This window comes from Sporosarcina sp. CAU 1771, from assembly GCF_054482775.1.
The window spans coordinates 170,095-532,167 of record NZ_JBTLRN010000001.1 but is presented as its reverse complement, the minus strand read 5'-3'; the positions used below and the strand labels follow the sequence as shown (position 1 = coordinate 532,167).

At 39.2% G+C, this 362,073-nt stretch carries 343 protein-coding genes, 1 tRNA gene and 2 other annotated features (1 of these 346 only partly in view); of the genes, 47 read left to right on the top strand and 297 right to left on the bottom strand.

Features of this window, described 5'->3' with window-relative positions; all coding sequences use genetic code 11:
• Positions 1-165: 165 nt before the first annotated feature.
• From hfq to ACXYMX_RS02035, 121 genes are all read right to left on the bottom strand, one after another.
• Positions 166-390 carry an RNA chaperone Hfq gene (gene hfq, locus ACXYMX_RS02635; protein ID WP_459042659.1) on the bottom strand — a complete coding sequence of 75 codons (225 nt, stop codon included), beginning with the start codon at positions 388-390 and terminating at the stop codon, positions 166-168.
• Between the two features lie 59 nt (positions 391-449).
• Positions 450-1,397 (bottom strand): tRNA (adenosine(37)-N6)-dimethylallyltransferase MiaA, encoded by a 948-nt coding sequence (gene miaA, locus ACXYMX_RS02630; RefSeq protein WP_459042658.1) that lies wholly within the window; start codon positions 1,395-1,397, stop codon positions 450-452.
• Positions 1,379-2,293 carry an alpha/beta fold hydrolase gene (locus tag ACXYMX_RS02625; protein WP_459042657.1) on the bottom strand — a complete coding sequence of 305 codons (915 nt, stop codon included), beginning with the start codon at positions 2,291-2,293 and terminating at the stop codon, positions 1,379-1,381. Before ACXYMX_RS02625 ends, miaA begins: the two co-directional genes overlap by 19 nt.
• Positions 2,290-3,939 carry a glycerol-3-phosphate dehydrogenase/oxidase gene (locus ACXYMX_RS02620; protein ID WP_459042656.1) on the bottom strand — a complete coding sequence of 550 codons (1,650 nt, stop codon included), beginning with the start codon at positions 3,937-3,939 and terminating at the stop codon, positions 2,290-2,292. Before ACXYMX_RS02620 ends, ACXYMX_RS02625 begins: the two co-directional genes overlap by 4 nt.
• Positions 3,940-4,194: 255 nt before the next feature.
• Positions 4,195-5,688 (bottom strand): glycerol kinase GlpK, encoded by a 1,494-nt coding sequence (gene glpK, locus ACXYMX_RS02615; RefSeq protein WP_459042655.1) that lies wholly within the window; start codon positions 5,686-5,688, stop codon positions 4,195-4,197.
• A gap of 14 nt (positions 5,689-5,702) precedes the next feature.
• The gene (gene mutL, locus ACXYMX_RS02610) at positions 5,703-7,499 is read right to left on the bottom strand and encodes a DNA mismatch repair endonuclease MutL (RefSeq protein ID WP_459042654.1); all 1,797 of its coding nucleotides are present in this window, start codon (positions 7,497-7,499) and stop codon (positions 5,703-5,705) included.
• A gap of 5 nt (positions 7,500-7,504) precedes the next feature.
• Positions 7,505-10,063, bottom strand: coding sequence for a DNA mismatch repair protein MutS (mutS, locus tag ACXYMX_RS02605; protein ID WP_459042653.1), 2,559 nt, complete (start codon positions 10,061-10,063; stop codon positions 7,505-7,507).
• A gap of 138 nt (positions 10,064-10,201) precedes the next feature.
• Complete coding sequence (gene cotE, locus ACXYMX_RS02600) at positions 10,202-10,798, bottom strand: outer spore coat protein CotE (protein ID WP_459042679.1); 597 nt, start codon at positions 10,796-10,798, stop codon at positions 10,202-10,204.
• Between the two features lie 100 nt (positions 10,799-10,898).
• Positions 10,899-11,330 (bottom strand): RicAFT regulatory complex protein RicA family protein, encoded by a 432-nt coding sequence (locus tag ACXYMX_RS02595; RefSeq protein ID WP_459042652.1) that lies wholly within the window; start codon positions 11,328-11,330, stop codon positions 10,899-10,901.
• Positions 11,330-12,880, bottom strand: coding sequence for a tRNA (N6-isopentenyl adenosine(37)-C2)-methylthiotransferase MiaB (gene miaB / locus ACXYMX_RS02590; RefSeq protein ID WP_459042651.1), 1,551 nt, complete (start codon positions 12,878-12,880; stop codon positions 11,330-11,332). The genes ACXYMX_RS02595 and miaB overlap by 1 nt, the downstream gene beginning before the upstream one ends.
• Positions 12,881-13,200: 320 nt before the next feature.
• The gene (locus ACXYMX_RS02585; protein ID WP_459042650.1) at positions 13,201-13,470 is read right to left on the bottom strand and encodes a stage V sporulation protein S; all 270 of its coding nucleotides are present in this window, start codon (positions 13,468-13,470) and stop codon (positions 13,201-13,203) included.
• A gap of 83 nt (positions 13,471-13,553) precedes the next feature.
• Positions 13,554-14,351 (bottom strand): TIGR00282 family metallophosphoesterase, encoded by a 798-nt coding sequence (locus ACXYMX_RS02580; protein ID WP_459042649.1) that lies wholly within the window; start codon positions 14,349-14,351, stop codon positions 13,554-13,556.
• Between the two features lie 62 nt (positions 14,352-14,413).
• Entirely contained in the window at positions 14,414-15,970 is a 1,557-nt protein-coding gene (gene rny, locus ACXYMX_RS02575) for a ribonuclease Y (RefSeq protein WP_459042648.1), read from the bottom strand.
• Between the two features lie 291 nt (positions 15,971-16,261).
• A complete protein-coding gene (gene recA / locus ACXYMX_RS02570) occupies positions 16,262-17,323 on the bottom strand; it encodes a recombinase RecA (protein WP_459042647.1) in 1,062 nt (353 codons plus the stop codon).
• Positions 17,324-17,620: 297 nt separating this feature from the next.
• Positions 17,621-18,874 carry a competence/damage-inducible protein A gene (locus tag ACXYMX_RS02565; RefSeq protein ID WP_459042646.1) on the bottom strand — a complete coding sequence of 418 codons (1,254 nt, stop codon included), beginning with the start codon at positions 18,872-18,874 and terminating at the stop codon, positions 17,621-17,623.
• Between the two features lie 14 nt (positions 18,875-18,888).
• Positions 18,889-19,467: a CDP-diacylglycerol--glycerol-3-phosphate 3-phosphatidyltransferase gene (gene pgsA, locus ACXYMX_RS02560; RefSeq protein WP_459042645.1), complete on the bottom strand. Its 579-nt coding sequence runs from the start codon at positions 19,465-19,467 to the stop codon at positions 18,889-18,891.
• A gap of 49 nt (positions 19,468-19,516) precedes the next feature.
• Positions 19,517-20,392 (bottom strand): RodZ domain-containing protein, encoded by an 876-nt coding sequence (locus ACXYMX_RS02555; RefSeq protein WP_459042644.1) that lies wholly within the window; start codon positions 20,390-20,392, stop codon positions 19,517-19,519.
• 16 nt (positions 20,393-20,408) lie between these two features.
• Positions 20,409-21,209, bottom strand: coding sequence for a DUF3388 domain-containing protein (locus ACXYMX_RS02550; protein ID WP_459042643.1), 801 nt, complete (start codon positions 21,207-21,209; stop codon positions 20,409-20,411).
• A 115-nt stretch (positions 21,210-21,324) separates the two neighbouring features.
• The gene (ymfI, locus tag ACXYMX_RS02545; protein ID WP_459042642.1) at positions 21,325-22,059 is read right to left on the bottom strand and encodes an elongation factor P 5-aminopentanone reductase; all 735 of its coding nucleotides are present in this window, start codon (positions 22,057-22,059) and stop codon (positions 21,325-21,327) included.
• Complete coding sequence (gene yfmH, locus ACXYMX_RS02540; RefSeq protein WP_459042641.1) at positions 22,056-23,354, bottom strand: EF-P 5-aminopentanol modification-associated protein YfmH; 1,299 nt, start codon at positions 23,352-23,354, stop codon at positions 22,056-22,058. Before yfmH ends, ymfI begins: the two co-directional genes overlap by 4 nt.
• The gene (gene yfmF / locus ACXYMX_RS02535; protein WP_459042640.1) at positions 23,341-24,630 is read right to left on the bottom strand and encodes an EF-P 5-aminopentanol modification-associated protein YfmF; all 1,290 of its coding nucleotides are present in this window, start codon (positions 24,628-24,630) and stop codon (positions 23,341-23,343) included. Before yfmF ends, yfmH begins: the two co-directional genes overlap by 14 nt.
• 157 nt (positions 24,631-24,787) lie before the next feature.
• Positions 24,788-25,747 (bottom strand): ABC transporter permease, encoded by a 960-nt coding sequence (locus tag ACXYMX_RS02530; protein ID WP_459042639.1) that lies wholly within the window; start codon positions 25,745-25,747, stop codon positions 24,788-24,790.
• Position 25,748: 1 nt separating this feature from the next.
• The gene (locus ACXYMX_RS02525) at positions 25,749-26,792 is read right to left on the bottom strand and encodes an ABC transporter permease (RefSeq protein WP_459042638.1); all 1,044 of its coding nucleotides are present in this window, start codon (positions 26,790-26,792) and stop codon (positions 25,749-25,751) included.
• Positions 26,782-28,353 carry an ABC transporter ATP-binding protein gene (locus ACXYMX_RS02520; protein WP_459042637.1) on the bottom strand — a complete coding sequence of 524 codons (1,572 nt, stop codon included), beginning with the start codon at positions 28,351-28,353 and terminating at the stop codon, positions 26,782-26,784. Before ACXYMX_RS02520 ends, ACXYMX_RS02525 begins: the two co-directional genes overlap by 11 nt.
• A 163-nt stretch (positions 28,354-28,516) precedes the next feature.
• Positions 28,517-29,596, bottom strand: a complete 1,080-nt coding sequence (locus ACXYMX_RS02515) for a BMP family lipoprotein (protein ID WP_459042636.1) — start codon at positions 29,594-29,596, stop codon at positions 28,517-28,519.
• 50 nt (positions 29,597-29,646) lie between these two features.
• Positions 29,647-30,375: a GntR family transcriptional regulator gene (locus tag ACXYMX_RS02510; protein ID WP_459042635.1), complete on the bottom strand. Its 729-nt coding sequence runs from the start codon at positions 30,373-30,375 to the stop codon at positions 29,647-29,649.
• 155 nt (positions 30,376-30,530) lie between these two features.
• The gene (locus ACXYMX_RS02505; protein WP_459042634.1) at positions 30,531-32,846 is read right to left on the bottom strand and encodes a DNA translocase FtsK; all 2,316 of its coding nucleotides are present in this window, start codon (positions 32,844-32,846) and stop codon (positions 30,531-30,533) included.
• Between the two features lie 270 nt (positions 32,847-33,116).
• Complete coding sequence (locus ACXYMX_RS02500; protein ID WP_459042633.1) at positions 33,117-34,784, bottom strand: ribonuclease J; 1,668 nt, start codon at positions 34,782-34,784, stop codon at positions 33,117-33,119.
• A gap of 129 nt (positions 34,785-34,913) precedes the next feature.
• On the bottom strand, positions 34,914-35,804 hold the full coding sequence (gene dapA, locus ACXYMX_RS02495) for a 4-hydroxy-tetrahydrodipicolinate synthase (protein ID WP_459042632.1): 891 nt from the start codon (positions 35,802-35,804) through the stop codon (positions 34,914-34,916).
• A 108-nt stretch (positions 35,805-35,912) separates the two neighbouring features.
• A complete protein-coding gene (locus tag ACXYMX_RS02490; protein WP_459042631.1) occupies positions 35,913-36,938 on the bottom strand; it encodes an aspartate-semialdehyde dehydrogenase in 1,026 nt (341 codons plus the stop codon).
• 79 nt (positions 36,939-37,017) lie between these two features.
• On the bottom strand, positions 37,018-37,608 hold the full coding sequence (locus tag ACXYMX_RS02485) for a dipicolinate synthase subunit B (RefSeq protein ID WP_459042630.1): 591 nt from the start codon (positions 37,606-37,608) through the stop codon (positions 37,018-37,020).
• Between the two features lie 12 nt (positions 37,609-37,620).
• The gene (locus ACXYMX_RS02480) at positions 37,621-38,394 is read right to left on the bottom strand and encodes a hypothetical protein (protein ID WP_459042629.1); all 774 of its coding nucleotides are present in this window, start codon (positions 38,392-38,394) and stop codon (positions 37,621-37,623) included.
• Positions 38,384-38,665 carry a YlmC/YmxH family sporulation protein gene (locus ACXYMX_RS02475; protein ID WP_459042628.1) on the bottom strand — a complete coding sequence of 94 codons (282 nt, stop codon included), beginning with the start codon at positions 38,663-38,665 and terminating at the stop codon, positions 38,384-38,386. The genes ACXYMX_RS02480 and ACXYMX_RS02475 overlap by 11 nt, the downstream gene beginning before the upstream one ends.
• 84 nt (positions 38,666-38,749) lie before the next feature.
• Complete coding sequence (locus ACXYMX_RS02470; protein WP_459042627.1) at positions 38,750-39,967, bottom strand: M16 family metallopeptidase; 1,218 nt, start codon at positions 39,965-39,967, stop codon at positions 38,750-38,752.
• A gap of 120 nt (positions 39,968-40,087) precedes the next feature.
• On the bottom strand, positions 40,088-42,208 hold the full coding sequence (gene pnp / locus ACXYMX_RS02465; protein ID WP_459042626.1) for a polyribonucleotide nucleotidyltransferase: 2,121 nt from the start codon (positions 42,206-42,208) through the stop codon (positions 40,088-40,090).
• Between the two features lie 244 nt (positions 42,209-42,452).
• Complete coding sequence (gene rpsO / locus ACXYMX_RS02460; RefSeq protein WP_459042625.1) at positions 42,453-42,722, bottom strand: 30S ribosomal protein S15; 270 nt, start codon at positions 42,720-42,722, stop codon at positions 42,453-42,455.
• 128 nt (positions 42,723-42,850) lie between these two features.
• Complete coding sequence (locus ACXYMX_RS02455) at positions 42,851-43,798, bottom strand: bifunctional riboflavin kinase/FAD synthetase (protein WP_459042624.1); 948 nt, start codon at positions 43,796-43,798, stop codon at positions 42,851-42,853.
• A gap of 1 nt (position 43,799) precedes the next feature.
• Complete coding sequence (gene truB / locus ACXYMX_RS02450; RefSeq protein ID WP_459042623.1) at positions 43,800-44,723, bottom strand: tRNA pseudouridine(55) synthase TruB; 924 nt, start codon at positions 44,721-44,723, stop codon at positions 43,800-43,802.
• An 82-nt stretch (positions 44,724-44,805) separates the two neighbouring features.
• Entirely contained in the window at positions 44,806-45,156 is a 351-nt protein-coding gene (gene rbfA / locus ACXYMX_RS02445) for a 30S ribosome-binding factor RbfA (RefSeq protein WP_459042622.1), read from the bottom strand.
• A 22-nt stretch (positions 45,157-45,178) separates the two neighbouring features.
• A complete protein-coding gene (locus ACXYMX_RS02440) occupies positions 45,179-45,457 on the bottom strand; it encodes a DUF503 domain-containing protein (RefSeq protein WP_459042621.1) in 279 nt (92 codons plus the stop codon).
• Positions 45,454-47,856, bottom strand: a complete 2,403-nt coding sequence (infB, locus tag ACXYMX_RS02435) for a translation initiation factor IF-2 (RefSeq protein ID WP_459042620.1) — start codon at positions 47,854-47,856, stop codon at positions 45,454-45,456. Before infB ends, ACXYMX_RS02440 begins: the two co-directional genes overlap by 4 nt.
• 4 nt (positions 47,857-47,860) lie before the next feature.
• Positions 47,861-48,187, bottom strand: coding sequence for a YlxQ family RNA-binding protein (locus ACXYMX_RS02430; protein WP_459042619.1), 327 nt, complete (start codon positions 48,185-48,187; stop codon positions 47,861-47,863).
• On the bottom strand, positions 48,184-48,462 hold the full coding sequence (gene rnpM / locus ACXYMX_RS02425) for an RNase P modulator RnpM (protein ID WP_459042618.1): 279 nt from the start codon (positions 48,460-48,462) through the stop codon (positions 48,184-48,186). Before rnpM ends, ACXYMX_RS02430 begins: the two co-directional genes overlap by 4 nt.
• Before the next feature lie 19 nt (positions 48,463-48,481).
• Positions 48,482-49,627 carry a transcription termination factor NusA gene (nusA, locus tag ACXYMX_RS02420; protein WP_459042617.1) on the bottom strand — a complete coding sequence of 382 codons (1,146 nt, stop codon included), beginning with the start codon at positions 49,625-49,627 and terminating at the stop codon, positions 48,482-48,484.
• 22 nt (positions 49,628-49,649) lie between these two features.
• Positions 49,650-50,126, bottom strand: a complete 477-nt coding sequence (gene rimP / locus ACXYMX_RS02415; RefSeq protein ID WP_459042616.1) for a ribosome maturation factor RimP — start codon at positions 50,124-50,126, stop codon at positions 49,650-49,652.
• Between the two features lie 276 nt (positions 50,127-50,402).
• On the bottom strand, positions 50,403-54,725 hold the full coding sequence (locus ACXYMX_RS02410; RefSeq protein WP_459042615.1) for a PolC-type DNA polymerase III: 4,323 nt from the start codon (positions 54,723-54,725) through the stop codon (positions 50,403-50,405).
• Positions 54,726-54,794: 69 nt separating this feature from the next.
• Entirely contained in the window at positions 54,795-56,501 is a 1,707-nt protein-coding gene (locus tag ACXYMX_RS02405) for a proline--tRNA ligase (RefSeq protein WP_459042614.1), read from the bottom strand.
• Between the two features lie 37 nt (positions 56,502-56,538).
• Entirely contained in the window at positions 56,539-57,807 is a 1,269-nt protein-coding gene (gene rseP / locus ACXYMX_RS02400; RefSeq protein ID WP_459042613.1) for an RIP metalloprotease RseP, read from the bottom strand.
• Between the two features lie 102 nt (positions 57,808-57,909).
• Complete coding sequence (locus tag ACXYMX_RS02395; protein ID WP_459042612.1) at positions 57,910-59,055, bottom strand: 1-deoxy-D-xylulose-5-phosphate reductoisomerase; 1,146 nt, start codon at positions 59,053-59,055, stop codon at positions 57,910-57,912.
• A gap of 18 nt (positions 59,056-59,073) precedes the next feature.
• Positions 59,074-59,868 carry a phosphatidate cytidylyltransferase gene (locus tag ACXYMX_RS02390; protein WP_459042611.1) on the bottom strand — a complete coding sequence of 265 codons (795 nt, stop codon included), beginning with the start codon at positions 59,866-59,868 and terminating at the stop codon, positions 59,074-59,076.
• A complete protein-coding gene (locus tag ACXYMX_RS02385) occupies positions 59,865-60,647 on the bottom strand; it encodes an isoprenyl transferase (protein ID WP_459042678.1) in 783 nt (260 codons plus the stop codon). Before ACXYMX_RS02385 ends, ACXYMX_RS02390 begins: the two co-directional genes overlap by 4 nt.
• Before the next feature lie 147 nt (positions 60,648-60,794).
• A complete protein-coding gene (gene frr, locus ACXYMX_RS02380) occupies positions 60,795-61,352 on the bottom strand; it encodes a ribosome recycling factor (RefSeq protein WP_459042610.1) in 558 nt (185 codons plus the stop codon).
• On the bottom strand, positions 61,352-62,077 hold the full coding sequence (gene pyrH / locus ACXYMX_RS02375) for a UMP kinase (protein ID WP_459042609.1): 726 nt from the start codon (positions 62,075-62,077) through the stop codon (positions 61,352-61,354). The genes frr and pyrH overlap by 1 nt, the downstream gene beginning before the upstream one ends.
• An 87-nt stretch (positions 62,078-62,164) precedes the next feature.
• Positions 62,165-63,055: a translation elongation factor Ts gene (gene tsf, locus ACXYMX_RS02370; protein ID WP_459042608.1), complete on the bottom strand. Its 891-nt coding sequence runs from the start codon at positions 63,053-63,055 to the stop codon at positions 62,165-62,167.
• Between the two features lie 103 nt (positions 63,056-63,158).
• A complete protein-coding gene (rpsB, locus tag ACXYMX_RS02365; protein ID WP_459042607.1) occupies positions 63,159-63,881 on the bottom strand; it encodes a 30S ribosomal protein S2 in 723 nt (240 codons plus the stop codon).
• A gap of 138 nt (positions 63,882-64,019) precedes the next feature.
• A complete protein-coding gene (locus ACXYMX_RS02360; RefSeq protein ID WP_459042606.1) occupies positions 64,020-64,526 on the bottom strand; it encodes a DUF6115 domain-containing protein in 507 nt (168 codons plus the stop codon).
• 5 nt (positions 64,527-64,531) lie between these two features.
• Positions 64,532-64,831 carry an RNA polymerase subunit sigma gene (locus ACXYMX_RS02355; RefSeq protein ID WP_459042605.1) on the bottom strand — a complete coding sequence of 100 codons (300 nt, stop codon included), beginning with the start codon at positions 64,829-64,831 and terminating at the stop codon, positions 64,532-64,534.
• Complete coding sequence (locus ACXYMX_RS02350) at positions 64,828-65,610, bottom strand: FliA/WhiG family RNA polymerase sigma factor (protein WP_459042604.1); 783 nt, start codon at positions 65,608-65,610, stop codon at positions 64,828-64,830. The genes ACXYMX_RS02355 and ACXYMX_RS02350 overlap by 4 nt, the downstream gene beginning before the upstream one ends.
• Before the next feature lie 121 nt (positions 65,611-65,731).
• On the bottom strand, positions 65,732-66,226 hold the full coding sequence (locus ACXYMX_RS02345) for a chemotaxis protein CheD (RefSeq protein ID WP_459042603.1): 495 nt from the start codon (positions 66,224-66,226) through the stop codon (positions 65,732-65,734).
• A gap of 1 nt (position 66,227) precedes the next feature.
• Positions 66,228-66,851: a chemotaxis protein CheC gene (locus tag ACXYMX_RS02340; protein WP_459042602.1), complete on the bottom strand. Its 624-nt coding sequence runs from the start codon at positions 66,849-66,851 to the stop codon at positions 66,228-66,230.
• Positions 66,841-67,308 (bottom strand): chemotaxis protein CheW, encoded by a 468-nt coding sequence (locus ACXYMX_RS02335; protein WP_459042601.1) that lies wholly within the window; start codon positions 67,306-67,308, stop codon positions 66,841-66,843. Before ACXYMX_RS02335 ends, ACXYMX_RS02340 begins: the two co-directional genes overlap by 11 nt.
• Before the next feature lie 14 nt (positions 67,309-67,322).
• Positions 67,323-69,359, bottom strand: a complete 2,037-nt coding sequence (locus ACXYMX_RS02330; protein WP_459042600.1) for a chemotaxis protein CheW — start codon at positions 69,357-69,359, stop codon at positions 67,323-67,325.
• A gap of 13 nt (positions 69,360-69,372) precedes the next feature.
• The gene (locus tag ACXYMX_RS02325; protein WP_459042677.1) at positions 69,373-70,473 is read right to left on the bottom strand and encodes a protein-glutamate methylesterase/protein-glutamine glutaminase; all 1,101 of its coding nucleotides are present in this window, start codon (positions 70,471-70,473) and stop codon (positions 69,373-69,375) included.
• Between the two features lie 52 nt (positions 70,474-70,525).
• Positions 70,526-71,392 (bottom strand): MinD/ParA family protein, encoded by an 867-nt coding sequence (locus ACXYMX_RS02320; protein WP_459042599.1) that lies wholly within the window; start codon positions 71,390-71,392, stop codon positions 70,526-70,528.
• Positions 71,385-72,497, bottom strand: a complete 1,113-nt coding sequence (gene flhF / locus ACXYMX_RS02315; RefSeq protein ID WP_459042598.1) for a flagellar biosynthesis protein FlhF — start codon at positions 72,495-72,497, stop codon at positions 71,385-71,387. Before flhF ends, ACXYMX_RS02320 begins: the two co-directional genes overlap by 8 nt.
• On the bottom strand, positions 72,494-74,527 hold the full coding sequence (gene flhA / locus ACXYMX_RS02310; RefSeq protein WP_459042597.1) for a flagellar biosynthesis protein FlhA: 2,034 nt from the start codon (positions 74,525-74,527) through the stop codon (positions 72,494-72,496). Before flhA ends, flhF begins: the two co-directional genes overlap by 4 nt.
• 91 nt (positions 74,528-74,618) lie before the next feature.
• Positions 74,619-75,701 (bottom strand): flagellar biosynthesis protein FlhB, encoded by a 1,083-nt coding sequence (gene flhB, locus ACXYMX_RS02305; protein WP_459042596.1) that lies wholly within the window; start codon positions 75,699-75,701, stop codon positions 74,619-74,621.
• Between the two features lie 2 nt (positions 75,702-75,703).
• Entirely contained in the window at positions 75,704-76,480 is a 777-nt protein-coding gene (gene fliR / locus ACXYMX_RS02300) for a flagellar biosynthetic protein FliR (RefSeq protein WP_459042595.1), read from the bottom strand.
• 4 nt (positions 76,481-76,484) lie between these two features.
• Positions 76,485-76,754, bottom strand: coding sequence for a flagellar biosynthesis protein FliQ (gene fliQ, locus ACXYMX_RS02295; protein ID WP_459042594.1), 270 nt, complete (start codon positions 76,752-76,754; stop codon positions 76,485-76,487).
• 11 nt (positions 76,755-76,765) lie between these two features.
• Positions 76,766-77,431, bottom strand: coding sequence for a flagellar type III secretion system pore protein FliP (gene fliP, locus ACXYMX_RS02290; protein WP_459042593.1), 666 nt, complete (start codon positions 77,429-77,431; stop codon positions 76,766-76,768).
• Entirely contained in the window at positions 77,424-78,098 is a 675-nt protein-coding gene (locus ACXYMX_RS02285) for a flagellar biosynthetic protein FliO (RefSeq protein WP_459042592.1), read from the bottom strand. Before ACXYMX_RS02285 ends, fliP begins: the two co-directional genes overlap by 8 nt.
• An 8-nt stretch (positions 78,099-78,106) precedes the next feature.
• Complete coding sequence (locus tag ACXYMX_RS02280) at positions 78,107-78,469, bottom strand: response regulator (RefSeq protein WP_459042591.1); 363 nt, start codon at positions 78,467-78,469, stop codon at positions 78,107-78,109.
• 19 nt (positions 78,470-78,488) lie between these two features.
• Positions 78,489-79,697, bottom strand: a complete 1,209-nt coding sequence (fliY, locus tag ACXYMX_RS02275) for a flagellar motor switch phosphatase FliY (protein ID WP_459042676.1) — start codon at positions 79,695-79,697, stop codon at positions 78,489-78,491.
• Positions 79,690-80,688: a flagellar motor switch protein FliM gene (gene fliM / locus ACXYMX_RS02270; protein ID WP_459042590.1), complete on the bottom strand. Its 999-nt coding sequence runs from the start codon at positions 80,686-80,688 to the stop codon at positions 79,690-79,692. The genes fliY and fliM overlap by 8 nt, the downstream gene beginning before the upstream one ends.
• Positions 80,689-80,711: 23 nt before the next feature.
• Positions 80,712-81,137: a flagellar basal body-associated protein FliL gene (fliL, locus tag ACXYMX_RS02265; RefSeq protein ID WP_459042589.1), complete on the bottom strand. Its 426-nt coding sequence runs from the start codon at positions 81,135-81,137 to the stop codon at positions 80,712-80,714.
• Positions 81,127-81,348 (bottom strand): flagellar FlbD family protein, encoded by a 222-nt coding sequence (locus tag ACXYMX_RS02260; RefSeq protein WP_459042588.1) that lies wholly within the window; start codon positions 81,346-81,348, stop codon positions 81,127-81,129. The genes fliL and ACXYMX_RS02260 overlap by 11 nt, the downstream gene beginning before the upstream one ends.
• Before the next feature lie 101 nt (positions 81,349-81,449).
• A complete protein-coding gene (gene flgG, locus ACXYMX_RS02255; protein WP_459042587.1) occupies positions 81,450-82,319 on the bottom strand; it encodes a flagellar basal body rod protein FlgG in 870 nt (289 codons plus the stop codon).
• A gap of 82 nt (positions 82,320-82,401) precedes the next feature.
• The gene (locus ACXYMX_RS02250; RefSeq protein ID WP_459042586.1) at positions 82,402-82,782 is read right to left on the bottom strand and encodes a TIGR02530 family flagellar biosynthesis protein; all 381 of its coding nucleotides are present in this window, start codon (positions 82,780-82,782) and stop codon (positions 82,402-82,404) included.
• 19 nt (positions 82,783-82,801) lie between these two features.
• Positions 82,802-83,473, bottom strand: coding sequence for a flagellar hook assembly protein FlgD (gene flgD, locus ACXYMX_RS02245; protein WP_459042585.1), 672 nt, complete (start codon positions 83,471-83,473; stop codon positions 82,802-82,804).
• Positions 83,474-83,475: 2 nt separating this feature from the next.
• The gene (locus tag ACXYMX_RS02240; protein WP_459042584.1) at positions 83,476-84,714 is read right to left on the bottom strand and encodes a flagellar hook-length control protein FliK; all 1,239 of its coding nucleotides are present in this window, start codon (positions 84,712-84,714) and stop codon (positions 83,476-83,478) included.
• 38 nt (positions 84,715-84,752) lie between these two features.
• Entirely contained in the window at positions 84,753-85,328 is a 576-nt protein-coding gene (locus ACXYMX_RS02235; protein ID WP_459042583.1) for a MotE family protein, read from the bottom strand.
• A 1-nt stretch (position 85,329) separates the two neighbouring features.
• On the bottom strand, positions 85,330-85,782 hold the full coding sequence (fliJ, locus tag ACXYMX_RS02230; protein ID WP_459042582.1) for a flagellar export protein FliJ: 453 nt from the start codon (positions 85,780-85,782) through the stop codon (positions 85,330-85,332).
• Positions 85,779-87,110 carry a flagellar protein export ATPase FliI gene (gene fliI / locus ACXYMX_RS02225; RefSeq protein WP_459042581.1) on the bottom strand — a complete coding sequence of 444 codons (1,332 nt, stop codon included), beginning with the start codon at positions 87,108-87,110 and terminating at the stop codon, positions 85,779-85,781. The genes fliJ and fliI overlap by 4 nt, the downstream gene beginning before the upstream one ends.
• Before the next feature lie 6 nt (positions 87,111-87,116).
• Positions 87,117-87,887, bottom strand: coding sequence for a flagellar assembly protein FliH (fliH, locus tag ACXYMX_RS02220; RefSeq protein ID WP_459042580.1), 771 nt, complete (start codon positions 87,885-87,887; stop codon positions 87,117-87,119).
• Complete coding sequence (gene fliG / locus ACXYMX_RS02215; RefSeq protein WP_459042579.1) at positions 87,880-88,893, bottom strand: flagellar motor switch protein FliG; 1,014 nt, start codon at positions 88,891-88,893, stop codon at positions 87,880-87,882. Before fliG ends, fliH begins: the two co-directional genes overlap by 8 nt.
• Before the next feature lie 14 nt (positions 88,894-88,907).
• Positions 88,908-90,500 carry a flagellar basal-body MS-ring/collar protein FliF gene (gene fliF, locus ACXYMX_RS02210; protein WP_459042578.1) on the bottom strand — a complete coding sequence of 531 codons (1,593 nt, stop codon included), beginning with the start codon at positions 90,498-90,500 and terminating at the stop codon, positions 88,908-88,910.
• A gap of 62 nt (positions 90,501-90,562) precedes the next feature.
• Positions 90,563-90,871, bottom strand: coding sequence for a flagellar hook-basal body complex protein FliE (gene fliE / locus ACXYMX_RS02205; protein WP_459042577.1), 309 nt, complete (start codon positions 90,869-90,871; stop codon positions 90,563-90,565).
• A 29-nt stretch (positions 90,872-90,900) separates the two neighbouring features.
• The gene (gene flgC / locus ACXYMX_RS02200; RefSeq protein ID WP_459042675.1) at positions 90,901-91,362 is read right to left on the bottom strand and encodes a flagellar basal body rod protein FlgC; all 462 of its coding nucleotides are present in this window, start codon (positions 91,360-91,362) and stop codon (positions 90,901-90,903) included.
• A 2-nt stretch (positions 91,363-91,364) separates the two neighbouring features.
• The gene (gene flgB, locus ACXYMX_RS02195) at positions 91,365-91,757 is read right to left on the bottom strand and encodes a flagellar basal body rod protein FlgB (RefSeq protein ID WP_459042576.1); all 393 of its coding nucleotides are present in this window, start codon (positions 91,755-91,757) and stop codon (positions 91,365-91,367) included.
• 393 nt (positions 91,758-92,150) lie between these two features.
• Complete coding sequence (codY, locus tag ACXYMX_RS02190) at positions 92,151-92,927, bottom strand: GTP-sensing pleiotropic transcriptional regulator CodY (protein WP_459042575.1); 777 nt, start codon at positions 92,925-92,927, stop codon at positions 92,151-92,153.
• An 86-nt stretch (positions 92,928-93,013) separates the two neighbouring features.
• Positions 93,014-94,411: an ATP-dependent protease ATPase subunit HslU gene (gene hslU, locus ACXYMX_RS02185; RefSeq protein ID WP_459042674.1), complete on the bottom strand. Its 1,398-nt coding sequence runs from the start codon at positions 94,409-94,411 to the stop codon at positions 93,014-93,016.
• A gap of 2 nt (positions 94,412-94,413) precedes the next feature.
• Positions 94,414-94,953 (bottom strand): ATP-dependent protease subunit HslV, encoded by a 540-nt coding sequence (gene hslV, locus ACXYMX_RS02180; RefSeq protein WP_459042574.1) that lies wholly within the window; start codon positions 94,951-94,953, stop codon positions 94,414-94,416.
• Positions 94,954-94,966: 13 nt separating this feature from the next.
• Positions 94,967-95,866 carry a tyrosine recombinase XerC gene (gene xerC, locus ACXYMX_RS02175; protein WP_459042573.1) on the bottom strand — a complete coding sequence of 300 codons (900 nt, stop codon included), beginning with the start codon at positions 95,864-95,866 and terminating at the stop codon, positions 94,967-94,969.
• A gap of 281 nt (positions 95,867-96,147) precedes the next feature.
• Positions 96,148-98,220 carry a type I DNA topoisomerase gene (gene topA / locus ACXYMX_RS02170; protein WP_459042572.1) on the bottom strand — a complete coding sequence of 691 codons (2,073 nt, stop codon included), beginning with the start codon at positions 98,218-98,220 and terminating at the stop codon, positions 96,148-96,150.
• A gap of 95 nt (positions 98,221-98,315) precedes the next feature.
• Positions 98,316-99,218 carry a DNA-processing protein DprA gene (gene dprA / locus ACXYMX_RS02165; protein WP_459042571.1) on the bottom strand — a complete coding sequence of 301 codons (903 nt, stop codon included), beginning with the start codon at positions 99,216-99,218 and terminating at the stop codon, positions 98,316-98,318.
• 63 nt (positions 99,219-99,281) lie between these two features.
• Complete coding sequence (sucD, locus tag ACXYMX_RS02160; RefSeq protein WP_459042570.1) at positions 99,282-100,184, bottom strand: succinate--CoA ligase subunit alpha; 903 nt, start codon at positions 100,182-100,184, stop codon at positions 99,282-99,284.
• 18 nt (positions 100,185-100,202) lie between these two features.
• Positions 100,203-101,363, bottom strand: a complete 1,161-nt coding sequence (gene sucC, locus ACXYMX_RS02155; protein ID WP_459042569.1) for an ADP-forming succinate--CoA ligase subunit beta — start codon at positions 101,361-101,363, stop codon at positions 100,203-100,205.
• Positions 101,364-101,475: 112 nt separating this feature from the next.
• Complete coding sequence (locus ACXYMX_RS02150) at positions 101,476-101,769, bottom strand: FlhB-like flagellar biosynthesis protein (RefSeq protein ID WP_459042568.1); 294 nt, start codon at positions 101,767-101,769, stop codon at positions 101,476-101,478.
• The gene (locus ACXYMX_RS02145; RefSeq protein WP_459042567.1) at positions 101,766-103,640 is read right to left on the bottom strand and encodes a hypothetical protein; all 1,875 of its coding nucleotides are present in this window, start codon (positions 103,638-103,640) and stop codon (positions 101,766-101,768) included. The genes ACXYMX_RS02150 and ACXYMX_RS02145 overlap by 4 nt, the downstream gene beginning before the upstream one ends.
• Before the next feature lies 1 nt (position 103,641).
• Complete coding sequence (locus ACXYMX_RS02140; protein ID WP_459042566.1) at positions 103,642-104,418, bottom strand: ribonuclease HII; 777 nt, start codon at positions 104,416-104,418, stop codon at positions 103,642-103,644.
• Positions 104,419-104,570: 152 nt separating this feature from the next.
• Complete coding sequence (gene ylqF / locus ACXYMX_RS02135; protein WP_459042565.1) at positions 104,571-105,419, bottom strand: ribosome biogenesis GTPase YlqF; 849 nt, start codon at positions 105,417-105,419, stop codon at positions 104,571-104,573.
• A gap of 17 nt (positions 105,420-105,436) precedes the next feature.
• Positions 105,437-105,994: a signal peptidase I gene (lepB, locus tag ACXYMX_RS02130; RefSeq protein WP_459042564.1), complete on the bottom strand. Its 558-nt coding sequence runs from the start codon at positions 105,992-105,994 to the stop codon at positions 105,437-105,439.
• A gap of 127 nt (positions 105,995-106,121) precedes the next feature.
• Complete coding sequence (gene rplS, locus ACXYMX_RS02125; protein ID WP_459042563.1) at positions 106,122-106,469, bottom strand: 50S ribosomal protein L19; 348 nt, start codon at positions 106,467-106,469, stop codon at positions 106,122-106,124.
• Between the two features lie 135 nt (positions 106,470-106,604).
• Positions 106,605-107,342, bottom strand: coding sequence for a tRNA (guanosine(37)-N1)-methyltransferase TrmD (gene trmD / locus ACXYMX_RS02120; protein ID WP_459042673.1), 738 nt, complete (start codon positions 107,340-107,342; stop codon positions 106,605-106,607).
• Positions 107,342-107,857 carry a ribosome maturation factor RimM gene (rimM, locus tag ACXYMX_RS02115; protein ID WP_459042562.1) on the bottom strand — a complete coding sequence of 172 codons (516 nt, stop codon included), beginning with the start codon at positions 107,855-107,857 and terminating at the stop codon, positions 107,342-107,344. Before rimM ends, trmD begins: the two co-directional genes overlap by 1 nt.
• Positions 107,858-108,365: 508 nt before the next feature.
• Entirely contained in the window at positions 108,366-108,599 is a 234-nt protein-coding gene (locus tag ACXYMX_RS02110) for a KH domain-containing protein (protein WP_459042561.1), read from the bottom strand.
• A 15-nt stretch (positions 108,600-108,614) separates the two neighbouring features.
• Positions 108,615-108,887 carry a 30S ribosomal protein S16 gene (gene rpsP, locus ACXYMX_RS02105; RefSeq protein WP_459042560.1) on the bottom strand — a complete coding sequence of 91 codons (273 nt, stop codon included), beginning with the start codon at positions 108,885-108,887 and terminating at the stop codon, positions 108,615-108,617.
• A gap of 114 nt (positions 108,888-109,001) precedes the next feature.
• Positions 109,002-110,357 (bottom strand): signal recognition particle protein, encoded by a 1,356-nt coding sequence (ffh, locus tag ACXYMX_RS02100; protein ID WP_459042559.1) that lies wholly within the window; start codon positions 110,355-110,357, stop codon positions 109,002-109,004.
• A 12-nt stretch (positions 110,358-110,369) separates the two neighbouring features.
• On the bottom strand, positions 110,370-110,705 hold the full coding sequence (locus ACXYMX_RS02095; protein WP_459042558.1) for a putative DNA-binding protein: 336 nt from the start codon (positions 110,703-110,705) through the stop codon (positions 110,370-110,372).
• A gap of 69 nt (positions 110,706-110,774) precedes the next feature.
• Entirely contained in the window at positions 110,775-111,776 is a 1,002-nt protein-coding gene (gene ftsY / locus ACXYMX_RS02090) for a signal recognition particle-docking protein FtsY (RefSeq protein ID WP_459042557.1), read from the bottom strand.
• Between the two features lie 27 nt (positions 111,777-111,803).
• The gene (smc, locus tag ACXYMX_RS02085; protein ID WP_459042556.1) at positions 111,804-115,361 is read right to left on the bottom strand and encodes a chromosome segregation protein SMC; all 3,558 of its coding nucleotides are present in this window, start codon (positions 115,359-115,361) and stop codon (positions 111,804-111,806) included.
• Between the two features lie 2 nt (positions 115,362-115,363).
• Positions 115,364-116,128 (bottom strand): ribonuclease III, encoded by a 765-nt coding sequence (gene rnc / locus ACXYMX_RS02080; RefSeq protein ID WP_459042555.1) that lies wholly within the window; start codon positions 116,126-116,128, stop codon positions 115,364-115,366.
• A gap of 326 nt (positions 116,129-116,454) precedes the next feature.
• A complete protein-coding gene (locus ACXYMX_RS02075; RefSeq protein ID WP_459042554.1) occupies positions 116,455-116,691 on the bottom strand; it encodes an acyl carrier protein in 237 nt (78 codons plus the stop codon).
• A gap of 40 nt (positions 116,692-116,731) precedes the next feature.
• A complete protein-coding gene (gene fabG, locus ACXYMX_RS02070; RefSeq protein ID WP_459042553.1) occupies positions 116,732-117,478 on the bottom strand; it encodes a 3-oxoacyl-[acyl-carrier-protein] reductase in 747 nt (248 codons plus the stop codon).
• Positions 117,475-118,422: an ACP S-malonyltransferase gene (gene fabD, locus ACXYMX_RS02065; RefSeq protein ID WP_459042552.1), complete on the bottom strand. Its 948-nt coding sequence runs from the start codon at positions 118,420-118,422 to the stop codon at positions 117,475-117,477. The genes fabG and fabD overlap by 4 nt, the downstream gene beginning before the upstream one ends.
• Positions 118,419-119,411: a phosphate acyltransferase PlsX gene (plsX, locus tag ACXYMX_RS02060; RefSeq protein WP_459042551.1), complete on the bottom strand. Its 993-nt coding sequence runs from the start codon at positions 119,409-119,411 to the stop codon at positions 118,419-118,421. The genes fabD and plsX overlap by 4 nt, the downstream gene beginning before the upstream one ends.
• Entirely contained in the window at positions 119,408-119,992 is a 585-nt protein-coding gene (fapR, locus tag ACXYMX_RS02055; RefSeq protein ID WP_459042550.1) for a transcription factor FapR, read from the bottom strand. The genes plsX and fapR overlap by 4 nt, the downstream gene beginning before the upstream one ends.
• A 404-nt stretch (positions 119,993-120,396) precedes the next feature.
• Positions 120,397-121,134 (bottom strand): SDR family oxidoreductase, encoded by a 738-nt coding sequence (locus ACXYMX_RS02050; RefSeq protein ID WP_459042549.1) that lies wholly within the window; start codon positions 121,132-121,134, stop codon positions 120,397-120,399.
• 198 nt (positions 121,135-121,332) lie between these two features.
• Positions 121,333-122,577, bottom strand: coding sequence for an ABC transporter substrate-binding protein (locus ACXYMX_RS02045; RefSeq protein WP_459042548.1), 1,245 nt, complete (start codon positions 122,575-122,577; stop codon positions 121,333-121,335).
• A gap of 116 nt (positions 122,578-122,693) precedes the next feature.
• A complete protein-coding gene (locus ACXYMX_RS02040) occupies positions 122,694-123,287 on the bottom strand; it encodes a TetR/AcrR family transcriptional regulator (RefSeq protein WP_459042547.1) in 594 nt (197 codons plus the stop codon).
• A 40-nt stretch (positions 123,288-123,327) separates the two neighbouring features.
• The gene (locus tag ACXYMX_RS02035; protein ID WP_459042546.1) at positions 123,328-124,956 is read right to left on the bottom strand and encodes an acyl-CoA synthetase; all 1,629 of its coding nucleotides are present in this window, start codon (positions 124,954-124,956) and stop codon (positions 123,328-123,330) included.
• A gap of 713 nt (positions 124,957-125,669) precedes the next feature.
• On the opposite strand from ACXYMX_RS02035, the gene ACXYMX_RS02030 reads away from it, so the two are divergent.
• Entirely contained in the window at positions 125,670-126,851 is a 1,182-nt protein-coding gene (locus tag ACXYMX_RS02030; RefSeq protein WP_459042545.1) for an iron-containing alcohol dehydrogenase, read from the top strand.
• A 181-nt stretch (positions 126,852-127,032) separates the two neighbouring features.
• Here the strand turns inward: ACXYMX_RS02030 and recG are convergent, their stop codons facing one another.
• The 5 genes from recG to ACXYMX_RS02005 all read right to left on the bottom strand — a co-directional run bounded on the left by recG (position 127,033) and on the right by ACXYMX_RS02005 (position 132,814).
• Positions 127,033-129,081, bottom strand: a complete 2,049-nt coding sequence (recG, locus tag ACXYMX_RS02025) for an ATP-dependent DNA helicase RecG (RefSeq protein ID WP_459042544.1) — start codon at positions 129,079-129,081, stop codon at positions 127,033-127,035.
• The gene (gene sdaAA / locus ACXYMX_RS02020) at positions 129,062-129,970 is read right to left on the bottom strand and encodes an L-serine ammonia-lyase, iron-sulfur-dependent, subunit alpha (RefSeq protein ID WP_459042543.1); all 909 of its coding nucleotides are present in this window, start codon (positions 129,968-129,970) and stop codon (positions 129,062-129,064) included. Before sdaAA ends, recG begins: the two co-directional genes overlap by 20 nt.
• A 13-nt stretch (positions 129,971-129,983) precedes the next feature.
• Positions 129,984-130,646: an L-serine ammonia-lyase, iron-sulfur-dependent subunit beta gene (gene sdaAB, locus ACXYMX_RS02015; protein ID WP_459042542.1), complete on the bottom strand. Its 663-nt coding sequence runs from the start codon at positions 130,644-130,646 to the stop codon at positions 129,984-129,986.
• A gap of 131 nt (positions 130,647-130,777) precedes the next feature.
• A complete protein-coding gene (locus ACXYMX_RS02010) occupies positions 130,778-132,433 on the bottom strand; it encodes a DAK2 domain-containing protein (RefSeq protein ID WP_459042541.1) in 1,656 nt (551 codons plus the stop codon).
• 18 nt (positions 132,434-132,451) lie between these two features.
• Positions 132,452-132,814 (bottom strand): Asp23/Gls24 family envelope stress response protein, encoded by a 363-nt coding sequence (locus ACXYMX_RS02005; RefSeq protein WP_459042540.1) that lies wholly within the window; start codon positions 132,812-132,814, stop codon positions 132,452-132,454.
• A 228-nt stretch (positions 132,815-133,042) separates the two neighbouring features.
• Here ACXYMX_RS02005 and rpmB point away from each other — a divergent pair, with 228 nt between their 5' ends.
• On the top strand, positions 133,043-133,231 hold the full coding sequence (gene rpmB / locus ACXYMX_RS02000; protein WP_459042539.1) for a 50S ribosomal protein L28: 189 nt from the start codon (positions 133,043-133,045) through the stop codon (positions 133,229-133,231).
• Between the two features lie 169 nt (positions 133,232-133,400).
• On the opposite strand, the gene spoVM is transcribed toward rpmB, so the two are convergent.
• The 13 genes from spoVM to gmk all read right to left on the bottom strand — a co-directional run bounded on the left by spoVM (position 133,401) and on the right by gmk (position 145,888).
• Positions 133,401-133,583: a stage V sporulation protein SpoVM gene (gene spoVM, locus ACXYMX_RS01995; protein WP_459042538.1), complete on the bottom strand. Its 183-nt coding sequence runs from the start codon at positions 133,581-133,583 to the stop codon at positions 133,401-133,403.
• The gene (locus ACXYMX_RS01990; protein WP_459042537.1) at positions 133,553-134,206 is read right to left on the bottom strand and encodes a thiamine diphosphokinase; all 654 of its coding nucleotides are present in this window, start codon (positions 134,204-134,206) and stop codon (positions 133,553-133,555) included. Before ACXYMX_RS01990 ends, spoVM begins: the two co-directional genes overlap by 31 nt.
• A complete protein-coding gene (gene rpe / locus ACXYMX_RS01985; RefSeq protein ID WP_459042536.1) occupies positions 134,203-134,871 on the bottom strand; it encodes a ribulose-phosphate 3-epimerase in 669 nt (222 codons plus the stop codon). The genes ACXYMX_RS01990 and rpe overlap by 4 nt, the downstream gene beginning before the upstream one ends.
• Positions 134,864-135,757 (bottom strand): ribosome small subunit-dependent GTPase A, encoded by an 894-nt coding sequence (rsgA, locus tag ACXYMX_RS01980; protein ID WP_459042535.1) that lies wholly within the window; start codon positions 135,755-135,757, stop codon positions 134,864-134,866. Before rsgA ends, rpe begins: the two co-directional genes overlap by 8 nt.
• A 13-nt stretch (positions 135,758-135,770) precedes the next feature.
• On the bottom strand, positions 135,771-137,765 hold the full coding sequence (pknB, locus tag ACXYMX_RS01975) for a Stk1 family PASTA domain-containing Ser/Thr kinase (protein ID WP_459042534.1): 1,995 nt from the start codon (positions 137,763-137,765) through the stop codon (positions 135,771-135,773).
• The gene (locus ACXYMX_RS01970; protein ID WP_459042533.1) at positions 137,762-138,520 is read right to left on the bottom strand and encodes a Stp1/IreP family PP2C-type Ser/Thr phosphatase; all 759 of its coding nucleotides are present in this window, start codon (positions 138,518-138,520) and stop codon (positions 137,762-137,764) included. The genes pknB and ACXYMX_RS01970 overlap by 4 nt, the downstream gene beginning before the upstream one ends.
• Before the next feature lie 27 nt (positions 138,521-138,547).
• Positions 138,548-139,897, bottom strand: coding sequence for a 16S rRNA (cytosine(967)-C(5))-methyltransferase RsmB (rsmB, locus tag ACXYMX_RS01965; protein WP_459042532.1), 1,350 nt, complete (start codon positions 139,895-139,897; stop codon positions 138,548-138,550).
• Positions 139,894-140,835 (bottom strand): methionyl-tRNA formyltransferase, encoded by a 942-nt coding sequence (fmt, locus tag ACXYMX_RS01960; protein ID WP_459042531.1) that lies wholly within the window; start codon positions 140,833-140,835, stop codon positions 139,894-139,896. Before fmt ends, rsmB begins: the two co-directional genes overlap by 4 nt.
• Entirely contained in the window at positions 140,832-141,326 is a 495-nt protein-coding gene (gene def, locus ACXYMX_RS01955; protein WP_459042530.1) for a peptide deformylase, read from the bottom strand. Before def (ACXYMX_RS01955) ends, fmt begins: the two co-directional genes overlap by 4 nt.
• A gap of 20 nt (positions 141,327-141,346) precedes the next feature.
• Positions 141,347-143,755 (bottom strand): primosomal protein N', encoded by a 2,409-nt coding sequence (gene priA, locus ACXYMX_RS01950; protein ID WP_459042529.1) that lies wholly within the window; start codon positions 143,753-143,755, stop codon positions 141,347-141,349.
• Positions 143,745-144,959: a bifunctional phosphopantothenoylcysteine decarboxylase/phosphopantothenate--cysteine ligase CoaBC gene (gene coaBC, locus ACXYMX_RS01945; protein ID WP_459042528.1), complete on the bottom strand. Its 1,215-nt coding sequence runs from the start codon at positions 144,957-144,959 to the stop codon at positions 143,745-143,747. Before coaBC ends, priA begins: the two co-directional genes overlap by 11 nt.
• 83 nt (positions 144,960-145,042) lie before the next feature.
• Positions 145,043-145,267 (bottom strand): DNA-directed RNA polymerase subunit omega, encoded by a 225-nt coding sequence (gene rpoZ, locus ACXYMX_RS01940; RefSeq protein ID WP_459042527.1) that lies wholly within the window; start codon positions 145,265-145,267, stop codon positions 145,043-145,045.
• A 3-nt stretch (positions 145,268-145,270) separates the two neighbouring features.
• The gene (gmk, locus tag ACXYMX_RS01935) at positions 145,271-145,888 is read right to left on the bottom strand and encodes a guanylate kinase (protein ID WP_459042526.1); all 618 of its coding nucleotides are present in this window, start codon (positions 145,886-145,888) and stop codon (positions 145,271-145,273) included.
• 163 nt (positions 145,889-146,051) lie between these two features.
• Between gmk and ACXYMX_RS01930 the strand changes: the two genes are divergently transcribed.
• Positions 146,052-147,743 carry an Rqc2 family fibronectin-binding protein gene (locus tag ACXYMX_RS01930; RefSeq protein ID WP_459042525.1) on the top strand — a complete coding sequence of 564 codons (1,692 nt, stop codon included), beginning with the start codon at positions 146,052-146,054 and terminating at the stop codon, positions 147,741-147,743.
• Positions 147,744-148,285: 542 nt separating this feature from the next.
• Here ACXYMX_RS01930 and ACXYMX_RS01925 read toward each other — a convergent pair.
• Positions 148,286-148,801, bottom strand: a complete 516-nt coding sequence (locus tag ACXYMX_RS01925; RefSeq protein WP_459042524.1) for a CueP family metal-binding protein — start codon at positions 148,799-148,801, stop codon at positions 148,286-148,288.
• Between the two features lie 193 nt (positions 148,802-148,994).
• Between ACXYMX_RS01925 and ACXYMX_RS01920 the strand changes: the two genes are divergently transcribed.
• Positions 148,995-149,894 (top strand): TIGR01777 family oxidoreductase, encoded by a 900-nt coding sequence (locus tag ACXYMX_RS01920; protein ID WP_459042523.1) that lies wholly within the window; start codon positions 148,995-148,997, stop codon positions 149,892-149,894.
• 438 nt (positions 149,895-150,332) lie between these two features.
• On the opposite strand, the gene ACXYMX_RS01915 is transcribed toward ACXYMX_RS01920, so the two are convergent.
• From ACXYMX_RS01915 to ACXYMX_RS01700, 44 genes are all read right to left on the bottom strand, one after another.
• Positions 150,333-150,497: a hypothetical protein gene (locus tag ACXYMX_RS01915; protein WP_459042522.1), complete on the bottom strand. Its 165-nt coding sequence runs from the start codon at positions 150,495-150,497 to the stop codon at positions 150,333-150,335.
• Positions 150,498-150,538: 41 nt separating this feature from the next.
• Complete coding sequence (pyrE, locus tag ACXYMX_RS01910) at positions 150,539-151,171, bottom strand: orotate phosphoribosyltransferase (protein ID WP_459042521.1); 633 nt, start codon at positions 151,169-151,171, stop codon at positions 150,539-150,541.
• Positions 151,168-151,881 (bottom strand): orotidine-5'-phosphate decarboxylase, encoded by a 714-nt coding sequence (pyrF, locus tag ACXYMX_RS01905; RefSeq protein ID WP_459042520.1) that lies wholly within the window; start codon positions 151,879-151,881, stop codon positions 151,168-151,170. Before pyrF ends, pyrE begins: the two co-directional genes overlap by 4 nt.
• The gene (locus ACXYMX_RS01900) at positions 151,878-152,792 is read right to left on the bottom strand and encodes a dihydroorotate dehydrogenase (protein ID WP_459042519.1); all 915 of its coding nucleotides are present in this window, start codon (positions 152,790-152,792) and stop codon (positions 151,878-151,880) included. The genes pyrF and ACXYMX_RS01900 overlap by 4 nt, the downstream gene beginning before the upstream one ends.
• A complete protein-coding gene (locus ACXYMX_RS01895) occupies positions 152,789-153,565 on the bottom strand; it encodes a dihydroorotate dehydrogenase electron transfer subunit (protein WP_459042518.1) in 777 nt (258 codons plus the stop codon). The genes ACXYMX_RS01900 and ACXYMX_RS01895 overlap by 4 nt, the downstream gene beginning before the upstream one ends.
• Positions 153,562-156,759, bottom strand: a complete 3,198-nt coding sequence (gene carB, locus ACXYMX_RS01890) for a carbamoyl-phosphate synthase large subunit (RefSeq protein ID WP_459042517.1) — start codon at positions 156,757-156,759, stop codon at positions 153,562-153,564. The genes ACXYMX_RS01895 and carB overlap by 4 nt, the downstream gene beginning before the upstream one ends.
• Positions 156,752-157,852: a carbamoyl phosphate synthase small subunit gene (locus ACXYMX_RS01885; protein ID WP_459042516.1), complete on the bottom strand. Its 1,101-nt coding sequence runs from the start codon at positions 157,850-157,852 to the stop codon at positions 156,752-156,754. The genes carB and ACXYMX_RS01885 overlap by 8 nt, the downstream gene beginning before the upstream one ends.
• Positions 157,849-159,129: a dihydroorotase gene (locus tag ACXYMX_RS01880; protein WP_459042515.1), complete on the bottom strand. Its 1,281-nt coding sequence runs from the start codon at positions 159,127-159,129 to the stop codon at positions 157,849-157,851. Before ACXYMX_RS01880 ends, ACXYMX_RS01885 begins: the two co-directional genes overlap by 4 nt.
• 1 nt (position 159,130) lies before the next feature.
• On the bottom strand, positions 159,131-160,009 hold the full coding sequence (locus ACXYMX_RS01875) for an aspartate carbamoyltransferase catalytic subunit (protein WP_459042514.1): 879 nt from the start codon (positions 160,007-160,009) through the stop codon (positions 159,131-159,133).
• A 48-nt stretch (positions 160,010-160,057) separates the two neighbouring features.
• Complete coding sequence (locus ACXYMX_RS01870; protein WP_459042513.1) at positions 160,058-161,347, bottom strand: solute carrier family 23 protein; 1,290 nt, start codon at positions 161,345-161,347, stop codon at positions 160,058-160,060.
• 21 nt (positions 161,348-161,368) lie between these two features.
• Entirely contained in the window at positions 161,369-161,914 is a 546-nt protein-coding gene (gene pyrR, locus ACXYMX_RS01865) for a bifunctional pyr operon transcriptional regulator/uracil phosphoribosyltransferase PyrR (RefSeq protein ID WP_459042672.1), read from the bottom strand.
• Positions 161,915-162,084: 170 nt separating this feature from the next.
• Positions 162,085-163,011 carry an RluA family pseudouridine synthase gene (locus ACXYMX_RS01860; protein ID WP_459042512.1) on the bottom strand — a complete coding sequence of 309 codons (927 nt, stop codon included), beginning with the start codon at positions 163,009-163,011 and terminating at the stop codon, positions 162,085-162,087.
• A complete protein-coding gene (lspA, locus tag ACXYMX_RS01855) occupies positions 163,011-163,487 on the bottom strand; it encodes a signal peptidase II (protein ID WP_459042511.1) in 477 nt (158 codons plus the stop codon). The genes ACXYMX_RS01860 and lspA overlap by 1 nt, the downstream gene beginning before the upstream one ends.
• Before the next feature lie 176 nt (positions 163,488-163,663).
• Positions 163,664-166,438 carry an isoleucine--tRNA ligase gene (gene ileS / locus ACXYMX_RS01850; RefSeq protein ID WP_459042510.1) on the bottom strand — a complete coding sequence of 925 codons (2,775 nt, stop codon included), beginning with the start codon at positions 166,436-166,438 and terminating at the stop codon, positions 163,664-163,666.
• A gap of 73 nt (positions 166,439-166,511) precedes the next feature.
• Positions 166,512-166,736: a binding site (T-box leader), on the bottom strand.
• Between the two features lie 132 nt (positions 166,737-166,868).
• Positions 166,869-167,375, bottom strand: a complete 507-nt coding sequence (locus ACXYMX_RS01845; protein WP_459042509.1) for a DivIVA domain-containing protein — start codon at positions 167,373-167,375, stop codon at positions 166,869-166,871.
• An 89-nt stretch (positions 167,376-167,464) separates the two neighbouring features.
• Positions 167,465-168,241, bottom strand: a complete 777-nt coding sequence (locus ACXYMX_RS01840) for a YlmH family RNA-binding protein (RefSeq protein WP_459042508.1) — start codon at positions 168,239-168,241, stop codon at positions 167,465-167,467.
• A gap of 42 nt (positions 168,242-168,283) precedes the next feature.
• A complete protein-coding gene (locus ACXYMX_RS01835; protein ID WP_459042507.1) occupies positions 168,284-168,571 on the bottom strand; it encodes a YggT family protein in 288 nt (95 codons plus the stop codon).
• Between the two features lie 26 nt (positions 168,572-168,597).
• Positions 168,598-169,071 carry a cell division protein SepF gene (locus ACXYMX_RS01830; protein ID WP_459042506.1) on the bottom strand — a complete coding sequence of 158 codons (474 nt, stop codon included), beginning with the start codon at positions 169,069-169,071 and terminating at the stop codon, positions 168,598-168,600.
• The gene (locus ACXYMX_RS01825; RefSeq protein WP_459042505.1) at positions 169,068-169,760 is read right to left on the bottom strand and encodes a YggS family pyridoxal phosphate-dependent enzyme; all 693 of its coding nucleotides are present in this window, start codon (positions 169,758-169,760) and stop codon (positions 169,068-169,070) included. Before ACXYMX_RS01825 ends, ACXYMX_RS01830 begins: the two co-directional genes overlap by 4 nt.
• Before the next feature lie 69 nt (positions 169,761-169,829).
• Positions 169,830-170,075, bottom strand: a complete 246-nt coding sequence (locus ACXYMX_RS01820) for a PRC-barrel domain-containing protein (protein ID WP_459042504.1) — start codon at positions 170,073-170,075, stop codon at positions 169,830-169,832.
• An 89-nt stretch (positions 170,076-170,164) separates the two neighbouring features.
• Positions 170,165-170,950: an RNA polymerase sporulation sigma factor SigG gene (sigG, locus tag ACXYMX_RS01815; RefSeq protein WP_459042503.1), complete on the bottom strand. Its 786-nt coding sequence runs from the start codon at positions 170,948-170,950 to the stop codon at positions 170,165-170,167.
• Between the two features lie 94 nt (positions 170,951-171,044).
• Complete coding sequence (gene sigE / locus ACXYMX_RS01810; RefSeq protein WP_459042671.1) at positions 171,045-171,752, bottom strand: RNA polymerase sporulation sigma factor SigE; 708 nt, start codon at positions 171,750-171,752, stop codon at positions 171,045-171,047.
• Positions 171,745-172,599: a sigma-E processing peptidase SpoIIGA gene (locus tag ACXYMX_RS01805; protein WP_459042502.1), complete on the bottom strand. Its 855-nt coding sequence runs from the start codon at positions 172,597-172,599 to the stop codon at positions 171,745-171,747. Before ACXYMX_RS01805 ends, sigE begins: the two co-directional genes overlap by 8 nt.
• 312 nt (positions 172,600-172,911) lie before the next feature.
• Positions 172,912-174,081, bottom strand: coding sequence for a cell division protein FtsZ (gene ftsZ, locus ACXYMX_RS01800; protein WP_459042501.1), 1,170 nt, complete (start codon positions 174,079-174,081; stop codon positions 172,912-172,914).
• 51 nt (positions 174,082-174,132) lie between these two features.
• Positions 174,133-175,416 (bottom strand): cell division protein FtsA, encoded by a 1,284-nt coding sequence (gene ftsA, locus ACXYMX_RS01795; protein WP_459042500.1) that lies wholly within the window; start codon positions 175,414-175,416, stop codon positions 174,133-174,135.
• Between the two features lie 93 nt (positions 175,417-175,509).
• A complete protein-coding gene (locus tag ACXYMX_RS01790; RefSeq protein WP_459042499.1) occupies positions 175,510-175,881 on the bottom strand; it encodes a small basic family protein in 372 nt (123 codons plus the stop codon).
• Positions 175,882-175,883: 2 nt separating this feature from the next.
• Positions 175,884-176,603 carry a DUF881 domain-containing protein gene (locus ACXYMX_RS01785; protein WP_459042498.1) on the bottom strand — a complete coding sequence of 240 codons (720 nt, stop codon included), beginning with the start codon at positions 176,601-176,603 and terminating at the stop codon, positions 175,884-175,886.
• 15 nt (positions 176,604-176,618) lie between these two features.
• Positions 176,619-177,341 (bottom strand): DUF881 domain-containing protein, encoded by a 723-nt coding sequence (locus ACXYMX_RS01780; protein WP_459042497.1) that lies wholly within the window; start codon positions 177,339-177,341, stop codon positions 176,619-176,621.
• Positions 177,322-178,107 carry a cell division protein FtsQ/DivIB gene (locus ACXYMX_RS01775; protein ID WP_459042496.1) on the bottom strand — a complete coding sequence of 262 codons (786 nt, stop codon included), beginning with the start codon at positions 178,105-178,107 and terminating at the stop codon, positions 177,322-177,324. The genes ACXYMX_RS01780 and ACXYMX_RS01775 overlap by 20 nt, the downstream gene beginning before the upstream one ends.
• 18 nt (positions 178,108-178,125) lie before the next feature.
• Positions 178,126-179,214, bottom strand: coding sequence for a putative lipid II flippase FtsW (gene ftsW, locus ACXYMX_RS01770; RefSeq protein WP_459042495.1), 1,089 nt, complete (start codon positions 179,212-179,214; stop codon positions 178,126-178,128).
• Positions 179,215-179,243: 29 nt separating this feature from the next.
• A complete protein-coding gene (murD, locus tag ACXYMX_RS01765; RefSeq protein WP_459042494.1) occupies positions 179,244-180,593 on the bottom strand; it encodes a UDP-N-acetylmuramoyl-L-alanine--D-glutamate ligase in 1,350 nt (449 codons plus the stop codon).
• Positions 180,594-181,574, bottom strand: a complete 981-nt coding sequence (gene mraY, locus ACXYMX_RS01760) for a phospho-N-acetylmuramoyl-pentapeptide-transferase (protein ID WP_459042493.1) — start codon at positions 181,572-181,574, stop codon at positions 180,594-180,596.
• Positions 181,575-181,658: 84 nt separating this feature from the next.
• Positions 181,659-183,473 (bottom strand): penicillin-binding transpeptidase domain-containing protein, encoded by a 1,815-nt coding sequence (locus ACXYMX_RS01755; protein WP_459042492.1) that lies wholly within the window; start codon positions 183,471-183,473, stop codon positions 181,659-181,661.
• 145 nt (positions 183,474-183,618) lie between these two features.
• Positions 183,619-185,769, bottom strand: a complete 2,151-nt coding sequence (locus ACXYMX_RS01750) for a penicillin-binding transpeptidase domain-containing protein (protein WP_459042491.1) — start codon at positions 185,767-185,769, stop codon at positions 183,619-183,621.
• A 38-nt stretch (positions 185,770-185,807) separates the two neighbouring features.
• Positions 185,808-186,179 carry a cell division protein FtsL gene (ftsL, locus tag ACXYMX_RS01745; protein WP_459042490.1) on the bottom strand — a complete coding sequence of 124 codons (372 nt, stop codon included), beginning with the start codon at positions 186,177-186,179 and terminating at the stop codon, positions 185,808-185,810.
• 16 nt (positions 186,180-186,195) lie between these two features.
• Positions 186,196-187,128: a 16S rRNA (cytosine(1402)-N(4))-methyltransferase RsmH gene (gene rsmH, locus ACXYMX_RS01740; RefSeq protein ID WP_459042489.1), complete on the bottom strand. Its 933-nt coding sequence runs from the start codon at positions 187,126-187,128 to the stop codon at positions 186,196-186,198.
• Positions 187,129-187,175: 47 nt separating this feature from the next.
• Positions 187,176-187,607, bottom strand: coding sequence for a division/cell wall cluster transcriptional repressor MraZ (mraZ, locus tag ACXYMX_RS01735; protein WP_459042488.1), 432 nt, complete (start codon positions 187,605-187,607; stop codon positions 187,176-187,178).
• A 241-nt stretch (positions 187,608-187,848) separates the two neighbouring features.
• The gene (gene bshC, locus ACXYMX_RS01730; RefSeq protein ID WP_459042487.1) at positions 187,849-189,465 is read right to left on the bottom strand and encodes a bacillithiol biosynthesis cysteine-adding enzyme BshC; all 1,617 of its coding nucleotides are present in this window, start codon (positions 189,463-189,465) and stop codon (positions 187,849-187,851) included.
• A gap of 91 nt (positions 189,466-189,556) precedes the next feature.
• Positions 189,557-189,946, bottom strand: coding sequence for a DUF3397 domain-containing protein (locus ACXYMX_RS01725; protein ID WP_459042486.1), 390 nt, complete (start codon positions 189,944-189,946; stop codon positions 189,557-189,559).
• Between the two features lie 131 nt (positions 189,947-190,077).
• Positions 190,078-191,619, bottom strand: coding sequence for an acyl-CoA carboxylase subunit beta (locus ACXYMX_RS01720; RefSeq protein ID WP_459042485.1), 1,542 nt, complete (start codon positions 191,617-191,619; stop codon positions 190,078-190,080).
• 19 nt (positions 191,620-191,638) lie between these two features.
• Positions 191,639-191,854, bottom strand: coding sequence for an acyl-CoA carboxylase biotin carboxyl carrier protein subunit (locus ACXYMX_RS01715; RefSeq protein ID WP_459042484.1), 216 nt, complete (start codon positions 191,852-191,854; stop codon positions 191,639-191,641).
• A gap of 222 nt (positions 191,855-192,076) precedes the next feature.
• Positions 192,077-192,835, bottom strand: coding sequence for an enoyl-CoA hydratase/isomerase family protein (locus ACXYMX_RS01710; RefSeq protein WP_459042483.1), 759 nt, complete (start codon positions 192,833-192,835; stop codon positions 192,077-192,079).
• A gap of 170 nt (positions 192,836-193,005) precedes the next feature.
• On the bottom strand, positions 193,006-193,179 hold the full coding sequence (gene rpmF, locus ACXYMX_RS01705) for a 50S ribosomal protein L32 (RefSeq protein ID WP_459042482.1): 174 nt from the start codon (positions 193,177-193,179) through the stop codon (positions 193,006-193,008).
• A gap of 24 nt (positions 193,180-193,203) precedes the next feature.
• Positions 193,204-193,737, bottom strand: coding sequence for a YceD family protein (locus ACXYMX_RS01700; RefSeq protein ID WP_459042481.1), 534 nt, complete (start codon positions 193,735-193,737; stop codon positions 193,204-193,206).
• A gap of 116 nt (positions 193,738-193,853) precedes the next feature.
• On the opposite strand from ACXYMX_RS01700, the gene ACXYMX_RS01695 reads away from it, so the two are divergent.
• Positions 193,854-195,086, top strand: a complete 1,233-nt coding sequence (locus ACXYMX_RS01695) for a nucleotidyltransferase (RefSeq protein WP_459042670.1) — start codon at positions 193,854-193,856, stop codon at positions 195,084-195,086.
• Positions 195,087-195,145: 59 nt separating this feature from the next.
• Here ACXYMX_RS01695 and ACXYMX_RS01690 read toward each other — a convergent pair whose 3' ends face one another.
• Positions 195,146-196,204, bottom strand: a complete 1,059-nt coding sequence (locus ACXYMX_RS01690) for a SepM family pheromone-processing serine protease (protein WP_459042480.1) — start codon at positions 196,202-196,204, stop codon at positions 195,146-195,148.
• Positions 196,205-196,357: 153 nt separating this feature from the next.
• Here ACXYMX_RS01690 and ACXYMX_RS01685 point away from each other — a divergent pair, with 153 nt between their 5' ends.
• Positions 196,358-197,245 (top strand): hypothetical protein, encoded by an 888-nt coding sequence (locus tag ACXYMX_RS01685; RefSeq protein WP_459042479.1) that lies wholly within the window; start codon positions 196,358-196,360, stop codon positions 197,243-197,245.
• Here the strand turns inward: ACXYMX_RS01685 and coaD are convergent.
• The 4 genes from coaD to ACXYMX_RS01665 are packed head-to-tail and all read right to left on the bottom strand — an operon-like array spanning position 197,242 to position 200,038.
• A complete protein-coding gene (coaD, locus tag ACXYMX_RS01680; RefSeq protein WP_459042478.1) occupies positions 197,242-197,724 on the bottom strand; it encodes a pantetheine-phosphate adenylyltransferase in 483 nt (160 codons plus the stop codon). The two genes, ACXYMX_RS01685 and coaD, sit on opposite strands and share 4 nt — an antisense overlap.
• A gap of 9 nt (positions 197,725-197,733) precedes the next feature.
• Entirely contained in the window at positions 197,734-198,282 is a 549-nt protein-coding gene (gene rsmD, locus ACXYMX_RS01675) for a 16S rRNA (guanine(966)-N(2))-methyltransferase RsmD (RefSeq protein ID WP_459042477.1), read from the bottom strand.
• A gap of 16 nt (positions 198,283-198,298) precedes the next feature.
• A complete protein-coding gene (locus ACXYMX_RS01670; RefSeq protein ID WP_459042476.1) occupies positions 198,299-199,720 on the bottom strand; it encodes a hypothetical protein in 1,422 nt (473 codons plus the stop codon).
• A gap of 45 nt (positions 199,721-199,765) precedes the next feature.
• Positions 199,766-200,038, bottom strand: a complete 273-nt coding sequence (locus ACXYMX_RS01665; RefSeq protein WP_459042475.1) for a YlbG family protein — start codon at positions 200,036-200,038, stop codon at positions 199,766-199,768.
• 130 nt (positions 200,039-200,168) lie between these two features.
• On the opposite strand from ACXYMX_RS01665, the gene ACXYMX_RS01660 reads away from it, so the two are divergent.
• The gene (locus tag ACXYMX_RS01660; RefSeq protein WP_459042474.1) at positions 200,169-201,080 is read left to right on the top strand and encodes a glycerophosphodiester phosphodiesterase family protein; all 912 of its coding nucleotides are present in this window, start codon (positions 200,169-200,171) and stop codon (positions 201,078-201,080) included.
• A 509-nt stretch (positions 201,081-201,589) separates the two neighbouring features.
• Here the strand turns inward: ACXYMX_RS01660 and ACXYMX_RS01655 are convergent.
• Complete coding sequence (locus tag ACXYMX_RS01655; protein WP_459042473.1) at positions 201,590-202,033, bottom strand: YlbF family regulator; 444 nt, start codon at positions 202,031-202,033, stop codon at positions 201,590-201,592.
• Positions 202,034-202,096: 63 nt separating this feature from the next.
• Entirely contained in the window at positions 202,097-203,527 is a 1,431-nt protein-coding gene (locus ACXYMX_RS01650; RefSeq protein ID WP_459042472.1) for a UDP-N-acetylmuramoyl-L-alanyl-D-glutamate--2,6-diaminopimelate ligase, read from the bottom strand.
• Positions 203,528-203,634: 107 nt separating this feature from the next.
• Here ACXYMX_RS01650 and ACXYMX_RS01645 point away from each other — a divergent pair, with 107 nt between their 5' ends.
• Positions 203,635-204,366, top strand: coding sequence for an amino acid kinase family protein (locus ACXYMX_RS01645; protein ID WP_459042471.1), 732 nt, complete (start codon positions 203,635-203,637; stop codon positions 204,364-204,366).
• 8 nt (positions 204,367-204,374) lie between these two features.
• On the opposite strand, the gene ACXYMX_RS01640 is transcribed toward ACXYMX_RS01645, so the two are convergent.
• Complete coding sequence (locus ACXYMX_RS01640) at positions 204,375-205,448, bottom strand: CAP domain-containing protein (protein WP_459042470.1); 1,074 nt, start codon at positions 205,446-205,448, stop codon at positions 204,375-204,377.
• A gap of 207 nt (positions 205,449-205,655) precedes the next feature.
• Here ACXYMX_RS01640 and ACXYMX_RS01635 point away from each other — a divergent pair, with 207 nt between their 5' ends.
• Both ACXYMX_RS01635 and ytvI read left to right on the top strand, forming a co-directional pair.
• Positions 205,656-206,021: a YugN family protein gene (locus ACXYMX_RS01635; RefSeq protein WP_459042469.1), complete on the top strand. Its 366-nt coding sequence runs from the start codon at positions 205,656-205,658 to the stop codon at positions 206,019-206,021.
• A gap of 93 nt (positions 206,022-206,114) precedes the next feature.
• Positions 206,115-207,173 (top strand): sporulation integral membrane protein YtvI, encoded by a 1,059-nt coding sequence (ytvI, locus tag ACXYMX_RS01630; protein WP_459042468.1) that lies wholly within the window; start codon positions 206,115-206,117, stop codon positions 207,171-207,173.
• Positions 207,174-207,228: 55 nt separating this feature from the next.
• Here the strand turns inward: ytvI and ACXYMX_RS01625 are convergent, their stop codons facing one another.
• The 7 genes from ACXYMX_RS01625 to cyoE form a co-directional block, all read right to left on the bottom strand.
• A complete protein-coding gene (locus tag ACXYMX_RS01625; protein ID WP_459042467.1) occupies positions 207,229-207,690 on the bottom strand; it encodes a DUF420 domain-containing protein in 462 nt (153 codons plus the stop codon).
• A 42-nt stretch (positions 207,691-207,732) separates the two neighbouring features.
• The gene (gene ctaG, locus ACXYMX_RS01620) at positions 207,733-208,656 is read right to left on the bottom strand and encodes a cytochrome c oxidase assembly factor CtaG (protein ID WP_459042466.1); all 924 of its coding nucleotides are present in this window, start codon (positions 208,654-208,656) and stop codon (positions 207,733-207,735) included.
• Positions 208,657-209,135: 479 nt separating this feature from the next.
• Positions 209,136-209,483 (bottom strand): cytochrome C oxidase subunit IV family protein, encoded by a 348-nt coding sequence (locus ACXYMX_RS01615; RefSeq protein ID WP_459042465.1) that lies wholly within the window; start codon positions 209,481-209,483, stop codon positions 209,136-209,138.
• 1 nt (position 209,484) lies between these two features.
• Positions 209,485-210,111, bottom strand: coding sequence for a cytochrome (ubi)quinol oxidase subunit III (locus ACXYMX_RS01610; RefSeq protein WP_459042464.1), 627 nt, complete (start codon positions 210,109-210,111; stop codon positions 209,485-209,487).
• Positions 210,111-211,985 carry a cytochrome c oxidase subunit I gene (locus ACXYMX_RS01605; protein ID WP_459042463.1) on the bottom strand — a complete coding sequence of 625 codons (1,875 nt, stop codon included), beginning with the start codon at positions 211,983-211,985 and terminating at the stop codon, positions 210,111-210,113. The genes ACXYMX_RS01610 and ACXYMX_RS01605 overlap by 1 nt, the downstream gene beginning before the upstream one ends.
• Before the next feature lie 31 nt (positions 211,986-212,016).
• The gene (gene coxB, locus ACXYMX_RS01600) at positions 212,017-213,090 is read right to left on the bottom strand and encodes a cytochrome c oxidase subunit II (protein ID WP_459042462.1); all 1,074 of its coding nucleotides are present in this window, start codon (positions 213,088-213,090) and stop codon (positions 212,017-212,019) included.
• 103 nt (positions 213,091-213,193) lie between these two features.
• Positions 213,194-214,111: a heme o synthase gene (cyoE, locus tag ACXYMX_RS01595; protein ID WP_459042461.1), complete on the bottom strand. Its 918-nt coding sequence runs from the start codon at positions 214,109-214,111 to the stop codon at positions 213,194-213,196.
• 372 nt (positions 214,112-214,483) lie between these two features.
• Between cyoE and ACXYMX_RS01590 the strand changes: the two genes are divergently transcribed.
• A complete protein-coding gene (locus ACXYMX_RS01590; protein ID WP_459042460.1) occupies positions 214,484-215,395 on the top strand; it encodes a COX15/CtaA family protein in 912 nt (303 codons plus the stop codon).
• A 124-nt stretch (positions 215,396-215,519) separates the two neighbouring features.
• Here the strand turns inward: ACXYMX_RS01590 and pyc are convergent, their stop codons facing one another.
• The 6 genes from pyc to ACXYMX_RS01560 all read right to left on the bottom strand — a co-directional run bounded on the left by pyc (position 215,520) and on the right by ACXYMX_RS01560 (position 226,768).
• Positions 215,520-218,954, bottom strand: a complete 3,435-nt coding sequence (pyc, locus tag ACXYMX_RS01585; RefSeq protein WP_459042459.1) for a pyruvate carboxylase — start codon at positions 218,952-218,954, stop codon at positions 215,520-215,522.
• 18 nt (positions 218,955-218,972) lie between these two features.
• Entirely contained in the window at positions 218,973-220,145 is a 1,173-nt protein-coding gene (locus ACXYMX_RS01580) for an FtsW/RodA/SpoVE family cell cycle protein (protein WP_459042458.1), read from the bottom strand.
• Positions 220,146-220,259: 114 nt separating this feature from the next.
• Complete coding sequence (locus tag ACXYMX_RS01575; protein ID WP_459042457.1) at positions 220,260-220,541, bottom strand: DUF1507 family protein; 282 nt, start codon at positions 220,539-220,541, stop codon at positions 220,260-220,262.
• Positions 220,542-220,906: 365 nt separating this feature from the next.
• The gene (locus ACXYMX_RS01570; RefSeq protein WP_459042456.1) at positions 220,907-222,571 is read right to left on the bottom strand and encodes a glycerol-3-phosphate dehydrogenase/oxidase; all 1,665 of its coding nucleotides are present in this window, start codon (positions 222,569-222,571) and stop codon (positions 220,907-220,909) included.
• A 596-nt stretch (positions 222,572-223,167) separates the two neighbouring features.
• A complete protein-coding gene (gene glpK / locus ACXYMX_RS01565; RefSeq protein WP_459042455.1) occupies positions 223,168-224,658 on the bottom strand; it encodes a glycerol kinase GlpK in 1,491 nt (496 codons plus the stop codon).
• 91 nt (positions 224,659-224,749) lie between these two features.
• Entirely contained in the window at positions 224,750-226,768 is a 2,019-nt protein-coding gene (locus tag ACXYMX_RS01560) for an alpha/beta fold hydrolase (RefSeq protein WP_459042454.1), read from the bottom strand.
• A 414-nt stretch (positions 226,769-227,182) separates the two neighbouring features.
• On the opposite strand from ACXYMX_RS01560, the gene ACXYMX_RS01555 reads away from it, so the two are divergent.
• From ACXYMX_RS01555 to ACXYMX_RS01545, 3 genes are all read left to right on the top strand, one after another.
• On the top strand, positions 227,183-227,716 hold the full coding sequence (locus tag ACXYMX_RS01555) for a glycerol-3-phosphate responsive antiterminator (RefSeq protein ID WP_459042453.1): 534 nt from the start codon (positions 227,183-227,185) through the stop codon (positions 227,714-227,716).
• Positions 227,717-227,929: 213 nt separating this feature from the next.
• Positions 227,930-228,430 (top strand): peptidyl-prolyl cis-trans isomerase, encoded by a 501-nt coding sequence (locus ACXYMX_RS01550; protein WP_459042452.1) that lies wholly within the window; start codon positions 227,930-227,932, stop codon positions 228,428-228,430.
• Between the two features lie 11 nt (positions 228,431-228,441).
• Positions 228,442-228,645 (top strand): YlaI family protein, encoded by a 204-nt coding sequence (locus ACXYMX_RS01545; protein WP_459042451.1) that lies wholly within the window; start codon positions 228,442-228,444, stop codon positions 228,643-228,645.
• A 52-nt stretch (positions 228,646-228,697) separates the two neighbouring features.
• Here ACXYMX_RS01545 and ACXYMX_RS01540 read toward each other — a convergent pair whose 3' ends face one another.
• Positions 228,698-229,069: a YlaH-like family protein gene (locus ACXYMX_RS01540; RefSeq protein WP_459042450.1), complete on the bottom strand. Its 372-nt coding sequence runs from the start codon at positions 229,067-229,069 to the stop codon at positions 228,698-228,700.
• 27 nt (positions 229,070-229,096) lie between these two features.
• The gene (typA, locus tag ACXYMX_RS01535) at positions 229,097-230,935 is read right to left on the bottom strand and encodes a translational GTPase TypA (RefSeq protein ID WP_459042449.1); all 1,839 of its coding nucleotides are present in this window, start codon (positions 230,933-230,935) and stop codon (positions 229,097-229,099) included.
• A gap of 100 nt (positions 230,936-231,035) precedes the next feature.
• Here typA and ACXYMX_RS01530 point away from each other — a divergent pair, with 100 nt between their 5' ends.
• Positions 231,036-231,221, top strand: a complete 186-nt coding sequence (locus ACXYMX_RS01530) for a YlaF family protein (protein WP_459042448.1) — start codon at positions 231,036-231,038, stop codon at positions 231,219-231,221.
• A gap of 74 nt (positions 231,222-231,295) precedes the next feature.
• On the opposite strand, the gene ACXYMX_RS01525 is transcribed toward ACXYMX_RS01530, so the two are convergent.
• Both ACXYMX_RS01525 and ACXYMX_RS01520 read right to left on the bottom strand, forming a co-directional pair.
• A complete protein-coding gene (locus ACXYMX_RS01525; RefSeq protein ID WP_459042447.1) occupies positions 231,296-232,087 on the bottom strand; it encodes an inositol monophosphatase family protein in 792 nt (263 codons plus the stop codon).
• A 245-nt stretch (positions 232,088-232,332) separates the two neighbouring features.
• A complete protein-coding gene (locus ACXYMX_RS01520) occupies positions 232,333-232,530 on the bottom strand; it encodes a hypothetical protein (RefSeq protein ID WP_459042446.1) in 198 nt (65 codons plus the stop codon).
• A 156-nt stretch (positions 232,531-232,686) separates the two neighbouring features.
• On the opposite strand from ACXYMX_RS01520, the gene ACXYMX_RS01515 reads away from it, so the two are divergent.
• The gene (locus ACXYMX_RS01515) at positions 232,687-233,319 is read left to right on the top strand and encodes a YktB family protein (protein ID WP_459042445.1); all 633 of its coding nucleotides are present in this window, start codon (positions 232,687-232,689) and stop codon (positions 233,317-233,319) included.
• A gap of 137 nt (positions 233,320-233,456) precedes the next feature.
• On the opposite strand, the gene ACXYMX_RS01510 is transcribed toward ACXYMX_RS01515, so the two are convergent.
• From ACXYMX_RS01510 to ACXYMX_RS01475, 8 genes are all read right to left on the bottom strand, one after another.
• Complete coding sequence (locus ACXYMX_RS01510; protein ID WP_459042444.1) at positions 233,457-233,732, bottom strand: UPF0223 family protein; 276 nt, start codon at positions 233,730-233,732, stop codon at positions 233,457-233,459.
• Positions 233,733-233,747: 15 nt separating this feature from the next.
• Complete coding sequence (locus ACXYMX_RS01505) at positions 233,748-234,713, bottom strand: NAD(P)H-dependent flavin oxidoreductase (RefSeq protein WP_459042443.1); 966 nt, start codon at positions 234,711-234,713, stop codon at positions 233,748-233,750.
• A 23-nt stretch (positions 234,714-234,736) separates the two neighbouring features.
• Positions 234,737-235,561: a polysaccharide deacetylase family protein gene (locus ACXYMX_RS01500; protein ID WP_459042442.1), complete on the bottom strand. Its 825-nt coding sequence runs from the start codon at positions 235,559-235,561 to the stop codon at positions 234,737-234,739.
• A gap of 133 nt (positions 235,562-235,694) precedes the next feature.
• Positions 235,695-237,107, bottom strand: a complete 1,413-nt coding sequence (gene lpdA / locus ACXYMX_RS01495; RefSeq protein WP_459042441.1) for a dihydrolipoyl dehydrogenase — start codon at positions 237,105-237,107, stop codon at positions 235,695-235,697.
• Between the two features lie 3 nt (positions 237,108-237,110).
• On the bottom strand, positions 237,111-238,427 hold the full coding sequence (locus ACXYMX_RS01490; protein ID WP_459042440.1) for a dihydrolipoamide acetyltransferase family protein: 1,317 nt from the start codon (positions 238,425-238,427) through the stop codon (positions 237,111-237,113).
• A 79-nt stretch (positions 238,428-238,506) separates the two neighbouring features.
• The gene (locus ACXYMX_RS01485; protein WP_459042439.1) at positions 238,507-239,484 is read right to left on the bottom strand and encodes an alpha-ketoacid dehydrogenase subunit beta; all 978 of its coding nucleotides are present in this window, start codon (positions 239,482-239,484) and stop codon (positions 238,507-238,509) included.
• Positions 239,485-239,487: 3 nt separating this feature from the next.
• Positions 239,488-240,603, bottom strand: a complete 1,116-nt coding sequence (gene pdhA / locus ACXYMX_RS01480; protein WP_459042438.1) for a pyruvate dehydrogenase (acetyl-transferring) E1 component subunit alpha — start codon at positions 240,601-240,603, stop codon at positions 239,488-239,490.
• 276 nt (positions 240,604-240,879) lie between these two features.
• Positions 240,880-241,524 carry a YkyA family protein gene (locus tag ACXYMX_RS01475; protein ID WP_459042437.1) on the bottom strand — a complete coding sequence of 215 codons (645 nt, stop codon included), beginning with the start codon at positions 241,522-241,524 and terminating at the stop codon, positions 240,880-240,882.
• A 147-nt stretch (positions 241,525-241,671) separates the two neighbouring features.
• Here ACXYMX_RS01475 and def (ACXYMX_RS01470) point away from each other — a divergent pair, with 147 nt between their 5' ends.
• The 3 genes from def (ACXYMX_RS01470) (at position 241,672) to rnjA (ending at position 244,354) form a co-directional block, all read left to right on the top strand.
• Positions 241,672-242,229, top strand: a complete 558-nt coding sequence (gene def / locus ACXYMX_RS01470; protein ID WP_459042436.1) for a peptide deformylase — start codon at positions 241,672-241,674, stop codon at positions 242,227-242,229.
• A gap of 244 nt (positions 242,230-242,473) precedes the next feature.
• Positions 242,474-242,683, top strand: a complete 210-nt coding sequence (locus ACXYMX_RS01465) for a DNA-dependent RNA polymerase subunit epsilon (RefSeq protein ID WP_459042435.1) — start codon at positions 242,474-242,476, stop codon at positions 242,681-242,683.
• A 3-nt stretch (positions 242,684-242,686) separates the two neighbouring features.
• Positions 242,687-244,354 (top strand): ribonuclease J1, encoded by a 1,668-nt coding sequence (rnjA, locus tag ACXYMX_RS01460; RefSeq protein ID WP_459042434.1) that lies wholly within the window; start codon positions 242,687-242,689, stop codon positions 244,352-244,354.
• An 81-nt stretch (positions 244,355-244,435) separates the two neighbouring features.
• On the opposite strand, the gene ACXYMX_RS01455 is transcribed toward rnjA, so the two are convergent.
• The 3 genes from ACXYMX_RS01455 to ACXYMX_RS01445 all read right to left on the bottom strand — a co-directional run bounded on the left by ACXYMX_RS01455 (position 244,436) and on the right by ACXYMX_RS01445 (position 246,090).
• Positions 244,436-245,095, bottom strand: a complete 660-nt coding sequence (locus ACXYMX_RS01455; RefSeq protein WP_459042433.1) for a potassium channel family protein — start codon at positions 245,093-245,095, stop codon at positions 244,436-244,438.
• 114 nt (positions 245,096-245,209) lie between these two features.
• A complete protein-coding gene (locus tag ACXYMX_RS01450) occupies positions 245,210-245,656 on the bottom strand; it encodes a redoxin domain-containing protein (protein WP_459042432.1) in 447 nt (148 codons plus the stop codon).
• A gap of 110 nt (positions 245,657-245,766) precedes the next feature.
• Complete coding sequence (locus tag ACXYMX_RS01445) at positions 245,767-246,090, bottom strand: hypothetical protein (RefSeq protein ID WP_459042431.1); 324 nt, start codon at positions 246,088-246,090, stop codon at positions 245,767-245,769.
• 200 nt (positions 246,091-246,290) lie between these two features.
• Between ACXYMX_RS01445 and ACXYMX_RS01440 the strand changes: the two genes are divergently transcribed.
• From ACXYMX_RS01440 to ACXYMX_RS01415, 6 genes are all read left to right on the top strand, one after another.
• Positions 246,291-246,833, top strand: a complete 543-nt coding sequence (locus ACXYMX_RS01440; RefSeq protein WP_459042430.1) for a helix-turn-helix domain-containing protein — start codon at positions 246,291-246,293, stop codon at positions 246,831-246,833.
• A 35-nt stretch (positions 246,834-246,868) separates the two neighbouring features.
• A complete protein-coding gene (locus ACXYMX_RS01435; protein ID WP_459042429.1) occupies positions 246,869-247,972 on the top strand; it encodes an ABC transporter ATP-binding protein in 1,104 nt (367 codons plus the stop codon).
• Entirely contained in the window at positions 247,965-248,789 is an 825-nt protein-coding gene (locus ACXYMX_RS01430) for an ABC transporter permease (RefSeq protein ID WP_459042428.1), read from the top strand. The genes ACXYMX_RS01435 and ACXYMX_RS01430 overlap by 8 nt, the downstream gene beginning before the upstream one ends.
• Positions 248,773-249,573 (top strand): ABC transporter permease, encoded by an 801-nt coding sequence (locus ACXYMX_RS01425; protein WP_459042427.1) that lies wholly within the window; start codon positions 248,773-248,775, stop codon positions 249,571-249,573. The genes ACXYMX_RS01430 and ACXYMX_RS01425 overlap by 17 nt, the downstream gene beginning before the upstream one ends.
• A complete protein-coding gene (locus ACXYMX_RS01420; RefSeq protein WP_459042426.1) occupies positions 249,570-250,643 on the top strand; it encodes an ABC transporter substrate-binding protein in 1,074 nt (357 codons plus the stop codon). The genes ACXYMX_RS01425 and ACXYMX_RS01420 overlap by 4 nt, the downstream gene beginning before the upstream one ends.
• Positions 250,644-250,771: 128 nt before the next feature.
• Positions 250,772-251,971 (top strand): MFS transporter, encoded by a 1,200-nt coding sequence (locus ACXYMX_RS01415; protein ID WP_459042425.1) that lies wholly within the window; start codon positions 250,772-250,774, stop codon positions 251,969-251,971.
• A 366-nt stretch (positions 251,972-252,337) separates the two neighbouring features.
• Here ACXYMX_RS01415 and ACXYMX_RS01410 read toward each other — a convergent pair whose 3' ends face one another.
• The 19 genes from ACXYMX_RS01410 to ACXYMX_RS01320 form a co-directional block, all read right to left on the bottom strand.
• Entirely contained in the window at positions 252,338-254,932 is a 2,595-nt protein-coding gene (locus tag ACXYMX_RS01410; protein ID WP_459042424.1) for a VWA domain-containing protein, read from the bottom strand.
• Positions 254,916-256,658 carry a vWA domain-containing protein gene (locus ACXYMX_RS01405; RefSeq protein WP_459042423.1) on the bottom strand — a complete coding sequence of 581 codons (1,743 nt, stop codon included), beginning with the start codon at positions 256,656-256,658 and terminating at the stop codon, positions 254,916-254,918. Before ACXYMX_RS01405 ends, ACXYMX_RS01410 begins: the two co-directional genes overlap by 17 nt.
• Positions 256,659-256,673: 15 nt before the next feature.
• Entirely contained in the window at positions 256,674-257,555 is an 882-nt protein-coding gene (locus ACXYMX_RS01400) for a DUF58 domain-containing protein (protein WP_459042422.1), read from the bottom strand.
• Positions 257,555-258,547 (bottom strand): AAA family ATPase, encoded by a 993-nt coding sequence (locus ACXYMX_RS01395; protein WP_459042421.1) that lies wholly within the window; start codon positions 258,545-258,547, stop codon positions 257,555-257,557. Before ACXYMX_RS01395 ends, ACXYMX_RS01400 begins: the two co-directional genes overlap by 1 nt.
• Before the next feature lie 20 nt (positions 258,548-258,567).
• Positions 258,568-260,046 carry a hypothetical protein gene (locus ACXYMX_RS01390; RefSeq protein ID WP_459042420.1) on the bottom strand — a complete coding sequence of 493 codons (1,479 nt, stop codon included), beginning with the start codon at positions 260,044-260,046 and terminating at the stop codon, positions 258,568-258,570.
• A gap of 15 nt (positions 260,047-260,061) precedes the next feature.
• Positions 260,062-260,907 (bottom strand): ABC transporter permease, encoded by an 846-nt coding sequence (locus tag ACXYMX_RS01385; RefSeq protein ID WP_459042419.1) that lies wholly within the window; start codon positions 260,905-260,907, stop codon positions 260,062-260,064.
• Position 260,908: 1 nt separating this feature from the next.
• Positions 260,909-261,838, bottom strand: a complete 930-nt coding sequence (locus tag ACXYMX_RS01380; protein ID WP_459042418.1) for an ABC transporter ATP-binding protein — start codon at positions 261,836-261,838, stop codon at positions 260,909-260,911.
• Positions 261,835-264,228, bottom strand: a complete 2,394-nt coding sequence (locus tag ACXYMX_RS01375; RefSeq protein ID WP_459042417.1) for a hypothetical protein — start codon at positions 264,226-264,228, stop codon at positions 261,835-261,837. The genes ACXYMX_RS01380 and ACXYMX_RS01375 overlap by 4 nt, the downstream gene beginning before the upstream one ends.
• A 32-nt stretch (positions 264,229-264,260) precedes the next feature.
• Positions 264,261-265,196, bottom strand: a complete 936-nt coding sequence (locus ACXYMX_RS01370; RefSeq protein WP_459042416.1) for a LysR family transcriptional regulator — start codon at positions 265,194-265,196, stop codon at positions 264,261-264,263.
• A complete protein-coding gene (locus ACXYMX_RS01365) occupies positions 265,183-266,673 on the bottom strand; it encodes an MDR family MFS transporter (protein WP_459042415.1) in 1,491 nt (496 codons plus the stop codon). Before ACXYMX_RS01365 ends, ACXYMX_RS01370 begins: the two co-directional genes overlap by 14 nt.
• Before the next feature lie 59 nt (positions 266,674-266,732).
• Complete coding sequence (cbpB, locus tag ACXYMX_RS01360) at positions 266,733-267,173, bottom strand: cyclic-di-AMP-binding protein CbpB (RefSeq protein ID WP_459042414.1); 441 nt, start codon at positions 267,171-267,173, stop codon at positions 266,733-266,735.
• A 136-nt stretch (positions 267,174-267,309) separates the two neighbouring features.
• Positions 267,310-268,080: an ABC transporter ATP-binding protein gene (locus ACXYMX_RS01355; RefSeq protein WP_459042413.1), complete on the bottom strand. Its 771-nt coding sequence runs from the start codon at positions 268,078-268,080 to the stop codon at positions 267,310-267,312.
• Positions 268,070-269,053, bottom strand: a complete 984-nt coding sequence (locus tag ACXYMX_RS01350; RefSeq protein WP_459042412.1) for a FecCD family ABC transporter permease — start codon at positions 269,051-269,053, stop codon at positions 268,070-268,072. The genes ACXYMX_RS01355 and ACXYMX_RS01350 overlap by 11 nt, the downstream gene beginning before the upstream one ends.
• Positions 269,054-269,076: 23 nt before the next feature.
• Positions 269,077-269,958 carry a heme ABC transporter substrate-binding protein IsdE gene (isdE, locus tag ACXYMX_RS01345; RefSeq protein ID WP_459042411.1) on the bottom strand — a complete coding sequence of 294 codons (882 nt, stop codon included), beginning with the start codon at positions 269,956-269,958 and terminating at the stop codon, positions 269,077-269,079.
• A 192-nt stretch (positions 269,959-270,150) separates the two neighbouring features.
• Positions 270,151-271,086 carry an NEAT domain-containing protein gene (locus ACXYMX_RS01340; protein WP_459042410.1) on the bottom strand — a complete coding sequence of 312 codons (936 nt, stop codon included), beginning with the start codon at positions 271,084-271,086 and terminating at the stop codon, positions 270,151-270,153.
• A 90-nt stretch (positions 271,087-271,176) separates the two neighbouring features.
• Positions 271,177-272,580, bottom strand: a complete 1,404-nt coding sequence (locus tag ACXYMX_RS01335; RefSeq protein WP_459042409.1) for an NEAT domain-containing protein — start codon at positions 272,578-272,580, stop codon at positions 271,177-271,179.
• A gap of 25 nt (positions 272,581-272,605) precedes the next feature.
• Entirely contained in the window at positions 272,606-273,214 is a 609-nt protein-coding gene (locus ACXYMX_RS01330) for an NEAT domain-containing protein (RefSeq protein WP_459042408.1), read from the bottom strand.
• A 285-nt stretch (positions 273,215-273,499) separates the two neighbouring features.
• Positions 273,500-274,258, bottom strand: a complete 759-nt coding sequence (gene fadH, locus ACXYMX_RS01325; RefSeq protein ID WP_459042407.1) for a 2,4-dienoyl-CoA reductase — start codon at positions 274,256-274,258, stop codon at positions 273,500-273,502.
• Between the two features lie 111 nt (positions 274,259-274,369).
• Positions 274,370-276,406 carry a putative bifunctional diguanylate cyclase/phosphodiesterase gene (locus ACXYMX_RS01320; protein ID WP_459042406.1) on the bottom strand — a complete coding sequence of 679 codons (2,037 nt, stop codon included), beginning with the start codon at positions 276,404-276,406 and terminating at the stop codon, positions 274,370-274,372.
• Positions 276,407-276,692: 286 nt separating this feature from the next.
• On the opposite strand from ACXYMX_RS01320, the gene ACXYMX_RS01315 reads away from it, so the two are divergent.
• The gene (locus tag ACXYMX_RS01315) at positions 276,693-277,166 is read left to right on the top strand and encodes a YkyB family protein (protein WP_459042405.1); all 474 of its coding nucleotides are present in this window, start codon (positions 276,693-276,695) and stop codon (positions 277,164-277,166) included.
• A gap of 104 nt (positions 277,167-277,270) precedes the next feature.
• Here ACXYMX_RS01315 and ACXYMX_RS01310 read toward each other — a convergent pair whose 3' ends face one another.
• The 3 genes from ACXYMX_RS01310 to ACXYMX_RS01300 form a co-directional block, all read right to left on the bottom strand.
• Positions 277,271-277,729 (bottom strand): chemotaxis protein CheW, encoded by a 459-nt coding sequence (locus tag ACXYMX_RS01310; protein ID WP_459042404.1) that lies wholly within the window; start codon positions 277,727-277,729, stop codon positions 277,271-277,273.
• 94 nt (positions 277,730-277,823) lie between these two features.
• Positions 277,824-278,690: an NAD(P)-dependent oxidoreductase gene (locus tag ACXYMX_RS01305; protein WP_459042403.1), complete on the bottom strand. Its 867-nt coding sequence runs from the start codon at positions 278,688-278,690 to the stop codon at positions 277,824-277,826.
• Positions 278,691-278,931: 241 nt separating this feature from the next.
• Positions 278,932-279,093 (bottom strand): Spo0E family sporulation regulatory protein-aspartic acid phosphatase, encoded by a 162-nt coding sequence (locus tag ACXYMX_RS01300; RefSeq protein ID WP_459042402.1) that lies wholly within the window; start codon positions 279,091-279,093, stop codon positions 278,932-278,934.
• 208 nt (positions 279,094-279,301) lie between these two features.
• On the opposite strand from ACXYMX_RS01300, the gene ACXYMX_RS01295 reads away from it, so the two are divergent.
• Positions 279,302-280,045, top strand: a complete 744-nt coding sequence (locus tag ACXYMX_RS01295; protein WP_459042401.1) for a hypothetical protein — start codon at positions 279,302-279,304, stop codon at positions 280,043-280,045.
• Positions 280,046-280,067: 22 nt separating this feature from the next.
• Here the strand turns inward: ACXYMX_RS01295 and ACXYMX_RS01290 are convergent, their stop codons facing one another.
• From ACXYMX_RS01290 to ACXYMX_RS01245, 10 genes are all read right to left on the bottom strand, one after another.
• Positions 280,068-281,522: an ATP-binding protein gene (locus ACXYMX_RS01290; protein ID WP_459042400.1), complete on the bottom strand. Its 1,455-nt coding sequence runs from the start codon at positions 281,520-281,522 to the stop codon at positions 280,068-280,070.
• A gap of 436 nt (positions 281,523-281,958) precedes the next feature.
• Positions 281,959-283,320, bottom strand: a complete 1,362-nt coding sequence (locus tag ACXYMX_RS01285) for a TrkH family potassium uptake protein (RefSeq protein ID WP_459042399.1) — start codon at positions 283,318-283,320, stop codon at positions 281,959-281,961.
• A gap of 120 nt (positions 283,321-283,440) precedes the next feature.
• On the bottom strand, positions 283,441-284,199 hold the full coding sequence (locus ACXYMX_RS01280; protein WP_459042398.1) for a TerC family protein: 759 nt from the start codon (positions 284,197-284,199) through the stop codon (positions 283,441-283,443).
• Positions 284,200-284,451: 252 nt separating this feature from the next.
• Positions 284,452-285,540, bottom strand: coding sequence for an SDR family oxidoreductase (locus ACXYMX_RS01275; protein WP_459042397.1), 1,089 nt, complete (start codon positions 285,538-285,540; stop codon positions 284,452-284,454).
• A 96-nt stretch (positions 285,541-285,636) separates the two neighbouring features.
• Positions 285,637-288,702 carry an efflux RND transporter permease subunit gene (locus tag ACXYMX_RS01270; RefSeq protein WP_459042396.1) on the bottom strand — a complete coding sequence of 1,022 codons (3,066 nt, stop codon included), beginning with the start codon at positions 288,700-288,702 and terminating at the stop codon, positions 285,637-285,639.
• Between the two features lie 197 nt (positions 288,703-288,899).
• Positions 288,900-290,474 (bottom strand): peptide chain release factor 3, encoded by a 1,575-nt coding sequence (locus ACXYMX_RS01265; protein ID WP_459042395.1) that lies wholly within the window; start codon positions 290,472-290,474, stop codon positions 288,900-288,902.
• Positions 290,475-290,634: 160 nt separating this feature from the next.
• The gene (locus ACXYMX_RS01260) at positions 290,635-292,176 is read right to left on the bottom strand and encodes a Mur ligase family protein (RefSeq protein WP_459042394.1); all 1,542 of its coding nucleotides are present in this window, start codon (positions 292,174-292,176) and stop codon (positions 290,635-290,637) included.
• Between the two features lie 30 nt (positions 292,177-292,206).
• Entirely contained in the window at positions 292,207-293,256 is a 1,050-nt protein-coding gene (locus tag ACXYMX_RS01255; RefSeq protein WP_459042393.1) for a M42 family metallopeptidase, read from the bottom strand.
• An 87-nt stretch (positions 293,257-293,343) separates the two neighbouring features.
• Positions 293,344-294,732, bottom strand: a complete 1,389-nt coding sequence (locus ACXYMX_RS01250) for an aldehyde dehydrogenase (RefSeq protein ID WP_459042392.1) — start codon at positions 294,730-294,732, stop codon at positions 293,344-293,346.
• Positions 294,733-294,786: 54 nt separating this feature from the next.
• Positions 294,787-295,725 (bottom strand): Gfo/Idh/MocA family protein, encoded by a 939-nt coding sequence (locus ACXYMX_RS01245; RefSeq protein ID WP_459042391.1) that lies wholly within the window; start codon positions 295,723-295,725, stop codon positions 294,787-294,789.
• Between the two features lie 128 nt (positions 295,726-295,853).
• On the opposite strand from ACXYMX_RS01245, the gene ACXYMX_RS01240 reads away from it, so the two are divergent.
• Complete coding sequence (locus ACXYMX_RS01240) at positions 295,854-295,997, top strand: hypothetical protein (RefSeq protein ID WP_459042390.1); 144 nt, start codon at positions 295,854-295,856, stop codon at positions 295,995-295,997.
• Positions 295,998-296,051: 54 nt separating this feature from the next.
• Here the strand turns inward: ACXYMX_RS01240 and ACXYMX_RS01235 are convergent, their stop codons facing one another.
• A complete protein-coding gene (locus ACXYMX_RS01235) occupies positions 296,052-296,897 on the bottom strand; it encodes a DNA-3-methyladenine glycosylase family protein (protein ID WP_459042669.1) in 846 nt (281 codons plus the stop codon).
• Positions 296,898-297,032: 135 nt separating this feature from the next.
• On the opposite strand from ACXYMX_RS01235, the gene ACXYMX_RS01230 reads away from it, so the two are divergent.
• A tRNA-Val gene (locus tag ACXYMX_RS01230) sits at positions 297,033-297,105 on the top strand.
• Between the two features lie 274 nt (positions 297,106-297,379).
• Here ACXYMX_RS01230 and ACXYMX_RS01225 read toward each other — a convergent pair.
• Positions 297,380-298,570 carry a M14 family metallopeptidase gene (locus ACXYMX_RS01225; RefSeq protein WP_459042389.1) on the bottom strand — a complete coding sequence of 397 codons (1,191 nt, stop codon included), beginning with the start codon at positions 298,568-298,570 and terminating at the stop codon, positions 297,380-297,382.
• 354 nt (positions 298,571-298,924) lie between these two features.
• Here ACXYMX_RS01225 and ACXYMX_RS01220 point away from each other — a divergent pair, with 354 nt between their 5' ends.
• On the top strand, positions 298,925-299,008 hold the full coding sequence (locus ACXYMX_RS01220; RefSeq protein ID WP_459042668.1) for a WGxxGxxG-CTERM domain-containing protein: 84 nt from the start codon (positions 298,925-298,927) through the stop codon (positions 299,006-299,008).
• Between the two features lie 182 nt (positions 299,009-299,190).
• On the opposite strand, the gene ACXYMX_RS01215 is transcribed toward ACXYMX_RS01220, so the two are convergent.
• Together ACXYMX_RS01215 and ACXYMX_RS01210 are read right to left on the bottom strand one after the other, a co-directional pair.
• Complete coding sequence (locus ACXYMX_RS01215; RefSeq protein WP_459042388.1) at positions 299,191-302,256, bottom strand: hybrid sensor histidine kinase/response regulator; 3,066 nt, start codon at positions 302,254-302,256, stop codon at positions 299,191-299,193.
• Positions 302,257-302,552: 296 nt separating this feature from the next.
• The gene (locus ACXYMX_RS01210; protein WP_459042387.1) at positions 302,553-304,052 is read right to left on the bottom strand and encodes a multicopper oxidase family protein; all 1,500 of its coding nucleotides are present in this window, start codon (positions 304,050-304,052) and stop codon (positions 302,553-302,555) included.
• Positions 304,053-304,401: 349 nt separating this feature from the next.
• Between ACXYMX_RS01210 and ACXYMX_RS01205 the strand changes: the two genes are divergently transcribed.
• Complete coding sequence (locus ACXYMX_RS01205) at positions 304,402-304,779, top strand: cupredoxin domain-containing protein (protein WP_459042386.1); 378 nt, start codon at positions 304,402-304,404, stop codon at positions 304,777-304,779.
• Positions 304,780-305,338: 559 nt separating this feature from the next.
• Here the strand turns inward: ACXYMX_RS01205 and ACXYMX_RS01200 are convergent.
• The 10 genes from ACXYMX_RS01200 to ACXYMX_RS01155 all read right to left on the bottom strand — a co-directional run bounded on the left by ACXYMX_RS01200 (position 305,339) and on the right by ACXYMX_RS01155 (position 315,868).
• Positions 305,339-306,019, bottom strand: a complete 681-nt coding sequence (locus tag ACXYMX_RS01200) for a hypothetical protein (protein WP_459042385.1) — start codon at positions 306,017-306,019, stop codon at positions 305,339-305,341.
• 21 nt (positions 306,020-306,040) lie between these two features.
• Positions 306,041-307,468 (bottom strand): MATE family efflux transporter, encoded by a 1,428-nt coding sequence (locus ACXYMX_RS01195; RefSeq protein ID WP_459042384.1) that lies wholly within the window; start codon positions 307,466-307,468, stop codon positions 306,041-306,043.
• Between the two features lie 751 nt (positions 307,469-308,219).
• A complete protein-coding gene (locus ACXYMX_RS01190) occupies positions 308,220-310,637 on the bottom strand; it encodes a heavy metal translocating P-type ATPase (protein WP_459042383.1) in 2,418 nt (805 codons plus the stop codon).
• A 127-nt stretch (positions 310,638-310,764) separates the two neighbouring features.
• Positions 310,765-310,965, bottom strand: coding sequence for a copper chaperone CopZ (copZ, locus tag ACXYMX_RS01185; RefSeq protein ID WP_459042382.1), 201 nt, complete (start codon positions 310,963-310,965; stop codon positions 310,765-310,767).
• Positions 310,966-311,052: 87 nt separating this feature from the next.
• On the bottom strand, positions 311,053-311,340 hold the full coding sequence (locus tag ACXYMX_RS01180; RefSeq protein WP_459042381.1) for a metal-sensitive transcriptional regulator: 288 nt from the start codon (positions 311,338-311,340) through the stop codon (positions 311,053-311,055).
• A 192-nt stretch (positions 311,341-311,532) separates the two neighbouring features.
• A complete protein-coding gene (locus ACXYMX_RS01175; protein WP_459042380.1) occupies positions 311,533-312,576 on the bottom strand; it encodes a C40 family peptidase in 1,044 nt (347 codons plus the stop codon).
• A 351-nt stretch (positions 312,577-312,927) separates the two neighbouring features.
• The gene (locus ACXYMX_RS01170; protein ID WP_459042379.1) at positions 312,928-313,509 is read right to left on the bottom strand and encodes a redoxin domain-containing protein; all 582 of its coding nucleotides are present in this window, start codon (positions 313,507-313,509) and stop codon (positions 312,928-312,930) included.
• Positions 313,510-313,551: 42 nt separating this feature from the next.
• Entirely contained in the window at positions 313,552-313,713 is a 162-nt protein-coding gene (locus ACXYMX_RS01165; protein ID WP_459042378.1) for a hypothetical protein, read from the bottom strand.
• 366 nt (positions 313,714-314,079) lie between these two features.
• The gene (gene spoIIP, locus ACXYMX_RS01160; RefSeq protein WP_459042377.1) at positions 314,080-314,895 is read right to left on the bottom strand and encodes a stage II sporulation protein P; all 816 of its coding nucleotides are present in this window, start codon (positions 314,893-314,895) and stop codon (positions 314,080-314,082) included.
• A gap of 49 nt (positions 314,896-314,944) precedes the next feature.
• Positions 314,945-315,868, bottom strand: a complete 924-nt coding sequence (locus tag ACXYMX_RS01155; protein ID WP_459042376.1) for a plastocyanin/azurin family copper-binding protein — start codon at positions 315,866-315,868, stop codon at positions 314,945-314,947.
• 485 nt (positions 315,869-316,353) lie between these two features.
• Here ACXYMX_RS01155 and ACXYMX_RS01150 point away from each other — a divergent pair, with 485 nt between their 5' ends.
• The 3 genes from ACXYMX_RS01150 (at position 316,354) to ACXYMX_RS01140 (ending at position 321,252) form a co-directional block, all read left to right on the top strand.
• Positions 316,354-317,280, top strand: coding sequence for an endonuclease I family protein (locus tag ACXYMX_RS01150; RefSeq protein ID WP_459042375.1), 927 nt, complete (start codon positions 316,354-316,356; stop codon positions 317,278-317,280).
• A gap of 623 nt (positions 317,281-317,903) precedes the next feature.
• Positions 317,904-318,911 carry a type I glyceraldehyde-3-phosphate dehydrogenase gene (gene gap, locus ACXYMX_RS01145; protein WP_459042374.1) on the top strand — a complete coding sequence of 336 codons (1,008 nt, stop codon included), beginning with the start codon at positions 317,904-317,906 and terminating at the stop codon, positions 318,909-318,911.
• Between the two features lie 301 nt (positions 318,912-319,212).
• Positions 319,213-321,252 (top strand): copper-translocating P-type ATPase, encoded by a 2,040-nt coding sequence (locus ACXYMX_RS01140; RefSeq protein ID WP_459042373.1) that lies wholly within the window; start codon positions 319,213-319,215, stop codon positions 321,250-321,252.
• A 153-nt stretch (positions 321,253-321,405) separates the two neighbouring features.
• Here the strand turns inward: ACXYMX_RS01140 and lgt are convergent, their stop codons facing one another.
• From lgt to ACXYMX_RS01100, 8 genes are all read right to left on the bottom strand, one after another.
• Entirely contained in the window at positions 321,406-322,215 is an 810-nt protein-coding gene (lgt, locus tag ACXYMX_RS01135) for a prolipoprotein diacylglyceryl transferase (protein ID WP_459042372.1), read from the bottom strand.
• Positions 322,216-322,260: 45 nt separating this feature from the next.
• Positions 322,261-323,445: a c-type cytochrome biogenesis protein CcsB gene (ccsB, locus tag ACXYMX_RS01130; RefSeq protein ID WP_459042371.1), complete on the bottom strand. Its 1,185-nt coding sequence runs from the start codon at positions 323,443-323,445 to the stop codon at positions 322,261-322,263.
• Complete coding sequence (gene resB, locus ACXYMX_RS01125) at positions 323,445-325,094, bottom strand: cytochrome c biogenesis protein ResB (protein WP_459042370.1); 1,650 nt, start codon at positions 325,092-325,094, stop codon at positions 323,445-323,447. The genes ccsB and resB overlap by 1 nt, the downstream gene beginning before the upstream one ends.
• A 342-nt stretch (positions 325,095-325,436) precedes the next feature.
• Positions 325,437-326,147 (bottom strand): cytochrome c biogenesis CcdA family protein, encoded by a 711-nt coding sequence (locus tag ACXYMX_RS01120; RefSeq protein ID WP_459042369.1) that lies wholly within the window; start codon positions 326,145-326,147, stop codon positions 325,437-325,439.
• Positions 326,148-326,227: 80 nt separating this feature from the next.
• Positions 326,228-326,962: a cytochrome c biogenesis CcdA family protein gene (locus ACXYMX_RS01115; RefSeq protein WP_459042368.1), complete on the bottom strand. Its 735-nt coding sequence runs from the start codon at positions 326,960-326,962 to the stop codon at positions 326,228-326,230.
• A gap of 23 nt (positions 326,963-326,985) precedes the next feature.
• Complete coding sequence (locus tag ACXYMX_RS01110) at positions 326,986-327,903, bottom strand: F510_1955 family glycosylhydrolase (protein ID WP_459042367.1); 918 nt, start codon at positions 327,901-327,903, stop codon at positions 326,986-326,988.
• 15 nt (positions 327,904-327,918) lie between these two features.
• Positions 327,919-328,596: a response regulator transcription factor gene (locus tag ACXYMX_RS01105; protein ID WP_459042366.1), complete on the bottom strand. Its 678-nt coding sequence runs from the start codon at positions 328,594-328,596 to the stop codon at positions 327,919-327,921.
• A 20-nt stretch (positions 328,597-328,616) separates the two neighbouring features.
• On the bottom strand, positions 328,617-329,978 hold the full coding sequence (locus ACXYMX_RS01100) for a sensor histidine kinase (protein WP_459042365.1): 1,362 nt from the start codon (positions 329,976-329,978) through the stop codon (positions 328,617-328,619).
• Between the two features lie 212 nt (positions 329,979-330,190).
• On the opposite strand from ACXYMX_RS01100, the gene resA reads away from it, so the two are divergent.
• Positions 330,191-330,721, top strand: a complete 531-nt coding sequence (gene resA / locus ACXYMX_RS01095) for a thiol-disulfide oxidoreductase ResA (protein WP_459042364.1) — start codon at positions 330,191-330,193, stop codon at positions 330,719-330,721.
• A 160-nt stretch (positions 330,722-330,881) separates the two neighbouring features.
• Here resA and asnB read toward each other — a convergent pair whose 3' ends face one another.
• Positions 330,882-332,702, bottom strand: a complete 1,821-nt coding sequence (gene asnB / locus ACXYMX_RS01090) for an asparagine synthase (glutamine-hydrolyzing) (protein WP_459042363.1) — start codon at positions 332,700-332,702, stop codon at positions 330,882-330,884.
• 315 nt (positions 332,703-333,017) lie between these two features.
• Between asnB and ACXYMX_RS01085 the strand changes: the two genes are divergently transcribed.
• From ACXYMX_RS01085 to ACXYMX_RS01075, 3 genes are all read left to right on the top strand, one after another.
• Positions 333,018-333,953 (top strand): metal ABC transporter solute-binding protein, Zn/Mn family, encoded by a 936-nt coding sequence (locus ACXYMX_RS01085; RefSeq protein ID WP_459042362.1) that lies wholly within the window; start codon positions 333,018-333,020, stop codon positions 333,951-333,953.
• 132 nt (positions 333,954-334,085) lie between these two features.
• Positions 334,086-334,289 carry a YfhE family protein gene (locus tag ACXYMX_RS01080; protein WP_459042361.1) on the top strand — a complete coding sequence of 68 codons (204 nt, stop codon included), beginning with the start codon at positions 334,086-334,088 and terminating at the stop codon, positions 334,287-334,289.
• Between the two features lie 115 nt (positions 334,290-334,404).
• On the top strand, positions 334,405-334,710 hold the full coding sequence (locus ACXYMX_RS01075; protein ID WP_459042360.1) for a DUF3243 family protein: 306 nt from the start codon (positions 334,405-334,407) through the stop codon (positions 334,708-334,710).
• 49 nt (positions 334,711-334,759) lie between these two features.
• On the opposite strand, the gene ACXYMX_RS01070 is transcribed toward ACXYMX_RS01075, so the two are convergent.
• Together ACXYMX_RS01070 and ACXYMX_RS01065 are read right to left on the bottom strand one after the other, a co-directional pair.
• Entirely contained in the window at positions 334,760-335,455 is a 696-nt protein-coding gene (locus ACXYMX_RS01070) for a peptidoglycan recognition protein family protein (RefSeq protein ID WP_459042359.1), read from the bottom strand.
• 180 nt (positions 335,456-335,635) lie between these two features.
• A complete protein-coding gene (locus ACXYMX_RS01065; RefSeq protein WP_459042358.1) occupies positions 335,636-336,202 on the bottom strand; it encodes a phosphatidylglycerophosphatase A family protein in 567 nt (188 codons plus the stop codon).
• Positions 336,203-336,315: 113 nt separating this feature from the next.
• Here ACXYMX_RS01065 and ACXYMX_RS01060 point away from each other — a divergent pair, with 113 nt between their 5' ends.
• From ACXYMX_RS01060 to ACXYMX_RS01050, 3 genes are all read left to right on the top strand, one after another.
• Complete coding sequence (locus ACXYMX_RS01060) at positions 336,316-337,038, top strand: alpha/beta hydrolase (protein WP_459042357.1); 723 nt, start codon at positions 336,316-336,318, stop codon at positions 337,036-337,038.
• 91 nt (positions 337,039-337,129) lie between these two features.
• On the top strand, positions 337,130-337,645 hold the full coding sequence (locus ACXYMX_RS01055; protein WP_459042356.1) for a YjcG family protein: 516 nt from the start codon (positions 337,130-337,132) through the stop codon (positions 337,643-337,645).
• A gap of 3 nt (positions 337,646-337,648) precedes the next feature.
• On the top strand, positions 337,649-338,086 hold the full coding sequence (locus ACXYMX_RS01050) for a GNAT family N-acetyltransferase (protein ID WP_459042355.1): 438 nt from the start codon (positions 337,649-337,651) through the stop codon (positions 338,084-338,086).
• A 37-nt stretch (positions 338,087-338,123) separates the two neighbouring features.
• Here ACXYMX_RS01050 and ACXYMX_RS01045 read toward each other — a convergent pair whose 3' ends face one another.
• The 7 genes from ACXYMX_RS01045 to ACXYMX_RS01015 form a co-directional block, all read right to left on the bottom strand.
• The gene (locus ACXYMX_RS01045; protein WP_459042354.1) at positions 338,124-338,426 is read right to left on the bottom strand and encodes a hypothetical protein; all 303 of its coding nucleotides are present in this window, start codon (positions 338,424-338,426) and stop codon (positions 338,124-338,126) included.
• Positions 338,427-338,526: 100 nt separating this feature from the next.
• Positions 338,527-338,778 carry a stage VI sporulation protein F gene (locus tag ACXYMX_RS01040; RefSeq protein WP_459042353.1) on the bottom strand — a complete coding sequence of 84 codons (252 nt, stop codon included), beginning with the start codon at positions 338,776-338,778 and terminating at the stop codon, positions 338,527-338,529.
• A gap of 17 nt (positions 338,779-338,795) precedes the next feature.
• Entirely contained in the window at positions 338,796-338,978 is a 183-nt protein-coding gene (locus ACXYMX_RS01035) for a YjcZ family sporulation protein (RefSeq protein ID WP_459042352.1), read from the bottom strand.
• A gap of 83 nt (positions 338,979-339,061) precedes the next feature.
• The gene (spoVAE, locus tag ACXYMX_RS01030; protein ID WP_459042351.1) at positions 339,062-339,424 is read right to left on the bottom strand and encodes a stage V sporulation protein AE; all 363 of its coding nucleotides are present in this window, start codon (positions 339,422-339,424) and stop codon (positions 339,062-339,064) included.
• Positions 339,425-339,433: 9 nt separating this feature from the next.
• Positions 339,434-340,435 (bottom strand): stage V sporulation protein AD, encoded by a 1,002-nt coding sequence (locus ACXYMX_RS01025; RefSeq protein ID WP_459042350.1) that lies wholly within the window; start codon positions 340,433-340,435, stop codon positions 339,434-339,436.
• Entirely contained in the window at positions 340,429-340,884 is a 456-nt protein-coding gene (gene spoVAC, locus ACXYMX_RS01020; protein WP_459042349.1) for a stage V sporulation protein AC, read from the bottom strand. Before spoVAC ends, ACXYMX_RS01025 begins: the two co-directional genes overlap by 7 nt.
• On the bottom strand, positions 340,885-341,292 hold the full coding sequence (locus ACXYMX_RS01015) for a hypothetical protein (RefSeq protein ID WP_459042348.1): 408 nt from the start codon (positions 341,290-341,292) through the stop codon (positions 340,885-340,887). It abuts the gene before it with no gap.
• 121 nt (positions 341,293-341,413) lie between these two features.
• Here ACXYMX_RS01015 and ACXYMX_RS01010 point away from each other — a divergent pair, with 121 nt between their 5' ends.
• A complete protein-coding gene (locus ACXYMX_RS01010) occupies positions 341,414-341,968 on the top strand; it encodes a CotY/CotZ family spore coat protein (RefSeq protein WP_459042347.1) in 555 nt (184 codons plus the stop codon).
• A 115-nt stretch (positions 341,969-342,083) separates the two neighbouring features.
• On the opposite strand, the gene ACXYMX_RS01005 is transcribed toward ACXYMX_RS01010, so the two are convergent.
• The 5 genes from ACXYMX_RS01005 to ACXYMX_RS00985 all read right to left on the bottom strand — a co-directional run bounded on the left by ACXYMX_RS01005 (position 342,084) and on the right by ACXYMX_RS00985 (position 346,317).
• On the bottom strand, positions 342,084-342,410 hold the full coding sequence (locus ACXYMX_RS01005) for a hypothetical protein (protein WP_459042346.1): 327 nt from the start codon (positions 342,408-342,410) through the stop codon (positions 342,084-342,086).
• 139 nt (positions 342,411-342,549) lie between these two features.
• Positions 342,550-343,905: a magnesium transporter gene (gene mgtE, locus ACXYMX_RS01000; RefSeq protein WP_459042345.1), complete on the bottom strand. Its 1,356-nt coding sequence runs from the start codon at positions 343,903-343,905 to the stop codon at positions 342,550-342,552.
• Between the two features lie 27 nt (positions 343,906-343,932).
• A complete protein-coding gene (locus ACXYMX_RS00995; protein WP_459042667.1) occupies positions 343,933-344,853 on the bottom strand; it encodes an RluA family pseudouridine synthase in 921 nt (306 codons plus the stop codon).
• Positions 344,846-345,646, bottom strand: coding sequence for an NAD kinase (locus ACXYMX_RS00990; RefSeq protein ID WP_459042344.1), 801 nt, complete (start codon positions 345,644-345,646; stop codon positions 344,846-344,848). The genes ACXYMX_RS00995 and ACXYMX_RS00990 overlap by 8 nt, the downstream gene beginning before the upstream one ends.
• Positions 345,643-346,317, bottom strand: a complete 675-nt coding sequence (locus ACXYMX_RS00985; RefSeq protein ID WP_459042343.1) for a GTP pyrophosphokinase — start codon at positions 346,315-346,317, stop codon at positions 345,643-345,645. Before ACXYMX_RS00985 ends, ACXYMX_RS00990 begins: the two co-directional genes overlap by 4 nt.
• A gap of 221 nt (positions 346,318-346,538) precedes the next feature.
• On the opposite strand from ACXYMX_RS00985, the gene ACXYMX_RS00980 reads away from it, so the two are divergent.
• The 3 genes from ACXYMX_RS00980 to ACXYMX_RS00970 all read left to right on the top strand — a co-directional run bounded on the left by ACXYMX_RS00980 (position 346,539) and on the right by ACXYMX_RS00970 (position 348,531).
• Entirely contained in the window at positions 346,539-347,225 is a 687-nt protein-coding gene (locus ACXYMX_RS00980; protein ID WP_459042342.1) for a lytic transglycosylase domain-containing protein, read from the top strand.
• A gap of 104 nt (positions 347,226-347,329) precedes the next feature.
• Positions 347,330-347,719, top strand: coding sequence for a globin domain-containing protein (locus tag ACXYMX_RS00975; RefSeq protein WP_459042341.1), 390 nt, complete (start codon positions 347,330-347,332; stop codon positions 347,717-347,719).
• Complete coding sequence (locus tag ACXYMX_RS00970; RefSeq protein ID WP_459042340.1) at positions 347,719-348,531, top strand: DsbA family protein; 813 nt, start codon at positions 347,719-347,721, stop codon at positions 348,529-348,531. The genes ACXYMX_RS00975 and ACXYMX_RS00970 overlap by 1 nt, the downstream gene beginning before the upstream one ends.
• A 340-nt stretch (positions 348,532-348,871) precedes the next feature.
• On the opposite strand, the gene pepF is transcribed toward ACXYMX_RS00970, so the two are convergent.
• From pepF to ACXYMX_RS00945, 5 genes are all read right to left on the bottom strand, one after another.
• Positions 348,872-350,692 (bottom strand): oligoendopeptidase F, encoded by a 1,821-nt coding sequence (gene pepF, locus ACXYMX_RS00965; protein WP_459042339.1) that lies wholly within the window; start codon positions 350,690-350,692, stop codon positions 348,872-348,874.
• A 51-nt stretch (positions 350,693-350,743) separates the two neighbouring features.
• Positions 350,744-351,895, bottom strand: coding sequence for a competence protein CoiA (locus tag ACXYMX_RS00960; protein WP_459042338.1), 1,152 nt, complete (start codon positions 351,893-351,895; stop codon positions 350,744-350,746).
• Between the two features lie 321 nt (positions 351,896-352,216).
• Positions 352,217-352,873, bottom strand: a complete 657-nt coding sequence (gene mecA, locus ACXYMX_RS00955; RefSeq protein WP_459042337.1) for an adaptor protein MecA — start codon at positions 352,871-352,873, stop codon at positions 352,217-352,219.
• Positions 352,874-353,124: 251 nt separating this feature from the next.
• A complete protein-coding gene (spxA, locus tag ACXYMX_RS00950; RefSeq protein WP_186669618.1) occupies positions 353,125-353,520 on the bottom strand; it encodes a transcriptional regulator SpxA in 396 nt (131 codons plus the stop codon).
• Positions 353,521-353,917: 397 nt separating this feature from the next.
• Positions 353,918-355,123, bottom strand: a complete 1,206-nt coding sequence (locus tag ACXYMX_RS00945; RefSeq protein WP_459042336.1) for a putative glycoside hydrolase — start codon at positions 355,121-355,123, stop codon at positions 353,918-353,920.
• Between the two features lie 128 nt (positions 355,124-355,251).
• Positions 355,252-355,464 (top strand) — a binding site (T-box leader).
• Between the two features lie 130 nt (positions 355,465-355,594).
• Between ACXYMX_RS00945 and trpS the strand changes: the two genes are divergently transcribed.
• Positions 355,595-356,581, top strand: coding sequence for a tryptophan--tRNA ligase (gene trpS, locus ACXYMX_RS00940; protein WP_459042335.1), 987 nt, complete (start codon positions 355,595-355,597; stop codon positions 356,579-356,581).
• A 1,940-nt stretch (positions 356,582-358,521) separates the two neighbouring features.
• On the opposite strand, the gene fabF is transcribed toward trpS, so the two are convergent.
• Both fabF and ACXYMX_RS00930 read right to left on the bottom strand, forming a co-directional pair.
• Positions 358,522-359,763, bottom strand: a complete 1,242-nt coding sequence (fabF, locus tag ACXYMX_RS00935; protein ID WP_459042334.1) for a beta-ketoacyl-ACP synthase II — start codon at positions 359,761-359,763, stop codon at positions 358,522-358,524.
• Between the two features lie 63 nt (positions 359,764-359,826).
• Positions 359,827-360,759, bottom strand: a complete 933-nt coding sequence (locus ACXYMX_RS00930) for a beta-ketoacyl-ACP synthase III (RefSeq protein ID WP_459042333.1) — start codon at positions 360,757-360,759, stop codon at positions 359,827-359,829.
• Between the two features lie 189 nt (positions 360,760-360,948).
• Here ACXYMX_RS00930 and ACXYMX_RS00925 point away from each other — a divergent pair, with 189 nt between their 5' ends.
• Entirely contained in the window at positions 360,949-361,134 is a 186-nt protein-coding gene (locus tag ACXYMX_RS00925; RefSeq protein ID WP_459042332.1) for a DUF2929 family protein, read from the top strand.
• A 47-nt stretch (positions 361,135-361,181) separates the two neighbouring features.
• Here the strand turns inward: ACXYMX_RS00925 and ACXYMX_RS00920 are convergent, their stop codons facing one another.
• Positions 361,182-362,073, bottom strand: the end of a protein-coding gene (locus ACXYMX_RS00920) for an ATP-dependent Clp protease ATP-binding subunit (protein WP_459042331.1). Its footprint extends 1,244 nt past the window's final position; only the last 892 of its 2,136 coding nucleotides appear in the window; the start codon falls outside the window, past its right edge — the gene reads right to left on this strand; the stop codon is at positions 361,182-361,184.

Genomic DNA, 362,073 nt, shown 5'->3' with positions numbered 1-362,073 from the left:
TGGTGAAGTAGACCAGTTTTCAGTACGGATTCGAGATCCAAAGTCCAATTCGGTCTATTCTTCACCTCTACTATACAAAAAAATAGTAGTGCAAACCAATGCCTTGGTCTACACTACTAATCTTAGTATGTTTTCAGTGGCCTCTTTGAAAATCCCCGCTCTTTTTTATTCCCCAGTATTAATTTCTACATTTTTAGACGGAACAAATGTTGAAATCGCATGTTTATAAATGAGGTTTTGCCTTCCATCTGTTTCAAGAAGTACCGTATAATTATCATACGATTTAATAAGTCCTTTTAATTGAAACCCATTTAATAAGAAGACTGTTACGAACGTACTATTTTTTCGTAACCCATTTAAAAATACATCTTGCATGTTCCCTTGTTTCATTTGCAAATTCCTCCTGTTGGCCAACTATATTTATACTGCTCCCTTTATACCATTCGCTTTCAACGAGGAAAATCCTTCATAATTTTCAAAATACTTATTAACAATGCTTCGGTACCTACAGTTGGGTCCAACCAAGAAATATCTAACTTATTTCGAAAATAGGTCATTTGTCTTTTCGCATAGTTCCGAGTGTTTTTCTTAATTAATTCAACAGACTCTTCTAGCGTCAGAGTTCCTTCAATATGTTGGTAGAGTTCTTTGTAGCCTATTGCTTGCACAGATTGCACTTGGCGAATCCCACTATTCCATAGACCTTCTACTTCTTCCAACAAGCCTTGGTCCATCATTTGGTCCACACGAACCCCTATACGTTCGTACAAAAGTTCACGCTCTACTTCTAGCCCAATGATTAAGTGTTTATACAGAGCATTGTTTCCAACATTTTGTTCATGATTCGATTTCGTTTCACCTGTAATTTCAATTATTTCAAGTGCACGAACAAGACGGCGATGATTGTTTGGATGAATTTTTTCAGCACCAACTGGATCTGCTTGTTGAAGTCGTTCATACAAGTACGTAGAACCCTTCTCCTCCAACTCATGCTCAAGCCTCTCACGAACTTTCGGATCCGAAAGTTCTTCTGTAAACCGAAAGTCATAAAGGACCGACTGCACATACAATCCGGTTCCCCCAACAATAATCGGGGTCTTCCCGCGGTCTTGAATGTCCTTTATCCACTTCCGTACTTCAGATTGATATTCAGCGACGGAAAAAGATTCTGTGGGTGATTTCGTATCAAATAGATGATGCGGAATGCTATCCATCTCTTCAGGCTTTATTTTTGCCGTTCCAATATCAAGCCCCTTATATACTTGCATGGCATCGCCATTAATGATTTCTCCACTGATTTTTTTCGCCAATTCAACACTAATAGCGGTTTTCCCAGATGCCGTAGGACCAACGATGGCTATGACTTCAGGGTAGTGTTCTATCTCTTTTTTATCCAATCGAGTATTGCCTCCGTAACTTCTTCACTTTTCGTATCATTCAATAATTCATGTCTTCCATTTTCATAGAGCAGCACCGTTACGTCTTCAATTCCCGCATCGGTGTACCCTTTTGCTACTTTCCAAATCGCTTTTCCGTACTCACCGACAGGATCCATCGCTCCGGAAAACAAAAGGATAGGTAACGTTGTTGGGATTTTTGCAATCTCACTTTTCTTATGAATGATTCCAAGTCCTTCAAACAAATCCGCAAAAAACTGCGTCGTCGCTATAAAGCCACAATTTTCATCGTGCATATACGATGCAACTGCAAGAGGATCATTGGATAGCCAATCAAACTTCGTTGCTGGGTTTTTGATTTTTTTATTAAAACTACCAAATACGAGCGAATCTAAAAACTCGTTTGGCTGATCAAATCCTTTTGATTTACCCATTAGATACGCCGCTGCTTTCCCACCTTGTCGAGAAATGCCCGGATCACCGCCTGTTCCAGAAAAAACGGCTAGGTCAATAATTTCACCATGTTTTTGAATCAATCGACGACCAATGAACGAACCCATACTATGACCAAAAAGAATAAACTTCGGAGAAGGATTCTCCTCTTTTAGTTGAGCCATCACTTTGAAGGCATCTTCAACAACACGGTTAAAGCCATTTTTCTCAGCAAAATACCCTTTCGTCCCATTGAGTTCCGACGTTTTACCGTGCCCACGATGGTCATGGCCAGAAACGATATAGCCATTTTTCACAAGATTTTGTGTAAATTGAACGTATCTTCCACTATGCTCCGCCATTCCATGCAATATATGGACATGACCTACAGGATTTCCCTCCGGTCGTACAATGAACCCATGAAGTAAGAAGCCATCCGACATGTTAAGTGTCAATTCTCTCACTGAGGTGTCTTCTCCTTTACCTTTGCTTCTGCAATATGGTTTTCGATTTCTTCCAAGTAGGTTCTTTCCTGCTCGTCTGTATAAGAAAGAAGTTCTCCCATAAACTTTGTCACTACCTCTTTATACTTTTCTACAAGGGCAATATCAAAATAAAGTGCTCCGGTTCTTCGAATAAAGAAATCGGATGGGGTCATCGTAAGCTCATTATGAATCGAGTAAACTACTTCTGCCATTAATGACAGTGGCAACTCATTGTTCTCCTGCCTGTGTAAAGAGTGTGCAATCGTAAATATTTTATCCACATTCGTTCCATAAAACGAAGCTAGACGCTTTCCTTCTTCTACACTAAATCGGAATAATTGCGCATCTGATCCTTTACTCTCTACAAACGACTCAAAATGCTCCATGTCTCTAAACTCGCCGCCGGACAATTTCAAATGTTCCGTAACACAAGGACCGTATGATTTCTGACCTAGCCTTTTAACTACACGATCCAACACCGTTTCTGCCATTTTGCGGTACCCAGTTAATTTACCGCCTGCAATCGTTATTAACCCCGTGCTCGCTTCCCAGATTTCATCTTTTCGGGAGATTTCTGATGGATCTTTGCCATCTTCATAAATGAGTGGTCGAACACCTGCCCATGTAGATTCAATATCCGCACGAGTTAACTTTACTTCTGGAAACATGTGATGAACTGTACCTAATAAATACTCTAGGTCTTCTTCTGTCGCAGTAGGATTCAAGCTATCCGCATCGAAAATTGTATCCGTTGTTCCTATGTAGGCTTTTTCACCTCGAGGAATCGCAAAAATCATTCGTTTATCTGGCGAGTCAAAGTAGACCGCTTGTTGAAGTGGGAAAACCGATCTGTCAATAACAATATGAACACCTTTTGTTAAACGCAGTCGTTTATTATTTGAAACTTCATCTTTACCGCGTACTTCATCTACCCAAGGGCCTGTTGCGTTGACGACCGCGCTTGCGTGAATTGTCAATTCTTCACCGTTAAGCATATCTTTTGCGCGTACACCAATTACTTTTCCGTCTTCATAAACGAATTCTTCGGCTTTAATATAATTAAGACAAAGCGCACCTTTATCGGCCGCTTTTTTCATCGTTTCAATTGTTAAACGAGCGTCATCTGTACGGTACTCAACGTAATGTCCGCCGCCTAGAAGTCCTTCTCTTTTCAATAAAGGTTCCTTTTCAAGTGTTTCCTCAGCAGAAAGCATCCCTCTACGTTCGTCTTTTTTTACGCCCGCAAGAAAGTCATACACTAATAGACCAGCAGATGTTGTGAATTTCCCGAATGTGCCTCCTTTGTGAAAAGGTAACAACATCCTCTCGGGTTCTGTAACATGAAGTGCGTTTGAGTAAACAACGTCACGCTCTCGTCCAGTCTCGGCCACAATTTTAACTTCAAGTTGTTTTAAATAACGCAGTCCTCCATGAATTAGCTTCGTTGAACGACTTGACGTACCGGCTGCAAAGTCCTGCATTTCGATAAGCGCAACCGAGAGTCCACGTGTTGCAGCATCTAGAGCGATTCCTGCACCTGTAATTCCCCCACCAATTACTAGTAAATCAAATTTATAGTCCGTTACTAATTCTTTAACTTTCGGTCTTAATACAGCTGAAATCATATGTCTCATCCTTCTCTCTAATAATTTGGCTATCTTAAATAACTCTGTTAATAGTTGGTAAAGTATTTGTATACTCCCAGTTGATTGAAGTGGAAGACGGCGACTCCGGGAGGACAGCGGGTCAGGTGAAACAACCAACGGGAGCGGAGCGAACGGGTTGGTCCACCGCCTGCCCTCCGGAACGCGTCCGTCTGAAACGGAAATCAACAGTACGATTGTGTAATATGCTTTATCAATATTATTATTTAACAGAGCTTATAGTTTGAAAATACGTGCCGCTTCAACCGCTTTTTTCCACCCAGCGTAAAGGCGTTCGCTTTCCTCTTGCTCCATTTGTGGAGAATACGATTTCTCTTTTTCCCACAAGGACTCTACCTCTTCCGTCGACTTCCAAAACCCTGTGGCAAGTCCAGCTAAATAAGCTGCTCCGAGTGCCGTCGTTTCACGGTATTTTGGTAACTCGACATTCGCTTGAAGTACATCGCTTTGAAATTGCATTAAGAAATGATTCGAAACTGCGCCTCCGTCAACTCGTAAGACGCCAATTTCCATTCCCGCATCTTTTTCCATCGTTAGTAAAACATCTTTAGATTGATAGGCAAGTGATTCGACGACTGCACGGATGAAATGCTCCTTCTCTGTTCCCCGTGTTAATCCGAAAACAGCACCCCTTGCATCCGAATCCCAATAAGGTGTTCCAAGTCCAACAAATGCAGGCACGACATAAACGCCATCTGTTGAAGCAATGCGACTCGTATAGTCCTCAGTATCCGAAGCCTTATTGATCATCCGTAAGCCATCCCGGAGCCACTGAATTGCTGAGCCTGCTACGAACACACTACCTTCAAGTGCATAGGTTACTTTACCGTCTAGTCCCCAAGCAATTGTCGTAAGCAAGCCATTGTCAGATCGCACCATTTTCTCGCCCGTATTTAAGAGAACAAAACAACCTGTTCCATACGTATTTTTCGCCATTCCTTTATGGAAACATGCCTGGCCAAAAAGTGCACTTTGCTGATCCCCTGCGGCTCCACCTATCGGAATTTCTGCCCCGAAAAATACAGATGGATCTGTTTTTGTATAAATTTCCGACGAAGGACGCACTTCTGGTAACATGGATTCCGGAATATTCAGAATCTCACACAAGTCTTTATCCCATTCTAGTTTTTCAATATTATAAAGCATCGTCCGGGAAGCATTTGAGTAATCTGTAACGTGAACAGCTCCCTCTGACAGTTTCCAAATCAGAAACGAATCAATTGTCCCAAATAGTAACTCACCGCTCTCGGCAAGCTCTCTTGCCCCCTCGACATGATCCAAAATCCACTTAACTTTTGTTGCTGAAAAGTATGGATCAAGAATGAGCCCTGTTTTTTCACGAATCATTTGCTCATGACCCGCATCTCTCAACTCGTCTACAATTTCCTGCGTTTGTCGAGATTGCCAAACAATCGCGTTATAAATCGGTTGACCTGTTTTTTTATTCCATACAACGGTTGTTTCACGTTGGTTCGTTATTCCAATACCAACGATATCTGTCGGCTGATGACCACTTTCCGTGAGGACCGAAGCGATCACGGAAAGTACAGATCCCCAGATTTCACTTGCGTTATGCTCGACCCAACCAGGTTTTGGAAAAATCTGTTGAAATTCTCGTTGGGCAGAATGAACAATTTCACCTGCTTTATTAAAAAGAATAGCCCGGCTACTCGTTGTCCCCTGATCGATTGAAAGTATAAATTTCCCCATAAAATAAACTCCCTTCACATTATGCGTTTAAACATTTTCTCTATTTCATACGTAGTAAAATGTACTAAAACCGGTCTGCCATGTGGGCAAGTAAATGGATTCTCCGCTTCGGATAAGTCGTTGAGCAAGCGTTCCATATCATTGGATGTTAAGTAATGGTTCGCTTTAATCGACTTTTTACAACTCATCATAATCGCTGCATCTTCACGAAGTTTCCCAATGTCAATTTTTCGAGTATGAAGGACTTGTTCTATGATTTCTTCAATAATCTCTGACTCTTGTCCTTGGGGAAACCAAGATGGGAATTCTTTTACAGTATACGATGTAGGCCCAAACTCTTCCAAATAAATGCCTACTTCATGAAAAAGATTCCTGCTTTCTTCAATTTTTGCTTTTTCATCCGCAGAATAGTGGAACATAAGTGGAATGAGCAATAATTGACGTTCTTCGTTGTCGGCTATTTTCAGTTTATCTCTGAAAAATTCGTATTTTATTCTTTCTTGAGCTGCGTGCTGGTCAATCATGAAAAAACCGTCCTCGTTTTGTGCAACAATATACGTCCCATGGATTTGTCCCACTGGGAATAGTGTTGGAAAACGTTTTTCTGGTTCGCTTGGCTCGTCTACTTCTACGAATGGCGCTTCAGCTGGTGCTTCATGAACCACCTCAGCGCGTTCTACATACTTTTCCGCTGGAACTCTATTCACTTCATCAACAATCGCCTGAGAAGGTTGCTGAGGGGTTACAGTTGGGCGTTCCCATATGCTTACTTGTTCCGAATGCGGACGGATTGCTTTTTCCTTTTTTATCGCTGTTGGAACAATGATGCTTTTTTGAATAGCTGAACTTACCGCTTCTTTAATGAGTATAAGCAAATTTCCTTCTTTACTCATCCGAATTTGTTGTTTTGACGGATGAACGTTGACGTCCGTAAGAATCGGGTCGCCTATAATGTTAAGTACTGCAATTGGAAAGCGGCCGATTGGCAAATATGTATGCAATGCGTCGATGATTGTTTTTTCGATGGCATAACTTTTCACCCATCTGCCGTTTACCATAATCGTCATGTAATTTCTCGATGCCCGCGTCATTTCTGGTAGGGATACATAGCCACTAACCTCGTAATCCGCACTTTCCCCTTTAAACGAAACCATTTTCTTCGCCATTGTAATGCCGTAAATATCTGAAAACACGCGAAGTTGATCGCCATTTCCTGCAGTTTGCAAATGGATTTGGCTTCCGTGCGACAATTTAAATGCGATCTTCGGATGACTCAGTGCAAGTCGATTCACTAACCCAATCGTATGGCCAAGCTCCGTTTGAATCGTTTTCATATATTTTAAGCGGGCAGGTGTATTGTAAAACAGTTGAGAAACCGTAATGTCCGTTCCTTTTCGAAGGGCTGCACTCGAATGTTTAATGAGCTTCCCGCCATCAATCTGAACTTCTGTACCAGACGTTTCTCCGTCTGATGTCCAGAGGTGAATTTTCGAAACAGAAGCGATACTTGCAAGTGCTTCACCGCGAAACCCGAGCGTTCGGATTCGAAACAAATCATGCTCATTCATGATTTTACTCGTGGCATGTCGCTCAAACGCTCGAACGGCATCTTCGGCACCCATCCCTTTCCCATTATCCGTCACTCGGATTTTCGTAAGACCCGCTTCTTCTATCGTAATCTCGATTCTCGTACTATCTGCATCAATTGAATTTTCCACGAGTTCTTTAACAATCGAAGAAGGGCGTTCTACGACTTCTCCTGCCGCTATTTTATTGGATAATAAGTCATCCATTACTTTAATGATATTCAAAACCTTCAACCTTTCCCTTGCCCTAGCTTTTCTTTCAAATTAAAGACGTTTTGTAATGCGGATAAAGGCGTCATGTTCAATACATCTAACTCTTTCAGCATTTGTAGGACATCTTTTTCTTCTTCAGAAATTGCATCGTGTTCGGATTTTTCAAGATCGAAAAATGCAAGTTGTTCAGGCTCGTTCAACGAAACAGAGTTCACTTTCTCACTTTCAAATTGGTCGAGCAATTCTTTCGCCCGTTCCAGTAATGTTGTCGGAAGCCCTGCAAGGTCTGCTACATAAATACCGTAACTCTTATCGGCAGCACCTTTCATTACTTTATGTAAGAAGACAACTTTTCCGTCCTGCTCCATCGCTGCTACGTGGACATTTTCCAAACGACTTAACTCTTCATCTAAATTCGTTAATTCATGATAATGTGTTGAAAACAACGTGTTTGCACCGATTTCATCATGAATGTACTCCATCATTGCTTGTGCAAGTGACATTCCGTCATACGTTGATGTACCTCGCCCAATTTCATCAAACAGAAGCAAACTCTTTTCAGTTGCATTGGCGATCGCATGTTGGGATTCCATCATTTCCATCATGAATGTACTCTGGCCGGAAGCTAAATCATCCGCTGCCCCAATTCGTGTGAAAATCTGATCCGTAACAGGAAGCACAGCACTTTCACAAGGTACATAGCAGCCAATTTGCGCCATGACAACAATCAGTGCGACTTGGCGCATATACGTGCTTTTTCCGGACATATTCGGTCCAGTAATTAACAACATATTCGCTTCGTCTGTTAATTTACAACTGTTTGGTACATACAACGAATGATCCATCATCTTTTCAACTACAGGGTGTCTACCATTTTTAATCTCAAGGGCAATCCCTTGGTGGAATGTAGGTTTAACGTAATTTTGGTTTTCTGAAACCGTTGCAAATGATAACAATACATCGAGCTCACTCAGAACCGATGCGAGGTGTTGAATTTGTCGGATATGCGTTTTCATAGAATCGCGGATCGTACTGAATAATGTGTACTCGAGTTCAAGTCCTTGTGATTCAGCATTTAAAATAAGCTCTTCTTTTTCTTTCAATTCAGGCGTTATATAGCGCTCTGCATTCGCTAAGGTTTGTTTTCGTTCATAGCGCTCCAAATCCGCTAAATGGATATTCGATTTCGTGATTTCAATATAGTAACCGAAAACACGGTTGTATCCAATTTTGAGTGTTCGAATGCCGGTTCGAGTACGCTCGTCTTGTTCCAATTGCAGGAGCCAATCCTTGCCGTTTTTCGACGCGTCGCGGTACGCATCTAATTTCGCATCGTAGTCGTCTTTAATGACGCCGCCTTCCTTAACACTTATTGGCGGATTCTCAGCGATTGCGTTTTCTAATAACAGCCTTGGTTCTTCACACACATCGATTCGCTTGGCAAATGCCTCTAGCAAAGGGCGTCTTGAATTGGCAAGCGCTGTTTTGATATTTGGTACGCACCGCAGCGAATTTCGTAGTTGCGCCAAGTCTCTTCCACCCGCACTTCCCATCGAAATCCGACCTGCCAAACGTTCCAAGTCATACACTTCTTTCAAAGCGTTTTTCAATTCATCTTTCAGGAAAAATTCTTCAATTAGTTCAGATACCATATCATGCCGTTTTTCAATGGCTTTAATTTCTGCAAGGGGCTGATGGATCCACATCTTCAACTTCCTTGCCCCCATCGCAGTTACGGTTTCGTCGAGCATCCAGTAAAGCGAGCCTTCTTTCGTACTGTCTCGGATCGATTGAACCAATTCTAGATTTCTCATCGAATTTGCATCGATTGATAACTTCTCCTGCTTTTCAATAAATTCAAATGGACGAATATGATCAAGAGCCGTTTTCTGAGTTCTTTTCACATAAGAAACAAGTTTAGTGCAAGCTTCCATTACATCATTTGGAACGTTTTCCGTCGGCTCTAATTCTTCCTTACCGTACTCAATCGAAAGGACAATGCTCCGCTTCGCTAAGCTTTCACTTAGTGCTATATGGAGGCTTTCACCAACAACAACTTCCTTTATCCCCAGCGATTCAATCTCAGAAATTAGCGTACGCTCGTCCCCTTCAACGTACTGCACCTTCCCTTCTCCTGTCGATAAATCTAAATACGCAAGCGCATAATTTACATCTGTAATCCGATGGGCTGCGCCGATAAAGTGATTGGTGTTTGTATCGATACTTTTTCCTTCCGTAAGAGTACCCGGTGTAACAATACGAACAACATCTCTTTTTACGATACCAACAGCAGTTCGTGGATCTTCAATTTGTTCACAAATAGCTACTTTATGACCTTTTTGTACGAGTGTTTCAATATAACCAGCTGCCGCATGATAAGGAACCCCGCACATCGGAATTGGATTATTACTTGCAGAGTCACGAGCCGTCAAAGTAATTTCAAGAATCTGAGAGGCTTCAATCGCGTCTGTGAAAAAAAGCTCATAGAAATCCCCTAGCCTAAAAAATAAGAAGGCATCTTCATGTTTCGATTTTACGTTTATGTATTGTTGCATCATTGGTGTATACGTTGTCATTTCTAAACCTCACTACAGTTTATATTTTCTTTATTATACCAAATTACACTGCCAAAAGTGTGAAATCTCCTAGTTACTTTTTTTGGAATGTATTTGCACGTTCCTATAAATTAAAAAAAGCCGGTTAAATTTCCCGGCTTAAAACGGTCTAGAATCTTTTGCTTTCCTCGAACTTTGGCTACTTTCTTCTTGAGCTTTTTTTTGTTCATTACTCGGCTCATGATTGTGCCGTGCACTCTGTTGATTGGATGAAGATTCATCACGATATGGCCATTCCTCTTCAAAATTATGAGGATGAATCGAAATAGCAACTTTTGTTTCTCCAACGACTTCCGCAAGTAATTCTCTTTCAACACTAATGACAAACTTTTCGCCACACTCTGAAATAATAGCCTCTGTACAATTCGGATGTTGAATCACACTGACGATAACTTCTTCATGTCCCGATGTTGGTTCATCTCTGTAGTGCAAGCGAATTTTCTCCCTGTACGACACGGTTTCTGTGAAAACGGAAGTTTTTGAGTGTTCGTGGTGCGAATACCAAACGTTAATATCGAACTTCCCTGTAACTTCGATATGTTTTCCACTTTTCTTCGCTTGATGGGTATGGTTGATTACCCAGCATCCGAGAATACTAGTTGGACCGTTTGGCGGTCTTAACGTTTCTTTTGACTCAGTTCGCTTTTTTCCTTTGGCGATAACTGCCTTCGTAACAATCTGACGCAAATTTTTCAGCTTAACTCCTCCTTCATACGGTTCAATTCATCTTATGCAAAAGGAGCCCAGAGAGTGAAAAAATCGGCGAGAATAATTTTCCGCCGATTCGTTCTATTTCTTATAGTTTTTCATATGTGGTGTTTTTTACATAAGAACCTGTTTCGCCACGTAAGACATCTCCATCAGTCGATTTAATGATTTCGTCTGTCACTTTGTTAGCGATTGTCGTTGACACCATTTGAAGAAGGTCGTTCACTTCCATTTGAGATTGTTTAAACTCTTGAACAATTGGAACCTCGTCGATTTGAGCTTGAATTGCATCAATTTTACCTTCAATAATCGAAAGGGCCTTTTCCTTACCATATTGTTGGAAATTAACAGCTTGCTTTTGTAAGGATTTCAAGCTTGCAATATTTTCACGCACTTTTTTATTATTGTTAATTTGTTCTTCTGCACGTTTGAAAAACTCAACTTGCTCTGTATTTGCTATCATATGTGCAATTTCATTTGCAGTTGCGATGATTTCATCTTTTGTATACTTCTTTTCCATTATACAGTCACCTCTTTATTTTCTACGACTCCGATAAATTCGCCGTCAAGCGACCACGTTTTAGCCGCGGTAATTCTTACGTTCACAAGACGCCCAATAACAGATTCTGGTGCCTTGAAGTTTACTAGCTTACTTGTACGCGTATAACCTGCAAGCACTTCGGTATTTCTCTTACTTGCACCTTCGACAAGGACCTCAACGATTTGACCATCATACTTTTGCATCGCTGCGGCAGAATACTCATTCACAAGCTTGTTTAATATTTGAAGGCGTTCTTTCTTCACTTCCATCGGAATGTTGTCTTTCATCTTCGCGGCTGGTGTACCATCACGCGGTGAATAGATGTACGTAAAGGCTGTTTCAAATCCAACTTCTTTATATAAAGAAAGCGTTTCTTCAAATTGTTCATCCGTTTCATTTGGGAATCCGACAATAATATCTGTTGTTAACGCAACACCCGGAATCGCCTCTTTTATCTTACCTACGAGTGTTAAGAACTCTTCTCGTGTGTAAATGCGTCCCATAATTTTCAGCATTGATGTTGAACCCGACTGAACTGGAAGGTGAATGTGCTCAACAAGATTGCCACCTTTAGCAAGCACTTCGATAAGATAATCATCGAAATCACGCGGATGACTCGTTGTGAAACGCACACGCGCAATATCAATCTTGCGTAAATCGCTCATTAATTCACCTAAACCGTACTCGAGATCCTCAAAATCTTTTCCGTAGGCATTTACGTTCTGTCCAAGCAACGTAATTTCTCTATATCCTTGTGCAGCGAGCTGACGAATTTCTTGAATGATATCCGCAGGTCTTCTGCTCCGTTCCTTACCACGCGTGTACGGAACTATGCAGTATGTACAAAACTTGTCACAGCCGTACATAATATTTACCCAAGCTTTAATATTTCCGTGGCGGACTTTCGGAAGGTTTTCAATAATATCGCCCTCTTTTGACCACACTTCGATAACCATTTCTTTCGACATATACGCTTCATGCAATATGTTCGGGAGCCTGTGAATGTTGTGCGTACCAAAAATCATATCCACTTGGTCATACGTTTTCAAAATCTTATTTACTACAGATTCTTCCTGGGACATACACCCACAAACTCCAATAAGAATATCTGGATTTCTTTGTTTTAGAGGTTTGAGATGTCCAAGTTCTCCAAACACCTTGTTTTCCGCATTTTCGCGAATTGCACATGTGTTCAATAAAATGATGTTGGCATCTTCAACTGTGTCTGTCGGTTCATAACCAAGGCCCATAAAAATTCCAGCCATTACTTCTGTATCGTGTTCGTTCATCTGACAACCATACGTCCGAATGAAAAACTTTCGCCCTTTACCCATACCAACAAATCGTTCTTCAATTTCAAAGTCATCGTGATAGGCAACTTCTTCTTGACCACGTTTTTGCGCTTTCCTTAAGGATGGCGGCGTATAAACAGTCTCAAAATAATGACTGTAATCTTTTTCTTCTTTTGCTGCCGACTTTTTAAGATCCGGCTTTATTAAGCCTGCATTTAGGCGTTGTTCTTCATTCATATAAAAGCTCCCCTTTCCTACACTCTTTCGGGAATAGTAACATACCTACATTTATTATACTGAACTCAAGCTCGACTGTACAAGAAGTGCGTCTTTTGTCGGTGATTTGTCACACTTATCTAGAAAAGCGGAAGCGCCTGGGAGCTCGCGAAGAGAATAGGATAATTCACAGAAGTTGCTCTTTGACTTTCGGGAATTTTATCTTTTCCATAGCGAGCTAGGCGCTGGAGACTAGCAAGTATGAATAATTTTTTAGCGACAGAAAACCACGGGAATCTAAAATCTCCCGTGGTTCAATCTTTATTCGTACTCCCCAAAATTTAGCGAGTCGTCTTTTGAACTAACAGTTTCAATGCGGTCCTTCCTTCACCGTTAATCTCAATATCGGTAAATGCGGGTGCACATGTCAAATCTGATCCACTTGGAGCTACAAATCCACGTGCGATGGCTATTGCTTTTACCGCTTGGTTCAGCGCACCTGCTCCTACTGCTTGCATTTCAGCGTACCCTTGCTCCCGAATGACTGCGACAAGTGCGCCAGCAACTGAATTTGGATTAGAGCGTGATGATACTTTCAATGGATTCACCATTTTTCCTCCTTATTTTCGGATGTCTGTGGAACAGATATGTCCCTAGACCATCCTATGAGAAGTCGGAATCGTTTAGACGCAACTTAATTTTCAAATGGTCGATCATCATTTATGGAAACACGTTCTACAGAGAGTGCTTTTCCAGTTCCATCTTCCAATTCAGTAAACAATCCGTTCAATTGTGTGCGTCCTTGTTTGGGTACTTCAAATCGAACTGGCAAATTTGTTTTAAAGCGATACAAGACGTCTTCTTTTTTCATTCCAAGAATCTCATCGTATGGCCCCGTCATACCCGCATCTGTTAAATAGGCTGTTCCACCCGGCAATATTCGATCATCCGCCGTTTGGACATGAGTGTGCGTTCCTACGACCACTGATGCCCTCCCGTCTAGATGCCAACCCATCGCAATCTTCTCACTCGTTGCTTCGGCGTGAAAATCAACGAAAATAAGTGGAGATACTTCCTTCGCTTCTGCGATTAATTCATCTACTTTTTTAAATGGATCATCATGTGGCGGTAAGAAAGTTCTCCCGTGCAAATTAATGACAGAGAGTGTAACTCCATTTTTTGAAATGGTAGTCATACCTTTACCCGGAGCTTCATCTGAAAAGTTAGCTGGACGAATGAGGTAATCCGTTTCATCGATGAAGTCGTATATTTCTTTTTGATCCCACGTATGATTGCCCATTGTAACTACATCGACACCTGCTCGAAGCAAATCATCAAAAATTGCTTTTGTAATTCCTCTTCCAGATGCTGCATTTTCTCCGTTTGCAATAACAACATCAGGATTATACTTTCTCTTTAAACGAGGTAAATAACGATACACCATATCCCGACCGGGTGACCCTACAATATCGCCAATAAATAATATTTTCATTAGTATTCTCCCTTAGAATAGAAAAAAGGCTCCCAGAGCGAAGTGCACGGAAGCCCCTTTTTTTATTTTGCGTATTCAACCGCTCGAGTTTCTCGAATGACTGTTACTTTTATGTGACCTGGATAATCAAGCTCTTCTTCGATTCGTTTGCGAATGTCTCGCGCGAGTCGATGCGCTGTAATATCGTCGATCTGATCTGGTCGTACAATAATTCGAACTTCACGTCCGGCTTGGATGGCAAACGATTTTTCAACGCCATCATAAGACTCTGAAATTTCTTCCAGTTTTTGCAACCTACGAATGTAGTTTTCAAGTGTTTCGCTTCGTGCACCTGGTCGAGCCGCAGATAGTGCATCTGCTGCTGCCACAAGAACAGCGATAACTGAAGTTGCTTCTGTGTCTCCGTGGTGAGATGCGATACTATTTATGACAACTGGGTGTTCTTTGTACTTCGTTGCCAATTCAACACCAATTTCAACGTGGCTTCCTTCAACTTCGTGGTCAATTGCTTTCCCAATGTCATGAAGTAAACCTGCTCGTCTTGCTAGTGTAACGTCTTCTCCTAGCTCAGCCGCTAAAAGACCCGTTAGGTATGCAACTTCTGTTGAGTGTTTCAGTACGTTTTGTCCGTAACTTGTACGGAAACGCAATCTACCAATAATTTTAATTAAATCTGGGTGTAGATTATGAATGCCAATATCAAATGTTGTTTGCTCACCCGTTTCACGGATTAGCTCGTCCACTTCTCTTCTTGACTTGTCTACCATTTCTTCAATTCGAGCTGGGTGGATTCGTCCATCCTGTACAAGCTTCTCAAGTGCCAATCGCGCTGTTTCACGACGTACTGGATCAAAGCCTGAAAGAATTACCGCTTCTGGCGTGTCATCAATAATTAAATCAATACCTGTCAGGGTTTCAAGTGTCCGGATGTTACGACCTTCCCGACCGATAATTCGACCCTTCATCTCGTCATTCGGTAAATTAACAACGGATACGGTAGTCTCGGCAACATGGTCTGCAGCGAAACGTTGAAGTGCGATGGATAGTATTTCACGCGCTTTTTTGTCTGACTCTTCTTTCGCTTGCAATTCGGATTCCTTCGTCATTACAGCAATGTCTGTAGCTAGTTCTTTTTCCACTTCGCTTAAGATGAGTTGTTTTCCCTCTTCTCGCGTTAGTGAAGATATTCTTTCAAGTTCTGTCTGTTGGACAGCAACAAGTTCTTCCGCTTTGCGTTCCATCTGTTCAATTTGCTGTTGTCTTTCGGTAAGCGCTTCTTCTTTACGCTCAAGACCCGCTTCTCTTTTGTTAAGCGAATTTTCTTTGCGATCCAGATTTTCTTCCCGTTGCAAATGACGATTTTCCTGCTTTTGCAGTTCAGCTCGTCGCTCCCGGATTTCTGATTCCGCTTCAATTCTCAGTGTGTGAGTTTCATCTTTCGCTTCTAGCAGTGCCTCTCTTTTCATGGCTTCTGCTTCCCGCTTCGCCTCTTCGACGATCGTTTCAGCCGAGTGTTTGGCACCCGTCACTTTTGAATCATTCACTTTTTTATTAACAACATAGATAACAAGAGCACCGACGATGAAGCCGAGCAAAGCGGAGATGATAATTTCAAACATCCAAGTCACCTCCTCCTGCTATTCTTTTCATTTTCAGTCGGCTTGTACATTAACGTTCAACATACTGCCTAATTCGATTCATATCAATTCATAATGAATGTACAAATATACAACTTAATTGTATCTATGTAAAAATGCTATGTCAAGGTTTCACAAGTACTGTCTTTCTATAAGGGTATTTGAATTCGCACTATAGCTCCTCACATTTCATGGTATTTTTAATTCATGTACGTTCGTTTTAATGAAAAAACCGATTCTACCTCAATTAAGGTAGAATCGGGTGTATACTTTTTATTTTTCTTCTTCAAGAATTAGCTTTAGTTCTTCTTCATCATCTACATCATGTCCATCCACAACAACCGCTTCACCAGTTAAGCCGTAAGATGCACGAATTTTCTGATCGATTTCCATTCGAATTTTCGGATTGTCAGCAAGGAATTGTTTGGAATTTTCACGTCCTTGTCCAAGACGTTCGCCTTCATAGGAATACCATGATCCACTACGTTGGATAACTTCTGCTTCTGTACCTAAATCTAGAATTTCTCCTTCTTGAGAAATTCCAAATCCGTACATGATGTCAACCTCAGCTAATTTGAATGGTGGTGCAACTTTATTTTTGACAACACGAATTCTCGTTTTGTTTCCAACAATGTCATTACCATCTTTAATTGCTTCTCCGCGGCGTACATCAATGCGAACAGATGCATAGAATTTTAACGCCCGTCCACCAGGAGTCACTTCTGGGTTACCAAACATAACGCCAACTTTTTCACGGATTTGGTTAATGAAAACCGCATTCGTATGTGATTTATTAATCGCGCCCGATAATTTACGAAGCGCTTGGGACATAAGTCGAGCTTGAAGACCAACGTGGGATGCACCCATCTCGCCTTCAATTTCTGCCTTTGGTACAAGTGCAGCAACGGAGTCAATAACTACAATATCGACTGCTCCACTTCGAACGAGCGCTTCACAGATTTCAAGTGCTTGTTCACCTGTATCCGGTTGTGAAAGAAGAAGCTCGTCTATATTTACGCCAAGTCTTTTTGCATACTCAGGGTCAAGCGCATGCTCTGCATCTATAAATGCGGCTGTTCCGCCGGCTGCCTGTGCAGCTGCGATTGCGTGAAGTGAAACTGTTGTTTTACCCGAACTTTCAGGACCATAGATTTCAACAACACGACCACGTGGATAGCCGCCTACTCCTAGTGCTATATCAAGTGCTAACGAGCCGCTCGATACTGTCGACACAGCTACACCTGTTTTTTCTCCCAATTTCATAATAGAACCTTTACCAAATTGCTTCTCAATTTGCTTTAATGCCATGTCAAGTGCCGCTTTACGGTCCTTCAAATGCATTTCCTCCCTCAAAATAACGTTCTGTTTTTCTTACTGTCTAGTCTCCAGCGTCCAGCCTACTGTGGAAAAGACGGATTCCCCAAAAGTCAAAGAGCGACTTCTGTGGATTCCCCTATTTCCTTCGCAGACTAAACGGGCGCTTGCGCTTTTCTTACTGTCTCTACTATACTCCTTTATTGAGAAGTATTCAACTAAAAAACGAACGTTTATTCGACTCTTTTTTTGAATTCTCCTTTTCAAGTGAGAATAAGAGGCAATTATAGATTTTAATTGAGAATAGAGCACTATAATTTAATTTTGAGCATCGAACGTATTTAAATGCTTAATCAAATAATAAAGTGCAAACTTCGCCGAGCGAACTCGATTCGTATTTCGTAAGCCAGAAAGTGTGAGTTTATAAGCTACTGGTTCCTCGTTTGGCATTGCCACACCTATCCACACTGTTCCAACAGGTTTCCCGTCATGAGGATCTGGTCCTGCTGCCCCTGTAATACCTATTCCGATGCTCGAATCCATTTTTTGCATTACACCTGTCGCGAGCGCGATTGCGCACTCCGAACTTACAACCCCATAATCGGCAAGTAATTCCGGCTTTACTCCAAGTTGTTTTTCTTTCATTTCATTATTATAAACAACGACGCCACCTACTAATGCTTCACTAATCCCTGGTTCATCTGCAAGTTCTCCCATAAAGAGACCTGCTGTTAGACTTTCAGCAGCAGCGATCGTTAAATGATGCTTCTTAAGTAACTCCGCAGCTTTGGATGACAGTGTATCCCCATCAGTTCCGTAAATGAAGCCGCCCACAATTGAACGAAGTTCTTTTTCAACTGGATCGATAAGTTCATTTGCCTCCGACTCTGAGTTTGCTTTCGCCGTTATTCGAAGTGTCACAGCCTCAGCGGTTGCAAGTGGAGCAATTGTAGGATTTGTTTGTTTCTCCAGTAAATCCTGAATTCGGAATTCAAGTTCTGCTTCACCGATTCCATAAAACTTTAACACCCTCGAAGTAATTACTTCTTGTTTTCCAATGACACCAAGTAAATACGGTACAACCTCATCGGTAAACATCGGTTCCATTTCATGAGGTGGTCCTGGCAATAAGATGTATTGAACGTCCTGTTGTTCAACAGCCATTCCCGGTGCCATTCCTGTTCGGTTCGCTAAAACTGTAGAACCTTCGAAAACGAGCGCTTGCTTCTTATTGTTCTCGGACATGGTACGACCTGTTCGTTTAAAGTACTGTTCAATATAGTCAAGAGCAACGCCATCACTCACGAGCGTAGCTCCAATTTGCTTAGCAATTGTTTCTTTTGTTAGATCGTCTTTCGTCGGTCCAAGTCCACCTGTAAAAATAAGTACATCTGCACGTTTTTTAGCTATCGAAATTACTTCATCCAAACGCGAAGGATTGTCCCCTACTACTGTATGGTAGTAAACATCAATTCCTACTTCGGCTAGCCTTGAAGAAATAAATTTTGCATTCGTATTCATAATTTGTCCAAGTAAAAGCTCTGACCCTACCGCAATAATTTCTGCTTTCATTCAAAGACATCCCCTTACATAGATTCAACAAGTATTTTTCTGTTTTTATAAAAGTAATCCACACCAGACCAAACTGTAAAGATAAGTGCGATATAAAGCATTATTAAACCAAATGGGATCCCCATAGACTCAAAAACAATGTTGTTTAGGAGCAATGATGAAATCGCAATAATTTGTGCAACCGTTTTAAGTTTTCCTAACTGATTTGCCGCTACGACTTCGCCACCTCCTGCAAGAATCAATCGAAGTCCTGTAACTGCAAATTCACGGCTTATAATCACAATAACGATCCACGATGGTGCTGATTCTATTTCAACTAAAATAATTAATGCAGCTGAAACAAGTAACTTGTCCGCAAGTGGATCAAGAAACTTGCCCATATTCGTCACTAAATTGTATTTTCGGGCAATATAGCCATCAAGCCAATCTGTTGCTGAAGCAAATATGAAAATAAGTCCTCCAATAAGATGGCCTATTCCTAATTCTGTCCCTAAAAAAGTAGTTGTCCCCCAACCAAAATCAACAAGCATGAATAACATGAAGACGGGAATTAGTAGTACACGAAATACGGTTATTTTATTCGGTAAGTTCAATGTTAACACCTTTCCTTTCAAAGAAAATAGTCATCTAGTGAGATGACTATTATTCTTTCATATATTTGATGACGATTGTTTGTGTAGTAAGCTCTGACACATATTCTAGTAATTCACCATTGACGTAAATTGCAACTTCAGGTGAATACCCTACTCGTACTCGTACTTCATCTGTATCAGAAACATCAAGTTCTACTGTTTCTCCAGCCTTCATTCCACGTGCATTTGGAGTCATTCGTTCTTTTTGAGCTCCGTCCAAAACACCAATCCAAGAATCCCCTGTGGTACGAATTTCAAGGGTAAAGCGATCTGCACCTTCCAATGTATACGTCGATGTTTGACCATTCACTTCTAAATGAGAAAGCTGTTGTTCAAGTTTTTCAGGAACTTCTTCTGTTACCGGTTCCTCATCAACTGGTTCCTTCTCATCCGTAGATACTTCTGGAGTTTCCCCATCAGGTTGGGTACCGTCTTGAACAGTGATTGGTTGTTGTTCTCCGACATCGTTAATCGGGGCCTGCGTAGATGCATTATGTTTAATTAAGAAGTAAACAACAAAGATAATAACAATTATGAACAGTGCCACAGTAATTTTCGGCATTAGTTGAGCAAATTGACTATTTCTTCTCGGCATCGTTCTTCTATTTACCATTGGCTGAACGAGTTGACTCTCTTTTTCTTCCAGTTCAGACTTCGGTGTACTTTCCCTATATAATGAAAGCATTTCTTCGGCATCAAGCTCTACGGCCTCAGAATATTGTTTAATAAACGCACGTACATAAAAGGAACCGGGCATCATGCTATAATCTTCGTTCTCAATACCTGAAAGATACCTTTTTTGTATTTTCGTTATTGACTGTAAATCTTCCAACGTGTAACCTTTAGCTACTCTCGCCTCTTTAAGGCGGTCACCCAGTCCGGACACCTAAAACACCTGCCTATCAAAAGTTAAATATATCGAATCCGCCCATAGATCCACCGCGATCGGACATCATGTGATTCTTCTCCAAAACCTCGTATGTAATTTCTTGATCCGGGGTTGTTCGCAATTCAATTATATAATCAAAATCTTTAATGTCGTATTCAGAATGCTGTACAAAAATATCAGGATGCTCGACTACTTTAATCGATGGAAGTCGCATCATTTCACGTACTAATTGCAAATGGCGTTCATCTTCAGCTCTACGTGAAACAATTCCGTCTAGAATAAAAATATTATTCTCCGAAAACTCATCTCCTGCGAGCGTATTCCGAACCGTTTGTTTAATCATAGTAGACGAAAGAAAAATCCACTTTTTATTTGCACAAACGCTTGCCGCTACAACAGACTCTGTTTTTCCGACACGGGGCATTCCTCTAATTCCAATTAGCTTATGGCCATCTTGTTTAAACAACTCTGCCATAAAATCAACAAGTATACCGAGTTCACTACGTAGAAATCGAAATGTATTCTTTTCGTCTGAATCACGTTGGATATAGCGTCCATGTCTGACAGCTAATATATCCATCAGTTTAGGCGTTCGAATTTTCTTAATTTCAATCGTTTCCATTGTCGATGCAATCAATTCAAAACGAGCTATTTGGTCATCGTCTTCGGCGGTTAACAACATACCTCGATGTCCATTTGCAACTCCGTTAATTGTAACAATATTCACGCGCAACATACCCAATAGCGATGCAATATCTCCGAGAAGACCGGGACGGTTTACTTGGACTTCATACTCACAGTACCATTCACCCATTCGACACATACCCCTTCCAGTAAAGATAACTTACTATTTATAATAACGGATATAAGGCATTAAGAAAAGGAATAGAGGTAAATGATTCATATTTCATTAGACATTCAAGCCCATTTTAAATATACCAGCCACCATTTACCTTCAGGATTTCACCCGTTATATAGTCCGCGTTCCCACTTAAAAGGAATTTCACAATGTTTCCCACGTCAGATGGGGTTCCTAAAGACATTAAAGGGATTTCATTCATGACCAATTGGCGTTCATCTTCTGGTACTTCGCTATTCATACGCGTATCAATCCATCCAGGGGCAATTCCATTCACTCTTGTTCCTGAATATGCAGCCTCTTTTGCATACGCTTTTACAAACGCATGCTGTGCACCTTTGACGGCGGAATACATGACTTCCCCCGCCGCACCTGTGTTACCCCATATCGAACCTATATAGACCACATAAGATGTTGTAAGCTTCCGAAGTTGCGACGAAATGTGACCGATATAGAGTGCCGGATTTTGCATATGAACATTCCAAAGAGCATTCATATCGTTCGCTGTAGTATCGGTCAATAATTTAGACATCGATTGTCCATTCGCAACAACAACTGCGCGCACCTGTTTCGTTTGTCGAGCAAGGATTTCAGCCCCATCCTCAGTGCTAAAATCGGCCTGAACGAGCTGAAAATCTAACTGAGGATAAGCTGCCTGTAATTCTTCTTGCAAGTGCAACGCCGAGCTAGCATTTTCATTATAATGTAGATAAAGCGGCCATCCATCCTCCGCAAGTGACCGACAGATTCCGTTTCCAATTTCACCTGACGACCCGAGAACGACACAGTAACCGCGATCCGTCATTCTGTTTTTTCTGCGGGGACAACTGTAAATAATGTATGTCCTTTTTCATCACTAAATGTGTGAAATGCTTCTTTCAAATCTTCAAGCGTCATCTTTTCAAGTACTGGGACTACGTCAAATAAATTCATGTTATTAAACGTATAACGAATAAATTGATTCGCAATGAATTCCGGTGAATTTAATGAACGCATAAATTGACCGATTTTCTTTTTAAGCATGCGGTCTAAATCTGCATCGGTGATTGTCCAAGAAAGAACATTCTCACGTATCGTTTCACGAACTGCCTTTTCAAATTCTTTTGGCTTATCTGTATCAGATACGATAATTGCAAAACCAAAACCATTTTCCAGTGTAAAATCATATGAAAAGGATTCATCAATCAAGCCGTCTGCATAGGCCTTCGTATAAAACTCCGACGACCTACCGAACAAGACATCAAGGACAAGACCCGCTGCAAGTTCCTGCATTAGCATTTCTTCACCCTCGACATCTGTCTTCACACATTTCATGCCGATGCTGACTTTTGGTTTTGAAACGTCCATTGTTAAAGAACGTTCTTTAAATGCTGCATCCGTTGGTTCACTTGGAAAGTGCCGGATAATTTCAGCAGGTTCATTAAATGACTTTTCATCTTGATTCTTCTTGATGAATTCCATCATTTCTTCTGGATTAACTGCTCCAACAACAAATAGCACCATATTTGAAGGATGGTAAAACGTTTCATAGCATTCATATAGATGTTCTGCAGTGATTTCTTGGATGGACTCAACTGTCCCAGCAATATCAATTTTTACAGGATGTTCATGGAACAAGTTTTCAATCGCTCCGAAATAGAGACGCCAATCTGGTAAATCATCATACATCGTAATTTCCTGGGCAATAATACCTTTTTCTTTATTTACGGTCTGTTCCGTAAAATAAGGTTCTTGAACAAAATTCAGCAGTGTTTTCGTGTTTTCATAAAGCATATCCGTTGCTGAAAACAGATAGGCCGTTCTCGTAAATGCAGTAAATGCATTCGCAGAAGCACCTTGTACACCAAATTCCTGAAATACATCTCCATCTTCTTTTTCGAACATTTTATGTTCAAGAAAATGAGCAATTCCATCCGGAACCGTTACAGCTTCTTCCTTCCCACGAGGGATGAATGTACGATCGATTGAACCATACTTTGTTGTAAAAGTTACAAATGTTTTAGAAAAACCCCGCTTCGGTAATATATAGACGTCTAGCCCGTTCGATAGTTTCTCGTTATATAAGGTTTCTTGTAAATTTTTAAATTCAATCTTTTTCATTGCTTGCCGCCTCTTTCCCTGATAGCAAATAGACAATTTCTAAATTGATTTCGGATGCCATACGTTGAACGTCCTCTTTCGTAACGACTTCCCAATTAGCGATTAATTGCTCTGCAGTGAAATTTTCGTCCAATTCTTTAAACTGGTCATATACTTCAATTTGTCCTTTTGCTGAATCAAATGCACTTTTTATGCCATTTGCTAAGAGTGCTTTTGTTTGATTGAGTTCTAAATCCGTGATCTCACCATTTTGTAATGCCTTTAGTTGTTCAGAAATTAACTGGACAGCTTTTTCTTCTAATTCCGCATCGATACCAGCGATTACATAAACAAGACCATAATGAGAAGAATAAGAACTGGACGCATAATAGGCCATACTTTCCTTTTCACGGACATTCATGAATAACTTACTATGAGCAAAACCACCAAAAACACCATTTGTCACTTGCATTTTCGCATAATCAGGATGCGTTAACGTCACAGGAGTACTGTATCCTAAATGCAGTTTTCCTTGTTTCATGTCTTGTTTCTCACGTACACGTTTCACATTGGTTTCTGATGTAACTGGCTGCGCTTTCGCTGTGTCAACGACTGAAATGTTGCGTGCTCCAAAACTCAATACTTCGCCCAATTTTTGAATCATTTTTTCCTCATCAATATTTCCTACCACATATAAGTCAATTTGGTCTTCATTCATCATTGTTTCATATGTGGACATCATATCGCCGATTGTTAAACCAGCAACATCTTCTTCGTTTCCATAAGAAGGTGCTGACGCCGCACTATTCGGCCTGAAGATTTCAAGCATACGTTGTTGAGCATATCTTGTCTTGTCATCATACTGAGAACGTATTCGCTCAATCACTGATTTTTTTTCGCGTTCCAAAATCGTTGCGTTGAATTGTCCATCTTCTAAGTTCGGTTCAAAAACGGTTGTTCGGATTAATTCCATGACCTCATTAAGGACACTTGCTTCACTTAAATATTCATCATTTACACATTCCACATGTAACGATGTAATATGCGTGTTGCCTCTTTTGGTAACATCCGTAAATAATACCGTTCCATAAAGTTCATCCAATGCATTCCGTAATGCACTTTGTGTGCGGTATTTACCATTCGACTCTTCGAGTATATTTGCGAGAACTGCTCGTGCAGCAGACGACTTTTGATTTAAAGCACTTTTCCATTTGATCGAAAAGTTAACTGTTTTAAACTGATCAGATTTTCTTGAATAAAGCGTAACGCCTTCTTGTATCTTCGTTTTCTTAAACATCTAAACACCTCTGTTTTTGTTAATATGCGATTTCCTAACTTCACTATACATTTCATTTGTAGATGTAAGCAAATAAACCGATAGAAATTCAAGTATTATAAAGAAAAAAGCTACCTGAAGTCTGGTTTATATAGACTTCAAGGTAACTTTTTAAATTTTACCGGTTTCCTTTAATATATGGTTGCCCAAGTCCTTTTGGTGCTTTAGCTCTTCCAATAAATCCTGCAAGCGCTAAAATCGTTAAGACGTATGGCAAAATGTGTAGATACACTGTCGGAACATTGTCTAAAAACGAAATGCTCGGAGCACTTATTGCAAGTGCTTGCGCAAATCCGAAGAACAATGCTGCTCCCATCGCACCCATAGGATGCCATTTACCAAATATCATCGCGGCAAGCGCCATGAAGCCTTGTCCATTGATCGTTGCATGGCCAAAGTCATTGGTCATTGTTTGTGAATAAATTGCTCCACCAATACCCGCAAGTCCACCTGAAATAATTACTGCAACATAACGAATGCGCGTAACATTTATCCCCATCGTATCCGCGGCCATTGGATGTTCACCAACGGAACGAAGTCGAAGTCCAAATGGCATTTTATAAATAACAAACCAAGCAAGAATCGCTACGCCAATCGCTAGAATAGAAGAACCATAGATTCCTTTGAAAAACATTGGCCCTAAAATAGGAATGTCCTGTAAAAACGGAACGTTAAAGCGCGGAATACTGCGTTGGATAAAATCCGTCTGCCCTTTGCCAAAAACCATTTTCACCGTAAATAATGCAACTGCAATTCCAAGCATGTTAATCGCAACACCTGAGACTACTTGATCCGCTCGGAATGTTATTGATGCGACAGCATGAAAAATAGAGAATGAAGCTGACACTAACATAGCTACGAACAATGCTACCCACGGTGTCCATGCACCAAATGTATCTGCAAAAAACAAATTAAACATAATACCAGTAAAAGCACCCATTACCATAAGTCCTTCAAGACCGATATTAATAACACCGGAACGTTCAGAAAAAACTCCACCGATTGCAGTAAAAATTAAAGGCGCGGCGTATGAAATTGTTATTGGAATTATGAAGTAAAGTAAGTCTAGAAAACCCAATTCAATTCGCCTCCTTATTCTTATTCAACCGGTTTAAAACTACACGAATGATGTATCCGGAAGCTACAAAGAAAATGATAAGCGCAATGATAATCGAGACAATTTCAAGCGGAATATCAGCTTCGTTAGGCATATTTCCTGCACCGTATTTTAATGAACCAAACAACGAAGCACCAAAGATAACTCCAAGTGGTGTATTCGCACCTAGTAATGCAACTGCGATACCGTCAAAGCCAATCCCGGTAAAGCCACCCATATTCGCCATATACCCGAAAGTTCCAAGAGCTTCCATCGCGCCACCAAGTCCAGCAAACGCCCCTGAAATAACCATTGAAAGTATAATATTCTTTTCTACGTTCATGCCAGCATATTGAGATGCATGATCGTTAAAGCCAACTGATTTAAGCTCGTAACCTGTTTTTGTCTTTTCAAGAATAAACCACATAACCGCAACCATTGCCAGAGCAACAAGAATTCCATAGTGAAGTGTTGAAAAGTCTGTTAGGTTGGATAAAAACTCAGATCGTAAAGACGCTGTTTCTTTAACCTTATCTGTTTTATAAGTTCCAGTTACTGCTTTTATTAATGCGTTTACAGTATGAAGTGCGATATAGTTCATCATAATCGTTACAATAACTTCATGAACACGAAGTTTTGCCTTTAAAAGGCCAGGTATGAATCCCCAAAGTGCTCCAGCTACTGCCGCAGCGATAAGTGCAAATGGTAAGTGAATAATTGCAGGAAGATCGAAAGCAGTTCCTACATAAGCAGCTGCAAACCATCCAACAATAAGTTGACCTTCAACACCTATATTAAATAACCCAGTACGAAATGCGAATGCAACTGCAAGCCCAGCCAATATGTATGGGCTAATTTGTCGAATCGTTTCACCGATTGCGTAAATATCCCCAAAAATTCCGTTCCAAAGGGCGATATATCCTTTAACCGGATCATAACCACTTAAAAGCATAACAACTGCCCCTACAAGTAACCCTAAAATAATCGAAATGACGGGGATCAGTAAGTTAATAACCCTATTTGACATCGGTATCGCCACCTTCTTTCAAAACAACCTCGTCTCCAACAACTACCATTTCAGACTTCGAATGCCCAGCCATTAGTAAACCAAGCTCTTGCTCGGTTGTTTGTTCTGGTAGTACTGTATCAACAATTTTGCCGTCGTAAATAACTGCAATGCGATCCGAAACATTCATAACTTCATCAAGTTCAAACGAGATTAATAACACTGCTTTGCCTCGGTCACGCTGCTCAATTAATTTTTTATGGATGAATTCAATCGCTCCAACATCCAAACCTCTCGTTGGAAGTGCTGCAATAAGTAAATCTGGATCACGGTCAACTTCTCGACCGATAATCAGCTTTTGCTGATTCCCTCCTGATAATGAACGAGCGAGCGCATGTTCACCTTGCGTCCGAACGTCATATGTTTCAATAATTTCTTTTGCTTTTTCAGAAACTAATTTATAATTCATTATCCCTTTTTTCGAAATAGGTTTTTGATAATACGTTTGAAGAACAGCATTATAACCAACTGTAAAATCAAGAACAAGTCCGTGTTTATGTCTATCTTGTGGAATATGACCAATTCCAGTTTCTGTAATTTCACGCGGTTTCTTTCCTGTAACATCTACTGAATTAATTAATATTTTACCGCTTTTTACTTTTTGGAGTCCTGTGATTGCTTCAATCAGTTCTGATTGGCCGTTGCCATCAATCCCAGCAATTCCAACAATTTCTCCTCTTCGAACAGTAAGATTTAATCCTTTCACTTTATGAATCCCACGATAATCGTCAACGACAAGATCCTCAATTTTCAGGACATCCGTTGTTGGATTTGAAGGCCCTTTTTCAGTTTTAAACGTTACTTGGCGACCAACCATCAGTGTTGCTAATTCTTCGGGGTTTGTTTCAGCTGTAACTACTGTTCCAATCCCTTTGCCTTTTCTGATAATCGTAACGCGATCCGAAACGTCCATTATTTCCTGTAGTTTATGAGTTATGAGAATGATAGACTTACCTTCTGTAATCAGCTTCTTCATAATTCCAACCAACTCGGTAATCTCCTGTGGTGTTAATGAAGCTGTAGGCTCATCAAAAATCAGGATTTCTGCTCCACGATAAAGCGTTTTCAATATCTCTACTCGCTGCTGCATTCCAACTGAAATATCTTCTATTTTTGCATTTGGATCCACATTTAAACCATACAACTCTGATATTTCCTTAACCTTTTTTGCTGCATCGCGAATGTTAATTGTCCCCATTTTCTTTGGTTCATTTCCTAAAATAATGTTTTCAGTGACGGTTAAATTCTCGACAAGCATAAAGTGTTGGTGAACCATTCCAATACCGATGTCATTTGCAACGTTTGGATTTGCAATATCGACTTGTTGTCCACGAACACGAATTTCACCACCGTCGGGTTTATACAAACCGAAAAGAACGTTCATTAAAGTCGATTTCCCTGCTCCATTTTCTCCTAACAGTGCGTGAATTTCTCCTTTTTCTAACTGCAAAGTAATATCATCATTCGCTACAAAATTACCGAACTCTTTTCTTATATTCAACATCTCAATGACGTATTCCACTGGACTCACTTCCTCACATTTGGGTTTGACAGCTCAAATTAATACAAGAAAAGATTCCGGTGTTAAAAGCTTTTCTTGTATTAATTTCTTTCGAGTTCTTCTCTAAAATGAAAGTAAGAAGGCCGCAATAAATCCGGCCTTCATAATTTCATGGATTTGAATCTTATTTTTTCGGATCTTCTGAAACGACAATATTTCCTTCAGCAATATCTTTTGCGAATACATCAATTTGGTCCAATACGTCTTGTGGGATTGCTCCGCGTGAATCAGCAAGCGCAATTCCTTCATCAGCTAGACCGTAACGTGTAATTTCGCCGCCTGGGAATTCACCTTTTGCAGCAAGTTCAGCAGTTTTCATTACAGCTAAGTCAACACGTTTAAGCATTGAAGTTAATGTAATGTTATCTTCGCCAACTTTACCTTCTTCGTATTGATCTGAGTCAACTCCGATTACCCATACATATGCGTCAGGATCTGAAGTTTTACGTTCTTTTGCTTCAGAGAAAACACCGTTACCCGTACCACCAGCAGCGTGGAAAATAATGTCTACGCCAGAAGTATACATACGGTTTGCAGCAGCTTTACCATCTTCAGCTTTATCAAAGTTACCTGTGTATTGTACATCTACTTCAATATCAGGATTAACTGCAGCTACTCCATCAACAAAGCCAGCGTGGAAACGCTCAATAACAGGGATGTCCATTCCACCTACAAAACCAATTTTATTCGATTTTGTCATAAGTGCAGCAGCAGCTCCTGCAAGGAATGCACCTTCTTGCTCTTTAAACATAATGCTTGCAACGTTTGCAACTTCAGATTCTTCATCAACAAGTCCAAACATTTTGTCTGGGTGTTGTTGTGCAATTGTTTCAATTGCATCTTTCAAAAGGAAACCAATTCCGTATACAAGATCGAAGTCACGACGAACTAGTCTGTTCAAGTTCGCTTCATATTCTGAAGCGTCAGTAGACTGTAAGTAATCAAATCCACCGTCTCCTTTTTCAAGGCCGTTTGCTTCACCATAATCTTGGATACCTTTCCAAGCTGAAGAGTTGAATGACTTATCATCAACACCGCCAGTATCTGTTACCATTGCAATTGAAAATGCTGCTTCTGTTTCTTCACCAGTTGCTGGTGTTGTAGTTTCTTCTTCTTCTTTGGCTTTATCTGTTCCACATGCGCCAAGTATTGTACCAGCTGCAAGTAGTAAAGATAATCCTAGCCCAAATCTACGTTTACTCAAATCGAGACCCTCCTATTGTTAATGCTATATTAGTAGGACGCAAATGCGTCTTATACCCGTTTACGAACGACGTGGAAATCGAATTTATCAGCCCGGAAATAATTTTTTGAATACAAAACCATTTCACCTTCCGCGCTGTAATGAGATTGAAGAAGTGCAAGAAGAGGTACGTCGAGACCACATCTTAATATAGAAGAAGCTTCTTCATCATATCCAACTGGCTCAATATTTGCGACTGCTTGTTCAATTCGAATCTTACCTGTTTTTTCAATCGCATCAAACAAAGATACATTTAATAATTCCTCTGTTCCAACAGGTAAATGTTTTGAAAGAACGTTATCGATGCAATAAACAACTGGTTCACCATCTGCAGTTCGAACTCTCTTTATTGTAACCATCACATCGTCATTTTTACAATTAAATCTTTCCATTTCCTTCTTGTTTGGTTTCATTTCTGTAATTTCCATGACAATTGTACCTGGTTCCATTCCACCATTACGTATCATCGTTGAAATGCTCGTTAAATGCTCTATGCCAGAACTGAACAATGGTTTTGGATTCACAAAAGTTCCTACACCATGTTTCCGAACAATCACTTTTTCCTCTTCTAACAATCGAAGTGCCTCACGAAGAGTTGCGCGACTGACACCTAAATTTCGAGCAAGTTCAAATTCAGAAGGAAAGCGTTCATTTTCTTTAAATATTCCGCACTCAATATCATTTTTTAATCGTTCAATTACTTGTAGATAGAGATGTCGCTGATCTGATTTCACCATCATTACACCAATCACCACCTTCTTCGAGGTCTGACCTCTGATGTTAAACGTCCGAACGAATCAACCATACTATATCACTTTTCTTGTGTAAATCAAATACTTTTCTTGTAAACTTTTATTCAAGCTTTATCAAAGTGTAAGAACTTATACACATTTTCTCATGAAGGTAAATCTGCCTCACTTTTGCTAATAAGGACTTGGCGTGGCTTACTCCCTTCAGAAGGCCCCACTACCCCGCGAAGCTCCATCTGATCAACAATTCTTGCAGCTCGCGAGTATCCAACTCTGAAACGGCGTTGCAACATAGAAACCGAAGCTGTCTGTAATTCCGTAACTAGTTGCACAGCTTGGTCATACAATTCATCTGTTTCTTCGTGTGGAGCTACTTCCTCGATTTCAGTAGGAATCATTTCTTCTTGATATTGCGCTTTTTGTTGTTCAATCACAAAATCTACAATTGCTTCTACTTCACTATCTGACACGTAAGCACCTTGAATGCGCACCGGCTTAGATACACCAGCTGGTAGAAACAACATGTCCCCTCTACCTAACAGCTTTTCTGCACCACCACTGTCTAAGATTGTTCTTGAATCTATTGCCGATGAAACTGCAAACGCAATACGAGATGGAATGTTCGCTTTAATAATTCCGGTAATAACATCCACACTCGGACGTTGTGTAGCAATAATTAAATGTATTCCAGCCGCACGGGCCATTTGCGCAAGTCGTGTAATTGAATCTTCTACATCGCTCGAGGCTACCATCATTAAGTCTGCTAACTCATCTACAATCACTACAATGTATGGCATACGTGGATGCTTCTCTTCATTTTCATCATTCCAAATATCGATATGACCGTTATATCCTTCTATATTTCGTGTACCCGTATGTGCAAAGAGTTCATAACGCCTTTCCATTTCAGATACAACCTTTTTAAGAGCTTGTGACGCCTTTCTAGGGTCCGTCACGACTGGTGCAAGTAAGTGAGGCACACCGTTATACACATTGAGTTCAACCATTTTAGGATCGATCATCATCATTTTTACTTCATGAGGTTTTGCACGCATTAGGATGCTTATAATAATGCCATTTATACAAACACTTTTACCACTACCCGTAGAACCGGCAATAAGTACGTGAGGCATTTTATTCAACTCTGTAAGTATGGCTTGTCCTGTCACATCCCGGCCAAGAGAAATCATCAACTTCGAATCCGGACGATCATTCTCTTTTGCCTCTATTACTTCTCTTAGACTTACAATAGCAATTGCGCTATTCGGAATCTCTATCCCGACAGCCGACTTTCCAGGAATGGGTGCTTCTATTCGAATATCGCTTGCAGCAAGAGCGAGCGCGATATCATCCGATAAGCTAACAATTCGACTAACCTTCACTCCCGTATCTGGTAACACTTCATACTTTGTTACTGCTGGTCCCAAATGCACTTGAGTAATACGAACCTTCACTCCAAAGCTCAAGAAAGTTTGTTCTAACTTTTTTGCATTCGCTTGAATTGAATTATATTCTTCCGATTGGTCGCTTACAGGTGAATCTTTTAATAAAGAAGGTGGCGGTAAAATATAGGATTCATTTTCTTCTTCTCCAGTCACCCCTGTGTAATTTGCAATTTCTATCGTTTCAACTACTTCCTCTTCAGCAGAAGGTTCTTCTACTACCTTCCTTTCGATTCGCTCACTGAATGCAGAAATAATCGGTTCAGAGAGTATTTCAACAACTTCGACTGGCGCTTCTACTTGCTCCTCTTGAGAAGACGATAGGTCAGTCTCCGTTTTCTTAGCCCGAGTTTTTGGAGTCTCTTTTACAGCTTTCTTCTTAGTCTTTGATTTCTCTTCAGAGCGTTTCTTTATACCTTCAATAAAAGCGGGAAACTTTTCTGCAACATAAGGAACAATTGCTTTCCCAGTTAATAACACAATACCTACCAATAGTAGAAGTACCCCTGCTACTGTTGCTCCAGCCGAATCAAATAAGGAATGAAACATTGCAAATAGAAATGCTCCAAGCATGCCCCCTCCTAGTGCACCACTTCTAGAAGATATGCCATCATTTGAAATAAGGACTTTCCATGTCTCTTTTAAGACAGAATCCGTCAGCAGAATTCGACTTGCATATAACTCCTTAAATAAATAAACGTGGCTAAATAAAAGTAGACTCGCGAGAATAAATAAACTTCCCCCAATAATTCTATTTTTCCAGCCACCTAACTTTCTACGTATCATAAAAATAAGTGCTTGAACAATTAAAAGTAGTGGAACCGCGCTATGCCAGTTCCCAAAAATCAACATAGAGAATGAGGCGAGCCCTCTACCTACGGGTCCAAATTCAAAAATAATAATTATCGATAAGCCAATCATCATTAAACCAATCACTTCATACAATAAAGGATTCATTCCAGGCTTCTTTTTTTTGCTTGCATTGGATTTTCTATTTTGCTTTGACTTCTTTTTCGCCAACTTGCTAGTCCTCCTTTTCTGAATAAATTTAAAAAGGGCTTCCTTACCGTACAGACGGCTAGGAAACCCTATTAACTTCATGTAGCCAAAGTTAAAGCCTCCGGCGGATGTCACATTTTTGCAGCGTCAGAGAAGGAAGTTCGCCTAAAACACCGCGTCCTACAAAATAAAGCGGGCTGAAGTTCAATCTCTCTTCACTAACTGACCTGCTTTCCAGCTTAAACTCAATTTAAAATTGGTCCCTAAAACACGTCGAAGCGTGTTTCGTTATCAATATTCCATAATAATTGGGATAATCATAGGTCTTCTTTTCGTTTGTTGATACAAATATGAACTGAGTGTATCACGAATCTCTTGCTTTATGTTTGTCCAATCGAACGACTTTTTATTCACATGCTTCTCGACAATTTTCGTAATGAGGTTTTTGGCTTCTTCTAGAAGCTCTTCTGACTCCCGTACATAAACAAATCCACGAGAAACTATTTCTGGGCCGGAAGCAATACGTTTCTGCTTTCGATTTAATGTAACTACTACTGTGAAAATACCATCCTGTGATAATAATTTTCGATCTCTTAGTACAATATTTCCAACATCGCCTACACCAATTCCATCAATAAGGACATTACCTGCTTGGACTCGACCACTCATCCGCATTTTGTCTTTATTATATTCTACAATGTCTCCCTTATCCGCAATAAACACACGCGTTTTAGGTATCCCCGTCTCTTGAGCGAGTTTGGAGTGAGCCATTAACATACGATATTCACCTTGAATAGGAATAAAATACTTCGGTTGCATTAAGTTTAGCATTAGTTTCAAGTCTTCTTGACTCCCATGACCCGAAACGTGAACATTTCTGCTTGAAGTAAGGACCGATGCTCCTGCCTTCGCAAGTTCGTTCATCATTTGGTACATAGATACTTCCATGCCCGGTGAAGGTGTAAATGTAATAAGAACCGTATCTGTATCTTTAATTCGAATGTCTTTATGTTGTTTACGGACAATTTTCGCAAGTGCATCAAGCGGTTCGCCTTTGTTACCCGTAACAATAATTACAACTTTATCGTCATCGTATTTATCCAAATCTTGAACAGGAATGACTATATCTTCTTCAATCATCAAGTAGCCCAGCTTCATTCCTACTTCGAAATAACTTTCTAAACTTTTACCAACAACCGCAACTTTTTTCCCTGACTCAGCCGCTCTGTCAAATACCTGTTGGATTCGGATGAAGTTCGAAGCATACAATGCGACGAGTATTCTTCCTTCTGCTTTGTGGAATGTTTTTGATAAATGAGTTTCAACAACTGACTCTGAAGTCGTATATCCAGGTCGCTCCGCTTCAGACGAATCGGACATAAGAATAAATACACCCTTCTCACCGAGTGTAGCCATTTTTCCAATATCCGGACGATATTTGCCCTTCGCTGCTTGGTCAAATTTAAATTCTCCCGTATGAACAATTGCCCCTTCACTCGTGTGAAAAACAATTCCAAGTGCATCCGGTATACTATGTGTCGTATTGAAAAACGTTACATGTGTACGATCAAAGTTCATCCGACTCTTATTCGTTACTTCGAAAAACTTCACTGGATTTGGTGATGGCATTTCTTTTAAATGTTCTTTAGCTAATGCAATTGTCAATTTAGATGCATAGATTGGAGCTTGTACTTTTTGAAGCAAGTAAGCAATTGACCCAATTGCATCTTCGTGACCATGCGTAAGGAAAATCCCTTTCACACGCTCTTTATTTTCTTCAATATAAGTAATGTCTGGAATAACAATATCGATTCCAAGCATTTCTCCTTCCGGGAACATAAGACCACTATCTACAATAAATAGCTCTTCATCGATTTCGACAACATACATTGCCTTACCGATTTCCCCAACTCCACCTAGTGGAATAATACGAATTAATTCATTTTTTATTTTTGACACACGATTTCCTCCTATTTCTAATTCCCGATCATAAACCTAGTTTTATTATACGGGACAAAACCTTCCTATACAAACATTAATAATGCAAAAGCCTCAACAAAAAAAGCCGGGAATGAATCCCGGCTTTTATCATCCAAAAACGTGACGGTTTTCTTCGTATGTTTTCCATACTTCATCGAAAGCTAAATTCTGATCCTCATAGGCAACTAAAGGTAGTCGAACGCCACCTGTATCTACACCTAACTTTTTCAATGCATATTTGAGTGGTACAGGATTCGGCGCTGCAAACAATGCCTTAAATAACGGTAATAACGTTCTATGCATAGCTGCTGCTTCAACAGTTTTACCCGCCTCAAAAGCTGCAATCATTTTCTGCATATCATTACCAACTATATGTGCAGCGACCGAAACGATACCTTTTCCGCCAATTGAAAGTAAAGGTAACGTCAATCCATCATCGCCACTATAGACTGAAAAATTAGCATCTGTCCCCGAAATGATATCCGCCATTTGATCTAAACTTCCGCTTGCTTCTTTCACGCCACGAATATTTTTAATTTTGGATAACTCAATAATTGTTTCAGGAAGCATGTTAACGACTGAGCGACCTGGAATATTATACAAAAGAACAGGCAATGAAGTTTCTGCAGCAATATGAGAAAAATGTGCATACATGCCCTTTTGATCCGGTTTATTGTAATAAGGAGTGACTAGCATAATCCCATCAACCCCTACGTCAATTGCTGATTTAGTAATCAAAACGGATTCTGCCGTTGAGTTGGTTCCTGTTCCAGCGATTACCGGAATTCGCTTATTCACTTGCTCAACTGTAAAAGCAAGTAGTGGCTTGGTCTCTTCTGCAGTCAACGTTGGCGATTCTCCTGTTGTTCCACTAACAATTAACGAATCCGTCCCATTTGCAATTAAATATTCGATTAATTTTTCTGTTTTATCATAATCGATAGCTCCCGTTGTTGAAAATGGGGTTACCATCGCCGTAGATACGCGTCCGAGTTCCATTCAAATCAGTCCTTTTTATAAGATCAATCACCTATTTCGTGATTTGTATTCATAGTAAATTTAGATGGTTTACACAAGATTGGCAAGAATCTTGAAGGCTTCATGATGTTACTTAATTAAACACTCTGCAATTTGCACTGAATTCAACGCTGCACCTTTTAATAAGTTATCCGTTACAACCCACATATGGAATCCTGTTGGGTGATCCGGATCTTTTCGTATACGTCCAACGAATACATCTTCAAGTCCCTCAGCAAATACTGGCATAGGGTAGGATTGCTGTGACGGGTCATCTTGAAGTACAACTCCTGGCGCATTCCTCATTAATTCTTTTAGCTCTTCAACTGTAGTGCCTTCTTGATCAACTTCGAAATAAATCGATTCAGAGTGACCAGATACAACTGGAATTCGAACACATGTTGCTGAAACCTGCAATTTATCATCACCAAAGATTTTCTTTGTTTCATTGATCATCTTTAATTCTTCAAGGGTATATCCTGATGCATCGAATGCGTCAATTTGTGGGATAACGTTAAATGCGATTGGATAAAACCGTTCCCCTGCACCCGTCGGCAATAAAGCAGCATCGTTCGTTGCACGGGTTTCAAATTGATTGCTTTGGTTTTCTAATTCATCGATTGCATCGGCACCTGCTCCTGAAACAGCTTGGTACGTCGAAACGATAATTCGTTTTAATCCTAACTTATCTTTTATCGGTTCTAATGCTGTAACCATTTGAATTGTTGAACAGTTTGGATTTGCAATAATTCCTTTATGGCTATCCATCGCATCCTTATTCACTTCCGGAACAACTAACGGTATGCCTTCAATCATACGGAATGCACTCGTATTATCTATCACGACTGCGCCTCTTGCAACTGCTTCATTTGCGAACATTGTCGAGATATTTCCACCTGCGCTGAAAAAGGCAATATTTATTCCATCAAAAGATTCGGCAGTTGTTTCTTCTACGATGAATTTTTGTCCACCTGCAGAAATTTCTTTACCTGCCGATCTTTTTGAAGCAAGTAACTTAATTGAGCTTGCTGGAAACTTTCGCTCTAGCAATTTCTCAAGAATTTTTGTACCAACGGCACCAGTCGCACCGACGATTGCAACATTTACAGTAGTCATATGAATCTCCCTTTCAGCGTAAAAAAGTAGTAGTATGGGGTCATTATATCATATTGCTACACCTAGAGTGTCTGAAAGGTTACTTTTTTGTGTGAATAATCAAAAGTGGTTGAAGTTGCTGTTTATTTATCGCTGCAGCTACGGCCGGAACCATTAATGTGAAATCAGAAATAAGTGAATTTGGTTTTTTATGTGGATCGTCTTGACCGAATGGAATAAAATAAACATTTTTCATATTTAACAGCTTCATAATGTTAACCCCATTCAAACCAAGTGCATCATTTGTCGAAATCCCCAGAAGAACTGGATTTCCATTTCGAAGTGTCGCCTTGGCACCCATCAATACGGGAGAATCAGTAGCAGCGTTTGCAAATCGACTAATTGAATTTCCTGTCATTGGGGCGATTATCATACAATCTACGGGTGTTTGAGGACCAAATGGCTCTGCACCAACAATTGTTGAAATCACTTTCTCCCCAGTGGCCTCTTCAATTCGACGAATCCATTCCTCTCCTGTCCCAAATCGCGTTGCAGCAGTTAAAACTGAATGCGTAATAACTGGAACAACGGTCGCTCCAGCTTTTTTTAACGAGTCAATGACTGGCATAATTTCCTCATAGGTACAATGTGAGGCCGTAATACCGAGACCTATTCGTTTTCCTTGTAGCATGTATTTCCCCTTTCATCTTCGATAGATCCGCTCAACCGCATCCGCTAAAGCTTCTGCAGCATCAACCGGAAAATGTTTTCCCGGGAGTCCGGGTAGTATTCTATAGTATTCCGGTACGGAGATCGACGCTAGGCATCCAGGCGCAGAAGCCAAATCGAAGATGTCTCGTTTTGTATCATTTTCGAAAGAATACCAACGTGCAGGAATCGTATTAACGAGTAGCCCATGTTTCAATTCTAGTTTGGTGGTCATACGTTTTGTACCATACCCCATTGCAGTAGCTTCTCCCAGTTGTTGATCGGAACGGGCGATTACCGTCACCTTTGCGTTAAGTGCCTTTAAAGCGTGCGCTACCATCTTCCCTACTTTTCCAAATCCTGAGACATAAAAATGTTCACCAGAAACAATACGTCCTGTATTCAAGTAATACTCTAAAAGGAATCCTTCGGCTGTGAGCCAAGCATTACGCCAAATGAACTGTTCATCATGAAGATAATGCTGAACTTCAATTCCTGCTTTTGCAAATGGTTCAATCCACTCCTTAGATGCAACTCCTGCGTACAATCGCGTACCTTCATCCAATATATCCACAGGAAATTTCCCGCCGAACTCATGAATTGAGAAAACTATATGACCTGGTCTAAACTTTAAAATCATTCCCCGTAATTCTTCTGTGAATGAATCCGTCGCCAAATATACACATTCATATCCACGATTCGCCATTAGTTGACTACTTTTAGATATCCGTTTATCCGTCCCAACGAAAAGCCATCGATTATCGTTCATCAATATCAACCTCGCTCATGGAACCAGCTTTCGTAAATAAAATCCGATGTTCACCAATTAACACGATTTCTGACCACGGAATAAATTCCAAGTCTTGCTCAGGTCGACTTTTAAATGAAAATCGACCAAACTTCTTTTTTATTTCAAATCCAATAATGTCTCCTGTTTTTCCATTGAAAATTAGATCTGTATCCGCCAGTAACCCGTACCGAATTCCATCTTCTACTTGAATCAACTCTTTCTGTGCAAGTTCTGAAAGTAGCATTGTCATTCCCCTTTCCACTCTTATCACCCATTATATGAATGGAGACCGGGAAACTGACTTCAAATTCAATTAGATGTTGAACTTTGGTTATTAAGCTGGTGTAATTATAGATACAGCCCGTTTACTAGCAAATATTCTAGACGCTAACCGATTGACATTATCGGTTTCCACCTGATCGATTAATGATACTATGTGATCGATTGGACGGTGCTTCTTCAATGTAATTTCATTGCTTCCGTTTCGATGCATTCTTGATTCCGAACTCTCGAGGCCTAGTAAAAATCCACCTTTTAACTGTTCCTTTGCATTAAATACTTCATTTTCCGTTACCCCATCTTTACTTATCGCTTCAATTATTTGGTCAATCGCCTTCGATAATTCTTCCGTATTTTCAGGTGCAGTTCCTCCGTATATAACAAACGAACCTACGCTTTTATACGATGAATAATAGGAATAAATTGAGTATGCAATTCCCCGCTCTTCTCTAATTTCCTGGAATAAGCGAGAAGACATCGAACCGCCTACAATGCTGTCCAATATAGCCAACTCATATAAATGCTGATTCCCTAGAGGAATCCCTTCAAACCCAATGCATAAATGAGCTTGTTCGATGTCTTTTTCTTTTACAGTAACACCATGTTGAAATTGTGGGATTGCTAACTTTTCACGTTCAAGTTTCATTGTTTGGAATGAACCAAACTCCTCTTCAATTTTAGTAATCATGGCATCATCAAAATTTCCAGAGATTGAAATCACTGTATTTTCTGGTCTATATAAACGTTTCATAAATGCACGAATCATATCTTTATTAAAAGTTGTAATGGTCTCTTCCCTTCCAAGAACAGGTTGACCAATTGAATCCTTCGGGTACATCAATGTCCAAAGTCTTTCTTGTACATCGTCATCGGGGGTATCTTCGACAGAAGCTATTTCATCGAGCACAACCGATTTCTCCTTCTCTATTTCTTTTTCATCAAAAGTAGAGTTGAAAAACATATCCGCTAAAATTGTAAGAGCTTGCTCTGAGTGGTTATTTAACACGGTAGCAAAGAAGCACGTCGTCTCTTTTGATGTGAATGCATTTATGTCCCCACCAATTCGATCGAACTCCTCAGCGATCATTCGAGCGCTTCTCGAAGCAGTCCCTTTAAATAGCATATGTTCAATAAAATGAGCCAACCCTCTTTCCGTTGGATCCTCGTCCGCCGAACCAGCCTCTACCCATACTCCAATTGCCACAGAGCGAACGTACGGCATTTTTTCAAAAACAATTCGAACTCCATTTTCACAAACTTTTGTATTGATCATCAGTTGCTACCCCTTTTTACGAATAAAATTACAAAAAGCCACCTTTCCACAGAGGGAGAAGGGGCTGATTTGTTTTTTTCTTAGTATCCTAAGTTGAACGAATTAACTACTTTTAATTGGTTATTTACCTTCTGTTTCAGCTGCTTTTTTCTCTTCAAGAAGTACAACTTTTCTTGATAGATTTACACGACCTTGATTGTCGATTTCAATTACTTTAACGAACATTTCATCGTCTAGTTTCAGAACATCTTCAACAGCTTTTGTACGCTCTTCTGCAATTTCAGAAATATGAAGAAGACCATCTTTACCTGGGAATAACTCGAGGAATGCGCCAAACTTTTCAACGCGTTTCACTTTTGCCATGTAATATTCGCCAACTTTTGCTTCGCGAACGATGTTTTCAATCATTTTCTTAGCTTTCGCATTCATTTCATTATCAGGTGAAGAAATGTAAATTGTACCATCTTGTGCAGTATCAATTTTTACATTTGTCTCTTCAATGATTTTGTTAATTACTTTACCGCCAGGTCCGATTACATCGCGAATTTTGTCTGGGTTGATTTTAATCATGATGATTTTCGGAGCATAAGCAGACAACTCTTCACGCGGTACACCAATTGCCGAGTTCATATGCTCAAGAATATGCAAACGACCAATTTTTGCTTGCGTTAATGACTCTTCTAAAATTTGACGAGACAATCCGTCAATTTTAATGTCCATTTGAAGTGCCGTAATTCCTTTTTCTGTACCAGCTACTTTAAAGTCCATATCTCCAAGGAAATCTTCCATTCCCTGAATATCCGAAAGAACGGAATAGTTTTCGCCTTTTTTCACAAGACCCATTGCAATTCCAGCTACAGGCGCTTTAAGTGGAACACCCGCATCCATCATTGCCATTGTTGAAGCACAAATCGATGCTTGTGAAGATGAGCCGTTTGACTCAAGCACTTCTGCAACTAGACGGATTGTATATGGAAATTCTTTTTCGTCTGGAAGAACGCCTATAAGAGCTCTTTCTCCAAGAGCACCGTGACCAATTTCACGGCGACCTGGTCCACGAATTGGACCTGTTTCTCCAACACTAAAGTTAGGGAAATTGTAATGATGCATAAAGCGTTTTGACTCTTCCAGGCCAAGTCCGTCAATGATCTGAACTTCACCTAGTGCGCCAAGTGTACAAACGCTAAGCGCTTGAGTTTGCCCACGTGTAAAGAGTCCTGAACCATGCGTACGAGGTAAAAGGCCAACTTCTGAAGCGAGTGGACGAATTTCATCTAGACCCCTACCATCAGGACGAATTTTTTCATCTGTAATTAAACGACGAACCTCGTCTTTGACAATTGTATCAAGAATTCCTTTTACTTGCTTCATTGTTGCTACATCAGCTTCAAGTTCAGTATAATGCTCGATAACTTCTTTTTTCACAGTGTCGATTGCTTCAGCACGCGCTTGTTTTTCATGCGTTTGAATTGCTGCAATCAGCTTCGCTTCAGACTTCTCTTTAATTTCAGTAGTAAGGTCTGCATCTAATTCGAAAAGAGCGATTTCTAGCTTCTCTTTGCCGACCTCAGCAATTATTTTCTCTTGGAACTCAACTAATCGAATGATTTCGTTGTGACCAAACATAATTGCTTCAAGAATAACATCTTCAGTTACTTCTTCAGCACCGGCTTCAACCATATTAATGGCATCTTTTGTTCCAGCAACAATTAGATCTAAATCACTTTTTTCAAGCTGATCAGGTGTCGGATTAATTAAGAACTCTCCATCGATTCGGCCAACTTGAACGCCGGCAATAGGTCCGTCAAAAGGAATATCAGAAACTGACAATGCCAAGGAAGAACCTAGCATTGCTGCCATTTCAGATGAAGCATTTTGATCGACTGACATAACAAGTGAAATAACTTGTACATCATTACGGAAACCATCGGCGAATAACGGACGAATTGGACGGTCAATTAGACGACTTGTAAGTACAGCCTTGTCTGATGGACGTCCCTCACGCTTAAGGAAACCACCTGGGATTTTCCCTACTGCATACATACGCTCTTCATAATTTACCGTTAACGGGAAAAAATCAAGACCTCTTGTATTCGGTGAAGTCGTTGCAGTTGATAGCACTGTAGTATCGCCGTAGCGAACGAGCACAGCTCCATTTGCTTGCTTCGCAAGTTGACCTGTTTCTACCGTCAATTTTCTACCTGCCCAATCGATTGTAAAAACCTTTTTTTGTTCTGTCATTATTGAACCCCTTTCCATATTCCAGCCTGGACTGTATACGTTGTATGTATTAGTAGTAGTGTATCAAATATAGCACCTTGATGCTAAGTATTTCAATTTATAAAAGCATAAGCGAACTGAGTAAAGCTTAGAAAATACGCAATCTATCTTTGTATACTTCTACTTTCATCACAGTAAGCAAAGCACTTAAATCTTCTTTACAAAAAGAAAAAGCGGGCAAGGCCCGCTTTCTAAAGTCATCTTATTAACGGCGTAGGCCGAGTTTAGCAATAAGATCACGGTAACGCTGAACTTCGTTTTCACGCAAGTACTTAAGAAGTCTACGGCGTGTACCGATCATTTTCAAAAGTCCACGACGTGAGTGGTGGTCCTTCTTATGAGTCGATAAATGTCCGTTCAGGTTGTTGATCTCTTCAGTAAGGATAGCGACCTGGATATCTGCTGATCCAGTATCTTTTTCATGAATTTTATATTCTGCAATCAATTCATGTTTACGTTCTTGTGTAATAGCCATCCTATTCACCTCCTAATAATAAATATCCCCAGCTCCCTAGCAAACGTTGGTGATTCGCCATGCCAAGGAATGGTTCGTGTACTTCTACACATTTCAATATTATCATTTAAGTTCTTTAAATGCAACAATCAGTTGTTCCCACTCAGTATTTCTTTGGCTCGTTCTGTATCCTTTTTCATCTGTATAATTAGTCCATCTACTGAATCAAATTTCAACTCTTTTCGAATATGTTGCACCCAATCAACTTCAACGTGTTTTCCATAAATTTCTTCATCGAAATCTAAAATAAACACCTCAACAATGGGCGCGATTTTTCCTAATTCATGAAAAGTAGGCTTGACACCGACGCTACATACCCCGTCATACGTTACATTATCCACAGTGAAACGAACGGCATACACACCGTTGGCTGGCAATATCGTATTGTCATCTGGCTGAACGTTCGCTGTTGGAAAACCTAACAATCTTCCTCTTTTCTCACCGTGTACAACGACTCCTATTGTTCGAAATGGTCTCGAAAGCAATACGGCCGTTTCTTCCACATTCCCTTCTGAAAGGAGTTCTCGAATGCGCGTTGAAGAAATTTTTTCATCTGTTTCTGTCACTTTACCAACGACCGTTGTTCCATATAAGCCATCAGACAATGAATCCATATCTTCCATCGTTCCCGTTCCTTTAGAACCAAATGTGAAATCGAATCCTGCTGTAACGTGCTTCACATGAAGTCCTTTAATAAAGGTTTCAATAAATTGATGCGGGCTAAGTGCGGCGAGGGACCAATCAAACGAGACGATGAATAAAGCATCAATCCCCATTGATTCAAGAAGTCTTACTTTTTCAGGATATTGCGTAATATATCCCACCTTGTTTTTACCTTCTGCAAAAAGATGTGATGGATGCGGATCAAATGTCATCACTGCTGAAGAGATACCAAGTTCATCTGCTTTCCTTTTCGCTGTAGATATGACTGCTTGATGCCCTTTATGTAAACCATCGAAAAAACCGATTGCTAACGAATATTCCTTAGTCGTTTCGATAGCAACGTTTTCCGGAAAGTTTAATCTGAAAATATCCACCTTAGTTCCCCCTCACCATATTCAAAGGAAACATTTTCTCTGGTTTCATTAGCCCCAGTTTTGAAGGATGTCTCCTATAAAGTGCAATTGCTTTTGCATTTTTTGTAAATACAACGATCTGTTCTTTTAATAGAATTGGATGTTCGGGCAAAACTTGTCCATTTTCTATTTTTGTATACATTTCCTCATCAATTTCAACACTTGGAAAATCGATTAACGCATCTTCAAGCGGATGCAAAATCGTCGATATCTCTCCATTTTCTTTTAGCTCTGAGACCTCTGCAAGCGTTCGGCAATCAGGTTCTCTATAAACACTCGAAGCTGTGCGAACCAGAGATGCCATGTGAGCTGGAAACCCAAGGTATTCTCCGATTTGAACGGCCAGTGTTCGGATATAGGTACCTTTTCCACAAGCTACTCGAATTTTAAATGTAATTTCTTGTCCCTCATAAACTTCCCTGTCATCCAATAACTCTATCTCATGAATCAAAACTGTTCGTTGAGGACGTTCAACTTCGATTCCTTTTCTAGCGTATTCATATAATTTGCGACCATTTACTTTAACAGCAGAGTACATTGGTGGAATTTGAATGATTTCCCCGGTCAACTTCTCTAGCACTTCTTTTAGATGACTTCGATTAATTTTCTTCTCCGAAAGATCTGTATGAATGACCGAACCATCTGCATCTTCCGTTTCGGTAGATGTCCCAATTGAAACAACTGCTACATATTCTTTTCCTGCATCCGTTATATACTCCGCCACTTTCGTTGCTTGTCCAATGCAAATCGGCAATACACCTTCTACACTTGGGTCAAGCGTGCCTGTATGTCCTACTTTTTTTGTTCCAAGTATTTTACGCAATTTAAAGACACAGTCATGTGAAGTCATCCCTTTTTCTTTCCAAAGAGGAAGTATTCCATCCATTTCAAAACTCCTTTAAAGAATTCGATTTGATATGTAAAGAAAGGAAGTCGGAAAGCCCTTGCGGACGCCGACTTCCTTCGTTTTATTCGCTCTGTTCATTTTTTACTTGAGTTAGAAGTGATTCGATTCGACTTCCGTATGCAACTGATTCATCAAATTTAAAATCGATTTCTGGAGTAAGTCGAAGCTTGATTCTTTGGCCAATTTCTGCACGGATAAATCCTCTTGCTTTTAAAAGACCTTTAAGTGTATCTTCCTTCTCTTTCTCACTACCAAGAACAGATATATAAATCGTCGCTTGTTGGAGATCGCCTGTCACTTCAACATCAGTCACAGTGATAAAGCCAATTCTTGGGTCTTTTACTTTTTGTGAAATAATTTCCCCAAGTTCCTTCTTCATTTGTTCCGCGACACGATTCACACGCTTTGACATGTTTGGTCACCCCAATTCAGTCTCAATAATAATCTAAAGTATAGTCAGACATTTCCCATTCCGGATTTGATTCCAAAAAGCGAATTGTCCGTCTTACTTCTCGTTCAGCCGCATCTTTCGATGAAGCTACGGCAACGAGTGCGATTGTAGTTCGTTGCCAAAGATCCTGATGTTCGATTTCTGAAATCGAAACGTTATAAGAGTTCTTTGTTCGATCAATCATTCGTTTCAAAACTGACCGTTTATCTTTCAGTGAAGCTGCCATAGGAATGAAGAATGAACATTCCGCGTAGACAATCATACGCGTTTAATTTCCTCCATTACATATGCTTCAATGATGTCGCCTTCATGAATATCGTTAAAGTTTTTGATTGTGATTCCACATTCATAACCTTTAGCAACTTCTTTAGCGTCATCTTTGAAACGCTTCAAAGTATCTAATTCGCCTTCGAAAATAACAATATGGTCACGGATTATACGTACGCCAGAATCTCGGGTAATTTTTCCGTCAGTTACATAACTTCCGGCAATTGTACCGATTTTCGAAACTTTGATTGTTTGACGTACTTCAGCTTTACCAATGACTTTTTCTTCGAATTCTGGATCGAGCATGCCTTTCATAGCAGACTCAATTTCTTCAATTACTTTATAAATAACGCGGTGTTGACGGATATCAACGCCTTCTTCTTCTGCCGCACGACTAGCATTTGTATCAGGACGAACGTTAAATCCGATGACAATTGCATTTGACGCAGCTGCGAGAGAGATGTCTGATTCATTGATAGCTCCAGCACCCGTATGAATAATTCTAACGTTGACGCCTTCTACTTCGATCTTCATTAATGAAGCTGCCATCGCTTCAACAGTACCCTGAACGTCAGCTTTAACGATCAACTTCAATTCTTTCATTTCACCTTGGCTCATTTGTTCAAACAAGTTGTCTAAAGTAACTCTTGTTTTTTCGCCACGTTGTTCTTGAATCGCTTCGCCAGCTCTTGTTTCACCAATTTGACGAGCCGTTTTTTCGTCTTTAAAGACTACAAATCGATCTCCTGCTTGTGGTACATCGCTAAGTCCCGTAATTTCTACTGGAGTAGACGGACCTGCCTCTTTCACACGTCGCCCAACATCACTAATCATTGCACGAACACGACCAAATGTATTTCCTACAACGATAGGATCTCCTACTTTAAGCGTTCCATCCTGTACAAGAAGTGTTGCAGCAGATCCGCGCCCTCTGTCAAGTTGCGCTTCAATAACTGATCCTCTTGCAAGAATATCCGGATTCGCTTTTAATTCAGCGACCTCTGCTACTAGCAATACCATTTCGAGCAACTCTTTAATTCCGTCTCCTTGTAATGCAGAGATAGGAACAAAAATTGCATCTCCACCCCAAGCTTCTGCAACAAGTCCATGTTCAGTAAGCTCTTGCATAACACGATCTGGATTTGCCGATGGTTTATCCATTTTATTAACTGCAACAATAATTGGAACTTCTGCTGCTTTCGCATGGTTAATCGCTTCGACTGTTTGCGGCATTACACCATCGTCTGCTGCAACAACAAGAATGGTAATGTCAGTTACACTTGCACCACGTGCCCGCATCGTTGTAAACGCTGCGTGACCCGGCGTATCAAGGAATGTTATCTTTTTGCCATTCTCTCGAATTTGGTAGGCGCCAATATGCTGGGTAATACCGCCAGCCTCACCTTGTGTAACTTTTGTATTTCGAATGGAATCAAGGAGAGTCGTTTTACCATGGTCAACGTGCCCCATTATTGTTACTACAGGAGGACGTTCAACTTGACCTGCTTCTGACACTTCTTCATTGTCGTCGAAATACGTCTCAAGATCTGTTCGATCTATGCGGATTTCTTCCTCTACTTCAACACCATATTCAGCACAAATTAATTCAATTGCATCTTTATCAAGTTCTTGGTTTATTGTTGCCATAACACCAAGCATAAATAATTTTTTAATAATTCCTGATGGCTCACGATCTAGTTTTTTACCTAGTTCTGCGACCGTAAGTGATTCATAGAATGTTATTTTTTCAGGTAGTGGCCCTTCTACTTTAGGAACAGGAGCTGGACGGTACCTTCTTCTACCTTGGTTAATACCTCGTGCTGGTGGACGACCACCGCGACGATTTGGTGCTCCACCTTGTGGACGCCCACCTGTTGGACGACTTGGTGCACCCGATGTTGCTGCAGCAGGACGATTTTGCCCCTGTGCTCCCTGAGGAGTAGTTGGACGACCTTGTGCTGGACCGCTTCCGGTTGACTGCGCTGGACGGTTTTGTCCACCTTGTGCTGGACGGTTTTGTCCACCTTGTGCTGGACGGCTTCCTGTTGACTGCGTTGGACGGTTTTGTCCACCTTGCGCTGGACGGCTTCCTGTTGACTGCGTTGGACGGTTTTGATTGTTTTGCGCAGGTTTATTTTGTCCACTCTGTGCTGGACGAGCAGTTTTCGGTGCTGCTTTTGAATCCGTATTTTTCACAGTTGGCTGTTGAGTTTTCGGTGCTTCTACAGACTTTTTGTTTCCACCAAATGAATTATCTAGCTTTGTGATTGCTTCTTTATCAAGTGTTGACATATGATTCGTAACTGTTACATTTATTTTTCCAAGCTCTTCGATGACTTCTTTGCTTGTTTTATTTACTTTTTTTGCGTATTCATGTACACGTATTTTCGTCATTGGCTCACCCCCGTTTATATTCGTTGAGGAGCTCGGACAGTTTGCCGGCAAAACCGGCGTCCGTTATCGCTAGTACCACACGCGACTCTTTCCCAATTGCATGTCCTAAATCTTCTCTACTTCCAAAGACATGCCTCTCAACGTTAAAAAAAGTACATTTATCAGTTATTTTTTTCATTGTATTTTCAGATGCATCCTCAGAAATAATTACAAGATGCGCTTTTCCGTTACGAACTTCACGTATTGACAATTCTTCTCCGGTAATCATCATTCGCGCACTCGTTGCTATTCCAAGTAGCTGAAAGATTTTTTTAGCTTTTGCGTCCATCATTTTAAAGCCTCCCGGCGAATTGCATGAAGAAGATCTTCAAATACTTGCTCAGGAACAGCAGCTCCTAGTTGACTTTCAATCGAACGATTTCGACGAGCCTTTTCGACTGCCTCTTCAGATTTGGACACATATGTCCCACGGCCTGACTTCTTGCCTGTGAGATCAACCGAAACTTCCCCGTCTTTTGGACGAACGATACGAATCATTTCCTTTTTAGGAAACATTTCACCCGTTGCTGCACATTTACGTAAAGGAACTTTCTTCATTTTTGTCATGTGTACCCATCCTTCCTTTTCAGTCTTCGTCGTCTGCGTATAAATCAATCGTTTCAAGTTCAACTTCTTCAATTACTGAAGTTTCTTCTGTTTCTTCATTCAGTTCACTAGAAGAAGGATAAATTCCTAGTTCACGTGCATCGGTTTCACTCTTTATATCGATTTTCCAACCCGTTAATTTCGCTGCAAGTCTTGCATTTTGTCCACGTTTCCCGATAGCAAGTGATAATTGATAATCAGGAACTACCACTGTAGTTGAACGTTCATCTTCGTTCACCTGTACATCAAGTACTTTGGAAGGGCTTAATGCGTTGGCAACAAATTCTACAGGATTCTCAGACCAAACAACGATGTCGATTTTCTCGCCGTTTAACTCGTTAGAAATTGATTGAACTCGGGCTCCCCTTGCTCCAACACAAGAACCAATCGGGTCTACTTCTTCGTTATTCGTATGGACTGAAATCTTGGAACGATCTCCAGCTTCACGAGCAATCGTTTTAATTTCAACGATGCCATCGTAAATCTCAGGTACTTCATTTTCAAATAATCTGCGAAGAAGTCCCGGATGCGTCCTAGAAACAAATACTTGCGGTCCACGAGAAGTCCGTTCTACTTTTGTAATGTACACTTTGATGCGATCATGTGGAACGAAGGATTCTGTCTGGATTTGCTCTCCAACTGGAAGAACTGCCTCCACCTTACCTAAACCTACATATAAATTACGTGCATCTAGTCTTTCAACGATACCATTTACAATATCATCTTCTCTGTCGACATATTCTTCATAAATCATCCCACGCTCAGCTTCACGTACTCTTTGAGTTACGACCTGCTTCGCTGTTTGAGCGGCAATCCGACCAAAATCTTTAGGAGTGACTTCTTCTTCAACGATATCGCTTAGCTCATATGCTGGATTGATTTTATGTGCATCTTCGAGTGCGATTTGCAAACGATCGTCTTCAACTTCTTCAACGACATCTTTTCTAGAGTAAACTTTCATTGTTCCTTTATCCAAATTCAAATCAACCCGAACGTTTTGTGCCTGGTTGAAGTTGCGTTTATATGCAGTTACTAATGCTGCTTCAATTGCTTCGGTTAGCACTTCTCTCGAAATCCCTTTTTGCTTCTCAAGGGCCGTTAGTGCGTCGAGTAGCTCACTACTCATGTTCAATCACTCCTATATTCAATTATGCGGAAAAGTCGATTGCTAAGCGTGCAACTGCCATTTTATCTTGCTCAATTAACACCGTTACTTTTCTCGTTTTAATACGTACTTCAACTTCTGCTCCGTCCTCGCCGTATGCCAGTAAATACCCTTCAAATTCTTTCATGCCATCAATCGGTGCGTATGTTTTAATAAACACATACTGTCCGACTGCATTTAGAAAGTCTTGCTCATTTTTGAGTGGTCTTTCAGCACCCGGTGAAGACACTTCAAGAAAATAATTCTGCGGGATTGGATCTGTGCGATCAAGCTCTTCACTCAGTCGTTCACTGACGAGCGCACATTGGTCAATATCGATATCCCCTTTTGTCGTATCGATATACACTCGAAGGAACCAGTCCCTTCCTTCTTTTTCAAACTCAATGTCAACTAGCACCAGTTCCAGTTCGTTTACGATTGGACTGACGAGCTGTTCGACTGTTTCCGTAACTTTACTCATCTTATCCCTCCCAAAAATCACATTCAAATGCGCCTCGGCCAATTAGCGTCCAAATTTTCCATCATAAAAACCGATAAATATCTCGAAAAACTTTTGACATTTGCCTAAGGCTCCACCTTGAGTTTTCAACGATTGTTCCATCGAAAACTCAAGGTGAAAATGCAACAGAACAACAGAAAAGAGCGGGAAATCCCACTCTCTCTGCACAAGACTATTACAAAAGTTGTATTAAGTGTACCATATATAGACCTTCGTTGCAAACAATCAAGCCATACCCTAGAAAAGGGATAACTGATTGGCATCAGGCATTCCCTCAAGGCAACCAAGTGTATCCATGTACTCAACAACTGTTTTTGAAACACGTCCACGCTGTTGAAAGTCTTCCTTCGAAAGAAACTCTCCATCTTTACGCGCTTCAACAACCGATCGAGCTACGTTTGTACCAAGCGAAGGAATCGAGTTAAACGGTGGAATCAATGTATTTCCATCAATAATAAATATGGATGCATCGGACTTATATAAATCTGGCTTGGCAAATGAAAAGCCTCTTTCACACATTTCAAGTGAAATTTCAAGAACCGTTAATAAGTTCTTCTCTTTTGGTGAAGCATCGAGTCCCTTTGCTTCGATTTCCTTAATTTGTGATCGAATCGTTGCCGAACCTTGCGTCATCGATAAAAGATCGAAATCCGAAGCTCGAATCGAAAAGTACGCCGAATAATAAAATAGTGGGTGGTGCACTTTAAAGTAAGCGATACGTAGCGCCATTAAAACATATGCAGCAGCATGCGCTTTCGGGAACATATACTTAATCTTCTTACAGGATTCGATATACCAATTCGGTACACTGTTCGCACGCATTTCCGCTTCATATTCTGGCGTAAGTCCACGACCTCTTCGTACCGATTCCATAATACTAAACGCTAGTGCTGGTTTCAGTCCTTGATAAATCAAATAAACCATAATATCATCACGACAACCAATTACATCGGACAATTCGCATGTTTTATCTTTTATTAATTCCTGAGCATTTCCTAACCAAACATCTGTACCATGAGAGAGCCCCGATATTTGAATCAACTCTGAAAACGTTGACGGCTTTGTTTCTTCTAACATTTGGCGTACAAAACGTGTACCAAATTCCGGGACACCTAATGTTCCCGTTTTACAGCCTATCTGCTCAGGGGTCACACCTAGAGATGTTGTCCCACTAAATAATTTCATTACGCCTTCATCGTCAGGCGGTATTGTTAATGGATCAATGCCAGACAAATCCTCAAGCATTTTAATCATCGTAGGGTCATCGTGACCAAGGATATCGAGTTTCAGCAAATTATTTTCAATCGAATGAAAATCGAAGTGCGTCGTCTTCCAAACAGATTCTAAATCATTTGCAGGAAATTGAATCGGTGTGAAATCAAAAATATCCATTGTATCGGGTACAACTATAATTCCACCTGGATGTTGTCCGGTATTTCTTTTAACGCCCGAACACCCTTGAACGAGTCGGTCAATTTCCGCACCCCGAAAATTAAGTCCATTATCATTCATATACCCTCGAACATATCCATAGGCGGTTCTTTCAGCAACTGTCCCGATTGTCCCCGCACGATAAACAAAATCTTCACCAAAGAGTTCCTTCGTGTAATTATGTGCTTTAGACTGATAATCACCACTAAAATTTAAATCAATATCAGGTACTTTATCACCTTCGAAACCTAAAAATGTTTCGAATGGAATGTCTTGCCCGTCTTTTTTATACATTACTTCACAGCTCGGGCATTCTTTATCTGGAAGGTCATAGCCCGAACTGACAGAACCGTCAGTGAAAAATTCTGCTGTTTTACATTTCGGACAAATATAATGAGGTGCCAATGGATTTACTTCTGTTATCTCCATCATTGTAGCAACAAATGAAGAACCAACAGATCCACGGGAACCTACTAAATAGCCCTCGTCTAATGAACGCTTTACGAGTTTATGTGAAATTAGATAAACAACAGAAAATCCATTTCCAATAATAGATGTCAATTCTTTTTCTACTCGTTCTACAACAATTTCAGGTAATTCTTCACCGTAAATTTCATGTGCCATCGAATAGGTCAGATTTTTAACTTCATCTTCCGCACCTTCTATTTTCGGAGTATACAAATCATCTTTAATTGCTTTCACATCACCTATTCTCGCCATAATTGCATGTGGGTTATCGATAACAATTTCCTCTGCAACCTTTTCACCTAGAAAAGCAAATTCTTCAAGCATTTCATCTGTCGTACGGAAATGAACTGCCGGCAGCGAGTGTCTGTTTAATGGATTCGCCCCGCCTTGCGAACGAACAAGTATTTTTCTAAATGTCGCATCGTTTTCATCAAGATAATGCACGTTCCCAGTAGCACACACTGGAATGTCGAGTTTCTTCCCAAGTTTCATGAGTTTCCTCATAATATCTTCCATATTCCATTCATCTCGAATTAATTCCATTTCAACAAGGTGAGAATAAACCGATTTTGGATGAATTTCCAAGTAGTCATAAAACTTGGCGATTTCCTCGACTTCTTCTGGGGATTTTTGCATCAATCCATTGAAAACTTCTCCTTTGTCACAGCCCGAACCTACAAGTAAACCTTTTCGATGTTTCACAAGTAAAGAACGTGGAATTCGTGGGACACGGTAGAAATAATCCATATGGGAGTAAGAGACAAGCTTGTACAGGTTTTTAAGTCCCTCATCATCCGCTACGAGAAGTGTACAGTGCGTAGGTCGAGCACGTTTGTATGTATCTCCTCCGCCGATATGCTTATTAAAGTCATCCAAATAAAAGATTCCTTTTTCCTCCGCCTCTTTTAGCAAACGTAAAAATAGATGACCCGTTGCTTCTGCATCATAAATCGCACGGTGATGTTGCGTCAGCTCGATGTTGTATTTTTTCGCTAATGTATTGAGGCGATGATTTCCCATTTCAGGGTGAAGGAAACGAGCTAATTCTAGTGTATCTATTGCTGGATATGAAACATTTGGTAAATCCGATTGTTTTCGTGCTTCATAGAGAAAGCCCATATCAAAGGATGCGTTATGAGCAACTAGAATCGAATCCCCTATCCAGTCACAAAAGTCATGAATTACTTCCGACACTGGTGGAGCGTCTTTTACCATGTCATCCGTAATGCCTGTTAATTTTGTAATTAGGGCAGAAATTGGATATCCAGGATTGGAAAATCGCTCGAACGTATCTATTACTTCCCCGTTCCGTATTTTCACACCTGCCAGTTCAATGATCGTGTTGTAGACAGCCGATAAACCGGTCGTCTCGACGTCAAATACGACATATGTATCCTCTTCTAGCTTACGATGCTGTTCATCATAAGCAATTGGAACTCCATCATCTACGAGGTTGATTTCCATGCCGAATATCACTTTAACTCCCGCTTTTTTCCCTGCCGAATAGGCATCTGGAAAGGCTTGAACGTTGGTGTGATCCGTTATTGCAATTGCAGGGTGACCCCATTTTGCAGCCTGTTCTACAAGCGCAGATGCTGAAACTACCGCATCCATTTGACTCATCGTTGTATGCGCATGCAGTTCAATTCGTTTCCGATCTTCAGGTGCTTTATCGCGTCGAATAATTGGTGTCACTTCCATGATGTCTTGTGCCATCATTATTAAGTCACGAACGAACGTATCATTTTGGATACCGCCTCGCGCACGGACCCATGCACCTTTTTTCAACGTCTTCATTAGTTCTGCATCTTCGTTATCACGCGAGAACATTTTTACAAGGATTGAATCCGTATAATCCGTTACTTTTATCGTGAGAAGTGACCGGCCACTTCTAAGTTCTTTCACTTCTGCATCAAACACGAAACCTTCAATTGTTACGCGACGTTCCTCTTCTTGGATTTGTTGAATTTCAAGAATGGGTTCTTCATTTTTGATAAGTGTACCAAGTTGAAATGGACCTGTCGGCGCACCATTTTCTTTTCGATTCGTTTCTCGTTTCTTCATATCCTCAAGTGCTTTTCGAGCGTACTCTTCTTCTTCAACGAGTCGTTGTGCTAGAAATGTCTGCCTTGCTTCTTGCTCACCCTTGTCATCTTCAGACAAAGTAAAATCCACAAACGGTTTGGCGAATCCAAAAGAGGTGTACATTTCTGAAAGTAGATTTGCATACTTCCCCTTCATCGTTTGTAGTTCTCGATCATTTGTACATTGCAACACCATCTTACCACCTGTAATTAACGGCCTTTGACTAGTTAGGAGTTCACGAACCGGTGGTGACATACCCGCTATTTCCTCAATTACGTATGGCCAATAATGTGCGTAAAGTTCTTCATTCGCTTCGTTATTCGAACAAGTCAATTGGAGTCGAATTGTTGCAATCGCTGCAAATGCCTCATTCACTCTTTGTGAAAACATTTGATACACTTCGATCGGCAACAGTTTTTCAAGCGTAATATTAAATTGCCACACACGAGATTTTCGATGTATACTCACTCGTTCTAATCTAGCATTCTCAAAAAAAGCAACAAATTGGTCATCCGTTAAATTAATTTGCTGCAATAACAGATGAAACTTTACTTTTTCTTCATTAACTTGATCCATGAGCTTTCTCCCCCTTCTCGGTAAATTTGAAAGGAGGAAGTACCGCATATCGGCCTTCCTCCCATATCCTTATTCAGCGCTAAAAAATGCTTGTAACTTTTCAGTAAGTTCTTCTTTCGCCCATTCGGCTGATTCACCTGTTCCGCGAAACTTCACTTCTACGATTCCTTCAGTTGCTTTCTTACCAATCGTAAGACGCACAGGCAACCCAATCAAATCAGAATCTGTAAATTTAACTCCCGCACGTTCAGGTCGATCATCATAAAGAACCCCATATCGATAAGACTTTAGTAATTTATACAATTCGTCCGCAAGTTCTTTTTGTGCTTGATCCTTTGAATTTACCGCAATTAAATGGATGTCGAAAGGAGCAAGATTCCTTGGCCATTTCAGACCAAACTCATCGTTAAATTGCTCTGCGACCGCTGCCATGATCCTTGAAACGCCAATTCCATAGCATCCCATAATATAAGGCTTAGACCTTCCGTTTTCATCCAAAAATGTTCCATCCATTGCTGCACTGTACGTTGTGCCAAGTTTAAAGATATGACCCACTTCAATTCCTTTGACAAATTTAATAGTACCATTGCCATCAGGTGAGGGTTCTCCTTCTTGAATAAAGCGAATATCCTCGTATGAATCTACTGCAAAATCTCGTTCTGCGTTCACATTAATCAGATGATAGCCATCTTCATTTGCACCTGCAACTCCGTTAACGACTGAAGCAATTGCATGGTCTGCAATTACCTTTACATCAACCGGAAGCTTCACAGGTCCAATTGAGCCAACTTCACATGAAAGAAGATTGAACACATCACCTTCGTATGCAAACTCAAGTGACGTCACTCCAAGTACATTTTGAAGTTTAATGTCGTTTATTTCATGATCTCCCCGACAAAGTACAACGACTAAGGAATCATCCGCTTGGAATATCAATGTTTTAATACATTGAGCTGCATCCACATTCAAAAAAGCTGATACTTCTTCAATTGTCCGTTGTCCAGGCGTAGCAATCTTTTCTACTTCCTTTAATGGTTCGTCGGATTTGGTATACTCTTTATTCGCTTCAGCCATTTCAATATTGGCTGCAAAATCAGAAGCATCGCTATACGCTATTGTATCTTCACCGACATCTGAAAGCGCTATGAACTCATGCGTGTCTGTTCCACCGATTGAACCTCCATCCGCAACAACGGATCGGAAATTCAGCCCAAGGCGAGTGAAGATGTTGCTATAAGCCTGCTTCATTTCTTCATACTTCTCATCTAAGCTTTCTTCTGTCGCATGAAAGGAGTACGCGTCTTTCATAATAAATTCACGACCCCGTAGTAAACCAAAACGTGGACGTTGTTCATCTCTATATTTTGTTTGAACTTGATAAAGTGTTAAAGGCAGTCTTTTATAAGATTTCAATTCATCACGAACAAGGGATGTAATGACTTCTTCATGTGTTGCTCCGAGCGCAAACTCTCTACCGTGACGATCTTTCAGTCGAAACAACTCCGGCCCATAAGAAAACCATCTTTCAGTTTCCTTCCACAGTTCTGCTTGCTGTAACGCAGGCATCAACACTTCAACTGCATCTATGGCTTCCATTTCTTCTTTAATAATTTTCTCGATATTGTCGAGAACTTTCTTACCTAGTGGAAGATATGAATAAACCCCACTTGTATTTTGGCGGATAAAGCCTGCACGCAGCAGTAATTGATGCGATCTAATTTCTGCACTAGCAGGTACCTCACGCATTGTAGGTATGAATGTTAATGATTGTTTCATATGAACTTCCACCCCGAGTCAAATTTTTAATTGCTATTTAAAAGAAAAATTCTTGGATATCATTCCAGGTTACAACAAGCATCAGAAGCATAAGAAGTACGATTCCTACAAAGTGAACCATTCCTTCTTTTTGTCTATCAATCGGCTTCCCACGGATCGCTTCAAACAAGAAAAACAGCAATCTTCCACCGTCTAATGCAGGTAGAGGCAACAAGTTCATAATCCCAAGGTTAATACTAAGAACTGCAGCCCAATTCATCAAACTATAAATACCAAATTGCGCTACATCCTCTGTCATTTTATAAATGCCCACAGGTCCAGAAAGTGCGTCAATAGAAAACTTTCCAGTGACAAGCATACCAAGTAATTCAAAAATCCTAACAAACCATAAACCCGTTTGTTCAGCACCAAAGGCAACTGCTTTTAGTGGATTTTTCTCAACCGGGAGTGCATAACGAACGCCAATTTGTCCGAATTTTTTACCTTGTTCTTCTATCGTTGCTGGTACAACTTCAACTTGAACACGCTCAGTACCACGCTCTACAGTGAATTGCATCGGTACACCTGGATTCTTTTGAATCAGTTCAGCAAATTCAGCCCATGTACTAATCTCATTCCCATTCACTTCTTTAATAAAGTCGTTTGGCTTCATACCTGCAATCTCGGCAGGTCCATCAGCTACAATTTCTGAAATGATTGGGTCAGCAGGTCCTTCGATTGGGACTCCTTGCAGCAAGCCAATCGCAAGAAAGATGAAGAAAGCGAGAATAAAGTTAAATAGAGGTCCCGCAAATATCGTCCATGTTCTTTTACTTAAAGACTTCGATTCAAATTGTCTATCAAAAGGTGCGATTATTGTTTCCTGGCCTTTTTCAACAATTACGGCCGATCTAGATATATTGAATCGAACTCGTTCACCATCATCGTCATATCCCTCAATAAATAATTCTTTTTCGAAATCCGATGACTCAGTTTCTATAAATAAAACGTCAGGATTAGAAATGTTACGGTTTAAAAAGACTTTTTCTACTTCCCCAGACGCACCTAAGAGTAAACCTACACGATAACCCGGCTGAAGTTCAACCTTATCGAAATCCTCCCCGGCCATTCGTACATATCCGCCAAGTGGTAGAAGCCGTAATGTATATAATGTTTCACCTTTTGTAATACCGATTATTTTTGGCCCGAATCCAATTGCGAATTCCCGTACCATAATTCCTGCTTTTTTCGCAAACAAAAAATGACCTAGTTCATGAAAAAAAACAAGAGAACCGAATATGACTATAAACGCAATTACGGTTTCCATCAAAAAACCCCTTCACTGGCTATTTAGCCTCTTATCAATTATGGCTCCACTTAAAGTTAGCATACTACGTTCACTTTTCATAAAAGTAATGCAATTGCTAACTCATTTTACCATAGCATACACCATTTTTCGAGCGAGGAAGTCTGTCTCCATTATCGCGTCAAGGTTAGGTGTAAAGATTGTTTCATGCTCATTCATTACGCGCTCGACAAGTTCTTCAATTTTTAGAAACGGGATTTTTCCTTGCATAAATAAATGAACAGCTATTTCATTTGCCGCATTCATAGCAGTTGGCATTGTCCCGCCTTCTTTCCCTGCAGAATATGCAAGTGCTAATGCTTTAAAGCGTTCAAAATCGAGTTTTTCGAAATGGAGTTTCCCCACCTCTTCTAAACGAAGCCGCTTCGCATTTTGCATTGGAATTCGATCTGGGTATGTAAGTGCGTATTGAATTGGTACTCGCATATCAGGGGAACCTAGTTGTGCCATTACACTTGTATCCTCAAACTCAACCATTGAATGAATGATACTTTCTCTATGAAGAAGAACTTCTATATTATCGTAAGCAACACCGAATAGATGATGCGCCTCAATTACCTCAAGCCCTTTGTTCATCATCGTTGCCGAATCGATTGTAAGCTTATTCCCCATTGACCAGTTTGGGTGGGCAAGTGCTTGTTCAACAGTTACTCCCGATAATTCACTGCGAGACAAATCTCTAAAGCTTCCTCCAGAAGCTGTCAAAATCAGCTTCGAAACACGCTTTGGATTTTCCCCATTCAGTGCCTGAAAAAGAGCGGAATGTTCACTATCAACAGGAAGTAATGGTACTTGATACTTATGTGCTTCCTCAATGACAATATTACCCGCAGCTACGAGCGTTTCTTTATTTGCTATCGCAATCGTTATACCTGCTCTAATCGCAGCTAGTGTTGGCCTAAGCCCAACGCTTCCAATAACAGCATTTACCAATACGTCCACGCCTGTATTTGCCGCAACTTCAATAAGCCCTTCATTTCCATATACAAATTTCGTTGTTGGAAATTCTGACTCAAGTTTCGTTGCATCTTCTTTATGCAACACCGAAACAACTGTTGGTTGGAACAAAGTAGTTATTTCTCTTACCTTAACAATATTCGTACCTGCTGAAAAAGATACGAGTTTAAATTTATCTGGATTCGATTGAATGATGTCAATTGTCTGTGTTCCAATGGAGCCAGTCGCTCCTAGCAAACTTATTTTTTTCACCTTAAAGCCACCCTTTCGTTATGCTACAAAATGAAGTAAATGAAGTAATGGCAAAACGAAAAGAAGACTATCGAAGCGATCTAACATTCCACCATGCCCTGGTAAAACATTCCCTGAATCTTTTACATCATAATGTCTCTTAATTGCGGATTCTACAAGATCCCCTAATTGTCCTATAATTGAAGCAACAATCGTTACAGCAATTAGGATCCAATAAGATGACGCGATTGGAACAAAAAACTGGAAGATACATGCAGTAACAATTGCCCAAAGGATCCCGCCAAAAAAACCTTCAACCGTTTTATTTGGTGATATCTCTGGCCACAGTTTTCGTTTCCCGATTTTTCTTCCAGTAAAGTACGCACCGGAATCCGTCATCCAAATTACAATAAATGCATAGACAACATATTCTAGACCAACCATTCTCGTTTCGATTAAATAATAAAATCCAATTCCCACATAGAGGGCACTTAAGATTACGAATCCTACATGATCAAACGTAAAATGGTTTTTAACAAGTACCGTATAAATTAACAACAGTAAAATCACTGCAAACGTTAATTCGATTTTAGTATAGTTTAATGTTTCATGCACCCAGTTATTCCAATCTGTAGGCAAAAGCATAACGATAAGAATAAGCCAAGATAGAAGCCCAGGTATTGAGAATAAATGTAAGTCTTTCATGCGCAATAATTCATAAAGTGCTATTGAAGCAATTAAATAAATTGAAAATGTGAATGGCACTCCACCTATGATAATGAATGGAACAAAAAGGGCCAACGCAACAATTGCCGTTATTATTCGTTGTTTCAAGCTTTATTCTCCCCTTCCAAACTTCCATAGCGCCTGTTTCGAGATTGATAATCCTCAATTGCGCTTATCATACATTGTTCGTCAAAGTCCGGCCAAAGTACATCCGTAAACGTAAATTCTGCATAGGCAAGTTGCCATAACATAAAGTTTGAAAGTCTTACTTCTCCACTTGTACGAATTAGTAAATCTGGATCTGGTAAATGAGCTGTCATCAAATGAGATTCTACAAGTGAATCGTTAATATCTTCAATTTTTATTAACCCTTTTGCAGCAAGATTTGCTATTTCTTTTACAGATTCTACAAGTTCAAGACGACTGCCGTAATTCATCGCGAAATTCAAAGTCATACCTGTATTGTTCTCTGTTTTTTCCATAGCAGTTCGAATCGCTTCTTTAGTATGTTCAGGTAACATTTCAAAATTACCAATCATCTCAACTTTAACGTTTTGCTCGATTAACTCCGGAAGATATGTACTTAGAAATTCTCCAGGTAGCTTCATCAAAAAATCAATTTCAATTTTAGGTCGTTTCCAATTCTCTGTGGAAAACGCATAAACAGTAAGTACTTTGATACCTATATCGTTTGATATACGAGTAATTTTCCTTACAGTTTTCATACCTTCATGGTGACCGGCTATTCTTGGCAAATTACGTTTTTTAGCCCATCTGCCATTCCCATCCATAATGATGGCGACGTGAGAAGGGATTTCTCCACTTTTTATTTTATCGATTTGATCCGATAGAATCGATTTTTGGTTCGTGGGTTTCTTTCGCATCATTTTTCCTAGCATGTCGCTTTCCTCCACTCAGCTGCTTTTCAGGGCAAGTACATCTCTATCGTACCAAACAAATCGCTGAAATTCATTTTTAAAAAAAGAAAAGACGCCCTGAAATAAGGACGTCTCGAAATATAGAAAGTTCTTCTATCAGATTTCCATAATTTCATTTTCTTTTTCAGTTGCGATTTCATCGATTCTTTTAATAAAGGAATCCGTCAACTTCTGGACTTCTTCACCGCTACGACGTAAATCATCTTCTGTAATCTCGCTGTTTTTCTCAAGTTTTTTAGCTTCATCGTTCGCGTCACGTCGTACGTTTCGGATAGCAACTTTCGCATCTTCAGCTTCTTTTTTAACTTGTTTAACAAGATCTTTTCGGCGCTCTTCCGTCAATGCTGGAATAGCTAGACGAATTAGAGAACCATCGTTTGATGGAGTAATACCAATATCAGATTTCATAATCGCCTTTTCAATTTCACCAAGTACCGTTTTATCATAAGGTTGAATGACTATAAGACGCGCTTCAGGTACTGAAATCCCAGCCATTTGGTTGATTGGCGTAGGTGCACCATAATAATCAATTGAAATTCTATCCAATAAAGAAGCATTTGCACGACCAGCTCTTATAGATGCAAGTTCTCGCGAATAAGCACTGACTGCTTTTTCCATACCGTCTTTAGCTTGATTCAATATTTCATTCGTCATTACATGTTCCTCCTGACAACCGTCCCGATTTCTTCACCAAGTACGGCTCTTTTTATATTACCATTTTCCATAATTGAAAACACGACTAGAGGGATATCGTTATCCATACATAATGTAGATGCTGTAGAATCCATTACCTCAAGTCCTTGACTAATTACTTCAAAGAAGGACAACTCTGTATATTTAACTGCATTTTTATCTTTCATTGGATCTGCGGAATAAACGCCATCCACATTGTTTTTTGCCATTAAGATAACATCTGCTTCGATTTCGGCAGCTCTAAGTGCAGCTGTTGTATCTGTTGAGAAATAAGGATTTCCTGTACCAGCAGCAAAAATAACAACACGCTTCTTTTCAAGGTGGCGTATCGCTTTACGTCTTATGTAAGGTTCTGCTACCTGCCTCATCTCGATTGAAGAAGATACACGAGTTGGAACACCCAATTTTTCAAGAGCATCTTGTAGTGCCAAAGAATTCATAACTGTTGCAAGCATGCCCATATAATCAGCAGTTGCACGGTCCATACCCATTTCGCTTCCTACTTTGCCTCGCCAAATGTTCCCGCCACCGACTACAACAGCCACTTCTACATCAAGATCGACAACTTCTTGTATCTGTTCAGCAACAGCTTTAATAATCTCAGGAGACAAGCCGTAACCTTGCTCACCGGCAAGTGCTTCACCACTTATTTTTAATACGATTCTTTTATATTTTGGGATGCTCATTTGTATCCTCCATCTATTCGAATTTCTTGAAAAATAGGGAACAGCACCAAAGTGAGTTCCCCATTCTTTATATTATACAAGGATTAATTAATTCCCTTTTACTTGGCTCATTACTTCGTCAGCGAAGTTTTCTTCGCGTCTTTCGATACCTTCTCCAACAGCATAACGAATAAATTCAACAAGTGTGCCACCAGTTGATTTAACAAATTCGCCAACTTTTTGGTCTGAGTTTTTAACGAATGATTGATCAAGAAGACAAATCTCTTCGAAGTATTTACCAATACGTCCTTCTACCATCTTAGCAACGATGTTTTCAGGCTTTCCTTCGTTAAGTGCTTGTTCAGTAAGTACTTTCTTTTCACGCTCAACTTCTTCTTCAGAAACTTGGTCACGTGAAATGTATTTAGGGTTCAAAGCCGCAACGTGCATTGCAACATCTTTAGCTGCTTGCTCATCCGTTGAACCTTCAAGTACAACTAGAACACCAATGCGTCCACCCATGTGCAAATAAGGACCGAATGCATCATTGTCTGTCTTCGTGCGAATTTCATAACGGCGAAGTGTTATTTTTTCCCCGATTTTTGCAACTGCGTTAGAAATATGATCAGCAACGGATAGACCATTTTCCATTTTAGACTCGATTGCTTCTTCTACTGTTGCTGGCTTCGTAGCAAGTAAAAACTCTGCAAGTTCTTGAACTAAAACTTGGAACCCTTCGTTTTTTGCAACGAAATCTGTTTCAGCGTTTACTTCAAGAAGAATTGCTTCGTTTCCATTTATATAGATACTAGTTGTTCCTTCAGCTGCGATACGGTCTGCTTTTTTAGCAGCACTTGACAATCCTTTTTCACGTAGAAAATCGATTGCAGCTTCCATATCACCGTTTACTTCAGTTAAAGCGTTTTTGCAGTCCATCATACCTGCACCTGTTTTTTCACGTAATTCTTTTACCATTTGAGCTGTAATTTTTACTGTCATTTTCCATTCCTCCAAATTATGTCATCTTTTCCTAGAAAAAGACGATAAGTGGAATATACCCTTATCGTCTTTTATTTGCCGAAACTAGTATTGCATTTTCAACTTATTCAGCTGAAACTACTTCTTCAGTAACTTCTTCGTCTTCACCTTGTCTTGCTTCTAGTAAAGCATCAGCCATTTTACTTGTAAGTAAACGTACCGCACGGATTGCATCATCGTTTGCTGGAATGATGTAATCAATCTCGTCTGGGTCACAGTTTGTATCTACAATTCCAACGATAGGAATATTTAATTTAATTGCTTCCGCTACCGCAATACGCTCTTTGCGTGGGTCAACAACGAACATTACGTCTGGAAGTGATTTCATATCCCGGATTCCACCTAGGAATTTAACTAATCTTTCGTGCTCTTTGTTCAATTGGCCTACTTCTTTTTTTGGAAGCACTTCAAAAGTACCGTCTTCTTCCATACGCTCAATTGTTTTCATACGAGCTACGCGCTTTTGAATTGTACCAAAGTTTGTCAATGTTCCACCTAACCAACGTTGGTTGATGTAATAGTTTCCAGAACGTTCAGCTTCTTCTTTAATTGCGTCTTGTGCTTGTTTTTTTGTACCAACAAATAGTACTTTTCCACCGTCTTCTCCAACTTGACGCATGAAAGCATATGCTTCTTCAAGCATTTTCACCGTTTTTTGAAGATCGATGATGTAAATACCGTTACGTTCCACAAAAATGAATCGTTTCATTTTAGGGTTCCAACGACGTGTTTGGTGTCCGAAATGAACACCTGCTTCTAATAATTGTTTCATTGAGACTACTGCCATTTGTAATTCCTCCTGTTTTGGTTTAATTCCTCCGTACAACTCATCCACTAGAACGACCTTCCGGCACCGTTTCTAATGTCCCTGAACGTGTGTAGTAATACCACTTGATAATATAACATACTGCCTATCTTTGTGCAACTATCTCTTTCCAAATTTCAAAAATAATTCAACTTCCGTTCGTCCTTTTTCAAGTTCTTTCGCAATTTCTTCGACAGACTTACCAGTTTCATATAGCTTAAGTACCTTCGCCCTGTCATCAAGAGGTTCATCTTCAATACTCGTGTTTTCATTCAATAAGGACGACACGGCATAGGATTTTAAAGCAAGATTAACTGGTCGCTTTGGCGGAACAAAAGCTAAAGGAGTGTCACCTTCATGAACTTCAGGTTTTTTCGTTCCAGTAGAATCGTTCGTAAACTCTTGCTCTACCTTCATTTCCATTGTAGCCAATCTATTTATAAGTCGATCGTTTTCATCCTTTAATTCTGTTAAATATGCGGCTATTGAGTCGTCCATTTCTTCCATAATCGTTCTTTGCTTTTTTTCGAGATCGTCAAACTTCGACACTTTTGTATAAAGTAATGCCAGTAAGTAAAATCCAATAATTTGAATAATAAATAACGCTAATAAAAAAATGGGAATCATAAGTATTATCCTGTAAAGTCGACAAATGAACCTTTATACGGATGCACAGTCGGCTTTTCCTTTTCATTATTACGCTCTTTTTCATCCTGCGTATGACTATTCTCGGGATTATTTTTATCTTCATCTGTTTTAGCTAAATTTTCTGTCTCAATCACAGTTTCACGATTCTTCACTGTTTGTCGCTCAGTTAAGGCATTTGCTTGGTCTTGGTTCAACTGGGATTGCTGTTGTTTTTGCTCAGCCAACTTCCCTGCTTCAACTGTCTTTGGTATCGCAATTTGAAGTTCAATTCCTTTTAAACTCATAAAATCCCTCCGTCCACAATTTCAGGCGAGAGTAACTCCTTGAGTTTAAACAAAGCTTTTGAATGAATTTGAGAAATACGTGATGTTGACAAACTAAGAATTTCTCCAATCTCTGTAAGTGTGAGCTCTTCCGTATAAAACAAATTTAGAACAATCTGTTCATTTTTATTTAGATTCTCAATCTTATCGATCAAGTCTCTAATTAATTCATCCATTACTACTTTTTCTTCAGGCATTTCAGATTTTTCATCTTTTATGACGAATGTAGTTTGTCCTTCATCCTCATCATCCTGCAGTTTTTCATCGATAGATAACACGCTGGAAAAATAATGTTCATTCATAGTTTGATAGATTTCTTCAACACTCAATTCCATATGCTCTGCAATTTCTTCAGGAGTTACATGACGCATTAGGGATTGTTCAAGTTTTTCGATTTCAATTATTAATTTTTTCGACTTTTCCCTAGACGTACGAGGCAACCAATCCTCTTTACGTAATCCATCAATGATTGTGCCTCGTATTCGAAAAGAAGCATAAGTATCAAACTTTAAATCTCTTGATGTATCAAACTTAATTAATGCATCAAAAAGACCTTGAAGTCCTAAGCTCATTATATCGTCCCTAGAAACATTTCGAGGCAATCCAGAGCCAATTCTTTGGACATGATACGTTACCAGTGGCGTGTACATTTGAACGAGTAGGTCACCTGCATCCGGATCTCTGTTTTCAATCCACTTTTCCCAGCATTCCACTTCATTTATCCGTCTTTGTTTCGACATCGAATCCCTCACTTTCCATGATGATTCTAAAGCCTATCCACTTGTTATACCTTAATTACAGCCAATAAAGGGAATGAAAACGCTAGATTTATTCAACAGCCGTCTAAATGTTTAAATGTAATTAGATTTCTTCTGTCCCTTTATTGACTGTACGAATGGAGAGCATTGAAGTAGAGGGATCAAATTCGATAGTTCGCCCACTTGTCCCACCTGTATCTTCTGCAACAATCGGAATGTATAATCGCTTCAATTCTTTTTTGACCGCTTCAATATTACGTGGTCCGATTCGAATTGTACTAGTAGACCCAAACTGAAACATTTGTGCACCACCAGCAATTTTAGCTTTTAATACACTTGGGCGAACGCCTTCTTGTTTTAATAGTTCCATGAGCCCGTATATGCCTGTGTCCGCGAACTTTGCAATATTGATATTGTCTGACTTTGCAAGACTTGAATCGGGTAACATAACGTGTACCATACCTGCCACCTTCTTAATTTCATCATACAAAACTACTCCTACGCATGATCCAAGTCCAGACGTTCGAATTGTTTCCGTCTTCGTCACAGTATTCATATCAGCTATCCCAACTCTGACGACATTTCTTATTGTCACCATATTACATCACACCCAGTGATCGAAAAATGGTTATGTACGATGAAGGGTCAGGCAACAGAAAAAAGTGACCATTTATACTTTCCGCACCTTGTTCCTTAATCTCCGTATTTATAACAATCACTTCATCACTCATATGCGATATTTCAATTAAGCCAACACTAACAATTGCACCAACCATGTCAACACTTAACGAGGGCACTGTGGGATGTATTTTTAATCCTGTAAAGTCTGAAAGAGCCGACAAATAAGAACCAGATAAAATATTACCTAATTCCTGCATGGCTGATATCCCAATTTCAGAAAATGGCGGTGTATTAAAATCGAACGAAGCATCACCAATGAGCTTCTGAATAAAGCGATTCGCACTTTCAATGGAAAGGACAAAAAACATACTTCCAGAAACTTCTCCTTCTATTCTTAAATAGATACCGACAACTACCTCGTCTGATCCGCCTGCAAGATCAAACATTCCATCAAATGAAACTAACTCTACTTCGGGAACTCGCATATCAATTTTTCTGTCGAGTAAACTCGACAAAGATGTAGCTGCATGACCTGCGCCAATATTACCGATTTCCTTTAGCACATCTAAGTGCATATTTGTAATCGCAAATTCAGGCTTCATCTATTCCCACCCGTTTCATTGGTTCTAAAACACGTCCCAGATCGAGCATAACAAGAAGACGTTTGTCTATTTTGGCAACTCCTGAAATAAATTCGGATTCGATTGTCCCTACAACTTCAGGTTGGGGTTCAATTAACCCAACTGGAATATCAAGTACATCATTTGCAGAATCTACAATTAGACCTACTTCAAATTCAGGTTGAGATACGATAATAACTCGTGTATTTTCATTATCCTCTTGCGGTTCAAGTCCAAACCGAATTCGCAAATCTACAATTGGAGTGACTACTCCACTTAAATTGATAATACCTTTTACATGTCTGGGTGTTTTTGGAACTGTTGTCACTGTCGTAAGACGTTCAATAGACTCGACAACATCTACTTCAATCGCATATTCTTTATCCATTAATTGAAACACGATTAATTTCACCGTTTGGGGCAAAGTCTTTTCAGTCATTTTCTCACTACCTCCTATTTGATCAATGCATTGCAATCTACAATTAGGGCAACTTGTCCATCTCCAAGAATTGTGGCTCCTGAAATTGCAAACACACTCGCCAAATAATTGCCAAGTGATTTAAGAACGATTTCTTGTTGTCCAATAAAGGAGTCAACAACAAGACCCGCAATTTTATTCCCTTTACGAACAATTACAATTGACTGGAATCCATTTTCATCCTCATCTTTTGGCATGTCAAATACTTCTTTTAAATTAACAAGCGGAACAATACTGCCACGGAAATCAATAACTTTTTGATTGTGCGCATTCATAATATCTGAAGTTCGAATGATTGCAGTCTCAATAATCGAAGTTAGTGGCACTGCATAAACATCGTTTGATAGTTTAACAAGCATGACAGAAATTATTGATAACGTTAAAGGCAATTGCACCTGAAAAAGGGAACCTTGTCCTTCCTTCGAATTAATCGAAATATGTCCTCCAAGTGATTCGATAGTACTTTTCACGACATCTAAACCTACTCCGCGACCGGAAACATCCGATACTGTTTTAGCTGTAGAAAATCCAGATGCCAAAATAAGCTCTGCCACTTGCCGATCCGTCATTGCCTCAGCAGCTTCTTCAACTACGATTCCGCTTTCAATAGCCTTTGCGAGAACACGTTCTCTGTTTAAACCGGCGCCATCGTCTTCGAGTTCAATGAAAACATGATTTCCAGAATGATAAGCTCGCAAGGTGATTGTGCCTTCTTCGGGTTTTCCTTTTGCAAGACGTTCAGCTGGCGTTTCAATTCCATGGTCTAGACCATTACGAATAAGGTGAACTAGTGGATCCCCAATTTCATCGATTACCGTTCTGTCAAGTTCAGTTTCTGCACCAATGATTTCCAACTTAACTTTTTTGTCTAAATCGCGAGCAAGTTGTCGAACCATCTTTGGAAAACGATTAAATACAGTTTCTACAGGGATCATACGCATATTTAAAATGATGCTTTGCAAATCTCCTGATACCCGCGTCATTCGTTCAACTGTCTCATTTAATTCGGGATTGTGAAGGTCAGCAGCTATCGACTGAAGTCGCCCTCGATCAATTACTAATTCCTCAAATAAATTCATCAATATATCCAATCGATCAATATTTACACGTATTGTTTTATTCGAGGAATGAGAATTTCCTGTTCTACTCGTTGGTTCTGGAGTCTTCGAAGCACTTTTCTTAGCTACTTCAACGATCTTTGCTTTTTCGTCATTTTCTTCTTTTCTTCCCTGCTTTAGCGATTCACTTGTTATCGCAATGATTTCAACAAGGTCAATCTCTGAAACCTTCATAACTTTTGCATGAATATCTTCAGCACTTTCCTCTGAAATAAGGACAACCGAAAACTGTTCATCAAAGTCTTCATTTTCCAACTTCTCAACATTAGGCACAGATTTAATAATGTCGCCTGCTTTTTCAAGGATTTCAAAAACCATAAATACACGCGCCGCCTTCAATAGACAATCTTCACGCAAATGTATCGTGATTTCATAAACTCCGAAGTTTTGTTCAAACGACTGAGATATAACTGTCGTTTCAAAATCATCATAATGAATCTTTGACGTTAAACTTGGAGTGTGATTATTGATTAACGTAGCAGCAACTTCAGGTTCTTCTGCAAGAACAAAGGTTTCTCCACTCTCAATCGCATTGAGAATACGAACAACTTCACTTACATCTTTCTTTCCAGTCCCACCATTTGAAATATCAATAACCATTTCTTCCAAATAATCAACGGCTTGAAAGATAATGTCTAGAATTTCCGCAGTAAAATCGAGCTTCTCATTTCGAATCGCATCTAAGACATTTTCCATTGTATGTGTTAAATCAGCAATATCTTCATACCCCATTGTTGCAGACATTCCTTTTAATGTATGAGCGGAACGAAAAACCTCATTCACTATCGTTAAGTCTTGAGGACTTTTCTCTAATTCCAAAAGGTGCTCATTGCACGATTGAAGATGTTCTTTACTTTCCTCTATAAACATGTCTAAGTATTGACTAGTATCCATCATAACGCTCCTTTCAAAACTTCAAACATTTCAATATCGCATTTGGTATATCTTGAATGTCCTCAATCTGATCCGCAAATCCCGCATCAATTATTACTCGCGGCATTCCAAAAACAACAGATGTTTTTGCTGATTCGGCAATTGTAATCGTTTTATTGGTTCTCCTTAATAATTCCATACCTACTTTTCCATCAGACCCCATGCCTGTCATAATGACAGTTACATAATTTACCTCGCTTAATTCTGCCGCAGACTCAAGCAACACATCCACAGATGGGCGATGACCCGCACGCGGAGATTCACTCTCATCCAAGTGCACAAAATAGGATGCCCCTAACTTTTTTAACTTTAAATGTTTGCCTCCAGGCGCAATATAGGCTGTACCATTGAGGAGTAATTCGCCATTTTCAGCCTCTTTCACTGAGATTTCACATAAACCATTCAGTCTATCTGCCAATGATTTTGTAAATCCGGGTGGCATATGTTGGACGATTAAAATAGGTCTATCAAAATCTGCTGGTAGTTTCGTAAGTACTTGTTGAAGAGCTCTAGGACCGCCTGTTGACGTCCCAATTATAACAAAAGTCTTACTCAACTTCGAGAAAACTGAGCTTTTAGACCTTGAAACTTCTTTTGAAGATTTCTTTGTTTTAGTCCTATTTTCTATGCTTTCTTCTACTTCTTGCCGACTTCCTTGTTCTGTAATCAACTCGTTCTTAGAGTTATGAATAGATATTTTAGATAGCTTCGATATTTGGACACCTGACGCTGCAACTACTTTTTCAATAATTTCATCTTCCACATCCCGAAGATTTAATGAAATAGCACCACCTGGTTTTGCTATAAAATCGACTGCCCCATATTCCATCGCAAGCATTGTATTTTCAGCACCTATTTCTGTTGTACTTGATAACATAACAACAGGTAGAGGGTGTTTGCTCATAATTTCTTGCAATGCTTCTAGTCCATTCATTATTGGCATTTCGATATCCAGCGTTACAACATCTGGCTTCAATACCCTTATTTTTTCAAGAGCATCTTTACCATTTCTAGCAGTTCCAATTACTTCAAGCATAGGATGACTGTTTAAAAAGTCGGATATCAGTTTGCGCATAAATGCAGAATCATCAACGATAAGCACTTTTTTTACTTTTCCTGAAACCAAATCAGTCACGTCCTTTCCTAAAGATGGTTTTCAACCTTTCAAGAAATCCTTCGCCTTTTCCATGATTCTCACTCAAGTCAACTTCAACAAAATTCGAGGTAATGCTCAACATTATTTTTGAAACCGAAGAATTTGGAAAAAGTTCTAAAAATGGTTGTTGGGATAATACTGCTTTTTGAACTGCTTCATCCTCAGGTAAAAAACCTAAAACCTTTACCTCTTTCTCTAAAAACTTGCGCATAGCGAGCTGAAGTCTCAGAATCGCATCATTACCATTATCTCCCTTTGGAATTCGGTTTCCAACAATATGAAATAACTTATCTGGATCCCTAAGACAAATGAACTTCATCATTGAATACGCGTCCGTAATAGAAGTTGGTTCTGTAGTGGAAATCACAATAACTTCATCAACAGAGATAATAAGCTGAATAGCTTGCTGTGTAGCGCCGGCACCCATATCAAATAGTATAAAGTCGTATTCTTGTTGCAAATTCTCAAATGCTTTTATAAGTCGATTAAAAGTCTCCTCAGACCATTCCATTACAGAATCCAATCCTGAACCACCAGATATAAAATCCAGGCCATGTTCTGTCTTATTAATGACTTCTTTAAGTTCTGTCGTACCACTGAGATAATCTTTCAAGCTATTTTTCGGTGTCTTTCCAAGTAGAATATGAATATTTCCCATACCTATATCCATGTCTATAATGAGTACCTTTTGACCTCGAGAATGAAGTGCATATGCAAAGTTTGTTGAAAAATTAGATTTTCCAACGCCACCTTTTCCGCTTACAACAGCAATTGACCGTGCTAACTTCCCTTGGATTTTCATCATCTGAAGTCTTAATGTCTCTGCCTGATCAATCATTGCGAGACTCCTTCATAATAAGTGAAGCCAATCCTTTAGCATCAGCTTCAGTAATATCTTCCGGGACTTCTTGACCGTCAGTATAATAAGCAGTCCCGATGTTGTATTGTTTCATAAGATTAAACATAGAGCCACTTGAACTCGTTTCATCCATTTTAGTGAAAATATACTTTTCAATCGGAAAACTTTTAAATTGCTCAATAATCGATCTCATATCTTCTTCTTTAGATGTCAACGACAAAACTAAAAAGGACTCCATTTCTAGTGAGAAATCAATAAGATTAGATAGGTCTTCTACAAATTTAGCCTCTTTGTAATTTCGTCCAGCAGTGTCTATAAAAACTAGATCCAAGTGGGCGAACTTTTTAATTGCTTCTTCAAAATCTTTGTTGTTATAAGCAATCTCAACAGGCGCCTGCAATAAATTGGCGTATGTGCGTAACTGTTCAATCGCTGCAATACGATATGTATCCGTTGTGATAAATCCAATTTTCTTCTTCTTTTCAAGTAGAGCACGAGCCGCAATTTTAGCAATTGTTGTTGTTTTCCCGACTCCTGTAGGCCCCAAAACATTAATATATTTTTTGGAATAACTAAGTCCACCGAAAGGTAAATGTTCTATTTCTTTTATAAGTAGCTCTTGGGCAATTTCCCATTGCTCATCTTTTGTAAAGTCTCTTTTCTCAACCTTCATACGATTAAAAATAGCATCACCTATTTGATTGACTACTTCAGGTGAAATGCCTTGAAAGTGTAGATGATGGAGAAGATTTTGCATTTCCTCAGGATAGCGTGAATTATCCGCAACTGGACGCATTTTTTTGATTAAGTTTTTCATTTCTTTCATTTCTTTTTGTAATTCTAATGTAGAATCATCTTTGGTTGCTCTCTGATTTGGTATCGGGTTATGTATTGATTCTGCTTGTCGTGGGGCTGGTTCATCATACCCCGCGACTACTTCAATTGCTTTTTTCTTGAATAGGCCTAGAAATCCTTTTGACTTCACTACAGTCGAACTTAGAATAATAGCGTCATCGCCAAAATCAGCACGAACTTTTTTCATTGCATTTACCATTGTATCCGCTGTATACTTCTTCATCTTCATTTGATTTCCACCACCCCAACACTCTGTACTTCTATCGAAGCCTCCAACTCATTATAAGACAACACCGGAATTTGAGGGAAATATCGTTCTGTTACTTGTCTTAAGTACATTCGAATTGCAGGTGAGCAAAGAACGACTGGTGACTGATCCATCAAAGCAACTCGTTCTATTTCCCGGGCAATCGATTCCAAAATCCCTTGAGAATTTTGAGGATCTAAAGACAAATAATTTCCTTGCTCGGTTTGTTGAATGCTATCTGCAATCATTTTCTCGACTTTTCCTGATACCGTCAGCACTTTCAATGATTCCGAGCCCGTTGCATATTGATTGGTAATCTGCCGTGCTAAGGCTTGTCTTACATACTCCGTTAGTACATCTACATCAGATGTATACTTTGAATAATCTGCAAGTGTTTCAAAAATGATTGGTAGATTTCGAATCGAGACGTGTTCACTTAATAGTTTTGCTAGCACTTTTTGAATTTCTCCAATGGAAAGCGGTGTCGGAGTTAATTCATCAACAAGAATAGGATACGTTTCATGCACATGATCGACGAGTTGCTTTGTTTCTTGCCGTCCAATTAAATCTGCAGCATTAGCTCGAATTATCTCCGTTAAATGTGTTGAAACAACACTTGGAGGATCGACGACAGTATATCCAAGTATTTCTGCATCCTCTTTCACATCTTCGCTAATCCATTTTGCAGGAAGACCAAATGAAGGCTCGATTGTGTCAATCCCCTCAATCGAGTCATCCCCGCCTGGACTCATCGCTAAATAATGATCGAGAAGTAGTTCTCCTCTAGCCATTTCACTGCCCTTTATTTTAATTCGATACTCATTTGGTTGAAGTTGAATATTGTCCCTTATCCGGACTACAGGAATAACAAGACCAAGTTCAATGGCGAGCTGTCTTCGAATCATCACGACTCGATCAAGTAAATCCCCACCCTGCGTTGCATCAACAAGGGGGATTAATCCATAACCAAATTCAAATTCAATAGGATCGACATTCAGTAAGTTCACCACATTCTCAGGACTTTTCAGGCCATCCGTTTCTGCTTCTTCTTCCATTTCTAGTAACTCCTCTGGATCTTCTTCCTCTTTTCTAGATCCATTGTAAGCAAGTAATGCTAACCCTGCCGCAACAGGAAGTGTTAGAAAGTTATTAATTGGTGTAGCTAGTCCAAGTAATAATATCGTTCCGGAAGCTACATAAAGTAGTTTTGGCTGTCCAAATAGTTGTTTTGTTATATCGCTTCCTAAGTTCCCTTCTGAAGCTGCACGAGTAACAACAATACCAGTAGCTGTTGAAATTAATAAGGCTGGAATTTGACTGACAATTCCATCGCCTACAGTTAAGGAAGAAAAGAGCATCGCTGCTTCTGCAAAGGGTAAACCCATCTGCGTAACACCAATAATCATTCCGACAAGCAAGTTTATGATAACAATAATAATCCCTGCGATTGCGTCTCCTTTAACGAACTTCGTTGCACCGTCCATCGCTCCATAAAAATCAGCTTCGTTACTAACCTTTTCTCTACGTTGACGTGCATCAATTTCTGAAATCATACCGGCATTCAAATCAGCATCTATACTCATTTGTTTCCCTGGCATCGCATCTAAAGTAAAACGAGCGGCAACTTCTGAAACTCGCTCTGAACCTTTCGTAATTACAATAAACTGGACAATAATCAAAATGGTGAATACAACAAGTCCTACAACAACATTCCCACCGGTTACAAACGTTCCAAATGTTTCAACGACACCACCCGCATTTCCTTCACTTAGAATCGCACGGGTTGTTGAAACGTTCAGACCCAGTCTGAAAACAGTGAGTAGCAAAAGTACAGTTGGAAAGATTGAAAACTGCAATGCTTCTTGCATATTCATAGATGTCAGTAATACCATTAATGCGATTGTAATGTTTATGATTATTAGGAAACTAAGTAACCATGGCGGAAGTGGGATGACTAGCATCGCGACTATACTAATTACGGCCACGAGTACGCCTATATCTTTAATCTGCATGTCATCCCTTCTTTCTGTTTAATCAGTTTCGCCTTGGAGTAATTGCATCCAGAGGCTTTAACAAGAAGGTGTTGAATTTCATTCCCTCTTGTTAAATTTTTCGTTGTATTCGATATACATAGGCAAGTATTTCTGCAATTGCTTTAAAGAACTCTTCAGGAACTGCACTACCTATTTCAACTTCATCATATAAAGCTCTTGCAAGAGGTCTATTTTCAACCATAACCACTTCATGCTCATTTGCGACCAATTTAATCTTTTGTGCGACGAAGTCTACGCCTTTTGCAACTATAACTGGCGCATCCATTTCTCCGTCACTATATTTTATTGCGATTGCATAATGAGTAGGGTTTGTAATTACTACATCTGCATCGGGAATTTCTTGCATCATCCTACGCATCGCCATTTCTCTTTGTCTTTGTTTAATGCGTGATTTGATAAGTGGATCCCCATCTGTGTTTTTATGTTCATCTTTAATGTCCTGCTTAGACATTCTAAGATTTTTTTCATAGTCATACTTCTGGTAAATAAAGTCAAGTATTGAGATGAATAGCAAAACAAATGATGCTACTATCCCCATCAGCGCGGTCAACTGGCCAACCGTCGATAAAATATCCCCTGGACTTTTAAAAGCTAGCGTTAAAACCTTATCCAGGTTTGTCCAAACGATAAGAAATGTTACAGTACCGATAAATGAAATTTTTAATATTGATTTCATTAGTTCAACAATGGCACGTATGGAAAAAATGCGTTTTAACCCTTTAATCGGATCTATTTTTTTCAAATCAACCTTTAGTGTTTCACCTGTAAATAGGAGTCCGAACTGAAACAAATTTCCCGCAATGGCTGCAATCATAGCAACCGCCATGACTGGCAATAGAATGAATGCCATTGCCATAAGCACATCCATATAGATAAGCATGACTGATTCAGCATCGAACTGTTTCATCGGTACATATTGTGTGAATGTTTGTGTGAAAAAGTGAAAGAAACGATCTCTCATAAACCCAGAGGCAAAAAAAAGAAATAAAAATACCGATAAAAGAACTATGGCGCTTGTTACATCTTGACTTTTTAGCACTTGCCCTTTCTTACGTGAATCTTGGCGTTTCTTTTCTGTGGCTTTCTCGGTTTTTTCTCCCGCGAAAAATTGTAGATCAAGACGCAACATCATGTCTAGCCACCTCCAAGGATAACCATTATATCTCTCATACTAATGATCATAAACTCAAATAACTGTTTCATAACTTCGATCATTACTGCCATCATCGTAAACAACACTAAAAAACTTACTCCAATTTTAATCGGAAACCCAACTACAAAAATATTCAATTGGGGAACGGTTCTCGCCGTTATACCGAGAGCCACATCTACAAGAAATAGAGTTGCCACAATTGGGATTGCCATTTGAAACGCAATCGCAAACGAGGCTACAAAAGTTGTTACTACAAATTCAGCCAATCTTTCATTCCCGAAGTCTGGCCACGCTTGGTCTATCGGGATTAATTGATAGCTATGAAAAATTCCGTCGAGCAGTAAATGATGACCATTAAGTGCTAATAATAATAAGATTGCAAGTGAGTTGAAAAACTGCCCCAGTAACGGAGACTGTGCTCCAGTTTGTGGATCGATAACGTTAGCAATTGCAAAACCCATCTGAAAATCGATGAACCCTCCGGCAACTTGAATTGCCGCCATCACGATATATGCAATCATGCCTATAGCTAAGCCGACAATCGCCTCTTTTAGCACAAGCAGTAAGTACGCTCCATCTACTTCCATTGGAGGTACATCTACCGTATAAGTAAACATCCAAGCAAGTAACGCCGCAAATATAATTCGTTGAGTTGTTGGAATCGACTTATATGAAAACAATGGAATCGTTACGAAAAAGGATGTAACCCGTGTCAGAATTAATAAGTATGTAGTCAATGATGGGATAAGTTCTTCCATTCAATCACCCAATGTAGTTAACCAGATTTTCAAATATCTCTGTTGCGAAGGTTGTAACCGTTGAAAGCATCCATGAACCAAAGAATATGATTCCAATTAAAACTGCAACTATTTTTGGAACGAATGCTAGTGTTTGCTCTTGAATTTGAGTAGTAGCCTGGAAAATACTAACCGAAAGCCCCGTTGCAAGTGCAAGGATAAGGAGGGGCCCTGAAGTTAGCAAGATAACTGATATAGCTCGTTCTGCAACTGTTATGACGATTTCGCCTGTCATTTAAACCCCTCCTAAAAACTTTGCAACAATGATTTGATAATAAGATACCAACCATCGACAAGTACAAACAATAAAATTTTAAACGGTAATGAAATCATAACCGGTGGTAACATCATCATTCCCATTGACATAAGTACACTTGCTACAATCATGTCTATAACCAAAAAAGGGATAAAAATCATGAAGCCCATCTGAAAAGCTGTTTTGATTTCACTTAAAGCAAATGCCGGAACCATCATCGTAAGAGGAATGTCGTTAATGGTATCAGGCCTCTCTGCATTGTTATATCTCAAGAACAATTCGAGGTCTTTCTGCCGTGTATGTTTACTCATAAACTCTTTAAAGGGAATACTAGCTTCCTCATACGCTTCCTCAAGTGTTAACTCCTCATTGAACAATGGCGTTAGCGCATTCTCATTCACTTGTTGAAATGTGGGTGCCATAATGAAAAATGTTAGAAACAGTGCTAGTCCAACGAGAACCTGGTTTGGTGGCATCTGCTGAGTTGCGAGTGCTGTTCGAACAAACGAGAGAACAATAATAATACGCGCGAAAGACGTCATCAGAATGAGTATGGCTGGTGCAATTGACAGTACAGTCAAAAGGAGCATCATTTTGATGGACGTCGATACATTAGACGGATCACTGTCCGAAAAAAACTCGACGAAATCAGTCATCTTTGTTGCGCTCCTTTTCAGTCAATCTGTTAATTTGCCTTTGCCTATCCTCTTTCATCTCTCCCAGCTTCGAGTTAAAGAGTTGACTAAAATCTTTATCTTTATCTTCATCTGAATGATAAGGGTTTGTTTTTTTAGCTTTCGTCAATTTCGTCAGGAGTTGTTCAAGCAAACCGCTTGTTCCATCTACTTGACTTTCTTTATAAAAACTACGCAAGTTTTCAAGTTCTTCAGGGTCTGTAATTTCTTTCAACAAACGAATATCCTCACCAACACCGATTAAATAATGTGTATCCCCGACAACTACAAGTTGTATGGATTTATTTTGGCCGAGTGCTATACCCCCCATGTTCTTCATCATACGATTTTTATCATACGTACGATTTCTTTTATTGAAGTACTTTAACAATCCAAAGAGTAGGCCAATGACAAAGATTAGAGCAAATAAAGTTTTTATGTAATCCCACGCCGATAACCCCTTAGTTGTTTCAACTGGTTTTTCATCGACGGCTGGAGTTTCAACCTTCTCGCAATCTTTTCCACTTTCGAAACAATCAAATATGCTGTCTTCAGGACTTGCTTGGGCAACTGTATTTGGTGATAACCAAAATAGAGAGAGTAGAAAAGTAATAACTACAAGTTTTTTTATTACCACTGCTAAATTCATCACGTTGCTTATCCTAATGCTTTTTCGATTGCTTCTACAACGCGGTCTGCTTGGAACGGCTTTACAATAAAGTCTTTTGCCCCTGCTTGAATCGCATCAATAACCATCGCTTGTTGCCCCATTGCTGAACACATAATAATCACGGCTGCAGGATCTTTTTCCTTGATTGCTTTCAATGATGTAATGCCATCCATTTCCGGCATTGTAATGTCCATCGTTACAAGATCGGGTTTCAACTCCATATACTTTTCGATAGCTTGCGCCCCATCCGCAGCTTCACCTACTACTTCAAAATTATTTTTCGTTAATATATCTTTAATCATCATTCGCATAAATGCAGCGTCATCTACAATTAAAATTCGTTTACCCATCTCAAATACCCCCTATTTTTTATCGTAAATTATTCAATCTCTCCGTCTGACTCAATATATCTGTAATACGAACACCAAAGTTTTCGTCAATCACAACTACTTCTCCTTTGGCAATAAGACGGCTGTTCACTAAAATATCCACGGGCTCTCCTGCAAGTTTATCTAGCTCTATAATTGAACCACTAGACATTTCCAAAATCTCTTTTACAGATCGTTGGGTTCGACCCAATTCCACCGTAACTTGTAATGGAATATCCATAAGCATGTCCAAGTTATGCGCTTCAGACTGGTTGAGTTTCGGGCTTTCAAAGCTAGCAAATTGTGCTTGTTGAACTTGTACTTGCGGTTGAACAGAGCGTGTTGGAGTTGGAGGTTGCTGTTCAGCATTAAATCCAAAAGCCTCTTGTTGTTGAATTGGAGGTTCGGGATTTCGATTTGGTTGTCCCATTGCTTGTTGTTCGCTTGCTGGTGAAGTTTCAAATGCTGGTTGCACTCGAGTCGGTGGCGCATCTGCTACTGTAGCCGCTTCTTCGCCAACTCCACTTATTAGTGAAGCAACAAGTTCTTTTCCAAATTCCAATGGTAAAAGCTGCATAATTTCAGAATCTATTAAATCCCCGACCTTTAAATCAAATGACACCTTAATTAATGGTTCATTATCGGGTATATGTTCTCTTCCACGATCCTCAGAAATATCGACCAGATTAATAGTTGGAGGTGAAATATCCACCTTCTTATTAAACACAGTTGACATTGAAGTCGCTGCAGACCCCATCATCTGATTCATTGCTTCTTGAACGGCACTCAGGTGAATTTCACCTAAGTCTTGATTAGGCTGTGTACCATCGCCGCCTAACATAAGATCTGCAATAATTGCCGCATCGCTTTGCTTAATGACTAGAAGGTTCATACCACTTAAACCTGCTGTATAACTAACTTTAATCGCAACATACGGATGAATAAATTCCGATTCGATTATATCATTATTCACAATAGATATAGAAGGTGTATTAATTTCAACTTTCTTACCTAAAAGACTTGATAATGCAGTCGCGGAACTTCCAAAAGAGATATTTCCAATTTCCCCAAGTGTATCTTTTTCCAATTCACTTATGTAATCTTCTGATACGAGGCCTGTAGATGGACTCCCACTTTCTTCTTCGCTATCCATTGAGATTCCACTTAAAAGTGCCTCGATTTCTTCTTGCGACAATGTATCATCACTCATCATTTTCATCCCCTCCAATCAATCGTTCTATAATTTGCACTGCCATTTGGCCTCTTAGATGACCAGGTTGTCCAGTAAACTTTGGAATATTGCCAACTTTAATAACTAATGGGTCGTCAACTTTGCAATTAAGAGTAATTACATCATCACGTTGAAGATGTAAAAAGTCTTCTATCGTTAACTTCCCTGTTCCCAGCTCTGCGATAATAGGTAACTGCGCTTTCTTTAATCGTTTTTCAATTTCTTGACTTTGTTCAGGCGTTGTTGCTTCTTTATTTGATTGCATCCAATAGCTAACGGATAAGTTTGGAACAATCGGCTCTAAAACAATATGTGGAATACAAATATTAATCATCCCACTGGATTCGCCAATTATGATATTGAATGAGATGACTACAACGGTTTCATTCGGCGAAATCATTTGTAGGAACTGTGGATTCACTTCCATTTCTGCTAAAAACGGATCGATGTCTATTAGACTAGACCATGCTTCGCGTAAATTATCAAATGACCGTTCAAATAAATTCGTCAAAATTTTGGTTTCAATTTCGGTTAAAGCATCCACTTTACTCGGTCCTTCTTCAACACCGCCCATTAACCGATTGAGCATGGAATATGCAATATTAGGATTGACCTCCATTAAGATATTTCCGTCAAGTGGAGGGACCTCAAAAATATTAATCAGCGTCATATTAGGGATAGAACGAATAAATTCTTCGAATGGAATTTGATCCACTGAAGCTACATTTATTTGGACATACGTTCGAAGTTGTGCTGAATAGTAAGTAGTAAGAAGTCTTGCAAAGTTTTCATGAATTCTTGTTAAACTTCGAATTTGATCTTTCGAAAATCGGAGGGCACGTTTAAAATCGTACACTTTGACCTTCCGGGTTTCTTCTTCGACTCTTATATCATCTGCGGTCATTTCACCTGTTGATAATGCAGATAACAGTGCATCAATTTCATTTTGAGAAAGTATATCTCCGGACATTTGGTCACCTCCTTGAAACATAATTACTGAATAATATAGGACACAATATACACACGTTCCACTTCACCCGATTGCATAAGCGGATTCAAGTAAGACTTTAACGAGTCTTCGAAAGCCTGCTTACCTGCTTTACCTTCAAGATTTTGAGGCGTCATTTCAGATAATTCTTGAATAACTATATTTTTAACTTGAAATTCACGTTTCTTCAACTCATCGGCAGCATTTGGATTATCCGTTTGTATTTTTAGAGAAATTCGAATAAATTGTCTACCTGATAGATTCGTAGTGATTTCATCTATATCTACGGAAGCCTCAATAATTTGATCGATTGTCGGTTCCGTATCTTTTTCCTCTTTATTGAAAGTTAAGTATAAGGCAAGGAAAATTATTCCTACCAATGTAAGACAAACAAGTATAATGAGGGTAATTGTTAATACTTTATTCTTCATTTCTTTCACCTCGGAAATGCGGATTTGACAGCAACTGAACCGTCTTATAAAATTCTGTAATTCGACCGACTACTTCATCAGCGGAATCGAGAACGATATACTTCGTTCCCGTTGTAAGTGTAATGGTAGTATCGGGAAATGTCTCTACCTTTTCAATATAAAGAGCGTTTAACGTGAAAACCTTACCATTCAAACTTGCGACCTGTATCATATGTAAGGGGCCGGGCTTAAAGAGCCGGCCCGACCCTCCTTTTTTTGTGAAAACTATGTTAGCGAATCTTATACCGTTGCTTGAATACTAATTTAAGAAGATTATCGTTTTAAATTCACAAGCTCTTGCAAGATTTCATCAGATGTAGTGATAATTCTAGTATTCGCTTGAAAACCACGTTGTGCGACAATCATCTCCGTGAATTCTTCCGCAAGGTCAACGTTCGACATTTCTAGGAAACCAGATTCCACATTCCCAATTCCACCTTGAGTCGGAATATTAACTAACGCTGTACCAGAGTTCGGAGACTGTTGAAAATAGTTACTTCCAACCTTCTCCATTCCTCCAGGGTTTGGAAACTTTGCGAGTACAAGGTGGCCAGCATATCTTAAGTTACTATTTTCATCAACAAACGACACCGCTCCATCTTGGGCAACACTCATACTTTGAGCCGTTGTAGGTATCAATATCCTTGTATTTGTTCCTAGTGTAGCTGTAGGTATTGCATCGTCAGTTGTTGCTGCAGGGTATGGATCTCTTCCCCCAACACCAACTAAATATTTTCCGCTACCATCTACTAGGTGACCACTCTTATCCATATAAAAATTTCCAGCTCTCGTATACTGAACATTCCCCAGTGCAGTTCCACTCATTTCTCCAACTTGGAAAAAGCCATCTCCTGCAACGGCAAGATCTAGTGTATTTCCAGTAAACTGTGTAGAACCTCCAGTATGAAGAGTATCGATTGCAGATATTTGCGAACCTAATCCTACTTGTTTCGGGTTCACTCCTCCTCTTGTATCATTACCTCCTGATGCTCCAGCTACTGTTTGTGATATCAAATCTTTAAAAACAGTACGTCCTTTTTTAAATCCGTACGTATTTACATTGGCAATATTATTTCCAATAACATCTAACTTCGTTTGAAAGTTCCGTAGACCTGAGATACCTGAGTACATTGAGCGTAACATAAAATAATTTTCCCCTCTCGATTTTGAGTGTACCGCATCTATCAGTCAGCGGTACGTGGCATCCTAAAAAGGTCCTGCCAGATTAACTAAGTACAATTGTTCCATCAATATTTGTAAATAATTGATTTTTTGCTTCCATGCGATCCATTGCTGTAATTACTGTTGAATTTTTTGCACTGACTATGAGTGCTGCTTGGTCCATCAGAACAAGTGATTCTTTTACTCCCTTGTTTTTCGCATCGTTCACCATATCTTTAACTCTTACCCAATCCGCATCCGATATTTGAATATTACGTTCTTTTAAACGATCTGCTGCATGCTTGCTGACTTTTAGTTCTACTGGCTGTATTGCATCGTTTAAATGCTCTAAAAACGAATGTTTTGGATTTTGCACCGCGCGTTTTGATTGCGCTTGCTGAATAAGAGGTTGAGATGGAATGCGATGAAGGTTTATCTTATCCATACATTCACTCCGTTCTTATTTAAGCACTAATTGTGGTGAAGTTTTTACTTTCAACACGAATATCGCCTTCTAAAATATACTCCAACTTTCCACCTTTGTTAGACACTGCAATAACTTTTCCTGTTTTCTCAACTTCTCCATCGGTGTAACCTACTGTCTTCCCAATAAGCATACTGGCGTCAACAAGATTGTTTGTATTGCCACCACCATCTGTTTTCACTTCTGAAATATTCCCAGGTGTAATGATTTTATCATTATCCAATAAGAATTTAATATCACCATTGTCGTATTTTATAGAGATAATTTGATTCGTACCCTCTTCAACTTCCAGTTTGCCGTCTTCACCTGTAATTGAATTGCCCCCCGCATCTACTTTTAATTGATGCCAGTGAACATTCTTTCCAACAAAACTTGTGTATTGTATCATTTGCGATTGACTTTGAGCATCTGCAAATTTTTCAAACGACTTTGCTAAGTTCGTTGTTTGCTCTAACGCTGAAAATTGAGCCATTTGTGCAATGAATTCATTATCTTTCATCGGATTCGTAGGGTCTTGGTTTTGCAACTGAGCAATGAGTAACTTCATGAAGTCATCCTTACCGAGCGTACCATCACCCGTCTTTCGATCGTCACGTTGTTTGTTAAGTAGAAAATCCGAACCTGAAATAGCTTTTTGTCCTTCAATAGGCATTTCTACGCCTCCAACTCAATCATGTATTCTTGAAACGTCATTTCTTCTTCCTGGGACTGTTCTTGATGCTCATTTGAATCTTCATGCTCTCGTCTAAAATGTTGGTTGAATTCTTGGTTACGTTCTTCCCTTGAAGCATTTTGTAATGTTTGAGAGATATCAATTCGCTCAACTTGTAAGTTTTGCTGTAAAAATGCTGCCCTTAATTGATGTAATTGACTATCAAGCATTTCTTTTCCTAAGGCTGTAGAAACAAGTATTCGTGCAGTCATGATGCCATTTACTTGTAGTAATTCGATACGAATTTGCCCTAAATGCTCTGGGTAGAGTTTAATAAGTAGCCTGTTCGTTCCAGGGGTTTGTCCAAAATTAGAACGGTTGAAAATTTGCTGCATTTCTTTCATCAACGCTTCATTACGACTAGTAGCCCGATTTTCCATTTCAGTAAATGATATTTCAGGTTTTGCAGTTAATTGTGTTCCTGTAATTGCATTCAGTACGAATGAGTCTTTGGCGCTTTGATTAGCATCTCGTTTTTCAGAATCTACATGAACTGAAAAATTCACTGTCCGATGTGTTTCTAAAAAGGCTACTGATCCCAAACGTTTCGTTGATGATGCATTCACCTTATTTTCTAGCTGTTCACTTGCACCTAGTAAAAATCTTTGAAGACTAAATAATTGTTGTTCTTGACTTGTAAGTAGATCCATCTTCGGGGCTTCAAGGACAGCAATTTTTAAATAAGCCAGTACCTCTACTGCTTGATCCGCAGTGACATTACCTTCGCCTTGCAAAGATGCAAGAAGCGTATCAAAAAATCGTGGTGCTACATCTTCAATTGTATTCAACATAGACCAGAAATCGTTCATATACTCTGTACTATTGACTTCTGCGCCACTTTCTTCCAGGAATGTTAATATACTCTTTATGACTCCCCCATAATTTCCACCAAATAATGACTCCAAATCTTCTATTGCCGAAATATCGGAATCTGTATCACCATTCACTTGAACGTTTAGAATTTGCTGAACTTCTTCAATAGACGATGCCTTGACTATCGACTGAATTGTAGATGCCAACTCTTCCAATGTTCCATCCGGCGAAGACACAGGCATTCCTGGATTCTCACCCAACCTAACACTATTAAAAACAGTTCCAAAACTCGATGTCCCGGATGAGTTTCCTTGTAAAGAACGATTTGGTGAAGTCTGAGTTGCACCTAAAGATACTGCTATATTCATTTTTTCACCTCCTTTAAAGTACTTTATTTAAGTTCTAGTCAATTTGACATAATCGACGTATACTTCGCTGCATCATCTGGTGTCATCTTTTCTAGAACGGCAGCAAGTGTGTCCGGCTTGAGACTAGTTAAGATACGAACCGCTTCGGTATCATCCATTTTCACAATTACTGGTGCTACAGATTTTGCTGACATCTTTTCAAAGGTCGAAACGATTTCTGTAAATTTCCGTTTCGTATCATCCTTTTCTAAACTCAGCAGTTCGATTTCATAAAGTAATTCTTCTTGCTTAAGCATTAGTTCTTGTTTTTCTTCTGCTGAAAGCGTTAATTCCTGCTCTAGTTTGAATAGCTGTGCCTCTTTTTCCTTTATTTCGGCCTGTAAATCCACTACCCGTTCCTCTAGTATTAAGTTATCAGTTCCCTCAGTCCCATCGTCTTTTGATTGCCCATCGACAAAGGGTAATTCAGAAGTCATTTCTTTTACTTTGTCGAATACATTCACATCAGTGAATTTCGCAATAATAAGGAGGACTGCAGAAACCGCTAACACTGGAATTAAGACAAAGAGCATGATTGTTAAGAACTTTCCAGAGGACTTTTCTTTTTTCGCCACATTACCACCCATTTTCTCTTCCGCGGAACTTCAATGTCGATAATTCATCGAGTAAACCCGCCTCTCGATACTCCATTTCAGTACGATAATTTTCGCGATCATTTTCTTTCATCTTTTCAAACTTTTTGACTTCGATTGTTCGCTCCAATAATTTATCTTCATACCAATTCATCTTAGAACGAGCTTGAATTACTTTTTGCTGAGTCGTGTGAATGTTTTTTTCTAAACTCTCTATGAAACGGACATAATAATGAATTTCATTTATCGTAGAGCCAGTTTCAAGGTGGGCTTGCTGCTTGCTAATTGTGTTCTCTTTTTGCTTTAACAACTCGTAAAGATCAGTAGCTACCGCTTCAAAAGCATCAACTGTGTTTTTATATTCGGATTCTGTCTCTACTTTTTCTTGCTCTCGAAAAGCTAGAACTTTTTCAAATCGATAATTGTAGGCCTTCACGATTGTTCACCACCCATACCAAGTGAGATGAGTTCTTCTATACTTTCATCAATCGGAACATTATCTTGATAGTTTTGTTTTAAAAACTTCGTAATGATCGGTTCGTATTCTATTGCTCGATCAATTTCTTTCGATGTTCCTCTTTTGTAGGCACCGATATTAATTAAATCCTCAGATTTATCGAATGTATAATACAATTCTCTTAATCTTTCTGCTGAGCGAACATGATTCGGTTCCGCTATGTGGTTCATTAATCGACTAACACTTTTCAATACGTTTATTGCTGGGTATTGACCTTTATTTGCAAGCGTTCTATCAAGTACAATATGACCATCCAGTATCCCTCTAACTGCATCTGCGATAGGTTCGTTCATATCGTCACCGTCGACGAGTACTGTGTAAAAGGCTGTGATTGATCCATACTGATTTGTCCCTGTCCGTTCTAACAACTTAGGTAAAATGGCAAAGACCGATGGCGTATAGCCTCTTGTTGCGGGCGGTTCTCCAACTGCAAGACCAATTTCACGCTGAGCCATTGCTACCCGGGTAACAGAATCCATCATCAACATAACGTTTAACCCTTTATCTCTAAAATACTCAGCGATTGCTGTTGCGGTAAAAGCACCTTTTATTCTCATTAATGCTGGTTGGTCCGATGTTGTTGCGATTACAATTGTACGACTTAACCCTTCTTGTCCAAGGTCACGTTCAATGAATTCCCTAACTTCACGACCACGTTCTCCAATCAAAGCGATTACGTTTAGGTCCGCAGTTGTATTACGAGCAATCATTCCTAGCAATGTACTTTTTCCAACACCAGAACCTGCGAATATCCCAATACGTTGGCCTTTACCTACAGTCAACATCCCGTCAATCGCTTTGACCCCGACAGAAAGCTTTTCATTAATCGGTGGCCGCGTTAGTGCATTGGGAGGATCCTGATCTGTTCGAACTGTTGTTAGACCGCTAGGAAGTTGACTTCCATCCATTGGATTTCCCATCGAATCAAGAACTTTTCCAATCAAATTCATACCCACTTTAACTTCTAGCGGTTTACCGAGCCCTTCAACGAGACAGCCACTTGATATATCACGAATATTCATATAAGGCATTAAAATGACTATCTCTTCTCTAAAGCCGACTACTTCGGCTTTCATTATTGAATTTTCCTTTGTTGAGTTATTTAAATGGATGTGGCAAACATCACCAATTGAGCTTTCTGGACCTTCTGATTCAATCATTAGCCCAACGACGCGGACAACACGACCGAATTTTTTAAACGTATTAAGTTTAGGTATATATTCGGTCAATTCTTCCGCTTTTCTCATGGCTTGTTAGCCCCCATTTTCCAAGAGTTCAATAAGTTGTTCTCTTAACTCATTTAATTGGTCATCAATACCGACTACGATTCGTCCATGATTCGTTTCTATAAAGCATTCTGTCGCTTCAATGTCTTCATTAACAAACAATAAGAAGGGTACTTCAGGCGGAAATATAGCTGAAAGTTCATCCCGATTGTTTGAAACCAGTTCAAAGTACGTCGTTGACACGTATACTTTGATTGTTTTCATTTCACGAACTTCTTTAATTGCTCTTCGAACTACCGACAAAAATATTTCCTCGTCTTCTTCAAGTTTTAGACCGATAATTCGTTCAGCGGATTGCATGGCGATTTCAAGAATGACACGCTCTTTTTCAGCGATATATTCATTGGCATTCTTTTCAGAAAGCACAGTAGTTTGGTTTGCAAGGGAAACGGATGTAGCCATTTCTGCAGTGACTTTTTTTCTACCTTCTTCGTATCCCGTCTGAAAGCCTTCGTCATATGCTTTTTGCTCTAATTTCGGCTTTTCATCTTCCCAAGCCTTATGCATAGCTGCAATATCTTCTGTTGCAGTTAACCTCATAGTTTCAATAGCGAGCTTTTCTTCTTCTAAGGAACGGTATGCTTCACTCATCAAATGATCTCGTTCAGCAAGAACATCTTGAACAGTCAGTTCCTGTTGAGCACTGTCCTTTTGATTAACATGCAGATTCCGAATACCTATTTGCCGCGTTTCTCCTTTGTACACCACTTTGTTCAGTGAACGGATTACGTTAGACAATGATATCATCCCCTCCACCACGGGCAATAATTATTTCACCAGCATCTTCAAGCCTTCTAATTATTGTAACAATGCGAGATTGTGCTTCTTCTACATCACGCAATCGAACGGGTCCCATAATTTCGATTTCTTCTTTAAATGACTCAGCCATTCGTTGCGACATGTTTTTGTATAATATTTCCTGAACTTCTTCACTCGACACTTTTAGTGATAATATGAGATCTTCATTTTCACAATCACGAATAACTCGCTGTATAGAACGATTGTCCAATGTAACAATATCCTCGAAAACAAACATGCGCTTACGTATTTCTTCTGCAAGCTCTGGATCTTGGATTTCAAGTGCATCAAGTATCGTCTTCTCGGTCGATCGATCTACTCCATTTAACACTTGAACAACCGCATCGACGCCACCCGTTTCTGTAAAGTCTTGCGTGACTGTCGAAGATAGCTTTCTTTCGAGCACTGCTTCGATCTCGCTAATGACTTCTGGTGAAGTCGAGTCCATTGTGGCAATCCTTTTTGCGATATCAGCTTGTACCTCTTGAGGCAGCGATGATAAAATAATACCCGCTTGCTGTGCTTCTAGATAAGATAAAATTAAAGCAATTGTTTGTGGATGTTCATTTTGAATAAAATTTAAAATTTGGCTTGGATCTGCACGTCTAGCAAAGTCAAAAGGTCGAACTTGTAATGAGGATGTTAAGCGATTAATAATCGCTTGTGCATGATCCTTTCCAAGTGCTTTTTCTAATACTGTTTTCGCGTAACCTATTCCACCTTGCGAAATATAATCTTGAGCAATTGCAATATTATGAAACTCTTCGATAATTTCATCTTTAACGACAGTATCGACTTTTTTGACTCCAGAGATTTCAAGGGTTAGTCGCTCAACTTCCTCTTCACTTAAATGCTTATAAATGGAAGCTGCTACTTCAGGTCCGAGAGATATGAGTAATAGAGCCGCTTTTTGTTTGCCTGCCATTTGTTTTTCTTTTTTAACCAACGTCTATCCCTCCGTTAATCCTCGGTAATCCATGTACGAAGTAGCTTTGCAAATTCTTCTGGCTTATCTTTCGCCATCTTTTCAAGCTGCTTCCTTCTAAGCGTACCTTCGGTCTCTAGCTCCACATTGATATCTTCTATATCAAATACCTGTTGCTGTTCTTCAATAATAAGCTTTTCTTCATCAGCCTCTGCACGTCTTTTGTTTCTAATTAAACCAACGACAAGAAGTACTATAATTAGTAATAAAACTCCTCCAACAACGTATATCCACCAAGGTATTATGGAATTTGGTGATTCAAAATCACTTACTTTACCATTAAACGGCTGTACCGAAACGACTATTTTCTCGCTTAAGTCGGCCTCAGAGAGTGGACCTGCAGCTTCTTTGTCAATAGACGTTCGAATAATAGTTGCTAGAATTTGTTCAATATCATCTTGTAATTCTGCAGGCATGGAAGCTACATCATCTGCAACGGGAGGTTCCACCATCACTTGTATACCTATATCCCTTACTTTATAAGGACTCTCAATAATTTCTTTTCTGATACGATTTACTTCGTTATTTATCGTTTCTTCAATTTTTTCATAATCGCCGTTAGAGAATCCCCCCTCCATATAACCTGTTCCGTTATCTGTTGGGTCTTGTCCTTCAAGAATTCCACCCGTCACGGGCGCATTTCCAGTAAATGATTCAGTAATCCGCTGGACACTAAGCGCAATTCCTTCCATATTTTCCTCGTCGACTGGAGTGACTAATGATTCTTCTCTGTTCTCTTGTTTAAAATCAATGTCTGTCGTAACGGAAACTATGACTTTCTCTTGTCCCATCATCGTTCCAAGCATCATCTGAACTTGCCTTTGAATATCACGTTCTATCGACTTTTTAACAGCCATTTGATCTGTGATACTAGGACCAGTTAATTTATCGGCATCCGTTAAGTCGAAGTACTCTGAGTATTGATTCATAATAGATATGTCTTCTTTAGCAAGATTGGGTAAACTTTTCGACACTAGATTAAATAGCGCATTTATTTGCGGCTCGGTAAATTGATGCCCTGGGTTCGTCTTCAATACAATTGCCGCCGTCGCCTGCTGAACTGTGTCGTTTAAAAAAACACTTTGTGTAGGCAATGTCAACATTACATTGGCATCTTTAACCCCTTCAATGCCTTTTAGCATGTTCCCGAGTTCGTTTTGAAGTGCTGCAAGATTCATAACTCTAAACTCGTTATCGGTCATACCAAAACCTGATTTGTCTGTGATAAAAGAGTAGTCGATTGTTCCTGAGTTGGGAAAACCAGCAGCTGCCAGTGTAACGCGTAGTTCATCTGCACGTTTCTTAGGGACTAGTATCGATGTACCTCCCGGCGCAACTTTACTAGGTATACCTTGGCTATCCAACTGTTCTTTTATTCTGCCAATTTCAGCAGAGGACACGTCTTGATACAATGAAACATACTCTGTCCTTGATAAAAAAAATGTCAATATTCCTGCTATTATAAAAATAGACAGCAAAGATACGAGATATGTATTTTTTTGTTTTTTTGTTCGACTTAACCAAAACGTCATTACATCCGCTCTAGTCTTTGAAAATCTTTCATTCATCATAATCCTCCGGTCCGCTCCATAATTCAAGACTCAATACCTGTTTGAAGTTAGCCAATAAATTAAACAGGCATCCGAATGATTTCCTGATAAGCTTCAATAACTTTATTTCTCATTTCCATCGTAGCATTCAGACTAATTGAAGCTTTTTGTGCCGCAACCATTACTTCATGAAGGTCCACATTTTCTCCCATTACAAGCTTTTGCGTCAAAGTATCCGATTGTATTTGTTGTGTATTTACACTATTGAGTGCATCTTTTAAATATGCACCGAACTTTTGCTGAGCCTCATATGATGTTGGTTTCACTTGATTTTCAGAATTTGTTAAATTTGCGATAGGCAAACTATTTGAAAGTGATTGAATGGCCATTTAGCACAACTCCTTTTCTTTTGGATTCGTTATTTCCCAATTTCTAATGCCTTCATTAACATTGACTTGTTCGCATTGAGTACTGTTATATTCGCCTCATAAGATCTTGTAGCAGACATTAAATCAACCATTTCCCTAAGTGGGTCAACATTTGGCATAGCAACATAACCTTGCTCATTTGCATCGGGGTGTTCTGGATCGAAGACAAGTTTAAAAGGCGTGTCAGTATCTTCGCTGATTCGAGAAACCTCCACACCATTTCCTACAGAGTTTTTAGTTGTTTTTCCCATTGCTATATTTAACATGGATGAAAATTGGCCTTCACGAGGAGCAAATGAAACTACTTTGCGTCTGTAAGGTTGCCATTCCCCATCCACCATTTTCCCTCGAGTCGTATCGACATTTGCCATGTTAGATGAGATGACATCCATTCGGAGTCGTTGTGCAGTCAGAGCTGAAGTGGATATGTTTAAACTGTGGAATATAGAGATGATTAGCGACCTCCTTTAATTACATTTTGCAGAGAATTGAATTTCCCGTTTAGACGATCAACCACTGCATTGTAATAAATTTGGTTTGCAGCTAGATCAGCTTGTTGCTTATCCATGTCGACACCGTTACCATTATGTCGAAAGTTTAGATTTGAATAACTAAACGCGTTTGATTGTGTTCCTCGACTTTCAAAATCAATATGTCGACTATCCGTTTTATATGCTTGGAATTCATTCGCTTTAGTTGTTCGAAAGACATCTTGAAAGGTAACATTTTTCGCCTTATAATTTGGCGTGTCGATATTTGCTATATTTTGAGAGATGGCTTTCCCTTTCGTTGCGGAATAATTTAACCCACTTTCAAGAACTGAAATACTCTTACCGAAAAGATTCATGTTTCCACCTCATTTTCATTTTTTAAGTATAGCGAAATCCTTAACCTATACACTACCTATTTACACAGTACCTCTATTGTAGCGGATTTTGGAGAACTTTGTCTATCCTTATCAGACAATCTTATCTAGTTCTAACTCTCCTATTTCTATCGAACTATTACTCTTAATTTTTATTTGCATTACCTTTAGATTACTATTCATTTCTTATTGTTTATTAATAATATTACGTCATGCTTTAGGTATCTATTTTATAGCAGGGTCAGTACAAATTACCTTTTCCAAATACATATTACAGATTTGTGAACGCACTCCATAAGTAATAAATTTTCATCAAAAAAAATAGGCCATCTCAAAGTCGAAAATCAACTAATGAGAAGGCCTATTATACGTATCTTATGATTTTTGCTTTTCAAGTTCTTCTAGGAATTTATTGTTCAATACTTTGATGTAAGTACCTTTCATTCCTAACGAACGAGATTCAATAACTCCTGCACTTTCAAGTTTACGAAGCGCGTTAACAATTACAGAACGTGTAATACCTACACGATCGGCAATTTTCGATGCTACAAGTAAACCTTCATTGCCATCAAGTTCTTTAAAGATGTGTTCAATTGCTTCGTGCTCACTGTAAGAAAGTGAATTAATAGCCATTTGAACAACTGCTTTGCTTCGTGCTTCTACTTCAATAACTTCTGATTTTTCACGTAAAATTTCCATTCCAACTACAGTTGCACCATATTCAGCAAGAATAAGATCATCATCCTGGAAATCTTCAGACATTCTCGCAAGGATCAAAGTACCTAGACGTTCTCCCCCACCAATGATAGGTACAATTGTAGTTAAACCGTCTTTAAACAGTTCCTTATTTTCCTCTGGGAATGCAGAATAAACACTATCAATGTCCAAATTCGATGATGTTTCATTTACATCAAATAATCTTTTCGTGTAATCTTCCGGAAACTGACGCTCTTCGAACATTTTTTTCATGCGGTCATTTTCGATTTGTTGGTGTATTTCTACTCCTAGTAATTTACCTTTTCGGCTAACAATAAATGAGTTACACTCAATTACTCCACTTAACTTAGCTGCCATCTCTTTAAAATTAACTTGTTTTCCTGCAGATTCTTGTAGCATTGCGTTGATTTCACGTGTTCTAGCTAGTAATGTCATTATTTCTTCCTCCTCAAAATAGTTGCGATCATGTTATAAGAATATTCTAAAGGTTTTCAATCATTAAATAAACTAAAATGTTTTAGTTATAGTATAAATTGTGACAAATCTTTGTTTTTTGCGATATCTTGTAGTTTTTCGTCGACATATGTCGGTGTAATTTTTATCGTTGCAGGGCCGATTTCAGCAGCTTCGTAAGATAATTCCTCCAACAACTTTTCTAAAATCGTATGAAGACGTCTTGCACCAATATTTTCAGTATTATCGTTCACATCAAATGCAATTTCAGCAATTTTACTAATCGCTTCTTCTGTGAAATCAACTACAACATTTTCAGTAGCAAGCAACTTTTCGTACTGCCTGATTAGTGAGAAATCTGGTTCTTTCAAGATTCTTTCAAAATCAGCTTTGGAAAGTTTATCGAGTTCAACCCTTATTGGAAAACGACCTTGCAACTCAGGGATAATATCAGAAGGTTTAGCTGTATGAAAAGCTCCAGCCGCTATAAATAAAATATAATCTGTTTTAATCGTCCCGTATTTTGTCGAAACAGTAGAACCTTCTACAATTGGTAAAATATCGCGTTGTACACCTTCACGAGATACATCTGCAGAGGAACTACCACCACCACTACTGGCGATTTTATCCATTTCATCAAGGAATATAATTCCTGTCTGCTCTGTCAATTCTATTGCATGCCTTGCAATCTCATCATGGTCAATTAACTTATCAGCTTCTTCACTTTCAAGAAATGAACGTGCATCCTTCACTTTTAAGTTTCGCTGAGTAGTTTTTTTCGGCATCAGTGAGGAGATAGCATCTTGCATGTTTGCTCCCATCTGTTCCATACCCGACCCTTGAAAGGCATCATAGAGTGAAGGAGCTTGCGCAGTGACTTCTACCGTAATTGTCTCTTCTTCAAGTTCACCTAAGCGAAGTTTGTTCGCAATAGTAGATCGTTTTTCAGCCACTTCAGCTTCCGCAGCTTCATCCGGTTCCTCTTCTTCGGCTTTTTGACCAAAGAGCATTTCAAATGGATTTGGCATGCCGCCACTTTTCTTCTTTTTTGGAACAAGATAATCAACTATACGTTCTTCTGCCAATTTTGCAGCTTGTTCTTTGACGGATTCACGCTTTTCTTCTCTGACAATTCGAACCCCTGCCTCAACTAAATCCCTAATCATCGATTCGACATCTCTACCTACATAACCTACTTCAGTAAATTTGGTAGCCTCGACTTTAAGGAATGGAGCATTTACAAGCTTCGCAATTCGTCTTGCGATTTCAGTCTTCCCTACGCCTGTTGGTCCAATCATCAGAATATTTTTTGGAATAATTTCACTTTTCTCTTCGTCAGAGAGAAGACTTCTTCTATACCTATTCCGAATGGCAACTGAGACTGCTTTTTTTGCATTGTCTTGACCAATAATATATCGATCTAGATAAGCAGTTAATTCTTTAGGTGTATATTCATGCCTTTTTATCATTAGAGTACCTCCACAATAATCTGGTCATTTGTAAATACGCATATTTCAGCAGCTGTTTCTAAAGCAGCACGAGCAATCTCAGGTGCAGATAACGTATCAGCACTATACTTCTTGAGCGCACGACCTGCAGCGAGAGCGTAATGCCCTCCTGAGCCTATAGCAAGCACGCCATCATCGGGTTCAATAACTTCTCCTGTGCCCGAGACAAGCAACAACTGTTCACTATCCATGACAAGTAACATCGCCTCAAGTTTGCGCAGTATTCGATCTCCACGCCATTCTTTTGCAAGTTCTACTGCTGCACGCTGAAGATTGCCATTGTACTCCGTTAATTTGTCTTCAAATAACTCGTAAAGTGTAAATGCGTCTGCTACAGAACCTGCGAAACCAGCTAAGACCTTGCCGTTGAATAATCTGCGGACTTTCTTCGCAGTATGTTTCATGACGACTGAGTTGCCAACAGTCACTTGACCATCACCAGACATTGCACAAGCGCCATTATGACGAATTGCAAAGATTGTCGTTGCATGGAATTCCATAAAATCATCCTCCTTATGCCCTTGGGTGAGTATTCATATACGTTTTCCTTAAATGTTCCTTAGTTATATGTGTATATACTTGCGTCGAAGAAAGGTGTGCATGCCCTAAGAGTTCCTGAACTGTCCTCATATCCGCGCCGCTTGCAAGTAAATGTGTCGCAAACGAATGACGTATCATATGTGGATATATTTTTGAATGTAGTGAAGCCTGTTCAACCATTGCACTAAGTACATAACGCACGCCACGATCCGTGAGGGGATCTCCACGTAAATTAACGAATAACATTTCGTGTTCTTTACTTTTCATTAATTGGGGACGACTCAGCGTTCTATACGAATCAAGCGCCTGTTGGGCAAAACTTCCAAATGGGACGTAGCGCTCTTTTCTTCCTTTTCCCATTACTAATACAATTCCTAAATGATCGTCGATGTCGTTCATTTTTATCGATGTTAATTCACTTACACGAATACCAGTCGCATAGAGTAATTCGAGAATCGCACGGTCCCGAAGTGACTTCTTATCCTCACCTTCACAAGATGAAAATAATTGTTCCATTTCTTCTTCATAAAAAAAAGCAGGTAGTCGTTCTTCCTTTTTGGGATGATGAAGGGATCTAAAAGAAGCGTCATTAATTTGATATCTAGCATTAGCGAATCTGAAAAAGGAGCGTATAGAGGAAATTTTTCTAGAGATTGTATTCCTAGACAAACCATTATCGTATAATACCGTTACATAAAGCCTCGCTTCAGGATATGTAACCTCATTTAATTCAACAATTCCTTCTGTCTTTAAAAACAGAAGAAACTCATCTACATCTTTTTCATATTCTGCAACTGTTAATGGCGAAAAATTTCTCTCAAGTCTAACATATGCAATATATTCATTTCGGATAATTGAAGAGTCGATTCTCACACACTTCACTCCCATAAGGAAAAGCTTCTAAATTATACAAAATTCAGAAGCTTTCCGCAATCAAGATGATTAGCCTAATAGCGTGACCGATTTATCAACTTGTTCTATTATACAGACCTTTTTCCCACAGTAACTAGGCGTAGACAACAAATAATGCCCAAATTTCTTTCCGGTACTCGCCCATCGAATTGTGTCTAAAAAACAACACTACATATTTCGACAGCTGTAATGAAACAAACATACACGATATCGTTATTCAATTCGCGGTTAGACTCACAAATCTATTGTACGTCTTCCTTATAATCGCATTCTGTACATTGAACATGTACACCTTTTTTCGTTTTCTTCTCAACTAGACTATTATCACATTTCGGACACGGTCTTGCAACTGGTTTGTCCCATGAGACATACTCACACTCTGGGTATTGATCACAGCCGAAAAAGATTCTTCTAGTTTTACTTTTTCTTTCCACAACTTGGCCTTCTTTACAAGTTGGGCATGTGACACCAATCGGTTTAATGATTGCTTTTGTGTTTCGGCAATCTGGAAAGCCTGAACACGCCATGAATTTTCCATAACGGCCCAACTTATATACCATTGGCAATCCACATTTTTCACAATCTTCGCCTGCTGGTTCATCTTTGATTTCTATTTTTTCCATTTCAGCATCTGCAAATTCAACATGCTTCTCGAAATCTAAGTAGAAATCATCAATTACTTTTACCCACTTTTTGCTTCCTTCTTCTACCTCGTCAAGTTCACGTTCCATTTGCGCCGTGAATTCAACATCAATAATATTCGGGAAGTATTCATTTACAGCCTGGTGGACAATCCCCCCCAGTTCTGTAGGCATAAATCGTTTCGCATCAAGGACCACATACCCACGCTTTTGGATTGTGTCTAACGTTGGTGCAAAAGTAGAAGGTCTTCCTATTCCTAATTCTTCAAGCGTTCTTACAAGACGTGATTCTGTATATCTCGGCGGTGGTTGAGTGAAGTGCTGCTTAGGATCTATTTCTGCATACTTTACTTTTTCCCCTTCTTCTAAAGGAGGCAGAATCCGATCTTTCTCTTCTTCTTTGTCGTCGTCACCTTCGATATATACTTTCATAAACCCTTGAAACTTCACTTGGGAACCTGTAGACCTAAACATTACACCATTATTTACAAGGTCCACCGAAACGGTATCTAGTACCGCTGGCGCCATCTGACTCGCAAGGTAGCGTTCCCAGATTAGTTTATATAACCTTAATTGGTCGCGTGACAATACAGCTTTCATTGCAGCTGGTGGACGCATAACAGAGGTTGGACGGACAGCCTCATGAGCATCTTGTGTTTTTGTGTTTTTCTTCGCAACCGGTTTTGCTTTCGCTAAAAATTCTTCACCGTACATAGTTTCAATGAAGGATTTTGCTTCTTCATTCACAGTATCCGAAGTTCTTGTAGAATCTGTTCTCATGTACGTTATGAGACCTACGTTTCCTTCTTTACCAATATTAATCCCTTCATATAATTGCTGTGCAATCATCATTGTTTTTCGAGCTCGGAAGTTTAGTTTTCGAGCGGCTTCTTGTTGTAATGAAGAAGTAGTGAATGGAAGCGCAGGATTTCTTTTTCGTTCCTTTTTGACTACCTTATCAATGTCAAACGTATCTCCTTGTAACTTCCCAAGGACTTCATCGACTTGTTCCTTGTTCGACAACTTTACTTTTTTCTTACCTTCTCCGAAAAACGTCGCATCGAATTCAGATTTACCTTTTTGAATTCGAGCAGAAATACTCCAATATTCTTCCGGCTCAAACGCATTTATTTCATTTTCACGATCAATAATTAACCTCAAAGCTACGGACTGAACTCTTCCAGCGGATAAACCCTTCTTTACTTTTTTCCATAAAATCGGGCTGATATTATATCCAACTAATCTGTCAAGAATTCTTCTTGCTTGCTGCGAATCTACAAGATCCATATTAATAGGACGAGGATTCTTAAAGGATGCTTTAATCGCGTCTTTTGTAATTTCATTAAATACAACGCGACAATCCGATTCGATATCTACGCCTAACTGATTCGCTAAATGCCAAGCAATTGCTTCTCCTTCTCTGTCGGGGTCAGCCGCGAGATAGATTTTCTTGACTTTTTTCGCTTCTTTTTTTAACTCTTGAAGAATCGGACCTTTACCACGTATTGTAATATATTTAGGTTCATAGTTATTTTCAGTATCTACACCCATTTGACTTCGTGGTAAATCGCGTAAGTGCCCAAGCGAAGCTCGGACGATATATTTTTTCCCAAGATAGCGTTCAATTGTTTTCGCTTTTGCAGGGGACTCTACAATCACTAGAAAATCTGCCATTAAATTGTCCTCCTTATAGAGGTTCCGTATTTATTCCTAAAAAGAATATCTGTTGCAAAATGTATACTAGATTCTTTGAAAAAGCAAACTTTTCATCAATGTTGTGTGAATTCTTTCCGATTTACAAATGATTCGGTGATTTGAAAACCATTCCATAATGGCTTCGCACCTTCATCTATAAGCCTATTTGGTCCTGTAGATAGTTCGGATGTAACCGGACCAGGAACTGCATAGACATCTTTACCATGATCAAGTGCATGTTCAACTGTGCTCATGGTACCACTTTTATAAGTAGACTCGGTAACTACTATTGCGTCTGACAACCCACTAATGATACGGTTCCGCATTGGAAAAGTCCACCGTTCAGGCTTTACATAGGGAGGGTATTCCGTAATTAGGAGATGATTTGAAGCGATTTCCTTTGCTAATTTATGATTTTCTTTTGGATAAAGATGAAATAACCCATGTCCAAGTACAGCAATTGTTTTCCCACCATATCGAATAGCGGCATGATGAGCCATTGTGTCCGCTCCTTTTGCAAGCCCAGAAACGATTACTAGATTATTTTCCACAAGCGGGGGAACAATCAATGACATTGCCTCTTTTGAATAAGTTGTAGCTTTTCGTGACCCAATAATAGCCACTTTATAGTGTTCAACTAAATAATTAATATTTCCTTTGGAATAAAGAACGGCTGGGGGATCGACTTGCGTCAACAGTTGTTTTGGATATAAAGTGTGGGTAAATGGGATGGGGATAATTTGGTGTTGTTCATATAATTCTTCATACGGCGTTGTATGATTTTCAATTAGATTCGCCTTTATTTTCATTGCTTTCTCGTATGGAATCTTAAGTATTTCAGCAAGCTTTTTCACTGAATATAAATGAATACTTTCCAAGTTTGGATCCATTTCGTAAAGATTATTTAGGCGATTTGCGGGAACAGGAAATAAATAATGGAGCGCTAAAAGTCGCTTCTCTGCATCTGTTAGTTTCAATTTATGCCTCCTCTTTTTATGTAAAAAAGCAGCGTATCAAATAGATACGCCGCATTTTTTATATTAATGAGTTTTACACTGATCGTAAATACCTTGTTCTTTAATTACTTTAATTAGTGTTTCTCCGATTACTGATGGAGTATCAGCCGTTTGAACACCAGCTGCGTTTAACGCTTTAATTTTCTCAGCTGCAGTCCCTTTACCACCAGAGATAATTGCACCTGCGTGACCCATACGCTTACCTTCAGGAGCTGTTTGTCCACCGATGAAACCAACAACTGGCTTCTTCATGTTTGCAGCAATCCATTCAGCAGCTTCTTCTTCAGCAGTTCCGCCGATTTCACCAATCATAACAACTGCATATGTTTCAGGGTCTTCGTTGAATTCTTTAAGAACGTCAATGAAGTTTGTCCCGTTAACAGGGTCTCCACCGATACCAACAGCAGTCGTTTGACCGATTCCTGCTTGTGATAACTGATGAACTGCTTCATATGTTAGCGTACCTGAACGAGATACAACACCTACGTGACCTTTTGTATGAATGTATCCTGGCATAATACCAATCTTACACTCGTCAGATGTGATAACACCTGGACAGTTTGGTCCCATTAGACGTGTATGTCTTCCAACCATATAGCGCTTCACTTTAACCATATCCAAGATCGGAATATGCTCAGTGATACAGATAGCCATATCAAGGTCAGCATCTACAGCTTCCATGATTGCGTCTGCTGCAAATGGTGCTGGTACATAAATTACTGAAACGTTTGCACCAGTCGCTTTTACTGCTTCTTCAACTGTGTTGAAAACAGGAACACCTTCTACTTCAGTACCGCCTTTACCCGGAGTAACGCCCGCAACAATTTTCGTTCCGTAGTCAAGCATTTCTTTCGTATGGAAAAGCGCTGTTGCGCCGGTAATTCCTTGTACGATAACTTTTGTATCTTTATTAATATAAATACTCATCGTTTGTCCCTGCCTTTCTTAGCCTACGAGTTCAACAATCTTTTGTGCACCATCCGCCATTGATCCAGCAGCGATGATATTAAGTCCTGATTCATTCAATAATGCTTTACCTTTATCAACGTTAGTACCCTCAAGACGTACAACTAGTGGTACTTGAAGACCAACCTCTTTAGCAGCAGCGATTACGCCTTCTGCAATAACATCACACTTCATAATTCCGCCGAAGATGTTAACGAAAATCCCTTTAACAGCCTCATCAGATAAAATGATTTTGAATGCTTCTGTAACTTTTTCAGCAGTCGCACCGCCCCCAACGTCAAGGAAGTTTGCGGGTGATCCGCCGTAATAGTTAATGGTATCCATCGTAGCCATTGCTAATCCTGCTCCGTTAACCATACAACCGATATTTCCGTCTAATGAAATATAACTTAAGTCATATTTCGACGCTTCGATTTCTTTTGGATCTTCTTCGTCGAAATCACGTAGCTCAACGATGTCCTTATGACGGAAAAGCGCACTTTCGTCAAAGTTAAACTTAGCATCGAGCGCTAAAAGTCCACCTTCAGCTGTAACAGCTAATGGGTTAATTTCAACTGTAGATGCGTCTTTTTCAATGAATACTTTGTAAAGACCAGACATGAACTTCACTGCTTGGTTTACAAGTTTCGTAGGGATATTCATGTTAAATGCCATACGACGAGCTTGGAATCCAGTTAATCCAACTACTGGATCAATGATTTCTTTGAAGATTTTTTCTGGCGTAGCTTCAGCAACTGCTTCAATATCTACTCCACCTTCTTCAGAACCCATCAATGTTACACGGTCTGTTGCGCTATCGAGAACAAGACCAATATAGTATTCCTTCTCGATATTTGACCCTTCTTCGATAAGAAGTCGCTTAACTTCTTTACCTTCAGGACCTGTTTGCTCTGTTACAAGAATCTTACCAAGCAATTCTTTTGCATAAGCTTGAACTTCATCAAAAGTTTTTGCAATTTTGACTCCGCCTGCTTTACCTCGTCCACCTGCATGGATTTGTGCTTTTACAACGTATACACCTGGTGTAAGTTGTTTCGCGGCTTTAACAGCCTCTTCAGGAGAAAATGCAACTATTCCTGTAGAAACAGCTACCCCGTAATCTCTTAACAACTGCTTGCCTTGATACTCATGGATATTCATCTTACATCCTCCAATCGAACTTGTAACTCTATTATTTAGTGCCTTATCCATTGTAATAAAGATGTCACACAATGTCTACACTTGTATCTTATATGTCGAAAAATGCATCACGTTACTTTGTCGTTTTCCTAAGAGCGTGTTCTTTATCGACATGATAAATATAGGCAAACACTTCTGATACTGCTTTATATAATTCTTCAGGTATTGATTCATCAATGTTTAGTTGCCCCAGTATTTCTATTAAGCTAGGGTCTTCTTGAATCGGTATATCGTATTTCTTTGCTTTTTCCATAATGTTTTCTGCAATCTTTCCTTTTCCCTTTGCAACGACCTTTGGCGCATTGTTTGAACTCGGATCATAGGAAAGTGCGACCGCCTCTTTACGTATATGCCGTTCATTTTTCATATGCGAAAATCCACTCCTTGATCGCTCACTACCCCTTGATTCCTTGTTGTCTCAATAACCTGCTCTTCTTGGTACTCTTTGAAAAACACACCTGATAGTTTATAGCCCGTAGCTTCCAAACCTTTTTTCAATGATTCTTGAATTGGCAAACCGATTACTTTTAAGTTTGCGTCTGCGTTAAAGATAGTCACAGTCACTATCCGATTTTGTACTTGCATATCGATAATTGTCTGATTTAGTGAATGTAGATCCAAATAGAAAAGAATTCTGGCAAAATCCGAGTCAATTTTACCATCCTCTTTCATTCTACCGGTCCATTGCAAAGTCGCGTCAATACGTTTCCCGAAAAAATCCAAGGGAACTTGCATAACTAGTTGATGTTGAACGCCTGTTTCTCCTGATGCCAAAAGCGGACCATTCAGCCTAGTAACAACGACCTCTGCACTGTCTCTTACCGCTTGTGATACTGAGCTATCATGCATCAAAGCTATCAACTGAGGCTTCAATGAATCCGTGAGTTGTGTGAGGTTAGCATCCCTATTCAACATTCCTGCCTCGTAATTCATACCTAGCGATCGTACAACCAACTGAATCGCTTCCTTAACTGCATTACCGTCTATTGCAGTTGCGACTGCCACCTCAGCGTTTCGTACTTGCGCCTGGATAACAGGATTGTTAGACTGCTCCGCGTTGCGAACTAATAAGGCTAATTTTTCAAGTACTGCAGGTTGATTCTGCTGGGCAATTAAGCGAAGAAGTTGGTCCCCCGTTTCTCTTTGCTGCGTTACATGTGCGAACGGTGAAGCGATTACATTCTCCGCAGTAATCCGGGCGAGCGCTTGTCCAAAATCGCGAACAAATTGAGTAGTACTTGATGCGCGATCAATAAGCGAATTAAGTATTTCCTTATTTCCAGGACTATTAGTCGTATCAGATGCAATCAATCCTGTCATCTGAGAACGCAACCCCTTTACTGTACTTTCCGGAGCTACACTTATTTCCTTTAACAACGATTGCATATTTGAGTGCTTTGCATCCGCTAGCGCACTTCCTTCTGTCAAAAGTGCTGTTAAAATTTGTTGAACATTGGCTAATGATGCTTGTTGAGGTAGAAGGTTTGCACTCTTTAATAATTGAACGGATGCAAAGCGTGAATCGACACTTTCTGTCGGATTCAGCAACGTCAATAAAGATTGACTAAGGATCATTCTACCTGTCGCCTCAACAAATGGTTTATCAACATTACCAAGCGACGCAAGTATCGATTCTTTCAGTTGCAAAGGTATCGACGTGTCTTTTCCCAATTGGAGTTTCAGTGCATTTAGCACTGTATGTAACCCTTCTTTTGATTCGACACCAATTAGGGAGCGGAAAACTGTTTCTGATAGTGGCAATTTTAGTTCGATTATTTTCTCTAAAGTAGAGAGAGCTTCCGCACGTGATGATGGCGGAACCGTTTTTAATAACATCTCGGCTTGCAGTAGCGCTTCTCTTGTAATTGGAGTTTTATTTTTAAGAACGAACGAAAGAAGTTCCTTCATTTCCGTTGATTTAGGTAATTGCATCGCATCCATTAGTCTCGTTAACTGGCGCGGTTGTGCTTCCGATGATTCTAATGGACCAGATATAATCTTTAGCTGCAATTCAGGTTTGACAGAATTCACTTGAAAATAGTATGAATCGCCTGCTTTCATCGGGACTTCAAGCTTCGCATGTAATTTTTGGTTACCAATTTGAATTTCTGCCATTTGTCCAGGAAACAACTGTTTAATCTGACCATGAATCATTTGCCCTTCTTTCAAAACAAGAGGTCCACCACCGGTCGTCACAGGCATATTTATTGAAGCGTTGGACAATGTGGGAAAGCTCAATCTACATACCCCTTTCAATCAGTAGTGACTTAATTGGTTCAAAACTTTTCCGATGATGTATACACGGACCAAATTCAGCCAACGCATCTAAATGTTCAGCCGTTCCGTATCCAGCATTTTTAGCGAAATTGTATACAGGATATTGCAGATGTAACTCATCCATTATTGTATCCCTTGTTGTTTTCGCCAATATAGATGCAGCTGCAACTGCCAAACTCTTCGCATCTCCCTTCACAACCGAAGCTGTTTTACAGTTTACATTTAGACTCATAGCATCCGCAATTACAAAATCAGGTTGGACATCAAGCGATTTCACAGCGGTTTCCATCGACTCTTTGGTTGCTGCATATATATTTAATGACTCTATTTGTTCAATTGGCTGAATATGTATTGAATAAGCAATCGCTACTTTCCGAATTTCCTCAGCAAATTGCTCTCTATTAACTTTCGATATAGCTTTAGAATCATCTAACCCTATAAGTTCTGGCACATCCTCTGGCAGAATCACGACTGCCGTCACCAGAGGCCCCGCTAACGGACCGCGCCCAGCTTCATCCACTCCCGCAACAAAAGCACCCTCATGCGGCGCATAGGACCTGTCAAACGATATTTTAGCTTCGTGCTCTTTCTTAATCAGATCTCTTTTGGTATATTGGCGTTGCCATCTAGCAAGGGCATTTTTTACGCCTGCTCGAGCATCGTGAATGAGTTCATCCATCCATGGTTCATGTTCGATTGTATTTTGTAATTTATCTGAGATTTCCTTAACTGTTTTCATGTCAATCACCCTTCATGCAATCTCGATTTAACCAATCCAATCCCTTACCCATTATATCGGTAACGAAAGGACTTTTTAGACCCTTATAATATAAAAGACCGATTACCTGGGGATTTTTCTCCATAGGCATCGGTCAATTCAATTTATGAAAACTAGTCAACAAAGTCAAACGTTAGTTTCCCCAGAAGCTCGCTTCGAATTTCTCGAACAACAAGTTCGGATACTTTGTCAAAATCAATTTCATTACCTGTTGTATAAACATTTCGACGTTCACCAATCGTTGTTAAAACATCAATAACACTCATGCTTTCGACTGAAGTTAAATTATATCTTTCCTGAAGACGATTTGGATAATGAGCTTCAAGAAAACTGAGTCCGTATACTGCAAGGTCTTCCATATTTAGTAACGTATCTTTAATTGCACCTGTCAAAGCGAGTTTATATCCAGCTTCTTTATCTTCAAATTTAGGCCAAAGGATTCCGGGCGTATCCAATAACTCAAGTTCTTTACCGAACTTTATCCACTGTTGCGCTTTTGTTACGCCTGGAGAATTGCCCGTTTTAGCGATGTTCTTTTTCGCTAGACGATTGATTAGTGTTGATTTACCAACGTTAGGAATTCCGACAATCATCGCTCGAATCGCACCAGGTCTTATGCCCCTTGAACGCATTCGCGCCAATTTAGGTTCCAGCACTTCTTTTGCAGCTTTCATTACAGATTGCATACCTTTTCCTTCGAATGAATTGATGGCGATTGCTCGCATCTCTCGTTCTTCAAAGTATTGAAGCCATTTCTTCGTTTCTTTATCATCCGCAAGGTCCATTTTATTTAAAATCAGTAGTCTTGGCTTTTGATTGATTACCTCATCAATCATTGGATTTCTTGAAGATAGTGGTAGACGTGCATCGATTAATTCAAATACAATATCTACTAGCTTTAGTTTTTCTGTTACTTCCCTACGTGCTTTCGCCATATGTCCAGGGAACCATTGAATTGTCATATTCTTATCCCCTTCCGTCATTTGACGATACCGAAATCTTTTATCGGCCAGAAGATCAAGTTTGAGTTGCCAATAATCTCGTCTATCGATACTGCTCCGATATGTCTAGAGTCCTTGCTTTTTCTTCGATTATCTCCCATGACAAACACGTATCCCTCAGGAACTGTCTGGCTTTGAATTTTATCTTCAAGTTTGAAGTCTTCAGTCAGGGGAGCGTCGGGTATTTCCGCTTTGTATTGATCCAAATACGGCTCCGGAAAAGGTTCTCCGTTTACATACAACATATCATCTATATATTCAATTTCATCGCCTGGTAACCCAATGACACGTTTAATATAATCCTTTTGTACTTCCGCATGGAAAACAACTATGTCAAACCGTTTAGGCTCTCCAATCGTGTATCCAATTTTATTGACAACCATTCGGTCACCATCAGCAAGTGTCGGCATCATGGATATTCCGTCTACGACAATCGGCGTAAATAGAAATACTCGAATAATCGCAGCGAGTCCAAAAGCGATTAGGAGTGCTTTAATCCATTCCCACGTTTCGTTTTTAGTCTTTTTTTCTTCCATAACTAGAGCCCCCCACATCGTACTTCTCTTATTGTACAGTCTATTCAATTTTGAGGCAAAAAGAAAGGAGGCCTCTTGTTGATGGCCTCCGGATCTCTCGCAAGCTGAACGAGCGCTTACGCATTTATTATCTTCTGATTTCTTTAATACGTGCAGCTTTACCGCGCAGGCTACGTAGGTAGTACAATTTAGCACGACGTACTTTACCGCGACGTACAACATCAAGTTTTACAATTTTCGGCGTGTGTACAGGGAATGTACGCTCAACACCTACACCATTAGAGATTTTACGAACCGTGAACGTTTCGCTAATTCCTCCACCGCGGCGTTGAATAACTACACCTTCAAAGAGTTGAATACGCTCGCGCGTTCCCTCAACAACTTTTACGTGTAAAGTAACTGTGTCTCCTGGACGAAATTCTGGGTGATCAGTACGAAGCTGATCTTGAGTAATTGCTGTGATAATATTTTGCATGTTTTTCTCTCCTTATCCGCAGATGCTCTTGCATACAATTCGTCGCAGCGGAACATCGGTCAGTATGTACTTCTTTCACATAGAAGTACATAGAAGATGTTATCACAATACAGACATTCATGCAAGATACATTTCTTATTTATTTTCTCTTTCTAACTTAGCAAGTAGTTTACGTTGATGATCGGTAAGCGGAGCATTTACGAGCAAATCTTTTCTTCTGTTATACGTACGTATAAGAGATTGCTCTTCACGCCATTGATCAATTTTTGCATGATTCCCCGAAAGAAGAACTGCCGGAACTTCCATGCCTTTAAAAGAAGCGGGGCGTGTGTATTGAGGATGCTCGAGAAGACCTGTTGAAAATGAATCCAACACAGGTGAATCCACATTTCCAAGTACGTTCGGTAAGAGTCGAACTACACTATCAATGATAGCCATCGATGCGATCTCTCCACCTGTCAGCACAAAGTCACCTAATGATAACTCGTCCGTAACTAACACTTCACGAATGCGTTCATCGTATCCCTCATAATGACCACAAATGAAAACCAAATGTTCTTCAGCTGCAAGTTCTTCTGCTTTCTTTTGCGTAAATCGCTCCCCTTGGGGACACATGAGAATGACACGTGGTTTTTTTTCTGTTTCACTTGTTATAGCTTCTACAGCAGCAAAAAGCGGCTCAGGTTTTAGTACCATTCCTGCTCCTCCACCATAAGGATAGTCGTCCACTTTATGGTGTTTATCGGTGGAGTAATCACGAAAATCTGTCACATTAAAATTTACAGCTTCATTTACTTGTGCTTTTTTCATAATCGATGAATGAAGAACTCCCTCAAACATTTCTGGAAATAATGAAAGGACATCAATTTTCATCATGAAAGCAATCCTTCAATCGGATCAATTTTAACTTTTTTATTGTCTATGTCAATTTCTTTTACTACATCTTCAATATAAGGTATATATTGCGCTTTCCCTTTTTCCGGTGTTACAGTCCATACATCATTTGCGCCTGTTTCTAAAATATCGGTAATTTTACCAATAACTACGTCGTCCATTGTAACAACAGTACATCCCAATATTTCGTGATAATAAAATTCACCTTCATCAAGTTCTTCTAACTGATTTTCTGAAATCTTTATGATGCCGTCCCTGTATTTTTCAACGTCTGTCAAATTGGGATGATTTTCAAATGTTAATAAATCGAAATTTTTATGTTGTCTATGCGTTGCCACTACTAAGTAGATTGGCTTTGGATTATCGGGCATAAAAAGTGCTAGCTTATTCCCGATTGCGTAGCGTTCTTCTCTAAAATCAGTATACGAAACAACGCGTACTTCACCCTTGATACCGTGCGTATTCACAATCTTACCGACATTATACCAATTCATCGATTCCACCATCCTTTTTTGAATAAGCTCTGTTAAATAATAATGTTGATAAAGCTTATTACACAATAGTGCTGTTGATTTCCGTTTCAGACCCGAAGTGCGGAAAGATAAAGCCCAATCTTTCCTTGACGCGTTCCGGAGGGCAGGCGGTGGACCAACCCGTTGTTGTTTCACCTGACCCGCTGTCCTCCCGGAGTCGCCGTCTTCCACTTCAATCAACTGGCAAGTGTACAAATGTCTCTTGTCCCATTACCCCGACGCCTCTAACCTTGAATCCACACGATCCAGCGCAGAAGCGACAAGTGTGAGCCGAAGTAGTAAGACCGACAGGGAACTTTCTGACGGGCTTACTACGGGAGGCCATCACCAAGCGACGAAGCGACATTTTTCACGCGTTCCTCTCCACTTGAAAAAGAGTGTACAAATTCTTTATCTACTATCAACAGAGTTATTTTACATAGTCTTTGAATAAGAAAAGGAAGGAACATGAGCTCCTTCCTTTTCTTTGTCAATCTACAATATCGACATATACTTTTTTTCCGTGGTGACTGCCTGCTGCCGAATAAACAATAGTGCGGATTGCTTTTGCAACGCGTCCTTGCTTTCCAATTACTTTGCCCATATCTTCGGCATTTACAGAAAGTTTATACGTAACTCTGCTTTCCTGTTCATTCATCTCTACCCGGACATCATCCGGATAATCGACTAACGGTTTAACAATTGTTTCGACCAGCTGCTTCATGTACACCCCTCCTGATTACTTACCGTGTTTAGCGTTATGGAATTTTTCCATGATACCTTGGTCAGAAAACAGGTTGCGGACTGTGTCAGAAGGTTGAGCACCGTTCTGAAGCCATTTGAGCGCTAGCTCTTCATCAATTTTTAACTCTGCAGGCTTTGCAACTGGGTTATAAGTTCCTACAGTTACGATTTGACGACCATCACGTGGTGATCTTGAATCTGCTACAACAATACGATAGAAAGGAGATCTCTTTGCTCCCATACGTTTAAGACGAATTTTTACTGCCATTTTTAATTGCACCTCCGAATAGTTTCACACAAGATATTATATTATCAAGGTTTTGTTTGTTTGTAAAGTGTTTTTTCTTAACACCCTAAAATTAATTATATTTAACTCCGTATTTCACTTGAAAAATGCGTCTAAACCAGGCATTTTGGATTTCTTTTTACCTTTGCCTTGCATGTTAGACATTTGTTTAACCATTTTCTTCATATCTTCAAATTGCTTAAGCAAGCGATTGACGTCCTGTATCGTTGTCCCAGATCCTTTAGCAATTCGTTTGCGACGATTTGCGTTGATGATTTCTGGTGATACACGTTCTGTCGGTGTCATCGATTGGATGACTGCTTCAACGCGGGACATTTGCCCTTCATCAACTTTAGCATTTTCAAGGCCTTTGATTTTTCCGGCACCTGGCATCATTTTAAGCAATTCATCTAGAGGCCCCATTTTCTTTACTTGTTGCAACTGATCCAGAAAATCATCGAGAGTGAACGATTGTGTACGGAACTTTTCTTCGAGTTCCTTCGCTTTTTCTTCATCAACATTTTCTTGTGCCTTTTCGATGAGGGACATAACGTCACCCATGCCAAGAATTCTTGAGGCCATTCGCTCAGGATGAAAAGGTTCTAACTCATCCATTTTTTCTCCCATACCGACAAATTTAATTGGTTTATCAGTTACGGATCGAATTGAAAGCGCAGCACCACCACGCGTATCTCCGTCAAGTTTTGTTAGAATGACGCCTGTAATTCCAACTGTTTCGTTAAAGTTTTTCGCAACATTAACCGCATCTTGACCTGTCATCGCGTCAACGACTAGAAATACCTCGTCCGGGCTTGTTAGGTCCCTAATGTCTGCTAGTTCCTGCATGAGCTCCTCGTCCACGTGGAGACGTCCTGCAGTATCGATAATGAGAACATCATTATGTTCCTTTTCCGCTTCAACAAGAGCCTGCTTGACGATCTCAACAGGTGAAATATCTGTCCCCTTTGAAAATACAGGAATAGTTAGTTGCTTCCCAATTGTTTCAAGTTGCTGTATTGCAGCTGGACGATAAACATCTGCTGCGACCAGAAGTGGGCTCTTGTTGTGGCGTTTCCGTAGAAGTGCTGAGAGCTTCCCAGTAGTCGTCGTTTTTCCTGCACCTTGCAAACCAACCATCATAATAATCGTTGGCGCTTTTCTCGCAAATTGGATTTGGGATTGTTCCACACCCATTAGATTCGTTAGTTCGTCTTTAACAATTTTCACAACTTGCTGTCCAGGGGTTAAACTTTTCATAACCTCTTGTCCAACAGCGCGTTCGCTAACTGTTTTAACAAACTCTTTAACAACTTTTAAGTTAACATCCGCTTCGATAAGGGCGAAGCGAACTTCACGCATCATTTCTTTGACGTCAGCTTCGTTTATTAACCCTTTACCCTTAATCTTCTGAAGTGTACCTTGCAGCCGCTCGGCTAACCCTTCAAACGCCATGCTTGTCGCCTCCTAATCAAATTCTTTTAATGCGACCAACAAGTTTTTCATCTTTTCCGATTGCTCGTCAGTACCAGTTATTAATTCTTCTAACTTCTCAACAATGATCATACGCTCTTGAAATTTTGTGAATAAATTTAATTTAACTTCATAACTTTCAAGCATCATTTCAGTTCTACGAACGTTATCATAAACCGCTTGCCTTGATACTCCAAATTCCCCGGCAATTTCTCCTAGGGAGTGATCCTCTAGGTAATATAAATTCATGTAAAGTCTTTGTTTATCAGTCAATAGCGATTGATAAAAATCAAAGAGGAAGTTTATGCGTGTTGTTTTTAATAGCGCCATCCGTTTTCCCCCTTAATTGACTTCTATAACTGACATCATAGTATGAAGGCGAAAAGCCGTCAAGTGATTTTACTTGTCTAACTCGTCTGATTCTTGCTCCAGACCATCAGCAAAAAGGCCATAAACATACTTCTCAGGATCAAATGGTTGTAAATCATCTACCCCTTCTCCAAGGCCCACAAATTTTACAGGAATATTTAATTTGTTACGAATTGCAAGGACGATTCCACCCTTAGCTGTTCCATCAAGTTTGGTCAGTACAATTCCAGTAACGTTTGTAGCTTCCTGGAATGTCTGAGCCTGAACAAGTGCATTCTGACCTGTCGTAGCATCAAGTGCAAGAAGTACTTCATGGGGAGCACCTTCCACTTCTTTACTAATGACACGATGAACTTTTTGTAATTCATTCATCAAGTTGACTTTATTTTGAAGTCTTCCAGCTGTATCACAAATTAGCACATCTACTTTCCTGTTTTTAGCCGCATGAATTGCATCATACATGACTGCCGCAGGATCAGACCCCTCAGATTGACGGATGACTTCGACACCTGCTCGATCACCCCAAACGACAAGCTGATCAATCGCCCCAGCACGAAACGTATCCCCCGCGGCAAGCATAACAGTTTTACCTTCTTTCATCAGACGAGAAGCCAACTTACCAATCGTTGTTGTTTTCCCAACCCCGTTCACTCCAACCATAAGAATTACAGTCAATTCGCCTTCTTGAATATTCAAATCGACATTAACTTCTTCACCAGATTCATAAATCTCCACTAACTTCTCAGAGATGACGGATTGTATTCCAGCTGTGTCTTTGATGTTTTTCCTTTGTACTTCGAGTTTAAGCTGATCAATAAGCTCCATTACCGTTTCAAATCCAACATCAGCCTGAAGAAGAAGTTCTTCTAGTTCTTCAAAAAACTCTTCATCAATCTCTCTAAATCGAGCTACAAGATCATTTACTTTTGAAGTAAACTGGTTTCGTGTCTTAGCCAATCCATCTTTAAACTTCTCTGTTACGGATTCATTTCCGCCCGTAATTTTTTCTTTTATTTTTCTAAAAAAAGACATACCTATTCGCTCCCTTTACTAATCTAATTACACCATTGCCTCTGCTGGAACCTCTGATATTTTGACCGAAATAAGTTTAGAAACACCTGACTCTTGCATCGTAATCCCATAGAGGACGTCTGCACCTTCCATTGTTCCTTTTCTATGAGTAACAACAATGAACTGCGTGTTTTCTGAAAACCTATTTAAGTATTTACTAAAGCGATTGACATTCGCTTCATCGAGTGCCGCCTCTACTTCGTCAAGTATACAAAATGGAACTGGTCTTACTTCGATGATCGAAAACAACAGCGATATAGCTGTAAGAGCCCGTTCTCCACCTGACAACAGGCTTAGATTCTGTAGTTTTTTCCCAGGTGGTCGTGCAACAATATCTACTCCAGTTTCAAGTAATTTATTCGGTTGGGTTAGGATTAAATCAGCATCTCCACCACCAAACATTTCTTTAAATACACTTCGGAATCTACTTTGTACCGCATCAAATGTTGAAGAAAAACGTGCCGTCATTTCTGCATCCATTTCAGACATCGCTTCTTGAAGTGTATTTTTAGCGTTGAGTAAGTCATTCCGTTGCTCTGTTAAAAACTCATGTCTCTCTGAAACTTCCGCGAATTCGGCGATTGCACTCGGGTTAACGACTCCAATTGCTGACAATTCTTGCTTGAGTTCAGAAAGTTTTTCTCTAGTAGCTTTCTCATCGAATTTAACAATCGCCCCGGCATCAGGATATAGTCCGTATTCATTTAGCAACCGAGAAGTTATAGATTCAAATTTCACTTCCAGTCGTGACAACCCGACTGTCACTTCATTCAATGCACGATTTGATTTGTCCATCGCTTCACGTATATTTCTTAGCTTAACTACCTTTTCCTCAGTAGATTTAACTAATTCTATGCGTCGTTCTCTATTTCTCGCTATTTTTTCGGCTGTTTTATCTTTGTCTTTTTTAGCAACTTCAATCCGATCAAGTATTTCTTGTGAAGTAAGCTGTCCGCCCTCATCACTTCCAGCGAAATAGCTTTTTTCTTCATTTAATAAAATTAGTTTCCTCTTGTTTCCTTCAATCGTCTGTTTCAAATCAGTTATTGAAGATTCCTGATGGTTTTTTTGTTCGCGAAGTACTGCAGCTTTTTCACGCAACTCCGTTCGTTGGTTAATTAATGCAGCTTCTTCTTTACGCCAGTTAGCAGCTAATCGCTCAAGTGTTTCCACTTCCACTTTCAACTTTTCAAGCGTTTCCTTTATCAGAACGTGGCGATCATGTAACTCTTTTTTCTTTTCAATTAATGCTGTCCCTGTATTTTCGGAACCTTTTCTCCCTAGTTCTGCCGAATTAATTTCACTTTCAACTGTGCGGATAGTAATATCCATTTCTCTAATTCGTGACTCTCCTGAAGTTGCTTCATGTTGAAGTGTTGCGAATAAACTCCTAATTCTTTCCGTCTCTTGCATCCGTTTAGAAACAGACATTTTGGTATCACCTATCATTTTTGATCCACGTTCAATAGATGAAGCAATCTGAACAAGTTGACCTCTCAAAGTTTCTAATTCTGCTTTTCTTGTAAATACAGAAGCTTGCCCTTTAACACCGCCTCCTGTAAGAGACCCACCGGCATTGACAATATCGCCATCCGTTGTCACGACCCGGAAACGATACCCTATAGATTTCGCTATTTCACTAGCTCCAGATAATGAAGAGGCTACAAGTACATTTCCAAGCAGGTTTTCAGTAATTGTTTGATAAGCAGCGTCCGAGCTAACAAGACTATCTCCAGTCCCTACAAAATCCGGATGTCTTTCAACTATTTGAAGTGTTGAAACCGGTATTCTTCTTGGCTTAATAACATCAAGAGGTAGAAACGTCGCCCTACCTGCATTTCTTGATTTTAAATAGGCAATTGCTTTACGTGCTTCTCCCTCAGTTGAAGTAACAACATGTTGCATTGCCCCACCGAGTGCTGTCTCAACAGCTTTTACATAGGGGCCATCAACAGATAGGAGTTCAGCTACCGCACCATTTATTCCCCTAAGCTTTCCAGACTTAGTGGCGATCAAAACTTCTTTTACACCCGAATAGAATCCAGAAAAATCGGCCTCCATACTTTGAAGTGCTTTCATACGACCTTGCATTTCATACTGCTTATTCAATGCTTTTTGTAATAGTTCTTGCTTCTCCTTTAAATTTGCTTCAGCTTCTCGTAACTCTTTTGTCGATTGAACATGATTCAACTCTGCTTCTTTCATCGTTTGTTTTAGTTCGATTAATGAGCTTTCTCTCGCTTTTCTATCAGATGAAAGTTCTCGAAGATGTTCTTTTAACGATTGTGTCTGATGCAACATTTTTTCAGACGAAGATTTTTCACCTTCAAGTCTTTCTTCTAAATGCTTCAAATCATTACGTACAGTTGCTTCTTCGTTCAATCGATCAATATATTGGGATTTCAATTCTTCAATTTCGTGTTCCGTTTCTTTCACTGACCTTTTTAATATGTGGGAAATATCATCAATTTCAACTGAAACTTTTTCATAATTTTCTTTAGTAACTCCTAAGTTATCCAAAGCGGTTTGCAGGCGCACTGAAAGAATTTCTTGCTCTTTCAATGTAGCATCAAGCTCACCTTGAATTCTTTCGAGTTGTTGATCTGCATTTCGCCTTTTTTCAGCGGAAAGTAATCGTCTTCCCTCCCACTTTTCTGATTCCGAACTCACTTCTAGCAATTTCTTTTGCAATTCATCTAATTTCGTATCTACAGAAGATAGCTGGGCTCTTAATTGCTCTGATTCCTCTTCCGCTCTATCAATTGTCTTTTTCAGGTCATCATTTGTCTGCTGAAACTTCTGAGCTTCGTTCATTTTCTCTTTGATTTCAACTTGCAGTTTTTGTGCGTCATAATTTAACAAGGTACTATCTGCTTCATGCATTTCTTCAGAAAGTGAGCTATGTTTTTCGGCGGCTTCCGCATTTTTTTTAAGTGGTCCCATTCTCGTTTCTAGTTCTTTTAGAATATCAAGAACACGATCTAAATTATCTGCAGTTTCAAAGAGTTTATGTTCAGCCTTCTTCTTTCTCGTTCTATATTTTAAAACGCCAGCAGCCTCATCAAAAATACTCCGCCGATCTTCTGGACGACTATTTAAAATTTCGTCTACGCGTCCTTGTGAAATAATCGAAAAAGCTTCTTTGCCAAGACCTGAGTCTATAAAAACATCATTTATATCCTTCAAACGACACTGTTGGCCATTTAATAAATAAACACTTTCGCCTGAACGAAAGACACGTCGACTGACGCTGATTTCAGTATAATCTAACGGGAAAAGTCCTTTTGTATTATCAAGAATGAGCGTAACCTCTGCAAAATTAAGCGATTTCCTAGAATCACTGCCTGCAAAAATAACATCTTCCATTTTCGATCCTCGGAGTGATTTAGCTGATTGCTCGCCAAGAACCCAGCGAATTGCATCCGCAACATTGCTTTTCCCACTTCCATTTGGACCAACGATTGCTGTAACTCCAGGGACAAAATCAATTCCAATTCGCTCTGCAAAAGATTTGAACCCTATAATTTCAAGTCTTTTAAGAAACACTGTTAATTCTCCCCTTCAGACTGTTGCCTCTTTAATTCTTGGATTGCGTGACGGGCGGCTTCCTGTTCTGCTTCTTTTTTCGATTTCCCGCTACCTTTTCCTAGTTCTGTACTCCCCAATAGAACAGCGGTAACAAACACTTTCGCATGTGCAGGACCTTTTTCTTCGATAACTTCATAGTGAAGTTGCCCACTATTCGTTTGTTGGACGATTTCTTGCAATCTACTTTTATAGTCCATCACATGCGAAAAAGCACCGAGTGTAATTTTTGGAAAAACTACCTTTTCAAGAAACTTAATAACTTCTTCCATACCTTGGTCTATATACAAGGCCCCAATAAATGCCTCAAACACATCCGCTAGAAGTGCAGGTCGCATTCTACCGCCCGTTTGTTCTTCTCCCTTACCTAGAAGTACATAACGACCAAACTCAAGTTCATTTGCAAACTTCACAAGCGCAGGTTCGCAAACAACTGCAGCTCTTAGTTTCGTTAATTCTCCTTCACTCATTCCAGGTTCCGTTGAATAGAGAAATCGAGATACGCCGAGTTCAAGAACTGCATCCCCCAAAAACTCTAACCTTTCATTATCTGTAAAGTTTTTTCTTCTATGTTCATTCACATAAGATGAATGGGTGAACGCATTGTATAGCAATGAACTATTTTTAAATGTAATCGTAAGTTTTTGCTGCAATTCACTAAATCGATTTCGCGCTGCTATTGGAAGGAGCGCTTGTGTGGGTTTTCCTTTACTGCGTTTACTCGTCATTACCAATCCTGCCTCTCAATTCATGATAGATTATATTTTAACCTTTTGAATGAATTCCTGCAAAACGGAAAAGAGACGCTTTCTATACCTTTCAAGTGAAAGGATGAAAGTGTCTCAACCGGTAAGCTTTTAAAGTGGTACGAAAAAAATACTATAAAGGTTGAAATAAAGAATTTCATCTAACTTATAAAGGGTGCACAGGAATATATTCCACGATTAGCCTAGTAAAAAGCTATCACTAGTCTTACCAATTAAGCATACCCAGTTTAACACCTTTACATAGATAATATACGTAACAATATATTCAACTTACATAGTTTTTTCGATTAGTTCACTTTTGTTTCGATATATGAAACTGCATCACCAACAGTTCCGATTTTTTCTGCGTCATCGTCAGAAATCTCCATATCGAATTCGTCTTCTAATTCCATAACAAGTTCAACAACATCTAGAGAGTCAGCGCCTAGATCATCGCGGAAAGAAGCTTCCATTTTAATTTCACTTTCATCGACGCCAAGGCGGTCGACGATTACTTTAGTTACACGTTCAAGTACTGTAGACAAATTTGTCACCTCCCCTCGATGGTTTACGTTAAAGATAATACTACATGACCATTCCGCCGTCTACATGAATCGTTTGACCTGTTATATAGTCAGCATCTTCTGAGAGTAAAAATAGCACGGTCTTAGCCACATTTTCAGGGCTTCCCAGTTTACCTAACGGGATAACCGAAAGCATTTGCTCTTTCACATCTTCACTTAATGCATCCGTCATATCTGTTGTAATAAAACCAGGCGCGACGGCATTGACGTAAATGTTTCTAGCAGATAATTCTTTTGCAGCAGTTTTGGTAAATCCAATAACTCCCGCTTTTGCAGCAACGTAATTTGCTTGTCCCGGATTTCCAGAAACACCAACAATTGACGCTACGTTAACTATTTTTCCAGCACGTTGTCTCATCATCTGCCTTGTGACCGCTTTTGTACAAAGAAAGACACCCTTTAAGTTAATGTTAATTACATCATCCCACTCGTCTTCTTTCATGCGCATTAATAAATTATCCCTTGTGATTCCCGCGTTATTGACAAGCATATCAATTGAACCAAATGCTTCTAACGTCTTATCAATCATGTTTTTCACGCTGTCCGAATCTGACACATCTGCTTGAATTGCAAATGCTTCTCCGCCAGCTGCAGTAATTAGTTCAACCACTTCATCTGCTTTATCTTTACTTCCGCTATAGTTAACTGCTACACGGATACCTTCTTTAGCAAGTTGTAATGCAATTTCACGGCCAATTCCACGTGATGCTCCTGTTACAATAGCTGAAGTTCCTTTGAATCTGCTCATACTGACCATCCTTTCGACGCTTCAATAACTTCTTGAATTGTCTTTTCATCAAAAGCTGAATAAACGTTTACTTTCCGATCTATTTTTTTAACGAGACCGCTTAATACTTTTCCAGGACCGCATTCTACAAAATGAGTAACACCTTGGTCAATTAATATCCGTACTGAATCTTCCCAAAGTACGGGAGAATATAACTGTTCTACCAGCTGATTTTTAATTTTAAGATGATCAGTTACAACAGAGGCATTAACGTTCGCTACTACTGGAATTGTCGCATTGTTCATGTTTACTTCATCCAAAGCATCACTTAGTTGTTGTGCTGCTGGTTCCATAAGTGACGAATGAAAAGGTCCACTGACATCAAGAGGTATCGCACGCCTTGCTCCTGCATCTTTTAAATCAATACAAGCTTGATCTACCCCTGCTTTTGTTCCTGAAATCACAATTTGACCTGGGCAGTTCAAGTTTGCAGGTTGAACTGCGTTTCCTTGTGCTGTTATCAAATCTGTGATTTCTTTCACTTTGTCGTTATCTAATCCTAGGATTGCAGCCATAGCACCTTCACCGGCAGGCACTGCATCGTTCATAAACAACCCACGTTTATGTACTACTGAAACTCCTTCTTCAAACGACATTACACCAGAAACAACCAAAGCTGTATATTCCCCGAGGCTGTGCCCCGCAGTAAAGTTGGGAGTAATTCCTTCTGCGATGAGTTTGGAAGCAATCATTGTACCGACAGTTAAAAGTGCAGGTTGAGCGTTGTATGTTAACGTCAATTCTTCTTGAGGGCCTTCTGTAATTAACTTACTTAGCGAAAATTCAAGTACTTGATCTGCATTGTGTAAATAATTCATGCTCTCCACGTACTTTTCAGCTAATTCTTTTCCCATTCCAACAGACTGTGAACCTTGTCCCGGAAAAATAAATGCGACTTTCGTCATTCTGCTTGCCCCTTTCCAATCGTTTCGCGAATTGTTCCACAAACATCATAAGTTACCATCGTTCTCGCTTGTCGAATCGCGTTCAAAATTGCATTTGCATTGGACGAACCATGCGCTTTAATAATCGGTGCATTTAATCCAAAAAGGCCAGCCCCACCATACTCTGTGTAATCCATTTTCTTTTTCAGGCCACGTAAATCATCTTTTACAAGGGCTGCTGAGATTTTAGATTTCATTGAGGAACTATAGACCTCTTTCAACATAGTAAAAAAGCTTGAAGCAGTTCCTTCGATTGTTTTTAAGACCATATTTCCTGTAAAACCATCTGTTACAACAACATCAGCGATTCCATTTAGTAAATCCCTAGATTCTACATTACCAATAAAATTAATCGGCAACTCGGAAAGAAGATCGTATGCAGCTCTAGTAAGCTCATTGCCTTTTCCTTCTTCCGTTCCAATATTCAATAACCCAACTCGAGGATTGTCTATGCCCCTAACTTTCTCTGCGTAAATGCTTCCCATTATCGCATACTGGCTTAGATGTGTTGGCTTAGCATCAGCATTTGCACCTAGGTCTAGCATAACAAAACCTTTACCGTCAATTGTCGGAAGTGTTGGGGCTAAAGCAGGGCGCTCAATCCCTTCAATTCGATTGACAATAAATAGTCCGGCAGCCATGAGTGCCCCCGTATTTCCTGCAGATACACCAGCATCAGCTTCACCATCTTTTACTGCTTGTGCCATACGAACCATCGAAGCATCTTTTTTTCTACGAATCGCTCGTACAGGTTCGTCTTCTGCTTCAATTCTCTCTGAACAATGAATCACTTTTAAGCGTTCATGCTCCTTTAAATAAGGGCCCATGGCTTGTTCATCACCAAATATATGTATATGTATATCATCGAAAGTAGTTAGACTTTCAAGTGCTCCAGCAATAATTTCACCAGGAGCGTGATCTCCGCCCATTCCATCTACTGCTATGATCATTTTATTTCCTCCTGCTTTTCATCCGTCATTCGGTACATGTAAAATTCACCTGTAAAAACGGTTTCATCTCCAACTTTCGAGACGACCTCAACAAGCGTTCTATTTTCCATTGAACTTTCTTTTTTCACTTCAGCACGTGCAACTACACGACTACCAGCCTTCACCGGTTTCAAAAAATGGATTTGGGACTTGACCGTTAAAGCGAGATCATCATCCATGACCGCTACTGCAAGCGAATTAGCTTGAGCAAAAAGATGATGTCCCCTAGCAATCCCGTTGCGTTGGAACACATGATCAGTCGTCACATCAAATATAGATAGCGCACTTTCATCTAATTTCATATCAATAATGTCACCTATTACTTCATCAGATTGCAATGATTTAACTTCGCCCGTCATCGTTCGAGAAGCGACATTTTTTAAACGTTCACGAAGTTCCGGTATCCCGCATTCCAGTCTGTCCAGTCGAATTGTTTGGACACTCACATAAAAATGGACCGAAAGCTCTTCATCAGTTAAAAACGGATTCTCATCTAATAATTCCTCGAGCAGCTGTTGTCTTTCCTTTTTAGGCTTACGCAATAGTTTCACCTTCCGGATTAGCACTTGGTACTAGTAACAGTATATAAAGTTAGAATGTATATTGCAAGTAGGAAAAGTAGGAGGTGCCTTAATAGCTCATGAATAAAATAGGTGTAAAACCCAGAAATAAACTACACGTAAAACTTAGATATCAAACTAAAACTCACAAGGCGTTTCTATGTCTACTTATTTAGTAGATGATATATTTTTGGTTTTGAACGTTACATAACAGGAAGGATAGTTATTAGGCCATTGCTAAGAGCATTGGTACAGCGAAATCAAATAGACCTACCAATAAAAAAACTATTCTGCGCCAATGCAATCTTAGGCAGAATAGTTTTTCACTTATTTACAAAAGCGCCGCATGTTAGATGCATTTAATTTACCACTATCCGTTATCGCCACTACTTCATAGATAGTCCTCCATCAACGTCGATAATCTGCCCTTGTATCATTTGGCTCTCTGGACGCGCAAGAAAAGCAATCGTTTCTGTAATGTCATCAAATGTTATATTTCTTCCACTTGGATTTGCTCGTGCAGCTGCTTCTAAACGGGCATCAGCGGATTCAAGAAACATTGCGCGAAATGCCTCGGTGTCTATTGCACCAGGTGAAACAATGTTCGCTCTAATTCCAAATGGCGCTAATTCAACCGCTAAATAGCGTACAATGGATTCCGTAAAGGCTTTCGTCGTCCCAAGTGCAGCATATTTGTTAATAACATGAGTTGCTCCTCGGCTTGATAACGCAATTATACTTGATCCATGTTTAAGAAGCGGTCGACATTCGCGTACAACATCTATTAAAGAAAGACTGCTTACTTCAACCGCTTGTCTCCATTCTTGAGGTTGAATTTCTAATGCATCTCCTCTAGCAATCCCTGTTGCACAATGAACAATTAAATCGATGGAATCGACTTCTTGTTTAATAACTTCCCCCATCTTACTTACTTCATTATAATCTCCGACATTATATTTTAATAAATGTGGTGTACCACCTTTTTCAAATACTTCATTTTTAGTTTTTTCGGCAGCCTCATCATCATGATAATAGTTTAAGAACAAGTTAGCTCCAGGAGATGAAAATCTCAATGCTGTCGCTTTTCCAATGCCTTTAGTTCCACCAGTAATTAAAATATTCACTCGTTTCCCCCCCCACTAATATACTAGGTACTTGGAATTTATTAAGCGTTTAATTTCATACTTTTAGTAACTATTGTTTTCAGCAACTCGTTTAATTCGGGACAGATGCATTCATCTGATTAGACCAAAGGCATAGCTACCCTTCCGGTACGTCCTATAGTGTTCGTTATTAAACTGAGTACATTAGGAACAGCTTAGTTACTTAGTAGAAATTTCACCCGTTTCCGGATTGTAATATGTTGGACCACCAATTGGAACTAAATCGCCATCTTTGGCCTCTACCATACGTAAAGTAGTATTTCCATAGCGATTTTTAGCTGAATAAGTCACTGCATCGAAAATAGAACCCTTCCAATCGTCTAACGTATCAAGCGCCTGGATATAGCTTTCCCATGTCAATTCACCTTCGACCCTTTCTAGCCCCTCTACAAAAACTTGTGCAGCTCCCCAACCAATTGATGTTAGTCCTCCCAAATCCTCCGCAGAATAATCTTTAGTAATTTGGTCGATATACTTATCAATGTCCGGGTATTCCGTCTTCTCATAATCCGCCATAGGAACAGCAGTAATGACGCCTTCCCAAGCCTCTTCACCAGCAAGATTAAATTGGTTTTTGTCCTGACCGGCAGTGATTCCCACTAGGAAAGGAGTATCCATTTCATCAATGTTATGCATTCCACGTCGCAATGCGGCAGATGGACCTGGTGTTGCTAAAACAAGTATCGCATCCGCATTTGCTTCGGAAAGGTGTTGAACCTGGGTACTAAAATCCTTATCGGTCGCGAGGAACGTAACCTCTTTCGCAATAGTTATTCCATCCATTTGTTCAATAACACTTTTAGCACCACTGAAAGATTCCTTGCCAAAGTCATCATTTTGATAAGCAATTGCTATGTTTTTTGCCCCTAATTGATTTACGATATAGTCAATAAATACTTTCGCTTCATTTGCATAATTATACTGGATTCCAAAAATGTTGTGAACGGGTGGATCAATAAATTTACTTCCTCCTGTTCCTAAACCTACTACTGGGATTTTCGATTTTTTCAATAAATCAAATGAGGCACTAATGTTAGCCGTTCCAATCGGATAAACAATTCCGAATACCTCATCCTCCTCAATTAATCTTTGCATTCCTTGAACTGTCTTAGCAGGTTGATACTGATCGTCGTAAGGAATTAACTTTAGCTGTCTCCCTTGTACTCCACCGTTTTCATTCACATAGTTAAAATAGGCTTGAACTCCTTTTCGAGCCTTGTCATATTCTGCAACCGGTCCTGTTTGGGGCCCAGTGAGACCGACTTTAATCTCCGTATCTGTTACACCTTGTACATAATCTAGTGAATCTTGATCAATTTCTTTCTCTTTTGTACCACCTTCACCACTACATGCTGCCAGAATCAATACAATTAGTGCTACAAAAAACAGATTAATTTTTTTCAATATTTTCTTCCCCCTAATTTTTTTTCCTGTTTTCTTTACTTTGTAAGATTGACCCATACTGCTAAGAAATATCTTAAATGGACTTGTCTGCCTGTCCATTTCCTGCAGAGTAAAATTTATTTATTCTTAATAAAAATACGTAACAAATAGTCAGCTACACTTTCAGCTATCTCCGATCCACTTTTCTCTCCATCGGGAGAATACCAATGTGTGACCCAGTGCATTGCTCCTAAAATTATGTTCCTAACTACCTTTAAATCAATTGAATTAAAAACACCTTCCTCAACGCCCTGAATTATTAACTGATCAAAACGACTGCTATAGTCATCCCTCAAGAGCAATATCTTTTCTAACTGAGAACCTTGAAAGAACTGTTCGGGAATAGCCATCATTTCGAATCCATTCTTTTCACTAATTGCATATTTCACATGAATAATCATCGATTCTCTTAATTTGTCAGTTACTGATAGCTCTCGACTGCAAACTTCTTTGATATTTTCAATGCTTTGTTCTAATATCATTAATTGACAGTGATAGAGCAATTCTTGTTTATCTTTAAAGTAATAGTATATGGAACCTTTTGTCATCAAGAGATTTGCAGCTATTTCTTCAAGCGTTGTGCCATGGTAACCCTTTTCATATAAAATACTTAAGGCTGAACGTAAAATTTCTTCTTTTTTCCTAGCAGTTTTTTTCGCGCGTAAGGTCATGTGTTTTCACATCCTTTCAAATAAGTTGTACTGAGACCAATCAATTTTTTGAAGTTTGCATACTTTGTTTTAAAATATATCTTTGTATTTTGCCGCTTTGGGTCTTCGGTAGACTGTCTATAAACTCAATTTCTCTTGGATATTGATGTTTAGATAATTTGTTTTTCACAAACACACTTAACTCTTCTTCCAGACTTTCTAAAGGTTTGCTTGAAGGAGTAAGTACTACAAATGCTTTGACAATTTCTCCTTTGAGTTGATCTGGTTTTCCTACTACCGCTACCTCTGCCACAGCTGGATGTTCCAAAAGGCAACTCTCAACTTCAAACGGCCCTATTCGATAGCCGGCACTTGATATAATGTCATCCGAACGACCTTCGAACCAAAAGTATCCATCTTCATCCATACTGGCAAGATCTCCAGTTAAAAACCATTTCCCTTTATACTTTTCTTTAGTTTTTTCTGAATCCATCCAATACCCAAGAAAATAGAATGAAAAGGCAGTTGAATCTGTCGCTATTTCTCCGATTTCACCTTTGTCAACAGGATTTCCAGCAACGTCTAGTAATTCAACTGTAAATCCTGGGGAAGGAAGTCCCATTGAGCCAGACTTCACAATCATGTCCGTTGAATTGTAGTTGTTTACTATCATTCCCGTCTCTGTTGAACCGTAGTGGTCATAGACTTCTCTTCCAAAATTCTTCTTGAAAAAATGAACAACTTCCGCATTTAAAGGCTCTCCGGCACTACTGAACTTTTTGACTTGAATGGAGTATTGCTTTATCAGTTCCGGACCGGATTTTGCCATCATTCTATAAGCCGTCGGCGCATATGCCATATTACTGATTTTATAGTCTTCCAGTAGTTGATAAACCTTTTCCACTTTAAAAGATCCTTTATAAACAACGATAGGAACTCCATAACTCAATGGAGCTAGCGTACAATTAATGAGCCCATATGCCCAACCCATATCTGCACCACCAAAGAATATATCGTCTTCCTCTATTCCCATGGCCTGTGTAATATATGGATCCATACTAATAAGCAATTTATGCGACCATGTCGCCCCTTTTGGTTTACCCGTTGAGCCGGAAGTATATTGAAGAACACACGGATCCATAAACTTTGTCGGTTCGGTCTCAAATGTTGCAGGGAATGACTGAACAAACTCTTCAAACGACGTTCCATCACTAGATTCTTCATCAGTTAAAATGACGGTGCTTGAAACTTTCAGACCTTCTAACTTTTTAGCTTGTTCCTTGTTTGTAATCAAAACTTTACAACTAGCATCATTCAAACGATGCAAGATTGCTTCAGGTCCAAATGCAGTAAATAACGGTACATAGATTGCGCCTAATTTAAATGTTGCAATTACCGTAATAATTAGTTCCATATCCTTACCTAGGAGCCCAGCAACCCGGTCGCCTTTTTTCACTCCCATTGACCGAAGTGCATTGGCCATTCGATTGGATTGATTCTTCAATTCCACATAAGTCCAAGTTTGTTTTTTACCAACTTCGTCTTCCCAATAAATAGCCACACGATGTGAATCTTCAGCCCAACGGTCACAACATTCATGAGCAAAATTAAATTTTTCATGCACATTCCAATCAAACCGATCTATAACATCTTCCCAGGAAAAAGAATCTTGTAATTTTTGATAATTCATTTTCTCACCTCGTATGAATTTTTTTTACAGTCAAGAAAAAGTAATGCATGCTCGAATTCATATGCCATCCAATTACCTCTTAAAGAAAGGGAATTTCCTTAATTATTGAAAGCGCATTCATAAATACTTTATTATTTGCTAATATAATCGTAGCCAAACGCGATGTGAAATCAACGCTACACGTTTTCAACACGGTATCTCATACCTCTAAATTTACTAATAGTATCAAATAAATTGCCTTAATCATTCCATTACCGACTACTCAAGAACTCCCTTGATTTCTACCTGTTTTTAGTTAATCCCACTTCCTTTACTTTCCATTTATCAGAACATTTAATGAATTTTATTCTATCCGTTTATTTTTTGAATGTCAAGTATGTTTTCCAAAGAGTCATAATTGGTGCCATATTACAATTAATATAAATGAAGATACAATTATAGACACGTTCCTGCATTCGAATGTGCTCATATTCATGTTAAAGATTTCTACTTTATGTAATCAGAGAATCCAGAGCTGCATTGCTAACGCAGAGAAAAACTCTCACACCACTAGCTCTTCTAGGAAGTTAAACGTCTCAACTATCTTTTAGAAAGCATTGATAAGTAGGTATCGTCTGCTATAATAAAATTCAAACACATCCCTATTTCAAATATCCGAACTTATCTTTCTTTTAAATATACGATGTGAAAATACAGTAGAGGTGGCATAAAGTATGATTTATCAATATCTACCTGTTGAACGTATTCATTACGGGGAAAGAGTTGTATCCCAACACTTAATTGATGAGATAAATAAGATAAGTGGTAAGAGGATTTTAATTGTCACGACAAATAGCATGTTAAAGTCCCGTGCATATGAAACTATGATTGAATCTTTTCAAGTAAATCAATTCTCTATGTATGTAACGATTTTAAAACAGCATGTACCTAGTGATATTCTAATGAAAGATTTGAAGGAAATAAGGGATTTTAATCCTGATCTGATCGTTAGTTGTGGAGGTGGGAGTCCGATTGATGCTGCAAAGATTCTTTCTTTTGTTTTAGCCGAGGGCGTTCAATCAGAGGAAGAGCTTTTTCTTTATTCGGTGAACATTCAGGAAAAGAAAGTGCTGATGGAAACCTATCTACCTCACTTTGCAATCCCCACTACATTGTCTGCGTCCGAATTTACAAGTATAGCTGGGGTTACGAATGGAAAAGACCACTTGAAATATAAATTCTCTCACATAAATATGACGCCTAAACAGGTTTTTCTAGACCCATTCTTTACAAAAGATACGCCTGACTGGCTATGGATATCTACAGGTATTCGCGCTGTGGATCATGCTGTGGAGACGCTTTATGCTCCGCTTCCTAATCCAGTTAATACCGCACTGGCATTACACGCATTAAAAAAATTACATTCCTATTTACCTCTCTCCAAGAAAAACCCAGAAAATCTGGAGTATAGACTTGAATGTCAAGTTGGCGCATGGCTATCGTTATTTTCGGTCGTCAATATTAAATTAGGTTTGTCTCATAGCATCGGACATCAATTAGGTGCAAAATACGATATACCGCATGGAATGACTTCGGCTATTATGCTTCCCCATGTGATGAGGTTCCTATTAAAACGAACCCAAAATGAACAAGCCCAGATACCTGAAGCATTGGGCTTGGCTGATAGGAACAGTGACGTAACGAAAAATGCAGAAATGGCTGCAACTCTTATCGGAAACTTGATTAAAGAGTTGGGTATCCCTCACCGACTGAGAGATTTTAACGTGACAAAAGAAAGCCTTCCTCAAGTAATCGAAAATATCCTTAAAGATATTCAAGGAGAAAAAAATTCATTTGTTCTTGATACACCAGATCTTAAAGCAGAGATTACAAAGTTAATGGAAGCAGCTTGGTGAACCAACTTGTAAAGTCTTTATCCAAATAGAGTTTCAAAAAAAGGGTTACTTCTCAAAATGTCTGTTTAAGAAAGTGTAAAAAGCTTTCAGACAAGAAGGAAGACCCTTTTTCTATTTGGTGATTTTCGTATTTACTTTGCAAATTTGAATTTGAACTAAACATAATTTCGCTAGCGTTTTTCTAATCTATTCGTTCATTGCCAAGTGCACCCGATTCCATAAGCTCTTTCCTCAGCACTGCATACTCCGTATCCTTCCAAAAATAATCGGAAAGAAGCAATTTTTCCGCATCTTGCCTCGCCGTATCAAGCGCTCGGTAATCATGAACAAGGTCCGCCATTTTAAACTCGGGCAATCCACTTTGCTTCGTTCCAAAAAAGTCACCTGCGCCGCGTAATTCAAGGTCTTTTTCCGCAAGAATAAATCCATCATTCGTTTCTGTCATCGTTAACATTCGTTCTTTTCCCTCTTCTGTTTTAGGATCAGCTAGAAGGATACAGTAGGATTGTTCTGCCCCCCTACCAACCCTTCCCCTTAGTTGGTGGAGCTGAGAAAGACCAAACCGACCTGCATCATAAATCAGCATAAACGTTGCATTTGGTACGTTCACACCTACCTCGACAACAGTTGTCGATACAAGTACGTCAATTTGTCCTGTACTGAATTCTCTCATGATGGCATCTTTTTCATCAGAATGCAGACGTCCATGCATGAGCCCAACTTTAAAGCGTCCTTGAAAGTGCATCGTTAGTTGACTGTGCACATCAACAGCATTTTGTACATCAATCTTGTCCGATTCTTCAATAAGTGGACAAATGACATACGCTTGTCGACCGGCAGTCAATTCTTTTTCCATTCTCCTTAATATTGGAAGCAGTGCATCCTCTTTTAGCCAATGCGTTTCAACTTCCTTTCGTCCAGCCGGTAATTCATCTAGTAAAGACACATCCATTTCACCAAAAACTGTTATTGCTAACGTTCGGGGAATAGGTGTAGCAGTCATGAATAATACATTTGGATTCAGGCCTTTATCCTTTAAAATACGTCGTTGTTCAACACCAAACCGATGTTGTTCATCCGTAATAACAAGTCCAGGATTATGAAAAATAACATCCGGTTGAATTAAAGCATGCGTTCCTATAAGTAAATCGATTTCTCCTATCTCTAACTTCTCAAGGAGAAGTTTTCTAGCTTTCCCTTTTGTAGATCCAGAAAGAAAAGCTACACGCACCCCTAATGGCTCGAGCCATTCAGCGAATGAAGAAGCATGCTGTTCTGCAAGGATTTCAGTCGGTGCCATGAGCGCACCTTGAAAACCCGCTGTTATCACTGCATATAAAGCAATGGCTGCTACAACTGTCTTCCCAGAACCAACATCCCCTTGAAGGAGGCGATTCATTCGAACTGAACTTTTTAACTCTGCACATAGTTCATTGACTACACGCTTTTGAGCGCCTGTTAATTCAAAAGGTAAGGAAGCAATTAGTTCCTTCACTTTAACAAGATCATAGTCAATAACCGTCCCCACTTCGGTCTCTTTCCGAATTTTTTTCATACCTTGTATTTTAAGTTGAAACAGTAACAACTCTTCATAGACAAAGCGCCTTCTCGCATGTTTTACATCGTCCGGACTTTTTGGGAAATGAACCATTTCTAGCGCTTGAGTAAGGGGAGGTAGTCGGTAGGTTTCCCTGAATTCCAATGGAAGCGATTCCTCATATCCTCCCACATCATAATCCAAGGCATTTCGCATAATTTTACGGAATGTTTTTTGATGCATTACGCCTTTTAAACTATATACAGGTTCAAAGTCCGCTTGATCAGTTTTAGGTCCATCCCTAAAGTTACTTACGTTAATTAATTGCCTTCCACGATCCCACTTTCCGGTAACGGTAACAATCATTCCGGGTGATAAGCGATCTTTTAAATAGTGTTGGTTGAAAAATACAGCTTTAACAAGATGTATTCCAGCAAGCAGTCGAACTTGTAATCGTGAGCGATTCTTTCCTAAATAAAGAACGGAAGGCTCACTTTCGACCCTTCCTTCAATCGTTACCCGCTCATTATGTGGTGTTTCCGTCAAATCTTTTAATCTGTAATCCTCGTGACGAAACGGGAACGTCATGACGAGGTCTTCTATCGTTGCAATACCTAATGTTTCAAGTTGTTCACCAGTCGCTTTACCAATCCCCTTCAGCGACGTAACAGAATCATGAATTGAGGGTTTCATTACCAACAGCCACTCCACCGAATATTTTCGCCTCTAATGCTTTTCCTGTTGGCGTGGCAGCTAATCCACCTTTTGCAGTTTCCCGTAAAGCAGAAGGCATTGATAGACCTATTTTATACATCGCTTCAATAACTTCATCTGTCGGAATTCGGCTTACAACTCCCGCAAGCGCCATGTCTGCACCTACAACAGCTTTCGCAGCACCCATTGCATTTCGTTTGACGCATGGGACTTCTACGAGACCGGCAACTGGATCACAAACGAGTCCTAACATATTTTTCATCACAATTGAAAAAGCTTCCGCACTTTGCTGAGGCGTTCCTCCTGCCATTTCGACGATTGCAGCTGCAGCCATTGATCCCGCTGAACCAGTTTCAGCTTGACATCCTCCAGCCGCACCTGAAATCGATGCATTGTTTGCTACAACAAAACCAAATGCGCCGCTAGTAAATAAAAAATTAATCATTTGCTCTCGCGTAGGATTCAACTTATTTTTCACTGCAAATAGTGTGCCTGGTACAATTCCTGCAGCCCCTGCAGTTGGTGTTGCACAAATCGTCCCCATTGCGGCATTTACTTCATTCGTTGCTACTGCTTTACTAACTGCATCTAATAACAAATCACCCGAAAGTGACTTCCCAGACTCCATATACTTTTGGAGTAAAACCGCATCTCCACCTGTCAAACCCGAAGTAGATTGTACACCTTTTAGTCCTCGTTCTACGGCTTCTTCCATAACTGTTAAATTCGTATCCATTTGTGCAATAATATCTTCCCGAGAACGTCTTGAAACGAGAACTTCTTGTTCAATCATTATTTCTGAAATCGGTTTATTTTGAGATTCAGCAAGAGCAACTAGTTCTTTCACCGTACCAAATAAAATCTTCAATCGTTTCTCCTCCTTAATCAGCTACTGTTGAGACTTGTGTAATATGTGGTAATGCCTTTAATTCTTCTAATAGTACATCTTCAATTAGCTGATCTACTTCAATAACCATGAGAGCCATCTTCCCTTTTTCTTTACGCCCTACTTCCATATGCGCAATATTAATATCTCTTTTTGCTAGAAGGTTGGAAACGCTTGCAATTAGACCTGCACGGTCATTATGAACGACAAGTAGTGCGGGGTAATGGCCTGAAAGTCGAAGTGGAAATCCATTTAGTTCCACGACTTCCATCTTACCGCCACCGATGGATATACCAGTTAGCTCCATTTCTCTATCGTCATCGCCAATTACAATTCGAGCTGTATTTGGATGTTCGGCCTCTTCTTCTTCCGGAATGAATTCATACGTCAGACCAACTTCCTTCGCATCAGTGAAAGCAGTTTTTATTCGTTCGTCAAACGTGTCATATCCAAGCAATCCACCAATGATTGCCACGTCAGTACCGTGCCCTTTGTACGTTTCTGCAAATGATCCATACAAATGAACACGAGCCCAATCAGGTTGTTTTCCAAATAAGTTTCGGGCAACAAGTCCAATCCGAGCTGCACCTGCTGTGTGTGATGACGAAGGACCAATCATAACAGGGCCAATTATATCGAATACCGATCTAAATTTCATTGTTAGTACCCCCTTATCAAGTCATGCTTCTATATTTTACATGAAAATCCAGATGCACACAAAGTTATCACAATTCGATCAAATGACAAAGAGAAGCAGCGTGAATTTCGTATCCACACTGCTTCTCTTTTTTATTCAACTGAAATAATATATGGATACAATGGTTGCTTACCGTTATACAATTCAACTTCAACATGATCGAAATTCTCTTCAATATAAACTTCAAAACGTGCAGCTTCTTCAGATGAGACGTCTTCTCCGTACAAAATCGTAACAATTTCAGCCTCATCATCAATAATGGCCGCTAAAGTGGTTTTCATTACTTCTTCAAGTGAACTTGCAGAGGTAACGATTTTCCCTTCGGAAATACCCATGAAATCATCTTTCTTAATCTCAATCCCATCAATCGAAGTATCTCGAACCGCATAGGTGACCTGTCCGGTTTTCACAAAAGATGCAGCTTCCTTCATTGCCTCAGCATTCACATTCACTTCCGCTTCAGGGTTAAATGCAAGGATTGCTGCAAGTCCTTCAGGAACCGTGCGTGTCGGAACAACTGCCGCTTCGATGCCAATCACTTCAGCTGCCTGTTCCGCAGCCATAATAATATTTTTGTTGTTTGGCAAAATTAAGACTCGTTCAGCTCCAACTTCTTGAATCGCTTTTACAATATCTTCAGTTGAAGGGTTCATTGTTTGTCCGCCTTCAATAACCGCCGATGCACCAACACTCTTCAATAATTCAGCTATCCCAGTTCCCATTGCCACAGTGACAATCGCATAAGGATGAATTTCCTGCTTAACTTTGACAGCATGATTTGCTCCAACAATATCAAGATGTTGTTGACGCATATTTTCAATTTTAATATTAATAAGTGAGCCGTACTTTTTACTATATGTAAGAACGTCTCCTGGTTCCTCAGAATGGATATGTACTTTTGCAACTTCTTCGTCCGAAATTACGAGAAGTGAATCTCCGAATGCACTTAATTCCTGTCTGAAATTAGACTCGTCATAAGGATTGGTTTTAGTTTTGTCATCCTCAAATTTAACCATGAACTCCGTACAATACCCATAAATGATATCCTCGGTGTTCATAAATCCTTGGAGACTGCGGTGATGTTCTGCATTGACAAGATCATCCATCGAATGAATATCTGTTCTTTCAGGAAGTTCTTCGCCTTTTAAACACGCCAAGAATCCTTCATATACATAAACAAGACCTTGCCCCCCGCTATCAACAACGCCAACTTCTTTTAGTACGGCTAATAAATCAGGTGTACGTTCGAGAGATGCTTTCGATTCTTCAACAATTGCTTCCATTACTTCAATAAAATCATCTGTAGTTGCGGCCTTTTCAACGCCAACATTTGCAGCATCTTTTGCCACTGTCAATATTGTACCTTCTACAGGCTTCATAACTGCTTTGTATGCAGTTTCCACACCATATTTAAGTGCAGCAGCGAAAGTCTTACCGTCCACTGATGATGCATCTTCAATTGCTTTTCCGAATCCACGGAATAATTGCGATAGAATTACGCCTGAATTTCCACGAGCGCCCATAAGCAACCCTTTGGAAAGAGCTTGGGCAGTTCTTCCAATATGCTCTTCGGCATGCGCCTCAATTTCCTTCGCGCCCGAAGTCATAGATAAATTCATATTCGTTCCCGTATCTCCATCAGGAACTGGGAATACGTTTAAAGAATCGACATAGTCGGCATTCTGATAAAGATGATGAGCACCCAACTTAATCATCTCTGCAAATTTCAAACCATCAATAGACTTCATTACTTTTGTTTCCTCCTTCTACAGGTTTGTCACTCGGACACCTTGGACAAATATGTTAACTGATTTCACATTCATTCCGATTGTTTTCGATAAAGTATATTTCACTTTTGATTGCACTTGGTAGGCAACTTCAGAAATTTTTGTTCCATATCCAATAATGACATACATATCAATATGAGTTTCTTCCCCAATGTTTCTGACGATTACACCACGTGAATAATTTTCTTTTCCGAGAATATCAGTAAGTCCATCGCGGATTTGATGTCTAGAGGCCATACCAACAATTCCATAACACTCAATTGCAGCCTCACCAACTACTTGGGAAATTACATCATTTTTAATATCGATTTTACCAAATTCATTCATTACTTCGATTGACATAAACGCGTCCCCCCATATCCTAGTACCTTGCCTCTATTGTACTATACTCGTTATAATAATAAAAGAAAGCAATTCATTCTCAAAACTACACAGAATTAACTGTAAAGGACTTTCACTTGAAAGACCTTCAAAAAAAGGTTGCAACAGCCTTGTCCATATGATACATTAATAAGGTATGAGAACAAAAAAAGTGAATTGCTTATTTTTCATTCGCTAGGAGGTACTAAAATGGCTAAAGCATGTGTTATTACTGGTCGTAAAGCACGTACAGGAAATACTCGTTCACACGCGTTGAACTCGAGTAGACGTACATGGGGAGCGAACCTTCAAAAAGTCCGTATTCTTATTGATGGTAAACCTAAAAGAGTCTGGGTCTCTGCAAGAGCCCTTAAAAAAGGTAACCTACAAAGAGTATAAGCAAGCGAACTGATAGCTTGCGAAAGAAAAGAGAAAATCCCCGGAAGTCATTTTTGACTTCTGGGGATTTTCTCTTTTTCGCAATGATCTGAAAGCTGACCGACTATAACCGCGACTTTCAGTGAATACGTCGGAGTCAGAATTAGATGAAACGCCGAGCTGAAATAGTTCAGCTCGGCGTTTTTTCTCTTTTCCTTTTCTTAGCTTTCGTATTTTTCTTCGGTTGTTCGTCTTTCTGAAATACATGCATGCACTTCCGAACAAAGCCACTCAGGAATTTTGGCATTGTAAATGTATAAACGCGCAACTTCTCCACTCCCTTCACGCATCTGAACTCCTTACCATTAAGCATATGCCTTCATGGAAAGAGATAGTACAGACACCTTCAGCAAGTTCGTTGCTTGTAAATCTTGTAGTCCCAGTTTCAAGCAGTTCATCGGTAACTTCATACTTAAAACCTCTAAGTGTAAGGCCGCTCACTTTATCTCCAAACGAAAAAAAGGAGACAAATTGAAGTTGTTTATCTTTCGATAATTTATATACACCTGGACTCAATATTCTTAGCTCATTTAATGGATTACAAATTGAGAATAAAATATGTGGATACTTTACTTGGAAGCGATAGAGTAAATGAAGGGCAGACTCAGTATGGTCCAACCTACCTCCCGTAAGACCTGTCAAAATCACTTTTTCTGGATTGTACAATATGGCTCGTTCAACAGCAAGCTCGGTATCTGTCTCGTTCTTCTCAGCTTGAAACTGATCAACAATAGGGATCGAATCAATAATTTCTTGATATTCAATTTCCGAGACGGAATCGAAATCACCAACCGCTTCGTGAGGTTCAATTCCTCTTTGCAATAAATGAAAGGCACCTCGATCTGCGCCGATGAATATCGCATCTGCATTTCGATATGCTGTCAGATCAGCTATTTCCGTTTCCGGGCCTCCCGCACAGATTACGACACACCTCATTTTTTTAGCGCACTTTCCCCAGCTACTTTTATGCGTTGCAAGGCACTTGCACGATCCTTCTCATTGTATATTGCCGATCCTGCTACAAATATCGTTGCACCTGCTTCTACACACGGTACAATCGTTTCCTCGTTTATACCGCCATCAATCTCAATTTCAATCGCTAAGCCACGCTCTTGAATAATATCCGATAATTGTTTAATTTTCGGAATAACAGAAGGAATAAATTTCTGTCCTCCAAAACCAGGATTAACGGTCATAAATAAAACAAGATCAATTTCATCAAGAACGTGTAAAATCGTTTCTACAGGCGTATGTGGGTTAAGAACAACACCGGACTTTACACCGAATGACTTAATAAATTGAAGTGTACGGTGTAAATGAACACACGCCTCAACGTGAACAGTAATGTAATCAGCACCCGCTTTTGCAAATTGCTCGATATGAATATCTGGATTTTCAATCATTAAATGAACGTCCAATGGTAATTTTGTCACAGGCCTTAGTGCTTCAACCACAATTGCCCCCATTGTTATATTGGGAACAAAATGGCCATCCATCACGTCAATATGGATAAGTTCAGCCCCAGCTGCCTCGACTTCTTTTACCTCTTCAGCAAGCTTTGAAAAATCTGCTGCTAATATGGAAGGTGCAATTTTAATCATGTTTTTCATACCTCGGCTTTCGTTCAATTATTTCCTGCAAAAAATACAAATAATTATCATAACGGTGACGCATTATTTCACCCGTTTCAACATTATCTTTAATCGCACACTTTGGTTCTTTCAAATGAAGGCATTCACGAAATTTACAAGCTGATGCCATTTCATTCATCTCAACAAAATAAGTCGATAGTTCCTCTTTATCAATATGTTCAAATTCTAGAGAGCTAAAACCAGGAGTATCTGCAACGAGACCACCTGCTATTTCGAGTAATTCAACATGACGTGTTGTATGTTTTCCACGCCCAAGTGCTGAGGATATTTCCGCAGTTTTTAATTCAAGCGAAGGTACTATTGTGTTTAAAAGAGTCGATTTGCCAACGCCCGATTGACCTGCAAGCACAGTAGTTTTACCCTTCATTATTGGCCCCAGTAAATCAAGCAACTTCTCATCATCAATAAACGTTTGAATCACCTTATAGCCAATCTTCTCATAATAATGCGCGAATTCTTTTACACGTTTAAGTTCAGTTTCATTTGCTAAATCATTTTTAGTTAGACAAATGACAGGCTCTACGCTAAATGATTCAACAACAACTAAAAAGCGATCCAATAAATGATGACTGAAGTCTGGCTCAACTACCGAGAATACAAGCAATGCTTGATCGACATTTGAAATAGGTGGACGAACTAATTCATTTTTACGTTCATGAACAACAGTTATCGTCCCATCATTTTCACCATCAGTTTCGTACGTTACAAAATCACCAACAAGTGGGTGGATGCCCCGATTTCTAAACACACCCCGCCCTTTACATCTTATAATCTCCCCATTATCCTCGACATAATAAAATCCACTAATCGCTTTTCTAATTTGTCCTTCAGCCATTCAATCCCTCTTTCTATTCTATGTCTTTATAGTCAAATGACTCTTCCGCAATTTGCATCGCATCACGCATAATTCGATATCCGCCACTCTGACCTTCTTCAAGTTCAATCGTAAGGCTTCTTGTTACCGTTTCTGTAATCATAAACTCATCAAACAAATCATCCATCGTATGTGTTTTATCTTTCAAATAGATGCGTATATTTTGAGGAGTGTTTTCTGGCTCAATAACTTCACCGTTCTCATCTACATTATTGGGATCTATAGGTTCTGGAACATACTCAATCGTTACGGTTTGATACAAATGTTTGGATGCTTTCTTTTCAGGACCTCGGGATACCACAAGTGTTACACTATCCCCTTTTACAACTTCAGAATTAGCTTGTGGTTGTTGCGAAATAACTTCACCTTTTGGAAAATCCGAAGAATATTCTTCTTTTAAAACAGATATTTTTAAACCGATGTCTTTTGCATATTTCTCCCATTGTTTCTTAGTGTATCCTTGAAGGTCTATAAGTGTTAGTGTATCTGGACCTTTACTCACTTGAAACACTAAATCTGTTTCCGAAGGTATGATTGTTGTTCCCGCTTCTGGACTTTGAGAAACGATTGTTCCTTTAGGTTTATCAGAAAATATTTCTTCAGGTGACGCAATAGAATTGTACCCATAGTTAGCCAGAAGACTAGCAACTTGTGCGAAATTTTCGCCAAGATAACTTTCCATCTCAACTGTCTCTTTTCCAATACTTACAAATAACTTGATTAAAGAACCATAATCGCGAGTTCTTCCAACTTCTGGGTCAGTCCGAATCACACGACCTGCTTCAAACTCATCAGAGGATTGTTCAATAATTTCATCCACAATAAAACCCTCTTCTTCGAGGAGTTCCGCCGCTTTTGCTTGCTCCATGTCGATAACATCTGGCACGTCAACTTTTTTCGGTCCGAGAATTGATGGCAACATGAGGAGTATTAAACTAAGTAACAGAATCCCCGATATTATCGAAACCACAATTGGCCACTTCTTTTTCTTTTTCGGCACATCGACAACTGCCTCTGGAGAAGGTGTGGCTAAAGGTTCTATTTTCTTTGTGTCCGCAACATTCTCAAACCGATTTGAATCTATGATTGCTGGGATTGCGACTGTTTTGTCATCATCAAAGGGAATACTAAATTTACTCTCATTCACTCTTTCTGGTAATAAAACAGTTGTGAGATCCTCTTGCATTTCATCAGCAGTACGATATCTATTCCCTGAATCTTTTGTTGTAGCCTTCAATATAATATTTTCAACACTTTGCGGAATTGATGGGAACAACGCTCGAACTGAGGGTGTTTCTTCCTGCAAATGTTTTAATGCAATGGAAACTGCAGACTCTCCTGAAAATGGAAGCTCACCAGTGAGAAGCTCGTAAAAAACAATGCCCAATGAATAAATGTCGGACTTCATTGTCGCCATTCCGCCACGTGCCTGCTCAGGTGATAAATAATGAACGGTACCTAAAACAGAATTGGTTTTTGTATGCGAAGTTGCGCTTAGTGCCATAGCAATACCAAAGTCTGTGATTTTCAAATTACCGTCAACATCCATCAATATATTCTGCGGTTTAATATCCCTATGAATAATTCCATTGTAATGCGCATTTGAAATTGCCGATACGAGTTGACGCATAATTGGCACTGCTTGATCAGGTCGAAGGGGTCCATTTGTTTGGATATACTCTTTTAAAGTTTGCCCTTCAACGTACTCCATTACCAAATAATGAAGCTCATCTTCTTCTCCTACATCAAAGATGTCAACGATGTGAGGGTGCGTTAAGCTTGTAGCAGAAAGCGCCTCACGCATAAACCTTCGTTTAAGTTCTTCTTCATTTGAGAAGTCATAATTTAATATCTTGATAGCGACGTCACGGTCTAAGATTACATCGTGTGCTAGGAAGACTTTTGACATCCCGCCACCGCCGATGTATTTTATTATTTCGTAGCGTCCGCCAATTCTTCGTCCGATCATGGAGTATTCACCACCACTTCGTCGGGACCAAGTAGGATTACCGAAATATTATCTTCGCCGCCCATTTTATTCGCCAGGTCAACCAAAGCCGTTACTTTCTCAAGTAACGAAGTTTCAGATAAGACAATTTCATACATTGATGTCTTATCTACTTTATTACTTAATCCATCTGTACAGATAAGTAAAAAAGTTTCGTCATCTAACTTTAGGGAATGCAAGTCCAAATCAACATGTCTTTCTGAACCAACTGCTTTCATAATCCAATTTCTTTGAGGATGATTCGCAGCCTCTTCTTCTGTAATTTCTCCACTATCGAGAAGTGCGTTTACATAAGAATGATCCTTTGTAATTTGACGAATTCCATCCGTATTCATCGAATAGACACGGCTATCACCTACATGCAAAATTAAACAGTCTTGTTCATTTATAAGTACAGCCTCTAAAGTAGTCCCCATGCCCTTTAGCGTTTCGTCATTATTTGCACGTTCATAAAGCACGCGATTCACTTTATAAATTGCCTCTTTCAACCATTCTTCTAAATCTTCTTTATCAATAATTTCAGAAGTATCAAGTTCCATAAATTGCTCACCTATGCTTTTAATCGCCGTTGAGCTTGCATATCCTCCACCTTGATGCCCACCCATACCATCTGCAACGATAGCCAGAATTGTACCTTCAGGTCGTGTATAAACAGCTGCACTGTCCTCATTGACAGTTCTTTTTTTACCAATATCAGATAGAACTTCGAATCGCATGTTAGATCCTCCCGTTTCCGTTCGACATCATTTCTTTTGAAATGCAGTTACAAAAAAGCCATCACTGCCAAAATGTTGAGGTAGCACTTGTAACATATTGTCTTCGACGTGCAATTTTTCCTTACCTGCTAGATGAGGTATTGAAATTGTTTCTATATCCGTATGACGTTCAAGAAAACTTTTCACAACGCCTTGATTTTCAGCATATTCTACGGTGCATGTACTATAGACAATAATACCATCCGGTTTGATGAGTTCCTTAGCAACATCGAGAAGTTCATTTTGAATTTTCACGAGTCCATCAAAATCTGCTTCTGTTTTCACATATTTGATTTCTGGTTTTCTTCGGATAACCCCAAGACCGCTACAAGGTGCATCCACCAGAATACGGTCGAAGGAAGCCTTGCCGTATAATTCAACTAGGTTACGGCTATCTCCACTTTTAGCTGTAATTGATGAAAGTCCAAGCCTTGCAGCATTTGCTTCAATGAGCTTTAGTTTATGTTCATGAATATCATGCGCCATAACTTCACCCTCATCGTTCATCTTTTCAGCGATGTGGGTAGTTTTCCCTCCAGGTGCAGCGCACATATCAAGCACTCTCATACCTGGTTTTACATCTAGTGCCGTAACAGGCAACATCGAACTTTCATCTTGTATCGTGATAAGTCCTTGTTTGAAAGCGGCTGTATTTGAGGGATTCCCTCTACCTGCAACAATACATTCCTCAATTACTTCTCCTCTGGTAACTTCGATTTCCTCAGACTCCAGAGATTGTATCGCTTTATCAATCGTTGTTTTCGTTTGGTTCACTCGTAACGTCATTAATGGCGGATTGTTATTTTCATGCGCCATAACCGTTGCTTCATCTTCACCGTATAATTTAATCCATCTTTCAATCAGCCATTCTGGATGACTCGTTTCAATCGCGAGACGCTCCATGCTGCCTTCAATTTCCTCAATAGAACGAACTCCTTTTCGAAGAACCGATCGAAGTATTCCATTAACTGTAGGTGCAATTCGCTTGTGACCTCTTCTTTTTGCAATTTCAACGGCTTCATGAACAACAGCATGAGGAGGTATTTTTGTTAAGTAGACAATTTGGTACAAAGATAACCTTAGCAATTCACGTACCCAACCATCCAGTTTTCCACGTACAAATGGCTCCAAGTAATAATCAAGTGCCATTCGATGTTGGAGTGTCCCGTAGGTTAACTCTGTTAGAAGTCCTCGATCTTTTGCTTCTATGCCGTATTTCTCGATTGTACGATGTAGCAATAAATTACTGTATGCTTGGTTATTATTTATTTCCATCAAGATTGAAAGAGCAGCGTCACGTACATTGCCATTCCAAATCTTCTTTTGTGGTCTTTTCATTCAAATCGATCCCCTTCACTCCACTGGGCTCCAGTGCCTCTTATAAATACGTCTGCTGGCATACGCTTTCTACCCGATGGCTGCAAATCTGTTATCGCTAAGCCAATATCATCACCTGTTTTGACGACAATACGATCTGATTCAATCTGTAGAATCGTTCCTGGTTCTGCATTTTTGGAAGTTTGAACTTTCTCTCCCCACCAGATCTTTACGTTCTCTTCTTGAAAGACTGTATATGCAACTGGCCATGGATGGAGCCCACGGATTTGGTCATAGATGGCTTTTCCACCTTTTGTCCAATCAATTCGTTCTTGCTCTCTAGAAATATTTCTCGCAAACGTTACAAGAGACTCATCTTGCGGTATTCGTTTGTTCGTACCTTCAAAGATTGCTGGCAACGTCTCTTTCAATAGTGTCATTCCAGCTTCTGAAAGTTTGTTAAATAAATTTCCTGTATCTTCTGTATCCGATATTGGGACCGTTACTTGTGAAATAATATCACCTGCATCAAGTCGTTCCACCATGTACATGATGGTTACGCCTGTTTCAGTCTCCCCATCTATAATTGATTGATGAATCGGAGCACCCCCACGGTATTTTGGCAATAACGATGCATGAACATTTATGCAACCTAGTTTCGGTGCTTCAAGAAGTTCTTTCGGTAATATTTGGCCAAATGCCGCTGTAACAATTAAATTTGGTTGTAACGCTATGATTTCATCAAGTTCTGATGAACCTATTAATTTCTCAGGTTGAATAATCGGCAGTCCAAGTCGGAGTGCTTCCGCCTTGACTGGTGGTGGCGTCAGTACACGCTTTCTCCCAACAGGTCGGTCAGGTTGGGTTACAACAGCAAGAATGTTGTACCCTTCTTCATGAAGCATCGATAGGATAGGAACTGAAAATTCAGGTGTCCCCATAAATACTATTGACTTCACTGCTCTTCACCTTCCTCTAGTGCTTCCAATTCTTCCAAATCAACAACCCGGATTATTTTCGATTCAAATAAAATACCATGTAAATGATCTATTTCATGAAGAATAGCTCGTGCTTCGTACCCTTCCGCTTCTAATTCATAGAGAGCGCCAGTGCGTTCTTGTGCTTCAATTTTCACATAAAAAGGACGTTCTACTTCTCCGTAAAGTCCCGGAAAACTTAGACACCCTTCAATTTCTATTTCTTCTCCACCAATAGCGGTAACAACCGGATTTATCATCTCAATTACGTCTTGACCTTCATCAAAATCGACAATCGCTACTTGAATCGCTTTTCCAATTTGCGGTGCAGCTAAACCTACACCATCTGCTGCTATCATCGTTTCGTGCATATCATCAAGAAGCTTTGAGAGTTCTTTATCGAACTTCACAACTTCTTTACATTCTAATTCAAGTATTGGTGAAGGATGCTTCACTATTTCTAATATTGCCAACTTAATTCCTCATTTCTCTTTCATATAGATGTAGGTTCTACATCTACTGTCATTGTCAATCCGGATTTTATCCATTTTGTACGATATATTTTTATGAGCTGTTGCAACGTTTCAGTTAGCTTAGGCTCTTTTTTGTATTTTAACAGACATTGATAGCGATATCTATTGTTCACGCGACTTATCGCAGCTGCAGTCGGACCAATAATTATCGTTTCTCCCGACAAATTATCTTTTAAATAACGGGCACCTTTTTCAGCAAAGTCTGCAACCTTCAGTAAATCTTCATGGGTGAATTGCACGACTGTCACAAAATAGAACGGTGGATAACCAAATTGGCGTCTTGCCGACATTTCAAGATTATAAAACGGTTCATAGTGCTGGTCTTTTGCTAACTCAATTGCGTAATGTTCAGGCGTATAGGTTTGTATGAATACTTCCCCAGGTAACTCATGTCTACCTGCTCGACCGCTCACCTGTGTCATTAATTGAAATGTTTTTTCGGCTGCGCGGAAATCCGATAAATGCAATGTGGTATCTGCAGCTAGCACGCCGACAAGCGTAATATTGGGGAAATCCAACCCTTTGGCGATCATTTGTGTTCCTAACAATATATCTGCTTTCCCTTCACTGAACTGACGAAGGAGTCGTTCATGCGAACCTTTTTTTCGAGTCGTATCTACATCCATTCGAAGCACACGCGCTGTAGGAAATAACTTTGCAATTTCTTCTTCTACCTTTTGTGTACCTGTTCCAAAAAAACGAATATGTTCACTTTCACATTCCGGACACTCGAGTGGAACATTTTGATTGTGCCCGCAATAATGACATTGCAACTTTTCGTTTGCTCGGTGGTATGTAAGTGAGATATCACAGTTCGGACATTCCACAACCGTGCCGCAATCTCGACAAAGTACAAACGAGGAAAATCCACGTCTATTTAAAAACAATACAATTTGCTCTGTGGCTTCCAATCTTTTGCGAACTGCTTCAGCCAAGGGAATCGAAAACATGGAGCGATTTCCCGACCGTAGTTCTTCTCTCATATCAACAACGTTCACTTCCGGAAGCTCTTGATTTCTGGCACGCTTCATCAATGTGAGTAGTGTATATACACCCTTAGATGCACGTGCATACGATTCAAGAGAGGGTGTTGCACTTCCTAAAATAACTGGACACCCGTAATGCTCAGCACGTTTGATCGCAACGTCTCGAGCATGGTAACGAGGGGTATCTTCTTGTTTGTATGAAGATTCATGTTCTTCATCAAGAATAATTATTCCAACGTTTTCAAATGGAGCAAAAATCGCAGATCGTGCACCTACTACAACTTTCACTTCACCACGTTGAATTTTCCGCCACTCGTCGTATTTTTCTCCAGCGGATAGAGCACTATGCATGACTGCAACAAGAGGACCAAATCTTGCTTTGAATCGGCTGGTCATTTGCGGTGTTAAAGAAATTTCGGGAACTAAGACGATTGCTTCTTGCCCTTTTTCCAAAACTTCTTTAATCGCCCGTAAATAAATTTCAGTTTTCCCGCTTCCTGTCACCCCATGGAGAAGAAATGTTTCAGCCACGCCACTAGCTAAAGATGTTGAAACTTTAGCTAACGCTACTTCTTGTTCATCTGTTAACTGATCTGGTATTGCCGTATCTTTCATGCCGGACGCTTCGGGTTCACGATATACTTCAGCATACTCTTCAATCCCCACGCCACGTTCTAAAGCTGCTTTCAATACAGATGGTTGAATGCCTGCTCGTTCAAGAAGATCCTTTGCTCGAACGGTTTTTCCCGCCTGTACAAGCATCGTTTTAATAAGCTCTGCTTGTTTCACTGCATTCGGATGAAGTCCTTCTAAAATTCCTTGAAGTAGTTCAGATTCCCCAATACGAATCATACGTTCTTTTTTCACGGCTGTTTGTTGACCTACCGTTGTATCCACTAGGACGTTTCCTTGCTCGACCTGCCTTTTTAATAGGTTCAATATCCCTAATTGTTCGGCTTCTTTCATAGGCACACGTTTTCGTCCAGCTAAAAAATGGAGAAAGTCTTCATCTCCAATCTGTTTTGAGTCATCTACCACGATAAACTTCTCGTATTTCGCGCGCATAGCTGCTGGCAACATGACTTGCAGTGCATCGATTTCATAAGATAAGGTTTGAACGGATAACCAACTGGCAAGTTCAAGCAGTTCCCTCGAAAGGACGGGCTCAAGATCGATTAATTCATCAATTGGCTTTAGTTTCTTTATATCAAGTTCGCTTTCATTCTTTAGTTTAGTTACATAACCAAGTACTTTTCTTGGTCCAAATGGAACTTTCACTCGAATTCCCGCTTCAATTATGGAAACCATTGATTGGGGTACAACGTAATCAAAAGGCCTATCAATTGGATAAGCCGCTACATCAACAATCACTTCAGCGATCATGAATAGATTCCATTTCTTCTTCAATAATTGCTTTGAGTAACACAGTTGCGAGCTCCCGTTTCGCCATAACTGGGTAGGTCTTATTCAAACCATTTTTCGACATAAGTGTAACAACATTCGTGTCACGCCCAAATCCAGCATCCGGATCTGTTACATCATTTATAATAATAAAATCAAGATTTTTTCTTGACAGTTTGTCCATTCCATATTCAACTGCTTTTTCAGTTTCAGCTGCAAAACCTACAAGTACCTGCTTTGACTTGTTCTCACCAAGTGTTTTCAATATGTCTGTTGTCCGCTCAAGTTCAATAACTGAATCCCCAACCATTTTCTTGATTTTTTGCGAATTAATTTCTTTTGGTCGATAATCCGCTACTGCAGCTGCTTTAATAACAATCGAAGCATCTTTGTATTCATTGCTTACAGCTTCAAACATTTCTGCCGCGCTTTCTACGTCAATCACTTTAATTCCCATAGGTTTAGCTAAGCCGACTGGACCTGAAATTAGTACAGTATCCGCACCAAGCGCAGCCGCCGCCTCAGCCATGGCGTAGCCCATTTTCCCTGATGAAAAATTGGAGACATATCGGACTGGATCGATTCTTTCTCGCGTAGGTCCAGCAGTAACAACCACTTTTTTCCCTGAAAGAGGTAAGTTTTTTACAGCAAACTTCTTCGATATAAGTTCAGCAATTTTTTCAGGTTCCTCAAGTCTTCCTTTTCCAACATATCCACATGCCAAAAACCCTTCTGATGGTTCTATAAATTTGTACCCATCTTCGTTTAATCGAGCAATATTTCGTATTACAGCTTGGTTTTCATACATATGTACGTTCATAGCCGGTGCCACCCATACTTCAGCTGACGTTGCTAGTAGAATTGTTGTCACCATATCGTCGCCAATTCCATTGGCAATTTTGCCGATAACATTTGCAGTAGCTGGTGCGACAATAACTAAATCTGCCCAATCTGCCAAATCGATATGTGCAATTACACGTGAATCTTTTTCATCGAACGTATCATGAAACACATCGTTACGCGACATTGCTTGAAATGTAAGCGGTGTGACAAATTCCATTGCTGAATCTGTCATAACAACTTTCACTTCAGCACCTGCTTGTGTCAATTTACTAACGAGAGCTACTGCCTTATAAACCGCTATTCCTCCTGATACACAAATAAGAATTTTTTTATTTATAAGCATGATTTTCTTCCTTTCTAAAATGACAAACTCCCAAAGAAAAACTCGTTTCTAAGGGAGTCGCATATTTATTATTAGGGCTGAATTTAAATTTCGTCTTCGTAAACAATTGATTGGTCTTGCGTTTTTTTCGATAAAACACCCGCAGCAATTTCTTCAAGTGCTTTACCAACGTTTTTATTCGATTTGTAAGTTTGTAACAATTCATTTTTATTCTCCTGGATTTCTCGAGCACGTTTTGAAGCGATTGTAACAAGTGTGTATTTTGAATCGATTTTATCTTTTAATGAATCCACTGATGGATGTAGCATATTTTATTCCCCTCTCAACATACGTAAATAGTTTTTTTCAACGCGTTCTCTACGACAATGTTCCGCAGTAACAATCGAATTGATTTTATCACAAGCATTTTTCACTTCATCGTTTTCCACGACATAATCGTATAAGTTCATCATTTCAAGTTCTGCACGCGCTTTTAAAATCCTTGAAGCAATAACATCCGCAGGCTCAGTTCCTCTTCCAACAAGTCGATCTTCAAGTGCCGAAAGACTTGGGGGCGCTAAAAATATGAACAGTCCGTCTGGAACTTTTGCACGTACTTGTGCAGCTCCGACAACCTCGATTTCAAGGAAGACATCTCTACCCGCATCTAACGTTTCATTCACATAATCAAGTGGGGTCCCGTAGTAATTACCAACGTATTCTGCGTACTCAAGTAATTTTCCTTCTTCAATAAGCTGTTCGAATTCATCTCTCGTTTTGAAAAAATAGTCTGAACCATCCACTTCTCCTTCACGAGGACTTCTAGTCGTCATTGAAATGGAATATTCATAGTTCGTATTTGGCTGTGTAAAAAGTTCTTTTCTTACTGTTCCTTTGCCAACGCCAGATGGTCCAGATAGAACAATAAGCAGTCCTCGTCGTTTGTGCATCTAATCCCTCTTCTTATCTTCTAAATTTAGGAACCTGACAAAAAGTCAGTCTAATTTCTTATGATATCCTAATTAATATAATCAAAACAACTTGCTTATATTATAGCATATTGAAGCCGTAGAGTGCTAAAATGGAACAAAACGAATTGAAAGAGGAATCCAAATGGCATTTGATGGTTTATTTACAACGGCTATGGTTCAGGAACTGCAAGTCTTAACAGACGGACGCATTTCTAAAATTCATCAGCCAAATTCACAAGAATTATTGTTTTTAGTCCGTTCAAATGGACAAAATCACAGACTACTAATTTCTATTCACCCTTCTTACTCAAGAATTCAACTAACGGATGAAGCGATAACAAATCCTGCGCACCCCCCATTGTTTTGTATGGTGTTACGCAAACAACTTGAGGGTGGTACAATTACAGGCATTTCTCAAGTAGGAACTGACCGGATAATCACGTTCGATATACGCGCAAAAAATGAAATTGGCGACGATATGGAAAGAAGAATTTATATCGAAATCATGGGTCGGCATAGTAACTTTATTCTTGTAGATCCTGTGCGCAATATGATTATTGACAGTCAAAAGCATCTTCCTCCTTCGGTAAATAGTTACCGAACAATTTTACCGGGACAACCATATATTCCTGCACCACCACAAGAGAAATTAAATCCCTTCTTAGTTGATGAAGAGAATTGGCATTCTCTCCTTCCTGAGATTGTGACCGGACGAGATTTTGTACAGCACTTTTCAGGTTTTTCACCCATCAATGGCAATGAGCTATTGTATCGGTTAAGTAAAGGACAGGATGCAAATTCCTATACAATCTTTAAATCTTTTTTGAATTCATTCAAAGGAGATGGGTGTAAGCCTACTCTTGCGGAAATCAATTCTAAAATAGTTTTTTCTACGACACCACTTACCCATGCAGATACAACGGTTGCGGAGTTTGAGACAGTAAGTAAATTACTTGATAAGGTCTATTTTGGTCGCGCTGAAAGAGAACGTGTAAAATCCCAAGCTTTCGATCTTGAACGCTGGCTCGATAATGAAATTGCGAAACTAAACTTAAAGATTAAGAAATTGACAAAAGAAAAATCTGCTGCTGGCAAACTTGATACTTTTCAACTTTACGGAGAGCTGTTAACTGCAAATAGCTATGCCATTGAAAAAGGGCAAACTGAAGCTACTGTGGATAACTATTACGAGGAAGGAACTACGGTCACGATTCCTCTTGATCCACGAAAAACTGTTATTGAAAATGCTCAAAGGTTTTATTCAAGATATACGAAATCTAAAACAGCATTAATCATGATTGCAAAACAACTCCAAAAAGCTGAGGAAGATATCGAGTACTTCGAAATGATCAAACAACAAGTTGTTCAAGCATCTCCTGAAGACATTGATGAAATACGTGAAGAACTTGCTGAACTTGGTCTAATGAAAGCACGTAAAGGAAAGAAAAAGAGTCGTCCAAAAAAGCCTGCACCCGAGCAGTATGTATCTTCGACTGGCATTAAAATCTCAGTAGGTAAAAATAATAAGCAAAACGATTACTTAACATTCAAAGTCGCTGCTCGAAACGACATTTGGCTACACACGAAAGATATACCTGGTTCTCACGTTGTCATTCATACCAGTGAACCAGATGAAGAAACGATTCGTGAAGCGGCTGTACTTTCAGCTTACTTTAGTAAAGCACGTGGCTCTTCATCCGTTCCAGTTGATTTCACTGCTGTAAGGCATGTGAAAAAGCCGAACGGTTCCAAGCCAGGATTCGTTATCTACTTTGAACAAAAGACACTCTTCGTCACTCCCGATGAAGATGTCGTCATGAAATTAAGAAAATAAAAAATGCGATTCTACGTAGCTCCCACTACGTTGGAATCGCATTTTTTATTTGAAATGTCTCCATTCCATCTTTTGTACCAACAAACTTCTGCCAATTCCTTATTAGAAAATTAACACCTAAGATTGTCCAATATTAACAGTTAAAGAATCCCGTGCAGAAACACTAATTTCACTAGGATGGGACATACGTAAATTCAACAAAAGTTTTCGAGATATGCAACGAAGTCCGCGTCTACTCCAACAAAGTCGAGCTAGTGTGCAACCTAATTGCGATAATGCAACTATAACCTCGGGTTGTGCAACGAAGTCTGCGTCTACTTCAACCAGATTGTGAGAGTACAACCAAAATCTCAGGATGTGCAATGAAGTCCACTTCTACTCCAACCAAATCGACCGATAGTACAACCTATTCTCCCAAAAGCAATGCCTCGTCTAAAATGGTTGGCATTTTGCCAATGAAAAAGAACCGTGAAACCTCGCTTTCGCTTAGTCACGATTCTCTTAATAAAAGGTGTTGAAAGGGAAAGTCATCCCTGCTTTTCTTATGTTAATTGCATTGTGGTGATACACGTATTGTCATCTTTAAATGTTGAAATCTCTGATTCCACTGTTTTTCCATCATGCTCAATTTTAACTTGATAGGTATGATCACGTGGTAACCATAGATCTATAAACCCATTTTCCAAGGATGTGATGGTTTCATTTATCACGACATTGCCTTCTTCATCCTGAATATTCACATCGAAATCTTTTTCCACTAATTCCCCTTGGCAACCCGTTAAGCTGTGAATTGCACAAGGATGTGTCGTTGTAACAAACGGCGCTATCGAAACAAAAAAGTCTTCGCTTGAAATATCAAATGAAGTTTCCTCCCCGTTATCAGTTACGACCAGTTCATGTGATGTGATGGAAGCGGTGATATCTTCAAAACTGCCCACACTATACTCATGGACTGTTCCCTTAATGTCCTCAATTCCCTCTACATTTACCTCATTATTACAACCAACCAACACCAGGCTTAGCAATACACCTACTATAGCAAGCAAACTTTTTTTCATAAACTGCTCCACTCCTTTATCCTTCTATTTATTGACCGTTCTAAAGCCATCAGCAATACCCTTACTAAAATCATACACCATTTTTGAATCTGGCCCATTTAAAAGTTCAACAATTTGATGAATGAATTCTTTGAATCTTAATTTATTCTCAGTCGTCCCATTACTAAGAACTTAAAAGAAACGAGTGAATGATATGAAAAAGAAGATTGTCATTGCTGGTGGAACGGGCTTTATTGGTAATTATTTCGAGGAGAAGTTTACAAATTTAGGATATGAGGTACTAATCATTTCAAGGCAGGCTCAACATCTTTCCTGGTCGGATCAATCAAGTATTGTGGAAGCTTTGGATGATGCAGAAATGCTCATCAATCTTGCTGGCAAGTCGGTAAATTGTCGCTACAATGAGAAAAATAAAAAAGAAATCTTTAATTCCAGAACGGAAACTACTCAAATTCTCGGACATGCACTATTAGCTTGTAAAAACCCACCCTCTTTATGGATAAATTCAAGTACAGCTACGATTTATCGGCATGCAGAAGACCGTCCCATGACCGAGGAAAATGGCGATATTGGTACAGGTTTTTCGGTCGATGTAGCTAAAGTATGGGAAGAATCTCTTTTCTCTTTCAATCTTCCTCAGACGAGACAAGTCGCCTTAAGAATTGCAATTGTACTTGGGAAAGATGGTGGAGTGATGGAGCCTTATCGAAACCTTGTGCGTTTCGGTCTCGGCGGAGTTCAGGGATCAGGCAGTCAAATGTTCAGTTGGATTCATATTGAAGATGTATTTCGGATTGTACAATTTCTTCAGGAGAATAAACAGTTGACTGGAGTATTTAATTGTTCAGCTCCCCAACCCGTCACAAACAAAGAATTCATGTCCCAACTGCGAAAGACAATGGATAGAAAGTTCGGCTTCCCTTCTCCGAAATGGATGCTTGAAATAGGTTCAGTTTTCTTAAGAACTGAAACCGAATTGGTGTTAAAAAGTAGATGGGTTATCCCAGAAAGGCTTGAGAAGGAAGGATTCCAATTTACGTTTCCTACGGTTGATAAAGCAATTCAACTTGCAAAGAACACCCATCCTAAATGAAATATGTAGAGTGAATATGCCGACCTTCAACTAAACTTTCGTGTAGTACAACAATATTGGTGCCTACTTCAACCAAATCGACATGAAGTGTAACTAAACCGAGATTCTTCAACCACACTTTCAGGTAGTACAACAAAGTCTGCGCATACACCAACCAAATCCACCTGGAGTTCAACCAAATCGGCATTCTTCAACCACACTTTTCAGTAGTACAACAAAGTCTGCGCATACACCAACCAAATCGACCTGGAGTGCAACTAAACCGACCTGGAGTGCAACCAAACCGGGTTTCTTCAACCAAGTTTTCCAGTAGTACAACAAAGTCGGCGCATACACCAACCAAAACGACATGGAGTTCAATCAAACTGGGATTCTTCAACCAAAGTTTCAGGTAGTGCAACAAAGTCGGCGCATACACCAACCAAGTCAACCTGGAGCTCAACCAAACCGAGATTCTTCAACCACATTTTCATGTAGTGCAACAAATTCTGCGCCTACACCAACCAAATCGACATTGAGTCCAACCAACGCCTCTGGTAGTGCAACAAAGCCAACGCTTACTCCACCCAAACCGAGATCCCCAAACAAAAAAATCCAATCCACCAACTTATCTTACTAGTTGGTGGATTGGATTTTTTAACAATTTACTTCAACAGACCAGCTTTCAATTTCCCATGCCAATCCAGTAAGCTCACAATCGATTCTTCACTGATTGCTCCACTCTCTTTTGCGGCTTCAGCAAGTGCACCGAAATCCGTCAAGCTACGGTAAGTTAACTCCGCGGAAGCGAAAGTTTCATCCGCTTTCTTTAATTCATATGTAAATATAGATACAATACCTGTTACTTCAATACCTTCATCACTTAACGCTTTTGCGGCGTTCAAACTGCTTCCGCCTGTTGATATTAAATCCTCGATGATGATCGCTTTGTCGCCTTTTGCTATTCTTCCTTCTATTTGACGGCTACGTCCATGACCTTTTGCCGTCGAACGAATATACACCATCGGCAGACCAAGAATATCAGCAACCCATGCTGCATGTGGAATTCCTGCTGTAGCTGTTCCAGCAATGACGGTTGTATCTGCGTAGTTTTCTCGAATTAAGCGTGCAAGTCCTTCTGCAATTTTTTTCCGACCAACTGGATCTGCCATGATCAACCGATTATCACAGTAAATTGGAGATTCGATTCCTGACGCCCAAATAAACGGATCGACTGGGTTTAATTCAACCGCGCCTACATTCAATAAGATTTGTGCAATCTCTTTTTTTTCCATCATTCATTCGATCCTTTCCATTGTGCATTGATAATCTCGTAAGCGGCAAGTGGATCTTTTGCCCCTGTAATTGCTCTTCCTACAACGATATGCGTTGATCCTGCTACTCTTGCTTCTTCAGGAGTTGCGATTCGTTTTTGGTCGTGCGTGCCGCCTTCAGCAAGTCGTATTCCAGGTGTGACCTTGAAAAATTCTTTCCCACATGCATCAACAATCGCAGACGATTCATGAACCGAACAGACAACGCCGTCTAGCCCCGCTTCCTTTGATAGCTTTGCGTAGTGTAAGACAGATTCTTGCAATGCAACTTCGATTAATTGTTCATTTCGCATTTGTTGTGCATCTGTAGATGTAAGTTGAGTTACCGCAATAAGTGAAGGTCTAGACTTACCCACAGGTGTCCCTTTATCGAGCCCTTCTAAAGCAGCTTCCATCATTGTTTTTCCGCCAGCCGCATGAACATTGACAAGATTCGCGCCAAATCCAGCAAGGACTTCCATCGATGATTTCACTGTGTTTGGAATATCATGTAATTTCAAGTCCAAGAACACGTCATATCCCGCATCTTTTAAGCGAGCCACTATTGCAGGTCCTTCTTTATAAAACAACTGCATGCCCACTTTTACATTGACATTCCCATCAAACGAACGTAGAAACTGAAAAGTCTTTTCTGCCGAATCAAAATCGAGTGCTATTATCGGTGATGTTTTCATAGACGATGACTCCTTCCTATCAACTCAGAAATATGGTTGATACCCAGTTCATCAAGTCTAGCAGGCAATTCTCGAATGATCTCTGGACAAATAAATGGATTGACAAAGTTTGCTGTACCGACAGCAACTGCGCTCGCTCCAGCAGATAGGAAATCAATGACATCAGTAGTATTCGTAACTCCGCCCATTCCGATAATTGGAATATTCACAGCCTGGCTCACTTCATAAACCATTTTAATCGCAACTGGCTTGATTGCAGGTCCCGATAAACCACCTGTAATATTCGCAATAATCGGGCGTCCCGTTTTTTCATCCAAACGCATGCCAAGAAGTGTGTTTATCATTGTAATCCCATCTGCTCCGCCTTCTTCAACAGCTTTTGCAATCGCAGTTATATCCGTTACGTTCGGAGATAATTTAACATATACCGGGACGGATGAAACAGCTTTTACAGCAGCAGTTAGTTCGCGTGCGATTTCCGGGACTGTACCAAATGTGATGCCGCCTTCTTTCACGTTCGGACAGGAAATATTCAATTCCAATGCAGTCACATTGGGCGCAGTTGAAATGACTCGGGCAACTTCTACATAGTCTGCAGTTTCAGTACCCGCGACGTTTGCAATGATTGGAACGTCATACTTTTCCAACCATGGAAGTTCGTTCTCCATGATGCCTTGAAGACCTGGATTTTGAAGACCGATTGCATTTAGCATTCCTGAGGAAGTTTCTGCAACGCGCGGCGTCGGATTCCCCGGTCTCGTTTCAAGCGTAGCCGCTTTAATCATAATTGCACCAAGAAGTGATAAATCATACAGATTACCATATTCTTTTCCAAAGCCGAAACAACCAGATGCTGGCATGATTGGATTTTTTAATTTAAGTCCTGGTAAGTCTACGGACAATCGATTCATATAGATACCACCCCTGCTGGAAATACTGGTCCATCTGAGCATACTTTTATATATGCACTTTCATTACCTTCTGTCGTCTGACAAACACATGCAAAACAGGCGCCAATTCCACAGCCCATTCGTTGTTCAAACGATAGAAACCCTTTTTTACCTTCATACATTGTCTGAACAGCATCTAACATCGGCATTGGACCACAACTATAATAGGTTGAAAAGTCGTTGCCCAATTCCCCCATAACTGTTGTTACAAATCCTGTCGTTCCTTTCGAACCATCAACAGTAACGATATGTGTTTCTCCAAGTGCCGAAAATTCTTCTTCATAAAAAACTACATCATTTGACTGAAAGCCCAATATATGAATACACTTAACACCTTTTGCTGTTAACTGCTTTGACAACTCATATAAGGGTGGCACACCGATTCCACCACCGACAAGGATTGCGGTTTCGCCCGTGTCCGTTTCTTCCACTGGAAATCCATTTCCTAATGGTCCAAGGACATCGACTTCGTCACCTTCGCGCTTTTTCGAAAGTGTTGTTGTACCTTGTCCCTCGGCACGATAGAGTATCGTCATTTCATTTATTTCTTGATTAATTGAAGCAATCGAAATCGGCCTTCTTAGAAGAAATTCGAATGAGTCACTTACTCGAATATGGACAAACTGGCCCGGAGATGTAATCTCTCCGACCAGCTTGCCAGTTAGTTTCATTTCGAATATATTACGTGCGATTTGCTTGTGAGATGTGACAGTCATTCGATCTTGAATAATCACATGCGCACCTCCTGTTTTGTCATTGCCTCCGTTTGGAACTTCATCGATTCAATGACGCGTAGCATTGCTACAGCTGTATCTAGAGATGTGAAGCAAGGAACCCCATTCTCGACAGATTCACGACGAATTCTAAATCCATCACGTTCTGGTTGCTTTCCAACCGTCAATGTATTGATAACAAAATGCGCTTCCCCTTTTTGAATTACATCAAGAAGAGTAGGACCTTCGGAACCAATTTTTCCAACGGTTTCAACTTTAATTCCGCCTTCTTTCAAGGCATTTGCTGTTCCTTCTGTCGCCATAACACGATAACCAATTTCTGTGAAACGCTTAGCAATTTCTTTGATTTCTTCTTTGTCTTTATCAGAAACAGTCATAAGAACTGTGCCGTATTCTTTTATTTCCATTCCCGCCGCGACAAGTCCTTTATATAAAGCCTTTTCAACAGTCACGTCTTTCCCCATAACTTCACCAGTCGATTTCATTTCTGGTCCAAGTGTAATGTCCACTCGGCGCAGTTTTGCAAACGAAAACACTGGAACTTTTACGTACACACCCGTTGGTGGCTGTGCAAGTCCACCTGAATAGCCTTGTTCGATTATTGACTGACCAAGTATCACTTTCGTAGCAATATTTGCCATCGGGATATTCGTGATTTTACTTAAGAAAGGTACTGTTCGACTTGAACGCGGATTCACTTCAATCACATATACTTCATCTTCAGAAATGACATATTGAATATTGAGTAAACCTATAATATTCAAGCCTCGTGCGAGTCGAGTTGTGTAATCTGTAATCGTCGCAATGTGTTTTTGTGATAAGTTTTGTGGTGGGAAAACTGCAATCGAGTCACCTGAGTGAACTCCAGCGCGTTCAATATGCTCCATGATGCCTGGAATGAGCACAGTTTCTCCATCCGAAATTGCATCCACTTCAATTTCAGTACCCGTTAAATATCTGTCTACAAGTACCGGATGTTCAGGACTTGCATCGACAGCATGCTCCATATAATAAAGCAGTTCTTCTTCACGATAGACAATTTCCATCGCACGTCCACCTAGAACATAAGAAGGTCTTACCAGTACTGGATAGCCTATTTCATTTGCAATTGCAACGGCTTCAGGTACTGAGACAGCCGTCTTTCCGAGCGGTTGAGGAATCTCGATTTCACGAAGCGCGCGTTCAAATTTGTTTCTATTTTCTGCACGATCTGTATCTTCAAGGGACGTTCCTAAAATCTTAACGCCGCGCTCTTCAAGTCCAGCAGCAAGGTTTATAGCCGTTTGGCCGCCAAATTGGACGACGACTCCTTCTGGTTGCTCAAGGTCAATGACGTGCATAACATCTTCAAGTGTCAGTGGTTCAAAATAGAGCTTGTCTGATATTGAAAAGTCTGTAGATACTGTTTCAGGGTTATTATTTATTATGATTGCTTCGTATCCTGCTTGCTGAATCGCCCAAACAGAGTGCACTGTTGCATAGTCGAACTCAACGCCTTGACCAATTCGAATCGGTCCAGATCCTAAGACGATAACGCTTTTTTTGTCAGTTTTGATTGACTCATTCTCATCTTCATACGTACCGTAGAAGTAAGGTGTGTCTGATTCAAATTCTCCTGCGCATGTATCCACTTTTTTATAAACAGGTACCATTCCACGTTCTTTACGCCATTTATAAATAGACAATTCATCTGTTTCCCAAAATTTCGCAACCGTTACGTCTGAAAATCCAAAGCGTTTAGCCGTATACAATACTTCTTCGTCAAAAGGGTTTGCTTCAATTACTTTTTCGTACTGAACAATTTTCTCAAACTTTCTTATGAAGAAAACATCAATCATGCTCCACTCGTGAATTGTTTCCACAGAAACGCCTCTACGCAGGGCCTCACCGATAAAGAATAAACGCTCATCACCTGCACGACGAATTCGTTTTTCAATCCATTCATCCGTCATTGTGTCGCCATTTTTTAGAGACAAGTCAAATTGACCGGTTTCCAGAGAACGTACAGCTTTCATAATCGACTCTTCAAACGTACGGCCGATCGCCATTACTTCTCCTGTTGCTTTCATCTGTGTACCTAAATTACGTTTTGCTGATTCAAATTTATCAAAAGGCCAACGTGGTATTTTCGTTACAATGTAATCCAATGCAGGTTCGAAACAAGCATACGTAGTTCCTGTAACTGGGTTCATCATTTCATCTAACGTTAGACCAACTGCAATTTTTGCAGCTAATTTAGCAATTGGATAACCTGTTGCCTTAGATGCAAGTGCCGAAGATCGACTTACTCGTGGGTTTACTTCAATAATATAATAATTGAACGAATGTGGATCCAGTGCTAGTTGTACGTTACATCCACCTTCAATTTTAAGTGCACGAATAATTTTAAGTGACACATTACGAAGCATCTGATATTCACGGTCCGACATCGTTTGGCTAGGTGCAGCAACGATTGAGTCTCCTGTATGAATCCCAACTGCATCAACGTTTTCCATATTACAAACAACAATGGCATTGTCAGCTGAATCACGCATAACTTCATATTCGATTTCTTTGAATCCAGCAATTGACTTCTCTAGAAGACATTGTGTAACTGGACTATATTTCAGACCACTTGCAACAATCTCTTCAAGTTCAGCGTCATTCTCACAAATCCCGCCACCCGTACCACCAAGTGTAAATGCCGGACGTACAATAACCGGATAACCAATTCTTTCAACAAAAGTATAAGCTTCCTCGATATTATGAATAATATCACTTTCAGGTACAGGTTCTCCAAGCTCATTCATAAGCGTTCGGAATAAGTCTCTATCTTCTGCTTTGTGAATGGCATCTAGTTTTGTACCTAGAATTTCAATATTTAATTCATCTAAAATACCTGATTCATGCAGTTCAATGGCCATGTTTAAACCTGTTTGCCCGCCTAATGTTGCAAGAAGAGCATCAGGGTTTTCTTTACGAATAATACCGCTAACGAATTCAAGCGTTATTGGTTCAATATAAACTTTATCTGCTATTTCTGTATCTGTCATAATCGTTGCCGGGTTCGAGTTAATTAAAATAACTCGGTAACCTTCTTCTTTTAAAGAAAGGCATGCTTGTGTTCCAGCATAGTCGAATTCTGCTGCTTGTCCGATGACGATTGGTCCCGAACCAATTACTAGAATTGTTTCAATATCAGTACGTTTAGGCATGTCCTTGCTCCTTTCGAGTATGCATTTCCATTAAATCAATGAATTTATCAAAAAGATGATTGGCATCTTCTGGGCCTGGTGAAGCATCTGGAAGAAATTGAACGGAAAATGCAGTGCCCTCCGTATTTCTAATTCCTTCAACCGAACCATCATTGAGTGCTTTATATGTGACAACTAGATTAGTTCCTTCGAGTGAAGCTTCATCAACTGAGTATCTATGGCTTTGTGAAGTCAATTCTGTTCGACCCGTTTCAAGATTTTTTACGGGATGGTTCCCCCCACGATGTCCATTTTGTAATTTAATAATTTCAGCCCCGCATGTAAGTGCAAATAATTGATGACCTAGGCCCATTCCAAAAATAGGCGCTTTTCCAATTAATTCACTGATTATATCCGTTGCTCCTTGAACGTCCGCTGGATCTCCAGGTCCATTCGTTAGAACAATCCCGTCTGGGAACAATGAAAGAATAACATTTGAAGGTGTATTAAAAGGAACGACGATAACATCACAATCCCGTTTATTTAATTCTCTTAGGATGCCATGCTTCATGCCATAATCAATTACTACAACTCGTTTTCCACGACCTGGACTCGGATATGGTTTTTTCGTTGACACTTGTGCAACCAAATTTTTAGGTAGTGCATAAGCAATCAATTCTGAAATTGTTTTATCCACAGAAACGATTTCTCCCGCAGCTGTCAGAATCCCTTTCAATGGCCCTTTTTCACGAAGAATTCGAGTCAATTTACGCGTGTCAATCCCTTGAATTCCTGGGATTCCTTTCATTTTTAATACGTCACCTAAACTCATTCCGCTTCGGAAATTCGATGGTTCGTCCGACAATTCACGAACAACTAGGCCATTCACTGCCGTTTCAATCGATTCAAAATCATCTCGGTTAATCCCATAGTTGCCGATTAGAGGATACGTCATGACGATAATTTGTCCATATCCCGAAGGATTTGAGATGATCTCTTGATAGCCCGTCATACTTGTTGTGAATACTGTTTCTCCGATAGATGCATTTTCAGCACCAAATGCAACGCCTTCGAAAATCGTTCCGTCTTCCAAAATTAGCATTCTCTTCTTCATGATTGTCCATCCTCCCAAACAACTTTTCCATTACAAATCGTTGTCACTGGCCATCCTGCACACGTCCAACCATCAAATGGCGTATTCTTTCCTTGTGATACGAATGTTGTTCTATCTATATTTTGCTCTTTATTTAAATCGATTAATACAAGATCTGCGGGAGCACCTTTTTCAATTTTGCCATATGGTAATCCGAATACTTCTGCTGGTTTAATCGTCATCCAGTCAATCAGTTGTTTCATCGTCCATTTTCCTTCTTTTACAAAGTTCGTGTAAAGAAGTGGGAATGCTGTTTCTAAACCTGTAATACCAAATGGGGCAGTTTTCACACCAACAGCTTTTTCTTCAGCAGTATGAGGCGCATGATCGGTTGCCACAAAATCCAATGTTCCATCCATCAATCCTTCACGAAGTGCTTCTAAATCTTCTAGTCCTCGAAGTGGTGGATTCATTTTCCAATCTGCGTCGTCCCCAGGTATATCATTTTCCGATAGGAGTAGATGATGTGGACTTACTTCGGCAGTCACATGAATTCCAGCTTTTTTCGCATCTCGGATAACTCGGACAGATTCTTTCGTACTAACGTGACATACATGGTAATGAGCACCTGCAGCTTCTGCTAATAACACATCACGAGCGATATGCACGGACTCTGCAATTGATGGTATACCAGGAAGACCTAACTCTTTGTTACGCGTTCCTTCATGCAATGCACCACCGTAAATCAATGTATTATCTTCACAGTGAGCAACGATTGCCATACCGATTTTTGCTGCATCTTGCATTGCTTCATACATCATTCCGGCTTCTTGTACGCCGACACCATCATCTGTGAATGCGAATGCGCCGTGTTCTTTCAGTTCAGCGAGATTTGTTCGCTCTTTCCCTGCCTCACGAATCGTTATTGATGCATAAGGAAGTACACGGACAAGCGCGTTCTCTTCTATTAACTTATTCACATGTCCCAATGTTTCTTTTGTGTCTGGCACAGGTCTTGTATTCGGCATCGGACAAATTGTCGTATAGCCGCCTTTTGCAGCTGCCAATGTCCCGCTTGCTATCGTTTCTTTATGTTCTCCGCCTGGCTCACGCAAGTGCACGTGAACATCAATGAAGCCCGGCGCAAGAAACAACCCTTCCCCTTGAATAACCTTAGCACTTCCAACGTCGAGACTGTCGCCAATTTCACTAATTAATTCACCTGTAATTCGAACATCCGCAGTAATAAGTTCCCCTTCACTAGTTACCATTTGAGCACCTTGAATAAGTTTTTCCATTTTAATTTCTCTCCCCCAAAATAGATTCCAGTATAGCCATCCTAACATAAACACCGTTTTTTATCTGCATAAATATTCTAGAACTTGCATATTCAATTAGTTCGTCTGCAATTTCAACCCCTCTATTAAAAGGTGCAGGGTGCATTATTATGGCTTTCTTTTTCATCCGTGATGCCCGGTCTTCCGTCAAGCCGTATTGTTCATGGTAGTTTTCCTTATTAAATACAGTACCGCTTCCATGCCGTTCATGTTGAACTCTCAGCAGCATTACAACATCACTCGTTCCAATTACTTCTTCCCAATCACTTACAAATTCGAACTCTCCTGCCCATTCAGGTGGGCAAAGAAATGTAACATTAGCCCCTAATCTTGTAAGTGCGTATGCATTCGATCTTGCAACACGGCTATGTACGATGTCCCCTGCTATCAAGACATTCAATCCTTCGAACGATCCAAACTCTTCTTTAATTGTAAATAAATCGAGGAGGGATTGGGTTGGATGCTGACCCGATCCGTCGCCTCCGTTGATAATTGACACATTTGTCTTTCCAATAAGCTCATCGTAAAAATCCTCTTCTGGATGGCGAATGACAAGTGCATCAATTCCAATTGCTTCAAGTGTTTTTACGGTGTCATACAGTGTTTCACCTTTTAATGTACTTGAAAATCCTGTTTCAAAAGGTATCACTTCTAAACCTAATTTTCGTTCTGCCATTTCAAAACTCATTTTTGTTCGGGTGCTGGGTTCGAAAAATAAATTACTAATGTAATACTTCCCAGGCAATTCGTGAACGCCATTATTTTTAAACGTTTCTGCACGTTGAAGCAAGCTCATTATTTCCGTTTCAGTTAGTTCCTTCATTGACGTTAGATGCTTCAATTGAATTCCCCTTCCCTTCATTCAACGAACGATATGACAATCCATTTTTTATTCAGCCTCGTCTACAAGTGTTTCTTCTGTTCTTCCCGGTAATACAAGGTTAAGTACAACTCCAACTATTGCGGCAAGAGCCATTCCTTCTATTTGAAATGTTTCACTAAATTTAAGGGTCGCTCCACCGATTCCAATTACAAGGATGACAGATGAAATGACCAGGTTTCTTTGATTCCCAAAATCGATTTTATGATCTACGAGCATACGTAGTCCCGATGCAGCAATAATTCCAAATAATAAGATTGAAATTCCCCCAAGCACAGCTCCTGGGATCGTATTGATAATTGCCATTGCTTTGCCCATAAACGAGAAGGCAATTGCTAGTACGGCTGCTCCAATAATGACTGCGACACTAAAGACTCGCGTTATCGCAAGCACGCCTATATTTTCACCGTATGTAGTTTTCGGTGGTCCACCAACTAAAGAACTTAAAAACGTCCCTATCCCATCACCTAGAATTGAGCGATGAAGTCCTGGATCTTTTATGTAATCACGCTCTACAATTCTTCCCAATACAAGTTGGTGACCAATGTGTTCAGAGATTGTTACAATTGCAATCGGCACCATAATTGCTAGCAAACTCCATGTCACAACGAAGTCGTAATGAATACCCGGAATAAGCATCTCAGGAACACTAAACATAGCCGCTTCTTTTACAGGTCCATAATCTACAATTCCGATAAATATCGAGTATATATATCCAGCGATTAGCCCTATTAAAATCGGCATTAAGCTGATAAGTCCTTTGAAAAATATGACGCAGATAATTGCTACAGCAAGTGTAATAAGTGCTGCCGAGAAGTGAAGCAAACTATATTCACGAATGCCGTTTCCGACATCAATTGTACTTGCATTCATAATCGCAACTGGCGAGAGTGCTAGTCCAATTACTATGATGACTGGTGCAACAACAATCGGTGGTAAAATTCGCATGATAAATTGATGGCCCGTCTTCCATATTAGCAATGAAATGAGCGCATATACTGCGGCAACAAACATACTTCCGATCATTGCACTCCCAATTCCACCTTCTTTTGTCGCAATTTGGATGGGGATGATAAATGCAAAGGAGGAGCCAAGATAAGCTGGAACTTTAAATTGTGTAATTAAGATAAATACGATTGTTGCAATTCCACTTGTCAGCAACGCAATTGCAGGGCTTAAACCTACTAATTGTGGAACTAATATAGTCGCTCCTACCATCGCAAACATATGTTGAAAACTTAATGTGAGTAACCTACCGAACTTTGGTGTTTCATGTACATCTAATACTTTTTCAGCCAAGACCTATCTCCCCAGTACCAATTATTTTTGCTTCAGATATATAGAAACACTGTCGCTTCCGTCCGTTTCTTCTACTTTTACGACGACCTGTTCTTCATTCGACGTTGGAATATTCTTTCCAACAAAGTCCGGTCGGATTGGTAATTCTCTGTGACCTCTATCGACGAGTACAGCCAGTTGGACTGTTGCTGGACGCCCAAGATCCATAACTGCATCCATTGCTGCCCGTACCGTTCTGCCCGTATACAGGACATCATCGACCAAAATTACTTTCATGCCCGTCACATTATGCTTAATATCAACCTGTTGTACAAGAGGTTCCTTGTTGTCGTATTTCATAACAAGGTCGTCCCTGTATAATGTAATATCAAGTTCTCCCGAACGTATTTCTACGCCCTCAATTCTTTCGATTTTCTCTGCTAACCTTTTAGCAAGAAAAGCACCTCTCGTTTTAATTCCAACAAGAATACAATCCGAAACGCCTTTGTTTCGTTCAATGATTTCATGTGCTATTCTCGTTAGTGCTCTGTCAATTGCCTGTTCGTCTAAAATATTTGCTTTTTCTATTCCCAAAACAAAAAACCTCCCTGCCAGATGGCGGGAGGGTATACATGCAGAAAAATACGTACACTAAAATTGCGCGCAGCAATCCTAATTGTACTTCCGTGCAACCTTCCCAGCCTCTCTGGACTGATTTTAAAGGTATCGCTATTTAATTACTTTCTACAGTATACGGTTTATGATTCCGTATTGTCAATGGTATTCCGAACTTTTTCAACAGTTTCCAGAAAATCTTCGGGCGGAGCGGATGTAAACTCCATGTACTCGCCTGTTCTAGGATGCACAAACCCTACTGTACCTGCATGCAACAGTTGTCCACCAAAATCGAGCGTCTTTTTCGGGCCATATTTAGGATCTCCCGCAAGTGGAAACTCGATGTATTTCATGTGGACACGTATTTGATGTGTACGACCCGTTTCGAGTTTACATTCAACTAATGTAAAATTCCCTAACCGTTCCAATACTTTAAAATGAGTAACTGCATGCTTACCACGATCTGTTACAGTCATATTTTGTCGCTCTCTTACATCTCTGCCAATCGGCGCTTCGATAGTTCCATTATCATGTGGAATATGCCCGTGAACAAGTGCTGTGTACACACGAGTCACAGAACGATTTACTAATTGGTCTACTAACGAAACGTGCGCCTTGTCATTTTTCGCTACCATCAACAATCCAGATGTATCTTTATCGATTCGGTGCACAATACCTGGACGAAGTACGCCATTTATTCCTGAGAGGTCTTTACAATGGAACATTAGACCGTTAACGACTGTCCCTGATGCATGACCAGGTGCAGGATGTACGACCATGCCACGAGGTTTATTCACAACAAGTACATCTTCATCTTCGTAAACAATTTCTAAGTTTAAATCCTCAGCTACTACATCTAACACTTCTGGCTCTGGTTCCTCTACCGTAACAACATCACCGATTTTCACTTTATAATTCGGTTTAACACGTTCATCGCCAACCAATACAAATCCATCTTTTAACCACAGCTGAATTTGACTTCTTGACCAATCCGGTTGAATCGTAGATAGAGCCTTATCAATTCGTAATCCTTTGTATTCTTCCGTTATTTCAATTAAATTTTTCTCCATTAAGACACCTTTTTCTTGTTCTTTTTTTCATCAACAATAATATGAACGATTACTAGAACTACACCAACTGTTAGCGCTGCGTCTGCAACATTAAATATTGGAAAATCATAATTTATAATCGGAATCAGTACATCTACAAAATCAACCACTTCTTTGCGCCACAGTCTATCTATGAAGTTTCCTATCGCTCCACCGAGTAATAGCATTAAACTTAGACCAAATAGCGGATATCCTTTTGCCTCTTTGTGAAAGTAATAAATTATACCTCCTGCAACAACAACTGTCACAATATAAAAAAGCCACATTTGTCCCTCAAGCATTCCCCATGCTGCACCTTTATTTCGATGCGAAAAAAGAGCTAAATAAGGTTCTAGTATTTCAATTCTTTCCCCAAGATTCATGTTTTTTACAACAAGCCATTTTGTTAATTGATCAAGAAGGACGACAAGTGCCGCCAGTCCGTAGTATAAAAACATTCCCAATTCCCCCGTCCGACAGATTCCTTTCTATTTTACCACATTTCACATACAGAAACTGTTATTCCTCATTCATCTTCTTTCAACGAAAGTCTGAACTTCTTGGAAAAGATAAAAAGAAGTGGCTCCCACAATCTTTCGAAACAGATTGCGAGAGCCACTTCGTGTTGGTCAAATTACTCCGTCATTGTTGTGTAGTAAGTTTTCACTACGTCCGCACATCTTGCACAAACTTCCGGATGCGTGTCGTCACTTCCGACTGTTTCAGAAATTGTCCAACAACGATCACATTTTTCACCTGGCGCTTGTTCAACAAGTACACACACAGTATCTAACTTTAGTGCTTCTTCAGGTGCATCATTTAATTCACCTTCAGTAAACTTAGATACGATGAAGAACTGAGCGAAGTCAATATCACTCACCTTGAATACATCTTTCAATGATTCTGGAACGAAGATAGTTACTTGAGCTTCAAGAGACTTCCCGATAACTTTTTCATTACGAGCTACCTCAAGCGCTTTAAGTACATCATCGCGAATCAGCATAAGCGTATCAAATTGTTCGACAAGCTTTTTCGCTTCTTCACCGAAGTCTTGAGCTTCAGGCATATCTGTCAACTGCACACTTTCTTCTACTACATGCTCAAAATGTGACCACATTTCATCTGTAGTGTGTGGCAAGATTGGCGTTAGAACTTTCACTAACGACATAAGTGTTTCATGCATAACCGTTTGCATTGCACGGCGGTGTGCGTGGTCTTTATGTTCGATATATACAACATCTTTTGCAATGTCTAAATAGAATGAACTTAACACACCCGTTACAAAATTATTTACTGCATGATAAACCCCTGCAAATTCATAATTTTCATATGCCTTGCGAACATCAGTGATTAGATCTTGCAACTTGACATAAACATATTTATCCACAGGACGTAGATCTGCAAATGCTACGCTGTCTGTCGTAGAATTAAAATCAGATGTGTTTCCATGAAGAAAACGGAATGTGTTTCTGATCTTACGGTAAACTTCGGAAACTTGCTTAAAGTTGGAATCAGACACTCGAACATCCGCTGTATAATCGACAGATGATACCCATAAGCGAAGAATATCTGCGCCCATTTGGTTCATCACTTTAGCTGGAACGATTGTATTCCCTAATGATTTACTCATTTTACGACCGTTCTTATCTAGCGTAAATCCATGGCTTAGAATGCCCTTGTATGGTGCGTGCCCGTTGATAGCTACGCTTGTTGTCAATGAAGAGTTAAACCATCCACGGTATTGGTCCGACCCTTCCAAGTATAGATCGGCAGGATACACTAGATCGTCTCTATCATCGAGTACACCTTGGTGGGATGAACCCGAATCAAACCATACATCCATAATATCTGTTTCTTTTGTGAAAACACCGTTTGGACTTCCTTCATGTGTAAATCCTTCTGGAAGTAAATCGATTGCTTCACGTTCAAACCAAATATTAGAACCGTTCTCTTTAAACAATTTCGCTACATGAGCAATTGTTTCATCCGTAATAATCGATTCTCCGTCTTCCGAATAAAATACCGGAATTGGAACTCCCCAAACACGTTGGCGAGAAATACACCAGTCTCCGCGATCACGTACCATATTGAATAAGCGAGTTTCTCCCCATGCAGGTGTAAACTTCGTTTCTTTAATGGCACCGAGCAACTCATCTCTAAATGTTTTAATCGAAGCAAACCACTGTGCAGTTGCACGGTAAATTACAGGTTTTTTCGTTCTCCAATCATGTGGATAGGAGTGCGTGATAAACTCAAGTTTTCTTAATGCTCCAACCTTTTCCAATGCTTCTGTTACAGCTTTGTTGGCATCTTCGTAAAATAACCCTTCGAAACCTGGAGCTTCATCTGTCATTACGCCTTTATCATCGACTGGACAAAGTGCATCGATTCCGTATGCTTGAGAAACGTAAAAGTCCTCTTCACCATGACCAGGTGCTGTATGAACACAACCTGTTCCTGCATCTACTGTAACGTGATCTCCGAGCATAACGAGTGAGTCGCGGTCGTAAATTGGATGTTTTGCAACGACACGGTCGAGTTCTGAACCTTGTAATTCGCGTTCAATCGAATAGTCTTCCCATCCAATTTCACCAGCAACAAATTCTACAAGATCTTTAGCAATCAAGAATTTCTCTTCTCCTACTTTTACGATTACATACGTAAATTTAGGATGTACTGTAATACCTAAGTTTGCTGGAATCGTCCAAGGCGTCGTCGTCCAGATCATGAACTGAACGTCTTCTTCAATAACGCCCAAGCCATTTTTTACTGGGAAGCTAACATAAATTGAAGCTGATTTTTTATCGTGGTACTCAATTTCCGCCTCAGCCAAGGCTGTCTCACTTGATGGCGACCAGAATACAGGCTTTAACCCTTTATAGATGTAGCCTTTCTTTGCCATTTCACCAAAAACTTGAATTTGACGTGCTTCGTATGCCGGCTTCAACGTAATATACGGGTTATCCCAATCTCCACGAACGCCAAGACGTTTAAACTGCGTGCGTTGACTATCGATTTGACCAAGTGCATATTCTTCACACATTTTACGGAACTCCGCAATCGAGTGATCTTGTCGCTTCACACCCGTGTTAACAAGTGCCTGTTCGATTGGTAGACCGTGTGTATCCCAGCCAGGAACATAAGGAGCATTATAACCAGTCATCGATTTATGACGTGTGATCATATCTTTCAACACTTTGTTCAGAGCGTGTCCCATGTGCAAGTCACCATTCGCATATGGAGGGCCGTCATGTAAAATAAACATTGGACGGTCCGCATTTTTTTCTTGGATTTTTTTATAGAGATCCGTCTCTTCCCACTTTGTTTGCATTTCAGGTTCTCTATTCGGTAAATTTCCACGCATCGGGAAATCTGTTTTCGGCATTAATAATGTGTCTTTGTATTCCATTTCATATTCCTCCTTGAAGTACACTAATTTTAAATTAGTATCAATAAAAACATAAAAAATCCCCGTCCCTATAAAAAGGGACGAGGAGTTATTCTCGCGTTACCACCCTACTTGCAACAATTTAATCGGTAAATTGCTGCCACTCAGACACCATAACGGGGTGTTACCGGGACTCACGAAAACGTATCGCTGTCCAGCTCCAGAGTGATGTTCGTTTTTATCTTGCTGACTGGGCTCGCACCATCCCCAATTCGCTTGACGCAATAATAAAAAGTACTGTCTCTTTCGTCGCTTATAGTAAATATATATACCTAATTATATGTCTGTGTAGTCGTATAGTCAAGTTATGGGTTCCCTATATCCTTCGTGAGCTAGCTAGCTTATGCCCACACGAAGTGGGTCATGAAGTCGTCAAGCGCTTACGCTTTTCTTATTCACTCGTCGCTAGTTCAATTGGTTCTTTATCTATTTCAGTTTCCAATAAACGATCCCAATCATCAGCTTGTATTAGATCCAATTGAGCTTCAATCAACATGCGGAAACGACTCCGGAAGACTTTGGATTGTTTTTTCAAATCATCAACTTCCATTGAAATTTCACGTGCACGAGAAAGCGCTTCGTTCACGATGCGATCTGCATTTTTCTCAGCTTCTTTAATAATTAATTGAGATTCTTTGGTAGAGTTTCTACGTACATCTTCAGCGGCTTCTTGAGCGATCAATATAGAGCTATGAAGTGTTGCCTCTATAGAATTATAATGAGTTATTTGTTCTTGTGATTGTTTCAAGTCACTTTTCAATGTCTTGTTTTCTTCAAGTACGTTTTCATAATCCTTCAACACTTGCTCTAAAAACTCATTTACATCATCTTCATCATAACCTCGGAACATAGAACGTCCAAACTCTTTATTATGTATATCAAGTGGTGATAAAGCCATCCAACGCATCTCCTTTTTACATATTCTTTCTTCATTATACATGTAGAGGCTATCAATTACAGCAACTTTCTACACTGTTATCAGAAAAGTCATTCTAACTTACCAATTAACAGACGAATTTTGTCTTTTTTCGTTCTTCCTTCAATCGCAATCACTTTAAATCTGCCCGAACCTCGGATGGATAAAATATCCGATTCAAATAATTCATATGCCGGCTGATTGCGAACTGTCCAATTCACTTTAACTTTCTCAGTGTGAATCAGTTGCGTTGCTTTTTGTCTTGCCATGTTTACTATTGCAGCAATAACCGTATCAAGTCTCAAGGAACTTACTATATACAGTGACTCTGTCCATACATCATCCAGTATAATTAAAGCTTCCAAACTGCTTAGTTTTTCCACAGTCACTTTGGCCTTACCAATTGAAGTGAAATTAGCCGTCATATAATCTTTCAACTCATTAGCAACTGCAAATTGCACTTCGTCCTCACCAATTCGAATGTCTCCAAATTTAGAGCGTTCAATTCCTAGTGACATCATTGAACCGAGAACGTCCTTATGATCCATAGAGAGGAATTTCGATGCATATTTCACTTTAAATACCGTTATTTGATAATCGTTAGGTTCAGGGACATAATATTCAGGATATATTAGGACCCTAACGCGTTCCGCTTCAGGAAACACCCCATATGCTTCAAATAGAAGCCCAGAACCTGCAGCAAGTGATTCTACTATAAATCGCTGCCGAGGATCCAAAAATCCGGTTAATTTAGGTGAATATGTATCCTCAACTTCACGTATCCAACCGACAGCCATTTCTATATAGGGTTGCTCATCTTTTCTAAAATGTTGCATGACTGATTCCATGACAATCGCTCCTTAAACAAAAACCCTCACTATCGTGAGGATTTAACTTATTGCTCTAATGATCAAAATAAATACATTGTGAACTCCTTCTCCAATAAAACGTAATGCGAATATCGCTACAATTGGAGAAATATCAATCATGCCTAAAGGCGGGATGAACTGACGGAAAAAAGCCAAATACGGCTCGACTACTTTACCTAACATTTGGCCGAATTTTGTTTCACGTGTCGAAGGCACCCAAGACATTAATATATATATAATTAATAAAAAACTATAAATCGAAATTGCATTCACTACTAAACTTTGTAGAAGTATTAATAAATTAACCATTATTAAACGTACACCTCATTCAGTTTCTATTGTTCAAAAAAGTCGGATATTGCTCCGTCAACTTCTACATTTTCTGGGACACAAAGAAAGATATCTGTACCTATTCGCTGAATATCCCCACCAATTGCATACACCGTACCACTTAAAAAGTCGACAATCCGAATTCCTTGTTCCCTGTCAATGCGTTGCAAATTGACGACGACTGCACGTTTTCCTTTTAAGTGCTCCGAAATGTCTTGAGCTTCGGCATAGACACGTGGTTCTACCAAAACTACTTTAGATGACTTCTGTAAACTTTGAAGACTTACGACATTGGCCGCTTGTGGGGATTCGTTAAAGTTCTGCCTACGCTGTCTGGACTGCTTTGGCTGTGGTTGTGGTTGTGGCTGTACCTTCTCCTTCACGGGGCGTGGTTCTTCACGTTTTCGATTAGCCGAAGATTCGATATCTTCTTCTTCATCAAGGTAAAACCAACTCTGAAATTTATTTTTCAGACTCATTTGTCTCCCTCGCTTTCTGTACCGACTAAACTCGTACCTATTCGAACGAACGTTGCTCCTTCTTCAATTGCGATAATATAATCATTCGACATACCCATAGATAATTCTGTGCATGGGGCGTGCTGAAGTTGTTTTGATGCAATTCCGTCCCGTAGGATTCTCATTTCACGAAAAATAGAACGAATTATTTCTGTGTTTTCTATATTTGGGGCCATTGTCATAAGTCCGACAACCTGAATTTTATCGAGAGCTGCTAACTCTGAAATAAAGTCCTCTAATTCTTCAGGTGTAACTCCCGATTTAGATTCTTCACCCGAAACATTTACTTGTACAAAACACTTTATCTTTTCAGTTGCACGTTTCTGAATTTCCTTCGCAATATTTATTCGATCAAGAGAATGTAAATAATCGATACGATCTACAATAGTTCGAACCTTGCGGCTTTGAACGTTTCCTATAAAGTGCCAAATAACACCTTCAGTAAGATCTTCCTGCTTTTCAAGAAGGTTTTCAGAACGATTTTCACCAAGATTGATAATGCCTAGTTGTCTTACTTCTTCTGCTCTTTCCGAAGATACACTTTTTGTTACCGCAACAACTTTGACGTCTGTTCGCTCTCTACCTGACCGTTCACATGCTGAAAGTATTTCTTGTTCGATTGTTTGTATACGTCCTTGAAGTTTGCTCAATCTAATCACTACTTTTCATCAATTGTTCCTTTCATTGTAACAACCTAACGCTTACTTATCAATGGAAAGTCACTTTTTGCCCTCTTTTTTACCAACTAGAACAATATCTTTTCCAATTACAGTAATATCCTGCAGTCGAACTTTTTTGGTGTTCTTTTCCTTCCCGTCAAAAAATATACTTCTTTCTCCTTCACCGATGTGCAAGCTTTCTACTTTTCCGTTTACAATATCAATCGTTGCATCTTGGACATATCCAAGAAATGCTCCCTTTGTTGCATCGATGACCTCTTTTTTTTGAATCTCAGAAAATTTCACGGAATTCCCCCTTTATAGAAATATATGCAGTATAAAAAAACGCAATGCATAGAATGCACTGCGTTTTCTCTATACTACTTCCTGTATACCTATAAATCTTGATCCATCCCACTACGAATAATTTGAACAGCATTTTTTTCCAATCTTGAAATTTGAGCTTGTGAAATGCCTAACTCTTTTGCAATTTCAGTTTGTGTTTGTCCTAAATAAAATCGTTTTGAAAGGATTGTTTGTTGTCTTTCATCCATTGATGAGAGCGTTTCTTTTACTGAGACGTAGGTCGACCAACGATCTTCAGATACTGTCTTATCTTGAAGTTGATCCATCATAAAGACAGGATCACCATCTCCCCCATTAATAGGCTCGTGAAGTGACATTGGATCTTGTATCGCATCTAATGCAAGCAGAATATCTTCTTCTGGAATGTCAGTAGCTTCAGCTAAATCCGAAAGTCTAGGTTCTCTTTGGTGTTCATTGATAAAAGCCTCTTTGGCTCTCATCGCTTTATATGCAATATCTCGAAGAGACCTGGAAACACGTACTGCGTGGTGATCTCGTAAATGCCGTTTTATTTCTCCCATAATCATCGGAACTGCATAAGTAGAAAATCGAACATTATGCTTCAAATCAAAATTATCGATGGACTTTAATAGACCGATGCAACCGACTTGAAACAGATCGTCTGCTTGCTCGCCTCTATATGCAAATCGTTGAACGAGGCTAAGAACTAGGCGTAAATTTCCTATAACAAGCTCTTCCCTTGCTGAATAATCGCCACTCTGTAGCCTGATAAATGTCGCTTTCATCACTTCATTCGTAAGAAGTGGCAACTCGGCCGTATTTACACCGCATATTTCAACTTTTGTACGTACCATTCGCTTTTCCTCCGCATTCTGTAGATGACTTTACAAAGTAGTCTGTCCGCAGCTTTGAAGAATATGCGAAGAATAACGCCTCCAATTTCAACCATTATGCGATTGGTTGGTTTAGTCTTTCACGCAACTCAATAATTATTTTTTTCTCTAATCGTGAGATATAAGACTGTGAAATTCCCAGTAGTTCCGCAACTTCTTTTTGAGTCATTTCTATTTGACCAGTTAAACCAAATCGACATTCCATAATATATTTTTCACGGTCATCTAAAATACGAATTGCCTCAATCATATGCTGACGCTCTATTTTCTTTTCAACATCATTAATAATAATATGCTCATCTGTGCCAAGAATATCAGATAGCAACAACTCATTCCCATCTGCATCGGAATTTAAAGGTTCGTCAAAAGATATTTCCGAACGAAGTCGGTTCGTTTTTCGTAAATGCATTAGAATTTCATTTTCAATACATCGTGATGCGTAAGTGGCAAGTTTAATATTTTTATCAACCTTAAATGTTTCAATTGCTTTTATAAGTCCAATTGCTCCTATACTAATTAAATCTTCGATGTGTGTATTCGTATTATCAAAACGACGAGCGATGTAAACGACGAGTCGTAAATTTTTCTCGATTAGAGTATCGCGTGCATTCATATCACCGTTCATAAATGCCTGTATTGTAATAGCCTCTTCTTCGCGTGTCAGTGGTTTAGGAAGAGATTCATGACCACCAATATAATAAACCCCATCTTTCTTCTTGAAAAAGCTAGCAATCTTCGCCATCCATTTTTTTAATTCATGCAACACTTACATTTCCCCTTTCTTCATTTAATGTTTCCATTGCAGATACGTGCAAAATTGCTCCAGCACCGTCCGGATAACGACGATCACTCTTGGTTAACACAATATATCCTGGTTGAAGTTTTTTTCCCTCCCCTACAATCCACTGATCGAATTTAAACCCGACAACCCACGATTGCCCCTGGACAGTTTGAAGTCGAATGAGTCGCATACCGCTCTTAAAACGAACGGGAAAGTCAGATAAATTTGGTGAGTCACTCGGGTTCCACGTTAACAATGGCTCTTTCAAATCCTCCGGAATTTTTGACTCCATTATATTCCAAGAAACAAAATGCACAGGATTTCCAGATAGTGGTTCAGTGCATCCATTTCCTGTATCTACAAACACATCGATTTTAATGGCGGCTCCCCAAATTCGAAGGATCGAGTTAGCTGAAAGATCTGACATACGTTGCACTGTTCTAACGTCTAACCATTTGTTTTTCAGTAAATATAAAGCGATATACATAGCAATTGCATAAATAGCGATCATGCCCCAACCAGAAAGTGTATGGACCTGTGATTGAAAAAAAGTTAACATTCCACCGGCAAATAATGCTCCAACCAAAACTAGTACGACAGACTTCTTCCAAGTAGTAAATCGAATTCCAAACGCACATACTGTCATTCCAACGAACGAGACAAGCATCACTAGGTTAGAACCCGGAAAGAAAGTTACTGGCGTTGCACCAACAAGTGAAGCGAGTAGGAGACGTCTTTTTGAAGTTCCGATGTTGCCTACTTTGTTTGCAAATGAGAGTACTGCGAAATTAAACAGCATATTTACACCGATAATAACTTCTCCATACATAGTCTGCCCTCCCTAGTAACAACAATAGCACCTGCCAAATGCAATGTTTGTCAGACTGAGGGAGAAAGTTCAGTAAAAAAATCGACAAATAAAGTATAAGGGAAAGGATTGGCTTCTACTTTTTCCCGAGGATGCTTATTTCCTCTCGGTCTTTCCTATTTTTTAAAACTCTAATATAAATAGTTTGTAGAAACCACTCGACTTTTAACCTTACGTTGGATACTCACAAACTAGAAGTATTTATGTGAAAACAAAAAAATCTTCTTTTCATCCTAATTGGACAAAAAGAAGATTTCACTCAAACTATCTTATTTATTTACGGCGTTGTCTATTTCTTAAAAATGTCGGTATATCAAGAGCATCTTCTTGATGCCCGCCTTGCGAACGAGTTGGTTCAGGTTCTTCTTTGTACTGCTGTTGCTCTTCTTCACGTTGACTGCGAACCGGTTGTTGTGGTTCACGTACTGAAGGACGAGATGAGCCTGCTCCAAAACTTGAAGTTCTAGTTGGACGCGCAGATATTAGCTGCTCTTCATTGAATCCTGTCGCAATAACAGTGACAATGATTTCATCTTTCAAGTTATCATTTATTACCGAACCAAAGATCATATTAACATCTTCATCAGAAGCCGAAGCAACAATATCTGCAGCTTCTTGTACTTCAAATAGACTTAAGTTCGAACCACCTGTAATATTCATCAAAACACCTTTTGCACCATCAATTGATGTTTCGAGTAATGGACTTGAAATAGCTTTCTTTGCAGCTTCAGAAGCACGATTTTCTCCTGTCGAAACACCGATTCCCATTAGCGCAGATCCTTTGTTTGACATGATTGTCTTCACGTCAGCAAAGTCCAAGTTAATAAGTCCTGGCACAGCAATCAAATCAGAAATACCTTGTACACCTTGACGAAGTACGTTATCCGCTTCACGGAATGCTTCAAGCATAGGAGTATTTTTGTCTACAATTTCAAGTAGTTTATCATTCGGGATTACAATAAGTGTATCTACAGACTCTTTCATTCCTGTGATTCCACCAATTGCTTGTGTTTGTCGTTTACGTCCTTCAAACGTAAATGGACGAGTAACCACACCCACTGTTAATGCACCAAGATCTCTAGCAATTTGTGCGATAACGGGAGCTGCACCTGTTCCTGTCCCTCCACCCATTCCTGCAGTGACAAAGACCATATCTGCACCGCGTAATGCTTCTTCAATTTGTTCTTTGCTTTCGTCAGCTGCTTTTTTCCCAACTTCTGGATTAGCACCTGCACCTAAACCTCTTGTTAATTTATTGCCTATTTGTAGTTTAACTTCTGCAGATGAAAGATTTAGTGCTTGGGCATCTGTATTCACCGCAATAAATTCTACACCCTTCACACCATGTTCTATCATTCTGTTGACAGCGTTATTTCCTCCACCACCAACTCCAATTACCTTAATAACTGCAAGCTGGTCAACATTCGTATCAAACTCCAGCATTTTCTCTCCTCCTAGTCTATCTACCTATTAGTCTCTGTTCACCTAGATTACTTATTCGAAAAAGTTGTCAAAGATACTTTTTGCTTTGCTTAATACACCCTGTTTTTTTGCTTGTTTCACATCTGATTGCTTATTTCTATGACTAGTATTCTGTGAGCTAGTTTCAATCGCTTTAACTGGCGAGTCGTTGGAAGGTTTCCCAAAGAACTCTTCCTGCATATGTGCATATCGGATAAGCCCCACAGCCGTAGCATACATCGGCTCACGAACTCCGATATATTCAGGTATATGAACCCGTACTCTTGTCTTCATTACATGTCGTGCTAATTGAAGAATACCATCAATTTTAGTGATTCCGCCAGTTAATACAATTCCACCTGGTAAATCACGCACACCTAAGCGATACAACTCTTCCAGAACTAAATCAAATAGTTCCTCAAGTCGAACCCCTATAATTTCCGATATGTATCTTTGACTATATTGATCTTTAGTATCAACACCAATAACTGAGACTTCAAAAAGTTCGTCATCTGATGCATCATCATAAAATGCATGACCATATTGATGTTTAATTTTTCTTGCTTGTTCAGTCGGTGTCTTTAATATAATGGATAAGTCTTTTGTGATATGGTCTCCACCTACCGGAACAACTGAAGTCGATAAAAGCCGATCTTCACCAAATACTGCAATCGTAGTGGAACCTCCACCAATATCTATAAATGCAGTACCATGATTTTTTTCGTCGTCTGTCAATGCGAACGTTCCAGTTGCAAGTGGTTGTAAGTAGATTTCACGTATTGAGAGCCCCGCTCGTTCAACACAACGCAAAATGTTGTGCAATAGGGTTTTTGAAGTTGTAATGAGCGTGCCATCCATCTCTAAACGAACACCAATCATTCCACGTGGATCTTTTATTTCACCATAATCATCCACAATAAATTGTTTCGGAATAATATTGACGATTTCTCTTTCAGGTGGAACAGACATCACTTGAGCTGATTTCATAACCCGTTCTAAATCTTCATCAGTAATTTCTCTGTTTTCACTATTTACAGCGACAACACCTTTAACATCTTGAAGAACTACACCATTTGATGGTATTCCAAGAATAACTTCATGGATTTCCATTCCAATCATTCGTTCAGCCTGATCAACCGCTTTCCTAATTGATTGTACGGTAGCATCGATATCGATAATTGTACCTTTTCGTATACCTTCTGACTGGACATTACCCACTCCTACTACATGAAGAGTCCCGCTATCCACTTCACCAATTAGTACTTTGACTGACGATGATCCTATATCAAGTGAAACATATAATTCTGATTGGCTCAACGATCGACACCTCCTTTCCAACTCTTACATCCCATTCTATTGTATTATAGGTGGCTTGTCTAAATAATTTCGACATCTTCTACTCAAACCCTTTCATTCGGAAGCATTTGTATTAGAAACCTTTCCTCGTTCCGTCCATTTCGTGAGAAGTATCCTACGAATTACTGCTATATTTTGAAATAATCGAACCCCAAATGCAAACACAGCGGCAAGATAAAGATCGACTCCTAAATGCACTCCCAAAAAGGCCAGTGCTCCTGCCAAAGCGATGTTGAAAAAGAATCCGGAAACGAATATCTTATCGTCGTACACTTGTTGCATGTAAGCGCGGATCCCTCCGAAAAGTGTATCTAGCGCTGCTAATACTGCAATTGATAAATAGTTACTGTATACTTGGGGAATTTCAATATCTGATAAAAGACCAAGCGAAATCCCAAGTATTAGTCCAAGTAAAGGTAACCACATTGTCATTCCCCTTTCGGTATTTCATTCAGATATAAGTTATCATATTTCTCTATCCAGCCTCTCATTTCAATGTCGGCTTTTGGTTCACCTATCGAAACAGTTAAATTATCAAGATAAAAATCATCAAATATTGTAGATGAAAGTAAATAATTATATAGTTTTTCACTGTCTGCATAAGTAGATGTAATAATTTTAATCTGAAATGGTGGCGTCGATACATTTAGTCCATTAACAGTTGTTTTCCCATTAATATCTCTTATAGCACTTAATGTTGTATATCTTTTACCATCGATTTCAAGAAATAGTGCCTTTTGTTTATTTACTTCATTTACAAAGCGAGTGAGGAGATCTGGTGAAATACCGTCAATTGGAATACCATACGCAATACTTTCCTGAGATGGATGGACATCAATCACTATACCTGGACCTTTAGCATCAACCATACCTGCCTGGTAGTATAGCTTGTCCACTGTTTCCTCGAGCGCTTTTCCTGCATTTTTTTCTTCCGATGATTCATACGTAGTAATGGTTTTATCGAGTTCACGGATTTCAGTTAACAGTTCTGAGTGCAGCTGTTTCTCAGTTGACAGTTCATTACGAATTGCCCAGATATCTCTTGTATCCCGCTCTTTCGGATCTTTTATCGTATTGTACTGGACGGCTATCATAAATCCAACAATAAGGAGTATGATTGTAAAGTTCCAATTTATTGTATTCTTCATTCAGCCTCCTCCTACTCAGTTTTTGTCTCTAAGTGCTGATAATTGAATTTCTTTTGACTGCTCGGTCGTAACTACAATATTTTCCGAAAGCAAGCCATCAATTACTCCTCCCTTTAAATAAAGTGCAGCTGAGAGGACTTCTGAATCTCCTATCGCCTCGATTGAGAACGGTTCTGGGAACGTCTTGCCGTCCACTGTGATTACCGGACCAGAGCATTTGATGTATGAGGTAGCCGTAAGCCTTTGGCCGTTAATAGCTATCCCCTGAGCCCCTGCAATCCACAACTCATTGATCACCTGAAAAACGTGGCTTTCATGAACAATGTAATCATTTGGATTTTGATCTACAGGATTGTACTCAGCATCCTTTAGCATCACTTTTATGCCCGGTCCAACCGTCGGCACAACACCAAGCAACAAGCGAAGATCCCTAGCTTCTTCGACGAGCTCGGCATGATCTTCTTCTCTTGTTGAGAAAGAATGCTCGAATTCTCGAATTACCTCCTGCTTGGCGGCGATTTCATCGGTCAATTCTTTGTTCCGCTCTTTTTGAAGACTCAAGTCTTCCCGATATTTTTCCTCCTGAATAAACAAGGCGGATTGAAAATGTTCGGGCTGACTATTTTTCCCCAGTGTTTTATACGAAAATGCAAGAATAAACCCAAGAACAAGGAACACGATAGAAAATAAAATATGTCTACCTCTTTTACGATAGTCTTCACTCATCTTCTTCGACAATTTCTTCCTCCTGACCTAAACCATATACTTCGCTAAATGGGATGAAATATGTACCTACTTCCATATCAATCACACCTTTTTCTAGACCTTCAAGTTGTGCTGTGATGTCAGGGTAATAATCCATTTTTTTAGAAAATGTCGGGATGATTGCCCGAACTTCATATCCATCATCCATATAAACCGTTACATTTTCATCATTTTCTTCTGTACCTGTAAACTTGACTTGGGAAATTAGATGAAAAACATTTTGATCCATTTTTGTTAGCTGTATGCTCATTTGCTTTCTAACTTCGGGAATTGTAAAACCTGTTAATATCGGAACATCTGCCTCTGGTGAAAGAATCTCACTTTGAAATAGTTCCCCATTCTCCAACAATAAGCTGTAGGTTTCTCGCTCTTCTATATAAGCAATCGAATCCCATTCTTCTACTGAAATATCAAGAAGGTTCGGCCACTTTCTAGATATAGACGCCTCCTTCACAACATCGATCCTACTTATTAATTCCTCAACATCTCGGGGTTTAAACCCCCATAGCGATTGGCCTATTGAAAGTTGACTTTGCTCCTTATAATACTCAGACTCGTTTAGGATTGCGCCTTCAATGGAAATACTCTTTACTTTACTAAGTGGGGACTGGAAATAAAAAATGATGAGAAGGACTGATACGAATAACGTTAAAACGAATAAAAACTTCTTATTTGTTTTCCTTCGTCTTTTTTCACGCATAGATGGAATTCTCTCTTCAATATCAATTACTTTTTTCACAGAATCCCTCCAATCTCATCATCTATCCCGAACTGCAAAGTGCAAAATAACCCCGGCTGCCATCCATGTTGTCATCAAAGATGATCCTCCATAACTGATAAATGGCAATGTCACTCCTGTGACAGGCAACAGACCCGACACGACTCCAATGTTTAAAAACGTTTGAAATATAATCATAGAACCCATTCCAGCAACCATTAAGAATTGAAAACGCCCTTTAGTTCGAATTGCTATTCCGCATGTCGCCAAGAAAAAAACAGCAAAAAGAATAACTACGAAGGTGGCCCCAATAAAACCCAACTCTTCAGCAATGATTGAAAATATAAAATCATTTTGGGGTTCTGGTAAATATAAGTACTTTTGACGACTATTCCCATACCCGTGACCAAACAAACCACCGGGAGCAATTGCAAATATTGATTGAATCCCCTGAAAACCAGTACCCAAGGGATCATTCCAAGGGTCAATATAGGATTTAATACGATCAAGTCGATAAGTTGCCATTGCAATCAAACCGACAAAACCTGCTAGACCTGCAAAACCAATAAAAAAGAAAAATCGTAATGGATATCCTGCTAGAAATAATACGATGAAAGCTGCAATAATCATTATTACGGTTGAACCTAAATCGGGCTGAATCATTATGAGCGCCCCAGGAAGCAGAATAAGACCGATATGGCTAATACGGACAGTTCTTTTGTTGTTCTTCGCTGCATGAATCAGTGCTGCAAGCTTTCCAATTAGAGCGACCTTCATAAACTCTGCTGGTTGAAGACTCAAGGGACCTAATGCAATCCAGCTTTGTGACCCATTGCGCGAGACACCAACACCTGGTATAAGAACCGCTATCAGCATTAGAATCGCTAGCCAGTAGATAACAGTCCATGCTTTAGGACTCGATGTTAAAGGACTCCGCATGATTAACAAAGCAATACCTACGGATACAACCATATAAATCAATTGTTTATATATAAAAGGTGAAGAGTCTGCATAACGGATGGCCCCCCAATAGGAACCAGCCGAATGGACAAAAGCCAAACCAATCAATGAAAGCGCAGTAGCTGAAACGATAAAGGCAATTTTCAACTTGTCTTCCAGTTTACGCATCCTTCCGGTTTTAGATTGCTAGGTAATATTTATATAGAAAAAACTGCTTCGATAAATGCATCGCCACGAACTTCAAAACTTGTATATTCGTCCCAACTTGCACATGCCGGTGATAATAGAACTACATCGCCATCCACACTGATTGTATTGGCTTTCTTTACCGCATCACCCATAGTGCTCGAGTGAATAATTGTCTGTACACCGCAAGATGAAGCAAACTGTTCCACTTTTTCTTTCGTTTCACCCAAAGTGATTACCGCTTTCACATTGCCCATATAGGGACGCAACTCTTCGAATGAATGTCCCCTATCTAGCCCCCCGAGAAGGAGCACAACAGGTGCCGTAAACGAAGCAAGTGCACTCTTGGTTGCGAGTGTATTTGTTGCTTTGGAATCGTTATAAAATTGACGCCCTTTGGACTCTTTCACAAATTGCATTCGATGTTTTACCCCAGTAAATGATTTTAGTACATGTTCAATAGCGCTCTTATCACATCCTGATAAAATTGCAGCGGCTGTAGCAGAAACTATATTTTCAAGGTTATGTTGCCCTGGTATTTTAATAATTGATCGATCAACATAAGGTTCCCCATTCCAATATATTTGAGTATCATCTGCAGATATTCCATTTTCTTGCCTTCCCTTAAGTGTGAAAGGGATTTTCACTGCTTTTGACTGGGAAACGACTTCGCGTAACACGGTTTGATCTGCATTGTAGATAATAAAGTCATCTTCATTTTGGTTTGCCGTAATTTGCGCTTTCGCCTTAATATATTCGGCTGACGATCCATGATAATCAAGATGAGAGTCATACACATTCGTCCAAATAGCTATTCGAGGACGAAATTGCTCTGTTCCCATCAATTGAAAAGAGGAAACTTCTAAAACAATTATTTCTTCCTTTGTCGCTTTTTCCACAACTGAACAAGAGACCGTTCCAATATTTCCAGCGATCAGCGGATTTTTCTTTGCGATTTTTAACATATGATGCAAAATCGTAGTTGTCGTCGTTTTACCATTTGATCCTGTAATTGCTATAATCGGAGCTTCACTAACTCTTGATGTTATCTCAACCTCTGTCCAAATAGGTATTCCTTTTTGAAGAGCATTCTGCACTACCGGATTGCTATATGGAATTCCTGGATTTTTAACAATCAACTCAAAACCCTCATCAAGGATCCCTTCCGGATGCCCTCCACAAATGACATGAACTCCATCTGTACGAAGCATAATGGCCTCCGCATTTCCCTCCTCAGGAGAAAAATCATTTACTGTCACCTCTGCACCTAGAGAATGAAGAAGTTTTGCTGCTGCATACCCACTTTTAGCAAGCCCAAGGACAAGTATCTTCTTCCCACTAAACTGTTCCACGTCTTTCAATTACATCACCTCCAGTAATACTGGAAGTATAGCTGCTAAAAAAGCAACACCCCAGAATACAACAACTATCTTCCATTCAGACCATCCCGAAAGTTCAAAGTGATGATGAATTGGACTCATTTTAAACACACGCTTTCCTGTCATTTTAAAACTTGCCACTTGAATAATGACAGACAACGTTTCAATTACATAAACAATCCCGATTACAACTAAAAGTAGCTCTTGCTTTATTAAAACTGAAATCATTGCCAGTGCCCCGCCAAGTGCAAGTGATCCTGTATCACCCATAAAAACTTGGGCTGGCTTCAGATTGAAAATGAGAAAGCCTAGCATTGCGCCTGCGACTACAAATGCGAACATTGCAATATCCAGCTGTGCCAACCTCTCATTACTTAACGCAAGCACGCCAAATGCAGTAAATGCGATTGCCGAGGTTCCCGCTACCAAACCATCCAATCCGTCCGATAAATTAACGGCATTGGAAAATCCAACTAGCCAAAATATTAGAAAGCCTACATAAAAAATGCCCAACTCAATTTTAAAATCAGTAAAGGGTAAGGCAACTGTAGTATCGAATGGTCCTAATTTTAATAGGAAAAAAGCGATAATTGCCACAACGATTTGTCCAATGAGTTTATGAAGAGATTTAAGACCTTGATTCTTTTTTTGAACTACGATGATAAAATCATCTAAAAATCCAATGAGTCCAAAACCAACAAGTACCAAGAGAAGTACGATTGTCTGAGTCGTCAGCACTCCGTTTATGTAAGAAAGTACAAGCGTAGATAGTATAATTGAGCTAATAAAGATAAGCCCACCCATCGTTGGCGTTCCCGCCTTCTTCTGATGGGTTTTCGGGCCTTCTTCACGAATACTTTGCCCAAACTTCATTCTTCTAAGTATCGGCAAAATAACGAACCCTAAGAGTACTGAAATGATGAATCCGACAGTAATAGCTGTCATTGTTGTAAAGAGTGTCATGATTTTTCTCCTTCTATCCTCTGAAATAAGAGCTCGTAGAGATCTGATTCAGTTTTTGCTTATTGCTTATTTTTATTCGATTAATTAATCGCTGTAAACATGAATGACATCATCAATTGTGATCAGTGAATCCGCTTTTGGTAATTGGTATTTTACTTGTTCACCTTCGCCATGCCATTCAATACGGTAAGTGTGTAATTGTAAGCGGATATCCTGCTTCGTCATTCCAGTGAGATCAGGCACTCTATGCGTTAGCGGATCGCCCCATCTATATTCTTTTTCAAGTTGGCCCTCGCGTTCGCTAATTCCAATCATTGGTGCAATTTCTTCAATAATTCTACCTGCAATTGGAGCTGCGATGACGCCTCCAAATTGAATCGAGTTTTTCGGGCTATCTATAGCGATATAAACAAGTACTTCAGGATCATCCGCAGGTGCAAAACCAACAAAAGAGACAATGTAGTCACCATCTTTATACACACCATCGACTACTTTTTGTGCTGTTCCTGTTTTTCCCCCAACACGAAGACCATCCGTGTGTGCATTTCTCCCAGATCCATTGGCAACTACCGATTCAAGTGCTTCCCTTACTTGTGCGGATGTTTCTTCGCTAATCACTTGTCTTTGCAACTCAGGTTCAAACGAGCGCAGTGGATTGCCCTTATCATCCGTAATTTCCTTGACAATATACGGCTTATATAATTTCCCACCATTAATTGCTGTGGCAACCGCTTGAATTTGTTGAATCGGCGTTACTGAAATACCCTGACCGAACGCAGTCGTTGCTTGTTCTACAGGTCCAAATGCTTTTTCAGAAAATAAAATGCCTTTCGATTCTCCAGCGATACCTGAATTGGTTGATTGACCAAATCCGAAATCTCGAAGATATGTCCCTAACTTTTCGCCACCAAGTCGACGACCCATTTCAACGAAACCTGGATTGCAAGAGTTCTCAACAACTTCAAGAAAGGACTGATCTTTATGCCCTTCTCTTTTCCAACAGCGAAGTCGAGCGTTAGCAACCATTACATACCCAGGGTCATAAAATCGTTCTTTTTTTAAGTCGATTAGATTTTCTTCAAGACTAGCAGCAAGCGTAATTATTTTAAATGTTGACCCTGGTTCAAACGTCATCCAAACCGGCAAGTTCCGATTATAAATACTCGGGTCAACTTCTTGATAGGCAGCGGGATGAAATGTTGGTACCGAAGCCAACGATAGTAATTCACCCGTTTGAGGATTCATAACGATTGCAAGTGCCTGTGTGGCGTCATATTTTTCCATTGCCTGCAGGAGTTCACGTTCAACTACTTGCTGAATTCCCAAATCAATTGTTAATTGGACAGATGCTCCTTTATTTCCCGTCTTAAATCCATCGTCTACATGTGGCAAAGGAATTCCTTTCGCATCTGTATAAAGGCGAATTTTATCGCCTGTACCTTGCAAAAATTCATCATAAGCGTATTCTATGCCTGCTAACCCTTGCCCATCATAACCAGTAAATCCTATGAGTCTCGACAAAAGTTCTTGGTTCGGGTAATGCCTAACAAAATCAACACCTGTATATAATCCATCAATTTGAAGACGAGTAATTTCATCAGCTTGTTCTTTTGTAATATTTTTACCCTCTGGAGCAATTTTCACCATGTATTCTTTCTGGGATAACTTCTCTTCAAGTTTAGCAATATCCGTACCTAGTATAGCTGAAAGAGAGTTTGCGGCAGCGTGAATCTCTTTATTTTGAGATGGCATGAAATATAATGTCGGTGCCAACATACTACCTACAATAAGCTCACCATTTCGATCAACAATATCGCCACGCATCCCACCAAACGGAATTTCTCGATCCCAATTTGCTTCAGCGCGACCCTTTAATAACTCATGATCAATAATTTGCATATAAAACAACTTAATAATTACACTACAAAGAAAAATCAGTATGATGACGTATACTGCTCGGAGTCTTCTTTTAGCCTGTAATTCGATAATTGTCCGCACCTCACGTTTTTCTTTAAACGTATGATGTAGCCTCGACCGCTATTCGTCAACCACCGGCAATAGTTTCTTCCGCCTCTTCTTCATTAACTTCTTTATATATTTCGAATGGCTCCTGGAAATTAATTACGATAGGTTCTTTTATTTCTGCAATGATGCCCGCAGATTGTCCTTGACTCGTTACGTATCCGTCACCATTAATGCGAATATCAAGTCCTGATAACATCTTATAGGATAGAACCATTTTTTTCGACCATCCAGTGAAATCCGGCAAAGTAATTTGCCCTTCCGATTTTAATATGACGACCGTATCTTGTGCAAGTTTCACCCCTTGAACCGGGTATTGTCCAAGGATTGGTCCACCTTCGCCTATTAACACAGGTTTAAACCCCTCAACTTTTAATTGTTCGATAGATTCCAAAGCATCTTTATTTGTATAATCGGCTAGTTCAATTGCTTCGTTAGGATCTTCGCCTTCGGGTACGATATTCAGATACTTGAGGCTATTTTCCATAATTGATGTGAATAATTTTGAAACTGGATCATGACCTATATCCCCAGCTTTCAGTTTTGGGTGTTGAACCGTTACATACGTTATTAATTGAGGATCTTCAGCGGGAGCCATTCCTAAAAACGAATAGAGATAATTAGAGCCTCCTGCTAAATAACCTCCGCGTGGACTTGGAAGTTCAGCTGTACCCGTTTTCCCGCCCATTGTATAACCATTCAATGCAAAACCTCTGCCACTCCCAACATCTGACGTGACAGTTGAAGCCAAGATTTCTTTTACTTGTTTTGCTGTTTCAGCAGAAATCGGTTTGCTTTTTTCTACCGGCTCATTATCTTTTACAACTTCATTTGTGTTCGGATTTATAATCGCATCGATTACGTACGGTTGCATCATCACACCATCATTTGCAATGGCTGTTGCAGCTTGTAACATCTGTATCGGTGTTACCGTTGAACCTTGACCATACGTTGTTGTTAAACGCTCACTCGGGTTTTTACTTAATATAATCCCAGGTGTTTCGTTTGGTAAGTTTAGACCTGTCTTTTCTCCAAATCCAAAATTCTGTATATATTCGAGGAATGTGTTATCACCCATCCTCTCTAATAAATAAGCCATAGAGACGTTAGACGAACGCTGAAATCCTTCAAGGAAACTGATCATTCCCCAACCCGTCCTGTTATGATCCCGAATTGTTTTATCGAATACTGTATATTGTCCTGATTTAAAGAATGCATTGGGATCCCATTTATTCTCTTCAATTGCTGCTGCTAACGTAAACATTTTCATCGTAGATCCCGGTTCAATTGTATTTTCGACAGCTTCATTGAGCCAGTTACCCGTGAGTCCCTCGCGCGTCGCGGGGTCAAATGTCGGGCGTTGACTCATAGCAAGTATTTCTCCGGTTTTTGGATTCATTACTACAGCAAGCATTTTATCCGGTGAGTATTCCTCCTCCACCCGATTTAGCGCATCTTCAACGAAATTTTCAATTGTTTTATCGATTGTCAACTGAATTTCATACCCATCTTGCGCAGGTTGAATTGCTTTTTCTGACTTAGGAAGGATAAATCCCCATCGATCCGATTCAAATTGCACTTTACCATCTGTTCCTGTCAGTTCTTTATTGTACGTAGATTCAAGACCCATTTTTCCTATAGTCTGAACATTTCCTTCCTCATCTTCTTCTTTGACTGCAAATCCAATCAAATAAGATGCGAAGCTTCCATTCGGATAAAATCGTTTTTTATCTTCAACGAAAAGAATTCCAGGAAGCTCTTCTTTTTTTATTGCAAGATAGGTTTCATGACTAATATCACGACCCGCACTTCCAAATTCAACTTGTTTCTTGTCTTGTGACAATCGATCCATAAGTTCTTCTTTACTAAGGGGAATATAATCTGCTAGGAAAGTTGCTGTTTTTTCTGGATTTACAACATGCCTTGGCGTTTTCGCTCCTTTAGTAAGTGTTTCGTCCAACACCGCTACCATGCGATAGCTAAGTGTATCTGCAGCAATAAGTTCGCCGTTCCTGTCAACAATAGATCCCCTGTCGGATTGGAGTAAGGATTCTCTTGCATATTTTGCTTCCGCAAGAGTTGCCATTACCCTACCTTCCGCTTCTCCAGTTGCCTGAATAAAGAGTATTCTTCCAAACAAAAGGAAAAAGAGCCCTCCATAAATAATAAACATCAGAAAGGCTCCCCATTGGAATCGAAATTTTTTCTTCTTCATCGGCCAGGCACGACCTTCACATTGTTTTCATTCATATCTAATCCAAGTTCCTTCGCTTTCTTCCAGACTTTATCGTATGTTGATTTCTCTTTGATTTCGATGGATAATTCTTTATTTTCCTTCATTATCCCTTCAATATCCTTACCTAACACTTGGACTTCTCGATTTACTTCGTTAATTTGTGCATCCGTATGTAAAATCATAGTTGTAAAAAGAACTAGGATCGTTGAAAATAGCACGAATAGAAATTTTTCTCCCTTTGAAACTTTTTTTCGGGAAGGTTTTATTTGCGGTAGTTTCTCTGGTACTTCAGGAATTTCATGTTCTCTTATGTAAGCAGAACTAAACTTTCTCTGTTCTAATGCCATTTGTCAATTTCCCCCTCTACTTTTTTTCTGCGATTCTTAGTTTAGCGGATCTTGCTCTTTTATTTACTTCGATCTCTTCTTTACTTGGAAGAATCGGTTTTCTTGTAATCAGTTTTAATATTGTTTCCATTCCCTCAGGAATAATCGGTAAATTTGGCGGCAATTCAGGTAGGGACGAGGCTTCTTTAAAGATTGTTTTACATATTCGATCCTCAAGTGAATGGAATGTAATTACACTTAAACGTCCACCTGGATTTAAAAGTGTTATTGCATCTGTTAAAGAATCTTCTGCTGCTCCAAGTTCATCGTTCACTGCTATTCGGATCGCCTGAAAAACACGCTTTGCCGGATGGCCACCTGTTCTTCTTTTAGCTGCTGGAATACCTGTTTTAATTAATTCTGCAAGTTCCGCTGTTGAATTAATCGGGGCTTGTTTTCGTGCCTCTTCAATTTTCCGAGCAATTCCTTTAGAAAATTTTTCTTCGCCATATCTAAAAAAGATGCGAACGAGATCTTCATAAGGCCATTCATTGACAACATCGTAAGCTGTCAATACTGCTTCCGTATTCATTCGCATATCAAGTGGTGCATCGTGATTATAACTAAATCCACGTTCTGGAGTATCCAATTGTGGCGAAGATACGCCCAGATCATAAAGAATTCCATCGACACTTGTAATTCCAATTTTTTCGAGTTCGTCTTTCAAGTACCTAAAATTGGCATGTACAAATGTGACTTGGTGTAGATGATCTTTTAATCGTTCTTTTGCTACTTCAATCGCTGTCGTGTCTTGATCGAAGCAAATAAGGCGTCCTTCAGGCGATAACTTTTGAACAATTTCTTTACTATGGCCTGCCCCGCCAAGAGTACAGTCTACATAAATTCCGTCTTTTTTTATATTTAAGCCTTCGACGGCTTCATCGAGTAGAACTGTGGTATGATTGAACATTTGAATCCGCCTACTTTCTTAATCTAATTAGATAATGAATATTCAAGTTAAAAATCAAAATCAATAATATTTTCTGCAATGTCATTAAATGATTGTTCAGATTCATCATAATAGCTTTCCCATAGAGGCTTGGACCATATTTCAATCCGTCCCGAAACACCGATAACGACACAATCTTTTTCAACTTTAGCGTACGTTAATAAGGATGAAGGAATATTGATGCGGCCTTGTTTATCGATATCAACCTCGGTTGCTCCCGAAAAAAAGAACCGCGTGAAGGCACGTGCATCTTTTTTTGTTACTGGAAGCGCCCTCAATTTTTCCTCAAGCAACTTCCATTCATCAATAGGGTAACCGAAGAGACAGTTATCCAGTCCACGAGTCAATACAAATCCAGCGCCTAAATGTTCTCTGAATTTAGAGGGAACAATTAGTCGACCTTTTGCATCTACGGTATGTTGATATTCACCCATGAACATACTCTTCACCCCACTATATGAAATAAATGTACCACATCCCCCCACTTTCCTCCACCCGTTTTCAAACTTTCTTTTATTATTCTTTTAAAATCCGTCTATAGTACTTGATATATTGAGATATTTATAAGACTAATTGCTCGTTGGGTTACAAATAGGCTACGTTTGTTTCCCGAACTACTAGGTCGACTTTACAAAAATAAAAAACTCCTGCCCACACAAATGTGCAGGCAAGAGTGATATCTTAAAGGTAGATAACGTTGTGTGATCCATCCATTTCATAAGGTAAGTTTAGAAGGTCTTTAATTAAGGACGGACCGTATTGATTCAAAAATGGATATGGAGAGTAAATCCTTTCTTGCAATGAACCCTCTGGAATCAATTCCGATTCCATTTCACCAAACTTCCGAAGAACTACATCATGTTTGATTAAAAAGGAATCTTCTACTTTGTTTTTTAAATAGCTAAATTGGGCCGTATGAAATGCTAGGTTCTTTTCAAGAAGCTCTTGAATCTTCAAATCCTGTTCACCTGCAATCGCCACGATTTCCTCATACTGAGCTTTTAACAGGTTCTCCGTATTATTTATAGCGTTATTTATTTGATCATCCCGAAGGTCTTCAATTAACTGATTTTTAATAGCAACAACTTTACCAGCCATAACCTCTTCTACTGTAAGTGACTCTGATTCTAGTGCTCGTTTTGTTTTAGCCGTAACAAGGGTCATTGACATTCTCGGTACAATTATTGGCATCCGAATGTCTAAATGATGGAACGCATTTTTTAACAATGCCCAATAAGAAATCTCCCCAGGCCCTCCGACAAATGCAAGCACGGGAAGTACAAAATCTTGCATGATTGGTCGTGATACAACGTTATTACTTAGTAACCACGGTTCTTTTTGTGCGATTAGAAGCAACTCTTCCAATGTAAATCGTAGCCCAACACTTTTATTGATAAAATCACCAGCGTCTTTTGTTAGTAAGACGCGTCCTGTCTCATGTATATAAAACAAATGTGCACCATCTGCTTGTACACCTACAGGTTGTCCGTATCCCTCTTCCGTGAACTGAGCTTCTGTATGCAATACAGATTCAGCAATTTGATCCGAACCGTTAATCATTCGAACAAAATAATCACTTTCAAGTTCACGTAAAGGTTTATAGGCGGAATCAAGGAACAGTAAGCCTTCTTCTTGGAAAAGCCCATTCATCAGCCGTACAAAAAAACCAGTAAATGTATTTTCCTTCTTGACGATATCTAGTACATCGTTCAACAGATCTTTTGTATAAGCAGTTTCACCAAATGTATTAAAAATTTCTTTAATAAAAACAGCCATCTCTTCTTGTAGATAATTAGCGTCCGAGGCCATTAATTTCAATACATATTTTTCACGATATTGACTTTTGGATACTTTGTTATCTTTCACGGTATGAACATGATTGATTTCATTCAAATCATGGTCTTCTCCCGCTATCCAAAATATCGGTACGACAGGGACACCCAATTTCTCGCGTTGCTTTTTCGCAAGAAGCAGCACCGAGATTGCTTTATGAATCGAATACATTGGTCCCGTCAAAATACCTGCTTGTTGTCCGCCCACAATGGTAACTCCACCACTTGCAAGTTCATTAATGTGTTTTTCAGCAATCTCTGATATACCAAATGGCTGCATGAATGAACGAATCACTTCTGACAACTCGTGTCGCTTGAAAGAACGCTGTGAAAGTTCGTCTAACCTTGCTGAAAATGAATCTTGCTCATTTTTATAATCGAAATACGTATGTACAAACTCTTTATTGTCAGTATATGACTGCATAACTTTGTTTTGCTCAGGTAATGTCAGTTTTTCTAATCTCATCCTTCAAACCCCTTTACGTCAATCGCAATAAAATGAGTATAGCATTCCAATAAGACGGTTTGAAAAAAAATGCCTAGTGTTAATTAGACTCTCAAAAAGCATATTCGACTATCTTTAATACGATACCAGCCACGAGAAGCAGTATATAAGCAAATGAAAGGATAATAAAATATAATCTCCAACTTCTTCGTAGTATTAAGCCGATCCGAAAATCCTTTCCTTTAAATCTTTCAATAACTGCAAAGATAATTGGGATAATAACCGAAATTACAGCGATATAAAAAACAGTGCCTATTTCGAATATTACTCGTGAACAAACGTAGACAGCGATAAATAAAAAAGGAGTTGTGACATCCGCTGCAAAACCAATCGACTTTGAAGGCGCCTTCCCTTTTTTACGTAAATACATGAGGACAAGTAATGTCACCAGAAACGGAAAAATTATTAACACTCCAAGAAACACGGAAATTAAACCACCCATACCTTCACCTCTTCCCCATCTCCGCTATTGACAACAGCTTTCATTTTTAAAAATAAAACTCTATTATTTTAGCTACTATAAAAGGTCCGCCTTTTGATAGACGGACCTTAGAGTTCTTTCTAATAAAACTACTATACAGGATATACCGGATGCTTACGAGGAGGTTGTGCAACGTCTTTCGTACGATACAAACTGAATCGAGTTGATAGGACTGCTCTTAAATCTGATGGTGCAACAATTTCATCGATAATTAATTCTGATGCCATTTTGTATATATCAATTTCCTCAGTATATTCCCTATGTTTCTGTTGGACGAATGCTAGACGTTCTTTTGGATTTTCAATTGCTTCTATTTTATTTGAATAGACAGCATTGACAGCGGCTTCAGGACCCATAACGGCTATTTGTGCGGTCGGAAGCGCGATACACACATCAGGTTCAAACGCAGGTCCCGCCATTGCATAAAGACCCGCACCATATGCCTTACGTACAATGACCGATATTTTAGGTACGGTCGCAGAACTCATTGCCATAATTAGTTTTGCACCGTGACGAATGATTCCCGCACGTTCCACACTTGTTCCAATCATGAAGCCTGGCACATCTGCAAGAAAAAGCAGTGGTATCGAAAATGCATCACAAAGATTAATGAACTTCGTTGCCTTATCTGCCGAATCGACGAACAAAACGCCACCTTTTACTTTTGGCTGATTGGCAATAATCCCAACCGGTTGACCATCAATTCGGGCAAGCCCTGTTATCAGTTCCTGTGCAAACAGTTTTTTAATATCGAAGAAACTTCCTTCGTCTATCAATGCTTCAATCGCTTCATACATATCAAATGGCGCATTTTGATTTTCTGGAATAATCTCCTCTAACGATCGGCCGACTTTTGCTGCAATCGCCTCTTTTATTTCAGGCATTTCAGAGTAGTTTGCCGGGAAAAAGGATAGGTATCTTTTGGCTTCAGATATTGCTTCTTGCTCATTTGCAGCAAGCACATCACCGCATCCGCTCACAGAACAATGCATTCGAGCGCCACCCATTTGCTCAAGCGTCACTTTTTCACCAATCACCTTTTCCGCCATTCTTGGTGACCCCAAATACATGGATGCATTGCCATCAACCATAATTACTACATCGCAAAATGCTGGAATGTAAGCCCCACCTGCTGCTGAAGGTCCAAATAAAATACATATCTGTGGAATAAATCCCGATAATCGCACCTGATTGTGGAATATCTTTCCAGCGCCACGACGATTTGGAAACATGTCTAGCTGATCTGTGATTCTTGCCCCCGCTGAATCCACAAGATACAACATTGGCACACGATTTTTTTCTGCTATTTCTTGAATGCGGATAATCTTTTCAACAGTACGAGATCCCCAAGACCCCGCTTTTACTGTCGAGTCGTTTGCCATAACACAAACAGTTTGGCCATTCACTTTCCCCATAGCCGTGATAACGCCATCCGCAGGCAAATCCCCCGCTTCGCAATTTGCAAACCTTCCATCTTCCGTATACTCGCCCTCGTCAAACAATAACTCTAGACGGTCCCTAACAAAAAGTTTGTTTTGTTCCTTTAATCGCTCATGATACTTTGGATGGCCCCCAGTAAATATTTCATCCAACTTTGTTTGAAGCAATATATTATACCCCTTGTTGTTTGTCATTCCCTATTCCCCCCCATAATTACTCACCGATCTTGATAAGCACATCGCCTTCATTAACAAAATCGCCGACTTGTACCAATATGTCGGTCACTTTTCCAGTCGCTTCGGCTTCTATTGGAATTTCCATTTTCATTGATTCTAATACGACAACAACTTGCCCCGCTGTTACTTCTTGACCTTCTGTTACATTCATTAAAAACACTGTTCCTGCCATTGTTGATTTTAATTGAGTCATTCGATTAATCCTCCTTTTGTTTTTCATCCCACTGCCTTAGTTTGACTGAGCGCTTACTCATTTCACTAGTTGCATTTTCCTCAAATGGTCCCCCAACCTATTTTGAAAGTACAACTTACTCACTTTATAGTTTATACGATATATGAAACCGTTTACAACCCTTGTTTTTATATAAATAAAAACAGATGTATCCAACCTCTCAGTTGACACGTTTAGTCCTTGTTATTTCCCAGCTAAAAAACGATCTACTGCGGCATGATGCGCTTCACTTGCCCATAGAATGGAGCATTGGCGTGCCTCTTCGAGCATCCTATCTCGAATAAAATCCGCAGTCCATTTCCGAATCGCAATTGATTTATATGCTTTATGCACTGAAGGATGAATTTTCAACATCTTCGATAGAAACGAAGACAGTCCATCTTCAGCAGACCCTTCGTAAACTTCAGTAGCCCACCCAATCTCTAGTAAAGCTTCTGCATTATGTACTCCAGCTTCGGATAATAAACGAAACACCCTGTCATGTTTTCCATCCTTTTCAAACAAAAGCGTGGCTCCGCCCCATCCGGTTGTTATTGCAAGGGTACCCTGGATAAACCCAGCTCTGGCTTTTGATGAAACGACACGATAATCACAAGCCATTGCAATCTCACACCCACCACCTACCGCAATCCCATTAACAAGAGCGATAACAGGAACTGGAAGAGTTGCAATTTCATAAAGAATATTTGTCATTCTACTCAACATTGGAAATGTTTCCTCTGCGGTCTTCAACACATGAAATTCAGATAAATCTCCTCCTGAACAAAAGGCGTCCTCTCCCACACCAGTGATAACCACAAAAGATATTTCTTCATTCATTTTAACTTCAGTAAAAAACTTTTCAAAACCACCCATAACCTCAGCATTAATAGCATTTCGTTTTTCTTGACGATTAATCATAAATGTAGCTATACCGTTTTCATGAGTAATTTCATAAGACAAGATAACCCCTCCAATAATTATGTTGATAAAACACTTTTTCTTATTGTCTTATGAAACAAGAAGATTGTCCAATCAATCCTTTTAAATATTCGATTATTCAATTTCTTCCCGTAAAAAAAAGACCCCAAAAGAGCCATGGTCTCTTTTGGAGTCTTTATAGAAAGTCGTAATTATTCGCTTACGATTTCTTTTCCTTTGTAATGTCCACATGATTTACAAATGCGGTGAGCTAACTTTGTTTCCCCACAGTTATCACAAGTAGTCATACCAGGAAGGTCTAATTTAACGTGCGTACGACGTTTTTTTGTTACTGTAGTTGATGTTCTTCTTTTTGGTACAGCCATTTAGGGCACCTCCTTATCGATTACCTATTCGTCTTTCTCATCGAATAACTTTGCCAATCCTGCAAATCTCGGATCCACTTTTGTTTCTTTTTCTGCCTGGAGCCGAGCGTTGTATTCCTCGTTGGTCGCAAATGACCAGCCTTTTCCTTCAGCCACTTTCATATCTGCGGCACTTTCACCGTAAATTTGGAGCGGCACTTCAAGGAGGACGAGATCCTCGAAGACAGGGATTAGGTCGATGACTTCACCTTCAACAGGCGTCATTTCATCGTTTTCCAATAACTCCGCTTCATCCCAGCCAAAATGTTCTTCGGCTTCGATTACAAACGGGTATTTGACATCTTCCCACGTCCGGGAACAAGGCAAAGTCATTGTACCTTCAAGTCGGAATCGACACATGATATCTCTTGGGCCGATTGTACAACTTCCGGTAACATGGATCGGCTCGATGACCCGGATTTCCGGGTTCCGTATTTTAACGGAATCGAGGTTCACCACTTCGTCAAGCGGCATACCCTCTTGTCGATATTTTTGCAATTGATTGATGGACCATTTCATTACGATCACCTCAAGACAACATTCTTGATTATATAATGGGCGAAAAGGGATGTCAAGATAATTTCTTGTCACTTCATCCACCACATATGTATAATACTATATATTATAGCAAAGGAGTGACGCCTTTGAAAGCAACAGGAATTATTGTTGAATACAATCCTTATCATAATGGACATAAATATCACGCAACTAAGGCGCGCCATTCCTCACAAGCTGATGTAATCATTGCCGTTATGAGTGGGAACTTTCTCCAAAGAGGAGAACCAGCTTTTGTCGATAAATGGGCCCGCGCTAAGATGGCACTACTTAGTGGCGTAGATATTGTCTTCGAGCTTCCATACGCTTTTGCAACAGCCCATGCACCTTCCTTTGCAAAAGGAGCTATTCAACTATTAGACGCCGCCCATTGCGACGCTTTTTGTTTCGGGAGTGAAGATGGCACTATACAGCCGTTCGAACAAAGCCTTGCACTTATTCAACAATCTAAAAATGAATATGAACACACTGTGAAAGATGCTGTTTCCCGAGGTCTAAGTTATCCTAAGGCGCTTAACGAAGCTTACTTAAAGGCTGTGCACGAATCGAAAAAAGACTTAGTTGTCGCTGACTTAACAAAACCGAATAACATTTTAGGATTTCACTATATGCAAGCTGTTCAAGAACTTGGTTCTCAAATGGAAGCCATAACTATACCAAGAATCGTCGCTGGTTATCACGATGATAGTATTAAGGGAAATTCCATAGCAAGTGCTACAGGTATCCGTAAAACATTTTTCGAGACCGATGAGCTTGAAGCCATCGATTCATTTTACCCCGATGCTACACATCATGAATTACAACAGTGGCAAAAAATGAATTGTTCATTTGGAAGTTGGGAATTGTTCTACCCATTGCTTCGATTTACACTACTTCGGGAAGGTCCGGTTCGAATTGCGTGCATTGCCGATATCACAGAAGGCATTGAAAATCTGATGTACCGTGCTGCTGCCAACAATTCCACTTTTAAAGGATTCATGAATGAAGTGAAATCCAAAAGATACACATGGACTCGTATTCAGCGTATGCTAACCCATATTTTCACTGGTTATACATACGAAATGCGCAGTAAAATCGAAGCACCCTCGTATTTACGGTTATTAGGCATGACAAATAAAGGTCGTATTTATTTAAATGAAAATAAAAAACAATTTAAACTACCTCTAGTAAGCAAAGCCGCGGCTTTTTCAGACCCTTCACTGTCAATGGACATCAAAGCATCTACTATGTATGCATTGGCCATTGGAGGTGGTTCTGAGCACTCTAGAATCCGTTCTGATTACTCGACTCACCCAATCTACATTCAACAGTAAAAGCTTGAAGACCTTTCCCTTTAGGATTCGTCTTCAAGCTTTTTCTCATTTATATTCAATTAGCTCGAAGGGACTTTCATTTCCAATTCATCCAAGTATTCAAGAGCATCGTCTATTGTTTTTACAGGTACCACCTTCATTTTCGAACCAATTTTCTCTGCAGTTTCTACAGCTTCCTCATAGTTCGTTTTAAGTCCGGGATTGCGATCTAGCACTTCTTTAGGTAAATCATCGTCGGGCACAAAAAAGATTTCAATTCCCTGTCGTGTGGCAGCAATGACTTTGAAGTCCGCACCACCAATTCTACCAACAGTTCCTCCTTCTAACATTTCACCTGTCCCTGCAACCTTATACCCTTTTGAAATATCACTATCTATTAACTGGTTCATGATTTCCAAAGTGAAAAGTAAGCCCGCCGAAGGTCCACCAATGTTCGATGTATTGAACTCGACTTCTGGCTTTGTTGTTAACGTTCTATCCTCTTGGAATTCAACACCGAGTCCGGCACGCCCACTTTCTCCTGGTATTTCTTGTAATGTGATGGAGACGTCCATCATCTTCTCATCCCTTTCAAGGGATAAATCCACAGCATCTCCAAGTTCTTTACTAGCAATCAACTCGTAGAACTGCCCGGACTGTTCTAACTTCATCCCATCAGCCATATATATTTTATCTCCAGCCTTTAAAATGCCATCCGAAGCACTTCCCTCTTTAATTCCCATTACAAACACGCCATCAAAATAAACTTCAACTGAGTATCCAGCCTTTTCATAAGCAACTGTAACGGCGTTGAACTGTGAATCCGACATCATTTTTTTTTGACGAACATTATACTCTTTGTCTGTTTCTCCAGACCTTCGGACATTCGAAGCAGGAAGTATTTTTCGTTCGTCCGAGAACTTTGAATAGACGTAAGAAAAAAGCGTTGCTTTTGCAAGTGATATTGTCATCAAACTAAATGAACCTATGTCACCCTTGTCTCCGTCTTCCACTTCAACGAGTGGTGCAAGGTCATATGCGCCTCCTGGTTTTGAAACATACAAATCTAATGGAAAAACTAACAATGCGGCAATCAAAAGAGACACCAACGCAAATATTCCCAACTTACCATTTCTCATGTTGAAATTCACCTCCATTAATAGCCTGTACGTTCTTCACATATATATTAAAGTGGGAGCAATAAAGATGCGATACTTCATTTTTATAACCTAGACGAGAGGAGCGGAATGCATGATCAAATCGGCATTTACATGCAGGCACAACTGTAACATATGATAAACATCGCAATAATATGGGGACTCATTCTTCTTTTTATCTTCCAACCCGAATTTGCCCACGATGGAGCAGAGGCAGGCGCACAACTTTTCGTCCATGCACTACTTCCTTACCTACTCCCTTATATTATTCTGACACAATGGTTATTGAAGATGCCTTCAAACTCGGGAAAAAGTCCCGTTTGGAGACGTACCTTAAAAACGTTCATCCTTGGATCGTTTGGCGGTTTTCCAGTCGGCGCCGTAACTGTTACCGAAATGACCAAAAACGATGAACTTACCCCTAGACAGAGCAAGTTACTTCTAGCTGCATGCCATGCTCCTGGGCCCATGTTCGTTATTGGATTCGTCGGAGGAGAGCTACTCGGTGACACTACGGCTGGTTGGAAGTTACTCATCGCTATCCATATTGCAAACATTTTATTTTTTACCCTCTCAAATTTAACAGGTACAAATGAAATTAAAAAGAATGGAATTCCTCTCCCTTTAAAAAAAGAGGCAAAGGGGATTCCACTCTTAGAGGCAATAAAAGACAGCTCGACAATCATTATACTTATTGCAACAACTGTCATATTTTTTTCTGCACTCGGTACTGTTTTATCCAATGTTATTGCTTCAACCTTCGCAATAGATACAGGCATTACTCAAACGATTGTTCTTTCATTATTTGAAATGACAACAGGTGCACAATCTGCAACGATTCATCTTAGTAGTTCTTCTTTACTACCCTTTATTATAGCCGCCATAATTGCGTTTAACGGTTTTAGCATCCATATGCAAGTTGCAGTTATTGCAAAGTCTGCAAATATTTCAATGAGACCTTACGCAATTGCGAGGATTTGGAGCGTTATCGTCGTTCCAATTATCTTTTACATTATTTATTAAATACTGTATTTCTTTTTTAGCGCAATCTCAACAGGTTTCGGGACCAAACCAGAAATGCTCCCCCCATATTTAGCCACTTCTTTAACGATACTTGAGCTAAGGAATGAGTACTGATTATTTGTCATAATAAAAAACGTTTCAATTTCTTCATTCAAAAAACGGTTCATCGAAGTGATTTGCATCTCATACTCAAAATCCGATACTGCACGCAATCCTCGTACAACAGCCGTTGCTCCAACACTTACAGCATAATCAATCATCAAACCTGAAGAAGTATCTACCTTCACATTTGGAATAGATGCTGTTACTTCTTCAATAAGTTCCATACGCTCTTCAACTGTAAACAGTGAGTTTTTTGCAGAATTATTCATAATTGCTACATTGACAACATCAAAAACTCTTGCCGCTCTCTTAATAACATCAAGATGCCCATTCGTTAGCGGATCGAAACTTCCAGGTACAATTGCAATCTTTGACATATTAAACCCTCATTTCTCATAAATAGATATGGCTATGCTTCCGTACTCTGAATATTTCGTTTTAGTAAAGGTATCATATGTATCTGGTAAGTGCAGTTTTTTGTCATGCTCACACACAATCAGCGCATTATCTGACAAAATACCAGCCTCGCAAATTTTTTGTACTAGTTCATAATATTTCGTTTCCGCATAAGGTGGATCTACAAACAATAGATCTATCTGTTTGCCTATTTTTTTTAATACATCCACTGCATTTTTGGCATCAGTGCGCTCAATATGAATTTGATCAATCAGCTGACTTTTTTCTGCATTCGCACGGATAATTGCGCAAGCTTTCGGGTTTTTCTCGAATATAATTGCTTCATCTGCGCCCCTAGATAATGCTTCAAGCGAAAGGGAACCACTTCCTCCAAAAAGATCAGCGATTATACCACCGTTAAAATAAGGACCAATCCTGTTAAATAATGACTCTTTCACTTTATCAGAAGTTGGCCGCGTTTCGCTACCTGGCAATGATTTTAGAGGAATTCCTCTTTTGGATCCCGCCACAATCCTCATTTGCTCACCCTCCTCTTTAGTTCACCTCTTTTGAAACTAAATCAATCGTATCTTCTTTTTTAACAACGTCAAAAAGGAACAACCTAGCTAGCCAACTTTCTTCGAAATAATATTCATTTTCTATGATTTCAAATGGAGGTACTACAACCGAAAATTTACGTTCATTGAATACATAAAATAACTCTTTTAGAGGAAAACGAAACACTCTATCTACATTACCAATATAAAGTGATTGTTCATTTGAGTTCATTTCATATCCCGAGCTACTTAAAACTTCTTTCGCTGGATACAACATTCTTCCATCTTTAATAATAACCCGAATATTCGGTTTTTCAATCCCTTTTACCAACACTTTTCGTGTATCTTCTAACATAAATGGATAATTGCCTAGTGTATCTTGCCCATTTCTTGTAAAGTAAGAACTTCCATATCCTGTTATCTGTTCAATTAATTCATCAAGAATAGTAGCATTTAATACTTTTCCATTCATTTCTCTCAACTCTTTAGCGAAAGTTGAAACTTTTTCTGTAGATAAGGAAGTTGATAATTCTTCATACATACTACGCGATTTATCTGACCCTGTTCCTTTCCCACTTAGTATCGAAGCAATTATCTCCGCGACAATTGGTTGCTCTTTAGATAGTTCAAATCGGGAATACATGCTATTGATTAAAAACGTATCCGTCATTCTCTCTAATTCCGTAGTTTCTGCAACGATAAATCGATCCGACCCGACAGGTGAATTGGCATTTCCAATAACTAATGTTGAATGACTCACTTCATTTACTTTTAGCAATTCATCTATTTTTTCCAATTCATTTTTTTCAAAAGCTCCTCCAAATAGTGATAGTCGGTTGCCTTTGAATGTGAGCTGATGTACTTCTTTTTGCCAATATAGATCTGTTACTTTCCCTGTTCCAGTAAATAAAAAGTATTCTATCAAGTCTAATTTTTTATGGCCAACGTTTTTCATGCCATTTACCCACATGCCGCCAGCACCTGTTTCATCTGTAATATGAAAAATCGTAGACTTAACATTAGCCCCATGAAGTTCTGTAAATATATTCTTGAATAACGTTGCTTCATCCAAAGGAGCTTCTTTTGGTATTCGATATGTTATAGTTTGTCGAGTTGTATCGCTATCCATAAATGCTCTTAACTGGTCATCTATTCTCGAACATGCTTCTGAATCCAGTTCATAGCATGCTTTGTCTACACTAGATTCTGGCCAAATAAGTTCATATCGCCCATTAGATAGCCCTGTAAAATGATGACGGATATACAGGCCATCCTGTCGATTCATCACTTCTATTTCCTGCGAATAAGTGAGTGGAATCCCACTATTGGGAGCAGCACTTCCTGATTCACTATAATGCATATAAAGAAGCAATCCATTGATGAGTAATAAAAGACCGAACGTTCTTGAAATAAACTTCAAGTATGACACCCCTTTACAAACAACAACTGATTTATCTGAATGTTTTTAGAGGCCCGTTTTATAGTCATATTCCTTCGCCTTATCCGGTTTTGCATTTTCATAGACCGTTTTAACAAATGGTCTGTATGAAGGCACCACTTTCTTTACTGAAGGTAGACGTTCTACTTTTCCAATAACAGTGTCCACATCCGCAGTATCACAATAAAGAACTACATACTTCATTTTTCTTGATATATAATGAACATGGCCATACTTACGTAAAGACTTTGCCTGTCGTAGATGATGAAGATAAATAATTACACCTTGTCGATCGACCATTGTAATCCCTCTTTTCCTACCACATACAATACCATAAGTCTGAAAAGAGCTGCAACAATCCATAGCTGACACACGTGCGACTTTACCCTATAATGAGGTTAGCACAGGTAATAAAAAGGAGGTTTTATTAATGGGGAAAAAAACTAAACTTGCCCTCACTGTAGGCGCAGCTGGTATTGCAGCATGGGCAGCATCTAAAGCCGTTGCTAAACCAATGCCCCGAGAAGGAAAAAAAGCACTAGAATTTGATAAAACAATTATACTTGCACATCGTGGTGGCCTACTAGATGCACCTGAAAATACAAATTCCGCTTTTTCTAGATCCGCATCTCTAGGTGTACATGGTTTCGCCGTAGATGTACGCCTCACAAAAGATGAGGAAATTTTAATATTTCACGATGAATATGCAGATCGAACGACTGATTTCGCTGGAAAAATTTCCGATTTTACGCTAGATGAGTTAAAGAAAGCCGACGCGGGATATCGATTCCAAGATGAAAATGGAGACTATCCGTATCGTGACATAGGTGAACAACTTCTTTCTTTACACGAACTACTCGAAAAGTATCCCCATTTGTTCATAAACATCAACCTGAAGGATTCACCCGAAACGTATGAAGGTAGTTTAATCCCTTCAAAACTTTGGCGGCTTATTGAAGATGTAGGCGCAGAAGACCGTGTAGCTATAACAAGTATATACGACGAACAAATTGATCGTTTTAACTTGTATGCGCAAAATCGTGTTGCAATTGGTGCAGGTGAGGATGAAGTGAAAAAAGCCTATGCAGCATTCACTAGTCAATTTGGACACTTGTACAATCCAAAGGCAGATTTTTTCCGCATCCCAGAAAAATTGGGTATTTTCCCATTAGGTACGGAAGGCTTCATTAAATTTTTAACTCAACTTAATGTTCCTGTTTATTATGAAAATATCACGAACAGTGAAACGATGATCCAACTGATAAATGCCGGTGCTGCGGGATTCATAACGGACCAACCTTCTTTCACCATGGACATTGTACAAAATCATATAGCCGAATAAGATACTTAAATATAAGGAAACGTTAAATAACTCTGTTGATAGTAGGTAAAGAATTAGTAGACTCTTTGTGGAGTGGAAGGTCTGAAAATATCGCTGCGTCGCTTGGTGATGGCCTTCCGTAGTAAGCCCGTCAGAAAGTTCACTGTCGGTCTTACTACTTCGGCTCACACTTGTCGCTTCTGCGCTGGACTGTTTAGATTCAAAGTTAGAGGCGTCGGGGTAGTGGGACAAGAGATTTTGTACACTTCTAGTTGATTGAAGTGGAAGACGGCGACTCCGGGAGGACAGCGGGTCAGGTGAAACAACCAACGGGAGCGAAGCGAACGGGTTGGTCCACCGCCTGCCCTCCGGAACGCGTCCGTCTGAAACGGAAATCAACGTGTTAGATACACTCACTCGAGCACTATTTTGTAATAAGCATTATCAACTTTATTGTTTAACAGAGCTATATATATATATATATAAAATCCACTCTTCGGTTTATAACCGAAGAGTGGATTGTTTTTTACTTATGCTGAACACGAACAACTTCCACCTGAACCGCATCCGCCACTACATGAAGAGCTAGTGAAAAACGCATTTCCTAATGGAACTTTAACCGCATCAGAGACAGACTTCGCAATGATTGAGCTTACATCATCAAACAGTTGCTGAACATCATTTTCAGCTATCCGAAGTGCAGCAACTTGCTCATTCATATCTAGTTCTCTTTTTTGAACTCGAATGCTTTTCATTACTATATTATAATCCGGATGATATCTTCCGAAACGTTGTACTTCCTCATATCGTTCCTTCATATCTGTAAACGACTGGATTTCCTTTACCAGTTCGGTGTCAGAATAAACCTCATTGTATGCTTCCCGATAAGCAACCACTATCTCTGAAGAGAGCATAACCTCAGCAAGTTCTTCCGAATTGTCGATGATGGTTAGCCATTCTTCTGTCATCAACATAGACGCATCTCCTCCATTCACGTTTCATCATAACAGATTTTGATGCGCCAGTGAATGAATTGCTTACTTATTTTGCTTAGCACTTACTTGATTTGCCAACAAAGCACTTCTAGCTTCTTCCCAATCTGAAAACGGAAAAACTCCTTCTGCTGTATGTTGAATTTCTTCATGCCCTTTTCCGGCGATGAGGACAATATCGCCCTCTACCGCTAATGAGATCGCCTTTTGGATTGCCTTTTTCCGATCTGGTTCTACTTCAATCGCCTGGCAATCCTCACCAAATCCTTCTAAAATATCCTTGATAATCGCAAGCGGATCTTCCTTTCTCGGATTATCAGATGTGACAATTACAGAAGAAGAATAGAAAACCGCGAGTTCTCCCATCTCTGACCTTTTTCCTTTATCTCGATTGCCACCGCATCCAAAAACCGTAATTAGCCTACCTTCGCAGATCAGAGACAGTGCTTCAAGAACAGAATCTAACGCATCTGGCGTATGTGCAAAGTCGATATAAACAACTACGCCATCCTTTTCCAATCGTTGCAATCTTCCTTTTGGCAATTTAAGCTCTGGTACTAAACTTAGAATCTCTTCAAACTGATAACCTAATAAGAGAAGCGCACTAACTGCTGCAATTACATTCATACGATTGAATTTACCTGGTACAGATAGTCCTAATTTTTCTGGAATGAAATAATCTAATGAATGATACATTCCGAAATAAACACATGGTGAAGTTGATACATCTGACATACTTACACACTGTGCATCATCTCTATTCACGATAACTTGTTTCGACTTTTTTATTAGAATTTTCTTAGCATCAATATAATTTTGTTTTCCGCCATGCTCATCATGATGGTCTAGACCTATATTCAAAACAATTCCGATATCAATTTCACAATCAGCTAATCTGCCCGCTGATAAACCTAGCGATGATGCTTCAAGCAGGATATTATCAACCCCTAGATCTTCACATTTTTTTAATAAAGGATGTAGGTATTCAGCAGGTAAAGTCGTCATATCAGGGGCATCGTATTCAAACTTGTTTCCATCAATAAATACACCCGTTGTACCTATCACCGCAGTTTTTTCTCCGAACTTCCTTAATAATTGGTCGATAAAGTGCGTGACAGTCGTTTTACCATTGGTTCCCGTAACAGCAATGACCTTCAATCTCTCAGAAGGATTTCCTGCAAGTAAAGCACATGCATATGATAAAAACAGACTACAATCCGTAACTGTAATTAATGGGACTTGCAGTACCAAATCTTTTGGTAGTGCCCTGTCTATAACAATTGCTATCGCACCTCCTTCGATAGCTTCAGAGATATAAGACATCCCATCATCATTCTTTCCAAGTCTCGCAACAAATAAAAAACCATCTTTTACATTTAGAGAACATTCAGTAATCCCTTTTACTTCAACCTTTATTTCCTCAGCTCTATACGTACCTGACCAATCTTTCAGGAGTTCTGATAATAGCAGTACCACTCTCCCCTTCCCGAACATTTTAGTTAAAGACGAATATATTGAGAGCGAATCTACTTTATCTTATGTATTAAAACGAATGAATGTCACGAAGAAAGTTGGGGGTTCAAATGATAATTCAAAAATTTGGTGGAACGGCGATGAAAACCGAGCTTATGCGACTGAAATGTATAGAACATATAGAAACTGGAATTGAGAATCATGGAAAAGTAGTAGTTGTTGTCTCCGCAATGGGGCGAATTGGAGATCCATACGCTACAGACAGCCTCTTAAGACTTACCGATGCGTTCACCTCCGATAAGGCCTCCAGCGATCTAGTTGCGTCTTGTGGCGAGCTTATTGCGGCATCTGTACTATCGGCAGAGTTAAAGAAAGCCGGAATTCCAAATAGAATACTTCATGGTATGCAAACAGGCATTAAAACTTCAGGTGAGTTTGGAGATGCTGTTATTATCAACATTGACACAACAAATATAGAAAACAGTTTTAACCAAACAAATTGTATTATCATTCCCGGTTTTCAAGGAATGGATTCAAATGGAAATGTAATGACTTTAGGTCGAGGAGGCAGTGATTTAACAGCTATTTCATTAGCTGCAGCATTATATGCATCACACACTGAATTTTATAAAGACGTGCCGGGAGTTATGACTGGAGACCCTAGAAATAATTCCAATTGTAAAAAATACGACACCCTTAGTTTTGATGACTTTTTACTCCTGCTAAACTGCGACCGCCCTATAATTCAAATGCGGGCAGCATTATTAGCACAAAAAAAGGCGATACCTCTTTATATACGAGGTACCACCGGCACTGAAGAAGGAACTTGGGTCGTTCCTTGAACTATTAATTACTGTTGATTTCGTTCTTTATAATTTAATTGCACAAGATTTTGTGTGTAATATTTACCATAAACTCCGACACCTATATGGGTGAAATGTTTATTAAGTAACACATTTCTGTGGGCAGGTGAGTTAATCCAACCATTTACAGCTTCAATCGGATCAACATAGTTTAAAGCAATATTTTCTCCTGCTCTTTGCTGATCAATCAGCGCGTCTTTTAACCTGTCCGATAAATTACTCGACTCCTCACCTTGCATTGAAGAATAACTTTCTATCAAACCCTCTTTACTATGTTCTCGAGCAATTTCAGACAATCGATAATCCCTTGTCAGTTCAAACATCCCATTTTTCTTACGATAACTATTCGTTAAGTCATAAATTTGATGTTCTGCCGCTCGATCCACTTTCAACTGCATAGAGGATGAAGGGATGGACTTGACTAACATTTCCCCCGTGTAAGTCATGTCGTAGGGCTGATGAAGAACAAGCGTTACAGGATCAATAAATCGTACAGCATGAAGTTCACCTGTTACTTTATCAATGTATAGTTGTGTATATAAATTATGATTTGTAATTAAGAGTCGATTTTGTACATCTTCACCATTTAATGTAAATGTAAATAGATTTTCATCAATCTCAACATCAATTTCGTTATTTACAATGGTGAAACGGTAAATTTCACTTAAACTTTGACCAATAGTATACGGAAATAAATCTGATTCAAAATCGGATGAATAAATTTGATTGACCAAATTGTCTTCGGTTACACCCGCCATTATGTTTATTTCACCTAGATAAATCCACCAATCATACCCATATGCTGAAGGTTCGACTCGTTCAGGTTCTCCATAACTTTTAAGCAGTTCATCAACCTGTCCTCCTACAAGAGTAGAAAGTCCTTTTTCAGGACGCTCTGTTTCCGGTATCGGAGCCCCAACACCCTTATTTGGAATGGGGAGCGCATCTCCATGCCGAACCGGAGATTCTAATACCTCATTTTCTTTTATTCGATTGTCTGTATAGTAAAAAACCAGTAGCACTACAATAAGTAGAGCAATGATTCTAAATATGACTTTCATGATTTATTCCCTGCTTTCAAATAAATTTCATTTACCGTATTCTCCAACTTTACTATATCCAATTACAGGATAAGCTTCCCTCTTTGTAATTATTTCACAAACCACTTCGAATGACACAATCTTGTCATTGCAACTATTATCAAATTGCTCTATTATAGATAGGTATAGGGAAACAGCTGATTGATATATTGAAGGAGGATTCGTACTATGTATATTGAAAATACAGGCATCGAAAATATTGTTGCTGACTTATCAGTTCTAGATGACATTATGCTTGATCACGATCTTATTCGCGCTGGACAATGGGACTACGAGAGAGTCACTTATGATAAGAAATATGTTAACAATGAAGGCACTTTCTATTTACGTGTTTTTGGCTACACAACAGACGGTGATGTCGATACGCGTGATGCAATTATGATACTTAAAAAACCTGTAGTGGGCAAACATTATTATCCACACGGCGTTGAATATGGTGAGGGCGAACACTTCCCTAAAAGTCTTGTAAAAGACTGTGAAGCAACACTTAAAGCTGTTCATACTGCTTTACTACCATATAACCTAAAAAAATAAAAATGGTATCCTGACCGGGGAACTCTATGTTCTCCGTTTTTTTTACCTCAAATTGGGTATAATTAAAATAAGATAAGTTTGGGGGAGTAATTGGTGTCTAAATGGCTGACAAAACGTAACTTTCTACTAGCACTTAGTACTGTATTCATAATTTTAGTTTTTATCTACATCGTTCCTGTTTCAATCCCAATAATAGTAGCATTAGTAACAGCACTTTTAATTGAACCCCTCATACGACTTGTGGAAGCTAAATTAAAGTGGAAACGAAAACTTGCAGTAATTTCTATCTTTATTTTTGTTTTAGTACTTATTTCCTCTCTTATTTATTATACAGTAACCCGATTAATTGGAAAAATTATCGATTTTACAATCGCTGCTCCTGATTATTTCAACACACTTTCAGGTATTTGGATTGATATGCAAGCTAAATTATTTCAATATACATCTGGTTTACCATTAGAAGTCGTTTACGCTATCCAAACCGAATCAAAGGTTGTTTTCGATTCGATGCGCACGTCTTTGTTACATTTACTTAGTTATGATCGACTTCTATCCATAGTAACAGATATTCCAAACTTACTTGTAAGCTTAATAGTTTATATGATAGCACTTTTCCTCTTCATGCTTGAATTGCCAAATCTAAAAAAGATGATTTTCAAAAGGTTTACAGATTCAACTGCAAAAAAAGTAAAGATAATGGTTACTAGGCTGAATGATGTAGTGATTGGTTTTGTAAAAGCCCAATTTCTTGTTAGTCTGATAATCGTAGCAGTTGCATTTATTGGACTCATGCTGATTGCACCGAAATATGCTTTAGTTATGTCTCTCATAATTTGGGTTATTGACATAGTACCCATACTCGGGTCTATCATTATCCTTGCTCCTTGGGCGCTCTATCACTTCATTAGCGGTGATGTAGCAATGGGTAGCCAGTTGACTTTCCTTGCAATTGTTCTACTCGTAATAAGAAGAGTTATTGAACCAAAAGTAATGGGCAATCAAATCGGCTTGTCTCCTTTACCAACGCTAATTGCTATGTTTATTGGACTCAAGTTAATCGGTTTTTTAGGGTTTTTCATTGGTCCATTGGTCGTCATACTATTTTCTACAGCACGTGAAGCCGAAATAATTAAAATAGACTTTAAAATATAAAAAGGTTTCGCATCAAATTCGATGCGAAACCTTTTTTTCTTATTTTCAGCTTGACCTAGTATCCTAGGATTGCTCTTAACATGGATGTTGTTTCTCCACCTGGGTAAAAAACATATAGAAGGAAATAGACTGCGACACCTGTAATTGCAGCAAAAAACCATATAACACTTGTTATAGGTCCAATTTTTCGATGGCGCTTGAGATTATTTTTCAAGCCTGAACGAATTGCAACAACCCCAAATATCGCTCCGGAAGTTGCTAACACAATGTGAAAAATTAGAAATACAACATAATATATTTTCAAATGGTCAGGCCCGCCAAATGCCGTGTTGCCCACTAGGATCGTACGCGAAATATAAATAATCAAAAAGAGTAAGGCTGCTACACCTGCTGCAAGCATCGTCTTTTTATGAGCTTCAATCTTTTTCTTTACTATTAAATTCCATCCAATCGCAACTAATACTGCAGAGAGGATTATTAGTATCGTACAAATTGTAGGTAATAATGGAATACTCATCTCATAGATCCCCCTATGATACACGTTACATACTTCAATTGATTATCCATGCATCGTTAGATTTTTTCGATTTAATAGTTCTCTTTCCGTTATTTCATCAGCATTTTCTTGCTCATCACGATACCAAGTAATAAATATTTTACCAATAACAGCAACATAAATGATTTCCTGTATTATTTTCATCAAAATACCACCAAGTTGTTGATCGTAAACCGTAGGCATATTCGTAAATAACTCCGGTCCTGAAATACCGAGTCCAGAAAATCCAGAGAGCATGCTAGCAGGCACACAAAGCGCCATAGCCTTCAACCATGCCTCACCACTATAATATGTCTCATATACAGGTACATCAGCAAAGATGATCAATGTACATGCTGGAGTGATAAGAATTGCACTCAATATAACATAACCTATTTTTTTCAGGCCATGTAATTTAGGTTGTCCCTCTAGAGTGTTTAGAAGTGGCCACCATAAACATAAAGCTGCAAAGAATAATGTAACTGTAAATACAGAATGAAGCACAAAGCTCAATTTTACAGTATCTAAAATAATTGGGTAGTGATAAAGAGAAAACATAATACTAAAAACAACTAAACTAATTAGCGGCTTTGTAAATAAGGTAATTACTTTATTTAGAATCGTAATATCAAATACTTTTTTCCACATCCAATTTGGTATTCCTATAATCAGGAATGGTGCAACCATTAACAATAACAATGCCATTTGTGCCATGTGGACTGAAAATAAAATATGACCTAATAAATCAACGGGCGATCCTTTTACAACATAAAGAAGTATCATTCCCATTAAAAAATAAGTAATCTGCTTCCTTGTAACCGGTTCAGAACCTTTAAATCGATCCCGCCAAGTAACTGTGATAAGAAAATACAATAGGACAAGGCCAAGAAGCGTTAATAAAAACCACGGGCTCCATAAAGCGCGAAATCCAAATATGCTTATAGGCATCAAAGCCATCACTCCTCTATTTACGTCTACTTACCATTATAAATCTTTATACGCCGTAACTCAATGTACGAAGTATGACAAATTTGAAGAACGCAGTCTAAGTGCACGACATCCTGTCGTTACGACTGCATGACCCACTTCCTGTGGGCCCAAGCGTATGCGCCTGGGTAGCTAACGAAGGAAATAGGGAAAATCTCACAAGTCGTTCTTTGACTTTTGAGATTTTCATCTTTTCCACAGTGAGCTAGGCGCAGAAGACTAGACAAGTTAAGGGACGCAGTCTAATCCCACAGAAGCGGGACTACGAAAAACCGTAGCCCTATTCATCCTGTCGTAACAAAGGAGGATAAACCCCAATCCTCCTCCACTGCATGACCCACTTCCTGTGGGCACGAGCGTAATCGCCAAGGAAGCTAAAAGTAAAATGGAAAAAGCCTGTGGAAATAATATCTCCACAGGCTTTACGTTTCCTTACTTTATTACCACCATACAATTGTTACGAAAGTTAGAACTACAGCGAAACCAAACACTGCTCCAGTGTACATGAACATTGCCGGTGTACCGTGTCCTTTTTCTTGCATATGCATAAAATAATACAGTTGCAATCCAACTTGAACCGCTGCAAACAACATTAATGTAGGTATAACGAAATACTTCGAGAAACCTAACACTTCTTGATTGTTTGCAATGACCATTGTAAATGACATGATTGTCATAAAAATCATTAATGAAAACATCATAATCTGATGTTGCATTGATTTTTTAGCTCTACGTTGGCCTAGTTTAAACTCAGCTGGTGACTTTTCATAAACTTGGATGTCCGCCATATTAACCTACCACTCCCATCAAATAGACTACAGTGAAGATAAATACCCAGACTACATCAATAAAGTGCCAGTATAGTGAAAATGTATAATACTTAGTCGCATTATATAGATTCAATCCGCGTTTAGCGTTACGGAAAATAAGTAACGTAATCCAAACAAGTCCAATAGCTACGTGGAAACCATGTGTTCCAACAAGCGTATAGAAAGCGGTACTGAATGCACTGTTATCAAACGTAAATCCTAATCCTACATAGTGATTAAACTCATAAACTTCGAGCATCAAGAATCCAAGGCCTAAAAATGCAGTGATTGCAAGCCATAATTGCATTTTCTTAAAATCATAATTTTTCATATGATACATCGCATACACACTTGTTAATGATGAAGTAAGAAGTAACATCGTCATTGCAAATACAAGTGGCAGTTCATATAAATCTTGCGTTGAAAAAGCCAAGTCGCTTGGACCTTTGTTTTTAAGTGCAAGGTATGTTGCAAATAAAGTTGCGAATAAGATTGTCTCTCCGCCTAGGAAAAGCCAGAAACCAACAAATTTATTCTTCGCTTCAAGTGTTGCTTTCTCAGGATGATCTGGCCACGTCTCAGGGGTGAATTTTTTATTCAAATCCATTAGTTTTGTCCCCCTTTACGCTTCATATCTCTAAGAATTTCTTCTTTTGTAACATAATAACCTAAGTCATCTTGTACTGAACGCACACCCATTGCTACAAACACCCACAGAATTCCCAAGATAAGAACTGGTAATCCCCAAGCTGTTTCACTATGGAACATTGCACCGAATCCAGCTATAAACATACCTAAGCTCATTAGTAATGGAATAATTGAACCGTTAGGCATATGAATATCTTGTACAGGTTCAGCCGGTGTTAATCCGGATTTATTACCTTCCATTTTTTCAATCCAAAACGTGTCAAGTCCGCGAACAAGTGGTGTCTGTGCAAAGTTGTAATAAAGTGGTGGTGATTCAATTGCCCACTCAAGCGTACGTCCGTCACCCCATGGATCATTACCCACTTTAACATTTTTAACCGATGTAACGATAATGTTGTATACAAGAACAATAACACCTAGTGCCATGAACAATGCCCCGACACTACTGATATAGTTTCCTGCGTTCCATCCTTGTCCATCCATGTATGTGAATACACGACGTGGCATTCCCCAGAATCCTAACCAGTGTTGAATTAAGAATGTTAAATGGAAACCGATGAAGAACAACCAAAATGTAACTTTACCAAGCATTTCATTCAACATAGTACCGAACATTTTCGGCCAATATAAGTGAACACCTGCAAAAATACCGAATACAGTACCACCAACGATTACGTAGTGGAAGTGAGCAATAACAAAGTACGTATCATGCAATTGATAATCTAAAGGTGCTGTACCAAGCATGATTCCTGTTACTCCACCCATTACAAACGTTGGGATGAAACCTAACGCGTAAAGCATTGGAGTTGTAACTTTGATACTTCCTCCCCACATGGTGAGAAGCCAGTTAAAGATCTTAACCCCTGTAGGTATACCAATTGCCATTGTTGCAACAGAGAATATTGCGTTTGCTGTCGGTCCAAGACCAACTGTGAACATATGGTGAGCCCAAACCATGAACCCTAAGAATCCAATGAGTACGGTAGAAAACACCATTGCTGAATAACTAAACAAACGTTTGCGTGAGAATATCGCAAATATTTCCGAGAATATCCCGAACGCAGGTAAGATCAGAATGTAAACCTCAGGGTGACCGAAAATCCAGAAAATATGCTCCCAAATGATCGTGTTTCCACCCATCGTATGGTCGAAGAAATTCCCCCCGAACATTCGATCAAACGTTAAAAAGAACAATCCAACAGTAAGTGGAGGGAATGCGAATAAAATCATCGCTGATGCGACAAACGTAGTCCATGTAAATAACGGCATACGCATATAAGTCATTCCTGGTGCTCTCATGTTAATAATTGTTACGAGGAAGTTAATCCCCCCAATAAGTGTTCCTCCACCGGCAATTTGAAGTCCGATAGCATAGAAATCTACACCATGTCCTTCAGATGCAATAGAAAGTGATGCATATGAAGTCCAACCTGCATCAGGAACTTGACCAAATAACCAAGATACGTTTAGGAAAAGTCCTCCGAAGAAGAACATCCAAAATCCTAATGAGTTAAGGAACGGGAACGCAACGTCACGTGCTCCAATTTGGAGCGGCATAACAACGTTCATAAATCCAATTAATATCGGCATAGCCGCTAAGAATATCATGGTTGTTCCATGCATTGTAATAATTTCGTTAAAAACGCCAGCAGCGATCAGATCACTATTCGGATGGAGAAGCTGTATACGTATAAGCATTGCTTCGATTCCACCGAGGATGAAGAAGAACCCTCCACCTAGGAGATAAAGAATTCCAATCTTCTTATGGTCGACTGTCGTCATCCAATCCCAAAGCGCTGCGCCAAAACTTCTTTTTTGAGCAACTGAACTCACTATGTTACCTCCTCTTCAATTTCACATTTACTTATTTTTCAACAGATAATCCCATCAGGTATTTAACTAGTTCATCCATCTCAGCATCTGAGATTTGTTCCTTGCTAAATGATGGCATTAAGTTCGCTGGTTTGTAGTATTGTGTATCTCGAATCCACTCTTCTAATTTCTCTTCTGTATGATCCATAAATCCAGCTACACGATTTCGGTCACCAAAAGAAGCTAAGTTTGGACCCGCTTTTTCACCTGTCGTACCTACAGCAGACGTCGCATGACAAGCAATACAGCTATCATTAAATACAGTCTCGCCTTCAGTTAACGATGAATCTACAACACGCTCATCTGTCTCTTGCATTGCTGTTACCCAAGTGTCAAATTCGCCACGTGGAATTGTTTTTACTTTGAAGTCCATAAGTGCATGTGATGGACCACAAAGCTCGGCACATTTACCGTAGAATACGCCATCCTTCAAATCCTTTGATTCTTTGTCAAAAGTCAAATAAAATTTATTGACGTTTTCAACGTTGTTATCAAGTTTACCTCCAACTGCTGGTATCCAAAATGAATGCTTAACGTCTGCAGCCATTAGGTTGAAATAAACTTTTTCGCCCGTCGGAACGACTAGTTCTTGCGCTGTAACAATTCCATATTCAGGGTATTCAAACTCCCACCAATATAGTTTCGCAGTAACGTCAACAACTAAGTTCTCCGCGTTTCCGTCAACATCTACATCATTCATTGCTGAAACGTTACCCAGTTTATATGTATAATAAACTGTTGGTATAGCAAGGATCAAAACGAGTAGAATTGGAATAACTGTCCATACAAGCTCTAGTGTATGATTTCCTACAACTTGCTCAGGAATATGATCTTCGCCCACTTTCGAACGTCGGAAGCGCACTAAGGCGATTACGTAGATGATCGCAACAGCTAACATTATAAATACCATGATTGCTGAAGATAATAGTAGCAATTTAAATTGGTCCTTACCTACTTGCCCGGCTGGTAGTAACGTGGACAACTCTTCCTGTCCACAACCTGCAAGAAAAACAGTTAACACTGTCAATAAAGAAAAGAGACGCCATTTTTTGAGTCCTTTCATCATTGTTTAATCATACCTCTCTTTCTAAAAAAATATATTTTCTTGTGAATGAGGACATTTTCGACCCCTCTATATGAATTCCTGTTCAAAGAAAGAATTCCGAAGCTTAAATAAATAATGAAAAGATAATAATTGAAACAAATAGGATCGTCATATAATTGAGTGAATATACAAACATTGACGTTGCCCACTTCAAATCATCTTTCACTCTGAAACCTCTCACAGCTAAGTAAAGCCATCCCACATTTAACATAGTAGCTAATATGAGAAAGAAAGTCCCGAGTTCTAAAAGTAGAAAAGGTAACGGGAATAAAAACAAAACCCAAACCAACATCGACTTTTTAGTTCTAGCAAAGCCTTTAACGACAGGCAACATAGGTATATTCGCTGCACGGTACTCTTCAGTACGGCGCATCGCGAGAGCGTAAAAGTGTGGCGGTTGCCAAATGAACATAATAAGAAACAATGCCCATGCGCCTGCACCTAATGTAGGTTCAAATGCGGCATAACCAATTAATGGTGGAATCGCTCCAGAAATACTTCCTACAATCGTATTACTGACGTGTCTACGTTTTGACCACATAGAATAGAGTACTACATAGCTGAATACACCTGCAAGTCCCCACAGTGCAGCCGCGAGCGACGCAGATAGCAATAACAGTTCTCCTATAACGATGAAAGTGAGCGCCAATGCCAATACCGCCGGTGCTTTAAATCGCCCTGTTACAGTAGGTCTTGTTTTTGTTCGAGTCATGACAGGATCAATATCACGGTCAATTAAATTATTTAGTGCAGCAGAACCCGCAATGATAAGTCCAGATCCTCCTAGAGCATAAAAGAGAATGTCTAAGTTGTTCAGAAAATGCCCACCACTTAACTGGATCGCCAAAAATAATCCCGTGAATGTTGTAATCATGTTCGAATTAACAATACCGATCTTAATTAGTGCTAAAAAATCCTTGATTAGTGATTGCGTCTCACCTTTCGTTTCGACAGGTGCAACGATTACACGACCGTTTGACAAGTTACCCCTCCCTTCAAAGTGTTATGTATATACTGCTATACTCCACTATATCGAAATTCCGGCATAATTTCTATACTTAAGCAAAATTAACTCGAAATTACTCGAAACCCCGACATATTTTTGTGGCATCCTCTTAATAGTAAATCATTTCTCACTTTCATTTGTGAAGTTAATAGGTCTTTTTTATGAACAATTTGTGAAATGACAACATCTTCATCTATTTAGAACAGCAAGTCGTTGTATTATTTCTTAGAATTAGTTATCATCGGAAAAGTAGGTACCTTTTCAAGTTAAGTTAAAGGATTCATTTCAAATCTGATTATTACCATTCAGATGTATGTTCTAGTCATTATAAATAAAGTAGGTGTCAGGTTGAAATACAATAAGTATTTAAAATGGTTTGCTCTAGCTTCTACGATTGGCATGCTCCTCATTTTACTTGGAGGAGCGCTAGTAACTAAGACCGACAGCGGTATGGGATGTGGACGTCACTGGCCAGGTTGTAACGGCCAACTAATCCCTAGTGAAATCACTGCAGAAGTCTTAATCGAGTTTTCACATCGCCTTGTAACAGGTGCGGTTGGTATTTTCATACTAGTACTCGCTGCTTGGTCATGGAAAGCAATTGGACATATTCGAGAAACAAAGTTTTTGGCAGTTATGGCTGTATTCTTTCTTGTTCTACAAGCCTTAATTGGAGCAGCACAAGTTTTATGGGGGCAAGGCGATTTTATTCTCGCATTGCATTTCGGGATTTCCCTTATTTCTTTCGCCTCGGTATTGTTACTCACCCTTCTTATCTTTGAAGTCGATCAGAAATTCGATGCCGATAAAATCAAAATCGGTAAGACTTTAAAACGACATACAATTGGAGTCTTCATTTACTCCTACATTGTGGTGTACACTGGTGCACTCGTCCGACATACGGACTCAAGTCTCGTTTGTTCTGATTGGCCACTATGTAGAAATAGCGCTTTTGAACTTCCAACAAATATGTTTGAATGGGTTCAAATGGGCCACCGAGCTGCTGCTGGACTAATCTTTATTTGGATTCTAATCATTACGATTCACGCTATCAGACATTATAAAAACCAAAAGGTGATTTATTGGGGTTGGATTATCGCTCTCACCCTTGTAACTGGACAAGTTCTGTCTGGAATGACAGTTATACTTACCAGTCTAAATCTTTATATCGCCTTGCTTCATTCACTACTAATATCATTACTATTCGGTTTATTGACTTATATGATTTTACTTGTTTCTCGGAGTAATAAACTCGAATAATAACGCCTTAGCTATCCTATAACAAGGATAGCTATTTTCTATTTTCGCCCAAATTAAGACTTCTAAATCAAAAGACACTCAAATTCGCTAGAATAGCTGAACTTGAGTGTCTTTTTAATTGGGATTACTCGATTTCAAGAAGTAGATCTCCTGTTGAAATAGAATCTCCTGCCGATACGTAAATTTCTTTTACGATACCGTCAAATGGAGCCTGTATTGTAGTTTCCATCTTCATAGCCTCAGTAATAAACAAATGCTCGCCTCTTCTCAACTTTGCACCTTTCGAAACCGCTACTTTCAATACCGTTCCTGGCATCGTTGCTGCGATATGAGAAGCGTTTGAAGGATCCGCTTTAACATTTTTCACTGTATCTGATTCAACGTTCAAATCATCAATAATCACTTCACGCGGTTGACCATTCATCTCGAAGTAAATGACTCGAGTTGCATCTGGCTGCGGTTCTCCAATTGAAACTAGCTTAATAATAAGCGTTTTTCCTTTTTCAATTTCAACCTCAATTTCCTCGCCTAGGCGCATTCCGTATAAAAACTCTGGAGTGCTAATAACTGAAACATCTCCGAACTCCTTGTTAATTACAGAGAATTCCTCAAATACTTTTGGATAAAGTGCATACGATAAAGCTTCTTGATTTGTACAAGGACGCTCTAGCTTTTTGCCTACAAGTGTTTTTAGCGCATTAAAGTCTACATCTTCTAACAATTCACCTGGGCGAACTGTTATCGCTTGTCGTCCTTTTAAAATAACTTCCTGAAGCTCTTTCGGGAATCCGCCATATGGCTGACCAATATGTCCTTCGAAAAATTCAATAACTGATTCAGGGAAATCGATAGACTTTCCACGCTCTAAAATAGTGCGCTCGTCCAATTCGTTTTGGACCATAAACAAGGCCATATCTCCGACAACTTTTGAAGATGGAGTTACTTTCACAACATCACCAAACAAAAGATTAACTCGGGAATACATACCTTTCACATCATCCCAACGTTCACCAAGACCGACAGATTTCGCTTGCTGTTGCAAGTTAGAATACTGACCGCCAGGCATTTCATGTACATAAATTTCTGAGTGAGGACTAACCATTCCACTCTCAAAAGGCTGATAATACTTGCGTACATCTTCCCAATAGTAAGAAAGCTTTTCTAATGACTCCACATTTCCACGTACATCCCTTTTACCGCCCTTTAATGCGTAATGCAAAGAACTTGCAGAAGGTTGAGACGTAAGGCCTGACATAGCCCCTAGCGCCGTGTCAACGATGTCTACACCCGCCTCAATGGCTTTGGCATACGAGTAGATCCCGTTTCCACTTGTGTCGTGCATATGGAGGTGTATCGGCAACTCGACGGTATCTTTTAATTCCGATATGAGTCGGTAAGCTGCTTCTGGTTTAAGAAGGCCTGCCATATCTTTGATTGCAAGGATATGCGCGCCAGCGGATTCAAGTTCTTTCGCCATTTCTTTATAATAGGCTACTGTATACTTGTCCCTTTTATCATTTAAGATATCCCCTGTATAACAGATCGATGCTTCTGCTACCTTTCCAACCTCACGAGTTGCGTCAATCGCAACTTCCATACCTTTGATCCAATTTAAACTGTCAAAGATTCGGAATACATCTATACCGGCACTTGCAGATTCTTTAACGAATTCTCGAATAACATTGTCGGGATAATTTGTATATCCTACTGCATTCGCTCCACGGAACAACATTTGGAACAGAACGTTAGGTATTTGCTCACGAAGTTTAATTAAACGTTCCCAAGGACTTTCCTTAAGGAAGCGGTAGGATACGTCGAACGTTGCTCCTCCCCACATTTCAAAGGAAAATAAGTCTGGCATCAATCTGGCAGATTCTGATGCAATTGCACTAATATCTGCAGTACGCAAGCGCGTTGCAAGAAGTGATTGATGGGCATCCCTGAACGTGGTATCCGTTAGTAGGACCTCGTCTTGTTCTTTAATCCATTGAACTAAGCCGTCTGCACCGCGTTCATCTAGTATTTGCTTTGTACCACTTGCAGGTGGAGTCAGTAAGTCAATAGTAGGTTTTCGAACTGGATGGAAAACTGGTTTAGATTTCGTTTCAATTCCAGGGAATCCATTAATCGTAACGTTTCCAATGTATTGCAAAATTTTAGTTCCTCGATCTAAGCGAACTGGGAAATCGAATAATTCAGGCGTTGAATCAATGAAACTTGTATTGTAATCTCCAGTTAAGAAATTTTCGTGCTTCACTACGTTTTCTAGAAAAGGGATGTTTGTCTTAATTCCACGAATTCTAAATTCCTGTAAATTTCGATTCATTTTGGACGCAGCTTCACGGAAAGTCATACCCCATGTCGATACTTTAACAAGCAGTGAATCATAGTGCGGTGTAATGACCGCGCCCTGAAAACCGTTTCCAGCGTCCAGACGAACACCAAAACCGCCTCCTGAACGATAGACCATTAACTTACCTGTATCCGGCATGAAGTCGTTTAAAGGGTCTTCAGTCGTCACACGAGATTGAATTGCATACCCGAACAATGGGATTTCATCTTGTGCAGGCAATCCGGCTTCGCCTTCATGAATATTTTTTCCATCCGCGATGTGAATCTGCGTATGTACAATATCAATTCCTGTAATCATTTCTGTAATTGTATGTTCCACCTGAATACGTGGATTTACTTCAATAAAATAAAATTCTCCATTTGAAACTAAAAATTCAACAGTACCTGCATTGATGTAGTCAATATTTTTCATCAATTTCACAGCTGCTTCACAAATTTCTTTACTAAGCGTCTTGCCAAGTGAAATTGATGGTGCGATTTCCACCACTTTTTGATGACGACGCTGAATTGAACAATCACGTTCATAGAGATGAACCACATTTCCATGTGTATCTCCAAGTATCTGGACTTCAATGTGTTTTGGTTTATCAACGAATTTTTCAACGTACATTTCTTCGGATCCAAATGCTGACTTGGCTTCTGATTTTGCACGTTCAAAGGCTTGTTCAACTTCATCCTCTGAATTTATTATGCGCATGCCACGTCCACCGCCACCGAGTGAGGCTTTGACAATAATCGGATAGCCATTTTCTTTACCGAAGATTGCGACTTCTTCGACCGTAGAAACAGGACCATCGCTACCAGGGATAACTGGGATTCCAGCTGCAATTGCTTGTCCTCTGGCTTTTACTTTATCCCCAAACATATCAAGATGCTTGGAACTTGGACCTATAAAAATGATTCCTTCTTGTTCAAGACGGCGGGCAAACTCTGCATTTTCAGCGAGAAAACCATACCCTGGATGAACTGCATTTGCTCCAGCTTTTTTTGCGATTGCGATGATTCCTTCTATATCCAAATAGGCATCGATTGGCTTTTTACCTTCTCCAACCAAATAGGATTCGTCCGCTTTATAGCGATGAAACGACCCACTATCTTCAGCTGAATAGATTCCAACCGTAGGAATACTTAGTTCCGTACATGCACGAAAAATACGGATAGCTATTTCTCCGCGGTTCGCAACAAGGATTTTATTGATTTTCTCCAAAATACAACACTTCCCTTTCTATCTCTTAGTTTCAAATTTGACAAACATCGAAACGTTCATCAATATTCCTAGTGCTAACGATAGCAGAATTACCGAAGTTCCGCCATAACTAATAAACGGCAACGGAACACCTGTAAGTGGTATTAAACCAGTTAAACCACCTATATTGACAAATGTTTGTATGCCAATCATACTGCCTATTCCTGCTGCAAGCATTCTAGCGTGAGGATCTTTAGCCTTTAGTGCAATCGATAGCGATCGTAGAACAATAAATCCAAGGCCACCAATGACAATAATAGAGCCCAGAATACCTACCTCTTCTGAGATAACTGCCATAATAACATCTGTCTGTGGTTCAGGCAAATATCCTAACTTTTGAATTGAATTCCCTAAACCGCGACCGGAAATACCTCCGGAACCAATTGCAATATACCCATTTATTATTTGGAAGCCTGAAGTTAACGGATAATCAAAAGGATTCAAAAATGCCGTGAGACGCCCTAAGCGACCAGGCGTCATAACAGTTTCCCAATTTAAATAGACTACGAAAGCCACTAATGAAAGTCCTGTCGCAATAATACCGCCCAACTTCAAAAAAGTTCGTTTCTTGATACCACTTGCTGCCATTACGGATAATGCAATCACAATAAGAATAAATGAAGTACCAATATCTGTTTCTAGCATTACTGATGCGATTACTAGAGTTAAAATTGTCAAAGGAGGAGCTATTGATTTATTTAAACTATCAATCGATCCTGCTTTATATTTATTAGCAAAGACCCCTGCAAGGTATACAATTAGAGCAATTTTCGCTACTTCTGAAGGCTGAAGATTCACAGGACCTAGTTTAATCCAACTTTGTGCACCTACGCCAACCACATCTTTACCATACCCAAGTATGTGGACACTCCAAAGGAGGACCAGCATTCCGATAACCGTAGTCACCATAAACCCTTTTCTTTTATAGTTTTTATACGGGAAAAAAGAAGCTATAAAAAATACCGGAAAAGCAATTGCTAAATTAAGTATTTGTCTATTTAAAAAATGGTCCGGTTCCCATCCATAGCGACTGACGGCCCACACCATACTTGAGCTATAGATCATTACTAGACCAAATAAAGTCAATATCAAATATGCTGAAAACAGTGGAAAGTCAAAGTATCGAAGAAATCGTTTCACATAAGTCTGCATAGGTAAGTACCTCTTTTATTTTTAGTGTCAATTATGTATTTGTTTCAATCATCCTGATGAAATATTAAAGTTAAAGAAAAAACTCAAACTATGAGATGAGTTTGAGTTTTTAGCCTATTTTCTCATATATATATCGTGCAATACAGTCATTTCCTTCTCAAGTGATGAAAGAATTTCATTCCCTTTCACACGCTCAATTAGACCCAACTTCACAGCAAAATCGATTTCACGAGCAAGTCCAAACATCTGAGTGTCTAACACTTCTTCGTATAAAGGGCATTGTGGCATCGTCAAGTGATCCATCTGAACCTTTATCAATTGAGCAATTTTACTCGCATCAATTTGAAGCTGCTTCACAGCCTTTTCCTGATATGTTTCTTGCATTTCAGTATCCATGAGGACGCCCCCATCAATCATTTATTTCTACTTATGAATATTAATAAAGTGTATCTTTTGATAGTAGAAATTGCAAGCATTTCCCCTTTGCTGACAAGCTTTTAAGTTAATCAATCTTTTACTTAAGCACCACTTCAGTTTTTAGTATAACAATTCACCTTGAATACTTTTCAATGTGTTCGTGCGTACGAAAGCGGAATATAAACTTAATTAAAACTGGAGCAAACATAACAGAAAGCTAGTTATTTTATGTGAAAGTTGTTCAAATTCAAAAAAATAGGAATCCACCTTAAACCTTAGTCAAGTGAATTCCTAATAACTATTGCACTCTTACTTAAGTTTTACTGATTCACAATGTACAACAATCAGCTTTCCATCTGATGAAACTTAGTCGCATCCACAATCAATTCTTCAAGCTCTTCTTCATATGCAACCGCCTGCTCAACTGTCCAACTAAACTTCTGTTTCATAATTTTATAAACAGCGTGTTTATGCGTATTCACCCAATCGATGTCAAAATATAATGCCCCAGTCCGTCTAACGAAGAAATCGGCAGGTTTATAGACGAGTTCGTGATCAATAGAATACCGCAGTATAGCATAGACAACTGGATCGATATTTTCTTTGGCGGCTACTTCTTTTCCGTTCTCGTATAGAGAGAACACGGTATCGATGTTGGATCCGTATCGATGGACAAGTCTTTTTGCAGTAGCTTCTGTCAACCCTATGCTCTTACCTTGTTTACCTTTATCAATTGCGAACATTTCAAACCCATGGGCGCCACCGACATCTCCACCCGAAATCGGCAGGTACTTAGTTGATGTTTCAGGATAGTGCCTTCCTTCTTCTTTATACAATTGTTTAACAACTAAATCCAACACGTGTTCAGCCATTTTACGATAGCCGGTCAATTTACCGCCTGCAATGGAGATGAGACCCGATTCTGATACAAAGATTTCGTCCTTGCGGGAAACTTCGGAAGGTGATTTGCCATCTTCGTGAATTAACGGACGTAGACCTGCCCAGCTGGATTCTACTTCTTCTGGTCCAAGCTGTACAGCCGGGAACATAAATTGAATTGCTTCCAAGATATAGTCCCGATCTTCAACTGTTACTACCGGATGTGCAAAGTCGCCTTTATAAACCGTATCGGTAGTGCCGACATACGTTTTGCCTTCCCTTGGAATAGCGAAAATCATCCGACGATCCGGACCGTCAAAATAGATAGCTTGCTGCAATGGAAAATGTTTTTCATCAAATACTAAATGAGTTCCTTTCGTCAATAGCAACGTTTTCCCTTTTTTCGACTGATCCATTTCGCGCACCGTATCAACCCATGGACCCGATGCATTGACAATTTTCAGCGCTTTCACTTCCAGGCGGGAACCATCAATGACATCTTCGACCTCAACGCCGACAGCCCGTCCGTTTTCGTAAAGTAAATCTGCAACTTTCATGTAATTCAGAGCTATTGCTCCTTTTTCCACAGCTTTTTTTATTACTTCTATCGTCAGTCGTGCATCATCAGTCTTATATTCTACATAGTAGCCGGCGCCTTTCAATCCATTTTGTTTTAATAAAGGCTCATGCGATAACGCGACGTCAGACTGAAACATTTTTCTTCGTTCACTCTTTTTAACACCTGCCAAAAAATCATAGACACGCAATGCGATATTCGTAGTAAACGGTCCGAACGTCCCCCCTTTGTAAAAGGGTAATAGCATCCACTCAGGCGTCGTAACATGTGGTCCATTTTGGTAGACGATTTCCCTTTCTTTACCGACTTCAGCTACCATTTTCACTTCCATTTGCTTCAAATAACGCAATCCGCCATGAACCAGTTTCGTTGATCTGCTTGAAGTACCAGCAGCAAAGTCTTGCATTTCGACTACAGCGACTTTCAGTCCTCTACTTACAGCGTCAAGCGCAATACCCGCACCTGTAATCCCCCCTCCAATAACAAGTAAATCTAATGTTTCTCTTTGAAGCTCCGTCTTTAGTTCCGATCTATCAGCATTTGAAAATTGCATAATTCATCCACTCCAATTCTTTCTATTTTAAAAACAAGGCTCTGTTAAATAACTCTGTTGATAGTTGATAAAGTATTTGTACACTCATTGTTAGCGTGGCAATATCGCTTGTCGCTTGGTGATGGCCTCCCGTAGGAAGCCCGTCAGAAAGTTCACTGTCGGTCTTCCTACTTCGGCTCACACTTGTCGCTTCTTCGCTGGTTCTTTTAGATTCAAAGTTAGTGACACATGAGATTTTTGTACACGCCTAGTTGATTGAAGTGAAAGACGTCGACTCCGATAGGGTTAGCAGGTCAGGTGTAACAATCAGCGGCAGCATAGCTGACGGATTGGTCCACCGCCTGCCCTCCGGAAAGCGTACGTCTGAAACGGAAATCAACGAGTTAGATATACTCAAGCACTAGTGACTAATAAATTTTATCAACATTATTAGTTAACATAGCTAAAAACAAAAAAGAGACCACGAATCGACTCCAATTCCTATACGGAAATATGGAGTGATGTGGTCTCTCGAATTCTCTACCAATTTATTAACTTGTCTTTAGAATAGCACATTATTCATTTCTAGCAAAACGTTTTAACTTCAAGATATTCTATTACTTGAAAACTCTAGTCGCGGCAACTGCTTGCTTCCATCCTAAATACATTTTTTCTCGCTCTTCATCAGCCATTGAGTGAGTAAATGTCCGCTCAACTTTCCATTGGTGTGCAATTTCTTCTTGATCTTTCCAAAATCCGACTGCAAGTCCTGCGAGGAATGCAGCCCCTAGCGCGGTAATTTCATTGACAGTCGGACGATCGATCGTAACGCCTAAAATATCGCTTTGAAATTGCATCAGAAAATCATTGGCAACGGCACCGCCATCGACACGTAGGGAATTCAGTTCAGTACCGGCATCCGTGACCATTACATCGAGTACATCCCTCGTTTGATAAGCCAATGATTCCAGTGTCGCACGTACAAAATGTTCTTTTGTTGTGCCGCGTGTCAAACCGAATATAGCACCACGCGCATCGCTGTCCCAATAAGGTGTTCCTAAACCGACAAATGCCGGAACGACGTAAACCCCATCCGCGGAATCGACCTTCACTGCATAATCTTCACTATCCGATGCATTATCGAACATACGTAACCCATCACGTAACCATTGGATTGCAGACCCCGCAACAAAAGTACTTCCTTCAAGCGCATAGGTCACTTCCCCACCAACGGACCAAGCAATCGTCGTTAGCAACCCATGGTTTGATTTGACACACTCGTCTCCTGTATTCAATAACATGAAACTTCCTGTTCCATATGTCGTTTTAGCCATTCCTTTTTCAAAACACGCCTGACCAAATAATGCTGCCTGTTGATCCCCTATGACACTTGCAATCGGTATACGGCTCCCCGCGAATGGATACTCTTCTGCATATCCGTAGATTTCTGATGAAGGTCGCACATCGGGAAGCATGCTTTTAGGAACATCCAACATGTCGAGCAATTCATCATCCCACTTCAACTCCCTAATGTTAAAAAGCATTGTCCGTGAGGCATTCGAGTAATCCGTGACATGCGCTCGTCCATTGGTCAATTTATAAACTAACCATGTGTCAATTGTTCCAAATAACAAGTTACCCGCAACGGCCTCTGTCCTTGCGCCTTCCACATTATCAAGGATCCACTTCACTTTCGTCCCGGAAAAATAGGGATCTAAAATCAACCCTGTCTTGTCGGCAACCAACTCATTGTATCCTTGCTCCCGCAACTGTTCGCAAATTTCTTCCGTTTGTCTTGATTGCCAAACAATAGCCTTATAAACCGGAGTCCCGCTACTCTTGTCCCACACTACAGTTGTTTCGCGCTGATTCGTAATCCCGATACCTGAAATCTGTCCAGGGTTCACATGAGCTTTGCGAAGAACTTCAGCAATGCATGATAGGATTGAATTCCAAATTTCATCCGCATCTTGCTCCACCCATCCCGGTTGCTGGAAAAACTGTTCGAATTCCTGCTGCGCCGTTTCAACAGCTTCTCCTTTTTGATTAAAAAGTATTGCCCGTGAACTGGTCGTCCCTTGGTCAAGAGACAAAATATAGTTTTCCAACTTGCATACCTCCGTCTGTCGTTAAAAAAATTACATATTGCTGTAAAAAAGGAGCGCGGGACCCTCTGTCCGTTGCTCCTTTCCAACACGATTAGAATATCGTGTGCAGTGTTGTATTAGCGATTGTGATCATTGTCATGACGATTGTATTGGTAAAGGCTCCCACATACATGTTACCTGTTTTGTTATATAGGTAACGATTAAAGATGGCAGCTATGACCAAAATTGGTACAAGGCCGATGACAATAATGGAAGAAAGAGATTCTCCCGGATAACCCGCCGTTCCTGTAATGAATAACAATCCGTACTGATAGATTAGATAAAGTACCAATCCACCTACAAAATGAAGGATGGAAATCACATAACCTTTTATGCCTGCGTACTTTTCACCGGTCGTATTCATATTGACAGACATTCCTACTATGAAATAGTAAATGAAGAATAGTGGTGCATATTTCAAAAGCGCAAGGAAGTGTTGCACTTCAAACGTCTTCACAGCTACTGTCCAAAGACGGAAGTCCACTTTGAAAATCGCATCTATCACAAAAAGAATACCGAAACCGATGACAGCTGTAAGTATAGCCGTTACAAACGAAGCAACAATTGTCTTAACGTTTGCTTTCACGCCATAATTTGCAATCGTCGCACCTTCGGACTTCTTGGAAATATAGTGATAGCTAACTGCAACGATAAGCATGACAATTGAAACATTAAGTGCCCAAAACATAATTGGATTCACTGTCGGCGCACCGAAAAACGGTGTCGTTTCCAGGAATCGATCTTGTGCTCTTAATAAAACATATTGAACAATGCTTAATACGAATAGCAATAATGAACCTATCTTCGCATTTTTTCCGTAGTTTCGGATCCATGAGAAAATGTAAATAACTCCAGCTACAGCGATGAAAATCATGCTGATTTGACGTAATAATCTCATCCCGGAAACGTCTGCTCCATAAAGGGCTGAAAAGAAAAGGGCTGGATAGATTGCTACAAATACGATAAGTAAATATCTAGTCAACCTTGATCCTTCTGTCTTCGGCTCAGGTAGGGTTGCCGGTTTAACCGTATAGATTGAGTTGAAGAACGGTAGTTTAGACAGCAAGACAATCACTGGAATGAATAGCATAAAAAATCCAATTAGAGCAAGGAGTGAAGCAAATTCTTTGAACATCCATGACTGCCCTTCCTTACCTACTTCAACAATGTCTCCATAGTCAGCAAATGCCATGTCATAGAAATTGATTGCATCTGCAGTTGTTTGCTTTGAGAAGTGGTTCCATGGATGAGTTTCGTTCGGCTGGTAAATTACCCGCTTGCCGCCATCCACTTCATATACTTTCCCTACTTCAGGATTTTCAGGATTACCAAGGAAGCCTTGGCCTTCTTCGGTTCCAACATAGTTTTTCTTTACAACCGATTTGCCTGAAGCCGCAGCTTCCGAATCAAAAAAGAACTCATCATAATCCGCAGCAATTTTCCCTGACATTCTCGGCCCGTATGCATTATTAATATCCTCGTCACTATGTCCTAACAGTTTCAGCCATTGGTAATCTGAACCCATAGTAAGCGAAGTGTAAATTTTTCTGACGCCTGATTGCTGGAAGTCAACTTCATCCAACATAACTGCATTTGTGGATGAAAAACCACCCATGGAGTGACCTGAAACGGCGATAATTCCATTCCCGTCCGCATCTTTCAGCACGAAATTCTGATCGTACATATATTGGACCGCATCATAGATTGCCTGTGGCCAAAATGAGAAAAAGGGAATCGGCTTTTCCATAGTTCCAGTTGAATGCCCGTGGTCGTATTGATCTAACGCCAATACAACATACCCTCTTTTAGACATCTCGATTGCTTGTGCATCTTGCATTTCACCGGAGTTCAAATACCCGTGTGTAGCAACCAAGGCCGGCTTAGGCTGATTGGGTGCATCTTTAGGTTTATATAAAAGACCCGAAAGTTCTCCCCTAGGTGTATCGAAGTAAATTCGTGAAACATCCACTTCTCCACCAGAGCTATTGAATTGTGAAGCGGTTACACTACCAATCAAAATCAACAATAAAGAAATGATAAGCCACACTACCGGTTTCTTTAACTTATTCATAATATCCTCCCTTTTCTTATCTGTATTTATGTACTCTAGAGCAAACCGTTAATAACACGCTGTATTCATAAATATTTATGATTACAATGCTTACTTAATGATTAACAGCGCGCCAATAACGAAGCCACTCCAAATCACATATGGTCATAGCGGACGAAAAAAAGGAGACGCATCAAACAACCTTGAATGGAATCCAAGGTATTCGATGTGTCTCCTAGTCTCTTCACAAACTATTAACTTAAACGTAGTATACTGTTTTTTGAAAACGTTGTCAATTCACTTATCCTAAATCTTATAAAACTCTATTTCAAAAGTGATTCTCCACTTCGGTTTGCCCGTTCCCTATGGTAGGATGAATTTATCTTATAATTCCAACGCGTGAAATTAAAAATAGAAACAAGGAGGGGTGGTCGTATGTGCAATAAAATTATACCGGCAATACGCAATATGAAAGATTTCGATGATGTACTTAAAACAGATCATGAACTGATCATTTTGTTAGAGACCCGCTTGTCACAGTTAGAAAGCACTATCAAATATGCGAAACAACATAAGAAAAAAGTTCTTATTCATGCAGATTTAGTGCGAGGCTTAAAAGTAGATGAGTACGGTCTTGAGTATTTGATTCACAATGTGAAGGTTGATGGCATTATATCGACAAAAGCTAACGTTATCTCGTTCGCCAAAAAACATAATGTAATCGGAATTCAGCGTCTCTTCGCACTTGATAGCCATGCACTCAATCACAATTTAAACGTTTGTAAAAAAATAAAACCCGATTATATTGAAATCCTTCCCGGTGTCATACCGACTATTATTAAAGAAGTCTATGATGAAACAGGAATACCCATCATCGCCGGTGGCTTAATACGCACCCAACGAGATGTCGAGAATGCCTTTAAGAGTTCTGCATATGCGGTGACAACATCTAATAAGGAACTGTGGTAAGATCGATGTTTGTCTCAAATTATTTTTATTGTATACACAGCTAAAGCCACATTCCTTAATGTTATGTAGAAGAAGCTAGCACAGTCTTTTTAACTCGAAAACTTTTCCCACACGCCGCAAAGCGTTATACTATATTCAAACCGATTATTTATCTGGATTCAGATAAAGCCTTCGGACGCAAAGGTATAATTGATAATTTAGGAGGAAATGCAATTGCAAACAGTAGTTCCAATTAAAGGTAATGTACAACATGTAATCACAATGGACCCGGGTATCTGGATATTTGATGACCGGCGGATTGACCTGGATATTTTCTTCACAGGCGGTCACATTGAAAAAGATGAGATGGAAGAATACAAAAGAAGCATGGGTAAACATTGGTCCCGTGAAATAATGGAAGGTGCAACATTCCCTCCTACATTGGAAACAGAGAAGCAATTTGAAGAAAAGAAAGTGATTACCGGCACATATGGTATTTATTTAAATCACTTTTTAAAAAATGCTGAACCGAAAAAAAATGCTACACAACTATTTTTTGAAACAACCAGTGGAGAAAAGCACGTGATTCCAATTACAAATGTCGATAATGTAATTATGAAATATTGCGAAGATGGAAAACCTCTTGGAGAAGAAGGGCCAATCCATATTCTTTTCAAGGATGGCTCGAACGAACATAATCCGATCAAGAATGTCGTTGCAATTCATGTTGAATAGGAGGTATATCTATGCGAGTTAAATGTGTCATATGCGACGAAATTGGACAACTTTCAGATGATGAACCATTAGCTAAGAAATTGAGAAATCGCCCAATCCATACGTATATGTGTCCATCATGTAAAGATCGCATTTCCGAAAAAACAGTTTCTCGTATAGCGACTGGAAATTTCATATTTCGTAGAAGCTCACATTCAATCGAAAAAAACTTTTAATATTGTTTTAACTTTTTACAAATATTTTAATCGTGAAAAGACTCAATCGCAATTATGCGATTGAGTCTTTTTTGTCACCTTTATATTCGTTCATGCGTCGGGCGCGGTAAATAATCAAAATAAGTGCTGCCACGATAAGCCCTTCCACGATTGGAAGAAAAAATGCAAGAAACGTAAGTACGAGGCAACCTATAAACAAAAATAGATAGATTAATAAACTTTGCATAGGTTTTAATTTCTTGGCAAAACCCAGCTTATAAACGATTGCTGACATGAGAAAGACAAGAGCAAAAAGTACGTATCCAGCAGTTGTATAATCCATCGCGCCACCGCTTGTAGGTGTCCCTAACATTTCATAAATGAAACGCGAAATACCTGACATGCGATTGAATACGAACTCGGTTTCCTTAACACTGGTACTCATTCAAGACAGTCCTTTCACAAACAATTATCATTCCTTAGATTTTGCTTTTTTCGTGATTCGCTCGCGTTCACTCTTACTAAGAATTTTCTTACGTAGACGAATAGATAAAGGTGTTACTTCACAATATTCATCGTCATCAAGATATTCAAGTGCTTCCTCAAGTGTCATAATGCGAGGCTTTTTAATCGAAACAGTCTGATCTTTATTCGCTGTACGAATATTCGATTGCTGCTTCGCTTTCGTTAAGTTGATTGTCAAATCAGTATCACGGTTATGTTCACCAACAATCATACCTTCATAGACATCTGTGCCTGGTTCAATGAAAATAACTCCGCGATCTTCCACATGTAAAATACCATAAGGAGTAGCTTTACCATTTTCCATAGAAACGAGAACACCTTCAGCACGGCCTCCAACTCGTCCAGAAGACATTGGTTGGTAACTATCAAACGTATGGTTAATAATCCCGTATCCTCTTGTCATCGTTAGGAACTCTGTTGAATAACCAATCAATCCACGTGCAGGTACAAGAAACAGTAAACGAACAGTTCCAGAACCGTTGTTAACCATATCAATCATTTCACCTTTACGCGTACCAATTGATTCGATAACTGCGCCAGTATGTTCTTCAGGAACTTCTATCTGAACACGTTCTACTGGTTCACATTTTTTCCCGTCAATTTCACGTACAATAACTTCCGGTTTAGATACTTGAAGTTCAAAACCTTCTCGGCGCATATTCTCGATCAAGATCGATAAATGTAATTCTCCACGTCCGGAAACAATCCAAGAATCTGCTCCTGTAGATTCAACACGTAAGGATACATCCGTCTGCAACTGTTGGTTAAGTCTTTCTTCAATCTTTCTAGATGTAACCCATTTACCTTCACGACCTGCAAACGGGCTGTTGTTAACAAGGAATTGCATTTGTAATGTTGGTTCGTCGATATGAAGAGCTGGTAGAACTTCAGGATGCTCAACAGGACAGATTGTATCACTAACATCGATACCTTCAATTCCCGATACTGCAATAAGGTCTCCTGCAAATGCTTCTTCAATATCTACACGTTTTAGCCCTAGGAAACCTGACATTTTTGAAATGCGGAAGTTCTTCTTAGACCCATCACGTTTAATAACCGCAACTTGCTGTCCGACTTTAATTGATCCGCGGAATACTCGTCCAATTCCAATACGACCTACATAATCACTATAATCCAAAAGCGAAACTTGGAACTGAAGAGGCTCGTCACGATTATCAATCGGTGCTGGAATCTTCTCAAGGATTGCTTCATAAAGTACACGTAATGTTTCTTCTTGATCTTCAGGGTTCGATGAAAGACTTGCAGTACCGTTGAATCCAGAAGCAAATACAACTGGGAATTCGAGCTGCTCATCATTCGCTTCTAACTCGATGAATAATTCAAGAACTTCATCTACAACTTCTTCAGGGCGTGCAAACTCGCGGTCAATTTTGTTAACAACAACAATTGGCTTCAAGTTTTCTTCAAGTGCTTTTTTCAACACAAAGCGAGTTTGTGGCATACAACCCTCATAAGCGTCTACTACAAGAACTACACCATCAACCATTTTCAAAATACGCTCGACTTCTCCACCGAAATCGGCGTGACCTGGTGTATCTAAAATATTGATTTTTGTATCTTTGTATTCAATTGCTGTATTCTTCGCAAGAATTGTAATCCCACGCTCACGCTCTATTTCATTGGAATCCATTGCGCGGTCATCTACTTGTTCGTTAGATCTAAATATACCTGATTGCTTCAATAACTGATCAACCAGTGTCGTTTTTCCGTGATCGACGTGTGCAATAATAGCTATGTTTCTTAAATCGTTACGCTCTTTTGTCATGATTTCACTCCATTACTCTTTTTTCAGTTGCTTAACTGTGTTATTATAACACAATACAGTGCTATACAATAAACTTTTTAACATATACGGAGGGATTTTTTTGAAAAATATAAAATGGGTATTCGTTTTCTTCTCGATTGCCGCAATAGCAGCCATGTGTACAATTGGTATTTCTGTTGCTAACCGAAGCATACCTGGCTCTTTATTAGCAATTGTGGCCCTTATTCTTGTAATGGGTTACGGTTTCAAGGCCAAAAAGAAAATGCGTGAAGAAGGAACTCTATAACTAAATTTTTTTGAATAAAGACTATCCTGAAAATGTAAACTGATTTCCAGTTGCAATCGGATAGTCTTTTTTGATTACGTTAATTCAATGTAATCGGCTAATATATCATTGTGCAATCCCTTACGCGATACTAACACAGTATCTTGAGAAAGTAGAGTTAGAGGATTGCCCATTAAATTAGAAGCAACCAATCCTGTCTCCTTTGCAATCACTAATCCTCCCGCAATGTCCCACGGTGATAGTCGAGTAGATATATACGCATCTAACCTTCCAGTAGACACGTAAGCTAATTCAAGCGCTGCTGATCCATATGACCTTGTCCCTCTACACTTTGAAACAAGCTCAATTATTTTCGCGTTATTGAGATATCGATTCGGCGCTACCCACTGCGCATTCAATCCGATTACAGCCTTTTCTACAGTGACAGAATCCAATCGGGGCAATAACTCATCATTATAGTAAGCACCGCCACCATTTACTGCATGATAAAAATCATCATTCATCACATCATATATATACCCGAGCATCCCCACTCCATCTACGTATATACCTAACGATATGGCAAAATGTCGCTTCTGATGGACAAAATTCATCGTCCCGTCAATCGGGTCTAATATCCAGGTCACCCCATCGAGCGAAGTAACCTTGTCTCCGAAACCTTCCTCACCGAAAATTTGGTGTTTCGGGAAATCTTCTCGAATCCGACTTATGAAAAACTGTTCGATTTCACGGTCAATATTTGTCACAAGATCATTTACATTTGATTTGGTATCGATATGTATTTGACTAAAAAAAGACACGCGAATTTTGTGACCCGCTTCTTTTATCAACGATTTCGCATAACGATCAATTGCATACCAGTCCATCAGGCTCATTCCTTTCAATATCTATGACCTCTGTAGCTCAGCAGGAAGCTGACCACATCCCTTACCATGCGGTGAATAAGGCTACGTTTCTTCCTAGTCTCTTTTGCTTTTCAGTGGATGTTTGAACACACACCGAAAGAAGATAAAAGGTAGGTATATCTTAAGTATAACGAAAAAGGCCCCCGATTACACAGTTTCCGTTTGGAAATATGTATTCGAGTGCCTATACTTGCTGCTTATTTGTCTTATTCAAAACCATTCAATGTATCCAACTCCCGATGAATCTCCCTTAACCTGACTTTACTTTTCATATTTTGTTTCGTATCACCTTGAACAATCGCGTCGTGTAATGTTGCTAATTCATAATCCAATTCCAAACGAAGAAGTTTCACGTACTCCCTCTCAACATCCGCTTTTCTAATTATGTGAACGACTTGTTTCATGACCAACACCCCTTTTTACATTTTGGTTTCAAGCTTTCCCAGTTATAGTTACAATATGCAACTCCGACTGATTATTCTAGTCATGAGCCTGTTATTAAGATTATTCCCCTAATTCTGTTACGATAAACGTATAATTAAATAAAGGCGGGAGTAATAATGCATACTAGTTTATGGAAACACGAAGACTTTGACGTCTTTTCTATTAGCGGCCTCGAAAATCGGATGAAAGGACTGGAAACCTTAATTCAACCTAAATTCCACACTTTAGGTAGACATTTTGCGGATCGCCTCTCAGCACATGGTACCGATGAATTTTTCCCTCATGTTGCGAGGCATGCACGTAGAACTGTAAATCCACCGAAAGATAGCTGGGTAGCTTTCGCACCAGCAAAACGGGGATATAAAGCACTACCGCATTTTCAAATTGGATTGTGGGGTACACATCTTTTCATTATTTTGGCAGTCATTTATGAAAATCCAGATAAAAAAGGCATCGCTGAACGGCTTGAACGAAACATCAGCAGCCTTACTTCTCTATCTTCTACATACAAAGTTTCTGGAGACCACATGAAGCCCCAAGCTGACCTAATTGAAGCAATCGGAAGCGATGGTATTGAAAAGCTTCTAAACCGTCTACAAACCGTTAAGAAAGCCGAGTTCTTAGTCGGTCGTCACTTGGCGCGAGAAGAAGCAATCAAAATGACGGAAGATGAATTTTTAGATTTCGCTGAAGAAACTATAAACGATTTACTCACTATTTATGATATTATTATTGGCAAAAATAATTGAATTTATAAGATAAACTCGATTAAATGTGAAAAAACTGCGAGCATCCAAAGTTTTAAGAACTTTGGATGCTCGCAGGTTTAATTTTTGAGTGTGTTGATACCGACAACTTTATCATTTTTACTTACGTCTCTATAAATCTATTTTGACACTTTAAGTATCCCATCGTCTTCCATATTCTTTGCGGCTTTAATAACTTCATAAGCAATATAGCCACTTCCTTTTTCAAACTCTTTCAATAACGTCTTTTCCTCTGATTTAGATGGCACGATTTCCTTAAACGCACGGTAAGCGCCCATGAATACTTTGCGACTCACACCATTTTCATACGCGCTTTCTACAGCACTATAAAGCTCCATAACCGTAACGAGCTCTTCAGTCGTCCAATTTTCTTGTATTGGGTAATTATAGTCCAACTGAACTCCTCCTAATCAATTTTTAAAATTCCAACCTTTTCTTATATTTTCAGCCTCTTCAACCATACGATTAATCAATTCAGCAACTGTTGGTTCGTCCTCTATTAAACCAGTTACTTGCCCAGCCCAGCCGAACCCATTTTCTGCATCCCCGTCATGAATGAATCGGCGATTTGCTTTTCCGCTAATAAAATCTTTCAACTGTTCGTATTTCGCATTTTCGGCTTCAAGACTTAGAATCTTTTCTGTCCATACCCCAGTTAACACACGTGCAGGCGCTCCAATAGTCCGCTTGATGACCGCCGTGTCCGTTTCATGGCTTGTGATGAGAGCATCTTTGTAAGCTCGTGATGCATGAATACATTCCTTCGTTGCAATAAACCGAGTACCCATTTCAATGCCTTCAGCACCAAGCGCATGTGCCGCCATCCACCCACGACCATCCCCGATACCACCAGAAGCAATTACCGGAATCGATACAGCATCGACAACCTGTGGAACAAGCACTATCGTTCCAATATCATCGCGACCTAAATGTCCTCCACCTTCTTGACCAACAACCATTACAGCATCCGCACCCAATTCCTCGGCTTTTTGCGCTTGCCTTTTGGCAGCAACTAATACTAACTTTTTGACAGCAGTACCTTCAAGTAAATCAAAAAATGGTGCCGGATTCCCCCCCGTTACCGATACGACCGGTACTCCTTCTTCCAATGCCGCTTCGACCATATGTTCAAATGGGCGTCCATGTTGGCCAATTGCAAAATTCACACCAAACGGTTGATTCGTGAGCGCTTTCACTTTTCTTATTTCTTCGCGTAGTGCATCTGGCGACTCCAAGCTCATCGCTGTGATTTGTCCAAGTCCCCCTGCTTCTGATACCGCCACACAAAGATCTGAATAGGCAAGATGTGCAAGCCCTCCCTGAACAATCGGAAATTTTACACCAAGTAAATCAGTCACTCTAGTTTTCCATTCCATCCCCATACACCCCTTATTTATCGTTAGTTTGATACCACTTTTATTGTTGAAGGATCGATAAAATCATATCCTTTGTCTCTAAGTCCATTTACAATACCTTCTAACGCTTCAGCAGTCCACTCACGATCGTGCATAAGTAAATTAGCCCCATCACGTAAGTATTCGGTATTCACCATTATGTCCGCTAATGCATTTGCATCCATATATTTTTTTTCCCAATCGTAGCCATATGTCCAATTCATTAATAACATGCCCTCTTCTTGAACAATCGCTCGACTAAACTCCGTATTCACCCCAAAAGGTGCTCGGAAAAATTTCGGGCGTTCTCCAATCACCTTTTCAACTGTATCACTAACAAAAAGAATTTCTTCTTTTTGCTGTTCTTCTGACGACTGCTTTAAATTAGCATGCGTTTTTGTATGATTACCAATCGTAAAACCCATTTCATGAATTTCCTTCAAAATTGCTTGCTTTTCTTCCGTTTCAATAAAGTGACCATTGACAAAGAATATAGCTGGAGCATCAAGATCTTTCAATTTTTTCGCCATCTCAAGAGAACGTTTATCCGGCGCGTCGTCAATTGTTAAGAGCACAACTTTCGGATCCGCATCTTCAATCGGATCGAATCCCCATACTGCATTTAATTCATAAAGAGGATCAGGATTTTTTTCAGCCAGCACTTCGCTGTCCTCTTCTAAAGGCTCGACTTCGACTTCCTCTTCTTCTAATACTTCGGTTCCTTCTGCTTCAATAATTTCGGCTTCAGGTTCCTGACTCACATTTTCTTTAGTGCAAGCAGTTAAAAGTAACGCAAATACTACTACTATGTATAAAACTGATTTCTTCATATTCTCACTTTCCCTTCGATACTCAGATTTTATCACAACAAGTTACTAGCTACAACAACAGGGGCTATTTATAAGGTTCAAAAAGCGCCTAGCAGGGATTAGATCCCACTAGACGCTCTATACTTCATTCTATTTATTTTCCAATCATATGAATTGGTTTGCCTAAAACAACTTCCGCTGCTTCCATTGAGATTTCTCCCAAAGTAGGATGAGCGTGGATTGTCATTGCAATGTCTTCGACAGTCATTCCTGCTTCGATCGCTAGACCTAGTTCAGCTATCATGTCAGATGCACTTTCACCAACAATTTGCGCACCAAGAAGAAGTCCGTCTTCTTTACGAGCGACAAGCTTAACAAATCCTTCGGATGCATCAAGCGCAAGCGCGCGACCGTTTGCTGCAAATGGGAATTTACCTGCAGTCACTTCAAAACCTTCGTCTTTCGCCTGTTGCTCATTTAATCCAACAGTCGCAAGTTCAGGATCTGTGAAACAAACAGCTGGAATTGCCATGTAGTCAACTTCAGACTTTTCACCAGAGATTGCCTCTGCTGCTACTTTTGCTTCATAAGAAGCTTTGTGAGCCAATTGAGGACCAGAAACGATATCGCCAATCGCATAGATATTTGAAACATTTGTACGACACTGCTTATCTACTTCGATAAGTCCACGGTCTGCAAATTTAATACCCATTTCTTCTAGACCGATTTCATCGGTATTTGGACGACGACCAACAGTAACCAAAACATAGTCAGCTTCAACTTTTTTCTCTTCTCCGCCGACTTCATATGTAACTGTTACGCCAGTTTCTGTCTCTTCAACACCTTTTGCAGATGCTTTCAGAGCAATCTCAACGCCTTTTTTCTTCAAGCCTTTTTTAACAATTTGAGTCATTTGCTTTTCAAACCCTGCAAGTATATCATCGCTACCTTCGATAATCGTAACTTCTGAACCAAGATTCGCGAATGAAGATCCAAGTTCTGTTCCGATATAACCGCCGCCAATAACGACAAGCTTACCTGGTAATTCAATTAAGTTTAAAGCCCCAGTAGAGTTAATGATGCGTTTAGAATATTTAAATCCTGGAATTTCAACTGGACGTGATCCAGTAGCTAGAATAGCGTTGTTGAATTTATAAGTTTGGGCAGAATCATCGTTAATTACTCGAACCGTATTTGCATCAACAAAGTACGCTTCTCCATTAACGACATCTACTTTATTCCCTTTTAACAGACCGGCAACTCCGCCTGTCAATTTATTTACAACGCCATTCTTAAATTCCTGCACCTTGGTGAAATCAATTTTAACATCCGTTGCTGTAATTCCCATTGACTCGGAACCTTTCGCATTAACATAACGATGCCCAACAGCAATAAGTGCTTTTGATGGAATACACCCAACGTTCAAGCACACGCCACCTAGATCTCCTTTTTCTACAACTGTTACCTTTTGTCCAAGTTGTGCTGCACGAATTGCCGCAACATAACCTCCAGGACCCGAACCTACAACAAGAGTATCTACTTCAATTGGAAAGTCTCCTACTACCATCTCTTACGCCTCCATTAATAAAAGTTCCGGATTTGCCAACATGTTCTTTAAGTGATTCAGCGCATTTTGTGCAGTAGCGCCGTCAATCATCCGGTGATCGAACACTAATGATAATGCTAACATAGGTGCTGCTACAATTTCACCATTTTTGACAACTGGCTTTTCTGCAATTCGACCAATTCCTAAAATAGCTACTTCTGGATGATTAATAATTGGTGTAAACCATTGCCCTCCAGCAGACCCTATATTCGTAATTGAGCACGTTGCACCGCTCATTTCAGCAAGCGATAACTTTCCGTCACGCGCTTTGACAGCAAGCTCATTTATTTCCCCGGAAATAGCGAAAACAGATTTTCGATCTGCGTGTTTCACGACTGGAACGAGTAAACCACGATCTGTATCTGCAGCAATCCCGATGTTATAGTAGTGTTTGTTTACAATTTCCTGCGTCTCATCATCAAGAGATGTGTTCAACGAAGGGAATTCGCGCAAAGTACTTACTAAAGCTTTCACAACATACGGTAAATAAGTTAACTTGATATCTTTTTCTGCAGCAATCCCTTTGAATTTATTGCGATGTGCAACAAGCTCTGTCACATCAACTTCATCAAGTAGTGTGACGTGAGGAGCTGTATGCTTCGAATTAACCATTGCTTTGGCAATTGCTTTTCGAACTCCAGACATCTTCTCTCGCGTTTCAGGGAATTCTCCTTCTGGCGTCACTGGAGCCTTTGTTTCTTTAGTAGTATTTTCTACTTTTGCTGATTCGTCAGATGGAGCAACTTCGACAGATTCCTGTCCACCAGTCATGAACGTTTCAACATCTTCCTTCATTACTCGATCATTTTTACCTGTTCCGGCAACCATACGAATATCAACTTCGTTGTCACGAGCAAATTTACGGACAGATGGCATCGCAATAATTCGACGATCTACATCAACTTCGGACGAAGCTACAGAGGTTTTTGTTTCCTCTTCCTTAACAGCTTCTACTTCTACTTCCTCCTTAGCAGGAGCAGGTTTAGTAGTGTCCTCAACAACTTCTTTTTCTTCTGATTCCTCAGGCTCTTCACTTTCGTAACCTGGTGCATCAAATACAATCAATACATCTCCTACAACTGCTACAGTGCCTTCAGAAACAAGTATTTCTTTTACTGTACCTGTGACAGGAGACGGTATTTCGACAACTGCTTTATCGTTCTGAATCTCGACAAGCGTATCATCTTCATTAATCGTGTCTCCCACGGAAACGAACCATTTTACAATTTCACCTTCATGGATTCCTTCTCCGATATCTGGTAAACGGAATTTAAATGCCACGCGATTCACCCTTTCTATTTAGCCAACGACTCTATTACACATCTATGTTTGAATTAACATAGACTTCAAATGAACTCATTTAAAATTTCAATACCTTCATTGCTGTTTCCATAATATCCTTCGCATTCGGGAGCCACGAGTTCTCACCTTGGGCAAATGGATAAATTGTATCCGGTGCCGTCACACGTAGTACAGGAGCATCGAGACTTAAGATCGCGCGCTCTGTAATTTCAGCTACAACATTCGCCGCAATCCCTGCCTGTTTCTGTGCTTCTTGAACAACGATTGCTCGGCTAGTTTTCTCAACAGATGCAATAATCGTTTCAATATCAAGCGGTTGGATAGTACGTAAATCGATTACTTCAAGTGAATAACCTTCTTTTTCTAGCGCTTCAGCAGCTTTCAAGCTTTCATGAACCATCGCACCGTATGTGATAACAGTAAGATCAGTTCCCTCGCGCTTAACATCAGCTTTTCCAAGTGGGATTGTATACGATTCTTCCGGAACTTCTTGTCTGAATGAACGATATAGTTTCATATGCTCAAGGAAGACAACTGGATTGTCATCACGAATTGCAGAAATCAGAAGCCCTTTTGCATCGTAGGGTGTAGACGGAATAACTACTTTTAATCCTGGTTGTGATGCAACGAGTCCTTCAAGACTGTCCGCGTGCATTTCTGGCGTTGCAACTCCTCCACCAAATGGGGAACGGATTGTAACTGGTGCGTCAAAACGGCCCGCACTACGGAATTGCATACGTGCAAGTTGACCACTAACTGAGTCAATTACTTCAAATATAAAACCGAAAAACTGTATTTCCATTACAGGACGGAATCCTGTGAATGCTAAACCAATTGCAAGTCCACCTATTCCAGATTCACCGAGTGGTGTATCGAATACACGATCTTCACCGAACTCTTTTTGCAAACCTTCTGTCGCCCGGAATACACCACCATTGTTTCCAACGTCTTCGCCGAAGACTAGAACATTTTCATCATCTTTTAACTCTGAACGCATTGCGTCAGTAATGGCTTGAATCATCGTCATTTGTGCCATCGGTTACTTCGACTCCTTTTCCGTGTAAATAGCAAGTTGCTCTTGTAAGTTATATGGTAACTCACCTTTATACATAATATTAATAAAGTCTGTCACTTTTTGTTTAGGCGCAGCATCCGCCAATTTAACAGCCTCTTTAATGTCTTCTTTCGCGCGTTCGATTACCTCTTCTTCTTTCGCTTCATCCCAAATTCCTTTTTCTCCTAAATATTTACGGAATCGAATAAGAGGATCGCGCTTTTCCCATTCGCTATCCGTTTCAGAAGTACGGTAACGAGTCGGATCATCTCCAGCCATTGTATGCGGACCGTATCGATAACAATAAGTCTCAATCAAAGTTGGGCCATCGCCATTCACTGCACGTTCACGCGCTTCTTTCGTAACCGCATACACCGCAAGTGGATCCATACCATCAACTAAAACGCTTGGAATGCCTGCCGAAATCCCCTTTTGCGCAAGCGTTTTCGCAGCCGTTTGTACACTACGATGTGTTGAGATCGCATACTGGTTATTTTGAATGATGAAGATTGCTGGAGAACGATACGCCCCTGCAAAGTTAATTCCTTCATAGAAATCACCCTGTGAAGTTCCACCATCACCTGTATAAGTCATTGCAACAGCTTTTGTTCCACGTTTCTGAAAACCAAGAGCAATACCTGCAGCTTGAATGTATTGTGCGCCAATAATAATTTGAGGTGGGAATAAATTAACACCTTCTGGAATCGCTCCACCTTCATAATGCCCACGTGACCATAGAAACGCTTTTGATAGTGGCAGTCCGTGCCAAATCATTTGGGGTACGTCACGATATCCTGGTAAGATAAAATCTTCTTTTTCAAGCGCAAAGTGGGATGCGATTTGTGACGCTTCCTGACCTGCTGTCGGTGCATAAAAACCTAAACGACCTTGACGATTTAAAGAAATTGAGCGTTGGTCCAAAATTCGTGTGTAGACCATTCTCGACATTAACTCCACCAAATCTTCATCAGACATTTTCGGATCTGCTTCTTCGTTAACGATCTTACCTTCTTCGTCTAAGATCTGGTACATTTCAAATTTCTCTTCAATTTCTTGAAGCGTTTTCACCGGATCCAACTGTTTCGTATTTTTTACAGCCATTTCGGCAACTCTCCTTTATCAACTGTATTATGAACACTTCGCTTTAACATTGATACAACCATTACTATTTATTAGTATACTTAAATTAAATGCATAGGTCAATCATTGGAATTGCCGCTGTAATCTACCTCGCGAGTTATTAGAATACATAATAATTACTGACCTGTATTAGTACAATGTTTCAACTGTGTTATAATAGGGGGCCGGAAAAACTTCCTATTTAAAGCAAAAAAAGACGAGCTGAGATATTTACTCAATTCGTCTTTTATTACTAAATTATTTATCTTCTGAAATACTTTCAAACACTTTTTCTTTCGCAGCATTTAATTCTTGAGTCGACAGATTAAAAGCATCTATTGTTGAAAGAACAGTTTCGTTTTGTGAATTGACTTCTGCAACTGTATTTTGTAATTCTACGAGTTCTGTCGATTCATCTACAAGCATCGAATAAAGACTTTTTTGTAATTCGGATAACTTTTTGTATTCAGCAATAAATGAGGAATGAAATTCATAACGATCCATTATAAGGTTTTGCAACTCTTTCATTTCACTTTTATTCTCTTCCTCTGCTTCAACAATAACCTCATCTAGAGATTTAACAAGCGTCTTTCCTTCTTCCATTGACAAACTCTCTTCTTCTATTAAAGAGAGTCGTTGTTCTAGCAATTGCTCAAGTTCAACAACTTTTGAGTTAAGTACCTCTGTCTCTTCTTGAGTTAGTTCCATAACACTAGTAAATAGTTCTTGTTCTGTATTCTCTAATTTAGAAAGGTCAGACTGAGCCTCTCTGTAATTTTCTTCAGCAGTATACATTTTTGAAAGCGTATCAGAAAGCTTTTGTTCATCCGACTCGCCAATACTACATCCGGCCAATAGTATACATATACTTAAAAAAACGACACCAATACGATGTTTTCTCACGATTTCACTCCTTTATATCCTCAATAAACTATAGCGTTTTTTTGAAATTAATTCAACCCCATGCCAAAACACTTCCAAGCTTTTTGCCGTTCGCTTATAATGATAATTAGTAAGGTTTTTAATTTAGATTTGAAAGGAAGTAGTACGATGATTTTAATGAAAGACATCATAAGGGAAGGACACCCTTCACTACGAATCAAAGCAGAGGAAGTTAAATTCCCGTTATCGGTAGAAGATCGCAAGCTTACTGAGGATTTACTTCAGTATCTAAAAAACAGCCATGACCCTATTTTATCTGAAAAGTATGATTTACGAGCAGGTATTGGGCTTGCCGCACCTCAAATAGATGTTTTAAAAAGGGTGTTTGCTCTTCATATTACAGAAGCTGAAGGAGACTCAGTAAGCTTTGTTGCAATTAATCCTAAAATAATAAGTCACTCTGTCGAAAAAACGCATCTTGCTTCTGGCGAGGGTTGTCTTTCTGTTGACAGAGATGTGCAAGGATACGTACCAAGGCATAGACGTATCACGATTACAGCGTTTGATGAAGAAGGTAACCCTTTTAAGAAAAGACTAAAAGGGCTAGCATCCATTGCCTTTCAACACGAACTCGACCATTTAAATGGAGTTTTATTTTACGATCATATTGACGCCATCGATCCATTTAAAGAGTTACCCAATTCAGTTCCATTTGAACGAAATTAAATATAACGCTTAACTTGACAGAAAGTTCAGTTTAGTTTATAATTAGGGCAAGGAGTGAATTGCCATGTATAAACGCCTGAAACGGAAACTGTTGAAACGGCTCAATGGCATACTCGGTAAAAAAACTATTGCCTAGCATGTAAGCCCACTAGTAAATTTGGTGGGCTTTTCTTTATTTAAATGAAGCATCGTGCTAATATATAGAGAATGATTTCAATTTGATCGTAAAAAAGGAGAGCAAACAATGATCTACAAAATTTATTACCAAGAAAACATGCATAACGTACCGGTCCGCGAAAATACGAAAAGTATGTACATCGAAACAGATTCAGAGCAATCCGTTCGAAAGATATTGAAAGATCGAAACTTCAATATCGAATACATCCAGCCTCTTGAAGGCCTCCATCTTGAACATGAACAGACTTCACCGTCTTTTCAGCTCGAACAGGTTTAAGTTATGAATTCAATTAAAAATAATGAAACAGCTGTTTTCGCATTAGGCGGACTAGGTGAAATCGGCAAAAATACGTACGCGATTCAATTTCAAGACGAAATTATTATTATTGATGCAGGCATTAAATTTCCAGATGACGAACTTTTAGGAATCGATTATGTCATTCCAGATTATACGTTCCTTGAGCGCAATGCAGATAAAATTAAAGGTCTTTTCATCACACATGGTCATGAAGATCATATTGGTGGGATTCCTTATTTACTCCGAAAAGTAAATGTCCCCGTTTATGGTGGAAAACTTGCTTTAGGATTGCTTCGAAACAAGCTCGAAGAACATGGATTACTTCGAACAACGACAATGATTCCAATTAACGAAGATGATGTTATTAAATTTAGAAAGACATCTGTTACCTTCTTTAGGACAACCCATAGTATTCCCGATGCCTTTGGTGTAGTTGTAAAAACTCCATCTGGGAATATCGTTCACACAGGGGATTTCAAATTTGATTTTACTCCTGTTGGAGAACCAGCAAATCTAACAAAAATGGCTAAAATTGGCGGAGATGGTGTGCTCTGCTTACTTTCAGATAGTACAAATGCTGAAGTACCAGGTTTTACTACTTCCGAACTCAAAGTCGGCGAGAGCCTAAATGAGATTTTCCGGAAAGTAGATGGCCGAATTATCTTTGCTACGTTTGCTTCAAACATCTACAGATTGCAACAAGCCATTGAGGCTGCACAAGCTTTCGGGCGAAAAATTGCAATTTTCGGTAGAAGTATGGATAACGCAATTACTATCGGACGAGAACTTGGATACCTCTCAGGGCCTAAAGAATTATTTATCGACACACAGTCCTTAAATAAATTACCTGCAAACGAAGTAATGATTCTCTGTACAGGAAGTCAAGGAGAACCAATGGCTGCTTTATCACGAATAGCAAATGGAACTCATAGACAAGTACAAATACAGCCCGGTGATACAGTTATTTTCTCTTCATCACCAATTCCAGGTAACACATTAAGCATTAACAAAACCATCAACTCGTTGTTCCGTGCAGGAGCAGAAGTACTCCATGGTTCATTAAATAATATTCATACATCAGGTCATGGTTCTCAAGAAGAACAAAAACTAATGATTCGACTTATGAAACCTAAGTATTTCATGCCAATCCATGGTGAATACCGAATGATGAAAATGCATACTGAACTTGCTGTAGATTGTGATGTATTGCAAGAGAATACATTCATTATGGGGAATGGAGATGTCCTTGCCTTAACAGCAGATAGTGCACGACCTGCTGGACGAGTACCTTCTGGTGATGTTTACATTGATGGAAGTGGAATTGGCGATATTGGAAATGTGGTATTGCGTGACCGTAGAATTTTATCAGAAGACGGACTAGTTATTGTTGTTTCGACACTAGATACGAAGAAAAACAAAATCGTTTCGGGTCCTGATATCATTTCAAGAGGCTTCGTATATATGCGCGAATCAGGAACTATGATTCATGAGGCACAACGAATGTTGTCAAGACAATTACAAAGTAAGCTTACGAATACACCAGCGAATGTTCCCGCTTTAAAAACGGAAATAATTGATGTGTTGGGCCCTTACTTATATGAAAAAACAAAAAGAAAACCAATGGTACTTCCCGTTATTATGGAAGTTTAACCCGTAATTATATTTTCAGTAATGTTCAAATAAAATATCCCATCATGCATTCAATCTAGCATGATGGGATATTTTTAATTTTTAATGCAACGCTTTCTTCTCGAATCTGTGGATATCTTTGTCAGATCCAATAACAATCAATATGTCGTCCATTTCAATTGTTTCAATTGCTTGCGGTGACACGAGTATATGAGTCCCCCGTTTAATGGCGACGATGTTCACTCCATACTTTGCCCGTATGTCCAATTCAACAAGTGTAAAGCCCGTGATCTTCTCATTTGCTTTTATTTCAGCAATTGAATATTCATCGGATAGTTCAAGATAATCCAGAATATTATTAGATACCATATTATTAGCAATCCGGATCCCCATATCACGTTCAGGGTGAACAACTTGGTCAGCACCAATTTTTCTAAGTACTTTTTCATGGTAATCATTTTGCGCTTTTACAGTAACTTTTTTTACCCCTATTTCTTTTAACATTAATGTGGTTAATATACTCGCTTGTATGTTATCCCCTATCGCCACAATTACATGTTCGAAGTTTCGAATACCAAGAGATCTCAGTACAGATTCATCTGTTGTATCTGCGGTAACAGCTTGAGTCGCAATCGATGCAAAATCTTCAACTTTATCAGCAGAAATATCAATTGCCATTACATCCGCATCTAGTTCCACTAATTCTCTAACGATGCTTCCCCCGAATCGACCAAGTCCAATAACGACAAATTCCTTTTTCATAAGATGTACATCTCCTGTTCACTACTCGAATGCGGTTATTGTAACACATTCAGTGACCAAGCTCAATTGAACCCCATGAAAGCGGCCTGTCTTTTATTATCGTCAAACTAGCATTCAATCCTTTTCATTTAACAATCTTAGAATACGCTTTTTCACTAATTGCATTCCCCTTTCACCCGATTGGAAATGTCGAAGTCTTCCATTCCTATCAAATAAGTAGCAAGCAGGTACTTGTTCGTTCTCAAATGCATCCGTAACCAAGACATTATCATCAACGATAATCGGATGCTTCATGTTATACTCCCTTGCTCTATTCTTAATAACCTCTATATCCAAGTCTTTTTCCGATCGAGGCATATGAACTGCTATAATAGTCAACTTTTGATTAAACAAAGCTTTCAACTCATTTATTTCTTGAACAGATCCTTTGCATAAATAACAGCTAACAGACCAGAAGTGGATAAGTATTGGTTTGTTCCCAATAAGATCTGACTTGGTTACTCTGCCATTGAGCCAGGTAGTTCCATTAGTAAATTCCGGCATTTGTTCATATAACTTCAAATTTGCAGCCCCCTTATTTGCAACACCATAACTATAGTATGCAAAAAGAGTTAAAATTCCATAATAAAAAAAGAACACCTTTTTAGGTGCTCCAAATAAATTACTTTACTTCATTTACAATCCGATGGTTTTTCTGGTCTTTCCAAACAGTATTCACAATCTGGATCAGCGCAGGAAAATTCTCTCCACTCATTACAAGAACCACAATAAGAAGAGTCAAATTCATCATTATATTCAAGTAGCTCTAGACAAGTTGAGCAATGCTCCAGGGCATCTGAAGATTCTATAATTTTTCTTTTGTTTGCAAAAAAGATTCCTTCTATTTTTTTACTTGAGTATGCTAAGTCTTTAACATCATTCATATGAAGGCCAAGGTCTTCCAATGTCCACTTTCTTTCATCGGGATCTAAGTAAAAAACCTTTTTAATTCCCAATCGACAACCCCTCCTCTATTCGATATATTGTAACATGAAAATCAATAAATACTCTATAATAAGCTAGCTATTTATTTCCTTTAACTAGATTTAAAAAATACTTGATTTATGTCAATTTTTCCGTATAATAAAAAAGGGTTTATAATAAACTTCTAGTTAAGTACTAGTAAACTTCATGTATTTAAAAAGGGGAAGTAAGTATGCAAATTGGACGAAAAATAAAGAGCCTTCGCTTAAAAAAAGGACTTACTCAAGAAGAACTTGGTGAACGAACTGATTTAACAAAAGGACATATTTCTCAACTTGAACGCGATTTAAATTCTCCTTCCATTGAAACTCTATTTGCACTTCTTGAGGTTTTAGGCACCACTCCTAAAGATTTTTTCGACAACTCAAAGGACTCTGCCAAGATTGTTTGTTCAAGTGATGAACAAACTGTTTTTACAGATAGCCAACTAAAGTATAGTATGCGCTGGCTTGTTCCTAGATCCAATGAAAATAACATGGAACCTGTACGAATCACTTTGGAAAATAAAGGTGAATTTAAAACATTTGAACCATCCCTTTCCGAAACGTTTATTTATGTGTTAGTAGGGAAAGTGATTCTAGAACTAGGTGATTTGAAGTACACAGCAAATGAAGGTGATGCAATTTACTATGAAGCATCAGATAATCATCAGCTATTTAATGCATTCGAAGGAACAAGTGAAGTCATACTTGTTGCAACAGAATCTTATCTTTAATACTATGCGCTTTTCCTAAATAAAGGAGGATTACAATGACAACAGAACCAATTATTCATTTTAAAAATGTCACAAAAATGTATGACGGGGAAACAAGCGTGTTAAACGATGTTTCTTTCGAAATGGAGCGTGGAAAGTTTTACACATTGCTTGGTCCGTCAGGCTGTGGAAAAACAACAATTCTTCGATTAATTGCCGGATTTATTGAACCAACTAACGGTACTATTCTATTTAATGGAAAAAAGATCAATGATGTTCCTGCTAATGAACGAAAAGTAAATACTGTATTTCAAGACTATGCCCTTTTTCCACATTTAAACGTTTTTGAAAATATTGCTTTTGGACTTCGTATTAAAAAAGTAAAGTCAGCTGAAATTGAACGTCGTGTGAAAGAAGCGTTAAAGTTTGTCAATCTCGAAGGATACGAAACAAGAGAGTTGGACGAAATGTCAGGTGGCCAACGTCAACGTGTTGCGATTGCACGCGCAATTGTCAATGACCCTGAAGTAATTTTACTAGACGAGCCACTTTCAGCACTCGATTTAAAGCTACGAACAGAAATGCAATATGAACTACGTGAATTGCAACAACGCCTCGGTAAAACATTTGTATTTGTAACCCATGACCAAGAGGAAGCACTTGCAATGTCCGATGAAATTTTCGTTATGAACAGTGGAGAAATCCAACAATCTGGGACACCTCTCGATATTTACGATGAACCCATTAACCGATTTGTTGCAGATTTCATTGGCGAGTCAAACATCGTACGCGGTAAAATGATAGAAGATTATGTTGTTGAATTTACTGGAAAAACATTTGAATGTGTCGATCAAGGCTTAAATCCAAATGAGAATGTCGATATCGTGATCCGCCCTGAAGACTTAGTATTGACGACAGTTCATAACGGAAAGCTTAACGTAACTGTGGATACCCAATTATTCAGAGGTGTTCATTATGAACTGTCTACCTATGATACAGATGGTAACGAATGGCTAGTCCATTCGACAAAAAAAGCTGAAGTCGGTTCAATTGTAGGTCTCGATTTCGATCCTGAGGACATTCATGTTATGCGCCTAAATGAAACTGAAGAAGACTTCGACGCTAGACTCGAGGCATACGGAGTACCCGCTGATGAATAATAAACCAGTTCGTACACTCTATATGATTCCTTATGCTGCCTGGATACTCTTATTTGTAATTGCACCTATTGCTCTCATTGTTTATTTTTCTTTTATGGATTTAACAGGCGCATTTACGCTTGAAAACTATGTAAACTTTTTCACATCTGTTTACTTCAAGTTGACGATTAGCTCTTTTTGGTATGCTTTTCTAATCACTTTCTTCTCTTTACTCTTTGCATACCCAACTGCATACTATTTAACTAAAACCAAACATAAACACCTTTGGCTATTACTTATAATAATACCGTCTTGGATTAATCTTCTGTTAAAGACGTATGCATTCATCGGGTTACTAGGTTTATATGGACCGGTTAATGCATTTTTAGAAGCAACAGGAATCGGCCAACAACAATTGTTATTTACAGATTTCAGCTTCGTCTTTGTTTCCGTCTATATTTTTATTCCATTTATGATTTTACCGATTTTTAATTCGCTTGATAAACTAAACCCTGCATTGGTGGATGCCGCACATGATCTTGGGGCAAATTCATGGACTACTTTCCTCCGTGTTATTTTGCCTTTAACAATGAACGGTGTCAAATCGGGCATTCAAGTGGTATTTATTCCTGCCCTGTCACTCTTTATGATTACTCGACTCATCGCCGGGAATAAAGTAATAACACTTGGAACAGCAATTGAACAGCAGTTTCTCGTCACACAAAACTGGGGAATGGGTTCAACGATAGCTGTGTTCCTCATCTTATTCATGTTCATCATCATGCTAATTACAAGTGGTAAGGAAAAGGGGGCGACAAGCAATGAAAAAATTAAGTAAGTTCCCTAAAATCTATTTAGCAGTCGTTTTCCTGATTCTTTATACACCGATTTTCTATTTAATTTTTTACTCATTCAATTCTGGTGGATCCATGTCCAATTTTGAATCCTTTACTCTTGAGCATTATGCAGCTGTTTTTGAAGATAAAAGACTTCTTGTTATATTAATCAATACGATTGTTATTGCCCTTTTATCAGCGCTTGTTTCAACTGCAATCGGAGTTTTAGGTGCACTAGCAATTGTGTTTATTCGCAACAAAAAGATGAGAAATGCTGTGCTGTCACTAAACAATATATTAATTGTCAGTCCGGACGTTATTATTGGTGCATCCTTTCTTATCTTGTTTTCAATAGTAGGAGTCAAGCTAGGTTTTGCATCCGTTCTAATTTCTCATATTGCTTTTAGTATTCCAATTGTCGTCATCATGGTTCTTCCTAAGTTGAAAGAGATGAGTCCTTCGCTGATTGACGCGGCCGTAGATCTTGGTGCATCGAAGCGTGACGTACTCACTCGAGTTATTATTCCATTCATCAAACCAGGAATTTTTGCAGGGTTTTTCCTTGCATTGACCTACTCTCTTGATGACTTTGCTGTCACTTTTTTCGTTACAGGAAATGGATTCTCCACGCTTTCTGTTGAGATTTACTCCATGGCTCGTACTGGTATTACACTAACGATCAATGCATTATCCGGGTTAATTTTCCTAATCACAATTATTCTTGTCTTCGGATATTATTTGGTTAGTCGAAAATCTAAAACCCCAATGGCGGGGGTGAGAAAATGAAGGGTATCTTACAAAGCACACTAGTTATTCTTATCGTTTCTTCTATACTTATCTTCATAAACTCAAAGCTGGATGAAGGTGGCGGTCGAAGTGGTAAAGGTACACTTAATGTGTATAACTGGGGTGAATATATTGATCCTGAACTGATTAAACAGTTTGAAGATGAAACAGGGATTAAAGTCATTTACGAAACATTCGATTCCAATGAAGGGATGATGGGCAAAGTTGAACAAGGAGGTACGTCCTATGATATATCGATGCCTTCCGAATATATGATCGAAATGATGGCTGAAAAGGATCTTTTATTGCCCATTGACCATAGTAAACTTCCCAACATTCAACATATTGATCCTTACTTTCTGGATTTAGCATTCGACCCAGGAAATACGTACTCTATCCCTTACTTCTGGGGAACATTAGGTATAGCTTTCAATCCTGAGTTACTCGACGGTCAAACGTTTGAAAGCTGGGATGATTTATGGAACCCTTCTCTAAAGCAAAAAGTGGTTCTCGTCGATAGCGCACGCGAAACAATCGGAATGGGCTTGAACTCACTAGGATATTCACTTAATTCAACGAACAAAAAAGAATTACGTGAAGCAACGGATAAGTTAAAAACACTGAGCCCGAATGTGAAAGCAGTTATTGGGGATGAAGTAACACAACTGATGGTAAACGGAGAGGCATCTATTGCACTTACGTGGTCTGGTCAAGCAGCGGATATGATGTTTGAAAACGAAAACATCGACTATACGGTGCCTGAAGAAGGATCGAACTTATGGTTCGATAATATGGTTATCCCTCGAACTACGACGAATATTGAAGGTGCTCATGCGTTTATTAACTTTATGTTGGATCCTGAAGTAGCTGCTCAAAACGCTGATTATGTAGGCTATTCGACGCCGAATATTTCGGCAATCGATTTAATGGATCCTGAAGTTACAGAAGACGAGCGCTTCTATCCCGATGAAGAAACACGGGAGCATTTAGAAGTGTATAGAAACCTCGGCTTACAAATTCTTGGTGATTATAATGAATTATTTTTAGAGTTCAAAATGGATATGAAATGATTGCATGCTCTCGCTGAATAGTGAGAGCTTTTTTTATTCCAGAAGAAGTAGTGAGGAGATGTATTTTAACTGTTTTTATGGTAAAATAATTTAGATACTCGAAGTAATATCAGAAAGCTGGGATGTGTATGGCAAGTTCGTCAAATAAATTCGCATTATCTGTACTAATGTTTAATATGTTTATTACTATGGCAGGAATCGGCCTTATCATTCCAATAATGCCGGAATTCTTGGACACCTTTGGCGCAGCGGGTCCAACTCTCGGGTTTTTAATAGCTATGTTTTCCTTCTCTCAATTTATCTTTTCCCCCATCGCAGGTGATCTTTCAGATAAGCACGGAAGAAAAAATTTAATTATTTTCGGATTAATTATTTATGGTCTTTCACAAATAGCATTTGGACTTTCTACAGAACTATGGATGCTATATATTGCAAGATTTTTCTCTGGCCTTGGTGCTGCATTTTTAGTCCCTCCAATGATGGCATTTGTTGCAGATATTACTACGGTAAAAGAACGCGGCAAAGGAATGGGCTTACTAGGTGCTTCTATGTCCCTTGGTTTTATGATTGGACCTGCAATTGGCGGTTTTCTATCAAAAATTAGTCTTGAGTTTCCTTTCTATGTTGCAACAGCTGCGGCACTTGTAGCAGCGATTATCTCCTACTTCGCCTTACCGAATACAGTTCCTCGAACTGAATCGCAGCCTGTAATGGAAAGAAAACGAGAAAACCTTTTTCAACAACTTAAACGTTCAACTGCAACTACATATTTCATTATGTTGATCGTCATGTTTGTTTTTTCATTCGGACTGGCGAATTTCCAGGCAATTATTTCTATTTATGTTGATAAAAAATATTTTTATACACCTGCTCAAATCGCAACGCTTATTACAGTGGGTGGCTTTGTCGGTGTAATTGCCCAAACCTTTATTATCGATCCTTTATTTAAACGTTTTGGAGAGATGCGAGTTATCCTAGTGAATCTAGTAATCGCAGCGATTGCAATGATTGGAATTTTAGCCGTCGATTCATTCTGGTCGATATTGTTCGTTGCAACCATATTTTTCACGGCAACTTCACTACTTCGCCCTGCCGTGAATACGCTTGTTTCAAAACTTGCTGGAAATGAGCAAGGTTTTGCCGCTGGAATGATGACTGCGTATATGAGTCTCGGTAATATGATTGGTCCGGCACTCGCTGGTATTTTATTTGGTATTGATATGTCCTATCCATTTATTATCGGAACGGTTATATTATTTATCTGTTTTGCCATTGCACTGTATTGGTCTAAACGAAGTAGTGATTTATTGAACAGTATTAAATCCTAAAACAAAATCCCCATTTCAGGTTGTACAATAAATGACGTTGGTGAAAGAAAATCCCCATTCCTTTTAAAGGAGATGAGGAGGATCTTCACTAACGTCATTTTTTATAAATATATTGGATAAAGTAATCCTGCTACTCGCTGATTTCCGTTCCGAGCGGACGCTTTCCGCGGGCACGGAAAACAACGGGATACATGGAGGACTATATGAAAAGGACTATCCTAAAAAATCAGCTTTACTGACTTCTTTGATAGCCCTATAATAACTAAATTATGGTTGGCTATTATTCCTCGTCAACGTCATTTTACAAAAATCCCCATTTCAACATTTTCACATGTTGAAATGGGGATTTTTAAATAGTATAGCCTCTTATCTTTTTTTCTTCGATCTTAAAAGCTCAGCAATATTATTTTCAGCAACAGACTCTTTTTCAAGTAACGGTTCACGTACTTTTTTCAATCCAAACCCTTTTAACATTCCAAATCTGCGTAATGTAATGTCTATAAAAAACAAAATCATAGCTAGAACAACTAGCAAACTGACGATTGATTTTTTCTCTTCACTTTTGTATGAATGGCTCCGAAATACTTCTTCAGGTTCACTTAAAAATTGCCCACCCGTTTCCTCAGCAATTTTCTCCATAAGCCGCACATTTGGTGCTGAAGGTTTATATTCATCGCTATATGGAACTGAAATTCCCGCTTCGAATAATCCACCTTTATCATCTGACACCCCGAAAAATACTAAACCAGGGTTCGCATCGACGGTTACTCGCACCTTACCTGGTGCAAGCGGTTCACTTGTATACGCAACTTCGTTTCCTTTTTCATCAACAATCGCAACATCTAAAAATGCGGCACTACCTGAACTGTCAGTTATCGTATAAGTGCCACCTCGATCGTGTGTGATTAAGTAAGGAACGTCTTTATAAGAAGGTAACATTCTTGCCACAGCATTGTTCCAAAAGTCGGTATACCCTTCCCAAGCCGCAAAATCACCGCCCCATTTTCCTGAGGAGTCCGATGTGTATGCAATCGTTCTTCCAAGACCATACATCCATTCGGCAATAACTGGATCTTCTTCAGGACTTTCACCAACAATTGTGGCCGTACTCTTAGGAGTTGTCGCGATATACGCATTCATTTCCGGGACACCATTCTTAAAGAGAGCATTCCATTCCGGAACGTTCCTGAGCGTTAAGTAGAAAGGTTCATCGACAATATACGTTCTTGTAATCATTGCTGTTTCACGCGATAAAATAGCAGGAACTGTAGATTCATCGATGACATCATAAAATCGTCCACCCCCTTCTTCCGCTAACTTTTCGAGTAAGCCGCGATCTGAGTCTGAACCGATTGCTACTGTCGACATCGTAATGTTCTTGCTCTTTCCATCAGAAATAATATCTTCATACTCAGCCGGCATCGGTGATTGACCATCCGTAAGCAGAATGATATGTTTACGTTGTAATTTTAACTCACCAAGATTTTCGTATGCTTTTTTCATTGCTGGAAAGATATCCGTCCCGCCTCCTGCTGGAACAGACATAATTTTCTCAATTGCAGAGTTCTTGTCTTCTAATTTTTCTAAAGGAATGACATCCCATACCTTATCGTCAAAAGCAATAAATCCAAATGAATCCTCATCACGTAATAATTCAACTGAACGAGCCGACGCTTCCCTTGCAAGTACAATCTTTTGCCCCGACATACTGCCTGAACGGTCCATTACAATCATTAAACCAAGGGAAGGTAATTGCTCTTTTCCTTTCAATTCCATTTCAACTGGCAAAAGTTTCTCAATCGGCGTCTTAAAATAGCCGCCCAATCCAAAACTCTCATCCCCGCCTACCATCATAAACCCAGTACCGAAGCTTTTGACAGATTGCTCAATCATCGCCATTTTTTCTTCTCCAACAAGATGACCAGGTACGTTATCAAACAAAATCGCATGGTACCCCATATAGCCCGATAATGTTTCGGGTAATTGCTTTGCATCAACTACGTCAACTTGAATGGCTTCTTGATCAAGTAATGTCGGTATGACTGATGGGTTCCGTTCAGTTTCAACAATAAGTACACGGGGTGAGCTTTCCATCATTGTTACGGAAAGCATTTGATTGTTTTCTAAAAACCCATCATTAGGAACAACGAGCTTAGCTTCATATTTTAAAAGGCCTTCACCTGAAGCATCCGTACGAAATGTGAATGAATTGTTTCCAGGTTCTAGCGAAACGGGTTCTTTACTAATTACACTATCATTGCGGTAGATGATTAACTCCCCTGCCGTACGCGAAGAAGATTCAACCTCTACATTGAGTACTTGCTTTTCCCCGATATATGCAGTTCTCGGGGTTTCAAAAAGAGTGATTGATGCATCTGTTACTATTGGGGATTCAAGCAAAACGGTGTCAATCTGAACTGGGCTCCCCTTAAACTTGGGTAGAAGTTCCTCAATCGACCCTGTTGTCTCCAACCCATCAGAAAGTAAAACAATTCGAGTAGCAACATTTTTTTTCGCTACTGAAGAGGCCAAGTCAACAGCCTTTGTGATATCTGTCCCATCTTCGCCCTGTACTTTCTCTACTGCAGAAACAGTAACCTCAGCTTCTGTCAGTAACGTATCCGTTCGAAATGTATGTGCGAACGAATAAAGACCTACGGATTGATTGGATTTTCGCGCTGCTAAACCCTCTGCAATCCAACGATCCGCATCTCCCCCACTCTTTTCAATCGAAGCCGAACGATCGACTATAAAAAGAATCTGTTCCTCCTCCACACGGAGTGAGCTATACGGTGCAGTGAGTGCAAATATGAGTAACCCGATAGCTAATAAGCGAAGGACGAACAGAGTCGTTCCTTTAGCCTTCAGACGCATACCAGACGATTTCCAAGTGTAAACTATATATAAACTAACCGGGATGAGCAAAAGAAGCCATAAAGGGTGTTCAATTCGGATATCCACGTCTTCTTTGCACCTCCCATTCAATTAGAAGGAGTAAAAGAATTGGAAGGATCAATAAAGATCCAACCATCTTTTTACCCAATTCTATACCATCTGCTCGGTCAACTTGATTCACTCGGAATGAAGCGCCCTCCTTTAATTCCTTTTCAATATCCTCAAGACCGACCATAAATAATTTCTCAGCACCGTTTTCACGAGCTTTGTAAATTCCAGGCATTGCTGGTGCTTTGAAACTGGCACCTTGGAGGATAGTCGTTACGAATTCATCCTTTGCTGTATAGATTTCCATTTCACTTCCGATAACCGCTCTTCTTTCATTTGGAGCAAAGTTCCCTAGTGAATTCGCTTCAGAATGAATCATTTCAACCGCACTCCATATGAATAAAGGAAAAGATGGATGGAGTGGCCAATCTGTCATTTCAATGTCAGAAAGAATCGCTATATCCCCGCTAACCGACTTTTGAATGAACGGTTCATCTCCAACAGTTGCAATCGTTGTAAATCCTTCAATTGGAGGATATAGCTCACTTACGTAAATACCTCCAATGTCCGAAACTGTAAAAAGAGCGTCTTTGAAACTTTTTGCCACTCCACTGATTGGTTTAGAAGATTCATCGTTTCTACCTATTAACACAACGGGATTCAATCCTTCACTCAGTAGCGAAACGTCATTAGTAACAACAATCGCGCCCTTATCCCGATTCGTCAACGACCCTGTTGAAACTGGTAATCCAATTGCCTCAAAAGCCGTCTTTACCAACTGATGTAAATTCCCGTCTACAAGAACATCTGAATACTCATTTCCTAGAAGAAAATAAGCTGTATTGTCAGCTTTATAACCATCATCGACTTTAATCTCCGCTTGGATTGCACGAGTCAGTGGTAAATCCTTAAATGACAGGAGGTGATCTTGCTTAGGTTCTACTTCAAACTTTTCTTCTGCAATCAATTTATCGGTAAGCGCATCTTTAATTAAAAGAACACCTTCATTTAATTTGTCATCATGGTTTACGATTTTAACGATAGACTCCATTGTATCTGTACGTTGAATTGCACCAAACTTATCGATGGATACATTAGATACTGCTCCTTCACTTCCATGGACTGACCAAACAAGTGAACCATCCCCATCAGGCAGTGATGTCCTATCTAAGAAATCCGTAAAAATTTGAATCTCAGTACCATTTCCGGTAGCAATCGACTTTGCAAATTCAATCGCTCGAGATATGTGCTCATGATCATATGTAGCGCCTAAATTATCAATCGCAGACTTTACTACATCGTTATTCTTTTCTTCCCGGATAATCGTTTCTGGTTCTTTGCCAGTAGTCACGATCGTAATCTGCTGACTATCACTTGATGAAACCAACTTTTTCATCGACTCTTTATGTGCTTCAAATAAAGAGATGCCGTCTTTTTCCACAAGCATCGAAGCGGACGTATCGACGACGAATATCGTTTGCTTACTCGCAATCTCTTTTTTCGTAATAAAGGGCGCTAGCAATACAATTAAAAATAAGAGAAGCGCAGCCATTTGCAAATAAAACAAAGCATTTCGTTGTAACTCCTTCAAATAAGGAGAGACTTTTGTTTCCTTCATCGATTGCTCCCAAAACAACGTTGAGGAGATTGATCGTGTTTCATATTTTTTACGGAAAAAATAATAAAGAAGAACGGCTATCGGAAACAGCGCTGTCCATGCAAATGCTAAGTTATTGAACCCCATTCAACCGTCCCCCTTTTACCTAACCCAACCAATATGTCTCATCCTTTTAGCAACCGTTTCCATTACTCCTTCAGACACCTCTGCACGAAGGAGTTGGATGCCATATTTTCTAGCAAGAGAAACCATTTGCGCTTCATGAACCGTTTTTAATTTCAAATAATCTGAACGGGAACGACTCGTCATCGTCACTTCGACGCCTTGCTCACTTTCAACATCAACAAATCGAATATCCCCTTCATAATCTGGGGATTCTTCTTCCTTGGAGTGTACAGTAACAATTCGAACATCCGCACAGATTCCAGGAAGCCTTCTAAATAACTGCTCCCACTTCTTTGTTTCTTCAAGTCCGTCTGTAAGTATAAAAAGAACCGTAACTGCTTTTGGAATATGTTTTAGTACTTGGTCCGCAAAGCTCGACACTTCTTGTGGTTCTTCGATTGAAGAAATAATTTTCGTTAGTGAGGAACGATGTGCGGCTCCTTTTTTTCGAAATAAAATGTTTCTCTCTTCTGTCCATGTAGAAAAAGAAACCGTATCCCCGCTTTTTAACCCGATATGGCCTAGTGCAATGGATAGCTGCCGAGCAAAATCCCATTTACCTTCGATTCCCATAGACTTTGTAGGGTCGAGTACAATATGAATGCGCATCTCTTGTTCATCCAAATACTGTTTGATGAAAGGCTTTTCTGTTCGAGCGTAAACATTCCAGTCAATGTGGCGAAGATCATCGCCGGGATGATACTCTCTGTAATCTGAGAAATCTAAAGAAGCACCTGTTTTTCGAGAACGATGCGTCCCTTTATGATGACCAAGACGACCAGATTTGGATACAATCGACAAGGCACCTAGTCGTTTTGTGAGTCGGTCAGGAAACAATCCAGCACCTGGCTTATTCATCAGGCAGGTGCTCCTTGTTGAACATCTACGAGCAACTTATCGATAAGCACATCGACGTCAATACCTTCCGCTTCTCCTTCATAATTAATAAGAATGCGATGTCGAAGTGCGGGCTTTGCCACCGTTTTAATATCGGCTATGGAAACGTGGTAGCGACCTGACAGAAGTGCACGAGCCTTAGCTAACTTAATAATAGATTGAAGTCCTCTTGGCCCGCTTCCATACTGAACATAATTTCCCCAATCGGTCGTTAAATCAGTTTGGTTTTGGGTTGCAGAGACTAAATCTACTGCATAATCAATCATTTCTTCGGCGATGATCACCGCTTTTACCATTTCTTGCGCACGTACAATTTCAGATGTTCCCATCACTTTATTAATTTGGATATCACGTGTACCTGTCGTTCGCATCATAATCTCTTTCAACTCGGACTTCTTTGGGTAAGGCAATAGGATTTTACATAGAAATCGGTCCATTTGCGCTTCAGGAAGTGGGTATGTTCCTTCCATTTCAATCGGGTTTTGTGTAGCTAGAACGAAGAATGGCTTTGCCATTTTCCGTGTCTCCCCTAAAACTGTAACTGTTTTCTCGCCCATCGCTTCAAGTAATGCACTTTGCGTCTTTGGAGTCGCACGGTTAATTTCATCCGCCAAAACCATTTGACTAAATATTGGGCCTTCCTTAAATGCAAATCTCTGGAGACCTTCCTCATTCCGTTCTAAAATACTTGTTCCAGTTATATCCGCCGGCATTAAATCCGGTGTAAACTGAATACGCGAAAACGAAAGATCTAGCACCTCTGAAATTGTTCGGATAAGCATCGTCTTACCTAATCCAGGAAGCCCTTCTAGTAAGGCATGACCGTCAGCGAGTATCGAGTATAATGAAAATTCGATGGCCTCTTCCTGCCCAACAATAAATTTTTCAATTTCACTAGTGACAGTTCTTAACTTTTCACTCATTTCTTTAAACTGCTCTGGTGTAAAAGTCATTTAAACACTCCCATTCCATCTCATTCGATTGAAGAAAAGTAATCCGAAAGAATACGCTGTAAATCCGGTGGTAACTTCATTTTATCTGTACTTTTTAAATAAGATTCTTTATAGTTTCCGATCACTTCGGAATATGGACGCACAGTTCCTCTTTCTGCTTTTCCTGAAGTCGTTTCATGTTCTTCACTTATTTCTCCTTCACCAAGGCTACCCCCATCAACTGTAGGGCCCGTATTGTCACCTATTCGGTTATTCGGGATTGAAAGCAAGTCTCTACCTCCAGAACCTTGACCAATCCCCGGCCCTTGACCCTGTCCTTGCCCTTGCCCCTGCCCCTGCCCCTGCCCTTGCCCTTGCCCTTGCCCTTGCCCTTGCCCTTGCCCTTGCCCTTGCACTTGCCCTTGCCCTTCGCCCTGTCCTTCGCCTTGCCCTTCGCCCTGTCCTTCGCCTTGCCCTTCGCCTTGACCTTCGCCTTGGCCTTGTCCTTCGCCTTCTCCCTGTCCTTCGCCTTCTCCCTGTCCTTCGCCTTCCCCTTCAGTCGGGTTAGCAGTCTCGTTTTGTCCGTTTGTGGGATTGCCACTTGGTTCCTTGCCATCATTTTTTCCTTCTCCAGCTGTATTGCCTGCGCTGGCAAGTGATGGTAGTTTAGGTGCTTTTCCTATTTTGTTGAGAGCCGTCTGATTCTTTCCGATACTTTGTGCAAGCTTATCTGCAAGTTCACCAAGTTCTTTTAACTCACTTTCCTCTTCAGATGAAAGTGCATCACTTGAAAGTCCCGACTTTTCAGCAAGCGCTTTTTTATCCTCCAAACGCTGCTCTTTCAATCGAATTTCTTTCTGTTTTTTTACAAGTTCTCTTAAAACCTCTTCAGATGTGGACAACTCTTCTAGTTGTAACTCAAGCTCTTTCATAATCTTTTCAACGTCTGGAATTTCTTGCTTCTGAACTAATTCTTTCACGTCCTCTTTCATCTCTTCGATAATTTCATTTTCCTTCTGAATTGTCCCTGCCTCTATTTGAGGCTGAGAAGGAAAGTAAATTAGTAACAACAGGACGACAGAAAACGCACCAAATCCACCTAGCATTTTTGGATGTAGATAATTCTTCGTTCTTTTTTTAAAGTTTGAGTAGGCATCACCCACATTTTTTTCAGCAGAACGAACGATTGCCTGCTCAAGTGGAGATTCCTTTCCTTCAACAAATACAGCCGTTAATAATAGATTATCAGGCATATATTCATCCAGTTTTCGAACCGCATCGACTTCTCGCATTCTGTTCATGTAAATAAAAAGGAATGTCAGTACGATTACTGAAATTCCTATCGTAAACGCATACCAACCGTAATTTAGCAGTATGAAAAAACGAGAGAATAGCAGAATTAGGACTGCACCGAATGAGGCAGCACATAAACCTGTTTGCAGTGAATAAATAGCTTTCTCTAACCGAAGTCTATGAAGTGACTTACGAATATACGTTGACAAAGGTATACTTTTCCTCATTCGATTCCCTCCTTATTACTTCGATCGTTTCATATTGACTCGTAAATTTTTCACCGATATGAATATTGATAAAACAGTAATTAAACTATAGATAATTAAATAACTTGCCCATATTGGAAACTTAATAAGCGTACTTTCAGCAATCGCTTCTCCAACCGCTGGTGTTAAAATCGAAGCCATCAGAATTCCAGGGTTGATTGAGGCTAGGAAGTATCCTAAGTAAGAAGTCTTCGCTCCTCCCATTAGTCCAAAAGAAAACAATTCTGTAGCGATAATAAACAGAAAGCCCGTTACAATACATAAGAAAAGCATTGTACCGTAAGTTGCAATCATAGATACAATCGTTCTTCTTATAAGCGTCGAGAACATAATTCCAATACTACCTATTGTAAAAAGCGTTACAAACAAGTATAAAAATACACGTCCAAAATCCGTTGGAGAGATTCCACCAAACAAGAAAACTAAACTATATATAGGTAAGGCTGCAACGATTAATAATAATAAAAATGCAATCGAAGACAGTAACTTACCAGATATTATTTGAAATGAACTTTGAGACGTTGTCAGTAAAATGGATAATGTCTGTTTTTCACGTTCTGTACTAATCCCACCAGCTGTAAGACCAGGAGTAATAAATAGAACTAATCCTAGTTGAATAAATGATAAGACTGTGAATAAAATAAAACTTTCATCTGGTGTGAAATAGGAAGTTCCATTTATATTTTTCGTCAAGTAAATAAAACCAAACACAAAAATACACATGGCAATTAAGTAAAACAAAACACCTATAAAACTTTTCGACGATCTAAATCTCAATTTCAATTCCTTCGAGAATACAGGATTATCAAAATTCATTTTCATGTCAATTGACTCCTTTCGTAATTTCCATAAACACGTCTTCGAGATTCGTGACATGTTCTGAAAAGGAAAGAATTGAGAAGTCTTTCAAAACCGCCCGTTTTAATAAATCAGCTTGTTGTTCTTCTGTTCCTTTAAATGTAAATGTCATTTTATTTTCAGTGTCTTGAACATCAATATTTGAAATAAATGCTTCTTCTTCAAAAAATCTCATTACAGCTTCAGCATTCCCTTGGAAACGAACTGAAATTACTGATTCACCTTGCAACTTAGCTTGAATTTCTTTCACTGAACCATGAGCAACAAGCCGACCTTTATCAATCACACCTATTTCATCACACATCTCTGCCAGTTCGGGAAGTATATGAGATGAAATTAAAATTGTTTTCCCCATTTTCTTCAACGTCTTAAGAATGTCCCTCATTTCAACACGTGCACGTGGATCTAGTCCAGAAGCAGGTTCATCAAGAATAAGAACTTTCGGATCATGGATGAGACTACGCGCAAGACAAAGTCGTTGTTTCATACCTCTTGAGAGCAAATCGACGTATTCATATCTTTTATCCGTTAAATTAACAAGTTCAAGAAGCTGAGGAATAAGCTTTAAACGTTCTTTTTCAGGGATCCCGTAACTAGCCCCGTAAAAATCCAAATATTCTTCTGCTTTTAGTTGATCGTAAACTCCAAAAAAGTCAGGCATATAGCCAATCATCTTTCGAATCTCGGTCGGATTTTCCCGAACACTAACACCGTTAATAAGCACTTCGCCTGCCGTTGGTTGCAGTAAAGTTGCGAGTATCAAAAAGGTGGTAGATTTACCCGCACCATTCGCTCCTACAAAACCAAAAACCGTGCCTTCTTCTAACGATAGCGTGAGGTCATCTAGTGCTTTAAATTGACCATATTTTTTTGTTAGTCCCTTAATTTCAATCATTGCACGGCCTCCCCTTTTAACCGAAGTTCGGGAACAGTTGTATACGTTCCTTCCCTCGAACCGATAAATTCAAGTCGAACGGACAATGTACCTTCTGGTGAAATATATTGGTTGACACCCTCAATTATTTTTACAGTTCCAGCATCTTGTTTTTCATAAAGTCCAGTTTGCACATTTAACAAACTAATCGAGTAGAATTCTCTTTGTATATTCTTCAATTCGAGTTCTGACCAGTTCATTTCCATTATTGCTAGCTCTGCAGGAAGTTCAAATGTTTGAATATATTTAGACTCATGAAAGATATATTCATTAAATTGGAAGTCCATAACTTCCGCTTCCATATTCGACTCCTCAGAAACGATTGACATAGCAAACATTTCTGTCTCAAGTGTCAACGGACCATTCAATGAGATATTCACATCTATTGGTTGAACAATCATCGTTAAGGCGGACATTTTTGGATTAACCTTTTCTAATTCAACTGGAATTACTTGCGTATCTGTGTAACCGATAATGGTAGGTTTTCGAACATCTTGCATCGTTTGGCTAGAAAAATTAATCATACCTTCTTTTCTCATTACCTCTAGATCGTCTGTTTGCTGAGGATTCATCGACTGATGATTCATCTGACTGATTGGCAATAAAGTGGGAGATGCTATTTTCTCGTCAATTTGTACTGTTTCCCCCGGACTTATATTTCCGATTGGGATTAAATCTGCTCCTGACCAAATTGAGATATCCGAAAGTGAGAATGGATAATCATTTGTTATGGAACCCACTAGTTTTTTATTTTCTACAGTGAGGTCTACATTCAATGCCCCCAGATTATCTAGTGTCAGTTCTCCGTATAAGCTCGCTACATTCCAGTAACCAATATCGCGCAAATGAATTTTGGAATTGACTACATCATTTTCAATAATCGCCTTTTTATAGTTTGCAGTCGTATTGTTACCGAAGAAATTTTCACCCAATGAGGTCGTAAACTTCGTTCCTATAGGTGCGTTGAAAGTAAAATCACCGGATTTATTAGATAATATAGATTCTGCAAAATAGGCCTTCATTTTTCCGCCGTCTTCCACATGAAGAACAGCCGATTGCTGAACTTGCGCTTGCCCAATTCGATCTTTCGCTCCGTATCCAAAAATAGCCAGCGATGTGACCAAAGCAATACTTGGAATAATCCACCATGTGTGTTCACGTTTGTCTTTCTTTTTCAATATAAAATATAAGACAGGGATAATTAGAATAATATACAAAATAATAATACCGAACATTAATGGTGCGGATACTTTAAATGATGAGAACAATTCATTTGACTGCCCTATTGTGTAAGATATAGTTTCTAGACTTCCTTGATTTTGATAGTACCCTGGCTGGAAGGACTTTCTACCTTCACTCAGTAACTTTTCCCAAAGGCCAGGCATACTTGAAGACTTTGCTATCGGTTCGTCTCCTAATGAAAATGCAGTTTGGTAGACAAAACCTTTTCCAACTTTTCGAAATGCAATAATTGCATTCCCTTCATCTTCTAGAACGATGTTCGCATCGCCCTGACGTTCTGTTTGATAAGCCGGAACCGAATCTTCAAATCCCTCTGCTTGCAGCCATTCACTAAAAGTAAGTGGATTTATTTCCGAAGTTTCCTTTAATTTTAGTGATAAGTACTCTCCAAATATGCCTGCTTCAGCTTCTACGTTATCTGATGCACCCATAACGAGTGTCCCACCTGATTCAACCCAACTAAGAAGAGCTTGCTGGACTGAATCATCCAAATCAGCAAGCGGATATTCATCCACAATGATGTGGTCAACCGCTTCCCATCCAACAGGATCGATGGGAAGTTTCGCACTATCCATTTTTGAAGCGTCAATTACTTGCGTTGTCTCCGCTCCCTTAAGATTTAAGTTTTTAATGGCGACCAATCGATCCGAATTCTTTGTGAAGGTGGCTATAAATGCAGCATCCATTTGAAATGAAGATGAAGTAAGTAAGCCTGAACCTTTATATTCCAACTCTTTTCCTTTTTTCCATCCACCTTCAAATAAATGGATTCGCTTGTTCATACCCGACCCAAACATATACCCATCTTCCGTATTCGGGAGTATGTAGTTAATTGACTTTGTTTCACCGGTACCGATATCAAATTGAATCGCGTGTCCTGAACCAAGACTATAAGATTGTTGTATATCAATTACAATATCACCACTAAAATCAGGTCCATTATTTTCGACTGTTATTGTTACCGGTGCACCCTTACCGTATTTTGTTTTCCCATCAAGCCCCGTAGATACGTCTACTTTTATATCCGTAGCCCCTAGCACAGGAATTCCTGGTAGGATCAATATTAGCAGCAAACAGAGTGACAGCCACGCTGAAATCTTCCTTCTCATCACATCTTCCCCCAATGAATGACATTAAATTCTTAATTATTAGTACGATTGAGTTCGCTTAAAGTTCCTTTTGCTTTGAAATATTCAGAATTTCTTAATCTTTCAGCGTGAATTTGAAGTACTTCGGCAAAGGCTTGCACTTGTTTTAATTCAAATGAAGATTCGTAACCAATTAGCCATGTGTCTCTTGTTAATTCGAATTCTTCCTCACTATTCAGTAATGGGATTTTATTGACTTTTTCGTCTCCAGTCAATGTAATCGCTGGTAGAATCGCATATCCAATACCGTTTAGTGCCAACTGCCTGCAAGTTTCAATTTGATCGACAGTAATTTCGCGGGCTGCTTTGCGCGTGAAATGGTTGTTCCACCAACGTTGAATTTCCATATGATAGTTCGAATCACTTTTAAACTGAACAAATGGGCGATTTGTATCCTGCAATTCTTCTATTGATGTTATTTCACGATCTACAAGATACAGGCGATCTCGAAACAAATGTGTTTTATGACCTTTCCAGTCTGTTTTTCCACGAACAATTCCCACATGTGCTTCGCGATCATAAAGTGCTTGCACAATTTCCGAACTCCATCCTGTCATCAATGAAATTTCAGCATCCGGATAGAGTTCAACGTACTCTTTCAAAACTTGTGGCAACCACATTTGACCGACTATCGATGCACATGCAATTTTTAACGTCCCATGCACTTTATTAATCATCGAAGATATTGTTTCAAAAACCACTTCTCTTTGAAGTATCGCCTCTTTAGCATAAGCAATGACTTGTTCTCCAGCCGGAGTTGGTTCTAATCCCTTCTGTGATCGAATAAATAGCAATGTCTCCCATTCTTTTTCAATCGATTGTAACCTTTGTGAAAGGGCTGGCTGCGATAAAAATAAACGTTCTGCCGCTTTCCGCATATTTCCTTCTTCAGCAAGTGCTTTTATAATTTCAAGTTCAGTCATCGACATTTGCTAACTCCTTCCCGCGTGGAATACGTAATATGAGAAGCAAACTAACTACAGCAAAAATGCCGCCTCCGATAAAAACCCACTGCAATGAACTGTCTAGTGCATTTTGTAAAAGGAATACTTGATCTTTAGGTAATGCCTGTCTACTTTCTTCTGTTAAAAGTTGGTTGATTTCATCTAACTCAAAATCAATTCGCTTTTCCTGAAAATGCATTAGTAAGGTGCCGTTCAAAATTGCACCAAAAAACGCAGCACCCAGAGTACTTCCAAAATTCCGCATGAACATATTTGCGGCTGTGGCTGCTCCTCGATTCTTCCTCGGTACAGCACCTTGAATTGTTACGATAAATGAAGTACTCGTTAAGCCCATTCCAATTCCTATGAAGAAGCTAGACATAGCCGCCCACCAGGGACCTGAACTTGGGCTCATTAAAATAAATAATGTAGTTCCTAAAACTAAGGATATCCCCCCGGCAAAAGATACTAAAAATGTCCCGTGGCGAATAAGTAAATGCCCCGCAAGAGATGATGCAAGTGGCCAACCTATTGACATGGCAGTCAATGTAAAACCAGCAATGATAGCTGGTTGTTCCATAACTCCTGTAACAAATGTAGGTAGATATGTTGAGATGCCAATCATAATAACGCCCGTTGTCAGCGACACTAAATTCGCATAAAGTATAACCGGATTTCTCCATATTGAAAAAGGCATCATTGGTTCGATTGCTGTACGCTCAACTAAAACGAATAAAGCTAAAGAAATAAGTCCTGAAATTAATAAAATCATACTAGATACTGATAATCTGTTAAACGAATTTCCACCTTCTACCAACCAATATAAAATGAGGGACAAGGACGTTGCAAGCAAAATAGCCCCTTTATAATCGATGTTTGCTTTCCCTTCCCTAGCCGGTTCATGAAAATACTTAGCAATTCCAATCATCGCAATAATTCCAAGGGGAACATTTACCCAAAAGACATATTCCCAACTAATATAATGGACGATAATCCCACCAATTACCGGGCCCATAACGGCCGAAATTCCCCAAACACTTGACAAATAGCCTTGAATTTTAGCTCTTTCTTCGGTGGAATATATATCTCCAATAATTGTTGTTGCGATTGGCATAACTGCCCCCGCACCAAGACCTTGAATAAGCCTAAATCCAATCAGCATCTCCATAGATGTTGCGAAACCACAAAGTACAGAACCGATTAAGAAGATGGTTAACCCAACGAAAAAAACGGGCTTCCTTCCAAATAAGTCAGCTAGTTTCCCATAAATTAAAACGGTCACTGTACTCATTAACAAATAAGAGGAAAATATCCAACTATACCTTGAAAAACCACCTAATTCGGATGCGATTACTGGCATAGCTGTTGTTACAATCGTCGCCTCGACAGCCCCCACAAACATTGCTAGCATAACTGAAGCGAGGACCAATGGCCGGTTTGTTTTTTTGATATGAATATCCATTCGTTGATCCTTTCTTTCAACAAAAAAGACCCCATCTACGGAGTCTCTTTTGTAGTCCGTTATTCCACGGAATATATATATTTTTTTAACTGCTTTAAAAGTACTCTTCTTGTTAATATACCCGCAAATGTTCCATCCTCATTCGTCACACAGAGAAATGGATGGTTAACTAGTAAATCAAACCCTTTTTGAAACCGATCTGTCATTCGGATTATCGGAAGATCCGTATCCATAATTTCATCGACCTTCAAATCTGGCAATCTTTCGTATTCAATATGAGATAATCCTAAAATCGAATCCGTTATCATTCGAATACCTAATAACCCTTGAAGTCGATCCTTTGAATCCAGTACTGGTATTGAGGAATACCCAGTTTTCGTTAGAACAAGCAGTGCATGTTCCGCATTGTTACCAACCTGGACGTGTGCAACCTTTTCAGCTGAAATGACGTAGTCGGAGATTGGCTCAAAAAGAAATTCTTTATTATTTACCGAAATCATGTAAATCGGCTCCTTCTATCGCTCTACTTTTCTTACTTTTTTCTTCTCATCTATCATACCATTATTCGGCACCCAATGAAAATTCTTAACATGAAAAAACCGATTGTTCGAGTGTTGAACAATCGGTTGAATAAAACTATATTCCTATTGGAACTATGTACATTCCTGTTTCTTTATCTGTTTTCATTACGACATTTACCCCATAAATTTCTTTGATTGATTGTGCCGTAAGCACATCCTCTGGTATGCCCTTTACAATAATCTCTCCGTTTTTCATCGCAATCACTTGGTCACTATAACGAATCGCCTGATTAATGTCGTGTAAGACCATCACAATGGATATGCCATGCGTTTTATTTAAAGTCTTAATTAATTCCAATAATTCATATTGGTAATAGATATCGAGAAATGTAGTTGGTTCATCTAAAAATAAATAGGGTGTTTTTTGTGCCAAAGCCATCGCAATCCACACACGCTGCATCTGTCCGCCAGACAATTCATCAATCGGTACGTTTCTCATATCGGAAAGGTTTGTGCAATCAAGTGCCCAAGCAATCGCTTCTTCATCTTCATCAGTTGTCGATGCAAACATATTTTTATAGGGAATCCGTCCATAACTCACGAGTTTTTCAACGGTCACGTCTGGCGGGGCATTATTTTGTTGGTGAACAACGGCTAATTTTTTTGCCAATTCTTTTGGTTTGAATGCAGATAATTCTTTTCCAATCAAATATACTTGTCCGCTTTGCGGTTGGTAATTATTTGACATCACGCCAAGAAGTGTTGATTTGCCACAACCATTGGGACCAATAATCGTTGTAATTTTCCCAACATCAATGGCACTATTGATTGCATGTAACGTATTCACTTTTTTATCATAGGAAAAAGTAATGTTATTAATTTCCATAAATACGCCCACTCCTTCTCAATAAGAATATAAGGAAAGGTCCTCCGATAACGGCCATGATAATCGATGCTGGTATTTCATTGGGGGCTATTATTGTTCGACCTAATGTATCTGCGGTTACAATTAGAAGGGCTCCAGCAAGTGCTGAAAATGGAATTAGCGCTTTGTGATCTGAACCAACTAATGACCGACCAATATGTGGAATAAGCAGACCGACAAATGCAAAAAGACCTGCAACCGCCGTTGCAACTGATGCAAGTAGTACGGCCACGAGTGAAATAACAAACCGCGCAAGATTAACGTTGACCCCTAGATTTTTAGCTGTTCGATCTTCAAGTGCCAGGTAATTACACCACGAGTAGACGACGAAAGCCAAAATAAGCCCGATTGTGCCGTATAACACAATGACATCTACGTCAGTCCATTTTTTCATTGTCAGTGTAGACGTTGTTATTTGACTGATTGATTGTGTCATTGCATTTCCACTAAATCCAAGTCCCTGACTTAACCCAGTAAACAAGGCATTGATCGCAATTCCGATTAGAATCATTCGAAGTGGGTCAAGTCCTGACTTCCATGAAAGAGAGTAGACGAGTAAAAAAGCAAATGCACCGCCTATAAATGCAAAAAGTGGTACAAAAAAATAGAGGGTTGGAAAAAAGGCTAATACGAGGATTGACATAAATCCAGCGCCCGCTGATACGCCAATAATACCCGGATCCGCCAACGGATTACGCATCACAGCTTGTAAAAGAACACCCGCAACCGAAAGGGCCGCTCCTGCGAATAAAGCGATAATAATTCGTGGTAGTCGTAAATCTTTAATAATCGAAACTTCATCGTTAGTTCCCGTTAACAATCCTTGGATTAATTCCACCGGTGTCACCTTAATCGTCCCTGTTATCGCAGATTGAATGGTAACGAGTATAAGTAAAATAATGACGCCGGCAAAACTAAGTGTTCTTTTATTCATATGAAACATCCCTTTACCTTCCTTCATTCCGGATAGAACATTTTTTGCAATTCATCCAATGCCCTGGCTGCCGCCAGATTGGCCGTCGTTCCGAAAAGTAGTTCATCCAAATCATAGACCCGATTGTTTTTGACGGCTTCAAAATGTTTCCATACGTCATTCGTTTTGAACTCTTCATCAAACATTTTAATGACTTCCTCTGGCATGCCATGGGCAGCTCTTAAAATGATGTCTGGTTTTGCCTGCTGGAGGGATTCTGTATTTGAAGATAAAAATTCAACGGTTTCACCTGTGATAACGTTTTTTCCGCCACTTCGTTTAACGAGATCACCGATGTAAGAATGTTCCGTTGCAACGAGGTAGCTTCCCGGAATTCCAAGTAATATGAGTACGGAAGGCTGAGCTCTTCCTTCTGCATTCTTGTTGATTTCGAAAACTTTTTCTTCGAACCGATTAATGATTGCCTCTGCTTGCTCTGATCGATTGTATTTTTCACCTAATGCCAAAATTTCACTATGCATTGCATCGATACTTTCTAAATTGACATAGGTCATGTCAATTTTTCTCTCTTCAAATAGGGATTCTAAATCATATTTCAGTGTTGTCACCGATAAGATTTCCGTCGGTTTCAAAGATAACAGCATTTCCATATCGGGGCTCATTGGATTTCCGACTTCTCTTGCGCCTTCATAACGTTTGGGTAGATCTTTATAGCTAGAAGGAATGCCGACTAGGTCGATTTCAAGCGCGTCCATTACTTCTGTGAGTGCGACTGTCGTAGCAATGATTCGATTCCCATCCGGATCACTTGGTATAGCAGTAGACGAAGCCCCACCTTGTGATGAACAACCTGCCAACGCGAGCAGTCCTATGAGCATCCACATTGTTTTAATTGTTTTTCGCATAGTTCATTCACAACTCCTTAATGCATATGTAAAAGTGCTCGGTTTCTATACTCATTTAGCAAAAAACTCCCGTTGAATTAAGTTAGAACTTCCGAGGATAGCACAGTTTTTGAACATTGCCTAAAGCTCCATTCAAAATTCGAACGAAACTACGTCAAACTGTACTAGATCAAGACCCTAACTATTTTACTGTTAAATTTGAGATTTTTTCTTTCTAATGTAAACGAATGCAACGCCTAGTAAGATGGCAACAATGATCACCAAGAATAGTGTTTTGCTAATGTTTGACTTACTTTCAGATTTCAACTCATCCATTACTTCTTCGTCTGCTGTTTCTACAAGCTCTTCTGGTTCTTCGGCATTGTTAACTTCCAGCTCGTCGGATTCGCTAGCTTCAGCTTCATCACTATCTGTATCAAAAGCTTCTTCATCCTCCGGTTGCACAGTTACATCGACTGACTCTATAGATTCTTCGTTTACGTTTTTTTGATTGTTCGATTTATCCGTAGCTTTCTCGTTTGTTTCTACCTTTTCTGCAATCTCTTTCATCACAATCTCTTCCTTCTTCTCGACTGGTTTTTCAGTTGGCTTTTGAGAAGGTTTTGTTTCCACTTTATTTGGAGTAGATGGTGCAGGTGCTGGAGGCGCTGGATTTACTGGCTTTTCAGGAATGGATGCCAATGGGATATTCGAACTATTAAATTTGAAGCGAATATCGTATTTATTATCATAATTAAACCCTGGAATCCCCGTCACGATGATATGAATTTTGGCATTGACCAATTGTTCAACATCTTGAATAGGAAACTTTACTACGCGCTTATCACCATTCTCACTCAATACTTGCACATCACTAGAGTTCACTTTAAAATACTGCCACCAAGAACTATTATTTAACGTCATTACAACATGTGTATTTCCGTTTTGTATAATTACTTTAGCGGGACTCACGACATATTCCGCCGTTGCTGATTGTTCATTACTATTTCCCTTTAAAACGGTAAAAGGAATTGTGTACTCACCGTCTGCAAACTTGGAATTCGCAGATGCTTGTTGTGGTGATACAATCGAAAATAGTGTCATCACAAAAAATAATATACCTAATGATGTAATGGCTTTCTTTCTCAAAGTACTATCTCCTTTACTTAAAACGTCTTAATCACCACAATGCCGGCTATCACAAATCGTACAGTGAAGCCGGCATGAAGTGTTTATAAATTAGCGTAGATTTTCGATCATGTAGTAAATGACTTTAGCCGCTTGACCACGAGACGCGTCGTTTCTAGGATCGAAGAATTTTGCGCCTTCTGTTCCTTTACCGCTAATAATCCCGAGACCCGCTGCTAAATCAACAGCTTCTTTTGCGTAATCGTCAATTTTTTCTACATCTGTAAACACGATGTTGTTTGAGACATCTTCAAGTACACTTTCATCTTTGTATTTAATCGCACGAATAATCATTGTTGCCATCTGCTCTCGTGTAATTTGTTCGTTAGGACGGAATTTACCATTGCTTCCTGTAGTAATTCCCGCTTCTGCTGCTGCTTCGATTTCCTGAACGGCCCAGTCTAAGCTAACTGGCACATCAGAAAATGTTCCCTTATACGCTACTTTCGGAAGATCTAGTGCACGGGACAACATGATTGCAAATTGTGCTCTTGATAATTTATCATTTGGACCAAACGTTGTAGGTGTTTTCCCTTTTACAACACCAATCGTCGTAAGTTCTTTGATATACTCTTTAAAATCTGATTTTTGAATGTCTTCGAATACGGCTACATCAAATGAAAGTCGGACGTCATAGTTGCCCGTGTGATTCGCTGCTGCTACAAAGACAGTAATTTTTGTGTCAAGTATTTTTGAGAGGTCTGCAACTTCGAATGCTACAGTTCTAGTGTTTTTTTCTTCATCTACATCGATAACAGTTGCATCTACAAATTTCTCGCCTTGTTTCACTTTAAACTCGGTAATTTGTTCATTGTTTGTAAATGTTAAACCGATAACTTTCACGCCATTTTCTACAGTTAACTTAGCCGGTGTTTTCATGTATCTAACCATTCCTGCAGATACTTCTGCTTTCGTAGCATGTAATGGTTTATAGTCAATCGTATACGTTCCATCCTTAATTACTCCTGGTACCGTTATTCCTGATATTTCTGGAGTTTTAATCTCGTCAAATTTCAAACGAAGGTCATATGTGTGATCATATTCTCCAATACCTGGTACATCTGTAACGATAATATGCGCTTTAATATTCAAAGGTTTTGTAAGATCTTGAACTTCAAATTTAACAATTCTTGTGTTGTCTTCTTCATTAGAGCTAACTAGTTCAGCTTCAGCGAATGTACCTGGTTGACCAGTTTGAACTTGTAGCGATTGCCAAAATGCGCTTTGTGTAAGGGTCAGAGTTGCGTATGTCTTACCGTCTTCCACACTAATTGTAGCAGGGCTCTCCATAAAATCACCTGCTGTAGATTCATCATTACTTTCGGCTTTAAGTACTTTAAATCCCAGTTCTAGGTTCTCCGCCGCCGTCAATTCAGCTGCTTCGGATGGAAGTGCGGGTAATATAGTGAATAAAATCAGTAGTGCTGAAAATACCGTCATTAGTTGCTTCTTCATTTGTTTGTCTCCTCATAATTACATATTATTTTTTTCTCTTGGCTGAACTCAGTTTACGAGCTCCTAGTAAAACGATTAGAACCGTTACTCCAATTAGTACATAAATGAATAGCTTTTGTTTGCTGCCTTTTTCCGATTCGGAAGTGGTCAGAACGACCGCTGGCTCGTCCGTTTCCTCAACGGAATCAACATCAAAAGCCATTCGGACCGAATACTTATGATCATAAGCTGGCACCATATCTTCAATAACTACATGCATTTTCAGCATTACAGGATCTGAAATATTTCCGTCGACCTTAAATGCTACTACACGGTAATCATTTTCCAAATCTTCGCTAATGACATGCATATCCTCAAATAAATCCCCATTAGGAGACTGCAAGACTTTGACCCATTTACTATGATTTACTGTGTATTGCACAAAGTACTCACCATTATCTAAAGTGAGGATTGCCGGCTTTTCAAAATAATCATTCGCAATTGAGACAGAGTTTGTTTCGGGCTGCAACACTTCAAAATCAATTTGATATGTTCCATCTGTAAGGTTAGCCGCACGGACTTCTTCCATGCTATCTATTGCAAGTCCAAATAAAAAAGCGCTAACTAAAAATGGTAGAAAAAGAATTCTTTTCACAACGAGTACGCCCCACTTCTAGAAATATATGTACGAATAGTTTTTCTCAAGCCTCCTAATAGATTATAAATGAGAATCGTTATCAATCATTACTCTTATCATACTATCTTATAGATAGTCTTTATTCAATGAGTAGATTAAGTCTTCACACTTTGTTCATATGATTATCACTGAATCATGACATTTTTATGTTGAAATGCTAAAAAAGTATCCCTAGAATAAACAATTTTCAAATCGTTTTATTCTAGGAACAGTTACTGTGAAAACTTCTTCATTTTAATTAATTTAAAATGGTGACTTATTTAAATATTGTCCTCCATCTAGCGTGACAATTTCCCCGTTCATATACGATGCTTTTTCAGACATAATGAACGCTGCTAATTCAGCAACTTCTTCGGGTTTTCCCAATCTATTTAAAGGAACCGATTCAAGTGTTTTTCTAGCTGCTTCTTCAGACTGCCACAGCCTATCCGCACCCCCTGTGCGCTCGATGGGACCTGGGGCTATACCATTAACCCGAATTCCATACTTGGTTCCCCATTCAACAGCTAACGTTCTTGTTAGAGACATCACGCCCGCCTTGGCAGCTGCAGAATGTACGACACCAGCACCCGCATCCCAAGCGTAGGTTGCAAGCATGTTTATAATAGAACCTTGCGTACCTTTTTCAATCCAATACTTCCCGACAGAACTTGAACAGTAGAATGCACCGTTTAATACGATGTCGATTACTGTCCTCCACCCATTAGGTGATAAGTCTTCGGCATTGACAATAAAATTCCCCGCAGCATTATTTATAAGCCCGTCGATTCGACCAAAACTCGAGTCTGCAAATGCAACCATAGCCTCAACCGATTCGACATTTCGGACGTCCATTTGAAAAGTATGGATATTCTTCCCGAGTTCATCCTTTGCAGCTTGTAATCGATCGGCATCTCTTCCCGTAATGACCACGTTTGCACCTTCAGCCGCAAACTTTTGCGCCATATACTTCCCCATACCATTTGAACCGCCCGTAATAATAATCACTTTGTCTTTAAACATAGCAAATCCCCCTTTTCCGTGAATGAATGTTCACTCATTATTGTATCATAAAGTGTATTCAGTAACATAAAATAAGCAGATTACAAGCTTCCCCGTAATCTGCCTCCAAAACTATTCCGCTTCAGTAAAGTATTTGTCCATTATTTCCTTTAAAGGTACAGCTTTACTATATAGATACCCCTGTGCTTTTTCGCAATTTGCGTCAAGTAAAATTTGAGCTTGCACTTCCTTCTCGACACCTTCTGCAATGACTTCCATTCCCAAATTATGCGCAAGATTAATAATTGTCTTTGCAATTGCTTCGTTTCTTTCATCATTTTCAATATCATGCACAAATGAGCGATCTATTTTTATTATGTCAATTGGATACTGCTTTAAATAACTAAGTGAAGAATAACCCGTTCCAAAATCATCAACAGAAATAAATACACCAATTCTTTTCAATTCGTTTAATGTATGTAAGGTCTCATCAACACTCGTCAATGCACTCTCAGTAATTTCAACTTCCAGAGACGAAGCAATAATCCCATACCTCTCCACTTTTTCTTTTAACTGATTGCAAAAAGATTTCATTCCAAATTGTATTGGTGAAATATTAACGGCAATTCGAACTGGACGCAACTGCTGGTCTTGCATTTTCTTCAGCTGAGTACACACTTCGTTAAGTACCCAATCTCCAATTTTATGAATCAATCCTGACTCCTCGGCAATAGGAATGAACTTACTCGGTTCAACAAATCCAATCTTTTTATTGTTCCAACGAAGTAGCGCCTCAAAACTATTCACATAACCCGTTCTTAAATCTATTTGAGGTTGGTAATATACTTCTAATTCTTCAAGCTCGATTGCTCTATGTAAATGGGATTCCAATAAGGCTTCATCAAAAATTACTGCATTCATTGACTTTTGATACATCTGATATTGAGATCGACCATTGTATTTAGCATATGACATTGCCTGTTCAGACCGTCTTAGCAAATCACCAATAACACTACCGTCTTGTGGATAGATTGAAATCCCAATAGACGCTGAAACAAAGTATTCATGCCCATTATAAATATGTGGCTTTTTAAACTCGTTTAATATGTGTTGGGCAACTTTCTCTGCACCCTCTTTGCAGTAATCCAGTAGTGTAATAATAAATTCATCACTACCATTTCTATATAATCGGCCTTTCATAGGACATATACCTTTTAATCTTTTGGCAACCATCTTCAATATTTCATCTGCTCCGCCATGCCCAATTGATTCGTTGATTTTTTTAAATCGATCTAAACCAATGTGAATAAAATAAAGTTGCCCTTTATTTTCCAATGTAGAAACTGAGTCATTCACAAAGTGCTCTTTCATTAACCTACGATTCCATAATCCTGTTAATTCGTCATGATTTGAAAGAAATAGAAGCTCTTCGGTACTCTTTTGATTCAGTGAACTTTGCCGAATTATTATGTGAACCTCACTAACTTCGCCCTCATAAACTGTTGGTACTGCTTTCAAATTAACCGATAATTGCTTCATATATTTAGTGTAAATTAATACGTTTTCCAATTCAGTAGATTCTAACGAAAATGACCTTTCTAGAAATACGCGCAATAACCCAAGATTCTCGCTTCCAAAAAGTTTACTAACCGAGAAATTTATTAACTCGGAATCCTCATAACCAAGTTCTTCATACGCAGCTGGATTCGCATGAATTACTTTCCAGTCCCGATTCACAGATAAAACAGGATCCATATTTAGATTGATCATTGATGTATATTTATGTTGCAATTGGATACGTAATTCACGTTCATTTACACGATCCTGACGTTCGCATAGTTCAATGTAGAATACTTCTTTGTTATTCTCAATGTCCCATTGTATTTCTAACTCAAACAAAACTAACTTTCCATTAACCCTAATATAAAATTCTGAGCACGCGTTAGAATCATCTTGGTATTTCCGAATTTTCACATCTATTTCTGGCCAAAGTTCACTTCCTATTATTTCGTTCAAATTGATATCACTAACAGAAAAGTAGTTCTTTGCAATTTCATTGGCATACCGAATATGTATTGTATCATTTGTATGTTTTTCAAGTAGCAGACACATTGTAGATGAATGCTTTTCAATATATTTCTCGAGGCTTTGTGCTATACTTTTCTTCAATTTACAATCCTCCGTAGGTAAGTCTTTAAAGTAGTCCCTATTTACAAATACTTTATCCCAAAACGAACTTTACGTTACATTACTAATGCAACCTATCAAATCATTGTTCAATGATATTCGTTTTGCATCGAAAATTTTAATGACTATGTAAAATTGTACAACCTTCAATAATATTGATACTATAGATGTTCAGATAATCCATTATAAAATCAGTTCATTTACTTGATTATTATTTTCAGGGAACTATTTAATATGAACTATCAAACTTTCTGTAAGGAGGACTATTTTGGATTCAAAACTCTCTACCAAAGAAATAGCGATTGCAATTTATACAGTAAATCGCCATGCGAAAACTGCTCCAGATAATAAACAGCTTTATGTATTAAAAAAAATGGCTATCGACAAGTTACTTGTGACCGGTAAAGCTGAAAAAATTGGCTTACACTTTGTCGAAAATCCAAAGTTTAGTAAACAACATTCAACTACATTAATCCGCTGCGGTGAATTTCTCTTTCATACAATTCCCGAAAAAGAAGACTTCAAGACCCTTCCTCACCTTGGTCACCAAGATCAGACTGCACGTAACCCACAAGAACGAATGGGGCTGAAAAGCGCAAAGGATCTACTAGAAAAATATGTTGAATTCCCCTCTTTATTTGAGAAACCTATGGAAAAGCCTAAAATAATAAAGACTCAGAGAAAAAAAACAAATGCGCTAAAAAACAACAACAGCTTTCGGTCATCCTATCTAGATGGTTGAAAAAACAGACTGATTCATGCTAGCTAGCATAGAATCAGTCTTTTTTTACGAATAGATTTTACTTATTCAAAGTAGCTACACTTCATTTTCAATTTTCCAGTAGTTCACTTTAACTGTTCAGCAACGACTTTCTCAAAATCTACAAGTAAAATCATTTTATTACCACGCTTAATAACCCCGGTTATTGGCACTTCATGGCCTTCGTATGTATCCGATGCATTTTCAATTTCCGAAAAGTTAATACGCTCAATTTGAGTTACAGCTGATACATCTAATCCTATAGTTGTACCATCCAATTCGGAAATGATAAATTTTGCTTCTTCATCAGCTTTCGTACAATTGTTACCTGTCACCTTTTTCAAATCAACCACGGGAATAACTTCTCCACGCAATTGAATAATTCCCTCAATGAATGGATGTAAATGTGGTAAAACCGTTATAGGGACGGGTTCTATAATTTCTCGAACATGGTTTATTCCTATAGCAAAATGATTTTTTCCAACACGGAACTCTACATATTCAAATTGTTCATGTTGCACTAGTTCTGGTTGCAATATGCTCACCATGTTCAGCTCCTTAATAAATTCTAAGAACGATTGACAAGTCCATTATTTGTTTTATCGGCATAATACTATTTTTATTTAGGCTTAATCTACTTTAGTTATAAAATTTATAGAGAACTTGAGTTCCTTTGTTTCCGAATCCTTGTTCAACAAGTTGAATGTAAGTATCTTTGGCGAGTTGCAAACCAGGTAATTTCAAATTCATAGACTCCGCCTCTTCAAGTGCAATGTTCATATCTTTCAAGAAGTGTTTTACATAAAAACCGGGTTCAAAATCTTCCCTAAGTATACGCGGTGCTAAGTTGGATAAGGACCAAGAGCCCGCCGCGCCCGATGCAATTGACTTTAAAACTGTTTCAGGATCGAGTCCCGCACTCGACGCATAAGCAAGCGCCTCACAAACGCCAATCATGTTCGTGGCAATTGCAATTTGGTTGCACATTTTTGTGTGTTGACCCGCTCCTGCTTCTCCCTGATAAACGATATCTTTTCCGAAAATCGAAAGGAGTGGTAATGCTTTCTCGAAGTCTACTTTGTTACCTCCACACATTATTGAAAGCGTCCCATTTTTAGCCCCAATATCTCCGCCCGAAACTGGAGCATCGATTGATCCTATTTCACGACCAGTTGCTTCTTTAGCAATTCGCTTTGCAAGTGCCGGGCTCGATGTTGTCATATCAATAATCAGTTGCCCCGCTGCACTCCCTTCAAATATCCCATCTTCATCAAAATAAATACTTTCTACGTCAGTGGGATATCCCGCCATTGTAAAAACAACATCTGCCCCTCTTGTTGCATCGGCCGGAGTATTTTTCCAAACTGCACCTTTTTCTAATAAATGATTTGCCCTTTCCTTTGTTCTCGTATAGACAAACACTTCATACCCTGCCTTTAATAAGTGTTGAATGATGCTACTTCCCATAACTCCTGTACCAATAAATCCAACCTTCGATATTTTCAATGTAATTTGCCCCCTTCATTTCACCCTATCGTATCAAAACTCTTGAGAATTTTCATTTTTTAATTTTCTTAAACAAACAAAAAAGGAGAACGGGTCCGGGTATGGACTCGTCCTCAAAAGGGGGAAATGAGAATGTTGCTGTGTTCAATCTTACTTTGCCCCTTTTCCAACGTAGTTAAACCTCATTCGAACAATTATTATAAAATTCGATCATTATTTTACGTATGTGCAAGCAGATTTTTCACCGTTGCTTTTGTTTTCTAAGTGAATCAAGTTGATTGAGTAGTTGATCTAATTTCTGGCTTAGCATTATGGTATTTATTGAATTGATTCCCTCAACATTTGCCACAAAATACATCTCTTTACGAATGCGTTCGACTTTTTCCTCCAATTCCCCCTCCAAATGAATCCTCCTATAAATTGAGTTCTTTTCAATTGATGAACTTCGGCAAAACAAGTACTTTTTTTATAATAAATAAAATCCTTTACGCTTTAAGTAAATTCATGCACACTATAACTAATACTAGTAGACGTTGCTCAAATGAAAAAGATGCGCATATGAAACATTTCGTTAACAGAAACGTCTATTTATATACTAAGGAGGAATTACTATGAAAATCCGTTTTATTTTTTCACTTACACTACTATCAATCCTATTGTTACTCGCTGCATGTGGCACCTCTGAATCCGTTGATGAAAAAAACAATGAAGATACAATCGAAGAATCTACAAATTCTTCCGAAACCATTGACGACAAAAATGATTCCGTAAAAGAAACTGAAGGTGAAACTCCTAATGAAACAACTAATGACAAGGAAAGCGGTAGTTCAGAAGTGAATAATCCGAGCGACAAAGAAGAGACATTAACTGCCAATCGTACAGAAACAATTGTTTTAACATATAACGATGGCGAGAACGTAAAAGAAAAAGAGGCAGAACTTACAAAAAGTGATGAACAAGATTATTCAATGTATGTCTTGCCTACTTACGAATTAACAAGCGAAGAACCCGGTCGAGATAGTTTGCTCTTTGGAGACGGAACAGTTTTTATGCGCATTGAAACAATGGTTGCTGAAGAAGGAACGCACGCTTTCGCTTTAGAGAATATTCACGCTACCTTAGAGGCCTCAAGTGCTAATGGCGTAATCGAAGAAATTACGGATGCATCCTTATTGCCTTCAAACGAAGAGATTACACATGCAAAAGGATTTTCACTCAAGCTAGATACTGTTACTCTTTCAGGATTGGTTTTTGAGCGAGACGGCATCGTCGTAAAATTAACTATTTTTGATACCCCTGAAAGAGAACATTACGATGCTTTCCTTCAAATGGCTAACACGATTATGAAGGATTAAGCACTAGAACTATATTTATTAATTATATATTCATTAAAAATGCTGCGCCTTTATATAAAGCGTCGCATTTTTTTTGAACTGACGATGCCACTCCTTCTTCGATAAATTCACCTTTCGCATTCATTGCTGGTTGTGGAAATTTAACTAGGAACTTTGTACCAATACCTACTTCGCTCTCAACAGATATAGTCCCTTCATGTTCCTCAACTGTTTTTAATACAAACGGTAATCCTAGCCCTGTCCCTTCATCTTTCGTTGTGAAATAAGGTGTAAATATATTTTGCAACTGTTTTTCTTTCAGTCCTGTTCCTGTATCTACAATTGACACCGTCACTCCGTTTTCTAGTGATTGCTCAATTGTTATCGTTAAAGTTCCACCTGACGGCATAGCTTCCAATGCGTTTTTAAATAGGTTAAGAAATACTTGTTTGAGTTTTCCTTCATCACCATAAATCGCGCAATTTAACAAAACGCAATTTTTTTCGATAATTTCAACTTTGTCTATATTTGCTTTAGGAAGAATTACTTGAACAATAGAAGATATCAAGGCTTTTAAATGAATTATCTCTTTTACACTTGTACTTGGTTTCGATAAAATAAGCATTTCACTCAATATCGACTCCATTCTAATAATTTCATCATCAATTACTGTTAAATACCTTTTGGACTCTTCTGTCGCAGACACTTTTAAAAGTTGTGTAAACCCTTTCAATGATGTCATTGGGTTACGAATTTCGTGGGCAATACTAGCCGCAAGTTGACCTATTGTAGACATTGTATCTTTACGTGCCAAACCCTCTTCTATTTTTGTTTGTTCCGTTCGATCTTCTAACTGAATTAAATACATACAAGTATCTTCTATATAAATTATTTTTATTTGAAAATGTCTTAAACCTCTTTTTTCTAAATTAACTGTCGTGTAAAATTCAGATTTCCCATTAGTAACTGCCTCTTTTAAATGTGTTTCATATTGATTATATATTTCAGGATGTAAACACAAGACGTCTTTTAATCGAGTTCCTACATGTTTTTCTCTATCAATCTGTAACTCATTTGTACAAATTTCATTAAAATCATAAATTATTTTATTTTGATCCATAAAAAACATCATGTGATTCGATTTGTAAAAAGCATTTGCATATGTGGTTTCCAATCTTTTCGCTGTAATTTGTGGTTTTTTAAAGTGTGCGATAACACCTTTAGAAGAGATAGAATATACTAGTTTAATTTCAAAAAATAAAAATGTATCCACACTAGTTTGAATTGGAAGATAGAATATTACTTTTTGCATTTTTCCGACTATCTCAAGAAACTCTTTCCATGTTTCTTTTGCTGCATCACTAAATAACTCTTGAATGTTATTCAAATTTTTCAATCGAAAAGCATTATGAAATGCATCATTCACTTGAATAAGTTCACCATCATAGCTTAAATAAGCAACTGGATCTGTTAATTCATCTAAAAAGTAATCTATCAATTCGTTGACCTTCTCAGTCTTCAAACTCTTACCTCCTAATCCTATTAATAACGGTTCGAAAATTATAAGTGGTCATGCAGGGCGTTTAATCCGCAACTATCAATGAATACTGATTATTTCATAAATAATAAAAAAATGATATAGTTCAAAAGGCTATTGTCAGTTAACTAGGATACATTCAAAACTATATTTCACTATGTATATATATACACCTGTATTATATGTTTAAACTCCACTATAGTCCTGATTTAAAGTTTACTTCCCATGCATAAAGTTATGTCCTTTGAATACCCGCTCATTTATTATACTTTTAAAATGCTATTTCTTAGCTAATATAAAGCAGATTTTTAATATTTTGTCGAAATTTGTCGTTTATTGCTCCTCATTAATAAAGGCTTTCACCTAACCCTAAAATAAGGTGAGTGAAAGCCCAATATTATCCTATGATTACTCGTTCTTTCGGGTAATGATAATGAGTCTTCTTACTTTGACCACCAAGTGTGAATAAAAATGAAATTAAACCGACTCGACCAATAAACATAAGGATCATAATAATTATTTTTCCGAAAAAAGACAAGTCTCCAGTAATACCCAGCGACATTCCACACGTTCCAAATGCGGATGTTATTTCAAATAATAATTGAATCGAAGTCATTTCTGGTTCAGTAACATGAAGAATAATAATTGATACAAAAACCATCACAATCGCCACTAAAATCACAGCATATGACCTGAAAACATCAATTAATTTAATTTGACGATGAAATACATGAATTACCTGTTTTCCTCTCGCAAAGTTAAAGAGAAATAAAAGAGCTATTGCGAAGGTGGTTGTTCTAATACCCCCTCCAACTGAACTGGGGGACGCTCCGATAAACATTAATGAACTAATTAATATATCCGTCGCTTCACCGAATTGGGTTATATCAAATGTTGTGAGTCCCCCTGATCTTGATGAAACAGAATGGAATAGAGACGTGAATAGTTTTTCATGCCAAGCCATTCCTTTGAATGAATTCGTCGATTCCAGTAAGTAAATCATCACTGCTCCAAAAACTAGAAGTATTCCAAATGTTAACGTTGTTATTTTTGTGAACAAAGAAAATCTAAAGTTCGGTACTTTCTTCGAGAAAAAACTTTTCACTTCAATTAATACAGGAAATCCTATCGCACCAAGAATAATCAAAATCATCGTTATTATTTGAATGAAATAATCATTAAAATAAGGGATGAGTGATTCGCCGGTAATATCGAATCCCGTATTCGTTGTTGCAGATACCGACATGAATAAACCATTAAGAAAAGCCTCACCGAATGAATCGTAAAATCTCATTATATAAAATGTGAATATAAGTCCACCGATAATTTCTATCAGAAAAATGATTTTAACAATTTCCCGGATTAAGTGTACAACACCCGCAAGACTATATTGGTTATGGTCGACCATTATCAATTGACGTTCACGCATACCTATTTTCTTTTTTATAATTAACCAAAAGAAGGTGCCTATTGACATGATCCCAATTCCGCCGAACTGCAGGACGATCATAATCATTGCTAATCCAAATGTTGAATAGGTGTCTGCAATACTGATTGTCGTTAGTCCAGTAACACTTACTGCACTCACAGCTGTAAATAAACTATCGATAAGTTTAACTTGTACACCTGGTTGATAAACGCCTGGTAAATTTAATAATAGAAAGGAAATAGCGATTGCCATAAAATAATAAAACACGATAATTTGCGCGGGTGTAAATCTCCGTAAATTCTCATGTGTAATTTTCAACTTTATCACCATCCCCTTCAGCAAAATAACGTGTTGAGCTTTAGTTTAATTAAGTATTTGTAAAAATGAAAGGAAAAACACTATAAAAATGAAAAAAGTCACGCCATGTAGACGCAACTTCACTTAATTTCATTAGTTTTTCTTTTTCTGATTCTTTCTCACGCCAACTAAGTACCCGTTTAAGGCAATCCCTATTAGGACAATCCAGAATGTTGATTTCCAAAGTGTTGAATGTGGAAAATCCGGACTAATAATTTGAAGTTTTTCATGTGCAAGTGTGAGGACAACCAACTTAACCCCCACCCAACCAACGATTAGAAAGGCTGCAGTCTCAAGTGAAGGAAACTTTTCTAATAAGCGTACAAATCTACGAGCAGCAAAACGCATAATAATTAGCCCTACAATCCCACCTGTTAGCATCACTGCAAATTGTGCACCGTTTATGCCACCTATATGGAAATCCCCTATAGGAGGAAGCGTAACCGCAATTGCTACCGCAGCTAACATCGAGTCCAAAGCAAACGCAATATCTGCCAATTCTACTTTAACGACAGTCATCCAGAACCCAGATTTCTTACCTGAATCTAGATGCAAATCGGAATTCTTCTTTATCTTTTTATCGTAAATACTCTTAATTGAAATAAACAATAAATATGCAGCACCTATTGCTTGGATCTGCCAAACGTTCACCAAAAATGTAATCATGAATAATGCAGCAAAGCGAAAAACAAACGCACCCCATAGTCCATAAAATAATGCTTTTTTCTGTTGAACGCGTGGTAAATGCTTAACCATAACCGCCATGACCACTGCATTATCTGCTGCCAATAACCCTTCTAATACTACAAGTACAATGAGGACCCATGCATATTCTAACAGTATTGCTTCCAATATAACTCCTCCTACCAATGCGATAATTTAAAAATCAACAATCAAAAAAGACCCTCACCTAATAAATAGGCAAAGGTCTCGCTAAGTCAGTAATGTTTATCTGGCTATCATAACCGATGGCCTAAGCCATGTATTGACGATTATGAAATAGGTTTCCCCATAGCTACTCCCCTTTGACAACAGTCAAAAGTTATTAAGTTGACGTTCTTTAAAAATAGTATACCACTTTCGGCTAAAAAGTAAACATTTACGTTATTGAATTTGAACATGATAATCAGAATTGCTTTTATGAACACGGTAAAAGTCCGTCATAGCTGGAATCGAATCGATAAAGTCAGCACACTGAATAGTACTGCCCTCAAGAAGTTGCTCAGCAACGGTTGTATCGAATGTCGCATTCCATGTTAAATACCCTAACGTTTCAACTTCAACACCAAGTAAACGTTGCAATTTTTTTGATGAAAGTCCTTTTTCAGCAATTGGATAAGGCAGTCTTCCTTTAGGCTTTTTACCAGTCAACTCCATTACCATCGCTTCGTATACTTCTCTAATCGGATGTGGAGCCGGGTCAGTAAGATGGACAGTACATCCCGCAGCTTGGGGATGACCTGATAAAAAAACAGTCGCATCGATAATATAATCAATAGGCACAACATTAATTTGAACATCCATTTTTCCGATATAAGGAATTAACGGCATCCATTTAAGTCGGTCAATCATATTCATAAAGAAATAAGGTCCATCAAACTTAATCGTTTCACCTGTTTTTGAATTCCCACGCACAATACCAGGTCGTATTATCGTTACTGGGATAGACTTTTTTAAATGCTCTACCAACAATTCAGCTTCGAACTTCGTTTCTTCATAGTGATTTTTAAAACTCTCTGGACGAATCAACTCGGTTTCTAATAAAGCACCTTCACGCATTCCTGCTACATACGCCGTACTAAAATACATATATCTTACAATACGAGGATGTGCACTTAGATATGCATTCACTTGTTTCGTGCCCTCTACATTCACTTTCCAAGCGATTTCCTCTTTAACAGCAAGATCATAAATTGCTGCAAGATGCCAGACTGTTAATGCCTCTTTCTCTAGTTTTTCCAATTCTTTTTCTTTCATCCCTAGGTTTAGTTCTGTAATATCTCCACTAATTACTTCGAAAGGTACCTGGATTTCTAACTCATCCATTAGTGCATCAGCTTTTTCAATCGCCTTTCCCATTTGACTCGGTTGAACAAGCGCATATATTTTAGTCGCTTTTCCCTTACTAATTAACTCTTTTATTATCTGAGAGGCAATAAAGCCAGGAAAGCCTGTAAAGAAATGTGTACTCATCGAATTGCCCCCTTTTAATTTACTATATCATTATACTTATGACGCTGCAAGAATATTCAGAATAAAAATAGAGCCCCCGTAATGGAGGCTCTTATCTTATCTTTTCGGAACTGCGCGTCTTCTAGTTTGTCGATCAAACAAACTATAAATGATTGGCACAATATAAAGGGTCAACAGAGTCGATGTAATGAGTCCACCAATCACAGCGATCCCCATTGGTTGGTTCATTTCTGTACCTTCTCCCAATCCTAGTGCCAGTGGAAGTAAACCTAGAATTGTTGTTAAGGCGGTCATTAGAATCGGACGAACACGATCCTTCACTGAAGAAAGAATCGCTTCATACGAACTAAGCCCAGCATCTTTTCTTTGATTAATATAATCAACTAAAACAATACCATTATTTACAACAATTCCGACTAGGACAAGTATCCCTATAACTGCAGTTATGCTAATCGGCGTATTGGTAACAAGCAAACCAACGGATACACCAACAATCATTAGAGGTACTGAGAACATAATAACGAACGGATATTTAAAGGATTCAAATTGAGCAGCCATTACGATATATACAAGTACGACAGCAAGTATGATGGCCATTAACATATCGTCAATCGCACTTTCAAATAATTCGCGGTCGCCACCGTAAGACAATTCCACTTCAGATGGCAGACCAAGTTCATCTACCAAATCATTTACTTTCGTTGTCATTTCTCCAAGCGAATTGGACGACTCATATTTAACATCAAAGGTTACCGAGTGCGACTGATCTACTCGTTGAATCGATACAGGTCCCTCAGCAATTTGTAAATCTGCAATTTGATTCAGCGTCACAAATTCACCTGATGGCGTTCGAAGTTTTAATTTGCGTAGCTCATCTATGCTATCACGGTACTTTTCATCGTATTGAACATTAACCGCATAAATTACTTCTTCTTCACCAATAATTTGTGTAGCAAATGAACCTCGAGTTACGTTATTGACCGTTTGAGCAATTTGATAAGGCATTAGTCCTTTATCAAAAGCCTTTTCTCGGTCAACATCTATGCGTATTTCTTCAACTGTGTTTAAAAGATTGTTCGACACTTCCATAACTGAATCCATTTGTGCCAATTCACTATTCAATTTTCTAACAGATTCATTTAAAACTTGCTCGTTTGTTCCGTTAAGCGAAAACGTCAGTGTATTCGGTGAGGAACCAGATGCAGCCTGTAAGTTAAAACTAATGTCAGCATCTTCACCAACAAGTTCCAATACTTTTGGTTGGACCTTATCAACAAATTCAAAAATTGAGCGCTCACGGTCTTCAAGTGGCACAAGCTTCACATAAAGTTCCGCAACATTCGCTTTTGAAGATTCTTGCGCTAAACTTTCCTGAGTGCCTCCAACTAAACTTACGTAAACTTCTACATCATCTTGTTTTTTTAACTCTTCTTCAATTTGTTTGACGACATCATTCGTCGCAGTTTTCGAAGACCCGTTTGGCAAATTCACGGATATACTAACAAAGCCTTCATCCGTAGCCGGTAAAAATTCCGTCCCGACTCTTAGTAAACCAAACGCACTTAATCCCAAAACAACCGTTGTCAATAACAAGACAATAATTCGATGTTTCAAAGCCCATTGAACCGACCTCGCAAAATTATTAAGCGACTTCGAGCGACGGCGTCTAGCCTCTTTACTCTTTCTTGGCTTTTTCAACATACGGCTGGCCATCATTGGAACGACCGTTAACGCGACAATTAAAGAAGCGAATAGGCTAAACGAAATCGTTAGAGCAAACTCTAAAAATAGTTGGCCGATCAATCCACTGATGAAGATTACAGGCACAAATACAGCAAGGGTTGTCAACGTAGATGCAGTGATTGCGCCGCCTACTTCTTTAGCACCCTCTGAAGCTGCAATACGCGGTTCTTTCCCCATCGCTAGATGTCGCTCGATATTTTCAATGACAACAATCGCATTATCGACGAGCATCCCAATACCTAGCGCCAAGGCCCCTAACGTCATAATATTTAGTGAGAAATCAGCAAAGAACATAAGAACAAACGTAACTATGACCGAATAAGGGATTGCAACACCAATAATGATTGGACTCTTAATTCCGCGAAGGAAGAGGAAGAGAACAAGCATTGCAAATATGCCACCTAAAATTAGCGATTGCCCTATATTTCCAATTGCTAACTTAACGTAATCACCTTGGTCAAATAAAATGTCTGATTCAACATCTTTAAATTCCTCTGTCTCCAGAAGCTCATCCAACGCCTCTTTAAACGATGTAGAAACATCTGCAGTATTTGCTCCAGACTCTTGCAACACAGACATTAAAACGGCACTCACGTCGTTTGCACGCGTTTCTGTTGAAGATTCAACTTCTGCAATTTCAACATTAGCTACATCTTTAATACGTACCTTTTTCCCATCAAGGGGATTTACTGTGACGATTAAATCTTTAATTTCATCCACAGATGTCAACGTACTAACAATTCGAGTTGTTAGTTGCTTGCCGTCGGTAGTTTCGATTGGCTCCCCAGGCATCGAAACGTTGTTCGCTTGAATTAATTGAACGACATCTTCCTGAGCTAATCCATTTGTTTCCATTTTCTTCTGATCAATTGTAATAAGAACTTCTTCCATAAGTTGACCTGAAACAGAAACGCTTGCTACACCATTCGTCCGTCGTAGCTCCAATTCCAATTGTTCAGCAAGCACTCGAATGTCTACATCTTCCGAAGTTGTGCGAAGTGAAAGCTGGATAACTGGAAATTGCGCTGGATCGAATTTAAGAAAACGTGGTTTATTCGCCCCATCTGGAACTGGGACTTGGTCAATCCGCTGCATAATATCCATTTGGACATCATCAATTGATGTCTCCCAATCAAACATCAACAAGATAAAGTTCGCACCCTCTTGTGATGAAGATTGCATAGACTTCAATCCTGGCGCAGTCGACAAACTATTCTCAAGAGGTTTTGTTACTTTTTCGCTCACTTCCGTTGGAGATGCCCCAGGATAACTCGTTACCACTACAGCAATTGGTGGATTCAATTCAGGAATAAGTGTGATTGGAATTCTTAAAAACGACACTACCCCAAGAATAATAATCAAAAACATAATTACAATTGTAAAAACCGGTCTTTTTATAGAAAAATCACTTATTTTCAAGACCTCTCCCCCTTTTCAGTATTAATTTCGTTTTACTTAGCACTTTTCTATCTCACTAGTTTCTTACGTGAGGTCACTTATAAGTATAGTAATACTTCAATCATAAATGAAAGAAGCTTGCAACTTCAATTTTCAGGAACTTATTTTAACAAAGAAAAACCCACCATGGCCATAATTTCGACCTTGATGGGTATCTTTTACAATAGATTATATAAATTAATTGAAGGATGTTTATCATGAAACCAGCGCATTGCAAAATCATTTTCAAACAAAAATACAAGTTTGTCGTATCGATCTTTTACAAGCATTGCACGTTGTCCCGCCATCGATTCTTTAACATCGCCTTCGTTTTCAATCCAGCGAGCCACTTTAGAACCTAGATGTTCCATCCGTACTTCCACATTGTATTCATTTTTCATGCGGTGCTCAAACACCTCGAACTGGAGCTGACCTACAGCACCCAATAAAACATCTTCCGTGTGCAATGTACGGTAATATTGAATTGCACCCTCTTGTACGAGTTGCAAAATACCTTTATGAAAATGCTTTGATTTCATTACGTTTTTCGCTGTTACGCGCATAAATAATTCTGGTGTAAACTGAGGTAACGCATCGAATACGAATGACGATTTCCCGCCTATAATTGTATCCCCAATTTGATAATTTCCAGTATCGTGAAGCCCAATGATATCTCCAGCAACCGCCTCTTCAACCGTTTCACGGTCATCCGCCAGAAATTGTGTTGTTTGAGTTAGCTTGAATGTTCGCCCGATTCTAGGCACAGTCACTGTCATTCCTCGTTCGAAAACGCCAGAAACAATCCGTACAAATGCAATCCGATCTCGGTGAGCAGGATTCATATTCGCTTGGATTTTGAAAATGAAACCAGAAAACTCTTCGGAATTCGGGTTAATTTCTATTTCATCTTTCGTCATACGCGGTTGCGGGGGTGGTGCAAATTGTAGAAATGTCTCTAAAAATGTTTGCACACCAAAGTTTGTCAGTGCACTTCCAAAAAATACAGGAGTCAATTCGCCTTTTGCAATCCGGTCAACATCGAAGTCATTCCCCGCTTCATTTAACAGGAGTACATCTTCAAGCGCTTGTTTATAATAGGAAGTTTCTTCCATCGGGTGAGGTTCTACAAGCTTCCCCTCATCATCAATCTCAAGGAATCGGTCCTCTTCATCTACGCGAACTTGTTCGATTCGGTTATTAAAGCGGTCGTAAATCCCAAGAAACTCTTTTCCCATTCCAATCGGCCAATTCATAGCATACGATTCAATACCAAGCACTTCTTCAAGTTCTTCCATCAAATCGAGCGGCTCTTTTCCTTGGCGATCCATTTTATTAATGAAGGTGAAAATTGGAATTCCACGCATTCTACATACTTTAAACAGTTTAATCGTCTGTGGCTCGATACCACGCGCGACGTCTACCATCATAACTGCCGCATCGACTGCCATCAGTGTACGATACGTGTCTTCACTGAAGTCCTCATGACCGGGTGTATCCAGGATGTTGACGCGTTTGCCATCATAATCAAATTGCATTACAGACGATGTAACTGAGATTCCACGTTGCTTCTCGATTTCCATCCAGTCAGACGTCGCAAACTTGCCGGATTTTTTCCCTTTTACAGTACCCGCATCACGAATCGCTCCTCCAAAGTAGAGTAGTTTTTCAGTAATTGTTGTTTTACCAGCATCCGGGTGGGATATAATTGCAAATGTCCGACGGGAGTTGATTTCTTCATTTATTGGTTTATCCATAGTATTATTATCTCCTTCTTACCTGCTTTTTCTATCATAGTGACACCACACCCAGATTTCAACATTTATTTTGAAGCAAAGGGCATCCAATTTTCAAAGGAAAAAATGCACGATGTCCAGTTACGGACACCACGCACCACTCTTCCGGGTTTTTCAACACTTATTCATTTCCAGCAACGCGTTTTGCCAAAGGTTTAAATAGCTTTTCTTGGTTAAGCTCTGGTCTTAATACTTGCAACTGTTCAAGAGCAACTTTCGCTCCATAATCCATACCTTGACAGCCAGCTAGAAGAACAATGTCATCTTTCTCAGCTTGTTTGATTCCATCTAATATCGCATCAGGTAATTCATCATATAATTCCACTTGGATATTCGCTTTCTTCATAACTTTTAAGAATACGTCCATTTCCTCGTCATGAACAAAGTCTTTTTCTGTAACATGAGAAATACTGCGTGTTGCAATTACTTCATTAAACCCTAATTTAGAAGCCCACTTCGCGATTGTTTCCGCATTTTCTTTATTGACGGTAACGCCTCGATCTCCACGTATCGCATACACTAATCGCACTTTTTCATAATCCATTTTTTCAAGCGTTCCGAGAGTCACATCTATATTACCGCTGTTTGCAAAGTGATCATCAATAATTTTAAAATCATCTTCGAAAATGATTTCAAATCGGCGTTCCACACCTACAAATTCAGCTAAACTTTCTTGAATTTTCTCCACCGGCACTTCACATAATAATCCGATTGTAATGGCAACCATTGAATTATAGACAGAGTGAAAACCTGGCGTCGCTAATCGAATGTCAAATTGTTGTTTCGGAATATGAACACCATTTATTTCGAGATCTTCTGAGATTTCAACTGTAAACGTAGCTCGTCCAGTTGATAAATCGAGTGTCGTACATCGAATATCCGCGTCTTGACGCTCTACACCGATTGTCACAACGTCTGCTTCGGTTTGATCAACAAGAGCTGCCGAATAGGAATCATCTAAGTTAAGAATCGCCGTTTGCCCTTTTCTAGCGTTTCGAATAAGTCCTGTCTTGTATGCTAAATAGTTATCAAAAGAGTCGTGTAAATCGATATGTTCACGGCTAATATTATTTAATGTAACGATGTCAAAATCCACACTTCCAACCCGGTTTAGCTCAAGTGCAGAAGAGGAAACTTCCATCGTTGTATGCGTAACTTCTTCCTTAACCATTTGACCAAAGAACCGATGAAGGTCAAGTGATTCTGGCGTTGTTAAATCGGAAGGTTCCGCATAATCGCCAATCTTAACGACAATCGTCCCCATTAATCCTGTTTTAAAACCAGACTTTTCCAGGATCGCATTCGTCATAAATGCCGTTGATGTTTTCCCGTTTGTAGCTGTAATTCCAATAGTTTTTAATTTTCTTGATGGATGTCCATAAAATGTATCTGCAAGAGCTGCCATAGCCACTCGACTGTCTTCCACACGAATTTGCATCACATTTACATCATCGATAAAGTCTTCCACTACTAAAACGGTTGCTCCTTGTTCTACAGCTTGTCCAGCAAAACGATGGCCATCCATCTTAAACCCTTTAATACAAACAAATAGATTGCCACTTTCTACTTTTCGCGAGTCATAAGCAAGTCCGGTAATTTCAGCTTCTTTACTGTTTCTAATTTCTTCTATTTGAATCGCTGGTAATAATATATGAATATTCATCGGTCAAACTCCTTTTCAAAACGTTATTCCTTATATCATAGCAGAAGTTACATAGGCATGAAGTAATTTTGCTGTCTCATTTAACGAATCTATATGTGTTCGTTCCAGTGCATGCGAAGATTCAATCCCCGGTCCGAATAATGCATGTTTTATATCAAATCCTGCACGGATTGCAGCCGAAGCATCTGAACCATAGTAAGGATAGATATCCAACTTATACGCAATGTCCTTTTTCTTTGATAAAGCGACTAAATGTTGAGTCAACTCATAATGATAAGGCCCACTCGAGTCTTTTGCACAAATAGAAACTGTGTATTCATCAGAAGTTTGCCCGTCTCCTAACGCGCCCATATCGACTGCTATGTATTCTACTGTTTCAGCAGGAATATTTGAGTTACCACCATATCCAATTTCCTCATTATTAGAAATATAAAAATGTGTAGTATGCGGAAGTTGTACATTTTCTTCTTTTAATGAGCGAACTAACTCCAGCAACAATGCCGTACTCGCTTTATCATCTAAATGGCGGGACTTAATAAATCCACTTTCCGTCACTTCAAAACGTGGATCAAAAGAAACGAAATCTCCTACTTCAATTCCTAAGGCGCGTGTATCTTCTGCGTTCCAAACTTTCTCGTCAATTCGAACTTCTATATTCTCTTCGTTTCGTTCTGCAGTTCCTGCATTCTTGTAGACGTGAACAGACGTCTGTTTCATCGCGATTGTGCCTCGAACTTTTTTGCCGTCCGCTTTATGAATCACACAGTATTCACCTTCAACAGCGTTCCATCTAAAGCCGCCAATCATAGTCAATTTTAGACGGCCATTGCTTTTGACTTCTTTTACCATTGCACCGAGTGTATCTGTATGCGCGGTTAGTAAACGGTGACGCTTTGTATCTTTTCCTTCAAGTGTCGCAATGACAGCACCTTTGTTTGTCTTCTTGTATGTAACGCCCATTTCAGCAAACTCATTTGCAATTAACGTCATTATGTCTGTTGTATATCCCGATGGACTCGGAGTTTCAACTAGTCTTTTCAATAGCTCTATTGTTTTTTCTTTATTAAATACACTTGTCATTCTAATATCCCCATTTCCCAACTTAATTGAATGCGTACGTTCAGTATACGTATATATTCGAGTAAATGAAAAGAAAAACCGCATCCATTAACGGATAAGCGGTTTGATTAATTTTATTTTATTTCCGTAAGGTGGAAAAGCAATTCTCATCGGAATTTTAGTACTGCGTTTCATCATTGCTTTTGCGTGCGTAAAGACCTCAAAACTTGCCTTGCCATGATACGCATTCATGCCGGAAGATCCTACTCCACCAAATGGTAAGTTTGTGTTCCCCACATGTGAAACGGTGTCGTTAATGCAACCACCACCAAACGGTAAACTTTCAATGAAGTAATCTGCGGCTTTTTCATTTTCAGTAAACATGTACGCAGATAATGGTTTTGACAATTTTCGAATTTGATGAATGGCTTCGCCCAAATTGTCGTACTCTAAGATCGGTAAGATGGGGCCAAAAAGCTCATCTTCCATCGAAGGGCTATCCCATGACACACCAGCCAGTAACGTCGGTTCTATAAATAACTTAGAATCCTCAAAGCTACCACCGTATACCACTTGCGAACGTTCTTTTTCGATGATATCTACAAGTCGATTGTACTGACGCTCATTAATAATACGCCCGTAATCTGCACTGTCTCTTGCATCTTCACCATAAAACTTCTTAATCGACTCAATCATGCGAGTAAGCAATTCCTCTTTTACTGAATGATGAACAAGGAGATAATCTGGCGCTACACAAGTCTGTCCAGTATTCATTAACTTCCCCCAAACAATACGTTCAGCGGCGTTTACTAGATTTGCGGTTTGATCCACAATGACTGGACTTTTACCGCCAAGCTCAAGTGTAATCGGCGTTAATCTTTCTGCAGCAGCTTTCATGACTACTTTCCCGACAGCGATGCTTCCGGTAAAGAAAATATAATCGAAAGGTGCGTGAATTAGTGCAGACGTTTCCTCTCGTTCCCCTTCAACAACTCGAATGTATTCGGGTGGAAATGTTTCAGACAAAATTTTATCCACAATTTTCACTGTATGAACAGCTGATTCAGAAGGTTTAACAATTGCACAATTGCCTCCTACTATCGCTCCCACTAGTGGTTCCATGACCAATTGAAAAGGATAATTGAAAGGACCAATAATTAGAACAGAGCCATACGGTTCACGTACAACAAAACTTTTAGCGGGTAGTAGGTGCACGGGTGTTTTTGCCGGCTCCGGTTCCATCCACTTTTCCACATTTTTCAACATATCTGAAATACTTGAGAGAACGAAACCGATTTCAGTCACATAAGCCTCAAACGAACTTTTCCCAAGATCTTTTTGTAGTGCTTCTGTTATTTCCTTTTCATGTGAAATGATTGCATCGTGCAACTTATTCAACATTTCTTTTCGAAATTCTACGGTTCTTGTTGCCCCCGTGAAATAAAATTCATGTTGAGAGGCGATCATCTTTTCGACATTCGTTGAATTGACATTCATGTTGTTTCCTCCACTCTTCACTCTATTATCAATACTAGTCAAAATGAGAGAAAATTACAATAATAGTTCATCAATCAATTTCTGAACTTCAAGTCCCTCATCAAAATTAACAAGATATGCTTCTTTACCCTGCGCAGCCACAATGCACTCCTCAACTAACGTATTTACCGAATTGAAAGAAGTCAATATTTCAAAAGGACTGTTTTTGTGAGCTATGCTAAGTTCCGACCAATTGCGCAGTTTCAAAACACCTTCCGCTCCATATACTGTGTATGACAGTTCCTCTTCCTGTCCAATACCAGTAAGACCATTTAATAAGATTGGAATATTTTTTTCAGTTGAACCAAATGCAAGGACGCTAGTTTCTGCCAGCTCATCTTCTTTAGGATAAATGGTTTCATGTCCACCAATTGAAATGGGACCGAACATTCTGTACATAAGCTGTAAATAGTGGGCAAATACTTCCCGAGTGAAGCCGCCTTGTTCACGGGAGGCAATCCATGGATTTTGTTGCCACAAACGTGGCCAGTGTGGGAAATACGTATTCAGTTCAATGCGAACAATCTCTCCAATTGAGCCATTTTTTGCTAGATTCATCATATGTCTAACAGCTGGTTTGTACATAAGCGGAAAATGCATCGCTGTTTGAACCGTATTCGCATCTGCAGCTTTTACCATTACAGCGCCATCTAGTGCATCATGTGCTAGTGGCTTTTCACAAAGTACATTCAATCCTCTTTCAATTGCTTTTTCGCTTAGTGATGCATGTGAAACAGGTGGCGTCCCAATGTATACCCAATCAGGTTGAAGAATAAGCACATCTTCATAAGATGCAGCAGTTGGTAAATTATATAAATTCGCAACTTCAGTAAGTCGCTTTTTGTTTTCATCAAACACCGCAACAATTCGTGCTGCTTTATTTGCGAGTAATTGATTTATAATACGTTCTCCAACAATGCCTGTACCTACAACCGCAAATGTAATTTGTTTCAAATGAATAACCCCTTTTAAAATTTTATTTATTCTGTGAAACGTTTGAAATCTGTATGGAATACTGTTTCAATTATATCATCTTGGGTAAATAAGATTAAACCAATCAAAATAATCGAGGAGGAAATGCTATGACGACAACTGAAACTTGGTGGGAAACAATTTTTGAAGGCGATCTTTCATTTGGCATCAATAAAGAGCGTTTTACTGAACTCGAAGATGAAGATTTTCTATATTTCGAAGAAAACGAACTAGACCAAGAATCCATCCAATAAATTGTACGAACCTAAAAGCAGCGTCTCCATCACACTTTGGAATCGCTGCTTTTGTTATTCAATACTTCGCCATAAATACAGTGCTGCATAACTTAAATAAGGCGACCAATCTGGGTAGCGAGCTGTTATTTCATCTTTCGTCGGCTTTCGCTCCATCCCCCATAATTTTTGCAATGCATTTTGTAAACCAATGTCCGCAAGAGGAAACAAATTCGGCCTGCCTAATCCAGACATTAGAAAGCTTTGTGCCGTCCACGGTCCTACGCCACGATAAGTAACTAATTCCGCCATCACCTCTTCGTCATCCAACTGCCGCAACCTTTCAAGATCAAGCGAACCATCCGCCACGGATTGCGACAAACCAATCAGGTATTCCGCTTTGCGTGTACTAAACTGCAACTCTCTAAGTTCAGCGACTTCCAGCTCAGCGATTCGGTCAGGCGAAGGATATCGCCAAACCCCTTCACTTTCACTCCCATACTTTTCAACAAAACGCTTGGATAGTGTGTTTGCAAAAGACATATTCAATTGTTGATGAATAATGCTTCGTAAGAGCGTTCCGTAAAGAGAATAACTTCGTACTAGAGGAGTTCCTGCGTGTTCTTCAAAAATCGGGGCAAGGTCCGTCTCCATAAAATGTGAGTGAACCTCATCTAATGACTTATCTAAGTGAAAAATCGACATCACTTCTTTAATTTGACTTTCATTAAGTGCGTTCTCTAATTGAAACTTGGGAGCTTCCTTCGTTCCCGTTCCTCGTAAAGTAATATTATTTCCTTCCTTCATCGGAATCCGAACGAAACGCTCATCGATTGCCACATAGTTCACTGGATCTCCAGACAGTCTTTCAAGCGCCCGGTCAAAGTCATACAGATAGGAGAGTGTAATTTGCTTTTCGATTGCATTCACCCACTTTTTTATTTGATGTCTTTCTAGTATACCTAGAAAAAGACTTTATCGAAATGGGTTGACTTATTTTACAGGTTAGCTATAATAGAATTTGTCCGATAAATTCGGATGACAACTTCAATTTCCGGTTCTGTAGCTCAGCTGGGAGAGCGCTACCTCGACAAGGTAGATGTCGGCGGTTCGAGCCCGTCCAGGACCATTGGGTTTCGACCCACGAGAACGCTGTAGGAACGCGGTTTTCTCGCAAACACCATCTCTTCGGAGATGGTGTTTTTTGTTGTCTAATTAAGGCTTCGGGTTAATTTCGGCTAAAATCTATTATAATGCTCTTAAACAATGGCTTTTTCATTTTCCAACTATCTATCTAATAGCTGTGCTATTAGATAGATAGTTTTTAAATAACTTGTAAGGGGAAAATTGCTTACTTTAGTTTAGCGGTTACACTACAATTGATCGAGCGAGTATTTGTTAACCTACAAATACAGTCCGGCTAGAAAAATGCCCAAAGTTTCTTCATAGATTTCAGTAAACTGAGTGATTGGCAAAGGGTTGATTCCAAGGCCTAACTCGACAGTGAATCCTGGTCTTCGCCAATCTTGAATAAACCAATCCTTGTAGCCGGCGTAGCTGTCAATTGTTTGGACTGGTTCGTAACCGCTTACCCGGCTAAATTCATTGACCATGGTTTCCGACTCCGGCGGTTCTAATCCTTGATACCCCCAGTAGATGACCTCGCCTTGCGTATGAAACGCGAGCACCCACGCAAAGTCCCGTTCTCTCGTCAGGTCTGCCATTGCAATCGCTTCCGGTTCCGAGAGTGGGCGTTCGCCACCATAATCTCGAGGACCTGGGGTTTTCGGATTACGTTCCCGTTCCAAATCCCAATCTGCCGGAAACTGATCGTTCAAATCGACACCTCTAATATTCGCTTTCCATCCAGAGAAATCCGTGCTGCCATTGTTCCACTCTACAACCCTCGTTCTCCACGGCTCCGTCTCGGGTGGCCCTTGCTGAACAAGTGTAACCCCGTCAGGATTCACCATTGGGACAATAGACAAGGTGGATTGTTGATACAAAGGGAACGTAGACAAACCGCGTATCGGAGTTTGATTTGTCAGGGAAAGCAAATAATCATTAAGGAAGGTCATAAGTACGGGCGTTGTAATCCATTCGTTTGCATGGAACGAAGCATTGTAATGAACCCGTTTCGGTCCGGTTCCAAGTTGAATCTCTGGAATGTTCCTTCCTATAACCGAATTCCCGATTGACGTGTTTTGGATAAAGGGATATACAGCTTGAAGCCTTCTCAAGTCATCGACCATCATCCCATAGCTGTACGTCTGCCTTCCGTTGACGAGCCTCCATGTAATGCGCAAAGGGACCCGGATGGTCTGCCCGACTTGCAGGCGGTTTGAATTTAGCGTTGGATTCACAAGTAAAACTGCGTCGAGGGGGACATTTCTTCGCTGTGCAATCAACCATAACGATTCCCCCTGATTGATTTGCACCCCAACCGCCACATATCCCGGAATTCGGATGCGTTGCCCCACCGAGAGAACCTGCAAGTTTACATCACGATTCGAATCTATGATCAATTGAATCGGAATCCTAAATAACTGACTATAATACCAGAGCGAATCTCCCGGTCGCACTGTAATGTCCACACCATTCCTCCTTTTTGGGAAAGTACACAATCGATACTAGTATATGAGGTAGGAGTGGGGACTCATGAAAAATATAAAACAAACTATAAATGTAGGTAGATGTCGCCGTTTCGACCCTCGAGAACGCTGCAGGAACGCGGTTTTCTCACAAACACCATTTCTTCGAAGATGGTTTTTTGTGTCTCTACAAGCTATTCTTTAATTACTAACACCAGCTTCTTATATTGAGTCGATCATTCTTTTTTCTATTTCTTCTTCGAATGTGTAATGAGCATTTTATTTATCATGTCATCCTGTATATCTTTCTAGAAGTTACAAATACTAACTGTAGTACTTCTGGAAGGAGGAAAAACTGTGACGATAACCGATTGGGGTTGGTTAGGTTTAATTGGTTTAGTAGGTCTTTTAGGGATGGAATTAATAGATAATAACAAATAATAAAAATGGCCATAAAACAGTGTTTCCACTCTTTTATCGCCATTATTGATATATGAACTTCTTGTTTATTAGGTCCCTTTAGACTCTTTAATTATACATTTCCTCTTTTATTAGTGTGTCAACTACAGGATGTGAAATGATATTTTGGGTTACCGTTGTTCAATGGTAACCCAATCCACTTCTCAGAAAGGCACACGAAACGATACAATCGTCCCAACGTTCGGCGTGCTGTTGATTTCTAAACCTTTTCCGTATCGTTGGATTAAGCGAAGATTTGTGTTGATCAGCCCAATACCGGAATCGAAGTCTGTCGTTTGTTTGAACAATTCATCGACAAACGCTTTCTCCATACCGACTCCATTATCTTCAACCGCTATTTCAACATATTCGTTTCTTTTAGAAATTTGAATTGTAAGTTGTCCGCCGCTCCCCTGTTTCATCAAACCGTGTCGAATCGCATTTTCTACTAAAGGTTGAATCGTTAACGAAGGGATCAACACATCAACGCAATCTTCTACTTTCCAAACAACTTTCAATCGATCAGCAAATCGTTCTTTTTCAATTAAAAGATAGGCCTGTACTAACTCAATTTCCGATTTAATTGGTGTAAGTTCATTTATACTACTAAATTGAAACTTTTTTCGTAATATAAGGCTAAACGCTCCTAACACATCGCGCATTCGATCCAGGTCGATTTCACTCAGTGCCATTACTGTATTTAATGCATTAAACAAAAAATGTGGTTGAATTTGTGCTTGAAGCCAAGCTGCTTCTACGCGTAACTTCTCAGACATCACTCGCTTCACATCTGTTAAGGTTCGAACTCGTGCACGAAGTTCCATCGAATCGACTGGCTTTATTAAATAATCATTCGCACCTGCTAAAAAGCCTTTTTCAATATCTTTCTGCGTACTTCTTGCAGTTAGTAACAATATTGGAAGCTCGGTTAATGAAAAACGCTCCCGTATCTTTTCCGTTAATTCGTATCCAGACATTTGCGGCATCATAACATCTGAAATGACTAAATCCCAATCCGAGTGCTCTAGTAAAACTAAAGCTTCCTCACCACTTAACACGGTCGTAACAGAATAATCTTCTGTAGAAAGTATCGTTTCAATGACTTGTAGATTTATATAATCATCATCAACGACTAAAATCTTAGGAGGATTTTCACTCAAACTACGAATGATTTCTGGAGCAGGTAAATCGGATATCATAGGTTGGTTTTCTATTGACATCGATCGGACATCGAGCTCTTCCCTAGTACCACTGCCCGCTGAATCTCCTAGTGGTAAAGAAAAGGAAAAGGAAGTGCCTTTCCCTAAAGTAGATTCTACTTCTAGTGTGCCACCATGAAGTTCAACAAGTTTTCCACTAATATTAAGCCCCAAACCTAAGCCACCCTCTGACATGGTTTCCCCGTTTCGGCCCTGTACATAAGGTTCAAAAATCGTTCTAAGTGTTTCCTCATCCATACCTATTCCAGTGTCCGTAATAACGATACGCGCTTTATCACCTTCTATATACGCTTGAATCCTAATCGTGCCTTGTTCTGTAAACTTCACTGCATTGTGTAGCAAATTAAATAGTACTTGAGTGATTCGATTTTCATCGGCCAGAACTGATGGGAAATCAGAAGGTATCTCGTTAACAATTCGAATCGGTCTACCTACCATTGCGAAGTCCAGTAGACTTATCACACCAGTTGTCATTGCCTGCATTGAAGTCGTCTGGATTTGCAGATGCGGATTCCCATCTTTTAAATGGGTCATATCGAGTAATTCCTTGACCATCGCTGACATTCGACGACTAACTGTTAACACCGTTTCTAAATCACGAACACTTCTTTCTTGTAGAGATGAATATTCTCTATCCAGAACCGCCTGTGACATATTCAGTATGCTATGAAGTGGATTCCGTAATTCATGTGAAGTGTTCGCTAGAAATTGATCTTTTGCTTTATTTGTTTCTTGTAGCTTCGCAGCTAGATTTTGGGTATCTATATACATTTGATTGTATTGTTTAAACCAGACACCCGCGAAGCAGACCACTGCTATAATTAAGTCAAATGGGTAGTAAATTACTTTTACACCACTTGCTAGTCCATACGCCCACCATAAGTAATGACTTCCTAAAGCGATAATGGATAAAGCGAGCCAAATGCCACCCCTAAATTCTTTTTGATGGCGAAGTAAAGCAGCAATTGTAATTATCGCAGCAACGATTAAATAATAAAAAACAAAATCAGATGCACCCGATAAATATTTCATTGGTAGGAAAGGGATAAGAGCGATGATTCCCCAACTAATTAGTGTATAAATCGGTATAAACTTTCTACTAACGTTTTGTATTTGTGGGCTTGCACATTGAACGAGTGCCCAAGACGTTAGGATAAATAACACCATTGCCAGTTTAAAGCTTGTTGTATACCCCATCGGCATATATTCAAATAATACTTTTTCATCGCCCCCCATTAAGTTGGTAAGTGCAACTGTAATAAGAAGAAGTGCAAAATAAAGCAATCGTTTATCTCGTATGCCTATAACATATAAAAGAGTTGCAAATAGAGCGTGAACAAAGAAAATCACCGCAGCGGTAATTTGAAGCAAAGTCGAAAATCCAGTCTCTGATGCTAGGACTTCTTCATGTCCAAATTTAGCAGATCGAACAAAACCACTTGAGCGCGGTTCGATGTAATTAGAAACCCGTAAGACAACTTCAATTACACCGTTCTCATCTGCTCGAATTGACTTTGATGAATAAGGAACATTGATTGTTTTGGAACTTTCTATACTTTCTCCAACTTCCCCAGATTTCCCCATTAACAAACCATTCACATACAACTCTGATGCACTACGAATACTAGAGATACGAATGCCATATGTTGTTTCTACTTTAGGATCAACTAAAATACGCAATCGGTAAGATCCAAACCCGTATGGAAGGTTCGTTTCTGGATTTAAGGAGCTAGACCAGTCACCTGGCACTTCTATATATTTTCCATCATTTTTCATTTCATCTGCAAGCGATACATACGGAAGAAATTCCCACTCGCCATCTAACGTAATGGAATGCTTTTCTGAATTATCCCAACCTCGCAAGTCGAGTTGACCATTCAATATAGGAGGTTGTTCAGCGCGGCTAAAAGTTTTAATCCAAAGTAATCGACAACTCGTAAGGATGATTGCAAATATAACCACAATTAATATCGATTTCCAAAGATGTTTTTTAGATTTAAATATACTCAATTAGCTTCCCCCTTAGCAACATCATACTTTAATATGAGACTTCTGTGTACCATAAATTGGTGTCTTACTTGAAACAATTACGTTCGTCTGCATGTGTCAATAAGACACGTGTAGACGAACGTAATTAATTCAGCTGCTATAAATAGTTAGTCTTTAGAAAGTTTAGTAAAGAGCGAAAATCCCCAATGCCCGCATATTTCAACAAAAAAATAGACAACCAATTGTCGTTCTAATTGGTTGTCCATTCAAGATTTCAGTTCGGATTCCGGGATTCTTCACGTTCAACTGAAACAAATTTATTCAACTTTGATTTGTCCCATCATGCCGTTGTCCTCATGTTCTAGAATATGACAATGGAACATGTACACGCCTTTATGGTTGAATTGGATGGCAATTTTTACTCGCTCCCCTGGGTGAACGGATATACTATCTTTCCAACCTTGTTCATTTTCCGCTGGTTCTTCTCCATCCCGTGAAATTATTTTAAACTGTGTTCCGTGAATATGAAATGGATGAATCATGCCGCCCATCATATCTTTTTTATTGTAGATTTCCCACACTTCTGTGACACCTTGCTGTTGTGTGAAATCAATTCGTTCTGGATCAAATTTCTTTCCATTTATCGTTACCATGTGCATCATTCCGAAAAGTTCAATCTTCTTCGTGACAGGTAAATTCTTCTCTTCGGAAGTTAATAAGAAGTCATTTAGCATCTTGCTCATCTCATCAGTTTTTCCACTTTGATCTGAGACATCAAAAGGTAAAAGGACAGAACCATCTTCATTTATTAACGCCAAGTCATTTGCAGTATTAAGTTCCTCAAAATCAACAATTATTTCCGCTCGTTCGGACGGTGTTAGTGTAATTTCATTCAGTCTCACTGGTGCATTCAAGAAACCACCATCTGTGGCAATCTGAACAAAGGAATCTCCTGTGTTCAATTTAAATGTGAAATTCCTCGCATTCGATCCATTTAATAAACGGAGGCGTACCTTTTCTTTATTTACAGTTAACTTTGGATTGAGTGTTCCATTTATCAATAATGTATTCCCGATTGTTCCGTCTTCATTCATAGCTGCACTGTAATTCAATTGTTTCCTATCATCAAATCTTTTGTCTTGAAAAATCAACGGTACATCATTCTTTCCGTAATCACTTGGTAATCCAAGAGCTTTTGAATTCTCATCCTCTATATAAATCAATCCTGCAAGACCGTTATATACTTGTTCAGAGGTTTTCCCATCAGGATGGGGATGAAACCAAAGCGTTGCCGCTTCTTGTTCCACTTTAAATTCAATCGTTTTTTCTTCACCCGGTTTAATCAAATCATGTGGACCACCATCAACATCTGCGGCTACTTCAAGTCCATGCCAATGAAATGTTGTATTCTCATCGAGCTCATTAATCGTTCTAATTTTAACTGTATCACCTTTATCCATACGAATCATCGGCCCTAAAAACGTCCCATTGTATCCATACGTTCTTGTTTCTATCCCATCAAATATTTCAGTTTCTCCAATTTGTGCTCTAACAGTGTATGCGACTTCACCTTCATTATCACGTTCAAGTATCGATGGGATTTTCAATTCATTCTCACCTGTCGAGTCATTTAAACTTATAACTTCATCGTGGCTCATATGCTCATTTTCCGTCATACTCCCATCCATATCCATCATTGAATCATCCATTTCTTCATTATTCATCATGGAATGATTTGGTTGTGAACTAGGATTGCTACAACCACCAATAACCAACATACCTAGCGTAAGCGCGGTGATTTTTATTTTTATTCCCATTACATTTCCTCTTTTCTCTTGATTATTTCATTCGTATTGTAACAAGATAATATGAAGAAATTATGGAGGCGAAAGATCTGTATTGAAACCGTCATATTAAATGCATACATTCTGCATCTTTTGTTTGAATCCTAACAGGAAGATTAATCCTTTAGATGCTTCTACTTGTGTTATTTAGGTCACCTTTTTTCAACTATGTATTATTGAATAAAGATAAGTTTACTACTCAATAAGTCTCGTTCATAATTTTGTCTTATCCTCTCCATAGAAATTGGATATATGATAGCTATCATTATGTATAAGAGGGAGACAAAGAAAGCAATCCCCAAACATATAGGAGGTTTTCATTATGAAGAAATTTTTATTGTCGGCGGTTATGTTAAGTGTTTTGTTAGTTCTTGCCGCATGTGGCGGGAAGGATACTGAGAAGGTAGAAAACACAGGTTCATCGGATGAAGCAAATGTGGACAGTGATATAAATATTTCAGCAATCAACTTTGAATTTGACCAGGCTGAATACACTGTCAACGCCGGTGAAAAGGTTAAAATAACTTTTAAAAACGAAGAAGGAATGCATGGAATTGCTATCGATGGACTTGATGTGGACATTAAAGGTGACGGTGAAGCAACTTTCACACCTACTGAGCCCGGTGAGTATACAATCTATTGTAATATTGCTTGTGGAGCAGGACATGCTGACATGAAATCGACATTGATTGTCAAGTAATCTGATGATCGATGAATCAGCCTGATGTGCGCGTTAAATAATTTCATTAACTTATATGAAAAGTAGACAATCAAAAATAGATCATCGAAGTTTATTTTTGCACAAGGTGAGGAGGATAAAACTCCACGCCTTGTTTTTTATTTTTGGATAAAACTATTTTATCCTTTACATACTTTCTATCAGATCACTACATCCAATTTCGTCATTACTATAAATCCAATCTAAAAGTACATTGGGTCATATCTCTATTTCCACTTTCTTGTAAACTCGATATAAGCTATTCAACTACTAAAAAAATCATCGCTCCTGTCACAAAACTCAAAGTAAACCGGTAGAGTGGTACCATCAATGAAGCAGACAATATTCTTACCCAAATGAACAGATATCTGCTCGGCGGACGCTTTAATTGTAATCAGGTATTCAATTCTTATTCTTTACCGTAGAAGTTTCGACATCAAGAACCACAATTGGTATTCCACTTAATTTTAAATGCGTTTTCATCGTTTAATTAGGGTGAATAATATTCCTTTAACTTGAATTATTAATCGACTTTTTCCCCTTACACTACATTAATCACATAGGGATAGACCATAACTTCTCCATCAATTTTAAATTCAGCCCATAATTTATATAATCCAGGCTTATCAAATTGTGTTTGAAACAGTGTACTCTGATTTGAAACGGGATGAACATGAATAAAGTTTTCTACTTTTTCATCAATAATTACCACATGACCTAATGCTCCTAAGTAAGGCTCAGCTATGGCGTTTTTGATGTTAAAATTAAGTTTAATATCCTTTCCAGTCTCCAATGAATCATGCTGAAATTCAACGATTACCCCGTTAATCTCTTTTGTACCTTGTTCATCTATATTTAAACCAGTACTTATGTTATGACGAGCATCAATGTTACCACCCGTTGACACGGTAATCCCTTTAATCGTGTAATTTTTCCTTTTAGGTTTAATGTCCACAAAAGCCATATATAAGGGACCCGTCAATACAATATCGATTTCGAATGCTTGATCATTCTTTTGAACAGGATGTAGGTGAAAATATTCATTTAAATCTTCACTCACAATAATAAGATGTAGTAGTTTCTCGTGATTAAGCTCTAATTCCGGTCCTTTTCCTTCATCATCTTCTAAATACAATTTTATGACCTTATTATGGTAATAAATACTTACCTGAATTTCATTTTCCGCTGTTGTATCCAAATGATTTTTATGATGTTGCTCCATCTTAGATTCCTCCAATTTATTTTAATAGTTATTAACGCATCCGGACATAGTTTCTTTTGACGTCTGAGGATGACATTCATCTTCAGCATCCTTTTTAATAGAAATCCATTTACCACGTTTGAATTGTATAGTTAAGACCACAGCCCTAAAAGCAATATCTATACCAATTGCAATCCATACTCCAAGAAGTCCCCATCCAAGTTGAATTCCTAATACATACACAAGTAATGTTCGAATTCCCCACATACCAACGGCTGTCAGGTACATTGGAAACTTGGTGTTATTCGCTCCTTGAAATGCACCGGTAAGAATGAGTAATAAAGCGAGGAATGGCTGGAAAACACCTGATACTTTTAAGGATGTTCCGATATTTTCAATTACCTCAGCGTCGTTCGTAAATATGCTGCCAGCCCAGTTTCCTAAAGTAAAAAGCAGAACACCTATAATGGTCATCAAACCTATACCGATCCCTGTACAAAGGACTGCATATTTCTTTGCTTCGCCTATGTTTCCTGCACCAATTTGCTGTCCAACAAGAATGGTTGCTGCCGTCGCAAAACCGTAGCCAATCATATAGGATAAAACTTCCACGTTTCCTGCAATTTGATGAGCTGCAAAAACATTTGTACCAAGTGCGACAATGAATCCAAAGTATACGATTTGTCCAATCCTCATGACTAGCCTTTCACCAGAAGCTGGGCCTCCAAGGGTTACTAATTCCTGTATGTGTTGTTTATCTGGCTTCCAATAATCCTTCCTAAAAGCAAGAACAGGGGTACGCTTTATATAATAAAAGAGAGCAAAGCTACCAATAATTCTTGAAACAACAGTTGCTATAGCAGCTCCAGTAATACCCATTTCGGGAATTAACCAGAATCCAAAAATTAAAATATAGTCCAATACACCATTAACTATGTTAATTAAAATACTAACTTTCATTGGAGCACGTGTATCACCCGCTCCTCTTAAGACTGCACTTAATACAAACATTAAAGACATAAATACAGAGGGAATAGCTACAATTTTAAAGTAAATAGCCCCTGCCTCGAGCACATTATCATCTATTCCCATCAGCTTTAAAAATGGTTCTGCAAAGAAAATAGTAATAATTCCCGTCAATATGCCAATCAAAATAGCCAATATAACTGATTGCTGGGCAATATGTCGTGCTTTTTCTGGCTGTTTTGCTCCAATGAAATTTGCTATTCGTACATTAGCTGCAACGCCAATTGCCATAAACAAAGCAAAATAAATTGCAAGTAAAGCATTAGTGACACCTACAGCTGAAACTTCAGCAAGACCAATTTTCGATACAAAGTAAGTATCAACAAAGCCAAGAATCGTCTGAAACAAATTCTCTATCACTGCTGGCATCGCCAGTACGAAAATTATCTTAATTTTATCCTTTGTGTTTTCTGTATTAGGTATGATATCACTATTATTTTTCACAATAACCCTCCCACGATTATTAGTATTACCGCTTATAAGCTTCTTAAACTTTAGATTAATGGAGAGAAAAAAGCTGATACTGGGTATACAATGATAGGAAGTGAATCATGAAGTGAACTGATTGAAATGCAGAAGTTGAAGAGGAAATAAATTTCGCGATTATTTGACCGATTCGTAAAGCCAATCCATATCGACGTAAAGCGAAAGCGACGAAAGAACATCCTAGATGCCCGAATGAATTCCAACTTAACTTTAAACAAGGTGCTGCAAGAAAAGTATTATTAACCAATAATACGTATTTAACATACAAAAGTAGTTGACGTTCTTATTTATGAACGATCAAAGACGATGAACCAAATGACGTTCTGTCTAATGAAGTTTGGAAATCGCACTCTACACGTTCCTTAAATTGAAGAAGCATCACCATTTAACAGTGGATGCCTTTATCTACACGAGTCCACAATTACAAGCCTTAATGCAGGAAATGGAATTAGTTCGATCGATATCACGCTGAGGAAACTGTTGGGATAACACCATACAAGAATGTAAATCATTAGATGACGTAAAACAAGATATTAAGGGTTATACGTCCTATAACACTCATTATCGGGGCCAATGGATTTTAAAAAATCTGCCGCCTGCGAAATGCAGGCAACAGCTTAAATTAGATTCCTAGGATACTTTTCAGAATGTCCTTTACAAAGCGGTACACTTTACTCTATCATAGGATTTTTTCGGTATTATTCTTTTGTTAATTCTTTAAATTCACTTTCTGAAGACGCAACGCATTCAACACCACGGATACCGAACTAAACGCCATGGCAGCCCCTGCAACCCATGGGGCTAACAAGCCAATTGCCGCAATTGGAATTCCAACCGTGTTATAGAAGAAAGCAAAAAACAAGTTCTGCTTAATATTCCGCATTGTTTTCCTACTCATAATGATTGCATCTGCAACGCTATTTAAATCACCACGCATAAGTGTAATGTCTGCCGCTTCAATAGCAATATCTGTACCTGTACCAACGGCCATTCCGATGTTTGCCATCGCAAGCGCTGGGGCATCATTAATTCCGTCGCCCACCATGGCAACTTTCTTGCCTTGATCTTGTAGTTTTTTGATTTCATCACTTTTTTGTTCTGGTAACACTTCTGCTATGACGTGCGATAGACCGACTTGACGAGCAATCGCCTCCGCAGTACGCTGGTTGTCACCCGTTAGCATGACGACTTCTAAACCCAATTCCTTCATTCGTTTAATTGCTTCTTTTGACGTTTCTTTCACCGTATCTGCAACCGCAACGACTCCCGCAAGTTGTTTATCTACCGCAATAAGCATCGCTGTTTTTCCGTCACTCTCTAGCTTTTCCATAGATGCTTCTGAATCTAAAATCCCAATTTTTTGTTCATTCATCAATCTTCTCGTGCCGACCAATACTTCTTTACCACCAACAGTAGCACGAATACCGTAGCCAGGTATTGCTTCAAAGTCTGTGGCCTCAAGAAGTGATAGACCTTTTTCTTTCGCGCCAAGGACAATCGCCTGAGCCAATGGATGTTCAGACTGATTTTCAGCTGTTGCAACTAACTGTAGAACTTCATCTTTTGTAAACCCCTCTGTCACTGTAATATCTGTTAAAGCAGGTTCACCTTTTGTGACTGTACCCGTTTTATCCAACACAACTGTATCAATTGAGCGTGTATTCTCTAAATGTTCCCCGCCTTTAAAAAGTAAGCCCATTTCAGCAGCTCTACCTGAACCTGCCATAATCGACGTCGGCGTTGCCAGACCTAGGGCACACGGACAAGCAATTACCAAAATCGTAATTGTTGGAATAAGCGCAGAACGTAAATCACCAGGTGCTACCGCGAAATACCAGATAAGGAATGTACTAATCGCGATAACTACGACGATTGGTACAAAGACACTGGAAATTCTATCTGCCAAACGTTGGATATCAGCCTTGGATCCTTGTGCTTCCTCAACCACTTTTACAATTTTCGCTAAAGCTGTATCTTTACCAACATTTGTCGCTTTAATTTGCAATGAACCATTTCTATTAATTGTTGCACCAATGACTGTATCGCCTGCTACTTTATCAATTGGAAGACTTTCACCCGTAATCATCGATTCATCAATTGCGGAACGGCCTTCAATGATTTCTCCGTCCACTGGAATACTTTCTCCAGGCCTTACAAGGACGGTATCACCTGTGACAACTTGTTCAATCGGTAGTTCCAATTCAACGCCGTCTCTTAACACTCTTGCTGTCTTCGCCTGCAAACCCAATAGTTTTTGAATCGCTTGACTCGTTTTTCCCTTTGCACGAACTTCAAACAATTTACCGAGTACGATTAATGTGATAATGACAGCAGCCGCTTCAAAATACAGATCAGCATGTCCAATGCTTCCTGCATTCATCCATTCAAACGATAAATAGAGACTGTAGAAATACGCTGCACTAGTGCCGAGTGCAATCAATACGTCCATATTGGCACTTTTATTTCTAAGAGAATTAAATGCACCTTTATAAAACTGGGCACCAACGATGAATTGTACCGGTGTTGCAAGTGCAAGTTGTAACCAGGGGTTCATAAGTATTTCCGGCAAATAAATGAACGATAAAAATTCAAAATGTGCAATCATCGTCCATAACAAAGGAAATGTCAAAATAGCCGAGAAAATAAACTTATTCTGCTGCTTTTTGATTTCTTGTTCTTGGTGATCTATCTTGTCTTTCCCGTCTTGCTTAGGGATTAATTCATAGCCTAGTTTCTTTACTGCAGCGATTATTTCAGTCGTCTGAACTTGTCGATAATCATATTCTACCGCTATTGTTTCTAACGCAAAATTGACATTTGCATTGGTCACGCCGTCCATCTTACTAACTCTTTTCTCAATCCTCGTCGCACATGCCGCACACGTCATACCGGAAATATTAAACGTTTCTTTTTCTTGGATGACACTATATCCAAGTTTTTCAACTCTTTCCACAAATTCATTCACATTCGTTTTCTCTGGGTCATAGACAATCGTAGACCTCTCCATTGCATAGTTGACATTTGCTTTTTCGACACCTTCAATTTGCGACAAACCTTTTTCGATTCTGTTTGCACAAGCTGAACAAGTCATGCCATTAATTTGCAATATTTTTTCTATTGTAGCCATTTCCCTCTCCTCCTATACTTGTAGGGGGTATACTTTTTTTGAAAAAGAAAGATTATACCGATACGGTACAATCCTAACCACCAACTTATACTCCCACATGGTGTAAGCTTAATTTTCCGTAAAAATGTCAGACAAGCTCATAGCCTTGATCTTCAATCGTTTCTTTAATTTGAGCCAATGTCTCTGTATTGTCGAATTCCACAGAAACTTCATTATTATTTAGATCTACTTTAACTGCGGAAACACCTGCAAGTTCCCCAACATTCGTTTCGATTGAATTCACACAGTGATTACATGACATACCTTCTACTTTTAATATTTCTTTCATATTAAACGCCTCCTAATTTTATTGTTCTTTTAATCAACTTAACATACCCCGTACCGGTACATCTAGTTGGATATCTTACTACCTTTATTATTTTGTCATTGTTTTCATGACACTCATTAACTCTTTAATCGCTGCTTCACCATCTTTCCCTTTAATTGCGTTCGCTACACAGTGGTGTGTATGATCTTCTAGTAAAGCTAATGAAACCTTATTCATCGCTGATTGGATTGCGCTAATTTGGTGTAAAATATCTACACAATAACGGTCATTCTCAACCATTTGATGAACACCTCTCACTTGGCCTTCGACACGTTTTAATCGATTTAGAAGCTGTTGTTTATTTGGCTGAACTGTTGTTTTCGAAGTTTCTTCCATGATCTGCCCTCCTTAATAAACGCTCATTCCGTATACCCTATACCCCTATTTTAACACATCATTAAAGTAGGGTCAAACTATAATCTGTGTTCAATTTTATTTCGTCTATCCGACTCATGCAGCTATTTCGCGGGAATGAAAAATGAACCCCCATCTTTTAAAAAAGATGGGGGTTCATTTTATGGGGATACTTTAGTTTACCGAAATTGCAGTAAATATTGCTGCGGAAAAATCTGCACGCGATGCTTCTTTTCCGTGATTAAAGTTTGATGTATTAAAAACTTCTGTTTGATCAAGAGTCTTCAATGCATGAATTGCTTCAGAAGCCCAGTAACTTGTAGAAACATCACTATAAGAGGAGGTCGCCAATGCTTTATCCTCCATTTTTTCTTGAAGTTCGAATGCACGATTGACAATAACCGCTAGGTGAGTACGTGTAAGTTTATCATTGACCCCAAATTCTCCTGTTGAATACCCTTGGAGAATTCCCGCTTCATTCAGAGCAGCAATATCAGACGAGTATGCATAATCTGAAGTTACATCTTTGAATGTCACTTTTGTCGTTGCTTCTAACTTAAGCACACGATTTAACATCGCTGCTGCATGTCCTCGTGTTATCGGATTTTCCGGTTTAAACGTGGAATCAGGATAACCGTTGACAACGCTCTTTTCATTAAGTGCAATGATTGCGTCATGTGCAAGATGTTCCAGCGGTAGATCTTTGAATTTCCCACTCATTAATTGGGCTTTTTCTGCAGTGACAGGTTCAGGAGACTTGGTGAAATTTGCTACACGTTTAGCTCCCGCGTACTTAGGCGCCCAATATGAACTTGTCCTTATATTCGCTTTCAAGACCCCGCCGTTTTTCGCAGATATGAACTCGTCATTTCCTAAATAAATTCCAGTATGAGATATACCTTTTTTGTATGTGTTCGCAAAGAACACTAAATCCCCTGGTTGGAGTTCATCTTTACTAACCGCAGTACCCACTTTGAACTGATCCACAGATGTTCTTGGTAAGCTAATATTGAAATTATTATATACATATCTGATATAACCCGAACAATCAAATGCAGCAGGAGTTGTCCCACCGAACTTGTACGGTGTACCATGAAATTTTTTCGCATAGGTCGCAATCTCATTTGGAGTTGCCGCACCTACTTTATTTGTAGAGATAAACGATATTGTACTAAAAATAAAAACAGCTATTAGTATTTGAATAAATCGATTTTTCATTTTCCACCTCGAATAGTTTTTTTATTTCATTTTTGATTTTTCATTTTTCGACGTTTACTATTTATTACTTCCTGTATAACTTTAGCATAAGAAATGTCGGTAACGTTTTACAATCACATTACAATTGCATGACTAAATTAAGGATTAATTAAGGAGGAGTTCTGCAATACTTTTAAACAATTAACCTTTTATTGTCGATATGTTGAGCGCACATAAAAAAACGTCTAGATTCCAAATCTAGACGTTTTTTATACTTATGATTTTCATTGACATTTCCCCTTCTCATGACCCCTCTCAATTCTACTAAAAAGAATTGAAATAATTACTTAACCACCTAAAGTCCAGCTTCAATTAATTCAGACTTTCAACAAATTCTTTTATCATTTTTTCATCCATTGGACCAATAAACTTATGTTTGATTTTCCCATCTGTGCTAATCATATACGTTGTTGGAATTGGCACAATCCTATATAAATTCATTACTTCACCATCACTATCAAGTGGTATCGGAAATGTTAGCCCATATTCGTCTACAAACTTCTCGATACCCGCAATCCCACTTCTCTCTGCGGTCGTCAAATTAACCGCAATAATTTCTACGTTCGCTGAATCTTTATATTTCGCATAATAGTTTTGCATGTGCGGCATTTCTGCCTTGCATGGAGCACACCACGATGCCCAAAAATTGAGTATAACTTTTTTTCCTTTGTAGTCACTTAGTTTTATTTTGTCACCTGTCAGAGTTGATAGTTCAAAATCAGGCGGTGTATTTCCTGTTTCAAGTCCGAACTCGTATTCATTTGTTGTACTAGCTGACCCAACAACAACCTTATCAATCGGCTTCGCTGTTTCCAAATTCGATTTAACCGTCATAACAACCAACGTCCCGATAATTAAAGCGATTATTACCATACATACAGTTCGGTTATTCACGATTGTACCTCCGTTCCATTTTCTTTGTAGCAGCCTAAAAAATTATTTATCTAATATTTTTACAGTTATGGATAGTATATTAACTACTGATTTTCCGGATCCATCCGTACCATCAACATGCCCGAATTCATCACTGGTAAATTTTAAATCAATTTCATTTGCTGCAACTACGCCATCTTTATATTTTTTATACACATTTTTCATTAATATCATCATAAACGACCTAAAGTAATAAATACGTGATTTAAACCATCCTTCAGTAATACCCCTTTACATGGATTGAATTATTACAGTGTTTATTTGGTAGATCAATATTTGTATTCAGCATCCCACTGCTGCACTTGTGAAAAGCAAGTTTCTACTTAGATAAAATTCTCCTCCTTCAAATCCGAGTATACTCAGTATTTATGCATTTTTAGTGAAGAGCGAAAAATATGCAGGAAAGAACTGGTCTGCTGAAACTTTTAAAGCCCTTAAAAACTCCTTTTGGAGTGTCTAAGGGCTTTAAAGTGATAATTCTTGATTCATTCCTATTGGAGATATTTGTATTGTAGTGGAGTTTGAGCATGATTAGTTTTTTGCTAGACTTTCGTTCATTATTATCTGTGAAATTGCTTTTGCGAGTACAGCGGACGTCCTATTTAGTTCTGCTTCGTCATTTTCAATTCCGCCCATTTCAACAAGTAGAAGACGTTTATGAAGATCCTGATTATATTTTCCATCCACACCATGACCTGATTTGAATACGATATTCTTTGTTATATTTGGCACAATTTGTTCCATGCCGGCCATTACTTTCTTAGCTAAATCTTGATTCATTTTGAAGTTATCATGGTCACCACCGATTACAAACACGACTTGAGCAAACCTTTCACCTTCGTAAGTGACTGTTGTTCTGTCTGCTTTGAGGGAGTCTCGGTGTATATCGAGTATGATGTCGTAATCCACCTCGTTTAACGATTTCTGTACATACGGCCTAACTACATCATACGATTTGTGAAAAGGAATTCCTGCTTTTTTCATTTCCGCTGTAATGTCGACGTCGATAATATCCGCACGTAAACCATTTAACTTCAAATGCGATTTAATCGTTTCGCTGAGATTCATAATATTCGCTTCCGGATGGTAAACTGCAGTTTTTCCGTCATGCTTAAGTGTGATGGGTTCAAATGCCTCCTGTGAATGTGTGGCATATAAAAGTGCACGCTTTCCAGTTTGGATTACAGGGTCCGGTTCGATGATATTTGCCGCGTAAACTAATTTTTGCTCATCGGATGAAATGACCGCTACTTCTTTCCGTATTTCATTTGGAATCTGTTCCAAAACAATTGGAAATAGGAAGAGGAAGAAGATAAGTACGCTCCAGATTTTTAACGATTTCCGCATAGGCAACCCTCCATCAACCTATATATGCAACTTAGGTATGTTAAAGTATTTAACTTACAATAAATCGTCCTATCATCCCAAATTCCTTATGTCCTGGAATCGTACAATAAAATTCATAAACACCAGATTCGGTTAGCGTAAATGAAAGAGTCTCCTTATTTTTAGGTGCAGCATGTAAATGTAACAAATCTTTATCTTCTCCATGATTATGTTTAGATCCCTTAATCATGTTGAAAAAGGTAGTCCTGATTTCAATATCATGCTCAATCGTATCCAGATTTTTGAGTGTTAATGTAATTGGTTTATTTTTTTCTAGAATAACTTCATTTTGTGAGTATTTCATATCAGTAGTTTCTATAGTAATAACTTGACTATTCTTATTAAATTCTTCTGTACTATTAATTATCGATGAATGAGCACCATGTTGTAATTTGGAATTCATCGGTTTCTTGTTCTCTTCCGCCAATAAATTACCGGCTATTAGGTATACCCCAATAAATATTGATAGTAAAACCGGTTTTAAAAACCATCTTTTATTTTCTATTTTACTTTTTCTCGAAGTTTTTAAAATGACAATAATGAAAATTGTACTAATAGAAAGGAGTAAGAAAATCTGCGTCAAGTTAGTTGACTGGTTGACATTAATCATTTCACCTAACATTGCCCCCATCATGCCACCCATCAAACCAGCCATTACTCCTTCTAATGCAGAGAGAATGCCGAAACAATAACCGCATAAAGAACCCGCAAGTATACCAATAATTATTGATAGTATTGTTGAATAATACAAGTTCCCTTGATATGCTGCGCCTAATAGAACACCTGCAGTCAAACCTACATTCATCCCAAAATACATTGAAATAATCATCCCTTGCATCGTTCGAAAAGCTTTTCTCCAGATTATCGCTAACGTAATAACCACAACTGTTAACAAGCCAAGTGAACCTAATATAAATAATTCATAGTCCCCCATCATACCCCACCTTTTTCAAACTAAAAGATAATTATGTTTCCATATTGCAAAGAAAGATTATATACCTTACAAGGGTATGTAATATATGTGAACTACATGACTGACATCTGGGGATATTTGTATTCTTCTAAATATAAAAAGAGCATATCTTCTGCATAGTTCTTGCGTATTTAATAGGTATACTATAATTGGATAAATCTGGGGGGGTCAATTGAATATCCAATCATTCACACAATCGCTATGAACCGGAAAAACATATTGCAGTTGGACAGCATCCTAATTAGGTAGAACGGGATTCTCATGAAGGGCATCGTGTGTACAATGCATACATGGTCGAACAAATAATGAATCGAATCACTTAGAACATAACTCTAAAAGGGTATTTAGCTATCGTGTGAAAAATTTATATATATTACGTTTATAGATGTTAACACCCACCCCACTAAATTCCAATATCTTGTATAAAATACAAAAGGAGGGGAACTGTGGAATCCAATGTTTTAATCCAAAGTAAGTTGAACGAATTAAAGTGTATGGAAAGTTGTGACCCAGTTGTACTTTTAGCGGAATTAACAATGAATCAACAAAAGATTAAAACAAAGCACGAATTATATTATGATCAGAAACAAGATCAGACATGGATTGAACATTATTACTGTACGATTTCTTTTAGTCATTCGACATCTATACAATTACACCGAGAATTACAAAGTTTAGTAAAGCAAACTCATAAATTTCAGTATCCATATTATATTAGTAAAGATCAATACCTGTATACGTGGGTGGATCTTCAACCAAATGGACAATTAATAAGCATCTACTCTGGAATACAGAAAAATCCTCAAAAAATTATCGAAGAAGAATTCATAACCATTCAAAGACGATTCGACCTTTATGGAAAACTCATTAATAACAAAAAGGACTCCAGTAAAAATATTGATAAACAGGTTCGAAAAATTTCAAACCAATATAAATTTAATGCTGAACACGTTGTGCCACAATCTTGGTTTAAAGCAAGAGAACCAATGAAAGGAGATTTACATACTCTATTTGCTTGTGAACCAAAATGCAATAGCATTCGATCAAACTTTCCATATTACGAATTTGAATCAAAAACAGATTCCAAAAAAGTTCATAATCACTGCGGATTTTATGCAATGGGCCGCTTTGAACCGGAATATGGAAAAGGTACTGCCGCCCGTGCAACGCTTTATTTTTTATTGCGTTACCCTAAAACTATTATAAAGAGATATAGAAAAGAAATAAATTTGGCATTATTATTTCGATGGCATGAACAATTTCCCGCAACTATTTATGAAAAGCATAGAAATAAAGCGATTTTTGAAATTCAAGGAAATCGAAATCCTTTCATCGACTTCCCCAACCTGACAGAAAAAGTAGCTTTTTCATAGCAAAAGACGCAGAAAAAAATCCAGTAAAGTCAATATACTTATCTATGAACTCGATTTTCTAATTGAAGAAATCGTTTTTGATAATACAGGCACTTTAACACAAGGCGAATTCACTGTAACAAATATTGTTAATTTCACACAACAAAAAGAGGGACACTGAAGTATGGGGGATATATAATAAACCGGACGAAATGGGCAGAGTGCTTTATCCATTCCATATTCACGGAGCTCAATTTAAAATATTTTCAGATATGGGGAAGAATCACCGGAAAATGATTGGCACTGTAAAAACAGTAATTTACTATTCACTCAGGTGAGACGGTTACAATAACCTTATAGTTTAAGGATAAGGGTGTGTATATGTTCCATAGCCCCCATTCCTATCTCCTTGAACATGAAGACAACGGCATGATGGGACAGGTAAAAGTAGATTAATCTTGATTCTAATAATGTGTGAAGTCGATTAAAATTACGACTGAATCATAAGGAGAAACGGCGCAATTTCTTATTAACGAAGTTGTTAGTAAGGTCAAGATTATTTAAAACGACTTGTGAAAAACTCCCAAGATGATTTTAGATGATACCTGAAAATAACTAATTACTTTATTTATGGAGGAAAATAAATGACTACAAGAATAGCTATTAATGGATTTGGGCGTGTAGGAAGAACTACATTAAGAAGATTATTAGACACGAATACGGAACTAGAACTAGTTGCAATTAATGATTTGGCAAATATTGAAAACTTGGCTTATTTATTAGAATTTGACACAACTTATGGTCGATTAAAATATGAAGTAGGGGTTCGTGAAAATATCATGGTTGTTGATGGTAAGGAAATTAAAGTTTACCATGAAGCAGATGCAAAAAATCTACCATGGAGTGAATTGGAAATTGACATCGTGTTAGAGGCAACCGGTTTTTATGCAACTGCTAATAAGGCTCAAGCACATCTGGATGCAGGTGCAAAAAGAGTAATCATAACTGCTCCAGCAGATGAGAAAACTAAGATGATTGTTTACAGTGTCAATGAGGACATTGTTACAAAGGATGACAGAATAATTTCTTCCGCCTCTTGTACAACTAATGGCTTAGCCCCAGTGGCGAAAGTTTTACATGATAACTTTGGAATTGTAACTGGTTATATGGGTACAGTTAAAGCCTATACACCATCACAGGCATTGCATGATAGGCCTAATTCAGACCTAAGACGTGGACGAGCAGGCGCGATGAATGCAATTCCAACCTCCACTGGAGCAGCAAAAGCTGTTGGAAAAGTCATTCCTGGGTTAGACGGGATTGTTGATGGTACAGCGGTTAGAGTGCCACTTTTAGGTGGAGCTTTAGTGGAATTGTATACAAATTTAGAGAAAAATGTAACAATTAAAGAAGTAAATAAAGCAATGAAAGAAGCAGCTAATCCTTCATTCGAATACTCTGAAAAACCAATTGTGTCTTCAGACATTATTGGAACTTCAGCCGGTGCTATTTTTGATGCAACTTTAACAGATATCGTTGAAAATGATAATAATCAACTTATTAAAACTGTTTCTTGGTACGACAGTGAATATGGCTTTGTATCTAATCTTGTTCGTTTGACAGAACATTTTGCTGAAATAAATATCAACTAAAAAGGTTGGTTGGTTCTACGAAAGATAGTGTAGCCTGAATTATTCATAGATTTACTACAAATGGCTATAAACACCCATCTTATCAATCTGTTAATTAATTGTTTGTGCACGAAATAAATGAAATAAAGAATCCATTTTTGCTAAAGTTAAATCACGATAAAATAACCAGTAGAAAGAATTCTTATAATGGCTACTTTACCGCAAATCAAACTTAATTTTAATCGTCAAATTAAAGTAAATAATCTGTCGATATACTTATTTCGTACATTTATTGTCTAAACAAGGGAGAGGAGTTAATTCTATGTCAAATCATTCACACGACCATCATAATGAAAATGATGAACATCTTACTCACGAAAATTCGCAGTCTCATGAAGGCCACCACAATCACCATGATCATCACGCACATATGGTAGAGGATTTTAAAAAGCGATTTTTCATATCATTAATTGTGACCGTTCCTATTTTAATTTTGTCACCGATGATTCAAATGTTCCTTGTTGTTGACTGGCGTTTCACGGGTGACTTGTACATTTTATTTGCACTGTCAACGTTTGTATTTTTTTATGGGGGATGGCCTTTCCTTACGGGTTCAAAGGATGAACTAAAAGATAAGACCCCTGGCATGATGACACTGATTACATTGGCTATTACAGTAGCTTATGTGTACAGCACAGCTGCTATATTCGGTTTTGCAGAAAATGATTTCTTTTGGGAATTGGCTACACTCGTAGTTATTATGCTACTTGGTCACTGGATTGAAATGCGTTCTGTAATGGGTGCTTCAAAAGCTTTAGAAGAGCTCGCGAAGTTAATGCCTTCGGAAGCTCATCTCATTGACGAAGAAGGCAATATTACAGAAGTAGATGTAACGGAGTTGAAACAAGGAGATCGTGTACTCGTTAAGCCTGGCGAAAAAGTACCGGTAGATGGACAAATCCTTGAAGGTAAATCGACAATTGATGAATCGATGCTTACAGGTGAATCGGTCCCTGTTGAAAAAGAAGCCGGCCTAGAGGCTATCGGTGGATCCATTAACGGTGAAGGGTCTCTTGTCATTACTGTCATGAAGACCGGAAGTGAAACCTATCTCTCGCAAGTTATTACCTTGGTCAGGGAAGCTCAAGAATCCAAATCACGGGCTCAAGATCTTGCCAACAGAGCTGCAAAGTGGTTATTTTATGGGGCACTGGCAGCGGGCTTGCTAACTTTTATAATCTGGATTTCACTTGGTTATCCCGTGTCATTCGCGATGGAAAGAATGGTAACTGTACTCATTATAGCTTGTCCACATGCTCTAGGCCTAGCAGCTCCACTAGTCGTCGCCGTCTCTACATCCATAGCGGCCAAAAATGGACTTCTAATACGTAATCGGGCAGCTTTTGAAGGTGCTCGAAATATTGAAGCAGTTGTTTTCGATAAAACAGGTACACTTACAAAAGGTGAGTTTGGTGTAACAAACATCCACACATCCAAGGACTTCAGTGAAGAAGATGTCATTTCCTATGCAGCCGCAGTCGAGGCACAGTCCCAGCACCCCCTTGCTAAAGGTGTTACTAGGAAAGCAGAAGAAATGGGTATCCCCCTTCTACGAGTTGAGAATTTCCAATCATTGACCGGGAAAGGTCTGGAAGGAACTGTTAACGGAAAGCAGGTCTTAGTCGTTAGTCCAGGCTATGTGAAAGAGCTGAATCTTCAATTTGATACTATTCAATTTGACAAATGGTCATCTGAAGGAAAAACGGTTGTATTTACGCTAATCGACCAGCAATTTGCGGGTATGATCGCCCTTGCAGATATCGTCCGCGAAACAGCGATAGATGCCATCAATAAGCTAAAAGTAATGAACATCAAATCAATAATGCTAACTGGAGATAATATAAAGGTTGCACATTATATAGGCGAGCAACTGGGAATGGAAGAAATTTTTGCTGAAGTCCTTCCACATGAAAAGTCTGAGAAAATTGAGCACATCCAAAACGTTGAACGCCTTCGAACGGCTATGACTGGAGATGGAGTAAACGATGCCCCTGCTCTTGCAAATGCAGATTTAGGTATTGCTGTAGGCGCTGGAACTGATGTAGCGATTGAAACAGCAGATGTTGTTCTTGTCAAAAGCAATCCCCTTGACGTTGTAAATATTATAAAGCTTTCGAGGGCTACCTACCGCAAAATGACACAGAACTTGTGGTGGGCTACTGGATATAATATTCTTGCAATCCCGTTAGCTGCTGGAGCACTCTATAAGTTTGGAATTGTTTTAAGCCCTGCAGTCGGAGCAATTTTAATGTCTCTTAGTACCGTTATCGTAGCAATCAATGCACGTTTGCTGAAGATTTGATTAAATAATAATTAATCACTTTTCTAGATACAAAAAACTCCATGTTTTCTACATGGAGTTTTTGTATCTCTTGTAATCAACTGTTTAATTTCTTCTTTTGAAAATCAAATCTGTTTCACTTCTTAAAAAGATATAAATCCCAAAGGTCCTTTTCTACTCATCAAGATAATTTTCACCCGTTTTATGGACATAGCGCCTAACTATAAAAATGATGACTGCTGTGACAATAGCTATGGCGGACACAAGCTGTGCCGCCCGAAGTTCACCAATCACATATAAGCTATCTGTCCGCATTCCTTCAATGAAGAATCGTCCGGCGGAATACCAAACGAGGTAAAATAAAAATATTTCCCCACGCTTTAAGTTCACTCTACGCAACAATATAATAACGATAAGCCCCGCAACATTCCATAGCGATTCGTAAAGGAATGTCGGATGATACGTCACACCTTCAATCGTCATTTGATTCATGATCCAATCTGGAATGATTGTTGCCTCTAGGAATTTCTCCGAAACTGGGCCTCCGTGCGCTTCTTGGTTCATGAAATTGCCCCACCGCCCGATTATTTGCCCAATCAAAAGACCGCCAACTGCAATATCAGCCGTTTTCCAAAACGATACACCACGGCGCTTCGTGTAAACATACGACGTAATAAAAGCACCAATTAACGCACCATGGATAGCGATACCGCCCTCCCAAATCTGAATAATTTGCCCAGGGTTTTCTTTATAGTAATCCCAAGAGAAAATAACGTAATAGATCCGTGCACTTATAATTGAAATCGGGACCGCCCAGAGAAGAAGATCCGTCAGAAAATCTGGATGCATACCACGTTTCACCATCTCTTTTTGGACAAATATAAATGCAAGAACGATACCGAGAGCTATTAAAATCCCATACCAACGAATTTCAAGTGGGCCAAGCGAGAATGCAACAGGGTTTATTGCTAGTAGATTAATCATGTATCAACCTCTTCCCTCTTGATGATTTATAGTAGGTGTTACTTCTTATGCGTATGAATGCAAGCCTGCAATAATCAAGTTCACTGCAAGTAAATTGAACATAATGATTATGAACCCAATGACCGCTAGCCATGCTGACTTCTCGCCTTCCCATCCACGGGAGAGCCGTAGATGAAGATAGGCCGCATAGAATAGCCATGTAATAAGTGCCCATACTTCTTTCGGATCCCATCCCCAAAATCTAGACCACGCTTCATGTGCCCAAATCATTGCGAAAATAAGCGCACCTAGTGTGAATACTGGAAACCCAATCAAGACCGATCGGTAACCGATTTCATCCATAACTTGAGAGTTCGCCTTTTTCGCAAACGGCTGGAATAATGTTGCAACCGGACGGCGTACAATAAGTCGGAGTAACAAATAGAGAACAATACCCGTTGCAACTGACCACACGAGCGTCGTTAACGTCTTTCCATTGACAATTGCAGGCATTTCCACAAATGGTGTCATCTTATCCGGTGTAAGCGATTCGTACTCATTCATACCGAATAACGGAGGATAATTATAGACAATTTGAGCTAGTTGCTCTTTTTGATTAACATAAGTGAATTTGGCTTCATATCCGATAACAGCAAATGTTGATGAGGACAAGATGAAGCCGATAAAAAGAATTAGTGTGAACATAACCGATTCCAACCAAAAACGTTGTTTCGACTTTTTCGTCAAGTCAATATTTTTCAATAGGAACACAAGGCCTGCAACTGCACTAATTGCGAGAATCGCCTCTCCGATCGCTGCTGTAATAACGTGAACCGTCAACCAGTAACTTTGTAACGCTGGAATGAGTGGTGCAAGCTCCCTTGGAAACATACTTGCATATCCAATAATAATTACTGCAAGTGGCAATGCAAACAAGCCAAGTGATGGTGTTTTGTATAGGAAAAACAATAAAATGAATGCCCCAACAATCATCATTCCAAATGCAGTCGTAAACTCGAACATATTACTTACCGGTACATGTCCAGAAGCAATCCAACGGACAACAAAGTACCCTAAATGCGTTATGAACCCGATAATTGTAATAACAATTGCAATATTTCCCCATCTATTGTTTTTATATGTTGCTTCCGACTTCGAACCTTTTACTGCTCCGCCGAAGAACATCGTCGCTACTAGATAAGCGACAAATGAGACGAGGAGCAAATTAGCACTTAAAGACGCAAGTTCCATTATTCATTTTCTCCTTTCTCTTCATCCGAACTGGTTTCAGAATCCTGTCTATCTTCATAATTTGGTAAATCTGCAAAAACTTTCACTTTTTCAAGATCCTTTTTTAAGCCAAACCAATTTTTGTTTGTATGACCCGCGAGGACTATCTCATCGTTTTCAGTTTTTTGGATCCACAACCTTCTATGATTCCAATACGACCCTTGAGTAACCCCAATCATAAAAATAATCCCTCCGAGAAGTAATATATACAATGTCTTATCCTTACGAACAACGAGCCCAGTCATATTTCGTGTTTCCGCACTTTGAAATGTAACTTTGTAATCATTTTCTTTCGTTTCAATTGTTTCTCGTATCGCTACAAAACTCATTTCACCCTCTGGGGTATTAGGTGTCACCATTTTAAAGAAGAATCCCGGATTGTTTGGAAGAGGCGTCTTTGAAACAGGTTTTCCATCTTCAAAACCGTCAAAATCGGGGTAATAATCCTTTAATTCCACAAATGTATCTTCTGCTAGTTCGTAAATCGTCTCTGGACTTATAAGGTCAATCGTGAATTCACCAAGTGATGCATTTGTTGCTTTTTCTGTAAGATGGAATGTCATCGATTTTAGTTCATCGAGACGATAGTCCATCTGAAATACATTAAATCCGTCAAAATTAAGCGGTTTGTTAACGGTAATTGAATAATCTTTAATAAATTCCAGTTGTTCGGACTGACCTGGAAGACCACCCTCAGCTTCTTTATATAACGTGACGTCTGACTGGAAGTTTTTCACGATTGTTCCAACGCGGTCTATTGCCTCGCCAAAAACTGCGTCTTCTTCTTTAGAATAGGTCTCAATAATGAATTCATGGCTCTTCAAATAATACCCAGGTGCCCCAGGTAGTGTGCGTGTCTCCCCATCACGTAGCCAAAGTGTTTCATCTACATAAAAACCAGGGAGGCCTCGCAGCAGTACACCAAAAAGAAAGATAATCAGCCCAACGTGGTTGACATATGGGCCCCATCTTGAAAATCGACCTCTTTCTGCTAATATCGCTCCATCTTCGACTTTCACATTATAACGAAGTTTTTTTAGTTTCTCTTCTGCTTTCGCCATTGTCAGATTTGCATCCTCAACCGTATCTAGACCATAAATACGTTGTCTTCTCATGAATGAGACATGGCGTTTCGTACGTTGTTTTTTTAATGATTTGTATAATGGAATGACCCTGTCGACGCTTGCGATGATTATAGAAATTCCAAGCATTCCAATTAATGTGATGAACCACCAACTGTTGTACATATCATAAAAGCCCAACTTATAGTAGAGAACACCCGCAACTCCATAATACTTTTCATAATAAGCCGCTATGTCCACCTCTCTTACTGCTGGAACATAAAGTTTTTGGGGAAACAGTGTCCCAAGTGCTGAAGTGGCAAGAACTGCAATAATAATACTAACGCCTATTTTAACGCTAGAGAAAAAATTCCAAACTTTGTCGATAATAGACCTTTGATATGTTTGTGATCTTCTTGCAGAACCTTCGTATCTCATGTCAACAAGCTTACTATTTTTCGCCTCTTCTGTCTGTGGTCTTCCACATTGCTCACAAAGTACTGTACCGAATGGGTTTTCATGACCACATTGGCATGTTATTTTGCTCATGTTTGGATTGACTCCTTTATCATTTATACTGTTGATGGACCATGGCTTTACTAGTTCATTAAAATATTCATAGAACCTCCTAAATTGAATTGTACCTAGTAAATGTGCAGTATTAATGGATTCCTTAAGACAAGTATGTGAACACCTAATTTGTCAATTTTCACCACTAGAAACTTCCTTTATTAATCTTAAATAGTTGAACAGAAAAAGCCCGCACACTACCGCGGACTTTAGATTTGAAGTCTATTTGACTGAAGTGCTCTTTTTCATCATTTTACTAAGGTGCCCCCATTTATAATAAAACAAGTGAATTGAATAATTAATTCCTAATTAGGTACTTCATCAGAACCCCATAAATCCGCCAAAAAATGGACTAATCCAAATTATGATGTAAGTTAGACCGTCGAAGAAGAGGAGTATACCTAGTGCAATCATTAAGTAGCCCCCAACTTTTGTTATTGTTCGGTTGTACTTCTGGATCCATTTAACACGAGTAATAAAAATGGATAGTAGGAAAAATGGGATTGCGAACCCTAAGACATAAACAAGCATATACCACATTCCAGACCCCGGATTTTGTGCAGCCATCATGAATACAGCTCCCGTTATTGGTCCTGTACAAGGAGTCCATCCGGCTGCAAATGCCAGACCTATAAGAAACGTACCAAAATAACCGGCTGGTCTATTCTTAAATTGTAATTTCTTCTCCTTCATAAGAAACTTAGGTGTAAAGAAACCTAAGATCATCAAACCGAAGATGAAAATAAAAATCGCACCTATTTGACGAAGTAAATCTTGATACTGATAAAAAAATGTACCCACTAGCGATGAACTATAACCGAGAAAGATGAAGATAACCGAAAAACCTATCAAGAAAACAATTGTATGCAAAATTCCACTCTTCCGAGACTTCCCTTTATCTGAGTTCAATTCGTCAATCGACATTCCCGTTATGTAAGATATAAAAGCAGGATATAACGGTAGTGTGCATGGCGATATAAAGTTTAAAAAACCAGCTCCAAATGCAAGTAACAAGTTCAAATCTGCAAACATCTATCTAGACTCCTTCTCTATTCCATTCCAAAGGACACATTAAACTCCACTGTTTCTCTTTGTATTAATAGTTTTTGGAATTAAATCCCCCAAAAAGTGATTGTGTCCATGATCCCTATAATTATTAAAGTAACACCAGCAAACCGTTGGACAATTCTTCCTATCCTCATACTTCTTTTCATAATAAGACGCTTCGCATCAAAAATCCATATTAAAATAAACAGGAGAATGAGTGGTAGCGAAGTTGCCACTCCGAAAACAGCAGGCAAGACAAAACCGTAAGAATTAGTCACAACAAGAGGCATAAGCCAGACAAAGTAGATTACAAACATAGTCGGACAGAACGCTAATGAAAAACTTACCCCCAACATAAATGATCCTAGCTTTCCATTACGTAAACGCATAGGAATATGCTTTGTTATCTTTTGTAGGAATCTAAGACTAAGAACCCCAAGCAATACTAAACCAGTGAGTATAATAAGTGGTCCGATTACTTTTCGGAACAATGGAAATAATTCTGTTAGAGACGTTTTGAATGATTCACCAAAGAACCAAACAAATAGGCCAATTGAACTGAACACAGCTACCTTTCCAAGAATAAAGGCTACAATTTCAGCCATATTGTCCTTCATTTGAATTGTTCTGTTTCCGTATAATGTGATTGCGCTCATATTTCCAGTTAGTTGACAAGGGGCAACCGCTCCAACTAGCCCCAATAAAAATGCGACTAGCAGTGGAAATTGTTCAAAATTATTAATTAAAATTGTCACAGGCTCTGTTATTGTTTGACTGATTTTCGACATCAAACTATACATTTATTTAAGCACCATCCATTTTCTTATTTCGCCAATGTTCCCTTCTCTGCAAGTGAAGTCCAATTGCCCCCTTTGTCTTTCGTTAAATAAATATCATTAGAATACGTTGCGATGACGATCTCATTCTCATCCTCTGGATTCACTGCGATAAAAACAATCGGACTCATCACTTCAGCTGGAAGTTGAATTGCCCTTTCTTGATCTTTATCATATGCAAACGATTTGAGTTCCACTGTTTCATTTTCATAACTCGAAAAAAGTCCTTTGGTTTCAGTCAGCGTTAAATATAGAACCATTTTTGTGTCATTAAAAAGTTCAAAGTTTTCACCGTAGTCCTTCGAAAGGAATATGCCATCTTTACTTCCAATGGCAATCACTTCTTTCTGTAACGGATGAGCTGCCAAATTCGAGATGAACTCTGAATCGAAATCATTCATAGAAGCCTCTTCCCAAGTTTCACCCTCATCTAACGTATAGTGAAGACCACCTGCTAATTCTTTTGTCGGCATTTCATTTAGCACATAAATTGCGTTTGAGTCATAACCCGCTGCAAGATAATGAAAATCGATTTCTCCGTAAAACGCTAACTTTTCAAAGCTCGCACCACGATCTGTACTTTTAATTAGACCAAGTGGGTTTTTATAGCTAGTTCCTGGTTCCGGATGACCACTCGAGAAAAAACCTTCTCGTATTGTTTGAAAGCCCATATAATCGTGCTTTTCGCTATTTGCTTCTTTCCATCCTTCATTTGCGTATTCGTATAGTCCATCATGCGTTGAAATTACAATATCTGGTCCTCCGCTTATATATCCTAGACCATGTAAATGTTCAAACTTATTATTTTCTACTTCTTCAAAAGCATAATTTTTACTTTCCTTATTACACGCAGCCAATAAGATAGCCATGGCAAGTAGTCCAACGATCAACATGTTATTTTTCATATGATTCCTTCTCCTTTAATTCCATTTGTACCCAATTCCCCATACTGTCTTTAAAAATTCTTCATTAGGGAATCCAGCATTTTTAAGTTTATCTCTTAAATTTCGTATATGTGAGTCCACTGTTCGAATGTCCGTATACGTGTTATACTCCCATGCGGCAAGCAACAACTGCTCACGAGTCAACGTCCTCTTGGGCTGAGTAATTAACGCTTCAATAATGTAATACTCTTTTAATGTAAGCTGCACAGCTTTGTTTTTATAATGGATTGAATAGGAATCTTTATTTAGTACGAAGTCCTCAAAGACGATATTTTCCGAGTTTTTTTCATCATCTGGATAACGTCTTAACAATGCGTTCACTCTAGCTGTAAGCTCCCCTTCATCGAAAGGTTTTGTAATGTAGTCATCAGCACCATTGTCTAACCCTTTTACTAAGTCTGTCTTGTCTGCCCTCGCTGTGAGCATGATCACGGGTACGTTTGAAAATTCACGTATTTGCCTACACACTTCCCAGCCATCCATTTCTGGCATCATTACATCCAGTAAAACAAGATTAACTTTTTCACTTTTTAGTAGTTCAAGACCTTTTTTTCCGTTATCTGCTTTTATGCACTTGAATCCATGAGGCGCTAAAAACAACTCCAGCAAATCCATCATCCTATGTTCGTCATCTATCAGTAAAATTGTCCGCATTTTTTCAACTCCTAGTGGATTTATAGTTTTATAGTGAACGTACTTCCTTTCCCTAACTGACTCTTTACTTCAATTGTTCCATCATGCGCCTCCACTAGTTCCTTTACTATTGCAAGACCTAGGCCAGAACCTCCAAATGTTCTTGAACGTGACTTTTCAATTCTGAAAAGTTTTTCGAAAACTAAATCGATTTCTTCCGAAGGGATTCCGATTCCTTCATCTGATACAGATAGGATAGTCTGTTTATTTTCTTTAAATAATTCTACTGTTACTGTTGTCTTTTCATTTGAATACTTTAATGCGTTGTCCAAAAGATTTAATACTACCTGTTCCAGTCGTAGTGGATCTGCATGAATTTGAAATTCCTCTTTACAGATTAGATTCAGCTCTATGTTTTTCAATTTATATTCGGGATAAACAAGTTGATGAATGTCTTCTAAAAAATGTTGTGCTGAAAAAAAGGTTTTGGAGACTGAAAACGCCATTTCATCCATTTTTGCTAAATCCATTAAGTTTTTAACCAGATCTTTCATGCGATTTGATTCTTCAGCAATTATCAGTAAGTATTGATTTCTTTCTTCCTCTGTTAGATCGTCTCTCATAGCCACTTTCAAATACCCTATTAAATAAGTTAAGGGTGTACTCAGTTCATGAGATACAGAAGCAAGAAACTCATTTCGTTCTTTTTTCATTCTTTCAAGGTCGGTAGCTAACTTCATGATCGCAATTGATAATTCACCTAACTCGTCATTTCCGCCTGATGGAAGACTTACGTTAAATTCCCCTTCACTTAATTTCTCAGTCGCTTCCTTCATTCGAATCAACGGCCTCGTAAGAAATTTCGATAAAATCGAATAGATGACAAAAAGAATAACTATACTAGCTCCTCCTGCCAATCCAAAGTGTTGATTTAGTTTACCTACTAACCGTTCGATTGGCTGACTACTTTGAAACATTACTAAGTAGCCGGATTGTTCTTCATCCACTTTATATGGATGCACACTTACAATATGAGATGAGTCCTTCCAATCAGGTATGAGTATACGATCATTCAGAATATCAGAGGTTTGTATCAAGGATAGATATGGTAGAAACGCATCAATATTCTCTGTCGAACTCCGGATAATCTCGTTATTCGTTCCAGTAATGATAACCTCTCTATCGCTTTCGGCTTCCATCAAAACAATGTGGGTCATTGTATCGTATGAATAGTGATCTTCAAGGACATTCCGATGATTGGAACCACTCGCCAACAAACGCGTATACTCCTCATCAACCCTAGTGTGAATAATATTCCAGTGTAAATAAAGCATGAGTAACGTTTCAAGTACAAGGAATGAAATGATAAAGTAAGCAGCTAATTTTGTAGATATTTTATGCATATAAGCACACGTCCTTCTCCTTATGTAATCAGTATAGAAAAAGAATATGAAAAAGATATGCAGATGGGAATGTATTGTTTAGATTCCATATGGACTTTTGACGTCTTTGTGTCTGCACACTTTTTTCATACCTCATTAGTATACTAATGACTAAAATGATATTTCGGGTGAGAGTCGATGTCCTGAAACGTCTAGATAAGGGGATTTAGAAATTGAAAAACAAAAAAACACGTTTGCTATTTAGGTCTCTCACACTAGCCCTATTAGTAGCGGCCATTATCTTTACAATATACACAAGTATCACAAAAGAGAAATATGATGTTTTACAAGTCGGGGATGACGCCCCAGACTTTGCACTTATTGATTTAAACGGGGAAAACCATCAGTTATCTGAGTACAAAGGACAAGGGGTCTTTTTAAACTTTTGGGGAACTTGGTGTGCGCCTTGTAAAAAAGAAATGCCTGCGATGGGTCGACAATACCAAGTTTATAAAGATCAAGGAGTACAAATTTTAGCAGTGAACATTGCAGAATCTGACTTCAAGGTTCGAACATTTGCTGATCAATACGGTATGGTTTTCCCGACTTTAATTGATACTACGAAAAGTGTAATGGAAACTTATAATGTTAAACCACTGCCTACCACACTTCTTATTAACCCTGAAGGAAAGATTGTAAAAATAGTAACGGGAGAAATGTCAGAAGATGATATCAAAGGCTATATGGAACAGATTAAGCCCTAAAACTAGACTTAATATTTTCTTGTGAACATTATTGATTTCCCTAGAATTGAATACTCTCTTCGAGAAATGCAATATAAACTCCAAAACACAATGAAGAGGTAGACCAAAGTATTTTCACTTCGGGCTACCTCTTCTGTAATTCATTTAAATAATGAAATTCTTAACCAAAATACTTCTTATGCCAAATTAGAAACATATAGATGGTCCATATTTTCCGTCCATTATTCGCTTTCCCCTTACGATGTGCATTTAATAAATCCATAATTGACTGCTGATTAAAAAATTGTGCAGCTTCTATGCTCTCAAAATATGACTTGATTTTCAAATAGTATTTTTCTTCCCGAATCCAATGACGAATGGGAAGTGGGAATCCAATCTTTTTACGATTTGCATATTCTTCGGGCAACTTCCGTTTTGCAGCGATACGAAATGCATATTTGGTATCTATATCATTTACACGGTATTTTGTCGGTATCTTTGACGCGACTTTCATTACTTCCCGGTCTAAAAATGGCATCCGCACATCAATAGAATGTGCCATACTCATCTTGTCTGCTTTCAACAAAATATCATCTACTAACCAAAGGTGTAAGTCTAAATACTGCATTTTTGTAACATCGTCTTCATTTTTCACCTGATCATAATATGGTTTTACAATTTCTTTTACAGTTGGAGCGTCATTATACTTACTCATTAAAATGTTACGAACTTTCTTTTCATCAAATATTTTGGCTTGACCAATAAACCAATCGTCTGGTGACAAACCACCTTTTATTAAGAAATTTCTTCCCTTTACTTCCGGTAAATGTTTAGATAGTTGCCCCAATGATTTGCGTATCGAAGGAGGAAACTTTTTATATTTTTTCAAAATGGCTGGAGTATCATATTCGGAATAGCCCCCAAATAATTCATCGGCACCTTCCCCAGAATATATAACCTTTACATCACGGCTAGCAAGCTCCGACAAAAAATATAATGGTACGATAGAAGGATTTGAATGAGGTTCATCCATCATATATTGAATTTCATCCAACTTGTCAAAGCAGAGGTCAGAATCTAAGACTTTATTGTAATTTTCAATTCCTAATGCTTCGGATAAAGTTTTTGCATTATTTATTTCGGAAAAGCTTTCATTGCCAAAACCCACTGAAAAGGTTTTATTCGGTTTTAAAACAGATGCTATATAGCTTGAATCAACGCCGCTTGATAAAAAAGAGCCAACCTCTTCATTACTATTTCGATGTGCATCGATTGATTCCTCCATAACTCGATCAATTTCTTCTACGATATCTTCCAACGGTTGATCTGTTGGACTGAATTTTGGAGTCCAAAATCGTTGGGTCTTAATCTGACCGCCCTCAAAAGACATATAATGCGCCGCGGGTAATTTATAAACACCTTTGAAGAATGATTCGTTTAATACAGGAAACTGGAAAGTTAAATAAGGCTTTAAAGCATTTTCGTTTAGCTCTTTTATAAAGTGCAGATGTGGCAAAAAGCTTTTAATTTCAGAACCAAAGAAAAACGTATCATTCATATATGCGTAATATAATGGCTTAATACCAAACATGTCCCGTGCAGCAAATAGCGTTTTGTTTTTTCGATTCCAAATGACGAATGCAAACTTCCCACGTAATTTTGTCGTAATATTTTCCGCATAGTGTTCGTATCCGCAAATAAGTAACTCTTGAACTGTGTTAGTTTCGATCAAATGCCCCTCATCAATAAGATTTCTTCTTAATTCTTCGGAATTATTAATTTCGCCGTCCATTACCAAGACATAGTTTTCATCTTCATAGTAATACGGTTTACCTTCATTCTCTAAATTACTAAATTGTAAATGCCGATATCCAATTGCTACTTCATCTTCTATAAACGTACAAGACGAATCTGGACCACGATGGATGATTTTTTCTAACATTTGTTCTAAAACAAATTCAGCATTTTTTGTTTCTCCGATAAAGCCGGTAAATCCACTCATATATAGGAACTCCATTCTTTTTGATTGAACTATATTAATTCTCACATCATTTTTTTAATTAAAGCATAGGAATGCATTAGTAAAACTTGGATTTACTTTAAATCTTTATTTTCCATAACTGTTTCTAGTAGCTTTTTGAAGGCGTAAATTAGTATATCTTTTAAATATGCAAAAGCTTTGCATTAAAGGGATGTACTAAAAATATTTTTTTCTAAATATATTTTAGTTGCAAAGTGTTTTCTTTTCTTATATTATGAAAAACGTTAACGTTTTAAATCGTAATGATTACTATTTGAAAGAGGAGGTTTTTGTCTTATGAATAAAATACTGGTTATCTTTATTTCATTATTTGCGATGGTACTGCTTGCTGCTTGTAGCAATATAGGCAATGAGAAAGAGAGTGAGGAACAACTAACTGTTTTCACAACCGTCTATCCACTCCAATATTTTACGGAACGAATTGGTGGCGATCATGTTGATGTGGAATCCATCTATCCCCCAGGTGCAGAGGAGCATACTTTCGAGCCAACACAAAAAGAAATGATGACTCTTGCCGACTCAGATTTATTCTTTTATATCGGATTTGGTCTTGAAGGCTTTGTAGAGGATGCGAAGAAAACGTTGAAAAACGAACATGTGAAAATGGTTGCCACATCTGAGTCAATTACAGAAGAAATGCTTGGTGGGGAGCATCTAGATGAAGAGCACGAACATGATGATAGCGACTTCGATCCACATGTATGGATGTCGCCTATTTTGAGTGATGCGCTTGCCTACTCAATTAAAGAGGCCTTAATTGAACTAGCTCCCGATAAAAAAGCCGATTTCGAGAACAATTTTGAAGAATTACGGGATGATCTTCTTAAACTAGACCGAGAATTTATAGATATGGCATCTAATGCATCCGTTAAAACATTTTTCGTTTCACATGCTGCATTCGGTTATATTTCCGAAACCTACGGCCTAGAGCAAGTAGCAATTGCTGGTTTGAATTCACAAAGCGAACCTTCTCAAAAAGAATTAGCTTCCCTTGTCGAATACGCAAAGGAACAGGACGTAAAGTATGTTCTCTTCGAACAAAACGTGTCCTCTAAACTAACTGACGTACTAAGAAAAGAAATTGGAGCTGAATCACTTATGCTTCATAACCTTGGGGTATTAACGTCGGATGATGTGAAAAACAAAGAGGATTACTTCTCATTAATGAATTATAATATTCGAACGCTTGAGAAGGCTTTGAGCGGAGAGTAAATCGACAAAAAAATGAGGAGTTAGAGAGACCACTCCTCTCCATATTCCTCATATCGAAAAAACGAATAAAATCCAACTTCCGTTTTGATTGACCAATAACTTATAATAAAAGGCCTCTTCTGTTGCATTTCAATGCATTCGCATGATTTCCGCTTAATCGGGAAACCTAACGGCTGTATCAATACAGAAAGGAGCCTACAATATATGCACAAGAAAAAAGAACCTCATAAACAAATGACCGAGAAGAATAATAACCTGACTTCCACTCAAGAAGTGCTGTATCAAGAGGTGTTCAATAAGGCCGATAAAATTAATAATGTTAAAAGGAAAACATAAACTTTAAGTATTATTGCAACATGCTCTCTTTCACATACCTTGAACATTTTCCCACGTGTATCTTCCGTGAAATAGCAAACAATAGGTTTATCACGACAAAGGAGTGTATGTGTAAATGGATGTAAAAGATCAGGTGGAGAAAGAGCTAGCCAAGATTGATGTTGAGGAAAAAGAAAAAGTGTTAGAAAACTTCAGACACTTTAAAAAGTTTCTTGGCGACAAAGTTGAAATTGGTGAAAAGATGGGGCTGAGTGAAGAGAAGTTAGCCAAGACTACCGAGATGGTTGCTAATTATCTTGCGAAGCATGAGGAACCTCGGAATAGAGAAGAATATTTATTAATGGAGCTCTGGAAGTCTGGATCTAAAGAAGAACAGCATAGCCTTGCGCATATGCTGTTGAAAATGGTAAAGAAAGCTTAAATGAACTAAGAACAGACGATCACTCTGAATGGGTGATCGTTTTCTTACTTTATTTCCCTGAGAAATATACCCGTTTGACAATTGTTGCTATCAGTCCGACCGTATCATCTAAAGACATTGTTCCAGAAGCTAATTGCTTTTCATGGTCATTTGTACTTAAAATACCTGATTCACGTGACAATCGAAATAACTCCTTCGTTTCTTCTTGGAAAATCTTTCTTGTAGGACTGTAAAAGTTGGAGTTTTCGACATGTTGCTTTAATTCCATATCATCGCCACTGAGTACTTTGGCAATAAAATCCGACCAGATGGGGATAAGTTTTCGAGGACAATTTTTTCCAGACCAATGTTTATGCATGACTACATTTCCTATTGGAATCGTATGTTCTTTCATTAATTTCCTTATGAGCCACACTGCATTATCATTAGCTTTTCCTTCATTAATTCCTTCATACTCGCAAATTTCAATACCGATGCTTTTTCGATTTCCGATTCCATTCTTCCCATCACCTGCATGCCAACCGTTTTCGTTCAAAGGCAAATGCTGATAGATCACATTTTCGTCATCTACAGTAAAATGCCAACTTACCGCTGTCGATGGATTTTTCACAAATCGTGCATGCATTTGCGCTGTAGCACCTTTACGAGAATTCCCTGTGTTGTGAATCGTGATATACAGAGGCTTCATCAAATTGCCCGGTCGATTCCCGTTTCCCTTCGGAATTAACTCTTCTTTTATCTTCATTCTCTCATCCCTCCATACAATAAGATTGAAAGGTAGCTCGTGAACGTGAGGCTCACTTACCTTTCATCTATTTATATAGAAGGAAAACTGTTGAATGAGGACATTCTTCCTAATTGCCATTTAAAAAAGCCAAGAGGAAAATTACCCTCTTGGCTTTCTTATAGACCAAACGAAAGCTAGTTACACTTCATTCGTCGATTCTGCACCAGGTGAAACATCCTCAAATGTTTCACCAGCTTCTTCTATATCACGCGTTTTGTGGGCAATTCTTGATGAAGCCGAAGCTGCAATACTTGCAACCAAATCGTCAAGGAAAGTATGTACAGATCCACCTTTTTTCGAATCCAATTCTTGAATAATTCCAGTTTTGTTTTTATCTAAATGTCCAAAAGTAGTTACTGCAATCGAGCCATATGTAAATACAGCCCCCAATGCGATTGTTTCATCTACACCAAATAGTCCTTCATCTGACTTTACGATTTGCATCAACGGTTCAGATAATTTTCCTTGCTCCGCTAACTCATCGAGCTCAATTCCAACCAATATTGCGTGTTGAAGTTCGCGTTTTCTTAGAACGCCTTCAACTGATTCGAGGCAATGTGCCATCTCTAAACCTGGATTATAAGGCAACTGCATTTCATAAACAATCTCAGCAACATCTGTTAGCTTTACTCCCCGACGCTCGAGCGCTTTTTTTGTCGCCTCTTCAACGATTTTCGAATGTACTGGATCAGCTTTTTTCCCCATAAACGATCATCCCCTTATTTAGTAGACTTTAAATAGTTCTTTAACCATTATACCCGTTAACTTGAATATGTTACAATTTGAAATATATACATAACCAAGGAGGCACTCCACATATGAATTATGGAAAAATTAAAGATATATCAATCTATAGTGAATCACTCGAAGAAGAAATGCAAATTCTCATTTACTTACCACATAATTATTCGGAGCTTTATAAATATTCAATCCTTATTGCATCAGACGGAAAAGATTATTTTCAATACGGTCGAATCGGACGCGTCGTTGACGAATTAATGGATGCGCGTGCAATTGAAAATATGATAGTTGTAGGTGTTCCTTATAAAAGTGTAAGTGAACGAAGACGCTTATATCACCCTGAAGGCGACCGGCATGAAGCCTACCTTCGCTTTCTTGCCCGCGAACTCGTTCCCTACTTGGATGAAAACTACCCGACCTACCAGATTGGAGAAGGTAGAGGCTTAATTGGTGATTCGCTTGCTGCAACAATTTCACTTCTCGCTGCAGCAAAATATCCAAATACATTTGGAAAAGTAATTCTACATTCTCCTTACGTCGATAATTCCGTTTTGGAAGCTGTAAATAATGTCAAAGATCCCTCACGTTTTTCAATTTATCACGTAATTGGTAAAGAAGAAGACAAAGTTGAAACTTTGGCGGATGGCGTCCAAGACTTTCTAGCTCCAAACCGCGAATTAAAAGCAATAATTGAATCAAAAGGATTCTCTTACTTCTATGAAGAGTTTCAAGGTAATCACACATGGAAGTATTGGCAGCCAGATGTACGCAGAGCTGTCACAAAGGTTTATCAACAATAAGAAAGATAACTGACACTTCATCTTCTGTTCTGTTATAATTAAATATAGAACATTTTCCTATTGTTTCATTATAAAAGGAGGTCTTTCCATTATGAAGTATGGTATTGTTGCATTTCCATCAAAGAAACTTCAAGACTTAGCAAACGCTTATCGGAAAAGATATGACCCACATTATGCTCTTATTACACCGCATATGACAGTAAAGGGTGTATTTGACGCAAATGAAAAAGAAATCGAAGAAGTTGCGTTAGCAATTAAAGAAGTAACTAAAAAACACAGTCCTTTCGAATTGCGTGTGTCTAAAGTAAGCACATTCGCTCCAATTACTAACGCAATTTACTTTAAAGCCGAATTAAATGATGAATTACAAGCATTACACACCGATTTGAACAGTGATTTCTTCACAAATGAATCTGATTATCAGTTCGTGCCACATGTTACAATTGCACAGAAGCTCACTTCGGGTGAACATGATGATATTATCGGTCAACTAAAAATGATTGGCGTTGATCATTCAGAAACAATCGATCGACTTCACCTTCTTTATCAGCTAGAAGACGGTTCATGGACAGTTTACGAAACCTTCCGCCTTGAAGGGCAGAATTAAACGTTGTTCAATGTAACAATTGCGCAAACTGATGGCGAACGGCAAGATGCATTTTTCATTCGTCAAAAAGTTTTTGTAGAAGAGCAAGGAGTTCCACTAAGCCTCGAACTTGATGAGTTAGATAAAACAGCTACTCATTTTGTAGTTTATACTGAAAACACCCCCATTGCTGCCGGAAGATTTAGGGAAACAACGGATGGTATTGGGAAAGTTGAACGTGTCTGCGTATTAGCTGATTTTCGCGGAAGGCATCTTGGAAACCTTATTATGAATGCACTTGAAAAGCATGCATTAAATAAAAAATTTCAAAAAATTGTTTTAAATGCTCAATCTTATGCAGTTCCATTTTATGAAAAACTTGGATACACAATCACATCCCCTGAGTTTATGGATGCTGACATTCCACATCGTGCAATGGAAAAGATTTTGAGTTCAAATTAAAATAAGGGAAGTTCACTAAGTGAACTTCCCTTATTTTTTATGCGTAGGTGTTGATCGTGATACCTTTTCCAACAGAAAGTGCAATTTGCGAAGATAGTTTAGTAGGGTTGGGTGGAATATAACCCCGATACGGGTTAGGAGCCGGTGCCTTAGGTGACTTCTTATCCGTATTTTGTTCTTCACTTGTAAAGTCAGATTGGTTATGAAATTCATCCAGAAAATTAGAACGTAATTTTACTGATTGAACGTTACCGATATACGCAAAGTTATAAGGAGCCATGCTCATTCTATTTGCATATTGTTCTGATTGGATTGAACGAATAGGTAATAAGTATCCCATGCAGTACACCTCTCTTAGTAATTATATTTATCTTATTACTATTATACCCTTACTACACATTATTAAACAAGGAATATTCCAATCTTTCTGTTAACTACTTTTATCGTCCCAACATATCTTGAATGTCTTTAATATTCATTGCCTTACCATTATTCACGATGGATCGCACAAGCTCATCTTCTGTATGTTGGGGTACATTTTTCTTAGCAAGCTTTCCAACGTTGCGAATAATCTTGCGCACTTGCCTTTCGTCGCTAAAATCAGCATACTGAATTGCATTTGCGAGTGCGAAGACTTCCTCCATTGGTACACCTGTTTTTGATTCGATTTTCCGGAAAAATGAATCATTCATCCGCTATTCCCCCTCCCTTAGCAAAAGCTTTGCCCCACAATTATGAGCAAGATGAAAAGAACAACGATTAGAATGAAAGTTGAACCGCCATTCGATTCTCTTCCCGGTCCACAGCCATATCCAGGTCCATATCCAGGGCCAGGTCCATAACCAGGGCCATAACCAGGTCCTCCATGATTTCCACAAGCATATCCAGACATAAAAAATACCCCCTTTCTTTTCTATATATCCTATGCTAGGAATATTCAAAGGGGGAGGCACTTACATATTTTTTACTTAAAATTTATACGTTTCCTTTCGGCTTAAAAATAAAGGATGCGATAAAACCAAATAATATTGCAGAACTTATTCCCGAACTTGTGACTTCAAACATTCCTGTTAGAACGCCAATCAAACCATGTTTTTCTGCTTCTGCCATAGCACCATGGGTCAATGCATTTCCAAATGAAGTGATAGGTATCGTTGCGCCTGCCCCAGCAAAATCGATGAGTGGTTCGTACAAACCTAATCCATCAAGCACCGAACCCGCAACAACTAGTGTTACTAGTGTATGTGCGGGAGTTAGCTTTGCGACATCGAAAAGGAGTTGACCGACGACACATATTAGACCCCCAACTACAAAAGCTGTTATAAACATTGAAACCATCCTATCCACTCATTTCATTGTTAGTTCGATTGCATGTGCTATGCAAGGGATTGTTTCACCTTGTTGAAAAGATAATGGGGATAAAAGCGCGCCGGTCGCTATAAGAAGTACACGATTGTATTCTCCTGCCATCATCTTGGAAAAAACATCTGTAAAGTAGGTTGCGGCTGAGCATCCAGATCCACTTGCACCCGACAGAAATAAAGGATCGTCACCATAAAATTCAGCACCTGCATCCCGAAAATTGTTAAATACATGTAACACTTCTTTCTTTGCCAGTACTTTGTATATTTCAAATCCCACTTTACCCAAATCACCTGTAATGATGGCGTCATAACTCGTCGTTTTCTTTCCATGGCCTTCTAAATGTCTTTTTAATGTGTCTGCTGCAGCAGGCGCCATTGCAGCACCCATGTTTAAGGGATCTGTTAATCCTAAATCAATCGCGCGACCAATTGTTGCGCATTCTATTGAAGGAAAACCTTTTTTATAAGGAGTGACAGCCGCTACACCTGCAGCGGTGACTGTCCACTGAGAGGTTTCAGGTTTTTGTGAACCATATTCAATTGGATATCGAAATTGACGCTCAATTGCATTGTGCTGGCTTGAGGAACCCGCTAATGAGCACTCAGCCATACCCACTTCAGTTAGAAGGGCGGCAATAATAAGGGAGGATACGGATGTTGCGCAAGCTGAAAATAAGCCAATATACGGTATCCCCATAGATGCAGCACTAAAACTAGATGGTGTCATTTGATTTACTAAATCTCCAACAAGTAGAAAGTCAACGTCATTTGGAGTGAGGTTTAACTTTTCCAATACAGTTAGACAAGCATCTTCCAGCATTTCCGCATGCGCTTTTTCATCTGTATCCATATCGCATCGTTCGTCTTCATAGATTCTATCAAAAAGAGGAGCAAGAACACTTTTTTTCTCTAACGGACCAGCAGTTACTCCTGTAGCTACGATAGACGGCGTTGATGTAAATGTTAGAATTCCTCTTGTTACCATGAAATAACACCTAATTTCACAAGAATTGTCTTAATAAGTGCTACGGCGAAGGCTGAGAATACACCGAAAAGAATAACCGAACCAGCAAGTTTGAAAATATTACCACCAACACCTAGTACATACCCTTCGCTCCGATGCTCTATTGCTGCCGAGACAACGGCGTTGCTAAACCCAGTAATAGGAACTGCTGCCCCTGCGCCTCCAAACTGAGCAATTTTTTTATATTGTCCGAAACCAGTAAGTAGCATCGCAATAAAAATCATCGTTGCAACAGTAGGATTGCTCGCTGTTCGTTCCGTAAAATCAAAAAAACTCATATAAAAGAGAGTAACAAACTGGCCAATTAGACAAATTGTTCCGCCTGTGAAAAAAGCAAAAGCAACATTTTTTAGTAAAGGTGTTTTTGGAGATATTTCTTTTACAATTGCTCCGTATTTTTCTTTTTCCATTTACGTCTCTTCTTTCATTAGCTTTTTTACTTTCTCAATTTTTTTCCCCATCTTGTTCATCTCTTTCGATTCAACAAGCTTTTTTGTTTCCATCAAAATTTTATGATCTGCGGAGACGTTGATAACTAAGTCTGAATATACTTCTTCTAGTTCTTTCGTTAACTCTTTCTCAATTGTAGCTTTCTTAAATCTAGAAAAAGTTTTAACCGAAACTCCTACAATCAAATCTTCTTTATAAAAAACAGCTACTGAACTTGTTAAATGATCATTTTTCATCAGAATCGCGCCCACTTTTTCTTCATTCTCATCTGTACTATTAAAAATTTCTATTTTCTTGTCATTTCCGTTGCAACCTGAAAGTATGAGCGCTATTGCAATTAGATAAAGAGTGAAACTTCGAATGTTCATCCCCCCTCGTTTTAGATAGTATGTCAGTTCACTGCCAACTTTATTCATAACCCGTGCGTTTGCCCTAACACGATGAACTTTGTCGCATAAAGTATTAAGAGTTGAAAAGGGGGTGGAATTAATGGGATGTGGAAGAAATGAGAATGTATCAGACTCAAATCGTCACGACAACTGTATTTGTGAAGTTGTCCGTGCGATTAGGCGCGTTCAGGATATTCGAGAGGATCGGGATTGTGATGATTGCAAAACTGATTGCTTTTTGACTCCACTCGGTAGCCTTGTAAGTCCTTCACGCCAACGTGCAAATACACGCGTATTTATGTTAATGAATGAGAAGGGTGATCCATTTAAAGCAATGTACGATCACAGAAGAACCCGCAATCAAAATCCAAGCACTACTGGTGAAGGTGCAAATCATAAACATTGCAATAGCTGTTTCTCTGTCTTCTTCAGAGTACAAAATGTATTTGATAACTGCTGTGCAACACTTCAAGTACTAGAACCACGCGACAGACATGGACGTAGAGTAAATTTATTTGTAAATGGAAAACTTGATTACGATGCGATGTGTGAAGTTGAACGTTTTGAAGCAACAGGCTCTTGCGTTACAGTTGACTTAAAATGCTTCTGTGGGATTCAATGTGTTAAAGATGTTTTCATTGACTGTGAAGATTAAAATCGATTCTTGCAATGCCCATTTTGCGCGGTCTGTAGAAGACCGCACAAACTTTATAATTTTAAATAACAAAAAAAGGTTGAGAGAATCAATGTTTCATTCTCCCAACCTTTTTTCATCCTTCTATAAATGGTTGACCTCGCCAAAGTATTTCTTCGATACTCGCGAGTTCTTTGGCAATTACTTCATTGCCCTCCCCTACTATTTCTATAAATACTTTTTCTCCTTCAACTTTGTCAATTTTCCCCGTCAACGTTTCTTCACCTATAATAAATTGAAGTGGGCTGTAAACCTCACGCTGAAAACCTTTTTCCAAGTAAGTTAATCTTCTCCTTATCGATGGATTTAAATTCAGAACAGGATCAGTAGTGAATTCGACCTCATCTTCTTTGATTGACTCTTCCTCATTCAAAAGAAATACTGACGTGCTCTCTTCATCCATGGCGATAACTCTAATGAAAATCGGCGGTCCCTGAACAAAAAGTAAGGGCTCTTTGTATGAAATGATTTGCACATCCTTTTTGAGCTAGTATATGCATTTACCATTTTCGATGTTCTTCTGTTGAAACAACTTGAACTGGCTACAAATCCCCAATAAACAAAGTTGCCAAACCAAGATAAATAATTATACTTATAATGTCATTCAGTGTTGTGATGAAAGGACCCGATGCTACAGCTGGATCGACTTTCATTTTGTGCATGAATAAAGGAATAAATGACCCTGAAATCGTTGCAACAAAAATCGAAACCAATATGGCTGCACCAACTAAGAGGCCTATTAAAAACTCATGCTTCCAAACGTAAATCAAACCTACAACAAATACCGCACAAATCAGACCTGTAATCAGACCCGTTCCAGCTTCACGAATAAGCAATTTGAATTTACTCTCATCTTCAATATCTCTCGTCGCAATTCCACGAACAGCTACTGCAAGAGACTGTGTACCACTATTACCGGCAGTTCCAGCAATAAGTGGAATAAATGCAGCAAGAAGAGCTACTTTTGAAATCGTTTCGGTAAATAAATCGATAAGGTTTGCTGTCAGCATTCCAAGGACTAATAAAATAAGCAACCATGGAAGCCGCTTTTTAGCAGCAGTAAGTGGACTTTTATCGAACGTATCCATATTCGAAACAGCAGCAAGTTTGGAGTAGTCATCGGATGCTTCTTCATCGAGGACATCGATAATATCATCGACTGTTATAATACCTAACATATGTTGTTGAAAATCCACAACAGGGACAGCTAGGAAATTATAGTCCTTTATCATGCGAGCGACGTCTTCCTGATCGTCACTAACAAGCACACTAACCACACGATCATTCATAATTGAACTGATCAATGTATCTTCATGGGCAATGATCAAATCTCGTAAAGAAACAACTCCGGTCAAACGCTGTGACTCATTTACTACAAAAATATAGTAGATTGTTTCAGCTTCAGGCGCTTCATTTCGCAAAATTGTCATTGCCGATCGTACTGTTGAGTTTTCTGGAACAACGACATACTCCGTTGTCATAATCGAACCAGCAGTATGTTCTTCGTAATGAAGGAGAGCTTTAATTTTAATAGCCGCTTCTTTGTCCATAAGCGTTAAATAGCTAACGGTTTGAGACTTATCAAGTTCGTTCAGGACATCAACCGCGTTATCCACGAACATGTAAGAAATCATGTCTGCAGCATACGTCGAGTCCATCTCCTGAAGGAACTCTTTATATTCGTGATCATAAATTTCACTTGTCTCAAAAATCTCAGCAAGTTCTTTTGGTGATAAATATTGATAAATTAACTGACGTAGTTCGGGACTCACTTTTTCATAAAAGGTTCCACGATCATAAGGATGAAGCATTAAGTAATCATGACGAAAAGCTTGCATATCATTACTTTCTAATGCTTCTACTAAATTTTCTTCGTTGTATTCGATTACTTCAGCCATAAGACACCTTCCTTTATAAACCTAGGTTCAACTTTTTTCGTACAGCTCTCTCATTTCAATCGGAGCTATACACTTGAACTCTTTACTTTCCCTAGTTAGAGGATGATTAAACTTTAACTGGGTGCAATGTAACGCTTGTCGATCTAACAAAAAACGTGATCCACCGTATAAATCATCTCCAACTAAAGGATGTCCTAGAGAGGACATATGAACCCTTATTTGATGAGTTCGCCCGGTACGAAGGCGTATGGCCACCCTTGTTAGTTTTTTCCCATTCTTCTCAAATCGTTCAAGCACTTGAACGTCTGTTAGAGCAAATTGACCGTCTTCGCGAACAGTTCGTTCAATAATGCTGCCTTCTTTTCTTCCAATTGGCGCTTCGATACTAAATTTCTCTTCCTCTACGTGGCCTTCAACAATAGCCTCGTACTGCCTGTGGAAAACGGAATCCTTCATTTGTTCTCCAAACAAGTGGTGGATATGCCGATTTTTTGCAATACAGAGAAGACCGGACGTATCGAAATCGAGACGAGTCACAATGTGTACGGTTGTAGGAATCTGCTCCTGCTGAAATTTTCCAGCAAGAAGATTAGCAACTGTTCCCGAAAGATGATCTCTAGAGGGAATTGTGCTTTGTCCTGGAGGTTTGTTAATAATAAGGATCGCATCATCTTCATAAATGATTTCCAATTTACCCTCTTCAGGTACAAGCCCCTCACTTACATTTTCAGGAGGCAAGATGACCGTAATTATATCCCCGTCAATTAGATGGTGCCGGACTGTCCTTTCAATTTCATTCACATAGATTTTTCCGCCGTCATACTTAATTGCAGTCAACGTTCGTTTGGAAATATCTTTTCCCGCTAAAAATTCTCGGAGGAGTTGACTTTCACCAGTAAAGCGAAACGTTAAAATAAATTGAGAATTGGAATGTTTATATTCAATCATCGCTGTCAATAAACGAGTCACTTACGCGTTGCCAAAACGGAAACGCTCTAAATCGTGCAAAACGTACTCTTTCTTTCGACACCTGATATTCAATCGACTTCACATCTTTATGAAGGAGTTGAAGATGATCCACAGTCACCATAAAGTCAGGCCCTTTTACGGGCTTCAGAACACATTTATGATGTGCGGGTAAAACGAGCGGAGAACCAACTGTTCGAAATACACGGTTGTTGATTGACGCCATTTCAGTTAGTTGCATTGCAGGCAATGAAGGATGCAGAATAGCTCCTCCTAAAGCTTTGTTATATGCCGTAGATCCTGATGGAGTCGACATACATAATCCATCTCCTCTGAATCGCTCAAAATGATCTCCATTCAACTCTACATCCATGACTAATGTTACGTCAGGCGACTTTACCGTCGACTCATTCAGTGCAAGAAAGAGTGCACTATCTTTTTCATTTCGATAATTAATCGTTACGTCTAGTAAAGGATATTCAATGACATCGAATTCTTTTCGTGCAATAGATATTACGAGTTTCTCTATTTCAGAAGGTTTCCAATCTGCGTAAAAACCTAGATGCCCAGTGTGAATCCCAACAAATGCTGTTTCTTTTAGTCGATGACTATGTTTATGGAAAGCATGGAGAAGTGTTCCATCCCCTCCAATAGAAATGACTATATCGGGTTCTTCTTCATTTAAAACTAAACCAAAATCGGTTAAGTAATCTGTTGCTTCGGACATAAGCCGATTCGATAAATCATCATTCCGTGACTGAATCGTAAATTTCATGTCGTATATCTCCCTTCCTTTTTATTTTCTTGATAACTTCTGGCAGTTTCTTTATAAGCGGTAAAGTATTGCTGAGCATCTTGAATTTCATCTCGAATAAGCGACATTTCTTCATCCAATCGAAATGCAGCTTCTGCGGCACGTTCCAGTCGAATACTAATTTCTTCTGGCACTTCACTTTTATACTTATAGTTGAGAGAATGTTCGATTGAAGCCCAAAAATTCATCGCAAGTGTGCGAATTTGTATTTCAGCAAAAATGGTCTTTTCGCCGTGAATTGTCTGTACAGGATATTTGATAATCACATGATAGGAACGATAACCACTCGGCTTTTTATTTGCTATATAATCCCGTTCTTCAATCACTTCGAGGTCTTTTCGACGTTTCAACGTTTCAACAACTGTTTGTATGTCATCCACAAATTGACACATTAAACGTACCCCAGCAATATCAGGAATTTCTGCTGCTAGTTCATTTGAAGGCTCGAACGGGATACCTCTTTCAAGCGTTTTATCGTAAATACTTGCAAGAGGCTTTACCCTTCCTGTAATGAATTCGACGGGTGTATGTACATCTTCTAGGTCATACTGGGACCGTATCCCTTTGAGCTTTACTTTCAATTCATCTACTGCTTGCTTATACGGTTCAAGAAATTGACTCCACTGCCCCATACGTACCCCTCCTAGTGGTCATACTACAATTTAAACTGTCTTAGCGAAGTTTTTTTCAATTTGATTTGAAAAGACACTTCGGGATTGTTCTTTACATATCACACTGTGTTTAGTTTATCATATGGAGCGAGGTCTTGCAGTTCATAAATGTGTTTTCTACCTAAGCTTGGTATACTAGTAGGAGAGAGTATTTTATTGCTAAGTAAAGAGGTGTTTTATAAATGGATGCACGTACAATTCGAACGTTAATGGATATCAATGCATTGCAGTCACTTGGATCTGTTCGGTCGCTGTCTGAACAAAGTTCAACTTCTTCTATGTTTAATAAAATGCTGGAAGAAATGTTGGCTGGAACTCCGATTTCAAACTCGCTTTCTTCAGCTTCAGCAAATATGCTAGGAACTAATACAAGTATGGAGAACTTACTTTATAAGGGAAGTAACCCCGTTTTTTTCCCCCATATGTTAGAAACCGTACAAACTCCCGCTCATTCACTTGCTTCAACTCAAACTAAACCACTCCCTTCTGGAAGTGGACAATACACTGAAATCATTAACCAGGCCGCTGAAAAATACAATTTACCTGCAAAACTTATTTCTTCTGTAATTAAGCAGGAATCTAATTTCAACAACAATGTGGTTAGCCACGCGGGAGCAGAAGGTCTAATGCAACTAATGCCAGGGACTGCTAAATTCCTAGGCGTAACCGATAGCTTTAATCCAAAACAAAACATTACAGGGGGCGCGAAATATTTGAGGCAAATGCTCAATCAGTTTAATGGCAACATGGAACTAGCACTCGCCGCTTATAATGCTGGACCTGGAAACGTTAAAAAGTATGGTGGTATTCCTCCATTTAAAGAGACTCAGCAATACGTAAAAAAAGTATTGAATTCCTTCAATTCATAAGGATTTCTCCACCTGCTACCGCTTCGAGTTAAATCGATTTGTTTGTTAAAATATCGGTGGGTTGATAGAATATCAATACAGTCAGAGCAAAGGAGAATACCAACATGATCAGAAAACCTTTGATTCCTTATGAGGAGATCGGTGCAGAGAAGTTGTCGGAACTTATCGACTTGTTTTATGCCAAAGTAGCTGTCCATCCAGAACTTATCCCGATTTTCCCGGACGACTTAACAGAAACTGCGAGAAAACAAAAACAATTCCAAACCCAATATTTAGGCGGTCCTAACTTATTTACCGAAGAACACGGTCATCCTATGATGAAAGCTAGGCACATGCCATTTCAGATTACACCATCTCGAGCTGATGCGTGGCTTTCTTGTATGAAAGAGGCGATGGATGAGGTAGGACTTGAAGGACAAATACGTGACTTTTATTATAAACGCCTCGTGCTAACTGCCCGTCACATGGTAAACAGGAACGAGGAGGGCACATAGTGAATCGACATACATTTTTAGAAAGTTCAATCAGTCCATCAGCACTAGCTAGACCGATTGAATTATATGCTTTTATCGATCCTCTTTGTGATGTCTGTTGGTCCTTACAGCCTGTTTTACGAAAACTACAAGTGGATTATGAACGCTATTTTACACTTCGCATTGTTCTACGCAGTACACTACCTGCGATGAATCTACAATGCGTAAAAAAGGTTAAATCTAGCGAATCTTGTAGTAAATCACACGCAACTTTTCCTTCTATTGCAATTAAAGCAGCAGAATTTCAAGGTAAGCGTGCAGGATTTAGATTCTTATCCAAAATGTTGGAATATTCCTATTTGAAATCAAGAAATATATCTTCTTTTCCTGTACTTTTAGAAATTGCAGAAAAGCTAAACTTAGACGTAGATGAATTCATTCGTGATTTTTCTTCCAAAAATGTTTTGCGTGCATTGCAAGTGGATATGTACATGGCCAAAGAAATGGAAGTAGACCAATCACCGACTTTTGTCTTCTTTAATGAAAACATAGAAGACGAAGGGCTCAAAGTGAGTGGTGCTTATGAATACGAAGTATATGAACAAATTCTTGAAGAACTTATTGGTCAATCCCTTATTCCGGACAGCCCCCCACCACTTGATGACTTATTCGGTAGATTTGATACACTTGCCACAAAAGAAATTGCCGAAATTTATAGAGTCACAGAAAAATCAGCAGAGCGTGAACTCAAAAAACGTCTTTTGCAACAACATGTCGAACGTTTACCGTTCCAAGACGTTACATTATGGCGTAAAAAACGTCTAGAATTATAAATAGAACTGCCTTTTATAACCGATTTTCACTTTCGGTATAAAAGGCAGTTTTTTTGAGTTCTCACGCTATTTTTCAAAACAAAAAGAGCATCGAATCCTGGGGGGGATTGACGCTCTTTATAAAAGGGAATGGGAGAAATTTCACGTTCAAACAAAAGGGGTGTATGTTTGTTATGTGATTTATTTCACAAGCTAATCTTATCATGAAATTAAATGAACATCAACACCTCTTGAGTATTTTCACAATAATGTCACATCCGGGATTGAATGGGGTGCATACTCCATAAGAAAAACAGCCGATTCCTCCATTTCACCAGGAGGTTCGGCTGTTTTTAAATAGTTATTTATTAAGAAGAAGCGCCTCAAGTTCATTCAATTTCTCTTCAAAGACACGACATGCTTCTTCAATTGGTGCAGCACTTGTCATATCGACGCCTGCTTTTTTCAACACTTCAATTGGGTAATCAGACGAGCCTGCTTTCAGGAAATTATTAATATACCTTTCGACTGCTGGCTCCCCTTCGTTCAGGATTTGATTACTTAATGCAACTGCGGCACTGTAGCCTGTCGCATATTGATAAACGTAATAATTATAATAGAAATGTGGAATTCTAGCCCACTCAAGACCGATTTCTTCATCAACAACTAGATCTTCACCAAAATACTTCTTGTTTAACGCATAATACTCTTCAGTAAGTTTTTCAGCTGTTAACGCGACCCCGTCTTGATCGAGTTGATGGATTAGATGCTCGTATTCAGCAAACATCGTCTGACGGAAAACCGTACCGCGGAATCCATCCAACCAATAATTCAATAAGTAAATGCGTTTTTGTTCATCATCAATCGTTTTCAGTAAATGATCGTTTAATAAAGCCTCATTTACCGTTGAAGCAACCTCCGCGACGAAAATTGAGTAGCCGCTATACACGAACGGCTGATTTTTACGTGAATAGTAACTGTGTACGCTATGGCCAAATTCATGAGCCAGCGTAAATAAATTACTCACATTGTCTTGCCAATTCATCAAAATATACGGATTTGTTCCATAGGATCCGGAAGAATATGCACCAGACCGCTTCCCTTTGTTCTCACGAACGTCTACCCAGCGATTGTCTAGACCTTCCTTGACAATGGACACGTAATCTTCCCCAAGCGGGTGGAAGCTCTCCAGCATTGTTTGAGCCGCTTCTTCGTAAGGGATTTTCATGTCCACATCTTTTACAAGCGGTGCATATAGATCCCACATATGAAGCTCATCGAGTTCATACACTTTTTTTCGTAGAGCGACGTAACGTTGCAATAAGTGAACATTTTTATTAATCGTGCCAACTAAATTTTCGTAGACCTGTTCAGGTATGTGATTGTTTGACATCGCCGCCTCACGCGCCGATGAATAGTTTCGAATTTTAGCGTTCACATTATCTCTTTTTACATTTCCCGATAACGTGGAAGCAAACGTATTGCGAAACTTTCCATAAGTTGAAAACATAGCTTTAAAAGCATCTTCGCGAACTTGAGGATTATCACTTTCGAGAAGTCCTATATATCTTCCGTGTGACAATTCAACTTCTTCCCCATCATCGTTCTTCACCGAAGGGAATGTTAAATCCGCATTGTTCAACATTGAAAAAGTTTCCGAAGAACTTCCTGTCACCTCAGAAAGTTGAGCAAGTAATGCTTCTTGTTCTGCTGGTAACACATGTGGACGTTGCGCGTTAATTTCTTCGATTTCTTGCTTGTACAAACTTAGTCCCTCATGTTCTCCAACAAGCTTACTTAACTGACTTTCGTCAATCGATAATAGTTCCGGCACCAAAAAGGATAGCGCTGTCGAAACTTTAACGAATAACGTTTTCACACGACCATCCAACGCCTGATAAAAACTATTCGTAGTGTCCTGGTCGGTTTTCAGATGTGCATATGTGTATAATCGACGTAGCCTTGTAAAAATTTCATCGCGATACGTTAATGCGTTTAGAAGTGTTTCGGCCCCATCACCAAGAGTTCCTTTGAACGTCTCTGCTTGTGCTGAAAAAACCTCTACTTCTTTAAATTCTTCTTCCCACGCCTCGTCCGTTGCAAATATATCTTCTAGACGCCAAGTTTCTTCCACTTTTACTTCATCACGATTTAGAACTTTGTTTGTAGATTCCGATGTCATTAATAATCCCCCTTCTCCCACTAATTAGGGATGCGAATACGTTCTATTTTCTCAATACTTTAGCTGCTTTGCAAGGAAACGTTCTGCAAATAGTCGAACTATTTTTTCCTCCCCAAAACTCACCATCTTATATGGGGATTCGACACCGATGGTAATAAGTAAATCTCGATAAGCAAGGCAAGCTTTAACTTGATCATCCGATATATTTTCATTTCGAAAAACAAACCTTCGTATGTGGTTTTTAGTAAGCCCTTTTACCCCAATTTCATTCCTTCTCAAAAAAAGAACGAGTTGCATTTGCCATTCACATATATGCTCACGAAAAGCATTTGAAAATGGGACAGGTACTCCAATCCAAAGTGGTAATTCAGCAGGTACTAGTCTTAATTCGTAGCAACTTCTTAAAAAAGGGTCATTTATCCCTCTTCTGTTTACCAATACACGGGTTTGTAAAAACTTGAGACGACTTTTTAAAAATGCTTTGACATACAGATGTAGCTCATCATTCGTCGGGATGTTTGGACGTGCGAAAGGAAAGGTTTGCAATGCAATCGGTAATTTTCGGTGAAGCCCTACATATTGCTTACCTGCTATGTGTACGAGACTACTAAAATAATGGAATTGCTCGGATTGGGGATTGTATGTGAGGAATGATAAGCCTTCGGGGGAAGTTTGTTTAAAAAATGACTCGTTAAACTTAGATAATTGAAAAGTTCCCACTCCTTGCGGAAGCATGCTTAGTTGTTTTGGAGTATGCACTATCCATATAGGTTTCATACCAGCACTTGTATAGCCTCTTGTCCTGGATTCGACTTTTTCAATTGGGATTGTACTGCACTGAAACTCGATTGGATATTGAACCGATTGTCTCGTGACGAGAAGATCTGGCCGTTGAGATAGAAGCTTTAAAAATGGTTCAAGTACGACGTTTTCTACTTTTTCTTGGAAAAATTCGTACAACTGAATCTTTCCATCTAGATGCATTTGTGATTCCCCTTCCGAAAAAAGGGTTGCGCACGATTCTTCCTTCTCATGTGCAAAATGGGGAATTACAATTTCACCAACTTTTAAACGGACAACTCCTCCACATTGTATACAGAAATACTTTGTTGCCTTCCGTGACTCTCTTAACTTTTCTTTATCCAACCCTCGGGACAAAGTAATGACTGATCCATCAGACGTTTTTGCTGTTAATATGAACATCTCCTCCTCTCTTTATAACTTTACGAATTTTCAGTTAAAAAAGCAACTTCTTTTTGATTTTTACGAATCCTGTGGATAAATCGTTACTTTGCTTAGACACTCGGAAGACATTAGCCAACACAGGGCAAGAGGGGGCACAACTGAAGGTCCCCTGCCCATTTAGCGCAAAAGTATACCAGAATCTTTCCAGTAGCGAGAAAGAGGCCTCTCAGTCGATAATGGGGTATGGATATTTGAATGAACAGTTCAATTTCAATTGTTTTCCGCCATAAAAAAAGTAGCTACCTAATTAAAGGAGCTACATGTTCTATCCACTTAAAACTAGCTAAAGTATTTGTTAATTTGATTAAAAACATCCGAAGACATAATCAAATCTCCATACTCCTTTAGTCGATGGATTGTCATATTTGACGGTGTACCAAATTCAGTAATTACACTGTAAAAGTCAGTTTTTTGCTGATCATCCATTTCCTCCATATTATATAGCGCATGTAAATAATACACGCCTTCGAATGAATAAAGTGAAGTTTCAACTTCAAATTGCTTCATACGATTGGAGAGTAGAATTATATCGTCAAATTCTTTAAAGACAAATGTGTTTTCCGTCCATTCCAGAAGGTTTTTGGATCCTGTTGGCATAATTTCACCATCTTCTTCAAAAACGTCTGCACCGGGTAGAAAAGAATTATTCATATCACTGTCTTCAAACGGTGATTCGGATACCTGATCATCACCATTCGTTTGAGCGCGAGTTACCGTCACTTCTATCCCGCTGTTCATCGCATGGACTTGAATCCATAATGGTCCATCCACTTCAAATTCGGCCTCTTCATTAATTTCATCCATCATTTCCCAGAAGAGTTCTTCACTTTTATCTCGATTATACCAAACCTCTTCACGAGTGAATCCGCGTTCTTCAATGTCTTTATATGATAAGAAAAACTTAACTGTATTTTCATTAATACGCTCGATTTCCATCCCACAATCTCTCCCTTCTTAAAGAACAGTTTTTATTTGTTCTTTCTAATGATATGCAATCTATCTGCAATGCCTTACCTTTAATATATGACCGCTTTCTAATATATGAAAGGGTTTCGCCTTAGAACTATAAATTTTGATAGTAATAGCATTGTAGAGAACATTTTGAAGGATTGCAAGAGAAATAGAAAAAGCCGATAGGGTCAAGGCATTTTTCAATGTCCACCTACCAGCTTGTAGAAATTTAAACTTTAGTTCACCATGCGCCTTGCTTCAAGCAGCTGGTAAGCTCTAACTTTTCTCGGAAGAAAACGTCTAATTTCATCTTCGTTATATCCTACTTGCAATCGTTTTTCATCAAGAATAATTGGTCTTCTTAACAGACCTGGATGTTCCTGAATCAACTCATAAAGACGTTGCAAAGGAAGGCTCTCAACATCAACATTCAGTTTTTGGAATATTTTCGATCGTGTAGAGATGATCTCATCTGTTCCGTCTTCTGTCATTCGTAAGATTTCTTTTATCTCATCAATATTCAAAGGTTCTGAAAAGATATTTCGCTCTGTATATGGAATTTCATGCTCCTCTAACCATGCTTTTGCTTTTCTGCATGATGTACAGCTCGGTGAAGTAAATAATGTAACCATCATATGCTGACACTTCCTCTCAAATCGGTAATATCAAACCTATTTATTTAGACTAAAATATAATTTAGAATAATTATAAACTGTGCTTATCTACTTAACATTATACACGTCTTTCAAAGCGATGAATACACTTTTCAGCAAATAGTTCAAGTTTTAAGATTTCCTGTCACAAATTCTTAACATTACGGGTTTTCCACAAGACTAATGTTTGCTTTTTCATCTACTATCATGTTATTCCCTTTAATCAGGAGAATTAAACATACGTTCAATACTTTTACTTTATTCTCAATTAGTTACTTTTCATTGAAAAAATAAGTTCTACTTAATAGTACGTTTATGTCCCTATAAAGGTTTCACATTTTCTGAACTATTATTCGCTCTGACTCCTTTTTATGGCTTACGGTTTATAGTTCACTCCAGGTGAGTATCTATTTCCCGCATTCCATAAAAGGTATTCATCAATCCCATTATCTTTTAATCCTTTGATTTGTGCTTCAACTTCATTTTTTCCATATTTCAAATAATTTCCAGAACCTAACCAAGAAGCAGTAAAGTCTTGAATCCACGGTCTTGATACTGGTGGATTTTCAAGAGCACCGAGCACTTCGTTTTCTACTTTTGCATACTCTGCTACAAGTTTATAGGGCTCAAGATCCGGTTTTGAAATTCCAAAATAAGATGTCCAATGACTTGGATAAATCATGGAAGAAATCACATCGACGTTTTCTGATATTCTTGAAAAGTTTTGTCCGATTCCAGGAGCTTCAGGTAATGTTGCTGCATAACCAAAGATATCCACGGATACTTCTACGCCATACGGCTTCAGTTGTTCGCGCGCATACGCAACAAAATCCGTGATTGCCTCTACTCTACGTTGAACAGGATCAAGTTCGGATTCAGCATAGTCTTCGAATTCATACTTTAAAGATTCATACCTTTTTTCGAAGCCTTCAGGAAATCGTACATAGTCAAATTGAATTTCTTTAAAGCCCATTTTTGCTGCCTCTATTGCGATTTGGACGTTATGGTCCCAAACTTCTTTTAAAAATGGGTTCACAAATGATTCACCGCGCCCATTCTTCCAGACCTTATCTCCATCAAGGAACGATAAATCTGGACGTTTTTCAGCAAGAACACTATCTTTGAAAACAACAATTCGACCAATAGGATAGATTTCTTTTGCTTCGAGTTCCTTCATCATTGCTTGTGGGTCTTTAATGTAAGGCTTGCCAATATCGAGCTTGGCTAATTCAGAATCTGCTTCCGGTGTATATGTGATATAGCCGAAATCATCTTTAATATCGATTACCATTGCATTTAAATCTGTTGTGTCTAGAAGATTAACCAAAGTATTAAATCGCTCTCCGCCTGCCGAATGACCAGTCACATAAACACCACGGACTGCATCTGGATAGTCAAACGTAAAACCAGAGTCATATATAAATAATTTTGATGATGAGATTAATTTCGGATCAATTTCTTTAAAATTGTATGTACGTTCCGTAAAGTTTTCAATCTTCTCTGTTGTGTCAGCTTGTGCTGTTGCCGGAACTAATATTCCCGCTGCAATTATCATAGTTGCCGCTAATTTTTTGAGTTTCATTGTACGAACATCCCTTTCTCTTCACTCTTAATCTTAGCAAGGATTCTACTGAATTGAAAGAAGAATTGAGAATCTCATCTATTGCAAATTTTTTCAAGAAAGATTATACTACATAAAATATCATAAATTGATTGGCATTGAAGGAAAAAGTATTTCCGTATTGGTTCATTAGAGAGTCTGTGGGTGGTGTAAACAGATAGCCGTACGGAGTGAATTGGGTTCCCGAGCCTGGCAAATGAAACTGCGAGTAGTTTGTCACGTCTTCCCACGTTATGGGGAATTTGAGTGGCCTTCGGGCAATTCGGGTGGTACCGCGGTTGATAAAAACAGCCGTCCCTATATGTTATTAGGGACGGCTGTTTTTTTGTGCGCCTACAGGACGTAGGTGTGTATCTGTTGCCGCAGGACGCGGTGCTCTACAAAATGCTTTCATTTAATTAATGCAGTTAAATAAATAGGAGGAATTTATTCATGACAACTATTTTTTCAGGCGTTCAGCCTACTGGTACAGTAACAATTGGAAACTACATCGGAGCGTTTCGTCAATTTACAGAATTACAACACGAAGCGGATTGCTTATTTTGCATTGTCGACCAGCATGCAATCACTGTACAACAAGATCCTAAAGAGCTAAGCAAAACAATTCGTTCACTCGCAGCTTTATATGTAGCGAGCGGTATTGATCCAGAAAAAGCAGTATTATTTATTCAATCGGAAGTCCCTGCCCACGCGCAAGCTGCATGGGTCATGCAATGCGTTTCTTATATCGGCGAACTTGAGCGAATGACTCAGTTTAAAGACAAATCCGAAGGTCAAGAAGGCGTATCATCCGCACTTCTAACTTACCCTCCATTAATGGCAGCAGATATTTTACTGTACAACACAAATATCGTACCTGTTGGCGATGATCAAACGCAACATCTTGAATTAACACGTAATCTAGCCGAACGTTTTAACAGTAGATATGGTAAAGTGCTAACGATTCCCGAAATTCGAATTCCAAAAAATGGTGCGCGTATCAAGTCACTTCAAGATCCAATGAAGAAGATGAGTAAATCAGACCCAAATAAGCGCGCTACGATTTCACTCCTTGATACACCTAAAGAAATTGAAAAGAAAATCAAAAGTGCAGTAACGGATTCAGAAGGCGTTGTAAAATTCGATGTTGAAAACAAGCCTGGTGTTTCAAACTTACTTACGATTGAATCTGCAATGAGCGGAGTATCGATTGACGAGCTTGTTGCAAAATACGATGGACTTGGTTACGGAGCATTTAAAGCCGGCGTTGCTGAATCCATTATTAACCACTTAACACCAATACAGGAAAAGTATTATGAGCTTCTTGACTCACCTGTTTTGGATGAAATACTAGACCAAGGCGCGTTGAAAGCAAATGCCATCGCTTCCGTCACTCTTCAAAAAATGGAACGCGCGATGGGGCTCGGTAGACAACGGTAAACACTAGCGTTATCGCAGCCGCAATAAATAATTTAAATTCAGCCGTGCGCAAAATATAATAAATGACTTGATTCCAATCGTATCCAAGCGAACGGTAGTTAAAAAAGAAAATCATATGAGAAACAGTGACGACAATAAGACCATAGCTAAGTAGAAACAAAAAGATTCGTGTAATCAAACATCGTCCTTTGGTTTTTCTTTAACCATATGAACAAGCCCCCTTCTTTAGAAGAAAGGGGCTCGTTTTGTTGGTGAGATCTTCTTTGGTTGGTGTTTTCTGTAGCGGTTGGTGTTGCTCCTGTATTGGGCTGGTTTGTTCTCGCAACGCCCGGTGTTGCTCCCGTAACGCGCTGGTTTGCTCCCGCAACGTAGAATCCTATCGATTTGTTGTCGTAACGTCGGGCGTTGCTCCCGCATTGGGCTTATTTATTCCCGCAACGGCGAGTTTATTCCCGTAACACACTAGTTTGCTCCCGCAACGTAGAATCCCATCGATTTGTTCTCGTAACGTCGGGCGTTGCTCCCGTATTGGGCTTATTTATTCCCGCAACGGCGAGTTTATTCCCGTAACGCGCTGGTTTGTTCCCGCAATGACCAAATCACATGGTTTGTTCTCGCAACTCCCGGCGTTGCTCCCGTATTGGCGTGGTTTATTCCCGCAACGGCGAGTTTATTCCCGTAACTCACTCGTTTGCTCCCGCAACGTAGAATCCCATCGATTTGTTCTCGTATCGCCAGGCGTTGCTCCCGTATTGGCCTGGTTTATTCCCGCAACGGCGACTTTATTCCCGTAACGCACTGGTTTGCTCCCGCAACGAACAAATCACATGGTTTGTTCTCGTAACGCCGGTGTTGCTCCCGTATTGGCCAGATTTGTTCCCGTAACGGCGAGTTTATTCCCGGAACGCGCTGGTTTGTTCCCGCAACGAACAAATCACATGGTTTGTTCTCGTAACGTCGGGCGTTGCTCCTGCATTGGGCTTATTTATTCCCGCAACGGCGAGTTTATTCCCGTAACGTGCTGGTTTGTTCCCGCAATGACCAAATCACATGGTTTGTTCTCGCAACGCCCGGCGTTGCTCCCGCATTGGGCTTATTTATTCCCGCAACGGCGAGTTTATTCCCGTAACGCGCTGGTTTGTTCCCGCAATGACCAAATCACATAGTTTGTTCTCGTATCGCCCGGCGTTGCTCCCGCATTGGGCTTATTTATTCCCGCAACGGCGAGTTTATTCCCGTAACGCGCTGGTTTGTTCCCGCAATGACCAAATCACATGGTTTGTTCTCGCAACGCCAGGCGTTGCTCCCGCATTGGGCTTATTTATTCCCGCAACGGCGAGTTTATTCCCGTAACGCGCTGGTTTGTTCCCGCAATGACCAAATCACATGGTTTGTTCTCGCAACGCCAGGCGTTGCTCCCGTATTGGCCTGATTTATTCCCGCAACGGCGACTTTATTCCCGTAACGCACTCGTTTGCTCCCGCAACGACTAAATCACACAGTTTGTTCTCGTATCGCCCGGCGTTACTCCCGTATTGGCCTGGTTTATTCCCGCAACGGCGAGTTTATTCCCGTAACGCACTGGTTTGCTCCCGCAACGACTAAATCACACAGTTTGTTCTCGTAACGCCCGGTGTTGCTCCCGCATTGGCGTCGTTTATTCCCGCAACGGCGAGTTTATTCTCGTAACGCTCTGGTTTATTCCCGTAACGCACTCGTTTGCTCCCGCAACGACTAAATCACACAGTTTATTCTCGTAACGCCCGGCGTTGCTCCCGTATTGGCCTGGTTTATTCCCGCAACGGCGACTTTATTCCCGTAACGCACTAACTTGTTCCCACAACGACTAAATCACCCGCATCAAAAATTGATTAACCAAATAACTTTCCATTAATTTTCCCCAAAACAAAAGCACTCCAACAATCGGAGTGCTCATCACCTTATATTTTCTTGAAAACGAGTGTTGCGTTGTGGCCACCGAAACCGAGTGAATTGCTCATTGCATACTCGATGTCAGCTTTACGTGCTACGTTCGGTACATAGTCGAGGTCACATTCTGGATCTGCTGTGACAAAGTTTGTCGTTGGAGGTAAAATACCTTCTTGCAAAGCTTTTACTGTGAAAATCGCTTCGATTCCACCAGCTGCGCCTAAAAGGTGACCCGTCATCGACTTTGTTGAACTCATCGCAAGTTTATATGCGTGCTCTCCGAAAACCGTTTTTGCCGCCATTGTTTCGAATAAATCATTGTATGGCGTGCTTGTTCCATGAGCGTTAATATAGCCGATTTTGTCGGGACTGATTCCGCTTTGATCGATTGCTTGTTGCATCGACCTTGCAGCGCCTTCACCTTCTGGAGCAGGTGCTGTTATATGATGTGCATCGCCTGTTGAACCATATCCTGTCATTTCAGCATAGATTTTCGCACCACGTGCAACAGCGTGTTCATATTCCTCAAGAATTATAATTCCTGCACCTTCACCAATTACAAAGCCATCACGTTCTGCATCAAACGGACGTGATGCCGTTTCAGGATCTGGGTTTAAGGATAGTGCTGTATTGGCACAAAAACCTGCAACAGCCATAGTTGTTATTGGCGCTTCTGCACCACCAGTAATCATGACGTCTGCGTCGCCACGAAGAATTGTTTCAAACGCATCTCCGATTGAGTTCGTCCCCGATGCACATGCTGTTACGGTACACGAATTAATCCCTTTTGCTCCATGATGAATCGCTACCTGCCCAGAAGCCATATCCGGAATCATCATCGGCACAAAAAATGGACTGACTCTGCGATACCCTCTTTCTAGAAACGTTTTGAATTGTTGCTCATGTGTTTCCATACCGCCGATACCTGATCCAATCCAGACACCCGTGCGAAGTGCAAGGTCTCCATCAAGCTTTCCTTCAAAGCCAGCGTCTTTCATTGCCATTATCGAAGCACCAAGTGCATAATGCGTGAAACGATCCATTTTGCGTGCTTCTTTTCGTACAATATAATCTTCTATGTTAAAGTCTTTCACTTCTGCGGCAACTTTTACTGGGAACTGATCGCTGTCAAGCCTTGTCATCATGCCAATTCCTGACTTGCCATTTATTACTGCTTCCCATGACTCTTCTGCTGAATTACCAACTGGAGATATTGCACCAATTCCAGTTACTACCACGCGACGTTTTGTCATTCTACGTACTCCCCTTTAATTGTTGTTATTTAATCCATACTAAATCAATTGCTGCGAGATGAATCATCTTCCCCATTTAATACACAAAGCACCCCAAGTTAAGCCGCCGCCAAAACCGACTAATACAATCACATCGTCGTCTTTCACTTTACCTTCTGCAATGTCATCGAATAGTGATAATGGGATCGATGCAGAAGACGTGTTGCCATATTTATGAACCGTTTTCGACATTTTTTCTATTGGTAAATCCAGTCGTTGACGGGCAGATTCCATAATACGAATGTTTGCCTGATGTGGAATTAAGAAATCTACATCTTCTTTCGTGAGACCTGCTTTTGCAATCACATTCTCTGCAGATTCTCCCATTTGACGAACAGCAAATTTAAATACTTCTCTACCATTCATAACGAGTTTTTCATCTTGATAGAGATGTTTTCCACCTGAGCCGTCTGCACCAAGTTCAAACGATAAAATCCCTCTGCCTTCACTTACTTTACCAATAATTGCTGCACCGGCACCGTCTCCAAAAAGAACAGCTGTATTCCGATCGTTCCAATCTGTTATTTTAGATAGTTTTTCAACACCAACAACGAGTACGTAATCATACGTTCCTGACTCGACAAATTGTTTTGCTGTAACGATTCCATACATATACCCAGCACATGCAGCTGAAATATCCATAGCTGCGGCATTTTTGGCACCTAGTTGGTCCTGGATCATTGCTGCAACCGATGGAAATGGTTGGTCAGGTGTGACCGTTGCAACTAGTATGAGTCCAATCTCCTCTGGTTTAATCCCAGCATCTTTAATTGCATCTGATGCCGCGTTGAATGCCATATGAGATGTGTTTATTGAATCATCCGCAATACGTCTTTCTTCAATACCTGTCATCGTTCGAATCCATTCATCGGATGTATCCATTCGCTTCTCTAAGTCTGCATTCGTAAGTATATTTGGGGGCACGTATTTTCCTATGCCAATAAGTCCTGCATTCATTGAATATCCTCCATTCATTATCATCTGTTATTAGTACCTAGTGTTAATCATAAAAGAAATGAAGCTATTTTACAACCTAGCGACACCTTTTCGTCAAATAAAATTAAATACTCTATAGCTTTTTGTTTCTACACTGAAAAGCATATGCTATACTATTAATCAGAAATAGTAATGTAGAGGTGAGTTCAATTGAGATTTATTATAACTTTAGTTTGGTCACTTATTTTGGTTACAATGCTTAACTATGTAACAGGAGCAATTGCAAATACTAACCCATTTGATTTTGTCTCTGGTGCCATCGCGTCTGTTTTTCTAGCACTCTTTATCTTTATTATCGGTGAATCTTTACCGTCAGAACCAGTTTCGGATAATTAATTCACAAAAAATGCCACTTGGACGCTTTCTGATCCAAGTGGCTATTTTTATGCTTTTATTAGATTTAACTTACCATCAACCATAGTAAGTGCCAACACTTCTTCGTTCAAAATATCTCCACGTATAATTTCCTTTGCAACAAGCGTCTCGACATGTCTTTGGATAAATCGTCTGAGTGGACGAGCTCCAAAATCGGCGTCCGTTCCAAATTCGACAATCCAATCCAACACATCGTCGGTAAACGATAAGTGCACTTCTTGAAGTGAAAGTCTGCCAACAAGATCTTCAAGCATTTTTCGGGCAATGAGGCGGAAAGAATCTCCTGTTAATGAATGAAATATGATAATATCATCCATTCGATTTAGTAGCTCTGGCTTAAAATGATTTTTCAATTCTGCCATAACAAGATCCTCAGCTGCATGATTCTCCGTTTCTTCCAATCCGTGCACTAAATACGAAGAACCGATATTTGATGTCATGATGATCACCGTATTTGTGAAATCAACAAGTCTTCCCTGACTATCTGTAATTCGTCCATCGTCGAGTACTTGCAGAAGAATATTGGCCACGTCAGGATGCGCTTTTTCGATTTCATCCAAAAGAATTACTGAATAAGGATTCCGTCGAACCGCTTCTGTTAACTGGCCGCCTTCTTCATATCCAACATATCCAGGTGGCGCACCTACCAACCTTGAAACACTATGCTTTTCCATATACTCAGACATATCAATTCGAATGAAATGATCTTCAGAATCAAATAACGTTGCGGCTAGTGTTTTGGCAAGCTCGGTCTTTCCGACACCCGTTGGTCCCAAGAATAGAAAGGAACCAATTGGTTTTTCTGGATCCTTTATGCCTGCACGTGCACGCCATACTGCCTCTGTAACAAGTTGAACTGCGGCGTCTTGTCCTATTACGCGCTCTTGCAACGTTTCACCT

Excerpts from the sequence above, each read along its gene's own strand:
- hfq (WP_459042659.1), bottom strand. The coding sequence starts at position 390 with ATGAAACAAGGGAACATGCAAGATGTATTTTTAAATGGGTTACGAAAA.
- ACXYMX_RS02620 (WP_459042656.1), bottom strand. The coding sequence starts at position 3,939 with ATGATTTCAGCTGTATTAAGACCGAAAGTTAAAGAATTAGTAACGGAC.
- glpK (WP_459042655.1), bottom strand. The coding sequence starts at position 5,688 with ATGGGGAAATTTATACTTTCAATCGATCAGGGGACAACGAGTAGCCGG.
- mutS (WP_459042653.1), bottom strand. The coding sequence starts at position 10,063 with ATGACAACGTATACACCAATGATGCAACAATACATAAACGTAAAATCG.
- ACXYMX_RS02595 (WP_459042652.1), bottom strand. The coding sequence starts at position 11,330 with ATGGAAAAGAAGTATACAAAAGATGAAATCATCGCAACTGCAAATGAA.
- miaB (WP_459042651.1), bottom strand. The coding sequence starts at position 12,880 with ATGAATGAAGAACAACGCCTAAATGCAGGCTTAATAAAGCCGGATCTT.
- ACXYMX_RS02585 (WP_459042650.1), bottom strand. The coding sequence starts at position 13,470 with ATGGTGAATCCATTGAAAGTATCATCACGCTCTAATCCAAATTCAGTT.
- ACXYMX_RS02580 (WP_459042649.1), bottom strand. The coding sequence starts at position 14,351 with ATGAAAATATTATTTATTGGCGATATTGTAGGGTCACCCGGTCGGGAT.
- rny (WP_459042648.1), bottom strand. The coding sequence starts at position 15,970 with ATGTTTGAAATTATCATCTCCGCTTTGCTCGGCTTCATCGTCGGTGCT.
- ACXYMX_RS02565 (WP_459042646.1), bottom strand. The coding sequence starts at position 18,874 with ATGAAAGCAGAAATTATTGCGGTAGGGTCAGAGCTTTTACTTGGACAA.
- ACXYMX_RS02550 (WP_459042643.1), bottom strand. The coding sequence starts at position 21,209 with ATGGGTGAATGGTACTGTGAGTATGAAGTCCAAGTAAACCGTCCCGGT.
- ymfI (WP_459042642.1), bottom strand. The coding sequence starts at position 22,059 with ATGACGGATCGCGGTTACTGTGTCGTTCTCGGGTCGTCAGGTGAAATT.
- yfmH (WP_459042641.1), bottom strand. The coding sequence starts at position 23,354 with ATGAAAAAGATTGAATTTAAAAATTTACAAGAAACCTTATATAACGAG.
- yfmF (WP_459042640.1), bottom strand. The coding sequence starts at position 24,630 with ATGTTTAAGAAAACGAAGATACAAGAAGGCGTTACGCTTTATTCAAGA.
- ACXYMX_RS02525 (WP_459042638.1), bottom strand. The coding sequence starts at position 26,792 with ATGTCAAATAGGGTTATTAACTTACTGATCCCCGTCATTTCGATTATT.
- ACXYMX_RS02510 (WP_459042635.1), bottom strand. The coding sequence starts at position 30,375 with ATGATGGTGAAATCAGATCAGCGACATCTCTATCTACAAGTAATTGAA.
- dapA (WP_459042632.1), bottom strand. The coding sequence starts at position 35,804 with ATGGAACTCGGACGCGTATCTACGGCGATGGTAACCCCATTTTCAACA.
- ACXYMX_RS02490 (WP_459042631.1), bottom strand. The coding sequence starts at position 36,938 with ATGACTACTGTAAATGTTGCAATCGTCGGTGCGACTGGTGCCGTTGGT.
- ACXYMX_RS02485 (WP_459042630.1), bottom strand. The coding sequence starts at position 37,608 with ATGCTACAAGGAAAACGAATAGGTCTCGGTATTACGGCCTCACATTGT.
- ACXYMX_RS02480 (WP_459042629.1), bottom strand. The coding sequence starts at position 38,394 with ATGAACGATAATCGATGGCTTTTCGTTGGGACGGATAAACGGATATCT.
- ACXYMX_RS02475 (WP_459042628.1), bottom strand. The coding sequence starts at position 38,665 with ATGACAATGCTACTTTCAGAACTTGCACAGAAAGAGTTGATTCAAGTA.
- ACXYMX_RS02470 (WP_459042627.1), bottom strand. The coding sequence starts at position 39,967 with ATGATCAATACAAAAGTTTGTGAAAATGGAGTTCGAATTGTTTTTGAA.
- pnp (WP_459042626.1), bottom strand. The coding sequence starts at position 42,208 with ATGACAGAACAAAAAAAGGTTTTTACAATCGATTGGGCAGGTAGAAAA.
- rpsO (WP_459042625.1), bottom strand. The coding sequence starts at position 42,722 with ATGGCTATTACACAAGAACGTAAACATGAATTGATTGCAGAATATAAA.
- truB (WP_459042623.1), bottom strand. The coding sequence starts at position 44,723 with ATGGATGGAATACTTCCTCTTTGGAAAGAAAAAGGGATGACTTCACAT.
- rbfA (WP_459042622.1), bottom strand. The coding sequence starts at position 45,156 with ATGTCAAAGCGTGTGAATCGTGTCGCGGAACAAATGAAGAAGGAACTT.
- ACXYMX_RS02440 (WP_459042621.1), bottom strand. The coding sequence starts at position 45,457 with ATGATTGTCTACGCGGAATGTTCATTCTTCATTCCTATGGCAGCTTCA.
- infB (WP_459042620.1), bottom strand. The coding sequence starts at position 47,856 with ATGACGAAAATACGTGTACATGAATACGCAAAAAAAGTAAATAAAACA.
- ACXYMX_RS02430 (WP_459042619.1), bottom strand. The coding sequence starts at position 48,187 with ATGATGGACGCAAAAGCTAAAAAAATCTTTCAGCTACTTGGAATAGCA.
- rnpM (WP_459042618.1), bottom strand. The coding sequence starts at position 48,462 with ATGACAAAAATGAAGAAAGTTCCTTTACGTAAATGTGCAGCAACGGGT.
- nusA (WP_459042617.1), bottom strand. The coding sequence starts at position 49,627 with ATGAGTAGTGAGCTACTCGACGCACTAACGGCCCTTGAGAAGCAAAAA.
- rimP (WP_459042616.1), bottom strand. The coding sequence starts at position 50,126 with ATGAGTAAAGTTACGGAAACAGTCGAACAGCTCGTCAGTCCAATCGTA.
- ACXYMX_RS02410 (WP_459042615.1), bottom strand. The coding sequence starts at position 54,725 with ATGGATCAAGTTAATGAAGAAAAAGTAAAGTTTCATCTGTTATTGCAG.
- ACXYMX_RS02405 (WP_459042614.1), bottom strand. The coding sequence starts at position 56,501 with ATGAAACAATCATTAACATTCATACCTACAATGCGTGAGGTACCTGCT.
- rseP (WP_459042613.1), bottom strand. The coding sequence starts at position 57,807 with ATGGAAACCGTAATTGCGTTTATAGTCATATTCGGTTCTCTTGTTTTT.
- ACXYMX_RS02385 (WP_459042678.1), bottom strand. The coding sequence starts at position 60,647 with ATGATGCGAAAGAAACCCACGAACCAAAAATCGATTCTATCGGATCAA.
- frr (WP_459042610.1), bottom strand. The coding sequence starts at position 61,352 with ATGACGAATGAAATATTGAATCAAGCTAAAGACGGTATGGAAAAAGCA.
- pyrH (WP_459042609.1), bottom strand. The coding sequence starts at position 62,077 with ATGAGCATCCCAAAATATAAAAGAATCGTATTAAAAATAAGTGGTGAA.
- tsf (WP_459042608.1), bottom strand. The coding sequence starts at position 63,055 with ATGACAGTAAAAATTACAGCTCAAATGGTAAAAGAATTACGTGAAAAA.
- rpsB (WP_459042607.1), bottom strand. The coding sequence starts at position 63,881 with ATGGCAGTAGTCTCAATGAAACAATTATTAGAAGCAGGTGTTCATTTC.
- ACXYMX_RS02360 (WP_459042606.1), bottom strand. The coding sequence starts at position 64,526 with ATGATTCCCATTTTTTTATTAGCGTTATTTATTATTCAAATTATTGGA.
- ACXYMX_RS02355 (WP_459042605.1), bottom strand. The coding sequence starts at position 64,831 with ATGAGTTTAAAAGGAATTGAACTTCAAATTGCGATACCAAAGACAGTT.
- ACXYMX_RS02350 (WP_459042604.1), bottom strand. The coding sequence starts at position 65,610 with ATGTCGAAACAAAGACGGATAAATGAAGTGGAATGCTGGGAAAAGTGG.
- ACXYMX_RS02345 (WP_459042603.1), bottom strand. The coding sequence starts at position 66,226 with ATGGTGACAATAAGAAATGTCGTCAGAGTTGGGATAGCTGATATGAAT.
- ACXYMX_RS02340 (WP_459042602.1), bottom strand. The coding sequence starts at position 66,851 with ATGAAGCCTGAATTTGCGATTACAAATATGCACTTAGATGTGCTAAAG.
- ACXYMX_RS02335 (WP_459042601.1), bottom strand. The coding sequence starts at position 67,308 with ATGACTGAAAAGACTTTGCCCCAAACGGTGAAATTAATCGTGTTTCAA.
- ACXYMX_RS02330 (WP_459042600.1), bottom strand. The coding sequence starts at position 69,359 with ATGGATACTAGTCAATACTTAGACATGTTTATAGAGGAAAGTAAAGAA.
- ACXYMX_RS02325 (WP_459042677.1), bottom strand. The coding sequence starts at position 70,473 with ATGCGCAAACTGATATCCGACTTTTTAAACAGTCATCCTATGCTTGAA.
- ACXYMX_RS02320 (WP_459042599.1), bottom strand. The coding sequence starts at position 71,392 with ATGATTGATCAGGCAGAGACATTAAGACTTCAGATGATGAAAATCCAA.
- flhF (WP_459042598.1), bottom strand. The coding sequence starts at position 72,497 with ATGAAGATGAAGAAGTATACAGCGGATACAATGGTAAATGCAATGAAA.
- flhA (WP_459042597.1), bottom strand. The coding sequence starts at position 74,527 with ATGCAGATTAAAGATATAGGCGTACTCGTGGCCGTAATTAGTATAGTC.
- flhB (WP_459042596.1), bottom strand. The coding sequence starts at position 75,701 with ATGATGTTGCGTCTTGATCTACAATTTTTCGCGGGAGAAAAAACCGAG.
- fliR (WP_459042595.1), bottom strand. The coding sequence starts at position 76,480 with ATGGAAGAACTTATCCCATCATTGACTACATACTTATTAATTCTGACA.
- fliQ (WP_459042594.1), bottom strand. The coding sequence starts at position 76,754 with ATGACAGGCGAAATCGTCATAACAGTTGCAGAACGAGCTATATCAGTT.
- fliP (WP_459042593.1), bottom strand. The coding sequence starts at position 77,431 with ATGACTGATTTCGTCGAGTTTTTTTCGGACAGTGATCCGTCTAATGTA.
- ACXYMX_RS02285 (WP_459042592.1), bottom strand. The coding sequence starts at position 78,098 with ATGAATTTAGCAGTGGTAATAAAAAAACTTGTAGTTATTACTTTTCTA.
- ACXYMX_RS02280 (WP_459042591.1), bottom strand. The coding sequence starts at position 78,469 with ATGGGTAAACGAATTTTAATTGTAGATGACGCTGCATTTATGCGAATG.
- fliY (WP_459042676.1), bottom strand. The coding sequence starts at position 79,697 with ATGAGTGATGATACATTGTCGCAAGAAGAAATCGAGGCACTTTTAAGT.
- fliM (WP_459042590.1), bottom strand. The coding sequence starts at position 80,688 with ATGTCCGGAGATATACTTTCTCAAAATGAAATTGATGCACTGTTATCT.
- fliL (WP_459042589.1), bottom strand. The coding sequence starts at position 81,137 with ATGAAGAATAAAGTATTAACAATTACCCTCATTATACTTGTTTGTCTT.
- ACXYMX_RS02260 (WP_459042588.1), bottom strand. The coding sequence starts at position 81,348 with ATGATACAGGTCGCAAGTTTGAATGGTAAGGTTTTCACGTTAAACGCT.
- flgG (WP_459042587.1), bottom strand. The coding sequence starts at position 82,319 with ATGTTACGCTCAATGTACTCAGGTATCTCAGGTCTACGGAACTTTCAA.
- ACXYMX_RS02250 (WP_459042586.1), bottom strand. The coding sequence starts at position 82,782 with ATGGATAAGATAAACCTTCATCGCATTCCATCTCAACCTCTTATTCAG.
- flgD (WP_459042585.1), bottom strand. The coding sequence starts at position 83,473 with ATGCCTATTGAAGGACAAAAAGCTATTTCAGGTTCGGATTTTCTACTT.
- ACXYMX_RS02240 (WP_459042584.1), bottom strand. The coding sequence starts at position 84,714 with ATGAATATAGCAGTATCTTTAGGTGCAACTCAGACTTCACCAAATCGT.
- fliI (WP_459042581.1), bottom strand. The coding sequence starts at position 87,110 with ATGAGAAAAGCGGAAGAATTGACCGAATATATACCTAAACTTAATACG.
- fliF (WP_459042578.1), bottom strand. The coding sequence starts at position 90,500 with ATGAATGAAAGATTTTCAAAGACTAGAGCGGATGTAATGACGTTTTGG.
- fliE (WP_459042577.1), bottom strand. The coding sequence starts at position 90,871 with ATGGCCATTCAATCACTTTCAAATAGTTTGCCTATCGCAAATTTAACA.
- flgB (WP_459042576.1), bottom strand. The coding sequence starts at position 91,757 with ATGAATCTTTTCGGTAAGAGTATTTCAGTTCTTGAAAGTGGGTTAAAT.
- codY (WP_459042575.1), bottom strand. The coding sequence starts at position 92,927 with ATGACATTACTAGCTAGAACACGTGAAATCAACGCAATGCTACAAGAA.
- hslV (WP_459042574.1), bottom strand. The coding sequence starts at position 94,953 with ATGGAATTCCATGCAACGACAATCTTTGCAATTCGTCATAATGGCGCT.
- topA (WP_459042572.1), bottom strand. The coding sequence starts at position 98,220 with ATGGCAGATTTTCTAGTGATTGTAGAGTCCCCTGCAAAAGCGAAAACA.
- sucD (WP_459042570.1), bottom strand. The coding sequence starts at position 100,184 with ATGAGTATTTATATTAATAAAGATACAAAAGTTATCGTACAAGGAATT.
- sucC (WP_459042569.1), bottom strand. The coding sequence starts at position 101,363 with ATGAATATCCATGAGTATCAAGGCAAGCAGTTGTTAAGAGATTACGGG.
- ACXYMX_RS02150 (WP_459042568.1), bottom strand. The coding sequence starts at position 101,769 with ATGAAAAATGAACGGCATATACGTAAAGAGGCGGTCGCACTTTCCTAT.
- ACXYMX_RS02140 (WP_459042566.1), bottom strand. The coding sequence starts at position 104,418 with ATGAAAACAGTTAAGGAAATCTCAGATAAATTACAAAATACAATCGAA.
- ylqF (WP_459042565.1), bottom strand. The coding sequence starts at position 105,419 with ATGACAATTCAATGGTTCCCTGGACATATGGCGAAAGCACGTAGGGAA.
- lepB (WP_459042564.1), bottom strand. The coding sequence starts at position 105,994 with ATGGAAGAAAAAAAGACTAAAAACGAAACGTGGGAATGGATTAAAGCA.
- rplS (WP_459042563.1), bottom strand. The coding sequence starts at position 106,469 with ATGCAAAATATTATCACAGCAATTACTCAAGATCAGCTTCGTACTGAT.
- trmD (WP_459042673.1), bottom strand. The coding sequence starts at position 107,342 with ATGAAAATTGATGTCCTTTCATTATTTCCAGAAATGTTTGAGGGAGTT.
- rimM (WP_459042562.1), bottom strand. The coding sequence starts at position 107,857 with ATGAATTGGTATAATGTCGGTAAGATTGTGAATACGCACGGTATCAAG.
- ACXYMX_RS02110 (WP_459042561.1), bottom strand. The coding sequence starts at position 108,599 with ATGAAGCAGCTGGTCGAAACAATTGTTAAACCGTTAGTCGATTATCCG.
- rpsP (WP_459042560.1), bottom strand. The coding sequence starts at position 108,887 with ATGGCAGTAAAAATTCGTCTTAAACGTATGGGAGCAAAGAGATCTCCT.
- ffh (WP_459042559.1), bottom strand. The coding sequence starts at position 110,357 with ATGGCGTTTGAAGGGTTAGCCGAGCGGCTGCAAGGTACACTTCAGAAG.
- ACXYMX_RS02095 (WP_459042558.1), bottom strand. The coding sequence starts at position 110,705 with ATGGCGCTATTAAAAACAACACGCATAAACTTCCTCTTTGATTTTTAT.
- ftsY (WP_459042557.1), bottom strand. The coding sequence starts at position 111,776 with ATGTCTTTTTTTAGAAAAATAAAAGAAAAAATTACGGGCGGAAATGAA.
- rnc (WP_459042555.1), bottom strand. The coding sequence starts at position 116,128 with ATGACGAGTAAACGCAGTAAAGGAAAACCCACACAAGCGCTCCTTCCA.
- fabG (WP_459042553.1), bottom strand. The coding sequence starts at position 117,478 with ATGAGCAGATTCAAAGGAACTTCAGCTATTGTAACAGGAGCATCACGT.
- fabD (WP_459042552.1), bottom strand. The coding sequence starts at position 118,422 with ATGACGAAAGTCGCATTTATTTTTCCGGGACAAGGTTCACAGTCTGTT.
- plsX (WP_459042551.1), bottom strand. The coding sequence starts at position 119,411 with ATGATCATAGCAGTAGATGGAATGGGCGGAGATCACGCTCCTGGTGAA.
- ACXYMX_RS02040 (WP_459042547.1), bottom strand. The coding sequence starts at position 123,287 with ATGACCTTACGCGCGAAAAAAACTGCTAGGAAAAAAGAAGAAATTTTA.
- ACXYMX_RS02035 (WP_459042546.1), bottom strand. The coding sequence starts at position 124,956 with ATGAATTATCAAAAATTACAAGATTCTTTTTCCTGGGAAGATGTTATA.
- ACXYMX_RS02030 (WP_459042545.1), top strand. The coding sequence starts at position 125,670 with ATGATTTATCAATATCTACCTGTTGAACGTATTCATTACGGGGAAAGA.
- recG (WP_459042544.1), bottom strand. The coding sequence starts at position 129,081 with ATGAAACCCTCAATTCATGATTCTGTTACGTCGCTGAAGGGGATTGGT.
- sdaAB (WP_459042542.1), bottom strand. The coding sequence starts at position 130,646 with ATGAAATTTAGATCGGTATTCGATATAATTGGCCCTGTTATGATTGGT.
- ACXYMX_RS02010 (WP_459042541.1), bottom strand. The coding sequence starts at position 132,433 with ATGAAGTCTATTGATGGTTTGAAATTTGCAGAGATGATTAAGTTGGGT.
- ACXYMX_RS02005 (WP_459042540.1), bottom strand. The coding sequence starts at position 132,814 with ATGTCAATCGAAGTAATGAATGAATTTGGTAAAATCGATATTAAAAAT.
- rpmB (WP_459042539.1), top strand. The coding sequence starts at position 133,043 with ATGGCTAAAGCATGTGTTATTACTGGTCGTAAAGCACGTACAGGAAAT.
- spoVM (WP_459042538.1), bottom strand. The coding sequence starts at position 133,583 with ATGCTTAATGGTAAGGAGTTCAGATGCGTGAAGGGAGTGGAGAAGTTG.
- ACXYMX_RS01990 (WP_459042537.1), bottom strand. The coding sequence starts at position 134,206 with ATGAGGTGTGTCGTAATCTGTGCGGGAGGCCCGGAAACGGAAATAGCT.
- rpe (WP_459042536.1), bottom strand. The coding sequence starts at position 134,871 with ATGATTAAAATTGCACCTTCCATATTAGCAGCAGATTTTTCAAAGCTT.
- rsgA (WP_459042535.1), bottom strand. The coding sequence starts at position 135,757 with ATGGCTGAAGGACAAATTAGAAAAGCGATTAGTGGATTTTATTATGTC.
- pknB (WP_459042534.1), bottom strand. The coding sequence starts at position 137,765 with ATGATCGGACGAAGAATTGGCGGACGCTACGAAATAATAAAATACATC.
- ACXYMX_RS01970 (WP_459042533.1), bottom strand. The coding sequence starts at position 138,520 with ATGCGATTCGAAGTTCTATCTGATATTGGTAAAAAAAGAACTGTCAAT.
- rsmB (WP_459042532.1), bottom strand. The coding sequence starts at position 139,897 with ATGAAAAGACCACAAAAGAAGATTTGGAATGGCAATGTACGTGACGCT.
- priA (WP_459042529.1), bottom strand. The coding sequence starts at position 143,755 with ATGATCGCTGAAGTGATTGTTGATGTAGCGGCTTATCCAATTGATAGG.
- coaBC (WP_459042528.1), bottom strand. The coding sequence starts at position 144,959 with ATGCTTATAAATAAAAAAATTCTTATTTGTGTATCAGGAGGAATAGCG.
- rpoZ (WP_459042527.1), bottom strand. The coding sequence starts at position 145,267 with ATGCTACATCCATCAGTGGATTCATTAAAAGATAAAATCGATTCAAAA.
- gmk (WP_459042526.1), bottom strand. The coding sequence starts at position 145,888 with ATGCACAAACGACGAGGACTGCTTATTGTTCTATCTGGACCATCTGGC.
- ACXYMX_RS01930 (WP_459042525.1), top strand. The coding sequence starts at position 146,052 with ATGGCATTTGATGGTTTATTTACAACGGCTATGGTTCAGGAACTGCAA.
- ACXYMX_RS01925 (WP_459042524.1), bottom strand. The coding sequence starts at position 148,801 with ATGAAAAAAAGTTTGCTTGCTATAGTAGGTGTATTGCTAAGCCTGGTG.
- ACXYMX_RS01920 (WP_459042523.1), top strand. The coding sequence starts at position 148,995 with ATGAAAAAGAAGATTGTCATTGCTGGTGGAACGGGCTTTATTGGTAAT.
- pyrE (WP_459042521.1), bottom strand. The coding sequence starts at position 151,171 with ATGATGGAAAAAAAAGAGATTGCACAAATCTTATTGAATGTAGGCGCG.
- pyrF (WP_459042520.1), bottom strand. The coding sequence starts at position 151,881 with ATGAAAACATCACCGATAATAGCACTCGATTTTGATTCGGCAGAAAAG.
- ACXYMX_RS01900 (WP_459042519.1), bottom strand. The coding sequence starts at position 152,792 with ATGAATCGATTGTCCGTAGACTTACCAGGACTTAAATTAAAAAATCCA.
- carB (WP_459042517.1), bottom strand. The coding sequence starts at position 156,759 with ATGCCTAAACGTACTGATATTGAAACAATTCTAGTAATTGGTTCGGGA.
- ACXYMX_RS01885 (WP_459042516.1), bottom strand. The coding sequence starts at position 157,852 with ATGAAGAAGAGAATGCTAATTTTGGAAGACGGAACGATTTTCGAAGGC.
- ACXYMX_RS01880 (WP_459042515.1), bottom strand. The coding sequence starts at position 159,129 with ATGGAAAAACTTATTCAAGGTGCTCAAATGGTAACTAGTGAAGGGGAA.
- ACXYMX_RS01860 (WP_459042512.1), bottom strand. The coding sequence starts at position 163,011 with ATGGAGAAAAATTTAATTGAAATAACGGAAGAATACAAAGGATTACGA.
- lspA (WP_459042511.1), bottom strand. The coding sequence starts at position 163,487 with ATGTTTTTATACTACGGACTGGCGGCACTTGTCGTCCTTCTTGATCAA.
- ileS (WP_459042510.1), bottom strand. The coding sequence starts at position 166,438 with ATGGAATACAAAGACACATTATTAATGCCGAAAACAGATTTCCCGATG.
- ACXYMX_RS01845 (WP_459042509.1), bottom strand. The coding sequence starts at position 167,375 with ATGGCTTTATCACCACTTGATATACATAATAAAGAGTTTGGACGTTCT.
- ACXYMX_RS01840 (WP_459042508.1), bottom strand. The coding sequence starts at position 168,241 with ATGGAATCAGTCATGCAACATTTTAGAAAAGATGAGCAACCCTATATA.
- ACXYMX_RS01835 (WP_459042507.1), bottom strand. The coding sequence starts at position 168,571 with ATGGTTAATTTATTAATACTTCTACAAAGTTTAGTAGTGAATGCAATT.
- ACXYMX_RS01830 (WP_459042506.1), bottom strand. The coding sequence starts at position 169,071 with ATGAGTCTGAAAAATAAATTTCAGAGTTGGTTTTACCTTGATGAAGAA.
- sigG (WP_459042503.1), bottom strand. The coding sequence starts at position 170,950 with ATGGTACGTACAAAAGTTGAAATATGCGGTGTAAATACGGCCGAGTTG.
- ACXYMX_RS01805 (WP_459042502.1), bottom strand. The coding sequence starts at position 172,599 with ATGTATGGAGAAGTTATTATCGGTGTAAATATGCTGTTTAATTTCGCA.
- ftsZ (WP_459042501.1), bottom strand. The coding sequence starts at position 174,081 with ATGCTGGAGTTTGATACGAATGTTGACCAGCTTGCAGTTATTAAGGTA.
- ACXYMX_RS01790 (WP_459042499.1), bottom strand. The coding sequence starts at position 175,881 with ATGTGGTTACCTTTACTTGGACTAATACTTGGGATTTCGCTTGGTCTT.
- ACXYMX_RS01785 (WP_459042498.1), bottom strand. The coding sequence starts at position 176,603 with ATGAAGAATACAATAAATTGGAACTTTACAATCATACTCCTTATTGTT.
- ftsW (WP_459042495.1), bottom strand. The coding sequence starts at position 179,214 with ATGCGTAAACTGGAAGACAAGTTGAAAATTGCCTTTATCGTTTCAGCT.
- mraY (WP_459042493.1), bottom strand. The coding sequence starts at position 181,574 with ATGACACTCTTTACAACAATGACAGCTATTACTGTCGGATTCATCATT.
- ACXYMX_RS01755 (WP_459042492.1), bottom strand. The coding sequence starts at position 183,473 with ATGCAAATTATTGATCATGAGTTATTAAAGGGTCGCGCTGAAGCAAAT.
- ACXYMX_RS01750 (WP_459042491.1), bottom strand. The coding sequence starts at position 185,769 with ATGTTTATTATTTATGGAGGGCTCTTTTTCCTTTTGTTTGGAAGAATA.
- ftsL (WP_459042490.1), bottom strand. The coding sequence starts at position 186,179 with ATGGCATTAGAACAGAGAAAGTTTAGTTCTGCTTACATAAGAGAACAT.
- rsmH (WP_459042489.1), bottom strand. The coding sequence starts at position 187,128 with ATGTTCAATCATACCACAGTTCTACTCGATGAAGCCGTCGAAGGCTTA.
- mraZ (WP_459042488.1), bottom strand. The coding sequence starts at position 187,607 with ATGTTCATGGGTGAATATCAACATACCGTAGATGCAAAAGGTCGACTA.
- bshC (WP_459042487.1), bottom strand. The coding sequence starts at position 189,465 with ATGAGATTAGAAAAACTGACATTACCTGAGCAAAACAAAGTTATGCAG.
- ACXYMX_RS01725 (WP_459042486.1), bottom strand. The coding sequence starts at position 189,946 with ATGGGTGGTTTAATTTCCGTGTTTCTTGGAGTGTTAATAATTTTTCCG.
- ACXYMX_RS01720 (WP_459042485.1), bottom strand. The coding sequence starts at position 191,619 with ATGACAAACAACAAGGGGTATAATATATTGCTTCAAACAAAGTTGGAT.
- ACXYMX_RS01715 (WP_459042484.1), bottom strand. The coding sequence starts at position 191,854 with ATGACTCAATTAAAATCAACAATGGCAGGAACAGTGTTTTTAATGAAT.
- rpmF (WP_459042482.1), bottom strand. The coding sequence starts at position 193,179 with ATGGCTGTACCAAAAAGAAGAACATCAACTACAGTAACAAAAAAACGT.
- ACXYMX_RS01700 (WP_459042481.1), bottom strand. The coding sequence starts at position 193,737 with ATGAAATGGTCCATCAATCAATTGCAAAAATATCGACAAGAGGGTATG.
- ACXYMX_RS01690 (WP_459042480.1), bottom strand. The coding sequence starts at position 196,204 with ATGAGAAATGGTAAGTTGGGAATATTTGCGTTGGTGTCTCTTTTGATT.
- ACXYMX_RS01685 (WP_459042479.1), top strand. The coding sequence starts at position 196,358 with ATGATAAACATCGCAATAATATGGGGACTCATTCTTCTTTTTATCTTC.
- coaD (WP_459042478.1), bottom strand. The coding sequence starts at position 197,724 with ATGTCAAAGATTGCAATTGTACCTGGAAGTTTCGATCCGCTAACGAAT.
- rsmD (WP_459042477.1), bottom strand. The coding sequence starts at position 198,282 with ATGAGGATTGTGGCGGGATCCAAAAGAGGAATTCCTCTAAAATCATTG.
- ACXYMX_RS01665 (WP_459042475.1), bottom strand. The coding sequence starts at position 200,038 with ATGGTCGATCGACAAGGTGTAATTATTTATCTTCATCATCTACGACAG.
- ACXYMX_RS01660 (WP_459042474.1), top strand. The coding sequence starts at position 200,169 with ATGGGGAAAAAAACTAAACTTGCCCTCACTGTAGGCGCAGCTGGTATT.
- ACXYMX_RS01655 (WP_459042473.1), bottom strand. The coding sequence starts at position 202,033 with ATGTTGATGACAGAAGAATGGCTAACCATCATCGACAATTCGGAAGAA.
- ACXYMX_RS01645 (WP_459042471.1), top strand. The coding sequence starts at position 203,635 with ATGATAATTCAAAAATTTGGTGGAACGGCGATGAAAACCGAGCTTATG.
- ACXYMX_RS01640 (WP_459042470.1), bottom strand. The coding sequence starts at position 205,448 with ATGAAAGTCATATTTAGAATCATTGCTCTACTTATTGTAGTGCTACTG.
- ACXYMX_RS01635 (WP_459042469.1), top strand. The coding sequence starts at position 205,656 with ATGTATATTGAAAATACAGGCATCGAAAATATTGTTGCTGACTTATCA.
- ACXYMX_RS01625 (WP_459042467.1), bottom strand. The coding sequence starts at position 207,690 with ATGAGTATTCCATTATTACCTACAATTTGTACGATACTAATAATCCTC.
- ctaG (WP_459042466.1), bottom strand. The coding sequence starts at position 208,656 with ATGCCTATAAGCATATTTGGATTTCGCGCTTTATGGAGCCCGTGGTTT.
- ACXYMX_RS01615 (WP_459042465.1), bottom strand. The coding sequence starts at position 209,483 with ATGGCGGACATCCAAGTTTATGAAAAGTCACCAGCTGAGTTTAAACTA.
- ACXYMX_RS01610 (WP_459042464.1), bottom strand. The coding sequence starts at position 210,111 with ATGGATTTGAATAAAAAATTCACCCCTGAGACGTGGCCAGATCATCCT.
- coxB (WP_459042462.1), bottom strand. The coding sequence starts at position 213,090 with ATGATGAAAGGACTCAAAAAATGGCGTCTCTTTTCTTTATTGACAGTG.
- ACXYMX_RS01580 (WP_459042458.1), bottom strand. The coding sequence starts at position 220,145 with ATGCAGACTTATGTGAAACGATTTCTTCGATACTTTGACTTTCCACTG.
- ACXYMX_RS01575 (WP_459042457.1), bottom strand. The coding sequence starts at position 220,541 with ATGGATACTGAAATGCAAGAAACATATCAGGAAAAGGCTGTGAAGCAG.
- ACXYMX_RS01570 (WP_459042456.1), bottom strand. The coding sequence starts at position 222,571 with ATGCAATTTTCAAATGCTGATAGATCGGAACTAAAGACGGAGCTTCAA.
- ACXYMX_RS01560 (WP_459042454.1), bottom strand. The coding sequence starts at position 226,768 with ATGAATAAGTTAAAGAAACCGGTAGTGTGGCTTATCATTTCTTTATTG.
- ACXYMX_RS01555 (WP_459042453.1), top strand. The coding sequence starts at position 227,183 with ATGTGCAATAAAATTATACCGGCAATACGCAATATGAAAGATTTCGAT.
- ACXYMX_RS01545 (WP_459042451.1), top strand. The coding sequence starts at position 228,442 with ATGCGAGTTAAATGTGTCATATGCGACGAAATTGGACAACTTTCAGAT.
- ACXYMX_RS01540 (WP_459042450.1), bottom strand. The coding sequence starts at position 229,069 with ATGAGTACCAGTGTTAAGGAAACCGAGTTCGTATTCAATCGCATGTCA.
- typA (WP_459042449.1), bottom strand. The coding sequence starts at position 230,935 with ATGACAAAAGAGCGTAACGATTTAAGAAACATAGCTATTATTGCACAC.
- ACXYMX_RS01525 (WP_459042447.1), bottom strand. The coding sequence starts at position 232,087 with ATGGACTGGTATGCAATTGATCGTTATGCGAAATCGTTGATAAAAGAA.
- ACXYMX_RS01520 (WP_459042446.1), bottom strand. The coding sequence starts at position 232,530 with ATGAAACAAGTCGTTCACATAATTAGAAAAGCGGATGTTGAGAGGGAG.
- ACXYMX_RS01515 (WP_459042445.1), top strand. The coding sequence starts at position 232,687 with ATGCATACTAGTTTATGGAAACACGAAGACTTTGACGTCTTTTCTATT.
- ACXYMX_RS01505 (WP_459042443.1), bottom strand. The coding sequence starts at position 234,713 with ATGGAATGGAAAACTAGAGTGACTGATTTACTTGGTGTAAAATTTCCG.
- ACXYMX_RS01500 (WP_459042442.1), bottom strand. The coding sequence starts at position 235,561 with ATGAAGAAATCAGTTTTATACATAGTAGTAGTATTTGCGTTACTTTTA.
- lpdA (WP_459042441.1), bottom strand. The coding sequence starts at position 237,107 with ATGGTAGTAGGAGACTTTCCAATTGAAGTAGATACTCTTGTTGTAGGT.
- ACXYMX_RS01485 (WP_459042439.1), bottom strand. The coding sequence starts at position 239,484 with ATGGCACAAATGACGATGATTCAAGCCATTACTGACGCAATGCGTTCA.
- pdhA (WP_459042438.1), bottom strand. The coding sequence starts at position 240,603 with ATGGCTGTAAAAAATACGAAACAGTTGGATCCGGTGAAAACGCTTCAA.
- def (WP_459042436.1), top strand. The coding sequence starts at position 241,672 with ATGATTTTAATGAAAGACATCATAAGGGAAGGACACCCTTCACTACGA.
- ACXYMX_RS01465 (WP_459042435.1), top strand. The coding sequence starts at position 242,474 with ATGATCTACAAAATTTATTACCAAGAAAACATGCATAACGTACCGGTC.
- rnjA (WP_459042434.1), top strand. The coding sequence starts at position 242,687 with ATGAATTCAATTAAAAATAATGAAACAGCTGTTTTCGCATTAGGCGGA.
- ACXYMX_RS01455 (WP_459042433.1), bottom strand. The coding sequence starts at position 245,095 with ATGAAAAAGGAATTTGTCGTTATTGGACTTGGTCGATTCGGGGGAAGC.
- ACXYMX_RS01440 (WP_459042430.1), top strand. The coding sequence starts at position 246,291 with ATGCAAATTGGACGAAAAATAAAGAGCCTTCGCTTAAAAAAAGGACTT.
- ACXYMX_RS01435 (WP_459042429.1), top strand. The coding sequence starts at position 246,869 with ATGACAACAGAACCAATTATTCATTTTAAAAATGTCACAAAAATGTAT.
- ACXYMX_RS01430 (WP_459042428.1), top strand. The coding sequence starts at position 247,965 with ATGAATAATAAACCAGTTCGTACACTCTATATGATTCCTTATGCTGCC.
- ACXYMX_RS01425 (WP_459042427.1), top strand. The coding sequence starts at position 248,773 with ATGAAAAAATTAAGTAAGTTCCCTAAAATCTATTTAGCAGTCGTTTTC.
- ACXYMX_RS01420 (WP_459042426.1), top strand. The coding sequence starts at position 249,570 with ATGAAGGGTATCTTACAAAGCACACTAGTTATTCTTATCGTTTCTTCT.
- ACXYMX_RS01415 (WP_459042425.1), top strand. The coding sequence starts at position 250,772 with ATGGCAAGTTCGTCAAATAAATTCGCATTATCTGTACTAATGTTTAAT.
- ACXYMX_RS01405 (WP_459042423.1), bottom strand. The coding sequence starts at position 256,658 with ATGGGGTTCAATAACTTAGCATTTGCATGGACAGCGCTGTTTCCGATA.
- ACXYMX_RS01400 (WP_459042422.1), bottom strand. The coding sequence starts at position 257,555 with ATGAATAAGCCAGGTGCTGGATTGTTTCCTGACCGACTCACAAAACGA.
- ACXYMX_RS01395 (WP_459042421.1), bottom strand. The coding sequence starts at position 258,547 with ATGACTTTTACACCAGAGCAGTTTAAAGAAATGAGTGAAAAGTTAAGA.
- ACXYMX_RS01390 (WP_459042420.1), bottom strand. The coding sequence starts at position 260,046 with ATGAGGAAAAGTATACCTTTGTCAACGTATATTCGTAAGTCACTTCAT.
- ACXYMX_RS01385 (WP_459042419.1), bottom strand. The coding sequence starts at position 260,907 with ATGAAAATGAATTTTGATAATCCTGTATTCTCGAAGGAATTGAAATTG.
- ACXYMX_RS01380 (WP_459042418.1), bottom strand. The coding sequence starts at position 261,838 with ATGATTGAAATTAAGGGACTAACAAAAAAATATGGTCAATTTAAAGCA.
- ACXYMX_RS01375 (WP_459042417.1), bottom strand. The coding sequence starts at position 264,228 with ATGAGAAGGAAGATTTCAGCGTGGCTGTCACTCTGTTTGCTGCTAATA.
- ACXYMX_RS01370 (WP_459042416.1), bottom strand. The coding sequence starts at position 265,196 with ATGTCGATGACTGAACTTGAAATTATAAAAGCACTTGCTGAAGAAGGA.
- ACXYMX_RS01365 (WP_459042415.1), bottom strand. The coding sequence starts at position 266,673 with ATGGATATTCATATCAAAAAAACAAACCGGCCATTGGTCCTCGCTTCA.
- cbpB (WP_459042414.1), bottom strand. The coding sequence starts at position 267,173 with ATGATTTCGGTAAATAATAAAGAATTTCTTTTTGAGCCAATCTCCGAC.
- ACXYMX_RS01355 (WP_459042413.1), bottom strand. The coding sequence starts at position 268,080 with ATGGAAATTAATAACATTACTTTTTCCTATGATAAAAAAGTGAATACG.
- ACXYMX_RS01350 (WP_459042412.1), bottom strand. The coding sequence starts at position 269,053 with ATGAATAAAAGAACACTTAGTTTTGCCGGCGTCATTATTTTACTTATA.
- isdE (WP_459042411.1), bottom strand. The coding sequence starts at position 269,958 with ATGCGAAAAACAATTAAAACAATGTGGATGCTCATAGGACTGCTCGCG.
- ACXYMX_RS01335 (WP_459042409.1), bottom strand. The coding sequence starts at position 272,580 with ATGAAGAAGCAACTAATGACGGTATTTTCAGCACTACTGATTTTATTC.
- fadH (WP_459042407.1), bottom strand. The coding sequence starts at position 274,258 with ATGTTTAAAGACAAAGTGATTATTATTACGGGCGGTTCAAATGGTATG.
- ACXYMX_RS01295 (WP_459042401.1), top strand. The coding sequence starts at position 279,302 with ATGAAAATCCGTTTTATTTTTTCACTTACACTACTATCAATCCTATTG.
- ACXYMX_RS01285 (WP_459042399.1), bottom strand. The coding sequence starts at position 283,320 with ATGGTGATAAAGTTGAAAATTACACATGAGAATTTACGGAGATTTACA.
- ACXYMX_RS01275 (WP_459042397.1), bottom strand. The coding sequence starts at position 285,540 with ATGAGTACACATTTCTTTACAGGCTTTCCTGGCTTTATTGCCTCTCAG.
- ACXYMX_RS01265 (WP_459042395.1), bottom strand. The coding sequence starts at position 290,474 with ATGGATAAACCAATAAATGAAGAAATCAACTCCCGTCGGACATTTGCA.
- ACXYMX_RS01260 (WP_459042394.1), bottom strand. The coding sequence starts at position 292,176 with ATGAATATTCATATATTATTACCAGCGATTCAAATAGAAGAAATTAGA.
- ACXYMX_RS01255 (WP_459042393.1), bottom strand. The coding sequence starts at position 293,256 with ATGACAAGTGTATTTAATAAAGAAAAAACAATAGAGCTATTGAAAAGA.
- ACXYMX_RS01250 (WP_459042392.1), bottom strand. The coding sequence starts at position 294,732 with ATGAATGTCAATTCAACGAATGTCGAAAAGATGATCGCCTCTCAACAT.
- ACXYMX_RS01240 (WP_459042390.1), top strand. The coding sequence starts at position 295,854 with ATGACGACAACTGAAACTTGGTGGGAAACAATTTTTGAAGGCGATCTT.
- ACXYMX_RS01210 (WP_459042387.1), bottom strand. The coding sequence starts at position 304,052 with ATGGGAATAAAAATAAAAATCACCGCGCTTACGCTAGGTATGTTGGTT.
- ACXYMX_RS01205 (WP_459042386.1), top strand. The coding sequence starts at position 304,402 with ATGAAGAAATTTTTATTGTCGGCGGTTATGTTAAGTGTTTTGTTAGTT.
- ACXYMX_RS01200 (WP_459042385.1), bottom strand. The coding sequence starts at position 306,019 with ATGGAGCAACATCATAAAAATCATTTGGATACAACAGCGGAAAATGAA.
- ACXYMX_RS01190 (WP_459042383.1), bottom strand. The coding sequence starts at position 310,637 with ATGGCTACAATAGAAAAAATATTGCAAATTAATGGCATGACTTGTTCA.
- copZ (WP_459042382.1), bottom strand. The coding sequence starts at position 310,965 with ATGAAAGAAATATTAAAAGTAGAAGGTATGTCATGTAATCACTGTGTG.
- ACXYMX_RS01180 (WP_459042381.1), bottom strand. The coding sequence starts at position 311,340 with ATGGAAGAAACTTCGAAAACAACAGTTCAGCCAAATAAACAACAGCTT.
- ACXYMX_RS01175 (WP_459042380.1), bottom strand. The coding sequence starts at position 312,576 with ATGAAAAATCGATTTATTCAAATACTAATAGCTGTTTTTATTTTTAGT.
- ACXYMX_RS01165 (WP_459042378.1), bottom strand. The coding sequence starts at position 313,713 with ATGAAAAATGTGTATAAAAAATATAAAGATGGCGTAGTTGCAGCAAAT.
- spoIIP (WP_459042377.1), bottom strand. The coding sequence starts at position 314,895 with ATGCGGAAATCGTTAAAAATCTGGAGCGTACTTATCTTCTTCCTCTTC.
- ACXYMX_RS01155 (WP_459042376.1), bottom strand. The coding sequence starts at position 315,868 with ATGGGGGACTATGAATTATTTATATTAGGTTCACTTGGCTTGTTAACA.
- gap (WP_459042374.1), top strand. The coding sequence starts at position 317,904 with ATGACTACAAGAATAGCTATTAATGGATTTGGGCGTGTAGGAAGAACT.
- ACXYMX_RS01140 (WP_459042373.1), top strand. The coding sequence starts at position 319,213 with ATGTCAAATCATTCACACGACCATCATAATGAAAATGATGAACATCTT.
- lgt (WP_459042372.1), bottom strand. The coding sequence starts at position 322,215 with ATGATTAATCTACTAGCAATAAACCCTGTTGCATTCTCGCTTGGCCCA.
- ccsB (WP_459042371.1), bottom strand. The coding sequence starts at position 323,445 with ATGGAACTTGCGTCTTTAAGTGCTAATTTGCTCCTCGTCTCATTTGTC.
- resB (WP_459042370.1), bottom strand. The coding sequence starts at position 325,094 with ATGAGCAAAATAACATGCCAATGTGGTCATGAAAACCCATTCGGTACA.
- ACXYMX_RS01120 (WP_459042369.1), bottom strand. The coding sequence starts at position 326,147 with ATGTTTGCAGATTTGAACTTGTTACTTGCATTTGGAGCTGGTTTTTTA.
- ACXYMX_RS01115 (WP_459042368.1), bottom strand. The coding sequence starts at position 326,962 with ATGTATAGTTTGATGTCGAAAATCAGTCAAACAATAACAGAGCCTGTG.
- ACXYMX_RS01110 (WP_459042367.1), bottom strand. The coding sequence starts at position 327,903 with ATGAAAAATAACATGTTGATCGTTGGACTACTTGCCATGGCTATCTTA.
- ACXYMX_RS01105 (WP_459042366.1), bottom strand. The coding sequence starts at position 328,596 with ATGCGGACAATTTTACTGATAGATGACGAACATAGGATGATGGATTTG.
- ACXYMX_RS01100 (WP_459042365.1), bottom strand. The coding sequence starts at position 329,978 with ATGCATAAAATATCTACAAAATTAGCTGCTTACTTTATCATTTCATTC.
- asnB (WP_459042363.1), bottom strand. The coding sequence starts at position 332,702 with ATGAGTGGATTTACCGGCTTTATCGGAGAAACAAAAAATGCTGAATTT.
- ACXYMX_RS01085 (WP_459042362.1), top strand. The coding sequence starts at position 333,018 with ATGAATAAAATACTGGTTATCTTTATTTCATTATTTGCGATGGTACTG.
- ACXYMX_RS01080 (WP_459042361.1), top strand. The coding sequence starts at position 334,086 with ATGCATTCGCATGATTTCCGCTTAATCGGGAAACCTAACGGCTGTATC.
- ACXYMX_RS01075 (WP_459042360.1), top strand. The coding sequence starts at position 334,405 with ATGGATGTAAAAGATCAGGTGGAGAAAGAGCTAGCCAAGATTGATGTT.
- ACXYMX_RS01070 (WP_459042359.1), bottom strand. The coding sequence starts at position 335,455 with ATGAAGATAAAAGAAGAGTTAATTCCGAAGGGAAACGGGAATCGACCG.
- ACXYMX_RS01065 (WP_459042358.1), bottom strand. The coding sequence starts at position 336,202 with ATGGGGAAAAAAGCTGATCCAGTACATTCGAAAATCGTTGAAGAGGCG.
- ACXYMX_RS01060 (WP_459042357.1), top strand. The coding sequence starts at position 336,316 with ATGAATTATGGAAAAATTAAAGATATATCAATCTATAGTGAATCACTC.
- ACXYMX_RS01055 (WP_459042356.1), top strand. The coding sequence starts at position 337,130 with ATGAAGTATGGTATTGTTGCATTTCCATCAAAGAAACTTCAAGACTTA.
- ACXYMX_RS01045 (WP_459042354.1), bottom strand. The coding sequence starts at position 338,426 with ATGGGATACTTATTACCTATTCGTTCAATCCAATCAGAACAATATGCA.
- ACXYMX_RS01040 (WP_459042353.1), bottom strand. The coding sequence starts at position 338,778 with ATGAATGATTCATTTTTCCGGAAAATCGAATCAAAAACAGGTGTACCA.
- ACXYMX_RS01035 (WP_459042352.1), bottom strand. The coding sequence starts at position 338,978 with ATGTCTGGATATGCTTGTGGAAATCATGGAGGACCTGGTTATGGCCCT.
- spoVAE (WP_459042351.1), bottom strand. The coding sequence starts at position 339,424 with ATGGTTTCAATGTTTATAACAGCTTTTGTAGTTGGGGGTCTAATATGT.
- ACXYMX_RS01025 (WP_459042350.1), bottom strand. The coding sequence starts at position 340,435 with ATGGTAACAAGAGGAATTCTAACATTTACATCAACGCCGTCTATCGTA.
- spoVAC (WP_459042349.1), bottom strand. The coding sequence starts at position 340,884 with ATGGAAAAAGAAAAATACGGAGCAATTGTAAAAGAAATATCTCCAAAA.
- ACXYMX_RS01015 (WP_459042348.1), bottom strand. The coding sequence starts at position 341,292 with ATGAACATTCGAAGTTTCACTCTTTATCTAATTGCAATAGCGCTCATA.
- ACXYMX_RS01010 (WP_459042347.1), top strand. The coding sequence starts at position 341,414 with ATGGGATGTGGAAGAAATGAGAATGTATCAGACTCAAATCGTCACGAC.
- ACXYMX_RS01005 (WP_459042346.1), bottom strand. The coding sequence starts at position 342,410 with ATGGATGAAGAGAGCACGTCAGTATTTCTTTTGAATGAGGAAGAGTCA.
- mgtE (WP_459042345.1), bottom strand. The coding sequence starts at position 343,905 with ATGGCTGAAGTAATCGAATACAACGAAGAAAATTTAGTAGAAGCATTA.
- ACXYMX_RS00995 (WP_459042667.1), bottom strand. The coding sequence starts at position 344,853 with ATGATTGAATATAAACATTCCAATTCTCAATTTATTTTAACGTTTCGC.
- ACXYMX_RS00990 (WP_459042344.1), bottom strand. The coding sequence starts at position 345,646 with ATGAAATTTACGATTCAGTCACGGAATGATGATTTATCGAATCGGCTT.
- ACXYMX_RS00985 (WP_459042343.1), bottom strand. The coding sequence starts at position 346,317 with ATGGGGCAGTGGAGTCAATTTCTTGAACCGTATAAGCAAGCAGTAGAT.
- ACXYMX_RS00980 (WP_459042342.1), top strand. The coding sequence starts at position 346,539 with ATGGATGCACGTACAATTCGAACGTTAATGGATATCAATGCATTGCAG.
- ACXYMX_RS00975 (WP_459042341.1), top strand. The coding sequence starts at position 347,330 with ATGATCAGAAAACCTTTGATTCCTTATGAGGAGATCGGTGCAGAGAAG.
- pepF (WP_459042339.1), bottom strand. The coding sequence starts at position 350,692 with ATGACATCGGAATCTACAAACAAAGTTCTAAATCGTGATGAAGTAAAA.
- ACXYMX_RS00960 (WP_459042338.1), bottom strand. The coding sequence starts at position 351,895 with ATGTTCATATTAACAGCAAAAACGTCTGATGGATCAGTCATTACTTTG.
- mecA (WP_459042337.1), bottom strand. The coding sequence starts at position 352,873 with ATGGAAATCGAGCGTATTAATGAAAATACAGTTAAGTTTTTCTTATCA.
- spxA (WP_186669618.1), bottom strand. The coding sequence starts at position 353,520 with ATGGTTACATTATTTACTTCACCGAGCTGTACATCATGCAGAAAAGCA.
- ACXYMX_RS00945 (WP_459042336.1), bottom strand. The coding sequence starts at position 355,123 with ATGAAACTCAAAAAATTAGCGGCAACTATGATAATTGCAGCGGGAATA.
- trpS (WP_459042335.1), top strand. The coding sequence starts at position 355,595 with ATGACAACTATTTTTTCAGGCGTTCAGCCTACTGGTACAGTAACAATT.
- fabF (WP_459042334.1), bottom strand. The coding sequence starts at position 359,763 with ATGACAAAACGTCGCGTGGTAGTAACTGGAATTGGTGCAATATCTCCA.
- ACXYMX_RS00930 (WP_459042333.1), bottom strand. The coding sequence starts at position 360,759 with ATGAATGCAGGACTTATTGGCATAGGAAAATACGTGCCCCCAAATATA.